This window comes from Marinimicrobium koreense (assembly GCF_003762925.1).
In the GTDB taxonomy this organism is placed as follows: Bacteria; Pseudomonadota; Gammaproteobacteria; order Pseudomonadales; family Cellvibrionaceae; genus Marinimicrobium; species Marinimicrobium koreense.
Genome location: NZ_RJUK01000002.1, coordinates 57,275 through 509,251, shown reverse-complemented (window position 1 = coordinate 509,251; position 451,977 = coordinate 57,275). Strand labels below are relative to the sequence as shown.

The window sequence follows — 451,977 nt, the reverse complement described above, 5'->3', positions numbered from 1 at the left end:
CGGAGCAAGTCTCCAACTAGAATCCGTATAGATGGCTGCAAACCTAAACTGTCACGATATTTTACTTGCACAAAACGGGGCGTCCATAGATGTTAAGTGATATGAACATAAGGCTTCAGACTAACGTCGAAAATTCTGTATTGGAGTTCTTAGCCGCCGAAAGCTACGGTGATGGCTCGGGTTATGGTGCAACTATATACGTGAACTCATCGGGCTTCTCGGCGCGCGTGTTTTGCACCTTTGGCCCATGGCCAATGTCGCAGTTCGTCGCTGGTCTTGAGCGCCTTGACGCCGAGCTTAAGGGTGAAGCAATCCTGAAGCCCGAATATGATCATTGGCATTTGAAGTTCTCGGCCATTTCTACAGGTAAAATTGTCGTTAGTGGAGTGTTGTACCAAGCCGAGCAAGAGCTTAGCTTTTCCTTTACAACCGACCAAACTTGCTTAAAGCCGCTTATATCAGATTTAAGATTATGGCAGTCCCAAACAAGCACTTAACAATCCAAGGCAGGGGGACATATTTTGCTTCGCTGCGCTCAAAACGCAAAATATGCCCCTGCTTGGGGCGTTACAAGGCAAGTCAAGAATGAGCTATCTTCACGTAACGATAAAAACGAAAAGTTCAGATGGCTGGCTTTGCATATTCAAAGATCTGTCAGTTTCCGACCTTAAGCAAAAGTTTGTTAAACCATATAGGCTCGGTAAACCCATCTATTACGATGGAAATATATTTCCGCCAAATGAAATCACGCAGATTAAGATCAATGAAACAGAAAAAACGCATGAAGATGAACTTAAAATTGTACAAGATGAAAGCTACAAAGAGGTTCAAGAGTTTAATCGTACAAGCTCTAGCGTTGTTCTAATAAGTGCAGGGCATGGATATAGTGACTACGAAATAAATGAATGCGGGAAAGATGTAACCAATTCATATATTTCCACTGGCCCTGGAGTCGGCACTGCTTTCACGGTAGCGGCTGAGTTCATTAAGCATCCTTGGGTTGTGCGCGTTGTCGGTGGCTTGGTGTTTCTTGCTGTCGCTGCATATCTGGGGTTTAGGTAAATGCCTTGTAACAAGGCCATTAAATTCGCTCCCTACGGTCGCCGGACGCTCGCAAGCTCGCGCCGTTTATGGCGGCGTTATGAGTATCACGTAAGGAGAGTTATGAGAATAATATACGTATTGGTTGTCTGTGCTCTTATGCAGGCGTGCTCTACTGTCGGATCAGTGGATAGGCCTAATAGCTACTATCAAGAGGGCACGTCAAGTTCAGAGGGTGGGTTAGTTGATAGCCCAATATTGGGAGACGATGACGCAAAAATAAATGACCTTTTAAGCTATAAAGTAAAATTGCCTGAAGAAAATCGGATAGCAATTTTAAAGTTAAGCGAAGATAGCTATTGGCGGTTCTATTCCAATGACTTTAATCAGCTAAATGACTCTCTGATTGAATCTCTTATTACAACACTTAGATCTTCACATAGGGTTTATGATGCGTCCTTTCTTCCCGCGATGCTTGTTCCCGAAAAAAGGTCAGTCCCTATTCTTAGGGAAGCTGCAGCAAGATTTCAGGCCGATCTTCTTCTTGCCTACAGAAGTTCCTGTCAGTCATATCAGAAATACAGGTTTATCAGCTCAAATGAGAATAAATCATATTGCTCGGTAGAGGCTGTTCTTTTAGATGTGCGCTCTGGAATTATCGCTAAATCTGTCGTGAGCACCGAAGATTTTTCAACTGAGAAATCAGGCGAAGACAAAAATTTCAGGGAGACTATCAAAAAAGCGGAACTAGAGGCGGTCGCAAAGGCTTTGGGCAATGTGGCCAACGAGGTGAACCTGTTTCTAAATAATGTACCAAGTATGTAAACTCATAACCAAGTGCACCAGTACGCCCCCTTCGGGCGCCGGACAACCTTATGCATCGCTTCGCTCAAAACGCATAAGGTTGCCGCTGTGCACAGGCGTTATGTTTTCGCAATACTCAAGACCTTATGACTAAAGATTTAGAAATACTCCAATCTATGTTTGAGGACTACTTCTCAAGCGATAGCAATTCACCGATCTATGACATAAGAATAGTGTCGTTGGATAGCGGGAAAAAACGTATTTCTGCTGAGCTAACGTTCAAGGAAAAAGAAGCGTATTGTTGCAGTGAGGCTACTTGTCACTTCAAGCCAGATTGGAGCCGTATACGCAAAATTGCCGTAGATAAGGGGGTGGCGCTTTCCACGCCGCTATCAATTGACTTCAGCGTCACAGTTGAGGAGGGGGCCAAAATTGGAACAAATAAGTCAATTGGCCTTCCACCTGAATCAGCATTGCACAAATATAGAGAAACTTTTAGTGAAAAAACATAACCAGGCGTACCAGTTCGCCGCCGCAAGCGGCGGCAGGACGCTCGCAAGCTCGCGCCTCTGTACGCGGCGTTAAGTGAATAATAGAGCATGGATAGAAAGCCAGAACTAGAAAGAGAAATACTAGACTTATTAAGTGACTTCGCCCCAAGAATTGAGGTGGCGGAAGATGCCTATCAATTGTCGGTTTCATATGACGCCAAGAGGGCTGAGGTAGTTTGGCCTTATCCACTCCACGAAGTCTTCTTTGACTTTTGGGAGGGCGATAGCAAAGTACTTTCTGAGTCTTTCGAGTTCTATGAGGGGGAATCAGATTCCGAGCTTGTTGAGTACCTAGGCTCAGTGCTAAATCGGTTTCTCACCAATACCATTAGAGTTCATGTTCAAGGCAAGGTGCTCAAAACAACAGAGCTACAGTATCAACAAGGTGGCGTATGGCAACCAGTGTTCTAGCATCACTTAACAAGCACAGTCTGTCGGACGTCAAAACCTTCGCTCCTTCGTCGCTACGGCTTTGCCGCCGCAGCTGTGGGCGTTATGCATAAGGTACAAAAAGACATGAGCTTTGAATTTTCGTCATCCCTATATAAAAGGTTCCTGTGGGTGGCCGTGTGCGGAATACTGATATGGGATGCAATAAACTACCCATTCCTGTTTATGGATAAATACAGAGTTCCTACCGTAATGCTAGTAATTGTCTCGCTCGGTATAGCTCTAAAAGTATCCATATTAGTCACTTTAATTAGAAAAAAGGGACCAATTAAGCCCTTGGTTGGGGTGTGGGGTGCTCTTATGATTGCAGGTGGTCTATTTGGTTTCGTTTCTATTCTTGCGGCTACAGAACAGCAATCAACTATCCTCATTTTAGAGAAATCGCTTCTGCTAATGTTCGGCTTGGCACTTGTATTGCCTTTGGCCAAATTTATTCGTACATCGGTCAATGCATAACCAAACCATTAAGTTCGCGCACTTCGTGCGCCGGACCTCGTTTCACTCGGCCGCTTATGGCGGGCGTTAGCTTTTTTCGAGAAAGGCAGTTTTAAGAGAGATATTGTGATTCTATATAAGTACGTATCCTTGAATACGGCTAAACGTATCATGGAAAACACATCGATCGCATTTACTTGCGCCGAAGATCTAAATGATCCGTTCGAAGCTACGGCGTTTGGCTTTTCTGATGGAAGTATCCCCGTACGCACTGCAATACATGCGTACAAGAACAACTTTTCAAGGAACTATGCGCTACTATCCCTAACGTGACAACCATTGAATGCTTTAATGTGGTCTCATTACGGCGAATCTCACCAAGGCGCCGTTATAGGTATTGATATTGAGGCTGCAGGCTTTACTTGTGAGGTCAGCAATGCTATTCCCGCTCAATTTGGCGAGGTCATATACACCTCAGAAAAATTGAGGTCTCCAGCATTTATGCCATCCGTCGAAGAGCTAAAGAGCATTTCCAAAAATAGTAACTTTAATAGCAGCTTATTTAACTTGTTTAAGCGTGCATTCCTGTATAAGTCTCTTGCATGGGCATACGAAGAGGAAGTTCGTGTCATCAAAACATTGCATGGGTCTCCTTACGGATATCACTCGGGCGAGGGTAAGTTCAAAAATGCAGCAGGAGAGTGGGAGAAAATATTTGTTAGCAGCTTGGGAAGGCCGATATATAATTTTTTTATGCCTTCAGGGTGCATCAAAGAGATTTATTTCGGAAACAAGGTTATGAACCACGTTGACCGCATAAAATCTATCTCTATTGAAACGTTTCAGAGCTTTAAGCAGCAATGCTTTGATAGGGGTATTTCGTTGTACATCAGCGAGCCTGATTTAACGACCTGGAAACTTGCATCCAGGGAGCTAGTGTAAAGCTAACAAACCAAGGCAGTGGGACATATTTTTGCTTCGCTGCGCTCAAAACGCAAAAATATGCCCCTGCTTGGGGGCGTTAAACGGATGAGGCTCGTGTCGAAGAAGCTACAAAGTTACAAAGGAAAGTTAAGTTTCGCGCAGATAGCCGAAGGAATGACTGCTGCGTTGGAAAATGCGGCGCGCTTGACACAGGATGCCAGACTACTTCTTGAAGCTGGAAGGATTCCGACAGCATGTTCCCTCGCTGCCCTGTCTATCGAAGAGTCTGGGAAGGTTTCAATACTTCGGGCCATGTCGCTTGCACGTAACGACGCTGAGCTGAAGGAAGAGTGGAAGCGGTACCGCTCCCACACCAACAAGAATGTACAGTGGATTTTTCCTCAGCTAGTGGCTGAGGGTGCAAGAAAACTAGACGATTTTCGTTCACTGTTTGATAAAGGGGCGGAGCATCCATACCTTCTGGATCAGATCAAGCAGCTAGGGTTTTATACGGACTGTCTTGGCAGTAAGGGACACTGGTCAATTCCTGATAAAGTGATTGATGGCGAGTTGGCAGAACAGTTAGTTGCTACGGCCGAGCTGCTTTCTTCGGCATCACCTACATCAGAGCGTGAGGTTGAATTGTGGGTCGAACAGGTCGGTCCTTTCTGGAAAAAGGAATTGAGCTGGATGAAGAGCGCAGTGGCAAATTGGTACGAAGCCATGCAGCGGGAAGGCTTAAAGCCGGACGGTAAAAATGGTATGGAGAAATTTCTAGATGACGGGGTTAACCCAGAAGACGTTTAACCAGGCGGTCAACCGGACGCTTTTTCGCTGGCGCTACAAAGCGTCCGGTTACCTTTGCGTTATGTGAATTTATGATTTTCGACGTATTTATCACTGTTCTCCTGGGAGTCGCTACATTAAGCATGGCTACGTTTGCATACGTGTATTTGCTTTTAGGCATAGATCGGATTTTCTCAGGAGCTTTTAAGTTCATACTCGGTACGATTGTCTACTTTGCTTTTTCAGTGGTTTTGGTCGCCCCGTTAGCATTTCTATTGTTTGCATTTGGGCCCGCACTTGATAGAAGCGACTGGGCTTTAATCTATGTCCTGGTAGCTTATGCAATAATTTGTACACCCACGTTCTATTACATTTTTAAGATAAAGATTGAAGAGCTTAGGAAAGCGGGATATTTTCTACCATAGTGATAAAACACATAACCAAGTGCAGAACTCCACAGCCTTCGGCTGTCGGACGCTCGAAAGCTCGCGCCGGTGTGCACGGCGTTAAACGAAAATCGGAGAATGAGTATTAATATGGAAAGAGAGTATATTTCGGGATTGGGGAAGGACTCTGTCGTGCCCGAAGAAATAAAGGGATGGAATTGGGGCGCCTTCTTGCTTAACTGGATATGGGGCATTGGAAATAGCACTTATATAGCGCTTCTAATGTTTGTTCCTCTGGTCAATGTTGTAATGATCTTCGTTCTGGGTGCCAAAGGAAGCGAGTGGGCATGGAGGAACCGAACTTGGCGAGATGTTGAGCATTTTAAATCGACTCAAAAAAAATGGAGGAATGCTGGGTTAGCGCTTGTTCTGGTTGTTCTCCCACTCTGTTTCATCCTACTTACTAATATGATGAAGGGAGAGGCGTATGATTTGTCCGTTCACGCAGTTCAATCCAACCCTAAGGTCGTATCAATAGTTGGAGAGAGCCCCGAGCCTGGACTATTCGTCCTCGGCGAAATTTCGTATGGTGGCTCTGGAGGCATCGCCAATCTAAATTATTCTGTTTCTGGCTCCAAAGGAATTGCGGAAGTATATGTTTACGCCACTAATCGGGCGGATAAATGGGAGCTAAAAGAAGTTCTAGCTGTAAGTAAGGAAACTGGGGAAAGGGTAGTCGTTTTGAGCCAATCAGAGTAGCGTCTAACAGTCCAAAGCAGAGAGGCATAATTTTCTTCGCTGTGCTAAAAACGCAGAATATGCCCCTGCTTGGGGGCGTCAGTGGAGACGATCATGCAAGAACTACTTGCGATAATAGAAGTTGATTCAGGAGATAGGGTTCTTTGCTGTGCTCCAGAATGCAAGCGCAGCGTATATAAGCGAGTACACGTAGTTCGAGATAATAGTCAAATATTGGTTTTTGGTCAGACTTGTTTCCGTGGTATATATAGTGATCTAGTGTCCGCTCCATCAAAATATACTGGATTTCACTCAAAAGTTCTGACGGAGGAGGAGCGTCGTTTACTTGTTGAGAATACAGAGGCTTTGATATTGCGTTTTGAAAATGAGTTTTCAAAAGGAAATTCGATTGAATTAGCATCAGAGTCAAGTTTGGTAGGGCACAGGAAAAATAATACGGATCATGATCAAGGGTCAGGAAGAGACGTTCTCTGCCATTATTGTGGAAAAATGATGGTTACTCATATTCAGCATGTACCAGCAATGGGTTTTAAATGCCAAGTGTGCAAAGATAATAGGGAAAGGTTGCCGGTACGAGGTAAGATTAAGCGATAGCAATATAGCAAGGCTTTCAAAGTGTTCGCTTTGCTCCCTGAGACCTAAAAGCTTAAGATTTACATGTCCTTTAACGTAGCGCTATGAATTCGGAGAACCATGAGAACGTACAATTTTCTAGCTTTTTTGTCTCTTTTCCTTTTGGCATGTTTGAACGCATCATGGGCTGATAGCATATTCAGGGCGTCGCCAAAGCTAAGCAAGGATCACTTCAGCTATTCTAAGTGTATTGATGTCGCTGCGAAATATCGAGAGAAGCTCACCTATGATGAACTGTGCCGGTATAGCCAAGCGTGCCCATCGGTCAAGAGCAGCGAAAAGTACGAGTCGTATTGCATCTACGATAATCTGAGCGAATGCTTTGAAAATAAGGCATGGAAAACAGCACATCAGCTCCTAGGGCTTCCGAGTAGTATAGAAATCGGATTGGTAACTCAGGGGCTTTCGTTTAAAAATGGCGCGCGAACAGGTCAAACGTGCGGCTACTACGACTAATTTTGTAACAATGGGATCATGTGATCGATTCGCGGTGGAAGCCCTACGAGTTTCTTCTAGTGCCGCATAGCAAAACGTTATCCGTAGAAGGCGTTGACATGCATCACCTAGCAGCTCAATGGATTGTAGGATTATTGAGAGATAGAAACATTCCCTTTCTGATCTGTGGTGGTCTCGCAGCGAAAGGGTATGGGTCTGAGCGCGATCTATATGATATTGACCTTTTTATCCCCGGTGAACATTTTTCGTCGGTGGTTAAGGCCGGCCATGAATTTGTATCCAAAGCTGCCGCTCACCGTCAAGAGGAAGGCTGGGATCTAACCTACGTCCAGTTCAAGTATGAAGGTATAAAAGTGGAGGTAGGTAGTGCTGATGGCCCGAAAATCTTCGACGCGAGCAGCGAGGCTTGGGTTCTGCTCAATATAGATTTTTCTCGCTATGAGTCGGCACATCTTCTGGGTCTTGATCTTCCCCTGATGTTGAAGGAGGACTTGATCTATTATAAATCATTGCTTTCGCGTCCAGTGGATATCGAGGATGTACGTGCCATGATTGAGCGCGCATAGCTTTGTGGCGCACCGGACACAATAATTGCAACGCCCTCTCGGACAATAACTTACTGTTCAGTCCAATTGGTTCAAATTCAGGGGTTAGAGTTCGTAGTCCCGTTCTGAATTTTAGTTCATGAAGATTCTATTGGATCCACGATATAATGGAGGGGAGTTATAGGTTTATGATTTCAGGTGGGGTAGGTCCATGCAGCCGTCTTTCAGGTTTTACAGCCTTACGTTTTGAAAAATGAAGAGAATAAATGTCATAGGTACAACCGGAAGCGGAAAATCCACGTTTTCTAGCCTGCTTTCAGAAAAGCTGGGCTACCCGTGTATCCATATGGACCAGATGTTCTGGAAGCCCGATTGGGTAGAGTCGAGTGATGAAGAGTTTTTTCCGAAATTGGAATCTGCTATTTCGGAAGACTGCTGGGTTCTGGACGGTAACTACAGTAGGACGAATGCCATCAAGTGGCGGAACGTTGATACTATCATCTGGTTGGACTATTCGTACTTCAAGACTCTGTTTCAGCTCCTTAGGCGTACTTTGTCCCGCGCCATAACGAAGGAGGAGCTTTGGCCGGAAACGGGAAACCGTGAGTCCTTCCGAATGGCTTTCGCGTCAAGGCATTCAATTTTCTTATGGTTCTTTCGCAACTATAATAAAAACAGGCGACGATATCAGGCATTACTTCAGTCACCGGAGTATGATCGTATAAAATTTGTCCACATTCGAGACCCAAAGCAAGCCCAGGCGTTTCTAGAAGGCGTGGCGCCGGAGCGCCGATAGCGCTCGGTTTACTAGGTTTCCGGACGGTGGTGGTATACTCCTGTCTCGTGCTCAATAGCGGCCAATTCAGTACCTGAACCTACACCGAGTCGACGGAGATGCAAGTCAATGACGTATGGTTTTGTCAACCAACTCTTTAACCAGATCAACCTCAAAAACCTGCGGGGCGATGTTTTTGGTGGTCTGACCGCGGCCATTGTCTCGCTGCCGATGGCCCTTGCGTTCGGGGTTGCCTCAGGCGCAGGGGCGGAGGCTGGCCTATATGGGGCAATTTGTGTTGGGCTCTTCGCTTCGCTATTCGGTGGTACCCCTACGCTAATCTCCGAACCTACTGGCCCGATGACGGTTGTCATGACCGCCGTTTTGACCTCTCTCGTGGCGAGTCATCCGGAAAACGGTCTGGCGATGGCATTTACGGTGGTGATGATCGCCGGCCTTTTCCAGATTTTGCTCGGTCTATTGAAGCTGGGGCGGTATATCACCATGATGCCCTACAGCGTGATATCCGGGTTTATGTCGGGTATCGGGATCATCCTCATTATCCTGCAGTTCGGCCCCATGCTGGGTCAGCCCTCGGTCAGCGGCGGTGTGCTCAATAACCTGTTGGCCATCCCCCAGTTTATTAAGAATCTGAGCGTCGCCGAGCTTTCCATTTCGTTAACGGCCCTCCTGGCGCTCTTCTTTATCCCAAGACGCATCGCAAAAGTTGTTCCCCCGCAGCTCATTGTATTGGTACTAGGCACCACTATTGCACTGCTGCTGTTCGGCGATAATCTGCGTTTGGTAGGCCCTATTTCATTGGGTATACCCGATTTCTATCTCCCGTACTTTACCGCTGATCAGGTGACCACCATGCTTATCGATGGCATGGTTCTGGGGACGTTGGGCTGCATTGATGCCCTGTTGACGGCGGTCATCGCAGACAGCCTGACTCGCAATGAGCACAATTCCAATAAGGAGTTGATCGGTCAGGGTATCGGGAACCTGGCCTCAGGCTTTATTGGCGGGTTGCCTGGCGCTGGCGCTACCATGGGAACGGTGGTGAATATCCAGACGGGCGCCCGGACAGCCCTTTCGGGGATCGTGCGCGCCGCTGTTCTATTGGTGGTTGTCGCGTTTGCCTCGGGGTTGGCCTCCAATATCCCTCTCGCCATTCTGGCAGCGATCGCTGTGAAAGTTGGTCTTAGCATATTGGATTGGAGCTTTTTGAAGCGGGCTCACCGTGTCTCGACCAGCGCTACCCTCATCATGTACCTGGTCATTGCGCTGACGGTGTTGGTGGATTTGATGGTGGCGGTCGGCCTTGGGGTCTTTATCGCAAACATTATTACCATCGACAAGCTGAGCCGATTACAAGCGCAGCGAAATATGCAAGTCATCAGTGATGTCGACGACAACATTTCGCTCGACAGCGAAGAAAAGAAAATCCTAGAAAAGAACCGCGGTGACATTGCCTTGTTGTATTTCAGTGGTCCGTTGATTTTTGGTATGTCGAGAGCGTTGGCACGCGAGAGAAACAGCTTGAATGCGTTCAGGAAAATTCTCATCGACCTCACCGATGTGCCGACGCTGGATACGACCATGGTGCTTGCCCTGGAAAATACCATTCAAGACGCTGTGCAAGGTGGCAAGTTGGTCACAACCGTTTGCTCAAATACCAATCGACACACGTCGTTGCACGAGTTTTTGGAATCAAACCAGATTCCGAAATTTACCTCCCGGATCGAGGCATTGACCTGGTTGGCTGATAAGGAAATCTAGGTCAATGCGTTGAGCCCACCCCTTCGGTGAGATGATTGATGGAGCACTTGGCGGAACTCGGCTACCTCGGCCTCTTCCTGTCCGCATTCCTGGCGGCGACGATATTGCCCCTCAGCTCCGAGGTGGTGCTCAGCGCTTTGTTGCTGAGCGGCCTGCCGCCGGTGGTTCTGGTTTCGGTCGCCACCGTCGGCAATGTGCTCGGCTCACTGACCAACTATGCCTTGGGCTATTGGGGGAGTCTGGTGGTGGTCAAGAAGTGGCTGCGGATGTCGGAAGACGACTTTGTCCGGGCCGAGGCGCGGTTTCGGAAGTATGGGATGGTGTCGCTGTGCTTTGCGTGGGTCCCCATTATTGGGGACCCTTTGACCGTAATCGCCGGCGTGTTGCGGATTCGCCTGCGCTGGTTTCTGCTGTTGGTGACGGCGGGTAAACTGATTCGCTATGTCGTCATCAGCTATATGACGCTCGCGTTTCAGTGAGCCATTGTTCTCACATCGCCTGGCGCTTTGCTAAGGCAGTTTCTTCTTGTCGACGGTCCATTCAGGGTGTTCGGCCAGCCCCGGTGGATTGCCGGTAAACAACTTTCCTGCCGTTTCGTCGTCCTTCAATTGCCATTTAAACCAGGCGGTCGCCACTCGGGCAAACTCTCCGCCGTGGGGCTGGCCGTAGGTGCCGCCGTGGCCCACGTCCATATTGCCGACGAACACTGGCACATGGTCAATCTGTTCCACGTCGTTCATGCCATTACCGTAAGCAATGTCGGATTCTCCGCCCAGGAGGTACAGTGTCGGGGTATGGATGTTTTCCAACTGCTTTTTGGTCAGGTTGGGAATGCCGGGCAGTGGATCTTTGGGCGGCTCGTTGAAGATGCCGCTATTGAAGACCCCCAAGGTGCTGACCCGAGGGTCGTCCGCGACGTCCAGCGCCTGCAGTCCGCCGCAGGACATGCCCGCGACGCCGATCTCGGTCGTGTCCAGCGCCTTGTGGTAGGGGCTGTTCTCACTCTCATTCTGTGCGATGGCCCAGTCGATGGCATCGGTCAGTTTGGAGGAGCTGGAGCGCTCTGTCTTCTGCTCACCGTCTTCTGTGGGCATGGTGCCGATGGCGACGACCATGAAGCCGTGGGAGGCGATTTCGTTCAGGAAGTTCACATGCTCCCAGGGGGAGTCGAAGCAGGCGCCATTGCCCCAGACCACAACCGGGAGTTTCTCATCGCTCAGCGCGGCGATGTTGTCGGGCCGGAACAGGGTGTGGGTGGGCAGTGAGGCATCCGTTGCCATAATGGCGCTGTAGGGGCCGGTGCCGCCGTCCTCGACCACCCGTGATGCGATGGTTTCGGCCGAAGCGGAATTTGCCAGGATGCACGACAGCAAAACAATGAGGGCTTTAGCGTTTCTCATGGGACTCGATCTTATTGTTGAGGGTTGGGAGCGGTCATTATGGCGATGAACCAAAACCGAGTCCACTCCCCGGGCATGGATCCGTTCTGAGTCCACTCATACAGCATATTGGCAGTCGAGCCAAAATCGGGCACACTTTGTAAACCAAACGCGCTCGTTTACATGCCGAGGCTCTTAAAAAAGACAATAAATTCAATGCATTACCAAAACACGCGGTCAATTTACGCGCACTACCCGTCAGAAGAACGCGCATGCGCACATTCTGAACCTGCATCACTTTGACGGACGGTCTTCTGCGTCGGCCGTCATTGTGTAGGGCGTTGACACCTATATTAAAAGTCCAGAGGAACTGTATATGTTAGGGAAATATGAGGTTCGAGATGTTCTATCCACACTGTGGATCTTCGTGACAGTTAATTATATCTTTTGCGATATCTTTACCTTACATTACGCGCCCGCTCTAAAAATGTTTATCGAAGGAAAAGCGGGAGATATAGTCATATCTCAACAGTTCCTTCTGATCTTCGCTTTTATACTTGAGATGGCGATGTTGATGATAGTACTGGCAAGGTACCTGCCGTATCGAATCAACCGATATCTTAATATCGCGATTGGCGCCTTCATGTCTTTTCAGCAATCGGCTACGCTCATGCTGGGCGACAATAGTATGCATTATATTTTCTTCAGCGTAATCGAAATTGTAACTACTCTTTCGATTGTATGGCTGGCGCTCAAGTGGAAAGGAGACAAGGAATCTCTTTCATCCTAAAATGCGATTCCGGTCTGGTTTGATGAAGATATTTTCCGAACTTGGAGTCGGAAATTACGTGAGGCTGCTGTGTTCTGTATGGGAACTGCAGAAGAATAAAGGTCATTTCAACGCTCCATCGAGTGTTCACTTACGTAACCAATAATGACCGGTTGTTGATTCTGGATTACGAGTACCCTTACTGAAGGTTTTCCTGGCTAAGCCACGCTCTGTATCACCGCGGTTTAAAAACAACCGTATCAAAATGGGGGTTGGGTTTGAGTGCCTTGATTGAGGCAATACTATCCGTGCGTACTTTGATGTCGGTTCGGCCGGGGTATCGCAGTCCGAGCAGCCATTCGACTTTATCGCGGGTAATCTTCGTATCCTTGGGGGTAAAAACCAGTTCTTCACCATCCATGGTTTCGATGGATATTGGTATGCGATAGGTGCAGGCAATTTCCAGGTAGTCGTGCTGATCGCAAGTGATAGGTTCTCTGCCCTTGGCCGGCGTGTTACTGAACATGATCGGTACCCTACTGTCGATGGTTGCCAGGTTCCACATCCATATAGCCGGCAAGTACTGGTATGTGTCAAGGGATCCATGTTGGTGTGCTGGACGTACGAGGTAACACATAGTTACTTTATCAGCTTACTGCTGATTCCATAGAGGTGGTCTTCGTCCCATGAGTTCCCTGATGTCCAAAGCGCTGCTTATTTTACTGATGTTTGCTACCAGTGCGGCCCTCGGTAACGATAAGGACTGGCGTTCTGAACTGGCGCGCGATGCGGAGCGCCTGCCCAGGTTGCACTCGCTGTTGGTGTTGCATCAGGGCGAAGAGGTGGTCGCGCTGGATATCCGGGGGCCGGGGCTGGATACGCCGGTCAATATCAAATCCCTGTCAAAAACGGTGCTCGCGGCTCTGGTGGGTGTCGGGATTGAGCGTGGGGTTCTGGAGGGGGTGGATCAGTCCATTGTGGAGGCGCTGGGCGATCAGGTGCCGGAGGCGGCCACCGAAGGGGTGGAGCGCATTACGCTGGGCAATCTGCTGTCTCTACAGGCGGGGCTGCAGCGCACCTCCGGGCGCAATTACGGGGCATGGGTCAACAGCGACAATTGGGTGCACCATGTGCTCACCCGGCGGTTTGTGGATAAGCCGGGCGGTCGGATGCTTTACTCCTCCGGTAGTACGCATTTGCTCTCCGCCGCGCTGACCGAAAGCGCAGGGCGCAGCACGCTGGCCTTGGCCCGCGAATGGCTTGGGGAGCCGCTGTGTATCGCCTTTCCCGCGTGGGATCGGGACCCCCAGGGCATTTATTTTGGCGGTAACAATATGCTGATGTCGGTGCGGGAGCTGGCCGCCATCGGGGAGCTGTACCGCAATGGCGGCCGGGTAGGGGAGCAGCGGCTGTTTTCCGAGGGCTGGGTGGACACCTCCTGGACCGGGCGGGGCGAGTCCGCCTATACCGATGATCCCTACGGCTACGGCTGGTTTCTGCGCCCGCTGGGCGGTGAACCCGGCTACTATGGGCGCGGATATGGTGGGCAGTTGCTGTATGTCGTCCCCTCCCTTGAGTTGACTGTGGTGATGACCTCGGACCCGACTCCGCCGTCCCCCGGTTCCCGCTATCTGCGCCAGCAGTTACGACTGTTGGAGCAACACGTGATTCCTGCGCTGCGCCCGTGAAGGCCGCTGCGTTCGCCTTGAGCGGCGGCTATTGCAGGGGGCTATACCGCCCTTTGTGAGAATCTATCACAGATGGCAAATCGATTTGCTATGCTCCAATAGATCCATTCTTGTGCTATACCGTATAGATCATAGCCGCACGTAATCATAAATGAACGCGAAAGGAGCAGATCGATGAGTGACCAGAACGCAGGCGCCGGAAAATGCCCGGTGATGCATGGCGGCGCAACGCTCGCCAGCACGTCCAATATGTCCTGGTGGCCCGAAGCCATCAACCTCGACATCCTTCATCAACACGACCGCAAAACCGACCCCATGGGGGAAGATTACGACTACCGTGAGGAAGTCAAAAAGCTCGATTTTGAGGCTTTGAAAAAAGACCTTCACGCCCTGTTGACCGACAGCCAGGAATGGTGGCCGGCGGACTGGGGCCACTACGGCGGCCTGATGATCCGCCTGGCCTGGCACGCCGCCGGTACTTACCGGATTGCCGATGGCCGTGGGGGCGGTGGCACCGGTAATCAGCGCTTCGCGCCGCTGAACTCCTGGCCGGACAACGCCAGCCTGGATAAGGCCCGCCGTCTGCTGTGGCCGATCAAAAAGAAGTATGGCAACCAAATCAGCTGGGCTGACCTGATTATCCTGTCCGGTAATGTGGCCTATGAGTCCATGGGGCTGCCGACGTTCGGCTTCTCCTTTGGTCGGGAAGATATCTGGCACCCGGAGAAAGACATCTACTGGGGTGCAGAGAAAGAGTGGTTGGCGCCCTCCGATGAGCGCTATGCCAACGTCGACAAGCCGGACACCATGGAAAACCCGCTGGCCGCCGTGCAGATGGGCCTGATCTATGTGAATCCGGAAGGTGTGAACGGCAAGCCGGACCCGGTAAAAACCGGTGCGCAGATCCGGGAAACCTTTGCCCGTATGGCAATGAACGATGAGGAAACCGCGGCCTTGACCGCCGGGGGCCACACCGTCGGTAAATGCCACGGCAATGGTGATGCCGAGGCACTCGGCCCCGAGCCCGAAGGTGCGGATGTGCACGAGCAGGGCATGGGCTGGTACAACGCGAACCTGAAAGGCAAAGCGGCCAATGCGATTACTTCGGGTATCGAAGGTGCCTGGACCACCAACCCCACCCAGTTCGATATGGGGTACTTCAAGCTCCTGTTCGGCTACGAGTGGGAACTGAAGAAGAGCCCCGCCGGTGCCAACCAGTGGGAGCCGATCGACATCAAAGAAGAGGACAAGCCGCTGGATGCCAGCGACCCCAATGTCCGTCGTAACCCGATCATGACCGACGCCGATATGGCGATGAAGATGGACCCGACCTATCGCGCCATCTGTGAAAAGTTCATGAAGGACCCGGACTACTTCCGCGATACCTTCGCTCGCGCCTGGTTCAAGCTGACCCACCGCGACCTGGGTCCGAAAGACCGTTACATCGGTCCGGAAGTTCCGTCTGAAGACCTGATCTGGCAGGACCCGGTCCCGGCCGGCAAGAAAGACTACAACGTGGAGGCGGTCAAAGCCAAAATCGCGGACAGTGGTCTGAGCATCGGTGAGATGGTCAGCACCGCCTGGGACAGTGCTCGCACCTTCCGTGGCTCCGATATGCGTGGCGGTGCCAATGGCGCGCGCATTCGTCTGGCGCCACAGAAAGACTGGGCCGGTAACGAGCCGGAGCGTCTGGCCAAGGTACTGAAGGTGTACGAGAAGATCGCAGCGGACTCCGGTGTGAGCGTCGCCGATGTGATCGTGCTGGGCGGTAGCGTCGGTATCGAGCAGGCCGCGAAAGCCGCCGGTCACAAGGTGAGCGTGCCCTTTGCACCGGGACGTGGCGATGCCTCTGACAAGATGACCGATGTGGACTCCTTTGAGCCGCTGGAGCCGGTCGCCGATGGCTTCCGTAACTGGCTCAAAAAGGATTACATCGTCAAGCCGGAGGAGTTGTTGTTGGATCGCGCCCAGTTGTTGGGCCTGACCGCGCCGGAAATGACCGTACTGATCGGTGGTATGCGCGCTCTGGGTACCAATCACGGCGGTACCAAGCACGGTGTGTTTACCGATCGCGAAGGTCAGCTGACCAACGACTTCTTCGTCAACCTGACCGATATGGCCTATCGCTGGGAGCCCAAGGGCAAGAATCTTTACGAGATTGTTGACCGTAAGTCCGGTGATGTGAAATGGACCGCAACGCGCACCGATCTGGTGTTCGGCTCCAACTCCATCCTCCGGGCCTATGCCGAGGTCTACGCCCAGGATGATAACCAGGAGAAGTTCGTCAAGGACTTCATCGCCGCCTGGACCAAGGTGATGAACGCCGACCGCTTCGATATTTAAGCGGTTGCCCTGAAAAACCCGCGTCGTCTTTCTGGCGGCGCGGGTTTTTTTGTGCCCGGCGTTTGCCTTTTCCGCTCCGGATTGCGTAGTCATAGCGGTATTGATGTGAGATTCTACGTTTTCATAGAGAGCATTCACCGGGAGAGTCAGAGTGCGTCGCGTTTCAACCCAAGTTGTGGTTCCTCTGGCCATTGTGGCCTTGATCGTCCTTTATTTTGGCTGGCAAAGCTGGCGGGGGCCGGAGGTCGAAGGCTATGTCATTGAGCCGGTACCGCTGGTACAGACGGTGGTCGGCACCGGCCGGGTGATGACTGCCTCCCGCGCCCAAGTCGGCAGCGAAATTACCGCCGTGGTGAAGGAGCGCCGGGTACAGGAAGGGGATACCGTTGCGCCGGGGGAGCTGCTGCTGGTGCTGAGCGCGGAAGATATTGCCGCCGAGGTGCGTCAGGCTGAGGCGGCCCTGGAGGAGCTGGTGACCACCCGGCGCCCACAGGCGGCCATTGATCTGGAGCGGGCGGAGTCGGAGCTGGCCCAGGCGCGGCGGGAAACCGCGCGACGGCAAGCCCTGGCAGAGCGCTCGCAGCTGTCCGCCGAGGCGCTGGAGCAGGCGCAAGAGGCCGAACGACTGGCCCAGGCCGCCGTGGACTCGGCGCGCTTGACGGTCTCCGCTCTGGCGCCGGGTAATGTGGAGGAGCGCCGACTGGAGCAGCGCCTGGCCGCGCTGCGTGCCCAGCTTGCCAAAACCGAGGTGCGCTCCGAAGTCGCCGGCACGATATTGACCCGCAATGTCGATCCCGGCGATCTGGTGCAGCCTGGCCGCGTGCTCTTTACCATCGCGCTGGAAGGGGGCATGGAAATCCGTGTGCCGCTGGACGAGCGCAATCTGTCCCGCCTGGCCCTGGAGCAGAAGGCCACCGCCATTGCCGACGCCTATCCGAATCAACCCTTTCCCGCGCGCGTGAAATTTATTGCCCCGAGTATCGACCCGCAAAGCGGCACGGTGGAAGTGCGCCTCGCCGTCGACCCGGTGCCGGCGTTTGTCCGCCAGGATATGACCGTGTCGGTCACCATCGAAACCGGGCGACGAGACAGTGCGCTGGCCGTCCCCAACGATGCCCTGAGGTCGGTACAGGGCCGTGAAGCCGAGCTGCTGCTGGTGCGGGATGGCCGGGTGCAGCGCCAGGCGGTGACCCTGGGGCTGCGCGGATTGGCCATGTCCGAAGTGGAGAATGGACTGAGCGAAGGCGACCGGGTGGTGGCGGATATGGCGACGGAACTGACCGAGGGCAAACGCGTGCGTTTCGTTGAGCGGCAAGCGCCGGTGTCGAGCGACCGCGACAATGCCGCCTCCCGCAATGAATCACCGATGAACTTTGACTGATGGTCCGGCCGAAACGTTTATGGACAGAGTGGACCCTCGCCATCGGCTTTTTGCGCGAGGGGCGCACGCAATCGCTGATGATTGCCATCGGCGTGGCCGTGGGTGTGGCGGTGATCGTATTTATCACCGCGCTGATTCAGGGTCTGCAGAGCAACACCATTGAGCGCACTCTGGGCACCCAGGCCCATATCCGGCTGCTGGCGCCGGAGGAAGTCAATCGGGTGCATCCGGCCTCGCCGGGAACGTTGCAGTTGGTGCTGGAAGACAAGCGCCCGCAGCGCCTGCGCTCGATCAACAATTGGCAGGAAATCACCGCAACCCTCGACCAACTGCCCGGCCTGAGTGCGGTGTCTCCGGTGGTGTCCGGCCCCGCCTTTGTGCGTCGGGGCGAAGCGCTGGAGTCGGTGGCACTGGTCGGCATTGATGCGGAACGCTATCAGCGGATCATTCCTCTGGACGACTACATGGTGGCCGGCGAGTTGCGCGTGGGCGCGGACGACGTGCTGATTGGGGCGCGTCTGGCTGAGGATCTTGGCGTGGGCCAGGGGCAAAAGCTGCGCTTGGAATCCGGCGAGCAGAACGGCGCGGTGGTGAACATTTCCGGCATTTTTGAACTGGGCGTGCGGGAGCTGGATGAGCGCTACGTGTATATGGATTTGAAGCAGGCACAATCGCTGCTGGACTTACCGGGCGGGGTAACGGTGATTGACCTGACCGTGCCGGATATTTTCACTGCGGATCAGGTTGCCGACCGGGTTCAGCGTCTGATCGGCCTGGATGCGCAGAGCTGGATTGAAACCAATGCCCAGCTGATGAACGCCCTGACCGCCCAGAGCCTGTCCACCAATATGATCATTGTGTTTGTGGCCATTTCCGTGGCCTTTGGTATTGCCAGCGTGCTGTCGGTGAGCGTGGTACAGCGCACCCGGGAGATCGGTATTCTGCGCGCGACCGGTGCGACACGGGCCCAGATTTTACGTGTGTTTCTGATCCAGGGGGCGGTATTGGGCATGCTCGGCTCGGTGATGGGCATCGCGGCGAGCTACGGATTGGTGTGGGTATTCAACACCTTTGGCCCGGGACTGTTTTATATTCCGGTGCCGCCGGGCCTGGTGGCGGCCACGCTGCTGCTGGCCACCCTGACCGGGGTACTGGCCGCCGCCGTGCCGTCACGCCGCGCGGCACGACTGGACCCGGTGGAGGCCATTCGCTATGTCTGATACGCCCGAGGAAGTGCTTCGGCTCGACGGGCTCAGGAAGTCCTACAATGTCGGTCAGCCCAATGAAGTGGAAGTGTTGCACGGCCTGGATCTGACCATTGGCCGCAACGATTTTGCCGCGCTGATTGGTCCCTCGGGGTCGGGCAAAAGTACCTTGCTGAATGTGATTGGTTTACTGGACCGCCCCACCCGTGGTGAGCTGTATCTGCTCGGACAGGCCACCAGTGGAATGGACGACTCCGGCCGGACGGCTCTGCGCGGTTCCAGCATCGGGTTTGTATTTCAGTTCCATCACCTGATCAATGCGTTTACGGCCATCGACAATGTCCTGATGCCCCTGATGCTGACCCACGGCAAGCCCGACCAACAGGCTCGGGAGAAAGCGCTGGAGCTTCTGGCCGCCGTGGGGCTGGAGAAATACGCCAATACCAAGCCCAACCAACTCTCCGGCGGCCAGCAACAGCGGATCGCCATCGCCCGGGCGTTGATTACCGAACCGGCGTTGCTGTTGGCCGATGAGCCGACCGGCAACCTCGATACCCAAACCGCCGCCGAAGTGTTTGAACTGTTCCGCAAGGTCCATCGCGACCGCGGCTGCGCGGTCCTGCTGGTCACCCACGACCCCCGGCTGTCCGCCACCTGCGATCGCACGATTAATCTGGTGGATGGTCGTATTGTCAGCGATACTGTCAATGAACCGGGATGACGTTGTCATCCATACCGAGGCGCTGTCAGGTTAACGCAGCGTAAATGGCTTTTTGAGGGGCGCGACAATGGCGGACACAGAGAAAGACGCCGAATCCAATCAGAGCGTGGGTCGGAAGCATGAGCTTCACCAGGAGCTCCCAATGGATTTTCCGGACCCCTTTTTCCGTGGGCTTCACGGAATCATCCGCGTTGCTATTCGAGTGTTGGCGGTGCTGATGGTGCTTGTCATTCTCTGGGGCGTCGGTGATGTTATCTACATCATCTACGAACGATTACTGACTCCGCCGTATCTATTACTCAATATCAACGATATTTTCTATACCTTCGGGGCTTTTATGGCGGTGCTGATTGCGGTCGAGATATTCATCAATATCCGGCTGTACCTCGGCACCAACGTATTCCCGGTCCAGTTGGTGGTCGCCACCGCACTGATGGCAATCGCTCGAAAGGTCATCGTGCTGGATTTCGAAACCCTGACCCCGATGTACCTGATTGGCATTGCGGCGACGACACTAGCCTTAGGCGTTACCTATTGGCTGCTACGGCAAGGGAGTCAGTACCATGATTGGGACGACTGAACCCTTCTTGCGATTCCAATAGGCGTATTCGGTGACGGGTACGACTGGCCGTTCCCCCAGTTCTCCTGGTCGTAAAACTCGGTTATGGAGCGACGCTGGGAATGGTTGTTAGCGTGCCGTCGGTCCGGTAACCACGGGCGTTGGATAGTTGCTCAAGGCGCTCCAATCGTGCCTCGGTGTCCGGGTGGGTGGACAGCCACTCGGGTAGGGCGCCGGCTTGCTGTTGTTCGGCCAGCCAGCGGAACAGTGAGTCTGCACCGGCCACGTGGCCATAGTGGTTGTGCAGCGCTTCCAGGGCCCAGGCATCGGCTTCGCGCTCCATCTTTCGGGAGTAGTCCAGCATCGCAAGTTGGCCACCGGAGCCGGCGAGCCAGTTCAGGTCACCCCGCCCGAAAATCAGTGCGCTGATCAGTCCGAGTCCGGTCTGTCGGGCAGCATTCTGCAGCGGGTGTCGATAGTGGATGTGGGCAATTTCGTGCGCGAGCACAAAGGCGAGGCCCTGTTCGCTGTCTACTTCGTCAAGCAATCCGTCCAGCACAATAATGTGGCCACCGAGCGTGGCAAACGCGTTGACGGTTTCCTGCTCCTGGTGATGAACCACAACATTCAGCTTCGGGTTGAGTCCGCCGGCCCGAGCCAGTTCGTCCGCCAGTGTTTGCAGGTATTCGGTGCGTTCGGTCGGTTCGAGCTGTTCATTCAGGGAGTCGCTGAGCGACTGCTCCCAGGAGAAGGGAATCCAGCGGGCGCTCCAGCCCAACACCAGAATGACCAGCCAGGTCAGCAGTGCCAGGCCGGCGGCAAAGCCCAGCACCAGGAGGATGAAATCCCGCTGCCAACCCTGGGGTTCGTAGTTGATGCCCTCTGGAGGCTGTCGGTTCTGATAACCCATCAGCGCGGTGGAATCAGTGCCGTGCCGTAGGCGAGTACTTCCAGTGAGCCGACGCTATTTTCCCGGCCTCGGCCGGCGATGGCGGCGGTTTCAAATTTGATATTGAACACCCGGTCGGCGCCCAGTGCGGCGGCTTCCTCGCGCAGTCGCAGCAGTGCTTCACGACGTGCCCGGTCGATCAGGGATTCGTAGCTGTTCAGGCGACCACCCACCAGCAACCGCAGGGCGGCGATAAAGCGTTTGAAGTAGTCCACTGATACGACGACGGAGCCCATGACCAGTTGGGTTTGCGGTGGGGTCAGTTCCGGGGGTGGTAGGCGTTCGGAAAAGACCATGACCTGGCCGGGGCGTGTTTCGGCTTCGATAATACGCTGGTAGTGGCGACGCTCGAGAATGCGACCGGAGACAAAACCGGTTGCCAGAAGCACAAGGCCGAATATCAGCGGCCCGAGCAACTGCAGCGACATGAGTGTGTTCATGCGTTCAGTCCTCAAGCACCACGGCGCTGCCGTAGACAAACAACTCGGCGGCGCCCTGGGCGACGGAACTGGTGGAGAAACGCACATTGAGTACGGCGTTGGCGCCAATGGATTCTGCCTGGGCTTTCATCCGCTCAATGGCTTCCTGGCGGGAGTCGTTGAGGAGTTCCGTGTAACCTTTGAGTTCGCCACCAAAGACGTTCTTGAACGAGGCAGCGATGTCACGACCGACGTGCTTGGCGCGCACGGTGCTGCCCTGAACCAGGCCCAGATGATCTTTGACTTTACGGCCCGGTACGATCTCGAGATTGGTAACCAGCATCCATTGAATCCTTGTGTGTTATGGGATTGTCAGGGTGCCAGTATAGCGAAAATTCAGCGGGTTGCAGACGCTATCGTCCTTAAAACGATGCGGGTAACTGAGCCAGCATGTCCCGGCGGGAGTGGATCAACTCTTTGTAGGTTTGCATCATGCTGAAATCGACGGGTTCATCGCTGGCTTTGAGGGCATCGAGTTGGCGCTCAAAGCGGGTGATCTCTCCGATGAGTTTTTCACGGAGTTGCTCGGTCCCCTTGAGCGAGGCGCTGAAGGCGTGGTTGGGTCGGGTCATGGTCAATCTCCTTGCGTGTCCTTTAGTGTTATAGAATAGTCCAATTTCCCCGCGCTGTTCTGTGTTCCAATAGACTGTTTTGTTACCAAAAGGGCCGTTTGGCGCATGGCTCGACTGTGCAGGTTATAAGCGCAAAATCGGGGCCATTCAGCCGTGTTTTTCGAGCCAGGCTTTGGCGTAAAACAACGCGGCGATCGAGCGGCCTTCGCACACTTCATCCTGGATGACCAGCTCCAGCAGGTCGTCGAACGCCACCGGAACCACTTCAATCGGCTCCGGCTCGTCTCCCTCAAGTGATTCCGGGTACAGACCCCGGGCGAGAATCACGTTGATGCCGTGCTCCATATAGGCGGGCGAGAGGTGCATCCGCTTGAGAAAACGCAGATCCCGGGCGCCATAGCCGGTTTCCTCTTTCAACTCCCGGTTGGCGGCATCCAGAATCTCCTCGCCCCGGTCCACGGCGCCCTTGGGCAGCGCCAGGTGATAGTCATCGATGCCGGCGGCGTACTCCCGGATCATCACGACCCGGCCGTCGTCCAGAATGGGCACCATCAGCACCGCTCCGGGGCCGCCCGCACAGAGCTTTTCGTACACGCGTTCCTCGCCATTGCTGAAGCGTAGCAGCAGCTCATCGGCGCGGAAGAGGCGGCTGCGGGCGACGGTGTGGCGCTTTAATATCTCGGGTTTTCTGGGCATACTGGACGTCAAACTCCGTTGTAATAGGCTGTTCCCGGCATGATCAACTGGCAAGAGATCGACACCGTGTTGCTCGATATGGATGGTACCCTGTTGGACCTCCATTTCGACAACTATTTTTGGCTGAATCACCTCCCCAAGCGCTACGCGGAAATCCACGGGCTGGATCAGGCGGCGGCGACCGAATTCCTGATGGAGCGCATTGAGGCGCGCCAGGGCACCCTGGAGTGGTACTGCCTGGAGCACTGGTCCCGTTCCCTGTCCCTGGATATCCGGGGCCTGAAAGAGGAAGTGCGCCACAAGATCCAGATTCGTCCCCACGTGGAAACCTTCCTGACTCGCCTGCAGGAGCACGGCAAGCGCCGGGTGCTGGTGACCAACGCACATCCGCTGAGCCTGTCCCTGAAACTGGAAGAGACCGCCATCGACCGCTGGCTGGATGGTATCATCTCATCCCACGAGCTGAATGAGCCCAAAGAGTCCCAGGCCTTCTGGGATCGGCTGAAGGAGCGAGAGCCCTTCGACCCGGAGCGGACCCTGTTTGTGGACGACACCCCGCGAGTACTGGCCTCGGCCCGGGACTACGGTATCCGCCACCTGCTGTGTATTCATCAGCCGGACAGCCAGAATGAGCGCCTGGTGGAAGATTACCCGGCCATTCACCATTTTGATGAAATTACGCCCCCGGAACGACCGAAAAGCGCATGAGTGAACCTCTGGAGAAAGTCCGAATCGACAAGTGGCTATGGGCCGCCCGGTTTTACAAGACCCGCAGCATCGCCAAGCAGGCCGTCGAGGGCGGCAAGGTCCAGTGCGACGGGCAGCGGGTGAAGCCGAGCAAGGATGTGACTCTGGGGCTGACCCTGAAAATCCGCCAGGGTTTTGATGACAAAACCGTGGTGATCAAAGCGCTGTCGGACCAGCGGCGGGGCGCGCCCGAAGCCCAGTTGCTGTACGAGGAGACCGCCGAGAGCATCGCCCTGCGCGAAGAGCGGGCGGCGCAACGCAAGGCCGGTGGGCTCGCCGGTCAGATCATCAGCGACCACCGGCCCAACAAGAAGGAGCGCCGCCAGATTCACCGCTTCCGGCGTCAGGAACTGGATCCATAGCGCGCCTGCCGGCGCCTCCCGGTGCCTTATCCACCCTCTCATCACTACTGAATTGGACTACAACACCCCATGTTCGATAACGACCTGCTGCACCGCTTCCTGTTCGACGAATGCGACGTTCGAGGAGAAATTGTCACCCTCGGCGCGAGCTACCGGGAAGTGATGAATAATAACCCCTACCCGGAGGGCGTGCGCGAGCTGCTCGGAGAGTTTCTGGCGGCGGTGGCGCTGCTGAGTAGCACCCTGAAGTTCAATGGCATGATCAGCCTGCAGGCCCAGGGCGACGGGGCGGTCAGTATGGTGATGGCCGAGTGCGACCATCACAAAAACCTGCGCGGCATCATCCGGCTGAAAGACAGCGCTGACCGCCCTCAGGGGCGCGGTGTGGGCGAACTGCTGGGCAAGGGCATCATGGCCATCACCATCGAGCCGGAGCGCGGTGAGCGCTATCAGGGGGTGGTGCCCATGGACAGCGACAACCTGGCCGAGTGCCTTGAACACTACTTCTACCAGTCCGAACAGCTCAAAACCCGGCTGTGGTTCGCCACCGGCGAACATGCCTGTACCGGGCTGATGCTCCAGGCGTTGCCGACCCAGAAGCACGCGGACCCGGACGAAAACCGGGACCACTGGGAAACCCTGGGAACCCTGGCCTCGACGGTCAAGGACGAGGAACTGCTGGGGCTGCCCCATGCTGATGTCCTTTATCGGCTGTTCAACGAATACCAACTGCGCCTGTTCGACCCCAGCGAGCTGCGCTTTCGCTGCAGTTGTTCCCGCGAGCGCAGCGCCAATGCGCTGCTCTCCCTGGGCCGTGAAGAGGTGGACCAGTTGCTGATCGAGCAGGGGGGCAAAATCAGTATCGATTGCCAGTTCTGCAATCAGCACTATTCCTTCAATGCGGGCGATATTCAGGCGCTGCTGGGCGACCAGACGCTGCACTGAAAAAATCTTTATTGTCACCTTGACAATATCGCAAACCGGGTCTTATACTCATTATTACCATAAGCGATGTCCTTGGTATGGCGTGGGTCCGTCCCCTTTCAGGGCTCCCGCCCAGGCTGCAGGCACCCCTTGCGGCCGCCAAGCAGAGCTGTGTCTTGGTAGACGTTGTTTTGGTTGTATCTTTTGTTCTCTCCATGTTTCGCCGGGCTGCGTCAGTAGCCCGGCTTTTTTCTTTCTGGCGTCCCGATTTTGATCTTCACTGGAAGAAGCTTCACAAAACATATTGAAACCGGTTACAAAAATGCGCACAATACGAGCCTGATTGGTGCATTAAACCGGTTATTCTGCGGTAAACCGTTTACATATTGCACTGGTCAGCGCTGCTGTGGGCATCGCCAGGACCGGCGCTTGCGCGCGGTGAGCTTTTTACCCAAGCTGTTGTACCCTTTCACCCCGGCTGCTTTCAGCCGGGGTGCTTTATTTTAGGGCTCGGATTTTAGGGGCCGGATTTCAGGGATGCTCTGCCCGGCGTTGATGGGTAAACTGTCCGCGACCAGAGGGCCTCTCTCTGCTTTTGACACTCTCTGTTTCTGACACTGTGAATGACTGGAACACACCGGATATGACTCAAACGATCAAGGACGCGGCCGAGCGTCTCGAACGCTGGATTGCCCGCGAATCATTGCCGCTGTGGCAGCGGGTTGGCCTGAGCCCCGAGCATGGAGGCCACTGGGAGGCGTTGAACGCCGATGGCTCGATTGATCTTCCCTCCAATATCCGGGTGCGGGTCCAGGCCCGCCAGGCGTTCGCCTTTGCGTTTTCCACCGTACGCGGCTGGTGCGACGGTGAGGCCATGGCCCGCCAACTGATGCGCTTTGTGGCCGAGCGGACGGCCCATCCCCACGCCGGGGGCGGCTTTACCCACCTGATGAATCCGGACTTTCAGGTTATTGATCAGAAGCAGGATCTGTACGATCACGCGTTTTTCCTGCTCGCCTATGCCTGGTGTTATCGGGCGTTTGGCGACCGGGCCTATCTGGACGGCGCCGAAGCCCTGACGGCCCACCTGGACCGGCACTTCGCCTCGGTGCATGGTGGCTGGACGGAAGGCGACTACGACTATGCCCAGCGCCGCCAGAACCCCCATATGCACCTGTTCGAGGCCATGATGGCGCTCTATGAGGCCAGCGGCGACGGTAAATGGCTGGCTCGGGCCGGTGAGCTGTTCGCTCTGTTCCAGACCCGCTTTTTTGACCCGGAGCGGGGGGTGCTGTTCGAGTTCTTTGAAGAGGACTGGCGCCTGAAACATGCGCCCGAGCAGGCACCGGTGGAGCCGGGGCACATGTTCGAGTGGGTGTGGCTGTTGGACTGGTACCACCGCCTGAGTGGGCACCCGGTAGAGGTCTATACCGAGGCGCTGTATCGCCAGGGGCTGGCCATCGGCCGGGTGGCGTCCGGTCTGGTTCTGGATGAGGTGCTGCCGGATGGCACACCACTCAAAAACAGCAAGCGCTGCTGGGGGCTGACCGAGCTGATCAAAGGCAGCCTGGTGCGCGCCCGCGCCGGTGACCCGGAAGCGGAAGCCCGGGCGGTTCAGGCGATTGATGATCTTTTCGCTTACTACCTGACCGCAACCACGCCCGGTGCCTATGTCGATCAGCGCGGTGCCGATGATGAGGTGGTGCTGGACAAGGCGCCCGCCAGCACCCTGTATCACCTGGTGGTGCTGGCGGCGGAAGTGGCGGACTACGCCAGAGGTCGGGCCGGTGGCTAGCGCCGCACGGGCGCTTCAGGCCCCGCATTTCTAGGGAGCGGGAGTCACCTTTTTGGGAGTGTTGGGCAGCTCGGCGCCCGGTGCCGGGGCGGTGCTTTTGCGGATAATGAATTCCGTCGGTAGCACGCACTCGGTCTGGGTCAGGGGCTCGCCTTCAATGATCTTGAGCAGCATGTCCATCGCCATTTTGCCCATTTCCTCGGCGGGCTGGGACATGGTGGTCAGGCTCGGGTCGGTGTACTTGGCGTAGGCGATGTCGTCAAAGCCGGTGACCGACATATCTTCCGGCACCCGGATGCCCTGGGACTTCAACGTCTGGATGGCGCCAATGGCCATTTCGTCATTGGTGGAGAAGATGGCGGTGGGCCGGTTCTTCATGTGGCAGAACTGGAAAGCGCTGTTCAGGCCCGACCACATGGTGAAGTCGCCTTCGGCCACCAGGTCCGGATCGAACGGGATGCCGTGTTCGGCCAGGCTTTCTTTATACCCTTTCATCCGATCGATGGCGTGTGGGTTGTCTTTCAGACCCGAGATGGCGCCGATGCGTCGGTGCCCCAGAGAGATCAGGTAATCCACGATGGTTTTTGCCGCACCCCGGTTGTCGATGCGCACCGACGGGCCGGTGGTGTACTCACAGCCGCAGGCATTGACCGTGGCGATATCCGGCGGAATCACATTGTGGGTTTTTTCCGAGTGGGGGCGCAGTTGCAGGAGGCCGTCCGCCAGCCGGGTTTCCACCCGGCGGATGTACTCCAGCTCACGCTCCGGCGTGCCCCGGGTATCCCCGAGCAGGACCGCGTAGCCCTTTTGTTGGGCGCGATCCTCGATGGCGCGGATGACCAGCGAATAAAACGGGTTGGCGATGTCCGGGACCAGTACCACGATGGCGTAAGAGCGCGCCGAACGGAAGTTGCGGGCCAGCATATTGGGTCGGTAGCCGACCTTTTCGATGGCGCGGTGCACCTTGTTCATGGCCTCTTCAGAGACCTTTTCGGGCATGCTCAGGGCACGTGAAACCGTGGCGACGGAGACACCCGCCTCGCGGGCGACATCTCGAATGCTGGACATAGCGCAACTCGTTTATTGGATTGGAACGGCCGACAGGTCAGCCGTACAAGGTACCGTATTCCGCCGCTGGCGCCAATCCCTTCGCATCAGCTGTCGCTGACCCCCGCATCGCGGCGGCGCTGGCGTAATTCATATTCTATCTGATTCATGCGCTCGGCGTTTAACGGATACACCACCAGCAGCAGAATGGCCAGAAAGGCGAACAGGGCCGGAATCCAGCTCATCAGGTGCACCATGCCGGCGGTGGCTGCCTTGATGGTCTCCGGGTCGGTGCCCACGTAGCCGTAACCGGCCAGTACCACCAGCACCAGGGCCCCGGCAAAGCCGCCGCCGGTTTTCTGGATGAACGTGCCCGCCGAGTAGAACAACCCGGTGGCGCGGCGCCCGTGTTTCCATTCCGAGTAATCGGCGGTGTCGCCGAGCATGCTGAAGGTGAGCACCGGCATAAAGGCGGCGAAGAATTCCGCAGCGCCACCTAGCAAGTAGACCCAATAAATCCGCACTTCCAGACCGTCTTCCAAAAGTGGAATCCAGGAAAGGTTCAAGTTGAACACCCAGAAACCATCGGGAGGGAGGTAGAAAAGGCCACAAGTCAGTATTCCACTGACCGACAAGGAAATGATAAACAGGGTTTTCTTGCCCAGCAGGCGGCCCAGGTAGCCGGCGGTCAGCGCCGCGACAATGGATACCGCCAGCAGCACCATGAAATAGATTCCGGCCAGGGCTGCATCGCCCACGTAGTGAGTGAAGTAGTAGGCGATCACGCCGTACTTGATGCCGTTAAACAGCATGGTCAGAAAACCCAACCCCAGAACCATCAGCCAGGGCTTGTTGGTGAGCAGGTCGATCAGGTCCCGCTGAGAGGGCGTGGTGGCGCTCTCGGGCATGCGGATCAGACGCCGCACAAAGTAGCCGGTCGCCGCAAGCACCAGCAGTGAGACGATGCCGGTGATGGTCGGATCGAGCTGATAGCGTGCGTCGGGCTCTTGGGTGACAGCGTAAAAGAAGGCCGAAATCGCCATCAACGGAACAATGATCAGCGGCAGGTTGAACGCCAGATCTTTCAATTCCTTGCCGAGAGAGGCCTGGTTTACGGCGGATTCCACCCTCTCGCGGGTGGTGACAAAAGTGATGATACAGAGGGTGACCAGCAGTGCCGCGAACACATACATGGTCCGCTGATACCCTTGGGCGGAGTCGCCCTGACCGAAATATTCCACCATCATGGGGGTGAACCCCATCACCAGAATACCGCCCAGAAAGGCGCCGGCAAAGCGGTAGCCCGACAGCACGCTGCGCTCATTGTGGCTGGGGGTCATCACGCCCATCAGGGCCGAGTAGGGCACGTTGTTCACCGTATAGGCCAGGGTCAGGCCGATATAGGTGAAATAGGCCCAGGCGAGCTTCATGCCCGGGCTCAGGTCGGGGGCGGTAAAGGCCAGGACCATAAACAGGCCCAGCACCGGGGCGGACCAGAGAATCCAGGGGCGGAAGCGCCCGTGCCGGGATTGGGTGCGGTCCGCCACCATGCCCATCACGATGTCGGTCATGCCATCCGACAGGCGCACCAACAGCAGCAGCAATGCGGCGGCCGCGGCGGAAATGCCCAGAGTGTCGGTGTAGAAAATGGCAAGATACGCCAGCGCGCCGCGCCATACCAGGTTCGCGGCGGCATCGCCCATGGCGTAGCCGGACTTTTCAAGAATCGATAGCTTGTGCTGGGAAGGTTCGTTCACTGAACACCTCATTATTTATTATGGGATTGTTGTTGGACTCGGAGCCTGTGCCGATAGTGGGTTGCGCCGGCGGGCGGCCTCCCTCAGGCTCTCAGGACGCGCGATGTGGTCCCTGCGACTGTAAGCGGGAGCTAGGATAATCGCCTCCCCCGCGCTTGTACAGCCGGATGAGAGGTTGAGCGCCAGCGATCGGTGGGTAGTGGGAGGGTGGCGCTTGCAATACGTCATGGAACCGGTTACATTTGCGCATCTTTCGGCGTTCATCCGGCATTTTGTTCTGCTGTGAGCGGCTATGACAAACGGGGCGACGCAAGCGGGCGGTCGCCTCGTCAATAATAATGGGACTTTTCACTATGCAGTTTAATCTCGCCCCCCTGGATCTCGCGATCATCCTGCTGTACGGCGTTGCCACACTCGGGGTAGGGCTGTGGGTATCGCGGCGGGCCTCGGACAATATCCGCAGTTATTTTCTAGGCGGTAACAAGCTGCGCTGGTATTACCTGGGTATTTCCAACGCCTCGGGGCAGTTCGACATCAGCGGTACCATGTGGCTGGTGTCCCTGCTGTTCATCTACGGCCTGACCAGCATCTACATTCCCTGGCTCTGGCCGGTGTTCAACCAGGTGTTCCTGATGGTGTTTCTCTCGGTGTGGTTGCGCCGCTCCGGGGTGATGACCGGGGCGGAGTGGATCACCTTCCGGTTTGGCGACGGCCTGGGGGCACGCCTGTCGCATCTGAGTGTGGTGGCCTTTGCGCTGATTGGGGTGTTGAGTTTCCTGGCCTACGGTTTTATCGGTATCGGTAAATTCGCTGCTGTCTTTCTGCCCTGGCAGCTGCACCCGGATCAGTACTGGAACGAAATCTATTACGGCCTGATCATCACCGCGGTCACCACCGTGTATGTGGTCAAGGGCGGTATGTTCAGCGTGGTATTCACCGAGGTGCTGCAGTTTTTCATCATGACCATTGCCTGTGTCGCGGTGGGCATCATTGCCATGCAGCAAGTCTCCCCCGAGGTGTTGCAGGCAATCATTCCGGATGGCTGGACCAGTGTGGGCATCGGCTGGACCCTGGATATCGACTGGGGTGGGACCCTCGAGGCGGCCAACGCCCGCATCGCCGCCGATGGCTACGAGCTCTTTGGGGTGTTCTTCATGCTGATGTTGCTCAAGGGGATTCTGGTGAGCATGGCTGGCCCGGCCCCCAACTACGATATGCAGCGTATTCTCTCGGCGCAGTCGCCCATCGAGGCGGCCAAGGTGAGCTGGTTTGTGAATGTGGTGATGCTGTTTCCGCGCTATATGCTGATTACCGGCCTGACGGTGTTGGCGCTGGCGTTTTTCATGGACGACCTGCGGGCCATGGGCGGTGCGGTGGATTTTGAGCAGATACTGCCCCTGGCCATGAAGCACTACGTCCCTACCGGTCTGCTCGGGTTGTTGATTGCCGGCTTGCTGGCCGCCTTTATGTCCACTTTCGCTGCGACCACCAATGCGGCCCCGGCCTATGTCGTTAACGACATCTACAAGCGGTATATCAACGATGAGGCGGAGCCCAAGCGCTATGTGTACCTTAGCTACATCGTGTCCATCGCCTTTGTGGTGGTGGGGGTCGGTATCGGGCTGTTTATTCCCACGCTGCACGAAATCATTTCCTGGATCGTCAGTGGGCTCTACGGTGCCTATGCCGCCTCCAATGTGCTCAAGTGGTATTGGTGGCGCTTTAACGGTTACGGCTATTTCTTCGGCATGGTGGTGGGGTTGATCATTGCCCTGGCGTTGCCGGCCCTGACCGACCTGGACCCGCTGTACGCCTTCCCTTACATGTTGGCGGCCTGTCTGCTGGCCTGTGTGTTGGCGTCCCTGCTGACCGCGCCGGATGATATGGAGGTGCTCAAGCGCTTCTATGTGAAGGTGCGCCCCTGGGGCTTCTGGGGGCCGGTACGCGAGGCGGTGCAGGCCGAGCACCCGGGGGTGAAGGTCAATCCACACTTTGCCCGGGATGCGCTGAATGTTGTGGTTGGCGTGGTGTGGCAAACCGCCCTGGTGGCGATGCCGATTTTTATGGTGATCCAGCACTGGCAGGAGTTCGCGCTGGCGACCCTGGTGGTCGTGCTGACCAGTCTGTTCCTGTGGCGCAACTGGTGGTGCAAGCTGGAGGATTATCCGGACGATATGCCCGCCGATGTGGTGCAGGAGGCGGATGCCCATATCGTGTCCCGGCACTGATCTGTGGGCCATTGCGGCGACTCAACGATTTGAGTTGAGTCGTATTGACCATCAGATTGAAGGCAGACCTTGCAATCTGTTTTGTAACCGATTACATTGAGTGGCATTGTGGCGCCGAATAAACCCAGCCGGTACAGCGCTCCAGTTGCCGAATACGAGTATCGAACAACGCCGGGCGTTTTCACCTGTCCGGCCAACCGTCAGGACCCCTTGTACATGAACGATTTCAACCACGCTGTCCGCTCGCTGCTGAGCGACCATGAAACCCTGATTACCCGCAAGAACCAGCCCGCCCCGGGTGGCAATGGTATTTACCAGCGTTGGCAATCCCCGATTCTGACCGCCGCGCACACGCCGGTGTTCTGGCGCTATGACCTGAACCCGGCCAGCAATCCTCACCTGATGGAGCGCCTGGGGGTGAATGCCACCTTCAATTCCGGCGCGCTGTACTGGAAAGGCAAGTACCTTCTGGCGGTACGTGTCGAAGGGGATGATCGAAAATCCTTTTTTGCGATCGCCGAAAGTCCCAACGGGGTGGACAACTTCCGCTTCTGGGATTATCCGATCACTCTGCCGGAAACCGAGCGGCCCGATACCAATGTTTACGACATGCGCCTGACCGCCCACGAAGATGGCTATATCTACGGCCTGTTCTGTACCGAACGCAAAGACCAGAGCCGGCCCGATGATCTGTCCGCCGCCGAGGCGCAGTGCGGCATAGCGCGCACCAGGGATCTGGTGAACTGGGAGCGGCTGCCGGATCTCATCACCTATTCCGGCCAACAGCGCAACGTGGTGCTGCATCCGGAGTTTGTCGATGGCCAATATGCCTTGTACACCCGGCCGCAGGACGGCTTTATCAGTGTGGGTAAGGGGGGCGGTATCGGCTGGGGCCTGTGCGCTTCCATGGAAAACGCCGAAATCAAAGCGGAAGTGATTGTCGATGGCAAGGAGTACCACACCATCAAAGAGGTGAAAAACGGTCAAGGTCCTGCGCCCATCAAAACGGAGCACGGCTGGCTGCATCTGGCTCACGGGGTGCGCAACACCGCCGCGGGGCTTCGCTATGTGTTGTACGTTTTCATGACCGAGCTGGAGCGCCCCTGGGTGGTCACCCATCGTCCCGGCGGTCATTTCATTGCGCCTCAGGGTGATGAGCGGGTGGGGGATGTCTCCAACGTGGCGTTTGCCAATGGCTGGATCGTCAACGACAACCACGAGGTGTTCATCTATTACGCCTCATCCGATACCCGCATGCATGTGGCGACATCGACCGTCGACAAACTGGTGGATTACGCGCTCAATACGCCAGAGGATGGGTTGCGCTCTGCGGCGTCGGTGGCGACCCGAAACGCATTGATTGAGGCCAATCTCTCGCTGCTGGAAGGAATGAACAACTGATGGCGTTATACGAGCCCGCAGTGAAAAGCCCGTTGTCGGAATTGAGTCATGAGTTCCGCTCGGAATTGCTATCGATTGCCGACTGGTGGTTGGCCTATGCTCAGGACCAGGAGCGCGGTGGCTTTTACGGTGAAGTGGGAGTCGATAATGTGCCGGTGCCGGACGCCGACAAAGGTGTGGTACTGAATACGCGCATTCTGTGGTTTTTCAGCGAACTGGCCAGTGAGGTGGATGACCCCCGTTATCGCGAGGCGGCGGAGCGCGGTTACCGTTATCTTCTCGCTCACTTTCTGGATGAAGCCCACGGCGGCTTTTTCTGGACTCTGGATGCAGACGGAGCGCCCAAAGACACCAAAAAGCAGGTGTACGCTCAGGCCTTTGCGATCTACGCTCTGGTCGCCTATTACCAGTTGACCGGCGAGCCCCAGGCTTTACAGCAGGCGCAGCAGACGTTCGACCTTCTGGAGCGTCACACTGTCGATCCTGCGAAGGGCGGTTATCTGGAAGCGTTCAATCGCCAGTGGGGCGCGCTGGATGATGTGCGCTTGAGCGACAAGGACCTTAACTTCCCCAAAACCATGAACACCCATCTGCATGTGGTGGAGGCATACACCACTCTCTATCAGGTGGATGCGCGCGCTTCAGTCGCTGACGCACTGCATTACGCGATTGATTGTTTTGATCGTCATATCATCAACAAAGATAACTTCCACCTGCGCATGTTCATGGATCACGACTGGCAGGATCATTCGCCCGGTTATACCTACGGGCACGACATCGAGTGCAGCTGGTTGCTGGCAAAAGCCACCGAGTCCCTTGCCGATGCAGCGGTCAGCGAGCGCCTGAAACCGAGTGTTCTCGGCACCGCCTACGTCTGTCTGCGCGAAGCCATGGGTGAGCACGGCGAAATGTACGACGGCTTTGAGTTTGCGACTCAGGCGTTCAATCATGAAAGGGTCTGGTGGGTGCAGGCCGAGGCCATGGTGGGTTACTACAAAGCCTATACCCTGTCCGGTAACGAGGATTTCCTGGCGACAACGGAACGACTCTGGTCGTTTATCAAGCGCTATCACAGGGCTGAAAACGGCGAGTGGTTATGGCTTTCGACGCTGGATGATCAGAATCACGCGCCTTCGTACAAGCTCGGCCCCTGGAAGGGCCCGTACCACAATGGTCGGGCCATGCTGGAGATGCTGCGGTTGCTCCAATGATACCGTCTGGTGGATAGTGTCGGATTACGCTTTGCTCCGAAGCGTCGGACCGATCCGACCTACGGTTTCCAAAGGTGCCAGGCCAAGACCAGGACGATGGCCCATCCGCTGATGGCCAGCACCGGCCACACCCATTCGGGTCGCCGTTGCAATATGGGTAGCCCCGCGTCTCGCGTCCACCGCGGGTTGGGCCGCTGAAGATCCTGCCACCATTCGGAAAGAGCATCGTAGCGCTGTTGAGGCTGAAGGCTCAGGGCTTTCTCCAGCGCTTTGTCCAGCCACAACGGCACCATCGGGTTGTGATGGCGAGCGGGCTGATAGCGTAACTTCTGCAACTGGCGTTCGTTCAACGCTTTGCCATAAGCGTCGCCGTACGGCTTCTGGCCGGTGAGCATTTCGTACAACAATACGGCGAGGGAAAATTGGTCGGAACGCGGGCCGGTTTGGCCACCGTAGCGATATTCCGGGGCAGAGTAATCCATGGTTCCCAGAATCTTATCTCGGGTAAAGGGGGCCTCCAGCTCTTCCACGCTGGCGACCCAGCAGGAACCGAAATCCACGATCACTGGTCCCTTCGGTCCCATAACAATATTGTCCGGCTTGATGTCCTGATGCAGGGTCTCCTTTCGATGAAAGGAGCGTATACCCTTGATCAACTGCCCGGTAATGTCCACCGCGTCATTGATTGCCAGAGGTCCGCGTTCGGCCATCAATTGCCCGAGCGTTGGCCCGGGTATGTACTCGGTCAGATAGTACAGACACGAACGGGGCTCGGGGCCCGACATAACCTTGGCGACCTGAGGGCTTTGAATCCGAGCGCCTATCCAGGCTTCCATCACAAATCGTTCGAGGTACGCAGGGTCGTCGCTGTATAAAACCGAGGGGGTTTTCATGATCATCCTTCGCCCGGCGTCGTCCTGCACCTGGTAGACCTGGCTTCGGTTGGACTCGTGCAGTGGTTTTTCCACCCGCAACCCATCCAGGGTCTGCCCTGTATCGAGTAATGGCGGAAAAGGCAGTCGCGCCAGTACGTCCATGGCGTCATCCTGATTGGCGTGTCCCAGTTGCCGGACCGCGGCTACCTGTATGCTCAGATTGTCATCACTGCCATTGTCGAGCGCAGCTTTACTGGCTTTCTCCACCAGTTGCTGCGGGTGATCGCAGTGGGTTTTGATCAGCACGCGCAGGCGGTCTTCGGGCAGGTGATCGTGGATGCCATCGCTGGTCAGAATGAATACATCGCCAACGTGTACTTCCAGGGTGTGAAAATCCACCTCGACGCCAACGTCGGCGCCGAGTGCCCGGCTCAGGTAGGTTTCTTCGCGGCTGAGTGATTGGCAGTGGTCCCGGGTGAGTTGTTCGAGTTGGCCGCTGCGCCAGAGGTAAATGCGGGTGTCGCCGACGTGAAAGAGGTAGGCGTTGTTGCCTTTGAGGATGAGGGCGCTGAAGGTGGTAAGCAGCCCTTCACCGCGCACGCTGTTGCGACTTAGGCCCCAGAGGCTACGATTGAGCGATTGCAGTACTCGCTGACCGGATTGCCGTGTGCTCCAGGTGTCGGGGGTGGCGTAGTAGTCGGTCAAGAATCCGGTTATGGCGGTCTGGCTGGCTTCGCGCGCGGCGGCGCTGGAGCTGACGCCATCGGCGATGGCAATGGCGATGCCTTTGTGGGTAAGCGCCGCGCCATCGGGCAAGCGCGCCCCAATGGTATCCTGATTTTCGCCTTTGCGTCCGCCATCACTGTACTGGGCAAAGTCGATGGTTATTTTCGATTTTATATGGTCCATAAATTCTAGGGTGGTAGCTGGAAAGTACGGACGCTCGTGGGGTATACCGTTTGTAGACCCGCCGTAAACCCATCCATGGGGGCTTCTCGTCGGCTCCCTGCCTCCGAGAGTCTACAAACGGTATACCCCACGAGCGCCCTCCGTGCCATCTATTTGGCTTTTTTAGATTGGATCATCGGTGCTTATTCGCTGGCACTGAGGGTCGGGACAGGGTGAGGCCTTTGGAGACTCTCGGAGACGGTGGCTTTTCGAGTAGGTCGGATTAGCGCAGCGTAATCCGACAATTTACCCCCGGAGTCATTCTGTCGGATTACGCTGCGCTAATCCGACCTACGCCAATCACCCCGCTCCGACCCGGACTTCCTACAACCTAATAAGCCCAAAACATCAAGTCAGCTCAATCTTCTGCAAAGTACCATCGGCCATCATCTCGCTCATATGGCCTTTGGGTTCGGCCAGCATCTGGACGAGGAAAAAGGTCGCTACAGCCGAGGCGCCGATCACCAGAAAGAACGTGCTCGCATCCATAAAGCTATAGGCCGTCAGATAAGTGACCGCACCCACGTTTCCGTATGCGCCGGCCATGCCCGCGATCTGGCCGGTCATGCGACGCTTCACCAACGGCACCATGGCAAACACCGCGCCTTCGCCCGCCTGGACAAAGAAAGAACAGCACATCACCGCCATTACCGCCAGCCACACCGGCCAGCCGCCGCCGACCTGGGAGAGGACGAAGTAACCCACCGCCAAGCCGCCGATGAAGATGGACATGCTGCGTCGACGACCGAAGTTGTCGCTGATCCAGCCACCGCCCGGGCGGGCCACCAGGTTCATAAAGGCGAAGGCGCCACCAAGCATGCCCGCTTCGGCCAGGCTCAGTTGCGTGAAGGTTTCCAGAAAGAAGGCCGGCAGCATGGAGACCACCGCCAGCTCGGAGCCGAAGGTGACGAAGTAGGCCCAGCTCAATACCGCGACCTGCTTGAACTCGTACTTGTCGTGCTCCGGTACGCCGTGTTTGAGCATGTCTTTGTTCACCCGATAGATCTGGCTGAACTGGAATATGAACAGGCACAGGAGGACCAGGTACATCAGGTAGACCGAGCTCTGGGTGAGCAGGCTGATGTTGGACGGGCCCAGGCGCCAGGCCAGTACGGCGAGGATGGCGTACATGGGGACGTTCATCGCGATGTAAAACCAGAAGTCACGCTTGCTGGAGACTTCCAGGCCGCCGGATTTTTTTGGTTTGAAATAGGTGGAGCCTTTGGGGGTGTTGCGCGCGCGCCAGTAGAAAATGCCACCGTAGACAATGGCAATAAGGCCGGTGCAGGCAATGGCTGCGCGCCAGCCACCGAGGCTGCCGAATACCACTACGGCCAGGGTGGGCAGGGTAAAGGCCGCGGCGGCGGAGCCGAAGTTGCCCCAGCCGCCATAGATACCTTCCGCCAGGCCAACCTGCCGGGCTGGAAACCACTCGCCCACCATGCGGATACCGATTACGAAACCGGCACCGACAAAGCCGAGCAGAAAACGGGTCAGCGCCAATTGCTCGAAGGTCTGTGAGGCGGCAAAGGCCAGGCACAGCAGCCCGGAGCAGGCGAGCAGCCCGGAGAACACGTTTCGTGGGCCGAACTTGTCCACCAGAATCCCGATCACGATGCGGGCCGGGATGGTCAGGGCGACGTTGAGAATCAGCAGCGCTTTCCACTGGGCACCGCTCATGTCGAGGGTTTCAGTGATCAGGGGCTTCAGAGGGGCGTGACTGAACCACACCACAAACGACAGAAAGAAGGCAAACCAGGTCAGGTGCAGGACCCGGATGGAGGGCTGGGAAAAATCCAGCGGGTTCAGTTTGTTCAGGCTCATAAGACATCAATCCAGAGTATGGGGCCGGGTTGTCAGGGGCATGCCCGAGGGGAGTGAACCGCTTTGGGGCACGCATTGCGCTGCAGGGGTGATCATCTGTTGTGCTTGAACACGCGAGGTCGATAACTAACACGCAGCGCGACCGGGGCTGAAGTTGCAATGCCTATGCCAAATAAAATAATTTTTTAACGCCTTGTTTTTAAAGATGTTTTCGAATCGGACGGCGGAGATGGCTGATCCGGAAGCGTGAGTTGCCGCGCTGTCGGAGTGCGGAGCCGGTTCAGATTGGTGCATGGTCAGGCGCTGTGACGGGTTCCGGAAGTGGTTTTCTGTGGCTGGGGATGGATCGAAACTGGCGCATAAATCTTCTGCACTGCTCAGTGACTCAAAAAGGGGCGTCGAGTAAAACAACGGGGAGGGATTTTCATTTCTTTAGTTATGTTATACCATAACAAAACTAGATGAATCGTATACCCCGGAGGTTGTTGTGCAGAAGAACTGGTTGCAATGGAGCGGTGTTGGGCTGTTGTGGGCCGGGTTGCTCTCCCCGAATGTCCTGGCGGAAACCTTGAGCGGTGAAGTGCGAGACGCCAACGGTCAGCCCGTAGCTGGCGCCGTGGTTGAATGGGTGGGCAGTAACCGGAAGACCAAGACCGATGCCGCCGGTCGTTTTTCGCTGGAAGATCTGCGTGGTGAGGAAGTGGAGCTCCATATTATGGCGCCCCGGTTTGTGCATCAGCAGCTGCATGTCGATCTCGATGAGGGGCCGGTGACCATCCAATTGCGGCCCACCCGCATAGAAGTGATCGAAGTGGTGGCTCTGCCCTGGCACGCTTCCACCCTGGAGTCCGCCCAGCCAGTCAATGTGATTGCCGGTGATACCCTCGCCCGTCAGCAGGCCTCCACGCTTGGGGAGACCCTGAAGAATGAGGTGGGGGTGCACACCAACTACTATGGGCCGGTGGCAAGTAGCCCGGTCATTCGGGGCTTAAGCGGCCCCCGGGTACTGATTACCCAGAATGGCCTGGATGCCGGGGACGTATCCCGGGTGGGGCCGGATCATCTGGTGACCACCGAGACCTCCACGGCGGAGCAGGTGGAAGTGCTGCGCGGGCCGGCCACGCTGTTCTATGGCAGCGGGGCGATCGGCGGGGTGGTCAATATCGTCGACGGCCGGGTGCCGACGGATAATGAGCTGTCCGGCCAGTGGCATTTGAAACATGACAATGTGGCGGATGAAAAACTGGTCAGCGGCAGCGTTACCGGAGGGGCGGGCTCCTGGGCCACGCATGCGGATGGTTTCTGGCGAGAGTCCAACGATTACCGGATTCCGGTAGCCGCTGAGCGTGAAGAGCACGAGGCTGGTCATGAGCAAGATCATGCCGACGAAGCGTTTGACGGGCGCCTGGATAACTCCGCGTACCGGGCCAAGGGCGCCAATATTGGTGCCAGCTATTTACTGGATAACGGCTTTGTGGGTGTTTCTGTCGGACGGCTGGAGAGAACCTACGGAATTCCCGGCCACGGTCATGAAGGCGAGGGCGACGTTGATGTGTACGCCGACCTGGAGCAGGATCGGGTACAGCTGATCAGCGAGCTGAGTCTGGATCACGCCTGGTTCAGTGCCCTGAACACCCGCCTAGGCTATACCGATTATCGCCATTCGGAAATTGAAGAGGGTGTGCCTCTTACCACCTTCGCCAATACCAGCCGGGAAGTGCGCGCCGAGCTGTTTCATCATCCGGTGGCCGAATGGCGCGGTGCCTGGAGTCTTCAGTACAAGCATCAGGACTTTTCTGCGGAGGGCGCTGAGGCCTTCACCCCGCCCTCGGAAACGGAAAGCCTGGCGCTGGGCTGGATGGAGGAGCGGCACTTTGGCCCGGTACAGGTTCAGTTGGGCGCGCGGGTTGAACGGGTCGAACTGTCCGCCGATCAGGTGACGGTTCCGATGGAAGATCAACCCGGATTGCTGGCCGCCTATCAAGTGAAACAGACCTTTGAACCGTTCAGCCTGTCTGCCGGTGCGGTGTGGGATTTCACCGAGGGTTACAACCTGGGGCTGTCACTGTCCCGGGCGCAACGCGCGCCTTCGGCGGCCGAGCTGTACTCCTTTGGCCCCCATATCGGTACCAGCAGTTATGAAATCGGTGCCCTCTATGACTTGCATGAAGAGGCGGATGGGCACTTTCACGCCGAGGTCAGTCCGGCGGCGGTGGAGCTGGAAACGTCCAACAACATCGATCTGACCCTGCGCAAGTTTGAAGGTGATGTGGGCTTCACGTTGAACGCCTTCTACAACCAGATGGATGACTTCTACTATCTGTCTGCCACGGGCCTGGAAGCCGAGGACGATCACGCCGATGAACACGATCACGGCGAGGCAGAGCATGAGGAGGAAGAGGCCTTGCCGGTGTATCACTACACCGCCCGCGACGCGCGCCTGTACGGTGTGGAAGGCCAACTGGTATGGCAGGTGGCCAGCCCCTGGCGTCTGACCCTGATGAGCGACTACACCCGCGCCACCCTGAATGGCGGCGAAGCCATGCCGCGTATTCCGCCACTGCGTCTCGGAGCGCAACTGGAGTATCGCCTCAATGGTTGGCGGGCGGAGTTGGGCGCGCAACATTACTTCGATCAGGACCGCACCGCCAACCTGGAAACGGAATCCGATGGTTACACCCTGGTGGATGCCCAACTGAGTTACGACTGGGAGTGGGCCGCGCAGACCATGACCTTCTATGTCCAGGGCAACAACCTTACGGACACCGAAGCCCGTCCGCACACCTCATTTTTGAAAGACAAGGCGCCATTACCGGCGCGTTCGCTGGCGGTAGGACTGCGCTCCCGATTCTAGCCCCTACGGATAGCACGGCAGTTTGCGTAGGGCGGATCGGTCCGACGTATCGGAGGGCAAAGCCCGCATCCGCCGTCCCCTGGCCCAACCAACAACGCATCAATAATCGAACAACAGGAGTTTCAAATATGCAATGGCAACACGGACTTTCAACCGCTTTGTGCCTGAGCGCACTGTTGGTACTGAGCGGCTGCGGTGGCAGCAGCACCGAGATTGTGGAACGCGATCCGGTGGAAGATCATTCCGACGATCACGATGATGATCATGGTTCAGCCCATGGTGACGCGCCCGAAACCAAAGGCCGGTTACTGGTAGCCGCCTACGATGAGGCCGAAGTGGTTCTCTATGATCTGGATGACGGCGACGAGCTGGCCCATTACGAACTGAATAATCCGGCTTCGGCGGTATACGCCAGCGCGAACCATCGCTTTGGTGTGATGTTGCAGCGGGATGCGGGTGAAGTAAACGCGGTGGACTCGGGTCTGATTCACGAGTATCACGATGATCACTGGGATTACACCATCACCTCCCCGAGCTTTGCCGACTTCTCGGCGCCGGGTCCACGCCCGACCCACTTCACCACCGGTGGCGAGCGTTCGGTGATTTTCTATGACGGCAATGCCGATCAGGGCGAGGCGGCTGAGGTCGGCGTCTTTTCCGAAGCCGATATGGCCGACAATGGCAGTGGCCGATGGCTGACCCTGGACACTCACCAGCACGGCGCAGCGCAGCAGTTTGGGGAGTACCTGTTTGCCACTGTCCGGGATGCCAATGATGACAGCACCACCTTGCCCAACCAGGTGGCGCGTTACCACTGGCACGATGACGAGTACGAACTCGAACAGACCTTCCAAACGCTCTGTCCCGGACTGCACGGGAGTGCCCAGTGGCATCACGGTGTCGCCTTTGGCTGCACGGATGGTGTGTTGGTGATTCATGAGGAAAACGGCGAGTTCGTCGGCGAGAAGATCGCCAACCCGGAAGGCTTTGAGGGACGCATCGGTTCGCTCTATGGAATGTCCGAAGGGGAAATGCTGGTGGGTGTTGCTTCGGGTGAGCTCTATCTTATTGATCCGGAAGCGGACAGCATAGAGCCGCTTGACTGGCACGGTGAGTCAGAGCGCACCGCCATTGGCTACGGGTTCGATGCCGAGGGTGAACACTTTCTGGTGCTGGATAGCACCGGTGATCTGATTCGCCTTGAAATCGCCGATGGCTGGGCGGTGCTTGAGCCAATCGAAGCCGTCACCAGCGACCTGAGCGGTCTGGCGGAAGACTTGCGCCCGGTGATGAGCGTGTCCCATGCGAGTCATCTGGTCTACATTACGGATCCGGTGGCCAACACGGTGGTGGAAGTGGATCTGGAATCCGGTGCGGTCGAGACCGTTCTCAACCTGGACGTTACGCCGGCCAAAGTAGCGTGGCTCGGGTTTGAAGGGGCGTTCGAGCACGACCACGAGCATTGAGGCAGGTTACGGCGGGTGCGCGGTTCAATCGCTGCGCTCAGCCCCTACGCAAGGTTGGGTAGGGCGGATCGGTCCGACGTATCGGAGGCCGCAGGCCGCATCCGCCGTTCCCCCACGCTTTCCAACACCTAAAACGTATAGGTCAACGACACAAACCCTTTCACCAACCGCTCCTCATCCACAATCGGGCTGTCGGTCAACTCGTTGCCGAGTTGCTCCACGCCGATATTACCCACCAATTGCCACCCCTGGGTGATTTCGTAAAAGAACGTCACCCCGGCCTCCGGGTTGACGGCTGAAGACGGTTGATAGGCGGGCCGCTCGGCGGTGGCCGCCTCTGTCGGCACGCCAAACTCGTAGTCCGCCAAATCGGCGCTCAGCCAATTCAACCCTACAAACGGTGACAGTCGCCAATTCCCCCACTGAAAACCGCGACTGAGCGACAGTTCCGCCTGCTGCCCGCCGGAGCGGTCGAACAGGTCCTGACTGGCGCTGACAGTAAGATCGATGCCGGCGGGGAGCTCCCGGGTCCAGGCCAACCCCAGCATCAGGGTGGTGTCGCGATCACCCAGACCGGCGAGGAAGGGGCTGTCCTGCTCTTCGTAGGCGCCCAGGCGTAAATCCCCCTGAAGCGCCAGTCGCCAGTCCGTGCTGCCCGCCAGGGTGTAGCGGATACGCGGTCCCGTCCACTGCAGTTTCTCTCCGATATAGACGATAGCGGGGATCACCGTGCCGGGCTGTTTGGTGCTGCCCCGGTAGGGCGAGGTCTGCCCGACTGCGCCGATGCCGACGCCCCACTGGCCCGTATCGCCCAGTATCTGGCTCAGGGAGAGGGTCTGTTGCGTGGGCGCGTCGTCGCTCAGGGTCAGCCGGGCCCGATTGAAGTTGGGCGGCCCCTTGGGGCGATAGTTGTTGGACAGGGCAATGGGCTCCCGGGGAATGCCGATAAAATTGCGATCCAACTCGCCATTGCCGTTCTCATCCACAAACAGCAGAACGGCGTAGTCGCCTTCCGGGACGGACAGCCGAATCGGTTGTCCGGCGTCAAAGCGCTCCCGGTACTGAGCGGTGCGCAGGCTGCCGAAGGTGTCGGCATCCTCAAACAACAGGACGTAGAGGGGGCCGTCAGCCGGCGGGTTGGTCAGCTCGATATCCAATTCGGCGGCCGTGCCGGGCAGGGTAATCAAGGCGCTCAATAGCACCAGCCCGTGGAGAGCGGCCGTGCGCAATGCACTGCGAAGAGAGGCCATGAAAGTTTCCTTGTGTGGGTGGTTGTCCAGCCAGTACGAAGGGTCGGCAAACCTGGATGCGTATATGCTCCAGTGTTATAACCCTAGAGCCAATAACTATTTTCTCTTAGAACCCGCTTTGGTTATGCTCGCGGGCATTATCACCCTAATCTGGACGAGACTGTATGGAATGGCAAGGCTTGTTGTCCCTTTCGCTGACCCTGGGGGCACTGGGCACTCTCATCTTCACGCGCATTGGCCCGCATCTGGTCATGACTGGCGTGATGGTGATCCTGCTGGTCTCGGGTGTGCTGACACCGTCGGAAGCCTTTTCCGGTTTCAGTAATAGCGGCCTGATCACCGTGGCCGCCATGTTTGTGGTGGCCACCGGTATTCATGCCTCCGGTGGCATCGAGCTGATCGTGCATTATCTGCTCGGTGAGCCGAAGAGCGTTCGGCGCGCCCAGATGCGGGTCGCCTTCCCGGTCGCGCTGTTCAGCGGCTTTCTGAACAATACCCCAGTGGTCGCCACCATGATTCCGGCCCTGCGGGCCTGGGCCAAGCGCATTGACGTTCCCGTCTCGAAGCTGATGATTCCCCTGAGTTACTCCGCCATTCTGGGGGGCACTCTGACGCTGGTGGGCACCAGTACCAACCTGGTGGTCAACGGTCAGTACCAGTCCATGACCGGGGAGGCCGGGTTCTCTCTGTTCTCGATTACCGCCGTGGCGTTGCCGGTGGCGATCATCGGCCTGGTTTTCATTATCGTGTTTTTCCCCCGCTGGTTGCCGGATCGGCGGGAAAAGGAAATTTTCGGGAACCTGCGGGAGTTCACTCTGGAGGTGGCCGTGGCCGCCGATGGGCCCCTGGTGGGCAAGACCGTCGTACAGGCGGGCCTGCGTAACCTGAAGCGGATTTACCTGGTGGAAATCGAGCGCGCCGGAGCCATCGTGCCAGCGGTAGGCTCGGAAGAGCCTTTGCAGGCGGGCGACCGGCTGATTTTCGCGGGTAATACCGAAGCAATTTCCGACCTGTTGCGGATCAAGGGGATTGTGGCCTCCACCAATGGTGAGCCGACCTTGGGAAGGGAGCACAGCGAACGGCGTCTGGTGGAAGCGGTGATTTCCCCCCACAGTAACTGCATCAACCAGACCATCCGGGACTCCCAGTTCCGGGAGCGATACGGGGCGGTAGTGCTCGCCGTGGCCCGCAACGGTGAACGAGTACCGGGCAACCTGGGCACCATCAAGCTCAAGCCCGGTGACACCCTGCTGCTGGAAGCGCGGCCGGCTTTTGTCAGTCGCCAGCAATACAACAAAGACTTCCTGCTGATCAACGACCTGCAGACCGAGGCGCCGCGCCATCAGCGGGCGTACCTGGCCTGGGGCATTCTGCTCGCCGTGGTCCTGGTGTCCGCCACCGGCCTGCTGCCGATTCTGCATGCGGGCCTGCTGGGCGCTGCCGCCATGCTGATTACCGGCTGCTGCTCCGCCCCCCAGGCCCAGAAAAGCCTGGACATCACCGTATTGCTGACCATTGCCGCGTCCTTTGCGCTGGGGGTGGCGCTGGACAAAACCGGCGTGGCCCGCCTGCTTGGAGAGACGCTGGTCAGCCTCAGTGGTGGTCACCCCTGGCTGATTCTGCTGATGGTCTATATATCGGTCTCCATTCTCACCGAGTGCATTACCAACAATGCGGCGGCCATCATCATGCTGCCGGTGGTGCTCGAGATCACCGAAAAAGCGAGCCTGAACCCGGAGCCCTATATTTTCGCCCTGATGATTGCCGCCTCCGCCAGCTTTGCCACGCCGTTGGGGTACCAGACCAACCTGATGGTCTACGGCCCGGGGGGGTACCGCTTTACTGACTTCCTGAAGGTCGGGGCGCCGATGAATGTCGTGATTGGTATTTCGACCATTGTGGTGCTGATTCTGGGCTGGCCGCTGACCGCTTAGCCCGGGGCCTCTGTCGGGTTACGCTCCGCTAACCCGACCTACTCGGAGATTGCGCAGACCCCGTAGGTCGGGTTAGCGGAGCGTGACCCGACAACTCCGAGAGAGGAGGCAATGTCCGCCCAAATTGGTATGACCACTTGACAGTAAGGCTGTTTGTGCGCCATAGTGATCTCGCCTGAAAATCCACGCATATTGCGGAGAATAACCAGAAGGTGATCACTATGACCCTCATCAAGCAATCAACCCTGGCTTGCCTTTCAAGCCTGCTCATAGCCTGTGGTGGCAGCATTGGCCACGATACCCCGACGCCGGGAAGCGGCGCAGACGAGAGTTCTTCCAGTAGCGAATCGAGCGCCAGCAGTGCGTCGTCGTCCAGCGATGGCGGTGCCAGCGTCGATAGCAACGTGCTCATGGGCGTATTTCTCGACAGCCCGGTGGCGAATGTTCACTACGAGACCCAGAGCCAAAGCGGTGCCACCTCGGACGCGGGTGCTTTTCAGTATCTGGCAGGTGAGATGATCACTTTTTCCATTGGTGACCTGAGTTTTCCCGAAGTCCCTGCAAAGGCCACCATTACTCCGCTGGACCTGACCGGCAGCGCTGAGGTCAACGCCGAGGCAGTGATCAACATGGTTCGCCTGCTGTTGACCCTGGATGTCGACGCCGACCCGGACAATGGCATCCAGATCGATGAGCAGGCTCACGGCGCGGCTACCGCTGTCGATTTCGATCAGAGCGCCGAAGCGTTTGCCGAGTCTTCTGCGGTGACCAACCTGATCAGCGGCTCCGGTTCCAGTCAGACTGAGCTGGTCAGTGCCAGCGAGGCGCAGACGCACTTCCAGAGTACCCTGGACGCGTCGGTCAATAACCGGGTGGTGGCGTCGGCCGATGGTCCGGGGGATACCTACGAGCTGTTCAATGACGCCTTTGGCGGCGAAGCCGTTGAGTCGCCGGTCTGCGATCCCAATGAAGACAGCTTTGGCCGGCGTATCACCGAAGTGATGGATGATGAGCTGGAGACCCATGTATTCGCCTTTCACATTCTGCGCGATGTGGACGGGGATCGCTGTATCGAAACCATCACCGACCGCCAGCGTATCGAAGTGAAAACCTATGGGGCGTCTCCAGCCGATCGGGTGGCGACCGAAGGTGAAACCCACACCTACCGGTGGAAGTTCAAACTGGATGACGGCTTTCAGCCCTCCTCATCGTTCACTCACATATTCCAGATCAAGGCCGCCGGTGGCGACGATGATGGTATGCCGATTGTGACCTTCACGCCCCGTGCAGGCAGCCCGAACAAGTTGCAGCTGCTGCATGCGCCGGACGGTGACAGCGGTGCCGACGAAGTGGCGAGTGCCGAATTGGCCGAGTTTGAAGGCCAGTGGGTGGAGGCCTATGTTCGCACCCAGAATCAGGACGATGGTCGTCTGGAAGTCCGTTTGACCCGGCTGAGTGATGGCGAACCGTTGCTGGTCTGGAGCCACAACAATATCGATATGTGGCGCGCCGGGGCGGATATCAATCGACCCAAGTGGGGCATTTATCGCAGCCTGAACAATATTGACTCGCTGCGCGACGAAACCGTCTGGTTCAACGATTTCTGCATTGCCGAGGGGACCAACACCTGCCCGTCAGAGTTGAACCCCACACCGCAACTGCCCGATGAAGGCGATGCGCCGGACTTCGGATTTGAAGCGGATGCGCTGGGCGAAGCGCCGGCCGGTTTTGAAGTGGAGGGCGACATTGTCGTCTCTGACGAACAGGCGAGTGAAGGCAGCCAGTCGGTGAAGTTCTCGCACCCGGTCGACGGTCAGGTGAGAATGCGCCAGGCATTCGGCGCGACCGCGACCGGTTCGCTCAAGGCATCGGTACGAATCCCGGAAGAAGTCGGAGTGGATACCCTGATCACCCTGTATGCGCTCAGCTACAACTCCGAAAACCGCGCCATTGACCTGATCTTCAAGCCTGATGGCACCCTGCGTCGCCGCGAAGGCAGCAGCCAGGAGGATATTCAGGCCTATACTCCCGGCGCCTGGACCGACATCGAAATCCAGTGGAGCGAACTGTCCACCAGCAACGAATTCACTCTGCTGATCGATGGCACCGAAGTCGGTACCTTCCCGGTGGCAACCCCCGGCCTGACACCAGAGCGGGTCGAGTTCAAGTTTGGCCAGAACAGTGGGGCGATCACCGAGCAGAGCCTCTATGTGGATGCCATTTCCATCGCCGATACCCTGTCTGGCGGTGAGGGCGGCGGCGATGAGATCCCGGAAGAGCCCGTTGATGCTCCCGAGTTCGGTTTTGAAACCGACGTGGTGGGCCAGGCGCCCCTGGGTTTTGAAGTGGAAGGCGACATCCAGGTCAGTGATGAGCAGGCCACCGAGGGGGATCTGTCGGTGAAATTCTCCCACCCCGTGGATGGCCAGGTGCGCATGCGTCGGGAATGGGGGGCTGCGGCCAGTGGTTCATTGACCGCTTCGGTTTACATCCCGGCGGATGTCGGGGTGGACTCCCTCATTACGGTCTACGCCGAAACCTACAACTCAGCTAACCGGTCCATGGACATTCTGTTCAAGCCCGATGGCACGCTGCGCCGCCGGGAGGGCAGCAGCCAGGAAGATGTCACCACCTACGAGTTTGATATCTGGACGGAGGTGACCCTGACCTGGGAGTCCGTTGATACCAGCAACGAGTTCACCTTGTGGATTGATGGCGTGGAGCAGGGCACCTTCGCGGTGGCCACTCCGGCGCTGATTCCCGAGCGGGTGGAGTTCAAGTTCGGTGGCAATTCAGCGGCCATTACCGACAAGAGCCTCTATCTGGACGCCGTTTCCGGCTTCTGAGGCCTTCATGAACGGCAGCCCGTCAGGGCTGCCATTGCCTTTTAACGCCGCTACCCGGCTCGCACTGAGAACGATTGCGAGTTGAAACCGTCTGGAAAAACGGTTAAATTGGTCAGGCAGATTTACCAATTTCCGCAACGGTCACCGCGGAAAGATGAATGATTGAGAGGATAGAATGCAAGAAACATGGCGATGGTTTGGTCCGAATGACCCGGTCAGTCTCACCCACATTCGACAGGCCGGCGCGACGGGGGTAGTAACCTCGCTGCATCATATTCCTACCGGAGATGCCTGGCCCCTGAAGGAAATTCTGGAGCGCAAGGCGTTGATCGAGGAACAGGGTATGACCTGGTCGGTGGTGGAGAGTGTGCCGGTACACAACGACATCAAAACCCGGACCGGGCAGTGGCAGACACACATCGAGCACTACAAAACCTCATTGCGCAATCTGGGCGAGGCGGGCATTACCACCGTCTGCTACAACTTCATGCCGGTGGTGGACTGGACCCGGACCAATCTGAGTTATGTTCTGCCCAACGAAAGTCAGGCGCTGCGCTTTGAGATGAGTGACTTCGCCGCTTACGACGTGCATATCCTGCAGCGCAAAAACGCCGCCGATGATTACGATCCTGAGGTGCTGGCACGCGCTGAACAGCGGGTTGCCGCGATGAGCGAGGAAGAGAAGCTGCTCCTGGAGAAAAACATCATTGCCGGGCTGCCCGGTGGCGATGGTTCCTATGATCGGGCCGGCATCATGGCCGCCATTGAGGAATTCATCGAGTTGGGCAATGAAGGCATGCGCGCCAACCTGTTCGCCTTTCTGAACGAAGTGGTGCCGGTCGCTGAAGCGGCCGGTGTGCGCCTGTGTATTCACCCGGACGATCCACCCTTTTCGTTGTTCGGCCTACCCAGGGTCGTGTCCACGGCGGACGATGCCCGGGCGTTGCTCGAAGCGGTCCCCAGCGAGGCCAATGGCCTGACCTTGTGTGCCGGCTCCTACGGGGCGCGCTGCGATAATGACCTGGTGAAAATGGCGGAAGAGTTCGGCTCGCGCATCTACTTTGTGCACCTGCGTAACGTCAAGCGCGAAGATGACGGTTCCTTCTACGAAGCGGATCATCTGGATGGGGACAACGATATGGTCGGCCTGATCGACCAGCTGCTGGTGGAAGAAGCCCGCCGGAAAGCGCAGGGTTTGCCCCAGATGGATATTCCCATGCGCCCGGATCATGGCCACCTGATGGCGGATGAAATTGGTCAGCAAGGGGTGAACCCGGGTTACTCCTACGCGGGCCGAATGAAAGGCCTGGCGGAGCTGCGCGGGGTGATTCACGCACTGGAAGTGGTCCGGCGTCGCGCCTCGTGATGATCGGCGCTCGTTGATCGGGATCAAAAAAAAGGCGGCCTCTAGTGGCCGCCTTTTTTTTTATGGGACAACCGAACGTTGTCAGCCAGCGTTGCCGAAGTGCGTTGCCGCCGCTTCGGTGGCATTTTCCAGGTGTTTCTGCATGGCGGCTCGGGCCGCTTCGGGATCCCGTTTTTCCAGGGCTTCGATAATGGCCCGGTGGTCCTCCAGGATGGGGTGAATCCCCTCGTCCCGAATGCGCGCCGAGAAGGAGGTGTGCAACTCTGACTGGTTACGCAGCTCCCATAGCCAATCAACCACCGCGTAGATGGCGCTATTCTGACAGGCACTGGCGATGATGTTGTGAAATTTCCAGTCGGCGGTTTCGGAGGCGTTTTCCTGCTTCTCCTCCTCTTCCATTTCCCGGTAGGCCTCCCAGAGCTGGGCAATCTGCTGATCCGTGATGCGCTCCGCCGCCAGTGCGCAGGCTTCAGTCTCCAGAAGCATCCGGGTCTCAAGAATCTCGAACGGGCCTATACCCTTGTCTTTCACCTCAAGCCGGGGTTTCTTCTTGGTGACGTAAATGCCGGAACCCGTGCGGATTTCGATCACACCCTGTAACTCCAGGGCGATCATGGCTTCGCGGATCGTGGGGCGGCTGACACCGAGACGCTCGGCCAGATCCCGTTCGGCGGGAAATTTCTGACCGGGCTTGATCTTGCCCTCGGCAATCAGTTGCGAGAGTTGGTTGGCAACTTTGATGTAAAGGCGATCGGGTTTGATGGCTTCGAACTGCATGGCAATGTCCTCATGGTGCAGGCCGGCACTCAGGTCGCCGGCCGGCGAAACACGCTCTCCGAGCTCCGTGTCGGGCGCGTTTTTCATTGAGCCAGCAGTGTACTATGGTCAGGCGGTAAAACCAATGTAAGGGGCGCTCGGTGCGCCCCTTACTAAGCGCTTAGGGATCAATTTCGCCGGTGTGATCCACATACACATAGGCGCCCTTGACGTCCTGACTGCGCAACTCAATGATGGAAGAGCGGTCTGGATCCGGGCGGTACAGGATCGAGGCGTAGCCATTGGCCATTTCAATTTCGCTGCTCTTGTCCGGGGTGCCGTAGTTCTCCAGCAGCTCGCCGGCCTCGCCCACGTTGCTGAAGTACACCCGTTCATCGCAGGTGATGCAGCGGTCGCCGTTCTTGTCCACCGCTTCGGCTTCGATCAGAAGCAGGCCGTCGTCCTGGCGGGTGGCGCTCATCCGGACTTTCTCCAGCTTGTTGAGCGGATCGACAATATAGGTCACGGTCATCTGGTCCTCGGCAACGGTGCGGCCATCGCGTTCGCCCACCACCCGCAGCTGGTTCTCACCCTCGCTCAGTCGGGTTTCCCAGACCAGGCCACCGGCCGGGAACTGGTTGGGATCACGCTGCTTTTTGTCCAGTCGCTTGCCGTTCACAAACAGTTGGGCGCTATCGGTGTTGCAGAAGACGGTGATGTCCAGCGGCTCATCTTCCGCACCACCGCGGTGCGTCCAGGTGTGTGACTCGATGTAGCAGAAGGGCTCGTCTTTCCAGTAACTGGCGTAGACATAGTAGGCGTCTTTTTTGCGCCCCTGGCGGTCGACCATTCCCTTCTGGTTCATGTAAGGGATCGGGTTTTCGGGACGCAGGGGCGTAGCGAAGTCCTTGAAGGCCCACTGAGCGCCGCCAGCGTAGTTGGGCAGGTTTTCGGAAACCTGCAGGTGCCAGTCGAACAGGTCCACAATGTAGCTTTCGTTCCAGTCGGAGTCCTTGGCCACGCTGCGTACCACGGCCTGATTGACGGCCTCTTCAACGTCCACTTGGGCGCCGGGCATGCCGTCTTTGGTGATCGGGGTGGGCGTGTGTCGGCCGACGTGACTGGAGCCGCCGTATTCCATATGCAGCATACGCGGGTATTCTTTCATGGCGTTACGCAGCGCCTCTTCATACTGGGCATAGGCGCCGCCGTACCAACCGGCCCAGATGGACGGGGAGAAGACGTCGACAATATGTGAGCCTTCGTAGTACTTGCGGATGGCGGTCAGTCGAGAGTCGTCCATCTCATGGGCGATGTCATTCAGATGCTGCAGGTAGGGGTTCAGCTTTTCCGGGTCACCGCCACCAGGGAAGTCCGCCTCCCAGTAGATCTCATTACCGAGGGACCAGAACACAATACTGGGGTGATTGCGGTTCTGGGTAATCTGCTGGCGAAGCAGTCGCTCGGTGTTGTCCTGCCATTCTTCGCCGCCCATGCCGCCGCGGGTCCAGGGCAGTTCGTCCCAGATGATCAGGCCAAGTTCGTCCGCCGCCCGGTAGACTTCCGGATCCTGAGGGTAGTGGCCGAGGCGCACAAAGTTTGCACCCAGCGCTTTGATCATGCGCATGTCTTTCCAGTGCTGCTCGTTGGGCAGGGCGTTGCCGAGCCCGGCGTGTTCTTCATGACGGTGTGTACCGCGCAGCAGCAGACGTTCACCATTGAGATAGAAAGCGCCGTGCTCTTCAAACTCAAACCAGCGATAGCCGTACCGCTCGCTCAGCTGATGGACGGTGCTGTCTTCCTGAACCAGACTGACCTCCATCTGATACAGGTTGGGCGTATCCGGTGACCAGAGCGCGGGGCGGGGCAGGGTTTCCCGTGGCAGGGTTTCCGAGAACTCGCCCGGCGCCACACTCAAGGGACGATTGATTTCCGCCACGGTATGGCCTTCGGGGTCAATCAGGCGTGCCGTGAGTTGATAGTCACGAGTGTCTTTGGCGGTGTTGCGACCGAAAACGGTAATATCCGTCTGCCCCTGCTCGGCGCTGACTTCCGGCGTGTCGATCTGTACCCGGGACAGGTGGACAGCCGGCAGCACCTTGAGCCACAGGTCGCGGGTCAGCCCGCCATGAACCACAAAGTCGGATTTTTCCGAGGGAATGATATTGGGGTCGTAGGCGTTGCTGACCCGCACCATCAGGGTGTTTTCCTGCCCGGGCACCAACTGCTCGGTAATGTCAATTTCAAAACCGATGTAACCGCCCACATGCTGCCCGGCATGGTCCCCGTTGACGTAAACATCGGTGACCATGTTGGCGCCCTCGAAGTAGAGCACGTAGTTCAATGCCTCTTCGGAAACGCCCGGCGTCAGTGTCTTGCGATACCAGCTGGCACTGCGGCGGTATCCGGGGCGCGCGTCGACGGGATCCTTGGCGTTCCAGGTGTGCGGCAGACTGACGGTCGTCCAGTCCTGCGCCTGCTCGGCGCGCTCAACGGTTTCGGTCAGGGCTTCCAGATAGCCCCAGTCGGCATTGAGATTGATCGTGTCCGGTTCGGCCGGAATGGACGTGGCCTGGGCATGGCCCATCGCCAGCAGCAGTCCGGCGAAAAGGCCTGTTGTGCGGCGACGCCAGGCGCCGGTTTGGCGCGGTTGATGATGTCTCACGGTGTACCTCTCGATAGTTCTCATGTTGTGTTTATGGAAAAAGCGGTTCGCCCGGCTCGAGTAGCCAGAGTAGGGGATGGCGGACCGGCAGGTTTCGGCGTACCTCGTACTCTTGTGGGTCGGGTTCAAACGGTGACCAGAGCGTCAGGTAATCGGGCTCCTGAAAAGCGCGGGCGGCGAGGGCCAGGGATGGATGCCGGACCGGCCACTCGTCCCAGTAGAGCACGTCCGGTTCCAGGGGCCATTGGCGCTTGTCCCGGATGTAGGGAGCCATAAATTCGATGGCCCGCTCCATGCCCCGTCCGTCGTCTGCCTGGTAATGCCACAGGTCCTGCTCGGGAGTAGACGCAATCTCCGCGACCATCGCCATGGCATCGAGCACGAACAGGGAGTAGCCGTAGGCTTTGGTGCGGTCCAGTTCGGCGGGAAAGCTGCCGTTCTCGGCCATCATGGTGCCGACAAAGTTATCGCGAAAGTCGTTGCGGATGCTGGCGAGGGTGGCTTCATCCCCGAGCAGGTCGGCGAAGGCCGCCGCCTGCATGGCCCAGGTAACGCCGTGGTTATTGGGGTGCTGGCGCTCCTTGATACCAAACGGGTGCTCCACCAGCCACGTCAGGTAGCGGGAGAACCAGTGTTCGATGGCCCTCTGCTCTTCTCCGGTCAGTTGCCCCCGGGCGATCAGATGTTGGGCGCTGCGGGCGACCTGAGTGAGGTGAATGGTATCGATCACGCCGATACTGCGCCCGGTGTTGCGGCCCTTGATGGCCTGGGCATACAGCAGGTGCGGTGCCATGTGGGTGTCCGGATCGACAAACCAGGCCAAGAGGTGATTGATTGCGGCCTCGGCGTAGCGATCGTCACCGCTCAGAAGGTAGGCCGAGGTAAGGCTGGCGGTAATGTCGCTGAAGCGCATCAGTGCCTGTCGATGCTCGATAAAGTTGTCCGGGTTGGTCAGACCGTCGCGGCGAATATAGGGGCCGTCCGGATCCTCCGGGTTAGGCCACCAGTAATCGCCCTCGGAGTAAAAATCGTGGGGCCCACCGGCGCTTCGCTCGCTCCGGGTGGCGGTGACGGTCCGAGGGGCGGCCTGCAGGTAGGCGTCTGCTTTGCGCTCGATGCGGGAGCGCTCCACCGAAGCGACCTGCGTGGTGATACCGCCTGCCGAACCGGTCGGCAGTTGGGTGCAGCCGGTGGCCAGCAGGGCACCGGCCACCAGCAGTGAGCTCGTAACTGAGCGGATGCGGGAGAGTTGGCTCAACATGGGCAACTCGCTAGCGCCGGCTCATGGGGTAAACTTCAGACGCCGCCAGCAACAGGGCTCCGACACCGTAGAGCTGGGTGTCCTCTGCTGTGGCGCTGCCCGGGGCGAAGCCGACCTGCTGAACCCAGCCCAGTTTGCCCGAGGGCTGCACCGCGTTCACCAGGGCGCCCCAGCCGAGCTCGACACTCTGGCGGTACTGCTCACCTTCCAGCAGGTCGTTGTTCAGGCCCCAGGCCAGGGCAAAAACCAGCAGGCCGGTACCACTGGATTCCGGTGCCGGGGCTTCGTCCCGGGCCAGCAACGAGGAGCGCCAGTTGCCGTCGGCGTGTTGCAGTTTTACCAGACGGGCGGCCATCTCCCGGTAGATGCGTTCGTAACCTTCACGCTCCTCAAAGTCCTCGGGCATCTGGTCGAGGATTCGGGCAATGCCGGCCAGGGTCCAGCCGTTGCCCCGACCCCAGTAGATCAGTCGGCCCTCATCATCGCGGCGCTCAAAGTAACGACTGTCACGCAGATAGAGGTGTTCGTCTTCGTTATAGAGGTACTCGGTGGTGGCCCAGAACTCTTCATGGGCAAATTCCGCGTAGCGGGGGTCACCGGTCAGTCGGCTCAGATCAAAGAACACCGGCGGCGCCATGAAAATCGCATCGGCCCAACACCAGCGCTTGCGACATTCCTGGTCGTTGAAGACCCGGTCGCCCACGACCAGCCGGTCACGCTCATCGTCGATAAAGGCGAGATCCACGTCGCTGGGGTTGCTGACCACTTCGTCCAGAACCTCTTGTGTGTGTTCAATCATCCGGGCTTCGTCGTGCTGCCGGTACAGATCAATGTAGACCTGTCCCATGGCGTGATCGTCGGCATCGTAAACTCGGGGGCCCAACTGCCACCGATTGACCTCACTGAGATTTTTGACGGCTGTGCGATACTCGGTCTGCCCGGACTGCTCCGCCCAGTGCATCAAACCAATGTTCAGTGTGGCGTTGACCCAGCCCTGGGGTAGCTCGCTGGCGCGCTCTTCTTCCCGGAAGTTGTTGGTCTTCAGGTCATACTGGGCCAGTTGCCAGTCGGCGACCAGGTTGGCTGCGGTGCGGATGGCCTCGGGCTCGAAGGCATCGGACAGCCCGGCGGATTCGGGGGTGCTCTGATGGGTACAGGCGGTGGCCGATAGCAGTAGGGCGGCGGCCAGAGGCCAGCGTCGATAACTCATGGTAACCCTCGTGTTATTGTTCCGCCCCTGCGGGGCGGTAGTGGCAATGAATTTTGGTAATGTGGTAATACCAATTCTGGCAGTCTAAACCGGCTGCCTGAAAATGTCTACGGCTCCCCCAGTCGCTCCCGTTTCTGATATTCATACAGAGAGGGTGTCGAGCGCAGGGGAGTGTTCAGGGCGTCAATCAGGGCATCCGGGCCATAGTCGATGGTCAGTGGCCGGTTGCCATGAATACCGATCAGGCGTGCCTGGGGGCCATCGGAGACACCGTGTAACCGCAGGGGTCGCGAGTCGTCCATTCCGCCATCAACCTGCACGCGAATATTCCAGAAGGTGTTATAGGCGCCGTGGGTCGGTTTCCAGTAGCTGGCACCGCCGCCTTTGAACAGAGGGTATTGCGCGTCGTCAATGTGGTCTGGATCCAGTTGCACCAGAACTTCCAGGTCGTCGAACAGGTTCTGGTGGTTGGCGCCGGAATGCTGGTCCAGCACCGGAGCGGTATACACCTGGCTTTGGGTGTAGACGCTACGGGTGGCAAAGGTATTGAAGCTGAGCGGGTGACGAACCCGGTTGTGGACCTTGAGGTTTTTGACCAGAACGTTGTGGGTGTCGCCCATCGACACACTGTAGTGGGCCAGGTTCTCCCCGGTGGTGGTGATGTTTTCCAGGCTCAGATTCGCGACTTCCTCGGTCAGAATGCCGCTGTCGGCGTTGTGAATCTGGACGTCTTTCACCCAGCCGTTAAACAGGCGGGTCAGGAAAATCGCGTTGTAGCCGGGCTCCACATGGTGGGCAATGGTGGGTGCGGTGGGAAAGGTCAGGCTCAGGTGCTCGATGCCGACCCGGCTCAGGTGGGGCCACTCGACGATTCGGGTGTGGCCGCCGCTGGCACTGATATCGTGCAGCAGGGTGTCCTTGATTCGAACCCGGTTGGCATCGACCGCCTCAATACGGGTCGGTTGGCGAACCAGTGGCTGGTCAGGCTGTGTCCAGTGGTGGGAGCCAATAGTCACCTGGTCGGTCTGGTAAATGGCGTCCAGCAATGGGCCCTGTTCGCCGTCGCGGTTGTGCCAGTGAATATTGATCACATCGCCCACTGACAGCGTGTGCCCGTCTTCAACCTCAATCCAGTGTTCGCCTCGACGCCCGGCTGTGGCGGTGGCCAGCGTGGTGAAAGGTTGGCTGTAATCGTCCAGGTAGGCCTTTACCCGCTCTCCGGGAACCCGGGTCCAGATAAATCCGCCGGCCCAGGAATACTGAGAGAAGGGCAGGTCGATATTGTTGGCTTTCTCCCGCTGCTGTTTGTTCTGCTCTACGAGGTATTCGCGCAGCTCCTGCAGGGCCGGAGGGTCGGGCAGATACATCAGGGGGCGGGGAAAGTAAATTTCCGTGGCGCCCTGTCCGGCACCGCGCAATACCATATCGCTTCGCTCAATATAGAGAATGTCGCTGAGGATCAATCTCCCGGCCGGCAGTCGCAGGACCACCGGCCCGTCGACGGCGTGAGCGGCGCGAAAGGCTTTCTGAAGCGCCCGGCTATCGTCCCGTTTATCGTCGGGTACGACCCCATAATCGGTAGCGTCAATGTGACGGGCCTTTTCCAGTGCGGGCGCCTGTTCGCCGTATTCATAGCCGGCGTAGGAAAAATCGGGTATGAAGGCGTCCTGGTCGCTGAGCAAGGGCGGCGCGGCTCCCGCGACTCCAGCCCAGGTAAAAAGAGCAACAAATATTGCGGCCCGCCCCCGGGTCGGGTGTCCCCTCATCCTCTCTCTACGATATAGTTGCATACAATCATCCTCATAAATATTCATTATCATTGTGTCTGTCCGGCGTTCTTGCCCTACATCGGGGCAAAAGCTTGAAAAAAATTGGCCTTACAGCTTTACCATCATACCATGTTGATGCATACTCGGTTCAACGGTACCGGCATTGCCTTGGGATTTTCCGCGTGAACACCCGAGAGGACGCGTGTGAACAACCTTAAAATTGGCCTGACCGTTTTACAATAAGATTCGTTGTCCCGTGGGTCAAATGACCCTTCGGCTAATAAGAACCCTTAGAGGGGAGGACACAACCTATGACTTCCAACTGTCTGACACAGGGCCGCTCAACCCGTGCCCGCCATCAATTCTTTCGTCGTAGCGCCCTGGCTATTGCGCTGGCTTCCGCCGGTTTGTCTGCCGGGCAAGTGATGGCTCAGGACAACCAGGAGCAGGGTGCAGGTGCACTTGAAGAGATTCTGGTGACCGGCGCCATCCGCGATACGCTGCGCAACTCGGTAGAAATCAAGCGTGATGCAACTACCATTGTGGACGCTCTGTCCGCCAGTGAAATGGGGGCGCTGCCGGATCTGTCAGTGGCGGAAACTCTGGAGCGCATCACCGGTGTAACCGGCGATCGCTTCAAGGGCAACTCCAGTGAAATTTCAGTGCGCGGCCTTGGCCCCTTCCTGGGGGCATCCACCTATAACGGTCGTGAAGTCAGCTCCGGTAGCGGTAACCGCTCGGTCGCCTTCTCTCAGTTCCCGTCCGAATTGGTCAATGGTGCCGTGGTGTACAAAGCCCAGCAGGCGAGTCTGCTCGAAGGCGGTGTTGCCGGTGTAATTGATCTGCGCAGCCTGCGTCCCATCGATTTTGGTAAACGTCGTATTCAGGGGGAGGTGAAAGCCAACTACAACGAGTACGATGCAAAGCTGAACGGTGATGATGGCATTGGTTACCGTGGTTCACTGTCGTTCACCGATGTGTTTGATACCGAGATCGGAACGATTGGCGTGGCGTTGGGGTATGCAGGGCATGAATCGTCTACTCCCGAAGAGAGCTACAACACCAGCTCAACCCTGCGTAACTGTAACTCCGATTATGTGGCCGATCAGGGTGGCTCAGGTGGTTGGAATCCTTGTTCCTGGAGCGACGACAACGCCGCAGCGGGTGATGGTGCCGCCGCAGATGGCCCTTATTATTTTGTGCCTAACCTGCAGTACTTCCGTCAGATGGAATCCGAAGAAGAGCGCAACGCGTTTATGGGGACGGTTCAGTGGCAGCCCAACGATGACTGGGACATTACCCTGGACGTTCAGGAGTCGGACCGCTTCTATTACGAAGATCGCCACGATCTGTACATTGATGATGGCCGTAACAACATCACCAACTGGGAAACCAATGACGCTCACGCTCTGACCTCTTATACCGGCTACTCCCGGTTCAGCACCTACGGTGAGTATCGTGAACGGGATGAGCAGTACTCCGGTGGCGGTCTCAACATCGAGTGGAATGCTACCGACCGGCTTCTGCTGAGAACAGACCTTTCGGTGTCGGATACCACCCGCTATCAGGAAACCTGGCAGACCCGATTCCGCTCAGACCGTTACTTCTTCGACTGGGAGGCCAACGGTGACGACTGGCCCCTGATCAATCGCGTGTACAGCGACCTTGATGATCCTGAAAATACCCAGGTTGAGCGTTCGTCGTTTGATGACTACAGCTTTTACGATGGTGGTTCCAGCGATGGTCGTCGGGCTCGTTATCGTGAATTCCTGATCGAAGATACCATCAATGCGTTCCGCTTCGAGGGTGAGTATTCCTTCGACCAGGGATTCATTACTTCGATTGATGCGGGGGTTCGCGTCTCCGAGCACGACCACAACAACTACAGTGAAGATACCTGGGCGGTTCAGCAGGAAGAGAATACCTACGCCGATGTTGAAGATGTCGGTGCGAACTGCGGAACCGACTTCCCGCAAAGCGGCTACGGCGAAGACACCTCAGTAACCTATGACACCTGGGCCACCTACGACACCCTCTGTGCCTTTGATCGCATGGTGGGCAATGAAGACTGGTCTCTGACACCGGAAGCACCGAGCTCGGGTGATGTGGTGTTGAGCGAGGAAGTCACCTCCGCCTTTGTCATGGCCAATTTTGAGTCTGAATGGGGTGGCGTGCCGGTTACCGGTAACTTTGGTGTACGTGTGGTGGAAACTGATGTGACCTCGGAGGGCTACCGTCAAAGCTTCATCGTGGAAACGACCGGTGCTGGCACGGATGAAGATCCGCTCAGCTTCCTGATTACCGAAGACACCGATACGCTGACTCAGGAAACCTACACCAACAGCTACACCAATGTGTTGCCCAGCGTGAACGTCAACTTCCTGTTGCGTGAAGACCTGGAGCTGCGTACGGCTCTGTACAAGGCGGTATCCCGCCCGGATATGTGGTGGCTCGGTGCCGGTCGTGACCTGAACCTTGGGGGTGGTGAAGAAGAGTACGCCAGCATTGAAGAGGCGGTTGCTGAAGGGTCGGTTACCGCATTTGGTAACCCCAATATGGAATCTATCGAGTCGGAAAACTTCGATATTTCACTGGGTTGGTACCCGAGCGAAGATACCGCGATCTCAGCCGCGCTTTACCATAAACGCTTCAACGCCGGGCTGGATACGGCCGACGATGTCTATGAAACCTTTGTCATCAACGGTCAGCCCGCTGAAATGGAGGTCAACGGTATTATTGAAAATACTGGTGAAGAGTCGACCATCAACGGTATCGAGCTGACGGTCCAGCACGGCTTTACCAGCCTGCCTGAGCCATTCGATGGCCTGGGTTTCTCGGCTGGCGTCAACTTCGCGGATACCGATTTCGAGTACCCCGAAAATGGTTCCGAGATTACCGACGATATTGACATTGCTCCGGCCAATCTGCCCGGATTCTCTGATGAGAGCTATAACGTGGAAGGCTACTGGGAGAAGTATGGCGCCAGTGCCCGTCTGTCGTATAAATATCGCTCAGAGTACCTGAAGCCGTTTGGTAGCAACTTTGGGCAAACCAACCGTTACGTGCAGGGACATGACTCACTCGATCTGTCCCTGGCGTACAACCTGAACGCGAACCTGCAGATCAAGCTGCAGGCGCTCAACCTGGCGAACGATGCCTACGTTGAGTATCGCGTGGCGGAAGATGCATTCAATCGCATTGAATACAGTGGTCGCAAGTTCTTCTTGGGACTGCGCTTCCGTATGTAGGCGATCTCCTACTCCCACGACCTTGTAGTAAATGGACTGACTCTCACTACTACTTTAAGGCGGGCATGATGCTCGCCTTTTTTTGTTGCAAGCCCATCGGTAAAGCGATAAGGTGGCCTTACCGAAGGTGGGTTCCTGAACCCGATGTGCTCGATACCTCTGGCTACTCCTCAATATGGATCGCTGACCAATGAGAAAACTGATACTTTTCTTTCTGTCATTGATGTCAATCAGTGGCTGTTCTACCCATCCGCAAGTTGAATCTACCCATCTTATTGACCCCTCCTTGAGTCATTTCGAGAATATTTACGATTATGGCAGCGCACAGGTGGAAAATGGTGAGCTGATACTACGCTCGACGGACAACTGGTTTCTGACCACAAAAAAACGGTACCGGGATTTTATTCTGACGGCTGAGGTACTCATGCCCGACGTCGACGAATACAGTAACTCGGGAATCATCTTCAGGGGGCAGGTTAAAACAACCGACGACGGCCAGGAGGCTATGGGCTACCAGGCCGAAGTTGATCCGAGTGATCGTAAGTGGAGTGGCGGGCTCTATGATCAGGCCCGTCGCCAGTGGCTGCACCCGGTCCACCCGACCCGCTCCGAGCCCGATGACCACTTCGAAGAAAACTATCTGTCCGGTTGGACCGATGAAATGGCCAGTGCCTACCGCCATCTTGAATGGAACAAGTACCGAATCGAGTGCCGGGGGAGTGACATCAAGATATACGTCAATGGCGTGCTGACCACCCATGTTCGAGACAGTAAGGACAGCGAGGGCTTTATCGGCCTGCAGCACCATGGGAGTCAGTTATTGAAGGAAAGTGGCCGTACCAACAATATCGTACGCTTTCGGAATGTCACTATTACCGAATTGGAGTAAATCGTGCGGGCTGACAATAATTTCAAGATAAACAGTGTAATCGTATTGGCTCATACCTTGTTCGGCCTGTCGATAATAGGTTGTTCATACACTCTGTCAGAGGATGATTCTCCTCCGAGCGTCGATACCTCGCAAACCGAATCGACGACCATAAACCTGGGCGATCGTGAAGGCCACGACATGACGCCGCCGATAGCCGCCGAAGATATACCGCCCGCTCCGGTTCTGACGGTCCCGGAGGCCCTGGATTCCATGCAGGTACAGCCCGGCTTTGTGTTGGACAATGTTGCGGCCGAGCCCTATGTGTTCAATCCGGTGGCCCTGAGTTTTGATGGTAATGGGCGTATCTGGGTGGCCGAAATGACCACGTATATGCCCGACCTTGACGGCAATAATGAGGACGTTCCGACGGGAAGCATTGCCATCCTGGACGATACCAATGGCGACGGAGCGGTGGATCAGCGCACGGTATTCCTGGACGACATTGTTCTGCCCCGCACCATAGCGCTGGTAAAAGGTGGCATTCTGTACTCCGATCAGACCCAGCTGTACTTCGCTGAAGTCAAAGCGGGGGATAAGCTTGGCATTCGCGAGGTGGTTGATCCGGATTACGCCCGGGGCGGTAGTGTCGAGCATAAGCCCAACGGGATGCTCTACGCCCTGGATAACTGGTACTACAACGCCAAAAGTGATCGTCGCTACAAAGTCCTTCCCCTGGATGAGCAATTGCCCGAAGGATCTGAAGAGATCTATCGTAACCAGTACTGGAAAATGGCGCTCTCCAAAACGGAATCCCGGGGCCAGTGGGGTATCAGTATGGACGATTACGGTCGGCTGTTTCATAACTGGAATAGTGTGCCTATTCAAGGAGAGTTTCTACGTCCCAACTCGCTGAATCGAAACCCCGAACTGGTGCAGGAGATAAAAGCTCATAGCATTGGAGGCAATCGGGTATACCCCGCTCGCATCAATCCCGGTGTGAATCGAGCCTATTTGCCGGAGACGCTGGTTTCCGAAGGGCCCGACAAGGGCAAGCTGGTCAACTTTACTGCCTCCAGCGGCAGTGTGGTCTATCGCGGAAACCAGTTCCCCGAGACGTATTATGGTGTGGGTTTCACCCCGGAGCCGGCTGCCAACCTGATTTCAGCCAGACGTATTATCGAGGGGCAGGGCGAGCTGAGTGGTGAGGCGCTCTACCCGGAAAGTGAGATTCTGGCATCTACTGACGAGCGCTTCCGGCCGGTCAATCTCTATACTTCACCTGATGGATCGCTATACATTGTGGATATGTATCATGGCGTAATCCAGCACAAAGAGTTCCTGACCACCTATCTACGGGAGCAGTCTGAAGCTCGTGACCTGGACAAGAATAACAACAATATGGGCAGGGTATACCGGTTGCGCTGGGCAGAGAATGAGCTGACGGAAAAACCTCAACTGCTCGATAAAACCAGTTCACAGCTGGTAGCCTATTTGGCTCATGAGAATGGTTGGTATCGGGATACCGCCAGACGTCTGATTGTCCAGCGCAATGACCCGAGTGTCGTGGGTGAAGTGACTCGCCTTGCGCAGACAACCGACGACCACCGTGCTCAGATCAACGCGCTTTGGACCTTGGAGGGGCTGAACGCTGTCAACCCGGAAAGCATTCGAGCCGGACTGAACTCGCCGCACACCAAGGTAAAGGTTTCAGCCATTGAGTTACTGACACGCCTTTCAGAAGGTGAGCAGCAGGAGTTTGCGGCGGACCTTGTCAAGTTATCGACCAGCGACTACGAGACTGCGCTGCAACTGGCATTGAGTGCTGGACAGCTGAAAATCGACAGCACGATGGCGTTATTGGCGTTGGTGTTGAATGAATATGGCGACCAGCCATTGATCAATGAAGCCGTGGTGAGTGGGATCGCCGGTCGAGAGGAGGAGCTGAAGTCCTACCTGGGTGATGAGCTCAATGAAAAGCTGAGCGGCCTGTTGGCGCTGGTGGGCAATCAACAGATCGTCGAAAGCAACTTCAGATACCTCGTGACGCAGGAGCAGAACCAGTATCTTCGCGGAAAAGAAATGTATGAGGGCCGGGCGGCCTGTGCCGGTTGCCATGGCCAGCACGGGAAAGGTCAGGACGGTATGGCGCCACCGCTGGCCAATAGCGATTGGGTTGGTGGAGAGCCCGAAGTGCTGATTAAAGTGCTGCTGCACGGCTTGCGCGGTCCGATAAAAGTCAATGATGTTGAGTATGAGTTCCCTCTGGTTATGCCGGGATTGGCCGGCAATGCCAGCTTTAGCGACCAGGATAATGCGGATATAGCAACCTATATTCGCAATAGTTGGGGGAATGCCGCGGGTGCCATCAGTGCCGATGACGTTCGCGAAGTGCGTAAGCACACAGCTACACAGAATCAACCGTATACTGCCAGTGAGTTGGGTCGATAATCATGCAGACAGCTAACCGGGAGCCTTCTGACGGTTCCGTAGAGAGTGACCTGCCCGCGGTTCGTGTGGGCGTTGTGGGCCTGGGCAATATTGCCCGGCAACACATTCAGAATATCGTCGATGGAGAGGTGCAGGGTTGTGAAATCGGGGCCATCTGTTCACGCAGTGGCTCTGAATTATCCGATGAGCTTGGGGTTCAGCACTTCTCTGACTACCGAGCGCTTTGTGATTCGGGGCTGGTGGATGCATTGATCATTGCCTCGCCCACCATGCAGCATTTCCCCATGGCCAAGTACGCCCTGGAGCGGAAGCTTCATGTGATGCTGGAGAAGCCGATCGGTCTGTCTTCGTTTGAAGGCGAAACGCTTCTCCAGTACGCCGACGAAAACACCGTGTTCGCGCTGATGCTGAATCAGCGCACCGATCCCACCTTCAGCAAAATGAAGGAGATAGTGGAAAGCGGTGTTCTGGGGCCGATCCGGCGAACCCATTGGACCATGACCAACTGGTTCAGGCCTGAGATCTATTTTGAAGTCAGTGACTGGCGTGCTACCTGGAAGGGAGAGGGCGGTGGTGTACTGCTCAATCAGTGCATTCACAATCTGGATGTATTTCAGTGGATCTGTGGTCTTCCCAACGAGATTCACGGGTTCTGTGAGTTCGGTAAGTATCATCAGGTCGAAGTTGAAGATGAAGTGACGGCGTATCTGCGCTACCCCAATGGCGCCACGGGATTGTTTGTCGGCTCTACTGGCGAGGCTCCGGGGGTCAATCGTTTCGACGTTATTGGCGATAGGGGCAGCTTACATTTTGATTCGGGGCAGCTTACCCTGGTCCGCAATCAGCAGAGTACATCGGAATTCAACCGACAGACCGACGATATGTTCGGTATGCCTGAGAGCCGCGCTGAAGTTGTCAGCACGGGCGGTAAAGTAAATCAGCACGCGCTGATCATGACCAACTTTGTGGACGCCATCCGGCACGGCGCGGAGCTGATAACCCCGGCTGAACAGGGGCTGGCGTCATTGGATATGGCCAATGCCATGTTGCTGTCGACCTGGCAGAACCGGCCAATACCGTTACCGCTTGATAGAAAAGTTTATCAGAGCGCGCTGGACGGTAAAATCGCCACATCGTCATTGCGCCAGAAGTCAGACAGGAAGGCCAGGGTCGATATGTCGGCTTCGTATCGTTGACATAGCCTTGCGCGTCTTATGTTGTCCCGATAAATACAATAAAACCCAGGATCTGTTATGAACGACTCAGTAACCAATGAGTTAGCGACGTTAAACCGAATCTCCGGTAGGCCCTGGTACGCCCGGGTTCCAACCTATCTGATATTGAGCGGCCCCGGATGGTTGCAGGGTGCCATGACGCTGGGGGGCGGGAGTGCGGTGACATCACTGACCATCGGCGCTTTGTTTGGGTACGAGTTTCTATGGGTTCAGCCGGTATCAATGATCATTGGTTGCGTCATGTTGTTCGCGCTCTCGCACCAGACTCTGCATACCCAGATCAAACCTTTTGAAGCAATGAAGCGGTATGTCAACGCGCCCTTGGCATGGCTCTGGGCAATCGCGGCCTTTGCGTCCAGCATCATCTGGGGGTTCGCCCACTACCCGCTCAGTGCCGGTATGCTGGAAGAGGTAGTGGTGGTGTCCACGGGTTGGTCCGTGGATGAAGAAAACACGATCGGGCGTGATATCTACCTCTTGGTTCTGGCTACCCTGGTGTGGGCAGGCTGTGCCTTCACCGCATGGAAATATGGCGAACAAGCCGGTGATTCCAGTGGTGTTCAGCCGGGCAAAACCAATGCAATCAAAGTCTTCGAAACCGGCATAAAGCTATTAAGTGGTTCAATCATCATTGCTTTTGCCTGGGTGGTCATCAGTGCCAGTCTGCAGGGCAAAGTGGACTGGGGCGCTGTGGTCGCTGGTTATATTCCCACTTCACTGCCCCAGGATTCGGAAGGTGTCACTGTAATGATGGCGGCGTTGGGAAGCGCGGTGGGTATTAATATGACCTTTATCTATGGTTATACGCTTTTGTATAAAAAGTGGACACCAGCGCATGTCGAGCTCTCCCGGTACGATATCGGCTTCGGCCTGGTGTTGCCTTACGTTCTAGTCACCAGTTTGATCTCGATTGCGGCGGCAGGGGCGTTTTTCAATTCTGATATGGATATTCAGGGGAAACTGAGCCCCGCCGTTGCGGGCAAGATGTTCATGTCGGCGGGCCTGGGTGAAGTGACCAGTCGCCTGATTTTTGCCTTTGGTATTTTGGGGATGGCGGTCGGATCCCTGGTCATGCACATGTTATGTTGCGGATCTGCGGCCGCAGCCCTGTTCAATTGGCCGGAGGGGAGCTTGAAGTACAAGCTGGCTTTGCTGTCACCTACCCCCGCGGTATTGGGTGTATTTTTCTGGTCAACCATGGGCCCCTACGTGGTGTTGCCCACGTCGGCAATATGCGGATTCTTGCTGCCCATTGCGTATATTGGTTGGGCTATTCTGCACAACAGACCCAGTTACCTGGGTGACGCCATGCCAACCGGATTAAACAGAGTGTTGTTTAATCTGGCAATGGTGTTATGTATTGTGACTGTAATGGCCAGTGTGGCTTATTCAACCTGGGTTCAATTGGTTTAGAACATGAATGACTCTACTTCAGTCAATATAAAAGACGGTGCTAGTTATGCGCCGTTGGGTAAATCGAAGAAAGTCGTTGCGCCTGAGGAGTTTTGCTTTTCGGTGGCCTGGCTGGATCACGGCCATATTTATGGGCAGACCAATGGCCTGTTGCAGGCTGGCGGAACACTTCGCTATGTGTACGATCCGGATCCCAAAAAGCTGGCTGCTTTCTGCGAAAAGTATCCGCAGGCCAAGGAGGCTGACAGCTTTGATCAGATACTGGCCGATGACAAAACGTTATTGGTGGCATCCGCAGCGATCCCCAATGTGCGGGCGGAGATTGGCATTCAGGTAATGCTGGCAGGAAAGGATTACTTTACAGACAAGGCGCCTTTCACCACCCTGGAGCAGCTCGATCGGGTCAAACAGGTGGTGGCGCAAACCGGGCGCAAGTATGCGGTGTATTACGCCGAGCGGTTACACAATGAAGCGGCCTGGAGGGCGGGAGAGCTGATCGCCGAAGGGGCGATTGGCCGAGTGCTTCAGGTCATCAATCTGGCGCCCCATCGATTGTCCAAAACGACCCGCCCCGACTGGTTTTTTGATAAGAATCAGTATGGTGGCATTCTGACGGATATCGGTTCACATCAGGTGGAGCAGTTTTTGACCTATGCCGGTGAGATAGAGGCAACTATCAATTTTGCGCGGGCCTGTAATCTGAACAATGCCGATAAGCCCGAACTGGAAGATTTTGGTGAAATGTCCATGACGGGGGACAATGGTGCGTCCTTCTATACCCGGGTTGATTGGTTTACCAGCGATGGACAGGCGACCTGGGGCGATGGCCGCACCTTTATTCTCGGTACCGAAGGGAATATTGAATGTCGTAAATACAATGACGTGGCAAGACAGGCGCCGGCATCAAAGGTGTTTTTGACCAATGCCCAGGGCGAGCGGGAGATTGACTGTCTGGGACAGTCGAGTTTCCCGTATTTTGGTCAGCTGGTTCTGGATTGTCTTCACCGGACGGAGAACGCCATGAGCCAAGCGCATGTGTTCAAGGCCGCCGAGTTGAGCTTGAAAGCTCAGGAGATGGCGGATGAAGGTCGTCGGGTTACGCTGCGCTAACCCGACCTACCAGAAGGTCCGGCACCGAGCGATCCCGTAGGTCGGGTTATCGCAGCGTAACCCGACAGAACCCGGCCTGACTTTTCTGAACCACAAAAAAACGGCGCCGAAGCGCCGTATCAAAACCGCAGAAAGGGTCTGCTGAAACTTACTCGTTGGCCGGCTTGCCAATGGTGGCGAGAATGCCGCCGTCCACGTAGACGATTTGCCCGGTCACAAAGTCACTCGCCTTGGAAGACAGGAATACCGCGGCGCCCTGCAGGTCGTCCGGGTCGCCCCACTTGCCCGCCGGAGTGCGGCTGATGATGAATTCGTTGAGCGGGTTACCTTCCACCCGGATCGGGGCGGTCTGGCTGGTGGCGAAGTAGCCGGGGCCGATGCCGTTGACCTGCACATTGTGGCGCGCCCATTCGGTGGCCATGTTGCGGGTCAGCATTTTCAGACCACCCTTGGCGGCGGCGTAGGCGCCCACGGAGTCGCGACCCAGCTCGCTCATCATGGAGCAGATGTTGATGATCTTGCCCTGCTTGCGCTCAACCATTTTCTTCGCGACCGGACGGGTCATGGTGAACACGCCCACCAGGTCGGTATCGATCACTTGCTGGAATTCTTCCACGGGCATTTCGAGCATGGGAACACGCTTGATGATGCCGGCGTTGTTCACCAGGATATCGATTGGGCCGACTTCTTTCTCGATCTTGTCGACCGCCGCAATTACCTGGTCTTCTTTGGTGACGTCGAACTTGTAGCCAAAGGCCTTGTAGCCGTCGGCTTCATATTCGGCCACAGCCTTGTCGATTTTTTCCTGGGAGGAATGACCGTTGACCACAATGGTGGCACCGGCGCTGCCCAGGCCCTTGGCCATGGCCATGCCGATTCCGTGGGTGGCGCCGGTAACCAGCGCCACTTTGCCTGTCAGATCGAACAGGGGATGATGACTCATAGAGAAGCTCCTTACTTCAGTTCGTGTGGCTGGTGGAAGTCCATGTCGGTGTAGTCGAGGTTCTCACCGGCCATGCCCCAGATGAACGTGTAGTTGGCGGTACCGACGCCCGAGTGCATGGACCAGGGCGGAGACAGGACGGCCTGCTCATTGTGAATCCACAAATGACGGGTGTCGTCTTTCGGGCCCATGAAGTGGCAGACGGCCTGATCTTCCGGCACATTGAAATAGAAATACGCTTCCATCCGCCGGGTGTGGGTGTGCACCGGCATGGTATTCCAGATGCTGCCTGGCTGCAGTTCGGTCATGCCCATCTGCAACTGACAGGTTTCGATGATGCCGTTGATCAGCAACTGGTTGACCCGACGTTCGTTGCAGGTATCCGAGGAGCCCAACTCCAGCACATTGGCATCGCCCATGCCGACTTTTTTGGTCGGGTAGGCGTGGTGCGCAGGGGCCGAGTTCAGGTAGAACTTGGCCGGGTTGCTGGCGTCGACGCTGCGGAAGCTGACCTCTTTGGCACCGCGACCGACGTAAATGGCACTTTTGGATTCCAGCTCGTAATCGGTGCCGTCTACCGTGACGATACCGTCGCCACCGATGTTGATGGCACCCAGTTCACGCCGGTCCAGAAAGTGCTCGGCTTTCTGCTGGTCCACGGGCTCCAGGGTCACGGCCTTGTTGATCGGCTTGGCACCACCGACCATCATCCGGTCGTAGTGGGTGTACACAAAGTGGATCTGATCGTCTTCGAAAATTTTCTCGATCAGAAAGTGCTTGCGCAGCTTCTCTGTGTCGTAGTGCTTGTAGTCGTCGATGTGAACGGCAAAGCGTTCTTCGATCTGTTTCATGGGTTACCTCACTTGCCTTGGAGCAGGCGGTGCATTTCGATACCGGCGAGGATAAACGGCCCCGTACCTTTCGGGTCGTTTTCCCAGACCGGTTCGCTCATATAGTAGTGGTAGCTGCCGTCGCGGCCAAAACCCAGGCCGGCCACCAGACAGATATTGGTCATGCTGATCTTGCCATCTTCATGAACCGTCACGAATTCGTTGATCAGGCCATCATAGGCTTTCTGGGCGACCGGAAGGAAGCTGTCATCCAGGTACCCCATACGAATGGCTTTGGCGTAGAAGTAGGCGAACATGGCGGTGGCGCTGGATTCGCGGTAGTTGCCCGGCGCGTCCGGCTGATCCATGATCTGCCACCAGGTGCCGGTGGGGTCCTGGTACTTCTGCAGGTCGACCGCAATCTCCTGAATCATATCAATGATCGGTTGGCGCAGCTCGGTTTCCTCTTCCGGAATGAAGTCCAGTACATCCACGGTGGCCATGGTGAGCCAGCCGAAACCGCGGCCCCAGAAATGCTCGGACAGACCGGTTTCGGGGTCGGCCCAATCCTGCTGTTTTTTCTCGTCCCAGGCGTGGTAATACAGGCCGGTTTCGGGATCGCGCAGCTCTTCGCGGGTGATCTCGAACTCCTTGACCACTTCGGCCCAGCTTTCGTGCTGTTGCTCGCCTTCTTCGAACAGGAGCGCGTAGTGGGCAAGGTAGGGCATGGCCATGTAAACGCCATCCAGCCAGACCTGCCATGGGTAGCGCTCCTTGTGCCAGAAAGCGCCACCGCTGGTGCGCGGATGCTTGTGCAGGTGCTCGCGCAACTGATCGGCGGCGAGTTTGAAACGCTCTTCGCCGGTCTGCTCCCACAGGCGCAGGACGCCCACGCCGGGCTTGACGTTATCCACGCTGAAGTTGGTCATTTTATAGCGGGCAATCTCGCCCTCTTCACCAATAAAGCTGCCGGTCACATGGGGCAGAACCTTGGCGTAACGCTCCGCCGGTGCCACTTCGTTGAGTTCATCGTAGGCCATGGGGAGCAGGCCGATGATGTCGTACTCGAACTTGGGCGGACGCTCGCGGTTGGTGTCCCAGCCGTCCACGTGGTACCTCATGGTTTTGCGCTCCAGCTCGGAATCGGCCAGGCGCTTGCTCCAGTTCAGCGCCGCCTCGGCGTCCGCCGGCGGATTTTTCTGTTCCTGGCTGTGTGCGGTAGTGAGGCGTTCACGCGGAGCCAGGGTCAGGCGTTCGGCCTCTCCCTCCAGGTATTCGACAAACGCTTCACGGGTGGTGATGCCGTCCAGCTCGTGCTGCCAGACCGCCAGGAAGTAGTAGTCCACATCTTCGCCCGCCGCGTCGAGTACGGTCACATAGTTGTGCTCGTCTTCGGTCTGCCCCTCGCGGTCGGATTTACGGAACAACAGGGCCATGCCCAGGTAGTCGTCTTCACCGCTCAGGCTCTGTTTGCCCCAGCTTGCCACATAGGTGTAGGCCTTGCCGGTAATATCGACCTCGCCTTCAATCAGCTCGGTGCCCGGATGTTTGACGATGCCCGTGGTCAGGTTGTCCAGCTCGTCGCTCAGTTCCAGGTCTACGTGTACCAGGCGGCTGCCGGCAGTCATGGACAATTGTGCGGTCAGGTCGACCGTGGTGTCCGCCACCTGCCAATCTTTGTAGTGGATGCTGAATGAGGAGTAAAGGTCGCCGTTATCCAGAATCCTGGCATCCCACCCGTCCACTTCAGAAACGCGGTGTACGTGCTCACCGTCCCAGTATCCGTAGCCGCCGACGCCAAGGGAGTCGCCAACTTTGAGGATGTCCATGCCCCAGTCGGCCGGCTCGTGGTAGGAATCGTAGCCGTCCTCGCCGACATTCTGCAGAACCATGTCGTGGGTTTTCTTGCCGAAAATATCAAAGCCGTTGCGCCAGTCGAGATAGACCCGGTAGCCCACCAGATCCGATTCGATGCCGGGGCCTTCATAGCGGATGTAATAGGAGTGATCAGAGTGCTCTTCGGGTGGTGTCAGGCTCTCGACGTTTTCAAATTCACCGCCCACATATTCGTGCTGGCCTTCGCGGTTTTCATCGGAATGCGGCTGCCATTCACCGCCGACCTTGTGGGAAATTTCCGCCTGTGTGCGCTTGGCCACCTCGGGTGCCTGGCTGGCGAGCCCGCGATCAATGACCAGCTCAATGGTGCCTGCCGAGGGAAGATTGACCAGGGTGAGCAGGCCGTCTTTCTGCCCATCGCCGTCACGGTCAATCAGTTGCGTGGCGACCGGCGTACCGTTTACGGTCGCTCCCAGCTCGCTGTCCAACGCATCCTGACGCGTCAGTCCGAATTCGTCGAAGCTGACAAAATAGGGCTCATCGCTGACGGCACGGCTCAGGGCGTTGGACAGCTGGACCTGGGCGACCGGGGTCTGCTGGGTCTGCTCGGGCTGGACGCTGGAGGATTGCGGCTCGGTGGCGGGTGGTTCCTGGCTGCAACCGGCCAGAGTGGCCGCCGTTACCAACAGCGTGCCGGAAAGCGGTGGGTATTTCAGCATAGTTATCACCTTTCTGGTCTCTCTTCTTGAATGTGCTTCTAGTTATTGGTCGGAATTCGCCCGTCTCTTGTTGGGAGCGGAAGCACAAGCCGGGGTGTTCCGTGGAAGGGGGTCGGTCCTTGATCCGGATGCCCTAGTGGTCCATGTGGCTAATGGTTGATTCGGGCACGACCTCACCCGCCAGCGGACAATCCGCTGGCGGGGTCTTGGCCTTACTGGTTGATCCCCGAAAATCGGCTCTGATGGCCTCTCATTTCAGGGTTGCTCGACACCGATACCGCCTGGTTGTCGGGCGCTTGGAGCGGTCTCTCTCACCTCGTATATACCCGATTGGTATAGACGTTTGCCCCAGTTGTCTCCCTCTTGCCTCTTTACATCGTCGCATTAGAGGCTCGGGCACCCGGTCATTTGATGTTTTTGGGTTGCCCGATACCGCTGGCATTCAGACTCTTTGGGATTAGCCGCGTGCAGAACAGAAAACGCGAACGGTTTGCTAACGGTTTATCTTTAGAGTCTGGCAGTTTCCTCTGCGGAAATGCGTATGCCGTCATGCAGTGAACTCATTCTGGTACGGCCCGGCGGGAAAATCAAGGCTGAAGAACAAATTTTTTCCTGTAATGGGGAATATATTAGTGAGATTGTTTCGGTATTTTTGCTGTAAACGGTTACACATAATTTATTATATATGAGTAACCGATTACATTTTGCGTGAACTTCGCAGTGAGACGGTTTCATGGCTTTATGGGAGGGAATTCCGGCAAAAAATTAACGGGTGAGGCCGCTCCTACTCCGTTGCGATTGACAGCGGTGTCAAATGGGATAAACAGCCCATTCTGTGCAAATGACAACGCTGTCAGATTGCGTTTTGCGTAAATTTTTTGGGTGGGGTTTTCACACCATGCGTTGCGAGTGGTTGCGGTGTCCGCTTTGTCGGTGCTAAATTTGATCCCGGTATTGACCGAATACCATTGCCGATTTTTCAGGCGCCGCAAGGCGCCTGTTTTTTTCTGTACCTGAAAAAGAATCCCGCAAAACAAAAAGCGTCGGCCCGCAGGGGTGGCGACACACGGGAAATTGGCAGGCCGGCTCGACGGAGCGCGAACGGCTTTTACCACCGAACGGTTTCTGTTCTGCCAGGTGAGAGTGGCGTCAGAGACTCCAATCTTTGGGTGATCATTATTTTGGCGAACATCATTCATTTACACGAGCGCGACAACGTAGGCGTGTGTAAAGGGGCTATTCCGGCGGGCACGGCACTGATCGAGCCCGAATTGACTCTGGTTGACGATATCCCGGCCATGCACAAAGTGGCGCTGGTGGATATCCCTGAAGGTCAGCCCATCCTGAAATACGGTCAGGTGATCGGTTTTGCCGCCAAGGCCATCAAGGCCGGTGAGCATGTGCACAGTCATAACTGCAAAATGGGCGAGGCGGAAAAAGATTATGGCTTTTGCCGCCTCGCCAGGCCCACGGACCTTGTGCCCGAAAGCGAACGGGCCACGTTCCGGGGCTACCGACGCGCCAATGGCAAGGTCGGAACGCGCAATTACATTGGTATTCTGACTACTGTGAATTGCTCCGCCACCGTCGCCAAGGCCATTGCCCAGCACTTCACCTTCTCGGGCGAACTGGACGACTACCCCAATATTGATGGCGTCGTGGCCTTTACCCACGAAACCGGCTGCGGCATGCGCTCCGATGGCGAAGGCTATGAGACTCTGCGGCGCACTTTCGATGGTTATGCACGCCACCCCAACTTCGGCGGCATTCTCATGGTCGGGCTCGGCTGCGAAACCATGCAGGTTCGTCGGGTGATGGAGGAGAGTGGTCTGGGGGATACCGACACCTTTCAGGCATACACCATTCAGGATGTCGGCGGTACCCGTAAGGCGATTGAGCGTGGCATCGAGGTGTTGCGCGGCATGTTGGATGGGGTGAATCAGCACACCCGCGAAACCGTCCCGGCCAGCGAGCTGACCCTGGCGGTCCAGTGTGGTGGTTCGGATGCCTTCTCCGGTATTACGGCGAACCCCGCGCTGGGCGCGGCGGGGGACATTCTGATCCGCCATGGCGGTACTGTCATTTATTCGGAGACACCGGAAATTTTCGGTGCCGAGCACCTGCTGACCCAGCGTGCAAAAACACCCGAGCTCGCCCAAAAGTTGCTCGATCGCATTGAGTGGTGGCAGGATTATACGGCGCGCAACGATTTTGAGCTGGACAATAACCCCTCTCCGGGTAACAAAGCGGGTGGCTTGACCACCATCATGGAAAAGTCCCTGGGGGCCCAGGCCAAGAGCGGTTCCACCGAAATGGTGGGCGTGTACCTGTATGGGGAAGAAGTAAAAGAGAAGGGGCTGGTGTTCATGGACAGCCCCGGGTTTGACCCCGTGTCGGTCACCGGGCAGGTTGCCTCGGGCGCCAACGTGGTATGCTTTACCACCGGTCGCGGTTCAGCCTTTGGCTTCAAGCCCGCGCCCAGCCTGAAGCTGGCCAGCAATTCCGAGCTGTATCAGCGGATGCAGGAGGACATTGATATCAATTGTGGTGGCATTCTGGATGGTGAGAAAACCATGCAGGAATGCGCCGAAGAAATTTTCCGGGTCGTACTCGCGACGGCTTCGGGAGAGCAGACCCAGAGCGAAAAGCTCGGGTACGGTGATAATGAGTTCAACCCCTGGAAAATAGGGGCCGTGGTGTAGGAGATCAATCCGGGTGCTCTGTGGGCACCCACACAACGCGGACCAGCGGAGGAGAGAACCCCGGGAGGTGAGAGACCCGGGGTTTTCTCGGCGCAGAATCAAGGCGGGAAAACGCCAACTGACGCACTCTGTTGACTCCAGACAACAAAAAACGAGGCCCTGATTCCATCAGGCGCCCGTTGATTAGGACATCATTCCGCTCAATCCCCACCTTTTACGGGAAAAGCGGCTATGTTTAATGGTGTCCATCACATGAGGGAGACGTTTCATGAAAATAGCGATACCCAAAGAGCGTCGCGAGCACGAGCGGCGTGTAGCCGCAACGCCCGAGACGGTCAAGAAATTGATTGCCCTCGGTGCCGAGGTGGCGGTAGAGGCGGGCGCGGGCCTGTCCAGCCGTATCACCGATGAGGCCTACGAGGCGGCGGGCGCCACTCTGGTCAGCGACCTGAACAGTCTGCTGGGCGATGCCGATGTGGTGCTCAAGGTCCAGCGTCCCCTGCTGGGCGGAGGCGACCAGCCCGACGAGTTGTCCCCGATGAAAAAGGGCGCTCTGCTGATTGCCGGCCTGTCCCCCTACGCCGAACCCGACGCCATCAAACGCTATGCCGAGGCGGGTGTGACCGCCATCGCCATGGAGTTTGTGCCCCGCATCACCCGTGCCCAGAGCATGGATATCCTCAGTTCCCAGAGCAACCTCGCCGGTTACCGTGCGGTACTGGAAGCGGCTTATGTATACGATCGGGCCATGCCCATGATGATGACCGCCGCCGGGACCATTGCTCCCGCCCGGGTGATGGTGCTGGGCGCCGGTGTCGCCGGTCTGCAGGCCATTGCCACCGCCAAGCGTCTGGGCGCCATTGTATCCGCCACGGATGTCCGGCCCGCCGCCAAAGAGCAGGTGGAAAGCCTGGGCGGCAAGTTCGTCATGGTCGAGAGCGACGAAACCAAAGAAGCGGAAACCGCTGGTGGTTACGCCAAGGAAATGAGCGAAGACTACAAGCGCAAGCAGGCGGAGCTGGTGGCGGAAACCCTGAAGAAACAGGACATAGCCATTTGCACCGCACTAATTCCCGGCCGCAAGGCCCCGACCCTGATCAATGACGAAATGGTGCACAGTATGCGCCCCGGCTCGGTGATTGTGGATCTGGCCGCAGAGCAGGGCGGCAACTGCACCCTGTCCAAGCCCGGTGAGGTGGTGGATGTGAACGGTGTGTCCATTATCGGCCACTACAACATTCCGAGCCGGCTGTCCGCCGATGCCAGTTCGCTGTTCGCCAAGAACCTACTCAACTACCTGACGCCTCTGGTCGATGCCGAGAGCAAAGCGCTCAAGGTCGATTGGGAAGACGAAATCGTTGCCGCTTCCGTGCTGACACGGGACGGTCAGGTCGTTCATTCCGCTTTCCAAAGCGAACAATAAGGGGGTCGTCATGGAAGCCAATTTCATTCAGCAGTTATCCATTTTCGTGCTGGCGATTTTCGTCGGCTACTACGTCGTCTGGAGTGTCACCCCGGCACTGCACACACCGCTGATGGCCGTTACCAACGCCATCTCCAGTGTGATCATTGTGGGCGCATTGATCGCCGCCGGCCCCGAGAGCATGAGCCTGTCCAAAGCCCTGGGCTTTGTGGCCATGACGCTGGCCGCGATCAATATCTTCGGTGGCTTTACCGTCACCCAACGCATGCTCGCCATGTACAAGAAGAAAAAGTAACCGGGGGAACTTATGACTGAACTACACGCGAATCTGACCTCGCTGGCCTATCTGGTCGCGGCGGTCCTGTTTATCATGGCCCTGCGCGGCCTGTCCTCGCCGGAAACCTCACGGACCGGTAATATCTGCGGCATGCTCGGCATGCTGATCGCGGTGGTGACCACCGTGTTCAGCCCGGAAGTGCAATCCTACGAATGGATTGTGGCGGCGCTGGTGCTCGGCGCGGTGATCGGTATCACCATCGCCAAACGCATCGCCATGACCGCCATGCCGCAACTGGTAGCGGCTTTCCACAGCCTGGTCGGTATGGCCGCGGTGCTGGTGGCCGGTGCGGCCTTTACCAACCCGGGGGCGTTTGGCCTGGTCGGCGCGACCGGAGATATCTTTGTCGCCAGTCGTATCGAGATGGGTCTGGGTGTCGTGATCGGTGCGATCACCTTTTCCGGGTCCGTGATCGCCTTCACCAAACTGCAAGGGCTGGTCTCCGGTGCACCGGTGTCTTTCGGCGGCCAGCATTATCTCAATGCCCTGTTTGGCCTGGTGATACTGGCCCTGCTGGTTTACTTCTGCATCGATCAGCAGCCCTGGATCTTCTGGACCATGACCGCCCTGGCGTTTGTCATCGGGGTGTTGATCATCATCCCCATCGGCGGTGCCGATATGCCGGTGGTCGTGTCCATGCTCAACTCCTACTCCGGTTGGGCCGCAGCGGGCATTGGTTTCACCCTGAAAAACGACGCCCTGATTGTCACCGGCGCCCTGGTGGGTTCTTCCGGTGCGATTCTGTCCTACATCATGTGTAAAGGCATGAACCGCTCGTTCTTCAATGTGATTCTCGGTGGCTTCGGCGGCGACTCCTCCGCCGGCGGCCCGGCCGGTGCGGCGGACGATCGTCCAGTGAAGCAGGGCAGCGCGGAAGATGCAGCCTTCATCATGAAAAACGCCGGCTCGGTGATCATTGTGCCGGGCTACGGTATGGCGGTGGCCCAGGCGCAGCACGCGCTGCGTGAAATGTGCGACGAGCTGAAAGAAGCGGGCGTGACCATCAAGTATGCGATTCACCCGGTGGCAGGTCGTATGCCGGGCCATATGAACGTACTGCTGGCGGAAGCGAACGTGTCGTATGACGAGGTGTTCGAGCTGGAGGATATCAACAGCGAATTCCAGACCACGGATGTCGCTTTTGTGATCGGTGCCAACGATGTGACCAACCCGTCGGCGAAGACCGATCCGGCCAGTCCGATTTACGGTATGCCGATTCTGGATGTGGAAAAGGCGAAGACGGTTCTGTTCGTCAAGCGCGGTATGTCGGCAGGTTACGCTGGGGTGCAGAATGAGTTGTTCTACAAGGACAACACCATGATGCTGTTCGGCGATGCCAAGAAAATGGTTGAGACGATTCTTCGTAACCTCGATTAATAGTTGGGTGGTCGTTCGGCTTTGGGGGCTTCTCGACTTCGGGGGTGGGTGTGGGGCACACGGTTTCAAAACACGCCGTACATACATCCCTGTAGGCTCGGATCGCCGGTCCCCGGCTCTACGGTTTTGAAACCGTGTGCCCCACACCCGCGTACCGATTGGTAGAGGTAACGACTTAAGTGGTTGCGGTAACCTCTCAGTGTTGTGACGTTCAAAGAACATGCAATGACGAAAGGTTTCTGCCCAAGTGAGGGATGACATGGGGTACACCGTTTCGGGACCGTAGAGCGGGGGACCCGCGATCCGAGCCCCCAGGGATGGGTTTACGGCGTGTCCCGAAACGGTGTACCCCATGGCAGCCCGGATTTAAAACACCGAAGGCCAAAACAGACAAACAAGGTTTAATTGAGAGAAGGTAGGCTGCCCTGTATCATGGTCAGCTCGACAATAAGAGAGAAGGTCACTATGCAATCAAACCAACCAACCACCTGGCGGCGAGTGCTCGGCTGCATTGCGGTAACCATCGGCCTGGCCGGCTGTGACACCGTAGTGGACGACACCGTCTACATGAAAATGGGGCATGACCTCGATCGAAGCACGCCCGTGCACAAAGCCATGGTTCACATGGCCGACCGGTTGCATGAACTGTCGGACGGTAGCGTTCAGTTGGAAGTCTACTCCAACGGCCAGCTCGGCTCCGAACGGGAACTGATTGAACTGCTCCAGATTGGCAGCCTGGCCATGACCAAAGTGTCCGCCAGCCCAATGGAAAGCTTCGTACCGGAAATGAAAGTGTTCAGCTTGCCCTACGTATTCCGGGATCACGAACACTTCTGGAATTTTCTCGACAGCGATGCCGGTATCAAAATGCTCCAGTCCGGTGCGGATGTCGGATTGCGGGGGCTGGGTTACTACGATGCCGGTAGCCGCAGCTTTTACACCGTCAACAAACAGGTCGAAACGCCTGAAGACCTGGCCGGGATGAAAATCCGGGTTCAGGAGAGTCAGACCTCCATGGCAATGGTCCGCTCCCTGGGCGGCTCTCCAACTCCGGTTTCCTGGGGTGAGCTCTATACCGCCCTCTCCCAAGGTGTCGTGGACGGTGCCGAGAACAACCCGCCGAGCTTTTTCATCTCCAAGCACTACGAAGTGGCGAAGTTCTACTCGCTCAATGAGCACACCTATGTACCGGACGTGGTCCTGATCAGTAACTACGTCTGGAACTCTCTGGATGAACAACAACAGGCCTGGCTGCAGCAGGCCATGGATGAGTCGGTGACCTACCAGAAACAACTATGGGCCGAAGCGACCGAGCACGCGCTGGAAGAGGTGCAAAAAGCCGGTGTGGAAGTGGTTTATCCGGACAAGACACCCTTTATGGAACGTGTTGAGCCCATGCATGAAGAACTGCGCGGTGAGCCCGTGTACGAGCTTCTGCAGCAGATCAAATCCATGTGAGCGCGGAGACGAGAGCCATGAACAGTGTAATGAGAGTAATAGATCGCGCCCTCGCCTGGGTGTTGATGGTATTGATGGCCGTAATGGTGATCGATGTCACCTGGCAGGTTGTCACCCGCTTTATTCTGTCCGAGCCCAGCTCGGTGACCGAGGAGCTGGCCCGTTTCCTCTTGGTCTGGATCGGGCTGCTAGGGGCCGCCTACGCATTTCGTGTGCGAGCACACCTGGGGCTGGATATTGTCACTTCCAGTCTATCTCGCCAGGCTCAGGTAAAAACCGAAATTCTGATCAACGTGCTGTGTTTCGCGTTTGCCGCGAGCGTGATGGTGGTCGGCGGTTTCAAACTGATGATGTTGACGCTGGACCTGAATCAACTGTCGCCAGCGCTGCAGATTCCCATGGGGTATATCTACAGCGTCGTCCCCATCAGTGGAATACTGATTTGTCTGTTCGCCATTGATCATATTCGATTGCGCGAAATTCCGGGTGCCAGTGAAGACCTGCCCATCGACTAACGCTGCTAGAGAGAACGAATAAGAGAGGCGAACCCCTATGGAACTGTCAATTGTCGTGTTGGTGCTCAGCTTCGTTGTGTTGCTGTTCCTCAACGTCCCCATCGCCATCAGTATCGGTATCTCCACCCTGCTGACGATGTTGTTTACCATTGATTTTACGCCGGCGGTCATGACCCTGGCGCAGCGCATGGCGGGGGGCATCAACAGCTTTGCGTTGCTTGCCATCCCATTCTTCATCCTGTCCGGTATTCTGATGGGGCAGGGCGGGATTGCGCACCGGCTGATTGAATTCGCCAAGGTATTTTTTGGCATGCTGCCCGGCGGCCTGGCGTTTGTGAACGTGATCAGTTGTACCCTGTTCGGGGCCATTTCCGGCTCCGCTGTGGCGGCCACTTCAGCGGTCGGTGGTTTTATGGTCCCGGCCATGACCAAAGAGGGTTACGATCGGGGCTTTAGTGGTGCGGTCACGGTTACGGCTTCCACGACCGGTCTGCTGATTCCGCCGAGCAACGTGTTGATCGTCTACTCGTTGGCCAGTGGTGGTGTTTCCATTGCCGCGCTGTTTATTGCCGGTTACATCCCGGGCTTGCTGTTGATGGCGGGGTTGATGGCGGTCTGCGGTATCTGGGCCAAGATGAAAGGGTACCCGGTGGGCGATCGCATTCCGTTTCGCGAAGCGGTGCGTAAAACCATTGATGCCATTCCGAGCCTGCTGCTCATCATCATCGTCATCGGCGGTATTGTGGCGGGTTTCTTTACCGCCACCGAGGCCAGTGTGATCGCGGTACTCTACGCCCTGGCACTGTCGGTGTTCATCTACCGCGAGGTCAAGGTCAACCAACTGCCGCAGATTCTGGTCAAGTCGGTTGAGACCACCGCGATTGTAATGTTGCTGATCGGCACCTCCACGGCGATGTCCTGGGTAATGTCCTATGAGAATATCCCGCAGACCATCAGTGACGCGCTGATTGCGCTGAGCGATAACCCCTATATCATTCTGCTGACCATCAACCTGATTCTGTTGATCGTCGGTATTTTCATGGACATGACACCGGCGGTCCTGATCTTTACCCCGATTTTCCTCCCGGTCGTCACCGAGCTGGGCATGTCGCCGCTGCATTTCGGTATCATGATTGTATTGAACCTGTGTATCGGGTTGTGTACGCCGCCGGTAGGGAGTGTGCTCTTTGTCGGCTGTGGGATTGCCAAAACCACCATCAGCAAAATGTTCAAGCCTTTGCTGCCGCTCTACGCCGCGATGTTTGTTGTCCTGTTGCTGGTCACTTACGTGCCGGCCTTCAGTGAAGCCTTGCCGCGTCTGTTCGGACTGTACGAGTAATCTGGAGCGATAGAATACGATGAAAATTGAACACTTTGCCTACAATGTGGCTGACCCGGAGGCGGTGGCCGAGTGGTATACCGCCAATCTGGGGATGACCGTTGCACGGAAGATGGAGGGCGGGCCCCGTACCCACTTTCTGAAAGATTCCAGCGGTCAGGTCATGATTGAAATTTACAACAATCCGCCGGATGAAGTACCTCCCTACGCGGATATGAACCCACTGATTCTGCATCTTGCGTTTGTGTGCGAAAACCCGGACGCGAAGCGGGCGGAACTCGAGAAAGTGGGAGCGACGTTTGTTGAGGAAGTGAAGCCTCAGGATGGCTCGCACCTGGTGATGATGCGCGATCCGTTTGGTTTCAGTATTCAGCTGTGTAAACGGGGCGTGCCGATGCTGTAGTGGCAGGGGTGTAGCCCAGTCGTAAAAAAGGCGGCGCCTGGGCGCGCCGCCTGTGAGGTGTCAGCCGTTGATACCGGCTTCAAACAGGGTTTTCTCGATTACGCCGCCCCGGTGCTGGATGACCACTCGTGCACAACGGGTGCCGTTTGCAGCGGCTGCCTCTGCCGAGGCGCCGTCCAGTCGCGCGGCCAGGTAGCCAGCGTTGAAGGTGTCGCCGGCACCGGTTGTGTCGATCACGTTATCGACTTTGGGCACCGGGACCCGTTGCTCTTCGCCATCCACGATCAGCACGGTTTCCTCGGCGCCACGCTTCAGTACCAGCTCGGACAGCGCCTGATAACGCTTTTTGCAGCCCTCGATGGAATCGTCGCCCCACAGCAGCTGCTCATCATCAAGCGTCAGCAGGGCGATATCGGTGTGCTTGAGCATGGCCTGCATGGCGTTCTGGGCGTCCTTGGCGGTGTTCCACAGGCGGGGGCGATAGTTGCTGTCGAAAATGACTTTTACCCCTTTGCCGCGCAGTTTGGCGAGGGCATCGAACAGGCTTTGCCGGGCGGTATCGGTCATGATGGCGAGCGTGATGCCGCTCAGGTAGACCGCGTTGAACTCCTGCAGCTGGTTGTACAGGCGCACGCTTTCGTTGGGCTCGGAAAACAGTTCGCGCGCGGGCGCTTCGCGGCGCCAGTAGAAAAATTCCCGCTCACCATCGGGGGTGTTACGGATGATGTACAGCCCGGGTGAACGACCGGCAACCCGTTCGATCATATCAGTGCCGATACCCTCGTCGTGCATCCGCTGGATGATCTGCTCACTGTAGGGATCATCCCCGAGGCGAGTGACATAGTGGGTTTCCAGCCCCAGGCGGGACATGTAGACAGAGGTATTGTAGGTGTCGCCCGCGTAGGAGAGCGCCATGATTTCGCGGGTCTCCTCCTGCGCGGTAGGATAAGGCGAAAGCTCCACCATAACTTCGCCAATTGCTGCTATACGTGCCATAAAGAGGATGCCTGTTGGTTGATCGTTGATGTTGTAATGGTTATGCCGCGAGCTACGGGGCATGAATGCCATGGCGGCAATTGCAGGACAGTGAACAGAAAATATACCATCGAGTGGGAGAGATTGCCAATGTGAGTACGATTGACAACGCTGCCATAGAGCGGCGAAGAGCCTGACTCACAATTGCCTATCAACCAAAAGAAAGAGTGATGTTATGAAACGTTTAAACAATGAAACTTTGGGGCAGGTGCCCGCTTCCGTGAGCACCCCGAACTATGATCGCTCGGCGCTGAAAGCCGGTATTGTCCACCTGGGTATTGGGGCCTTTCATCGGGCCCACCAGGCTTTTTATACCGAAGCGGTCCTGAATCAATTTGGCGGGGATTGGGGCATCATCGGGTGCAGCCTTCGCTCGCCAACGGTGCGCGAGCAGCTCGCACCCCAGGACGGGCTGTACACGCTCGTTGAGCGCTCGAGCGACAGCGAAAAGCTGCAGATCGTCGGCGCCGTGAAGGCGGTCATGGTGGGCCCGGAAGATCCATCGGCGCTGGTCGCCGTGATGGCCGATCCGGCCATCAAGATTGTTTCGATGACGGTCACTGAAAAAGGGTATTGCCACGATCCGGCCACCGGCAACCTCAACCTGAAAAACCCGGATATTCAGCATGATCTTGAGAACCTGAACAAGCCCCGATCGGCCATCGGTTATCTGGTATCGGCACTGAAAGCGCGAATGGAAGCCGGCGTGCCCAGCTTTACCGCGCTGAGTTGCGATAACCTGCCCAATAATGGCCAGGTGTTGGAAAAGGCGCTGCATCAATTTGCCGAGCAGGTCTCGCCCGAGCTGGCGCAGTGGATTCGTAGTAATACCACCTTCCCCTGCACCATGATCGACCGGATTGTTCCGGCGACCACCGACGACGATCGTCAGCACGTGGAGGAGTTGTTGGGCCTGCGCGATGAGGGAACGGTTTTTACCGAGCCGTTCACTCAGTGGGTCATTGAGGATAACTTCGCCAACGGTCGCCCCGCTTGGGAAGAGGTGGGCGCGCAATTGGTCGACGAGGTGGAAATCTTCGAGAAGATCAAGTTGCGCCTGCTCAATGGTGCTCATTCAGCTCTGGCGTACTCCGGTTACCTCGCCGGCTTTGATTATGTCAGCGAGGTGATGGCCGAGCCGGCCTTCGTGAAGATGGTGGAAACCTATCATGCCCGGGAAGCCGGTGAAACGGTCAGTGCACCGGAGGGGTTTGATATTGAATTCTATAAAGGCCAGCTGCGCGACCGGTTTCGCAACAAATCGCTGAAACACCGGACCTGGCAGATTGCGATGGACGGCTCACAGAAGCTGCCTCAACGTCTTCTGCACACCTTGCGGGATCAGCTTCAGGGTGCTGGTCATATCGACATCATTACCCTGGGGGTTGCCGCCTGGATTCGCTATGTCTCTGGCGTTGATGAGAAGGGGCAGCCCATTGAGGTTTCCGATCCGTTGGCGGATACCTTGCGAGCGGCGTGTGATTCGGCAAAAGGTGATCCGGCGGCCATGGTCAAAGCGGTGGTTTCGATCAAGGAAGTGTTCGGCTCGGACCTCATCAATGAACCGGTGTTTGTCGAGTCCACCACTCGCTGGCTGACGTCGTTTTACGATAAAGGCGTACTGGCGACGGTTCGCGAACACTTTGGCGAGTAATTGCCCTCCCTGTCAGGCTGGGCGGCGCTCGCCCGGCCGGCTTTCCATAGCCCCTTTGAGATATTCATTATGAGACTCGTTTCGTTCGCCTTTGCGTTGTTGGCCATGATGGTGGTGGTTGGCTGTGGTGATGCTCGTCGAGACCTACACGCCGTTGTGGATCAACAGCAACGCGCGTTTGACGATCTGCCGGTCTACCCGACGGTGCAGGCAGCGTTGGACGCGGCTCCGGATTCGAGCGACGCGCCCCATCGTATTCTGATTCGCGCAGGAGAATACCGGGAGAAACTGAGAATCGACAAGCCGTTTATCCATCTATTGGGTGAAGGCATGGAACAGACCCGAATTCACTACGATGACTACGCCGGTCGGGACGACGGTGACGGTGGTAACCTGGGTACCTTCCGCAGCTATACGGTCAGTGTGACCAGCACCGATGTGCAGTTCCATTCGCTCAGTATCGAGAACCGCTTTGACTTTGTGGCCAACGATGCGCTGGCCAAGGACCATCCGGATCGGGTGAGCGGAACCCAGGCCGTTGCGCTGCACCTGGACAAGGGCAGTGATCGCATCCTGGCGCGGGATGTTCAGCTGCTCGGTCATCAGGACACGCTGTACATGAACGGCAAACGCGCCTGGTTCGACAAGTCGCGCATCGCCGGTAACGTGGACTTCATATTCGGCGCGGGTAATGCGTTGTTCACTGATTCGGATATTCTGACCACCGCACGCGGGAGCAGGCACGCCACACACGGTTATGTGACCGCGCCCTCCACGGATATCGAGTCAGAGTTCGGTTTTACCTTTCTCAACTGTCGGCTGCTCCGGGAGGAAGGCGTCCCGGATGACTCGACCGCGCTGGGTCGACCCTGGCATCCGACCACCACATTCGATGACGGCCGTTATGCCGATCCGGACGCGATTGGAAAAGCCGTTTTCGTGGGTTGCTACATGGCGGCACATATCAAGGAGTCCGGCTGGGACAAGATGGGTGGTACCGCCCCGGACGGCACCAGGATGTGGTTCTACCCGGAAGATTCCCGTTTCTTTGAGTATGGCAGCGAAGGCCCCGGCGCTCACGATCATAAGGGGCGGCGGCACTTATCCGAATCTGAAGTGAAACAATACCGGATTGATACCATTCTGGGAGATTGGGCACCGGAGCGGTAGCTCCGTCTTGCAGACGAAAACGGCAGGACATACCTGCCCTGCCGTTTCGGTTGATGTCCGACTGCGTCGTGGTTAGGCGATCGTGATGCGCTTGTCCAGGTACACATCCTGAATGGCATTCAGCAGTTCCACCCCTTCGTTCATGGGGCGCTGAAACGCCTTTCGGCCGGAAATCAATCCCATGCCGCCGGCGCGTTTATTGATCACCGAGGTGCGCACCGCCTGAGCGAGATCGCCCGCACCGGTGGAGGCGCCGCCGGAGTTGATCAGACCGATTCGCCCCATGTAGCAGTTCGCCACCTGATAGCGGACCAGATCAATCGGGTGGTCGCTGGATAAATGACTGTAAACCTTCGGGTGGGTTTTTCCGACCTTCACCGCGTTAAAGCCACCGTTGTTCTCCGCCATTTTCTGCTTGATGATATCCGCCTTGATGGTCACACCCAGGTGGTTGGCCTGTCCGGTCAGGTCGGCCGCGGTATGGTAGTCAACGCCATCCTGTTTGAAATCACCGTTGCGCAAGTAGGTCCAGAGAATGGTCATCATGCCCAGCTCGTGCGCCTGTTCGAACGCGGCGCTGATTTCCTGCAACTGACGGCGGGAATTCTCCGAACCGAAATAGATGGTGGCGCCGATGGCAACGGCTCCCATGTCGTAAGCCTGCTTGACCTGCCCGAACAGCGTCTGATCGTAAGTGGTCGGGTAGACCAAGGCATCGTTGTGGTTCAGCTTGACCACGAACGGAATACGATGGGCGTACCGGCGGGCAACGGACCCCAGCGCCCCCAGGGTTGAGGCCACCGCATTACAGCCGCCCTCAATGGCCAGTTCGACTATGTTCTTGGGGTCGAAGTACAGCGGATTGGGCGCAAAGGAAGCGCCTGCCGAGTGTTCAATCCCCTGGTCCACCGGCAGGATCGACAGATAGCCCGTGCCGGCCAGGCGGCCGTGGTTGAGCAATTGCTGATAGGCACGAAGCACCGGAATCGGGCGATCGGTCTGGGAAAAGGTCTGGCTGACGTAATCGGCACCGGGAAGCGTCAGCTGTTCCTGAGTGATTTTTTCACAACGGTGAGTGAGCAGGCTGTCCGCCTCTTCACCCAGCAGCTTGGTGATATCGTTCATGTCTTTCGTCTCTCAGTTGGTTGATACGCGCACTGGAGTGCGTCTCTATCGTGTTGGCCATCGGTGATGGCAGGTTGGGCTCCCCCGGGATTGACAGAGACACCTTCCCCGGCCAAAAGCTCTCACCCCTTTCGCCGAAGAACACCAGTGTCCCTGTCAAAATCAATTCAATTAAAGATCGTAAAATTCCGCACACTTTTTGGGAATCACGGATTTTTTCAGCGTCCGGTAGGCCGGCAATCCGTTCTGATAGGGTGGATAGGCCTCACCCTCAATCAGCGGTGACAGGTAACGGCGCGCTTTGTCGGTAATATGAAAGCCGTCGTCGCTGATGAAGTCGGTGGGCAGACATTTCTCGACGTTGGCCACCTCGGACAGGGGCGCCTTGTCGATGTGCCACCGGTAAGGCAGGTCGCTTTCTCGAACCACCACCGGCATGACGGCATTGTCCCCGTTGACCGCGTACCGCACGGCAGCGCGACCGAGCTCATAGGCCTGGTCCACATCGGTTTTTGACGCAATATGGCGGGCGGCCCGCTGCAGATAATCGCAGACTGCCCAGTGGCATTTGTAACCCGCGTGCTGTTTGATTTTGTTCACAATGACGGGGGCAACGCCACCGAGCTGCGCATGACCAAAAGCGTCGGTGCTGCCGGAGCTGGAGAGAAACTCACCCGCTGCATCCTTCGCGCCCTCGGACACGACGATCATGCAGAAGCCGCGCTCGGCAACGACCCGGTCGACCTGCTCCAGAAAACGCGATTCATCCAGCGGCACTTCCGGGAATAGAATGATGTCCGGTCCCATGCCCCGCTCGTCCCGCGCCAACCCGGCGCTGGCGGCAACCCAGCCCGCGTGGCGCCCCATGACTTCCATGACGAACACCTTGGTGGAGGTGCGTTGCATGGAGGCGACATCGAAGGAGGCCTCGAGGATGGAAACGGCAGTATACTTTGCGACGGAGCCAAAGCCCGGGCAGCAGTCGGTGATCGGCAGATCGTTGTCCATCGTTTTGGGGACACCGATGCAGGTGATGGGAAAGCCCATCTTCTCGGACAACTGTGAGACTTTGTGCGCAGTATCCTGTGAGTCGCCGCCACCGTTGTAGAAAAAGTAACGAATATCGTGGGCCCGGAAGACCTCAATCAGGCGCTCGTATTGGGTGCGATGTTCCTCTATCGACTTGAGCTTGTAGCGGCAGGACCCGAAGGCGCCGGACGGAGTGTGCAGCAGTGCAGCCAGATCGCTCTCGGACTCGGCGGTGATGTCGATCAACTCTTCGGTCAGTGCGCCAATGATGCCGTCTCGGCCAGCGTAAAGCGTACCGATGGTGTCGGGGTGGGCTTTGGCTTCGGCGATAACACCGGCAGCCGACGCATTGATCACAGCGGTGACGCCGCCGGACTGCGCGTAAAATGCATTGTGTGGCACGGTCTGTTCCTTTGGTTGATAACAATGAGGATATGCCTCATTGCGGTCTCTCGTCTCTCATCAGTGGGCGCTTTTTTTGACGTCTTCCGTAAGCTCTGTTGGCTTTTCCGGTTTGTGCGTCGCGCCTCACTCTATTTGATCATAGTGTCGGTATCGCACTCCGTAAATAATGGCGGGGTGCAGAATCCAGTGCCGATTGGTCGTCTTCTTGGGAGACGTTTGCTTGGGTGAGTTTTTATAGGGGGAGTGGATTTTAGCACAGGCAGAGCTGCTTGCAATGGTTGCGTGAGGATAAACCGGGTGTAACCGTTACGACTTTTTTGCGATGAACCGAGGCAATTATTGCGTACCGTTTACATAAGTATGACAAAGCAACAAGAGTGAATTAAGCGTCGGGTGCCATGCATCACCCGACGGCGTTGATTGTAGTAAGAATGACTTTTTCTTTGCTTCAGGGCTCAGCGCTATCATCTCCCCCCGCCATATCCAACTCTTTCAGTTTGCGAGTCAGGGTGTTCCGTCCCCATCCCAAAAGATTGGCGGCATCGCGTTTCCGACCTGCGGTGTACTTCAGGGCGGTTTCGATCAGTGCCCGCTCAAAAGTGGGTACCGCTTCACTCAACAGTTGGTGGTGGCCGCGCGCCAGTGCCTGGTCGGCCCAGTGGCGTAAGGCTTTTTCCCAATCGTCGGCGGGGGCGTTGTCTTCCTTGTGGTGAAGCAGTTCCGGCGGCAGATCTTCAATGTGCACTTCGCGCCCGGACGCCATGACGGTAATCCACCGGCAAGTGTTTTCCAACTGACGGACATTGCCGGGCCAGGCGAGGGCGCAGAAAAACTCTTCCGTTTCCGGCAGTAGAATCTTGGTATCCACATCCAGTTCGCCAGCGGCTTTTTGCAGAAAGAACTTGGCCAGCTTGGGAATATCTTCCCGGCGGTCGGCCAGCTTGGGAATATGAATGCGGATGACGTTAAGTCGGTGAAACAGGTCTTCACGAAAACGACCGTCGGCAACCAGGTTTTCGAGGTTCTGGTGCGTGGCGGCAATGATGCGAACATCTACTTTGACCGGCGTGTGGCCGCCTACCCGGTAAAACTCGCCGTCGGCCAGTACTCGAAGCAGGCGGGTCTGGGTTTCGGCGGGCATATCGCCAATTTCGTCCAGAAACAGAGTGCCGCCATTGGCCTGCTCAAAGCGGCCCTGACGTTGCGCGGCCGCGCCGGTAAATGCGCCTTTTTCGTGGCCGAACAGCTCCGATTCCATCAGGTCCTTGGGGATTGCCGCCATATTCAAAGCAATGAAAGGTTCTTCCCGGCGGGGGCTGTGGCGATGCAGTGCGTGGGCAACCAGCTCTTTACCAGTACCGGACTGGCCGTTGATCAGTACCGTGATGTTGGATTGTGACAGGCGTCCAATGGCCCGGAAAACTTCCTGCATGGCCGGCGCTTCACCGATGATTTCGGTGTTGACTTCAACCGCTTCGCTGCCATCGCTTTCGCTTTTCTGTTCCTGGGCATGGGCCAGTGCCCGCTGGGTTACCGCTACCGCTTCGTCGACGTCAAAGGGTTTGGGCAGGTATTCAAAGGCGCCGCCCTGGTAAGCCGCTACCGCGCTGTCCAAATCGGAGTGGGCGGTCATGATGATGATCGGAATGTCCGGGTGTTGGGCGTGCAGATCTTTGAGCAGTGCCAGACCATCAATACCGGGCATCCGGATGTCGCTGATGATGGCATCGGGCACATCCCGTCCCAACTGGCTGATGGCGCTGTCGCCGGAGTCGAAGGCCCGCGCCTCAATGCCGGCACCCTGCAGGGCTTTTTCAAGCACCCAGCGAATGGATCGGTCGTCGTCGATTATCCAGACTCGGTTAGACTTCTGCATGTTGAGCTTCCATAGGTAGGTAGAGCGAAAAGCGGGTTTGTCCCGGCTCACTGTCGCATTCGATCAGGCCCTGGTGCTGGTGAATCAAATGCTGCGAAATGGTCAGCCCCAGTCCGGTGCCATCGGCCCGGCCGGAAATCATGGGGTAAAAAATGTTCTTGAGAATGTCCTGGGGAATGCCAGGGCCGTTGTCGACAATGTCGATGCGGCACACCAGCGGGTGGTGGTGTCGCCCGATGGTGTAGCGGCGCTGAATTCGGGTGACCAGTCGGATATCCGGTGCCTCGGTGCCACTTTCCAGCAGCGCCTGCATGGCATTGCGAGCAATGTTGAGCAGTGCCTGAATCAGCTGCTCTTTATCGGCATTCAGGTCCGGGATGCTGGGATCGTAGTCCCGGGTCAGGGTCACAGAACCGCTGCTCTCGGCCTTGATGATGGTTGCCACCCGCTCGAGCACTTCGTGAATGTTCAGCCACTGGCGCTGGGGCAACTGGTTCGGGCCGAGCATTCGGTCCACCAGATTGCGCAGCCGGTCGGCTTCATCAATGATCACCCCGGTGTATTCCTGCAGGTCGCTACCGGGCAGCTCCCGGGCCAGCAACTGCGCTGCGCCGCGAATGCCGCCCAGTGGGTTTTTGATCTCGTGGGCCATGCCGCGCACCAGATTGCGGGTGGTCTCCTGCGAGGAGGTCAGCATCTCTTCCCGGCTGATGCGCAGGAGGCGGTCGATGGGCTGGATTTCGATGACCAGTCCGGAGGCCTCACCAAAGGGGGTGACCGTGTAGTCCACGGTAATCTGGCCGCCGGTCAACAGCTGCCATTCGGCGTGGCGCTTGGTGTAGTGGTTGGCCTGTTCGGCGGCGGATTTGAGCTGTCCGGGGGTCTCGCTGGACTCGAAGAAAAACTGGGTAAGCGGCTCGCCAAGGGTTCGCTCGCAACTGACGGCGAGCAGGGCCTCGGCGGCGGGGTTCATATGGCGCAACCGCAGCTCGCCGTCCACCAGAATGATGGCGGTGCTCAGGCTGTCCAGCAGCGGCTTGTGAAGATCTCCGGTACTCACTCTCGGATCGACTCCCGGTCTGATTGAAGAAAGGCGGCTGGTGTGCGGCTCTATGCACTGAAATGGAGCCCACCCTCAGGGCTGGTCTATGCAAAAAGCAATCCAACTGCGTATCGGCGGAAAGGCCCATTTTTGGGCGCTTCCGGAGAGGAGTGTAGGCGAGTTCGAAGGGGTGTGCACCATGTTGGTGCTTGTGGCGCAAAGCTCTGCCGTTCGCGCCATCAAACAGTGCGTTGAGGCGAGATCAGCTGCCACCGCGGGGAATGACGCTGGGGCGGTGCACATGAATGGTGATCGGCGCGGTCGCTGCCAGGCTCTGGCCTTGGGGATTCAGGATTTCGACCCGAACGGTATGCGTCCCCCGATAGATTTCCCGGACAATATGCTGGGTCGACCGGGTTTCGGCAACTGGGTCGCCGTCCAGGTAATAGACCAGTGCGTGCCCGGGCTGCAGGGCTGGTTGCAGCCGAACGGATATGGGGAGGTCTCGCTGACCGGGAGGGACGCTGCTGTCGGGCTGGGGGGAGACGATTTCAATCGAATAGTCCACCGGGTCGGGGGCTTCCTCCTCGGCGGTGGCTCGGCGCTGGGGTGAGACTGGCTGCCCGGGGACGTTGTTGACCGGAGGCAGCTCGTCGGAGGCGTCTTCCTGAACGCCGCGGGGCGGCTTGTCCGAGTAGCTGACCCGTCCCTCTTCATCCACGGTTTTGTAGATGGGTTGGGCCACTGTCAGGAGGCTGAACAGCATCAGGGTGATAAGCAACAGTGCAGATCGCATAAAGGAGTCCCGTGTCGGCCTTTGTGGTGGCGGGGTACAGTAAAGCTTACTCCTTGGACCCATAAAAACAAAAGCCCGTTCAGTCGCCTGAACGGGCTTTTGGTCATTCACCGACTCGAAAGCCGGTGCCTACAGCGCCTTAACAACTAGCGCCTGCGGCGAATTAACAGCTGTAGTACAGCTCGAACTCAACCGGGTGCGGGGTCATGTTCAGGCGCTCGATCTCTTCACGCTTCAGGTCGATGAAGGCGTCGATCACATCGTCAGTGAACACACCACCGGCCTTCAGGAAGTCGCGGTCTTCGTCCAGAGCGTCCAGAGCCTGTTCCAGGCTGGAAGCCACGGTCGGGATCGCCTTGCCTTCTTCCGGCGGCAGGTCGTACAGGTTCTTGTCGGCGGGGTCGCCGGGGTGGATCTTGTTCTGTACACCGTCCAGGCCTGCCATCAACAGAGCCGCGAACGCCAGGTAGGGGTTGGCGGTCGGGTCGGGGAAGCGGGTCTCGATACGACGGGCCTTGTCGCTGTTTACGTACGGAATCCGGATGGAGGCCGAACGGTTGCGGGCGGAGTAAGCCAGCATCACCGGGGCTTCAAAGCCGGGTACCAGACGCTTGTACGAGTTGGTAGAGGCGTTACAGAAGGCGTTCAGCGCGCGAGCGTGCTTGATGATACCGCCGATGTAGTACAGAGCGGTTTCGCTCATGCCAGCATAGCCGTCGCCAGCGAACTGGTTCTTGCCGTCTTTGGAGAAAGACTGGTGCACGTGCATACCAGAGCCGTTGTCACCGATCAGCGGCTTGGGCATGAAGGTGGCGGTCTGGCCGAAGGCGTGCGCCACGTTGTGTACGCAGTACTTCAGGATCTGCACTTCGTCCGCTTTCTTCACCAGGGTGTTGGCGCCAACGCCAATTTCACACTGGCCGGCAGTCGCCACTTCGTGGTGGTGAACTTCAATTTCCAGACCCATGGCTTCCATAGCGTCACACATGGCGCCACGCAGGTCGTTCAGGGAGTCGACCGGAGGTACCGGGAAGTAGCCGCCTTTCACGCCCGGACGGTGACCGGTGTTGCCGCCGTCATAGCTTTCGCTGGAAGACCAGGCCGCTTCTTCGGAGTTGATCTTGTAGAAAGCGCCGCCCATGGTGGCGTTCCACTGAACACTGTCGAACACGAAGAATTCGGGCTCCGGGCCAAACAGGGCAACGTCACCCAGGCCGGTGGACTTCAGGTACTCTTCAGCGCGCAGACCGATGGAGCGCGGGTCGCGGTCATAGCCCTGCATGGTCATCGGCTCAACGATGTTGCAGCGAACAATGACGGTCGGGCTGTCAGAGAAGGGATCCATAATGGCGGTGTCATCGTCCGGCATCAGGATCATGTCGGAGTCGTTGATGCCTTTCCAGCCATTGATGGAAGAGCCATCAAACATCTTGCCGTCTTCAAAGAAGTCTTCGTCCACATCTTTGGCGGGGATGGTGACGTGCTGCTCTTTACCGCGAGTGTCGGTAAAGCGCATGTCGACCCAGCGCGCTTCGTGTTCTTTGATCAGGTCCAGTGTTTTTTTAGACATTGAATGCCTCCAATTGAGAATAGCCCGGGGGCTACGGATAAGAAAACCTGTGCATTAAACCGTGTTTTCACGCTGGCGGCTACATCGGATTGTGACGATCTTGCCAGCGCCAGTGTGCGATAAAGGGGCAAGATGTGTGCCATCGTGCGCAAAAGCGGCAGATCGGGGCATTCAGCGTGGTTCCTGCACCAAGATGGATGTCTGTGTGTCCTAAAGTGGTGCATAAAATAGCAGTTTCGCACCATTGTGGTGCGCCCGATCTTTTTGTTTGGGGTGGCCGCATGATTTATAATGCGCGCCTCTCCCGCAAGACAAGTTCTTCAACAGTAGGCGTTCATGCATTTTATCGTCAAGGTTTTTCCCGAAATCATTATCAAGAGTCCGCCGGTGCGCAAGCGCTTTATCAAGCAGCTGCGCGACAACCTGCGTCGGCTTTTGCAGCCGCTGTCGGAGGATATTCAGGTCAAGCGGGACTGGGAAAAGGTCGAAGTGCAGGCTCCTGGGGCCGACGAGCGGCTGACGCGGCAGGTGGCCGATGTACTGGCCCGCACGCCGGGTATCGACGCCTTTGCGTTGGTGCAGGCCTACCCTCTGGGGGATCTGGACGATATTCTGGCCAAAACCCGGGCCCACTGGGCCGAGGCTCTGGCGGGCAAGACCTTCTGTGTGCGGGTCAAGCGCAGTGGTAAGCACGACTTCAGCTCCACCGACATCGAGCGCTATGTCGGCGGCGGGCTGCTGCAGCAGACCCAGGCGGCGGGCGTCAAACTGCGCGACCCGGACATTACCGTGCGGCTGGAGGTCAAGCGCCAGTGGCTGTTTGTGCTGGAGAATTTGCGCCGCGGGCTCGGTGGCTACCCCCTGGGCGCTCAGAACGATGGCGTCCTGTCTCTGGTGTCCGGTGGCTTCGACTCCATTGTGGCGAGCTACCTCACCATGAAGCGGGGTATGCGCACCCACTTCTGCTTTTTCAGCCTCGGCGGTCATGCCCACGAGATGGCGGTCAAGGAGGTGTCTTACTACCTGTGGCAGAAGTACGGCGCCTCCCACAATGTTCAGTTTGTCACCGTGCCCTTCGAAGGGGTGGTTGCCGAGATTCTGGAAAAGGTCGACAACGCCTACATGGGGGTGATCCTCAAGCGGATGATGCTGCGCGCCGCCAGCAGGGTTGCCGAAGAGCTGGACCTGAAGGCCCTGGTGACCGGTGAGAGTGTCGCCCAGGTGTCCAGCCAGACCATCCCCAATCTGAACGCCATTGATCGGGCCACGGATACCCTGGTGCTACGGCCGCTGATTGCCATGGACAAGCGGGATATCATCCAGTTGTCCCGGGATATTGGCACCGAAACCTACTCGGCGAATGTGCCGGAGTACTGCGGGGTGATTTCGGTGCGCCCGACCACCAACGCCAAATTGCACCGGGTGGAGTCCGAAGAGGCCCGCTTCGATTTCACCGTGTTGGAGCGGGCCCTTGAGGATCGCGCGCAGACGCCGATACATCACTTGGTGGATGCAGGTGAAACGGAACTGGATGTGGCGGTTGAGCCGCAGGTGGGCGAGGGCGATGTGGTCATTGATATTCGCCATCCCGACGAAGCGGGGCTCAAGCCCCTCGCGTTGACCGGAGATCAGTTGCTGGAAATTCCGTTTTTCAGGCTTAATGGTCAGTTCGGGAAGCTGGATCCGCAGCGCCGCTACCTGCTGTACTGCGAAAAAGGGGTGATGAGTCAGCTGCACGCGGCCCACCTGATGGATGCAGGCCATCGCAATATTGGTGTTTATCGGCCGGAGTAGGGCCGCCTCAGGAGAGTCAGAGCATGTCCCGACCCGCTGCGCGGTCCCGAAATGAATCTGCCGGCCAGAAATGGGCGCTGGTGGGCATCGCTTTTCTGTTGGTATTTCTCTCGGTCGGCTCAACGCTGTACGTCACCGGTATTCCCGCAGGGCTGTGGGGCTCGCGCGACGCCGAGGAGGCCCGGTACCGGCATACAACGCTGACGGATGCCGAGGCGGTCTGTACGGCTCACGCCCGGGAGGTGTTCGGGCGCCGGCTGACCAACCTGCGAGTGGACCGGTTTTCCAGCCGCCTCGACCGTGGGGACAATCAGTACAAGGTGTTCATGGAGGCGGATATCTATCCCAGCCGCACCCGAGAAGGCGTGGCGCTGGAAACCTTCATCAACTGCTTTACCGCCACCGACTCAACGGACATCGAACTGTTCCAATATGCCAAAGACGGCACCCAGTTCATCGCGCCGGGCGAGGAAGAGAAGGGAATGTTTGGTTTGTAAGGCCCTTTCGGGCCGCTCTGAAAGGACTTTTTTGTCTTTTTACGCACTTTTCCCGCAATTTTCATATCTGTGAAGCCTTCTGGCAGGTATAATGCCCGCCTTTTTCCAGAGTCCTCCCTCCTGAGAGTTTTCATGACAGACCAATCCGCTATTCAGAATTTGCGTAACATCGCCATTATCGCCCACGTTGACCACGGCAAAACCACCCTGGTCGATAAACTGCTGTCCCAATCCGGCACCCTGGACCGACGCAGCGAAGGCGCCGAGCGGATCATGGATTCCAACGATCAGGAGCGTGAACGCGGCATTACCATTCTGGCCAAAAACACGGCCATTCGCTGGAATGACTACCGCATCAACATCGTGGACACCCCCGGACACGCCGACTTCGGCGGTGAGGTCGAGCGGGTACTGTCCATGGTGGACTCGGTGCTGCTGCTGGTAGACGCCGTCGACGGCCCCATGCCCCAGACCCGCTTCGTGACCAGCAAGGCCTTTGAAAAAGGCCTGCACCCGATTGTGGTAGTGAACAAGGTTGACCGCCCCGGCGCCCGTCCGGACTGGGCCGTGGACCAGGTGTTCGACCTGTTTGACCGTCTGGGCGCCACCGACGAGCAGCTCGATTTCCCGATCATCTACGCCTCGGCCCTGAACGGTGTGGCGGGCATGGAGCCGGACGAGCTGGCCGACGACATGACCCCGCTGTTCCAGATGATCGTCGATAACGTGAAGGCACCGGATGTTGACATCGAAGGCGATTTCCAGATGCAGGTTTCTGCACTGGACTACAACAGCTATGTGGGCGTCATCGGTGTGGGCCGCATTACCCGCGGCAGCCTCTCGCCCAACCAGCAGGTGATTGTGGCTCGTCCCGACGGGAAAACCCGCAAGGCCAAGGTCTTGCAGGTGATGGGCTATCACGGCCTGGAGCGGGTGGAAACCACGCGCGCCACCGCCGGCGACATCGTCTGTATCACTGGTATTGATGGTCTGGATATCTCCGACACTCTGTGCAGCCCGGAGAATGTCGATCCGCTGCCCGCATTGAGTGTGGACGAGCCCACTGTCAGCATGACCTTCCAGGTCAACGACTCGCCCTTCGCCGGTAAGGAAGGCAAGTTCGTCACCTCACGCAACATCCGCGAGCGTCTGGATCAGGAATTGATTCACAACGTGGCTCTGCGGGTTCGTCAGGGCGACAGCCCGGACAAGTTCGTGGTCTCCGGTCGCGGTGAGCTGCACCTGTCGGTGTTGATTGAAAACATGCGCCGGGAAGGCTTTGAGCTGGGTGTTTCCCGCCCGGAAGTTATCCAGAAGGAAATCGACGGCCAGATCCAGGAGCCGTTCGAGCAGGTGGTGATCGACGTTGAAGAACAGCACCAGGGCGCGGTGATGGAAGAGCTGGGCCTGCGCAAAGCGGAAATGACCAATATGGAGCCGGACGGTAAAGGTCGGGTGAAGTTGGAGTTCATGGTTCCCTCGCGCGGTCTGATCGGCTTCCGCGGCCAGTTCCTGACCCTGACCTCCGGTTCGGGCATCATGACCAGTATTTTTGACCACTACGGCCCGGTCAAAGCGGGTGAGGACCACAAGCGTCAGAACGGCGTGTTGGTTTCTATGGTCAAGGGCAAGACGCTGGCTTACGGTCTGCACCCGCTGCAGGATCGCGGCCGTCTGTTCATTGACGCTGGCGTTGAGGTCTATGAAGGTCAGATCGTTGGTCTGCATTCGCGGAACAATGATCTGGTGGTGAATCCGACCAAGGCGAAGCAACTGACCAACGTGCGTGCCTCCGGCACCGATGAGAACCTGACCCTGTCGCCACCGGTTCGTCATACCCTGGAGCAGGCGCTGGAGTTCATCGAGGATGACGAGCTGGTGGAAGTTACGCCAGAGAGCATCCGCCTGCGCAAAAAACTGCTCACCGAAAACGAGCGTAAGCGCGCGAAGAAGTAAGACCCAAAGAAGTGGTTCTTAGACGGTGCGGTGGGGTGGAGGTATGTGGTTCATAGACCCGCCGTGAACCCATCCATGGGGGCTTCTCGTCGACATCCATGTCTCCGAGAGTCTCCATAGGGTTTACCCCACGCACGCCTACGTGCCAGCTTCTTCGTCTTTGCTCGCGTAGGGCGTGGTAAGCGCAAAGCGCGCACCCGCCGTAACCTGACGTTATCCCCACAAGCACCGGACCCTCTGACAACGTTTTTCAGCTCTTTGAAACGTCCCCCATACCCGCTATAGTCCCGGTACAAAAACCAAAACCGGGAGAGAGACAATGAATTATCAACCCTTTTGGCGTTTGGCCAGCATAGTCTTGCTGTCCGTCGCTGCTCTGTACGCCTGCACTATCAATACCAACACCAATCCTTCCGTTTCAACCACCAACCGACCGCTATCCGTCTGGATGGCCGACTCCGACATTGAACGCAACCCCGAAGGCTGGATGGTCGATTTTCGGGAAACCCCCAAATGGGAATACACCCATGGCCTGATGATGACCGCCCACGAACGCGTGTGGCGGGCTACCGGCGAGGAGCGGTTTTTCGATTACCTGGAAGACTTCGCCGACTTCATGATCAGCGACGACGGCGATATCAGAACTTACGACCAGAGCCTGTACAACATTGATCGGGTGAATCCGGGCAAGTTTCTGATCGGACTTCATCAGGAAACCGGCGAAGACAAGTACTGGCTGGCGATCGAGCAATTGCGCGGTCAGATGCGCGACCATCCGCGCACGAGTGAGGGCGGCTTCTGGCACAAAAAGGTGTACCCGCATCAGATGTGGCTCGACGGCCTGTATATGGGCACGCCGTTTCTTTCCCGGTATGCGGCCACCTATGGTGAGCCCGAGCTGTACGATGACATCATCAATCAGTTCCGTCTGGTGGCGAAACATCACTGGAACGCCGAGGGGCAGTTTTTCTATCACGGCTGGGATGAAAGTCGGGAGCAGCGTTGGGCGGATTCCGAGACGGGGCTGTCTGAGCTGCCCTGGGGGCGGGCCATGGGCTGGTTGGCCATGGCGATTGTCGATGTACTTGATGACCTGCCGGAGCAACACCCCGACCGCGACGTGATGCTGGATATCGCCGACAAAATGGCCCGCGCCATCGAAACCCATCGCGACCCGGAGTCGGGTGTCTGGTGGCAGGTGGTGAATATGGGTGGGCGCGACGGTAATTACCTCGAGTCTTCGGCGTCAACCATGTTCACTTACTTCCTGCTCAAAGGCAGCGAGCAGGGTTATATCGACGAGCGGTATCGAGCTTTGGGGCTGAGTGCTTATCAGCGAGTGGTGGATGAATTTATCCGCCATAACGATGACGGAACGATCAGCATCACCAACGTCTGTGCGGTTGCCGGGTTGGGTGGTGATCCATACCGGGAGGGCACCTATGACTATTACATCAGCGAGCCGCGCCGGGCAGATGACCCCAAGGCGGTCGGGCCCTTTGTCATGGCGTCGCTTCTGTACGAGGACATGACCGGAGCTTATTGATGCTGGAATGGTTGCTGGGGTTTATGGCGCTGGGGGTGGTCACCGGGTTGGTGGCCGGCCTGTTCGGCATCGGCGGTGGTGGCCTGATGGTTCCGGTGCTCACCTTGCTGTTTGCGGCTCAGGGGCTACCCGAGGCGCATCTGGTGCACCTGGCTTTGGGCACGTCCATGGCCGCCATTGTGCCCACGGCGGTAGCCAGCTTGCGGGCCCATCACGGTCACAAAGCGGTGCTCTGGCCCGTGGTGGCACGCATGGCACCGGGGGTGTTGGTGGGGACCTTCGCGGCCACCTTCCTGGCGGCCTGGTTGACCCCGAAACCGCTAGCGATCTTCTTTTCGGTGTTCATGGCCTATGTCGCCTTGCAGATGATTCTGAACCGTCGTCCCGAACCTTCCCGCCAGTTGCCCGGAACGCCTGGGCTGGTCGGTGTGGCGTCGGGTATCGGCGGCGTCTCGGCGCTGGTGGCCATTGGTGGCGGCACCCTGACCGTGCCGTTTCTGACCTGGTGCAATGTGCGCCTGCCAGTAGCCATTGGCACCTCGGCGGCGGTGGGGCTGCCCATCGCCGTGGCCGGTGCCATCGGGTATATGGTGAATGGGTGGGGGGTGCCGGGGTTACCGGCGCATACCCTGGGCTATGTTTATTGGCCCGCCGTGCTGGCGATTGCGTCCATGAGCTACCTGACCGCGCCCGTGGGTGCCAGGTTGGCGCACCGGCTACCGGTGACCTGGCTCAAGCGGTTGTTTGCCCTGTTGCTGGTGGGGCTGGCCATCGAAATGCTGCGCACGGTCATCTAGCCTTTAGGGCTTCGATAGCGCTCGTCTTTGGGTGGAATCATATCGCCGTCTTCATCCATGTCCGGGAAGGGCAGTCCGTAGCGCTCGCAATAGCGGACCATCTGCGGGTGCATCCAGCGAAACAGAATCTCCCGCACCGCCGGATCCCACTCGTCCAGTTCGCGATCGTACATACCCCGCTGCTGACGTTGGTGCATGGCCTCCTGCAGAATGATTGCGGCAGCCACACTCACGTTGTAACTCTCCACCATGCCAATAATGGGAATGGTCAGGTGCTCGTCGGCCTGCTCGGCGGCGTAGTCGCTCAGGCCTTCTTTTTCAGCCCCCATCACCAGCGCGAAGGGCTGGGTGTAATCGGCCTCCCGGTAGTGCATGGCGCGGTCGGACCAGTGCGCGGCGTAGAGTTTGAAGCCCTTGTCCCGAAGCACACCCATGCCGGTCTGAATGTCCGGGTGGACGACGGTACCGGTAAAGCGCCCGCTGCCCCCGGCGGTGTGGTGATAAACCAGCCGACCTCGACTAGGTTGGACCATATGGATTTCCGCCATACCCACGGCATCGGCGGTGCGCAGCATGGCGGAAATATTCTGGGCTTTGTGAACCTGATCGGTCAGCAGCGTCATATCGTGCTGACGCTGGCGCAGGACCTGTTTGAATTTCTCGAAACGGGCGCGGGACATAGGCGAAGGTGTGGTTGAGTTAAAACGCGCGATTATAGCATCGCGGGAGGGTCACGGCGGGTGCGCTTCGCTTACCCGCCCTACGCGACCTCCGCAGTTTACGTAGGGGCCGAGCGCAGCGGTATCGAAGCGCACCCGCCGTTACTAAGGGCGGATTAAAGCTCCCGACGCAACACATCCACAATGGCTGCAATATGGTCTTCCCGGTCATTCAAGGCTGGAATGTAATGATAGGTCTCGCCGCCGGCTTCCATAAAATACTCGCGGTTTTCCTCTTCCAGCTCTTCCAGTGTCTCCAGGCAGTCGGCACTGAACGCCGGTGAGAGTATGGCAATGTGCTTGATGCCATCCTTTGGAAGCTGCTTGAGGGTTTCATCGGTGTAGGGCTTGAGCCACTCTTCCCGACCGAAACGGGACTGGAAGGTAGTCATGCACTGCGACTCTTCCAGCCCCAGCTTTTCCCGCACCAGACGGGTGGTCTTGTGGCAGAGGCAGTGATACGGATCTCCGTTGTCGAGATAGCGCTTGGGCGTGCCGTGGTAGGAGAACAGAAATTTCTCCGGCATGCCGTGCTCGTTGATATGGTCCTGCACGCTCTGGGCCAGGGCGCTGATGTACAGCGGATTGTCCACGTAGCCGCTGATGAAGCTGATCGAGGGGACCCAGCGCCAGGTTTTCAACTCATCGGCCAGGGCGTCGAAGGTGGAGGCTGTGGTGGGGGCGGCGTATTGGGGATACAGCGGCAGCACCACGATGCGCCGGATACCCAGCTCCTGAAATTCCCTCATTACCTTGGGTATGGATGGGTTGCCATAGCGCATGGCGAGTTTGACGATCACCTCATCCCCAAGGGCTTTTTGCACGGCACCGCGCTGGTGTTGGCTGATCACCAGCAGTGGTGAGCCTTCATCGCTCCAGACCGAGGCGTAGGCTTCAGCGGACTTCTTCGGTCGCACTCGCAGGATGATGCCGTGGAGGATGATTTTCCACAGCAGGCGCGGGACTTCAATGACCCGTGGGTCGGACAGGAACTCCGCCAGGTAGCGGCGCAGTGCCGGCGCAGTGGGGGCGTCGGGCGTGCCCAGGTTAGTGAGCAGCACCCCGGTTTTCTGTTGGGTGCGGCGGGTCTCATCCGAGGGGTTGTGAAAACGCTCTTCGACGCGGTCGTTGACCGCCCGGTATTGCTGGCTCATGAAGTCTCCTGTCTGTTGGCCTGACCGCAAACATAACGGGTTGCGGGGAATAATGCTACCGCCGGTTCTGGTTTGATCCAGCGGTCCCTGGCAAGCGTATTCTCGAGCAATGGATAAGAGGTTGTACCCGAGATGAATCGTTCTACTGCTAAGCGCTCAATAGAAGCAGATATTCCCACTCCACAGCCTGGGCAGACCCTTGCCACCTTGTATTACGACGGTTTGTGCCCTTTGTGTCAGCGAGAGATGACTTTATTGAAACGTCTCAAGTCAGCGCAGCTGCGTTTGCTGGATATCCACAAGCAGTGGCAGCTCCCGGCGGAGCAGCGCGAGGCCATGTTGCGTCAACTGCATCTGCGCCTGCCCGATGGTCAGTGGCTGATGGGCGCCGATGCCAGCGTTGAGGCCTGGCGTTACACCCGCGTGGGGTGGCTACTCAAGCCGCTACGTTGGCCGGTGTTCGGCCCGGTGGTCGATCGGGTGTACCGGCGCTGGGCGAAACGGCGTTTCAAGCGGCTGTACGGCAGTGGCCGCTACCTGTGTACCTTGCCTGAGGAGGCGCAAAATGATCCCTGAAGCGAGTCGTTCGGAGCGTCGTGCGGTGGTGATGAGTTTTGCCGACTGTGCGCATTACCTGGTCGGTTATACCGAAACGCCGGTGGGTTGGGCGGACGAGATCGAGGTGGTGCGCGATGCCCGTGGGCGGGCGGAGAAGTTTCCCAGCCTGTATGCGGCCAAGCGGTGGTTGGCTCAGCACGGAGCCGATAAAGCCTGGTTGGTGATGCAGACACCCTACGATGAAATGGTGGGGCGGCCGACGCCGGAAGAGACGATGAGTGAGATTCCGTTGGTGTTGGTGGAGCAGGATCACCGCTAGCTCCTTGCGTCGGGTTACGGCCTTTGGCCTAACCCGACCTACTGAAAGTGTGGCGGTGAGCTATGTAGGTCGGGTTAGGCCAAAGGCCGTAACCCGACAATTCCTACCATTGCTTCAGCCTGCTGCCTACTTCGCCGGCTCAACCTTCAGAATTTCCCCATTGCGATCGTCGGTCAACAGGTACAGATTGCCATCCGGTCCTTGCTCAATGTCCCGCAGGCGCTTGCCGATGCTTTCATCGAACATCCGCTCCTCGTGGGTCACTTTCTCGCCATCAAGCTCGAGGCGCGATACCAGTTGGAACTTGAGGGCAGTAACCAGCAGGTTGCCCCGCCACTCGGGGAACTGATTGCCAGTGTAGAAAACCATCCCGGCGTTGGCGATGGACGGATCCCAGTAATGCACCGGCTGCTCCATGCCTTCTTTTTCGGTGCCTTCACCAATCTTGCCACCACCGTACTGTTCGCCGTAGGTGATGATCGGCCAGCCGTAATTGTTACCGGCCCGGGTCACGTTGATTTCATCACCGCCCTGGGGGCCGTGTTCGCCAGTCCAGAGCTCGCGGGTGTCCGGGTGCAGATCAGCGCCCTGGACGTTGCGGTGGCCGTAGGACCAGATTTCCGGCTGGGCGTCTTTATCGCCCACGAACGGGTTGTCATCGGGCACGCTGCCATCGGGGTGGATGCGGGCCACGGTGCCGATGTGGCTGTTCAGCTCCTGGGGATAGTTGTCTTCAAAATCCTGCTGGCGATCCCCCATGGTGATAAACAGGGTGCCGTCGTCGCGGAACACCAGGCGGGAGCCGAAGTGGCCATTGCTGCGCACTTTGGGTTGCTGGCTGAAAATGACCTCCACGCCCTGCAGTTCATCCTGGGCGTTGGGCATCAGCTTGCCACGGGCAACGGCGGTGCTGGTGCCGCCTTCGCCGGGTTCGGAGAAGCTGAAGTATACCCAACGGTTGTCGACAAAGTCGGGGTCAATGGCCACATCCAGCAGGCCGCCCTGGCCGCGGCTGGCGATCTCGGGCAGGCCTTTGAGTGCGGGACCCTTGGTACCGTCGGCGCCGACAATCCGCAGGTCGCCGGAGCGCTCGGTGACCAGCATGTCACCGCCGGGCAGGAAGGCGATACCCCAGGGGTTACGCAGCCCGTCGGTGACCGTGGTGACCTTCAGCTTGGCTTTCTCGGTTTCGATGATGGTGGCGTGGTCGTCCGCCTGAGCGCCAGCGGCCATCAGGCCCAGTGCGGCGCAGGCCAGCACGGGCGATAGGCGGGTCAGTAGTGAAGCCATGGTCAGTCTCCTTAAATCAGTGAAAAAGGGTGTGACCTGATGATACGCAGCCCAAATGGGTTTGAATCAGTGGGCGAGGATGTCAGGCACTGTGAAGAATGGTGTGTACAGCCTAGCACAGGCAGTGTGAAGAAGGGTTAAGCGCGGGGCCGGAGGCCCGCGCGCTCAGAAGGATACGAACTCAGCGCTTGAGGTCTGCCACGGCGAAGTAGGCCGGTTTGGGCTGCTTGTCCCGGTCGAACAGCAGTGGGTAGTTGGTACGACCGCCCACCGGGAAGTTGTTTTTCCATGACTCGCCATCGTGGCTGCCCCAGAGGGTAATCCGGTCGATCTTGTCCCGGTGCTTGAGGAACAGCTTGAACATTTCGACGTAGCGTTCGGTCAGTCGCTCCTGCATGTCCGCGGGCAGACCGTCGACGTAGGGGTTCAGCTCATCGGCATACTCGAAGTTGTCCGAAATGTTCGCCCCGGTGTGCTCCCAGGCGACCGGCAGCACGTCCACTTCCAGCTCGGTGCAGTGAATGCGCATGCCCTCGGCGGCGTAGGCCTCGATGCTGGCTTCGAATTCACTCAGGTCCGGGTAGTCCAGGCCCACGTGGCTCTGCAGGCCCACGCCGTGAATCGGCACGCCGCGCTTTTTGTAATCGCGCAACACGTTCACCAAAAACTCCCGCTTGCCCGGGTTATGCATATTGTAGTCGTTGTAGATCAGGTGCGCGTCCGGGTCCATTTCGTGGGCCAGGCGGAAGGCGCGCTCGACATAATCGGCGCCGCCCATGGTTTTGAACCAGGCGCTCTCTCTCCAGCCCTTGTCTTCATCGATCGCTTCGTTGACCACATCCCATATCTTGATCTTGCCCTTGTAGCGTTCCATCAGGGTGCGAATGTGGGTATCCATCCGCTTGATCAGCTCCTGACGGTCGATGGGGCGGCCGTTGGGGTAGACGAAAAAGTCCTCAGGCACCTGGGAGTGCCACACCAGGGCGTGACCGACGATGTCCATATTGTGCTGCTGGCCGAACTCGACAAAGCGGTCCGCCAGCTCCCAGTCCCACTCGCCCTGGCGGGGTTGTACCAGCGCGGACTTCATGCAGTTCTCGGCGGTGATGGAGTTGAACTCCTTGGCGATCAGGGTTTTCAGGTACTGGTCGTCGTTGGCCAGAGTCTGATTGCTGATGGCGGTGCCCACCAGGAAGTCATCCCCGTAGAGATTTTTCAGTCCGGTGCGTTCGGCGGCACCATTGATGGCACAGGCCTTGAGGTTGGCCAGGGCCGCCAGGGAAGCGCTGCCCAGCAGGAATTTGCGTCGGGAGATGGGGTTCATAAGCATGACCTGTCATGTTTGGGCCCGGCCTGAACGGCGGGCGTCTATCTTATATTCAGGGTGACCATTAAAGCATGGATGACGGCGCTGGAAAAGTCTTTGGCGCCACAGTTGATCCGGAATCTGCCGCCGTTCGCGGCGCGGGGGTTGCATCTTCTCTACACTGGGTTATAAAGGCACATCGAGTTTATAAAAACCGTTTCTGGCACAGCAGCAAAGGGCCACTATGCTCACCTACTTCCCCGAAATCAAACCTTACGAGCGCCACCAGGTTCCGGTTGGCGATGGTCATCAGCTTTACGTGGATGAGTCCGGTAACCCCGATGGCATCCCGGTGCTGTTCGTTCATGGTGGGCCCGGTGCCGGCTGTGGGCGGTATGATCGTCGCTACTTTGACCCGGAGTGTTATCGCATCATCCTGTTTGATCAGCGCGGTGCCGGTCGATCCACCCCCCACGCCAGCCTGGAGGGTAACAACACCCAGGCGCTGGTGGACGACATGGAGGAGATTCGCCGCTTTCTGGGGGTGGAGAAGTGGGTCCTGTTTGGCGGCTCCTGGGGCTCGACGCTCAGCTTGGTGTATGCCGAAACCCACCCGGAGCGGGTCCTCGGGCTGATCCTCAGGGGCATTTTTCTGTGCCGGCCGAAGGATCTGGCGTGGTTTTATCAGGGCGGGGCCGCCCATGTATTTCCCGATTACTGGAAGGACTTCCTGCAGCCGATTGCCGAAGCCGACCGGGGCGAACTGATTTCGGCCTACTACCGATTGCTCACCGGCGACAACGATCTGCTCAAGATGGGGGCGGCCAAGGCCTGGTCCATCTGGGAGGGACGCTGTGCCACCCTGCGACCCAATCACGAGGTGGTGGAGTCCTTCTCCAAGCCCCATCGCGCCCTGGCCCTGGCCTGTATCGAAGCGCACTACTTCGTGAATCAGGCCTTTCTGGAACCGGATCAGATTGTGCGCAACGCCCATCGGTTGTCCGGTATCCCGGGGGTGATTGTCCACGGCCGATACGACATGGTGTGTCCGCTGGACAATGCGTTCGAGCTACAGCAGGCCTGGCCCGACGCCGAGTTGCAGATCATCCGCGAGTCCGGGCATTCGGCGTCCGAACCCGGCACCGTCGATGCCCTGGTGCGGGCCACCGAAGATATGGTTCGTCGGTTGCGCCACGAAGAAGATAACCTGGCCTGAGGTCGCTTTCGATGTTGGGTCTGATTCAGCGTGTCAAACACGCCAGTGTTGAGGTGGAGGGGCAAACGGTAGGCCGGATTGATTCCGGACTGCTGTTATTCCTGGGGGTCGAAAAAGAAGACGATGAGGCGAGCGCCGAGGCGTTGTTGAAAAAGGTTCTGGCTTATCGTGTGTTCCCGGATGCGGAGGGGAAAATGAACCTGAACTTGCAGCAGGCCGGCGGCGGGCTGCTGGTGGTCTCACAGTTCACGCTGGCGGCCGATACCCGCAAGGGCCTGCGCCCGAGTTTCTCGCGGGCCGGCTCGCCAGCGTTGGCGGAATCGCTGTACGATCATTTTGTCAGTCGGGCCCGTGAGTTTCACGACCCGGTCGCCACCGGGGTGTTCGCCGCCGATATGCAGGTCAGTCTGCAGAACGATGGACCCGTGACCTTCATGCTGTCTAGTTGACGGTGGCGGCGTCGAGGCTGAAACGGGCGCACAGATCTTTGGGCCAGGGGCGTATCCAGGCATCGCTCTGTTGAAGCAGGGCCGGGTCACTGTGTTGCGGATTGCACAGATAGAGTAGGGTGCGCTGCTCTAGGTTAAGCTGTTCAAATACGGCGATGATCAGCGGGTGAGCCCGGAAAAATTCATCGAACGAGCCGTCGGCTCGCGCGCGCTTCAGGCCTTCTTCAACCCGTTCGGCCAACAGGGTATGCTCTTTGTTGACGTAAAAGTACACCGGCCAAGGATAGGCTAGCACCAGGCTCGACTCGACGGCCAGGCCGCTGATATCAAAACTCTCCGCTTCGCTCATCACTTCCTGTGCCCCGCGCGGAAAGAAATCAAAACGCCCCGCCCGCAGCATCCGGAACAGGGACTCGTATTTACTGGTTGTGGTGACGGGAATGCCGTGCATTCGCAGTACCTGCACATCGAACCAGGTGTCCCCCTGTCCGGCCCGAAACGCGCGCAAGTCCTCCAGCTTTTTCACCTGGTTGAACCGGGGTTGATCATCGGCCCGGATAAACGCAATGCGGTACCCCATCAGACCTTTCAACAGCGGAAAGGGAATGGCCCGGAAGCGCTTGTTGCGCTCGGGCATGACCGTGGCGTCAATGATGTGAATGTTTTCCTGGCGGGACAGTTCCTGATACAGGCGTGCCTGGGGTTTGGCCTGTTGAGACAGGATGACCTCACAGGGACCATGGTCCTGGGCGGTTTTATCCAGCGCCAGTTGTAACAGTTGGCCAAAGTAGTTGTGATGGTCGTGGCGGACTTCCGAACGAAGCGGGAGTACCAGTTGATCCGAAACCGTGTTGGGGCCCAGTTGGCAGGCGGCGGTGGCCGGGACACTGAACAGGAGGAAGGGCAGACTCATTATGAGGACCGCCAGCGCCTGAAAAAACCAAAGGTTTTGGGATGTGCCTGGGCCGCTCTGGTCAGAGACGGAAACCTCTTGATGTATCGGTAGCAAAGGCTGGCTCACGGTGAATGATGGCTCCACAACGAAAACGGTCTAATCAAGTGTAGGAATACCCGCATTGTCACACAGGCGTTTTGGCCAGGGGCGAACCCAGGTGTCGGCTTGCTGAAGTAAGTCCGGATCCCGGTGATGAGGGTGACACAGGTATAGGGTGGTTCGCTCGAACAGGTTCAGCTCGGTAAACACTTTGCGGACCATGGGGTGGCTATAATAATACTGATCGAAGGAGCCATCGTTCACGGCTCGCCGCAATCCGGTTTCCACCCGGTCCGCCAGCGCGACATTGTCTTTATGGACGTAAAAATAAACCGGGGCGGGATAGGCCAGCAGTAAATCCGGTTCGATGATCAAGCCCTCGGTATCAAAATTGTCCTGCTCGTCTAGAATTTCCTGAGCGCCACGCGGGAAAAAATCGAATCGCTCCGCCTGCAGCATCCGAAACAGGGATTCGTATTTCGGTGCGGTGACCACGGGAATGTCGTGGGCCTTGAGCAGCGTGACATCAAACCAGCTTTCCCCTTGTCCGGCCCGAAATGCGCGCAGGTCATCCAGAGATTGAATGTTGGAGAAGGCCTCTTTATCTGATTCCCGGATAAAAAACAGTCGGTAACCCATCAACCCCTTCAACAGAGGTACCGGTATCGCCCGAAAGCGTTCGCTGCGCTCCGGCGTGGCTGTTGCATCAATGATGTCGGCGCCGGTTTTACGTTCAAGGTCCAAGTAGCGGCGTACTTGCGGTTTGTAGCTCTCCGGAACGGTTACATGGCAGGGGCCGTACTCGGTTTCGAATTTATCCAGGGCCAGTTGCAGCAAGCCTTCGTAGTAACCGCGATGTTCGTGCCTGGCCTCATGGCGCAGTGGCAGCTGTACACTCGGAACATCCTTGCCATCGTGCAGAGTGCAGGAGGGCTCGTTGGCCAAAGGGGCGAGGTTGATGGTCAGCCAAAGGGCAGGCAGAGACAACCAGCGGGACGCGCAAGCGCGGCCGGTTGCGCGATAATCAGGCATGTCTCACTCTCGGTCACGGCGTTGTGTTGATGGGGGCTATGTGTGCCCCTTCGTATTGTCAGCTCTAATCAACAGTAGCCTATTGCCGAAAGAAAATCCATAAGGAGTGGCGCAATAATCATCCTTTATTTGCGCAGGATCAAGACCGCCAAACCTAGGGTCAACAAGGCCCAGCTTTCTGGAGGAATCTGCCCCCAGTCAATGCGTTCGGCCCAGGCGGTGAGGGGACCCCCTAAATGGGGCCAAGCGGTAATGCCGGAGCCGATCAGTGCCAGGGTGGCAATGACGGTGCGCCGACGTCCCCGGCGCCGGTTCTGCTGCTGGCGCTGCAGCTCCTGGGTCTGGGCTTCCAGGTGATGGGATACCTTGCTCAGGCTCTGCAATTGTTGCAGGCCACCGAAAATCAGCTCCGGCACCTGAGGAAATTTTTCCATCCACTCCGGCGCGTAGCGCTGGAACTGTCCCCACAGTGCTTTGGGGTGGAAGCGATCTTTCAGCCAGCGCTCGAGGAAGGGGTGGGCGGTGACCCACAGATCCAGATCCGGATAGAGCTGGCGGCCCAGCCCTTCAATATTGAGCAGGGTTTTCTGCAACAACACCAGTTGCGGCTGAACTTCCATATCGAACCGGCGCGCGGTGCGGAACAGGCTCATCAACAGGTGCCCGAATGAAATGTCTTTCAGCGGTTTTTCAAAAATGGGCTCGCACACGGTGCGCACCGCCGCTTCGAGTTCCTCGACCCGGGTGCCCTCGGGTACCCAGCCGCTTTGCACATGCAGCTCGGCGACCTGCCGGTAGTCGCGCCGGAACATGGCGAGCAGGTTGCGCGCCAGGTAGTACTGATCTTCCCGGGTCAGGGAGCCGACAATGGCCATATCCACGGCAATGTACTTGGGGTATTCCGGGTTTTCAGTGGCGACAAAAATGTTGCCCGGATGCATGTCCGCGTGGAAAAAGTTGTGCTCGAACACCTGCTTGAAAAATATCTCCACACCGCGTTCGGCCAGCGCTTTCATATCCGTGCCCTGAGCGTGAAGTTCATCAATATGGGTCACGGGGATGCCATGAATGCGCTCCATCACCAGCACGTTATTGCGCGTGTAGTCCCAGTAGATTTCCGGAACATACAGGAGCGCAGAGCCATCGAAATTGCGGCGAAGCTGGGAGGCATTGGCCGCTTCGCGTTGCAGATCCAGCTCATCAAAAATGGTATTGCGGTAGTCGCGTACCACATCCACCGGGTGCAGGCGTTTGCCGTCGATGCTGTAGCGCTCCACCAGTCGGGCGATCATCATCAGCAGACGCACGTCCTGCTCGATGATCCGCTCGATACCGGGGCGGACAATTTTAATGACCACTCGTTGGCCGTTGTGCAGAGTGGCGCCGTGCACCTGGGCCACCGACGCTGACGCGAGCGGTTCCTGCTCGTAGCTGGCAAACACCGTGTCGACACTTTCCCCCAGGCCTCGCTCAACCAGAGCGCGAAATTCGGACTTGTCGAACGGAGGCACCTTGTCCTGCAGTCGATTCAGATCGTCCATCATGTCCGGCGGCACCAGATCCGGACGGGTTGAGAGCAGCTGACCAAACTTGATGAAAATCGGGCCCAGGTCTTCCAGTGCCCGGCGCAGTCGCTCACCCCGGGTCATCTTGCCGGCGGGCTTGAGTTTGCAAGGCAGCAGGAACAGCCGCACGTACCAGGGCAACTGACCGGGCGGAATCAACAGATCCAGCCGGTAGCGCCAGATGACGAAACTGATGGTGAGCAGGCGACGGAGTACGACTAACACGCTTAGTCCTTAGTGGTTCGGTGCAAAAGAGTCTGCAAGTGTTGAATTCTCGCTTCGGTGCGCTCCAGCGCCAAGGCCAGCTCGTCCACTTCCCGATAGAAATTGTCCTGCTCGGCGCGACCGGGAACCAGCCCCGCCTCCTGGGTAATGAACTCGCCCAGCAGTCGACGGGCCTGGCTGTCTCGCGCCTTTAGCCAATGGCCTCCCGAGCGCAGCAGTTCCGCACCCTGATGACCGAGCACATCGCCGAGCACTTCACTCAGGGCTTCTTCCCAGTCAATATCCAGTTGTCCGAGAGTACGTTGCAGTGACTGAACCAGATGGGGCCTGCCTTCCAGTTGCACACCGGAGCCCGCCAGACTGGTCTGTTCGCCGCGCGCCAGGCCGATAAAGTTTTTCAGTGGGCCGGTCAGTCGCGTTTGAATATCGCCTTCCCAATGACTGCTGAAACTCAGGCCCGCTTCTCCGGGAAGGACGTACACCGTCCACTCGGGTTGCGTAAAGTTCAGTGCCAGCACTTGCCCTTCGAGCTTGCTGAGTGCGAGCCGGCTGGCGGGGTCATAGCGCAGGGCGCGCTGGACAATGGTTTCGGCGGCCGTCAGGGCAGCGGTGGTCAACGTGGCATCCATATCAGGGTTTGATGCCTTTGTGCAGGGCCACCACGCCTCCGGTCATGTTGTGGTACTCGGTGTTCACAAAGCCGGCGGCATCCATCATGCCCTTGAGGGTTTCCTGATCGGGATGCATGCGGATGGACTCGGCCAGGTAGCGATAGCTGTCGGCATCGTTGGCGACCACTTTGCCCATGAAGGGTAGCAGCTTGAACGAGTAGGTGTCGTAGGCTTTTTCCAGCAGCGGGTTCTGTGGTTTGGAGAACTCCAGTACCAATAGCCGCCCACCGGGTTTGAGCACCCGCAACATGGAGCGCAGTGCCAGGTCCTTGTCGGTGACATTGCGCAGACCAAAGGCGATGGTGATGCAGTCGAAGGTGTTGTCCGGGAAAGGCAGGTACTGGGCGTCGGCCTGGGCGTATTGCAGGTTGCCGGCGATGCCCCGGTCGGTCAGCCGGTCGCGACCCACGTTGAGCATGGATTCGTTGATATCGGCGAGCACCACCAGGCCGTCCGGCCCGACTTTTTTGGCAAAGGCGTAGCTCAGGTCTCCGGTACCGCCGGCAATGTCAAGGATGGTCTGTCCGGGACGGACCGCTGCCAGTTCGATGGTAAACCGCTTCCACAACCGGTGGACGCCGCCGGACATGAGGTCGTTCATCAGGTCATAGCGGGCCGCGACGGAGTGAAACACGTTCGCCACACGGCTGGCCTTTTCCTCAACGGCCACCTGCTCGTAGCCAAAATCGGTGGTTCTCTTCTCGCTCATGGGGTCATCCATCATCGGAATTCACAGGGCCAACATTGTACACGCTAAGCGGGCCCTGCAGTATGTTCGGCGGGAGCATCACGACCGGGAAGGGGTAGACCTTTTCAAGACACGCCGTAAACCCATGACGTGAAGGGATTCACTAATGCCGCGATGGCATGGATGCCATAGAGCGGCCCCTGGGGGCTCGCCTCGCGGAGTCCCTCCGCTTACGGTCTTGAAAAGGTCTACCCCTCCCCGTCCCTCAGTGCCAAACGGAAAGTTGTTTTTGGTTGCTAGTTCCCGAAACGATACGTTGACACCGCGGAGGCTGGGTAACCGCTTGTGAGACCGTCACCCGCCTGGACGGCGGGTGACGAGCCCCCATGGACGGGTTTACGGCGTGTCTCACAAGCGGTTACCTAGCCGCAGCACTTCGCGATAAAGTAAAAAGCCTTGTATTGCCGACTATTGCCGCGGCTGCAACAACAAAACCTCGTCGTCCTGATCCACCTCAAACCGAAACTGGCTCAACACATTCATGCCAAGCAACCCGTCCACATTATCGGGCGTATTGAAGTCCAACACCGCCACCGGCACATCCCTCAATCGATGATCACCAATCTGGACACTGTCCACCCGATACACCATCCCCCGGGTGGTGCCGCTGGCGGTATTGAACATCTGCGGACCTAACTCGGTAAAACGTACCGAAGCGCTGATTCGATCAAAACTGCGTTGGGTCAATGTCGTTAGGCTGGCGCCAGTATCGATCACCAGTCGCACCTCTTCCCGATTATCCAGCCCGAGTAATAGCAGGTAGTGGCTGCCGATGGTGTCCAGTTCAATGCTCCCCACCGGTGGGGGCGGGCGCCGCTCGGCCACCGGGGGCGGGGTGGTGTGGTTGAGCAGGGCCGTGGCGCGGGCGCCCAAGGTGGCGTGGGAGGCTAGCGCTTCCAGCAGGTTGCGGCCATAGGTGGTGTCGCCGTGGTGCAGGTGCAGCTCGCCCAGACGCAGGCGCTGCTCGGCACCCCCCAGGTCCAGCTGTTCCAGGGTCTCGTAAAAGCCCAGCAGGCTCTGCCAACGCTGCGCGCCCACCAGTTGATCGTCCACCTGCCGGACAAATTGTTCAAACGCCTGACTCACGCGGCTGCGTTGTCCGGGCTGGGTGGCGCTATAGGCGAAGGTGAGCTGAAAGGTGCGCGCCGCTTCGGCCCAGTAGTCGGACTGGAGTTGGTGGCGGGCGAGCAGAAGCAACACGTCAATATCATCGTAGTGCACCGACAAAAAGGCGTCGGCCAACGCGGTCAGCGCGTAGTCATCGCCCGCGCGCAGATAGCCGTCCAGATACTCCAGCACCAACTCCCGCAGTCGGCCCGCCAGGGCCGAATCCTGTCGCTCCGCCTCCTGGTAGAGCCCCATGGCGGCATTGAACGCCTGCTGGTCCAGAAGTGCGTGCATCTCCTCAGCCCAGTCGGCGGGCTGGGGAGGCGCTTCGTTGGCAGAAGCTGGATCGTCCGGAAGTGTCGCCGCCTCAAGCGTATTGAGGGAGGGCGAGGTAACGGATGAGTCTCGCACTGGCGGTGATGAGAGTGGCTTGACGAGGGGCGAACCCGATGCGGACTTGCTCGGTTCTGCAAGGCTGGTCGCCTCGACCGGAACGGGCGCCAGTGCTCCGCGCAGCCACCAACCGCCCGCCAGCCCGGTGGCCAGAAGTAGGCTCGCCAGCAGCAGCGGTCGAAATGGAGGCTGAGTGCTCATAAGGATACCGGGGTCGGGTGAAGGCTAAGGGTAACCAAATTTGTGAGCGGCTTCTATTGCTCTTTATTTAATAATGAGTATGATTCGCATTATTGATAAAGAGCGATGGAGGCACAATGGAAACGTGGGCGAATCGACCATCCGAGATCAGGGTGCTGTGGGTAGGGCAAACCTCGACCTTACAGGCGCGGGTACATGCGACCTTGCGCGCGCGGGGCTGGTCGCTGGTGGTCTGCCGGGCCGGTCGTGAGGCGCTGGACTGCGTACTCAACACCGAGGCCGATCTGCTGTTGCTCGACGTCGATGCCTCGGCGCTCGACCCCTGGGGGCTCCTGGCTGAGTTGCGTCAATGGCAGGCGACGCCCGTCATTGCTCTGGCCGATGAGCCCGCGCTGTGTATCGACGCCTTTCGGCGCGGCGCCGATGACTTTGTCGCCAAGTCGGCGGATCTGTTGGAGCTGCAGTTGCGGGCCGAGGCACTGTTGCGCCGGAAGCGCCCACCGATGCCGGCCGACCCGGGCCGGGAGAGACTGGTGGTGGGGCCTTTGTCCCTCAGTCGCGAGGATGCGTCGGTTCGCTACGACGACCGCCCCCTGCGGGTGACCGCCATCCAGTTCAAACTCCTGTGGTGTCTGGCGGAGCACCACAACACCCTGTTGAAGAAATCCGAACTGCACCGCTGGGTGCTGAATAAATCCTATTGCCGGGACGACCGAAGCATCGATATGCACCTGAGCCGGGTCCGTCGCAAGTTGATCGCGACGGGCATGCCGCCCGACGCGTTGCAGACGGTGCGCGGACAGGGCTACCGACTGTCTCTGTTGTCTCACAAAGCGCCAATCCGGGCGAATGGTTAGAGCGATGACAATGCAAACATGGACCTCACGGGCAGCGGTGGAACTGCCCGCGCCGGCGCGCACACTGCGCCGGCTGTGCAAACACTTCAGTCATAAAGTCAGAGCTCAGTGGCAGGAGACCACCGGCGAGGTGGATTTCGGCATCGGCGTCTGTGAATTTCATGCCGAAGCGGGCATCCTGCACTGCCTCTGTCGCGCCAGAAGTGAAACCGATCTGCAGGATATTGAAGAGACCATCGAGCGTCACCTGGGCCCCATGAGCGGCCTGACCGGTGCACCTCCGACACCGCGCTGGCAGCGATGAGTCGGGCCCAACCGGCGCTTGACGCGCCGGCCCTGCCCACCTTCCTGCGCTATGTGGGCGCTTCCACCTTGGGCTTGCTGGCCCTGACCAGCGCGGCGGTGGTGGACGGGCTGATGGTGGGCAAATGGCTGGGTGCCGATGCGCTGGCGGCGGTCAATCTGCTGATTCCGCTCTGGATTTTACTGTTTGGCAGCGTGCTGATGCTGGCCATTGGCGCCAGCGTGGTGGCCGGTCACTACCTGGGCGCGGGCCGACGAGACGCGGCCAGCGGGGTGTTCTCGGCCTCTGTGTGCCTGGCGCTGGTGTTCGGGCTGACGGTGACCGTGCTTGGGCTGACGTTTGGCGATGGGTTGTTGCGCTGGCTGGCGGTGCCGGAGCCGTTGCAACCGTTGGTAAAGCCCTATTTCCAGCTGTTACTGCTCGGCCAGGCGCCCCAGAGTGTGGCAGTGGTGCTTTACTACTTTCTGCGGGTGGCCGGCGAGCCCCAACGGGCCAGTCGTGCCCTGGTGCTCGGCGCACTGGTGAACATCCTGCTGGATGTGCTTGGGCTGGCGGTACTGGGCTGGGGCTTGCGCGCCGCCGCCGGCGCCACGGTGGCGGCCCAGTTGACCCAATGCCTGGTGTTGTTACACCTGCTGTACAGCGGCCGAACGTCGCTGCGCCTGCGGCCGGGGTGGCTTTCCTGGCGGCGCCTGATCGCTTTCTGTGGTAACGGCTTTTCCGAGTTTCTGAACGAAGTGTCGGCGGGGGTGGTGCTGTTCGTGTTGCACTGGCTGCTGGCACTGACCGGTGGTGTGGCGGCCGTGTCCGGCTTCGCCCTGATTCACTACGCCCTGTTACTCAATGTCATGCTCGCCTGCGCGGTGGCCGAAGTGGTGCATGTGCTGACCAGCCAGAATCTGGGGGCCGGGCAGCCGGTCCGGGCCCGGCGCTTCCGGGACTATGGTCTGGGATTGGCCGCCACCCAGGGGCTGCTGTTGTGGACGCTGGTTTTCCTGGGAGGGCCGGCCTTGAGCGACTGGTTCTTCGAGGGTTCTGCGGCGGACTATGCCGCCCGCTTCTGGCCGGTGATCGCCCCGGTGTTCCTGTTGACCGGGCTCAACCTGGTGTTGTCCGCCTGGTGCACCGGTTGCCGGCAGCCGCGCCGCTCGGCGCTGCTCGCGCTGGCGCGCAGCCTGGTCCTTCCTCTGGTATTTCTGGCGCTGCTCTTCCCCTGGCGCGACCAGGTGTCATTCCTGTGGGCTCTGCCGCTGGCAGAGCTCCTGACTCTGGGTTTGGCACTCGGAATGCTGGCGGACAAAGCCTCGATTCGGCGCCTCCTTCCACTGCGGCAATGATTGAGCTGCCAGAAACCGTAACAATTGTAAAACCAAATGACATTGAGAATTGTTCTCATATAATCGGCCGTAACTCCTCCCTCATCGGATTGGCAACGAGGACTCTGTTATGGCCGATTTTGCGCGACACCTGGCCGAGTACGCCAGCTTTCAGGCATTCGTCAATTGTTATCTGCGGGAAGTGGATGGCGGGCGCTGGCTGAGCCCGGATTCGCCCCAGACCCGGGCCCTGCTGCCGCAGACGCTGCTGACCGGTAAGTCCCTACTGCAACTGACCCTGCCGCGGCAGGAACTGACCCTTTGGCTACTGGTGAGTTATCGCTCCCGGGTTGGGCGCCATCGCATTGAGGCCGTCTTCTGTCAGCAGGGTGCGCAACTGCAGCAGGAGGGGTTCTGGAGCACGCTCCTGCTGCTGGTCAAGGAGTTGTTCCACGAGCGCAACGCCCAGCCCGGCGCCGGGCTCAAGCGTCGGCAACTGGAGCTGACCCACCGGTTGACCGATAGCCTGCAGAACACCTTGCGTTATCTGGAAACCCGTTGGTCGCAGCCCTACCGGGCGCCCTTGAGCTTTTGCCGCGCGGAGCAGAGCCTGGTGCTGGGCCACTGGTTGCACCCCACCCCGAAGAGCCGGCAGGGCATTCTTGACTGGCAGCATCCCCTGATCACGCCGGAGCTGGAGGGCCAGTTTCAGTTGCATTATGTGGCCGTGCACCAGGACTGGGTCGAACAGCAGTCTCTGTTGCCCCAGTCCGCCGAGACCCTGGTACGCGAGGCGCTTATGCAGAGCGACCACTCGGTGTCGATCGGCCCGGACGAGGTATTGATTCCCGTCCACCCGCTGCAGGCCCACTGGTTGCTCGCCCAGCCCCGGGTTCAGGCCTGGCAGGAGGCCGGTCGGCTGCGCTACCTGGGCCCGCTCGGGCACACCTTCACGGCCACCTCCTCGGTACGCACCGTCTACCACCGGGACGCGCCCTGGATGTACAAGCTCTCCCTGCCCGTGAAAATTACCAACTCCCTTCGGCAGAACAAGGTGCGGGAGCTGCGCGCGGGGGTGCTGATGGCCGGTCTGCTGCACAACCTGCAATTCTCCCGGCGCTTCCCCCGTTTTCAGGTGATTGCTGACCCGGCCTACCTGACACTGCGCGACCCCGAGGGGGGCGATAGCGGCTTTGAGGCCATCGTGCGGGAAAACCCCTTTGGCGCCGAGAGCGATCAATCGGTGTTGTGTTTGGCGGCCTTGGTGCAGGAACCCTGGCACCCCCGTCAGCGCCGCGCCGTGCTCACGGAGCTGATCGAGCGGCAGGCGCTGGAGGAGGGCCGGGCGCCGGGTGCGGTCGCCCGGGATTGGTTTGATGCCTACTGGCACTGCGCAGTGGAGCCCTGCCTGGTGTTGTTCGACCACCACGGCATCGCCCTGGAAGCCCATCAGCAGAACAGCCTGCTGCGGCTGGCCGACGGCTACCCGGAGACCTACTACTACCGGGACAACCAGGGCTTCTATCTGGACGAGCAACAAAAGCCCAAGCTCCTGCAGTGGCAACCGACATTGGACGCCGACAGCGATCTGTTTTACCCCACGGATGCCATTCTGGACCGCTTCGGTTATTACTTGCTGGTCAATCAAGTGTTCGCGGTAGTGGACCGGCTGGGCGCCGATGGCCTGCTGGCGGAGGCCGAGCTGATCGAGCGGGTGCGGGACAAGCTGGAGGCGCTGCGTCTGACACTATCCGGCAATGGTCGGGTCCTGATTGAGCGCTGGTTGACCCAGACTCAGTTGCCGGCGAAAGCCAACCTGTTGACCCGGGTGGAGGATATCGACGAGTTGGAGGCGGATATGGAGTTGGCCGCCTATACCACCATCGACAATCCGCTCTGTGTAGCCGCGCGGATCGAGCGCCCTCTTGAGGAGGCGGTCCATGTCTGAAGCTCTGGCACTCAGCGTTCCACAACAGGCGTCGTCGGTGGCCGTTGATGCTCTGCCGAGGATTCTACGGCAAACGCTGGAGGCCGCCCTGTTCGAGGGACTGCTCGACTACATTGTCGTTCCAGCCCGGGAGACCGCGTCGACTTGGGATACCCTGTACTTCAGCCTGGGAAACGCGGATTACACCTGCCCGGGGCGGGTGCGCGGCTTTGGGCGCATCCGGTTGCAGCTGGCGGAATTGACCCGGATCCAACCTGTCGCCCGCCGGCCGGAGCTGGAGGAGGTACTGCGTCAATTGTTGGCCTGCCTGCCCGGCGACGCCGAGCGCAAACAGGCGTTGACCCGGGAATTGAATCAGACCCGGATCTGGTGTCAGTGGAATGCGCGCGAGTTGCCACCGCTGGCAGTGCGTCGGGAGCTGCCATTGGTTGCGCTGGAGGGCGCCCTTCGCGAGGGGCATCCCTACCATCCCTGTTTCAAAGCGCGCATCGGCCTGAGTGAAGCCGACTACCAACGCTACAGCCCCGAAGCCGCCGGCCCGGTGCGCCCGCACTGGATTGCCGTTCCCCGCGAGCGGGTTCTCGGCGCCGGCGCGGCTCAGGACCCGGATACTTTCGCTTTTCGTGAGCTGGGACCGGCGCTGTTTCAGGCGCTACGCGCCCGCTGCCGGGCTCGGGGCGTGGATCCGGAACAGCGGGTGTTTGTACCGGTACACCCCTGGCAGTGGCAGCACCGGATAGTGCCGCGCACTCAGGGCTTCCGTCCCCTTTTGGTCGACCTGGGGCAGCCCGGAGATGACTACCGAGTCAGCCAATCCATGCGCACCCTGATGAATGATTCCCGGCCGGAACGGGGTGATCTCAAGCTGCCCCTGGATATCGTGCTCACCTCCTCGCGGCGTCACCTGCTGAGCCATGGTATCGACTCCGGCCCGGTTCTGTCTGACTGGCTGGCCGAAACGGTGGCGGGTGATGTCTTCTTTCAACAGCAACCTCTGGTGATCCTGCGGGAATACGCGGGTTTGCGGGTGGAGGAGACCGGTTTGTTGAGCCCGTCTGAGCCGGGTATCTGTCAGTTGGGTGCGCTCTGGCGCGAAAGCCTGCCGTCCCGGTTGGCCCCCGGCGAGCGGGCCGTGCCGGCCCAGGCCCTGGCGCTGATGGAGTCCGATGGCAAACCCTTTATCGACCCCTGGGTAAACGCCTATGGCCTGGAGCCCTGGCTGACCCGCCTGTTCGACATCCTGATCCTGCCGGTCTGGCACTTGCTGGCCCGTCACGGCATCGCGCTGGAAGCCCACGGCCAGAACCTGTTGCTGGTCCATCGTGACGGCTGGCCCCAGTGGCTGGCGGCCCGGGATTTTCACGAGAGCGTGGAGTACGTGGAAAACTTTCTCGCCACCCCGGACGCGGCACCAGCGTTCCGCCGCCAGGCACGGTACGCCGATGCCCGGCCCAATGAGTACTACTGGATGGACTCGGTGGAGGCCCTGCGCGAACTGGTGATGGATACCCTGTTCGTTTTCCAGCTCTCGGAGCTCGCCGCCCTGTGCGAGACCCATTACCGATTACCCGAACCCCGTTTCTGGAAATTGGTGCGTGCCTGCCTGGCGCGTTACGCCGGCGGTGGCCACTGCGATCCGGCACGCCTTCGGGCTCTGGGCTATCGGGCACCCATGGTTCAGGTGGAATCCCTGTTGCGCAAAAAACTCTGCGGCGTGCAGCCCGAATACCACCATCGCGTGTTCAACCCACTATCGGAAATCGCTCGGAAGGAGGCGTGAGCCATGCTGTTTTATCTCAATGATCGGCCCTATGACCGGGCCACTATCGAGGCGCGCTGGCGCCTGTTGACCCGGGCGCTCGCGACGGTATCCGGTCGGCGCCTGGCCGTTTGTACCCACGATTCGGTCGAGTGGCTGGCCCTGGTGCTCTATGCCCGGCAACACAACCTGTCCATCGCGCCGCTACCCGCGGACACGCCCCGGGCTACCGCGCTGGAGAAGGCCCGGGCGCTGCACTGCGACGGCCTGATCTGGCAGAGTGCGGAGCAGCTTGTCCCGCTTGAGCGTCAGACGTCGGTTCAGGATGGCACCCTGATTCAGTTCAGCTCAGGCACCACCGGTGAAGCCAAACCCATTGAGCGCACCTGGTCAGACATCGATACCGAAATCACCCATTACCATCAGGCGCTCGACCTGCCCCCGGAGGTAGTGCCTGTGGTGGCCTGCTCCATCAGTCATTCCTATGGGCTGATCTGCGGCGTGCTCGCGACCCTGGACCGGGGTGTGGTGCCGCGCATCGTCACCGGCTGGAATCCCAAGTACCTGCTGAAGATGTTGCGCGCGGAATCCCGGCCGCTGCTGTACAGCTCGCCCACCTTTATCCGCACTCTGATGATGCTCTGGCCACCGGGCGAGCCCCTATACGGGGTGATGACCTCGGGCAGCGTCATGCCCGAAGCCTGGTTCGATGAGGTGCGCGCCAAAACCGAAAACCTCTGGCAGCAGTATGGCTGCTCCGAAGCCGGCTGCGTGGCGGTGGCCCGGCAGCCGGAGCGGGCGGACATCATGGGCATGCCTCTGGGGCACTGCGCATTGCAGGCGGGACCTGGCCCGGACGAACCCGAAGAGGTACTGGTCGTTCAGCAGGGGCAACGCATCGTCACCGGCGACGCCGGCTATCTGGATGATCAGGGGCGCCTGCGCTTCTGCGGCCGTATGGATGACACCATCATCACCGCCGGTTTCAACGTCTATCCCCATGAGGTGGAAAACGCGCTGATGCGCCACGCCGGTATCCGCGAGGTGGTGGTCTTCAAACAGCCCGACCCTCTGGCGGGGGAGCGGGTGGCGGCGGTCTACACCGGGACCGCAGCCTTGAGTGATGCCGACCTGCGAGCGTTCTGCCGCCAGCACCTGGCGAGCCATCAATGGCCCAGCCGGTTTTACCACCGCGAGCGGATACCGCGCCTGCCCAGCGGCAAGGTCAGCCGTCGGCAACTGGCCGAGCAGTTTACCGCCGACGCCGCACAGGGGGTGGCTTGAGATGGCCAGTGAAACCTTTGTTCGTCAACTGCGCGACCTGATGACCCGATACCTGCCTCGAATACCCTGCGAGGATCTCTCGCCGGACAGTCACCTGACGTACCAGCTCGGGCTCGATTCGGTGGAGCTGATGCAACTGCTGGTGCTGCTGGAAAACGAGTGCGGCTATGCACTGCCGGAGGAGGCACTGAGCGCCGGCGATCTGGAACGGGTGAGCGATCTGGAAGTGCTGGTGCGACCGACGGCGGCCAACGACACGGTCGGCGAGCCGGAACTGGATGTCAAAGTGCACTGTGTGGTCAGTTGCCTGTGCCACCCGATCAAGGCGAGGGGGCTTGACCACCGCCCGCTGTATTTTGGCGTCTGGGACGCGGAGGTGTTTGTCGACGATCAGGCGCGACTGCGCTACCACGACGAGGCGGTGGACCACGGGTTTTTCCTGACCTGGTTCGAGCGTCTGTACGGGGCGGAGGTCTCCCCCTGGTATGACCCGGCACTGAGCAAGGCCCACAATATTGCCAGCCTGGAAACACGCCTGGCGCAGCGCAAACCTCGGGAGCATCTGATGGTGATGCTGGACCTGTACCGGCTCCCCGAGCGGGAAAACCGCTTCCAGCTCAACCCTTTTCCGCACTATGTTCTGCTGGAAAACGACGCCGATCCGGACCGGCTCTGGATGTGGGACCCGGACTTTCGCTGGGAGGGCAGCCTGGATCGTCGGAGGGTGTTGCACGCGGTGGAGTCACCCGCCGTGGCCGGTGGTGTCTGCCTGGATACCTGCCATTTGCACGCGCCGGAGCCGGAAGCGGTGGCGGCGTATTTCGAGGTCTGCTTCCAGCCCACCGTCAACACCCTGACCCAGGCGGTGGAACAGGTGGTGCGCCGTCATCTGCCCGAGGCGGGCGAGCAGCCATTGGATCGTTTGGGTTCGGCCCTGGCGGAGCTGCCGGTGCTGGCCATTCGCAAGTACGCCTACGAACACGGCCTGGCCTATTTCTGGCGGGCGCTGGAGCGCCCGGCGGACGAGTTCGAGCACTGGTGCGATGAGATCGAGGCATTGGTCAAAGGCTACGACGCCGTTCTGTATCGGGCCAACAAAGTCGCGCACACCCGGACGAGGGACGATTTCGCCCGGCTTTCGCGCCGGATCGCCGAACAGCATCAGCGGGAATACCGGATCAAGCGCGCCCTGTTTCACGCCTTTAACGACTGGCGCAAACAGTCGTCGATCCGCGGATCGGTGTCCCGGGAGGTAGCGGCCCTATGATGCACCTGTCCCTGTGTACCATCAGTTTTCGCCACCAGTTGGTCTCCCTGCCGGAGCTGGCCACCTTTGCCGCCGGGGCCGGGCTGGACGGCATCGAACTCTGGGCGGCCCACGCCCGGGGTCTGAAGCACCAGCCGGCGCTGAACGGCGATTGGCTCGAGGCCATGGGCTTGGGGGTGAGTATGCTCAGTGACTACCTGCCCTTTGCCGGGCCCTATCCCCAGGGACGGGAAAAGCTGCGCGAGCTGTGCACCCTGGCCCGTCACTGGAACACCCGCAAAATCCGGGTATTCGCCGGGAAAAAAGCCAGTGCCGAATGCACGGCCGCCGATTGGCACGCCCTGGTCTGCCGCCTGCGCGATTATTGCCTGCGGGCGGAAGAGGCGGGCATGACCCTGCTACTGGAAACCCACCCGAATACCGGGGCCGATACCACCGAGGCGACCGGGGAGCTGCTGGCGGCGGTGGATCATCCGGCCCTGAAAGTGAATCTGGACGTACTGCATATCTGGGAGGCCGGGGAAGACCCGGTGCGCGCCTGGCGGACGCTCGCCCCTCAGGTGCAGCACTTGCACCTGAAGAACATCCGTCACCGTCAGTACCTGCCGGAATTCGCCCCTGACAATGTCTATTCTGCGGCGGGCAGCCGAGCCGGAATGGTGCCGCTGTTCGAGGGCGCCTGTGACTTCGCCCATTTTCTGAACAGCCTGCCCGACGGGCGGGTGCACTCGGCCTCCCTGGAGTGGTTCGGGCCCGCCCCCTTCGAGGTGATTGCCCGGGATAGCCAGCAGATTCTGCGCCTGCAGACGGAGCGGTTATGCCATGCCTGAGTGTCGAACCAATCAGCGGGCGTGGCGGCGATTGAGAAACTCCAGCCCAAGTGCCGCACTCAGCCCCGTGAGCGCAAACAGGCCGAACCAGTAGGTGAGCCCCAGCGCGGCTCCCCAGTGAACTACGGCGGGCGCGGTCGAGCCGGCCAGGAGCGGGTAACCGACGCCGCGCAACGCCAATGCCAGGCGCCGGAACCGGGCCGGGTTTCGGGCCAGGACGGGGTTCAGGGTGCGCAAGTGAGAGGGCAGGGACAGGGCCAGCAACAGTTGCGAGACAAACAGTGTGATCACCACGCCAGTCATTTCAGGCCTCCCGAATGGCGGTCGCATGACCGACGCGTATGCTGGCCGAAATCTGGCGATAGCCGCACCCCGCCATCAGGGCAAAGCTCGCCGCCAGAGCGAGGGCGGTCAGGTCAAAACCGGCGAGCACCCAGTCGCCCACGGCCAGGCTGATACCCAGGTGGCGGTCGGTGGTCAATGCGTTGACCACAGGCAACAGACCCCAGCCCAGGGCATTCAGAACCAATAGTTCCCGCCAGATTGCGGTTCTGGGTCGAAGCCAGGCGAAGACACCGCTGACCAGCCACGCCAGAAACAGGCTGTGGATTTCCCAGTCGGCCCGCGTTGCAACGTCGGTGGATATCAGTCGATTACTCCAAAAATAAACGGATATTGCCAGTGGCAAACCGAGAATAACCGCCGCGTAAAAACGCTCCACCCTGGCGTACTCATTGGGGCGGCTGGCGGTGCGTTTTTTCACAAAGTACAGGGCGCCGGTGGCGATCATGATAATGCCCAATAGACTGCACAGAATGTACAGCCAGCGCAGTGGCCAGTCGGCAAACAGCCCCTCGTGCAACGCGATCAGCGTTTTTTCCACCGAGGCGGCACCACCGTACTGTTGTTCGCCCCCGTCGAGTCGTTCACCGGTGCTGGCCCGATACAACAGTTTGTGGGGTTTGCCTTCATAGTGTCCCGGTGAGGGTTCTGGCAGATAAAACGATAGCCGGGCATTTTTATCACCCGGGTGGAGCAGGTAAATCTGTTCGATTCGTTGGCCGGTCTCCGCTTGAGCCTGCTCCAGCAAGGGCGCAATGGCCACGCTGTCCGCTTTCTCTCCGGTTTTCGCGTCCGTCTCGGCCTCCGGGTAGGCTTCCTTGTAAAAGGTCCGGGTGCCTTCATCACCGTAGCGGGCGGTGACGATGGGCTCCATAAAAGTGACGGCAAAAAATACCAGGCCACTGTAGACGATCATGATCTGAAACGGCAGGGCCAGAACGCTGCTCAGGTTGTGCAGGTCCAGCCAGGAGCGGGCGCGGCGAAACAACCGCAGGGTGAAAAACTCCCGGAAAATGCGTCGATGAATGATCACTCCAGAAACCAGACCGACCAGCATCAACAGGGTGCACAGTCCGACGATCCAATAGGCCGCGGTGTCCGGCAGATAATGCAGGCGCCAGTGCAATCGATAGAGGGCCATACCGCCCCCGGTGTCTCGGGGTTGTATCCAAAGCGGATCACCGTTGTGAAAATCCAGATACTCCGCTTCCCGTTCCGTCCGCTCTCCGTTGGGGCCGCGAGGCGGCTGCCACTCCACCCAAAAATTGCCGTTGCGCGCGGTCGGCAGAATGATACCCCACCAGACCGATTCGGGATGCGCCTGTTGTTGCAGGCGTTCGGTGCCGAGTTCAATCAACGTCCGGGTGGACAGGGTTAATTCGCCCTGGTTGGTATAGGCCGTGTAATGATGGGTGTCGGCTGAAGGAAAACCGTCGTCGGTCCAGTGCATCGCCAGCGGGCGTTCCGGCTCCATCCAGCGGTCCATTTCGAAATGGAAAAATCCGGTGGTGCCGGTGACGAAAATAAAATACATCAGGGCACTGAAAATAATGCCTGCCCATCGATGTAACCAGGCCATTGAGGCGCGAAACGCGGATTTCATAAGGCCGGGTCACCCAGCAGGGTCAACCAGAGGGTAGCGAGCCCGCCGCAGAGCAACGCCGGGAACAGCAGACCGCTCCAGGCGCGCCAGTGGCTGCGCACCCCGAAGGCCCAGAGAAAGGCGCCGGTGTACACGAGAAAACTCAAGAGCAGGGCCGTCACCGTCGCCGGGCCACGCTCCACCGGAAGGAGCAAACCCACCAGCACGGGCAGCGCCACGCTCAGGGCGTAACCGCCGAGCAGGGCCGCCAGGCTTCGGGATAGTACGTCCAGCAGGAAGGGCGTGTGAGCGGTGGATCGGGCCATATCGTTTTGCTCCCTGATCAGAACCGCAGAGCCAGGCTCAGACGAACGTCGCGACCCGGCGCCGGGTAGCCGACAATGCCGTCGTAATCGGGAACGTGAGTGAAGTCCTCGATACTGCCGTGGTCCAGGTACTGTTTGTTGAAGGCGTTTTTCACCGTGAGTGTCATGCTCAGGTTTTCGGAGACGCGCGGCTCCCAGTGCAGATAAAAATCGTGCACGCCGTAGCCGGGTTTATCGACCGTCGCATCCGCCGCGACGACATAAATGTCATCCATGCCCTCGACCAGAGTGGCGATCCAGCCAGCGTCCAGTCCGTCGGTGATCTGGTAGGAGGTATCGATCGACAGGGTGTCTCCGGTGGAGGTGCCCAGGTAGCCGTAGGAGTAGCGGGTGACCTGCTCGCCATCAATTTCGGCGGTGGTGTCCAGGAAGGTCCACTTGGAGAACAGCCGCTGGCCACTGTAGGTCAGGCCCAGGGTATAACCCTCGGATTCCAGATCGCCCAGGTTTTCATAGTGACGGGACCAGGGCACCGCGTTACCGATGGCATCTTCAATGGTGACATCGTGAACCCCGGCGGAGAACATAAAGCGTCCGAGTTCGTAGTCCGCACCGAACTCCAGGTTTTTGGCGCGCTCGGCTTTCAGATCCGGGTCATTGGTGGTGCCAAACAGTTTGAAGCCGTCATTGGTTTCCACACCGCGCAGGGCTTCGGCGTAGCCACCGCTGATGGTGAGTCGACGGGTCGCCTCAAAGGAGAAACCCAGGTTGGGGCTGAAACCTTCTTCGGTAAATTCGTTGCCTTCCTTATCCACCGCTTCAAATTCGTCATAGCGGGTACCAAAACTCAGCAGCAATCTGTCGGTGGCCTGGTAGCGATCCTGCACAAAAAGACCCAACACTTCGCTGGTTTCGGTAAAGGGGTTGGCAGCGTCCGCTTCACCAGCGGTCACTTCGTCGTCCCGATAGTCCACACCATACTCCACGCTGTGACCGGCCAGCTTGCTGGTGTTGCCCAGGGTAAAGCCTTGAGTGTCCACGGTGCTGGTGTAGTTGTCCCAGGGGCGGTAGATGTTGAATTCGGTGGCGTACACATTGGCATCCACCAACAGCGCCTTATTGCCCGGTGCATCCCACTGATACTTCAGGGTGCTGGTTTCGCGCTCGAATTCCAGCTCGCGCAGCGGGTTGAAGGGGCCTTCGCCCCATTCCGGGCGGGTCAGCTTTTCACCCTCCTCGGTCAGGCGTTCGTGACTCAGGCTCAGCCTGTGGCCCGCACCCAGATCGCCCACCAGTTTGACGAAGCCGAGGCCCTGATCGGAGTTGGTGCCGGGCAACTCATTGCCCTTGGCGTCTTCCATATTGTCCTGGTCGGCGTCCACATAACTGGCCATGGCGCTGAGGGTATCGTTAAAGCGGCCATAGACCGTGGCGCTGTTTTTGGTGCCTTCGGTATTGGAGAAGTAGCCGGTTTTCAGCAGGGCGCCGAAATTGTCGGAACCGAGCAGATCCTCGGGGTCCTTGGTCTCAAACCGGATGGCGCCCCCCAGGGCGCCGGGGCCATTGGTGGCATCGCCGGCGCCCACCTGTACCCGCACCTGCTTGAGCAGTTCGGGCTCGACGGAAATCCGGCCGGTGTGGTGATAGGTCACCCCGGATTGGGTGGCGCCGTCCACCATGATATTCAGAGTGTCTTCACCCAGGTTGCGCACGTAGATTTTCTGAGCGGCGCCCACGGAGCCGCCCACCAGTACGGAGGACACGCCGGAGAAAATATCGTCCAGGTCATTGGCCTGTTTGCGTTCGATATCGTCACTGTCCATCAGGCTGTCCAGCGGCTGGCCGACCACCACCAGTTCTTCGCTGATCAGGGTGCGGTTGTGCTGCTGTGGGTCGGCGTCTGGCGTGGCGTTTTGTGCAGCGGAGGCCAGTGGCGCCAGGGCGATGACCAGGGCGAGTGGGCTCAGGCGGGAGGCATTGGGTGCGATCATGAGGGAGCTTCCTTTTCAATAAATCTAAAAAAGAAGCATTATCATTAACGGGTGTGGCGCTGTAAACGATTGTTACAGTTGTTACGTTTTCTCGATCTGTTTGTTGTCCGGAAGTAGAACTCTTGATGAATGCAGGCGTCTGGGATTATGACGTGACTGTCGGGTAAACTGACCGCAGCCTCTCCAACCTACAAACCAACAGGGACTCTTATGGACAAGCCTTTCTGGCCCGCTGGCGTGACAATCTTCAATTCGGTCACACGGATACGCTGGATCTTGATCAGTGCCGCGCTGTCGGTGCTGCTGGCCTGCAGTCCGGGCGAAGATCCAACCGAGCCATCCGCCTCCTCCTCATCGGAAACCTCCTCTGCATCTGCCCCTGAGTCTGCTGCTCAAGGCAGTTTTGAACTGACGGTGGACGGCCTGGCTCCGTCCGGGGAAGCCGACGAGCTAGACTTGTCTGGTGAGCTCTACGTGCCCGACGGCGCGGAGCTGAGCGCCGTGGAGTCGGTATTGACCGCGGAACTGGATGGCGAACAGGTGCCGGTGCAATGGCAGGAGACCGCCAAGTCAGTGCGTTTCGGTTTTCAACTGGATGCCTTGCCCCAGACCGATCGGGAGCAACGCCTGGTGCTCATCTGGGATGGCACCAGTGTGGGATCCCCCCAGAAGGGCCAGAGAACCCTGACTCTTCCCGCTCGGGACACTTTTGCCGTGACCGGTGCTCGGGTAGTGCGCGGTGGACAGACCTATGTGGAAGTCAGTTTTTCTCAACCGCTGGAACGGGACCAGAACCTGAGTGGGTTGGTGCAGCTTGGCGGCAAGGAGGTCCGCCCCCGAGTGGACGGCAGCCGCCTGCGGCTCTACCCGAGTGAGCAGGCCGATGAAAGCGTTATGCTGACCGTCACTGACCTGGTGCGCAGTGCGCGAGGCCAGCGTTTGTCCGAAGGCTTCGAGCAGTCGTTGCGCCTGCACCTGGTCACCCCCGGCGTACGCTTCCTGGGCAGCAGCAGTATTCTGCCGCCCGCGCGCCAATTGTCTGTTCCGTTTGAAGCGGCGAATATCGACTCGGTGCAGGTCACCGCCTTCAAAGTATTCGAAGGCAACATGGGGCAGTATCTGCAGAATCATGGCTTGACCGATGCGGGGCCGGACGGTGCCACGGGTCGTTATCTGTGGCGTAAAACCTATCGCCTGCCTGAGCCCGCCAGCGACGGTTGGCAACGCTACAACCTGGATCTGACCGAGCTGATGGCAGAGCATCCGGAGGGCATGATTCAACTGTCCTTGAGTGTGGACCGCAGCAACTCCCTCTACCCCTGCGATGTGCCGCGTCCCGAGCAGGCGGAAGATCCGGAACCGGAAAGCCACGAGGGCGACTGGTCCTACCAGAATGATTCCAAGCCAGCCTGGTATCGGCAGTACTACGAATCTCGCGGTTACTGGGTGTACAGCGAACGCAACAATCCCTGTCACGAAAGTTACTACCGCTATAGCGATCAGGTGCAGGCCCAGCGTGCCTTTCAGGTATCCAGCATGGGCCTGATGGCCAAGCTCGGTGGCGATGACCAGTTGGAAGTGATTGCCACCGGCCTGCTCGATGCCGAGCCTTTGCCGGATGCGCAGGTTCGCGTTTACAACTTCCAGCAGCAACCCATTGGAGAAGGTCGCACCGATGAATATGGTATGGCGTCGATCCGCACCGACGGGCAGCCGTTCTATCTGGTGGCCGAGCGCGAGGGCAAAACCGGCTATCTGCGCTTGGCGCGCAACGAAGCACTGCCCACCAATCAGTTTGATGTGGATGGCGAGCCGGTGCGCGATGGTTTGAAAGGCTTTCTCTATGGCGAGCGGGACGTCTGGCGGCCGGGGGATGATATCCATCTGACCTTTATTCTCGAAGATCGCGACGACCAGTGGCCCGAGGATCATCCGGTGACCCTGGATCTGTTTGATCCTCAAGGAAAGAAAGTCACCAGCGAAGTCGCCCGCGATCCGGTGGACGGCTTTTACCGCTTTACCCTGAGCACCGAGGAGTCGGCGCCCACCGGCAACTGGCGGGCGGTGGTGCATCTGGGCAACCGCTACTTCGACAAGGTGCTCAAGATCGAAACCATCATGCCCAACCGGCTGAAAATGGATTTGAGCTTTGCCGAGACCCCGTTGCGTCTGGATGCCATGCCCGTGCAGGCCGAGCTGACTGCCCAGTGGCTGCACGGTGCCAGCGCCGCCGGGCTGAAAGCGGATACCGAAGTCCGGTTGATTCCCAAAACCACCCGCTTCGACGGCTACAGCCAGTTCACCTTTGACGACCCGGCCCGGGAATTTGCCGGGGCCACTCAGAGGGTGTTTGAAGGCGAGCTGGATGAAAGTGGTGAAGCGCGCTTCCCCGTGAACCTGCCGGTGGCCTCCCCACCGCCGGGTCAGTTATCCGCCGTATTCATCAACCGCGTGTTCGAGCCGGGCGGGGCGTTCAGCACGGCGCTGCGCCGGTTCGATTATCTGCCATTCGAACAGTGGGTGGGCATTCACGTACCCGACGGCAGCGGTTACAACGGAGCCATCGCCCGCAACCAGGATCATGAAGTCAGCTTCCAGAGCCTCTCCAGCGACGGCGAACCACTCAGTAACCGCGACCTGAAACTCACCCTCTATAAAGTGGATTGGCGCTGGTGGTGGGATCGCGGCAGTGACGACCTGGCCAGCTTTGTGGCCAGTGAGAATCGCGCGCCCTTAAGTGAAGACTCGCTCACCACCGACGCCAACGGCCTGGCCCGTTGGACCCTGAAGAAGGACCACTACGATTGGGGCCGCTACCTGCTGCGGGTGTGCGACGAAAACAGCGGTCACTGCGCCGGGGAGCCGTTGTATCTGGGTTGGAGCCGCAGCAACGCAGTGAACCCCGCCAGCGCCACCCAACTGATGCTCTCCACCGATCAGGATGAATACCAGGTGGGCGAGATTGCACGGGTCCGTTTGCCGGAGGTCGAGCGTGGCCGTGTGCTGCTCAGCCTGGAAAACGGTCGGCGGGTACTGCAACGGCGCTGGCTGGACCTGGAGCCGGGGCAGACCGATATCGAGATTCCGGTCACCTCCGAAATGGCGCCCAATGTCTATGTACACTTGAGCCTGTTGCTGCCCCACCAGGAGCGGGCCAGTGATGCCCCCATGCGTCTATATGGTCTGGTGCCCTTGGCGGTGGAAGATCCCGACACCCGGCTGGAACCAGATATTGACGCGCCCGAGCAGGTGCGCCCGGAGTCCACCTTTGCGATTGGCGTCCGTGAAACCAACGATCGGGCCATGACCTACACCCTGGCCCTCGTGGATGAGGGCCTGCTGGGCATCACCGGTTTCAAGGCGCCCGATCCTCACGATCATTTCTATCGTCGCGAAGCCCTGGGTGTCTATACCTGGGACCTGTTCGACCAGGTGGTGGGTGCCTACGGTGCTTCCCTGCAGAGAGTGCTGGCCATCGGTGGTAGCGATGCCGACGATGAGGTCGATGCCAACCCCCGGGAGCGCCGTTTTCCGCCAGTGGTGCAGTTCCTTGGCCCTTTCACTCTGGCGGCGGGTGAGATCCAGACTCATGAGATAACCCTGCCACCCTATCTGGGCGAAGTACGCGCCATGGTAGTGGCGGGCCAGCAGGGCGCCTATGGCAAGGCCGAACAGAGCGTCACCGTCACCCAGCCGCTCAGTCTGTTGGCGACACTGCCCCGGGTGGTCGGGCCGGGGGAGACCATCTCCCTGCCGGTGCAAGTGTTTACTAACGACGAAGCCATTGACCAGGTGAGCATTCAGGCCAGCGCCAGCGACCTGTTCACCCTGGAGCAGAGTACAGCGGAACTCAGCCTGGACGGGCAACAGGACGCCATCACCGAGCTGACCCTCAAGGTCAACGATCAGGTCGGGCAAGGGCAGGTGACGGTGACCGCTCGCAGCGGCGATGAAACCGCCAGCCAGACCATTCATATTGAATCCCGCGCGGCCAACCCGCCGTCGGTGCGACGGGAGCAGGTCGTCCTGGCCCCGGGCGAGGAGTGGCGCTCTTCCCTGGAGGCCCACGGTATGGCCGGCACCAACGAGGCCAGTATCGAGGTCAGTCGCCTGCCGCCGATCAACCTGGAGCAGCGCCTGGGTTACCTGCTCAACTACCCCCACGGCTGTCTGGAGCAGGTGACCTCCGCCGCGTTCCCGCAACTCTATCTGGATCGACTGGTATCCCTGTCCGATGCCCAGGAGCGCGAGCGGGAAAGCAACTTGCAGGCCGCCATCGAGCGGCTGGCCCGCTTCCAGTTGGCCAACGGTGCTTTCAATTACTGGCCCGGTGCGACCTACGCCAATGACTGGGCTTCGCTCTACGCGGGGCACTTCCTGGTGGAAGCCCAGCGGCGCGGCTATGGCGTCGAGGCCGACGGCTTGCAGCGCTGGCTGGACCACGAGCGCCAGCAGGCCCGTCGCTTCAATCAGGGCGAAGACTACCGGACCCAGGTGCAGGCCTATCGCCTTTACGTGCTGGCCCTGGCGGGCGAGGCGGAAACCCCGGCCATGAACCGGTTGCGGGAGCGATTGAACCAACTGAATGGCGACCAGCAGGTGACCGCACGGCGTCTGCTTGCGAGCGCTTACTATCAGCTCGGGCTCAAGGATGCCGGACGGGAGCTGATGCCCGAGGTCGAGCGCGTGCCGGACTATGACGAGCCCGGCTATACCTATGGCTCCAGCCTTCGCGACCGGGCTATCGGCCTGAAGTTGCTGGTTCAGGCCGGAGAGCAGGAAGCCGCTTGGCAGCAGGCGGAGCAGATTGCGGAGCGGCTCTCCGAGTCCGATTGGTACAGCACTCAATCGGTGGCCTGGGCCCTCACCGCCCTGGCAAACTTCGCCGGCGACGTGGACGCCGAGGAGCCCCTGCGCTTCGCACTGGATACTGAGGGCGACTGGCAGTCCCTGGAAAGTCAGAGCCACTGGTATCGGCAGTCATTGATGAATACCCAAGCCCGGGTGCGCAACGATAGCGATCAGAACCTTCGGGTCCTGCTCAGCAATCGAGGCACTCCCGCCGCCACAGATGAGCAGCCGGAAGCGGAAGGGCTGAACCTGGAAGTGCGTTTCGCCACGCTGGAAGGCGAAACCCTGGAGGTCACGGAACTGCCTCAGGGCACCGACTTTATGGCGGAAATCAGTGTGTCTGCCGACTTCGGCGAACTGGGCCGGGCCCGGCTGGAGGACATTGCCCTGAGCCTGGTGATGCCCAGCGGCTGGCAGATTCGCAACGAGCGGCTGGAAGGCGGCGATGCGCCCGAGGGGTTTGACTATCTGGATATTCGTGACGACCGGGTGTTGGGCTACTTCAGCCTCTGGCGGGACTACCGGTGGCGCTGGCGCTATCAGGACGATCGCCAGGAGCGGGTCACCCTGAAGATCCTGCTCAACGCCTCCTACGCGGGGGACTTCTACCTGCCGGGGTGGCGCACCGAAGCCATGTATAACGAACGGATTCGGGCGGGTACCGCCGGGCAGTGGGTCCGCGTGATCAAGTCGGACTGAGGCGGCGGTGAGTAAGACCTTCGGCAAGTGGATACGTCGGCCCTGGCTGCTGGGGGTGGCCGGGGGGATGCTGGTTGTCTTGCTGCTCCTGCAGTACTGGCCGCTGCCGTCAAGCTTACAAAATCGCGACTACGCCCGCCTGATACTCGCAGACAATGGCGAACTGCTCGAAGCCCGGATTGCCGGTGACCAGCAATGGCGCTTTGCTCCGGTTACCGAGTTGCCGGACAAATACGAGCAGGCACTGTTGCTGTTCGAAGACCGGCGTTTTCGCCTCCACCCGGGCATCGACCCCCTGGCCATCGCCCGGGCCAGTTGGGGCAATATCAAAGCCGGTCGGGTCACCAGCGGCGGCAGTACCCTCACCATGCAACTGGCGCGAATGCTGCGCGACGACCCGCCCCGCACTCTGCCCAATAAAGCGCTGGAGGCTCTGAGCGCTCTGCACCTGGAGTGGCATTTCAGCAAGGATGAGCTGCTGAATTTCTATGCCAGTCACGCCCCTTTTGGTGGCAACATCGTTGGCCTGCGGGCCGCCGCCTGGCGCTATTTCGGAAGAGAGCCAGAGCAGCTCTCCTGGGCGGAAGCGGCCACCCTGGCCGTGCTGCCCAACAGCCCGGCTTTGATCCACCCCGGACGCGATCGCGAGCGCCTGCGTCAAAAGCGGGATCAGTTGCTGCACCGTCTGACCGAGGCTGGCGCCCTGGGTGAACTGGATCTGACGTTGGCGCTACGCGAGCCGCTCCCCGAACGACCCCGACCTTTGCCTCATCTGGCGCCTCACTTGCTGACCACCTTGGCCGCCGAGGCCCCTTCTCAGGCAGTGTTCCACACGACCCTGAATGCCGACCTGCAGCGACGTACCCAGCAGATTGCCGAGCAGCAGGGGCGCCGCCTGGCTCGGGACGGCGTCCACAACCTGTCGATTCTGGTGCTGGATCATGAACGGATGCGCACCCTGGCCTATGTGGGCAACCAGGCCGCCGGGGACAGCCACGCACCGGCGGTCGATATTATCCAGCGACCGCGCTCCACCGGCAGCATTCTCAAACCTTTGCTCTACGGCCTGATGTTGGAAGAGGGCGAGCTGTTGCCCACCACTCTGGTGCCGGACGTTCCCGCCTATTTCGGCGGCTACCGCCCGGAAAATTATGACCGTCAATACCGGGGTGCCGTGCCCGCCCACCGGGCACTGGCCCGCTCGCTCAACGTGCCGGCGGTGCATATGCTCAAAGATTACGGCATTGAACGTCTGCATCATCGTTTACAGGAATTGGGAATGAGCACCCTGCACCGCCCGGCGGAAGACTATGGATTGAGTCTGATTCTGGGCGGTGCCGAAGGCACTCTGTGGGAGCTGACCAATCTCTATGCCCGAATGACTTCCATGGCCCGTGCGGGCACCTGGCCCGCCGAAGCACAGCGGATCCATGGCGAACACGGAGAGGCAAAGGGCGATCCCGGCCTGGGGCAGGGTGCCGCCTGGCTGACTTTGCAGGCACTGCTCAATGTTGTCCGGCCCGGCACCGATGCGCTCTGGCGGGACTTCAGCGGCAGTCAGGCCATAGCCTGGAAAACCGGCACCAGTTATGGCCTGCGCGATGCTTGGGCCATCGGCAGCAACGGCCGCTACACCGTGGGCGTCTGGGCCGGTAACGCCGGCGGTGAACCGGCTCCGGCACTGAGCGGCCAGAAGAGCGCCGCGCCGGTACTGTTCGAAGTGTTTGCTCAGCTGGGCAACCATCGCTGGTTTGACCGCCCGACCCAGGCCCTGAAAACCGTCTCCGTGTGCATCACCGATGGCTATCTTGCCGGTGGCCAGTGCGAGTCGCGCGAGATAGACGTTCCTCAGCACAGCCACTTTCAGCAGGTCACCCCACACTACCAGCGGGTCCAGCTCGATGCCGCCGGCCAGTATCGGGTGCACGCCGGTTGTGAGCGGGTTAGCGCCATGGTCTCGGCCGACTGGTTCACCCTGCCACCGCTCCAGGCGCACTTCTGGCGCCTGCATCATAATGATTACCGACCGGTTCCCCCCTGGCGATCGGACTGTCTGGCCGCCGTTCACCACTACGCCGATGACCAGCCCATGGACCTGCTTTATCCCCGTGAGGGCAGTCAGGTGTATATCCCATTGGAACTGAGCGGGCGGCGCGGGCGCACCGTTCTTCAGGCCGTCCATCGCCATCCCGAGGGAGAGCTGTTCTGGCATCTGGATGATCGTTACCTGGGCAAGACCCGCCTGTTTCACGAGCAGGCGGTCTCTCTCGATCCGGGTTGGCACAAATTACGACTGATGGATGGAGATGGCTACCAACTGGAACGTTGGTTTCGGGTTCTGGGCGGCGAGGGGTAGAACTGAGTCACACATTTGCGGTAGACGCTGTGGCATAATTCGCGTGCAAATGACAGGGATTACAAGGAGTGGCTGAGTCATGCTACCTGCAAGTGTGCCTTACCTGAACGACCTGCTTGGTCGATATTACCGCTTTTATCACCCCAGCCAGGGGCCTCGCCCGATCTCGCGACCGATGTGGTTTGGCGACAACTTCTATGCGCATCAATTTCTGATCGGCCTGGATTGCGACCCCGATTTCTGGCTGCAATTGTTGGTCAGCCTCGGTGACTCCGCTCCGCCTGCCGACCCCTGCGATGCCCGCCGGCGCGTGGCGGACTGGATTGCCGAGGGACGGGTTCAGATCTACCCCAGCGCCAACCCGGCCATGCTCAACAGCCTGAGTGGCCTGACCCGCTTCCGCAATAACCGGGACAGCGCCTGGGCACTGATGCCGGCCGCAAACGCTACCAAAAGCGACCACCCCGCCCGATCTTTTGTCAGCCTGAGCGACGCTAAAGCCTTTGTGCAGAGCCTCAATCCCAGCGCCCAACAACTCAAAGCCACCGGGAAATTGCTCCCGGCAGGCCAATGGCAAGCACAGGCCCCGCTTCAGTCCATTGCTCAGGCGCTGCACGAAGGTGAGCTGGTCGTAGTGGAGGAGCCAATACAGACGGGCGCCGGTAAACCCGGAGGCGAAACCAATCTGGTAGAAGAGCTGCTGGAAGCCACGGCCGGAAATGCTCCCGCCACATTGGGCCCCCACGCCGACGACAGTGGCGATGGCGCACACAATGATGACCCCGTCGAGGAAATCCCCGTGTGCGAGCTGCAAAAATTCATGCTGCGGTGCACCCACTACGGGTCGCGCGGCTACATGCTCGACGTGCTCAATGGCGAACCGAATATGAACGGCACCCAGAAAGTGCTGCAGGTCATAACCCAGGATGACCGCCCCGACAAAATCACCGTCGATTTCGCCGGCGCCTGCGGTCACGGCAAAAATGCATGCCCCTCAATCAATCTGAGCGGCCCGGACGGCGACAGCGTCATCAAACAAAGTGGTAAAGAAGTAGCGGTGCTGCCCCCGAGTAACGACCGACCGGTGGAAACCTTCAGCGACTTCCTGCGCCGTTATCTGTTACCGGGTGATATCGACTTCAACACCTACCGTTTCAGCTCCTCCGGCTGCTCAGAAATCGAGCAGATAGAGGGAATTGTGCAGGCGTTTCCGATGGTGAAGTGGGAGGGCGGCGTTAAGGCTGGATACTCTCAGAGTAGTGCGTCTAAAAGCCTTGATAGTAATGAAGGCTCAACCGGAGACTGGGCACTCTCCGGGAAAGTGTCCGGTCAGGTGAATACTCACCATTGGGAGCTCGGATCGGACAAAAAGTTGACGGTGGACGACTGCTTCCCTGAGATCCGGTCAATGATGGACACTGTGACCGAAAGCATCGAAAAGTACACCCGCAAAGGGAAAAACCGAAATGAATCCAATCGAAACAAGGTTGAACTGACTTGGCCGACGGTAGAGCTCAAAGGGGGTGTTGAACTTAAAGAGGTCGAACAGCGAAACGATATCGCGGTATCGGGAAGTATATCGTTGTCCATGACGCCACTGCTTAAAGCTGATGTGTGTGTCGATATTCTCGATACCATAATCAGCCTGCAGGGACCCCACTCCACGATTCTTAAGGAGATTCGAGAGCGCGCGCAAAAAGGGATAGGAACAGAGCAGCTCAGTGCAGGCGCTGTAGTCGCACTGGACTTGCTTATTTCCGGTGAGCTTTCAGGCAGCTTATCTTGGGAAAAGAACGCAGGAAAACGCTGGTTGGCCAAAGACGGAGTAACGACGACCAACAAGAGTGCGCTGAGTTTGTTGGTTGGTGTAGAAGCCAGAATCGAGGCGAAAGCAAAAATATTCTATGTCGAGGTCAGGGCGGGCATGGTAATGTCCCTCAAGAGCGCGGGATCTGAATCTAAAGGTATTGGCGCTGTGTTCGAGCTTACGTCAACCGTAAAAGAAGGTGAGCCCGCGATTGGTGGAAGTGTGCTGTTTACGGGTGCGGCGCTCTACTACACCTACTATGCGGAGGTAGCCAAAGGAACGGTGGATTCGAAAAACGCTGAGAATGAGGATGACCGGAGAAGGAGAGGTCGTTACAAGAAAGCACAGAACGAAAATTTGAAAGAGAAAGAAATGAAAAGGCTCAGGGAAATATTGCCAGAGGCCAGATTTCCTAGAGAAAAAAAGGAGTATTCCCTTAATGAAGCTCCATTCTAAGCTGGTTCTGGTGTTATGTATTTTTTTATCTTCATCCTGTTCTGACGGTAAAGGTGATGGAATGAGTGTGCTTGAAAAAAAACCGCTATTTTACTTGTTAGTAGAGAGTAATAATGTCGAATCTTTCGTGAATATAAATGGTGTGAAGGTCCATCAGGTGAATAGCTTGATGGGCCAGTCGAAAGTTGAGCTTCCCGTTAACAATTATATTCACCCTGAAAAAAACACTTTTTCCCTTGGGATTTTTGCGCCTGAAACGGGATCTGAGTATCCAGAGTCTGCGAGGCTCTCAGTGAGCTTGGTTGTTAAACCGGATGAAGATTTGAGTGTCAGTCACAAGATAACAGATATTGTATTTGATGGGAGCGAAACTGATCTCGTGGCCCTAAACGGCGGTTCTGGGAGTCGTCAGGTCGACCCAGAGAATGAGTTCATCGAAAATTCCCACGGAAATATTGTTATACATCCTTTGGATATAGAGCAGCCAGAAGAGGAAATGGCCGGCCCTACACTTACAAGGACGGTAGACATCCCTAACAGCTTACCTTTGTGGAAGTTCTTTTTAAGTGATGATCTTCCTGATTACTTTGCAGTTTCAGACGAGACGTATTACCGGCACAGGGATGAGCTTTACGAAGAATATAAGAAGATTGAGGACGCCCTCATTGAGGGGGATGTCGACGTTATAATGACAATGTTCGAGGAGAGGAACTCCGAAACTGACAGGGCTTTTTACTTACAGGATGGAACAACGGCGGAAGAGCTGATAGCGAGCCTTAAAAAGTCGCTAAGTAACCCCGATTTGAAAATTGTTAGATCAGACAATGAGAAATTTGGATTGATCCACGAACCAAATGGAAAGCTGGTTGCGTTAGTTCGGTCAGATGATGGTCCAGCAATTGCCTTCAACTTCGTTGATGAGCCGGGATCTGTGAGGTATGGTCTTGTATTTCGACGCGAAAATGGTAAGTGGATTATAGCCCGATAGAGCCAATCGCTTTCGGTATTTTCCGTATTCTTTCTGTTAATCTTGAGGTGTTTTGCGCCAACTTTAACTGCATCACACAAAAATGGATAAAGGGCTGGCATAATGCCGCTCTTTGAAGACTGACACGGAACACAAGGAGTGCACGTCATGCCCCTCGCTTTACTGCGCCAGCTTACCCTGGCTTCTCTGATGACTCTTGGATTGACCGCCTGTGGTGGCAGTAGTGGGGGCGGGCCGGAGCCTGGCTCATCCAGCAGCCAATCGTCCAGTTCATTCTCGTCTTCCAGCGTGTCGCAGACAAGCTCAAGATCGTCTGAGTCCTCTGTCAGTTCCAGCTCAACTTCCAGTTCAGTATCAAGCTCCAGTAGCTCGAGCCAACCCGCTGACCTTGAGCCCGCCCCTTTCTCGTTCGAGCCTCAATTTGATGTAGAGCCTGGTGCCACACTGACCAGCAATACCGTCACCGTCAGCGGTATTGATGCCGCTACCGCGATTTCGGTTACCGGGGGTCAATACAGTATCGACGGTGGCGCTTATACCGACGCCGACGGCGAGGTGGACCTGGATGACGAAGTCAGGGTTCAAGTGACGGCCTCCGGGAATTTCAGCACCGAAGCGTCTGCCACGCTGACGATTGGTGGGATTAGCGGCACCTTTACCGTTACCACCGAAGCCGAAGATACAACACCGAATGCCTTCGGCTTTGCCCCCCAGGAAGATCTTGATCCCGAAACAGAGGTAACCAGTGAAGAGGTCGAGATCAGCGGGATTAACACCCCCGTGGCCGTCAATATCACCGGTGGTGAGTACCGGGTCAACGGTGGAGAGTTCACCACCGAGGTGGGAGAGCTTAAGTCGAGGGATACCATCTCTCTGCGTGCAGTAACGCTTAGCGGTCCTGACCAAACCCGGGAGGTGGCGATCACCATCGGAACCGAAACCGTCGAGTGGGCGTTGACCACCGCCCCGGATGAAGAGCCTCCGGTCGGTGAAATTGCGTTCCCGCCCCCCATGAGCGCCAGCGGCGCTGAAACCCTGACCATCCGTGGTCGTGCTTCCGATGAACTCAGTGATGTCGCCGAAGTTACCCTGACCGTACACCACCAGGACAGCACCGTTCCCTATACCCTGGAACCTGATGAGGAAACCGGCTTTGCCGAATGGCAGCAGAGCATCACCCTGGCCCCCGGTGAAAACCGGGTATCGCTTCAGGTCAGTGACGAAGCCGGCAATGAGTTGGAGGAGCCAGTGGAAGTGACGGTGGTGGGGCAGGACTATACGGCGCCGTTTCCGGATGATGAGCAGGGGCAGTTTGATATTGGAGAAATGGTTTATGACAAGGCTCGTAACCGTCTTCTTTTACTGGGTAGTGATCAAGATAATGGGGAAACTGAGTATCGCTCTGTGCTAGCGGTGGACCTGGATACGGGTATACGCTCTGTCTTCGTCACAAATGACGGAGAAAACGACGCACTTAACTTAAGGTCTCTTGATGTTGGCGTCATTGATTCTGAGAATAATCGATTGCTGGCTGCTCGCAGTGGCGGATTCGATACCCCGATCTATGAAATAGATCTCGGAACTGGTATCGCTATAGAGCTCCTACAATCGAAGTCGGGAGATCTTGCATCGGCCTTCGATTGGCCTAGAGGTATTGTTAAGTCCTCTTTAGATCCTGAAAGCGTCTATATCCTATCGGGAGGTAATGGAGGGGATTTCAGGCGCCTTTTGAGAGTCAACCTGGAGAGCGGTGAGCGTGAGGTAATCTCAGATCCTGAAGCGGGCGTTGGTTCTGGCCCTGACTTTTCGTCGGCCGATGGGATTCTGGTTTCGGAAGAGGATGGGTGGGCTTACATTCATAACGGGTTAGCGCTTTATAAGGTAAAATTGATCAGTGGTGATCGAGTGGAGATTCCTCTGGATTACCCGACAGATTTTATTATCAGAGCGATAAACGATTTCTTTCTTGTAGGAGAAGAGTTGAACATCTTTGAGACTTCTCGTGGGGTAATGAAGAAAGATAAGTCTACCGATGAGTGGGTTGTCATACACCCCTATGATGAGAATGATGAATTTGATTCCCGGTTGTCGGAGGGTGTTCACTATGTGGAAGAAAATAATTATATTTTTGTCGCTCAAGACCACTACAAAGCAGTCCTTGCCTATGATCTGACCACAAACGAATTTGTGGTGATATCCCGCTATTCCGAATAACTCAAGTACGTTGTCGACCTGAAAACAGGCCCGAGCCGATCTCTCGGGCCTTACGTCTGATAAGGATTGTTACCATGACGCTTCCCTCGTCCCGCGCCAACACTCTGCTGTCCTTTTCCAAACGCAAGCTCTATATGGCCATGCTGGCCTGTTCTCCTTTGGTTATGTCTCAGCCGGCCGTGGCTGGCCCGGAGGGGGGCCGCATTACCGGAGGCTCAGGCCAGATATCGGCGGAACAGAAGCAGACCCTGATTGAGCAATACTCGGATCGGATCGCCATCGATTGGGATAGCTTTGATCTGGATGCCGACGAGGTGGTGAGCTTTCTCCAGCCAGGCGCGGATTCGGTGGCACTTAACCGCATACTGAGTGAGTCGGCATCGGATATTCGTGGACGTATCAATGCCAACGGCCATGTGGTGCTGGTCAACCCCCGAGGCATAGTGTTCGGTGAGTCGGCTCAGGTCAATGTGGGCGGCCTGCTGGCCAGCGGTCTCGATATCGGCGTTGATGATTTTATGAATGGCGACTTTGTCTTTTCTGCTCTAGATGAGGTAGAGGGTACAGTCATCAACCAAGGGACATTACAGGCATCATTGGGTGGGTCGGTCGGCCTGTTGGGTAAAACCGTCAGCAACCAGGGGCTGATCCGCGCCGAGCTGGGGTCAGTGGCGCTGGCTGCCGGTAAAGAAGCTGTGATGACCTTCGATAGCGACGGCCTGATGGGTATACGGGTAACCGAGTCCATTCTTCAGAATGACTTGGGTGTTGATCCCGCGGTACTGAATGAAGGTTCCATTGAAGCCAAGGGTGGCCGAGTACTGCTGACTGCCTCTGCCAGTCGGAACGTATTCTCCCGGGCCGTCAATACTGGCTCGCTGTCGGACGCACGCAGCGTGGTTATGCATGACGATGGCAGCTTTACGCTGGGCGAAGGGGCGGACCTGGTCAATACGGGTGAGATTCGGGTCGGGCACTCGCATGACGCCGGTAGCGCGTTCCTGTTGGGCGAGAACGTCACTCAGGGTGGTCTCGTTGAAGCCAATACCCAAAATGGCGATGGCGGGCGAGTTGAGCTCAATGCTCGGAGTACGACCTTACTGAAACGCGGTAGCGAGACGCAGGCGCAGTCCTCTGTTGGCGGGCAGGGTGGAGAGGTTATGGCGCTGGGGCAATATGTCGGCGCTGAGGCCACTGCGTCTGTAGACACTTCAGGGGCAGAAGGCGGTGGGCGCATTTACTTCGGGGGAGGCTACCGGGGTGAAAACCCCTGGTTACCCAACGCGGAAAAAACGATTGTGCAAACGGAGGCCGAGCTAAGGGCGAGAGCCACGGCTGATGGCGACGGGGGCCGCATTATCGTCTGGGCTGATGATAGCACGCGGTTTGGGGGGTATATTGAAGCTTCTGGTGCAATGGATGGCACGGGTGGCTTTGCGGAGGTTTCGGGGAAGAAGCAATTGGCTTTCTCAGGTTCGGCTGATCTATCGGGCGCGCGAGGAGCAGGCATGCTTATTTTAGATCCTGAGAACATAGTAATTGATGGTTCAGGTAGTGATGCTCCAGATGCTGCAGGGGAGGTGAGCTTTGAGGATAATGGGGAAACGTTCAGTATTCGATCTGATATTATAAGGGCGTTACTGCACAATAACTCTAGCGTCATACTAGAAGCCACGAAAAGCATATCAGTAGATAGTGTCATAGATGCTTCTGATACTTCTTCTGGTGTCTGGCTTAAGCTCCACTCCGGCGGAAATATAGCCGTAAACAAACGTGTTTCGTTGAACAACGGAAGCTTCGAGGCAATAGCCGGACATCCCACCTGCGGTGATGCGATATGTCAGGGTTTTGAGGGTGGCAAAATAATAACCTTTTCCGGTGACGGTTCAATATCATCATCGGGAAATGTTGTGCTCAGTGCAACGGACGCTATCAATCTATCAGCGGGCTCCGGTATTTCAGGCTCGTCAATCACCCTTAGATCCCGCAACACTATCAATGTCGGCGCGAATCTTACCTCGGAAGCCGGCACCATTCAGATTCACGCCGGCGACAGCTCCCTCAATGTCCAGGATCTAAACTATGACTCCGAAGGCGACCATGTCTTCACCGGCGATCTTACAATCTCTGGGGCACTGAACTCCAACGGCTCTGATATCCTCCTGGATGCCGCAGGATCGATCCAACTCTTTAGTGAGGCTCAAACCGTCGGTGGTGACTTTAACGTTGGGAGCTATCAGGCTCCAGGAGCATTCTACAGCCTGGAGTACACGGACTCGAATTCGGACGGGCGCGTTGCGCTTGGAGAAATCACCCGGGAAGGATCAATTGATACGTCGTCAACACTTGGCGGTGGGAAGATAATCATTGAAGCCGAAGGTTCTGATTCTGCCAGCGGGGATGTCCGGGTGGGTAGTCTGTTTTTCGGCTACCCCTATAGCACTGACAGCGAGGACAATGAGCTCGCTCTCCATCAGAAAACCGGTGGTGTTGATATCACGGCGGCAGGAGATATCTATTTATCCCGGGTGATCAACTTCAATGATACGGGCCCCAGAGATTCCGATGGGAATGTTGTTGGGGGGCACACGGAGGAGGAAGCGTACTTAACGGCCAAGGCAGACGACAGTATTCATTTTGACGCTGACGTTGCCTCGCAGAACGCGACTTCGGAAAACGGGTGGTCCAGCACGGCCGGGGACGCCGTCATTTTTGATCTTTACGGGGATGCTCGGGATGCCCTGAATATTACGTTGACAGCGGACGCCAATGAGGACGGGGAAGGATCAATTACCACATCCGGCGATATCTATACCTCAGGCGGTAATTTTATCGCCTCGGGTCAAACCATCAACTTTGGTGGCGCCGTTATAACCCGATACGCGAATGTACTTGAGGATGGGGAACTTTGGGTCAACGATGGGTGGCGGTATGGAGTGGCTGACTGGTCGACGGGGGGTAACGTCGAACTGAGCGTTTCGGAAGAAGTGTCTCTGGGAACCATTGTGACGGCGGATAGTTGTATTAACGATGGCTGTGAAGGAAACTTCACCCTGTCGCTGGATGCGGAGGGTTCGACCTCCGACGAGTTCCTGGTGGATCAAACCTCTGGATCACGCCTGGATATTGCCGGCGATTTCGTGTTTAAAAACCTCAATGAAAACGCCGTGGTTAATCTTGAATTGCGCGGGACCGGAAACCGCCTCCACGGAGGGGGCGCGGCGCATTCGGCGGCAATAACCACCACCGGCGATGTGAGTCTATTTAGCGCTACGGACCTCATTCTGACTGATCTTGATGCGGGAGGTTCGCTTTCCGCTGCTGTCCTTGGCGCAATCAATATCGACAGTGGCAGCGATCTGAAACTGGGCACCATCAGTACCCAGCAAGAGGGGCAGAACGGATCCAATATTACCATCAATTCCGATGGCGCTCTGTCATTAGAGGAAAGGGCGGAGATCAATGCATCGGCCGGGTCCCGTACCGATGGGGGCCCCGGGTTTAACGGTGGGTCCATTGTGGTCACGGCCGTTGATAATATCGAACTTGGCGGAAACCTGATTTCCACGGGCGGAGCCGGCAATGATACCAGTACCTTTGGTGACGGAGAACATGGTGGGTCCGGTGGGAAGGTGGAAATCAGATCTGAGGCTGGCCGCGTAACTCTGTCAGAAATAGACACTAGTGGTGGCAATGGACACTCAGAAAGCCACGCTTGGCGGGCCAATACAGCTAACGGAGGCAGCGGCGGTGACATCATAGTTACTGCCGCTAACGGGATTACCTTAACGGGTGACGTGAGATCCTCAGGCGGTGCGCTGTCGTCGAATAACGCTGAACCCGATGCCTCTCATGGTGAAGGTGGACGTATAGGCTTGAATGACGATGTACTCGTTGCTTCTTCGGCACTGGTGATTCGCAATGACGCCGGTCCGCTTGGCGTTGAGGGGTTGGCGCATGATTTCGATATCCAAGCGGGTGACTTCACCATCACCGGGTCGCTGGGTGCGGTAAATTCGGATTCAGCCTTGACCTTGCATACAGGAAAGACCACGTTCGGTGGCACTGTCGGTGACTCCAATGCCGTTAATTTTACTGAATTGACGATCAATAGCTACGGCGATGTCCAGCTCGGTGGAAACTCGGCCCCGGTCGCGGACAGGATTCAAGTCAATGCGACTGGCACTGGCGGGCAATCGCTGGCGCTGACGAATACGGTCAATCATTGGGTCCTGAATGATGGTGTTGAGAGCGACAGCTCTATAACGTTCAACGAGGAACAGAATCCCCACTTTCATTTCAATGGTTTCTCCGCGCTGATCGGCGGTAGCGGGACAGATCACTTCGCGGTGTCGCATGGTGATGCGGTTTACACCATCACGGACAATGGTGGCGAGGGAAATTCGGTCTCCTCTTACTCTGAAGACGCCCACCTGTGGACTTTGACAGACGACGGCTTCGCGAACAGTTTGACGTCACGGACGGGTTCATCCACAAGTATTACCTTTTCAGGTATCCAGGTGCTTAAAGGCTCTGGCGACGACTACCTACAGGGACGCAACAGCAACACGGATTGGGTCTACAGCGCTGACGATCGATGGACGCTCTTTGAGCCGGACACGAACACGAATCCATTGGTTGCCTTTGATGGCATGAGCAAAGTGGTCGGTGGTGCCGGAAATGACCGGTTCACTCTGCTGGCGGATTCGAGCTACACCGGCGCAATCGATGGCGGTGAGCAAGCGGTTGGTTCGGCCAGCATCAACAGCCTGACCATCAACGGCAATCCCAACCTCTGGTATCTGGATGGTCGCACTGAGAGTGCGGTCGTCGAGCGTGATGCAACAGCCAATTTACGACTCGAGAGGTTCAGCCGTATACAACGGCTGGAAGGTGCGGGCGAGGATCAGGTCCAGGGCCGCAATGAGGCCACCGATTGGGTCTATGGCGCTGACAGTCAGTGGACCCTCTATGAACCGGATACCACCAGTAACGCCCTGATATCTCTGACTGGCATGAGCAAGGTTACCGGTGGTGCCGGTGAGGATCGGTTCACGCTGGTCGAGAATGCCTCTTTCGCCGGTGAGATCGACGGCGGGTCTGAAGCGGGCAATACCCTCTCGGTCAATGGCGGGTCCAATCACTGGTACCTGGACCACTCGGCGGCCGATAGGGCGGCCATACAGGAAGGCGGTGATACCCGGGTCGAAGCCTTTCTTGGTATTCAAACACTGGAAGGTGCGGGAGCAGACACTTTTTACGGACGCGACCAGGGTACCGATTGGGAGCTTACCGCGGGTACGACCTTGGCGGATAACCAATGGACCCTGAACGAAGTCGAAGCGGAGGGTCTTAAGAATCTGACACTGTCGGGTATGGCTTCGCTGGTGGGCGGGTCAGCCGAGGACAGCTTCACACTCATGGCCGGAACTGCGTTTTACGGCTCTCTGGATGGAGGCCTCACGGCGAGTAACACGCTCAGTCTGGCCAGTGATGATAATCACTGGACCGTCACGCACTTTGGCGATAATGGCGCGACCGGTTCCGTGGTCGATCGAATCAATCAGTTTGTATCATTCGGTACGCTGTCCGGTAGTGGTGGAGATGTACTTGCCGGACCTGACGTCGCCAATGTGTGGATGTTGGGCGGCGCTGGTTCGGGCGCTCTGGCCCCCGTTTCTGATCCCGACGAAGCCGTTCAGTTTGATGGTATGGCGGCCCTGGTTGGCGGCGTTACTACCGATACCTTTACCGTCTCAGGTGATACGCTCTTTGCTGGCGTGATTGATGGTGGTGCTGGCGCTAATGACACGCTGAACCTTGAAGGCCTGACGCAAGCCGTCACCGTGGGGATGCTGACACCGGACAACCAGGCGTCAGGTTGGGCGGCCCGGACTGACGACGATATCACCATCCGCAATATCGAAACCTTGACGGCGGCCGAGGCTGGCAATGACGTTGCCGGTGGTACCGGCAATCAGCTTCTGGGGCCCCTGTCGGGCTATTACCTGTGGACTCTGACCGGCGAAAATACCGGCACTGTACAGCCTACCTCGGGCGAGTCCCAACCCAATAACAGCGCTGATCGCGTACTGGATTTTTCCGGCTTCGCTTATCTGGTGGGTGGAGAGGACAGCGACTTCCGCTTTGACGGCGGAGATGCCGTGGGCGGAATAACCGGTGGTAGCGGCGATACCTGGCTGGATTATTCACTGGCGATCGGAGACCTGTGCGTCAACCTGCTTGCCGGCAGTGAAGCCTGCGATGGTCCTCTGTTGGATAACATCGATGGGGTGATCGGTAACAGCAGCTCTGGCTTCAACAGTCAGTTGCGGGCCAATGGCAATGAGGATTACGTCTGGCGAATTCACAATAATGGACACAGCCGTGCTGATGGGATCAATGACGGGGCCTTCGAATACGACGGGGACGACGTCGAATTCATTGACTTCAATCAGCTGGTGGGTGGTGCCAGTGTGGATACCTTCCTGTTTGAAAGTGGAGGAAGACTGACCGGCTATGTTGATGGCCGGGCCGGCAGTGACATCGTTGATACCCGGCAATCTGGTGCCGCCGTGGCGTTTCGGCTCAGGGAGCAGGCTCCAGACGGCACCAGTGGTTCACCCTTATGGCTCAAGGGTATGGAAACCATTCGGGCCCACACTGATCGTGAGAATCTGTTGATCGGCCCGGACCTCCAAAGTGACTGGATAATTGATCGGGCCAATGGTGGTCGTCTGGTAGCCGAGGGTCAGACGGTCAGCTTCACGGGCATCCAGACCCTTTGGGGTGGCTCGAATCAAGATGATTTCACCTTGGTACGAAATGGCGGGCAGACCGGCTCCGTAAGCGGCGGTGTTAATGGTGGCGAGGGCACAGATACTCTGACCATTGGCAGCGCCGATGGCGAGGCAATCGACTGGACGGTGGACGGTTTTGCCGCAGGCAGTGCCGATCGGGCTGGTACCTTCACGGGTATCGAGGTTTTGGCCGGAGGTCGGGGGGATGACCGCGTTACCTTGACCGGCGCTCAGGCCTGGGTGCAAAACATCGCCGCCGGCGCCGGTACCAACACGCTCACCTACGATGTCGAGCCTAACGACGTGAACGCGGCGACCTGGGCTTTGAGTGGGCCTCACAATGGTTCGGTTACCTTGGGTGAAGCGGAAGACGGCATCAACTTTACCGCCATCAGTGCGCTGACAGGTTCGGGCGCGGACACTCTGCAAGGCACCGATAATCCCAGCGAGTGGATCATTTCCGGCGCGCATGAGGGCACCCTGGAAACGTCGGTGTCGGGTGACGAGCAACGGCTTGATTTTGCCGGCATGAGCACTCTCTCGGGCGGAAGCAGCAACAATACTCTGACTGCCAGCGGTGCCAACACCTGGGTGCTGACCGACACGGGGACCGGCCGCCTCAATGAGGTTCTGAATTTCAGTGGTATGGATGAATTGGTCGGTGATGGCGAGAACAACTCCCTGCAGGGTCCGAACCGAGATAACTATTGGCTCCTGACCGGTTCGGATCAGGGAGTAGTTTCTGCTGCGAGCGGAGATGCAGCCAGCCCCGCCGTGGATGGAACCGCCACTGACTTTGTCGGCATGACGACATTGGTTGGTGGACAAGAGGGCGACCAGTTTGTGGCGTCAGCCACGGGCGCTTTGTTCTCCGGTCTGCTCAACGGAGGTGAGCCCGTCGGTCAAGCGGATGATCGAGACAGTGTCGACCTGAGCCAGCGTCCGTCAAACGAGCGGATCACCGTGGGAATGGGTGATGCCCTGGATGTCGATGTGAGCATCGTCAATATCGAAACCCTCACAGCGAACCCTGATGCCAATAGCGGAAACCAGGGGCACATCCTGAAAGGTCCTCAAGAGGGTACCTATCAGTGGATTATTACCGACATTAACACCGGTAAGGTGTTCCCCGAAAACAACGAGCGGACCGACACCACCCTGGCCTTTCATGACTTTGCTTTTCTGGAAGGCAGTGAGAACAATGTGTTTGCCTTCGAAGGCGGAGACCTGACCGGCGGGGTTACCGGTGGCAGTGGCTCCAACTTCCTGGACTACTCCAATAGCGACGGGGATATCTGCATCGCCCTGTTGGACGGTGTGTCCGGTTGCGATGGCATGGCCATGGAGGGGATCAACGGTATTATCGGCAATCACACCGATAACGCGTCACCCAACAGTACGTTGCGCGTGGTGGGTGACGGCGATTACACCTGGAGCGTGCAGAAACTTGACGCGCTGGCCTCCAGCGATGGCATCAACGACGGCATCTTCGACATCGGCGGCAATAATGAAATCCGTTTTATCGACTTCAATCATCTGGTGGGCAGTGACGGCAATAACCGGTTCGCGTTTGTCGGCTCTGGCGAAATTACCGGCTCAGTGAACGGCGGCGCCACTCGCGGGACTGGCCGCAATGTGATCGATACCACTGGCTCTGATTATGGTTTTGCCTTCTGGCAGTCGACGCCGTCGGGGTCAGGTGAGGCGGACACCGCTTTGTGGGTACAGAACATTCAAACCCTGAGCGCACGCAGTGACCGGCATAACGTGCTTCACGGCATCGACAGCGCGACCACCTGGACGGTCGCAGGGACAGACTCGGGCTATCTGGGTGACGATTCGCTGCGCTTCGAAGGGGTTCAGCATCTGAAGGGCGGTTCTGAAAGGGATACCTTTGTGGTGAACACCGGGGGATTAATCACCGGCGCCATCGACGGTGGCGGAAACGATAACACCCTCGAGGTAACGAGTGAAGGTGACGACTCGGTTCACTGGCGGGTCAGCGGGAAAGATCAGGGCTCGGTTGAGGATCGTGTTGCGTCCTTTACGGGCCTGTCCGAGCTTCTTGGCGGTGAAGGCAATGATCGCTTTACCCTGACATCGGCGGCACAGGTCTCCGGCATCGACGGTGGTGACGGCGACAATGGATTGGCGTATCAACTTTCCGATAGCGAAACTGCCGAGCAGGCGGCCCAGTGGCGGCTGACCGGTCAGTATGACGGCGAGATTGAAACGGCGAATGGCGGGATCAGTGGCTTTGAAAACATTCACTCACTGGCTGGCTCCGGTCACGACACTCTGACCGGCGACAATGCGGCGACGCGTTGGTTGATCAGTCATTCGGATGGCGGCTCGGTGGGAGCGGAATCCACGGTAAGCCAACACTATATGAGCTTTGAAGGCATGGCCACGCTTGTGGGCAATACCCAAGCGGATCACTTCTCGATTCTCGACAGCGGCAACGACTTCAGCGGTGGGTTGAAAGGCGGTGCTAATGGCAATAATCGCCTCAGCGCAAATCAACACAATAACGCCTGGACTCTGAACGGTGCTGGCCGTGGAACGCTCAATGAATCAATCGTATTCGAGGCAATCCAGACGCTGGTCGGCGGTGGTGAGGGCAACACTCTGAGAGGGCCCAACCGGGATAACCGTTGGTTATTGACGGAGGCAAGGCGCGGCACGGTATCCGAACAGGGCATCAGTGGCACCAGTACCGAGTTTGTCGGGATGGAAACCCTGGAGGGCGGCGCTCGCAATGATCTGTTTGTAGCGGGCGGCGCACTGACGGTCGGGCAGTTGGCCAGCTTTGAACAGCTACGCGGCGGAACTCAATCTGAGGGAGGCGTCGATGCGTTGGACCTTACCGCGCTGTCTGACAATGGGCCGGTCTCGGTCGGACTCGATGGGCTCAACGACGTCGACATTCAGGTCGTCGGAATCGAACAGATTGATGCCCAGGGCGCTGGCAATCGCCTGTACGGTGCCTCCGATGCGGCCTACTCCTGGGTGGTTAATGCGCTCAATGCCGGGGAGGTTTCCCCAACCGCATCCGGCGCGAGTGACGCGGGTGTCACATTCACGGGTTTCACCGAGCTGACCGGCGGCACCCATAGCGATACCTTTGCATTGCTGGGCACCGGCAATGTGGACGGTACCATTGAAGGCGGCGATGGCGATGGTATCGATCTGGTGGACTATTCCAATCAGGCCGGCGATGTGGTGGTCACCGTGGGCGATATCGATTCGGATATTCTCGGCATTGAGGGCGTTGTCGGGAAAAGTGGCACTAGTGCCAGCGACACCACCAGTACCTTGAAAGTTGCAGACGGAGTGACGGATTCGGTTGCCTGGACCATCCAGCGATTGGCCGATCTGCCTAACAGCGATGGCGTCAACGACGGAGAGGTAGCCATCGACAATCACCAGCCGTTCTACTTTATTGACTTCAATGTGCTGGAAGGTGGTGACGGGCAGGATGCGTTTGTTCTGCAGGGCGAAGGCCAGCTGGTCGGTCAGATCAATGGGCGGGGCGAGATCAATACGGTATTCACTCAGGAAGCGGATCTGGCGCACCGGTTTACGGTGAGCGATCGCGAGAACAACGAAACCCGGTTGGTTAATATCGACTCGTTGACCGCCAGCCTGGATCACAACCATCAACTGGTCGGTACCGGCGAGGGAAACACCTGGCGTATACAGGAGCGCGGTGCGGGTGAACTCGAAGGACAATTGAGCTTTCGGGGTATCGATCATCTGGTGGGTGGAAGCGGTACTGACAATTTCATTTTTTCGGGCGATGGTCTGGTCAGTCGCATCGAGGGGCGCGGCGCTCTGGCAGACAATATCCTCAATATCGAGAACACCGCCGAGCCGCTGCTGATCTCCCTGGACCTCAACAACCAGGGCGCTGATGTTCGTGTCAGCGGCGTTGGTAGCCTGGTTGGCAACCGCGACATCAATCACCGGCTTCAGGGCGAAGACCGATCCAACACCTGGGCGATCGATGGTCAGGACAGCGGTTCGCTCAATGGTGATGTCCGTTTCGCCGGCTTTGTCGACCTGCTCGGCAATAGCGAGACGGATCGTTTCGAACTGCATGGTATCGGAGCCGTGAGCGGCGCAATTGACGGCGGGGGTGGTGAAGACACCCTCGATCTGTTTGAGCTGGCCGACGATCGAAAACTCAAGTTGGCGGTGGAATCTCCGTCCTCAGAGGACGCACCGACGGCTGATCTGCAGGTGTTCAATATCGATACCCTGGCGGCACCTACGGCCGCCGGTCATACCCTGATCGGGCGCGCGGACGAAAACCTCTGGGTGCTGGACGGCGAGAATCGGGGCACACTCGGTGACCTCGATTTCACCGGGGTGGCCAATCTGATCGGCGGTAATGGCACCGATGTCGTCGAGTTTCTGTCGGGCGGGTCGTTGCAGGGCTATATCGATGGTCGCGACGGCGACAACACCGTGGACATGTCCGAGGTCAACCGGCTCGTGGCTGTGACAGTGGGGGAAGCCCGCGGAGACCTGCGCAACATCACCCATTTCATCGGGAACAATACCGAAACCACTTTAACTTCTCTGCACGCCGACAACAGCTGGCGGCTTGATCGGGGCGAAAACGCCGGTACGCTCAACACCCGCCTGAGTTTCGAGGGCGTTACCGACCTGATTGGAGGCGAGGGCGTTGATACGTTCCGTCTCGACGGCGGTGGCGTGACCGGCCTAATTGACGGTGCTTCCGGCAATGACCAGTTTCTGATGAACCTGCCCACCGGTGTCGAAGGCAATCAGCGTCTGAGCGGCGGCGCAGGCAATGATGAGTTGCGGGTGTCCGGCGGTGATGCGAATTATCAGGTGACCTACAGCCCGCGCACTGGTGGTGAGGAACAGCTACGCTACACGGCCGGCAATGGCAAGGTCTTCGGTGTTGAGTTCTCGCAGCTGGCACAGGTGCAGGATAATGTCGTGGCCGATGTGCTGACCATCAATACCCGCCTGAATCCGGATACGGTGGTGGCGAACAATAATCGGGTTCAAGTCAGTGATCTGGCGCAGCTTAATTACACCAACAAAACCAACCTCACTCTCGCCGCCAATACCGACGATGTGGTGGATCTGGCCGGTGCTCTGTCTGTGCCCGGTCGCCTGGAAATCCGCAACGCCCGGGTAACCCAGAGTGCGGACGAGGCCCTGTCCGCGCGCGAGCTGCGTCTGGTCTCGGTCAGCGAGTTTGGTTCCGTCGAGAGCCCCATCGAGACCGGGATTGAAACCCTGATGGCGGATGTCGGCACCGGTGGCCTGGCGCTGCGTAATAGCGAAGCCCTGGTATTGAAAGAACTGCGCAGCCTGGGGCGTGCGCAGGTGACGGCTCGAGGCAATCTTACCAGCGATGCGGATCTTTCCGTCGCGGGTGTCACTCACTTTGCGTCCGAGCAGGCGGGTATCTATCTGGATGGCGGCAACCGTTTCAGCAATACCGTTCATCTTGATGCCGCCCAGGACATTGAGCTGCATCATCAACGCGAGTTGTTGTTGGGCGATGTGCAGGCTCAGACGTTCGCGCTCAACAATCGCGGCGATGTTACCCAGGGTAATGGTGCCTGGACGGTTGACCTCCTGGATCTGTCCGTTGATGGAAACCTGCAGGCCATGAACGAGAACAACCGCATTCAGGGCCTGCGTGCGGACCAGGTGGGGGATCTGACGCTGGACAGTCGTGAGGCATTGCGTCTGGATAGCATCGACAGCGACGGTCAGGTGCGGATTGGTGGTCGGGGCCTGTTGGTTGAAAACCGGCTCAGCGCCGAAAGCCTGAATCTCGATGCACAAAACGGTAGCCTGACGATCAATCATTCAATTACCGCAAACGATATTCAGCTTGCCGGTGAGCGGGTCGCGCAGGACGCCGAGGTGATCAGTGGTGGCGTCCTGAGCATTAGCGCCAAGGGCGCTATTGAACAGAATGCTCGATTGACTGCGGTGGCGGATATTCAGTTGGATGCCGGGGGTGAGTTGACCATGAGCCGCTCGGCGCGCACCGAAACCCGATCCGGCAACATTGAGTACGCCGCTGGCGACAATCTGACCGTCAGTTACCTCGACAACCCTGAGGGCACCATTGCGCTGCGCAGTGGCCGGCGCATTGAATCCGCACTGGAAGCGCAGACGAACGGCGTGATTGCCCAGCGAATCGAACTGGCCTCCATAGAGGGCATTGGTGCCGGACAATCCATCGCTCTTGATACCCGTGAACTGCACGCCACCAATAACCGGGGCCGGATCGATCTGGGCAATACCGGGGACGTGCGGATCGATCGCCTGGCCAACAATGACGATATTGTGTTTTTCAACGAAGGGACGGTGACCCTGGATAACCGGGAAGGGCCGGTATTTGATCGTTCCGCCGAGGGTGCCATTGAGGCCGGCGGTGTGGTGAATGCCAACTACGATGTCGGTACCGTTCGTTTTACGGTCGCGGAGGGCAGCCTGCTGGGACTGGGCGGCATCAATGTGAACAAGCCGGACCTGGTCGGCCGGCGAGGCCTTTTTGTCGTGAGTGGCGATATCGGGTCGGTGGCCCGGCCGTTGGTCATGTACTTCAAGGACTCGCTGGTTCTGCAGGGTATTCGGAGCTGGCAGCCTGTCTGGGGCTTTGGCCAGATACCGGAAACATTCGAAAACAACTCGGCCATTCAGTTCAGCAATCAGGAGCTGACCAGTGCCGGTGAACAGATGGTGGAAGTGGAAAGCCTGGAAGACATTGACCCCGCCATTTTCACCGCAGTACGCAACTACAGTTTCGACGAAGTCTCGATTCTTATGCCACCGGATCAGCGCTACGGCAATGAGGAGGAAGACGAGGAACGGTATTCCGCGTACTGAGTGTGTTCAATCATAACGACCAAAAAACAGGGATTAAAGGACGTTTCATGAATGCCGTATCAACAGCTCTGAAAGTGGTGGGTCTGGCCTGCCTGGGCTTCGCCACCACGCCATGCCTGGCGGGCAGCTTTCTGGAAATGCCGGATACCACCGAGGTGCCGGATCTGGAAGAGCAGAGTCTGCGTCTGGATCTGGATGTGCCCCCCGTGCGCGACCGCAGCCCCGACCCCCAGGCAGGCCCCCGGCTGAACGTGCGCGAATTTCGCGTGCAGGGTCTGGTGGAATACCCGGAACTGGGCATTACCCGGGCCGAAGTGATGGAGAAGGTCGAAGCGTTGCGCTTCGATATGATGGATGAGGATGCCATGCTGGAATCGGGCTATACGCTCGATGAGCTGGCATCGCTATCGGATCTGATTGCGGAAATCGAAGAGGACACCAAAGATCGCCACGTCGGCCCGCTGGAAGTACAGCGCGTGGTGTTTCATGTGCGTGAGCAGCGGCGGCAACGGGGCATTACTCTGGGCATGATTGAAACCGTCGCCGATACCATCACCCGGTACTATCGCGAGCGGGGCTTCATTCTCGCCAAAGCCTATATTCCCGAACAGCGGGTGCGCGACGGCGTGGTCAATCTCACCGTGCTGATGGGCAATCTTGGCGAGGTTCGGGTGGAGAACAATGACCACTATCGGGACCGTACCCTGGCCCGGGTGTTCGATGGCGTGCTGGATAAACCGGTAAAAGCGGGCGTCATTGAAGAGCGCCTGTTTTTTGTCAACGATTTGCCCGGTGTGCGGGCGCGCGGCTTCTTTGAGCCCGGTCAACAGGTGGGCGATTCGCGCATGGTCCTGAATGTCACCGACGAGCGTCGGCTCGATGCCAACCTGCGCATCGATAACCACGGCTCGGAATCCTCCGGCGAGTATCGATTGTACGGCGATGTCTATTGGCACAATCCACTGGGTATTGGCGATCAGCTGCAGGTCGGGGTGCTCAACTCCTACGAGCCGGACAACTCCCTGTATGGCATGTTCCGCTACCGGGTGCCCGCCTACTTTCCGCGCCTGAAGTTTTCGGTGGGCGCCTCCAGCAATGACTTTGTGGTCGGACAGTCGAATTCCGATGATATTGATGCATTGAATATTGAAGGTCGTTCAGAGGTGCTCGACGCGGCGCTGGACTATCAACTGCGTCGCACCCGTCTGAAGAACCGGTCGGTACACTTGCGCTGGGCGGAAATCGGCTCGGAAATGGACTTTGTCAACTCGGCGTTGGTGCGGCACAGCGTTGTTCGCAATCTGACGCTGGAGTACCGCTTCGATCGCCTGGATGAAGAGCGACGCTTGCTGCACCAAGGGGGCCTGAGCGTTACCCGAAGCGAATTCAGCAAGGTGGATCCGATGGATGAGCAGTTGCCTCAGACGCCGACTCTGGTGAATTTGGACTATACCCTGCTCGGCTTCTGGCGGTTACCCTTCACCGAGCTGGGGACCCGGGTGATCAGTCGCACCTCATTGCAGTACTCGGGAGAGGCGCTCTCGTCAGTGAATCAGTTCTCTCTGTCCGGCCCGCGCAAGGCGCGCGCTTTTGCCCTCAATGCCTATTTTGCGGACGACGGTGTACACACCGGTGTCGACTGGATTTTCCCCGGTTTCGGGCCACTGAAAGACGCGCTGCAGCCCATGCTGTTTGCCGACTATGGCTACGGGCAGCGTTACGCGATCCTGGAAGGGGATGAGGACACCGAGGGGGAGTTTAGCAATATTGGTCTGGGTTTTCGGATCAATGTAGCCGGGGTGCGCGGCTCGCTCACCCTGGCCCAGCCCCTCGCGGCCCGCAATACGGCGCTGGAGGATGATAGCGATATTGAGGACGACGTCCGGGCGTACTTCGATCTCCAGTATAGTTTTTAGATGTCGTAGACCACTTAACATTCGAAAAAAGGTGCCGGTTGGGGTATGGTTACCCTCAAGTAGATGGTCATATTGAATATAAGTGCCTTCTGCGATTCCACGATAACGAGGGGTAACCATGATAAAGAGAGTGAAGTCCTTATTCAGACCCGTGGCGGTCGGGCTATGCGCCGCCGCGCTGGTCACGGCCTGCGCGACCCAGCCCGGCAGCGACACCCTGACGCTCAACGAGCGTGATTACTTCGAACGCCCCGGCGTCAACGTGTTGGCGTTCGCCAATCCGCCCGGCGGCCTGTTCTTCGACGCCAAAACCAGTGGTGTGGAAATCATCCACCACGGTGAACGCACCGCCACCAACGGCGATGTGCGCCTGCTGCCCACCCCCGAACAGTGGGACGGTATGGGCCAATTGGTCGAGCGCCGGGTGGTCCGGGACAGCCAGCGGGTGGAAACCCAGTTGGCCTACCCGGAGCACGACTTTGAATACACCGTGGTGACCGAAGCGCAGGGCGATAAAGTCCTGATGCGAGTGTTGCTGGATGAGCCGCTGCCCGCCGCTCTGGAAGGCAAGGCTGGCCTGAACATGGAATTTGTCCCGGCGGCCTATTTCGGTAAGGGTTACCTGGCCGATGGTGTAGCCGGCACCTTCCCGCGCCACCCCGCCGGCCCGATGATTGTCAAAGACGGCCTCACCGAGTCCACGCCGTTTGCCCAGGGTCAGCACCTGGTACTGGCGCCGGAAGACCCCAAACGCACCGTGAGTATCCGCAACCTGCGCGATGAGCGCGAACTGATGCTCTATGACGGTCGCAACAAGGCCCAGAACGGTTGGTACGTGGTGCGCAGCCTGCTGCCCGCCGGGGAGTCCGGCGTGGTGGCCGAGTGGGAACTGGATATCAACGGCATCCCCGGCTGGACCCGGGCTCCGGTCATCAGCTACTCCCAACTGGGCTACCATCCGGCGCAGAACAAGCGTGCCATCATTGAGCTGGACGCCAATGCCCAGCCCGAGGGGGCGGCGCGTCTGCTGCGGGTCAAGGACAGCGGCGCCACCGAGGTGGTCAAGCAGGGGACCCCGGAGACCTGGGGCGACTACCTGCGCTACCAGTATCTGACCTTCGATTTCTCCGATGTCACCGAGCCCGGCCTTTACCAGTTGGCCTATGGCGACCAGACCACGCTGCCCTTTCCGATTGACGACAAGGTCCATGAGAACACCTGGCAGCTGACCCTGGATGTGTTCTTCCCGGTGCAGATGGACCATATGAAAGTGCGCGAAGCCTATCGGGTCTGGCACGGTGCCTCGCACCTGGACGATGCTCTGCAGGCACCGCCCAACTACGAGCACTTTGACCTCTTTGCCCACGATGAAAATACCGATACCGACTTCGAGCCCTTCGAGCATATTCCGGGCCTGAACTACGGCGGTTGGTACGACGCCGGTGACTACGATATCCGCACCCAGTCCCAGTACTTCACCGTGCAGCATCTGGTGCACACCTGGGAGCAGTTCGGTATCGATCGGGATAACACCACCGTGCTGCAGGACAAGCGCTACGCGGAAATCCATCGTCCCGACGGCAAGTCCGACATTCTCCAGCAGATCGAGCACGGCACCCTGGCGCTGATTGCCCAGCACCGGGCCATCGGGCACGCCATTCCGGGCATTGTCGCCTCGCACCTGTACCAGTATCCGCACCTGGGTGACGGTTCCACCAAAACCGACAACAAGGTCTACGACCCGGCGCTGGATCCTCACGCCGACGAGCGCGGTGTGGGTGAGATGTACGAACCATCCACCATCGATCCGACGCCCACCGAGGACGTGATGCCCTCGGACACCATGCGCAGTGGTCGGTTTGACGATCGCTGGGCCTTCACCACCAACACCACCGCGCTCAATTACGGCTCCGCGGCCGCATTGGCCGCCGCCAGTCGGGCCCTGAGTGGCTATAACGACGAGCTGGCCGACGAGAGCCTGCAGACCGCCCGGAATGTCTGGGAGTACGAGCAGGGGCGCGAGCCCAACACCTTCCGCAATGCCAACACCACTGGCGGACGGATTGAGGAAGAGCAGCTGAAGGCGGCCGTGGAGTTGTTACTCAGCACTCAGGAGGAAAAATACGCGGACGCGGTGCGCGCGCTGCTGCCGCAGGTCTCCGAGCGCTTTGCCCAGAACGCCTTCATGCTGGCGGCGGCGCTGCCGCTGATGGATGAGGCCTACGAGCGCGACCTGCGCGAGCTGACCCAGGCCTATCGGGACAGCATTGGCGAGTTCGAAGCCGAGAATCCCTTCGGCGTGCCCATCACCCGTGGCGGCTGGGCCGGTGCCGGTACCGTGATCAGCTTCGGTATCGCCAACTACTGGTTGAATCAGGCCTTCCCGGACATTGTCGAAGCGGACCTGGTGCACCGCAGCCTGAACTTCGTATTCGGTCAGCACCCGGCCTCCAACTACTCGTTCGTGTCGGGCCTGGGGCCGGATTCGGCCACTGTCGCGTACGGCAACAACCGGGCGGATTTCTCCTTCATCCCGGGCGGTATCATCCCGGGCATTCTGGTGCTGCCACCGGACTTCCCGGAAAACAAAAACAACTGGCCGTTCTTCTGGGGTCAGAATGAGTACGTGATTACCGTGGGCGGCAGCTATCTGTTCCTGTCCAACGCGGTGAGCTCGATGTTTGCTCAACCCTGATTGACGCATCAGCCACGCATCGAAAGCGGCGCCGGTATGGCGCCGTTTTTTTTGGAGCGGGAAAAGTCGCTCCGCGCCGGACTAACAAAAAATAACGTGGATTTTCCGCAACCCGCTTTGAGTCCTGCAGTCAAACCGTTAAAGTACCCCTTCGATGGATGACCTGTGCCCGGACTGACGTTTTGCTGACTTTCTGCTCCCGCCCGATGTCCACTCTGGCCAGTGCCACTGTGGGCGCCTTGCTGCTTTGCTTTGCCCCCCTACTCTGGGCCGCATCGCCCGACATCCGAATAGAAGGCGGCAGTGATCGCCTGCGCGACAATGTGCGCAGCTTTATCACCATCACCGATGAGCCATGCGACACACCCTTGTGGCGTTTGCGCGCTCGGCTGCGGGAGTTGAGCCGTCAGGTGCAGTCGGCGGCCCAGGCCCTGGGTTACTACCACCTGAGCAGCGAGCATGAACTCAGCCGGGGCGAGGACTGCTGGGCACTGACGCTGACCCTGGAGCCCGGTGAGCCGGTCCGACTGGCGCAGGTGGAGGTGGTCATCAAGGGCGAGGGCGAAAACGACGGGGCGTTTCAGTCCATTCGCAATCAGCCGGGGCTGCGGGTGGGGGATATTCTGGACCACGGACGGTACGAATCGCTCAAAAGCCGCTTCGGCGTGCTCGCCTCGGCGCGGGGTTATTTCGAGGGACGCTTTGAGCGCTCTCGAGTGGTTGTCGATAAAGACGCGAATACCGCGGATCTGGAACTGATCTACCACACCGGTCCCCGGTATCAGTTTGGCGAGCTTCGCCTTGAGCACGACATCCTCGATGCCTCCTTCATCCAGCGTTATTACACCTTCCAGTCGGGCGAGCCCTATGACACCGAGCCCATGCTCGAGCTGAAAAGCCGGCTCAATGCCAGCGATTACTTTCGCTCGGTTCGGGTCAACCCTCTCCTTCAGGAACTCGACGGTCAGACGGTGCCGGTGTCGATCGAGCTGGAGGGGCGCAAACGCCACGGCTACTCGATCGGGGCCGGCTATGCCACCGACACCGGGCCGCGCCTGCTGCTGGGGTACGAAAACCGCTATGTGAACAACCGGGGCCACGCCTTCAATGCCGATATCAAGGTGTCGGAAGTGGGCACCAATGTGGAGGCGGCCTACAGCATTCCGATGAGTCGGCCCGCCAATGAGCTGGTGCGCCTGTACACCGGCTACCAGAACGAGAAAACCGACGACACCCTCAGCGCCATCAACACCGTGGGTGCCAGCTATACCCGCTCCGAAGAGGACAGTGACTGGCTGCAGACCTACTCGCTCAACTATGAGCGGGAATACTACGAAGTCGGGGGGCAGCCGGAGAAGCGCTCGGACCTGTTGATCCCGGCGTTCAGCTTGTCCCGCACCCGCAGCGACGGCAACAACTACCCACTCTCGGGCTGGAGCTTTCTGGGGCGGATATCCGGGTCGCCGTCCAGTCTGGGCTCCGACACGAGTTTTGTGCAGCTCTACGCCCGGGTCAAGGGAATCTACGGCATTGGCCCGGGGCGGTTGCTGCTGCGCGCCGAAGGGGGTATCACCGAAGTGGCCGAGTTCAACGACCTGCCCGTATCGCAACGCTTCTTTGCCGGCGGTGATGCCAGCGTGCGGGGTTACGACTACAAGTCCATCGGGCCCGTGGAGTTGAGCGAGGAAGACAACGAGCCGGTCGTGGTCGGGGGCAATCACCTGTTGACCACCAGTGTGGAATACGACTACCGCATCATGAATAACTGGGCGATCGCCGCCTTTGTGGATCAGGGCAATGCGTTCAACAATTCGGATTTCGATTTCAAACGCAGCGTCGGGTTGGGCGTTCGCTGGATTTCCCCCATTGGCCCGGTGCGGGTGGATTTCGCCCGGGCGCTGGATGACCACGAAGGTTGGCGCCTGCATTTGAGTATGGGGCCGGATCTATGAAGCCCTGGTTCTGGAAGGCATTCAAATACCTGCGCTGGACGCTCTATAGCGTCCTGGCGGTATTGATTCTGCTGTTGGCGCTGGTCACCGCGATCGTGGCGACCGAGCCCGGCAGCCGCTGGGCGCTGAATCAGGTGGCCCAGCGGTTGCCCCTGACCTTTGACCGGATGAGCGGCAACCTGGTTACCGGGCTGGACCTGGGCTGGGTTGAATATCGGCTGGAGGAGCAACATTATCGGATAGAAGATCTGTCCTTCCGCTGGCAACCTCTGGCGTTGCTGTACAGTGCCGTGTCGGTGCAGTCCCTGCGGGCCAGTGCGGTGGAATTACACTTGCCTCCCCCCGCGGAGGAGGCCGCCCCGGAACCGGACGGACCTCGGGAGTGGCCCACCTTGGCGCTGCCGGTGCGGATCGAATTGGGTGGAGTCGACTTGCGCAACATCCGCATCCACCAGCAGGAACAGGTAACCGAGCTCTACGGCATCAGCGGCACGCTCAGTCTGGGAACTTTCAACCTGCGGGTGTGGGATCTTGCCGCGGTGGGGCCGGAGTTCGAGGTGAGACTTAACGGTCGCACAGCACTGCGCTACCCCTATGACTCGAATCTGGCGTTGGCCTGGCGCTACACCCTGCCGGAGTTGGGCGAACAGCCCATGACCTTTCGGGGGGAAGCGGATATCGAAGGCGACCTGACCAGCGTCACCGCCGAGCACCGTCTTACCGCACCGGCCACCATGACCAGTGATCTTCGCTTCTGGCCCAACCTGGATGACGAACAAACCCAGCCACAGTTGGTGCTGGATACGCTCTGGCCGGAGCAGCTGTTGCCACCGACACTATTCCCCGCCGACTGGCCGGTGCTGGAAACCGGTGGACGGCTGCAGTTGTCCGGTTGGCTCAACGATTACCATCTGGAGGTCGCCTTCTCTGGCCAGGGGCCGGGTCTTCCGTCGGTGAACGCTCGTGCCAAAGGGCTCGGCAGTCTCGAACACGTGGCTCTGGAAACTCTGGCCATTGACCTGCCCGACGGAGGGCTGAATGCCAGCGGCACACTGCGCTGGGCGCCGCAACTGGAATGGGATGTGGGCGTTGAGTTCCAGAAAATAAATCCCGCCGAACTGCCGGTGCCAGCCCTCGCCGGTTGGCCCGGAGAGATAGAGGGGCAGTTCAATAGCGAGGGGCAGCAGGTAGATGGCGACCTGCGCGCCTCCGTAACCGACCTCAATGTCGCCGGCCAGTTGCGCGCCATGGCGTTGCTATTGCGTGGCGATATCGATGTGGAACAGGGGCGACTGCTGACCCGGGAGCTCAGACTGGCGCTCGGGGCCAATCAGATGGTCCTGAACGGGGCCCTGGGGGAGCAGCTCGACCTTCAGGCGCAAGTGCAGGCGCCCATTCTCTCGCAGCTGGACCCCGCCCTTCAGGGAAGCCTGAATGCGGACATGACGCTGAGCGGACCGATGAAAGACCCCCAAGGCGAGGTGACCTTGAACGGTCAGTCCCTGGCCTGGACGGACTATCAGGTGGGCCAGTTGGACCTTAGCCTGGCGCGCACCGGTGGTGACTTCAACGCACAGTTGAGCGCTTCGGATTTGACGCTGGCGGGGCAGTCGCTTGAAACGATATCGCTGGAGGGCCGGGGACGGGTGCAAGAGCACCAGTTGGATCTGGCTCTGGTTTCCGAACATTGGGGCAGCGCCGCCGCATCCCTGTCCGGTGGTTACAGTGAGGAGCGCTGGGAAGGGGCTTTGACCCGCATGGATCTGGAGCCCCCCGACCCCCTGCTGTGGGAGCTCGATCGCCCGGCCCCTCTGGTGCTGTCGGCCCGCGAGGTGGTCGTTCAGTCGCTCTGTCTGAGCCCGGTGCCGCGTTGGCAGCGTCGGGAAGGGGTTGCCGCCACCGAGGCGCCGGAAGGGCGGATCTGCCTGGATGGACAGTGGCAACCGGATGGCGGCGCCAGTGCCCTGGCGCTGGTTGAGGGATTGCCGCTTCGACTGGCGCAGCGTTGGCTGGAGCCCGAAGTATCGCTTGAGGGCACCCTGGAAGGCCGGCTGGAGTTGCTGATGCCGGCCTCGGGGGCTGCCAATGCCCGGCTGAGACTGGAAACCCGAGAGGGGGCTTTGCGCTATCAGTTCGGCGAAGATGATGAGGAGGTCTACCCCTGGCAGACCACCCGTCTGGAGGCTGACTGGCAGAATCAGAAAGTCGAGGCATTGCTGGAGAGCGACTGGGGCGAGATTGGGCGCATCCAGGCGAAGGCCGACTGGGCCACGGATAGTGGCGCTCTCGAGGGAACCCTGCAGGCGGGTATCGACTCCCTGACGCCGCTTGAGGCTCTGGTGCCACAGTTGCAGGATGTGGCGGGCCGTCTGTCGGCGGATATGACGCTGGGAGGACGGGTCAGTCAGCCGTTGTTGACCGGTGAGATCACTCTGCGCGAGGGCGCCGCCAAGGTACCGGCGGTGGGGCTGAACCTGCAGGGATTGCAGCTCTCGGCGCGCGCCATGGAGCAGCAGTTGGCGCTGCAGGGGCAGGTGACCTCTGGCGACGGACAGTTGCGGCTCGAGGGCAGGGTCGAGAATCCGTGGAGAGCGGATCGACAGGTAACCGCTCAGTTGACCGGCGACCGATTTCAGGCGCTCAACACCCGGGAGCTGCTGGTACTGCTGAGCCCGGATTTACAACTGACCATGAACCGCGAGCGCATTGACCTCAGCGGCGATGCGGTGATCCCCAAGGCGCTGGCGAAATTCAAATCCCTGCCGGAATCGGCGACGCGGGTGTCGGACGATGTGGTCCTGAAGGATCGCAATGGCAATGGCGATGAACCGACAGGTCCCCAGTTGTTCGTGGACCTGAATCTGGCCCTGGGCGATGACGTGCGTTTTGAGGGGTTCGGCCTGACCGCCCGTCTGTCCGGTGAGCTGCAGGTACTGCAAAACCCTGAACGGGGGCTGCTCACCGTGGGTGAGGTCGGAGTGGCCGAGGGGCGCTATAAGGCCTATGGCCAGGACCTGGACATCGAAAGGGGCCGCTTGATCTTCCAGGGGCCCTACGACAATCCGGGGCTGGACATTCGCGCTACCCGCGAAGCGGATGAAGTGACCGCGGGCCTGGAAATTGGCGGCACCTTGCAGAGGCCCCGCAGCCGCGTATTTTCTACCCCATCACTGCCGGACAGTGAAGCCATGGCGATACTGCTGACCGGCAAGTCCCTCAACAGCTCCTCCTCGGCGGATGCTTCCATGCTGATCAATGCCATCGGCGGACTGGGGCTTGAGCGCAGTGGCTTCATCACCGCCGAAATCGCCGAAACCTTCAGCCTCGACGAGTTTCGGATTCAGCCCGAAGATGACGTCACCGAGAGCTCGCTGCACATTGGCAAATACCTGACGCCGCGACTGTTTGTCCGCTACGTTGTCGGGTTGTTCGATCAGACCAACAGTCTGGGGCTGCGCTATGAGATTACCGAAGAGTTGCGGTTGGAAGCCGAGTCCGGGGTCACCCAGAGCGTGGACATGATCTACAAATTCGAACGCTAGAATTGGCTGCATGGACCGTTAGCGCAGGGACGCCACCGTCTCGCGCAAAAACGCCTCCGCATCGGCGGCGTTGATCGGGCGGCTGAACAGGTAGCCCTGTATGTCGTGGCAGCCGAGACGGCGCAGAAATTCCCGCTGAGCCTGGGTCTCCACCCCTTCGGCGATGACACGCAAGCCCAGGCTCTGGGACAGAGTGATGATGGTACTGATGATCACCCGATCGTCGTTGTCATTGGTAATGTCGCGGACAAACGACTGATCGATTTTCAGCTTGCTGATCTTGAACCGCTTCAGATAGCTCAGTGATGAGTAGCCGGTACCGAAGTCATCAATGGACAGGCTGATGCCGGCCCCATGGAGGCGGTTGATCATGGTGACCGCCCGCTCGGGATCATCCATGGTGATGCTCTCGGTCAGCTCCAGCTCCAGGTATTCCGGGGGCAGGGCGGCGTCGTCCAGAATACTTAACACCATGTCCGGCAAGTTCGGCTGATGAAACTGGGCAGCCGACAGGTTGATGGCCATTTTGGGCGGCGCGATCCCCGCGTCAATCCAGCGTCTCAACTGCTGGGTGGCCTCGCGTAGCACCCACTCACCAATGGGCACGATCAACCCACTGCTCTCGGCAATGGGAATGAATTCCGCCGGGGATACCCGTCCCAGGTCGGGGTGGTTCCAGCGCAGTAGCGCCTCAAAACCGATGACGGTGCCGCTGTGCAATTCCTGTTGAGGCTGGTAGTACAGCTCGAACTGATTGTGCTCCAATGCCTGGCGCAAGGCATTCTCCACTCGCATCAGCCGGACGTAATGGGTCTGCAGTTCGGGGGTGAAAAAGCTGTAGGTGTTGCGGCCTTTCTGTTTGGCCCGGTACATGGCGATATCGGCATTGGTGTACAGCTCACTCAGATGGGTGCCGTCTTCGGGGTACAGGGCGATGCCCACGGAGCTGGTAACCGAAAGATCGTAGCCGTCAATACGGAAGGGGCGGTTCAGTAGCGATAACAGTTTCTGGGCGGCATGAGCTGCGCCGCTGGCATCGGTGGCGGGCAGCAGCAGAATGAACTCGTCGCCGCCGGGGCGGGCGAAGGTGTCTTCCTCGCGCACCATTCCCTGCAGGCGGTCGGCAAAGGCCTGCAGCAGTCGGTCGCCGGCCTTGTGTCCCAGGGAGTCGTTGATGTTCTTGAAGTTGTCCAGGTCCAGAAACAGCAGCGCCAGGGTATCGTTGTTGCGCTGTGCGATCCTCAGGGCAAAAGCGGCGCGCTCTTCCAGCAGGGAGCGGTTGGGCAGGTTGGTCAGCGGGTCGTAGTAGGCCAGGCGGTGAATCTCTTCCTGGTCCTCTTTCAGCCGACTGATGTCACTGACAATACCGATGTAATAGGTGGGCACGCCATCGTCGGTGGTGATCTGGCTGATGCTCAACCACTCCGGATAGATCTCACCGTTCTTGCGCCGGTTCCAAACCTCGCCCTGCCAGAACCCGCGGCGGGTGATGTCGTGCCACATTTCCCGGTAGAAAGCGTGATCGTGACGTCCGGAGGCGAGCATTTTGGGGGTTTGACCCAAGGCCTCTTCCTCGGTGTAGCCGGTGATTCGGGTAAAGGCGTTATTGATCATGACGATTTTCTGCTCGGCATCGGTGATCAACACCCCTTCACTGCCGCGCTCAAATACCTTGGCCGCCAGCTCCAGCTGCGCCTCGCTCTGGACCTGCTGGGTAATATCAATGTGGGTGCCTACAGTAATGCCCCGCAACTCTCCCTCTTCGTTGCGCAGGGACTGCCCCCGGGACAGGACCCACACCCAGTGGCCATCGGCGTGTATCATCCGGAAGCGGTTTTCGTAGGTGCCCTCGGCGCCCTGGTCGATGTAGTCCTTGAATACGGCGACGGCGTTGGCGCGGTCCTCGGGGTGGATCAATTCGGCCCAGGCCTGGGTCAGGTTAGGGCGGCCGTCCGTTGGGTAGTCGCTCAGGTAGCGGCCCAGCATGGAAAAATATTCCGGACTGCACTCCAGGTAATCGTCGGCGTGGAAGTATTCCCAGGCACCGGTATTGGAGGCGGCGATCAACGAACGGTAGCGGTCCAGACTGGTCAACAGCTCGTCGGTGCGGTTGGCCACTTCGCGCTCCAGGTGGCGCTTGTGCCAGCGCAGTTCGAGCAGAACCTTGGCGAGGTAGCCCAGTAGCAGAGGGAGGAGCAGAGCAGTCCCCCAGGCCATGAAGTACCAGGAACCCTGAAGCCAACCGCGGGCCGGGGCAATGGAGAGTACCCAGGGGTTGTTGGGCACCTCGATGCGCTGTTCCACCGGCTGATTCAGCGGTTGAGGCGCATTGCCCGAGATGTTGGCGGGCTCACCGGGGGGCGGCTCCAGGCGTTTCAACTCATAGTGGTACCCCTGGCGCTCCAGCTCGTCGAGCCGGGCGACCTCAAGCAGGCGGTCCAACCTCAGGGTCACGTTGGCAAAGCCCCAGAACGCGCCATTAACCGTCACGGGATAGCGAGCGACTATGCCGTCCATGCCCTGGACCAGGCGCAAGGGGCCGGCCACTCTCAACTCGTTGTCTTCGAGGGTCAGCCGACTCTCCCGTCCCTGCTCGGGATCGGCAAGCTGATTGAAGCCGAGTGCCGCCCGGTTGTCCTCGAGCGGGCTCACATAGCGAATGATGCCCCCCGGCGACAGGGACAGGCTCTGAACATCCGGGTAGTGTTGCAGCATGTCCTCGGTCACGGTCTGAAACCGCTCCCCCACATTGCGGACGTTGCGCACGTAGGTGGCCAGGGTGTAGGCCGCCGAGAGCGAATGGCGCAGGTTGGCCTCAATGATTCGGGCGTGGTTGGCCGCCAGGGTGCTGGCGAGCAGTCGCTGCTCGCGAATCAGGGAGTCTCGCTCCTTGCTCATCCAGGCGATGGTCAGCGCGCCGCTGGCAATCAGGGTCACCAGTGCCACAATCCAACTGAGGGTTTTGGGGTGGCGCTGTTCAAGGGAGCGAAAATTCATGGGTAGCCGTGGGTAACCCTGGTGGGGGATGCGTCGGTCATACTGGCGAGTATAGCGGCAACGGCGCCGGTTTGGCCAAGTATTCGAGTCGAGAGGCTGAGCGACGCTTTGCTATGATGGCCGCCGATTCTGCAAGTGGGAGCGTCATCATGATCGATATTGGAGTGAATCTGACCTCGGGCCGTTTCAACAAGGACCGCGAGCAGGTGCTGGAGAGCGCCTGGGCGCAGGGCATCAATGCGCTGATCATTACCGGCACCTCGGTGGCGGGCAGCCGGGACGCGGCGGCGCTGGCGGCGTCGGATAGCCGGCGATTGTTCGCGACCGCCGGGGTGCACCCACATGAGGCGAAAACCTGGGATGAGGCGGCCGCGCAGCAGCTCCGGACTCTGGTACAGCAGCCCCAGGTGGTGGCGATAGGGGAGTGTGGGTTGGACTTCAACCGTGATTTCTCCCCTCGCCCCGATCAGTTGGCCTGCTTTGAAGCGCAATTGGCATTGGCGGCGGACGTCGGCAAACCCGTATTTCTGCATCAGCGGGATGCTCACGCGGCGTTTATGCCCATTCTTCGTCGCTACCGGGATCAACTGCCGGGAGCCGTAGTGCACTGCTTTACCGGTACGGGGGACGAGTTGGAGGATTATCTGTCACTGGATTGCCATGTCGGCGTGACCGGTTGGGTGTGTGATGAAAAGCGCGGTGGCGAGTTGCGCGAACTGGTGAGCCGGATTCCGGCCGATCGCCTGTTGGTGGAAACCGATGCTCCCTACCTGACGCCTCACAATCTGCCCAAAAAACCCAAAGGCAATCGCAACGAGCCGGCGTTTCTGACTTATGTGATCGAGAAGATTGCACAGTGCCGCAACGAATCGTTTGAAGCCCTGGCGGAAACAACGGCTTACAACGCGGAGAAATTTTTCCAGTTGCCCCGGAACTGAGTCCGTCCGGTCGCGTAGGGCGGGTAAGGCCAAAGGCCGCACCCGCCGCAACAAAAGGCTCACCTACGGCACCCAGCGGTGCCGCTCAACAATACCTTACCAGACCTGAGGCGGCGTATCCGGATTGATCACCTCTTCGGATACACCGCTGCCGAGTTGGACCTCATCTTCGTTGATGTTGCCGCCGTCAATAAAAATCGCACCGGAGTACCGGCCCTCAACCCGCAGCGGGCCGCCGCTGACATTATCACTCAGGCTGACGTTATTGAGATGCACCTCGTAGGCATCATCAATGGTCATGGCCAGGGAGTCCGACTCAATGGAGACGTTTTCCATCTTCAGGTTTTTCATGCGCACGATACGCGCACCCATTTCAGCATTCTTCACCGTGACATTGGTCAGGGTCACATCCTCCACCCATTTTTCGGGCAGGCCAATCAGTGAAATGGCGGTGGGCACACCGTCAATCGATACGTCACTGATATGGATGTTGCGGGCGGTCGGAGCCACGCCCATGGCCTCCGGGCCGGTATAGAAGCTGTTGAAATTGATCGCTTCATAGGTGATGTTCTTCATCACCACGTCGCGCACAAAAATGTTCTCGATCACATTGCCCCGGCCGCGCTCGGTCTTGAACCGGATGCCGCGATCCGCACCGTCAAAGTAAGCGTCGTGCACGTAGACATTGCGAATACCACCCGAGGTTTCGCTACCGAATACCACACCACCACTGCCGGTGCGCACATTTTTCGCTTCGAAATGACGAACGACGACGTTTTCCGTGGGGATGTTGATTTTCAGGGCCTCTTCATTGAAGCCGGATTTCAGCACCACCGCATCGTCACCGGTCTGGAAGTGGTTGTACTCGATCAGGACATTTTTCGAGGAGTCCACGACCACGCCGTCGCCATTGGGGGCGCGCAGGCTATCAATGCGCACGTCGCGAACAATGATGTTCTCGCTGTAAATCAGGTGCACATTCCACATCGGTGAGTCGAGCAGCTTCACGCCCTCTACCAGAATATCCTCGGACTCCCAGAACACCATAAAGCTCGGGCGCATGCCTTCTTTCTCGGCGCCCTTACCCCAGTCGCGGCGTGACAGGGGCACCTGGGTGGCGATACCACGAGGCGGTGGGCCGTACTCTTCGAACCACTCCCACCAGTGGTCGCCCTGAGCGTTCAGAAGGCCTTTGCCAGTGATGGCCACGTTTCTGACGTTGGCCGCATAAATCATCGGTGCATAGTTGTAGGCTTCGACGCCCTCGTGCCGTTGGTGCACCACCGGCAGGTAGTCGTCTTTATCGGTGCTGAACAGCACCTCGGCCCCTTCTTCCAGGTGCAGGTTGATGTTGGATTTGAGGTGCAGTGAGCCACTGAGCCACTTGCCTTTGGGGATCAGCACCCGGCCGCCGCCAGCACTGTGGGCCGCTTCAATGGCCTGGTGCACGGCATCGGTAATCTGGTTCCGACGATCATTGGACATTTCGCGCGCGCCAAAGTCGCGAATGTTGAACGTCCGGTCGGGAAAGCTGGGCCGCTCGAGCTGAGGCATTTCAAAAGGCGGGCTCAGCGGCGCAATTTCTTGTGGGACAGGGCCCATCTGGGCTGCCAGAGGCAGGCTGATGGCGGCCAGTACACCGGCTACCAGCCAGGTATGCAGACGCCGCAGTGGCCTCCGCTGATGTTCTGTTGTTGATGAATGCATAGGTTACTCCCGGTTAAACAACCCTATGGTTGGCTGTTTTTGGTTATTGGCGTAGCGTACACCCTGTGCGGGCGAACCCGGAGGCTCTCACTTCCTCCGGGAGAAGGGATATTAGCACTTTTGATGGGGGCTGTTGACCGGCCGGCCGGATCGGCGGAGGTTAAGTTGTGTCAAAAACGCCACAGGCGAGTGATCAGCATGGCCGCCGCGCAGGACAGCCCGACAATCAGCGCCAGCCAGAAACCGTCGGCTCCCTGAGCCGGCACCAACCAATCGGTAAAGGTCAGCACATAGCCCAGGGGCAGACAGATTCCCCAGAAGGACAGCAGCATGATCAGCAGGGGCAGGCGGGTGTCCTTGTAGCCGCGCAACGCGCTGATGGCGGTCACCTGAAGAATATCCGCGAGCTGGAAAATGGCGGCAAACACCAGCAGCTGTGTGGCCACCGCAATCACCTCTGAATCGCTGGTGTACAGGGATACCAGTAGATGCCGGCCCAGTAGCACGATGGGCATATGAATCAGGGCGATGGTCAGCCCCAGAAGTAGCGTACTGCGCGCCAGCAGCCGGGCGGTGCCCGGGGTGCCGGCGCCGACCAGAAAGCTCACCCGCAGGGTCAGCGCCATACCCAGGCTCAGGGGCACCATAAAGAGCACCGAGGTGATGTTGAGCACGATCTGGTGACCCGCCACCACAATGGCCCCCAGCGGTGCCAGAAACAGGGCGATCACACCGAACATGCTCACCTCCACAAACATGCTGGCCCCGATGGGCAGCCCCAGTTTGAGCAGTGAGCGAATGCGGCGCCAACTGGGGGCCACCCAGTCGGCCAGCAGATGATAGGCACGGTAATAGCGGCTGAAATTCAGATAGCCAAGCATCACCAGAGCCGCCGCGGTGTTGGAGATGGCCGTGGCCCAGCCGCAACCCACGCCACCGAGCTCCGGCGCGCCCAGTTTGCCGTAAATCAGGATGTAGTTGAGCGGCAGGTTGATCAGGGTCGAAATCAGCGAGATCACCATGATCACGCGGGTGTGTCCCAGGCCATCGGTAAGGCCGCGCAGTGAGGTAATCAGCAGGAGCCCGGGCACCCCCCAGACAAAGGCCTGCAGATAGCCCTGGGTGACCGCCGAAGTGACCTCGTCCAGCCCCAGTAGCGGCATCAGTGGGCCGGCACTGAGCAACAGCCCGGCCATCAGCACCATTGACACCAGTGCGATGTACAGGCCCTGCCAGGTGACCGGCATGATCTGGTCCTGTTGCCCTGCGCCCCGATGCCCGGAGATGGTGGGCTGTTGGGCGCTCAACACACCGTAGAAGAACAGCAGCAGGGGCATCCAGAGGCTGCTGCCGATGCCCACCGCCGCGAGATCCTCGGCGCTGTAGTGGCCGGCCATGATGGTATCGATCACGCCGTTGGCCATCTGTGCCAGTTGGGCGACCAGAATGGGGCCGCCGAGCAGTGCCAGGGTCTTCCACTCGGTCAATATCTGGGCAACGCGGCCACCACTGGGTCGCGTGGGCAGTGGCTGGTGGTGTTCGTCCATCGGGACAGCATTCCTGATTCATGACAACGGGCGCATCACTATACCCGAGTTGCACGCCGGTTTGGCAAAAGCCCTTGACCTTGGATGGGCAGGCGCCACAATAGGCCGGCATTCGGTGGCCGGTCGGTATCACGTTGGATTGCGGCGGATGCGCGCTTCGCGCTTATCCGCCCTACGCGGGTCTATACCGCTGCGCTCCGCCGTTCCCCAATCCGCGATGATCCATCAAATCGGAGCTCAATCTTGGCCAGCAAATCCAAAACCAAAACCGCCTACGTGTGCAACGAGTGCGGCGCCGACTTCACCAAATGGCAGGGCCAGTGCAGCGAATGCGGCACCTGGAACAGCCTGTCGGAAGTGCGCCTCGGGCCCACCCCGAGCAACCGCAGCGCCCGCTTTGAGGGCTATGCGGGGGCGCCCGCGGGAGAAGTGCAGACCCTGGCCGAGATCAGCCTGGAAGACCTGCCGCGCCTGAGCTCCGGGGCCGGGGAGTTCGACCGGGTGCTGGGCGGTGGTTTTGTGGCCGGCTCGGTGGTGCTGATTGGTGGTCATCCGGGCGCAGGGAAGAGTACCCTGCTGCTGCAGACCCTGTGCCATCTGGCCGGGCAGATGCCGGCGCTGTATGTAACCGGCGAGGAGTCCCTGCAGCAGGTGGCCATGCGCGCCCAGCGCCTGGGGGTGCCCACGGACAAGCTGCAGATGCTGAGCGAGACCAACGTCGAGAGCATTTGCGCCACGGCCCAGAAGATTGCGCCCAAAGTGATGGTGGTGGACTCCATCCAGGTGGTGCATATGAGCGATATCCAGTCCGCGCCCGGGTCCGTCTCCCAGGTGCGGGAAAGTGCGGCTTACCTGACCCGGTTTGCCAAGCAGACCGGTACCGTGGTGATTCTGGTCGGGCACGTGACCAAGGACGGCTCCCTGGCCGGGCCCAAGGTGCTGGAGCATATGATTGACTGCTCCATTCTGCTGGAGGGTGACAATGACTCGCGCTTTCGCACCCTGCGTGGCAACAAAAACCGCTTCGGGGCGGTGAACGAGCTGGGGGTGTTCGCCATGACCGAGCAGGGGATGAAAGCGGTGAACAACCCCTCGGCCATCTTTCTCCAGCGCGCCGATGAGATCGCCTCCGGGTCGGTGGTGATGGTGATGTGGGAGGGCACCCGTCCGCTGCTGGTGGAAATCCAGGCGCTGGTCGACGACAGCCATACCGGCAACCCCCGCCGGGTCGCGGTGGGGCTGGATCAGAACCGGCTGGCCATGCTGCTGGCGGTGCTGCACCGTCACGGCGGTATAATGATGGCGGATCAGGATGTGTTTGTGAACGTGGTCGGCGGCGTGCGGGTGATGGAAACCAGTGCGGACCTGGCGCTGTTGTTGGCGATTGTGTCCAGTTTCCGCGATCGCGCCCTGCCGGAAGACCTGATGGTCTTCGGTGAAGTGGGCTTGTCCGGGGAGATCCGCCCGGTGCCCAGCGGCCAGGAGCGGCTGCGCGAGGCGGCCAAGCACGGGTTCAGAAAGGCGATCGTGCCCAAGGGGAATGCGCCCCGCGAAAAAAAAGAAGGCTTGGAAGTGATCGCTGTGCGCTCTTTGGCCGAAGCACTGGACGCGATTGAATAGTGCCTGAGCGGTGGATGACGGCCTGCGGCCTTATGACACCCTACAATTCCGTGGCACCGAACGACGCGGTACTGATTAATACACTATAGTTTGTAAAGCCGGTGTGACCTGACACCGAACCAAAGATTCAAAGGGCATACCGGTTCTCCCTCGCATCGGCACAGAGTGTCGATCTTCACTTGCATAAGGAGGACACGTGGCAAAGCGTTCATCGCAATTCTTGGGGGCCACTGCGCTCACCGCGGCCAGTCTGATTCTGCCCGCTACCGCACTCGCGGAAAACACCTTCTCGGCCGGCGTCTGGGGCACCTACGCCTACCTGCCGGACGACGATACCAGCCAGGACACCTGGGGCGCCTTCGAAGGTGAAGCCCTGATCCTGTACGCTGACGGCAACGCCGAGCCGGACGAAGGGCGCTGGCTCTATTCGGCGGAAATGCGCCTGGGCCCGGGCAGCTTCACCGATCCGGCCAACAACTCCACCGGCGATCAATTCACGCTGCACAAGGCCTGGGTTGGCTGGCAGTTGGATGATGATCATGTGGTCAAGGTCGGTAAGAGTCAGGTGCCTTTCGGTTGGAAGACCGTCAACTTCTGGCCCGGCGACGTGCTGCTGGCCGGTTTTGGCGATCAGATGGACGTCGGGGTCAAGCTCTCCGGCGAACGCGATGCCTGGCGCTACGATGCGGCGCTGTACCTGGCCGATGACTGGGGCGGCGCCAGTACCGATACCGTGGATGATAACGGCCACTGGGGTAGCTCAACGACGTTCCGTAAGGTGCAGACCTGGGTCGGTAATGTCGAGTACGAGTGGGTGGAAAATCACTCTATTGGTCTTTCACTGCAGAGCGGCAAGCTGCAGGATCTGACCGGGCTTGGCAACAACGGTGTGGATGGTAGCCATGACGCCGCGGTTTTGCATTATCAGGGGCGCTTCGATGCCTTCTACGCCAAAGCCTCCTATATCACCATGTCCCGGGATTTGCCGTCGCTCTATCGGGACGATGCCGGCCTGCCGGGTACCATTGAAAACCAGCGCGTGGCGGTGGAGCTTGGCTACGATGTCGGCCCCTGGTCCTATTACATCGACCTGAGCAATGCCAACCCAGACACCGCGGGCAGCTCCGCTGGCCGGGTTAACGCCATTGCGCCCGGATTGCGCTATGACTACGGCCCCGGTTGGGTGTATGTCGAATACCTGACGCAAGACGGTTTCGTTGACCGCAATGGCCAGGTCGGCGAGGGCGACTTCGATGCGCTGTATGTCTCGTTGGATTTCTACCTGTAAGTTCGTCCATCTGTAAATTCACATTCTCAAGCTAGGGGTTACCATGGCTGACGATAACACCAAACCTGAGCGGGCATCCGCAATTCCCGAGGGTGCCCAGGATGCTCTGCCGAGCTGGATAAAAATCAATCCGCCCGTATTCGTGGGCTCGGCCGTCTTATGTCTGCTGTTTGTTTTGGGCACGATCATCGCGCCGGAAATGGCGGGCAAACTGTTTACCAGTGTGCAGAACTGGGTGGTCAACACAGCCGGCTGGTTTTACGTGCTTGCTGTGGCTCTGTTTCTGATCTTTGTCGTGGTCTTGGCGATGTCGAGCTACGGGAAAATCAAACTGGGGCCCGATCACAGCGAACCGGATTACACTTACATGTCCTGGTTTGCCATGCTGTTCTCGGCCGGTATGGGCATCGGCCTGATGTTCTTTGGTGTGGCGGAGCCGGTCATGCACCTGATGAGTCCGCCGGTGGGGGATGAAGCCACGGCGGAGGCTGCACGGGAAGCAATGCGGATCACCTTTTTTCACTGGGGTATGCACGCCTGGGCAATTTATGCCGTGGTGGCATTGTCGCTTGCCTACTTTGCCTTCCGGCAGAATCTCCCGTTGACTATCCGCTCGGCGTTGTATCCGCTGATCGGTGAGCGAATTTATGGGCCAATTGGTCACGCAGTGGACATCTTCGCAGTGCTCGGCACGCTGTTTGGTGTTGCCACCTCCCTGGGCCTGGGGGTAATGCAGATCAACTCCGGCCTCAACTATCTGTTCGACGTGCCCAGTAGCGTCGGTGTACAGATTCTGTTGATCGCCGGGGTCACCGGGCTCGCCACCATTTCAGTGGTGTTGGGACTGGATGGCGGCATCCGCCGGATCTCCGAGCTCAACCTGATTCTTGCGGTCATACTGGTGCTCTTTGTACTCTTCGCCGGCCCCACGCTGTATCTGTTACAAACCTTTGTGCAGAACACCGGTTACTATATTTCCCGCCTGGTGGACACTACCTTCAACCTCAACGCCTATGAACCCAAAGGCTGGCTGGGCGGTTGGACGCTCTTTTACTGGGGTTGGTGGATCGCCTGGTCGCCCTTTGTCGGCATGTTCATTGCCCGGGTTTCGCGGGGACGCACCATTCGGGAATTTGTGACCGGCGTGCTGTTTGTACCGGTCGGCTTTACCTTCATGTGGATGACCTTTTTCGGCAACACCGGTATTCACATGATCATGGAGCAGGGTATCACCCAACTGTCGGACGCCGTCGCCGCCGACTCGTCGGTCGCGCTGTTCCAGTTCTTTGAGTACCTGCCGCTGACCACTATTGCCTCGATGATTGCCACCGTTCTGGTTGTCACTTTCTTTGTCACCTCATCGGACTCCGGTTCGCTGGTGGTCGACATGCTGACCTCCGGTGGCACCGACGATGATTCACCCGTGTGGCAGCGCATATTCTGGTCGGTCACCGAGGGTGTCATTGCCGCAGCCCTTCTGCTCGCCGGGGGACTGAGTGCACTCCAGACGGCCACCATTGCCAGCGCGTTGCCCTTCACCATCATCATGCTCTTGATGTGTTGGGGGCTGTTGCGCGCACTGCGGCTGGAAATTTTCAAACGTACCAGCCTCAAAGAAGCCATGTTGGCACCCAGGGTGTCTTCACAGTCTGACTCTTGGCAGCGTCGCCTCGCCCGGGTGATCCGTCATCCGAAGCGCCAGGATGTGCTGACCTTCATCAATGATACGGTGCACCCGGCCCTGGGTGAGGTCTGCAAAGAGTTTGAAAAACAGTCCCTGAGTGCCCGGGTCGTCCAGGACGACAATGACCGCTGCTGGATCGAAGTCTCTCACGGTGAGGAGATGGACTTTTTCTATTCGGTGCATGCCCGGCCCTATACACCGCCGACCTTTGTGATGAGCGATGTTCGCACCAAGCGCGGCGAGCAACTTCGCTACTACCGGGCGGAGGTCTATTTGCGTGAAGGCGGACAGGATTACGATGTCATGGGCTGGACTCGCGAACAGATCATTGCCGATGTGATTGATCAGTACGAAAAACACATGCACTTCCTGCAAAGCGTTCGCTAGTGTTCGCCCCGGGCCTTTAAAGGCCCAAGGATTTTCACGCCGTTTCCGAATCGGGGCGGCGTGAAAATTTTCCTTCCCTGTTAACCACCCCACATTGTCGATAATTCCTGGCATGGATTGTCACGACTGACTGGCGTTGCGGCGTTTAGCCGCTAATATGCGCCGGACATTTTCGGTCGTGATCGACAGGGTGAAATACATGGCGACAATAACAATAATCCGCTGGCACCACCTGGCAGCCATCGCCGTCGGCGGTGGTTGTCTGGGTGTGTTTCCAGCGCTTTCTCATGCACATGTCAAATGGTTCTCGGAGCCCGTGGCAGAGCCGGCGCCGGCGTTGCCGGACAGCACCACCGTGGTAGTGCTCTGCGTTCTGGTTGCGGTGGGTACCTTACTGGCAAAAGCGGTGGACCTGTTGAGCCGGGCCTATTCCCTGACGCCGCGCTGCCTTTGCAGCCGCTCCACAGGCCCGCTGCGGCTTGTGTACTATCTGATCGCCGGCTATTTTCTCGGCGCCGCCCTGACCGGAACGTTTCTGGTGCCTCACCTTCATGTTGCCGAACCCTTGTTGACCTTGGGGGTGGCGGCGCAGCTGGTGGTTTATAGCGCCTTGTTGCTCGAACGGGGTCGGGCGCTGTGTGCTTCTCTGATTGTGATGTTGTTTGTCATCGCCGGTCTGCACGATCCGCTCTTTGTCATGGAATATCCGGTGCTGTTGGGCTTGGCGTGGGTGGTACTGTTCGCTGATAAAACGCCCACGCCGCTGGGCATTTTTCTGGTCCGCTGTCTGCTCGGTGCCTCACTGATCAGTCTGGCTTTTACCGAAAAACTGCATAATCCCGCGCGAGCCATCGCGCTTCTGGATCATTACTCGCTCAATTTTATGAGTGAGTTGGGGATGGCGTACAGTGACCGTTTGTTTGTCTACTCGGCCGGAGTGGTGGAGTTGCTTATTGGGGTGGTTTTTCTGAGCGGCTGGGTGACCCGGCTGACGATTGGCGTTCTGTTCGCTTTTATGGTGGCCACCAACAGTTACTTTTTCTGGATCGGAGAGTACCGCATGGCGATGATCGAACTGGTCGGACACCTGCCGATCTTTGCCTGTGGAATATTGTTACTGTTTTACCATCCGGTCAGTGAAAAAACAGGGGCTTCCGTCAGCCATCCGGGCGCGCCAGCAAGAGCGTCAGAAGCACCTGGTCGACCTCGCTGAGCGGGCGGTACTCCACCCCCGCCGCCAGTCCGCTATCGGTTTCCTGGCAGTGCACCAGAGTTCCGCGCAAACGGACCAGTTTGCGGGACTGGTACGCCAGTACGTCGGATACGTCTGGTGAATCAAAGTCTTCCAGCTCGATGGTCAGTGTGATTTCTTCCCCCTCGTCCAGAGGTAACGTCTCCTGAAGGTTGAGGCGTGCCCCGTTGAATGACATATCCACCACTTCGACCGAGCAGCAACGGTTGGCTTGTGCCACCCGGGCTATGGCTCGAACCGGGTGACGAGTGTGCTCGCGACGTTCTGGGGGCGCCATAGCGGGCATGGTGGCATCCTCGAAGTACCGACGGGTTCAGGGTTGTTGACTGGGGGCGATGAGCTCGCACAACTCCCGTTCCATGGCGTCCGAATTTCCGATGTTGAGCTCAATCAGACGACGCAAGTGCTGTATGCTCTCCAGATCAATGGATTGGCACTCCAGGCCCAGCCGGCCCGATTCCTGATGGGCCACACGGCCCTGCATGAAAATATCGATCTGGTCGCTCAGGTGGATATCCACGGAAATGGGGGTGTCGATTTGGACCGAGTGGCTGGCGGGCCATTCAAACAAAGCGCCTTTCAACGACAGGTCCAACACCTCGGCTTCAAAGGTGTCGGAGCCAATGGTCAGTTGTGCGGGAGCATTGAAATGAATGCGGCTGAACGGGCGTCGCTCCTGATGTTGCGGCATACCGGGCCTCACTGACGGGGTTATCCCCTAAGTGTAGTCGTTTTTTGATTGGCCACAAGGGGTGTTTGCGCCGGATGATACCGGTTACCTATAATCGGACTCCCGATAATGAACGACGAGCCCCTGTTATGACGCAGTTTCGAATCGGTATTGATCTCGGTGGTACCAAAACCGAGGTGATTCTTCTCAATGGTGACAGTGACACGCTGTTCCGCACCCGTATTCCCACGGTCAAGGGGGATTATCAGGCGACGCTGTCCGCCATAGCCGATCTGGTGGCGCAAGCGGAGGCGCAGGTCGACCTGCAGGGGTTGCCGGTCGGGGTGGGGATTCCCGGGTCGGTTTCCCGAAAGACCGGGAAAGTGAAAAATGCCAACTCGACCTGGTTGAATGGGCAACCGCTGCATGCGGACCTGTCCCGACGGCTCGAGCGCGATGTCAAAGTGGTCAATGATGCCAACTGCCTGGCGGTGTCCGAGGCCACCGATGGTGCCGCTGCCGGATACGAGTGGACCTTCGCGGCGATTCTGGGCACTGGATGCGGCGCCGGTCTGGCCTGGCGTGGACAGGCCGTGGTAGGGCCCAATGGTGTTGCCGGGGAGTGGGGGCACAACCCGCTGCCCTGGACATCGGACACCGAGTTGCAGTCCCGCCGCTGTTACTGTGGCCGCTTTGGCTGTCAGGAGACTTTTCTCTCGGGGACGGGGCTGTGTCTGTCCTATGAGCGGATGACCGGAGAGGCGCTCACTGGGCAGCTCATTGCGGAACGGGCCGGGTCGGGTGAGCGTGCGGCGGTGACGGTGGTGAATCACTATCTGGATGGATTGGCGCGCGGGCTGGCGGCGGTGATCAACGTGCTGGACCCGGACGTGATCGTGCTTGGAGGAGGTGTGTCCAATCTTTCGGTGATCTACGAACGAATGCCCGAGTTGCTACCGCGCTATGTGTTTGGAGGGGAGTGCGACACGCCGGTGGTGCAGGCCGTGCACGGGGATTCCAGTGGTGTGAGAGGGGCCGCCTGGTTGAACCCCGTCGTGTCATGATGGGTAACCAGGCGGACGCGCTTTATCCAGATAAGCTGAAGCGGTTTATTCAAATAAGCTGAAGCTCTCTACCCAAACAGGTTGAAGCTCTCAACATTCAGCCACAGGTGGACAAAAATACTGGCGATGTAACCCAGGGCGATCACCGGGGTCCACTTCAGGTGGCCGAAGAAGGTGTAGGCACCGCGGGCCTGCCCCATCAGTGCCACGCCGGCGGCGGAACCGATCGACAGCATGCTCCCGCCGGTGCCCGCCGTCAGGGTGATCAGCAACCACTGGCCGTGGGACATTTCCGGCTCCATGGTCAGCACCGCGAACATCACCGGAATGTTATCAATCAGTGCCGAGGCGACACCCAGCGTCACGTTGGCGAAAGTCGGGCCCCAGCCGTTGTAGAGAATGTCGGACATCATCGCCAGGTAGCCCATAAAGCCCAGGCCGCCCACACACATCACCACGCCGTAGAAAAACAGCAGGGTATCCCATTCCGCGCGGGCCACCCGGTTGAACACATCGAAAGGCACCACACTCCCCAGTCGACGCAGGGCGGCCTCGTCACCCGCGCGTTCGGCGAGCGCCCGTTTGCGGGCGAGGGAGCCGGGCAGGGTGCGGCGCAGGAAGTAACCGAAGAACTGCAGATAGCCCAGGCCCATCATCATGCCGGCGACCGGGGGCAGGTGCAGGAAGGTGTGGCAGGCCACGGCGGTGGCGACGGTAAACAGGAACAGCGTCATGATGCGCAGGGCGCCGCGCTTCAGCTCCACCTCTTCCACCACCGCGTGGGGTTTGCGGTTCTCGACAAAGAAACTCATGATCAGCGCCGGGATACCGTAATTCACCAGTGCGGGAATAAACAGCGAGAAGAACTCCTGGAACTGGACGATGCCGGCCTGCCAGACCATCAGGGTGGTGATGTCGCCGAAGGGGCTGAAGGCACCGCCGGCGTTGGCGGCGATGACAATATTGATACAGCACAGATTGATGAAACGGTTGTCGTCCGGGGCCATTTTGGTGACCACGGCACACATCAGCAGAGCCGTGGTCAGGTTGTCGGCAATGGGCGAGATCAGGAAAGACAGTATCCCGGTCATCCAGAACAGCGTTTTGTAGTTGAAGCCTTTGCGCACCATCCAAGCCCTGAGAACATCGAACAGGCGCCGCTCTTCCAGAGCGTTGATGTAGGTCATGGCCACCAGCAGGAACAGCATCAACTCAGCAAATTCCAGCAGGGTATGACGGAAAGCAGACTCGGACTCGGAGGACATGCCGCCCTGCACATACACCCAGCCAATCATCATCCAGATGATACCGGCTGCCACCAGCACCGGCTTGGATTTACGCAGATGCAGTTTTTCTTCGCCCATCACCAGCAGGTAGGCAATGACGAAGACGGTCAGGGCTACATAGCCGACACCGCTGTCGGTGAGATCCATACTGCCGACGGCGGCAAATGTCTGAGGGCTGAATAGCGCGAGCAAAACGCCCGCTAATACCGAAGTAAGCGCGAATGTTTGGGGCATTGTGAATTCCGTGTTGTGAGAGTCGGAAATGAGTGACCGAGGGCGGTTTAACGCGGGCGGGATATTACCATAACGTCTTTCTAAAATCCCCTCCAAAGCCCGCCGCTCTGGGGTTTGCTACTTCTTCAGAAGTAGTCCGAATTACCATTTTTGTGCTGTGGGTGGCGATCAAAGTGTCTGCTCAGTCACAGCATTGCCTGATCATGGGGTGTACGCTGACGTCCAACGATGTATTCAATGAGGCAATCCCCCCATGGCCCTGTTAGCACGTACCCTATCGGACGCTCCTGTCGAAGAAACCCGTGACTGGTTGGTCACGGAAATTGCTCCACATCAGTTCAGTGCTCATCGATCCGCACTGGTTCAGGGGAGCTGGACGGGCTGGTTTGATATGGCGGTCTGGCTGAAAACCCCGGCGGGCGCCATGCAACCGCTGCAATTGGAACTGGTCTACCGGGATGGTGCCGGGGAGCAGCGGGTGGCGATTGACCGGTGTCCGGTCGGGGGGCATCGCACGGTTCTGTTGAACGCTTCGCTACCACTGACCTTTTCCGGGCGTGTCCAGTGGGCGGCCTTTGTCCTCAAGCGGCTGGCGCCTGAAGCCAAGGTCAGCCTGGATTTGTGTCATCTGGTTCCTCAGGAGCGTCGCCAGCGTTTCGCCTGATCCATTGCAACTTTGACTGCCTGCTATACTGAGGGCTCTGTTCGGAGTCCCCAGTATGTCTATTGTTTTTCCACGGTTGGGCGCATTCGTTGTCTGGATAGCGTCCCTGCCGGTCTTTGCCGCCAATGTTCAGCTCGGCACCAATGTGTCGGACTTTGAGCAGTTCTACAATCGCGGTGGCGGCTCCGTCGAGCACATTCAATGTATTTTTGACCACCTGGGGTATACCCCCGAGATTCAGCGTATGCCCTGGCGACGTGCCCGACAGGAGGTGTCCACGGGCAAGATTGATGGGTTTTTTACCGCGATTCACACTCCTGAAGTTGACAAATACGCCACCTTGTCGGCACCTCTGTTGCTGGAAAACTGGTATTGGTACTGGGCGGCCGGCACCGAGGCACCGGACCAATGGCGCAACGGCGGAATCCGGGTGGGTGCCATTCTGGGCAGTCACCAAGCGGTGTGGCTGGATCAGCAAGGCTACCCGGTGCATATGCGGATCAACAGTCTACCCCAGTTGATCAAATTGCTCCTGAGCGGCCGTATTGATGCGTTTATCGCCGACCGGGACCACATGAGAGCGGCGGTCGAGGCGCTGGGGGTCGACATAAACCAGTATCAGGAGCGGTTTTTACGTTACATGCCGCTGGGCGTGTACTTTGGCGATGAGTTTCTGACCGCCCGTCCGGAATTTCTGAAGGCCTTCAACCGGCATATCATCGAGTGCACGGAAAGCGGTTTTGTCATGTCGGCCCTGGAGCAGGCTGAGCTGCACAGCTGGCTATCGCCCCTGTTGAGCGAGTGGCAGCGCACCCCAGGGTTGGTCGCAGCTCTGAAAGCTCAGAATCGGCACCATACGGACCTGGCACAAGAGGCGTTGGTACAAATGGATCAGGCCTGGCAGGAGGCCTTCCGCGAGGGGGCTTATGGCGAGGTTCAATCCTGGCTGGATCAGGTGCTGTCGGATCGACTGCGCGCCCTGGCCGTCGACGCCGACGGCCGCATCACCGAGGTGATTCTCACCGACTTGAAGGGCCTCAATGTGGCCGTCAGTGATATGACCTCGGATTACTGGCAGGGTGATGAAGCCAAGTTTCAACGGGCGATCGCGCTGAGCGCCGGACAACTGAATTTTGAACCGGTGGAATACGATGAGTCCACCCGGCGCTTTCAGGTACATGTCAGTCAGCCGGTGAAGGATCCCGATACCGGCGAGTTGCTGGGTATGTTGATCGTGGGAGTGGATGTCGACAAGGCGTTGTCACGCCCCCACTGACCGAGGCCTACGGGCACTCGGCCTTTTCTGCCGCAGGTTCGGCGTCGCCCGCCTCGGCGGCCCGGCGCACCTCATTTTTGCGCTGCGCTTCGGCGACCAGTACTGATCCCCAGCTGCGCAGGCGCTCAAATACCCACAGGCAGAACCCGAGGGCGCCCACTGCCAGTGCAATACCCACCAGTCCCAGGTCATCCTGCTCGGAAAAACAGGTCCAGACAAACTGCCCGACACACAGGGTTGCCACCACCAGCAGGATCGGCTTGCGGCCGATTTTATCGACGATGAACACGCCCAGAGGTGCGCCCAGGGCGACGACGGGTGCCGCTGCAAGCCAGTTCTCAAACACACCGGGTTGCCAGCTGTTGGTGACACTTTTGATAAGGACCCCGTACAGTGAGGCCAGAGCCATGATGACCACCGAGGTGGGAATCGCGATCTTCAGGTCCGCCCGGCACAGCAATACCAGCGCCGCATAGAGCACCATATCAATGCCCACCCCGGTGACCGACACCGCCAGCAGGCAGGCAACCAGCCCGAGTACAAACCCGACCCGGTGATCCCAGTGCTCGTCGAACTCGGTCATGCCGACATGGCCCGCAATTTCACCAATCCGGTACAGGTGCAGCACGCCAAAGCTGCCCCAGAGCACCGCGAAGGTGACCTTGATCCACAGGTCCGGAATCAGGGGGGCGAAGAAAATGATGCCAATCGGGGTGCCAATCAGACCCCCCACCACGGCGCCCTTGAGCATGGACCAGGCCAGTGGCTGGCGGCGCGCCAGGATGAAAATGGTGGCGCTCACCATGCCGATGGACTGCACGGCGAAGCTGAAATCCCGGCCGAGCGTGGCGGGCATATCGAACAGCAACACCAGCACCGGAAAGCCGACAGTGCCCCCGCCCATGGGGGTGGAGCCCGCCGCATAGCTGCCGACCGCCATGGCCAGGGCCATGGGCCAGTGATCCTTCGCCGTCTGCCAGTGGCCGTCCATCTGAACCAGAAACAGCCAGGCGGTGTAAAACAACCCCAGCCAGAGAAACCAGACCCATAAGTGGCGCTTGGGTGGCGCTTTGATGTTCATTATTTTTGACCGAATTCAGGTAATGGTATGGATCGGTAATGGTGGGCTTTTATACGGCGGATGCGCCTTCGGCTTATCCGCCCTACGCGGGCTGCGAAGGTTGTGTAGGGCGGATAAGCGCGCAGCGCGCATCCGCCGTAACCCAACGCCAAACTTACTTCAACGGCTTATACTTAACCCGTCGAGGCTGCGCATTCTCACCTTTACGCTTCACAAAGTCCTCGTGGTACTCGGTGTAGTTGCCCTCAAAGAACACCACCTCCGAGTCGCCTTCGTACGCGAGGATGTGAGTGGCCACCCGGTCCAGGAACCAGCGGTCGTGCGAGATCACCATCACACAACCGGGGAACGCCAGAATGGCCTCCTCCAACGCGCGCAGGGTTTCAATGTCCAGATCGTTGGAGGGTTCGTCCAACAGCAACACGTTGGCGCCCTGCTTGAGGGTGTTGGCCAGGTGCAGACGGCCGCGCTCACCACCGGAGAGTTCGCCCACACGTTTCTGCTGGTCCGAACCCTTGAAGTTGAAGCGGCCCACATAGGAGCGCGAGTTCACTTCGTAGTTGCCGATGCGCAGAATGTCCTGGCCACCGGAGATGGCTTCCCAGACGGTCTGGTCATCCTTCAGGTTCTCCCGGCTCTGTTCAACGTAGGCCACCTGCACAGTCTCGCCCAGCTCGATCTTGCCGCTGTCGGGCTGCTCGGTACCGGCGATCATCCGGAACAGGGTGGACTTACCGGCACCGTTACCACCGACAATACCGACCACGGCACCTTTGGGAACGCTCATGGTCAGGTTGTCGATCAGCAGGCGGTCGCCGTAGCCCTTGGAGACATTTTCCAGTTCGATCACTTTGTCCCCCAGGCGCTCGCCCGGCGGAATGTAGATTTCATTGGTCTCGTTGCGGGCCTGGAATTCCTGGCTCTGCAGCTCATCGAAGCGGGACAGGCGGGCTTTGTTCTTGGCCTGACGGCCCTTGGGGTTCTGACGCACCCACTCCAATTCCGCCTTCACGGCCTTCTGGTGTGCGGCTTCAGACTTGGCCTCCTGTTCCAGACGCTTCTCTTTGGCTTCCAGCCAGTCGCTGTAGTTGCCCTCATAGGGAATGCCGTGGCCGCGGTCCAGCTCCAGAATCCAGCCGGCGGCATTGTCCAGGAAGTAGCGGTCGTGGGTGATGGCCACCACGGTACCGGGGAACTGCTGCAGGAACTGCTCCAGCCAGTAGACACTCTCCGCGTCCAGGTGGTTGGTGGGCTCGTCCAGCAGCAGCATGTCCGGGCGGGACAACAGCAGGCGGCATAGGGCCACCCGGCGGCGTTCACCCCCGGAGAGTTTGGTTACATCCGCATCCCAGGGCGGCAGGCGCAGGGCGTCGGCGGCCACTTCCAGCTTGTGGTCCAGGTTGTGGGCATCCCAGGCGGAGATGATGTCTTCCAGCTCCCCCTGACGCTTGGCCAGCGCATCGAAATCCGCGTCCGGCTCGGCGTAGGCGGCGTAAATCTGGTCCAGCTTAGCCAGGGCGTCCACCGCCTCGCGCACGCCGTCTTCCACATTGCCGCGTACGTCTTTTTCCGGGTCCAGTTGAGGCTCCTGGGGCAGGTAGCCCACGGAGATACCCGGCATGGGCCGCGCTTCACCGTTATAGTCCTTGTCCACCCCGGCCATGATCCGCAACAGGGTGGATTTACCGGCGCCGTTCAGGCCCAGAACACCGATCTTCGCGCCAGGGAAGAAGGACAGGGAGATGTCTTTCAGGATCTCTTTCTTGGGCGGCACCACCTTGCCAACCCGATTCATGCTATAGACGTACTGCGCCATGGGGGCTACAACCTCATTGAGACGGGGAATTCGCTGGTTACTATAAAGAAACGCGCAAGGTACCGAAAGCGCGGGAAGAGTGCAATCAGCAAGAAGAGGGGGGAGGGGATTGTCGGATTACGGCCTTCGGCCTAATCCGACCTACGGGTGGCTATGGAATATCAAGCCATCCAGTAAGTCGGATTAGCGCGCAGCGCGTAATCCGACAAGGTACTCACACAGGTTACTGACGAGTGCAGTAGGGCCCGATCAGGGTACCCACAAAACCACCGGCCACATTGGTGCTGAGGTTGGTGGCATCCACCCCTTCGGCCAGGGTGTGACGCTCGCCATTCACCTCATAATGGGCACTCATCTGCCCGGCATCAAACGCCATCGACAGAACCACATTCTCGGTGCTGGGCAGCGCGGCAGCATTCACCAGAATGTCTTCGGTCGAACCCTGACGACGGTACAGCGCTAACTGGTCTTCGCCGCCGTCCTGGGTGATGGCCAGGAAGATCAGGTTTTCATCGTTCTGCACCGCCGCAAGGCCAGCGCGGTCCTGATCGGCCTGGGGATCAAAGGTCACCGTGGTGGACAGGTCGGCAATGTGGTGCTGCTGGCGCCGACCCAGGAAGGCGGGTACCGAGTCCAGATCGCCCAGGCCATTCTGACAGTTCAGGCTGAGCGTGCCGTTATTCACGTCATGGAAAACGCCGCTGTCCGGGTCGCGAACACCCATCCAGCCCAGCGCCAATTGGTCGCCATCGAATTCATCGGTATAGCCAAAGTCACCCGACTGGGGCGGATTCGGTGTGGGCTGTTCGGGCAGTTCCGGCTTCTCCAGCGCAAACGGAATGCGCTCGCCCCGGGGCAGAATGTAGGGCCAATCGTCTTCCCAGCGCACAGGCAGCAGGAAGGTCTCCCGGCCAATGTTGAACATGTCATTGTCGTAGGAGCGGATCGCCAGGAAGGTGGCCCACCAGTCGCCATTGGGAATCTGTACGAATTTGGCGTGGCCGGCGGCGATGATCGGGTTGTCCCGCTCAAAGTCCAGGTCGCGCTGGGTCAGGATCGGGTTGTGCTCGGCGGGGGTGTAGGGGCCCCAGACGTCGTCGGACCGGAAAATGGTCTGGGAGTGATGCACGCTGGTGCCGCCCTCCGCCGCGGTAATGTAGTAGTAGCCGTTGCGCTGGATGATGTGCGGCCCTTCGATCCACACCGGCTGAGTGGAGATGTCGACCCCACCGTTGATCAGCTGCTTGCGCTCACCGACCATGGTCAGGTTCTGCCAGTCAAACTCCTGAATCCAGATGGCGCGGTGGCCGTCGTAGCGGGGTTCCTCATTGGGGGCGCCGTTGTTCAGGATGTAGGCTTTGCCGCTGTCGTCCCAGTGAATGGAGGGGTCGATGCCCTCAAAGCCCAGCCAGTGCGGGTCTGACCAGGGGCCGGTTGGGCTGTCGGCGGTCATCACAAAGTTGCCGCCGCAATCCACACAGGTGGAGGCCAGGTAGTAGATGCCTTCATGGAAGGAGATGTCCGGCGCGAAAATCCCCCGGGACACTTCCAGACCTTTGTAATCAAACTGGTCGGGCCGGTCGATCGCGTTGCCGATCTGGGTCCAGTTGACCAGGTCCTTGGAGTGGTAGATCGGCAGCCCCGGAAAGTGGGTGAACGACGAGGTGACGACATAATAGTCGTCGCCTACCCGCGCCACGGTGGGGTCGGGGGCATAGCCGGAAATGATCGGGTTGCGGAATTCGCCTTCGCCCACCTCGACCTGCTCCTGGGACTGGCCCTCGTAGGTAAACCGGCTGAACTGGGCGGCTGTGGCCGACGCCGTGCTCTCGGATGCGCTGGCCTCCGGGGACGATGATGCCGCGTCCGGATTGCCGTCACTGGTGGAGTCGCAGCCGACCAGGAGGGCAAACACACTCAACAGTGAGCCTTTTATCAGTTCATTCATACTATAAGTCCTCGTTATCCTGATGAAGAGTCGGATTTCAGTGGGCTGTTCTGACTCCCGATCCCGCGCGTAATCTAGCGTTTTGACCTAAAAAATATGACAGAAATGCTAATAATTTTTGCAAAGTGCAAGTATTTCAGCCACTTGCGGCTGTGAAGGTTATCCATCTGACAATAATATAATAATCACATATGGTACGAATAACTATAACGCCTTTTGTCGCCTCACTCAATTCCTTCCCTTTCGGGGGCTCAGGGTGGCTGGCGGAATTTTCTACCGTATGCGCGGTGGCCTGAGGGCCAGACGATAACCATAAAACGCAAGGTAGGTACTAGCGATGGAAGTTCCCTTTGAAAGACGACCCTTGTTCAGACTGTTTGGTGCGAGTGTGCTGGCGTTGAGCCTTTCGGCCGTCGCACACCCGGGCTATGCGCAGGAATCAGACGAAGAGACCGACGAGATGTCCGGGGCCGAAGCCGAGCCGTCGATGTCAGAGGCCGCGCCGGCACAGCCCTCCATGGAGGAGCTGGTAGTGGTAGGTGCGCGGCTTTCACTGGAGACCGCACGGGACATCAAACGTGAGTCAACCAATATTGTCGACTCGGTGACGGCGGTCGACGTCGGCGCCCTGCCGGACAAGTCGGTGGCCGAGGCCCTGCAGCGGCTGCCCGGCATTACCGTGTCCCGCTTCGCCGCCAACAACGACACCCAGCACTTCTCCGCCGAGCCGTCCGGCGTGGTGATCCGCGGCCTGGACCATGTGCGCTCGGAATTCAACGGCCGGGATACCTTCTCCGCCGACAGTTCCCGGGGGCTGAGCTGGGAAGACGTATCGCCGGAGCTGATGAGCCGGGTGGATGTGTATAAAAACCAGAGCGCCAACCTGATCGAAGGCGGGATCGCCGGGGTGGTGGATCTGCACACCCGTGTGCCCTTCGACTTTGATGGCGAAATGCTGGTCGGCTCCGCCGAAGTCAACTACAGCGAGGTGGCTGATTCCTTCGACCCCAATGTCTCTGGCCTGTACAGCAACCGGTGGGAAACGGCTCTGGGTGACTTTGGCCTGCTGGGGCAGATTGCCACCTCCCGTCTGGATACCCGCAGCGAGGGCATATACCTCGGGCGTATGGGCATTCACGAGCCGGGCTATTTCGAGGAAACCCTGCCCGACGGCACCGTCCGTCCCACTCAGGAAGAAACCTATGTGCCCACCTTTATCACCGCCCGGGACAACCTGTACCAGCGGGAGCGCACCGGTGGTGCCTTTGCCGCCCAGTGGCAGAGTCCCGATGAAGAAATCGTGACCACCTTCCAGTTCAATCGCTCGGAGTACGAGCAGCTGAACACCGAGTACAGTGCACTGAACTTCCTGTTTGCCCTGTGGGGGCAACCGGCAGACCACGTCATTCCTGCGGACTGGCCCGACGGTACTTACCCCATGCCTGGGGAGACTTTCATGTTTCGAGAGGACCGCAGCTTTCTCGCCGGTGAGCCCACCGCCGGACCGGGCTGGTGGGGCGGCAGTGAAGAGGAGGCGGCCGCCTTCGGGGTGAACGAAGAGGGTATCCCCCTGATGAATCCCACCGGCTGTGGCTGGGGCACGTCTCAGGAGTATCTCGAGGAATACTGCGAAGAGCCCTATGACCAGCGGGCCGTCGGTATGGAAACCAATTCCCGGCAGATTCACAGCGAAAGCATGACCCAGGATGCGTCCATCAATATCAAGTGGGCACCCACTCACCAATTCCGCGCCAACTTCGACCTGCAATATGTCGATGCCACGCGGGACAGCTATGGTACCGCTGGCGCATTGCAGAGCTATACCGGCATGTACGCCGATTTCCGCGGGGAGCTTCCCTTTGTCGAATACCGGGATCCGCTCAACGTCAACTTCTCGGAGGGTGGGCTACAGAATCCCAACTCCTGGAATTACGCCTGGGTTCAGGACCACAAGAGTGCCAGTGAAGGGGAGTCTCTGGCGTTCAAAGCCGACGGTGAGTACGACCTGAACGGCACCGACTGGGTGGAGTCGATCGCCTTCGGTGCGCGCACGGTCAACCGGGAGCAACTGGTGCGCGAAGCGTGGAACTTCCGTGGCATCACCAGTCGTTGGGAAAGTGCGGCCTATTTCAACGCCGACAAAACCGACCCCATCGATTCGGTCACCTATGCCGGGCAGGAAACCTTCTTTGGCGGCTACCCTGACCCCGAGGAATCATTGACCTCTCGGGCCTTCCCCACGGATTACATGGGTGGCGGCGTGATGGACTCCACCGAGTTCCTCTATATCGACCCGGAGGTCCTGGGTGATCCGGCCCGGGTGAATGAGTACTTTGATCGCCGCAACCTGGGGATCGGTCAGTTCTATCCGATCTGCTCCGCCGAAGGGCCCACCCGGGGTCAGGAAGTTCTGGATGCCAATGGCGACTCCACCTGCTTTACGCCCGGCGAGACGCTCACAGTGGAAGAAGAAGTGCATGCCGCTTACTTCATGGTTAACTACGGAGGGCCGGCGGCCACGCTGTTCAATACCGATATCGGTGTGTCGGGCAACGTGGGTGTACGCTACGTGGAAACCAACACCCGCAGCGAAGGCAGTGTGAATTACGGCTCCTTCACTGACAGTCAGATGGAGTGCTACGAATTGACCGAGGGCAATCAGGATAACCCCGACGCGCCCAACACGGCGCCGCCGTCCACGCCTTATTCAAGCGGCTGTTACCTGGTCGGTGCCGAGGCGCACAACGAACAGGTGCCGGATATGCCCGACACGGTGGATGATGGCAACGGCAACATCATTGACAACCCGGCCAAGGTGTATCTGCCCGAGCACATCGAAGGGTCCCGTGAGGACCTGGCGTTTCACGACGGCACCATTGCGCCCGTAGTCGGTGACAAAACCCATTACCACCTGTTGCCCAGTGCGAACCTGAAGCTGGATGTGACAGACAATGTGATTGTCCGTTTTGCCTACTCCAAAGCCATGGCGAGACCAGACTTCAGCATGTTCCGCTACGCGGCCAACATCAACGAGCCGGGTATTGATGTGGGTTACTCCGCCCAGTGCAAAACCTACAATCAGGAAACCGACTCGGTGGAATCGGTGCCCAACTGTACGCCCAGCCCGGAACTCAGTTATGACGATCAGGGTCGTCTGACCGGCGCTCGACCCCGTTACTCGGTCAATACCGGTAACCCGTACCTGGAGCCGATCACGGCGGATAACTACGATGCGACCTTCGAGTATTACTTCGACGGCGCCGGCATGTTTACCGTCAACCTTTTCCAGAAGGACTTTGACAACTACATCACCTACGGCACCACCGTGGTACCGGTGACCAACAATGGCGTCACCCGGGATATGTATATCAACGGTCCGGTCAACGGCGAAGGCGCCAGTGTCTGGGGCTACGAGGCGAACGTCCAGCGCTTCCTGGACTTCCTGCCCTCGCCCTGGGACGGTATCGGGTTTCAGGCCAACTACACGAAAATCTACAACCAGGGCATTGAAAACACCAACTACGATGGTGCCGGCGGCGCGGTGGATGCCGATGCCGAACGCTACGTGAAAACCGATGCACTGCAGGGCATGTCCGAGGACGCCTACAACCTGGTGCTGATGTACGAAAAAGGCGACTTCGCCTTCCGCACGGCGTACAACTGGCGCTCGGAGTATCTGGTGACCGCGAACGATTGCTGCAACCTGCCGGTGTGGCAGAGCGATCAGGGTTTCCTGGATGCCTCCATTCGCTACCGTCTGACCGATGGGCTGGAAGTGAGCCTGCAGGCCAGCAACATCCTCGATACCACCACCAACCTGCTGCAACAGGTGCGCGGTTCCGATCACGAAGACTACCCGAACCACAAGGTACCCACCGCCTGGTTCAAGAGTGATCGCCGCCTCTCTCTGGGGTTGCGCATGCGGTATTGATGGGTTCGTAACTCTCCCCTGCGAGGAGCCTTGCCCCGGACGCGGTGATTGACCCCGCCCCGGGGCCTTTTTGTTATAGTCGACGTAACCAACAAGAGGTCAATAACGTGAATTGGATAAAACCCATGGGCATGGCCGCCTTGATGCTGTTGTCCGGCTGCAGTGGGCAGCCCGGTACGCTCGGTCAGTCAGAGCGCGGTGCGGAGCAGGGGGCGCACGATGCAAGTGCCTCATCGCCGTCGCCAGGTCAGTGGGCGAGCAACCCGCTCATCTGGGCCGATGTGCCGGACCCTTCCGTCATTCGTGTGGGCGACACCTATTACATGAGCAGCACCACCATGCACATGAACCCCGGCCTGCCCATCATGAAATCCCACAATCTGGTGGATTGGGAGCTGCTGGGTTATGCCTATGACACCCTGTCGGACGGCAACGAATCCACCTTGAGCCAGGGCGAGCAATCCTACGGCCAGGGCTCCTGGGCCAGTAGTCTTCGCTATCATCAGGGGCGCTTTTACGTCAGCACTTTCGCCAACCACACCGGCAAGACCTATATTTTTTCCACCGACGATATTGAAAACGGTGACTGGGAGCGGGCTACTATTGATGAGCTCTTCCACGACGCTTCACTGGTGTTTGATCAGGGTCGGGTGTTCCTGATCTATGGCAACGATGACATCCATCTGGTCGAACTCAATGCCGAGGCCACCGCGGTCAAACCCGATGGCTTGCGCACTACACTCATTGAAAAAGCCTCATCCATCGCGGGCGATGAATTCTGGGTGCCCTCCGAGGGCGCGCAACTGACCCGTAAAGACGGCATGTACTACCTCAATCTGATCAGTTGGCCCGCTGGCGGTATGCGCACCCAGTTGGTCTATCGGGCGGAGCAACTCACCGGGCCTTATGAAGGGCGCATCGTGCTGGAAGACCGGGGTATTGCCCAGGGCGGACTGATCGATACCCCGGACGGGGACTGGTACGCTTTTCTGTTCCGCGATTTTGGTGCGGTGGGGCGCATTCCTTATCTGGTCCCCGTGCAGTGGCGGGACGGCTGGCCCGAGTACGGCATTGACGGCAAAGTGCCCGAGCGGTTGCCCATCGTCGCCACAGGTGATGGACTGAACAACCTCGTGGCCTCGGATGACTTCGATTATGCCTCCGAGGCCGATCTGAAGCTCGCCTGGCAGTGGAACCACAACCCGAATGACAACGGCTGGTCGGTTACCGAGCCACCCGGCTATCTGACCCTCACCCACCAGCGCGTGGACTCCGGGTTGCTCGATACCCGCAATACGCTCACCCAGCGGACCTTCGGCCCCGAATCCCGGGCCACGGCTGCTCTGGATGTCTCCGAACTGCGCTCCGGTGACCGAGCCGGTCTGGCCGCACTACAGGCCAATTACGGGTTTGTCGGTGTGGAGCAGAAAGACAGCGGTCGCGCGCTGGTGATGGTGAGCGGCAACGCCGAGCAGGAGCAGGTGCAGGCGCGCATTCCGCTGACTCAGTCCATCGTGTATCTCCAGATCCGGGCTGACTTCGAGGGCCAGCGTGATCAGGCCAGCTTCTGGTACAGTCTGGATCAGGAACAGTGGACCCGAATCGGCGAGCCCCTGGCGATGGAATACACCTTGCCCCATTTCATGGGCTACCGCTTCGCCCTGTTTAGCTACGCCACCGAGCAGACTGGCGGTCGGGCCGCCTTTGATTATTACCGGGTGGAATGAATCGTTAGCGCCGCCCTGCATGAGTCGCCGGGCGGCCAAGGCCGCCCAAATAGATTACAAGTAAAACTGTATTTCTATATGAAAAATTGTGCGATTTGCGGTAGTCTTCCCTTACCCCCAATAACAAACCACCTCTGAGTCAGTTGCCATGTTCAATCGTCTGTTGTCCGTCCTGCATCGTCCGACCTTACTTCAAGGGTTGGGGATCGTCTCACTGTCACTGCTGACGGCCTGTCAGCCCACCGATACCACCTCCCCGGATACGGTGGCGGTGGACGCCCAGCCGCTGACCTTCTGGTACGACCGGCCCGCCGAGGCCTGGACCGAAGCCTTGCCCCTCGGCAATGGCCGTCTGGGTGCCATGGTTTTTGGCGGAGTGGATCAGGCCGTGTTGCAGCTGAACGAGGACACCGTCTGGGCCGGCGGCCCGCAGAATAACGTCAAGCCCTCGCTCAAGCCCCATCTGGAAAAAGTCGCGGAACTGGTGCTCGCCAACCGCCACGAGGAGGCCCAGGCCTACGCGGACGAGCACATCAAGTCTCATCACGATGGCATGCCTTACCAGACCGTGGGCAATCTGGTCATCGATCCGCAACACCCGGCGCAGGCCAATGACTACCGTCGCACGCTGGATATCGGTCAGGCGTTGGCGCAGGTCCGCTACGAGGTCGACGGCGTGACCTACCAGCGGGAGACGTTCGCCGCCCTGTCCGCCCCCGTCATCGTGACCCGCTGGACCGCCAGTGAGGCCGGAAAACTGGATCTGGATCTGGGCTTCAACAGCCCCATGGACCACAGCGTTTCCGTGGACAATCAGCGCCTGCGAGTGGAAGGCAAGGGCGGTGATCACGAAGGCGTGGAGGGAAAAATCCGCTTCACCGCACTGGTCAATCCCATTCTGGAGGGCGGCACACTGGATAGTACCGAGCAGGGCTTGCGAATTCGCGGCGCCGACCGCGTGACTGTCTACACCGCCATGGCCACCAACTTTGTCCGTTATGACGATGTGTCGGCGGACCCGTCGACCCGGGCCGAGCAGCACCTGGCCGATGGGCTGCGCCGTTCCTACGAGGAGCTCCGCTCGGCCCACATCGCCGCCTATCGGGACCAGTTCGATCGCGTCTCCCTGGACCTCGGGCCGGCGCCAGCGGAGGACCAGCCCACGGACCAGCGCCTGGCGAACTTCCGTGAGCAGAATGACCCTCACCTGGCGGCGCTCTACTTCCAGTTTGGCCGTTACCTGCTGATCAGCAGTTCCCAGCCCGGCACCCAGCCGGCCAACCTCCAGGGCATCTGGAATGATCAACTGACGCCACCCTGGGACAGCAAGTACACCCTCAACATCAACGCCGAGATGAACTACTGGCCGGCCGAGTCCACCAACCTGTCCGAACTGCACGAACCACTGTTCGGCATGCTCAAGGATCTTTCGGTGACGGGTCGGGAAAGCGCGCGGGAACTGTACGACGCCGACGGCTGGATGGTGCACCACAACACTGATATCTGGCGCATTACCGGCCAGGTGGATGGAGCCTATATGTGGGGCCAGTGGCTGGGCGGCGCCGCCTGGCTCAGCCAGCATATTGGCTACCGTTACCACCATACCGGCAATCGGGATTTCCTCGCCGAGCATTATCCCATTCTGCGCGATGCGGCGCGCTTCTACGCCAGCGTACTGACGGAAGATCCGGATACCGGCTGGCTGGTTCTGGTGCCCAGTAATTCCCCGGAGAACGATTATCTGCACCGGGATGACGGGGTGCAGGCCGCCATCGACGCCGGCGTCACCATGGACAACCAGTTGGTCTTCGACCTATTCTCTCTGGTTGTGGAAGCGGCCGAGGTGCTGGGGCAGGATGCGGAGTTGGCCGCGGAGCTGAGACAGTTGCGCGACCGGTTGCCTCCCATGCAGATCGGCCAGCATGGGCAACTGCAGGAATGGTTGCAGGACTGGGACAGCCCCGAAGACAAGCATCGCCATGTCTCCCACCTGTACGGCCTGCATCCGAGCAATCAGATCTCGCCCTACCGCACCCCGGAGCTGTTCAGTGCCGTGCGCACCAGCATGGAAATGCGCGGGGATGAGTCCACCGGTTGGTCCATGGGTTGGAAAGTGGGTATCTGGGCGCGCCTGCAGGATGGGAACCGTGCCTACAAACTGCTCACCGATCAGATTAAGCTGGTCACCGAGGACAGCGCCCAGTTTGAGGCTGGCGGCACCTACGCCAATATGTTTGCGGCCCACCCGCCGTACCAGATCGACGGCAACTTCGGCGTGACCGCGGGTATCGCGGAGATGCTGGTACAGAGTCACGACGGCGCCATTCACCTGTTACCGGCGCTGCCGGATGCCTGGCCGGAGGGTAACGTCAAAGGGCTGGTAACCCGAGGTGGCTTTATCATCGATATGAGCTGGCGTGAGGGCAAAGTCAGCGAACTGAGTGTCCGCTCGACCCTGGGTGGCCCCCTGCGTTTGCGGGTGCACTCGGACCTGACGCCGGCCGGTGACTTCGCGCTGGAGCCGGTCCGAGAGGGCGCACCGAGCGACAATCCGCTGCTGCAGGTCCCGGTGATCAAAACGCCCATCATTCACCAACCCGAGGCGGTGCAGCCGGTGGACGTTGCGCCCAGCCAACTGCTGGAAACACAGACCCAGCGGGGTCAGGCCTACCGTTTCAAGGGCTGAGTATTGCTGAGCATAAGCCATGGGATGGCGTATGAATTCTGGCCAAATAGGGGGTATCCGGTCTATATTACCTTTTGGTAATGCAAGGATTCGACATGTTCAGCTTAAAAAGCAAGATTATGGGTCTGGCGACGGCGTTGATGGTATTCGCCGCGCTGGGTTCCTGGTTGGGGTACCGGGCACTGTCCAACGACATTGTGGAGCGTTGGGGTCAGCAGGTCGCCGAGATCCAGGTTCGCTATGACAGTGCTCGGTTGCTCAGCTCCCTGGAGCGGGAAATTGGCCTGGCTAAACAAATGGCCAGCTCCCAGGCCATTATCCAATGGGCGCAGAACCCCGAGGACCCGTCACTCCAAGAGCAGGCGCTCGAGGAGCTGGAAACCTACCGGACCAATCTGAGTGACCACAATTATTTTCTGGCGCTGCTGGAGAATCGTCACTACTACTACAACAATGCCAATAATGAGTTCGCGGGGAACCAGTTTCGCTACGTCCTGGACCCGGACAGCGCGGACGATGCCTGGTTCTTTCAGTTGATTGAGGAGGGGCGGGACTTCCATCTCAACGTCAACCCGGATGTGGCGCTGGGGGTGACCAAGCTGTGGATCGATGTACTGGTTCGCGACGATCAGGGCAATATTCTGGGCATGGTGGGAACCGGGCTTAACCTCGATGCTTTCCTGCAGGACATCGTCGACATTGGCCAAGACGGAATTACCACCCTGTTTGTCGACTACAACGGCGCCATTCAGCTTTACCGGGACCGCAATTACATCGATTTTGCCAGCATCATCAAACCGGAAGGACAGAAAAACACGGTCGATCGCCTGTTCGATTCCCCCCAGGACAAGCAGCGTATTCTCGGCATGTTGGAAATGCTCAAGAAGCGCCCGGACACCGCCGGCGCGGTGGAAAGTGGTTTTGTCCGCATCAATGGCTCCGAACACCTTGCCGGGGTCGCCTTTTTACCGACGATCGGGTGGTTTGAAATTACCCTGCTGGATTTGAACACCCTCGTACCGGGCCATTACCTGTGGCCTCTGATTGTGGTATTCCTGGTAACCCTGGTAGTGGCACTGGGGCTGTTTCACTACGTCATTCAGTCCCGTGTTTTACGCCCGATCGCCAGCCTGGAAAGCGCCGTTGAACAAGTGCGGGAAGGGCGTTTTGAGCTACCTTACCTGCCCAAACCGGATAATGAAGTCGGTCGCCTGGCCGACCACTTCGAAAAAATGACTGACCGGGTAAGACGTTATACCGGCGAGCTTGAAGCGACCGTTGCCCAGCGCACCGAGCAATTGCATCGCCAGGCTCGCGTTGACGCCTTGACAGGGTTGAAGAATCGCCGAGGGTTGGATGAAGCGCTGCTGGAAGTGATCAGCCGAGCCGAGCGCGAGGGCAATCGATATGGTCTGATCTGGCTGGACATTGATCACTTTAAAATCATCAACGATGACCGTGGTCATCAATTAGGCGACGATGTGCTGCGTCGGGTGGCCACCTGGCTGAAGGCGTCGGTTCGTCCTTACGACGTCGTCGGCCGCTGGGGCGGCGACGAGTTCCTGGTGTTGCTCTCGCCCTGCGACCCACCGACGCTGGAAGAGCTGGCCGAGCGCATTCGCCGTACCACGGAGGTTGAAAGTAAAACCACCGGAGTTGGGATAACGCTGAGCATTGGCGCCTATTACGGGCATCCGAGTGAGTCGATTGATCACTTGCTGAAACAGGCTGACCAGGCATTGTACAAAGCCAAACAGGGAGGTCGTAACCGCGTGGTGGTGAGCCTGGGAGGGCTTGAGACCTCGGATACTAATTAAGGCTCGGCGTGAGTTCAGGCTACATTTATCACAGTCCCACCAGCCGGACTTCGCGAGGTGGTTTGAAGACAACCCGGAGCAGATAGCGGTAGATGTCTTTATCCAGCAAACCGATGTCGGTGGGCGTCTCCACGAGCGTCTCCCAATCCGGCTCGCCATGTCCCGTCAGCGTTGCCAGAACACACCAGTTATCCAGCAGGAACAGTGTGTAGGGCGACGCTTCATCGTCCGGATTCCGATATTCAATCAGCGCTGCGGGTCCAGGGTAGGGCCAGGCTTTCAGCGCGAGGCTGCCGAGCGCGTCCATCAGGCTCACATTGTGTTGCGCCGCTGACCAGTCCCCGGTGCACAGCCCCTTGCAGTGTTTCAGTTGACGCCCCATGCAGGGGCCATTAAGCGGTGCGGGTGTGATGATGACGTGATCGCATAAGCCGAATTGTTTTCCGGTATCAATCAGCGCGTTGCGCGCTTTCTTTTTTGACGGAAACAGACCGTGCATACGCCGATCGCGGGAGGCCGATGGTGCCTCGATGATCTCCGGTCGCAGCACGCCTTCAGTGTCTTCATGCAGCTGCAGGGTGTACAGCGTGCTGACTCTGCGCAGCCGACGATTGAACAGCGGCTGCCGGGTCTTGATCTCCTTGGCTTCGAGCAACAGCGCGCTCAGCTCCCCGGTGGTGGACTGCACCTGAATGTCCCGTACCTGCTGACACATCGCCATGCCGCGGGCCGAGGCGCGGTCGGCGGTAAAGTGGGACAGAACCCGCTTGCGTACGTCCACGCTTTTGCCAACATACAGTAGGCTATCGTTCTCGCCGTAAAAATAGTACACGCCGGGCCCATTCGGTAACTGATCCAGGCAGGCGGGGTCCAGCCCCGGTGGAATGCTGGGGCGTCGCGTCTGCACCAGAACGGCCTGCATAAACGATTCGGGTGATCGGTCGGCTGCGGCTCGGCACAGAAATGTATAGGTCGCCCGGGCATCCGCCAGGGCGCGGTGACGGGCATCGGTTTCAATCCCGAAGCGCTGGATGATTGTCTCGAGACTGTGACGACGATGTTCCGGATACAGTGCCCGGGACAGTTTAACGGTACAGAGCAGCTCCAGCGAGAGCGGAAAGCCCAGCGAAGCAAAGGCATTGTGCAGGAAGCCGTAATCAAAGCGGACGTTGTGCGCCACAAACACCTTTCCTTCCAGGCGCTGAAAGATGGCCTTCGCCACCTGCTCAAAGCGCGGCGCGTCGGCCACCATCGCATCGGTGATCCCAGTAAAGCGTTGAATGGTCGGCGGGATGGCCATGCCCGGGTTGATGAGGGTACTCCACTCACGGACACCGTCTTTATCCACCTCGACTATGCCGATCTCGGTAATGCGGTCGCGGGTCACACTGCCGCCGGTGGTTTCAATGTCCACGATCGCCAAGGGGCGATCCAGGCCGGGAAAGCGAGTGGCAAGTTGAGTGTTCGATACCGGGTCTGACAAGCGGCCTCCAATCGGTGAGCGAGTGGCTCACTTGACTACGTCAAGGAGGTGCAATTAGACCATAAACCGTTGCGGCTATCGTTGCGAGCGGCACCTATGTGATGCCGCTCGCAACGTAGAGCGGGCGCTCAATCGAGCTCAAACACAAACCGGTTACGCACACCGTGTACGTCCACCGCCACACCGTCCTGTACTCGTGGCTGATACTTGAACTGCTCCGCCGCAGCAATGGCCGCCCGATCAAATACCGATGTGGTCTGGCCCTCGGTGGTGACCGCTTCCACAATCACCACATCGGCCGTTCTTCCCGTGGCGGTGACCGTATATTCCACGGTCACGAACCCCTCGATACCGCGAGTTGCCGCCAGGCGTGGATATTGTGGTGCTACCTTGACGATGGCCATCAGATCACCGCCGGTGGACACCGTCAGGGCTTCAGTGCGAGACAGCGAGGGTAACGCCACACTGACCTCGGTGACCGAGGTTACCTGCGTCTCCACGACCGGCTCGGCGATCGGCTCCGGCGCCAGGGCGGGAGGCTCTGGTCGGGTGGGTGCTTCGATGATGGTTTCAATGGGCTCCGGCTTGGCCATGACCACTGGTTCGATTTTTGGTGGGTCGGTCACTACCGGCAGTTCAAAGTCGGTGTTGATCAGAGAGTACATCAGTAACAGCAGGCCGAAGGTGGTCACCAGGGCCATGGGTGGGGCATAGACATGGGAAGCGCGCATAGGCTTGATCTCCTTGATCCATGAGAAAGTAGAATCATTCCCACTTTCACTGTAAGCCTAGTTCGCGGTGATTACGCCAGCAAAGACGAATTGGAAATATTCCCGAGGTTTGAACCACTGATTCGCTATAAAAAATCCGGTATCTACCCGGTGCGCGTATTACAGTGCGGCGGATCCATTGTGGTGCTTGCGATAAGCCAGCGGCGTCGCGCCCAGCATCCGTTTGAAGTGGCGAATGAAGCTGCTGTGATCGTAAAACCCGCAGTCCAGCGCCACATCGGAAATGGGGGCCTTGCTCGTGCGCAGGTGCTCGCAGGCGATCAGGATCCGCAGTCGGATAATATACTCCCGCGGGCTCGCCCCAAAGGTCTCCATAAAGCGTCGCTCCAGCTGGCGCTGGGAAAAGCCGAACTGTTCGGCAATCTCGGGGATGTTCAAGCGCTGGGCGTAGTGAGAGCGGATGTGTTCCACCACTTTAAAAACCGGCAGCTCGGGGTGATCGTGCATGCGCTCGTAGCTTTGCACGATACCGCACAGCCCGACCACACCGCCTTCGCGGTCGAACAGCGGCACCTTGTGGGTGACGCACCACTCCGGTAGGCCCTCGCGGGTCGGGAAAAGCTCAATCAGATCGTGCAGCGGCTCGGCGGTCGCAAAAACGGTCGCATCATCGCGCCGAAATTTTTCCACCATATACAGCGGAAACAGAGTGTCATCCCGGCGGCCGTACAGCTCGTCGGCGGAAGCGCAGCCGCAGCGCTCGGCAAAGGCCTGGTTGCCCGTCATGATGTGCCCTTCGCGGTCTTTGACGAAGTAGAGCACGCTCGGCATAAACTCGAAAATCCGCCCTGCGGAGTATCGGGGGTCGAGCTGAGCAAGCCAGGGGTCCAGTTCTTTCATGTCGAAATAATACAATTTTTTTACGACAAGGTACAAGCCGCGGCTGTTCAATAGCGCTAGCATGAGTCCCAGTAATAAATCTAATGAATGGGGAGTACCGCTATGCAATTTGGCGCCAGCACCTGGCTTTGGACATCGCCCTTTACCAGTGATCAGGTGGAGCTTCTGGAGAAGATCGCCGGTATGGGCTTCGACTTTGTCGAGTTTCCGGTTGAAGACCCCGAGCACTATGCGGTGGATGAACTTCGGCCCGTGCTGCGTGATCTGGGCCTCGATGCGGTGGTCTGTACGGCGGTGGTGGGCGAGCGCGACCTGAGCGCCGAAGACCCGGCCATTCGGCGAAAAGCCCTCGATTACTTCGGTTCCTGCCTGAAACTGGCCGAGGGCCTGGAATCGGAGGTACTGGTCGGCCCCCTGTACGCCCCCGTTGCCAAGCCAAGATTGTCGACCGAGGCGCTGCGTCAGGCGGAGTGGGAGCGGTCCGTCGCCAGCCTCACAGAATTGTCCCGCACCGCCGGTGAACACGGCGTCCGGCTGGGCCTTGAGCCGCTCAACCGGTTCGAGACCGATATGGTCTGCACTGTGGCCGACGCCCAGCGCATGCTGGCCGATGTGCACAGCCCGCATCTGGGCATCGCCCTGGACAGCTTTCATATGAATATCGAAGAAACCGATTTCCGCGACGCGGTCCGTCAGTGCGGTGACCAGTTGGTGCATGTGCAGGTGTCCGACAGTCACCGGGGTGTTCCCGGCGAGGGCAACAGCGACTGGGCCGGGCTGCGCGAGGGGCTGCGCAGCGTGGGCTATGACGGCAAACTGTCGATCGAGAGCTTTTCACCGGACGCGTCCAGTCTCGCCGAGGCGGTATGCATCTGGCGCCGCTTTGCTCCCAGCCAGGACGAATTCGCCCGCCGGGGGATCGCCTTCCTGCGCGACTGGTGGGCACACATCTGATTCTGATGACCTGACGCTACGTTAAAGAGAACGAGCAATCCGCGCCGCGTAGGTCAGGTAAGCGAAGCGCACCTGAAGGTTCAGGTTGAAACCACTCGGCGCATGACGAATTTGCAACGACATTCTGAGTAACAGCATTAGACAGGAGAGTGATTATGAGCAAGTTGAAAGTAGGACTGGTCGGACTGGGCTTTGGTGCCGAGTTCATCCCCATTTATCAGGCGCACCCGAATGCCGAAGTCGTGGCCCTGTGCCAGCGCAATGAAGCGAGCCTCAACGAGCTGGCGGACAAGTTCGATGTGCCCGCCGGCGGACGCTACACCACCTATGAAGACATGCTGGCCGACCCCAATGTGGACGCGGTGCACATCAACACCCCGATTGGCGATCACGCCAAGCACAGCATCATGGCCCTGGAAGCGGGCAAGCATGTGGCCTGTACGGTTCCGATGGCCACCAGCGTGGAAGATTGTGAGCGCATCGTGAAAGCCACCAAAGCCAGCGGCAAGGTTTACATGATGATGGAAACCGTGGTTTACAGCCGCGAGTATCTGTTTGTGAAGGAAATGTACGACCGTGGCGATCTGGGGCGCATCCAGTTCCTGCAGGCGAGTCACCAGCAGGATATGGACGGTTGGCCCAGCTATTGGGAGGGGATGCCGCCCATGCACTACGCCACGCATTGCGTCGGTCCAGTGCTCGGTTTGCAGCGCAAGCTGGCCAGCCAGGTGCAGTGCATCGGTTCCGGTAAAATCCGTGACGAGTTTGCCGGCATTTACGGCTCGCCCTTCGCCATCGAATCCTGCCACATCCAGATGCAGGACTCGGACGTGGGCGCCCGCATCTATCGCTCCCTGTACGACACCGCCCGCCAATATCGCGAGAGCTTCGATGTGTACGGTTCAGAGAAATCCTATGAGTGGCCGTTGATTGAAGGTGAAGATCCGGTCATGCACACCCGGGGCAAACCCGAGCCGGAAGTGCCCGAGCGCGTCAAGGTGCCGGATTACGCTCACCTGTTGCCGGAAGAAATTCAGTCCTTCACCGGTCAGGGTGTGTACGATGAAGAGCACGAACACCTGAGCTTCACCCAGGGTGGTGGTCACGGCGGTTCTCACCCGCACCTGGTGCACAACTTTATCCGCGCCGTGCTCGAAGGCTACAACGCCTACCCCAATGTGGTGGAGTCCGCCAACATTACCTGTGTGGGTATTCTGGCCCACGAATCCGCCATGGCCGGTGGCGAAGTGAAAACCATGCCGGCGTTTGCGCTTGAGGTGGAGTAGCGCCTCATCGAGAACCCAGAAAAACAATAATCCATAGAGACCGGCTTGCCCGGCGGTGGTCAAACGCCGGGCAGCCAGATACCAACACTGTGAAATAGCGGTAATAATATGAATAAATTCGAACGACAATGGGCTGCGTGGCGGTCCCGGCTGGGAACGGTCATCCTGTCGGCGTTGTTGCTGCCGACCATCGGTTGCTCAAGCGACGATCGCGATGCATCGGTCGCCAGCAATACTGAGGCGTCGCAAGACGGCGTGATCAATCTGCTGTTCATTGGTCATGGCCACCGCGAAGGCGATGGCATTCACATGTCCTACCGCAACGCGCCCCTGTTCAATCAGTCTCTGGGCCGTGAAAAGATCTTTATGGAGTATGTGGAAGATCTGGATCGGTTGAGCGAAGAGGGGCTGGCCGATGTGGATGCGGTCATGTTGTACGCCAACTACAACGAACTGTCCCCCGAGCGGGAAGAGGCACTGCTGAGTTTCGTGGAAGAGGGTGGGGCGTTCCTGCCCGTCCACAGTGCCAGCGCCTGCTTCGGTCACTCCGACGCCTTTGTCGACCTGGTCGGTGGGCGCTTCAAGAGTCATGGAGCCGGTGAGTTCACCGCGACCATCGTACCCGGGCAGGAAAACCATCCGATCATGAAAGGTTTTCAGACCTTTGAAACCTGGGATGAAACCTACGTTCACGCCGATCACAACGAAGAAAACCGTACCGTGCTGATGCAGCGTGAGGAAGAGCCCTGGACCTGGACCCGTGAGCAGGGTGAAGGCCGGGTGTTCTACACCGCCTATGGTCACGACGAGCGCACCTGGGGTCAGCCTGAATTTCACGACCTGCTGATTCGTGGCATCCTCTGGGCTGTGGGCGAGGAAAAGCGTGAAGCCAACCGCGCGCTGGTAGAAACCTTGCCCGAAGCCTCCTATGAAGAAGCGGGTACCATTCCCAACTACCGTCGTATTGAGCCAGCCCCCAAATTCCAGAAAGCGTTCAGCGTGGAAGACTCCATGGCCCTGACCATGGTGCCGGAAGGCTTTGAGCTGCAGTTGTTTGTCAGTGAGCCGGATATCGTCAACCCCATCGCCTTTACCTGGGATGAGCAGGGCCGCCTGTTCGTACTGGAGTCCGTCGACTACCCCAACAATCAGGCGGAAGACGGCCGAGGCAATGATCGTATCAGTATGTGTGTCGATACCGACGGCGACGGCCGGGCCAATGGCTGCGAAGTGTTTGCCGACGAGCTGAGCGTGCCGACCAGCATCACCCCGCTCAACGGCGGTTTTGTGGTATCCCAGGCGCCGGACTTCCTGTTTCTGAAAGACACCGATGGCGATGGCAAGGCCGATGTACGCGAAGTGCTCAACACCGGATGGGGCACCCGGGACACTCACGCCGGGCCATCGAACCTGAAATACGGCCACGACAATCGCCTTTGGGGCGCGGTCGGCTACTCTGAAGCACCGGAAGATGAAAACGGTGAATCCTTCCAGAATGGCGTCTACCGGATGAACCTGGATGGCACCGATATCGAGCCGATCGGCCAGTTCAATAACAACACCTGGGGCCTGTCGTTCAGTGAAGACTTCGAGGTGTTCGGCTCCACCGCCAATAATGCGCCGGTTTTCCACGTGCCTTTGTGGCGCAGCTACGTTTACGGTAAAGATGAAGACGTGGTTCCCGGGCTGGCGGCCCAGGCTTACGACTTTCCCAACATCTTCCCCTCTACCTATAACTTCCTCCAGGTGGACTTTCACGGCCGCTACACCGCCGGTTCCGGGCTGAGCCTCTACACGGCGCGAACCTTCCCGGAAAAATTCTGGAATCGCGGCGCCTTTATGGGCGAGCCCACCGCACATCTGCTCGGTCAGTTTTTTATCGACGCGCAACCCGATAGCGTCGGGTACAAAGCCAAAAACCGTGGCTCGATTCTGAGCAGTACCGATGAGTGGCTCTCGCCGGTGCAGATGGACGTGGGCCCCGACGGCCACTTGTGGGTTGCCGACTGGTACAACTTCATCATCCAGCACAACCCGATTCCGTCCAAAGAATCGGCGGGTTTTGATGCCGAAGAAGGTAAAGGTAATGCCCACGTCAACCCGCTGCGGGACCGGGAGCGGGGCCGGATATACCGGTTGGTGGCCAAAGACGCGCCCGAGTATGAGCCGTTGGATCTGAGCGATGCCGACACTGAAACATTGGTGGATACCCTGTCCAACGACAACATGTTCTGGCGCATGACCGCCCAGCGCCTGTTGGTCACCGAACAGCGCACCGATGCCATACCGGCCTTGCGTGCCATACTGACCGGCAACCCGGATCGTGATTCACTGGGCCTGGATGTGGCTTCGATTCATGCCATCTGGACGTTACATGGCCTGGGCGCGTTTACCGTCACCGACGAGGCGTCGGACACGGCCGTACGTAACGCCTTGCACCATCCTTCCGGCGCCACCCGCAAGAACGCGGTACAGGCATTGGTCGAAAGCGCCACGCCTGCGGATCTGGCGCTGGCGTCCGAGTCTCTTGACGATGAAGAACCGCGCGCACGGCTTTGGGCAATGTTGGCTCTGTCCGAGCGTGCCCCATCGGATCAGGCTGGCGAGCAGTTGTTGCGTTTGCGCACCGAGCTGCCGGTCGATGAGTGGAGCGCTCAGGCGTTCAGTCTCGCGGCGTTGAATAACGACACTTATTACTGGCAGGCGTTGAATGATTCGGACATTACCGTGCAGGGTCGCTTTCTGGAAAACTTTGAAAGCCCCGAACGCACGCCCGAGTACCTGCTGGCCAAACGTTTTCTGGCTGAGGAAGCGGACGATCTGACCGACACTCTGAAGGGCTGGACGACGCTGCCCGCCGGACGCCTCGGGTTGATGAGTCTGGCAGTGCTGGATCTCTGGCGCGAGCGCGGCGCAGAGCCCAGCGATGCCGAGCTGGCCGCTTTTCAAACGGTGGTTGACGAGCTGGACAGCGAATCGCAGATGGCCCTCAAACTGCGATCTCCCGGGTTGGACCTGAACTTCGAGCAAGTCGAAGAAGAGGCCTATGCCGAGTATCACAAAAAACACGGTTTCGAACCGAGCTTCCGGCAGTGGAGTAGCGCCTCCAAAGGGGAGACGCTTTACCAGCAGCACTGCGCAGGCTGCCATGGTGGCGACGCCGGCGGCGATCGCGCTCAGGCGGCACCCCCCATCGCGGGCATCGAGAACTGGTATGCACAGGCCCAGTTGCAGAAATTCCACGCCGGTGTGCGCGGCACCCACTTCCGGGACCCGAATGGTATGTCGATGCGTGCGGCGCTCGAGTTTCTGAAAAGCGAGTCAGAGCCCATTCGTCCGATCGCCGACCTGTCGCGCTACCTGAGCGAGCTGGAAAGACGGGAAACCGTTGCCACCGTCGAAGGCAACGCGAGCGCCGGTGAGCAGCATTACGCCGTCTGTGCCTCATGCCACGGTGTCCAAGGTCAGGGCAATCGCGAACTCGGCGCCCCAGCGCTCGCCGTTCAGGCGGACTGGTACCTGCTGAACCAATTGCAGAACTACCGCTCCGGCGCCCGCGGCAGCGACCCCCGCGACCCGCTCGGCCAGCAAATGGCCACCTTCGCCAACACCCTGCCGGATGAGCAGGCCTTAAAGGATGTCGTCACCTACATCCGAACCCTGGATGGCGAAGAGTAGTTCAATCTAACTCCGGCGGATGCGCCTACGGCTCCGAAGCGTCGGACCGATCCGCCCTACGGGTACTGCGGGGGTTGCGTAGGGCGGATAAGCGAGGCGCATCCGCCGTTACCCAAGCCGATAGCCCGTAGGTCGGATTAGCCCCGCAAGGGGCGTAATCCGACTCCACGCTCAAGTGGCCAGAAGGGCCGCCCAAATACCCCCTTACTACTTACTGACCAACGTACTGTAACTGTTGATCAGATTCCGATAATCCGGAATATGGCTGGAGAACAAAGCCCCCAACCCCTCCACATCGTTGCGCCAATCCCGGTGCAACTCACAGGCCGCGCCAAACCACGTCATCAACTGTGCGCCGGCGGACGACATGCGATCCCAGGCCGCATCGCGGGTGATCGGATTAAAGGTGCCGGAGGCATCGGTAATCACAAACACTTCATAGCCTTCGGCCAGGGCGGACAGTACCGGGAAGGCCACGCAGACTTCGGTCACCACGCCTGCAATGATCAGCTGTTTTTTTCCGGTCGCCTTGACCGCCTCAAGAAACTCCTCGTTATCCCAGGCGTTGATCTGACCGGGGCGGGCGATAAACGGTGCCTCAGGGAAAATTTCCTTCAGCTCGGGCACCAGTGGGCCGTTGGGGCCGTTCTCAAAACTGGTGGTCAGAATTGTCGGCAAGTTGAAATACTGTGCCAGATCCGCCAGGGCCAGCACGTTGTTTTTGAAGGTGTCCGGTTGAATGTCCCGGACTAGCGACAACAGGCCCGTCTGGTGATCCACCAGCAGCACGGCGGCATCGTCTTTGTTCAGGCGTACATAGGGTTTGGTCATGGTGATTCTCCTGATGAAAGCGCCGGAGCTCCGGCAAAAACCCACCGCGTGGCGGTGGGGCGGTGATGCGAGTCAGTCGGCGATCTGGCCGAAGTCCCCGCGTTGAAAGTCCTGCATGGCCTGCCGGATTTCCTCCTCCGTGTTCATCACAAAGGGGCCATAGCCGACGATGGGCTCCTCAATGGGCTCGCCACTCAAAAGCAGCACGATCGCCTCATTGTTGGCGTCCAGACGAATGTCCGTGCCTTCCGTTTCCAGAACCACCAGCTCGGCGTCCCGCGCAATGTCGGCACCATTGACCTGCACCGTGCCGCGCAGAGCCTTCCGGAACATTCAGCGAAGCGCTCGCCCCCGCGTTCAGGCGGACATCCCAGACATTCATGGTAGAGAAGGTCTGCGCCGGTCCGGCCGTCCCGTTGTGGTCACCGGCGATGACTCGCACATAACCGGCCTGGTCGGGCAGTGCTACACTCGGGATCTGCGAGGCGGTAATGCTCTGGTAGCCCGGCTTGGCCATTTTGTCCTTCGCCGGCAGGTTGACCCACAACTGCACCATCTCCAGCTCTCCCCCTGATTCTGTGAACTCAGGGCTGTGGAACTCCTCGTGCAGAATGCCGGCCCCTGCCGTCATCCACTGCACATCACCCGGGCCAATGACGCCCCCATTGCCGACGCTGTCCCGGTGAGCGACTTCGCCCCCATACACGATGGTGACCGTCTCAAAGCCACGGTGCGGGTGCTGACCGACACCGCGCGGCTTGTTGGTGGGAGAGAATCCCCGTGGCCCTGCGTAATCCAGCAAGAGAAACGGGCTCAACGTCTTCGGGTGACTGCTGTAGCTGAATAGCGAGCGCACGGGGAAACCGTCGCCCACCCAGTGGCCCGGGCCTGAAGTGATCCGTTCGATAACCTTTTTCATGGGTACCTCCGTTGCGTGGATATGCTGTATGGATTCAGGGTATAAATGAAACTGGAGTGGCGGTAGACTGATAAAAAGCGACTCACTGTTCCAGATGTGGAACGACAAAGGCGGAGCTCATCACCATGCAGGACCTCAACGATCTGTATTACTTCGTGCAGGTGGTAGAACACGGCGGTTTCGCCCCGGCCGGGCGCGCTCTTGGCCTGGCCAAGTCAAAGCTGAGTCGTCGAATCGCTCAGTTGGAAGAGCGACTCAATGCCCGTCTGATTCACCGCTCGACCCGCCATTTTTCGGTCACCGATGTCGGGCTGCGCTACTACGAACATTGCAAAGCGATGTTGGTGGAAGCGCAAGCGGCTCAGGAAGTGATCGACAGCGCGCAGGCCGAGCCCCGCGGGGTGGTGCGTATGACTTGTCCCGTTGGGCTTCTGAACTTTCATGTGGGGGAGATGCTGGCCAAATTCATGGCGCAGTGCCCTCAAGTATCGGTTCACCTTGAGGCAACCAATCGACGGGTGGATGTCATCGGGGAAGGGATTGACCTGGCCTTGCGGGTGCGTCCTCTGCCGTTGGAAGACAGCGACCTGGTGCTCAAAACCCTGTCAGACCGGGGGCAGTGCCTGGTGGCCAGTCCGGACCTTGTTTACCGGTACGGAGTACCGGCCGCCCCCGAGGATCTGGCCAACTGGCCCACCCTGTACCGTGGTACGCCTGAAGAGGCAGCCATCTGGAGTCTGGAAAATGCTGAGGGAACCACGGTTCAGGTACGTCATCAGCCGCGTTACCTCACCACTGATATGCTGGCCCTGAAGTCCGCAGCGCTGAAGGGCGTGGGGGTAGTGCAGCTACCCGTCCTCATGCTCACTGAAGAACTGGCGCAGGGCTCGTTGGTGTCGGTATTGCCAGGCTGGCGACCGGCCCGGGAAGTGATTCACATTGTGTTTCCCTCGCGCCGCGGCGTACTACCGGCGGTCCGGGCACTGATCGATTTCATCGCCGAACAATACGCCGCCATTGAAGAAGATTGATGCTCAATATCAGCATCCCCAAGGTTTTTGGCCTGGTTCCTGCTTGATCCTTGCTAGAGCGGGATCGGTCTGAGTCGGGTGCTCAAAATCGCTGGCGTTGATGACTCTGCGCACTGTCGCAATGCGCCAAAACGGTACGCCATTGCCACGGTTGCACTATTAAAGAGAAGAGCTGAGTACGCAGGCGGATGGGGCAATCGAGCGGTTCCGCTCCAACCTGGTGAATGAAACACCACCGATCAAAACCTCGGAATTTATGGCGATGTCACCGACAGTGGTCAGATCACAGTAGGAGATCGCGTTTTTATTGACGACAGCTCAAGCGATTAGTGGGCCGGAGTCCGATTAAGGAGCTAAATGATGCGATGGTGGTTAGCGGTAGGATGCGTGATGTTTTGTACTTCTTCGTTCGCAACAGAGCGACCTCAGAGTCCATTGGCTTTTCATCACCTTGAGGGCGACCGGGTCGCGGCTTTTGGTGTCGGGCATTACTGTCATATGGACGTGGTCTATGCGGTTTTATCCGAGCGCGACGAAAGCCGAAATATATCGTCCAGAGAGGCACTGACGACCACCGTGGTGTGGAACGCGCAGACGGGCCGGCCCTATACATGTGATGAGTTTGAGCAGAAACGGGACGCACTGATGAGCGAGTACGACCGCAAAGTCGAGGCGTACTATAAAGAACACCCAAGAACGAACCTTCGAGTCAAACCTCACACAGGGCCATGATGGGAGTCCATACCGGTAGGGGTTGACCTCTCAGAGGCTGTCCGGACCCGCCGCTCTTCGGCGCCGGGTGCTACTGGGGGTTGCTGTCCATTTCTTGCGCCATGGTCCGAAAGGCTTCTACCAGGGTGTCGGCTTCCTGCGCCCCGGAAATCAGATAACGCTGGTTGACCACAAACGCCGGCACCGCCGTCACCCCGGCGTTCTGGTAACTGCGCTCTTCTTCCATCACCGCCTGCCCAAACTCGTCGCTCTCCAGGATTCGTTGCGCCTCGTCCGCATCCAGCCCGGCGGCCTTGGCGCAACCGATCAATACGCCGGGTTTTGAAACATCCTCGGCACGGCCGAAATAGGCCTCAAACAGGGCTTTTTTCAAAAACGTGGCTTTGTCCTGGGGCGCCGCCCACTTGAGCAGCCGGTGCGCATCAAAGGTATTGCAGGTATAGCGTTCCTGCATTTTCTCAAAGTTGAGCCCCAACGACTTGGCAATACCCATCATCTCCGCTTGGGCCGCCTGCATCTCCGCCTCGGGTCGGCCGTACTTGCGCGCCAGTGCCGGCAGTATCGGCTCTGGCTGGGCGTCATCGTCCGGATTCAGCTCAAACGCGCGCCACTGCTCGGTAAACTCGATTTCCCCGGCCAGCGCCCGCTTCGCCTTGTCCAGCCGGGCATAGCCAATGGCACACCAGGGGCAGGCAACGTCGGACACGATATCGATATGTAGGTGCTTCATGGGGTACTCCGAATCAGGTGAGCGTTGAGTGTATCAAAGGGGAGTATACGGGGCATCATCGCGAACACAGTTGGTCTTGAGCCGAATATTCATCATAATCGGCTCAGAATGTGAGTCAAAAAGACGGTAAGCTAGAAGAATGGTGGGAATCGATAGCATAAACCCGCCGTTCGGACCTGCATTGCAGGGGCGGAGTTCGACAATGAGTCGTTGTCCCACTTAGTGATCGGTAGAAGCGCTTATGACATTTGAAAACTGGATGAAACTGAGAGAGCTTTCGCAATCTTCCATTAAGAAGTACGAAGGCGCCATAAAGGGGCCTATGTCAGATTGGGCGATGGCAGGCGGACTAACGGACGGGCCCCTAACGTCGATTTACAGTCATGCCCGTTTCCAATCCGTCGCTACAGCCCTGAGGAAACTACCGATATACAGAGAACGGAATGAGCGTGGACACAATATGTACAATAGCGCTCTTAACAAATATGCTGAGTACTTGGCTGAGAAATTCGATAACGACGTCGAATCCGATATCGATACTATTCTTGCGGACTCCGATGTATCGGACACGGAGAAAAGTGACTTGATTAAGAGTCGGATTGGTCAGGGAGTGTTCCGCCAAAGACTTCTGTCGCTTTGGGGTGGTTGTTCAGTCACCGGCTATAAAGACCCTGTTCTGTTAGTTGCATCTCACATAAAACCCTGGCGTGTCGCGACGAACTCCGAGAGGCTTGATCGGTATAACGGGTTGCTATTGCTGCCTACATTAGATAAGGCTTTTGATTGTGGTCTAATAACATTTGGCGAAGAAGGCGACATTATGATGTCGCCTCAGTTGGAGCAGCCCGAGTTGCTGCCCCTTCACTCCAACATGAGTGTACAGCTCAGGCCGATGCACCACGAATATATGCGGTTTCATCGTGAACGGGTGTTTCTTCATGCGTAAGGCGTATTATCTGGCTTTACTCAAGTACCTCCTTTAAATACTGACCAGTATAAGACCGCTTTCGCTTCAGCAGGGATCCTGGCTTGCCCTGCGCTATCACCTTGCCTCCCCCGGAACCACCCTCAGGCCCCATATCAATCACCCAGTCCGCCTCGGCGATCACATCCAGATTGTGCTCAATCACCAGCACGGAGTTGCCCGCATCCACCAGCCGGTGCAGTACGTGCAGGAGTTTATCCACATCAGCCATATGCAGGCCGACGGTGGGTTCGTCGAGGACGTAGAGGTTGTGGGCAGACCTTCTGCCTTTGTTGTCTTCCGGGGTCATGTTGGCTTTGCTGAGTTCGGCCACCAGTTTGATGCGTTGGGCTTCGCCGCCGCTCAGGGTGGGGCTTTGTTGGCCCAGGGTCAGGTAGCCCAGGCCCACGTCCTGCAGCAGGCGCAGGGCGTGGTGGACTTTGCTGATGGGGGCGAAGAACTCGACCGCCTCGTCGATGTTCATGGCGAGGACGTCGCCGATGTGTTTGCCCTTGTAGGTGACGCTCAGGGTTTCGTCGTTGAAACGCCAGCCGTGGCACACGTCGCAGGGCACGCGCACGTCGGGGAGGAAGTTCATCTCTATCTTCTGTTCGCCCTGGCCGCCGCAGGCGCTGCAGCGTCCGTCGCCCGCATTGAACGAAAAGCGTGCGGGGGTGTAGCCGCGCAGGCGGGCGTCCACGGTGCCGGCAAAGAGTTTGCGGATGGTGTCCCAGATGCCGATGTAGGTGGCGGGGCAGGAGCGCGGGGTTTTGCCGATGGGGGTCTGGTCCACTTCCAGAATGCGGTCGACACTTTCCCAGCCGGTAATCTGGCTGGCGCCGGTCCAGGTCTGTTTCTTCTTGCGTTTGTTGGCGATGGCCTGTTTGAGGTTCGGATAGAGCACGCCGCGTATCAGGGTGCTTTTGCCGCTGCCGCTCACGCCGGTGATGGTGATCAGTTGGCGCAGGGGGATGCTGACGTTGACGTTGCGCAGGTTGTTTTGCGTGGCGCCTTCGATGTGCAGGCTCTCTTTGTCCCAGAGTTTGCGCATCTCAGCGTTGCGCAGATCGGGCATGGGGTGGCGCAGCGGCTCGGAGAGCATCTGTCCGGTGAGCGAGCGCTTGTTGCCCATCACCTGTTTCAGGCTGCCGTGGGCCACCACTTCACCGCCGTTGATGCCTGCGCGCGGGCCCATGTCGATCAGGTGGTCGGCTTCGCGGATGGTGTCTTCGTCGTGTTCGACCACCACCACGGTGTTGCCCTGTTGTTGCAGCTCGCGCAGGGTCTCGATCAGTTTGCGGTTGTCCCGGGTGTGCAGGCCGATGGTGGGCTCGTCCAGCACGTAGCACACGCCCTGGAGGCTGGAACCCAGTTGAGCGGCCAGGCGGATGCGCTGGGCTTCGCCGCCGCTCAGGGTGGGCGCGGCGCGGTCCAGGCTCAGGTAGTCGAGCCCGACTTTCTGCAGGAACTGCAGGCGGCTGTGCATTTCCGCCAGCAGGTCTCGGGCGATGGCCTGCTCGTTGGTTTTCAGTTTGAGGGTTTTGAACCACTGCTCGGCAGCGTCCACGGGTAGCGATGCCAGCTCGGCAATGGAGCGGTCCCGGAAGCGTACGGCCAGGGCGGTGGCGTTGAGGCGTTGGCCGTTGCAGCCCGGGCAGATTTTTTCCGTGCCCTGTTCTTCGTCCGGAAGCCAGGTGCGCTCCTCGCCGGTCTGTTCTTCGTCAAAGCCCTTGATGATCTGGCCGGTGCCGTAGCAACGCTGGCACCAGCCGTGTTTGGAGTTGTAGGAGAAGAGGCGCGGGTCCAGCTCGTCGAAACCGTCGCCGCAGCTCGGGCAGGCGCGCTGGGTGGAGAACAGGCGTTCGCCGGCGGCTTGCTTGCCAGTACGTTTATCGACGGGCGCCACAATCACAATGCCGTTCCCAAGATCCAATGCCTGTTCCAGACCATCCATCAAGGCCCGTTCGTTCTTGGCGGAAACGGTCACGTCGGTCAGCGGCAGCTCGATGTTGTGTTCGCGGTAGCGGTCGAGCTTGGGCCAGTTGTCGGTGGGTTGGTATTCGCCGTCCACGCGCAGCCTGGTGTAGCCGCGGGCGGCGGCCCACTCGGCCAGTTCGCGGTAGATGCCCTTGCGCGCGACCACCATGGGCGCGAGCAACGTGACCTCCCGGTTGCGGTAATCTTTCTGCACCCGCGCCAGAATGGCGGCGGGCGTTTGCGGCTCGATGGGCACCTCACATTTCGGGCAGTGCTGGGTGCCGAGCTTGACGTAGAGCAGGCGTAGGTAGTGGTAGATTTCGGTCAGGGTCGCCAATGTGCTTTTGCGGCCGCCGCGACTGGTGCGTTGCTCAATGGCCACCGCCGGGGGGATGCCGTAGATGGCATCCACATCCGGGCGCGAGGCGGGCTGCACAAACTGCCGGGCGTAGGCGTTCAGGGATTCCAGATAGCGACGCTGACCTTCGCCAAAAATCAGATCGAACGCCAGGGTGCTTTTACCACTGCCGCTGACGCCGGAGATGACCGTGAGTTTATCGCGCGGAATGGTGACATCGATATTCTTCAGGTTGTGTTCGCGCGCATGGTGCACGCTGATGACCTGATCGGTTTTGCGTTTGCGCTTTTTCGCGGGCGCGGGCAGAGCGACGCCTTGCGTCAGTGACTCGTCGTACTCGCGCAATGCCCGGGCGGTATAACCTTTGTTGCTGGCCATGATCTCGGCGGGTGTGCCCGCCGCCAGCAGCTCGCCGCCGGCGTCGCCGCCTTCCGGCCCAATATCGATCAACCAGTCTGCAGCGCGAATCACATCCAGGTTGTGTTCGATCACCAGCAGCGAATGTCCTGCGGCCTGCAACTGGCGGAAGGCGCCCATGAGGGTGGCGATATCGGCGAAGTGCAGACCGGTGGTGGGTTCGTCGAACAGAAACAGAATGTGTTCTTTGTCTTTTGCTTTTGTGTTCGCCAAGTGACCGGCGAGTTTCAGGCGCTGCGCTTCGCCGCCACTCAGGGTGGGCACGGCCTGGCCCAGTTGCACATAGTCCAGGCCCACGTCCGCCAGCGGTTGCAGGCTGCGCTGTACCTCGGGTTTATCGTGGAAGAACGCCAGCGCTTCGGCCACGGTCATCGCCAGAGCGTCGGCAATCGACAGCGCCCGGCGACCCTCGTCGGCATCCTGCAGCAATTTCACTTCCAGAATTTCATCGCGGAAGCGTTTGCCGTCGCAGTCCGGGCAGCGCAGATACACATCGCTCAGAAACTGCATCTCCACATGCTCGAAGCCGTTGCCCTGGCAGGTGGGGCAGCGGCCGTTGCCGGAGTTGAAGCTGAAGGTGCCCGGGGTATAGCCGCGCTCTTTGGCCAAGGGGGTGGCGACAAAGAGTTTACGAATGGCATCGAAGGCGCCTACGTAAGTGGCGGGTGTTGAGCGGGTGGTTTTGCCGATGGGGCTCTGGTCGACCATCACCGCCCGGTCGATTTTATCCAGCCCGTCGATACGTTGGTGAGCGCCGGGTGCTTCGGTCTGTTCGCCCAGGTGTTTGAGAATGGCCGGGTAGAGAATCTGGCGCATCAGTGTGGATTTGCCCGAACCGCTCACGCCGGTGAGGCACACCAGTTGTTTCAACGGAATGGTTACGTCGATGTTCTTGAGGTTATGTTCGCTGGCGCCGTGAATGGTCAGCGTCTGTTTTTCGGTTGCGCCCTCGAGAGCCCGGGGGCTCGACACCTGTTCCTTGCCGCTCAGGTAGCGAGCGGTGAGGTTGCCCGGCTTGCGCATCAGGGCGTTGGGCGTGCCGAAGAATTCGATATTGCCGCCGTGGCGGCCCGGGCCTGGGCCGATGTCCAGTATGCGGTCGGCGGCCAGAATCACCTGGGGGTCGTGCTCGACCACCAGCAGGGAGTTGCCGGCATCGCGCAGGCGGTGCAGTACCTTGACCAGCCGCTGAATGTCGCGCGGGTGCAGGCCGGTGCTGGGCTCGTCCAGCACGAACAGGGTATTCACCAGAGAGGTGCCCAACGCTGTGGTCAGGTTGATGCGCTGCACTTCACCGCCGCTCAGGGTGCGGGACTGGCGGTCCAGGGTCAGGTAGTCCAGGCCCACTTCGCACAGGTAGCCCAGGCGCGAGCGGATTTCTTCCAATAGCAGTTGTGTGGGTTCGTCGGCGTTGGCGTCACCCATCTGCTCGAAAAACTCACCGCAGCGTATCAGGGGCAAACGCATCACATCGGCAATGTTGAGACCGGGCAACTGGTTGAACCGATCCGCTGCCAGCGTGTTGCCTTTGGGCATAAAACGGGCACGACCGGACAGCGCCTGTTCGGCCGCCTCGAAGGAGCCTACCCGCCACCAGAGCGAGGCGGGTTTCAGGCGGGCGCCGCCGCAGTCATGGCAGGGCGTGTAGGATCGGTATTTGGACAGCAGCACCCGGATGTGCATTTTATAGGATTTGCTTTCCAACCAGTCGAAAAATTCCTTGATGCCGTACCAGCGCCCGCTGCTCCAGGAGCCTTCACCCTCGCCCTGAATGACCCACTGTTGTTGCTCGTCGGTCAGCTCCGCCCAGGGTTTGGTGATGGGGATGCTGCGCTTTTTGGCGAAGCGGATCAGATCCCGCTGGACTTCATTGAACGACGGCGTCTGAATCGGTTTGATGGCGCCGTCTTTCAGGCTCAAGCGCTCGTCCGGAATCACCAGTCCATAGTCCACACCGATGATGCGGCCAAAACCCCGGCAACTGTCGCAGGCCCCCAGAGGGGAGTTGAACGAGAACTGGCTCGGCGTCGGTTCCGGGTAGTCGATATCGCAGCTTGGGCAGTGGTGGTGGCTGGAGAAACGTTCCGGCTTGCTCACCGTTTTATCGGCGCCCATCGGATAGATCAGCACATGGCCCTTACCGTAGTGCAGCGCGGTTTCCACCGCCTCGGTCAGCCGACCCCGATTCTCGTCGGTCAGCTTGAGCCGGTCCTGTACCACTTCCACCCGGCTGCCGTCCCGCTCATGGATGCGGGCATAGCCCTGCTGGTTGAGCAGTTGCAGCACTTCATCGTCGCTGAGCGTCTCCGGCACGGTAATGGGCAGGCATACCATCAGCCGCTGGCCATTGGGCCAGTCCCGATACAGGGCTTCCACCACGCTCTGGGCGGTGTCGCACACCACCTCCCGGCCACAGCCCTGGCAATACAGATGGGCCAGGCGGGAGAAGAGCAGCTTCAGGTAGTCGTTCAGTTCGGTCATGGTACCCACGGTGGAGCGGGAGGTGCGCACCGTATTGCTCTGCTCGATCGCAATGGCCGGGGGAATACCGTCGATCAGGTCCACCGCCGGTTTGTCCATCCGGTCCAGAAACTGCCTGGCATAGGCGGAAAAGGTCTCCACATAGCGGCGCTGGCCCTCGGCGTAGATGGTGTCGAACGCCAGGGTGGACTTGCCCGAGCCACTGACGCCGGTCACCACCACCATCTCTCCCAGAGGGATATCCAGGTCCAGGTTTTTCAGGTTGTTCTGGCGGGCGCCGCGGACAATGATGGCATCGTGGGACATAAGCGGGGGACAACTCCGGTGTAGGCTGAGGGGCTCAATATACGGGAGTTGTTCAGTACGACCAAGGCCTGACGCTGGATGCCTCCGGGATGGGGCGTGGCCGGGTGACAAGTAGCGGCCGATTGCCTACCCTGTCTGCCATTGATGGCTCCGGGTTGGCCGGGGCGCTGAACGAGCAGGAGATGACCCCATGGATACTCAAACCCAAACCGAACTCGAAGCGGCGGCCTTTCGGCGCCTGCTCAAACATCTGGATGAGCGCAAGGACGTCCAGAACATCGATCTCATGGAGCTGGCCGGCTTCTGCCGCAACTGCCTGAGCAAGTGGTATATGGAGGCGGCTCAGGAGCGCGGACTGGACGTGGACAAGGACACGGCGCGGGAAATGGTCTACGGCATGCCCTATGAGGAGTGGAAGGCCCGCTATCAGAAACCCCGCTGATCGGGCCCGCCTTATTGTCATATTGTATTTAAGGGCGGTTCTGCTAGTATCCCTGCATCATAAGTAAATCGATAAGGGGTCGTTATGAACCGTCTTTCCCGCCTGTGCCTCTCGGCACTCCTGTTGTTCACTCTGGTGGCCTGCGCCACGTCCTCCGATCAGCCCAGTGAGGCCGGCGTCCGCACCTGGGAGATGCAGCAGCTGGTTTTCCACGCCGAGAACCCTTACGACAACCCCTACACCGAAGTGGACGTCTGGGTGCAGCTCAAGGGGCCCGATTTCGACAAGCGGGTGTACGGCTTCTGGGACGGCGGCAACCGCTTTGTGGTGCGCCTGGTGGCCACGGCACCGGGGGACTGGTCCTGGGAAGTCGGTTCAAACCAGCCGGACGATGCCGGGTTGAACGATCGCAGCGGGCGCTTTACCGCCACCGGCTGGAGCGAAGCGGAAAAGCGGGAGAACCCCAACCGGCGCGGGTTTGTGCGCGTCAGCGACAATGGCCACGCGCTGGAATACGCCGATGGCACGCCGTTTTTTATGGTGGGCGACACCTGGCTGGCGGGGTCCACCTGGCGGCTGCCGTTCCGCAACGCCGCCACGTCCGATGAGTACGAACCCGGTCCCGGCATAGGGTTCGAGGATGCGGTCAATTACCGCAAGAACCAGGGGTTCAATTCCGTCAGTATGATCTCGGCGTTCCCCAACTGGGAGGCGGACCTGAACCCGAGCACCTATGCCGATGAGAACGGTATTTACCTGCGCAACGCCTGGGAGAAGTTCGGCTACGATGTGTCCGATGAGCAGGGCACCGATGCGTCGGGTGGCGTAAGTTACTGGGGCACCTTCACCGCCAAGAATATGCGCGATGAGTACGGTCATCTGCCGTTTGCGCCCTCCGACCAGCACCCGGGGGTGTCGGACTTCAATCGTCTGACGCCGGCTTACTTCCAGAGCCTGGATAAAAAAATGGCGCACCTGTCCGAGGTCGGTTTTGTGCCGCTGCTGGAAACCGTGCGTCGGGATGTGGGCCCGTCCTGGGATGCCTATTTTGATTTCAAAGAGAGCTTTGCCCGTTTCGCGCAGTATCTGATTGCCCGCTATGGGGCCTACAACTTTGTGTTCAGTGGCATTCATCTGGACTGGGTGCCGGAAGACTTCAGTCTGACCGCCGATCAGTTTAACGAGGCGCTCACTTACCACCTGGAGACCTATGGTCGCCCGCCCTTTGGTCAGATTCATACCGTGTTGATCGATCGGGCCACTCATACCACCCTGGGCTCCGGTGATGAGGTGCCCTGGCTGGATATGCACAGCGTGGGTAACAAGCCCCGGGATCATCGGGTCGGGGAAAACCTGGAGGCGCAGTTCTTCCTGGAAAATCCGCCCAAACCGACCATCAACTTTGAACCCTATTACACCGGCTGGTTGCACGAAATCAACAAGCCCGGAGGGGAAGAGCCGCCGGCCAACTCGCAACGGGACAACTATTTTGCCCGGGCGCAGATGTTTGGCTCGGTGTTGTCCGGTGGCTTGGCAGGGCACGTGCACGGCACCGCCGCTTACGACATTACCACCACCGGCGAGCCCGATGGGGCGCGGCCGCATATCTGGGATGCGCTGCGCTATCAGTCAGCGAATTATATGCAGCACCTGGAGAGCTTTATGCTCTCTGAGGGAAAGCGCTATCAGACTCTGGTTCCCGTCACCGCCGACATCGCGCCGCGCAAAGCACCCAATGCGCCGGAGGATGGTCTGGACGGGTGGTCTTACATGATGCGCACCGCCGAGGCGGATCTGGCGATGCTATATTTTGAGAATGCGTCGGTGGCGCCCAGGCTCAGCGGATTCACGCCCGGTGCGTCTTATGTCATGCAGTGGTTTGATCCGATCAGCGGTGAGTGGCTCAATCGAATGTCTGTGATGGCGAATGAATCGGGTGAAATTGATATTGCCGCCTTCCCCGCCGGTTCGGCTCTGGCAGAGCGGGATTGGGCGTTGAAGTTGAAGCGCCAATAGTTTGTGTGGATGTGATGTCAGGGCTGTGTCGGATTACGCGCTGGGCGCTAATCCGACCTACGAGTCTGAGATCACACGTCCAGTGACGATCAGCACCACCCGGTGCCCCGTAGGGCGGATAAGGCCGAAGGCCGCATCCGCCGCTCCTCGGTATGCGCTACCAATCAATAGCCGACCCGATCCGCGTAGGAGATGATTTTTTCTCCGTAGCTCCCGCCCCAACTGTAGCCGTTACGCCGCTCTGCAGAGATCTCCATGATGTCGTAATACTTGCCGCCATCCCGATCACTGAAGAAGCCTTCGTTGGTATTCAGGTCGTAGAAGCGGTACCACATACGGTCGCCTTCGCTGTAGACAATCTTCTCTTCCACCGAGCTGTGGTACCGGTGGTCGTCCAGATAGGTGCCCTCGCTGCGGAACCAACCAATAGCGGCCTTTACGGCGGCTTCCACTTCGGGCGTCTGCGGTTGGGTCATCAAAAACGCGATGATTTCGACCGACTCGCTGCCGCTAAGGGATTCAAGTTCATAGGCACGCGCGGCCTTGGGTAGGTAGTCGTCCTTACCGTGCTGGGCGCACCAGACGGTCAGCTCGCCGTTCTGCTCCCACTGGGACTGAAGAATATAATCCACGCCCCGTTCAATCGCGTGTGCCATGGCCGCCCGGTCGGAGTCGGTGAACAGATCGGTATCAAAGGGAGCGCTTTCCAGATTGGCGTGATAGAGCGCCGTGAGCACCCGGGTCATGGCGTTGTCGTTGAAGGTGACGTGATCCGAATAACCACCGCGCAGCGGATAGTACTGGGGCCAGCCGCCGGTGTCGTACTGGGCATCGAGGAGGTAGTTCATGGCCTTGCGCACGCCATCCCGGTAGCGGGTTTCGCCGGTGTCTTTATAGACTTGAGCCAGGTAAATCATTTCGGTGACGGTGGCGCCGTTGTCGATGGTGCCCAGGTCATTGCCGCCGCTACCCTCGAACTCGTAGTCCTGGTTTTTCGGCCAGCCGCCGTGGTCGTACTGGTAAGAGAGGACGATGTCGGCCTTGTCCTGACTCCAGGCAAAACGGGCGCTGCGGAACCGGCTGTGCACCGGGTTGCCGTCCTGCGGGAGCAGCAGGCCATCGCCATCGCTGTTCACTCCACAATCCACCGCGGTGGGGGTGACGCCGATGACCGTCAGGGCGTCCACATTCGGTAGGCCGTCCACGCCGGTCGCGACCAGGCCAATGTCGTTGTCACCGGCGTCGAGTTCCACCGTCTGGGATTCAGTGGTCCAGCTGGTCCAGCTACCGGTGGTGGCAAACTCAAACTCACCGGCGTCGGCGTCATTCACCTGAATGTCGCCGGGGCGTGTATTGAGTGAGGTGTATCTCACCTCCAGCGCGTAGTGACCCGCCTCGGGCACATTGACCCGGTAGGTGATGGCGCTATCGGGAACATTGTCGGTATTGGAAAAGCCCGGGCCGGTGAACCCTTCGTTGTCGCTGTCGACCGTGCCGTCGAGTCGGCAGAAGCCGGTATCGTACTCCTGAATGGTCAGGCTGTTTTCGTCGCCCTGTGTGGTCTCACTGGAGGATTGAGAGGATTCGGACGCGCTGGATGCCGTCGAGCTACTGCTGCTTGAACTGGAAGAGGCATTGTCCGGTGCGGAATCTGATCCGCCGCAAGCGACCAGAAGGCCGCTCATTATCACCGCAAAGGTGAGGGGTTTGATGATCATAATTGACTCTCTCACTATTTTTTATTGGAGATTGTTTGGCCGGCTGGCGGCCATTTTTTTTGCTTTAGGGGTACTTAAACACGACGGGTATTCGACTGCCCTTTCGCTGTAACCGATCAAATATCCGAGGTTTCCCTTTGCCGGTCAAGGGCCTGAAAATAAGCTGTGTTTCACTGTAACCGATACGCACCCTGACAGTGCTGCGCCTGCCACCGTCGCAGAGCCGCTATATGAAAATCAGATAAAATGTTCTGTAACCGGATTCACAAAGGGCGGCGGCGGGCGATGCCTCATAAGTTGCTTTACGCGCCGGTAAGGCTATAGTTGTTTAATGGGGTCGAATAACAGACGTATTGCCACAGGGGCGATAATGGAGTCAATGGGAGTGTTTTCAGGAGGCGATTTCCGGGCATGGACGACACTTTTAGTCCTGGTTTCTCTGCTGCTGGGAGTGTCGGGTATTGCCGCTGCGAAGGATGAGTCGGCGTTGGTTGAGGTGGCTATTCAATTGAAGTGGCGCCACCAGTTTCAGTTCGCTGGGTATTATGCCGCGATCGAGCAAGGTTACTATCGGGATGCAGGCCTGAACGTGACGCTGTATGAGCGCAGTGAAAGCCGATCGCCCATTGACCAACTGATGAGTGGTCGAGTGGAATTCGCCGTGGCGGATACCGGGGCATTGATTTACCGCGCCTCGGGTGTACCGCTGGTGGCGCTGGCGGCGATTTTTCAGTCCTCGCCTTCAGTGTTGGTGACCCGCGCGGATGGGCCGATAGACTCACTTTACGACCTGAAAAATCAGCCCGTGATGCTCAGCGGCGGCTACATGAATGCGGAGTTGCTCGCGATGCTGGCCAACGCCGGAATGGCGGTGGATGATGTTCAGGTGGTGCCGAGTGAAACCTCGCTGGAACCGCTGATCTCCGGGGAGGTGGCAGGTTATAACGGGTACAGCACGAATGAGCCCTTCGAGTTTACCCGCCGTGCCATTCCCTACCGGGTATTTCGTCCGAGCGATTACGGTATCGACTTCTACGGCGATATTCTTCTCACCACGGAAACGATGCTGAATACCGCCCCCGATGTGACTAGGAATTTTCTAGAGGCGACTCGACGGGGCTGGGATTACGCCCTGACCCATCCGGACAAAGTGGTGGACCTGATCCTGCGGGATTACAACACTCTTGGTAAAAGTCGGGAGCACTTGATGTTCGAGGCGGAAGCTTCGAAATCACTGATACTGCCCAATGTGGTTCCCGTCGGCTACATGAACGAAGAGCGGTGGCGACATATAGAGTCGGTGTTTCGCGACCAGGGATTGCTGACCGGGGAAGTGGATCTGAATACCTTCCTCTACAGTGCGGAACCGGACTCCCTGTTTGATGAGCTGTTCTGGGCTCACCGGTGGTATTGGCTGGTGGCGTTGGTGTCGATGGTCGGCCTTGCGCTGCTGCTGCACGCGCGGCGGCTCCATGCGGAGGTGGCCGTACGCACGCGCCAGCTTAGCGATGCCAAACAGCAGGCGGAGCAGGAAGCGCGAACCGATTACCTCACCAACTTGCCGAACCGTCGGCATCTGCTCGAGTGTCTGGTTCGTTATTCCGCTCAATCGCAACGTCATGATCTGCCCCTGTCTTTGATCATGATTGATGTCGATTACTTTAAGCGAGTCAACGACGAGTACGGCCACGCCGCCGGCGATGAGGCACTGCGGCAGGTGAGCGCTTTGCTGGCAGAGTCGGTGCGTACCGGTGATATGGCCGCGCGCATGGGGGGAGAGGAGTTCGCCATAGTCTGTCTCAACAACGATGCTCAAGAAGCGGTAGCGCTTGCGCAGAGACTCTGCCAGGACATTGCGAGCACACCAGTTACTTTTGGCAGCACTGAGTTCAGCCTGACCGTCAGTATGGGCATCGCGGTGTATGAACACGGCGAAGCGGTCTCATCCCTGTTACAGAAGGCCGACCTGGCCCTATACCAAGCCAAAGCCGGTGGTAGAAATCGGGTGCAAACCTGGCACGCGGATGGGGACTTGCCTTCCGGACCCCGCACGGCAAGCCCGTGACAAGACGACAAGGCTCATAATATACTGCCCGAGAGAACTGTGAGAGATCCTGCACCATAGCAGGGCAAACCACCCCTATAAAAAACATCTGGTGGATACTATGACAATCAACCCTCGTCCCGGCCGATGGCTGGGTGTGCTCCTGTGTGCCAGTCTCGCCTCCGAGGTGCTGGCTCAAGATCCCGTTGTGAAAGTGGACCTGGACTTTGCCGGCCGCCAGACGTCGGAAGTCAATGAACCGGGCTATACGCCCTGGTCCATCGGTAGCGCCACTACAGCCAGCGAAACCTTCGACGGAGTGACCGTGACATTTACCCAAAGCGGTGGTGTCGGCCTGCGCTCGAACTGGTTCAAAACCCATATTCAATCGCCCTATCTCGCCCGATTGGTGAGCGACGGCCTTCTGGTGGATTTCGGTGACGGCGAACCACAGGAGGGAGCCATTACCATGACGCTGTCGGATTTGCCCGCTGGTGAGCACAGCCTGCTGGTTTATCTGAATTCGGTTGATGGCTGGGCCGACACCACAGTGGCGCCTCTGGATATTTATGTGGATGGTGTTCAGGTCGAGAACGACCTGGCCATGACCAATCGCGTCGAGGAAAACACCGCGGCGCAGACGGCGTACCTGACGTTCGACAGCACGGGTGACAATGTTGAAGTTCGGTTCGAGGCCGAGACTGGCGCCGGCGCGGACATTGAAACCGTGGTGATCAATGGCTTTGAATTGAACACGCCCAATGTGGCCCAACAAGCCCGACAACCTCTCCCGGCCGACGGTGATCGACATGTCGAAACGACCGACGGCCACCTGACACTGAATTGGACGCCGGGTCCGGACGCGGTTGCCCATGAGGTGTATTTCGGGACCGATGAGGCTCTGGTGAGTGACGGCGACAGCTCGGTTTATTGGGGGCGCCAGACGAGCAGTGAGTTTGCACTGCAGGGGTTGTACAGTCGCGAAGAGTATTTCTGGCGGGTGGATCAGGTTGACCTGGAGGACCGGATCACTCGCGGTAATGTCTGGTCTTTTCAGCCACGTCAGCTCGCCTTTCCCGCCGCCGAGGGCTATGGTCGCTTTGCACTGGGTGGTCGTGGCGGTCAGGTAGTGAAAGTCACCAACCTGAACGACAGCGGCCCGGGCAGTTTGCGCGCGGCGGTGGAAAACGATATTGGTCCGCGCACTATTGTGTTCGACGTGTCTGGCATCATTCATCTGGAATCGCGCCTGACCATCAGTGATTCGTATGTGACTGTGGCGGGACAGACTGCGCCCGGCAAAGGCATTGTGGTACGGGGCGCACCCTTTGGTGTCAGTGGTGCCAGTGACGTGGTGATGCGTCATATCCGGGTGCGCCTGGGGGCCGGCACCACATACGATGGCATCGGTCTGCAGGGTGCGGATCACGCGATTGTCGATCACAGCTCGATCAGTTGGACCATCGATGAAGCCTTCTCTTCCCGCAGCGCGCGAAACATCACATTGCAGCGCACTCTGATTGCCGAAGCATTGAATGTGGCGGGGCATGACAATTACCCCTCGGGCACGCGGCACGGTTACGCTGCCAGTATCAGTGGCGATATTGGCAGCTTCCACCATAACCTGCTGGCCCACAATGAAGGCCGCAACTGGTCGTTGGCCGGCGGGCTGGATGGCAATGGGGACTACGCCGGACGGTTGGATATTTTCAATAACGTGGTTTACAACTGGCGCAGCCGGACCACCGATGGTGGTGCTCACGAGGTGAACTTCGTCAACAATTATTACAAGCCGGGCCCGGCCACCGAAGAAATGTACGCGCTCAATTTGGAGTACGATAATTTCCCCGGAACCCAGCGTTACTACTGCTCCGGTAATGTGATTCCCGGCCGGGCGGACGAGAGCAACCAGACCGCTGTCTGCCGGGTGAAAAGCGGCAGCCCCAACGGTTATGAAACCTGGGTGAATGAACCGTTCTTCCCCTCCCGTGCCGAAGTGCACAGTGCCGCCGAAGCCTACAAACGGGTATTGTCCGATGTGGGAGCCGGGGGCTTGATGCAGGACGATCAGGATCTTCGGGTCATTCAGGAAACGCTTGCCGGAACGGCCACCTACGAGGGCAGTTACACCGGCGAGCCGGGCCTGCCCGATCACGAAGACGACGTGGGCGGCTATGAAGATTATCCCTACCTGCAGCGTGATCCCGATTGGGATAGCGACGATGACGGCCTGCCCGACTGGTGGGAGAAATTGCATGGCATGACCCCGCTCTCCGGTGGCGACGACTTTGCCGATGCCAATGCGGATCCCGAACGGGATGGGTACACCATGTTGGATGAGTACCTGGACTGGATGGCTCAACCTCACACAATGATCCGCGAGGGCGAAACCGCCGAGTTCAACCTTGCCGACCTGTTTCGTGGCTATACCGACGAGCCGGCCTATTCGATCATCTCAGTCAGCAATGGCTCGGTGGCGCTTGAAAATGGCACGGCCTTTTTTACCACCGAGGCGTGCGGTCTGGCGGAGATTGCGTTGAGCGTGGAGGACGCCGACGGTCACTCCATGACTCGAACCGTCAATGTGTTTGTGGACACCGATCCCGCCGGCGAGTGTGAGCGCAGCCCCGAGTATGATGACGCTCATACGCCAGCGGGACCGGTGGACGGAGAGAACGATGAAGCACCGGCCCCCGACGGCGGTGATGACGGTGTCGATATGGGTAACGATACCGCCAGTGGCGGTGGTGGCAGTGTTTCATTGACCGGGCTGGTGATGTTGTCCCTTCTGGTCTGGCGTCGTCGCCAGCGAGTTCGGATCAGGATGGCGTAGGGAAAGCGACCGCTTATGCAAACGTATTGGGTCAGAGCATTTTTGGCTGGCGTGGTGTGGCTGTTGGCAATAACGGGTTGTGCCGCGCTGGAATCGGTACCGTCGGAAGACGGGCGGAGCGCGCCGCTGGTATTGGCACCGGGTGTTTTTGATGCTAAACAACCCGACACCCTGGGACTGTCGTTCGCTCCCGGCCGGCAAACCTTTACGGTGTATCGCCCCGGCCCGGAGGACTACCGTTACAATCACGGTGCGGTGGTCATGAGTTTTCGGGGCAGGCTTTACGCTCAGTGGCAGAGCTCTCGACGGGATGAAGATGCACCGGAAACCGAGATCCGCTACGCGATCAGTCCGGATCAGGGCGCGAACTGGAGTCGCCCAAAGACGCTGGCATTGCCCCGAAAAGACGCCACCATCACCAACGGTGGCTGGTGGGTGAGTGGCGATCAATTGGTGGCCTACATCAACGTATGGCCTCACGATACTGAGCCACGCGGTGGCTTTGTGGAGTACGTTTCCAGCGCTGACGGTGAACGTTGGAGCGAACCCCGGCGAGTGATGACCCGCGCGGGCAAACCATTGAACGGTATTCTGGAGCAGGATCTTCGAGCGCTGCCCGGGGGGCGCATTCTTACCACCGTACACGAACAGCCCGGGCTGATTGCCACGCCCTGGTTCACCGATGATCCCAGTGGCGTGTCGGGCTGGCAGCGGGGTGAGTTGCCCAATCTGGCGCACGAGCCGCATATCACCCGGGAGCTCGAGCCCAGCTGGTATCGCCGTGGCGATGGCCGCATTGTGATGACTTTCCGCGATCAACAGAGCAGCTTCCGAATTCTGGCAGCAGAAAGTCGTGACCGGGGGGCGAGCTGGACGCAACCGGTGATCACCAACTTTCCCGATTCAAGGGCCAAGCAGAGCGCTGGTAACTTACCGGACGGTTCGGCGTTTATTGTCAATAATCCCAGCGGAAACAAAACCCGGATTCCGCTGACAATAGCGGTGAGCAAAGAAGGGCAGCGTTTTGATCGGGCCTGGCTGGTGCGCGCCGGCGGAGCGGACCTGCAGCCCTGGCGGTACGAGGGAAAGTATAAACGGGCGGGTTACAGCTATCCGAAAAGCTACGTAGACGAAGAGTTTGTTTATGTCGCCTACGCGACCAACAAGGAAGATATCGAAATCACCCGAATACCCATCGGATCTTTGGCTCCTTAAGCGCAAAAAAATCCCCGGGTGGTGAGCCGCCCGGGGATTTTTTCAAGGCTTCAGAAAAACCGGAATCAGATGCCCCACAGGCGGCGCAACATGTCCCACTTCTCCTGTTCGAAGCCTTCCCACTGACCCCAACCACTTTCATTGGAGACCGGGTCGTACGCGTGCTCGTACAGACCACCGGTATCTTCCGATTCGGGGTTGGTGGACCAGTAGCAGCCCTGAATGTCCTTCTCGATCATGTAGTCGACCAGGGTATTCTGCCACTGCATGTCGATACCGGGCTCGACGTGACTCCAGGCTTCACGATGGCGCGGTGGCGCATCGGCGGGCCAGTTTCTATGACCGCCGAACTCACCGATGATCATCGCGTAACCCTGGTCACGCAGATACCCGAAGTGTTCATCCCAACCGGCCTCCAGGCGCTGAGGGTCAATAACAATGTTACAACCGGCTTCGGCCGCTTCGATATCTTCAAGGCCTTCACACTCGGGTTGCGCCGGATCCATGAACTGACGCTGGACAAATACCGACGGACCGTAGGTGTGCGGAGACAGAATCAGGCGCTCCTTGGGAATATCCAGCGGTGCGTCCGCGAAGGGGAAGAAGTTTTCACCCCAATTGGGGTTGGAGTCTTCATCGCCGTGAGGCACTTCGTCACCGGCACTGGTTGAGGTAGCGATGCCTTCAACCATGATCAGAACATCGTCGTTAACCTCGGCAATGGCCTGGTAGGCATTTTCTGACAGACGCTTCCACTCGGCCCAGGTGTAATCCCACGGCTCATTGAAGATGTCGATGGCCATGATGTTATCGACACCCAACTGCTCGGACAGACCGGCGATTTCCCGGAGATCTTCAAGCCACAGCTCTTCGTTGTAAAGATCGACCTGTACGTTCGGGTCGTCTACCGGGCCGCAGGAATAACCTTCGCGCTTGAACTCATAGTTCTCGCGTTCCGCATCCGCGTAAGGCGGTGTGGCATCCAGCCGGCCCGCGCGCCAGCCCACGTAATTGGAGCAGGAGTGAATGTCGATGATTACGTTGATGCCGTTATCGTCGGCCTGGACAATGAAATCTTCCAGCGCCTGACGGGCATTTTCCTGACGGACCGACTCGTGGTTTTTCAAAACGCCGCCTTCGCGAATGTCACCGATACCCTGGGGATCGTTCGGATCCAGGGTCTGCGGCGCAATGGGCAGACGGATGGTATTGATCCCTTGAGCGGTAATCTCGTCCATGGTCTGCTGGATGGTCCGGCCGGAATCGACCCACCACATGTTGCCGACATACAGCTCCATGGGAGCACCGTCGGCGTTGTTTTCGGCATCGGCAGGCTCGTGTTGGCCTTCAAGACCAAACCATGCAGAACACTGCACCGGGAAGGCGTCACCGTTCTGGGTGATCTGACCGGTTTCGTCAACACGGAACACACCGCCCGCATCCGGCGTGCTACTGGACGAGCTGGATGAGGAGGAGCTTTCGCTGCTGGATGAGCTCTCACTACTGGACGAACTCTCACTGCTGGAACTGGAAGAGGAGCTGCTGCTTCCGCCATCGACCGGGCCGTAGGGATCGGGCTGGTCGCTACAGGTGGTCAGGCCGATACAGCTCTGGTTGTCTTCCCAGCCCCAGCCGTTGTCCTGACTGTCACAGAGCGGGTAGAGCGTGCCATACCAATCACACTGTTGACCCGTGGCGCCGTCGTCACTGGATGAAGAGCTGGAACTTTCACTGCTGGAGCTCTCACTGCTGGAGGAACTGGACGAGCTGGAAGAGCCCCCACCGGTGCAGACGTCACCCGACAGTTCCGGACGCTCAATGGCGCCGCCGTTGGCATCAATCTGCATGCCGAACTCAACGGTCTGACCCGGTTGAATCGTGCCATTCCAACCCAGGTCGGTCGCCGTATAGGGGTTGCTGCCCGATACCTGCGCGTTCCAGCTGTTGGTGACCCGGTTGTTGTCGTAGGTCCAACTGACGTCCCAGCCATTGACGGCGGTGGTGCCGTTATTGGTGATCTCAACGGTGGCTGTGGCACCGCTGCCCCACTCGTTGCTGACAACGTATTCGCAACTTGCCGATTGAGCCATGGCACCCTGCCCCGCCATCGCAAGGCCAAGGCCCAGCATGGCGGCGTAAATGCCATTACGCTTTTGTGTTGTGCTTATCATTTGTAGTTTTCTCCTGGTGTTGCTGAACGGAAAGCAGGTGGCGTGCCCGTTATTGTTATATGGCACGCACCTGTCGCCTTGATTGCCTTTGGTCGTTATGACCATAAGGTGCAGGAGATGGTAGCTCAAAATAAAAAGAGACAAATGACTGTCTGCTCGGTTTATGACGTATTACTTTTTTTTATTATCCTTAGCGCTTAATGAACGAGACTGTTATTAGGAATTGCAATCCGTTGTCGTTCAAATATTTGTTTTGATGATTTAAATTTCCGAAATAAGAAACGCCTTTTGAACCATTTATGGCGCAAGAATATTAATTGTTGTGTTGGGCGTCGCGATCTTCACTGTCGTTCGATTGTTCTTTCGCCTCACGGGGTAAAAGCGGTTCGTAGTAATCCGCAAACAAATCGGGAATCAGGATTTTTCGCTCGCCGGATCTGTCGCTCAGCTCGGTATCGCGCCAGGGAATAATGTATAGGAGCTTGGGTAGCTCCCGATTGGAACGGATGCGCGTAGCTTCCATTTCAATTTCGATGCGTGGGCTCGCCTGGGCCGGAACAGGCGAGCTGACCACCAGGAGTGGCAGCGCGCCGGTCAGGAGAGTGAACAGGCGGTACTTCATCCGGCGTGCTCCCGATGTTGTTGACGTTTGAGCGCATTTTTCAACTGTTCGAGCCAGGCGGTAGTGGCGTCGTCCGGCTCCTCGATCAACGCGAGATAGTTCTGATAGTGATCAATGGCTCGCTCAAGGTCCTGGTAGTAAGTGTCGTAAATAAGCGCCAGGTTGTAGTGCGCGTCGGGATAGTCGGGCTCCAGAGCCACTATCCTTTTGAACAGCCGCTCAGCCGATTGTGGTTGATCGGCATTCAGCGCCAGAATGCCGGACAGATTCAACGCTGGAATGCTGTCCGGGTTCAGTTCACGGGCCCGTGCCAGCGCCTGATCCCGTAATTCCGATTTCTCTAAACGGTGATACAGCGTGGACAGGTTGGCCCAGAGCTCCGGGTGGTGAGGTCGCTGTTCGATCAGTTGCTCCAGGATGTTCGCCGCCGCATCGTAGCCTCCAGTGGCCGCCCGTGTTGCGGCCCGGTCGGCCTGGCGCTGTTGCTCCTCGCTCAGAGATTGGCGTGCATGGTCGCGCACGGGTCCGGGTTCTGGTCCACTCGTGGTCTGGGTACAGGCACCGAGCAGTGCACTGGTGAAGAGCAATACACACACTGGCCATCGTGTCTTTGTACTCACGGCTGGTCCGCCTCCAGGCGTGCGTTGGTGATTGGTTCTGAGGTGTGGTTTGGTTTTTCTGACTCCGCCATCTTTGGAAATCGAATGCTCATCTTGGCCGGTCGGTCATAGCGAACCGGAAACAGGACGGCCAGGCGCTCCCGACTTTTTGCCAACCAGTCATTGAAGGAAACCGACGCGACACGCCGCAAGTTGCGCTCGTAGAATTCAATCGCCTTGTCTTCAAACGGGAAGGCGCGATCCTCCAGAAGAATGTTGTATTGCATCAGTGCCTCGTCGCTCAGTTCCGTGGGCCGGTCTGACTCCAGTAAGTCCCGCGCCAGGGTTTCGTAGATGCGGCCAATCTGATGGGTGGATTCCGATGCAATGTCCGTCAGGCCGTAAGAAGCTGCGCGGGCATAGTGCTGGATGGCGTTCTGCATGTGTCCGGTTTTCTCCGAGAGGCTTCGGTCCAGCGGCAGGCTCAAACGGGTCGCCTTGAAGTGTTCGTGGTGATCGCGCCCCAGGCCGAGTGCGGCGGTGGCGGCCAGGCGTCGCGTCCGGTCGGTCCTGGCCTGATCCGGTTGCTGTCGGTCCCGGGTCAGGATCTGTTGTTGCCAGTACGCCCGCTTCTCCGGTTCGCCGGATTGGGTGTACAGCGTCACCAGGTGGTTCATGGCCTCGGCGTTCTCCGGATAGGGGTTCGGGTAGCGATGCGCGTACCGGCGAAAAGCATTGATCGCGGCGTCCCGATCGCCCTGTTCAAGATAGAGTTGAGCGGCCTTCCACTGCGCGGCCCGTTGAGCGCGACCGTCCTGTTCGGTGCCCGCCAGGCGTTCATACTGACGAGCGGCCCGGTCGGTCTGACCGCTGGCCAGATAGGCGGTACTCAACTGACGTTCTGCATCGACCCGCAATTCGTGTTCCGGGTATACGGTCTGAAAGCGCTGAATCAGGGCGATGGCCAGGCCCCAGTTTTCGTATTCGCCCGCCAGTGACAGGGCGTTGTACAGTCCGCGCGCGGCGTTGTCGCTGTCGGGGTAAGCTTCGTGAATGCGTCGGAAATGATCAATGGCGGCGTCCCATTCCTGTCGACGCTCCGCTTGTTCCGCCTGCCGGTACACGCTCAACGACCAGCGCGCTTCGGTCAGCGAGCGGGTGTCGTCCGAAAGTGCCGGGAGACTGAGTAACTGCCGGGCGATCTGTTCCGCCTCGGCGTAACGCTGCTGATCGAAATGACTCTGCAGAATGAGCGAGTAAGCCTCCTGTTGATGGGGCGGGTGATCCTGGGCAAAACGTGCCAGTTCAATCGCCTCATCGTAGGCATTGGCCCTGAACGCGTGGCGGGCGGCCTGCCAGGCAACGGAAGGCGTGCGCGGGTCGCTGGGGTAGAGCCGGGCGAAGGCCTGTGCGTAGCGCAGATTGCGGGCCAGCCAGCGCTCCGGTTGTTGACCGGTCAGTTCATCAAGCAGCGCCAAGGCCGCATAGGCCGCGTCCTGGTTGAGAATGACCGAGCCATCGAACGCCGCCCGCTCGTATTGCAGGAAGGCCGGTTCGGTTTGTCCGGCTTCTGCCAACAGATCGCCGTAGAGCAGCGTAACCCCGTCCTGCTGGGCATAGCTGGCAAAGTGCTCGAGATACCGTTGGTACCATTGCTGCGCCTGCCTCAAATGCGCGTCTTCGGGCTGCTGTTGGTAGCGACTGTGATAATGGCGGGCCACTTGCGTCCACTGATGGCGAAGGGCTTCCGTGGTGTTCTTTTCCAGCGCCGGATTGCTCTTGTTTCCGGCGGTGAGCGTTCGATAGCGTTGGTAGTCCCGGTAAGCGGTTTCGCTGGCCTGCAGAGCCGCCTCGGTGAACCCGTGCTCCTGCCAGAGTGAGACGATGTGGGCCCGGGCCCGCAGGCTCAGCAGAGGCTCCGGCCCGGAGGCGATCAGCGCCTGCCACTGGGTCACGGCATCGCTGATACGCTCCTGGTCTTCAAGTAGAGTGGCGCTGGCGTGGTAGGGGGCGTAGAGGTCCGTCAAGCCGTGTTTCCTGAACAGTTCAACGATCGGGGGGGAGTAGCGCTGCATGGCCAGGGCCAGGGAGCGGTAATATTCGTTATAGATGACCTGCTGGTCGGCGTTCAGTGGGTTCTCGAATTGCTCGGCCAGGTCCGGAAAATCCTGCGCGTGTATGACCGCGATGTAATCTTCCAGAGCGGGTTCATACAGGGACTGTTTGTAGCGCGACCAGCCGCGCTTGAACAGCGCCCGCTCGTGAAAGCCGGTGTCCTGGCTGCTGTGCAGTGCCGCGGTGTAGGAAATTTCCGCCGCCAGGTAGTCGCCGGCGCTAAACGCTGCCTCGGCAAGCCGGAACTGCGCTTCAGCATACAACTCAGACTCGGGGTGGCGTCGCGCCAGGGCCTCCAGGGCCTGCAAGGATGCATCGTGATGGCCCAACAGGTCGTGACTTTTGGCGAGTTGATAGAGCTTGCGATCGTTGCCTGACGCGTCCGGGAAATCGGCCAGCGCCAGAGTCAGCAGTTCGACGGTGCGTTCCAGGGTGGCGCGATAGCGCTGGTCTTCCTGATAGTCGTCCTGTTGGGCCCAGCGCTCGCTCTCCTTCAGCTCCAGCTCTGCCAGACGGGCCAGGGCCTGGTTACGGCTGTGATCGTGCCCCGGTGCGTTGTGCAGAAATTCATAGTAAGCGCTCTTGGCGTCGGCGTCCGAGATCTGCCCGATGACCGGGGCACTGTGGTAAGTTGAGGGGGAGCGGTCGAGCTGCGCGAGCGTGGCCGGCTCAGGCGGTTGGGAAACGCAACCGGCGAGTACCAGGGTAGCCGGTGCGATGGCGTTCCACAGTGTGCGCGAGCGAAAGGACGAGTTAACGGCGATCATAGATGGTGGCCAGTCCGTATTGGCTTTGACTGATCAGCGTGTTCAGCCGGTTCTGTTGAGCTTCCAGCGACCGGGTGTCCGCTGCTTCGGGCGAACGCTTCGCCAGCGTTTTTTGTATCTGCTGTAACTGGTGTTGATAGAGCAACAGGGCTTCCCGATAATTGGCCTCGGCCAGCTTGAGCCGGTTCATCCGGTCGTAAGTAAAGGCCACCAGAAATGCGCCTTCGGGGATGTCTTCGGCGTGCTCCTCCTTGAGTCGTCGGAAGGCATTGAGCGCACCGCCGTGGTCCCCCAGGTGCAGCGCCGTCAGGCCGATGCCCCGCCAGGCCTGGGCGCTGTGACGACTGTTCTGATCGATGGTGCCGAAGGTGGTTCGGGCATCGCGGTAGAACCCCTGCTGCAGCTGGGACATCCCCAGCATCATGCGCCAGCGGTTTTTCAGCTCGGCCTCCGGTTCGGCGCGTGCCAGCAGTTGCTCCAACTCCCGATGGGCATCCGACCACCATCCCTGTTTCAAAAACGCGATGGCCAGGTTGGTGCGGGCCTCAAGGTAGACATCACTGTCCGGTTCGATGCGCTCGTATAACGGAATGGCCCGACGGTGCTCGCCCCGATATTGCCACAGCAGCGCCTCCGCCAGGTGCAGATAGCTTCTTTGAGGCGGGCTCAACGAATAGTGATGTTGAAGAGACGGCAGTTGTTCTTCCACCCTGTGCCACTGTGCCTGCCGGACGGCGTCACGCAAGTCGCTGAACTGTCGCTCGATGGCCTGATCGAACGATTGGCTTAGGGCCACGACCGGCAGACACAACAGACCCAGCATAATGAAGAGCCGTTTCCTTGTCGCTGTTGGCATCATGCTGTCAGACCCGTCACGCATCCAACTGGCAGGTGAACTGATCCTGTTCATCCACGCCGATACGCACCCGCTGAATCGGCTCGCCGGACACCATTCGGCCGAGGCACTCCGAGGCGATCATCGGAAGCAGGGTGCGGGTCAGGATGTTTTCGATATTCCGCGCCCCGGTGTCCACTTCCTGGCTGCGGGCAATAATGTGCAGCAAGACATCTTCCTCAAAACTGAACTCGGCCCCGTAATGCTCCGCCACTCGGCGACGGATTTTTTCCATGTTGATAGCGCCGATTTTCATCAGGTCTTCATCGCCCAGCGGGTAGTAGGGCACGATGGTGGTGCGCCCGAGGAACGCGGGCTTGAAGTGTCGAAGCAACTGCGGGCGGAAGTTGTCCAGCAGCACATCGGGCGCAATGGTGTCCTCCTGGGACTGACACAGGGCGCGAATGTGCTCCTCGCCGGCGTTGGAGGTCATGATGATCACGGTGTTACGGAAGTCGATATCGCGCCCTTCGCCATCCTTGATCGTGCCTTTGTCGAACAGGTTGTAAAACACATCCTGTACGCCGGGGTGAGCTTTTTCCATTTCATCCAACAGAATCACACTGTAGGGTTTACGCCGCACCGCCTCGGTGAGCACACCGCCCTCGCCATAACCGACGTAGCCGGGCGGGGAGCCGAGCAGCATGGAGACTTTGTGTTCTTCCTTGAACTCGGACATGTTGATGACGGTCAGGTTGTGCTCACCACCGTAGAGGGTGTCGGCCAGGGCCAGAGCGGTTTCGGTTTTCCCCACACCGCTGGGGCCGACCATAAAGAAAACCCCAATGGGTTTGCGCGGATCGGTCAAGCCGGCACGGGCGGTGCGAATGCTCTGGGCAATGGCGTCCAGCGCGTGGCGTTGGCCGATGACACGCTGGTTCAGGGTGTCGCTCAGGTTAAGCACGGATTGAATCTCATCGGACAGCATTTTGCCCAGCGGAATGCCGGTCCAATTGGATACCACTTCGGCAATGGCCTGGCCGTCGACATGAACCTTGATCATGGGCGTATCGCCCTGCAGGCGGGTCAACTCTTCGAGCAGAGTTTTCAGATCCGCTCGTGCATTGGCAGCCTCTCCGGAATCACCCTCCGCCTCGTGGTCGGCTTCAATTGTGTCCTGGTGTTGATTGACGGCGGTCACCAACTCCCGTTCTATGTGCCATTGTTGCCGTTGTTGTTCCAGGCGTTGTTCCAGCTCAGCCTGTCGTTGCGTGAGTTCATCGATGCGGTCCTGGCAGTTATCCAGTGCTGCATTTTCCCGGGCGAGAGTGGCCAGGTTTGCGGCGATCTGGTCCAGCTCCCGCTCGGTGTCTTCGATGGGGGCGGGGGTGGCGCTCTGGCTCAGGGCCACCCGGGCACAGGCGGTGTCGAGCAGGCTGACGGATTTGTCTGGCAACTGGCGACCGGGCATGTAGCGGCTGGACAGGCGCACCGATTCGACAATCGCCTCGTCCATGATCCGCACCTTGTGGTGTGCCTGGAGCATGCCAGCGATGGCCCGCATCATATCAATGGCCTTGGTTTCATTCGGTTCCTCCACTTTCACTACCTGAAAGCGCCGGGTCAAAGCCGGATCGCGTTCGAAGTACTTTTTGTACTCGGCCCAGGTGGTGGCGGCAATGGTGCGCAGTTCGCCCCGGGCCAGAGCGGGCTTGAGCAGGTTGGCGGCATCGCCCTGTCCCTCTTTACCGCCGGCACCGATCATGGTGTGCGCCTCGTCGATAAAGAGGATGATCGGCTGGGGCGAGGCTTTGACTTCGGCGATGACAGACTTCAGACGATTTTCAAACTCGCCTTTTACGCTGGCTCCGGCCTGCAGCAGTCCCAAGTCCAGGCTGCGCAGCACTACATTCTTCAGCGGCTCGGGGACATCACCCTTGGCGATCCGCAGCGCAAAACCCTCCACCACGGCGGTTTTCCCGACACCGGCTTCGCCGGTCAGGATGGGGTTGTTCTGTCGGCGACGGATCAGGATATCGACAATCTGACGGACCTCCTGGTCCCGACCCCAGACTGGATCAATTTTCCCATCTTTGGCCGCCTGGGTGAGGTTGACCGTGTACTTGTCCAGACAGGGTGTGTTGCTGGCCTGGGCGGTATTGGAAGGAACTTCGTCCACCCCGTGTTCGGGCGGTAGCTCCCGCGACTCGGCCGTAGTGCCCACCAGTGCCTTGACCAGCTCCCGCACGGATTCCGGAGCGAGTGACTCCAGCGCGGGGCAACTGGCCACGGCCGATCGACGCAAGCTGTCATCCAGGAGCAGAGCGGCCAGCAGGTGAGCACTGGTGACCTGGCTGTGAGCGTATTCCACTGACGCCAGTACCCAGGCCTGCTTGGCCAGCTCTACCACGTTGGGCGATAGTGCGGGTGGACGAGTGCTGCCATTTTTGAGTTGATCCAGTTCGCGATTGAAAGCGCGACTCAGGGTGTCCGGCGACAGCTCGAATTTCTCCAGAATGGCCTGCGCGTCGGTGTCGTCGACCTCGAGCAGTTTGACCCACCAGTGTTCGACTTCCACGTTGTAGTGACCGCGGGACAGGCAGATGCCCGCCGCCCCTTCGAGCGCATTGCGCGTGGTGTTGTTCAGCTTGTTGACGAGAGATTTCAGATCCAGAGTAATCATGTCGACTCCTTGTAGTATGACCGCTGCGTCACCGTTCAGGCGGCGGCACGGCCGGGTCCTTTGGGACGGATTGTATGAGATGTTTGAGACTCCGGCGTCCGGGTGGACACGGGAATATTCTGGGTGGCGTTGGCGCTGTCCGGGCGAGAGGCTGACCGGGGCAGCCGGGAATTCCAGCCGAGCTGCCCCGGCGTGCCGGTGCCGATCGGCAGTTGTTTGGGCAGAGCCTCGGAGCGAACCTTCAGTTGCAGATTGAACTGGTGCTCGCAACCGAGATATAGCGCACTGAGCTGGTCCATGGCTTTCAGCGCCGGACTGCCCGGTGCAAACCGTTCGGTCTGGGCCCGGTCGAGTGGGCCAATGGTCACGTCCACTTGGTTCTGGGCCAGCCAGGATTTCTGCCCGAGCAATGTCGAGCGACCGAGACAGTTATTCTGTCCGCGAGGTTGGGTCAGAGACGGAAGCTGGCAGCGCATGTCCGGCAGCACCTCGCACCAAGCGCCGGAGAAGGTCGACAGGCTGATGGGAACCCGGAAATAGCCCTTGAGAATCTGCTCGAAATTGTCGACGGTTTTCACCGGTTGAGAGAGCAGCCCGCCGTAATAGATCAGTGCCTCGGCGGGCAGATCCGGGTTGTCCGGAAGCAGACGCGGCGACAGCCCCAGCAGTGACAGGAGCATCTCGGTGTGACGGTCTATGGTGGTGGCCGAGCCACGGTGGCGTCGAGCGCGTTCGTACTCCAGAGGCAGTCGATATTTACTCGCCGCCTGCCACAACAGGTTCATGCTGCGATGATTGAACAGGTCGAGAAAGCGGGTCAGGGCCGGGTCTTTGGCCTTCTGCCGCTCAAGCAGGAGCTCGGTATAGTGGTAGGGCAGAGGGCCCAGCGCGCCATCCAGGCTGAGGAGATTGGATTGAACCGACCACTGCTCACCGTGTGGCTCAATCTCTTCGATTTCCGAAGCGGGAAACGTCAGGCGGTGCTGGCCGCTGAAACGGATGGCCTCCTGAGACACAGGGCGCACATCGACCCCGGGGGCAAAGCGCAGTGGCCGGCGGTACTGAGCCTGGTCCGAAAGGGATGGCTCCGAGCCGTGAAACTCGAGCAGACGCAGTATCTGCAGGGCGCTGAAGGCTTCCGGTTCGGCCTGAAGCTGTGCGATCACAGACATACTTTACCCCCGGCTCGAATCGGCCCGACCCGGTAAAAACCGTCGTAGCCTTTGCGCTTGACCCGAAGCTGACTGAATGAGTTGATGGAGCAGTAGAGCGCAAAGAAATGCTCTAACACCCGGGTGAACAGACACAGACTGACGCCGGACAACAAGCGATCGTCAAGCGTCAGGGTCACTTCCATTCCCCGACACAGCGTGGGCCGGCCGGCGATCTGAATCGGTGCGTTGACCGGTCGGACTTTCAGGTCGGTGATCGCCTCGATCAGGGAGCGGTGCGCCGAGGTTTGCCGGTAATCGTACAGGCGCAGAATTTCCCGCAAGGCTTCACCGCTTTCGCCATCCGTCAGTGAACGCTGGTTCAGTTGCAGGTGAGAGAGCAACTGCCAGCGAGCGGCGTTACCCAATGCCGGACGAATGGTTTCCGTGGGTTGAGTCAGGCAGCGGATCTGTCGGGTGGGAGGACTGCCGTCAACGCATTGCAGTTGAGGCTCCCGGTTATTGAACGGAAGTCGTGCCGGCTGGTCCCGGTTGCTGCAGGTGGTGTGGATCAGCAGTGTCTTTTCCCCGGCGGAACTGGGGGAAAACTCCAGATCCACCAGGCTGAGAAACACATCGGTGCCCTCATCCCGGTTATCCGGTTTGAGTTTCGCGTGACGCCGCTGGGCGTGCCAGAAGGTCTGATCCTGATGGTAGTGCCGATCGTGATTGAGTCCGTAAAACGGTCGGTACTCGGCGCTTTTACCGTAGGCGTCTGCGGCGATCACCCGGTCTACCGAAAACACTTCGTAGCCCGAGGGCCGGCGGATGTCGGGCTGAATCTGGTACTCGTACTGACGGTGATCCAGCGCAATCGGGTCGGCCTGATGTTCGAACAGATTGACCACTGGTGTGCAACCGGTGACGAAGTGCGCCGCGTTGATGTGGTGTTCCAGCTCCACATCCGTATCAGCGAGGTAGATGTACAGCTCCAGGGAATCGAGGGTCGGTGACAGGCGGGACAGGTCCAGTCCCTGTATGTCCACGAACAGAAACTTTTCGGGAAAAGCAAAATACTCGGTCAGCAGGCGGTACCCGAGGAACGCATTGTCGGGGTAGGGGAGGAGTCCCTCGTCTTTTCCGAAACCGACCGGTTGCACCTGGTCGCCACCGAGAAAGACGGGCCGGCTGGTGCCATCGCTCAACACCAGATTCTCACACCGATTGATCAACAACTCGTACAGCGGGTGGATGTATTGGGGTTGGCCCTTGAGATAAAACCGCAGCGACCGGGGCAGACCATCGGCCAGGTTGGCGCCCTCCAGGAGCGGCGTCAGACGAATCTTTAGCACGCTGGCCGCGCCGCGCATTCGATCCGCCCCGGGGGTGTTGAAGGGGCGACCCATCAGTTGTGCCTCGGCCACTTCGACCGGAGTCAGGGTGGTGTCATAGCAGGTGCTGAAGCGACACTTCTCGCCCTTGAAGGAACGGGTGTCGAGCTCGGTGCCTTTGGGAACCACAAAAGGCCGCTCAAGTTGCTCCGGGTCGGGCTCGAAGCGCACGATGCTCATGGCCGGAATCGGCCGCTGATAATGGGGGAACAGGGTGCCGAGCAATGCGTCGCTGAATTCGGGGAAATCATCGTCAAGGCGATGCTGAATGCGCGCATTGAGATAGGCGAAACTTTCCACCAACCGGGACACATGGGGATCCTCGATGGTCTCGGTGGAGATGCCCAGGCGGCTGGCGATTTTCGGGTTCTCCTTGGCGAACTCGGCGCCCATCTGCCGAATGTACGCCAGCTCGCGCTCGTAGTAAGGCAACAGTTCATCAGCCATGGAGTGACTCCTTGACGTTCACGCTGCGAGAGACCGGCTCGAGAATCGAGTCGAACACCACGCTTTGCGGCGCTGGGTCGGCCCATAGCACCGCATCAATACGAAAGCGCAGCGTTCGGTCGGTGCGCTCCCGGTTCTCGAGGTGAGTCACCCGCACGCTTTTGAACCGGGGTTCATACTCCCGCAGTATGCGTTCGAGCTGTTGCACAAAGCGCTGCTTTTTTTCGGCGTCGGAAATGTTCACGGTTGCCAGGTCCGGTAGGCCGTAGTTGAGCAGGGAGTGGGTAGCTTCCGGACACTCCTGCGGGGGCTCGATCATGCAGAAACGGCTGTTGAGCAGATTCTCCAGATCTCGCCGCACGCTCTGGCGTAGTTCGCTCAGGTACTGGTGGCGTGCCGGCGCGGGCTCGCGCACAGCCTGTGGGTCATGATCAAGCAGGCGATCCAGGATGGATGGGCGCAGCTCGCGGGTTCTAGCGATATGACTCATGATTCCCTCTCTCCTTCAGGGCCGTCAGCCGGTCTGTACCAGTTCGGTGACCAGTTCCAATTCCGAGACCATCTGGTCGATCTGGTAGTGAGGCACCAGATGAATTTTGCACAGGTATTGTCCGGGCCGCTCCGGGTGTTCTTCGACGTTCACGGCGGCTTCGCGCAAGGGGTAACGGGCCTGCTCCTCCCACTCCAGATCCTCCCGTCCGGTGGTATAGCGGAACAACCACTGGCGCAGAAACAGCTCGCATTCATCGGCGCTGATAAACGCCCCGATCTTGTCCCGGATCATCACCTTGATGTAATGGGCTACCCGTGAGCCACACAAGACGTGTTGCAGCATGGCGGACAGCCGGGCGTTGACACCCTGGTCTGTGTCCCGAACCGGCCTCTGAATCGAGGCATTGCTGTAGAAAGCGGCAAACGGCGTCTGGTAACTCTGGCACAGCGGGATCAATCCCAACTCGGCCAGTTCCCGTTCACGCCGGTCCGTGATGATCACTTCGGTTAGCGGCTTGGGGGCCAGAGCCGCAGGGTCCGCGTCGAAGTGATCCACCGGCAGGGTGGTCACCAGTCCGCCCCCGATCTGATTGCGCGGAACGCCACGTATGTGGCCAAACCAGCCGACATTGGCAAACTCGCGAATCAACACACCGGCAAAGGCGAAGCTCGCACTGCCCCACAGGTATCCATCTCCCTGGCGGCCGCCTTTTTCTTCCCGAAACGGCACCCCTTTGTAACTGCCCGCGGTGGTCCGATAGGGACGGCGCATCAGGGTTCTCGGGAGTGTCAGGCCAATGAAGCGGGCGTCGGATTTTTCGCGCAGCGCCCGCCAACGGACATACTCCTGTTGGGAAAAAATGGCCTCGAGATTGATCGGTTCGCCAAGTTTGGCAAAATCGTCCAGGCCAAACAGCTCGGGTGAGGCGCTGGCAATGAAGGGGGCGAACGCCGCCGCTGCGATTTGAGCCAGGCCTTCCAAGGTGGCGATGTCATCCTGTGGGTGGCGCGACGACGGGCGGTGCGCCACCTGATAATCGCCGATCAACACGCCAAAAGGCTCGCCTCCCGGGTGACCGTATTCGTTGCTGTAAATTTTCTGGAACAGTTGGCTCTGGTCAAAGTCCAGGGCACGATCGATATCCCGGGCCACCTCTGGCCAGGCAATATCAAGCAGCTTGATCTTGATGTTGCGTGCGCCCTCGGCCTGCAAGGTCAGATACCAGACACCGCGCCATGCCGCTTCCAACGCCTGAAAACGCGAATGGTGGATGATGGCGTTGATCTGTTGGCTGATCAGTCGATCGATGCGGGCAACGGTCCGATGCACCGCGATTTCAATGTCCAGTACGCTACGCAGAGGGCCGTCTGGCGCCAGCTCTGACAGAAAGTAGGCCAGCGCCCGCTGTGGATTCTTTTCGGTCAGAAAGTCATCCAGTCCGGTCAGCTTCGGGGGCCGTTCACACACGGCATCCAGCCGAGCTGCGGCCGGGACATCCGGGGTTGAGGACACCGATGGGGTGGCAAGGTGATTTGACATTGCGTGCCAGAGAATCCGTTAAGAAGAAAAAAACAATAGGGCGCGGATCCCTCCGCCGCCCTATTTGGGCGCTGGCTTTAGCCCGCCTTGGGGATGTTGGCTACCAGGCGTAGGGAGGCGGTCAGCTCTTCCATCTGCAACCAGGGGCGCATCCAGGCGACCGCATTGAATACGCCGGGTTGGCCCGGGACTTCCTTGACCTCGACGTGAGCCTCGGCCAATGGGAAGCGGGCTTTCATTTCGGCGCTGGCGCCGGGGCTGCCATTCACGTAGTTGCCGATCCAGCGGTTGAGCCACTCTTCGGCTTCCCCCGCTTCCATGAACGAGCCGACCTTGTCGCGCGCCATCACTTTCAGGAAGTGGGCGATGCGGGAGGTTGCCATGATGTACGGCAGACGGGCGGAAATCGCCGCGTTGGCGCTCGCCTCGGGATCATCAAACTTGGGCGGCTTCTGTGCGGTCTGGGCCCCGAAAAATACCGCGTAGTCGGTATTTTTGTAGTGGCACAGCGGCAGAAAGCCCAGCTTGCTAAGCTCTGCTTCACGGCGGTCGGTAATGCCGATTTCAGTCGGGCATTTCTGATCCACGTCACCATCGTCACTGACAAAGGTATGACTGGGCAGCCCATCGACACGACCGCCCCCTTCGGCACCGCGAATGCTGGTGCACCAGCCGTACTCGGCGAAGGCTTTGGTTAGGGTGGTGCCCAGTGCGTAGGCAGCGTTCATCCAACAATAATCATCGTGCTCGGTGGCTCGATGTTTGCCGTCCTCACCCACCGGTACTTCTTCGTAGTTGAACGCCTCAATGGGTTTGGTCGACTGGCCGTACGGCAGGCGGGCCAGTACCCGGGGCATGGTCAGGGTCACAAAGCGGGCATCGTCACTTTCCCGGAAACTGCGCCATTGAATGTACTCGGCGGAATCAAAAATCTTTTCCAGATCGCGCGGTTTGGACAGCTCGGTATAATCCTCAAAGCCGAACATCTGCGGCGCCGCAGCGGTCAGGAATGGGCAGAAGCCGGCGGCGGCCACGTTGGACATCTGGCTGAGCAGCGAGATATCGTCTGGGTGAGAGGAGAACTCATAGTCGCCAATCAGTGCGGAGTAGGGTTGACCGCCAGCGGTGCCAAATTCGCTTTCGTAAATTTTCTTGAAAATCTGACTCTGGTCAAACTCCACCGCTTTCTCGAGATCCTTGGTCAGCTCTTTCTTGCTCAGGTTGAGCATGCGGATCTTGAGCTGGGAGCCGGTCTCGGAGTTCATCACCAGGTGGTTCAGTCCACGCCAGGAGCCTTCAAGCTTCTGGAATTTTTCATGGTGCATGATTTCCGACAGTTGCTGGGACATCAACTGGTCGACCGCCGCGATGGCGCGATTGATGGTGACGGTCAGGTTCTTGTCCCATTTGACCGTGCCGTTCATGGCTTCCTGAGTCAGGGTCTTGAGCAGATCCTGAGTCTCGTCCGCCGGCGTCTGTCGGGTCGCCGTAATGGCCTGCTCGAGAAAGCTGACTTCCTGTACGTCGGCTTCCGCCTGCTCCATCACCTGTTCTTCGTTATTCGCCATCTTTCGCTTCCTCCTTTTGCTCTGCACCCACACCCAGCTCGCCGGACAGGGCGGCCAAAGCTTCGGTATCACTCAGTACACTTTCCAGCAGGTTTTCCAGGTCCTCGGACCGGTCTGCTTTGGTCAACAGATCACGCAGTTTATTGCGGGTATCCATCAACTTGCTCAGCGGTTCGACCTGCTGCACGATCCGATGAGGTTCAAAGTCTTCCATGCGGTTGAAGTCGAGCTCGACCTTCATTTCGCTGTCATCATCTTCCAGCTTGTTGGCCACCTGGAATCCCAGCTTGGGGTTGACCTTGCCCATGATGTCGTTGAAGTTGTCCCGATCAATCTGGGAGAACTTCCGGTCTTTCAGGGACTTCTTGGCCTCGATGTTATCACCCGAGTAGTCCCCCATCACGCCCATGACAAAGGGCAATTCCTTCTCGGCGATCGTGCCGTTGGTTTCAACATCGTAGGTAATATGAACGCGAGGCTTGCGCACGCGCTTGAGTTTGTCGTGGATACTGTCGGACATAATCCCTAATCCTCTGTCATTGGTTTGGTTGGTCGTCACTACTGCCTTTTACGGGGTTAATCCTCGGTGATTTCTACGCCCGTCAGCTCGCTGTAATGCGTGCGAGAACTATCGTCTGGTATCAGCTCCTGAATCAGTTCGTCCAGACGCATATTGCCCCACTTGACGGCCTTCTGAAGCAGGTAGGACACCGGGGAGTGGGGTTCGGTGGTGCGGAAAAATTCGGCAATCTCCCGAAGTTGACGGAAGGCCTCGTCGCGATCCAGCGCTTTTCGGGCGGCAGGCGTGTTCGCGGGAACGTCTGTCGTCCCGGTCGCTTCGACCGCCTCGGGCGCACTGTCTTCGGATTCGTTCGCGGGCGATAGCTTGTCGCGCCCCAGATGATTGACGGCGCCGCGACACTCTTCCAGAACCTCGAGAATATTGCGGGACGGGGGCGCCAGCTCAATACCACAGTGTTGATCCAGTAGGCTCTGGCAGGCACGAAAATGCTCAATTGCCTGATCCAGATCTTCCCGCTGGTTCTGAAAGAATGTGTCGTCTGATTCCCGGACGGCTTTCTCGATATCTCCCAGCCCATAACCGAGTTTGGCTTCTTTTGCCTGACGGGCGTCTTCATCGGCCAGCTTCTGAATGTCGAGTGCCTGCTGGTAGTGCCAGTAGCTGAAAGGGGCGGGGGGTTGTCCTTCCGTGATGGGGACGCGACGAATCGGTGCGATCAGAACGCCCTCTGCCCCCTCACCGTTAAGTCCGGAGAGAGGAGCCACGCGAGTTTCCAGGCCGTCTTCGTCTGGTGTCGGGTAAATGTCCTCCCAATATTGTTCGACCAACCCGCGAATCAGTGCGAACGCATCGCGCAAGCCCTGAAAGCCCTGTTTGCGTACCAGGGCTTCGGTGTACCAACTTGCGACTTCGAGATCCTTGGCTTCTTCCCTGAGAAGTTTGGGTGCCAGGTTGAGTACTTCACGCCAATGGCGGTCGGCCTCCTGGCTGTCGCCGTCGTGTACGGACTTGCGTTCCGCCGCTCGGGCACTGGATCGTTCGCGCTTGAGTGTCTGGTAGGTTGAGTTCGGAGACGCACTGGCGCGAGGGTCTTCACCCGAGGGTGTATCCTCAGCGATAGGGGCGAGTAAATCGTCGAGTTCAATGATATGGGGTGAAGCCATTGCCTGTCTTTCCCTATGGTGTTCTGCTGATTCCTGTCACTGCCGGCCTTGAGTCACATCGACTTTAACGGCTTTTTTCTGGTCTGATGCAGACATTCCGCGAAGGAATGAAGGTAGTCCGTCACATAAATAAACATAACAATCCGTTGTTGGCTATTCGCTGGAGATGGAGAAAGCTACCACAGCGCGATTAAAAAATTAACTGTTTACGAATCGAATGCCAAATATTTTTTTGTTCCGCGTCGAAAAATGTGACCGAGTGCAATATTTTTGATTCTGTTTCAAAAAAAATATGGTGTACAATCCGTTTCCATCACAGAATGGCCGGCGCATCGCAATGGCGTGGCTCAAAAAATTTTGTGATCTGCGCCAGGGAATGTCCTTCGGGCAACGAAGGGCGAACGCCGCATAAAACCCTCTGGCTCGACGCCCAGACGGCGCAGCGAATAGAGCGTAAAGAAAACGGACACTTTCGGGATGATAACGGAATGAACTTACAGCTCAGGATGATCAAAACGCCAGAAGGCGCCTCTCTTCCCCAACAGCAATTTTCATTCGATCAGCACGGCGGAACGATCGGGCGTGGTCCCGATAATCACTGGGTTCTGCCGGATCCCGCCCGGATTCTGTCGGCTCGCCACTGCGAATTTACGGTCGAACAGGGACGCTTTCAGTTGATCGACCACAGCACCAACGGCACTTTTATCAACGGTTCGTCAGAGCCTTTGGGCAAAGGCGTGGTGACGACGATCAATCACGGCGATCAGGTTGAGATAGGCGACTACACGTTCGCGATCGATCTGTTGAATGCCGAGGCCGGCTCGCTCGATGCGTCGCCTTTTGCGACGGAGCCCGCGCCAGAGGAGCATCCCGCCACGCCTTTTTCCGTCGATGATCCCTTTGCCTGTGATCCCTTCGATGCCGGTCCGGTCGCCGACCCGTCCCGAGATTCCCTGGATCCTCTGCAGATGTTGGATGGCGCATCCGGTGCCGAGCGCGAACCCTGGCACAATGAATCCACAGCACTGTATCCCGGCCCTGGCGAAGGGGCCTTCTCCGATTCCGAATCGAAGTGGCAGGACCCGTCCGTCGACGCGATCCACTGGCCAGAGGCCCATCAGGAACAACTGATTCCCACCGACTGGCTGGAGCCTGTGGGGCGCGAGTCCGACTCCGCCTCCCCGCAGATCGACCGCGAGCCCGAGTGGGCAGCCGGCCCCCAGCCAACGGATGCACAACTGTGGGATGAACCCGCTGGGCATGACGGCAACGCGATACAGGAAGTACCAGGGCCTGTCGTCACGCCACAGCCTGGCAAGCGCCCGAGCCCGGATCGCCCGACTCCGGTCAGCCGCGCTGAACCTGTGGAGGTTACGTCCACCCAGTCTTCCGCAGGTCCCATGTCACCTCGGACATCGGAGGCGCTATTTTCCGCCATGGGGGTGGACCTGGACCGACTGAGCCCGGAGGCGCGAGGAGAGCTGGAGCCGCTGATCGGCACCATGATGCGGGAGGTGATTGAAGGGTTGATGCAGGTGTTGCGCTCTCGGGCCAGCATAAAAAACGAGTTTCGGATGAATGTCACCACCATTCAGCCCGTGGAGAACAATCCCCTCAAGTTCTCCGCCGACGTCGATGAAGCGCTAGAGAATATTTTTGTGCGTCGAAGCCAGGCGTACAAGGAGCCTTTGCAGGCCATTCGCGAGGGATTCCAGGAAATTGCGGAACACCAGTTGGCAATGATCTCCGGTATGCGTCGAGCGTTTGAGCATATGCTCAAGGAGTTCGATCCGGATCGTTTCGAGGCCAATGCGAACAGCCAACAAAAACCCAGCGTCATACCGCCCTTACGCAAGGCGCGCTATTGGGACAACTACCGAGCGCACTACCGGGGCCTGAGTGACAACATGGAGCGCTCTTTTCAGCAGATTTTCGGTGACGAGTTTGTACAGGCGTATCAGGATCAGTTGCGTCGCCTGTCTGCCCTGCGTCCCTGAGCGGCGTCGCGATGATCGACCGGTAACGATAGGAGACATGAATTATGGAACGGTTTGATTTACTTCGTAGGCTTTTCCCGGTTCTGCTGGTGTGTTGGTTGACCGCCTGCGCGAATCAGGAAAGTCGCGTCGGGGGCATGCTCAAGTTACAGACCGATGTCAGGCTGTCCATTGACGCGCGCGCGGACATCAATCCCGATCACAGCAACGAGCCCGCGCCGGTGGTGCTGAGGTTTTACGAGCTGACCGCCGAACAGGCGTTTGCTGACGCTGACTTTGTGCGTCTGTATGAACGTGACTCGGCCGTGCTCGGTGATACGTTGGTACGTCGACGCCAGCTACCCGGTGTGGTCCCCGGCGAGATTCGGGACCATGAGCTGGTACTCGATGCGAACACGCGCTATGTCGGCATCATGGCCGAGTTCTATCAGTACCAGCGCGCCGCCTACAAAGTCGTCATTCCCGTTACCGCGCGCAACGTGTTCAGGGATGTCATCAAACTGCAGATCTCGGGTAACCAGTTGTCAGTGCTGAACTGATTGGAACCCACAATGAACCGGCAACAATAGGGAAGATAGACCATGTCGTTGAGCAGCAAAGTCATCTGGTCCGAGGGGATGTTTCTGAACCCTCAGCACTTTCAGCAGTACGACCGCTACGTCGAACGCTACATCGATGCCAAGTGCAGTGCCCTGGGCGCCTATGCCTGGGGATTACAGGCATTGGAGCTGGATCAGGAGTTGCTCAAACTGGGCAAGCTGTCCGTGTCCCGGGGGCGGGGCGTGTTCCCCGATGGTACTCCCTTCAATTTCCCCGAAGTGGATGATGCGCCCGGGGTGCTCGAGGTTCCCGAAGGCGCCCACAATACGCTGGTGTATCTTGCGGTACCGGTTCGTCGGCCGGGCGCGGTGGACGTCTCCCGGGAAGATGATGCACAGGCCCTGGCCCGCTATTACGTGTCGGAAGTCAGTGCGCGGGATGTCACCTCGGATGGCGGAGATACCCGTCCCGTGGATGTGGGTAAGCTCCGGTTACGCCTGACGCTCGAGTCCGAGGATCTCAGCGGGTATGCCTGTATTGGCGTGCTGCGCATTGCGGAGGTGCGCGATGACCACAACGTGCTGCTCGATGAGCAGTACTTGGCCACCTGTCTCGATTGTACGGCCGCCCCCAGACTCGCGGGCTTTCTGCCCGAGTTATCGGGGATGCTGCATCATCGGGGCGAGGCAATTGCGGGCCGTCTGGCGGATGCCCGCCGGGGCGGAACCGCGGAAATCGCCGACTACATGATGCTGCAGATGATCAACCGCTATGAACCCCTGATCGCCCATCTGGCCACGGTGCGCAATCTGCATCCTCTGGCGCTGTTTCAGCAACTGCTGCTGATGGCCGGAGAGTTGTCGACCTTTGTCGCCAGGGAGAAGCGGCCACCGGAGTTTGCGCCGTATCGGCACGATCAATTGCAAGCCACGTTTTTGCCCCTGATGACCACCCTGCGCAGCTACCTGTCGATGGTGTATGAGCAGACCGCCATCGGGCTGCCGCTTGAGGAAAAGAAATACGGTATCCGCGTGGGTACCATTCCCGATCGCTCGCTGCTTTCTTCGGCTACGTTTGTGTTGGCAGTGCGCGCCGATATCGCCGAGGAAACCCTGCGCTCGCGCCTGCCGGCGCAGATCAAAGTGGGCCCGGTGGAGCGTATCCGGCAGTTGGTCAACGCCGCCATGCCGGGTATTGCCATCAAACCTTTGCCCGTGGCGCCGCGGCAGATTCCCTACCGGTCGGGATACGCCTACTTTGAGTTGGATCAGCACAGCGCCTTCTGGCGGGAAATGGCCAGCTCGGGTGGCTTTGCGTTGCACGTGGGCGGAGACTTCCCCGGCCTGGAAATGGAGTTCTGGGCGATTCGCCAATAGCGATCGCCTCTCGATATTGAGGAGCACCCATGGATTCTCCGGACAAAACGGTCTTTCGCCAGCCTCGCCCCGGTGGCGATCGCACCCGAATGAAACCAGACGTGAACACCCCGCGCGCTGCGGCCGGAACACCAGAGCCGCGTGCGCCTTCACCGGTTGATTCACCCGCGCCACCATCAGCGATGGACCTGCCTCCTGAGCCTCTGGTTGCCGGTCGGGGGCTCAATCCTCTGGTCAGCTCCGCCAATACGCTACTGCTGGTATTTGGCAAAGTCCGCCAGTCGGCACGCCACACTGATGTGCGCGGTCTGTACCGTCAATTGACCCAGTCGATCCGGGAGTTCGAAGTGGAGGCCCGGGACCGGGGCTATCCGCCGGAGATTGTGCTGGCGGCCCGTTATGTTCTCTGTTCGGTTCTGGATGAGGCGGTACTCAATACCCCCTGGGGTAGCGACAGTCCCTGGGCGCAGCGGACTCTGCTCAGTGCGTTTCACAATGAAACCTCAGGGGGTGAGAAATTTTTTCAGATCCTGCAGCGCATGAACCAGGCCCCATCCCAGAACCTGGACATGTTGGAGTTGATGTATTTGTGCCTGAGCCTGGGGTTCGAAGGGCGCTACCGTCTGGCAAACCGCGGACGCGATGCCCTCGAGCAGATCAAAGACGAGCTCTACCGGACCATTCGCCGGTATCGCGGCGAGCACGAACGCGCGCTGTCGCCACGTTGGCAGGGACTCGGCCGGACCTCCTCAACCCTGGGGGAATCCATTCCGTTGTGGATCTGGAGCGCTGCCGTGGCGTTGCTCCTGGTGTTGATTTTTTCCGGTTTCCGGTACTGGCTTTACACCAGTTCCAACCCCGTTGTGGAGCAGCTCGATACCGTCAATGAGCAGATTGAAACCTTTTCCAGGGATTCGTTTGAGTAGACCAACAGGGAACCGATGGTAATGATGAAGCGGATTAAAAATACCTTGCTCCACCCGGTCACCTTATCGCTGGTGGGTGTCTTTATTCTGGCGCTGCTGGTCTGGTTTGGCGGACCCCTGATCAAGTTTGGCGATGAAAACGCGGCGCCCCTGGCCAGCAGCATCACCCGACTGTTGGTCATTCTGGTGTTGCTGGTGCTGTGGGGGCTGAATAACCTGCGCCTGCAATGGCGGGATCACCAGCAGAATCGGGCGATGGTGGACGACATTCAGCAGAGCCAGACCAACGCAACGGACTATGTCAGTAGTCAGGCGGCCGAGGATGTCCAGCAGGTTCAGCAGCGCTTTTTCGAAGCGCTGGCCGTGCTTCGGCAGCGTCGTTTTCGGGGCCGTGCCAACAAGAGTCGAGCCCTGTATGAGCTGCCCTGGTACATCATGGTGGGCCCGCCGGGTGCGGGCAAAACCACCGCGCTGGTGAACTCCGGGCTGGAGTTTCCCCTGGCCGAAAAGTTTGGTGCCGGAGCGCTGCAGGGCGTTGGCGGAACCCGACACTGCGATTGGTGGTTCACCAATGATGCCGTGCTGGTGGACACCGCGGGACGTTACACGACCCAGGACAGTCACCGGGTGGTGGACAGTTCGGCCTGGGAGGGGTTTCTGGGGCTTCTGAAAAAGCACCGCCGTCGCCGGCCGATCAACGGCGTGATTGTCTCGATCAGCGTGCAGGATCTGCTCACCCAGACCGAAGAAGAGCGTGCCAGTCATGCTCGCACCATTCGCACCCGCATTGATGATTTGATGAGTAAGCTGGAGGTGCGCTTTCCCGTCTATCTCATGTTCACCAAGTCGGACCTGATCGCGGGCTTCAATGAGTTTTTCGAAGACCTGGGGAAAGACGAGCGTGAGCAGGTGTGGGGCCTCAGCCTGCCCCGCGCCGGTTCGGTGGAGTCGGCCCCGGACTTTGAGTTTATTGACGCCGAGCTTCGTCAACTCGAAGCCCGACTGTACGAACGTCTGATCTGGCGACTTCATCAGGAACGCGATCCCCAGCGTCGGGCCGCCATCGAGCATTTTCCGACCCAGTTTGAACAACTCAACCGCCTGGTCAAGGGGTTTGTCGAGCAGACCTTTGCCCCGAATCGCTATCGTTACCAGCCGTTGTTGCGCGGCGTCTATTACTCGAGCGGCACCCAGGATGGCACGCCGATTGATCGCCTGGTCAGTACCGTGTCGGCACAGTTCGGGTTTGGGCGCGAACCGGCCGCACCGGGGGTGAATCGGGGTAAAGGCTTTTTCCTGGGACGGCTCTTTCAGGATGTGATTTTTCCGGAGTCTGAGCTGGTGGGCACCAATCCACGCTATGAACGCTGGCGGCAGTGGGGGCGGCGCTCGGCTTACGCGGCTTTGGCGGCCAGTGTCGTGGGTCTGGTGATGGTGTGGACAGGCAGTGTCAGTCGCCACGCCTCTGATATGGAAGATGTCCGCTCGCACCTGTCCCGCTTCGAGCAGCGACAAGGGGATGGTTACGGTCCGGCAGCCCCCCGAGCGCACCTGCCAGCGCTGACCGCCCTGGCTCAGGCCAGTTCTGTATACGACCGGGACGCACACCCGGTATTGACCGGCGTCGGCCTCTACGACGGACGCATCGATGAACGCGCCGATCAGGCGTATCAGCGTTATCTGCGCGGCCCGTTCACTCAGGCATTGTTGCGGGAGCTGGAGCAGGCGCTGCTGGATACCGAAGATGATCTGCAGTTGTACAACCAGTTCCGGGTGTACCAGATGTTCGGGGATACTTCGCGCATGGAAGCCCCGCAGGTGGTCGAGTGGTTTACCCGTCGGTGGGCCGCTACGGTGGAGCGCGAGACTCAGACCTCGTTGCGGCACCACCTGGAGGGGTTGCTGGCCCTGGAGTTGACGGATCAGGCGCTTAACCAGCCTCTGGCCCGAACGGTGGCCCAACGCCTACTGCAGGTTCCGGTCGCTCAGCGAGTCTATAACCGGATTCAGAGCGAGCCGGAATTTCAACGTCCGGTTGATCTGCGGGCTCAATACGGCAATCAGTTGACCGCGGTATTTGAATTGCCGGCGAACGCCCGGGATGCGATTCAGGTGCCCTGGATGTTCACCCGCGAAGGCTACAAGTCCATCGACCTCTCACCACGATCGCCGGTACTGCGTGAGCTGGTCAATGACCGCTGGATATTTGAGAGCCTGGAGCAGAGTGCCCAGACCATGACTGAGGACGACCTCGGGGAGCTGAGCGAGCGGGTGACCGAACTGTATCTGCGCGACTACATTCGCACCTGGGTGGGAGTACAGCAGGCACTTTCCATTGGTTCTTTCGCCAGCCTCAATCAGGGCAGCGAGCGGTTGGCGCGTGCGGCGGACCCACTGTACTCGCCCCTCTTGCGGGTACTGGAGGTCAGCGCCGCGCAGACGCAGTTGACCAACCCCGAGCTCAAGGAAAAGGTGGCCGGAGCGGGTCGTAGTCAACGAACCAGTATTGCGGCCGGTTTGATTGCCTCGCAAATGGACTCCACCGAAGTGGATCGCCATTTCAGTGAGCTGCATCGGTTGATGGCGGGGGATGCCGGGCAGGCACCCATTCACGCGGTGCTTGGGGAGGTGCGCAAGCTGAGTGATTTCGTGCAGGACATCAGGATGTCGCCGGACCCCCAGCGACGGGCGTTCGAAATCGCCCGCGCGCGCTTTGCCGATGGCGAGGGTAATCCGGCCAGTCAATTGCGAAGCTATGCGCGCAACCTGCCCCAGCCCCTGGAGCAGTGGCTCAACGGCCTGTCACGGGAAACCTGGCGGAGTATTCTGATTGAAGCTCGAGGGCATGTCGTCAACGAGTGGCAGGCCCAGGTGTATCAGCCGTATCAGCGCATGGCGGCGGGCCGTTACCCACTGGTGGGCGGTGTGGATGCGGAAATGTCACTGTACGACTTCAGTGAATTCTTCAAGCCGGGCGGGCTGCACGAGCGTTTTGTACAGCAGTATATCGAGCCGTTTGTTCAGACCCGGGGGCGGTGGCACAACCGGCAGGTGGATGGTTACGGCCTGGGGCTTTCGGCCAGTGCCTTGGCTCAGATCCGCCACGGGCAGGCGATCACCGAACTGATGTTCCGCTCGGGGGAGTCCTCCCCGCGACTGAGTCTGGAGTTCAAACCGCAAGACCTGGCCAAAGACAATGCCCGCTTTATTCTTGATATGGGCGACCAGACCCTGTCGTACAGTCACGGGCCCAAGTTCTGGCGTCGGGTTGACTGGTCGGGTGATCAGGCGGAACGCCGGCTGCGTCTGGTGTTCGAGAAGGTCAACGGGGGCGCCAGTGATCGGGTGTACCAGGGGCCCTGGGCCTGGTTCCGAGCGCTGGATGATGCTCAGGTGCAGAAAACGTCTCGCTCGGACGTCTTCCACCTGACGTTCTCCAGCGCCGCCGCGGATACCCGTGCGGATCGGAACACGATGGTGTATGAAGTGCGCACCCAAAGCGTCGACAATCTGTTGACCAATAATCCCCTGCGCCGATATCAGTGTCCGGAGGTGCTGTGATGAGTGCCAATGGCGTCGTTGGTTTTTTCGGTAAGCTGCCCGCCCACGGTGATTTCATTCACCGGGGGCTACCATCGCAGTGCGTGAATATCTGGGATGACTGGTTACAGTCTGTAATCGCTGCGACTCAGGAGCAGTTGGGCGAGCACTGGCTGGATGTGTATCTCACCAGTCCCATCTGGCGATTTGCGCTCTCTCCAGGCGTGATAGACGGCCAGCTTTGGGCCGGAATTTCTCTGCCCAGCGTGGACCGGGTCGGTCGTTATTTTCCGTTCACCATCCTGGGCTCGGCGCCGGCCAATACCCCGGCCACGGTGGCGTTGACCGCCGCCGATGTCTGGTACGAATCGCTGGAGTCTGCTGCCCTGGCTGCGCTCGACGGCCAGATTCAGATCGATTCACTGGCGGCCCGTATTCAGTCCAGTCCCCTGCGGGTCAATGCAGAGTACACCCGACTAGCGTCCGGCTCGGGCGGTGATCGTATCGTCACACTTCATGAAGAGCAGGCCCGGCCCGAGCAGGTCTATCCCTACCTGTTGGATGCGGCCCTGTCGGCGACCATGCCGAGCTACAGCATCTGGTCCACCGCGGGATCTGATCGGGTCGAACCCTGTGTCGTTACGGCGCGGGGTTTGCCGGCGGTTGCAGGGGTGGCCGCCATGTATACGGGGCAGTGGCGGGACTGGCAGTGGGAGCAGCCGTTCGCACCGTGCCCCAGGGAGCTCAGGGATGCTTGATACCCAGACCCGGCCGCAACCGGTTGATACCACGTATCGGCGCCCCATTCACTGGCGCTGCCAGCATGCGACCCATGCCGGCGCGGTGCGCAAGTTGAATGAAGACGCGGTGTTTGCGTGCGCTGATCAAAACCACTGGGCCGTGGCCGACGGCATGGGCGGTCACGAGGTGGGCGACCTGGCCAGTCGGGAAATCGTTCAGGGGCTCGCCCAATTGCACTTGCCCGAGGCGTTGGCTGAGTCGGTGGAACGGGTCGAAGACTGTCTGCAGGGGGTGAATCAGGGGTTGCAGAACTATGCCCGAATGGAGCTCGACGGCGCCACGATCGGGAGCACGCTGGTGCACCTGATGATCCGCGGTCGTATCGGGGTGGTGCTCTGGGCGGGGGACTCCCGGTTGTACCGTTTTCGCAACGGAGCCCTCACGCAGTTGAGCCGGGATCATAGCCAGGTAGAAGACATGGTGGCCATGGGCCTGATCAATCGCGAGCAGGCCCGAGTGCATCAGTGTAGCAACGTGATTACGCGTGCGGTCGGAGTGGAAGAGCACCTGCAACTGGATATGCGCCTGTTTGATGTGCGGCTCGGTGACCTGTTTCTGCTGTGCAGCGATGGACTCCATGGCGTGATTGAAACCGAGACCATCGCCCGAATCATGGCCGACCGGGATCCTGACCTCTGTGCTCAGGCACTGATTGATGTCGCCTTGCGCGCAGGGGCACCGGATAACGTCTCGGTGGTGGTGATCAAAGGCGAGCCCGGCAGAGTAGACAGTTCCAATGGACGGCAATGCGCTCAATGGGAACGTTGAGTCAGGAAGATGAAGGGATATGACTGAAACCAGGGACACTAAAACGCGGATCGCGCCGCGCGCAAACACCCCAACCGATGCCACCGTGTATACCCCGCGGAGCCGATCGGAGGAAGGGCCTGCGGAGAGTGACAGAACCCGCTATCAGGCGCCGCCGCGTCGTCGTGGATCGGATGCCACGCTGGTGGATCCGAATCCGCCCACCGTCGTCGCCAGACCGACCAAAACCAAAGCGGCCGCTTCCCCGAAGCGCCCTGCGGGCCATCATGGTTTACTGAAGCGCCGGTTTTTGCTGGAGGACATTCTGGGCGCCGGTGGCATGGGGGTGGTCTACAAAGCCAAGGACCGGCTGAAAATTGAGGCCCAGGATCGTGACCCCTATGTCGCGATCAAGGTGTTGAGCGATGAGTTCAAGGCCCACCCTGAAGCGTTCATCGCCTTGCAGAGAGAGTCGCGCAAAACCCAACGTATCGCGCACCCGAATATCGTTAACGTGCACGATTTCGACCGGGATGGCGACACGGTTTTCATGACCATGGAGTTTCTTGATGGCAAGCCGCTGGACAAGTTGTTATCCCAGTATCGTTCCACCGGATTGCCTCACGAAGATTGTCTGAAGATTATTGAAGGCGTGTGTTCGGCATTGATCTATGCCCATGCGGAAAACATCATTCACTCGGATCTGAAGCCGGGCAACATCTTTGTCACCCACCGAGGCATTCCCAAGGTGTTTGACTTTGGTATTGCCCGCGCGGTGGCCAAGGCCGAGCGGTCCGACGACTCGGAAGACGATAAAACGGTTTTTGATGCGGGAAACCTCGGCGCTCTGACGCCCGCTTACGCGAGCCTGGAGATGCTTGAGGGCGCTCCGCCCGATGCGCGTGATGACCTCTACGCGCTCGGATGCATTGCCTATGAGCTCTTTGCCGGCGAGCACCCGTTCAACCGGGTGCATGCCGACGAGGCGGCCCGTCAGAAGCTCAAACCGAAACGCCTGGTGGGTATTCCCAAAAGCCAGTGGCGAGCCATTGAACATTGTCTGGCGTTCCGTCGCGAGGATCGGGTGGCGTCGGTTCAGGCGTTCTGGAATGCCTTCGTGCATCGGAAAGTGGCGATTGCCAAATACGCGATCGGCGCGCTGATTGTGGTGACGTCAATGGCGACCGCCGCCTATCAGTATCGGGATCAGTGGATTCCACAGTTTTCCGAGCAGGATGTGCGGATGGAGATCGAGCAGCGACTCAGGCTGGAAATGAAGCAGAACGAGCTGACCGAACTGTTGACCACACTGACATTTTCTTCCCAATGGGAGCGTCAGCTCTGGCAGAGCTATACCGACTTGCGGGATCTTTTGGGGGAGAGTGATCAGTGGCTGGAGGGTCAGCGTGCGTCCATTTACAAGGCGTATCTGGAAAAAATTGATGAGGAAATTGAAGCAGGCGCTCTGGAGCAGGCCCGTGCCCGGCTGACCAATGCCCGGCGCTACAGCGATGACGAAGCCGCGCTCGACCGGCTGTCCGAACAGATAGACAGCGCACTCGAGCGGGCCAGGCTCGAAGCGGAACAGCAGGCCGAGGCGCGCCGAGCGGCGCAGGCTCTGGCGCAGGAACAGGCACGCAAGCAGGCGGTTCAGGAAAAAGTCAATCGCGAGTTCGATAACGCACTGGCCAACGTTGATCGACAGCTTGCCTGCCGACAACAGCTGAATATGGATGACCTGGCCATTGCCGTCAACAAGTTGCAGGAGTTGGACCCGGGTCGATATCAGCGCGAGCAAAGCCGGATGATCGGCGCGCTGGCATCCTGCATCGAAACCATTGGCGCTCGCTTTCCCGACCGGGCCCAGACATTCAAGCAGCACGCCATGCAGATTTTTCCGCGCAGTGCCGCCATTGCCGGCATCGCCATAGAACCCAAAGACCCCTGTGACGCCTCTCTGGCCGGAATGGGAGGCCGAGGCCCGCGCGTGGGGTGTCGGGATACCTTGCCGGGCGCGGGGCTCGGTCCGGACATGGTGGTGGTCCCCGGGATTGCGGGCCGGCCTGCTTACGCCATTGGTCGTGAGGAGGTGACCGTTGGGGACTTCAATCGCTTCTGTCGCGCATCAACGTGTGAGGTACAGCAAGAGCAATCCCGGGACAGACCCGTCACTGACATCAGTATTGAGCAGGCGAAGGCCTACGCCCGCTGGCTCAGTGAACAGACCGGTTACCGTTATCGGCTGCCAACCTACGAGGAGTGGCGCCATGCTGCCCGAGCGGACGGCGCAGAGCCGGACCCGAACCGCAACTGTCTGTTCTCCTCCCGGGGTATTCAACGTGGCGGCTCCATGGTCAAAGCCAGCGTGGGTGGGCAGAACCGCTGGGGCCTGGTGAATCATCTGGGCAACGCTCAGGAATGGGTGCTCAGCGGGGGAGCGTTATCGGTTGCCGGGGGGCACTACGATACGTCGATGGATGAATGCCAGGTGAGCTGGCAGAAATCACACGATGGCCACCCGGACACCTATACCGGTCTGCGCTTGGTCAGACAGCTTAAAAACCGCTAAGAGACTCGAGCGATATGACCGTGGATGTAACGACTCTGATACAGCAGCTGCACCAGTTGGTAGACGACTACAACCAGCGATCGGTGTCGTTGGCGGAGTATCGGCTGAAGCGCCGCCACCTCTTGCTGGCCATCGATTCAAATGTCAACGGTCGGACTTCACCAGAAAGCGCGACCAACGATCTTGTAACTCAACGGAAACATCATTAACCACAGAGGCTTGTTATGGAATTTGTCCGTTTTTTCCAAGTGGGTGGCCCGTTCATGTGGGCGATCCTGTTCATCATGGCGGCGGGGCTGGCGATTACCCTGGATCGCTTCTTTTACCTGTCGAAAACCCAGAAGTCGGTCAACCGGGTCTGGCTCAAGTTGGCGCCGATGCTCAAGGCCCAGGATTACGAGCGGGCCTCACAGTCTCTGACTGACCTGAAAGACCCGCTGGGACGGATTCTGAGTTACGGCTTTTCCCGTTTCAAAGGGAACCCCAGGCGTGAGACGGTCGAATCCGCGATGGAAGAAGGCGTAATGGAAGTGCTGCCGGAGGTTGAACAGCGCACCCATTACCTGGCAACGCTGGCCAATGTGGCCACGCTGCTTGGGCTGCTGGGCACCATCATCGGCCTGATTCAGGCATTTACCGCCGTCGCCGAGGCCAATCCGGCGGACAAGGCGGAGATGCTGTCGGCCAGTATTTCGGTGGCGATGAATACCACGGCCTTTGGGCTCTGCGCCGCCATTCCGCTGTTGCTGTTGCATTCCTACCTTTCCACCAAAGCGGCGCGAGTGGTCGACAGTATTGAAACCGCGGCCGTCAAATGTCTGAACTTGATGATCAGGGAGTAAAGGCATGCGCTTTCGTCGCAAGCGTCAGGTTCAGGAGGCCGCTGAGCTGAACATCACAGCGTTCATGAATCTGATGGTCATACTGGTCCCGTTCTTGTTGATTACGGCGGTTTTCTCCCGGATGACCGTTCTGGAGTTGAATCTTCCGGGGCCGCAGACGGAGCAGGAATCCTCGGAACAGCCGCTGGATCTTCAGCTCCAGTTGGTGGTGTCGGACGATGACCTGGTATTGAGGGATGCCAACATCGGCGTGATTACGCGTCTGGAACGAACGGATGATGAGGTTCAGTGGCGCCAGCTTCGGGAAGCGCTGATTGAAATCAAGCAACGTTTCCCCGATGAAACCGGGATTGCCTTGCGGCTCGCGCCGGGCGTTTCCTACAACACTCTGATACAGGTGATGGATCGGGTCGGGAGCACGCAGCAGGTACAGCTTGGTACGCTCGAGCGGGTCGAGCTGTTTCCGGACATATCGCTGGGTGATGCGCCGACAGACAGGGAGGGTTCGGCATGAAATCTCTGAGTCGACGGGCCCGCCGTATTCAGCGCAACCAGAGGTTGCGCAAGTCGCCGGGGCTGAATCTCGTGTCACTGATGGATATCTTTACCATTCTGGTGTTCTTCCTGCTGGTCAATGCATCCAGTGACAGTGAGTTGCCGAGCCAGAAAGTGATGAAACTGCCGGACTCCACCGCCGAGCAACCGCCCGAGGAAACCTTGAGGGTATTGATCTCACGGGAAGCCATACTGGTGCATGGCCAGTCGGTGGCGAAACTTGAGGAGGTGACCAACGAGGGCGGCGGTGTCATTGAGCCTCTGCGAGAAGAGCTGGCCTACAGACTGTCCCTGTCTGCCGGTGGTGAAAACGACACCCTGACGGTATTGGCCGATCAGTCTGTCCCCTACGAAATCATCAGGCGGGTTGTGGAAACCAGTCGGGTTCTGGAGTTTCGTCAGGTCGCCTTCGCCGCCAGTCAGATCTCTGACCCAGCGGAGGAGGCGAGTCAGTTGTGACCATCATGATGCAGACCGCCCCCCGTTATCAGGACCTGGTCATCCAGTGGCATCCCGGTCGCTCTTCGGCCAATCACTATCGCTGGTGGCCGATCGGCTGTGCCGGGTTGGCGCTGGGAATCGCGTTGACGTTATCGCTGGTTGAGGTTCCGGAAAAACAACGCATGACCCGGGCGGATATTCCCGAGCGGGTGGCCCGTTTTATGATCGAGCAACCCAGCGATCCACCGGTTAAGGCGCCGGAGGAGGTGAAGCCCAAGCCATTACCTGTGGCTGAGCCAAAGCCCCTGGTCGAGCGGGAGCGAGAGCGACCCGCCGTGGAGGAACCTGCCAACGAAGCGCAGCGCGAAGCCCGGGAGCAGGCGCAGCGCAGTGGCCTGTTGGCGCTCGGAAATCAATTGGACAGCCTGATGGATACCTCTGAGGTGGATGACTGGGTGGACACCGAAGGCAAAGGTGGCGCGGATGCCGGGCAGACGGCCACGGGTTATGGCGACGGTGATCTGGCATCAGCCGCTGAGCGAACGGGCGCACGTGATGTTGCCGCAGTATCGGCCGGAGAGGGTGGCAGTGTATTGGCGCGACGCGATCTTGCCACCCTCGAGACTCCGCTCGCCGAGGACCCGGCGGAAAATCCGGAGCGCCGGGACAGTTTCGCGCAGACTGGGCGAACGGACGAAGAGGTCAGCCTGGTTTTCGATCGCAATAAAGGCCTCCTGTACTCACTCTACAACCGTGCACGTCGGCAGACGCCCGGGTTGCAGGGGCGTCTGGTGCTGGAAATAACCATTGAGCCTTCCGGTGAGGTGACCGACGTGGCGATTGTTTCCAGCGAGCTGGACGATCATCGTCTGGAGAAGAGAATCAGGGCGCGCGTTTTACAATTTCGTTTCGAAGAACGAAGCGCACAGACCATTACCATCATCTATCCGATCGAATTTCTTCCGTCGTGATGAAGCTGATTTTTACGATACTGCGGTAGGCAGCTTTTACTTTGGCGTGGTAATGGTCTTAAGACTATTTTTTGTACGGCAAATGTGGAGAACCAGTTCACACAAAAATCCGATATTTAAAGGATTTAAGTGATGCGATTCTCGCTATCGAAAAAAAACATTCTGTTTTTGCGAGACAGGTTGTTGGTGGTCAGTGAATTGGCTATCATTCGTCCCGGGTACCAGGAATGCGAAGTTTATTCCGAGTACTTTTTTTATCGCGTGTAAAGCGGCAGGGAAAGTTGCTCGGGTCTGAAGGCTTCCAGGCCTGATGTCCATAAACAGCAAACGCAAGGAGACTAAAAATGGCAATTTATCTTGAGTATGAAGGCATCAAAGGAAACGTAACAGCGGAGGGTTATAAGGACCACATTGCTGTTCAGTCCCTTTCTTTCGGTGTTGGTCGCGGCATCTCCATGGAGCCCGGCAACCTGTCCAACCGCGAAGCCACTCGTCCTACCGTCAGTGAAATCACCTTGACCAAGGTGGCGGACAACTCGGCCACGGCGCTTTTCAAAGAAGCCGTTACCGGGTCCGCAGGCAAGAAAGTCACCATCAAGTTCGTCCAGACCGGCGCTGATAAAGTCGTCGAGTATATGGATTACGTACTAGAAGACTGCCTGGTCAGTGGTTATCAGATTGCAGGCGCTGAAGATGGCGACCCGGTTGAAACCATTTCTTTGAGCTTCTCGAAGATCATGGTCAACTACAACGACTTCGATAAAACGAACAAGTCCTCTAGTCCACAGCGCGTGGGTTACGACTTGACCACTGCGAAGCCGCTGTAAGTCAGGTCGGGCCTTGCGGCCAGCTCGCAGGGCCCACTCAGCGAACATCGTCCCGCTTGCAAAGGGCGGGATACAAGGAACGATACCGTGCCGTTTGGTGCGCGGCTAACAGGTTGCTAAGTCTATGGGGCAGCTTACTCAGGAAAACCGCCAGGTCGCCATCAGCGACTTTTCATTGGGGTCCGATACCTTTCTCGTCAAGCGACTTTCCGGAAAAGAGAGTGTGTCCGGGTTGTTTGAGTTTCATGTCACTTTGATGTCGGAAAAGCTCGACATCAGAGCTGATGATGTCATGGGTAAGTTGGGGCACGTATCGCTTAAAAGCGAGAATGGGCGGGAGTTTTCCGGACATATTGCCCGTTTTGTGGCCGGAGAGGTTCAGGGGAATAATCTCAGAACCTATGAAATAGTGCTTCGCCCATGGTTTTCGTTTCTTCGCCACACGGTCAACAGTCGAATTTTTCAGAATAAAACAACGAAAGATATCGTTTCACAGATTTTCTCCGAGCAGGGGTTGCAGGATTTTGACTTTCGCGCGCAGCCGGGAAGCACCCGTGAATACTGTGTGCAGCGCAACGAAAGTGACCTCCATTTCGTATGCCGGCTTTTGGAAGAAGATGGCATTTCGTACTTTTTCGAGCATGCCGGAGGCAAGCATAAACTGATTCTGGTGGATCAGGCCAGCGCTTTTCCTGCCATGGACGAGAGTCAGCTTGAGTATTCCCCGGGTTCCAATCCGGGCGCTCGAATTCATCGCTGGCAACACCGGTATCAGTACCGCACCGGCCAATGGACATTGAACGACTTTGATTTCAGCACACCGGAAAAATCCCTGCTGAACAACAGCCAGGGGCAGAACGGTTTTGCCCACAATGGTCAGTTTGAGCACTATGAATACCCCGGCTTCTACCACGCCGGTGACGCGGAATCTGTGCCGCGGATTCGGATGCAGGCAGAAGAGCTCGATCGCAGTGTCGTCTCCGGTTCTTCGGATTACCCTCAGATGGTTGCCGGCGGGAAGTTCGCCTTGGCCAAACACGAGTCGAGCCTGGAGAAAGGTGCTTATATTCTCCTGGAGGTGCACCACGAAGTGGTGGAGGACACCCAGACCACCGGGGAAGGCCAGGCTCAGTCTTATACCAATGATTTTATCTGTGTTCCGGCAGACACCGCTATTCGTCCGAAGGTCGTACACCAACGCCCGGTAATGAAGGGGCCGGAAACGGCCTGGGTCGTGGGGCCGGAGGGAGAGGAAATCTACATTGATGAGCTGGGGCGTATCAAGGTCAAATTTCACTGGGACCGTGATGATGAACGCCACGAGAAGAGCTCCTGTTTCCTTCGTGTCGCACAGTCCTGGGCGGGTAATCAGTGGGGTGCCTCGTTTATCCCGCGTATTGGTCAGGAGGTGGTGGTTGACTTCCTCAATGGCGACCCGGATCGACCGCTGGTCACCGGCTCAGTCTACAACTCGAAGAATCGCCCGGTATATACCTCGAAGACCCAAAGCGGGATTAAAACCCGCTCTACTCAAAAGGGTACCTCGGACAATTACAACGAGCTTCGCTTTGAGGATAAGAAAGGGGCGGAGCAGATCCTGCTACATGCCGAAAAAGACTACGACGTCGAAGTCGAAAACAATCAGACACTCACTGTCGACAATGACCGAACGAAAACGGTCCGTAATGATGAAACGAGTCTGATTGAGAACGATCGGAAAAAAACCGTCAACAATAATCAGAGCGAGACCATCGGCAAGGATAAGTCGATAGACGTCGGGGAGAATCACCGGGAAACCATTGGCGCCAGTAAGCAGTTGGAAGTCAAGAAAGACCACACCGAAACCATCGGGAACAACATGGTGATTTCGGTCAAGAATAACCTGACCGAAAGCGTTGAGGGTGAATACCGTGAGTCGGTGACCAAACAGTATGGTTTGAGCGCCAAGTCCATCAGTCTTCAGGCTGATGATGAAATTACCTTGAAAACCGGTTCGGCCATGATCCAGCTGAAAAGCAACGGTGATATCACGATCAGTGGGGCCAATATCAATGTCAAGGGTTCCGGCAACGTCGTGCTCAAGGGCAGCAAAGTGACCAGCAATTAACCCTTTGTTTTTTGGAGACGCAGTGTGGCGAGTGAATACGAACAGTTGGCAGATCCGGTGCGGTGCACCGAGGACGCGCCGGCCGATGCGCCACAGTTTTCTGCCCCAGAGGGGGCCTGGTTGGTGGGTACTCTGGCGGGGTTTACGGAGCAGGGGGCGCCCGAGGTAAGCGTCGTTGTCGACGGGCAGCGGTGCAGTCTTGTTACCTTGCCGGCCTTGCCGGTCTCGCGCGCGGATCTTGGTCGTCAGGCCGTGGTCAAGAACGCCACTGGTGAAGTCACTACTCCTTTGCTGATGGGGTTTGTACACACACCGTTAGAACTGACTCTGGAGGCCGGGCAGGGCGATAGATCGGAGCCCCGTTCCCGGCAAGCGCAAGCGATGTCTGTGGAAGTGGATGACGCACCGGCGCGCGACCTGGTAATGGAAGGGCAGGAGAAGCTGGTGTTGCGATGCGGTTCTGCCAGCATCACGTTGACGGAGGCGGGGAAAATCATCCTGCGTGGCCGACATCTGGTGAGTCGTTCCGAGGGGGTGAATCGCATTCTCGGTGCCTCCATCCAGATGAACTGAGTGCTTCGATCATGTTGCAGCTGAATAACCGCACACCCTTTGAGGCGGAGCTGACGGCCCTTAACGATGAAACCGGCGTGGAGACCTTGTACGTCATTGTCAAAGCGAGCTTTACGGAGGGCTGGATGCTCGCCGATGAGCCCGTTCCGGTGTGGCGAGCAGACGAGTATTACGGCGAGCCGCATGAGTCCAGTTTGCGTTACCCCAGTGAAATTCACCTGGGGAAAACCGCTACGGATATCCTGGTGGAAGGTGACGCCTGGGCGCCCGGCGGGCGTCCGGTAAGGCAGTTGCCAGTGACGGTATCGGTGGGGCGGGTGAGCCAGTCGCTCATGGTGTTCGGTGACCGGAGGTGGGATCAAGGCCAGATCTCCGTGGCCGACCCGTTTGAGCGAATGCCGCTGACATGGGAGCGGGCGTACGGCGGCTCGGTCGCCGAAGGCGATCGTCGGCGGGTTTACAGCGAACGAAATCCGGTTGGACGATTCGCCAGTGCGCAGTGCACTGATCGCTCAGTGGATGGGGAGCTGATGCCGAATATTGAGCACCCGCAGGCGCTGCTTCGAAACCGGGACGATAGCCCCGAGCCGGTCGGTTTGGGCCCGGTGGCGCCGCACTGGCAACCGCGCACCCGGTTCGTTGGTACCTACGATCAACAGTGGCGTCTTCGCCGCGCGCCCTTTGCGCCGGAGGATTTTTCCCGGCGCTTTTTTAATGTGGCCGCTCCCGGCCTGGTGTACCCGGGCTGGATGCGCGGCGGTGAGCCTTTCGAACTGGCCGGCATGCATCCCGATGGGGCATGGACCGGACAGTTACCTGAGGTTCCTCTTTCGGTCAGCGCTCACCACGGGGGGCGTCAGGAGCCTCTGTCGGCCCGATTGGAAACACTCTATTTTCAGCCCTTCAAGCGCACAGTGAGTTTAACCTGGCGGGCCAGTTTGAGTTGTCCACGCGACGTGCTGAGCGTGGAGTCAGTGACGGTCTCAATGACCCGACAACCCCGGTAAACAAAGGAATTGAATGATGGCACAAACGACCTTTGCCAATGGCCGCGGTATTGCCCATAAGGGCAGTGGCGGCATGAGCACGGTATTTCCCGATGTCTGCAAAACCCCAGTGGGGTCTTCCGTCGTACCGATTCCCTACCCGAATATCGGCCGCTCGTCGGATACCGCAAAGGGACCCAAATCCGTCACGCTGGACGGTCAGATGCCGATGGTCAAAGGCGCCATTTATAGCAAGAGCGCCGGCGATGAAGCCGGTGTCAAAAAGGGGATCATCAGTGGTAAGCACAAGGCCGAGTGCGAGTACATGATGTATTCCTTTGACGTCAAAATTGAGGGTAAAAACGTCTGTCGCATGGGTGATCCCCTCTACCATAACAAGAAAAACATCATGGGGTAGATCAGGGATGACCGTTGCTATTACCGCTTTCCCCAATCCGTTCTCGGGGTTTGAGTCACAGTTTGACGATTGCGTTGAAGAGGTTGCCTTTCTCTGGTTGTTGCGTTCGCGGGCGTTGATTCAACCGCACTACCAAACCTCTGACCTGGCGGAACTCGAAAGCCGTATTGACGCCCAGCTGTTCGCCCTTGCCCAGGCTCCAGAGCGAGCCTGGGCCGCCTGTCAGAGCGCCCTGGCTCATGCGGGGCCAGGTGAGGTGTTTGCGGCGGCCGCCGTGGCGTTTCGTACACTGGAAGTGGGGTGTATTCAGCAAGCGGTAGAAGCGGGGTTACAGGATGGGGCGGGATTCGCCGCGCTGGTGTCGGCGCTGACCTGGCTGCCCGGCCGTTACTGCCACGACTGGGTGCGTAAATTTTTCATCAGTAAGGAGCACATTCACAAGCGTCTGGCACTGGCGACCTGCCGGGCCCGTGGCGAGGACCCCTGCGACTTTCTGACCCGGATCCTGCGCCGGAACGACTGTCGTGCTGACAGTTTGCTGCACGGTGAAGCGTTGCACTGCGTCGGCGTTTTCAAGCGTCGTGACCTCTCACCGTTCCTGGCGGAAGGGCGCGAGGGTGGCGAGCCGGGGGTCACGTTTGAGGCCTGCCGCTCGGCCATTCTGTTGGGCGATCGGTCAGCAGCGAGAATGCTCATGCCGTTTGCCTTGCAGTCGGGCCCCCGGCAGTGCGACGCGTTGATCTTGGCCATGCGTGTGTTGCCGAGTACCGAGGCCAAGCAGTGGGTCGCGCAACTATTCGGCCAAACCTCGCCGGACGCGGCCCGACTATCCGTGATCGCCACCGCGGCTCTGGGCGACCCGGAAGCGGTTCCCTGGTTGCTTCGCTGTATGAAGCAATTGTCGCTGGCTCGTGTGGCGGGCGAGGCGTTCTACCAGATCACGGGCGTCGATCTGCAAGCTCATGACCTGCACCATCAGCTCCCCCAACTCAATGACGCTGAAGCACAGGATCACCCGGACACACCGGTACCCCCGATGGATGACGATGAGCACTTGCCCTGGCCCAACACCGAAAAGTTGACCGTATTCTGGGAGACGATCAAGCACCGTTATCCGCCGGGTGAACGGCTCCTGCTGGGTGAGCCGGTCACCGAGGCCAATCTACAGCGGGTTCTGTCGGAGGGCCCCCAACGCCAGCGCGCCGCGGCCGCGTTGGAGTTGGCGTTGCTCGATCCGCAACAGTCCTGGTACTCCATGGAACGAAGGCAGGAATCGCCATGACCCAGAACCGAGTGTTGTATCTGGCCGGCAGCGGCATGATTACCGCCATTGGCGGCTCTACTGAAATGGTGTGGGCCGCCGCTGGCGCACAGATCAGTCGCTACGCTACCAGCAGCTATTTTACCGGAAAGCGCCGGTTGATCGTTCAGGCGTTGGTGCCCGACGAAGCCCTGCCGCTCTTGCCGACCTTGTTGGAGCAGTACCCGGAGCTGACGCTGCGAGAGCAACGGATGTTGGCAATGTCGACGGTGGCCGCCGCCCAGGCGCTCCAGCCCGTCTCAGCGGGCTCGCCGATTCCCCTGCTTTATGCCGGTCCCGAGGTATACCCCGGTGTCGCCACCGGGCTGAGCGACGGCTTTCTTCCCGCGCTGTACGAACAATTGGCGCCCGGCGCCATTGACGCCCGGCGCTCCCGCGCGGTCAGTGTCGGCCGTCCGGGAGTCATTGAGGCGATCAAGTTGGCCTTTCACTATGCCTACGACATTGGCCACAGCGCTGTTCTGGTCGGTGGAGCCGACAGCTACCAGTTCAGCCCCTTGCTGGCGATGCTCGACGGGCAGAAGCGCTTGGCGGCTCAGCACCTGCGCCCGCACCCCGGAAGCGACGCCTTTGCACCGGGAGAAGCCGCCGGTTATCTCTGCCTGACGCCGGATCCGGAAAAGGCGCTGATTCAGAATGGCCGCCGCGTCGCCCTGACTGAGCCGGGTTTTGGCTACGAGTCCGGGCACTGGTTCAGTGACAAACCTTACCGGGGCGAGGGCCTGGATCAGGCGTTCAAGCAGGCCCTGGCGGGGCGTCCAACGCAGCGGACCATCAAGAACATCTACAGCAGTGCGAACGGCGAACGTTACTGGGGCAAAGAGTTGGGTGTGGCACTGACCCGCAACCACCACCTGTTCGACGATCCCAAGGTGCATCACCCCGCCGAGTATTACGGTGATATCGGCGCCGCGACAGGCGCCGTACTGGTGGCTCTCGCGGGCCAGACAGCGCTCAGTCTGCCGGGAGACGATACCCACCTCATCTATGGCTCCGCCGACCAGAGCTATCGGGGAGCGATCTGCTTACAGGCTGAAGGAGTGGCTGCATGACGCAAGTCGGCGAAGGTGTTGCGGTCGGTGGCGGCCGGGACCCCGACATCGATGACCTCGATGATAACCACTGGCTGGAACTGGAGTACCGCTTTCAGAGCGGGCGTGCCGTGTATGGCTATTTCCGGGCGACCGACAGCGACGGTATGGTCTGGGTGGGACGACTCAACGACCAGGGCCAGGTGTGTCTGGCCGGACTGCCGCCAGGCAATGTACGCGTAACGTTATTACCCGAACCCGATCTGGACGCGCGCATCGAAGCGACCCGAGCGTCGATCAAGGAAGTCCTTGACCAGATCATCGAAGATCAACGCCTGGAAGCCGAAGCCTACGAGCGCGAACTCGAACAGATGGGCGGCCCGCAGCGCGTTTTTGAACACATTCAGGCCGTGGGGCGTGGTGCGTGGAATGGCGCTGTGGGGTTCGTTGAGTTTGTGGGAAAAACGGCCTACAAAGTCGCGGAATTCTCCTATTACCTCAGTCCGGCCAACCTCCTGGGCGATACCCTAAGGGCCAGCTATCAAAGCTATCAGGACGGCGAGCTGACCTGGTCGGAATGGTATGACAGCGTCAACCAGAACCTGCTGGACGAACAAAAGAAAGACCTCGCCCGCCTATTTGGCGTGGAGCCGGACGATATCAGCGAGGAGCGCCTGCGGGAATTGATGGGGCTGATCGCCGAGGCCTACGACATCGCCGCCTTTATCGCCGACGATGCACCCACCAGGGCGATGCTGCTGGAATTTGCTCAGGCGATGGCGGACAATCAATCCAGCGTTGAGTGGGCCGAGTTTGCCGGCGCCGGCGTATTTGAAATTGTCCTGGCGGCCCTGCTGGCCCTCTTCACCGCCGGCGCGGGCAACGTCGCCCAGGCCGCCTCGCAGCTCCGCCATGCCAGCCGACTGCGCGGCCTCGGCCACCTGTTTCGCAACCTGGCCCGACAGCTGCGTCGAAAGAAGCTCCGGAAAGAGTTCGACGCACCGGTTGATCAGAAAACCAGCCTTTCTACCGAGCAGCCCCAAGCGCCTCAACTCACAGCCAGGGCCGAGCTGCCCTACGAACCGCATTCCGATGTCAAGGCGCCCAAAACTGGTGACCGAGTACATAAGCGCTATCACCGTGACGGAAACCCGGAAGACCCCTATACTCTTCAGGCTGATGGGAAGCCGATGGGTGCGGAAACCGGCCCTATGCCGAACCACTTGACCGGGCTTGAGGCTCCCCCTGCAGGTCATGATGATTTGGTCGCTCAGGGCTGGCCAAACTTGAACTATGATGGCTACGAAACCTACGATACCTTTGTGGATGCGAAACCAGTCGATATACCCGAAGGTACTAAGATTTATCGTATAGTCGATGAAAAGAACAACGATGCAGGTGGCTTTTGGGCTTATGATCTTCCAGCCAATAAGACTGAATGGCGCAGAGGCTACGCTGTAAAAGATGATTGGAATGATAATGGGTACTATGTCGAGCATTTTGTGGGAGAAGGTGGACTGAAAGCTTGGGAAGGGCCGGCTGCAGGTCAGCCCTACGAAGAATTTTCGGGAAACGAGTTCTATCTCCAAGGTGGTAGCACACAATTGTTCGTTTCCCCGAACAGTATCGAAGCGTCATCGCCAAACCTTACCAACTGGCCGGAGCCATAGCTATGGATAAAGAGATGAAACGTGAGTTGCTGGCGAGAAAGTTCTCAAGTGTTGATTACATGCTTGAAATGTCTGAGTGGCATCAGCGAGCGATTGACAGTTTAAAGGAAGCGTTGAGTGCGTTCTTCGAGCGTTCTTCTGAACATGGAGACTGGCATCAGTGGCCGCCGTCGGATTGGCCAGAAACTTGGCGAGATCGGGTACTCAAAAAATTGTTGGGGACGCAAGAGAGTATTGGTCGAGGTATAGAGAACTACAGAAAAGGTCAAGTCTCCACGATTAGAAGCGTCTCTGGAAGTTTGCACGGGATTTTTCGGAATCTTGACAACTTTAGTTGGGGGTGGTGGGAGCGCATACCCAGTCACCACAGGGAAGAGTTCACTAAAAATCTTGTTAGCGCAAAAAAATGCGCTTCGAATATCATGCGGCAACTGACGGGAGCATGGAAAACCAAAGATTCAATTCTTACTCCGGAAATCACTGGCCCTATTGATGAGGAGGATCTAAAGCGATACTTGAAGCCTGGAGAGAGCGCCTATTAGCTATTTTCCCTGGTGTGGCTGGTATGCCATATTGGTAGGCTGGTGTTGATTGGAAAATGTCAATTCACGCTTTGATGGATTGGTCGGTAGTTTACGATGGATGATAATTTAAAAAGGACATTACTGAGAAGAAAATTTTCTAGCATTGAGTACATGCAAGAAATGTCTGTATGGCATAGAAGAGCGATTGAAGTTCTGGAGAATTCATTGGACGCATTTTTCGAGAGATCGTCTGAGCAAGGTGACTGGCATCAATGGCCCGCTTCAGATTGGCCAGAGACTTGGCGGGATAGAGTCCTAAGAAACTTGGTAGGTACGCAAAAGGGAATTGATGAAGCTATTCAAAAGGCGATCGAAGGTGATAACGGCTACATGGAAGGTGTAGCTAGTGAGGTTCACAGTATTTTCAGGAATCTCGATAATTTTAGTTGGGGCTGGTGGGACCGAGTCTCTGACCACTACCGAGAGGACTTCCAATCCAGCTTGGTAAAAGCAAAAAAACGGGCGACCAATATTATGGATACTTTGTCTGAATACTGGCGAGACGATGAAATCCTTAATGAGCGAATCACAGGGCCAATCGATGAGGAGGATTTGAAGCGATACCTGAAGCCTGGGGAGTCAATATACTAATAGGCTATAGTGCCTTTTATTCGCTATTAATGTTTAGTCTGGTGCGGTCAGTTTCCTGGGTGCGTCGCTGGACTTCTGCCAGCCTGAACGATTGTGAATTGACCAATTCCCGTGACCCGCTCTGTTTCAAGTGGCTGCGCTTCCCTGTAGCAGCCACTTTAACCCATCACTTGATCACCGCCGCTCGGCGCGTCCATTCTCATTTCGGCTCTGGCGAGCTCGCTCACTGATAGATGAGCGGTTGCGGGCCGCATCCACCCGATCCCGGGTGCTGCGTTGAAAGTTCTGCTGGCTCCGTTCTGGTTGCCGAAGGTTGCGGGCGTTGGCTTGTTCCTCCCGGGAGGGGCGCTCGGTGCGAGTGGTGCGGGTACGCTCTTCGCGGGCTTGACGCTGCACCTGTGCACGGTCGCGGTTCGGCTCATTGGCGCGCAGGCGCTCGCCGGAACGCTGTTCCATCCGGCTCGGAGTTTCCCGGCGGGTTTGATAGGTGTCGCTGCGCCGTTCAGTGCGGTCAAGCCGGGGTTGTTGCCGATCATTTCGAGCCTGAGCGTCACGCGAACGACGGGGTTCACTCCGGGCGCTGCTGCGGGGGTTCTGCAGGCGCTGTTCGATGCGCTCTACACGCTGTGCGCGTTCCACTCGTGTCCCGGAATGGCGTGCGGTGCGCGACGGGGCGGCATACTGTTGACGCACCGTGCTGCGACGGTACTCGACGCCGCGGCGATGGCTCGGGTTGTGTTTCCAGCGGCGCGCTTCTTTATAGCGAACCACGCTGCGGCCGGAGTGGAAGCGGTGATGGTTGTGCAGGTCAATGTCAATCACCACGGTGTGCCGGTTGTGCCAGTGGAAGCTGCTGAAATAGAAGCTGTGGTGGTCAATACGGGTGCCGAAGCTCCAGAAGATACCCGCATTCCAGTAGCCCCGACTGGGGCGATGCCAGCGGTGGGGCGGGTGGTGGTGCCAGCGCCAAGGGCCGTACACCATCCGGGTGTCGTAATAAGGAATGTAGATGACCTCGGATACCCGGGGTTCCACAATGATGGTTTTCTGCTCTATGACCACCTCCTGATGTTCGGTGGTGCGCAGAGTGCCCGCCTCGTAGGCCCGCTGGCGCAGGTCCTGCACGCTGGCGAGGACCTCGCCCTCATCCCACAGAAAGGCCTCGCCGAGATCCTGGGTCCATTCCAGGTCATCCGCCATGCGCTCGAGAATGTCGGGAAAGGCCACCAGGGCGGTCACACTCGGATCCCAGCCTTCGCGTTCGGCGGCGGACACCGCGGCGGCGCCTTCCATATTGCGGTGGCGCTGAGCCCACCGGTTCGCCTGTACCACTTCAAGGGGATAGGTGCTGGCGATGAGGATGTGGGACAGTACGGTGTCCGGGTAGAGGGCGACGGGGGCCAGCATCTGGTTCAGTTCGGCCTGACTGTAGTCGTCGTCGGCCCAGGCGCCCAGACTGAGCACAAGCAGCAGGGCAGCGGTGGCCAGGGTAGTCCAGGATGTCTTCATGGGGTGTCCTCCCAGAGGTTTCGCTCGTATATAGAGCATTCACCTCTGTTATACCGCCGGGCGGCTTAACCGAAACTGAATATCCGGTATGGCCTGGGCCGACGGCCTGTCAGGCATTGTTGCACCGGGCCGTTGGCCGGTCAAACGCCATGCGGGCTTTGCCGCCAGAAGCTGGGTGCGCTTTATGAGCGAGACTATGGCGCTGGTTGAGTATTTTTCTTGGAAGCGAGCTGGTTGATTGGTGTACAATTCGCGTCCAATTTTAACCCCGGCGGGCTGTTGCCTGGCCTGTCGCCCTGCTCAGGATGTGTTCATGTTTGACAAAACTCAGACGATTGCCGATTTTGACCCCGAAATCTGGGATTCCATCCAGAAGGAAAGCCGTCGCCAGGAAGAGCATATCGAGCTGATTGCCTCGGAAAACTACACCAGCCCGCTGGTGATGGCAGCCCAGGGCACCAAGCTGACCAACAAATACGCTGAGGGCTATCCCGGCAAACGCTACTACGGTGGCTGCGAGTACGTTGACCAGAGTGAACAGCTGGCGATCGAGCGCGCCAAGGAGCTGTTCGGTGCCGATTACGCCAACGTTCAGCCGCACTCCGGCTCCCAGGCGAACTCCGCCGTTTATGCCGCCCTGTGCAAGCCCGGCGACACCGTTTTGGGTATGAGCCTGGACGCCGGTGGCCACCTGACCCACGGTGCCAAGCCGAACTTCTCCGGCAAGATCTACAATGCGGTGCAGTACGGTCTGAATCCGGAGACTGGCGAGCTGGACTACGAAGAAATTGCCCGCCTGGCCCGCGAGCACAAGCCGCGCATGATCGTGGCGGGTTTCTCGGCTTACTCCCAGGTCGTGGATTGGCAGAAGTTCCGGGATATCGCCGATGAAGTGGGCGCTTACTTACTGGTTGATATGGCCCACGTGGCGGGTCTGGTAGCGGCGGGCGTATACCCGAACCCGGTGCAGATCGCCGACGTGACCACCTCCACCACCCACAAAACCCTGCGCGGCCCCCGTGGTGGCATCATTCTGGCCAAGGCCAATGAAGAGATCGAGAAGAAGCTCAATTCCGCCGTATTCCCCGGTGGTCAGGGCGGCCCGCTGATGCACGTGATTGCAGCGAAGGCCATCAGCTTCAAGGAGGCGATGAGCCCCGCCTATAAAGAGTATCAGCAGCAAGTGGTCAAAAACGCCAAGGCCATGGCGGCGACCTTTATTGAGCGCGGAATCAAGATTGTCTCCGGTGGCACCGAAAACCACCTGATGCTGGTGGACCTGATCGGTAAAGAGTACACCGGTAAGGACGCTGACGAAGCGCTGGGGCGGGCCAACATCACCGTGAACAAGAATGCGGTACCGAACGACCCGCGCTCGCCGTTCATCACCTCTGGCCTCCGGGTCGGTACGCCGGCAATCACCACCCGCGGCTTCCGCGAGGAAGAGTGCAAGCAGTTGGCGGGCTGGATGTGCGACATCCTGGACGGCCTGGAAGCCGGCAATGCCGACGCCGTGATCGAAGAGGTGAAAGGCAAGGTATTGGACGTATGCGGCAAGTTCCCGGTTTACGGTAATTGATAAGCGGGAGAGCTGCTTTACGGCGGATGCGCTTCGCTTATCCGCCCTACGCAACCTCCGAGCCATCCGTAGGGCGGATAAGGGCGAAGCCCGCATCCGCCGTTAACGGCCTGGACTGTGCAAAAAGTATGCAGCTTGGCTTGCAACCCCCCGGTAAACTCCCTAGAATAGCCGCCCCTAACCGGCCCGGGCCTTTTGCCCGGGTCACTCCTTGCTTCACTCAGGCCCTTTTGGTCCGGGGAAGCTTTAACCCGTAAGGAGCTACAATGCGTCATTACGAAATCGTCTTTATGGTCCATCCCGACCAGAGCGAGCAAGTGCCCGGCATGATCGAGCGCTATACCGCCAGCGTCAAAAACAGCGGTGGCCAGGTTCACCGTCTGGAAGACTGGGGTCGCCGTCAAATGGCTTACTCCATCAACAAAATCCACAAGGCTCACTATGTACTCATGAACGTGGAGTGCACCGAGGAAGCCCTGGAAGAGTTGACCACCAACTTCCGCTACAACGATGCCGTCCTGCGTAACCTCGTGATTCGCGAAGACGAAGCCATCACTGAAGAGTCTCCGATCCTCAAGGCTGATAAAGATGCCCGCGAGCGCACTGCAAAGCAGGGCAGCCGCCCGCCGCGCCGTGAAGAGGGCAATGACAATTCCGACGACAACAGCTCGGACGAAGAGTCAGAAGCCGAAACCGAAAAGCAGGGGGAATAAGAGATGGCACGTTTTTTCCGTCGTCGTAAGTTTTGCCGTTTCACCGCCGAAGGCGTGAAGCGTATTGATTACAAAGATCTGGAAACGCTGAAGGCGTACATCACCGAAACCGGTAAGATTGTACCCAGCCGTATCACCGGAACCAAAGCCAAGTACCAGCGCCAGCTGTCCTCAGCGATCAAGCGCGCCCGCTACCTGGCCCTGATTCCGTACACCGACAGCCACGAGTAAGTCGAGGCCGTCAACCGGTTGAAGGAGTGCAGCATTGCGAGCGCTGGCTGAATTTATTTTGCGCGGTCGCTTGCAAGCCACAGCGGTGGCCCTGATTGGTAATTGGGTGCCCCTGCTGACCCCCGCCACCGTGGCTCTGGTCACCTTGCGCGTGGGGAGAAACAACGGTCTGCTGATTCTGCTATGGGGCGTGCTACCGTCACTGCTCCTGCTCGGTTTCAGTCAGATTGCCCCGGCGGTCGCTACGGCGGTGGTCGGGGGAGTGTTACTGACTTACGGCGCCGCGCTGTTTTTACGGCGCGGCAGCGGGTGGGCCACTTGCCTGATGGGCATAGTGGCCGTAGCGACCCTGATGGCGGTCTTGCTGGGCGCTCTGGCCCCAGACGCCGTGCAGGCTGCGCTGCAGAGCTGGAATCAGTTGCTCGAAGAGCTGGCCAGTTCGGTAGACGCGTCAGTGTCGTCCTACAGTGCAACCTTTGTGCTGGGAATGCTGGCCTACGGGATGGCCTTTCCAGCCGCGCTCGGCCTGATGCTCGGGCGTTGGTGGCACTCGCTGGTGGACAACCCCGGTGGGTTCGGGGCGGAGTTTCAGGCTCTGAAACTTCACCCGATACAGGCCGTGACCAGTATGGCCGCCGCCGTGTATTGCCTGTTCCAGGGGTTGGATTACGCACTGTGGTCAGCGTTGTTTCTGCTGCCTTTGGTGCTGCAGGGGGTGGCAATGGTGCACCGCCTGGTAGCCATCAAGGGGCTTGGGGTTCAGTGGCTGTTTGTGTTTTACGCGGTATTGATACTGCTGGAACCTGCGACACAGCTGTTGGCCGTGTTGGCATTTCTGGATACTTGGCTGAATTTTCGCGAGCGGGCAACACCCCGGGCCTGAGGCCCCGCCCGATCGCCGGATCATACAACTTAGAGGGTAAACGAGATGGACGTTATTCTGCTGGAAAAAGTAGGCAAGCTCGGTGGCATTGGCGACCAGGTTGCTGTTAAAGCCGGCTTCGGCCGCAACTTCCTGCTGCCGCAGGGCAAAGCCATTCCGGCCACCGCCGAGAATGTGGCTGAGTTTGAAGCGCGTCGCGCTGAACTGGAAGCCGCTGCTGCCGCCAAGCTGAGCGAAGCCGAAGCGCGCGCCGCCAAGCTGGCGGAAGTCAGCGTTACCATCGGCGCCAACGCGGGCGACGAAGGCAAGCTGTTCGGTTCTATCGGTACTCGCGATATCGCCGATGCCATTACCGCAGCCGGTGTTGAAGTCACCAAAGCCGAAGTCAAACTGCCGGAAGGTGCGCTGCGCGAAATCGGTGAGTACGAGATCGACGTGCAAGTGCATGCTGAAGTCATTCAGGCGGTCAAAGTCAGCGTAGTGGCCGAGTAACGGGCACTACCCTGGGCCGGTCTGATTCCATGGCCGGCGGTGACAAGTCTGACGAAATCGGGCACTATCGACCCCTCGGGGACTGATCGGTAGTGCCCGTTTTTTTGTCCGAGAATTACCTGTACTGAGAGCCCATGTCTGATCTACCCCTGGATCTGCCCTCGGAGGAAGAGACCTCCCCGGCGAAAATGCCCCCGCCGCACTCGGTAGAAGCCGAGCAGGCGGTATTGGGTGGTTTGATGCTGGACAATATGCGCCTGGAAGCGGTGCGCGAAGTGCTGTCCGAACGGGACTTTTACCGGGATGACCACCGCCAGATCTTCCTGCGCATGTGCGAGCTGGCCGAAGAAGACCAGCCACTGGATGTCATTACCCTGTCGGAAGAGCTGCACCGGCACGAGGAGCTGGAGCGGGTCGGCGGACTGGGATATCTGACAGAGTTGGCGGCCAATACCCCCAGTGCGGCCAATATCCTCGCCTACGCCAATATCGTGCGCGAGCGCTCGACGCTGCGCCAGCTCATCAGTGTCGCCCAGGAGATCAGCAAGTCCGGTTACAACCCTCTGGGGCTCGACGCCGACGACCTGCTGCAGATCGCCGAAAAGCGGGTGGCGGAAATTGCCGAGGATCGCCCCAAAGAAGGCGGGCTGACCGACCTGAACGCGCTGCTCAAGGATACCGTACAGCGCATTGACGAACTGTTCCGTTCGGGCAGTGATCTGACCGGGGTCAGCTCCGGCCTGGAGGATCTGGATCAGCGCACGTCCGGCTGGCAGCCCGGCGAACTGGTGATTCTGGCCGCCCGACCCTCCATGGGTAAAACCGCCCTGGCGCTGAATTTTGTCGAGTCCTCCATTTTTACCCAGACGCGCCCGACCCTGGTGTTCAGTATGGAAATGCCCTCGGCGGCACTGGTGATGCGGATGATGTCCTCCATCGGGCGGATTGATCAGGGCAAGATCCGCAACGGTAAGTTGACCGAGGAGGATTGGCCCAAGCTGTCCGCCGCGGTCAGTAAGATGAAAGACAAGCCATTGTTCATCGACGATACCCCGGGGCTTTCGCCCACCGAAATGCGTGCCCGGGTGCGGCGCATTGCCCGCGAGCACGGCAATCCGGCGATGATCATGGTGGACTACCTGCAGTTGATGCAGCTCTCCGGTCCGAGCGAAGGGCGGACCCAGGAGATTTCCGAAATCTCCCGCTCGCTCAAGGCCATGGCCAAGGAATTCGACTGCCCGGTCATTGCGCTGTCCCAGTTGAACCGGGGGGTGGAGCAGCGTCCCAACAAGCGGCCCATGAACTCGGATCTGCGTGAGTCCGGTGCCATCGAGCAGGATGCCGATGTGATTCTCTTCATTTACCGGGATGAGTATTACAACGAGGACAGCCCGGACAAGGGGATTGCCGAGCTGATTCTTGGCAAGCAGCGTAACGGTGAAATCGGCACCTGTCGGGCGGCGTTTATTGGCAAGTTCACCCGCTTCGAAAACCTGGCGCCGGAATATATGCAGCAAGGGGAATATTGATGCATAGGGTGACGCTTTTGCCTCTGAAAGCATGAATCAGGCGCCATGCTGCACAAAGATTGTACATCCCGAAACGACCGTGTATTATCCCGCCCCCAAGTTTGGGTAATTAGGTAACGCTGTGCCTGGCACGGCGTTAGGGTCCGCACCGCGTTGTCGCCTGAAACGAGCCAGCCATGCAGGTATTTCATCAGATTCACTCGCTGCGCACCGCTTTGGCTGAGGAACGTCGCCAGGGCAAGCGTATTGGGTTTGTGCCCACCATGGGCAACCTGCATCAGGCACATCTTGCTCTGGTGCAGCAGGCTCAGGCCAGCTGTGACTGTGTCGTTACCAGTATTTTCGTCAACCCGCTGCAGTTCGGGCTGAACGAAGACTGGGACAAGTACCCCCGGACACTGGCGGCCGACACGGCCAAACTGGAAGCCATCGGCTGCGACTTCCTGTTCTGCCCCGACGAAACCGAGATTTACCCCAACGGCATGGCCGAACAGACCCGGGTCGTCGTGCCCACCATGACCGACGTGCTCTGTGGTGCCAGTCGCCCGGGCCATTTTGAAGGCGTGACGACGGTTGTCACCAAACTGTTCAACATCGTTCAGCCGGATGAGGCGGTGTTCGGTGCCAAAGACTTCCAGCAATTGGCCGTGATCCGCCGGATGGTGGAAGACTTGTGCATGCCGGTCAGGATCAGCGCCGGAGACATTGTGCGCGAAGCCGACGGCCTCGCGCTCAGCTCCCGAAATGGCTTTATTGGTGAGGATGAGCGCCCGCGGGTGTCTCAGTTGTATCGGAGCCTGAGTTGGGTGCGCGAGCAGATTCAGTCCGGTCGGCGCGACTATCTCGTGCTGGCGGAAGAAGCGAAGGAACAGATTGAAAACGCGGGTTTCCGACCCGACTATGTCAGTGTGTGCAACAGTCATACGCTCGACCCGGCGGCCCACGATGACGCCGAAATCACGATTCTCGGCGCGATGTACACTCGGGGTGCGCGCCTGATTGACAATGTATCCCTTGTGCTGGACGCTTGACGTCAGCACCAAACACGGGAGAAGCCTATGCTTTCTACTCTGCTGAAAGGCAAATTGCACATGGCGGCGGTCACCCAGGCCGAGCTCTGGTACGACGGCTCATGCGCCATTGATAGCGATCTGGTGGCGCTGGCTGGGCTGCGCGAGTTTGAACAGATTGATATCTACAACGTCAACAATGGCGAGCGGTTCACCACCTACGTGATCCTGGCGGAAGCCGGATCGGGAACCATCTCCATGAACGGCGCCGCGGCCCGCAAAGTGCAGGTCGGCGATCGGGTCATCATCGCCAGTTACGGGCAGTACAGCGAAGCCGAGCTGCTCAATCACAAGCCTCGCCTGGTGTATCTCGATGAGAACAACCGGGTAGAGCGCACGACCAATACCATTCCGACCCAGGTCGCCTGACCCGGGTTGCCCCGCACCCGCCTCCAATCCGGCGGGTGTGGCTCTCCTTCCTCTCCGGCGCTTTCGAGCTCCTTTGATCGACATCATCCGCTTAACGATTGTTTACGGCTCGGCCGCTTTGGACAACGTTGTCTGTGGCCAATTTCAGAAACTGCTGTTAAGCTTGAGTTTGCGGCTCCGAGCCCGGATCTTGAACACTAGCGTCAACCACGAATTGCAATAACAACTGTCAGCGAGGCTTCTCATGTCCGAACACCACATCCACCCGGTTCCCGATTCCTTCAAAGCGCATGCGGCCATTGATGCGGAGCGCTATCGGGCGATGTACCAGCGCTCAGTAGAGGACCCGGATGGGTTCTGGGCGGAGCAGGCCGACGCCTTTCTGACCTGGGACAAAAAGTGGGACAAGGTGTGTGAGAGCGATCTGCGCAAAGGGGAAGTCGCCTGGTTCAAGGGCGGCAAGCTCAATGTCAGCGTAAACTGCGTCGATCGCCATCTGGAGCAGCGGGCGGATCAGGTCGCCATCATCTGGGAGGGGGATGACCCCTCGGAAGACCAGATGATCACTTACCGGGAATTGCACACCGAAGTCAGCCGGCTGGGCAATCTGTTGCGTGAGCGCGGCGTCAAGAAAGGCGATCGAGTGTGCATTTATATGCCGATGATTCCCGAGGCCACCTACGCCATGCTCGCCTGTGCCCGTCTGGGCGCCATCCACTCGGTGGTGTTTGGTGGCTTCTCCCCTGATGCACTGAAAGACCGGATTCTGGATGCGGATTGCCAGGTGCTGATCACCGCCGATGAGGGGGTTCGCGGTGGCAAACACATCCCGCTGAAAAACAATGCGGACAAGGCGATGAACGCCTGCCCGGGTGTGCATACTTGCCTGGTGGTCAAGCGTACCGGTGCCGATGTCGGCTGGAAGGAAGGTCGGGATATCTGGTACGAACAGGAAGTGGAGCGCCAATCCGATCACTGTGAGCCGGAGAGCATGGATGCCGAAGACCCCCTATTCATTCTGTATACCTCGGGCTCTACCGGCAAACCCAAGGGGGTGCTGCACACCTCCGGTGGCTATCTGCTGCAGTCGGCCATGACCCATAAATATGTATTTGACCACCAGGAAGGTGACGTTTACTGGTGTACGGCGGATGTGGGCTGGGTCACTGGCCACAGCTACATCGTATACGGCCCCCTGGCGAACGGTGCAACCACGCTGATGTTTGAAGGGGTGCCCACCTACCCGGATGCCTCCCGCTGTTGGCAGGTGGTCGACAAGCATATGGTCAACACCTTTTACACCGCGCCCACGGCCATTCGGGCTCTGATGGGGGCGGGCGATAAGTGGGTCACCCAGACCTCCCGTCAGTCCCTGAAGCTGTTGGGAACCGTGGGGGAGCCAATCAATCCCGAGGCGTGGGAGTGGTATTACCGGGTGGTGGGCGAGAGCCGCTGCCCGATCATGGATACCTGGTGGCAGACCGAAACCGGTGCCCATATGCTGACCCCGCTGCCCGGTGCCACCGACCTGAAACCCGGTTCCGCCACTTTGCCCTTCTTCGGGGTGCAGCCGGTGCTGCTGGACAATGAGGGCCATGAAATAGAGGGCGCCGGTTCCGGTAACCTGGCGATCAAGGCGCCCTGGCCAAGCCAGATTCGCACGGTGTATGGCGATCATCAGCGCTGTATCGATACCTATTACAGTGCCTACCCCGGTTACTACTTTACCGGCGACGGTGCCCGTCGGGATGAGGATGGTTATTATTGGATTACCGGCCGGGTGGATGACGTGCTCAACGTCTCCGGCCACCGGATGGGGACCGCGGAAGTGGAGAGTGCGCTGGTGCTGCACCCGAAAGTCTCCGAGGCCGCAGTTGTTGGCTATCCCCACGACATCAAGGGCCAGGGCATCTATGCGTATGTCACCCTGATGGGCGGTGAAGAGCCGAGCGATGCGCTGCGTAAGGAGCTGATTGACCTGTGCGTACAGGAAATCGGCGCCATTGCCAAACCGGATATTATTCAGTGGGCGCCCGGCCTGCCGAAAACCCGCTCGGGTAAAATCATGCGCCGCATCCTGCGCAAAATTGCCGCCAACGAGCTCGATAATCTCGGGGATACCTCAACGTTGGCGGACCCGGCCGTGGTGGATGATCTGATCGATAACCGGGCCAATCAATAAAACCAATTGTGGGAGAGTAGAGACCAATGAATCAGCTTTGGAAGCAACGTTTCGGCACGGGGGTACTGGCCACCGCGTTGGCGGCGGCCGCACTGAATGCCGGGGCCGGTGAGTCGCCCCGGCTCGAACAGCAGTGGGAAACCGAGGGGCTCCGCACTCCGGAGTCTGTGCTTTACCATGAGGTTGATGGCGAAGCCTATCTGCTGGTGGCCGAAATCGAAGGCGAAGGCAATCAGGCCGACGGTAAAGGGGGGATTGCCAAGCTATCCCTGGACGGCGAAATTATTGATCAGGACTGGGCCCGCGGTATGAGCGCCCCGAAAGGCATGGGCGTTCTGCGCAACACTCTCTATGTCGCCGACCTGACCGAGGTTTTGGCAGTGAGCCTGAAAACCGGGCAGATCATGTCCCGGATTCCGGTGGCGGACTCGGTGTTCCTGAACGATGTCGCCATTGATGATGGGGGAACCGTCTATGTCTCCGATACCCGCACGGGCAAGGTCCACCGCATTCTCAGTGACGGTGCTGAGCTGTTTCTGGAGGGCCTGAAAGATCCGAACGGTCTTTACATCGACGGCGACGATATCTATATCGGGGCTGGAAACCGGTTGCTGAGAGCGAATCCCGAAGGCGATCTGGAAACCGTGGCCGAAGGCTTTGAGTCCGGTATTGATGGCGTTGAGAAAATCGGTTCCAACGAGTTTCTGGTGACCTGTTGGGTCGGGCTGGTGTATCACGTCCGTGATGGCCAGGTGACCCGCCTGATGGATACCCGTGATCCGCGCATGAATACCGCCGACCTGGGGTGGAATCCGGATGATGGGGTCACCTATATTCCCACATTCTTCACCGACTCGGTCATTGCCTACCGTTGGCGCTGATGACGGCTCCCCTGATCGACAGCCACTGTCACCTGGATTTTGAGGCTTTTGATCGGGACCGGGAGGCACTCTGGTCGCGGTGTCGATCCGGGGGAGTTCATCAGCTGATTATTCCGGGGACGGATCCGGAGCAATGGGGGCGGGCCCGGGCGCTTTGTGACGCACCGCACTCCAATTGGTACTTCGCCGCCGGTATGCATCCCTGGTGGCAGGAGCGGGCCGTTGAAGGCTGGGAGGCGGTGTGTCGGGATTTCCTGGCTCACCCCCGCTGTGTGGCGGTGGGGGAGTGTGGCCTGGATAAGCTTATCGATACTCCGATGGGCGAGCAGGAGTCCCTGCTGGACATCCATCTTGAACTGGCCCGTGGCTCTGACAAACCGCTCATTCTTCACTGCGTCAAAGCCCACAATGAGCTGATCCGGCGGCTCAAACGTCACCGGTTTCCTCGGGGCGGTGTAGTTCATGCCTTCAGCGGTAGCGAGGATATTGCGCAAACCTATTGGCAGATGGGATTTCGGCTCGGCGTGGGAGGTGTCATCACCTATGAGCGCGCCCGCAAAACCCGGGATGCGGTCAGCCGGGTGCCGTTTGAGGCATTGTTGCTGGAAACCGATGCGCCGGACATGCCGGTGTCGGGGCGACAGGGTGAGCGCAACAGCCCGGAGTTCTTACCGTTGATTGCCCAGGCGCTCGCCGGTTTGAGGGGTTGCACCGAGGAGCAGGTGGCCCGTCAGACCACCGACAATGCCCGGCAGCTCTTCGGTATCTGAGTGGCGGCTCAATTTGATGCGAAAGCGTCGGTTCAACAGCCCCGGTCCTGAAGGTAGCGCTCCACAGCCTGACTGGCGGCGGCGAACCCGAAACTGCCTGTGACCATTACTGCCGAGCCCAATCCCCCGCCACAGTCCAGTTTGACGCCGCTGTCCGGGTCCCGGTTGCCCTTGTCACCCACGCACACGCTGCCGTCCAACTGAGGGAAGTGCATCTGCTCATTGGAATAAATGGCGTCCACTCGAAAGCGTCGCTTGGCGTCCTTGCGGAATCCGTAATGTCGAAAAAGCAGATTGCGTACCTTGCGCAGCATGGGGTCGTAAGTGGTTTGTGCCAGGTCGGAACAGACAATCTGCTTTGGGTCCCGCTTCCCGCCCGACGAGCCCACGGTGACCAGGCGGCCCTTGAGGCGGCTGACGTAGGCCACCAGGTGTGCTTTGATGTGGGCGGAGTCGATGGCATCAATCACAACGTCGTGGTCGCGATTGATCAGTTGTTCAATATTGTCACTGGTCAGAAAGGTTTCCTCGCTGTGAACTGTCAGCTCGGGGTTGATGGCCTTGAGGCGATCGCTCACCACCTGATTCTTGGATGCGCCGATATAGCCCTCCAAAGCGTGCAGTTGCCGGTTGGTGTTAGTCACGCACACACCGTCGAGCTCGATCAGGGTCAGGGTCCCGACGCCGGTACGCGCCAGGGCCTCCGCTGCCCAGCTGCCCACGCCGCCGAGGCCGACCACCGCAAAATGAGCACCTGCCAGATGCTCCAGAGCCGGTTCGCCATAAAGCCGTGCCAGGGCGCCAAAGCGTTGCCGGTAAGCGGGCGTCAGAGTCATGCTGTGCTCCTCAAGTGCAGGGGTAAGCTGGATAATGTGCCATTGTAAAAGATTTGAGCACATCGGCCTAAATAAAGCCGTGTTAAACCTTGAGATATCCCCAAAGCTGTGCAACTATTAGCGCGCTGGAATCTAATATAAGCCTTAAGCAGGGTCCGTTGTCCGTCGTTTGATAAAGGACGCGATCGATGCAAAAAGGCGATCAGCCAAATTATAAAGTGAGAGAGGATAGGGAGAAATGAACCATTCAAACGACGTTCTTCCAGTCGGGTTTACTGCTGTCGACAGACAGTCGGGCTCGGTTGTCCCGCGTTTCAGACCTGCGTTAGCAAATCCTTTGTAACGATACCTGTGTTAAGTCAAGTGCCAGCGTTGGTACGGGCTTTCCATTTTCACTTTGGTGATTTCCCCGAAGGGAGTTGCTGTGGCTGTACGTTAGAGTCGCATCTGGTTTGTGCATCCTTGCAGGCCAGCGTGTTCCAGTAGTGAGAGTCAAAGACATCAGTCTACATAATAAACCAGGAGGCACCATGTCCCTTTTTAACTACAAGTTTGGTAAGCAATTCTTGGCCAACACATCCATGACCGCTCTGGCACTGGCCGTTGCCGGCGCCGCCCAGGCCCAGGCGCCTGCGGATGAACCGGTACTGGAAGAAGTGGTGGTTACCGGTTTCCGCCAGAGTCTGGCTCAGGCCCTGGATGTGAAACGTGACAGTGTTGGTTCTGTCGATGCCATTATGGCCGAAGACATCGCCGACTTCCCGGACCAGAACCTGGCCGAATCCCTGCAGCGTATCCCCGGTATTGCCATCACCCGTGACTCCGGCGAAGGCCGCGAGATTTCTGTGCGAGGCCTGTCCGGTGAGTTTACCCGTATCCGTATCAACGGTATGGAAGCGATTGCCGCAACCGGTGGTGAAGGTGGGCCCAACCGCAGCCGTAGCTTTGACTTCAACGTCTTCGCTTCCGAGCTATTCAACTCCATCGTCGTGCGCAAGACGGCATCGGCGAACGTGGACGAAGGTTCACTGGGGGCCGTGGTCGACCTGAATACCGGGCGTCCCTTTGGTTATGACGAAGGCCTGACTCTGGTCGGTGCTGTTGAAGGTCAGTACAACGACCTGAATGAAGATTTTGGTCCTCGCGTCACTGGCTTGTTCGCCTATAACGACCCGGAAGGTATCTGGGGTGTATCAGCGTCAGTCGCTTATTCAGATAACAGCACCAGCGAAATGGGGCAGAACACCGTTCGCTGGCAAGCTGCGGATTTTGCCAGTGTTGAAGGCGTGGACTGTACCGCCAATCCGGATGATTCGGGTTGTGTTGAAGTCGGTAACGGCTTCCACCCGCGTATTCCCCGCTACGGTCTGATCGATGTCGATCGCAAGCGCTTGGGTATTACCGGTGGTCTGCAGTTCCGTCCGACCGATGCCACGACAGTGAGCCTGGATCTGTTGTACTCCGAGCTGGACGCTTCCCGTGCGGAAAAATGGGGCGAAGTCCTGTTCCGCGGTAACGAAGGTGGTATGGACGTGGTCGATTACACCTACGACGCGGCCAGCAACAACCTGAACTCCATGACCGTGAACAACGCCTGGGTCCGGAATGAAAACTTCCTGAAAGCCTGGACCACCGAGTTCAACCAGGTGTCTTTGGATGTTGAGCATGAGTTCAATGAAGACCTGACCGGTCACTTCCTGGCGGGCACCTCGGAATCCGAGCTGGACTTCCCCTACGAAATCACGTTCATGTACGACGATCGTGATTATCAGGGCTTCAGCTACGATTATACCGATGATGAATTCCCGGTCATCGCGTTCAACGGACCGGATGTGACTGATCCGACCAACTTCCAGATGTCCGAATTCCGTGATCGTCCGACAAACACCGTACACGGTTTTGATACGGTCGCGGGTGATTTCACCTACTACCTGAACGATGCGTACTCTGTCGATTTTGGTGCTAGCTACAAGAAGTTCACCTTTGATACCGAAGGCTACCGTCGCGATACCGGTGTTTGCGGAGCTGAATTGATTGATTGCTCCAGCGATGACGTCTACGGAATTCCCGGTACCGACGCTCTGAGCGAAGTCTTTACTTTCGACGACAAAATGGGTTCTGGCTCTACCAGCCAGTGGGTGATTCCCGACCTGTGGGCCTGGGCCGACGAAATTGACCTGTTCAATCAGGAAGCGCGTCAGGACCAGGGCAACATTCGTAGCGTTGAAGAAGAAAGCACCTCTCTGTTTGTGCAGTTGAACGGTGAGACGCAACTGGCCGGCAAGGACTTCATGTTTGACGTTGGTGTTCGTTACGCCGAAACCGATCAGACATCTTCCGGTTACAACTCCGGTCAGTTTGTCACCGTAAAGCGTGATACTTACGATGACGTACTGCCGTCGTTCAACACCGCCATGTATCTGACCGAAGACCTGATTTGGCGCGTGTCCGGTGCCAGTGTGATGACCCGTCCGGGACTGGGCAACCTGAGTCCTGGTGGTAGCGTTGACAGCTTCAACTACAGCGTATCGTTCCAGAATCCGCAACTGGATCCGACCCGTGCAGATTCTTTTGATACCTCGTTGGAGTGGTATTTTGCAGACGAGGCGATCGCGTCTATTGCCTTGTTTACCAAAGATATCGAGTCACGTCCGATTGGCGTAGAGCGTGAGGGCACCTATGCCTCTACCGGTCTGCCCTTGTCCCTGCTGGCGCCAACCTCCCCGGCCGAGGCGGATCCGGAAGGTCGTCCCTGGACCATTTCTTCACTGGAAAATGGCCCGGGCGCAGAAGTGAAAGGTTTTGAGCTGGCGCTGCAGGCTCCGTTCTCAACCTTTACCGATGCGGAGCTGATGCGGGACTTCGGCTTTATTGCCAACTACACCTATGTAGACTCGGATGTAGACTATACCTTTGGGGATGAAGTGGTCAGCGAGCGTCTGTTCGGATTGTCCAACAATTCCTACAACGCGACCGTCTATTATGAGAATGAGCGCTTCAACGCTCGTATCTCCGCGGCCTATCGTGATGATTACATCACCGGCACCAGCGGTACCGGAAACCGTTTTGAAGGCTACGAAGGTACCTTCAATGTCGATTTCTCCGCAGGCTACGAGCTGAACGACAACCTCGACATCAACTTTGAAGCGCTGAACCTCACTGATGACTACCAGGATCGCTGGACCGACATCTCCGAGAAGCGTCGCTATGAGTACGACCATACCGGTCGTGTCTTCAAAGTCGGTGTGAAGTACCAGTACTAAGCGAACCCCACCTTCGGGTGTGCTTTGATCAACCCCGGAAGCCGCCAGGCTTCCGGGGTTTTTTTATGCATTAGGCAAAGTGGGCGGGTCTGTGTCATGCTATTGAGTACGGGGTTTTAGACGACTATTGCCAATACTCAGGAGGTGTCCAGACCGTGGGACTACGACTGCCCGCCAGAGCCGAAAATGCCCAAGGCGAGCCTCGCCGTATTGGGGTCGAGCTGGAAATGAATGGTCTGACGCTGGATCAGCTCAGTGAGCTGGTGGCGGATTACCTGTCTCTGACCGTCAAGCCGAATGGGCGCTATGAACGGGTGCTCAGTGGCGACCCTGCCGGGGACTGGGGTGTGGAACTGGATTTCCGCCTGCTCAAGGAGCTCGGGCGGGAGGAGCGTGATCGGGGCACCTTCTCTGGTGAACTCGGAGACTCGGCCGAAGAGGTTCTGAAGTGGTTGGCCGACTCACTGGTGCCGATGGAGCTGGTCAGCCCGCCGCTGCCCATGACCCGGCTCGATGAGGTAGAGGAAATCATCCGACGCTTGCGCGCGGCCGGCGCCAAGGGGACCTCGGATCGTCTGATCAACGCCTTCGGTATGCAGCTGAACCCGGAGGTGCCCGAAGAAAAAACCGGAACGATAACCGCTTATCTCAAAGCGTTTTCCTGTCTGTACGACTGGCTTTATGCGCGGGCGGACATCAATCTGTCCCGTCAGGTCACTCACTATATTGATCCCTATCCCACGGATTATCGACGCCTGTTGGCCAGAGCGGATTACTGGCCTGATCAGAGTCAGTTGATCGATGACTATCTCGCGCACAATCCCTCGCGAAATCGCGCGCTGGACATGTTGCCACTGTTTGCTCACCTGGATGAACCCCGCGTGCGACAGCAGTTGGATGACCCCTTGATCAAGGCGCGTCCGGCGTTTCATTACCGTTTGCCGGATTGTGAAATCCATCGTCCGGACTGGACCCTGGCGTTGGCCTGGAATGACTGGCTGGAAGTGGAAGCTCTGGCGGCGGATGCGCCACGCCTGGCGGACTGTTGCCGGTCGTACCATGAGTTTCTGGCTGATCCGCTGGATCGTTGGTTTGGTGATTGGGTCCAGCAGGTGGAGGATCGATGGTTGCGCCGTTAGTGGCGGTGACCGGGCCGCAGCGAGGTGCGTTCGGCCCCCGTTTTCTGGTCGCTCAAGTGCTGCGTCTGTATGGTGCCCGCCCGATACAGGTGCGTCCCAGTGATGTCGACGCACTGCCGGACTTTGATGCGGTGGTGGTGACCGGCGGACACGACGTGCAACCGGTGTTGTACGGTGCGGAGCCCGAGGTCCATCCCAAGTATGATCCCGAACGGGATGAGCTGGAAAAGCGGGTCATTCACAAAGCCCTGGCGGAACATCGTCCGTTGTTGGGGATTTGCCGGGGGGCACAGCTACTGAACGTGTGCCTCGGCGGTACACTGGTGCAGGATCTTCGTCTGCATCGGCGCAAAACCTCGCATCGACGTACCATTCTGCCTCTTAAAACACTGGACGTCGTGCCGGGAACGCTCTTGCTGAAACTGCTGGGGCAGGGGGCCCAGAGAATCAATAGCCTGCACAATCAGGCCATCGATCGTTTGGGGCGGGGGTTGCACATCGCTGGGCGGGACCACGATGGTATCGTGCAGGCGGTTGAGGATCCCGCTTACGGTTATTTATTGGGCGTTCAATGGCATCCGGAATTTTTGTTGTACCGCCGTTCGCAGCGGCACCTGTTTCGCGCTTTGATTGCGAGCATAAAAAAGCCGGCCCTGGGGTGAGGCCGGCAAACTGTGCAAACGCACGTGGGTGGAGTTAAGTAATCAGAAGCGCAGGCGCAGGCCAACCTTGACGGTGTCGAGGTCGGTGTCCTCAACGTTCGGTAGTTCCTCGAGGCGCGTATCGATTTCGTAGCGGCTGTACTCGACGATCATGTTCAGGTTCTGCGCCAGGCGGAAATCCATGCCTGCTGCGTAGAAGGGATCGTCACCGTCGGTATCACCCGAACCCACGGGGGTGTCGATATCCGCTTCCCAGAAAAACTGCCCGCCTTTGGCATACAGGCCCCAGCTGTCGGACAGCGGCAGGCGCCCGATCACCGCCATGCCGTAGCCTTCGGCGTCTGCGGTCGCCAGGTCGTTGCCGTACTCGCCGAAATAGGTCGCGCTGGCTTCCAGGCCCACATAGGGGTTGAAAAAGCCCCCGAAGCTCAATTCAAAAAAATCCTTTTCATCATCAAATTCTCCGCCACGGGCCTTGAAGCCACCGTAGCTGCCACCGACGTAGACATGGGCCGCGTTCTCGTTGTGGGAGACGCTGTCCTGTGCCAGTGCGGCGCCGGAGGTCAGCGCCAGTGCGCCTGCGATACCGTACATGATTGACTGTTTCATAGGATCATTCCTCTTTGGTTGTGATTGACAAAGCATGTCAGTGAACATTGAAACGGTCCGGTGAGTCCGGAATTCATTCCTCTTTCGGTGTCACATTCAGGGTGCTCTCGACGGAGCGCACCCCCTGCGTATTCAGCGTCGTGTAATACGCCAGTTCCTGCTGATCTCGGTGATCAACCTCCCCGCCCAGGGTGACGTGCCCCTGCTGTGTGTCGACCGCAATGCGGGCGCCGGGCAGGTTGATGTTGGCCAGCAGCCGGGTTTTGACCTTGGCCAGGAGCGCGCTGTCAGACTGTTGCTCGCTCCATGCCGGCGATGAGTGGTGGTCCTCAGTCAAACGGGGGTTCACTTGAAGCTGGTTGCTCACCGTGTCGATTCCGTCAATACTCATCGCAAGTTCCTGTGCAAGATCCCGCTGCACGTGTGACTCCACTTCGCCAACGAGTGTGGCGCGATTTTCCCGAACCTCGACCTGAATCGTGGAAGCATCCAGGGACGGGTGGAACAGGTAGACGCCTTCAATCTGGCCACGCTGTCGTTGCTCTACCAGATGCGCTTCCTGTGCTGCCTCGGTCGGGGGCTGTTGTTCTTCACTGCTGGCCTGTTGAGTCAGCAGCGTCATGGTGGCAGCCGTCAGGCTGATGCCAATAATCCAGTAGCTGTAACGTCCCAGACGGGCTAGCGGTGTCATTGTGTGCTCCCCAACGGTTCGGAAATTTCAGTAAAGTGACCGGAACGGCGCGGGGCCGCTCCGGTTCGGCATGACAATTACTGCCAGCCGCTTCCACTGCCCTGTCCTTCGTATTCGGACTGGGTTACTTCGCCATCTCCATCGCTGTCCATGGACTCAAAGCGGCGGTCACTGATGCCGCTGTTTTTGGCTTCGTCCTTGTTGATGCTGCCGTCACCGTTCTGGTCGATCACCGAGAACGCGGAGTCGGCGCCGCTTCCCTGAGTCTGAGTGTCATCCTGAGCAACTGCGCTCAGGGTTCCCAAAGACAGAAGTGCGGTGGTTGCAATCACAGATACAATTTTCATAATTCACCTCATCATTCCTGTTGGTGTGTTACCAGCTATTGACGCGCCGGTACCGAAGCATGTCAGGCATCGGTGCTGAGTCTTTTTTGCCTGACGCCGAGGTGTATTGCCAAGGTCGTGCCACCTTTAAAAAAATATTTATTTTCAATCACTTAGCTAAATTGCTACCCGTTTGGTGGAACTTTTCCACCGATACAGTGTTGCTAAAGTGCGACGGAGTTTTGGTTTATTGGGCGCGAGGCCCGCTATGATCGGTGGGCGAGGGTGTTTCTTATTGGCAACAGTGCGCCCGCGTTTTGAACGGTCCGGGTGGTCGCCATCGCTACGAGGAAAAATTCATGCCGCACCGAAGAGGCCTGTCACTGTCCCAGCAATGGTTGTTGATTGCCGTGGTGACATTGGTGCCGATGCTGGCACTGGTGGCCTATGCGTCCTGGTCGTTTTATCAGCAGATGCACACCCAGCGCCTGCTGGTGGATCACTCCGACGCGCTGGTCAGCCGGCAGTCGGGATTGAATGCCCAGGTGCGTGATCTGGAGCGCTTTGCCCGGCAATATCGCCTGCTGCGTGATGTGACGTTTCTCGAACCCTATCAACAGAAGCGTGATGCAATTTTGACCGAGCTGGACCAACTGACCCAGTTGTTTGAGGGCGGTACTTCGCGGCGTATTGAACGTGTTGCCAAACCGCAACAGAGCGTGGTTTACGGCGCGCTTGTCGCGCTTGAAAATACGCTGCATGCCCTGAATGATGAAGCAATTCAATCCTGGCAGGACGAAGAATTTACCGAGCAACTCGCCGTTCTCTCCCAGCGTCGCTCCGCACTCGATGAGGCCGTCAGTGAATACGTTGCGGTGCTCAGTGATCGTAACGAGGCGGCGCTTCAACAGATTCTGTGGCGCCTGTCTCTGTTGGGAATGATCAGTCTTCCCGTGACCTTGACGCTTATGGCACTGGGGTTCTGGCAGATGATTCGCCCACTGCGCCGATTGTCGTCAGCGATCCGTCATTTGGGCCACCGCGATTGGGAAACCCCTATCCGGGTCACCGGCCCCCGGGACCTGCAGGCGCTGGGCGAGCGGCTGGAATGGTTGCGGGGCCAGTTGCTGGCGGTCGAGCAGCAAAAGCAGATATTTTTGCGCCATGTGTCGCACGAACTGAAAACACCACTGTCCGCGATCGTGGAAGCGGGGTCCTTACTGCAGGATGAAGTGCCGGGGCCGATCAATGCTCGCCAACAGAATGTTTTGCGAATTCTGCTCGAGAATTCACAAAATCTGCAGGAACTTATTCAGCAGTTATTGAACTACAACGTCATAACCCACAATGTCACGGTAGAGGATCGAACCGTGGCCATGGAACCGCTGTGTGCGCGAATTACCCAGCGCCTCGATCAACAGAACCTGCGTCATCGGGTGACCTGGGATTACCAGGGCAGCCCCGGGAGCCTGAACGGCGACACTCACCTGCTGGAAATGATATTGACCAACTTACTGTCCAATGCCTATCACTATTCATCCGATGGCGGCGTCGTGCGCGTGCGCTGGGGAGTTGACCAGAGTGGCGCCTGGTTGTCCGTTGCCGATCAGGGGCCGGGTATTCACCCGAACGATCAGGACAAAATATTTCAGCCGTTTGTGCAGGGACGTGTCCGTCGGCACGGATCGGTACACGGTAGCGGAGTGGGGCTGGCGATTGTCAAAGAGTCAGTGGCCCGGCTCGGAGGCAGTATTGAGCTGACGTCGGCCCCGGGGGAAGGCAGCTGTTTTCTGCTTCGCTATCCGGTGTCAGAAGCGTCCCGGGCGTTACCGATCAGTGAGGCATCGACATGATGAAACTTCGGCTGGTATGCCTGTTGTTACTGTTCAGTGGATGCGTTCATTGGGAGGACCGTGCGGCCGACTCCGCAGTGCGCCCTCAACCGGTACCTTCGCCGCAGGCGCCGGCTAAAGAAGTCACCAGCCACCATACGTTTCACAATCTGGAAGCTCTGGTAACCTTCCGTCATCAGGCCTGCCAACTGCCGGTGGAAGAGCGGGATCAACTGCTCAACGCCTATCGCGAAATGACGTCGGATGAAGCGGTATTGGGTTCGCTGATGCTGGCGACCTGTGAGCCGGATCAGACGCCGGGCCTGTTGGCCAACTCGTTGGTCGCCGCCCGGAGTATCGAGCGTCCGCCGCCCGGTTTTTCAGCATTCCTGGAGCTGTTGGCCGCCGAGGCGAAGTCTTATGCGTTGCTGGAAAGACGGCTGAAAAACACCCAGAAAAAACTCGACGATATGATTGACGGTATTCGAGCCATTGAGGCGGAAATGGGTGAGTCGACGGATGAGGATGCGCTGCGATGAGTGAAGCCCGAACAGCCGCGACAGAACAACCGCTGATTTTATTGGTGGACGATGACCCGGACATTCTCCAGCTCCTGAGTATGCGACTGAATGCCTCCGGCTACCGGGTGACGACTGCGAGCTCGGGCGAGGAAGCCCTGGCCAGCCTGGATCGCGAACAGGCCGCCGCGGTGATTACCGATCTGCGCATGGAGCCGATGGATGGCATGGCCCTGTTCGCGCACATACAGCAGAACTGGCCCAACGTGCCAGTTATCATGCTCACGGCCCACGGTTCCATTCGCGAAGCGGTTGAGGCAACCCAGCAGGGTTTGTTCTCTTTTCTGACCAAGCCGATCGATAATCGGGAGTTACGCCAGGTGCTGGATCAGGCGCTTGAGCTGGGCGGGTTGGGAGCGGCCCCCAAAGCGGGCTGGTCCGATGCCATCGTTACCCGCAGTGAGCTGATGTTCAAACGCCTGGAGCAGGCTCGCCGGCTGGCGCGCAGTGACATCAATGTACTGATCGGCGGTGAGAGTGGAACCGGTAAGGAGCTGCTGGCCCAGGCGGTCCATAACGCCAGCGCCCGGGCGGAGCAGCCCTTTATCGCCGTCAATTGTGGAGCCATTCCGGCGGACCTGCTGGAATCCGAGCTGTTTGGTCACGTCAAAGGAGCGTTCACCGGTGCGACCCATAATCGGGATGGTCTCTTTCTGGCGGCCGATGGCGGCACCCTGTTTCTGGACGAGATTGGCGATATGCCCCTGAACCTGCAGGTCAAACTGCTGCGCGTGTTACAGGAGCGCAAGGTTCGGCCTCTGGGGTCATCGGCCGATCAGCCGGTGGATGTCCGGATCATCTCCGCAACCCACCGGGATCTGGAGCAGGCCATCGCCGCCCAGGACTTCCGGGAAGATCTGTATTACCGGCTGAACGTTGCCCAGTTGGCGCTCCCGCCGCTGCGCGAGCGCAAGGAAGATATTCCCTTGCTGGCCCGCTCTTTCCTCGATGATATTGCCCAGCGTACCGGCGACGCGGTGCGCCAGCTGTCGCCCGGTGGGCAGCGGATGTTACTGCAGTTCGATTGGCCCGGTAATATCCGCCAGTTACGCAACGTCATTGAACAGTTGGTGGCGTTATCACCAGCACCGCTGATCGCCGAGTCGCTGATCGCGGAGGTATTGCCCGAGCAGGGGGCGCCGGCGCTGGTGCCTCTGAAGGAAGCCAAGCGGCAGTTTGAGCGGGATTATGTGGTGCGCATACTGCGAATGACCGGCGGCAACATTACTGAGGCGGCGCGGCTGGCGGGGCGAAACCGCTCGGATTTCCATAAAATCATGAAACGCCATGAGCTCGACAGCGAGCGCTTTCGGTCGGCCTAGCGAACCGTCGCTGTCACACGTTTTTGTCGCACGTTTTGTCGCACATAGTCACTACCGGCCGGAGCCCGTATAATCGGCGCAACTGAATGTTGCCTCACACAGCGGAGCCCACATGGCCGATCGCCCTCAGGATATTGATGACTACCTAGCGCTCTTCCTCTCGGACACGCCAATGATCGATACCCGTGCCCCGGTGGAGTTTGCCAAAGGGGCGTTTCCCGCAGCCGTCAATCTGCCGCTGATGCTCGATGACGAACGGGCCCGGGTGGGCACCTGCTACAAGGAGCAGGGCCAGGATGCGGCCATTGAGCTGGGTCATCAGCTGGTGCAGGGTGATATCAAAGCCGAGCGGGTAAAGGCCTGGTTGGATTTTGCCCGTGCGCACCCCGACGGCGTGCTGTACTGCTTCCGGGGCGGCTTGCGTTCACAGATCTGTCAGCAGTGGCTGCGAGAGGCCGGCTGCGACTACCCTCGGGTCACCGGCGGCTACAAAGCACTGCGCTGGTTTCTGATTGATCAGATGGAGCGAATCTGCCGGGAGCACCCCCTGATCGTATTGGCCGGACGCACCGGTGTGGCGAAAACCGACCTGCTGGTCCAATTGCCCCAGAGTGTCGACCTGGAAGGGCGAGCCAATCACCGCGGCAGCGCTTTCGGACGTCGGGTGGGCGGCCAGCCCAGCCAGATCAATTTTGAGAACGCCGTGGCCGTTGATCTACTGCGCTGCCACCATCGAGCACCGAATACGCCGATTCTGGTGGAGGATGAAAGCCATCTGATCGGTCGCTGCGTGTTACCCATGCCACTGAAGGAGGCCATGGAGCGCGCCCCGCTGGCCCTGCTGGAGGTGTCGCTGGAAGAGCGGGTTGAGCACACCTACACCAACTATATCCTGCGCAAGCTGGCGGAGTGGTCCGAGGATCAGGGCGAGGAAGCCGGTTTTGAACGCTTTGCGGAGGACCTGCGGGTGTCCCTCGGGCGCATTCGCAAGCGCCTCGGCGGCGTGCGCTACGAGGAAATGGCGCACCTGTTGGAGCAGTCCCTTAGTGCGCACTGCCGGGGTGATCCGAAGCTGCATCGAGTCTGGATTCGCCGTCTGCTGGAGGATTACTATGACCCGATGTACCGCTACCAATTGAGTAAAAAGTCCGATCGAGTCGTGGTTCGCGGTGGCCCCGAGGAAGTATTCGCCTACCTGGCCGAGCACTACGGTATCGAACGCCGGCCCGACACCCCGCGATGATCTGAATCGGCCTCGGGCGCGTTCTTAACCGGACCCCTTACCGGAAAGGTTCGAACGCCCATGACTCAGGTCAGACTGATTCTCGGAGATCAACTCAACGCCTCCCACTCCTGGTTCCAGTTGCCGGATGACGACGTGCTGTTTGTCATGGCCGAGCTGCCCCAGGAAACGGCCTACGTGGTGCACCACCGCCAGAAAGTACTCGCGTTTTTTGCCGCCATGCGGCGGTTCGCCTCGGCGCTGGAGCGGGCGGGCCACCGGGTGCGCTATTTCACCCTGGATGACAGTGCCGCCTACGCGGACCTGCCCGAGTTGCTTCGCCGTGTATTGAACGAGACGTCGGCGGAGGCGTTCGCCTACCAGTGGCCGGATGAATACCGACTCGATCAACAACTGGCCGACTTCGCTCGTACGCTGGACCTTCCGGTAAGTGTCGCGGACACGGAGCACTTTCTGACCGCCCGGGACGCCTGGGAACACTACTCGACCCATCGCATGGAGTATTTCTATCGGGCCCTGCGCCGTGAGTATCAGGTATTGTTGGACGATGATGGCAAGCCCCTGGGCGGACAGTGGAACTTCGATGCCGACAACCGCGCCCGCCTGCCGCGCGAAGCGGCCCTGCCGGAGCCCCTGGTGTTTGCCACCGATGTCACCGACATTGATCAGATGCTCGATCGTCACGACGTGCAGACTCTGGGGGTGGCGGACCCGAGTGCGTTACTCTGGCCGGTAAACCGGGCCCAGAGCCGGGAGCTGTTGCAGTATTTTCTGAAGCATTTACTACCGGCCTTCGGCCGCTACCAGGATGCCATGACGCCGGATGGGTGGAGCTTGTACCACAGTCGTCTGTCGTTCAGCCTGAACACCAAGATGCTGCATCCGCTCGAAGTGATTCGCGCCGCCGAAGCCCACTGGCAGGCGAACCAGGCGCAGATCACCCTGGCGCAGGTGGAAGGCTTCATCCGGCAGATACTTGGCTGGCGAGAGTATGTGCGGGCCCTGTACTGGCACCATATGCCGGACTATCGCCAGCGCAACCACCTGTCCGCGCAGCGCCCGCTACCGGACTACTATTGGACCGGAAAAACCGACATGGCCTGTATGGCCCATGCGATCGGACAGTCCCTGGAGTACGCCTACGCGCATCACATTCAACGCTTGATGGTGACCGGAAACTTTGCGCTGCTTGCCGGTGTTCATCCGGATGTACTGGACGACTGGTACCTCGGTATCTACATCGATGCCATCGAATGGGTGGAGCTGCCCAATACCCGGGGGATGAGCCAGTACGCCGATGGCGGTTTGATGGGCAGCAAGCCTTACGCCGCCTCCGGGCAGTACGTCAACAAAATGAGCCATTACTGCAAAACATGCGCTTACGATGTGAAAGCGAAATCTGGGGAGGGGAGCTGCCCGTTCAACAGTCTCTATTGGCACTTCCTGAACCGTCACCGGGACCGCCTGGGCGATAACCCGCGGATGAAGCTGGTGTATGCCAACTGGGATCGCCAGGCGCCAGCCCAGCGCAAGGACGTGTTGGCAACTGCCGAGGTCTACCTCGCCCGGCTGAATACCCTCTAAGTAGGACTTGTGAGGCAGAGCCAATCGTGGGATTATATGGAAACAATTCTCATTTATATTGGGCGATTGAGGCCCACCTGTAACGCGACGAGGAGTTGCCAATGAAACTGACCCGAGCCCTATGCCTACTGCCACTGTGCGCCCTGTTGTCCTGGCCGGCCCTGGCCGATGACCCGGTAGACCACTATGCGGGCAAGCCCTCGGAGACGCTTGAAGAGGCGGTCAAAAACTTTACCGAAGGCAATGCCCGTCTGCGCGAGCTGCTGTCCGGCGAGGTGAGTAATCAGGATATGGCGGATATTCACGAGCTCAGCTACACCATTGAAAATGCGGTGGCCACCCTGCGCCGCGAGATGAACGTGTTGGCGGTGGTGCTGGAGGACGTGCACATTGCCTCCGAGCGTTTCAACCAGGATACCGTCAGTGCCAGTGGCCGGGCGTATCTGGATATGGCGAATACCCTGGAAACTCTGGGGCAGGCCGACTGAAAACTGGTCCTGCTCCGGCCATAAAAAAACCGGCCCTGTCCCTGGCCGGTTTTTTTATGCGAGCAGTCAGCACCAGCGATGCGCCGACTGCGTATTGCGTTCTGTTAACGCACCCGACGGCGGGCCCGGAATAGCGCAAACAGACCAGTCATGAGCAACAACAGGGAAGCCGGCTCGGGAACACTGGCGGTGGTCACTGTCAGCAGGTTCTGGGAGTTGCCCGCCTCCAGCAGGTGGAAGTCGTACTTGCCCGTTGCCAGATTGGTGTCGCTCAGAGTGTTCAACCAGTTCTGGGCGGTAGTGCGGGCGCCAGAGAAATAGTCCGACTTGAACGCGTTACTGGTCATGCTGTAAGCGCTGTTTGGCCATTCGTTGATGATTTCCCAGAGCGCGAGCTGAAACGCGGCTCCGTTGTACTTGCTGGTCTGCGCATCGTCGTAGTAGTTGGAGAACAGGCGATTGATGTGCGACCCGGCCGTTCCAAAATAATCCATCAGGTTGACACCGCTGTTCACCGTGTACTGGGTGGCGGTGGTTTTCAGCGTGGTACCGATTTCCACACAGAACGCACTCAGACCGTCATCCCACTCGGCGATGCCGCTGGTGTTGTTACTGGTGGAGAAGTCGAACTCACCCGCGTAGACGTTCGGTGTGCCGTACGACGAGTAAATGCGGCCCGTCGGAGCGCCTTCAGCGGCCAGATTGTTGTCGTATTTCAGAGTAATGGAAGCCGCTTGGGTGGCTACTGAAGCGATAGTCAGTAAGCCGGCGGCCATTGCCAGACGCAAAAAATGGATCATTTTCATAGCAGTTCCCGTGCACTTGTTAGGTTGAGGCTGACCAGAGCTGATGTCGATATCTTCAGCGCTGGCGAATCACAACCCTGTTTAAGCAGGAAGTGCGCCAGAAAATAAAAGTTATTTTAAAACAATAGGATATGAGTTTTTTAGGCTCTTAGGTAGAGTCTGGTTGGTGGTCTCTGTCAAGTTCTTCGACTGCTTTGCTCCGGCCACAAAAAAGCCCCGTCACCGGGGCTTTGGAGAGTGTTCCACGACGCTCAGTAATCAGAAAGTGTATTCGATACCGACTGAGGCGGTTTGTGGCTTGTTGGGTCGAGGGCCGAGCGGACTACGGGCGATGATTACCTGTTCGTCAAACAGGTTTTCCACTTTCAGGTAAACCGCCGTGTCGCTGTTCAGGTCGTAGCGTGATACCAGATCGACGGCGAACAGTGACTCAGTCCGATCCTGCTCATCGCCGGAGCGGTTGCAACCCAGGGACACGCAGGTCTCGTCCATGAACTTGGCGACCGCATAGTTCCGCCAGCCGTTGTTGTTGTCCAGCTCGACCCGCAGGCTGAGCAGGTTTTCCGGAATGCTGGCCAGCTCGTCACCGTCCCGAGCACCGCTGACGGCGTTGTCCGCACTCACTTCCGCCTGGGTGTGGGTGTAAGTCAAATGCACCGGTACGGAGAAGCGGCCCCACTCATAGGTGTTGCTCAACTGGAACTCCAGGCCGGCGACCACCGCCTCACCGGTTGTAAAGGTGCCCGACTCGGCGCCATTGCTACAGGGTGTCGCCATGGAGCAGTTTTCGGTCTGGTTGGAGAAGTCGCTATAGAAACCGATCACTTCGGCAAACAGCTGATCCTGTCCGAAACGGACACCAGCTTCAAAGTTGGTACTGGTTTCTGGCTCCTGCTGTTCGGTGGCGCCCCCGCCCAGGGGCGAGAAGCCCTTGTGAACGCCCGCAAGCAACTGCCACTGATCGGAGAGGTCGTAAGTCAGCGACACGCCGGGCAGCCACTCCTCGGAGCTGTTGCTGCGGTAGCTGGGTTCGTCCGAGCGCTCGGGCGTACTGTACTGGTTGCGATAGCTGTCCACGTCTTCATAGCGCAGAGCCAGGTCCAGTTTCAAGGCATCGGTCAATGACCAGGCATCGGTGACCCAGAAGGACAGCGCCTCGGCGCCTTCCAGACGATTGTCGCCGCCGGTGGGCTCGATTATCCGATCGAACACCAGACTGCCGTTGATCTGATCGTAAATTTCCACCGGCTGGAAGCGGTCCATTTCATCTTCGTGCCGGCGCAGGCCGACTTCGATCTGGTGATCGTTCAAGGCAATGCGCGAGTTGACCTCAACGCCCTGAGATTCGTACACCCGATTGTTGTGCTTGTAACCGAGGTCCTCAGCGTCCTGTTCGCCGCGCAGCACAGCCAGCGCCGCCGCATCACCGTTATTGGCCTGGTCCACCAGGCTGGTGCCCAGCTTGAACCAGTCCCGGGCAAACTCATTGTGATACCCGATGACGTTCAGAGATACGGTATCGCTGACCTTAAACTGGTAGTTGGCGCTGAAGCCTTTGTGGCTGTTGTTCATCTGGTCGATGCTGGAAAGACCATAGCGACGATTTGGGTCGGCTGCGAAATCCTCATCGGTCAACCCCAGATAGGTTTCGTTGGAGACTTCTTCGGAATATTGAGCCTTGATGCCCAGCGCGTGGCGATCACCGGTCCAGCGGGCCTTGGCCACATAATCCGCAATGTCAAAGCCGCTGTCGCGGTTACTGCGATCGATGTGTTTAAAGCCTTCGTTGCTGCGCTGAACCGTCTCAAGTAACCAGCCAAAGTTGCCATTGGTTTCACCGTAGTGCAGGTGGGTGTCCTGCTGATTGTTTTCGCCCAGAGTGGTCTGGACCTTGCCGCCACTGGTTTCCGGGATCGGAGTGCTGACCAGGTTGATCACACCACCCGTGGTCTGTGGTCCGTGGCGCAACAATGGCGCACCTTTGAGTACTTCGACGGCGGACATACGGGCGGTGGTGGGGAAGTAATAGGCGGCCGGATTGGAATAGGGAGCCGGCGCCATCAGGATGCCGTCTTCCATCAGGGTGACTTTGCTGCTGCGCTCGGAGGAGGCGGCGCGGATGCCGATGTTCGGGCGCAGACCGTAGCCCTCTTCCTCCTGAACGTACACGCCCGGCACGGTTTTCAGGACCTGGTTGATGTCGGTGACCACCTCAATCTGCATCTGCTGCGGTTCGACGACGGCGCTGGAGCCGGAGACCTCCCGAGCTTCCACTTGCGTACCGATGATCCGGATGGTCTCGAGCTGGGGCAGGGTATTCAGTGCCAGGTCCTGTGCAAAAGTGGGCGCTGAGATGCTTGCAATGGCAAGCGACAAAGCCGTGGAGCGTTTCAACATGAAGCTATCCTTCCGAGTGATGATGATCTTGAGGGCGAGCCTCGCGCTGGGGGCGAAGGTCGACGCTCAACAGTGAGTGTGGTCGCTAAAAATAATGAGATTGACTATCAATTACGTAAAGGAAATCTATCATGAATAATAACAATTCTCAATAGTGGAATGAGAAGAGTGTGAGTCATGCGGGGGCTGGCAGGGGAGGGTTCAGGGGGTCAGGACCGTGATCTGCATTTCCCCCAGCAGCCCTTCGAGGTGCTCCAGGTACAGGCGCTGGCGCGATAGCGCCGGTGCTTCCTGATGCGCCTGCCAGTTGGCAATAAAGCGTTCCTGGTATCCTCGGGCGCGCTCGAGGTTCTCGGTGGCCTGGGCCTGGGCGTTCGCCCGGAGCGCGCTGATGTCGCTGCGGGCTCTGGCGAGTTGGGTGTTGCGCTCTCCGGCGCTCTCCTGAATCAATTTCTGTTTCTCGGAGCGAGCTCTGGCCACGTCATCGAAGGCCGCTTTGATCGAAGGTGGCGGTTCCAGGCGGCGCAGTTGTACCGAGGTTACCCTGAGTCCCAGTGCCAGGGACTCGACGCTACGCTGCAGGTCGAGTGTCAGTTGATTCTGCAGTCGGGTGCGCCCGACGGTCAGCAGGGGGTCAATGGCGTGGGCGCCGATGTAGGCGATGGTATGGGCCCGGGTGAGCTGTTCGAGTAGTGCTTCCGGCGCTTCGGCGCTGTCCAGATAGCGCCCGGGGGAACCGATGGTGTATTGCACCAGTAGCGCCATGTCCACCAGATCCTCGTCGCCAGTGGTCAGCTCCGGTTGCAGTTGTGCCGGCGCCGAGGCGGAAAAATCCAGCTCGAGGGTTCTCAGGGTCGTCGCCGGCACCGTGCGCACGGACTCCACCGGCCACGGCCAATGGTAGTGCATGCCGGGCAGCACCTGATCATCCACCAGTTTTCCAAACCGCAAAATGACGCCGCGCTCTTCGGTGCCCACGGAATAAAATCCGCTGAGTACATACAGCGCCGGCAAAAGCACCGCCAGGCACGTGATCAGCAGTGGGCGAATCTGGTGGAAAATATGGCGGATATCCTCGTGCAGGGTCACGGCTGGTCGAACTCCGGTGGGTTGAACAGTAAGTCGAACAGAGGGGACTCCGCCGAGAGTACCAGTCGGGTTTCCTCACCCAGAATCTGGTTGTAGGCTTCCAGGGTACGTATGAAGCGATAGTAGTCGGCGTTGGTCTGATAGGCGTCGGCGTACCGTCGGGCTGCCTCGGCTTCGCTCTGCCCGATCAGTGCCTGGGCCTCGCGCTGCGCCTGGGCGCGCATCTGTCGGACCTCCCGCTCGGTTTCCGCGCGCAGCGTGGCGGCCTGCTCCTGACCCTCAGCCCGGTACTGTCGGGCAATACGATCGCGCTCCGATTCCATACGCTTGTATATCGCCAGCAGGTTCTGCTTGGGAAAGCCGAACCGGTTGGGCCGCACGGTCACCACTTCAATGCCCAGTTCCCGCTCGGCAATGCGGTTGGCGGAGCGGCTGATCTGCTCGAACATCTCAGTGAGCTGAAAGTCCTGCTCGTTGAGGGTAAAAACCTGAGTGATCGGCCGGGCCGCCAGGGCTGCACCGATTTCCGAACTGGCCAGGCTGCTAAGGCGCTGCTCGGCGGTGTCCATGCTGCGCAGACTGGTGAGGAATTGGCCGGGATCCACAATGCGCCAGACCACAAAGGCACTGACCACGAGGTTGCGCCGATCGAGGGTAACCAGCTCCGTGGGCTCAAGCGATAGCAGTTGCTGGCGTTTATCAAAGAACACCGCGGTTTCGATCGGATCCGGCCACTTGAAGGCCAGCCCCGCCTGATGAATGGCTCGGGTGGGTTTTCCGAATTGCGTGACCATGGCCATGTGCGTTTCCGGGACTACCAGCGCCGAGCTGATGCCCAGGTAGCCCAGCAGAACCACAACGGCGAGTGTCCAGAGCAGTTTTTTCACGGCGTTATTTCCTGTCGTCAGTCCCCAGTAGACTCTGGGGCCCCCAAAGTCTGATGTCGTCGGCCTTCAGGGCCGGGTCGGTCAACCACAGGCGGCGGCCCTGGAGTGTGTCGGTGGTGTGCTGCAAATGTTGCTCGAAGCCGATCGCGCTGCTGTTCTCGCGATACACCTCGGCCAGCGACAGGAAGCGTTCCACGTCGCCTTCGGCCTGCAGAATCCGCTCGTTGGCTTCCGCACTCACCCTGGCCTTCTGTTGCGTGCGTTCGGCCTGGGCCATCAATCGGTCGTGAATCTGTTGTGCTTCGGCACGGGTCTGATACTGGCGCTTTTCCTGTTCCGCATTGAGCAGATCGCGGTAGGCGCGTACCGCGACCGCCGGTGGCTGGGCCACCAATACCTGGGCGTCCACAACCTGGATGCCAATGCCGAGCGCCCGCAATTGCCGTTGGGCCCCACTGGCAACCCGCTCGGCAAAGTCGTGCTGGCCATGGCTTAATAAATCAAAAAACAGGTGGCCGGCGGTTTCTCTCCACAGAGCCGCCTCGGTGGTGCGGGTGATCAGTCCCGGCAAGTCCTGGATCAGCAGCGTCATTTGTGCCGGGTTGTCGATGCGGTAGTGCAACGCGAACTGCAGGTCGATGAGATTCTCGTCTTGCGTGACCAGATAGTCGGTCACATCTTCATGAGCCTGCGGTGTTTTGATTTCCCGCCACAGCGCCCCTTGACGGTCCTCTTCGGGCAAGGTGTGGCGGCTGCCAACCTGGGCGGTGTAGACCAGTCCGTGGTCAATCCGCTCGAGACGGTCTACGGGCCAGGGCAGAATCAGGTGCAGCCCCGGAGTCAGGCCGGTGTTCACCGGGGCACCAAAGCGGCTGTGAATGCCGGTGTATCCAGCGGGAATGGTGTGGACGCCGGTGCTCAGCCAGAGCGCCAGCAGAGCCGCAATCGGCAGCCAGCGGAATTGATACAGAATGCGAGCCAGCCGTCGCCCCAGTCGGGCCAAGGGCTGGCTGAACGAGCGTCGGGCCAGCCATTCCAGTGCCGGCTCCAGCAGGGAAATGGGATCCAGCTCCTGCCGGTAGCGAAGGCCCTGGATGCCTGAGATCAGCAGCTCAATCCCGGCGACGGCAATCAGCAGGGCAATGATCAACGCGACCGGCTCGTCAATATTGATACCGACCAGCAGCCCCACCAGCGAGGCCAGTACGGCGAAGGTGGTGAACAGGTCAATTTTGCTGTGATAACCGTCGGCTTCCAATGCCGGCGAATCGGTTTCCTGGCCCACATAGGTTTTCAGCCTGGCCATGAAATGCACCAGGGCGAGAATCACCAGCACACCGAGAATGCCCGCCCAGAGGAAGCGCACATCCTCGGCGCTTCGGGCGTTCAGTTCCAGCAGAATTTCCACCGGAATGTACAGAATCAAGAGGGCAACCGCGATGGCCAAGAGCGATTCGAGCATCCGCGCCTTTTGTCCCGCCTGCGCGCCTTTGCGCTCCTGACGAAAGCGGATGATCAGACTGACCAGAAGCACCAGTGACACCACCAGATCGGTGCCCGAGTGATAGGCGTCGGCGAGCAATGCTGCGCTGCCGGTGAGCAGAGCCAGCCCCACCTTGGCGCCGGTCAGTAGAAGGTCCGCCCCGATTGCGATCAGCGAGGTGCGTATGCGTCGATCACTGAGCATCACGATATCATTCCTGCCAGGACCAGTAGTCTTCGGTGGAGGTGTCTGGCCAGGCGAGGCGAATGTCCCACTGATGCCGGTGTTCGGGCTCCAGGGGCGGGGTACTTGGGTCGACACTCTGGAAGACATTGGTGGCCGGTTTGATGGTCGCGTCCCGGCCGAAGATATAACTCTGCTCCTCCACAATGGCCCGGTAGGCCTTGTTAAGCGCCAGGGCCCGTTCGCGCGATGGTGTGATCAGCTCATACAGGTTGCGTACCGAGGTGACCTTCTCACGGTTGACCCGGCCGTCCGGGTGGAACCAGCGCTCGAGCATTTCCTCGTTCTGCCGGAACTCATCACCGCCACCCACACGCTCCAGGTACTGCAGGAATTCCCCTTCGTACTCGCCCAGGCTGGGCGTATCCTGCTGGGTGGTCAGGTCGATATAACCCCAGCCGTCTGCTCCAGCGACCTTGCGCGGAAACGCGAAGGTGTGGTCTATGGAGGTGCCGACACTTTTATGACACCCCATGCAGAAAAACTGTTCTTCGTGATGCTGTTTGCGCAGGGTACCTTGAGCGTCTTCAATAAAGCCCCAGAGCCGCCAACCGAATTTGTTGTCCATGCCCCGGTCGGCGTGGTCCGCCACCCCAGGCAAATTGCCAAAGTGTTTTTCCTTGGCTTCCATATAGTAGCTGCTGGTCAAACTGGCGGCGGGACGAAACCGGTCTTTCACCATGTAGCGTACCTCTTTCATACGCGGTGCGTTATAAATGCGACCGCTATCGTCCACCCCGAGGTAGCGCACGGTGTGCAAAAAGGCCGTCCCCTCCGGGTACAGCATGTGGGTCAGTGGTACTTCACTGGCATCACCCAGGTAAAACGGACGGTGGCGGATGCGGTGGCTGGCAACACTGAGCACGCCGTCGCCGTCGAGGTCGATATCCAGCGCCGCTTCGTTCAGGGGCGGAGTGTCCAGCTCCTGTGTACCGGTAACGGCCATTTCCAGCAGGCTGAGGTTGGCGAAGTACACATCCCGGGAAAACTGCCCGTCGATTTCAGAAAAAGCCGCTGGCAGGCGGATCATGACATCGTCGGTGGAGCCGTTGGTGGGCCAGAAGGTGCTAGGCAGGGGCTTGTAGTTGAAGGCAACCCAACGGGAACCATCCTTGGCCAGCCCGTGTTCATCAAAGGCGTCCGCACCTCTGTGGAGGTCCTCAATGATGGCTTCCTCGCCGGACCACTGATCCGAGCGCATCCACTGAATTAAGTCGGTGTAGTTGTCCTGGTGAACGTACTCAATGATTGCTTCATCGGAGACTTGCTCGATGTAGGGGCGTCGGTCCTTGAACAGATTCTGCCAGTGATTGCGTTCGCCAAATTCAGAAAAGGCGTAGCTGCCCTGAAGAAAACCGTCGTGCATCTGGTTAGGGCGGCGGTCGCCATAGGTCTGATGGCAGGTGTAGCAGGGGTTATGTCGTCCGTCGGTTTTGGTGTAGCACTGGGATGGAATGGGGGCTTCGCGGTTGTAGGCTTCTCCCGCGTGCAGGTAATCCTGTGCGTTGACGCCGCCTTGTTGCACCGCATCGGCGGCAAACTCAATGCTTGAGCTCGGTTTGTCATGATTTACTGGCGGCGTGGAGTCGCAGGCACTGAGAAGTATCAGCACTGCACCAGTGATAAGTCCGTAACAATATTTCATCGTGAAATCAGCGCCCCAAATTCAGAGAGCCGTATGGTAACCATCGGAGTATGAACAGCGTGTGACAGAGCGAAAAAAGGGGTGCGAAAATCGCACCCCTTTGAGCCGACCGCGACGGCGGGTCGGATCGTTATTGCTGTGTTTTAGTTATTGATCTTGGGGTCATACATCCACAGGGTGTTGTTGGTCTGGAAGCCGTCTTCACCCAGAAGGATGCGACCGTCGTCCAGAACAATCACGTTGTCCGGCTGGGATAGTGCGTTGACATCGCAACGCTCCGCGCCGTCGGCGGTGGAACGATAAGTTGAACCCATAACAACCGGTTCAATGCGATCGACATCATATCCGGGGAGCAGACGCATACGATAAACACCACCGCAGTCTTTGACGCGTGCTGAAAGGCGAATATCACCCTCGTCGTCCACCATGCCGTTGTCCATATCGGCAATGGCAAAATAGACGTAGGCGTCTTCAACGACTTCATCAGGGATCAGGTCGGTGCCTTCCACGGCCTCTTCGGCGCGCTTGTGATTGACACTGATACCTTCGAACTTCTGCCACTCGGCGGTTGCGCCTTTGGCGCGGGCCGCTTTGCGTGACTCCAGAAACGCGATGCGATCGTCCATGGTTTCGCCCGCCGTCACCAGACCGCCAAAGGTGTTGGCGTCGGTGTAACCAGCGTCGATCGCTGGCTGGTAAGCGGTATCGTAGCTCGGATAGTTGGCGTCACCGTTCGCCCAGGCAATGGCGTCGGCATCGCTCAGGTAGCTGCTCTTGCCTTCCACATAGTCGTCGCTGCCAATGCCATCGTATTCGGCGATCCAGGTTTCGATCTCGGTGCTGTTGCCACTGGCCAACTCGATCCATTCGATATCGAAGCCGGTGGTCAGCGGTTCGCTGCTGCCAGCGTCTTGAGTCAGTTTGGCGGCGAACAGGGTGCCCGCGCTCAGATCGCCCGGCTGGTCGGCCACGAACTTGAAGAACACACCGCGAGAGTTGTCCTGGGACAGATACACGGTGCGCTCGTCTGGCATGACGATGGAGTTTTCATGCTCGTAGCGACCCATGGAGTAATGCTTGACCGGAACCGGGTTGGCGCTGGTCGGTTCGGTGATTTCCACAATGTAGTGGTAGCGGTAGGTGTTCGGGAATTGGGCCGCGTCGTTGGCGGTGTTGACCGACGAATCAATGTAGCGGGCCAGTGCGGTTTGCGATGAGCCCTCACCGGCGCGCTCGGGGTTGTTCCAGCGGTGGGTGTTATCGCCTTCATTACCCCACTCTTCGGATGTCAGCGGCGTACCCCAGGGAGACATGGAGCCGAAGCAGTTGGCGATGGTACCCCAGTCGCCAAAGTCGAGCATCATCACATCGGTGTTGTCGACCGACCAGTGACCGCTGTTGGCATCCTTGTTCAGTTTGATGCGGCTCATGCCACCGGGAATGGATTCCCAGTTGGTGAACAGGTAGCCCTCGTTTTCACCGGTGGCCAGGTAGCCATTGAAATCCGGCATGTCGCTTTCGACACTGACGGTGGTGTCGTCTGTGGCCAGCACGTGGCCCAGCCCTTGAGAGAGTGCACCACCAAAGTTGTCGCCGGTTTGTCCGAGTACCTGGTACTCACCGTAGGCGACCTGAATGGTTTCCTGTTCCTGCTGAGTGCGCGGTACGGGCGAGGAAATCAGGTTACGCGGTAACTGATGTACGTTAACCCCACGCACGACCCCGACGGTGCCGGTGTGAAAGGTTTTGCCGTCGGCGTCCTGGGCGGTGTTGCTGCCACTGGGGTGCTGGGCGTTAAAGAACAGGTCGCCGTCCTCAGTCACATAAGCGCCGGTCACTTCCGCACCCAGTGGCACGGTGGCCAGCCGAGTCAGGCCGGGTGTCATCAGACCGGCGCCAATGCCGTCTTCGCCGTCAGTACCGTCTTGCCCGTCGACGCCATCCTGACCATTCTGGCCATCGGCTCCGGCCTGACCGTCAGCACCGTCCTGTCCATCGACGCCGTTCTGGCCATCGACACCGGCTTCGCCCTGCGGGCCTTGTTCGCCGGCCGGACCCTGCTCGCCGTCATCACCGCTGCAGGCGGCCAGGGTGGAGGCCATGGCAATCAGAGCCAACAATTGTCCTTTTTTACTCAGCTTGAACATCATTGTGTTACTCCCGTTATTTGTGGGGTTATCTTCAAATTCGGCGCCCGCAGGCTTTCAGAATGGAAAGCGATGCTTTGGCGGACGCGATAACGTTAAACGGGAAATATGACGGTTGGCGGGAATAAAAGTGACAGAAGGGTGAAGTTTTGATGAATTGTGATCAGCGCAGGCTCCGGCCCATTCGGGCCGGAGGTTTGACATGATGACTGTGGTTATGACGCGACGAATGGGCTACGGGTGAGAATCCGGATTTCGCCCTTGAGCGTTTTGTGCACCGGACACTTGTCAGCGATGTCCAACAGCCGTTGGTGTTGCTCGTCGCTCAGCGAGCCATCATAGCGGAGCTCCCGGTGAATTTCGCTGATCATGCCGTCTTTGGCTTCACAATCCTGGCAGTCCTCGGCGTGGACGCGCTCATGCCTGAGACGGACTTCCAGATTCTCCACTGGCAGCTTTTTGTGATTGATGTACATGCGCAGCGTCATGGACGTGCAGGCCCCCAAGGACATCAATAGTAGATCGTAGGGGTTGGGGCCCTCATTGCTGCCGCCCTTGTCTTTCGGCTCGTCCGCCTGCCACTGGTGGTCGGCGGTGTACAGCCCGCGCAGGAAGTGTGCATCCTGCTCGGTAATCAGCACTTCGCCGGCCTCGACGCTGGGGCGGTCGTGACTTTGCGCCTTGACCGGCTCGAGTTTCAGGTAGCGACTGGCCCAGGCGGCCAGAGTGAGCGCGACATAGTCGGCATCGCTCTGATCGCTGAGCAGGTGGTCGGCGTCGTCCAGCGAGACGAAGCTTTTGGGGTGTTTGGCGGCCTGGAAAATTTTTGCCGCTTCATCCACGTTGACCACCTGATCCACAGGGGAGTGGAAAATCAGTAAAGGTTTGCGCAGGGCGCCGACGGTTTCCTCCAGTGGCCAGTTCTCCAGGTCCTCCAGCAGTTCCGCTCCCAGCTCAAAGGTGCGCCCGGCGATGGTCACTGGCGCGCGGCCTTCCTGGCGGATGTCGCAGGCCTGATCGGCGAACAGGTGTTCGACGTGCTTGGGGGACGCGGGGGCGGCGATGGTGACTACCGCCTGTACCGATTTCAGCCTTCGAGCCACCGCCAGAACGGCGGCGCCGCCCAGGCTGTGGCCGATCAGCAGGGCCGGAGCCTGGTGCTCTTCGCCGAGAAACTTTGCGGCGGCCTCGAGGTCCGACACATTACTCGAAAAGGTGGTATTGGCGAAATCGCCCTCGCTACTGCCCAAGCCGGTGAAGTCAAAGCGCAGCACCGCGATGCCCTGATCGGCCAGGGTACGGGCGATGCGGGTGGCGGCGATCACGTCCTTGCCGCAGGTAAAACAGTGGGCGAACAGGGCGAAGGCCTTGGGGGTGCCGCTGTCGGGCAGTTCCAGAGCGCCGGCCAGGGTATGGCCCTCGGCGTTGGTAAATTCGACTTTCTGGCGTGGCATGGAACCTCCATTCTGGAATTGAGCGATCAGCGCGATGGTCAAACTTACGTTAGAATACCTTAATATAAAACCCGGTTACGAGAACCCACGATAAGAGAACCTTCCGATTCATGACCCTATTCAATAAAGTCAGATCGTCGTCAATCGCACGTTTCCTGCCCTGTGGGGCATTGCTGGCCCTGCTCTTGGCCCCGGTGGTCCTGGCCGAGGAAACCCCGGACCCCGAGAGGCTGAGGCTGGCCTCGGTCAGTGCGGCGGTGGCTCCTATTGGTGCTGAAACCCCGTTCTACACCAAACGTGCCGACTGGAGCATGCCCATCGCATCGGTCACAAAGCTGATGACCGGGCTGGTGGTCCTGGAATCCGGCGCGTCTCTGAATGAGTGGTTGACGGTCGAGGAGCGTCATTTTCCACCGGCGGCCAACGCCTTCTCCCGCCTGCGTCCCGGATCTGAAGCCCAGCGCGGCGATCTGTTGCGTATTGCCCTGATGTCCTCGGAAAACTATGCCGCCTATCTGTTGGCCCGCCATCACCCCGAGGGCTATGACGCCTTCATTGAGGCGATGAACGAGAAGGCCCGCTCCCTTGGCATGACCCGCACCCGCTTTGTCGACTCCTCGGGCCTGTCGGATGACAACGTCTCCAGTGCCGGCGATCTGCTGAAGCTCGCGCAGGCCGCCTACGGAAATGAAACCCTTCGAGAGCTCAGTGCCGATGGGCGCCACAGTGTGCGCTTTCGCAAGCCGGGCTACACCCTGCACTTTGGTAACACGAATCCGCTGGTGCACAGTGGTCGGTGGGATGTGGATCTGACCAAAACCGGTTACCTGACGGCGGCCGGGCGCTGTCTGGTCATGGTGACGGAAATGAATGGCGAACCGACCGCGGTGGTTCTTCTGAACTCTTTCGGTACCCGCACGCCCTTGGGCGATGCCGGTCGGATCCGTCGGTGGATCGAAAACGGCACCGCCAGTACCGTGGCTCAGGCGGCGTTGCGCTACGAACAGGAAACCGCCGAACGCTTGAGCGGGCAGCAAGTGGCGGAAAGCGGTGCCGCTCAATCGCCTTGACCGCCGCCGGTGTCGGCTCGATACCAGCGCTCAAAGCCACCGTCCGGTGGCTTTTTTGTTTGTCTGGCTATTTGGCGTCACAGTTTTTATTCTACGCCAAAGGGGAATAAAACCCGCCCCGGTACGTTGTCTGGAATATGAGGCCTGAATGACACTGGATTTTCGTTCGCAGCTGGTAGCGCTGTTGCCGCGCCTGAGGCGGTTTGCCCTGGGCTTGACGGCCAGTCGGGACGAGGCGGATGACCTTGTACAGGCCGCCTGCGAAAAGGCGTTGGTCAAACAGGATCAGTGGCAGCCGGACACCCGACTGGACTCCTGGCTGTACCGGATCATCCAGACCCAGCGGATTGATCACCTGCGCCGTGCAAAACGCTCACCGGTCAGCGTGCCGGAGAACGCTATGCCGGACTTGGAAGATGCCCAAAGTGCCGACCGGGCTGAGAACGAAGACCTGCTCAGGCACACCCTGAAAGCCCTGGAGCAGTTGCCCGAGGAGCAGAGGGCGGTGATGCTGCTGGTGGTCGTTGAAGGCCACTCCTATCGGGAGGTGGCGGAGCAACTGGGGATTCCACAGGGCACGGTCATGAGCCGTTTGGCGCGCGCCCGCCTGCGAGTGCAGGAGCTTCTGGCTCCCACGGAGCAGGCAAACGAGCAGCCTTGAGCCATAAGCAGCCTTGAGCCGAACCACAAGGCAGCCTTGAGCTCAACCACAAAACAGGACAGCACAATGAACGACGCCGATTTTCAACTGATTATGGCCTATTCCGACGGTGAGGCCGGACCGGAAGGCACGGCCCGGGCCGAAGCGCTGCTGGCGGACAGTGCCGAAGCGCGCGCAGCGCTCGCGCGTTTGCGCGCCTTGGATGATCGGATCAAAACCAGCCTGGACGGTGTTCTGAACGAGCCGGTTCCAGAGCGGCTGACCCGTGCCGCTACGGCGAAGTCCCCCGCCCGGGGACGCCTGCTTCGGTTCCCGGGGCGTCTGGGGGTGGCGCCGTCTCACTGGGCCATGGCCGCGTCGGTGGTCGTGGCGCTGAGCGCGGTTCTGTTCTGGGCGACAAGCCCAGAACCGGATGCCGAGGCCATGCAGCGGTTTGTTTATCAGACCCTGGAGCAGACCCCGAGCGGTGAGCGCCGAACGGACGCTGATCGCGGCTGGCAGGTAATGCCGCTGGCCAGCTACGAGACCGCCGAGGGCCGATGGTGCCGCGAGTACGCCGGGCGAGTGGGCGCCGATACGTTGTCGGGGCTGGCCTGTCGGGTCGACGGGGAAGAGTGGCAAACCCTGGTGTCTGAAACCCACGCCGTGCCGGAGGGCTATCGGCCCGCGGCCGGACCCACGGATACCGTGGCGGCAGTACTTGCGGGGCTGCAGGCCGGTGAGCCTTTGACCGAGGCGGAAGAGGCGGCCCGCTTGCGCCGGGCGGGGCAATGAGGGCTGTGACGGCCGCCGCATGGCGTCCCCGGTCCGGTTGGCTCGGTGCCACTGGACTCAATGTCATGGCTTCGTGCCTGCTGGGCTTTGCCGCTTCGGCGACCCTCGCCGAGGAGTCCCCGTGGAATACCCTGCGGGACGCAGTGGATCTGTCGGTGTCGGCCGGTGCACGCCACGAAGACAACCTGGTGGTCGAGGAGTTGGATTCGGTGTCCCGGGAGTCGGGTTCGGCCTGGGTCGGCTCGGTGGACCTTGACCTGGAACAGGGGCTGGGCGGCGGGCGCGAGATCGGTGCCGGATATTTTATGGAGCAGCGACGCTTCGACCAGCACCCGGATTATGACCTGGATCTTCACTATGGTTACGGCAACCTGAGCCAGCGGTTGGGGGCGGTGCGTTGGACCACACGCCTCGATGGCAGCATTGCCTATTTGGGCGGCGAGCGCCTGCTGGAGAACCGGCAGATCGCCCTGGAGGCGTCCCGTTTGTTTAACCGCGTCTGGTATCTGCGCGGGGAGCTGGCGTTCAAACAGACCGATTTATTGCAGGCACCAGAGCGCAATAACGACGATACCCGGGCGCAGTTCGCGGGCTATTATTTTCTGGACGGAACGGCGCACTACCTCAGCGCCAACTACCGGTTCAATGCCAAGCGCGCCGAACAGTTCCGGTTTGATTATGACGGGCACCGGTTTGGTGTGTTGTATAACCGTCGCCTTTCAGACTGGGCGACGCTCAAGCTGGATTGGCGCTACGAGGAACGGCAGTACCTCAGTGGTGCCTCGACTCCCGCCAGTGGCCAGCGCCTGGATGAGCGTGAGCGGTGGCGGGCGCGCCTGGAAATCCCGATGGGTAAGCGGTTGGAGCTTGAGTTGCGCTATGAGCATCGGGACTATGGCTCCAATCTCGAGAGTGTGGATTACACCGACAACCGCCTGGAAGCGCGCTTTACCTTTGAGCTGCTTTGAGGCGGCGGGCCTCAGGGGGAGGCCGGCGTTATCAGTTGGCTTTTCCCCGGCAGTCCAAGGCCGAACAGCGGGTCCTTACCGGGTTCACCCAAATCCACCGTGTCCTCACTCAGCGCTTGAAGCGCCTGCCCCGGCGAGCCGGTATGGGCGAGTTGCCGGGCCAATAGGGCAGTGACCACTGGCGAGGCAAACGAAGTGCCGGATACCCGGGTAAAACCATCCTCTCCTGAAGCGACGGTCAGGTTGACGCCATAGGCGGCAAAATCCAGGTGATCACCACGCACCGCATAGGGGTAGAGGTCGAGCGCCCGGTCGACGGCGGTCACCGCCACCACGGTGGGGTAGGCGGCCGGATACTGCGGGTCGGCGAGTGGGCCGGCATTGCCCACGGCGGCAACGGGCAGTATGCCGCGGGATCGGATCTGTTCCAGAACGGTTTCCAGCGTCTGATTCGCGGGACCGGAGAGGCTGATATTGATAACCTCCACCGGCCGGGACGCCAGCCAGTCCAGGGCCGTAATCAGGGTCTGGGTGGTAGCAATAGAGCCGTACTGGGCCTGTTCGGAAAATACCGAGGCAATGTATAGCTCGGCATCGGGTACCAGGCCCTCCCAGTCTTTAGTTCGCCCCACCAACAGCGATGCAACGGCGGTTCCGTGCTCCAGATCCCGGAAAGAGGGGCGTGCGGCGAAGGCTTTCTGTTGCAGGCGCGCACGGGCAAACGCAGGGTGTCGGGTATTCACCGGTCCATCCAGCATGCCAATGGCGGTACCCGAACGGGAGGGCGCGCCGGGGCAGTAAAGCGCTGACAGGGTCAGGGGGGCATCGGGCGCGGTTGTCGGGCCCTGGTGGTATTCGTAGCCGTGGTTAAAGTCGACCGACAGCCCCGGATAGCGTTCGCGCAACTCGGTGCGAAGTGCTTCCAGCGGCACGTCGCCTTTGACCTCAAAACTTCCCAGATTGGTTCCCAGTGCAGAGAGCGGCCGTCGCTCTCTGAGGTCCAGTGCCGGGTGGCGGCTTAACTGTTCCAGCAACTCGTCGTCCGCCAGCACCAGCATTTCGTTGCGGACGATGAGGTCGCCGGTATTGAGCTCGATCAGGCTGTCCAGATCCTCTTCCAGCGCGTCCAGCAGCCGCTCCTCCAGAGCGTCGGCCAGTTCATCGTCCTCATCGAAGCGATCGTCCAGGTCATCATCGTCCAGCTCATCCTCGAGGTCGTCAATGTCGTCGAGCTCGTCTTCCCAATCATCCTCGTCCAGTCGATTTTCAGCGGCTTCCTCCGCCAGGTCTTCGGCAAGGTCCTCGGCGTCGTCATCCAGGCTGTCTTCCAGCTCATCTTCGGCCGCTTCTTCGGCCAGCTCCTCGGCGAGGTCTTCCGCATCGTCGTCCATGGCGTCCTCGGCAGCGTCTTCTGCAAGATCATCCAGTTCATCTTCCAGTTCGTCGTCGAGTTGGTCCTCCAGGTCATCTTCCAACTCGTCTTCGATGTCATCATCCAGATCGTCCAGCTCGTCCTCAAGGTCTTCAAGCTCATCGTCGATGTCGTCGTCCAGTTCATCCAGGTCGTTGTCATCAACCTGGGCCAGATAGAGTGTCTGGGAGGAACTGGTGAAGGAAAAGGGCGAGTCCGCCTGAACCGTTCCGGCACCCAACACAACGCCCAGCAGACTGGCGAGTAGCAGGCGAGGGCTGGGTAGGAGACCGTTTGCAGGCATGGTTATGGGCTCGATTCACGTCGAAGGGGGGAAGCAGAATAGAGCAGGGACGACAGGTTTGGCAATCGATGGCAAAGTGCCGGGCCCTTTCCCTGTGGCCCGGCGAGTGGTTACGCCTTATGACTCGGCGCTGTCATCATCATCCTGATCGTCATCTTCCTGGTCATCATCGTCCTGATCGTCGTCTTCATCTTCATCGCTGTCATCGTCCGAATCGTCATCATCGTCACGATCGTAGGTGGTTTCGACGTCGTCATCCCAGTCGAACTCCACTTCCTCGGCAATCAGCAGACCGTCAGAGCAGGCGGCGGCATTGTCTTCGTCGCTCTCGGCTTCGATCACCGCACCGCCACTGAGGGTCGTGAAGAAGCTCGCCCGGCCGAGGATGCTGTCGTCGTCATCGCCAAAGGCGTCATCGTCCACAATGCTGGCGGTATCGATGGTCACACCCAGGATGGTGAAGGTGCCGGCGGAGGCATCAATGCTGTCGGCGTCTACCGGGCCGCGCAGGGAACATTCCTGATCGTCCTCATCGTCATCGCGTTCGATCCGGGTCCAGGTAAGGGTACCGTCTTCGGCGAAATAACCCCGGGCTTCAATACTGTCGCCCGCTTGCAGCCGAGCCATGAAGTCTTCCGGGTTGAGGCGATCGCCGTCGTCCTCATCGTCGTCTTCCACCCGGCTCAGGCCGGTGGGGGTGACGGTCACGCCCAGGCGGGTGGTGAAACTGGTGGCGCCGACGGTTTCGACCCGATCGGAGATCTCCACATTGTTGTTCCACTCGCGCTTGATGCCATCGTCATCGGTGTCGATTTCCAGGCGGCCTTCTGCGTTGAAGGATCCCTCGATTTCCACTTTGACGCCCACCAGGCTGACCAGCGCACTGGCGTCTGCCATGGGAATCACCACCCCGTTGATGGTGACGCTGTTCGGGGTGCTGTCGGTATCGACGGCCTGAATGATGCCTTCGATTTCGAACTCACCTTCGCGCTCATCGTCATCGTCCCAGCGATCGTCTTCGCGTTCGATTTTACTGGCCAGCAGACTGCCGTCGGCCTGAACCTCGCCTTCGACTTCTACAAACCAGCCGTTGCTGAGCTCACCGTCTTCGATGTCATCGTCCAGGGCGGACAGGTCGTAATGAACCAGCAGATCCCGGATCATGAAGGTGCCATTGGTGGTGTCCAGATTGGCGATGACCCCTTTGACCTCCGCTTCGTTGTCATCGTCGTCGCTGTCGTCGTCATTCTGGTTGAGACGTTCCAGACGGGTGGCAATAAAGCCCTCTTCCGTCGGGAAGCCGCTGACCTCGACCACCACGCGGCCCTGGCTGCTGTCCAGGTCGTTCAGGTCAATGCGTCCGTCCATATTGGCGTCGGCAATGTCGCTGCTCAATACCGTGTTCGCATCCACGGTCACGGTCTGACCGAGTACCACCAGGGTGCCCTGGGTGGGGTCCTCGGCGTTGGGGGAGACAGAACTGACCGGCCCTTTCAGGTCTTTGTCGAACATCACGCGGGTAGCGCGGCGGTCGTCTCCGTCCTGTTCTGCTTCGATCTCGACCCGCATGCCCAGGCGAAGATCGTCTTCGGACATGCGGCCTTCGCCTTCAAACTCAATCTCGGCGTTGGCGGTGTCGTAGCGCACCCCGTTGACGTAAACGCTGCCAAACCCGGTAATGACACCGGAGGAGATGACTTTGTCGCTTGAATTGTTGCCGCCGGGGTTGTTGGCGTTCGGGGCGGAATCACTGCTGCCGCCGCCGCAGCCTGTCAGAGCCAGAGCGATGGATGTGGCCAATGCACTTTTTTTCAGATGTTTCATGGCGAGACCTCTTCGTCGTTGATCGCATTACCAAGGCGGCGTGGCGCCACCTTTCCGTGTGTTTCATTAGCGACAACGCTTGGCGCCGGATTTTATTCCCTCGAGACGGATCGGTTTCTCAAAATGTGCAGGGCGTCACACAATATTGGGGGTTGGTGATGGCTTCGCTCACAGAGGCTGGAGCGTCTGGGTCAGTTGGGTCTCATGGTGCTCGCCCGGAATATCGGTTTTCCGCCAGCGTTGGCGCTCGCGGACGATCAGGTGACCATCCAATACCTGATAGTGTTGGGTGGACTCCTCCCGGTACTCGCCGCGGATGACAAACAGCAGGCTTCCTTTGGCATGAAGGTTGAGACGGCTGGCCAGGGGCATCCCGGCGTCGTCCACCCAGACTTCCAGGGTGGAGTGGAACTGTTTGACGTATTTTCGGGCTCGCTCGTCGAGCACCGTTTTGTCCCGGTCAAAGATCAGACGGCGGGCGGGCTGGCCCTGCCAGCGGTCGGTGACGAGGGTCCGAAAGCTCGAGCGTTGGATTTCCCGGCGCAGCGGGGCGGCGGCATTCAGAAGCGGGCGAACCTCGTTCAGGTCCAGGCGCCACATGAAATCAGTGGTGGGGGTGCGGGCATCCGGGTCCTCCAGTAGGCGGTTCGCTTCGGCATCGAGCCGATCCAGCAGTGGCCAGCCGTAGGTCACGCTGATGCCATCAGTGCCCCGGTTGATGACCGTGTTCACCGACACCTCGACTTCCTCCCGGTCGTCGCCTTTGCCCTCGGCACGCCAGAGCGCCGATAACAGTTGTACGCGAACGGGGCGGTTGTGCTCCAGCTGGTCGAGGGTCTGGAGCAGGTCTTCCGGCTGCGAAGCGCTCGCGGGTAGCGCCATCAATAGAGCGGAGGTAAGCCCGCTCAGCGCAAGAGTGCGGCGCAGGAATCCGGAAAGCAGCGGCATGTGTCATCCCTCAAAAACGGTCGTAGGTCGGTGAGTACTATACGACGCTTCGACTCCAAACCGTGAAGAAAGCTCCTTTGATATAGTGACGGTATGAAAGACCTGATCCGCCAATTCGGTCGCCTGCGTCTTTTGGCGCTGGTGCTGACCTATCTGCCGCTGACCGCGGTTCCGGTGGCCGGCGTGGTCTGGCTCTGGCAAACGGGGTACCTGGCCTATTGGTTGTTGCTGTTGGCCATTTGCGGCGGCTGTGCGCTGATGCTCCAGCTGTGGCTGGCGCGCACCGACAAGCGCCGGATTCCGGACGCGCGCACCGGTCCCAGCGGCCACTGGTCCACGACGGCCGAAGGCGCCTGGACCCAGGTGGAGGCTCTGGCGCAGAGCGCGGACCCCGCGGAATACGCCCTCAGCGACGGTTCCGCACTCTGGCTGCTTGGACAGCATGCGCTGGAGCGGGTGGCCGGGCACTTTTTCCCGGATAAGGAGCGGCCGCTGCTTGAGCTGACGGTACCCCACGCACTATTGATCATCGAGCGCGCCAGTCGTGAGTTGCGTCAGGAAATTGTGCATACGGTACCCTTCAGCCATCGCCTCAGCCTGGGCAACCTGGTGCGGGCCCGGCGCCTGCAACAGACCGCCACGCGCTACCACAATGCGTTCCGCATGGGGCGGGCGTTGATCAGCCCGACGAGCGCACTGTACCAGGAGTTCAGCCGCGCCGTGGGTGGCCATATTCTGGATTACGGCAGCGAGCGCATGCAGCGCTGGTTGCTGCAGGAATATGTGCGCAAAGTGGGGTTCTACGCTATTGAGCTGTACAGCGGAAACCTGTTGCTCAGCGGCGAGCTGATCGCCGGCACGGGGCAGCCGCTGCAGGTCCTGGTGCTCGGCCCGGCCGGCAGTGGTAAAACCAGCCTGCTCGAGGCACTGGCCGGCGGCCAGTCCGACATCAACCCGAACGCCAGTGATAAGTGGATCAACGCCCACCGAATCACGTCACCGGTCTGGGGCGAGCTCGAACTGTGGGATACCCCCGCGTGGCCAACATTGCCCCGGCGCCGAGCGCGCGCGGCGGTGGCAGCGGCCGATCTCATCATCTGGGTCAGCGATGCCGGCGCCGAGGGTATGAAAGACGATGCCGAGCAACTGGCGCGACTGCAACGCTGGTTGGGGCGCCGCGCCGGACAGCCGGAACCGCCACTATTGGTGGCCCTGACGCACCTGGAGCAGCAGGGAGAGGCCTTTTCGTTGGCGGTGGTGGCAGAGCAACTGTCGATTCCGGCCGAGCAGATCATTTCTCTCTCACTGGCGGACCCACACTCTGAGCAGGCCCGAGAGCCATTACAGGCCGCCTTCAACCAATACTATGCCCAAGCGGAGCGGTGCCACTACTGGCGATACCTGCACCGGCGCCGCCAGGCGGAGAATCGAGAGTTGTCGGGCCGTCAGTTGCGTGGTGCCGCCGGCACGGCGTGGCGCGCGGCGCGTGGGCTGTTTCGTCAGGGGCCCAAGGAGTAAGCCGACGCAGAGCCACCCATAAAAAACCCCCAGATCTTGCGATCTGAGGGTTGTTTATTGGTGGAGCCGGGGGGAGTTGAACCCCCGTCCGCCGATACTCCGCTCTTGGCTCTACATGCTTAGTTTCCGTTTATTGATTTAGCCTCTTACAGCCCAACGGGCAGGACGTAAGACGCGATCCTGTTTAGGTTTTAACGGATCCGCCACAGGCGAACTTCACCGCGATCCAGTTCTATTTGACAGTCAATAACGCGGTACTGGCACCTTGCTATTGACCGCTAGCAGGTTCTTAGGCTGCTAGAGCGTAGTTGTCGTCGTTGGCAACTATTAAGTTGCAGCTTTGGATTAACGTGATTGGCTGCCATCACGACATGCACCTTGAGTTTCGTCACCGGCGTCGAATCCAAATCGGCCCCTTAAAGGGGAATTTGGTCGCGTCGGGCAGAGTGCCAGTCAAGCTGGCCGAACTCGAACCCTGCGATTCATGAGACTACCGGAAAAGCCGGAAGTTCCAGAATTGGGAGCATTGTAGGGCCGTGTGAGGGGTAACGCAAGGTCGCATTACCCCCAAGACGGCCGCTGTCGCCTTCTTTCCTGAATCAGTCTCTGGTTTCGGTGCGGGTCACATCGGCGCTGATCTCCGCAACGACGCGGCGGTTCTGCTCGCGGCCGCTGGCGGTGTCGTTATCGGCGATGGGGCGCTCCTCCCCATAACCAACCGCCTCTACCCGGTCTGCGGGCAAGCCAAAGCGCTCAATCAGCACGTCACGGACCGCGTCGGCGCGGCGCTGGGACAGTTGCTGGTTGTAGGCGGCGGCGCCGCTGCTGTCGGTGTGGCCCTCGACGGTGACCCGGGTCTGGTCGAACTGGCGCATAAAGTCGGCGACCTGCTGCACTTCGGGCATGAACTGCTCCCGAACCTCGGCGCTGTTGGTCTCAAACTGCACCTGCATTTCGATGGAGACCGACTCGGTCAGCTCAACCGGACAGCCCTGATCGTCCACCCGGTATTGGCGGGCGGTATTGGGGCAGTTGTCCCGGTGGTCCGGCACGCCGTCGCGGTCGCTGTCCAGGGCGCAGCCGCGGGCATCGACGCGGACCCCTTCGGGCGTATCCGGGCACTGGTCCCGGTTATCGATCACCCCGTCGTTGTCGCTATCCTGTGGTGTGGTTGGGGCGGGCGCGGTTGACCGAGCGGGGCGGTCGTCGTAACCGAACAGGAAGCTCAGGCCGGTGCTGATGGCGAAGTCGGTGTGTTCGGCATCCAGGTTGTTGAACAGGCGCATATCGGTGCGCCACAACCAGCGTTTGGACAGTTGGTATTTGACCCCGACACCGGCATTGATCAGGGTGTCGTTCTGGGCGCGGGCCAGGGTGGGGCCTGACAGCTCCTGGTCGCCAACGCCGAAGGCGAAATAGGGGCGGGCGCGCTGGTTGCGATCGGCCAAGTGATAGAGCGCGTCGAGGCGATACTGTTCGCCGTCGATATCCACACCGGTTTCACTCTGCTCGGTATCGAATTGCGAGGCCATCAATTCCAGGCCCCAGCGTTCGCCGAGGTTCATTCCCAGGCCAAGCTGATAGTGACCGGTGTCTTCCAGTGGGGTGTCAAATACCGTGCGCCCCAGGCCACCATGTAGCTCAAAGGTGGGGTGGTGCAGGTCGTGGTCGTCAGCGTGGGAAAGCGGTGTGGCCGCGAGAGCCAGTGCCGTCAGCGGGATTCCAAACTTAAGTGCCATTAATGTCTCTCCTGAGTGATTCCGTGGCAAGTGATACCTGCTGAGTGTAACAGGCTTTATCAGCAGTCCGTGTATGGGGGTGAAACAATGTGATTCAAGTCACCCGCATTCTCAGGGTCGATTGATGACGATCCGACGTTTGGTTATACGCTCAAATACTTCTGTACCAGATGGTCGTCCAAAGAGGCAATCGCACCAGATGCCTGAGTGTGGCCTTTTTCCATGATAAAAAAGTCATCGGCCACCTTGCGGGCGAACGGCAGTTTCTGTTCAACCAGCAATACGGTAAGCCCCATTTCCCGGTTGAGTTTACCTATCACGTTGCCGATATCGCGCACGATATTGGGTTGAATGCCCTCGGTGGGCTCATCCAGCAGAAGAACTTTCGGGTCCAGCACCAGGGCCCGTCCGATGGCCAGTTGCTGTTGCTGGCCGCCGGACAGGTCGCCCCCCCGGCGGTGGCGCATATCGAGAAGTACCGGGAACAGCTCGTAGATGTGATCGGGGACTTTCGTCTGGCCGTCGCCCCGTGCGCCGAGAGAGATTTTGAGATTTTCTTCGACGGTCAACTGTGGAAATATCTCCCGGCCCTGGGGTACGTAGCCGATGCCGGCCCGGGCGCGGGCTTCGGTGGAGAGTTTACTGATGTCTTTGCCGTTGAGCCGGATACTTCCTTCGGCAATGGGCAGCAAACCGGTGATGCATTTGAGCAGTGTGGTTTTGCCCACGCCGTTGCGCCCGAGCAGGCAGCCGCAGGTGCCTTCACGGACTTCCAGGGACAGGTCCCAGAGGATGTGGCTTTGGCCGTAATATTGGTTGACGGTTTCGATGGTTAGCACGGGGGTCTCCGTAGTTACAGTCCAGGTCGTTGGTTGTTTTAGGGGGTATTTACGGCGGATGCGCTGCGCTTATCCGCCCTACGCTACTACGCCACCTGTTGAGTCTTTGGCTCCGAACCGTCGAGCCGATCCCACCAAGAAACATTTGAGGTGTGCGTAGAGCGGATCGGTCCGACGGTTCGGAGCCGAAGGCGCATCCGCCGTTACCCACACTATTCGCCCAAATACACTTCAATGACTTTCGGGTTGTTCTGCACCTGATCCATGGTGCCTTCGGCCAATACCGAGCCCTGATGCAACACCGTGACCTGGCGGGCGATCGAGCGCACAAAGGCCATATCGTGCTCCACCACAATCACCGAGTGATCGCCGGCGAGGGAAGTAAGTAGTTCGGCGGTGCGCTCGGTCTCCTCGCCGGTCATCCCGGCAACGGGTTCGTCCACCAGCAACACCCGGGGGCTCTGCATCAGCAGCATGCCGATTTCCAGCCATTGTTTTTGACCGTGGGAAAGCAGACCGGCGGGGCGCTGAACCTCCGACAATAAACCGATCTGGCGAACCACTGAGTCAATCCGGTCCGTCTGCTCCGCCGAGAGTGATTGGGTCAAGGTGAACCAGACTCGTTTGTCGGCGGCGGTGGCGAGCTCCAGGTTTTCGTATACCGTCAACGCTTCGAAAATGGTCGGCTTCTGAAATTTCCGGCCGATACCACCCCGGGCAATCTGATGTTCGGACAGGTTCAACAGGTCAATCTGTTGTCCAAAATACACGCTGCCCTCATCGGGCCGGGTTTTGCCGGTAATCACATCCATCATCGTCGTTTTTCCGGCGCCGTTGGGGCCGATGATGCAACGCAGCTCGCCATCGTCTACATACAGGTTCAGATTGTTCAGCGCCTTGAAGCCGTCAAAACTGACCGTCACGCCTTCAACGTACAGAATCGGGCCGTGACTGGTATCCAGGGGTTTACCAAAATTCGGATCCCGTTTGGGTAGCGCCCTCTGACTGAATTGATGGGCTTGCTTGATCAGGTTCATGGTGCCTCCTTGGGTTCGGTTGTTTGGTCGGCTCCGGTCTGGGGATCGGTCTTGTTGCCTTTGCGCTTGAGGCGATCAAACAGACCCACCAGGCCCTTGGGCAGAATCAAGGTGACAATCACAAACAGGGCGCCGAGCACAAACAGCCAGCTCTCCGGTGACCAGGTGGTAAACAGGGTTTTGGCGTAGTTCACGGAGAAGGCACCAACAATGGCCCCGTAAAGCGTCCCGCGACCGCCGGTCGCAACCCAGACCACCAGCTCGATGGAGTTCAGGGGTGAGAATTCACCGGGATTGATGATGCCCACCTGGGGCACGTACAGGGCGCCCGCGATGCCGGCGAGCATGGCGGAAAACACAAACAGCCAGAGTTTGTAGGCTTCCACTTTATACCCGCAAAAACGGGTTCGACTTTCGGCGTCGCGAATGGAAACAATCACCCGCCCCATGCGAGAGGTGACGATATAGCGGCAAGCCAGGTAGCCGAGAATGAGCATAATGGCCGAGGCGATAAACAGGCTGTTGCGGGTGCCTTTGTCAGTGATGGAAAATCCCAGGATGTCCTTGAAGTCGGTCAGGCCGTTGTTACCCCCAAAGCCCATCTCGTTGCGGAAGAACGCCAGCATCAGCGCGTAGGTGAGCGCCTGGGTGATGATCGCAAAGTAGACCCCGGTCACCCGTGAACGAAACGCGAGCCAGCCAAACACCAGGGCCAGCAGGCCGGGCACCACCAGTACCATCAGCGCGGCGAACCAGAACATATCGAAACCGAGCCAGTACCAGGGCAGGCTGTCCCAGTTCAGAAATACCATGAAGTCCGGCAGGTCGGGATTGCCGTACTGGCCCCGATCACCAATCTGACGCATCAGGTACATGCCCATGGCGTAGCCGCCCAGGGCGAAAAAGGCACCGTGCCCGAGGGACAGGATGCCGGCGTAACCCCAGATCAGGTCCACCGACAGGGCCAGTAGTGCAAAGCACAGAAACTTGCCGATCAGGGTGACCAGGTAAGTCGAAACATGGAAGGGCGAACTCTCCGGCACCAGCATATTGCAGACCGGAACGATCACCGCCATCAGGGCTACCAGCCCCAATACCAGCATGCCGCCCCGATCACTGAGTAGTAAACGTTGTGTCAACATAAGTGTCTCTCGAAACCTTTCAGCAGGGCAGGGGTTATTCCGCTGCCCGTCCTTTTTGAGGGAACAGGCCTTTGGGGCGTTTCTGAATGAACAGAATCAGCATCACCAATACCAGCACTTTGGCCAGCACCGCGCCCGCCCAGGGCTCCATGAATTTGTTGAGTACGCCCAGCCCCATGGCGCCCACCAGGGTGCCCCAGAGGTTGCCTACACCACCGAACACCACCACCATGAATGAATCGATGATGTAGGCCTGGCCGAGGTTGGGGCCGACATTGGTCAGCTGCGACAGGGCGACACCGGCCACGCCCGCCACGCCCGAGCCGAGGCCGAAGGTCATGGCGTCGACCCAACTGGCGCGCACTCCCACCGCGCGCGCCATGGGGCGGTTCTGGGATACCGCTCGCACTTTGAGGCCCAGCGAGGTGCGTTTGAGAATGGCCATAAGCATGAAGAACACGATCAGGCCAAAGGCGAGAATGTACAGGCGGTTGTAGGTGAGCGAGAGCGCCGGGTTGATGACCATCGAGCCGCTCATCCAGTCAGGTAAGGTCACGCTACGGTTCAGCGGCGAAAAAATGGTGCGAGCCGCTTGTTGAAGAATCAGGCTGATACCGAAGGTAGCCAACAGGGTTTCCAGGGGGCGGCCGTACAGAAAGCGGATCACCCCTCGTTCAATGGCAATGCCCACCAGTCCGGCGACCAGGAAGGCCGCGGGGACGGCCATGGCCAGGCTCCAGGCAATCTGTCCCGGGAACAGCTGTTGAATCACCCAGGTGGTGTAGGCACCGATCATCATCAGCTCGCCATGGGCCATATTGATCACGCCCATTACCCCGAAAGTGATGGCCAGACCAATGGCGGCGAGTAACAGGACCGAGCCCAGGCTCAAGCCGAAGAAAATGCTTTCGACGAATTGGTAAAATTCGAGTTTGGTCTGGATAGAGGCCAGTGCTTCTCCGGCGGCTTCCTGCACGGCGGGCGCCGGGTCGTCATCGCGCAGACGGCGCAGTTCGTTGCGGGCTTCGCCCACCAGTGAGCCACGCAGCGATTGGATGGCGGACAGGCGAACTCGCTCGTTGTCGCTCTTGAGGTCGTAAAGAGAGAGGGCGGTTTCAATGGTTTCATTTACCAGGCGCGTCTCTTCGATATCGCTGCGAGCTTGCAATAGTTCGATGTTGTTTTCGTCGATGCCCTCTTTGATCATCCGTTGTACTGCTTCGTAGCGGGTCTGGGTATCTTCGGAATCGAGGTTCAGGCGCGCGAGTATGTTGCGAATCTGGGTGCGCATCCGCGTTGTGACGGGAATGCGTTTAGTATCGATCGCGGCGTCCAGGCTTGCTCCGGTGAGTGCGTTCTCCAGGCTGCCATCGGGCCGTTCAATCAGAATGCGGCTTTCGTCTTCGTCATCGCTGTACAGGTTCCCTTCCAGCAGGGCCGTCAGTACGATCGGAACTCTCGGGTGAGCGACTTGCGCCAGGGCGTCAATGGCGTCGTCCCGTTGCATCAGACTGGCCTGGGCGACCGCTCGAGTCTGTTCGGCCAGGGCGTTCTCCTCTTGAGCGAGCGCCGGCGTTGCAATGCACAGCAACAGTGGCAGTAAAAAATGCAGTAACCGTTGCCCAACGTGGGTCCTTGGTTGACCAGTGGTAATCATAACAGCGTGCTCTTATTGCCAGAATGGGTGCACCGCCCGGGCTGCGCCGGGCGGTGGTGCTTCTTGTGGCCTGTCGTTCTGGTTTATTCCGCGGCTGGCGCGGCGCCCAGGCACTGTTTGGTTTTGGTGTTGTAGTTGCCGCAGTTGACCGGGTCGGTCCAGTCGGCAATCAGGTCCTTGCTTCCTTCGAGGTAGTCGGACCAGGCATCACCGGGCACGAGGTCTTCGGTTTGCCATACGGTCAGGAACTGTCCGTTATCCTGAATCTCACCAATGTGAACCGGCTTTTCGATGTGATGGTTGGGCAGCATTTCACTGATGCCGCCGGTCAGGTTGGGTACCTTTACACCCACCATGGCATCGATCACAGCGTCGGTGTCGGTAGTACCCGCTTTCTCGACCGCTTTCACCCACATGTTGAAGCCGATGTAATGCGCCTCCATCGGGTCATTGGTGACGCGCTCTTCACTACCGATAAAGTCGTGCCATTTTTCAATGAACGCTTCGTTCTGATCGGTATCGACGCTCATGAAATAGTTCCACGCGGCCAGGTGGCCGACCAGAGGCTTGGTGTCGATACCGGACAGCTCCTCTTCGCCCACGGAGAAAGCGACCACCGGGATGTCTTCCGCCGATACCCCTTGGTTACCCAGTTCGCGATAGAACGGCACGTTGGCGTCCCCGTTGATGGTGGATACCACAGCCGTCGGTTTGCCCTGGCTGCCGAAGCGTTTGATGTCCGACACAATGTTCTGCCAATCGGAATGACCGAACGGGGTGTAGTTGATCATGATGTCTTCGTCGGAAACGCCATTGGCTTTCAGGTAGGCTTCCAGAATCTTGTTGGTGGTCCGGGGGTACACATAGTCGGTGCCGGCCAGTACCCAGCGTTTGATGCCTACTTCATTCATCAGGTAGTTCACGGCGGGAATTGCCTGTTGGTTGGGCGCCGCGCCAGTGTAGAACACATTGCGCGAAGACTCTTCACCCTCGTACTGCACCGGGTAGAAAAGAATACCGTTAAGCTCTTCAATCACCGGAAGAACCGATTTACGGGAAACCGATGTCCAGCAGCCGAAAATGGCATCGACTTCTTCCTGGGTGATCAGCTCGCGGGTTTTCTCCGCAAACAGTGGCCAGTCGGAGGCTGGGTCGACAACCACCGCCTCCAGCTGCTTGCCAAGCAGGCCGCCCTTCTTGTTCTGCTCTTCGATAAGCATCAGCATGGTGTCTTTCAGAGTGGTTTCCGAAATGGCCATGGTGCCGGACAGGGAGTGCAGAACCCCCACCTTGATGGTGTCTTCCTCCTGGGCGTGGGTCGTGAGACCCGTCAGGGCCATACTGCAGGCGACCGCCAGGGTGCCAATGGGTTTGAGTAGTTGAGCTAGCTTCATGAGTCATTCTCCATTGATGTCGGTTTTACGGTGTATTGCTGGGTAAACATCCTGTTGTGGGTACAGTGGCGTACGTTCTCCTGAAATCGGGTTGTCGGTCAGGGGTTGGATGTCTTCGGTAACTGGTGCCCCTGACGGGCTTCGTGCAACATGTGCAGCGTGATCTTTCTGACTTCGGCCTGACTTTCCTCAATATGCGTTTTCAGCAGGCGTTGGGCTTCGTCCGAGCGGCGCTTGATGATGGTGCGCAGAATCTTTGCGTGTTCCTGATAGGTCGCCTCAATCCGTGGCCGCTGGGTGAAATCAATGCGCCGGATGATGCGCAGCCGTTCGGTAATGTTTTGATGGACCCGGGCCATCTCTTCGTTGCCGCAAGCCTCCACCAGATGAACGTGAAAGCGTTCATCCATCAGGCTCACCGTGGGCCCGTCGTCCAGTCGGTCGCTGACCGGCACCAGCCAGAATTCCTTGAGTGCGTCCAGGTCCGGGGTTCCCTCCATTTCGCAGAGCTTTCTCACTGCGGCCTGTTCAAGCACGATCCGTAACTCGTACAGCTGATCGAACTTTTCAAAATCGAACGGCTTGACCTGCCAGCCCGCGCGAAACATCACATCGACAAAACCCTCTCTCTGCAGAAGCGTCAGGGCTTCACGCACGGGGGTTCGACTGGCGGACATGCGTTGGGCGATTTCGCTTTCGGTAAAGCGGTCTCCGGGCAGCAGCACGAAATCAAAAATTTCCTGCTTGAGGGCGCTGTAGACCCGCTCGGTCAAACTTGGGCGATCCGATTTTTGATTCACTGCTGTCCGCCTTGAATATGATCATGTATGCAAGATGGTATTCAGCAGGAACTGTGCCAAACTCGAAATCTGGTGGTGAAATCCGGTAAGTGACTGAGAAAACAACAGGTTTTATGGAGAGTAAAAAAAGGAGCGCTCTAAGGCGCTCCCGGGTGTGCACTTAAATGATGCGTGCAATACGTCATTTGCCTCATGTTCGCCCCGAGGCTGACGGTGATCAGTCTTCGAGCACCATCAGAATGTCGCCCGCATTGACCGGCTTTCCGGGGGCACAGTGCACGGCACTGACGGTGGCTTTGCGGTCGGCATAGATGGAAAACTCCATTTTCATGGCCTCCACAATCAGCAACGGCTGATCCGGCTCCACCGATTGCCCCGGCTCCACCAGGAGCTTCCAGATATTGCCGCTGATGTCGGCGGTCACGGCATGACCGTCCACATCGTTGGGGTCAATGGCGGGGCCGGCCTGCAGAGCGGCTTCCACCTGTTTTTCTTCATCGGCCTGCCAGAGCGCGACCTCTTCTGTAAACGCAGCCTGCTGTTTTTGCTGAAACGCGGCGATGCTCTCAGCGTTCTCTTCCAGAAAACGTTCATGCTCGGCAATATCGAACCAGGTCTCCTCTATGTCGATGCTCAGGCGACCTTCGCGAAACGCTTCGCGCTGCTCGGTGAGTTCGGCTTCGGTGACCGGGTAGTAGCGCACCTGATCAAAAAAACGCAGTAACCAGGGCTCACCATTGATAAATACCGGGCTTTTCAGAAACTTGTTCCAGATAGGTAGCGTCCGACCCACGAGCTGATAGCCACCGGGCGAGTCCATACCGTAGATACACATGTAGACACCGCCGATACCGACCGTACCTTCGGCGGTGTAAGTGCGCGCGGGGTTGTACTTGGACGTCAGCAGTCGGTGACGGGGATCAATGGGTACGGCGCAGGGCGCGCTCAGGTAAACGTCTCCCAGCCCCAGTACCAGGTAGCTGGCATTGAACAGAACCTCGCGCACCTGATCGATGGATTCCAGTCCGTTGATCCGGCGCATGAACTCGGTGTTGCTGGGCAGCCAGGGCGCGGTATCACGCACCGATTGCCGATATTTGGCTACCGCTTCGAGCGTTGCCGAATCCTCGAACGCCATCGGCAGGTTAATGATGCGACTGGGCACGCGCATCTGGTCCACGAGCGGCAGCTGTTCTTCGATCGCCAGCAGTTGTGTCACCAGCTCACGCTGATGCAGAACCCGGCTGTCGTAATTTACCTGTAACGAGCGAACGCCGGGGGAAAGTTCAATAATGCCCTTAATGGGTTTTTCCTTGAGGGCTTCCATCATGGCGTGTACCCGCAACCGGAAACGCAGGTCCATGACCAGCGGGCCGTATTCCATCAGAATGTATTTATCACCTGCCTGACGGTAAACCACTTCGGGGCGCCCTTGGGCGGCCGGTAGGGCGGCAAGAATGCAGGGAGAGAGCGAGTGGTCCGGTACAGGAATAGTGAAATCACCCACCGGTTCAGGCTCGGACAGATCGGTGATCGCTTTATCCTGAGCCTTTTCCATGGCCAGCGCTTCATCAAAACTCAGCTGTTTGAAGCGCAGTTTATCGCCGGGCTTCACCTGGCCGACTTTCCACAGCTCCGCTTTGGCAATGGTTACCGGGCAGACAAACCCGCCCAGGCTTGGGCCGTCTTTGGTCAGAATGACCGGCATATCGCCGGTAAAGTTGATGGAGCCGACGGCGTATTCCGTGTCGTGAATGTTGGACGGGTGCAAGCCCGCTTCTCCGCCGTCACTGCGGGTCCAGCTCGGCTTGGGGCCATTGAGCCGGATGCCCAGGCGGTTGGAGTTGTAGTGCACTTCCCAGGCGGTGTTGAAGAACATCTCAATGGACTCTTCCTTGAAAAAGTCCGGGGCACCGTGGGGGCCATAAAGCACGCCGATGTGCCATTCGCGCGGACCCTCGTCGGATTCCTGGGCGTACTCTGGAATCAGTGCGGTGGGGCAGGGTTGGGGTGAATGGGTGGGCGCTGCCGTGGTGCAAGCGGGCAGCGCCGGGTCGCTCACCCGTAACATGTCCGTTGCGCGCAGAACGCGCCCGGCGTGGCCGCCAAACTGACCCAGTGCGAAGGTCGAGCGACTGCCCAGATATTCGGGCACATCAAAGCCGTTGCGCACCGCGAGGTAAGTCCTGCAGCCGTTGACGGCTTTGCCGACTTCCAATACCTGGCCGGCTTTTACTCTGACCGGCTGCCAGAACTCTATGGCTTCGCCGTCGAGCGTCGCCGGTGTGCGGCCACCGGTCAGGGCGATGACGGTATCGGTATGAAAGCGCAGGGTGGGGCCGACAATCGTAAACTCCAATCCGGCGCTGTGCTCGTGGTTGCCCACAATGCGATTGGCCAGACGGAAGGCGTAGTCGTCCATGGGTCCGGAAGGGGGCACGCCGATGCCCCAGTAGCCGACCCGGCCGGGGTAATCCTGAATGCTGGTGTAGGTGCCTGGCTGCATGACCTCCACTACCGGCGGCTGGTACTCGAAACTGGCCAGTTTGTTGGTGGCCACATCGCCGGAGGCAAAGAAGTCCGACGCCACGATCTGGCGCAGATAATCAAGGTTGGTGGCGATGCCGGCCATGCGGGTTTCGTCCAGTGCTGCCGCCATGTTGGCGATGGCCTCGGCCCGGTCGTTACCGGTGACGATGATCTTGGCGATCATCGGGTCATAGTGGGGCGACACATCGGTGCCGGTGGATACCCAGGTGTCGATACGGGCGGTCTCGGGAAAGTGAACGTCGGTGAGGGTGCCGGGGGAGGGCTGAAAATCCCGTACTGCATCTTCGGCGTAGACGCGCACTTCAATGGCCGCGCCTTTGGGGTCGATTGCCTGGTTCAGGTCGGGGGCATCACCCGCGGCGGTGCGGATCATCCATTCGACCAGATCCACTCCGGTACAGGCTTCGGTGATCGGGTGTTCCACCTGCAGGCGGGTGTTCACTTCGAGGAAGTAGAAATCGTCCCGCACCGGATCGTAGATGTATTCCACGGTGCCGGCCGAGCGGTAATTCACCGCCTTGCCCAGACTCACCGAAGCGGCCATCAGTTTTTCCCGGGTGGCGGCGGGCAGACTCGGCGCGGGGGTTTCTTCCACCACCTTCTGGTTGCGACGCTGCAGTGAGCAGTCCCGCTCTCCAAGTGCGAGCACACTGCCTTTTCCGTCACCAAAAATCTGCACTTCCACATGACGGGCGTTGTCGACAAAGCGTTCCAGGAAAACGCCGCTGTCACTGAAGAAATTCTGGCCCTGGCGTTTCACACTGTCGAACGCCTCAATGAGTGCGGCCTCATTATCACAGCGGGTCAGGCCGATACCACCGCCACCGGCGGTGCTTTTGAGCATTATCGGATAACCGATGCGTTCGGCGGCGCTTTTCGCTTCGTCCAGGGAGTTGAGCAGGCCTGTGCCGGGAGTTAGTGGCACGCCGGCTTTTTCGGCAATTTCCCGGGAGGTGTGTTTCAGACCGAATTCGCGAATCTGCTGGGGCGTGGGACCACAGAAGGCAATGCCGGCGGCTTCGCACTGTTCGCAGAAGTCCGCGTTCTCTGACAGAAAGCCGTAGCCCGGAATGATGGCCTGGGCACCGGTTTCTTTGGCGGCCGCCAGAATCTTGTCCACTTTGAGATAACTGTCGGCGGCACTCTCACCGCCCAGGGCGATGGCGACATCGGCCGCATCCACATGGGCACTGTTGCGGTCGGCATCAGAGTAGACGGCGACGGATTTGATGCCCATGGTATTCAGAGTGCGGGCGATGCGAACCGCGATTTCCCCGCGGTTGGCGATCAGGACGGTGTGAAACATGTGTGTTCTCCGTGTATCAGCGTATGGGTTCGGGGCGGATAGGGCGTTGCTCGGATGGCGCGTTCAATGTGGCTTCAACTTCGGGACTCAATGAACGCGCGCCAGCCGCCCAGTTCGGTAATGTCCCGGGCGCCTTTCACAGCGGCGCCTTCGCAGATGAATCCCTTGACCTCGCGTCCGTCGTCGAGCGTCAGGGTTCCGATACCCAGAGGCGCGGGTACCAGCGCCACAAAACTGCCGAACTGGTCGACCGGGATATCCCACAACTCAACAATGATGCTTGCGCCCTCATCGGCCCGGATCAGACCCGGTTTGGGCGGGGTGGTGTCCGGTAGTGCGTACAGTCGATAGGTGGGTGCGGTATGGGTGCGTGCTACCAACCGGGCGTGACGCTCGGTGAGCTGATGATTCAGCGGCATACCGCTCAGGTGCGCGCCGACGACGGCCAGGCGGACGTGATCCCGGGGGGCTTTTGAAGGTGCGTTGGGAGCGGGTAATTGCAGGTCGGTTGCGCCCCGCTTCCAGGGCGCAATGGCTTCCCAGTGACGACCAAAATCCGTGAGGGCCCGGTCCTGCCAGGCGGGGGCAATCAGGGTGATCCCAAAGGGTAAGCCGTCGGCGCGAATACCGGCGGGCAGGGCCAGGGCGCTGCAGTCGGCCAGGTTCACAAAATTGGTCCAGGTGCCGAGCTGACTGTTCACGCCGACCGGGTCGGCCTCGACCTGAGCGATGGTGGGCAGGCGCGGTGCCGTGGGCACCAGTAGTGCATCGACCTCGGCCATGGCGGTCTGGATGGCACGCGCGAGATCGGCCCGGGCGTACTCCGCCCGATAGGCATCCGTGGCGGAAAAGTTCTGTGCCTGTTCAATGATGCCGCGCACCACCGGGTTCATCTCCTCGGCGTGCTCTGCCATGAATTCTGCGATGGCCGCATGGCGCTCGGCGACCCAGGGGCCGCCATAGAGCAGTTGCGCCAGCGTTTGCATGGGGGTGAAATCTATGGGCACCAGTTCCACACCGTCAGCTTGCAGCTTTTCAAGGCTGGCTTCCCAGGCGCGCTGGGCCTCGGAATCGCCAAACCAGTCGTGTCGCTCGGGAACTCCAAAGCAGGGTTGGCTTGACCAGTAGCGGGCTGAGTGCGGTGGCTGACGGGAGTAACCATCGGCGGGGTCGAAACCTTCCAGTACCGAGGCCACCGTATCGGCATCATCCACCGTCAACGCAAACACCGACACGCAGTCGAGGCTTTTACAGGCGGGCACCACGCCCTGAATACTGAACCGGCCCTTGGTGGGTTTCAGTCCGACAATGTTGTTGAACCCGGCGGGCACGCGCCCGGAGCCGGCGGTGTCGGTGCCCAGGCTGAAAGGCACCAGTCCGCGCGCGACGGCCACGGCCGAGCCCGAGCTGGAACCGCCGGACACATAGTCGGGGTTGAAACTGTTGGGTACGACGCCGTAGGGCGACCGGGTGCCCACCAGTCCGGTGGCAAACTGGTCCAGGTTGGTTTTGGCCAGAACAATGGCGCCCGCCGCTTTGAGCCGGGCCACGGTGGTGGCGTCCTGTTTGGCGGTGTAGGAATACGAAGGGCAGGCTGCCGTGGTGGGTAATCCCGCCACATCGATGTTGTCTTTGACCACAAAGGGTATGCCGAACAGGGGCTGTTCGCTGGGGGAGGTCAGGGTCGCGATCTGAGCATCCAGCTCGGCTTGCGAGACAATATGAATCCAGACGGGGTCATCGGCCGACAGCGTATCGCGCAGCTCGCCAAGGGTGGTTTTGGGGTCCAGTTGCGCTTTGCCATAGGCGTACTGCCATTCGCTCAACGTCCAGCCGGTGGGTACCGTCATCGGGGGTCCTCATCGTTAATCGCCAATCTTGTATGCAAGATGGTATTCAGCAGAAACTGTGCCAGCGTTTGACCGGCGTTTAGCCCGGCCCCTAAATCGCTTTAGAATCAGTGGCTTAATGACGGTTGGGTGCTGCCGGAGCCGAGGGTGATGCTGTGGAGGAAGGGCTTCGGGTGCGCTCTGTTTGGGCAGCGCCGCCGGTGGTTGGGCGATGCTGGTGCATTGTCCGACGCTTGAGCCACGAACCGTTTGGTTTGTGCCGCGCCAGACACATGGGGTACATTGCGGAAGAATCGGGCCAAGGGTACAGAGGACCTGCTATGGCAATGAATTGGGAGCAACTGTTGTGTGCCGAGCGGCTCGGGCAGCGCCCGGCCAAAAGCGAAGAAGGGCGTTCACCCTTTTATTCGGATCACGACAAAATCGTTTTCTCCGGGGCGTTTCGGCGGCTCGCCCGCAAAACCCAGGTGCACCCGCTGGCGGCCAATGACCATGTGCACAATCGCCTGACGCACAGTCTGGAGGTGGCTTGTGTCGGGCGCACGCTGGGCATGCGTGTGGGCAATGCCCTGCAGGCCCGGGGTGAATTGCCGGAGCCCCTGCTCCCCACCGACATCGGCGATATCGTCCAGTCGAGCTGCCTTGCCCACGATATCGGTAACCCGCCGTTCGGCCACACCGGCGAAGAGGCCATTCGAAACTGGTTTCAAAAAGAAGGGCGCGTTTACCTGGAGGGGCTGACCGAAGCCGAGCGCGACGACGTGCGTCTGTTTGAAGGTAACGCCCAGAGCCTGCGGGTGCTGACCACGCTGGAGTACTACCAATACGAAGAAGGCATGCGCCTCACCTACGCGACTCTGGGCGCTTCCATCAAATACCCCTGGACGGCGACGCCCAGTGTCCAGAACCAACGCCCCAAAAATAACAAGTACGGAATCTTCCAGACTGAACTGGACTACTTTCACGAAATCGCTCAGCGCACCGGTCTGTTGCCGATCGGCGAGCACTGGTATTGCCGGCACCCCTTGGTGTACCTGATGGAGGCGGCGGACGATTTCTGTTACGGCATTCTGGACCTGGAGGACGGCCTGGAAATGGGCATTCTCAGTTGGCCGGAAATCTATGACATTCTGCGCCGGGTGATTCCTCCAGTGCAGATTCCCGAACTGGAACGCAATCTCAATAAGGTGGATGACGGACGTAAGCCGGCGATCCTGCGCGGCAAGGTGATTGAAGCCCTGATTGATTCCGGCACCGACGCCTTCATGGAGCATCGTGCAGATTTTCTGGCCGGAACCGTGAAGGGTGATCTGATTTCGCTGTGCGATGACAACGTCCGCACCGCCGTGCAGGCCGCCAAGGATCTGGCCAAACAGCGCATTTTCAACCACGCCAAACGGGTCGAGTTGGAAATCGGTGCCTACAACACCATCGGCACCCTGTTGAGCACCCTGTGCGGGGCCGTTGATGCCCTGCTGGGTGATCCGGATCAGGTCACCTACAAAGACAATCGGGTGCTGGCGCTGATGGGCGACAACAACTTTCACCCCTCGGTGTTCGCCCGGGAAGGGCGTTATAAATACCAGGCCCTGATGGCCGTGATCGACTACATCAGTGGCATGACCGACAACTATGCCACCAACCTGGCCAAGCAATTCAATGGCATGGGCGAGGTCCGCTACTGAATGCAGCGCCTGAAGGAGCATCGCGACTGGCTGTTGATTCCCGTACTGATTGCCAGCCCGCTGTTTTTTATCGGCGGGCCGGACTGGCTCTCCGCGCCAGTCATCCGGGAAGCCTGGGAACAGGGGCACTGGGTGTTCTTCGCCTGCCTGATGTTCTGGTGGCAGGGGCGCTGGCCGCTGCGGGCGCCCCATCAATGGCTGGCATTGACCTTGGTGGTCGTGGTGCTGAGCGCCCTGATTGAGGGCCTGCAGACTCTGGTGGATCGGCAGGCGAGTTGGCTGGATATTCTCCTGAACGTGGTCGGTACCTGGATTGGGCTGTTCTGGGGCCAGCCGGCGACCCGCTGGGTCTGGTCCGGTCGGGTTATCGCCACGGTGTTGGTGCTCTGGCAACTGCAGTCGGTACTGGTGCTGGGCATGGCCGAGTACCGGCAATATCGCCAGTTTCCGGTGCTCAGTGATTTTGAATCCCGCTGGGATGTGCCTTTCTGGGAGGGCAACGTACAACGCGTCCGCCAACCCGTGGCCCAGGGGGAGTACAGCCTGGCGGTGCGACTGATCAGTACCGATAAGAATCCCTACGCGGGCACACATCTGAGCCGACTGGTGGATGATTGGCGTGGTTATCAGGCACTAAGTCTGTCCATTTTCAACCCCGGCGATGACTCACTGCGCATGACGCTACGGATCAACGACGCCACCCACGACCGCAATGAGGGACTGTTTTCGGATCGGTACAACGGCCGGCTGGAGGTCGCTTCCGGCTGGAACCACTACCGCATTCCGCTGGAGGACATTGCCACGGCGCCAGAAACGCGCAGGATGAATCTGGCGCGGATGATCCGTCTGCTAATCTTTACCTCAGGGGTGACCGAACCCCGCTGGATCTATCTCGATAACCTGCGCCTGGAGCCCACGGAGTAGCGTCTCAATGACCCTGGATCAAACGCTGATTCTCTCAATCCTGGCCGCCAGTGTTGGCCTGTTCCTGTGGGGACGCTGGCGGCACGACATGGTGGCTCTGGCGGCGTTGCTGGCCTGTGTGTTCACCGGGTTGATTCCGGGGCAGGACGCGTTTGCCGGCTTTGGCCACGGTGCGGTGATTACGGTCGCCTGTGTTCTGGTTCTGAGCCGTGGATTGCAGTCCACCGGTGCCATTGATGTGCTTGCCCAAAAGCTTCTGCCCAAAAATGCGGGCCTGGCCATTGGCGCCGCCATGCTGACAGCCCTGGGCGCGTTTCTGTCGGCCTTCATGAATAATGTCGGGGCGCTCGCGCTATTGATGCCGGTAGCGATTCAACTGGCTCGCAAGCAGGAGGTTCCCCCTGGCGTGGTACTGATGCCGCTGGCGTTCGGCACCATACTGGGGGGTATGACCACCCTGATCGGGACACCCCCCAACCTGATTGTGTCCGGCTTCCGTGCTGACCTGACGGGGGAGCCGTTCCGCATGTTCGACTACAGCCCAGTGGGTGCCCTGGTCGCCCTGACCGGGGTGGTGTTTATCACTGTCATTGGCTGGCGGCTGGTGCCCCGGCGCGAGCCGGCGGGAGCCGAGAGTTTTGACACCGGCCATTATCTTACTGAAGTGCGGGTGACCGAAAAGAACAAGGTGGTCGGTAAACCGCTGCGCGAGGCCGAAGATCTGCTCGACAAAGATGAAGCACAGATCGTCGGGCTGGTACGCAATGACCTGAGAGTCCAGGCGCCCAATCCGGCCCGCGTGCTGCGGGCCGGGGATATCCTGGTGCTCGAGGCGGAGCCGGAGGCGCTGTCGGCGGTGCTCTCCAGCTTGGGCCTGGCGCTGGAAGAGGACGTCGAGACCGAGTCAGACGATGAGGCGGAGCAAGCCTCAGCGCCGACGTCCGAGGATGAGGAGAGTGAGAAAGAGTCCGGGGACGACAGTGGCAGTGCCCTCCAGGAGTGGGCCGCATTGCCCGGTTCAACGTTGCTCGGGCGCAGTGCCAGCGACATCCGGCTGCGGACCCGCTTTGGCATCAATCTGTTGGCCGTTTCCCGTCAGGGTAAGCGCTCGGTCAAGCGTCTGCGCTCCATTCGGGTCAGGGCCGGGGACGTGTTGTTGCTGCAGGGCTCAAGCGATGCGATCAGTGCCTTTGGCAAGGAGTTTGGCTGTATCCCTTTGGCCGAGCGTTCCATTGGTGTTCCCGATAAAGGCAAGGCCGCCCTGGGGGTGAGCATCATGGGGCTGGCCATTCTGGCCGCGGCCATTGGCTGGGTGCCCGCGGCGGTGGCGTTTGCCGCCGGGGTGCTTGGCTTTATGGTCAGCGGTGTGCTGCCGATGCGCTCGATGTACGAAGCCATCGACTGGCCGGTGATCGTGTTGCTGGCCGCCATGATTCCGGTTGCCGGGGTCATGGCCTCGACTGGCGCGGCGGATTTGCTGGCACAACTGCTACTGGAAAATGTCGCCGGGGGCAACGCCATCGTAGCGGTGGTGCTGTTGATGGTCATCACCATGACCCTGTCCGATTTCATGAATAATGCGGCCACGGCGGCCGTCATGTGCCAGATCGCGATCAGCAGTGCCGCCGTACTCAGCGTCAACCCCGATACCCTGCTGATGGCAGTGGCAATCGGTGCCTCCTGCTCCTTTCTGACCCCCATCGGCCACCAGAACAACACCCTGATTCTCGGGCCGGGTGGTTTCCGCTTCGGGGATTATTGGCGGCTGGGCCTCCCCATGGAAATCATTGTGGTACTGGTGGGCACGCCGCTGCTGCTCTGGGTATGGCCCCTGTAGGCACTGTGTCTCCCGTGGCAGTCAATCCGCTGCCGGGGTGGCGTTCGCGGTCCAAAATGGCCATACTGGTCTCCTGTTTCGCAGTAACGCAAGGTTTATGGCATTTCCGCACGGGCGTGACGCTCAACCCCCGGCCGGCAACGGCCTCATTCATCGCCGCTTCCACCGCCGAGGTCCGTTGCAAGGCTCCCTTGGGGAGCGCCCCCCCGAACCGTCCTTTCTGGATATCCGCCGCCGGTTTGCCTTTCGGTCCATAGGCATTGGCCGTTGGGTCACGGACGCTGAGAAACAGCGCGCCGCCGGGCTGTTTTACGACGCGCTGTCTGATTTGATGGCTATACTCAAAGGGCCGGAAGCGCTGATTTCGCTGCGTGGCACCCTGGCGTTGCAGTACGGGCAGGGCGGTCAGAGGGGCGTGGCGGCCCACTATGAGCCCGCGACCCACACCTTTGCCCTGGCCAAGAACGCCGGGCCGGGCAGCATTGCCCACGAATGGTTTCACGCCTTTGATCACTATATCTGCGACAAGGCGTTTGCGCCGGTTCCGGGTGCGAGCTTCGGGTCCAAGGCCTGGCTGGCGAATGCCGCCGGGCTCAGTCATCCGTTGAACGACCGGTTGCGTAACTGTTATCACACTGTGCTATTGAATGAAGCCGGCACCGCTCCCAGCGAGCTGTTCGAGCGCTCTGCCGAGCAGGACAAGCGAATGGGAACGGTGTATTACGCGCTGCCCGAAGAGCTTTGTGCCCGGGCGTTTGAGGCTTACGTGCAGGACGCACCGATCAAAAACAGCTTCCTGGTCATGGGCACCCGGCAGACCGATGAGGCCCGGTTGGGGCTTTACCCTCAAGGCCAGCAACGTGCGCGGGTAAACGCGGCGTTTCAGGACTATTTCACCCATCTTGGGCAGGCGCTCTACCGGTCTGCCGAGGCATAACATCACGCGCTGACCCAGCGCCAAAGGAGACGGAAACGTGAACAACAAATCGCTGAATGAACTGAAAGAACGCTATGTGGCGGCCGGCGCGGCCAGCCCCAATCCGAACTTTGCCGACCATGCACTGAATGCGGAACTGTGGGATGCCGATGGCAAACGCTTTATCGACTTCGCGGGCGGTATCGGTGTACTCAACATCGGCCACCGTCACCCGGCCGTGGTGGATGCGGTCAAAGGCCAGTTGGACAAGCTGATGCACACCTGTCAGACCGTGATGCCATATGAAGGCTACGTGAACGTTGCGCAGAAGCTGAGTGAGCACACCCCGGTACGGGGCCACGCCAAAGTGATGCTGGCCAACTCCGGCGCCGAAGCGCTGGAAAACGCCGTCAAAATCGCCCGGGCCGCCACCGGCCGCACCAACGTGATCTGCTTTGACGGTGGCTACCACGGCCGCACCTTCATGACCATGGCGATGAACGGCAAGGTCAACCCCTATCAGGGCGACTTCGGTCCCATGCCGGGCATGGTATTCCGCGCACCTTTCCCGGTGCCGTACCACGGCATGAGCGAAGAGCAGGCGCTGCGCGGCCTGGAAATGACTCTGAAAACCGATTCCAGTCCCGAACAGACGGCGGCGATCTTTATCGAGCCGGTGCTTGGTGAGGGCGGTTTTTACGCGGCACCACCGAGTTTCCTTAAAGCCGTGCGCAAGATCTGTGATGAGCACGGCATCCTGTTGGTGGTGGACGAAGTGCAGAGCGGTTTTGGTCGCACCGGCAAACTGTTTGCCATCGAACACAGCGGCGTGGAGCCGGACATGATGACCATGGCCAAGAGCATGGCCGATGGCATGCCCATTTCCGCTGTGGTCGGTACGGACACTATCATGGACAGCTCTGGTCCCAACTCCCTCGGCGGCACCTACACCGGTAACCCCCTGGCCTGCGCCGCGGTAATGGCGGTATTCGATGTCTTTGAAAAGGAAGACATTCTGGGTAAAAGTCAGCGGTTGGGCGACACTCTTGCCGCCCGTTTCGCACAGTGGGAGCAGAAGTTCCCGAATGTGGACAACGGCCGCAACCTGGGCGCCATGGCCGCTTTCGAACTGGTGGACAGCAAAGAGAGCCGCAAGCCCCGCCCGGACCTGGCGGCGGAGCTGCTGAAGAAGACCAAGGAGAAGGGCCTGATTCTGCTCAGCTGCGGTATGCACGGCAATGCCATCCGCTTCCTGATGCCGGTCACCATTGAAGATGAGGTGCTGGAAGAAGGTCTGGCTATTGTGGAATCGGCACTGGCGGAGCTCTCCGCCTAAAGACCAGGGTTTTCCCCGAACCCCCGCTCCCGGAGTGCTATGCTTAGTGCACTTGCATAGACCCGGGAGCGACTATGTCTGATCTGATCCTCGCCATTGACCAGGGCACCACCAGCAGCCGTGCCATTGTGTTCGCCCCGGATGGGCGCATGGTGGCCAAGGCCCAGCAGGAATTTTCCCAGCACTTCCCCGACGACGGTTGGGTGGAGCACAATCCGGAAGAAATCTGGAAGGTCACCACTCAGGTCTGCCGCGACGCGCTCGACCAACTCTCCGACGACCAGCGCGTGCTGGGCATTGGCATCACCAATCAGCGGGAAACCACCGTGGTGTGGGATAAAACCACGGGTACGCCGACCTATCCCGCCATTGTCTGGCAGGACCGGCGTACCGCGGGTCACTGCCGTCAGCTAGCCAGCGACGGTCTGGAAGACGATACCCGAGCGCGCACCGGCCTGTTACTCGATCCCTATTTCTCCGCCACCAAAATCGCCTGGATTCTGGATAACGTGGAAGATGCCCGCGCCAAAGCCGAGCGCGGCGACCTGTTGTTCGGCACCATGGATACCTGGCTGATCTGGAAGTTTACCGGCGGCAAAGTCCACGCTACCGATGCCACCAACGCCTCCCGTACCCTGCTCTACAACATCAACGACCAGTGTTGGGACCCGGTGCTGTTGGAGCGGTTCGGCATTCCCGAGGCCATGTTGCCCGAGGTGCTCGATTGCGCCGCCGACTTCGGAACCGCGCTGGAGGGGCTCGATGGGGTGGAGTTACCCATTGCCGGGGTGGCGGGCGACCAACAGGCGGCGGTGGTCGGCCAGGCCTGCTTCGAGCCGGGGATGATCAAGAGCACCTACGGTACCGGCTGTTTTGCCCTGATGAACATTGGTGAGACCCCGCGCCTGTCCCAACATCGGCTGCTGACCACCATCGCCTACCGGTTTGACGGCAAGCCCGTATACGCGCTGGAAGGCGCGATTTTTGTTGCCGGTGCGGCGGTGCAGTGGCTGCGGGACAAGCTGGGCATTATCAAAAGCGCGGAGGAAACCGAAGCCCTGGCGGAGAGCCTGAGTTCCAACCGGGGTGTGTATCTGGTGCCGGCTTTCACCGGACTGGGGGCGCCGCACTGGGAGCCGGACGCCCGCGCGTTGATCTGCGGCCTGACCCGCGACAGTGGCCGCGCCGAGCTGGCGCGCGCGGCACTGGAAGCGGTGTGTTATCAGACCTGGGATCTGTTCAAAGCCATGGAAGAGGATGCCGGTGAGCGGCCCGAAACCCTGCGGGTGGACGGTGGCATGGTAGCCAATAATTGGCTGCTACAGGCCCTGGCCGACATTGTGCACGTTCCGGTGGAACGTCCGGACATCATTGAAACCACGGCGCTTGGGGCCGCACGTCTGGCCGGGTTACAGCTCGGTCTGTTCGGGGATCTGAACGACCTGGCTCAGCACTGGAGCCTGGACCGACGCTGCGAACCCCAATTGGGCGATCAGGAGCGCGATGTGATGCTCAAAGGCTGGCAGGCAGCCATCGAGCGTGCGCGGAACGGGTGAGTCGGCTCAGGACGTGCGAAGTGCCGCCACCTGCTTGCGGGTGTCCATCGGAAGGCGAGCGATAGTCGCCCGCAACCACAGAAAACTTGGGAACTGGAAGTAGCCCAGCAGGTACTGACCGGACTGCTTCAGCCCCTTCTGTGCCTGAATCAGTCGCTCTTGCTGCTCTTTGGCTTCGCCTTTGTTGCGCAGCCGGATGATTTTTACCGCCTGGGCCACAAAACGGTTTTTCTGCTGACGGGCCCATTCACTGCGCACCACCAGCTCGTCCGCTTCATTGATCAGGTCCAGGTGCAGCTTGAGTTTGCCGGTCATTTTGTCCAGCGGCTTGAGGTCATCGGTTTCCAGGTAGCGTTGCACGCTGGCAATCGCATTACACACATTCCGGGAGTCCCGGCTTCGGTAGAGGCTGGCGGTTACCACCACGCCCAGAAAGGCGCCGATCAAAAACGCAAAGAGTGTTCCCATGGTCGATACCCTCGGTGGTCAAATACATCACGGTCATTGGCCTAGAAGTGTGCACCGGAAATGCCCTTGAAACTGCGTCAAAATACACACCTTGTGTATTTCCCACGGGGAAAATTCGAAAAATGTTACTCAGTTCAAAGTCCGGGTGAGAAGCCATGCGCCCTGAGAGTCCCTTCCCGGAGCGATGGTGGTGAGGTCAGCGACCCAGGTAGTCCATAAGCCAGGTCATGGCCGGGCGGGGAGTGCCGTTATCGTAAATCAGGCCGCTGCCTTCGACCCAGGTGCGATCGACCACATAGCCCCACAAAGTGATGCCGACCACCGAGGGATGGTTGTAGAACAGAGGGAACTGCTCCTGCATGATCTGCAGCTGCGCCTGATCACTGGTTTCCGCGATGTCGTATTCGGAAATGTAAATCGGCAAGCCCAGATCGGCCACGCGGTTCAGGTTGGCTTCCAGATCACTCAAGGACCAGCTTTCCAGTCCGTGCGCCTGCAATCCCAGGGCGTCCACCACACCGGCTTCCACCGCGGGGCGGGCCATCTCGATGAACTCGGCATTGTTCCAGCTCAACACGTTGTAGTCGTTCAGGATCAGAATGGAGTCCGGGCAATACTGCCGCGCCAGTTCAAACACCCGGATGATCCAGTCACTGCCAAAGGCGCGCTCCGCGTAACCGGCCGGGGCGTGTCCGGGGGTGGACTCGTTGACCACGTCGATCATTGCGGTCTCCGGGTAGCGCTGGCAGAAATCGCGAATCCATTCCTCGATTTCTTCCGCCTGTTCGGCCGGGCTCAGTGAGTCGATCCAGCTGGGGTACTGACTACCCCACACCAGCGTGTGGGCCTTGAAGGGAATGCCGTTCTGCTGGGCGTACTGGTAAGCCTGATCCTGGCCACTCCAGTTGTACACATCGCGGGAGGTTTCTACTGAGCCCCATTTGCCCTCGTTCTCCGGAGTGATCTGGTCCCAGTACTGTACGAAATCTGAGCGGACGTTGCCGGAGGTTGTGATATTGCCGACGAAAAAGTCGTGGTCGATCACACCCCCGTTACCACCATCCTGGGTCTCGCCGATTACCGAGAAATCATCGGCGTAGTAACTCGCGGACCCATCATCGGATTCGATAATGAAATGCTCAAAGGGCGTCCCGCTTTGAGTGTAGGTACCGCTCAGCTCGACCCAGCCGGAGGCGGAACCGGTCGCTTCGGCGACCCGGCTATACTCCTCGTAGGTGGAAGAATCTGAATCGTCCTCTCGCTTGGCGGTGAGATAAAGTGTCGCGTCGGCGGCACCCGCAGCCAGCTTCACCCAGACAGACACGTCATACTCGGCGTCATTGCTCAGCGCCGACGGCGAGAACGTCAAACCGTGCCAGGTGTCGCTACGGTTGCTGATCAGCGCACTGGCGGAGCCGCTGCGGGACTGGTCCGTGCTGCGGCTCAGGTCCCCGGCTGTGGTGGACCAGTTGCTCAGGCCTGATTCCACTCCGCCGTTGCTGGCGAGGTTGTCGCCATTTTGGCTCGATGTGCTGCTCGACTCGCTGGCACTGGAGGTTTGGCTACTGGAAGAGGACGATGTGGGCGGCGGATTGGTGCGGTCCGCGCAGAAGCCGATGCTGGCATCGCTCTGGCCGGGCTGCAGAGTGTTGTTCCAGCCTGCGCCGGAGACATTGAGCAAGTCGCCATTTTGGCTCCAGGTACCGTTCCACAGGTTGGTGATGCTGCCCTCGATCTCGATGCTCAGGCTCCACTCCACCGGTGCGCTGGTGTTGTTGGTGACTGTCAGCGCTGCGCAGTAGCCTCCACCCCAGTCGTTGGTGATCTCGATGCTGCCGGCCACATTGCTGTCATTGTTCCCATCGGAGGAGTTGCTGTCGGAACTGCTTTGGGAGCTGCTGGAGCTGTCGCTGCTGGACGAACCATTGCCGGAGCCGCCGGTGAATCGGTACCAGTTCAGGTTGTGGCCGGCAGTGGAGCGCAGGTACACATCGTGCACACCAGTGACTTCCGTGAAATCAACCGACTGGGTTTGCCAGTTCTGCCAGCCGCCGGTGTTACTGACCTGCAGCGTAGCGACAGGTTGGCTGTTGACATCATCAAGCAGAATTTCCAGGCTGGAGTCGATATTGGCCGCCACTCGGGCGTCCAATCCGGTGGCGCCGGAGCCAAAATCAACGCCGGTTATTTTCACCCAATCACCCGGTCCCATTTCCAGGTTGAGAGTCCCTTCGCTGGCTGGGGCGGTTTCAATGCCGTTCTCGTTGTCAAAGGTCTCCGCCTGATTGATGGCGAAAGCGTCGACGTATTTCAGTTGTGGTACACCGCTAGGCCCGGCATTGACCGGCTGCATGGAGCCGTCGCCGCCAAAGGACAGAAGGTCGGCGTTGATGGAGCGTTGGTAAGTGCTGTCGCCGCGCTCATTGGAGACCGCACGATTGTGGTAGAACATGTACCACTGCCCTTCAAACTCCACGGCGGACTGGTGGTTATTGTTGTTATTGTTTTCCCAGGGGTTGGGCAGTACCGTGCCACGGTGGACAAAGCCGGTGGTGGGGTTGTTGCTGGTCATATAATCAATGGCCAGCCCGCCGGCGGTATCGGTGGAGTAGGTGAGATAATAGGTGCCGTTGCGCTTGTTCATCGACAGCGCTTCAAAGAAATTCGGGGCATCAATGCTGATCGCCGATCCACTGGTGCTGATCATGTCGTTGTTCAGCCGAATCACCCGGGCATTACCCGGACCACCGCCGCCAAAGTACAGATAAGCCTGACCGTCATCGTCGATAAATACGCCGGGGTCAAACACCCAGTCGACGTTGCCGTTGGGGGTGTTTCGGTCCACCAGCGGTCCGCCGATCGGGTCGGTGTAAGGCCCTTCGGGGTTGTCGGCCACCGCGACACCAATGGCGTTGGCGCCGTCCGGGAAATAGAGATAATACCGACCGTTGCGCTCAATAAAATCCGGCGCGTAGGCAAGGTTTGCCCAGGATGTATCCGTGCGCGAGTTCCAGATGATGCCGTGATCCTGCCAGTTCACCATGTCGTCGGAGGAAAACAGATAGTAATCCACCAACTGACTGTAGTCGGATTGATCGTCCTGGTCGTGGGTGACGACCACGTACACGCGCCCGTCAATCACCCGCGCCGCCGGGTCGGCCGTGTAAACGTGGGATACCAGCGGGTTATCACCGTGGCTGATCAGTGGTGTCATCAGAAGACACAGGGGAATAAACAGCCGCAGCCAATGGCCTGCGTTCGCTAAGTGGTTCATGATTAGCCTCACTATGGTTATTCTTGAAAAGGATGGTCCGGAGCAGAGCCCGGACCGAAAGCATAGGAAGGCAAGCACGCCGAAACTGGCACAACCTCGCAATTTTTTGAGAGGTTGCAGTAATTAACAGAATTCCTTTCAATTTTGAAAGGAAACATCCGCCATGAAGAGAAGTGAGACTAGTTCGTCTGTTCTTCGGGATTCTTTGGGCGACACAGGCTCTGAAAGGTTTTGGGTGGGCAGCCGTACTCTTCTTTGAACAACTTGTTGAAATAGGAGACGTTGTTATAACCCACGCAGTACGCCACTTGGGAAATGTTGGCGCCAGAGTTCTCCGATAACAGGCGTGCCGCCTCGGTCAATCGAAGCCGCTTCAGGTAAGCGGTAAAGGTCAGGCCCAACTCTTCTTTCAGAATTTCGTTGACCTTGGTGCGGTTGATGCCAAGCGTCGCGGCGGTGGAGTCCAGTGTCAGCTCGGAGTTGGCGTACTCCGTGGCGATATGCCGCAGAAGGGCACTTTTGTCTTTGTCTTTCTGAGGTTCGATGGAGAGCTTCTTGTAGGCAATCAGAGGTTGATCCCGCTTTATTTTTTCTTTCAATACGGCGGTTTTTACCGAGATGTACGCGCGGGTTACCCATGCGAGGAAGAGCGCCCACAGGGCCAGGCTGACGCCCACACTGGCGTATAGATAACCGGGCCGGCTGCCAATCAGGTTCAGCTCGTCGATGCGGACCTGAGACAGAACATCGACAGGACTTTGTAGGGAGTTGATGAATGCCAGACCCATGGTTTTGTCCTGGCGGTAACCTCGCTCGCTAAGCTCAAGACCATAGCGATCCAGCCACCAGTCAGGCGTGATCAGCTCTTTCAGTTCCAGGGTTACGGTTTCCCAGCGGTTATCGCAGGAAAATGCGGTGGACGAGACTCGTCGGGTATCTTGGTGAAGCGGATCGGTGACCTGGTCGTCATAGCTGAACAACGCAAACAGCAGGACGTTGCGCGGCGCGCACAGCACGCGGAACGAGATGCTGTGATAACCGGTCAGATCCACCATGTGATGGGCCTGCTCCGGCTTGATGAAGTACAGGGAGAAATGGGTGTACGGAAATGACTCCTCAGGATCCAGCATAAACTCGTAGTCAAGTGTGCCAGCCTTACTCTTGATCGATAGCCAGGTGTCTCCAGTGGGGTTGCGGGGTTCTATCGCCGGTGCCCACAGGTACCCGTCGTCATCGGCTGGGAAGAGTGAGGTATTCAGTTGCGACTTGGCATAGCCGCTATAGATGATTGTCGCAGTGGCCGCCAGCAGCACCAGAAAGGCTGCCATGGATCGCCGGTAAAACGTCAGCATGGTCGAGTCATTTTATGAGTTTTTGGTCGAATCTGGTCTATTGTACTATAAGTTATCGGTCTATTGCTCGTCCTCGATCATCTCCCGCTGACGGCGGTACTCCTCATACTCTCCGGTAATCTCGGACAGGCAGCGCTCTCGTTGCCCACTCGGCATCTGATTGCACTCGTTGATCTGCCCCTGGCGAATACCGTCATACACGCCGCGCTCGGTGAAGGTGCAGCCTGCAAGGCCCAGCGCAAGCAAGGTCATCCCGGCGATCTTGAAAAGCCTGATGGATATCACAAAGCATTTCCTCTCGGTCTGTTCGTTGCTGGATAAAACTCACCGATTTTTCACCCGCATTGTGCACAATTTATTGGTAGAGCGCATAAGGTGAAGGTTCCGCACAGTTTCTGTGGAGCTCATCACGATATTGCATCGTGTTTTTAACTAGCATTGACGGAGCTGCCGTGCGTTTTGGCTTGCCCGTCACGTTCCTCAGGAGGAATGCACCATGCCAATAATAGTCCGTCTGTGCCTTTGCCTGTTGGCTGCCCCCGCCCTGGTCTACGCCGGATCGCCCCAAAGTGACGAAAGCGCGTCGGGCGATCAATTTGATTGCTTGATCAATCCGGCCGTCAGCGGACTGGTGTCCTGTTTGCCGCCCGAAGATCATACCGCTCAAGGCTATCGCTGGGATATGGGAGATGGCGCTGTTTATACCAGCGATGGCACCGAGCCCTATATCTATCACACTTACAGTAAGCCCGGTGAGTATACCGTGACGCTGACGATCAACCGAGGCCAAGCCAGCGCCCACTCAGAGACTGTATTGTCCATACCGGAGCCGCTGGACGCCAATACTTCACGTCAGTTGGCCAGAGGCCACCTCCGATAAACGGATCAGATCAGTGACGCCCATATTGTGCCGGGCTAATGGGTAGCCTGGGGTTGAATTCGCTCTTCGCCCCTCAGCGTTAAGACCTCATATCCATCGGCCGTCACCGCGATCGTATGCTCCCACTGGGCGGACAACTTTTTGTCCGCCGTTACTACGGTCCAGCCATCGCGTTTGGTTTTTACTTTCGCCTTGCCCTGGTTGATCATGGGCTCAATAGTGAATGTCATGCCTTCCTTCAAAACCAGGCCTTTGCCGGGCACACCAAAGTGCAGTACCTGTGGGCCTTCATGCATTTCCTGGCCGATACCATGGCCGCAGTAGTCTCGGACCACGGAATATCCCTTGTCCCGTGCATGCTGTTGAATGGCATGGCCAATATCACCCAGTGTCGCACCAGGCTTGACCGCCTGAATGCCTTTCCACATGGCCTGGTAGGTTTCATCCACCAGTCGTCTGGCGACGGGAGATACGTCGCCAATCAGGTACATCTTGCTGGAATCTGCGATATAGCCGTTCTTCTCCAGCGTGATATCGACGTTGACGATATCCCCGGCTTTCAGCTTGTGTGTCTCCGATGGCATGCCATGACAAACGACCTGATTCACCGAGGTATTGAGCACATAAGGAAAGCCGTACTGGCCTTTACTGGCCGGTCGGGCATTCAGCTTATCCACAATAAACGCTTCAGCCAGGTTGTTAATCTCCATGGTGGATAGGCCCTCCCTGATCAACGGGTCCAGGTAGGCAAACACGGAAGCCAGCAGGCGCCCGGACTCGCGCATCAGGGCGAGCTCCTCTGCGGACTTGATGTGAACATCACTCACGGGCGAGCCCTTTCAGTTCCACCTTGGCATTTTGCACCAATCGATACATCTCAGAGGCGGCCAACAGAAAGGCGCCCACGCCAAAATTGGCAGTGGATTCGGCGTCGACAACCTGGCCGGGTATGGCTCGCTCACCAATGGGCTGAATATAGCCGATCTTGCCACTCCCCTGCAGCGCTGTGTCGCTCAGGTACTGCCAGGCGTTCAGGGCGACAGGCAAGTAAGTATTTTGATCGAGTAGGCCATTGTTGATGCCCCACAGGTAGCCGTAGGTAAAAAAGGCGGTGCCGCTGGTTTCATAGCCGGGAGCGTGCTCCGGGTCGAGCAGGCTGCGCGTCCAGTAGCCACCGGGCTGCTGCGCATCGGCCAGGGTGGCCGCCATTTTCTGATAATCCGCCAGGTATTCATCCCGATGCCTATGGTCCTCGGGCAGGTCCGCCAGCACCTTGGCCAGGCCGGCAAAGACCCAGCCATCGCCCCGGGCCCAGAAATCCTTGTGACCATTCAGGCTCTTATGTTCAGGGTAAACGTACTTGGCATCGCGAAAGAACAGGCCGGTTTCTTCGTCGTACATGATGCTTTTGGCGTAGGTGTAGTATTCGTGCAGCTTTTCAAGGTACAGCTCGTCGCCAGTGACCTGATAAAGCTTGGTCATGACCGGCATCACCATGTACAGGCCATCGGCCCACCACCAGTAGTCATCCGCATCGGTGGCCATCTGGTATTCCATGACCTCGATCGCGCGCGCAATCTTTTCGCGATCTCCGGTGATTTCATAAAGGTCGATGTAGGTCTGAAAGCAGATTTGCCAATCACCAAAGAGGACAAAGTCGTCGGTTTCGCCGTAGCTGTATTTCCACTCTGACGGCTGATCGGACTTGGCGCCCATCCACCCGTTCCGCTCGCCCCAGCGCAGCGAATAATCAAGGTAGTCCTGATTGCCCGTCACGAAATAGGCTTCCATGTTGCCGGTGTGGTAAGCCGCGTGTTCCCAGAAAGCCCAGCCGGGTTCCGGATGCTCTGACTGCCAGTAATCATTGGCGCGGGTAAGCTGTTCCAGTACGACCTCGGCTTCCGGCAGAACATGAGTGGGAAGGTCGTCGTGAGTTGTACAGGCGTTCAGGAGGAGTAGTGCAGCAAGCGCAATAAGAAAGTTGCGAAGAGGATAAAAGTTCATGCGATATCCATTCTGGTTGATCAGTGGTTGTAATGTCTGATTATATTGATTACGCTTATCTTAATTGTATTACAAAAAGGACGCAAATAATGATTGGTACACCTGGTGCGCTCGCCATCGTCGCTCTGTTGATTAAGTTGGGTTTAATTGTAGGGCTTGCTGTTGCCGTAGTAATGGCAGTGCGAGCTTTACGCAAAAGCGCTCGTGAGCAGGCGAGAATTGCGGATCAGCTAGAGGAAATCCAGCGCGAACTGAAGAGATAGCTACCTCCCTTCAGGTTCGCGGCTTGAATAACGCTACGCTGGCGCTTGAAGATGTTCTTTGGCAAAGGTAATAATTATTCACTCTTTGATTGAATAATCGATCACAAATACATCCTCCAGGATGTCGAGCTCCTCCATCAGCGCCACAAACTTTTTGTGCTCTGGGTGCGGCAGGTACTCGTCTCTGGCTTCTGCGTCGTCGAAGGTGACAACATAAACGTGGGTGAACCCTTTGTTCAAGCCTTCCGGGCTGTTATTAATGCCGTCTTCATAGGAGGCGATCCCAGGAATTTTATTCTGTAACGCACGGAAGGCGCTGGTTACCTGATGAATATCACTCTCGGCGGCCCCTTCTTTATATTTGAAGGCAACAATATGCCGCACTGGGTCCTCGGCGGCATGAGCTGTGCTCACTGCGGCGAGCATGGAGAAAATGGCGAAAGCCAGGAATCGGACGTTATTTTTCATGGTGTTGACCTTTTTGTTGGGGGCATCATTTCTGGCCAGACCTAAGGTAGATCTGCCAATTTATCATATAAATTAATGATGACATCCCAGGCGAAGCCACGCAAGCCCATCAGGTGGCCCGGCCACCACTCCACCGCATCAGGTTCAGAAATTCGCGACGCGTCTTGGGACCATTGGTGCGGTAGTGGGGATCCGGGTGCTCGCGGTAGTGGGCTCGAGCCAGAGAGATGTTGTCTTTGCCGACCAGCTGGCGGATCAGTGACTCGTCAATCTCGTAGGGCACGAGGGCATTGAGGCCAAAGATCTTGCGCTTGATCTCTGGTGTCAGCCCCTGGTAGCCGTGTTTTTCCCGTACTGCTTCGGCAATCTGGAAGGTACGGAACGCCTGAATCTGGTCCTGGGGCGAGCCGTACCAGATAGAGTCGGTGCCCCAGAGCACATTGTCCTCCCCCAGGTATTTGATCAACTTGCCCAGAGTATGCGCGGCGGAGTCGGGGTCGCGCATCAGAAACCGCCAGGTGGAACCCAGTTCCGCGTAGACGTTGGAGTGTCTGCCAAGGTCGTTCTCGACCACCGTCTTGATCAAGGAGTCGACGCCTTCGTTCCGGCTAGGATCATAGGGCCCCTCGGCCTGTCCGGGCACAAACCCTGAGTGATAGACCAGAAACTTCAGATCGGGGTAGCGCTTGGCGACCCGACCAATGTCGTCGCACAGGGAGTGTTCATAGGACTGGGGTCCGAAAGGAATGCCCTTGTGTATGACGATGATTTTCACGCCCAGTGCGCGCGCCTTCTCCAGAAAAGGGATGCCGGTGTCCTCGTCGTCAAGCCAGTAGCCCGTGCCGTCCGGCCCCCATTGGGTATAGGTCTTCCAGGCGACCACGCCGAATTCCTCCTTCAGTCGGTCCATGTCCTCCAGGTCGCCGTCCTGATTCGGATTGACCCGCCCGTGCAGGTACAGGCGGTGGCGATTGTCTTTCATCTGATTGACAATCGATCGCGCGGCGGACGCTTCCTCAATGGTGAGTGGCTCCTCGTCCCGCTTCGAGGGCACGAAGGAGAGCACCATCAGGTCGGTGTCGGAATCCATGAACACATCCTGGATAAATGCATCCGGGCCCAGGCACTGCAGGTAAGAGCGGTCCTCCTTGCCGGTGGCCAGGGCACAGCCGGCCTGCTCCATGCCGGACAGAGGTCGGGCGTCCTCCGGTATCTTGTCCAGCCAGGCCCCAGTGGGATTCACGAAATGACCCTGCACATCGAAGATGAATTCATCCCCTTCCAGCGCCTCGGCGGCGGCATACTTATCAAGCCCGGCTTCAGACGCCAGGGAATAAAAACCAGCCCCACGCCCGGCCGCCGCCTGAGCCGCATTGAACGCCAACAGGGTGGTCGCCGCGCCGCAGGCGGACACCAGCAGCTCCCGTCGGCTGACACCGAGTCGGTGCGCGTTGGCAGAAGCGGCTTCGTGCGCCATGCGGTTGGCCAGCTTGCTCGTCTTGTCCAGCGGGATAGGCACATACTCTCCATTACTGGTGCTGTCCAGCTTGATGGGCAGGCGTGTGCCCTCGGGATCGTGAACAAATTTCATGGTTGGCTCCTGATTTCAGGAATTAGGAACAGCTTGGCCTTGGTGGGGCCGGAAGGAATGTATGGTAATTAGAAGGTATAGACGGGCGGAGAGCGGTTTTCAAGCGGGTGGGTGTAGAATGAAATGGGTGCCATGAAGACGTTGGAGGTGGAAGCGTCTCGGCGGGAGATTGTTAAAGGTTCAAAGTTCATCCAAGGGCCGGAGCCGGCCCTTGGATATGGAGGCGATTAAAGCGAATGAGTATTCTGAATTGCAACTACGGCGAGTAGTGCTGCACGGTTTCTGTTATCGCGGGCCGGTGATTTGTCTAATCGCTTGCTGAGCATGGTAAGTTATTCGCTCAATTAAACGAATTAGCACTTTTCGCATGAATGCTTGGGTTAGTTCCTTGGTGGTTTCAATTACAGGCATACCCAGAACACGCATGATTTTTTTCAACAAGCGGACTACCCAGAAGCTGACATCCTTTGACGTATCTGCACCGGTTTTAAGAGCCCAGGCAATTTTGTCTGCGAGAGAATGCAAACCAATAAATGTGGCTTGTGCAACTACCAGCCCTCCCAGTAAGACCTTGCGTAATACCCAGATAGTAGCGGCGTTCAACCAATCCCATATGGTAGGATCGGCGGCGTTGGGTTGATGGTCAGAACGGAGCCATTGTTCAATGACATGATCAATCTGAAACGGCGCAAGAGGTCCTTGGAGCGACGCCCACGTGGATTCTTTTACCGCGTTACGATAACCCTTGATGTCATGAGCCTCAGTGGAAACAATGCTTTGGGATGAATGGAGCTGGTATCCGGTATCGGAAACCGGCGTGTGGGTATAGGGAAAGACCGGAATCATGGGGACCGGGTCAGTTTTGTGGTACACCCGATAGATATTTTGCTCCTTGAGCCGGATTCCCGCTTTTCTGGCGAACCAGAAACCACCGACGCGCGGAGCACCGTATGAGTACAGTATGACTTTTCTTCCATAGTTTTTCTTGACCCAGTCTGCGGCTAAGTTGGCGACCGCACCGCCAAGGCTATGCCCGAGAATATGGATGGTGGTCTTAGACGTTACGTTTTGGTGTAGAAATTGTCGAATATCACCAAGAAGGCTCCGAAATATCTGATTGAAACCAATATGCACAGGTAACCCGGTTTGGGAGAATTCAAGCCCGATCCGGGCATTGCTGATCCAGTCCGCACTGTTGTTGGCGTTGGTGGAGCCTCTGAAGATCAGAAAGACGTCTTCTTTGAACCGACCGCTGCCTTTGGCGCAGACGGCGAAGGCGTCTTTGGCCGCCCTGATGAACCTACCGCCTACGTTGGCATTCATGGACGTCTTACGTTCGGCGTCGATAGAAAATAGAGGGTCATTCAGTAGTGCGCCCACAGTCAGCTCGTCCTGAACCAGGTAGACCCGACTAGCGAGATTTGAAGACTCAAACGGTGTTAGGGTAGGCATTATTCATTCCTTTGATTTAAATGAATTAGTTCCAGTGGCACAACGTATAAAGCAATCCGTCTTCCAGCTCCATAGTGGCAGGTTCACCGGTTAATTCGCAGTGGAGGGCTTCCGGCTTCTTGCCCAGTTCACCATAGAGCTCCCGATGAGATGTTCCCAAGGACCAAATAACGGTTTCTTCCCCTTGGAAGCGAACGGTGATCTTCTGGTGAATCACAAAACGGGAAAGTGGCGAAATTCTGACTTCATCCTCCCTGACGGGTAACAGGAAATGCCCAGACTTGTCGGTCTCGACCGTACGGGTTTCGCCGTTTTCGTCTTTCCAGCGTAGAAACTGCTCGACCTGAGCGCCTGCGGCGGGCGTCCCGTGGTGAGTAATGATGCCTTCAACTGGGGAGGCAACAACGATATTCTGTTTTTCGCCAAACAATGACATAGCAAATCCTTTTTTAGAAAGCATAAGTGGGGCTGCCGCGAGTGTCGACACTAGCGCCAAACCAATAGCAATCAATTTGATAGGGGAGGCGTGCACAGTGACACTCCGTGTTCAGTAGTCATATCCGTCGCAATAAAGAAATATCTTAACAACCCTCTAATTTGGCTTCTGTGAACCAATTAACAGTGTGCTGAGCAATGGTCATAGCAACAGTAGCAGGCATTTTGCCTTGATGGTGGCGCAGTATTCAGAACTACTTGGTGTGTGCGAGATCCTTGTCGCAAGAGGATACGAAAGCGGTGTCGTATGGGGGCACAATAGAAGCACCCGTATTCCTGCATCGGCCGGGTTCTTGCTATCCCCAGCCCAGAAGTCGACTGGACGAACGTATTCCAGTTTTTTGTGCGCCATCTTAACTCAACATCACGACCTGATTTCTACCATCGCGCTTACCGACATAGAGCATGTTGTCCGCCCGGGTAATCAGCGCATCCAGATCATCGTCGGCGTTGGCGACCGCTATACCAATGGTGACGCTCAGTCGAAGATCGCTCATTTCTCCGTCGAGTATCAGCGCGGCGACATTCTCCTTCAACCGCTCTGCCACGGCTTGCGCATTGATTGAATCAGTGTTCGGCAGCGCCACCACAAATTCCTCGCCTCCGAAGCGGCCAATGATGTCGGTGGGGCGCAATGAGTGCCGACAAACGTCGGCGACTTTGGTCAACACTCGATCACCACAGGTGTGGCCCCAGGTATCATTGACGTCCTTGAAGTGGTCGATATCGATCATGAACAGACAGAAGGGAGGCTTTTCCAGCTGGGAGCGCTGCAGCAGCGCTTCGGCCCGCTTCATAAAGTGTCCCCGGCTATTGACGCCTGTCAGTGCGTCATGTTCGGCGACCATGCGTAACTGGTCTTCCAGTGACTTCCGGTGTGCAATCTCGGTTTGCAGTTGTCGGTTTTGGTCACGCTCCTCGTTCAGCAGCGTAAATTGCTGGCGCTGTAGAAACTCCACTCGCAACAGGGCGCAATAACCGACGATATTGGCCATGACCAACAGAAGGCCGATACGGAGTGTAACGGCAGGTGATATGCCGACATAAATAATAGCCGCCCACAAAAATCCAATACTCAAACTGACGCTTGCTATTGCCGCCACCGTAAGCAAATTGGGAATAAGAAGGTAAAAGGCCATTATCGCGACGACGGTGGACGTTACCTGAGTCGAAAAACTGTCTGGGCGCAGGGGGACAATCAGAATAATACCTGCCGCGAATATCCACAGCGGCAAGGCATGCAGCCATACGCTTCGTGAGTACCCGCCTCTCCGCCCAATGATAAAAGCAAGCGCGAGGCATGAGCTGACCACAACAATGCGCATGGTCAACAATAGATAATACTCTCGGGTGAACCCCAGTAGGTTGTAGTCGCTGATGCCAAACATGGCAAAGACGGCGGACGCCACAATCAGTGCGAGACGCGATTCAAACCGGACTCTCTCGCCGATCGAGTCACGGTACTGTGTTTCGTTACTGGAGTCGAAAAACTGACCCGTGAGCCAGTGTATGTCATTGTGTTTATGGTGTTGTGACAATGGTCTGATGTCCCCGGTTGTGATCCCGATTCGTGTTATGCGTTGCCTACAGTGTAGCTCGTCCACCAGGGTTAGTTACGTCGCCGTTTCAGCCGGTACATACTGTCATCCGCATGGCTCAATAGGGTGTCGGCGTCTTCTCCGTCCCCAGGATAGCAGGCTACGCCGATACTGCAGGACGGTGTTTTGATAGTGCCGAACTTGGCACCCAGGGGCGCTGTCACGGCGGCGATGATTTCCTCAACCTTGTCGTAAACGGCTGCCACCGACTGGATGTCCGTCAGTAGCACCGTGAATTCGTCGCCACCCATCCGGGCCACCGTGTCCGTCTCTCGAACGCAACCTTTCAGCCGTTCGGCAATCATACAGAGCACCCGGTCACCCATGGCATGGCCATGGGTATCATTGATGTACTTGAAGTCATTGAGATCCAGAAACAGCAACGCCAGGCGGCTCTGGTGGCGGTGGGCAGAACGCAGGGCCGACTCGAGTCGATCATGGAACAACAATCGGTTGGTAAGCCCTGTCAAGGGGTCGTGATGAGCAAGGAAGCGCAGTTTCTCCTCGGCCTGCCTCAGAGCCGTCACATCCCGCGCCACACCGATCCGCACGCCGTCCTCTTCGGATAAACGGGCAGACCAGAGGATGTAAACAACAGTGCCATCTTTGTGGACGTAACGGTTACAGAAGTCGTTATGGGGCTGACCGTCCATGACTCGGACAATGGACGCTCGCGTGGCTTCGAGGTCATCGGGATGCACATAATCGGTGATCGGCGTACCCATCAGCTCATCCGCACGATATCCCAGTAATGCCTCACACGCATCAGTCACAAAAACGATCCGGTCGTCCAGATCGACGACGAACACAGCGTCCAATAACAGATTGGTCAGCTTGGGGAAAAGTGCCTTCAGATCAACGGGCATGGTTCAGGTGCATCTGGTGATTCATATAGGTCGGATATTGGCAGGCCTTGTTAATAGTCGTATGGCAACTTGCCCATATAATTCGTGTTATACAGGAATCAAGTTCAAACGTCACCGCCGCACCAACTCCTGCAACATCCCCTCCAGCCCATTCACCTTCACCTCATACATCAACGCCAGCTGCCGCCCCAATTTGCTGTTGGGAAACCCCTGCCCATGAAACCACACCAGATAGGGTTCCGGCAGTTCCAGCAGCTTGCGCCCCTGGTATTTACCAAAGGGCATAGTCTGGTTGACGGCGTCGAGCAGGTCTTGTGGATTCAGGTCAGGGTTCATCGCAAGGTCTGTATAAAGGCCAGAAGTATCAGCAGTGGGCAGATGATGCGCACGTAAAAGGGCCAGATTTTCCAGAACAGGCTGTGCTCGATGTCCTGGTGGCCGGCTTTGAGTTCGTTGAGCAGCTGGTTGCGGTGCATGATCCAGCCGACGAACAGGCACAGGGCGATGCCCAGCAGCGGTTGGCTGTATTCGGTGGTGAGCGAGACGGTGGCGTCGAACAGGGTGCTCATGTTGGCGATGATCAGTGCGCTTATGACGAAGATAACAGCGCCGATGCTCCAGGCGGCGCCGGAGCGCTTCAGGCGGGTGCGTTCGGTGACCACCGAGACCGGCGCTTCAAGCATGGAAATAGAGGAGGTGAGGGCGGCGATGCTCATCAGGGCAAAGAAGGCGACGCTCAGCCAGGTGCCGGCCCCGCCCATGTTCGCGAACAGGCTGGGAAGCACCTGAAAAATCAGACCGGGCCCGGCGAGCAGTTCGCCGTTATCGCCGTAGATGGCGATACCCTGATGTTGGGCGACGTACATGGCGGGCAGAATCAGCAGCCCGGCGGTGAAGGCGATGCTAATGTCCAGCAGGGTGACGGCGGCGCCCATGCGCGGCAGGCTGTCGTCTTTGCGCAGGTAGGAGCCGTAGATCAGCATGGTGCCCACGCCCAGCGAGAGCGAGAAGAACGCCTGGCCCATGGCGCTGAGCAGCAGGCCGGGGTCCGCCAGTTGGCGGAAGTCGGGGATCAGGTAGGTTTTCAGGCCATCGGTGGCGCCGGGTTGCACCAGAACGTAGAGAATCAGCCCGAGCAGAATGATAAACAGCAGAGGCATCAGTCGGGTGGACCAGGCTTCGATGCCATCTTCCACGCCTTTGGCGATGATGGCCACGGTAAAAGCGGTGAAGATGCCGCACACCAGCAGGTTGCGGACTAGGCTATCGCCGCCCAGCCATTGTTCGGCGCCGCTCCAACCGATCAGGTGCGCCACGGGTTTGCCGAACTCCGCCAGCATCCACCCGGCGACGATGGCGTAAAAGCTCAGAATCAGCCCGGCAATCAGCACGCCATAGTAGCCCACGGCGCGGCCGAGGCGCTTGGTGAGGGGGCGCTCGCCCAGTTGGTCCAGGGCGGTGACGATATTGGCGCGGGCGTGGCGGCCGATCACCAGTTCGGCCATCAGGGCCGGGTAGGCGAGCAGGAAGGCGAGTACGAGGTAGGCCAGCACAAAGGCGCCCCCGCCGTTGCTGGCGGCTTGGGTGGGAAAACCCCATATATTGCCCAGCCCCACTGCGGAGCCGGAGGCGGCCATCAGAAAGCCGATTTTGGAGGAAAACTGTCCGCGGGGTTCGCTCATGCCGTGGCCTTTGTCCTGGGCGCGTTTATGGTTGTTTCTGGCTGTCGGGGGCCAGTTTATTGGCTTTTGGGTCCAGAGTCATTAGTATCAGGGGCTGCATCGAACCGACAACAGGAGACAGTTCCCGTGGCAGACACTCTGAAGACACAGGTTTTGGTATTGGGTGGCGGCGTAGGCGGCTACTCGGCGGCCTTCCGGGCGGCGGATTTGGGAATGGACGCGGTCTTGGTGGAACGCTACCCCAGCCTGGGCGGCGTGTGCCTGAATGTGGGCTGTATTCCCTCCAAGGCGATGTTGCACGTCGCTCAGGTGATCAATGAGGGCACCCACGGCAAGGACATCGGCGTGACCTTCTCCAAGCCCAAGATTGATCTGGATGAGATCCGCAAGTTTAAAGAAGGCGTGGTGGGTAAACTCACCCAGGGCGTGGCCGGTATGGCCAAGCAGCGCAAGGTACAGGTGGTGCAGGGCGTGGGCGAGTTTGTAAGCGACCACAAACTGAAAGTCACCCACGATGGCAAGACCACTGAGGTGGAGTTTGAGAATGCGATCATCGCCGCCGGCTCCCAGCCGGTGAAGCTGCCCTTCATTCCCCATGACGACCCGCGGGTGTGGGATTCCACCGACGCGCTGGAGCTGCCCGAGGTGCCCAAAAAGCTGCTGGTGGTCGGTGGCGGCATTATCGGTCTGGAAATGGCAACGGTGTACAAAGCCCTCGGCAGTACCGTGGATGTGGTGGAGTTCGCCGATCAGCTGATTCCGGCGGCGGACAAAGACCTGATGCAGGTGTACAGCAAGTACAACAAGGACAACTTCAATGTGATGCTGTCCACCAAGGTTACCGATGTGAAGGCCAACAAGACGGCCCTTAAGGTGAGCTTTGAGGGCAAGAACGCGCCGGACAAGGACCAGAACTACGATGCCATTCTGGTGGCGGTGGGCCGTGCGCCCAACGGCAAGAAAATCGGCGCCGACAAGGCGGGTGTCGAGGTGGATGAGCGCGGCTTTATCCACACCAACGAGAAGCTGCAGACCAATGTGCCGCACATTTACGCCATTGGCGACATCATTGGCCAGCCGATGCTGGCGCATAAGGCCAGCCACGAGGGCCATGCCGCCGCCGAGGTGATTGCCGGCCACCATATTGTGGAACCGCGCTGCATTCCCTCCATTGCCTATACCGATCCGGAAGTGGCCTGGGTGGGCCTGACCGAGAAAGAGGCGAAGGAGCAGGGCGTCGAGTATCGCACGGCGGTGTTCCCCTGGGCGGCCAGTGGTCGGGCCCTGGGTGCCGGCCGCAGTGAAGGTAAAACCAAGCTGATTTATCGCAAGGAAAACGATCAGCTGTTGGGCGCCGGTATTGTCGGGTTGAATGCCGGGGAGTTGCTGGGTGAGTTGAGCCTGGCGCTGGAGTTCGGCGCCTCGGCCGAAGATCTGGCGATGACGGTGCACGCGCATCCGACCTTGCACGAGACGGTGGGCCTGGCCGGGGAGTTGGCGGCCGGAACCATTACCGATTTGCCGAATCCGTTGGCCAAGAAGAAGTAGGTCGGATTAGGCCGCAGGCCGTAATCCGACGCTGGGTGCGGGATGTCGGGTTACGCGCTGCGCGCTAACCCGACCTACGAGACTACTTCTCAAACGCACTCACAGTCTGGATGCTGCCGTCTTCGTTGTGAATCAACTCGGCCATCTTGATGTTGCGCAGGTGCGTCTCACCGCCCGAGATTTCACAGTCGTGGTAGAACAGGTAGTACTTCCCGTCCTTCTCCACCACTGAGTGGTGGTTGGTCCAACCGAGCACCGGCTCCAGCATGATGCCCTTGTAGGTGAAAGGCCCATAGGGGCTGTCACCCGTGGCATAGGCGATGCAGTGAGTGTCGCCGGTGCTATAGGAGAAGTAGTAAGTGTCCTTGAATTTATGTACCCAGGGGCCTTCAAAATAGCGTCGGGCGTTATCGCCGGTTTTCAGCGGTTCGCCGTTTTCATCCAGCAGCAGAATATCCCGTGGCTCTTCGGCGAACTCGAGCATATCGTCGCGCAGCTTGGCGATTTTCGGGCACAGGGCCGGCTCGTCGTCGGCGGGGTACTGGTCCTGCTGGCTGAAGGTGCCGTTGACCCAGCGCTGCAACTGGCCGCCCCAGATGCCGCCCCAGTACAGGTAGTAGTCGTCACCGTCTTTGTACACGGCGGGGTCGATACTGAAGCTGCCTTTGATGGCTTCGGGCTGCGGCTCAAAGGGGCCTTCCGGGCGATCGCCAACGGCAACACCCAGACGGAACACATCGTCCGGATCTTTGGCGGGGAAGTAGAAGTAATACTTGCCGTCCTTCTCAGTGCAGTCCGGCGCCCACATCTGACGGGCCGCCCAGGGGACGTCGTTTACCGACAGCGCCAGGCCGTGGTCGGTCACCTCCCCGAAGGGCTTGTCCATGGAGAACACATGGTAGTCCTCCATGCAGAAGTGTGAGCCGTCATCATTGAATGGCACCCCGCCCTCCACATCGTGAGACGGGTAGATGTAGATTTTTCCCTCGAACACATGGGCCGACGGGTCAGCGGTGTACATGTGCGTCACCAGTGGCGCCGAGGAGAACTTCTGCTGAGATTTGGGGTTGGTGTCGGTCACGTGATATCTCTCTTTTTGGTCAATCATCTATTGAGTCAAACGTCGAACGGAACGGCGCCGGGCTGAGTTACCAGTGCCACAGCGTTCCGTCTTCCAGTCGGTTAACGGGGAGGCTGGCCCGCTTGTAGGGGTACTTCGCCGCCTCGACTTCGTCGATGTCCACGCCGTGGCCAGGAGTCTCTCCCGGCGTGAAAAAGCCGTCTTCGAATTGGTAGGCGCGGGTGAACACAGACTCCATCAGCTCGCTGTGGGGCATGTGTTCCTGCACGCCGAAATTGGGCACCCAGTAATCGAAGTGCAGGGCCGCGCCCATGCACACCGGAGACAGATCGGTCGCTCCATGGCTGCCGGTACGCACACCCCAGAGGCTGGCAAAGTCGGCAATACGGCGCATCTGGGTAATCCCGCCGGCGTGAACCACGCTGGTGCGGATGTAGTCGATCAGTTGGTTCTGGATCAGCTCGCGGCAATCGTGAATGCTGTTGAAGATTTCGCCCACCGCCAGGGGGGTGGTGGTGTGCTGGCGGATCAGCTTGAACACGTCCTGGTTCTCTGCCGGTACCGCGTCCTCCAGCCAGAACAGGTGGTAGGGCTCCAGCTCTTTACCCAGGCGCGCGGCTTCGATCGGCGTCAGACGGTGGTGCACGTCGTGCAACAGGTGCAGGTCCGGGCCGAATTCGCGGCGGATTTCTTCAAACACCCGGGGAATGAAGTTCAGGTACTTGTGCGTGGACCAGCTCTCTTCCGAGGGCAGATCGGCATCGGCAGGCTCATAGGCCTTTCCGCCCTTGGGCACGCCGTAAATCTTGTCGATGCCGGGAATGCCGCACTGCACGCGAATCGCCTGATAGCCCTGCTTGCGGGCTTTTTCAACGGCGGCCAATGTCGCTTCAATGTCCTCGCCATTGGCGTGGGTGTAAGTCATGATGCGGTCGCGGCTGCGGCCACCCAGGAGCTGGTACAGGGGCATATTGGCCGCTTTGGCTTTGAGGTCCCATAGGGCGACGTCCACACCCGCCAGCGCCGTCATGCCCACGGGACCGCGACGCCAGTAGGGGCCGCGATAGACAAACTGCCAGATGTCTTCAATGCGTTGGGCATCGCGGCCGATCAGGGCGGGCAGCACGTAGTCTTCCAGGTAAGAGACCACGGATTTCTCCCGGCCGTTCAGGGTCGCATCTCCAATGCCGTAGAGGCCGTCTTCGGTCGTGATTTTCACCGTCACGAAGTTGCGGCCCGGGCACGTCAGTATGACTTTGGCGTCGGTAATTTTCATAGTGTCATGCTCATTCGTTGTCGTCCTTTGCGCGCTCAGCGGCGTTCGCTCTGCGGTGGCCCCAGGTAGCTGGGTTTCAGACCACCGGTGTCAATCATCAACTTCTGCAGCGTGACCGCCGGGTCGACCCGATAGATCCGCAGGGTGTGCAGCCCCGGCTCGCGGATTGTGTGGGTGCTCACCGAGCGACGCACACCGTCACTGACGGCGGTTTCCCAGGCTTCGCTGCTCAGGTCTTCCAGGATGTCTACGACCTGGGGCTCGGCGTCATCAAAGGCGATGGCATAGCGCAAGCCGCGCCCCGGTACCAGGTTCAGGCTGGGGGCAAACAGCCCATGTACGTCAAATTCACCGGTGCTGAAGAAGTAAATGTCGTACTCAACATAAGGGCTTTCGGCCGGATCTTCAAACTCTGTGTCCGAAATCGGGAAGGTGCTGATCGACGATTGGGTGCGCCCGTGCTGCGGAATCACCTCCCAGCGGTGTCCACTCCGGTCCTGTTTACGATGGAAATTCCCGGCTTCAATGCTGACGTAGCCATTGGCTTCCACGAAGCCTTTCACCTGTCTGGCCACGCGGGGGGCGGGTTTGAAGGTTTCCACCTGCACGCGGGCGCCGCCCCAGCCGGTGCCCTTCACAAATACGTGACCCTGGTGGGAGCCGGCCGGTGCCTGATCCCAGTCGATACTGACCTCCAGGGTGACCAGCTCGTTCACGGTGCCTTCGCGCTGGCTGACCTGAATCCACTCGTCACTGGGTTCAGCGCTGAAGTCGAACGGTGCGGTGCCTTTGTTGAATACCTCAATCCGGTGGCTCTTCGTGCCATAGGGGCTGAAGGTGGGCAGCGTGTAAGCGCCGGGTACCGGCCAGGCCTTCTCCATGCCTTCCACGGCCACGCCCATGTCGGGTTTGCTGTGGGGCTGGTAGTCGTAGATCAGCGGCGCGGTGTTCTCCGGCGGGTTGTTCCAGTGGGTGTAGCCAATGCGCGGCTGGGACATCATATGATTCCACTTACCGTCACTGATCTCGGTGTGGTAATGATCCTCCAGCTCGGCATCGTGGCGGAAGCGCTCCCGGGCCAGTTGCCCGTATTTATTGGCGTTGGCCCGACCCTGCTCGGCAAACAACTGGTTGCGGGCCTGGTCGATATACATGCGGGTGACGTTGGCGCTGGCGCGTACCAGGTGGCGCACCAACTGATCAAAGGCATCGCGCCGAGCCTCTGGCAACTGCGCATAAATGGCGTCGGCCTGTTCGGTGAGTGCAGCCAGCTCCTGCTCGATACGTTCGGCTTCGCGATAGTTCAACAGGCTGTAGGTATCGGCACTCTGTTGCTCGGGTTTGCGACGGCCATTGTGCCGGGTGTAGCCAGTCACCAGTTCGGCGATGGGCTCGGCGAACTCGGCGCCGAATTCCCGCTCGGCCCACAGGCGTCCGAATTCCGGCAGGCGCTCGCGGTTCCAGTACTCCGGGTCCCAGGCCATGCGAAGGAAAAATTCGGTGGGGTATTCCATGGGCTTGATGTCGCCCACGTTGACGATCCAGATGCGGTCGGCTTCGTATTCCCAGGCCAGATTCATCTGTTCCCAGACTTTGGCGATCGGGGTCACGTTGATCCAGCGATAGGAGCGAGGCCCGCCCACATAATCGAAGTGGTAGTACACACCGGCGCCGCCACTGCGGTCGCGTTCTTCCGGGGTCGGCAGACGGCGGATGTTGCCCCAGTTATCGTCCGCCCACAGCAGGGTGACGTCGTCGGGTACTCGCATGCCTTTTTCGTAGAAGTACTGAACCTCTTTATAGAGTGTCCAGACCTGGGGAACGTCTTCAATGGGGCGATCGTCAAACACGTTTTTCAGAATCTCGCGCTGGTCGTCGACAATACGCTCCAGCAGTTCGATATTCTGGCCTTCACTCATGGGGGTGTCGGCCTGGCCGCGCATGCCCAGGGTGTAGACGCTTTCGTAGGGTTTGTTGCGCTCGGCGCCATCCACCCAGAACTCGTACAGGTTGTCCGGGTTGGTGGAGTATTCCCAGGGGCCTTCGCCGTAGCGGTTCCACTCTTTGTCGGCGCGCATCATCGGCTCGTGATGGGAGGTGCTCATCACAATGCCGTACTCGTCCGCCAGAATCATGTTCTGCTCATCGTCGTCGGCAAAGGCGTTGTTCCACATGGCGGGCCAGAGGAAGTTGCCTTTCAGGCGCAGAATCAGCTCGAACACGTGTTCGTAGAAGTCGTGGTTGTAGTCGCCGTAGTTTTCCTGCACCCAACTGGTCAGGGCGGGGGCTTCATCATTGATGAAGATGCCCCGGTACTTCACTTTCGGTTGGTCCTGCAGGTTCAGATGACCATCGATGTAAAGGTGGTCGTGTTGCTGTGCGGGTACATCGGCGAACCAGTACCAGGGAGACACCCCGATTTCCTCGGACACATCGTAGGTACCGTAGATGGCGCCGCGCTTGTTGGCGCCGGCAATCACCAGCGCCTTGTCCAGGCCGGGCAGGGGGTTTTCCACCACTTCCATATGGTAGGCATCCCACTCGCCCTCAATAGGGGAGACATCCAGCTTACCGGCCTCAACCAGCTGTTGAATCAGGGAGCTGCCGCTGAGGGTACCGATGATCACCCCATGGCTGCCAAGCCCTTCGGCGCTGCGCACGATCTGGGGCTGCTTTCCCGTCACCCGCTGGATGTCGGCTTGAAGATCGCGCACCGCGCGGCGAACGCCGGGATCATCACTGGGATCGACGTAGAGGTTGGCAATGTGTTCCTTGCCGACCAGGCTCAAGGCGCCCGCTGACGGGCTGTGGCTGACGTAGTCAGGACCTTCCAGTGCCAGTGCCGCGGGTGCGGTTGCCAATAAACCGCCGAGCAGGGTGCCGGCCAGCGTTCGGGTTATCAACATAGCTAAATCACCAATCGAAAATAGTGGCGGATTGGCCGCTCAATTATCTTCTAGTCAAACAAACAATAAGATTAAATGAGTCGACCTCGGATTACAAGGGACAAAGAGAAACGGGGTCAAGTAGGCCCGCCACCAGATATGGTGAGCTTCGATTACCTGGTTTCCTGTGTCCGCATTGCACGGTCAGGCGTCTTCCGCATGGGAGTTTTCTATAGATGGGCATCCTTGATGCAAGATGCGCCATATATGTCGATAAATGTCCCGAATGTTCCGGAAGTCGCACTGAATGTTCTTTCAATCGTCAATTATTAAAATCTGTTCTTGCAATATTATTGCACACATGCATACAAGTATGTTGACTCAGCCAAATAGTCCATGAAACTATTTATGCGCCACATTGCTTGTCGCCGGCGCTGTCCGATGCCTCTCTAACAGCTACGCTGCCCAGTAGCCTTTCTTGGTGTGCCGCAAGGCGTCCGGCTGCCCATGTAAATTTGGCATGCTCAGTCAGGTGCACATGAGTTGCTTAGCCCCTGCTCCGAGCATTCTCGGGTTGCCGTAGGCAAAGCTGGCTAGCGCTCAAGTGTGGCCTCTGGGGCGCACCTTGATTTGATTCATCAATACAGCGGGTAATAGTCTATGAAAATATCAGCTTTCTTCTTGCGGCAGTGGCTCCTTGTGGCCGCTCTTTTTGGAGCGGTAACGACTTCCGGGTGTGTGACCAATGTCCAACACCCTGCCACTGCTGACAGGCAACAGTTGCTCGAAACCGGCCAGCATAGCGATGCTCGACAACGGATGTTGGTGCTCACTGATATCGAGGCAGACCCCGATGATGCTCAAACTCTGGTGCGCCTGCTGCTCTACGCCAACGAGATTGAGTTACAGGGGCTGGTGGCCACAACGTCCGTGCACCAGAAAACAATGGTTGCCCCGGAATCTATACACCAGGTGATTGATGCCTACGAAGAGGTGTTTGTCAACTTGTCACAGCATGCAGAAGGCTACCCCGATCCCTCAGAACTCAGGTCGCTCGTCAGCCAGGGGTTACCGGTTTACGGAATGGCGGCAGTGGGTGATGATATGGATTCCGAGGGCTCGGAAAAAATCATCGAATTGCTGGAGCAAGACGATGACCGGCCCTTGTGGATTTCTGTTTGGGGCGGCCCCAACACCCTGGCACAAGCCCTGTACAAACTGCGGCAAACAAAAAGCGAAAGAGAGCTGGACCGGCTGATCAGTAAACTACGGGTTTACACCATTTCAGATCAGGACGATTCGGCAGCCTGGATTCGCGAGAACTTTCCCGACTTGTTCTACATCGTCAGCCCTGGCGGTTATGGCGCTGCGACCTGGACGGGAATAAGCTCGGTGGTCGAGGGCACTGACAACTCCACCATCAGTAATCGCTGGCTTGCGGAAAACATCCAGCAATCTCACGGTCCTCTGGGAGCACAGTATCCGGACGTGGCTTATGGCATGGAAGGCGACACACCCTCATGGCTGAATCTTGTGCCCAATGGCCTCAATACGCCTGAACGCCCGGACTGGGGCGGCTGGGGTGGCCGGTACGAGCTGGACATTCCCGACCTGGAGGATATGGACCCCGACGGCTTCACAGGTGGTGTTTCTGTCGAGCCGGAAACCCGACCTATATGGACCAATGCCGAAGACACCTATACTCCGATGGTCTACTCCGACTTTGGGCGGTCGCTAAAACCCGCCGGTAAGAGCTTTGACGGTTACCGGGTGACCCTCTGGCGCTGGCGGGACGATTTTCAGAACGATTTTGCTGCCCGCATGGACTGGTCGGTAAAGCCATATTCGGAAGCTAATCACCCCCCGGTACCGGCGCTAAATCACCCCGCGAGAATTTCGGTGCGCTCAGGCAGCTATTTTCATCTGGATGCCCGTAATTCGCGTGACCCCGATGGCGATAGTCTGCAGTTTTTGTGGTTCAACTACCCTGAGGTGGGCAGCATGCCCACGTATCCGGTGGAGATAAACAGTGCCGAGAATATGGCACGGGTACACGTTCGAGCGCCAGAGGTAGAAGAAGAGCAGGAACTGCATTTCATTTTGAAGGTAACCGATCGAGGGAGTCCACGGCTGACCCGCTATGAGCGAGTGATCGTAACCGTAACTCCCTAGCGATTAAGTGGGCTCATCGGAGAAGAGGGGCGATACGCCTCTCTTCTCCGTGAGCCCGGACGCTAATCGGCTTAGGGGTCGATATTGACGGTCAGTTTATCCAGAACCACCCCGGCATCCACCATCCATATGCGAATGGTCTGCAGCCCGGGCGTGTCAATTTCGTGCTCTGAAACGCCCACCGCCGCTGCTCTCAAGGTGTTGATATTCCAGGTGTCTGAGTATTCCACTGCATTGATATCGACGATCTCAGGAGCCCCGTCATTGAGAGAGATAGCATAGCGAAGTCCTGGGTGATCCGAGGTCAGCCGGTGAGTGGGCAAGGCCTGAGTTCGAATCTCGACCGGACCAGTGCTGAAAGCATGGAACCGGTAGCTGAGAGACGGACTCGCCGAGTCCAGCTCCCCAGCCTCCACGCTGGGCGCAGTGACCGGCTTTACTGTCATTGCATCGCCCGAGGCGGCGGCCTCATCCACGTTGCGCCAGCCGGTACCGTTTGCGAGGTCGTGGCGCTCCTCGAAGTCCTCAGCCTCAATGATCACCGTACCGTTGTCTTCCACGGCGTTGGGTAGTGCCGCGAGATCCAATCCTTCAGGGTTAAAGACTTCAAGCTCGACGGTTCGCTTGGCGCCGGCGCCCGTTATGCTGATCGATCCGGGTACAGCGCGACCGTAGGGGGCTTTGCTCCAGTCGATCCCAACCAGGATCCTCGCATCGCCGGTTCCGCTTGTACGCTCTAATTCGATCCAGGGGGCGCTGACCTGGGCTCTCCAGCTCATCTCTTTGGCACCCTGATTAAAAACGTCAATGAGATAGCGGGAATCGGCCGGGCGATTGAAGACCGGAAGCGTTCCCGCCGTGCCTGCGTCGAGGGGCTTTGTTGAACCTTCGATAGCGACGCCCAGCTGCGCTGACGCTGGTGGTGTATAGCTGCCGACGTCCGGCATGTTCCAGGCGTTTTGAGTCTCGTAAGCCCAGTCCGGCAACTCCGATGTGGGCATGGGGCTGAACATGTGATTCCACTTGCCGCCCGCGTTCACCTCATTGTAGAACTGCGTTTCGGCGAGCAACTCGTCCTGTACGTCCCGGACCTCAGCCGCAAGTTCAGCGGTAGCCGCGCGGTTTTGCTCCGCCCAAAGACGGCTTCGCTCAGCGAGCAGTACGCGGTGGTTGGCAAGGTTTGACGCGCGTACCGGATAGAGGACCATCTCGTAAAAAGCTGGCTTTTGCGCTTCGGGGAGCTGTGTGTATATAGCGTTGGCCGCCCTTGTCATATCAGCAAATCTGTCCAGGCGCTGTTGGGCTTCGTCCCCGTTTGAGACGAGGCTGAAGCCACTCTTGCGTCGATCGAGGTGTTCGGGGCGCTTAACGATGTTCAAGCGGAAATATTCCCTGAGCACCTCCGCGATAGCATCCGCGTGCGCCGGGTCGAATGTCCTTTCGGCCCACTGAGTAAAATAGAGGTGTTGGTCGAAGTCGCGGAAAGCTTCGGGGTGGCGCGCGAGGCGAAGGAAAAAATCGGTACCGATTTCATAGGGTTTGATGTCGCCAACGTTAACGATCCATATTTTATTGGCATCAAAGTCCCAGGCTTTCATCATCTCTGATTGAGTCATTCCCAGCGGAGTACTGTGAAGCCAAAGGTAACTTTTCGGTACTCCCCAATATTGGAGGTGGTAGTAAACGCCGGAACCTCCCGAGCGCTGATTTTCAATGTCGGTCGATAGCTGGCGAATATACCCATGATTATCATCAGGCCATACAATAGTGACGTCGTCGGGAAGCTCCAGGCCGGATTGATACTGCACCAGAGTTTCCTTGTAGGGGATGAATATCTGGGGAATTTCCGAGGGTTCGGAATGCACATGGTCGGCGATCATCTGTCGCTGATCAGGAATAATGGTGTTTTGGATTTTTGCTGCTTTTCCTTCGTCGGTTGTACCCTCGGGAGCCAGCATTCCGGCGTCGGTTCGTCCGCGCATGCCGATGGTGTAAATGTTTTCATAAGAAGCCGTTTCCGCAACGCGCTCCTCCCAAAAGTTGTAGATGCTATCGCGGTTACTCCAGTAGTTATAAGGCCCGTGAACGGCTTCATCATACTCGTGGCTGTTGGTCAACATGGGCTCATGGTGTGAAGTGCTGATGACAATGGCGTAGTTGTCGGCGACGATTTTATTGTCAGGGTTCTTATAAAAAGGAGTGCTTTCTACGGGAAATTCGTGCATTGCCGGCCAGATCATATTGGCGTGCAGACGAAGAAGCAGTTCAAATACCGTGGCATAGGTTTTGGGGCCAATATTTCCGACATCTGGCTCAAATGTTTTTGCGGCCCAGGGCTGGAACCCCCAGTCCTCATCGTTGATAAAGATACCGCGGTATTTGACGCCGGGCGAAGATTGAGTGTGGCTGCCAGTGATATAGAGGGCGGACTTTTGCTTTACCGGTACATCGCCCCAAAAATACCACGGGGAAACCCCGATGGACTCAGAGAGGCCAAAGATGCCGAAGGCCGTGCCGCGTCGGTCGCTGCCGACGATTACCAGGCCCTGGCGCAGCCCCGGTAATGGGTCGTCCACCACCGCAGCGGTGTAGGCTTCCCATTTACCTTCAATGGCGGATACATCGATTTTCCCTGACTCCACCAGCTCGTCGATAAGAGGGCTCTTCCCCAGTGTCCCGACGAGGATGGCGGTGGAGGTCGATGGAATTTCACTGGATGCTTTTGGCGACAAACCGGTGACTCGCTCAACGTCGTCTCTCAAGGCGCGGGCTGCAATCTCTACGACTTTGGCATCCTCTTCGCTGTAGTGTATAGGAGCGGCACCCTCTGCCCCCGCAATTTCAAAGGCACCATCGTTCGGGGTTTCGGTTGTGGGCATGAATGCGAGCGCAAGATACTCTTCCTGAACAGAGGTTCCAGGGTTCATGCCGTCGTAAGGCGTCCAGGCGCCGGTGGAGCGGTACTCGGATTCTGCTGGAGCGGCGTCAAAAGACTTGCTCACGAGCAAGGCGATAATCATGGCTCCGACGCTCAGCGCTACCCATGTGAATCGTAATCGGAGGCTGCTTCGGGGCGCAGCCAGTGCGCTCCCGGATGAACTGGTTCTCTCTTTATTCGAACGGTTCATGATGTCTACCTTATTTATTTTGCGTGCTGCGAAGGGATGTTAGTTTTCTATGATGGTACCCTAGTATACAAGCCAGGGCGCGCCAACTCTAGAATTGATCCGAGGTCGTTGGTCTGGGTCAGGTCGAATATTTACGGAGTCTGATGGTGGGGTGACCTTGGAAACGCTGTTGGAAAGCCGGTGCTGATTTGAGTCGAAATGAAGCGATGGGCACCCGGTGGGTGCCTGAAGGGATAGGAGGACCCCGGAAAGGGTAGGTCAGAACTCGAACGAGAACCCTTTATCGGTCAGGCGCTCATAGGCGGCCGAATCAAACCGGTACAGGTTTGCCGCCCGGTGCGGTACGCCTTTCTGCTTTTCGTTGCAGGGTGCCAGCAGGTTCATCTTCATCATCTTGCGGCGGAAGTTGGGCTTGTCCAGCTTGACGTCCAGGATGGCCTCGTAAAGCTCCTGCAGTTGCAGCAGGGTGAACTTCTCCGGCAGCAGGTTGAAGCCGATGGGCTCGTGGCAGACTTTGTGGCGCAGGAAGTTCAGGCCGTGATCGACGATCTCGGAGTGGTCGTAAATCAACTCGGGCAGGTCCTTGGCGTCGAACCACATGGCGTCGGACGTATTCCGGCCGGCCACCAGGGTGTAGTTTTCGGCGCTTACCAGGGCGTAGTAGGCAATGGTGACCACCCGCTCGTTGGGGAAGCGGTCCACCCGACCGAAGGTTTTCAACTGTTCCAGGTAGAGGTCGCGCACCCCGGTCAGCTCTTCCAGCAGGCGGGCGGCGGCGTCGCGCAGATTTTCATTCTGTTTGATAAACCCACCGGGAAGTGCCCACTTGCCTTTGCCTGGGCCCACATTGTGCTTGACCAGCATGATTTTGAGCTGGCCGTGATCCAGGCCGAAAATCAGGTTGTCGATGGAAAGCCCCGGAAGAACGTTGTCCGGCTCGTTCAGGGGTTCGACTCGGCTGTGTGGTCGCGTAGTAGATGGATTGTTGTTGGCCACAGTACACATCCCGATTGGTGGTTAGTAAATAGTAGTGATTTTGCGCAAATCTTCCTGAAACCTTCTAGGAACGGTCCGCTATCCGCTCAGAACCGGAGGGGGTAGCGGGTGCCGCGATTATAGCGATGCAAGGCATAAAGGTCGAGTGTTGGTCCTTATTGTATGACAAAACGGCGTATCAGGCAGTATTCAAGGCTGATAGACAGGTCTCATAAAGGGAGGTTACAGATGCCACATTTTCGTCTAATTTACTATTTGACTATTAGTTGAACATGGTGCACTATCGATATAGTGGTCTGAATGACTATTACAGAATAATCAGGTAAGTGTTTGCAGGCAGTTGAGTTCCTCTGGGCGCGCTGCCGGTCGATACTGTGTTACATAATAACAACGGGGTAAAGCGCTATGGTTTATCGCGACAACGTTAAGAAAGGCATCACCTTCAAAAAGTCGATGCTTGCCATGTGTGTTATGGCAATGGGTTCACCCTCTTTGGCGCAAAACGCGTCTGAAGAGTCTCCTCTCCTAGAAGAAATCGTCGTCAGCGGCGTTCGCCAGAACCTGGAAAACGCCCAGGACATCAAACGCAACGCAGACACTTTTGTCGATGCCATTTCCGCAGAAGACATCGGCTCACTGCCTGACCGCAGCGTGCTCGAAGCCATGCAGCGTATGCCCGGCGTATCGATCGAGCGCTTCCAGGCCCCGGATGACCCGGATCACTTCGGTGTTGAAGGCAGTGGCGCGGTAATCCGCGGTATGAGTGCCACCCGAAGCGAGTTCAACGGTCGTGACTCCTTTACCGCCAACTCCGGTCGTGGCCTGAACTTCCAGGACGTGCCGCCGGAGCTGATGGCCGGTGTCGACCTGTACAAAAACCAGTCCGCCGACATGATTGAAGGTGGTATTGGTGGTACGGTCAGTCTGAAAACCCGTAAACCCTTCGATCAGGATGGCCAGATGATCGCCTTTACCGGCGATGTCTCCTATGGCGATATGGCCGAAGAGGCCTCCCCCACGGTATCCGCGCTGTACAGCAACCGCTGGATGACGGAGGACCTGGGTGAGTTCGGCCTTCTGGTGAACGCTTCCTACTCCGAGCTGATCGGTACCTCCCACGGTATCCAGAGTGATGCCTTCGTGAAGTACCAGGCAGCCACCCTGGGAGCGCCCGAGAGCGTTGCCATGGAAGATGGCCAAGTGTGGATGACCAACGGTTCGAACTTCTTCACCAAAGAAGATGACCGGGTCCGTCAGGGCTTTGCCGCTGCCGTTCAGTGGGCCAGCCCCGATGAAACCCTGGAAGCGACCGCCGAGTTCCTGCGCTCCGACGCCCGTCTGAGCTGGAAAGAGAATGCCGTTAAATACCAGGGTGGCTACGGTGAAGAGAATGACGATGGCACCGTGAGCGAGAGCCGTCGTGCCCGTCCGTACCCTGGCACCGAGTTTGCGTTCGACAGCGACAGCATCTTTGAATCCGGCTATATCACCGACGGTGGTGGCTGGCGCGGCGGTGAAGGCCGTGTACCCCGCGGCTGGGAAGGTGAAGGCGATGCGCCGGAAGGCTATGCCACCACCAACGATTACTTCGGTCAGAAGTTCCAGGCCGATACCCGCTACAAAGACACCCGCACCATCGTGGACGATCTGAGCTTCAACGTGAAGTGGACTCCGAGCGACGCGTGGGAATTCGAGGGTGATTTACAGTTTGTCGATGCCACCACCGAAGATGACGACCTGCAGGTTGCTAGCGGCCTGTACGCGCTGCAGAACTTCAGCCTGCTGGGTGATACGCCTCGCCTGGCCATTGTTGAACCCTGGGATGGTCGTCGCGACGCCAATCCTGAGTGGTACGACACCGATTTCCCGGGTTTCTCCAACGACCCGGCAGGCGACAGCAACTACTTCCAGGATCTGGATTCCTACTGGCTGCGTTCGGCCATGGACCACTACGAGCGCTCCGAGGGTGAATCCCGGGCTGCCCGGTTCGACATGACCCACTACCTCGACAATGGCGATTTCTTCCGCTCTGTCAAGGCCGGTGTGCGCTATGCCGAGCGTAACCAGATCGTTCGTAGCACCTCCTATAACTGGGGGCACATCGGTGCCGAGTGGGCGCCGAACGGTGGCGAAGGTGCGCTGTGGTTGTCCGAGCTCGACCCGGAAATCCGCGACGATTTTGAATATGTCGACTGGTCCGACTTCCACCGCGGTGACGTAGTGGCTATCCCCGGTGACGGCTTCATCTTCCCCTCCGAACAGTTGTTGAAAGACGTCATCGCCGGTCGTACTCTGCCCCAGAACAACCCGGGCGCCGAGGGTGTCTGGGAGCCGTATGCCACTCGTGATGAGGTGATTCCGGGCACTTATTTTGCTCCGGCAGAAGTTTATGACACCACCGAAACCAACAAAGCGGCTTATGTTCGTCTGGACTTCGGTTCCGATGCGTCTGCTGTGCGCTACAGCGGTAACATCGGTCTGCGCTATGTCGAGCTGACCCGCGATGCGGCCGGTTCGGTGCAGTTCCCTGACCTGATTGGTCAGCCGTATCCGGATGGTGCGCCAACCGATCTGACCGACCGCGGCGCCATCCGCAAGTGGGCGGAAGATCAGGTGGGACCGTTCGATCCGGCGCTGTTTGAGTCGGAACAGGACTGGCTGGATGAAGTCAACACTCTGTTGTCCTACTCCCGCGATGCCAACAACTGGTTGAGTGATACCGAGAAAGCCTTCGGTAACGACTACGATGAAAACGAGCTGGGTGAAACCGCTGAATGGGACGGTGTACTGCCAAGCTTCAACTTGAAGGTTGAGCTGACCGATGATCTGATCAGCCGCTTTGCCGTGTCCAAGGCCATTGCGCTGCCGGATATGTCGGAAGTGCGTAACCAGGCTGTGTTGGGCGCCCGTGGCTTGAACACCACCCGTGTGCCGATCGATGAAGACGCCCCGGTTGAACCCGGACCCGAAGACAGCGGTACCGACATCCTGTCAGTCGGCGATGTCGTCTGGACCGGTAACGGTGGTAACCCGGCGCTGCAGCCCATGGAGTCCATTCAGTGGGATGCCTCTCTGGAGTGGTACTTCGCACCGGTCGGTTCGTTGACTGCCAGTATCTTCTATAAAGATCTCAAGAACTTCTTTATCGAAGGTGCGCTGCCGAGAACCTTCACCAACCCGAGCACCGGAACGACTCAGACGGTTGAGTTCACCACCACCCGCAACGGTGAGGAAGGTAAGCTGCAGGGTATCGAGCTGGCTTACCAGCAGTTCTACGACATGCTGCCAGAACCGTTTGATGGCTTTGGTATCCAGGCGAACTATACCTACATTGACTCCGAAGGTATTCCGAACTTCTCTGGCAGCGGTATCGCCACCGAAGCGGACCCGGAAGATAACCCGACGCCGCAGCCTGGTCTGGAAGCATTCGATCCGGCGGCTTTGTCTGGTCTTCCCCTGCGTGGCCAGTCTGAGCACACCGCCAACCTCGTAGCGATGTACGAGAAGGGCGATTGGTCGGCGCGCCTGGCTTACAACTGGCGCTCCAAGTATCTGGTGACCACTCGTGACGTGATCAGTGGCCAGCCGATCTGGAACAACGACGCGGGCTTCCTGGATGGCTCGGTGACTTACCAGCTGACCGATGAAATCTCCATCGGCCTGCAGGGTACCAACCTGGCCAACACCCAGACGGAAACCCTGATGACACTGGATGGTGAAGGTCGCGAGACCGGCCGCTCCTGGTTCGTCAATGACCGTCGTGTGGCTCTGACCGTGAAAGCCGTGTTCTAAACACACGGCTGGACCCGGGCCAAGAAAGGCGCAACCTTAATCGGTTGCGCCTTTTTTTATGGTTTGCTCAGGCTCTGCTGAGTCGGGATAATGCCGGTATTGAATAATAATCGCAGTGAGGCAATCAGCATGACGGTAGGACCCCAGCGTATTGTCATCGTGGGCGGCGGCACGGCGGGCTGGATGAGCGCTGCGGCATTGGCACGGTTGCTACCCTCCCGTGTAAGCCTACAACTGATTGAGTCCGAGCAGATCGGCACCGTCGGTGTCGGTGAGGCTACGATTCCACACATCCGCTATTTCAACGCGTTGTTGGGCATTGATGAGCGCGAGTTCATTCACGCGACTCAGGCGACCTACAAGCTGGCCATTGAATTTGTTGGCTGGGGACGCGAGACCAGCCGTTATCTGCATCCCTTCAGTGCGTTTGGTGGTGATATCGACGGCATCGACTTCCATCATTACTGGTTGCGCACCCGGGATGAGTGGCCCGAGCTTAACCTGGATGCATTTTCTCTGGCGGCACAGGCCGCCCGGCTCGGCCGCTTTGCGCCGCCGCCCGAGCACTCTGAATTCGGCTATGGTTATGCGTTCCACCTGGATGCTTCCCGCTACGCAGGGTATCTGCGTGCGTATGCGGAGCAGCGTGGTGTTACCCGCACCGAAGGTCGGATACAGTCGGTTATTCCGCGCGAGTCTGATGGTGGTGTTGCGGCGCTCACCCTGGAGTCCGGAGAGCGCATCGAGGGTGATCTGTTTATTGACTGCTCCGGCTTTCGTTCGCTGTTACTGGGGCAGACACTGGGTGTGCCATTCAACAGCTGGAAGCACTGGCTCCCCTGTGACCGGGCCGTGGCGATCGCCAGTGGTGCGCTTTCAGAGCCGCCATCGTTCACGCGCTCGACGGCTACCACCACCGGGTGGCAATGGCGTATCCCTTTGCAGGAGCGCACCGGTAATGGCCAGGTATACGACAGTCGGTCCATCAGTGACGATGAGGCTTGCGCCCAATTGATTGGCTCGCTCAACGGCGCACCTCAGAGCGACCCCAACCTGATTCGCTTTGAGGCGGGGGCGAGGGCGCGCAGTTGGGATAAAAACGTCATTGCCATTGGGCTATCCAGCGGCTTTCTGGAACCGTTGGAGTCCACCAGTATCTACCTGATTCAAATGGCCGTTTTCAAACTGGTGGAATTCTTCCACAATAGCAAAAGTGGCGCGGTGGGGCGCGAGGCGTTCAACCGCTGGATGAGTCTGGAGTATGAGCGGGTTCGGGACTTCATCATTCTGCACTACCACCTCAATCAACGCGAAGACTCGGAATTCTGGCAGGACTGTGCCCACATGTCGGTACCCGAGGGGCTGCAGCGCAAAATCGCCCTGTTCAAGGAGTCCGCGACAATCGAGTTTTACGATCAGGGATTGTTTGCGCCCCCCAGTTGGCTCGCCGTTTATCTGGGGCAGGGACTGAATCCCGAGGCGATTGACCCTCGGGTCGCCCAGCAACCGGTTGCCTCGCTCAAGGGGCCGCTGGAGCAGTTGGCGAACCACCTGAATCGCACTGCCCAGGCCCTGCCTCTGCATCGGGAGGTGTTGGCCCGTGGAGGTGTTGCACCCAGTGCGGCGGCTCCCATGAGTCTATACGGAGGCCGCTATGGATAAAGCCAACCTGGAGCACCTTGTGGTCGTGGGTAACGGACTGGTCGCCGCCGGGACGGTGGTGACACTGGCACGGTTTCTCTCCCGCTATGGCGCTCGTGTGACCTGGATTCGCACGGGCGAAGACGATGTTTCACCCGTGGAAGTCGCTCAGCCGCCTTTTCTGGAGTGGCTGGCGATGGTCGGGTTGCCGGAACGGGACCTGATGGTTCGCGCCCAGGGACTGTTTTCTCTCGGAGTCTTGGGCCAGGGGACCAAGGGCGAATTCTTCATGCCCTATGGCCGCCATGGAATCCCGGCCGCGCCGGCCAGTTTCGAGCATGAGTTTTTCCGGGCCTGCGCCCCGGACAAGCAGGCCCGTTTTAATGAGCATTTCCTGGCTACCCAGGCGGCGCGACGGGGGCGGTTTGATTTCCCGGTCAATGATCCTCGCTCGGTCAAATCCACACTGCGCTACGGGATGAACCTCGACAAAGGCGCAATGCGAACGCTGTTGGCCGAGTATGCGGATTCTCTGGGCGTGTCTGCGGTACGCTGCACCCGGTTGAGCGTCGAAGCGGATCCGCAGTTCGGCATTCAGCGTTTACGCCTGGATGATGACGAGTCGGTGCAGGGCGATTTTTACCTGGACGCGACGGGCGACGAGGCGTTACTGATTGGGCAGGGTTTGGGCGTGCCATTGGAGGAGGCGTCCGCTCTGTGGTCGTACCACTGGGTGGGCCGGGGTGGAACAACCTTGGACTGGATGCCCTACAGTACATTGACTCAACAGGTTTGGGGCTGGCAGCGCGCGGTAGATACTCAGCAAAGCGGGGTCGTGGAGCGATGGGTATCGCCGGGTGAGACTGCCGAGCAAGCCACAGCAAAAATGCAATCCCAAGACTGCGATTGGGTGAAATATCCGCTGCAGTGGGGGCAGCGCGAAACGCCCTGGCGGCATAACTGCCTGGCCCTGGGCCGGGCGGCGGGACAGCCCGGGGAGCTACTCTGTTCGGAGTGGCATCGTGCCTGTCAGTCACTCCTGCTATGGCTTGAGCTGTTGCCGGATGCGGCCGGCCGGCCCGCGCTTCGTAGCGAATTCAACCGACGGGACCGGGCGCTGTTTGAAAGCTGGCGGGAACTGCACGAATTGCTGATCCTCGCTGGTGACCCCCGATCAGAGGCGGTGACCGAATCGCTGCGCTGGCGCCTTCAGGTGTTTGAATCCTTTGGCCGGCTCTGGCGCCGGGATCAGGAGCCCCTGCCGGATGAAACCCAGTTGGCATTGCTGATCGGGCTGGGCTGGCGTTCCGCCTCGGCGGACAATCTGCTTGCGGAAGCGTCGCCGGAAGACCTGCGGCGCAAGCATCAACGTATCTATGACACACTGGTGTCGGCGGCCGAACGCATGCCGACCCTGAAACAGGTGATTCAACACCACTGCCCGGCAGTGGTGTGATTGACAGAGGTAATGACGATGGACAACCGTGTTCGTAAAGTGATGATCGTTGGTGGTGGCACCGCCGGCTGGATGGCCGCAGCGGCAATGGCCAAGGTTCTGAAGAACCAGTACTGCGACATCCAATTGGTGGAGTCGGACTCGATCGGCACGGTCGGCGTAGGGGAAGCGACCATCCCCCAGATTCAGCTGTTCAACCAGATGCTCGGCCTGGATGAGAATGAATTCATCCGACGCACCCAGGGAACCTTTAAGTTGGGGATTCAGTTCGTCAACTGGGGGCACATCGGCGAGCGGTACCTTCATGCGTTTGGTGAAGTCGGCAAGGATATGGAGGGCGTGCAGTTTTACCACTACTGGCTAAAACTGTTCCAGGCCGGCGAAGCCCCCAATATCGACGCCTACACGCTGAACTGTCAGGCGGTCGAACAGGGGCGGTTCATGCGTCCGGTGGACGCAGGGAATTCGCCCTTATCCCGCATTGCCTATGCATTTCACTTTGATGCGGCCCGCTACGCCATGTTCCTGCGAGACTACGCCATGGAACGCGGAGTGCGTCGTCGGGAAGGCAAAATCGAGCGGGTATCGCTCCGTCCGGATGACGGGTTTATCGAATCAATTACCCTGGATGACGGTGAAACCCTGGAAGCCGATCTGTTTATCGATTGCTCCGGCTTCAGAGGGCTGCTGATAGAGCAGGCGCTGAAAACAGGCTACGAGAAGTGGTCGCGCTGGCTGCCCTGCGATCGCGCGGTGGCCGTCCCATGCGCTAAAGTGGCGGAGCCGGTGCCCTATACTCGCTCCACCGCTCATTCGGCGGGCTGGCAGTGGCGAATTCCCCTGCAGCATCGCACCGGCAACGGCCATGTTTATTGCAGTCAATTTATCAGTGACGATGAAGCGGCGGATACCCTGTTGAAGAACCTGGATGGTGAGCCCCTGGCGGATCCGAAGTTCATTCGCTTCACCACCGGAAAACGCTTGAAATTCTGGAATAAAAACTGTGTGGCACTGGGGCTGGCCAGTGGTTTTATGGAGCCGTTGGAGTCCACCAGCATTCATCTGGTGCAGTCCGGGATCGCCAAATTGATGAGCCTGTTTCCAAACCGGAATTTTGATCAGGAAGATATCGACGAATACAACCGCCAGGTGGATTTCGAATATACCCGCATCCGGGACTTCCTGATCGCCCACTATCACGTAACCCAGCGCGACGACTCCGAGTTCTGGAATTACTGTCGGACCATGGATGTACCCGATACCCTGAAACAGAAAATGAATCACTATCGGAAAAACGGTCGCATCTTCCGCACCAATGAAGAACTGTTCAACGAGACCAGTTGGCTGGAGGTGATGCACGGTCAGGGCCTGAAGGCGGAAGGCTACCACCCGATTGTAGATACTCTGTCGAAAGATGAAATTGCCCGACGCCTGGAGAGTATTCGCAATGTGATCAACAAATCCGTGGAATACATGCCCATGCACTCGGAATTTATCGCCAAACACTGCGCAGCGCCCGCCAACACCGAGTAGGTCGGATTCGCCCCGCAGGGGCGTAATCCGACAACTTTTAATCTCACCAATAACAGCAAAAGGCCATCATGAAATCCCTCGCTCCCCTTTCCATATTATTTGTCACTCTATTGGGCCCGGCGGCCCACGCCCAATTCGTCGATCACTTTGAGGGTAATGAAATACACCCCGACTGGCAGTACTTCACCGGCGACGGTGACGCGCGCCTGAACTTAGTGCCGCTCGACGGCCATGCACGCATGGAAATTGATGCCACTGATGACCAACACAACGTCTGGTGGTCCATCATCAAACGCAATGTCGCACCGCATCTGGGTATGGAGAAACTCGCCAGCCCCGACTACGAGCTGCGCATTGAGGCGCGTATCCGCGTCAGTGATGCGCCGCGGCGGGTGAACTTCATGATCAATACCCAACGCACCACGGATTTTCATCAACACCTGCGGGAATACGACATTCCGAATACCACCGAGTGGCACACCATCAGCATGACTACTGAAGGGCTGGATGCCGTGCCGGGCGACGACCTGAATGTCCAGCTCAGCGCCACTGACTGGGGCCTCGGCCAGTACCATGTGGACGTGGACTACTACCGTGCGGACGTCGTGCGGGCGGCCGGTGCCGAGGCGGATGTGGGGGAACCGCTGGTGTACCATCCGCCCATCCCGGCACTGGATACCTTCACCCAGCACCGCCCCGCTGATCATGACGTTGTCCTGAACCGGGATTACCCGATGGTCAACTTTGATGGTTGGCATACAGAGGAGAAAGGAACGAAGGTCCCCGTGTTGACGGTCAGCGCCGACCAGTGGGTGTTGCTGCGCTGGGATCTGTCGGCATTAAAAAACGCTGAAGCCGACGGGGCGGGCGTATTGGAGCTTACCACCCAGTCGGTGCAGAAGGGAGGGAACTACGTCGCCGCCTATGAGGAAGACCTGGGCGTCGAGTTCGATAAAATCCGGGTGTTCGAAGTCATGGGCGGCCCGGAGCAATGGGATCAGAAAGAACTCACCTTTCAGGGGTTCGCGCGCGAAGAACCGTTGGAGACCCTGGTCAACGGCCAGATGGTGTTTGACGTAGAGCCGGCCGCGGAGCGCGGAGGAAAAACCCACATAACCCTATCACGACCAGTCATGCAGCGTCTGCTGGATGGCACCACCAAGGGGCTGCTGATCCGTCCGCTCGGCGCTTTGGAGGCCACCTTCTACGACAGTCAGGCGGACGACCCGAAACTAGCCCCCACCTTGTACTTCAATCTGCAGTAAGTACTGACGGCGCAATGTCGGATTACGCCCCTGCGGGGCTAATCCGACCTACTCGTAGAATGAAAACCACCCAGCAGCCCAGTAGGTCGGATTAGGCCAGCGGCCGTAATCCGACAGTCACACAGCACGCGGAGAACTAGAGGACCTTGGTCCTCGAGTGGGCATAAAAAAACCGAGCCATTCGGCTCGGTTCTTTAAGATGGTGCCCGGGACCCATACAGGATGTATGGGAGCCGCGAGAGCGCATGGATGCGCGAAGCGGCGGAGGACGGAGTCCTCGACTGGCAATAAAAAAGGCAGATCCTTTCGGATCTGCCTTCTTCTATATGGTGCCCAGGAGAGGACTTGAACCTCCACGACCGTAAGGTCACTAGCACCTGAAGCTAGCGTGTCTACCAATTTCACCACCTGGGCAGGTGATTCGCTCGGCGTGTCATCAGCCGAGGACGCGAACTATAATGTCAGATATGGGCCTTGTCAACGGTTCGGATGTCAGGAAATTAAATTTTTTTGGGCTAAACTGAACTCATCCATGGGTTTATGGGCCTAACTGGCCTATAATGTCGGCAAACAGTCAACCAATTGCCCCCAAAAGGGCTCTTTCTGCGCCTACCTCGGCCTTGAAACCTCTCAGGCTTCCGTCCATATCATCCGTAGGCGACTTACTATTGGCCCTCACAAGGGGCATTCATTTTCCGTTACAGGATATCCGTTTTGAGCAAAGAGAAACACCCGAAGCACGACCCCTACGCTGAGCGAGAAGCACAGAAATACGATAACCCCGTGCCCAGCCGCGAATTCATTCTGCAATTGCTGGAAGACGCCCCGGGCCCGGTGACCCACCCCGAAGTCTGCGAGATGCTCGATCTTCGCGACGAAGACCAGGTTGAAGCCGTACGCCGGCGCCTGATCGCCATGGCGCGCGACGGGCAGCTGGTCAGCAACCGCCGCGGCGCCTTCGCCCGGCTGGACAAAATTGATGTGATCCGTGGCCGCGTCCAGGGTCATAAAGACGGCTACGGCTTCGTGATTCCCGCCAAGGGCGGCAATGACCTCTATTTACACAACCGGCAGATGCGCCGGGTGTTCGATGGCGACGAAGTGCTGGTCCGTGTCACTGGCTCCTACCGGGGCAAGGATGAGGCCGCCATTGTTGAAGTCCTCTCGCGCAACACGGAACAGCTGGCCGGTCGCCTCTTTCGCGAGGACGGGGTGCAGTTCGTTTCGCCGGAAAATCAGCGAATTACCCACGACATTCTGATTCCGCCCGGCGCCGAAGGCGACGCCAAGTCCGGTCAGATCGTGGTGGTGGCCATTACCCAGCAGCCGGATAAGAAACGCCCGGCGACCGGTAAGGTCATCCAGGTGCTGGGTGACCATATGGCACCCGGGATGGAGATCGAGCTGGCCATCCAGTCTCACGGCATTCCCAGCGAGTGGCCCGCCGAGGCGCTGAGCGAAGCCGAAGCGCTGTCCGACACCGTGCAGGAAAAAGACAAGCAGCACCGGGTCGATATTCGCCACCTGCCATTTGTCACCATTGATGGCGCCGACGCCCGGGACTTTGACGACGCGGTGCTGTGTGAGAAGCGCAAAGGCGGCGGCTGGCGTCTGTCCGTCGCGATTGCCGATGTGTCCCATTACGTTCCGTGCAGCAGCGCGCTGGATGTTGAGGGGCGCAAGCGTGGCAACTCGGTGTATTTCCCGGACTATGTGGTGCCCATGCTGCCAGAGGCCATCTCCAACGGCCTGTGCTCCCTGAACCCGAAGGTCGACCGCCTGTGCATGGTGTGCGAGATGAATCTCGACGCCGAGGGCAAGATCACCAGCTACAAGTTCTTCGAAGGTGTCATGCACTCCCATGCGCGGTTGACCTACGACCAGGTGTGGGACATTCTTCAGGCCGATGGCGATGACGAGCATCCGCTGCGCCAGGAGTTCAAGGAAGTGCTGCCGCAACTGCACAGCCTGCATAAGCTCTACAAGGTCCTGCGCAAGGCCCGGGATGAGCGCGGTGCCATCGACTTTGAAACCGTTGAAACCCAGATCGTGTTCAACGAAGACCGCAAAATCGACCGGATTGTCCCGGTTCAGCGCAACGATGCGCACAAGTTGATCGAAGAGTGCATGCTGTGCGCCAACGTGTGCACCGCGCGCTTCCTGGAGAAGCACCAGATCACCTGCCTGTACCGGGTGCACCAGGGGCCGACCGAAGAGAAGCTCGCCAACTTGCGTGAGTTCCTGGGCGAGCTGGGCCTTGGCCTCGGTGGCGGCGCGGACCCGAGTTCGGCCGATTTCCAGGCACTGATGCAACAGATTCAGGGCCGCTCGGACAGCCATCTGATTCAGATGGTCATGCTGCGCACCCTGCGCCAGGCGGTCTATCAGGTAGACAACGAAGGCCACTTCGGCCTCGGCTTCGATGCCTACACCCACTTTACCTCGCCGATCCGTCGCTACCCGGACCTGCTGGTGCACCGGGCCATCCGGTCCGTCATCCGCAGCGACCGCCAGACCGCCAATGTCGCGCGGGTCGAGGGCGCCAAGCCGCTGTCCCGCAAGGAGATCTACCCCTATGAAACCGGGGATGTGGTCGCTCTGGGCGAGCACTGCTCAATGACCGAGCGGCGTGCGGACGAGGCCACCCGGGATGTGGCCAGTTGGCTCAAGTGCGAATTCCTGCAGGATCATGTCGGCGAGGTGTTCGACGGCGTAGTGGCCTCGGTGGTCGGTTTTGGCCTGTTTGTCGAGCTGAAGGATCTGTACGTCGAAGGGCTGGTCCATATCACGGCACTGCCGCACGACTACTACCGGTTCGAGCCCGCCCAGCATCGCCTGGTGGGTGATCGCACCCGCAAGGTGTTCAGCCTGGGCGATGAGCTCCGGGTGCGAGTGGTGCAGGTCGATCTGGATAGTCGCAAAATTGATTTTGAAATGGAGTCGGTTACCGCGACCCGTCGGGGCAAGGGCAAAACCAATGCCCGTCCTCCCGCCGCTGACGGGCGGGATGCCGCCCCCAAAAAGTCGGGCAAGGGCAAAGGCCGTGGCCGCTCGCGGGGTGGCAACGACGAGCGTGGCCCGTCCCGTTCATCCAAACGAGGTTCATCCGGACAACGTCATGGTAAACAGGAAAGTCAGAAAACTGCGCATTCGAAGAAAGCTGGAACAGTTCGATCGGAGAAAGCGACTCAACCGACTGAGAGCCGGTCTCTACTTGCGTCGGCGGCAGCTGGCTTTAAAAAAGCGCTGGCTAAGTTTACGAAGAAGAGATAACCACTGGTTTGAAAACCTGTGCAGCCTTCGCCAGAGGGCGTTGAGTCGGGCCGGCGGCAGTAGTGACCGGCCCAGTGATTGATCGAAGATTCAGGGCCGGAACCATCTGTGAGTAAGAGTGAAATCGTCTTTGGCCTGCACTCGGTGCAGGCGCTGTTGAAAAGTGCCCCGCAGCGGGTGTTGCAGCTGTACTGTCTGCAAGGGCGCGGCGACCAGCGTCTGCAGAAAATCCTGAAACTGGCCGAGGCGCAAGGCGTGTCGGTTCAGCCGATGGGGCGGGGCAAGCTGGATGCCCTGGCCGAAGGTGAAAACCACCAGGGCATAGTGGCGAACTGTCGGCCCGGGCAGGTCCACGATGAAGGCTTTCTGTTTCAGCGGTTAAGCGAGCTGGACCACCCGCCGCTGTTGCTGGTGCTCGATGGTGTGACGGACCCCCATAACCTGGGGGCCTGCATGCGTACCGCCGAAGCGGCCGGGGTGGATGCGGTGATCGCGCCCAAAGACAAGTCTGCCGGCCTCAACCCGGTAGCGCGTAAGGTGGCCTGTGGCGCGGCGGAGGTTCTACCCTTTGTGCCGGTGACCAATCTGGCCCGCACCCTCAAAAAACTCCAGGAGTCCGGCATCTGGCTGGTGGGCGCGGCGGGCGAGGCGAGCGCGTCTGTCTACCAGAGTGATCTGAAGGGCCCGATCGCACTGATCATGGGGGCCGAGGGGGAAGGGCTGCGTCGCCTGACCCGGGAAACCTGCGATTTTCTGATCAATATTCCCATGGCGGGCACGGTCAGCAGTCTGAACGTCTCGGTCGCCACCGGGGTCTGTCTGTTTGAGGCGGTGCGCCAGAGGGCTCGGTAGCGATCTGTTATCCTTTTTTGGTCATATGATTTTTAAGACTATAAGGCGCCTATTTAGGCGCCTTTTTCGTTTTATAGGGCCAAAAATCTTGAAAACAACAACTTTAGACGGGGCTGCTACCGGTTTTTGGCTTGATGTTGCGCGTCTACGGCCTTATATTATATTACTTATAAAGTCATTCCTCGGTCGAGTGAGTAGGGCGCTCACAGGGTGCCGCGTGGTGTTGGTCGTTCCCTGGTCGGGTGGCTGCAATGCCAGCATCTTGGTCGCCAGAGCCCGCGAAAAACATTGACAGAAACACGGTTTCGCATATTATAATACAAAACAGATTGGTAACTGATGCACACTCCTGTGCTGCAAATAAAAGGTAATGGTTCTATGACGTCTTATGCACTGGGCCTGGATTACGGCTCCGACTCGGTTCGCGCACTGTTGGTGGACACCGCCAATGGGCAGGAAGTCGCCACCACCGTGGTGCCCTACAAGCGTTGGAACCAGGGGCTTTACTCCGAACCGGCCAAAAACCAGTTCCGCCAGCACCCGCTGGATTATTTGGAAGGGGTTGAGCAAGCCGTACAGGGCCTGTGGGAAAAAGCACCGGCCGGCGCGGCGCAGCAGGTAGTGGGTATCAGCTTTGATACCACCGGTTCCACACCGGTCCCGGTGGACAGCGAAGGTGTCGCGCTGGCGTTGAAGCCTGAGTTCGCCGAAAACCCGAACGCCATGTTCGTGCTGTGGAAAGACCACACGGCGATCAAAGAAGCCCAGGCCATTACCGCAGCGGCCGAAAAGTCCGAGCCCAACTATCTCAAGTATGAAGGTGGTATCTACTCCTCCGAATGGTTCTGGGCCAAGGCCTGGCACGTCATGAAAGCAGACCCCTCCGTGGCCGAGGCTGCGTACAGCTGGGTTGAGCACTGTGACTGGATGCCCGCGATACTGACCGGCACCACCCATCCGAGCAAATTCCGTGCGGGTCGCTGCGCGGCGGGTCACAAAGTGATGTGGCACGAAAGCTGGGGTGGCTATCCCCCCAACGACTTCTTTACCGGCCTGGACCCGGTGCTGGACGGGCTGCGCGATCGCCTGCCCGCCGAGACCTTCACCTCCGCCGAAACTGTGGGCCCCCTGACCGAAGAGTGGGCCGACAAGCTGGGCCTGCCGGCGGGCATTCCGGTCGGCTTTGGTGCCTTTGATTGCCATATGGGCGCTGTGGCGGCCAACGTCAAACCCGGCGTGTTGACCAAGGTGATGGGTACCTCCACCTGTGATATCACCGTCGCCACCTATGAAGACATTGGCGATAAATGCATTCGCGGTATCTGTGGTCAGGTGGACGGCTCAGTGATTCCCGGCCTGGTGGGCCTGGAGGCCGGTCAATCCGCCTTTGGTGACCTCTATGCCTGGTTCCGCAACCTGATCAACTGGCCGGTGCAGACCCTGTTGGCCAGCAGCAACTCTCTTGATGAGGCTACGCGCACAAAGCTCGCCGAAGAGATCGAAGACAAAACCCTCGCCGCCCTGGGCGATGCCGCCAGCCAGATTCCTGCTGGCGAAACGGGCATTACCGCACTGGACTGGGTCAACGGCCGCCGCACCCCGGATGCCGATCAGACCCTGACCATGGCCATCGCCGGCTTGAAGATGGGCAGCGAGGCTCCGCAGATCTTCCGTTCCCTGGTGGAGGCCACCGCCTTTGGTGCTCGCGCCATTATTGAGCGCTTCAAGTCCGAAGGTGTGGCGATCAACTCTGTGGTGGTGATCGGCGGTATCTCCAAAAAATCCGACTTCATCATGCAGGTCTGTTCGGATGTCTGGAACTGCCAGATCGATGTACTGGAAAGCGAGCAGAGCTGCGCCCTGGGCGCCGCCATTTTTGCCTCCACCATTGCCGGTGTTCATCCCGATGTGGCCGCGGCCCAGAAGGTGATGGCTTCGCCCGTGTGCAAGAGCTACACGCCGAACGCCGATAACGCCGCCGTTTATGATCGTTTGTACCAGAATTACCAGGCGCTGGGCGCCTTTGTGGAAGGAGAGCGCAAATGAGCTACCGCGAACTGAAAGAGCAGGTATTCGAAGCCAATATGGAGCTGCACCACCGCAAGCTGGTGGTGTACACCTGGGGCAACGTATCGCAGATCGACCGTGATAAGGGCGTGGTTGCTATCAAGCCCAGCGGTGTGGCGTACGAAGATATGAAAGTGGATGACATTGTTGTGGTCGACCTCGACAACAATGTAGTGGAAGGCAAGATGCGTCCCTCCTCGGACACCAAAACCCACACCCATCTGTATCGGCACTTCGAGAGCATAGGTGGCGTGACCCACACCCACTCCACCTACGCTACAGCCTGGGCGCAGGCCCAGCAGCCGATTCCCTGCTATGGCACCACTCACGCCGACTACGCCTACGGCGATATTCCGGTGACCGCGGTGATGAGCGATGAGCAGATCAAACGCGACTACGAAGAAGAAACCGGCGTACAGATTACCGACTGTTTCAAAGATCGCAGCCCGGTGGAAACCCCCATGTGCATCATTGCCGGCCACGCGCCCTTCACCTGGGGTAAAGACGCGGCCCAGTCGGTGTATCACGCGGTGGTTCTGGAAGAGATGGCCAAAATGGCCTACCTCACCCGCACTTTGCGCCCCGATGTGCAGCCTCTCAAGCAGGCCATCATCGACAAACACTACCTGCGTAAGCACGGCAAAAACGCTTACTACGGTCAGAATTGATTAACCCTTTTCGGCAACTGCCTTATTCAGGATTACAGCTATGAAAATTTACGGTGATAAAGAAATCTGGTTCGTCACGGGTTCCCAGCACCTCTACGGCCCCAAAGTATTGGAGCAGGTCGCGGCGAACAGCCAGCAAATTGCCGACGGGTTGACCGGCTCGGACAAGATTTCCGCCAAAATTGTCGCCCAGCCGACGGTCAAGTCTCCGGACGAGATTCTGGAAGTCTGTCAGCGTGCGAATAACGACAGCAATTGTGTCGGTCTGATTCTGTGGATGCACACCTTCTCTCCGGCCAAGATGTGGATTGCCGGCCTGAAGGCGCTGAACAAGCCCTACATGCACCTGCACACCCAGTTCAACGCCGAGTTGCCCTGGGCCGAAATCAACATGGACTACATGAACCTGCACCAGAGCGCCCACGGTGACCGCGAGTTTGGTTACATCGGCACCCGTCTGCGTCAGGATCGCCGCGTGGTGGTCGGTCACTGGCAGCAGGACCGTGTTCAGCAGGAAATCGACGACTGGTTGCGCGTCGCCATGGGCTGGGCCGAGTCCCAGACTCTGAAAGTGGCCCGCTTTGGCGACAACATGCGTCAGGTGGCGGTGACCGAAGGTGACAAGGTGGCGGCCCAGATTCACTTCGGCTACGAAGTACACGCCTTTGGTTTGGGTGATCTGGCCGAGGTCGTTGACGCAGTCAGCGATGAAGACGCCAACGCCCTGGTCGATGAGTATCTCCAGACCTACGAAGTGGCAGAAGAGGTGCTGAAAGACGAGCACCAGATGGCCATGATCAAGAACGAAGCGCGCCTGGAAATTGGCATGGAGCGTTTTCTGGAAAAAGGCGGCTTCAAGGCCTTTACCAACAACTTTGAAAACCTGACCGGCCTGACCGGCCTGCCCGGTATGGCCACCCAGCGCCTGATGGCCAAAGGCTACGGCTACGGCGGCGAAGGTGACTGGAAAACCGCGGCCATGACCCGGATCGTAAAAGTGATCAGCCAGGGCAAAGAAGGTGGCACTTCCTTTATGGAAGATTACACCTACAACCTGGGCACGCGGGATCAGGTGCTGGGCGCCCACATGCTGGAAATCTGCCCGACCATCGCCGCGCAGAAACCGCGCCTGGAAGTGGCCCTGCACACCATCGGGATTCGCAAGGACATCGCTCGCCTCAAGTTTACCGGCAAGCCTGGCCCGGCCATGAACATCACCACCGTGGACCTGGGTACCCGTTTCCGTATCGTAGTCAACGAGCTGGATACCGTGGCCCCGCCAGCGGACCTGCCCAAGCTGCCGGTCGCTTCGGCCCTGTGGGAGCCTCGCCCGAACCTGGGTATCGCCGGCGCCGCCTGGATTCACGCCGGTGGTGCTCACCACAGCGTGTACAGCCAGGGCGTGACCACCGAGCAGATCATCGACTTCGCCGAAATGGCCGGCGTTGAAGCGGTCGTGATCGACAACGACACCAAAGTGCGCACCTTCAAAGACGAACTGCGCCAGAACGCCGCTTACTACCACCTCAAGCAGGGCGTATAAACGGCGTACCAATCGGCGGGGCCTTCGGGTGCCCGCCGTTTTTGTATCTGACACCACCTGACAATAAGAGCCCAAGCGAATGAAAACCCAGAAACTGACGGTATTGGAGAAAGTGGGTTTTGGCAGCGGTGATACCGCGGTCAACCTGGTGATCTCCTCCATGTTCCTCATCGTGGCCTACTTCTATACCGATATCTTCGGATTGAAGCCGTCGCATATGGGGATTCTGTTCCTGGTGGCTCGACTGGTGGATGCCTTTACTGACCCATTGATGGGCATGATCACCGACAAGGTGGACACCCGTTGGGGGCGCTACCGTCCGTACTTTTTATTCCTGTCTGTGCCCTTCGGTCTGTCCATCTTCCTGATGTTCACCACGCCGGACTGGAGTTACAACGCCAAGCTGGTGTGGGCTTACGCCACTTACATTCTGGTGACGGTGATGTTCACCTCCGTGACTATTCCCTATATCTCCCTGATTGGCGTATTGACGGCGGACCCGAAAGAGCGCCTGTCGGCGAACGGCTATCGTCTGTTTCTGGCCAAAGTGGCCGCGTTTCTGGTCACCATTATTGTGCCGATCATGGCGGAAGCCTGGGGCGATGGTGACCTGGCGGTGGGTTATCAAGCCTCCATGGGGCTGATGGGGATTCTCGGTACGCTGTTGTTCCTGTTCTGTTTTTTTACCACCACCGAGCGGGTGAAGCACGAGGTGCAGGACAAGACTTTCGGCGAGCAGCTCAAGATTCTGCTGAAAAACGACCAGTGGCTGGTGCTGTGCGCGGTGTGCTTTACCGGCACCCTGGGTTATGTGATCCGCAGCTCCGTGGCCGCCTATTACGCCAAGTATTACCTGGGAGCCGATGCCAAAATGCTCTCCGCCTTCATGACCACCGGGGTCACTGGGGCGCTATTGGCCATGATCGCCTCCACCTGGATTACCAAACGCTACTGCAAAATCCAGCTGTTCCGCTGGACGCAGTTGGCCGTTGGGGTATTGAGCGTAATCATGTTCTTCGCGGTTCAGCCCGGAGATATCTGGTTGGCGTTCATCCTCTACTTCCTGATTTCCTTCGTGGTCGACCTGCACGCGCCGGTGTTCTGGAGCGCGATTGCCGAGTCCGTGGACTACGGTCAGGCGAAAACCGGCAAGCGTGTATCGGGCCTGGCGTTCGGTGGCATCAGCTTTTTCCAGAAGGCCGGCATGGGCGCCGCCGGCTTTATCGTTGGCCTGCTACTGACCTATTTCAACTACGAAGCCAACGTGGAGCAGAGCGCGTTCACCCTGACGGGTATCGCCTTGATGCTCTCCGTCATTCCGGGCCTGTTCCACGCCATCATGGGCGGCCTGATGTTCAAGTACAAAATTACCGACAAATTCTATGAAGAAATGAAGCGGGACAGCCTGGCGGATTCCGCCCTGGCCGAAGCGGATCCGAATATTTCATAGATGGGTTAGGGCGTATGCGCCAGGGCGGGTTACGGCGGATGCGGCCTTCGGCCTTATCCGCCCTACGCCAACTGCGGCATCCGCCACAACCGCCTCGACTTAATGAATACCATGTTGCCATGACAACACCCTGGAGAGAACAATGACCGAACTGCTCACGCCCCTGATCGAACAACGCGCCGATCCCTATATCCACAAACACACCGACGGCTATTATTATTTCACCGCCTCGGTGCCGGCCTACGACCGGCTGGAGCTGCGTCGGGCCAAAACCATTGCCGAGCTGCCTGACGCGGAGCGCGTGGCCGTCTGGCACAAGCCGGATACAGGCCCGTTCAGCGAACTGATCTGGGCACCGGAAATCCATTTCAATCAGGGGGCCTGGTACATCTACTTCGCGGCGGCACCGACCCGGGAAATCAAAGACGGGCTGTTCCAGCATCGCATGTACGTCGTCAGCACCGACGCCGCTAACCCCCTCGAAGGTGAATGGACCGAACCCAAGCAGATCGATACCGGCATGGATACCTTCTGTCTGGATGCCACAACGTTTACCCATAAAGACCAGCTCTACTACGTCTGGGCACAAAAGCAGAACGGCATTCCGGGAAACTCCAATCTGTATATCGCGCCGATGGATACACCCGATGCTATCGCCGGTGAGCCGGTACTGTTGACCATCCCCGAACTGGAATGGGAAACCCGTGGTTTTATGGTCAACGAAGGGCCGGCCGTGCTGATTCGCAATGGCCGCATCTTCATTACCTACTCCGGTAGCGCCACCGACGAAAATTATTGCATGGGTATCATCTGGGCTGATCAGGACGCCGATCTGTTGGATCCAAAGAGCTGGACCAAATCCCAGAAGCCGGTATTCCAGAGCGATATGGACAATGCGATTTACGGCCCGGGCCATAATAGTTTCACCGTCGCTGAAGACGGTAAGACCGATATGCTGGTGTACCACGCCCGGACCTACACCGAAATCGAAGGAGACCCGCTGTGGAATCCGGATCGCCATACCTTCATCAAGCCGGTCAAATACGATGCAGACGGCTTCCCGGTATTTGGCAAACCCTCCATGTTGGACTGACCACCAACCGACTTACGGACCATGAGGTAACACCATGAACGTTAAACACTGGTTAAAAGGCATTGTTGTGTCGCTGGCGGCACTGAGCGCCGTGGGGTGTCAGGCCCAGAAGCAGGTCAGCATTCATGACCCGGTTATGGCAAAAGAGGGCGATCAGTACTACCTGTTCAGTACCGGCCCCGGTATCACCATTTACAACTCCGAGGACATGGTGAGCTGGGAGCGTCAGGGGCGTGCTTTTGAAGGCGAGCCGGACTGGGCCAGAGAGGTGGCGCCGGAGTTTAATGGCCACTTGTGGGCGCCGGACATCATCTATAATGAAGACACGGAGCAGTGGTACCTGTACTACTCCGTCTCCGCCTTCGGGAAGAACACCTCCGGTATGGGTGTCACGACCACCAAGACCCTAAACCCCGAGTCGGACGATTACGGCTGGGAAGACCAGGGCCTGGTGTTGCAGTCGGTACCCAATCGGGACATGTGGAACGCCATTGATCCGAACGTCATCGTGGATGAAAACGGCGATGCCTGGTTCAGCTTCGGCTCCTTCTGGGGCGGCATGAAAATGTTCAAACTGAATGAAGATTGGACGGCACCGGCGGAGCCGCAGGAGTGGTACACCATTTCCAAACGTGATCGCTCCATTCTGGTGGATGACACCCAGGCGGGCCCAGCCCAAATTGAAGGGCCGTTTATTTTCAAAAAGGGCGACTACTATTATCAGTTCGTCTCTTGGGGACTTTGCTGCCGGGGCGCCGATAGCACCTACCATATGGTGGTCGGCCGCTCAAAAGATGTGACGGGTCCTTATCTGGATAAAACCGGTAAGCCAATGAATGAGGGCGGCGGCACCATTATTCTGAAGGGCAATGACGACTGGTATGGCCTGGGTCATAACAGTGCCTACACCTTCGATGGTAAAGACTACCTGGTGTTCCACGCTTATGAAGCGGCAGATGAAGGCCTGCAAAAACTGAAGATCGCCGAAATCGAATGGACCGAAGATGGTTGGCCCGAAATCGATCCGGCGGTATTGGATGAATACCAGAGCGTGTTGATCGAAGAGTAACGCGTGTGACGATAACGGCGGATGCGGAGCATGCCGCCGTGTTCTGCGTAGGGCGGATAAGGCCAGAGGCCGCATCCGCCGTAACCCAACTCTCCGCATCTTCCGTCACCTCCCCGAAAAACACCAGACCAAACGACTGGCAATCACCATGCGAAAACTTCTCCCCACACTATTCGCCGCCACCCTGATCGCAGGCTGCACCCAAACCAACGATCGGGCCGAACCGCAACAAACCGGCGTCGACACCTTCCCGCTCACCCAGGTCCGCCTGCTCGACGGCAGCCCCTTCAAGCGCGCCGAACAGACCAACCTGCGTTACGTTTACGCCATGGACCCGGACCGACTGCTTGCCCCCTATCTGCGCGAAGCGGGGCTGGAGCCGAAAAAAAACACCTACGGCAACTGGGAAGGCTCCGGGCTGGATGGCCACATAGGTGGTCACTACCTGACGTCGTTGGCGCTAGCCTACGCCTCCACGGGCGATGGTGAAGCCCTGCGTCGCCTGGATTATATGCTGGACGAACTTCAGCGCGCCCAGCAGGCCAACGGCAATGGTTACCTCGGCGGTGTGCCGGGCAGCAAAGCCCTGTGGGAAGAAATCGAGCGGGGCGAGATTGACGCCGACCTGTTCGCACTGAATGGCAAGTGGGTGCCCTGGTACAACGTGCACAAGGTCTACGCCGGCTTGCGCGATGCGTATCTGATTGCGGGCCGTGAACAGGCTTTGGACATGCTGATTGAGCTGTCGGACTGGACCATCGATCTGGTGGATGGCCTGAGCGATGAGCAGATTCAGGCCATGTTGCGCAGCGAGCACGGCGGCATGAACGAAGTGTTTGCCGACCTGGCGGACATTACCGGCGAGGAAAAATACCTGCGTCTGGCCAAGCAGTTTTCCCATAAGCAGATTCTGGACCCGCTGCTGCAGCATCAGGATGAACTGAATGGTCTGCACGCCAACACCCAGATCCCGAAAGTGGTGGGCTACCAGCGAGTCGCCGAAGTATCGGGCGACCCGGAATGGTCTGAGGCGGCGGATTACTTCTGGCGCACGGTGGTGTACGAACGTTCCGTGGCCATCGGTGGCAACAGCGTGCGTGAGCACTTCCATCCGACCGATGATTTCAGCTCCATGGTCAGCGATCGGGAAGGGCCGGAAACCTGTAACACCTACAACATGCTCAAGCTCTCCAGGCTGCTGTACGACGATGCCGCCGAGCTGGAATACATCGACTACTACGAGCGGGCACTGTACAACCACATCCTGTCCAGTCAGCACCCGGATCACGGCGGCCTGGTGTATTTCACGCCGATGCGTCCGGGGCACTACCGGATGTACTCCCAGCCGGAACAGGCCATGTGGTGCTGTGTCGGTTCGGGGATTGAAAACCACTTCAAATACGGCGAACTGATTTACGCCCACAACGATCGGGATCTCTACGTCAATCTTTTCATCCCGTCCCGTCTGACCTGGGAGCAGGCCGGTATCACCCTGGCCCAAGAAACCGCCTTCCCCGATACCGACGTGACCGAGCTGACGCTGGAAAAAGGCGAGGGCCGTTTTGCCCTGAAGTTGCGCTATCCCGTCTGGGTTGAGCCCGGTGCGCTGGAGGTGTCCATCAATGGTGAACGTGTAGAGACCAAGGCCTCTCCCGGTGAGTATGTCAGCATCGAACGGAACTGGCAGGCGGGCGATATAGTCCGGGTTACCCTGCCCATGACCACCCGGTTGGAGCAGCTGCCGGACGGTTCGGATTATTACGCCGTACTTCATGGCCCCATCGTGTTAGCCGCCAAAACCGATGTGATTCAAAATGAGAAACTGAACTTCCTCAGCGATGACAGCCGTATGGGACATATCGCCGACGGCGCTCTCTGCCCACCCGAGGCGACACCGGTGATGGTCAGCGAGCCAGAGGCGTTTCTGGAACAGTTGTCGCCGGTACCGGGTCAGCCGATGACCTTCCGTGCTAGCGCCGGACTGGACGTGGCCGATCAGGACAGCGTGGATCTGATACCCTTCTATCGGGTGCACGACAGCCGCTACACCATCTACTGGCCCCAGGCCAATGGTGACCAGAGCGAAGCGCGGATGAAAGCCGAGCGGGAGCGCCTGGCGTTGGACGCACTGACCATTGATGCGGTGGCTCCGGGAGAGCAGCAGCCGGAATCGGATCACTTCTTCAAAGGTGAAGATACCGAGGCAGGAGTTCATCTCGGACGCCACTGGCGCCACGCATCCGGTTGGTTCAGCTACGAGCTGCGCGATCCCCAGCGCCAGGCCAAGTTCTTGCGCATCACCTACTTCGGGGGCGATGCCGGTCGCTCATTCGATATTCTGATCAATGGCCAGACATTGGCCGAAGTGACCTTACCGGAAGGGAAGGGCGCGGATTTCTATCATGTGGACTACGAACTGCCGGTAGAGTGGGTCCGTGAAGCCGAAGAGGGCGTACTGACCCTCAAATTCGAAGCCAAGCCCGGCTCCATAGCCGGCGGCATCTACGGCGTCCGCCTGCTGCGCGATAAACCTTGAAGGCTTCGGTAACGGCGGATGCGCTTCGCTTATCCGCCCTACGCGGACTCAGTGCTACACGTAGGGCGGATAAGCGAAGCGCATCCGCCGTTACCCAACCCATGCATTCACCGTTCACACATCGGCTCCCGTAGGGTGGATAAGGGGCGAAGCCCCGTCATCCACCGATTTAAACCGGAGCGAACCTACCAAGGCAACACCTCCCCATTCGAATGCCAAAAGGTCCCGGTATTCTCCAGGCTCAGCTCATCAATCCGCTGCACCAACCGCTGGGCCGCCTCATCCGGCGTGATATCCCCGTGACCACCAATCATCTCGGTACCCACCAAGCCGGGGTGCAAGATGGCTACCGCCACCTCCTGTTTCTTCAGATCTTCCGCCAACGACTTGCCCGCCGCGTTTAACGCGGCCTTGGACATCCGATAGCCGTAGCGACCGCCGCTGGTATTGTCCGCGATGGATCCCATCCGGCTGGTGATCAATGCGACCTTGCCACCCTTGGTCAACTGCTTGTGCAGGGCATCGGTCACCAAAAGCGGTGCCAGCGCATTGGTTTCGAACTGGTCCCGGATACTGTCGACGTTCAAACGCCCCAGCTGCTCGTCCCGCAGGATACCGGCGTTGTTGATCAAAAGGTCGATCGATACACCTTCAAGCGCCGCCACCAGCGTCTCGACGCCTTTGGGATCGGTCACATCCACCCCGTCGATAATGGTCGCCCCGCTGTTGGCCAGGGCATCCGAAGCCTGGCGACAGGCGGCGTACACCTTGTCCCCCCGAGCAATAAACCGTTTCACAAAAGACAGGCCAATACCGCGGTTGGCGCCGGTGATTACCACAGTCTTGCTCATTGGGAGAACCTCCGTTTTTTGAGTGAGAAATGAAGGGATGGGGGGGTAAAGGGTGGGTTTCAACCCTGTGCCGCGATTATTACTGCAGTGTTCAACATATTTTATTCAGGGTGAGTTGTCGAAATTGTGAACAACAACTATATGTTAATCATAATAATGGCTTTATGATGTCTTTAATTATCATATATATTATGATGAATTGAGCGATAGTCAGGGAAGCTCAGCAAAGTATTTGCGATAAATCAAAATTATTTGCCTTAAATGCCCCAAAATAGAGCGATAAATGTATGATAAAAGGGTTGCTAGGCTTATTGTCATACGATAGTATTGTTTTGCTCCGTTATTAAAAATAACCAGTACTTGGGAGCGAGCCGGACCATATCGGCAGTTCTCAGGTGCGACTATGAAACCCGCAGGAGAGTTGCAATTATGTTTAAGCGTTCCCTACTAAGCCGCAGTATCGCTGCGTCCATCGCCCTGGCTGGCCTGCCCATGCTGGCTCAAGCCCAAGACACCCAAGACGAGCCTCTGCTAGAAGAAGTCGTTGTTACCGGTATTCGTGCAAGCTTGAACAAAGCCATTGATATCAAACGCGAATCCATGGATGTCATGGACTCCATCGTGGCAGAAGATATCGGTAAGCTGCCGGATAACAACGTGGTTGAGTCTCTCCAGCGTGTGGCTGGTGTTCAGGTTACGGATCGTGCCGGTGGTGAAACCAACGTGGTCAGTATCCGCGGTCTTACTGATGTGAGCACCACGGTAAACGGTCGTACCATCTTCACAGCTTCTGGCCGTGCTGTTGCGCTGGCGGATATCCCCTCTACTCTGGTTTCACGAGTTGATGTGGTCAAGAACCGCTCAGCAGAAACCTACGAAAACGGTATTGCTGGCCAGATTGACGTGCACACCTTCCGTCCGTTTGATTTCGACGGCTCTCGCGTATCGGTTTCTGCACGCGGTATCTATCTGGAAGAAGCGGAAGCGATGAACCCGACCATCAGTGCGCTTTTTAGCGATCGTTGGGATACTGGTGCGGGGGAGTTCGGTGCGCTCGTAAACGTTTCCTATAGTGAGACTGAGTATCGGGATCAGTCTACTACGCCTGGCGCTCAGGTGGTTTTCGCTACTGAAAATCCTCCTGCCGGTTGGGCTCCGATGGAGCGTATTCAGCCAACCGACGGACGTGCCGACGGCGAGATCTGGACTCCGGGGCTGGAGAGTGGGCTCCCGACCGATGCGGGATCCACCTTCAATATAAATGGTGAGCAGGTTCCCTACTATATTTCTCGCGATGCGATGTTCATGTCCGACTTCACCGGCGAACGTGAGCGCCCTGCTGCCAATGTATCGTTACAGTTTGCTCCAAACGATCGCAGCGAATATACCTTTGAAGCGTTCTACAATGGCTATCGCAATGAAGGCTTCAACTCCCTGAACTTCGCGTTTGTGGACTGGTGGGGTAGCCTTGGTGGTTTGAGCGACGACCTGACCGATACCTTTGAGCTGTATGAAGGAACCAACGTCATCAAAGAGCGTACCATTCGTGATGGTTTCACCTTTGGTAGCGGTGACTACTCAACCGGAAAAACCGACTCTTATGTTTACGCTCTGGGCGGTGACTGGGAGCTGACCGATAAGCTCAACCTGAAGTCTGAGCTGGTGTATCAGGACAGTGAGTTTGAATCCAGCTTCATTGCGATGCGCAGCACCAACGTTCGCTATGAAACCTACGCCAACTTCAGCAATAACCCGAGCATTGAGTTCCGGGACAACCCGGCCACTCCGGATGTCGATGAAGGCGATCAAAGTGACATTTCCCAGTACGCCATGGCTGAAATGTACGATAGTGGAACGCGTAACGAAGGGTCAGCGGTTACCTTTACCGCCGATGCCGAGTACTTCACTGACGGTGCGTTCTTCAAGAAGATCGATTTTGGTATCCGTCACGACGTGCGCGATGCCACCGAGTATGCACGTACTCAGGACGCAGCACCCTGTGATGTCGTAAACACTACTGGCGATGCGGCTAACTGCCAGTTCTCCACTTATGAAGATGATGGCATTGCGTACATCAACAGTGGCTTTATGGATGCGCTGGATGTGCCCCGTACCTGGGCTGTGGTTGATGGCCCTTACCTGAAGGCAAATCGTGATTACTTCACTGGACTTTACGGTCTGGATGCCAATGATCCGCTGCTGGAAGAGTTTGCCATCGAGGAGACCAACACCGCACTGTACGTCGATGCGGAGTTTGAGACCGAAATCGCTGGTAAGCGTCTCGATGGTCAGGTTGGCCTCCGCTACGTTGATGTGACCACCGATACCGTCTTTACCGATCAGGTGGACTTCTCTGAAACCGAGGGCAGCACAGACAACCAGGAGCTTCTGAGCTTCTTGTCTCTGCGCTACAACCTTACTGATGAGCTGATCGCGCGCTTTAACTACGGTGAAACGCTGCGTATGCCCGGATTTGGGGACCTGAATCCGACCATCAACTACTTCGACGATATCACCAACATTGGTTATGGTACTGCGACTGGCGGCAACGCCGACTTGCAGCCGACCACTTCCCAGAACTACGACTTGTCTCTGGAGTGGTACTTCGGTGATGCCAGCAATGCCTACGTAACTCTGTTCCAGCGCGACATCGAAGGCCTGGTTGTTGGTTTCCGTAACCGAGTGAACCGCCAGATTGAAGGTTATGAAACAGATACTTTTATTCTGTCTCAGCCGGATAATGCGTCAGATGGTGAACTGTCAGGTGTGGAAATCGGGTTCAACTACTTCCCCGAGAACCTCGAAGGCTACTGGGACGGTCTGGGTGTCCAGTCCAGTTTCACCTTCCTGGATTCGGAGCAGGTTAACCCGGTTACTAACAGCGAAGGTGAAGTGACCAGCTACGAAGTGGGTCCGATGTTTGGTGTGTCTGACACCTCCTACAGCGTAGCGGTGGCTTACGAGCGCGATACTTTTGACGCCCGTCTGGCTTATGTATGGCGTGAAGACTTCCTCAACAACAATGAGGCTGCTTTGTTCGCCAACCCGCTGGGCGTGTACCGCGACCCGCAGAGCTCTCTGGACTTCCAGTTCAGCTACAACGCGACCGATGAGTTGGTGCTGACTTTCGATGCAACCAACCTGACTGATGAGGTCTACCAGAGCCGTTACGGCAACAGTGATCTGCATACCTTCGGTAACTGGCAGATCAGCCGCACCTTTGCCCTGGGCGCTCGCTACTCCTTCTAAGGAGCGCGAGCAACCATCAAGGTTGCGTACGTTCAAACCGAACTTGGCCAACCCTCCGGGGTTGGCCTTTTTTGTGTCTGGCCTCCCGGCCGTCTGCTGTTATACCATTCACCCTTGACCGCCGACTTTTACCCATTCAGAGGAATCTGATCTATGCCCGTTCAATCCGCCCCGTTCGGAAGTCTTCCCGATGGCCGTGAGGTCACTCAATTCATTTTGCGCAATAGCAAGGGGATGGAAGTCCGCCTGATCAACTACGGCGGCATCATTACCCACCTGTTCGCGCCGGACCGGGACGGCAATGTTGCCGACGTGGTTATGGGGTTTGATGAACTTGCCCCTTATCTGACGGATTCCCCGTATTTCGGGGCGCTGATTGGCCGCTTTGGCAACCGTATCGCGGGCGGCCGCTTTGAGTTGGACGGCGTTGAGTATCGCCTGGATCAGAACGATGGTGAGAACCATCTGCATGGCGGGGTTGAGGGCTTTGACAAAAAACTCTGGGATGCCGAGCCGTTTGAGGATGACCGTGGTGCCGGCGTTCGCCTGAGTCTGGTCAGCCCCGATGGTGATCAGGGTTATCCGGGCACCTTGTCTGTCACCGTGGAGTATTGGCTGACCGATGACAATCAATTGATCACCGACTACCGTGCTACCACGGACAAGGCGACCCCGGTCAACCTGACTCAGCACAGCTATTTCAATCTGGCGGGTAAGGGCACCGTGCGCGACCATCAGCTTACCCTGAACGCGTCCAAGTACACCCCGGTCAGTGACAAATTGATACCGGAAGGGCCTCTGGTTGAGGTGGCCGGTACGGCCTTCGACTTCCGTAAGCCCAAAGCCATTGGGGCAGAAATTGACGTTGATGATATTCAGCTAAAGCGCGCCAACGGTGGCTATGATCATAATTTTGTCGTCGACCGTCAGGGTGAGCAGGGTGAGGTGCTTGCCGCGCGGGCCGAAGAGCCGGTTTCCGGACGTGTGTTGGAGGTCTGGACGGAAGAGCCGTGTTTCCAGCTGTACACCGGCAACTTTCTTGACGGTTCGGTGGAAGGAAAAGGCCAAAAACAGATTCGTCACGGCGCCTTCTGCGTCGAACCACAGCATTTTCCTGACTCGCCCAATCAGGATCGTTTCCCGTCCACGATTGTGCGTCCGGGAGACACCTACCACACCCGGATGAGCTTCCGCTTCAGCCACTAAGTCGCGAGCGTTGAGTTTGGGTGCCAGCTAGCGGGTGGCACCCCTTTCTTCGCGCTATACGCCACTCAATTATAATATTTATTGTATTTGTCGAAAAAGTACTATTTTTGTGCGATAAGATACAAGACGGCCACCCCTCCTCCCCCTAATGTAGCCTACAGCGATGGATCAGAGTTCGCGTAGGTTGACGACCGCTTCTCTAGTCTTTGATCTCTCGCCTAACGTGGTGTCGCCCAGTTCGGCATCGCCGGGCCGGACGGTTAAGTGTTCCGCGCCAACCGGATCACGTGAATCGCCCGGAGCTAGCGTTTAATAATCCAAATAAACACAATGCTTAGGAGAGTCCCAATATGATAGCGAAAAAAACCATTCTCAGTAGTACGATTGCCACGATACTGTTTGCCGGCGCCCAGGCTTCCGCTCAGTCGGCTTCTCAGGAAACCAGTATGGAGGAAGTGCTGGTTACCGGTATTCGCTCCAGCCTTCAGCAGGCGATGGATATCAAGCGAGACTCCGATGCCATGGTGGATTCCATTGCCTCGGAGAGTCTGGGTAAATTCCCGGATACCAATATTGCCGAATCCCTTCAGCGAATTACCGGCGTTTCTATCGATCGAAGTGGCGGGGAAGGGCAGAGCGTCACGGTGCGTGGTTTTGGTCCTCAATTCAATACGGTATTGCTTAACGGTCGTCGACAGGTGTCTGACACCGGCGCGAGGTCGTTCAACTTTGACAATCTGCCCGCCGAGCTGGTTTCGCGGGTGGACGTCTACAAAAGCGCTCAGGCGCGTCTGCAGTCCGGTGGTATTGGCTCCACCATTGTGATGCACACGCCGCGCCCGCTGGATATCGGTAGCTTCAAGGCGGTGGGTTCGGCCAAGATGCTGCATGAGGATCTGTCCGGTGAGAGCACCCCCGAGCTGTTCGGCATGGTAAGCAACACCTTTGCGGATGGGCGCATGGGGGCGCTGTTATCGGTAACCTACGAAGAGCGGAAGAATCGTATTGAACGTTTCCTCACCGACGGCATTCTTACCGCGCCGCGCGATGGTCTGACGTTGATTGCCGATGATCTGGCGGACCAGGGCTACTCGGCGGACGACCAGTTCTTCATTCCCCAGGTTCTGAATATCAGCCCCATTGATGAGCAGCGTGAGCGCATCAACATCAACAGTACGTTTCAGTTCCAGGCGACTGACGATCTGACCTTTACGCTGGACGCCATGTTCAACGACTTTGACGTACAGACTCAGTCCAACACTCTGACGTTCTTTGTGACGCCTTCCATTATTACGGACGCCACGTTCGATGAAAATCGTACGGCGACAACGTTTACGCAAAACCAGAATGCGGCGACCGATTTCACTATGGCCGAGCGTAGCCGGCCGTCCGAGTCCCAGGCGTTTGGTTTTAACGCCGATTGGGATTTGGCGCCGGGCTGGAATGTGGCGTTTGATACCAGCTATTCCAAAGCGGAGTCCGGCGGCGCTGGCGGCACCAATGTGGGTGTGATTGGCTTCCGGGATGACGGTTTTACGCTCAGTTATGATGAGAACGGTATGCCGTCCTATAGCGGTGTGACGGACGCCCAGATCAATGATACGAGTTTGTCTAAAGCCCACTTTTTCATGCGCGGTATTGGTGGCGGACCGCTGGGCGGTGCGGCGGATATCGAGCACGACCTGTTTGAGCAACGGGTGGACTTTGAGTGGCAGGCCGACTTTGAGCACCTGAAAACCGTCACCTTCGGTGCCCATTATTCCGATGAGTCGGAGAGCACGACCAGTCGGACTTCCGATAACCCGTGTATTTATTGCGGTTATCAGACGGATGTGCCCGACGACCTGCTGGCCATAGTCGCTGAGGGTGGCAACTACATGGATGGCGACATTGATGTCCCTGCCACCTGGCAAACTGCTGATCTGGATGCCCTCATCTCCTGGCTGGAAACCCCGGAGGCAGCGGCTGCAAGAGACGAGGCAGCCGGTCTTGAGCCCGGCACCACCCAAGCGGCGCTGGATGAAAGCAATGGCTATGCATTGGTGTTGCAGTCCAGTTCAACGGAAATCGATGAGACGGTAATGTCGGTCTACGCCAACTTCAATTTCCAGGGTGAACTGGGTGACATGCCCTGGAGCTTGAATGCGGGTGTTCGCTACGTGGAGACGGAGACTACGCCGTTCGGCATTTCCGCGCCTTTGCTCGATCTTCGCGAAATCCCCAGTGACCCCACCGCCTATGACGTGGTGGATGGCAACGAGCAGGTGGTAAGTGCCAATAACACCTATGATCATTTTCTGCCGACACTGGATTACCGTTTGAACCTGAACGACGATATGGTCATTCGTTTTGCCGCGTCGCAAACACTGACTCGTCCGCCGTTCGGTGCCCTGTCTCCGCGCACTACCATCGGTACCGCACGTCCAGGTAACCTGCAGGCGAGTAGTGGTAATCCGAATCTCGAGCCCTACGCATCAGACAATCTGGACCTTGCCTATGAGTGGTATTACCAGGAGAGCGGTTACCTGACGGTGGGGCTGTTCCAGAAGCGGGTTGAAAATTTCCTGGTCAATACCGTTCTGCGTCAGGAGTTTGAAATTCAGGATCAGGATAATCTGTTTGATGGTAATCCGGTGTTTGAAGTAAGCACCCAGGATAATCTGGAAGATGCTACCGTTGACGGGGTTGAGCTGGGTTTCCAGCACACCTTTGATTATCTGTCAGGTGCCTGGAGCGGTTTTGGTTTTACCGCCAACGCGACCCTTGTGGATAGCGACGCTGAGCTCGACACCGGTGATATCAGCCAGACCTTCGCGCTCGAAGGGCTGGGTGACTCCTACAATATCGTCGGCTTTTACGAGCGGGGCAACTTTGAAGCCCGCCTGGCGTGGAATCAGCGCGACCGCTTCCTGCAAACGGCGGTCGGTTTCGGGGGCGAGCCTACCTATGTCGAAGACTATGAGCAGATCGACGCGCGGGTAAGCTATAGTCTGAGCGACAGCCTGTCGGTATTTTTCGAAGGGGTAAATATTACCGACGAGAAGTATCAGAAAGTAGGGCGTTACGACAACCAGATTCTGTTGCGAGAGCAAACCGGTCCCCGTTATACCGTGGGGGTACGGGCGGAGTTTTAATGCTGGCTGGCCGGGGTAGCCCCGGCCTTTTTTCATATTGGGAGTAGCAACATGAACAAATCCGTTTTGAGTCTGGCCATGCTGGCCCTTTGTCTGGGCGCCTGCTCAAATACTGGCAGCGGCCCAGGCAATAACGTTGTATTGAGCAGTCCGGACGGTAGTGTCCGGGTCAGTGTTTCGCTGAACGCCCAGGGGGCGCCGGAATATCAGGTTTTTCATGACGAGCGAACCGTGCTCGAGCCGTCGGATCTGGGCATCCGTTTACAGAGCGCTGCTTTTGAACAAGGTCTGTCTCTGACGAGCGCATCCGAGCCGACATTGGTGGAAGACCACTATGAAATGCACCAGGGCAAACAGCTCGACATTCACTATCAGGCCAACGAGCAGACGCTGCGTTTTGCCAACGCCGAGGGTGAGCCTCTGGTGATTCGTCTGCGCGCCTCCGATGACGGCGTGGCCTTTCGCTACGAATTTCCGGGTGAGGGCGCCAAGCGTTTTGAGCGGGAAATCACCTCGTTCGATTTTCCTGCGTCGGCCAAAGCCTGGATGCAGCGCATGCAGGTGGTCAACACCGGCTTCGAAGGCACCAACCCGGCTTACGAAGAACATTACGAAATGGAAATACCGGTGGGCACCGAGTCTCCCTCGGAAGCCGGCTGGGTTTTCCCCGCCCTGTTTCACAGCAATGGCGACTGGGTGTTGCTGAGTGAAGTCGGGATGCAGGGCAACTTTCACGCCTCCCGCCTGCAGCCAGAGTCGCCGGAAGGGGAGTACCGGATCGGCCTGCCGATGGAAGGGGAGGTGTTCAGCGGGGGCGAGCGACTCGCTCATGATACCGGCGCCTTTCACTCGCCCTGGCGGACCATTACGGTCGGTAGCCTGGCCGATATTACCGTCTCCACCATGGGCACCGATCTGGCCGAGCCCTCGGTGATAGCAGACGCCGACTTTGTCGAGCCGGGGATGGCCAGCTGGAGCTGGGGGCTACTCAAAGATGAGTCGATCACCTACGACATTCAGAAGTGGTATATCGACTACGCGGCTGACATGGGCTGGGAATACACCCTGGTGGATGTGAACTGGGACCAGAACATCGGCTACGAGCGCATGCAGGAGCTGGTGGACTATGCCGTGTCCAAAGAGGTGGGGTTGATTCTCTGGTACAACTCCGCCGGAGACTGGAATACCGCGCCCTACACCCCGCGTGACAAGCTTTTGACCCGGGAATCCCGGCGGGCGGAGTTCGCCCGTCTGCAGGCAATGGGTGTGCGTGGTGTCAAAGTAGACTTTTTCCCCGGCGACGGTCAGTCCGCCATAGCCTACTATCGGGACCTGCTGCAGGATGCCGCCGACTTCGAGCTGATGGTCAACCATCACGGCTCCACTCTGCCGCGCGGCATTCAGCGGACCTTCCCGAACATGATGACCATGGAGTCGGTACACGGCATGGAGATGGTGACTTTCTTTCAGGAAACCGCCGATAAAGAACCCAGTCACGCGGCCATGCTGCCCTTTGCCCGCAACGTGTTTGACCCCATGGACTATACGCCCACGGCCTTCAACCATCTGCACAACCCAGAGGTGACCCGCAAGAGCCGAAACGGCATGCAATTGGCGATGCCGGTGGTCTTCGTGTCGGGGCAGACTCACATCGTGGAAACGCCGGACGGCATGGCGAAGGTGCCCGAGTATGTCAGGGCATTTTTGCGTGATCTTCCCGTGGTGTGGGACGAATCCCGCCTGCTGACGGGCTATCCGGGTAAGCATGCGGTGTTCGCCCGGCGCTCTGGCGAGCGTTGGTATATCGCCGGTCTCAACGGCGAGGACGAGCCGAAGTCTCTGGAATTGGACCTGTCCTTTATTGGCGATGCGGAAGGCACCCTGATCACGGACGGGAGCGAGCCCCGTTCCTTTGAGCAACGTGCCGTGGAAGCCGGCCCGCTTGAGCTGACCCTGGCGCCCGCCGGTGGGTTCGTGGCGGTTTTCGAGTAGGTTTTTCCGTTATTGGTAGTATAAATTATTATAGTATAAACTGTGTGCTTCATCCCGCCCGGCACTGCCGGGCCGGGTTGGCAGGAGAGAGCCGGCGCTAGTGTACCCCGTCACTAATACCGGTCCGTCAAATAAGAGGTGCACAATGAAACACGTTATTACTGGTTGGAGCCGATCGATGGCTCTGATCGCTCTGGCACTGGCCACTCTGGCCGGCTGCGCCACTCAGGGCGACTCCAATTCATCCTCCACCGCCGAGCGCGATGGAACCTTTACCAACCCGCTGTTCCCCAACGGCGCGGACCCCTGGTTGGAATACTGGGACGGTAACTACTACCTGACCACCACCACCTGGACCGCTGAGCTGGTGATGCGCAAGTCGCCGACCCTGGCGGGCCTGGCTGATGCGACCCCGGTCAACATCTGGTCCGATACCGACCCCAAACGTAACGCCAACTTCTGGGCGTTTGAGTTCCATCGCCTGAAGGGCCCCAACGGCTATCGCTGGTACGTCATGTACACCGCCGGTCAGGACGGTACTCTGGATCACCAGCACCTGAATGTGCTTGAGAGTGTGGGAGACGACCCCATGGGCCCCTACGAGTACAAGGCGCCGATCATGCCCGATCAGTGGAACATCGACGGTACCTATCTCAAGCAAGACGGCAAACTGTACCTGCTGTACTCCCAGTGGCACGGTGACGAACAGTTGAACCTGATCACCGAGATGGAAAACCCTTGGACCCTGAAGGAAGGCTCCCCCAAGACCGTTATTACCCGCCCCGAGCTGGACTGGGAAATCAGCGGCCGTAAGGTGACCGAGGCGGCGCAGATTCTTCAGCGCAATGGCCGTACCTTCATGATCTATTCTGCCAGCTACTGCAATACCCCGGACTACAAGCTGGGTATGCTCGAGTTGGTGGGCGATAACCCCCTCAACGCGGATCACTGGAAGCAGTATCCGGAGCCCGTGTTCCAGCGCGGCAATGGCGTCTACGGCCCCGGTCACAACGGCTTCTTCCCCTCGCCGGACGGCACCGAAGACTGGCTGGTGTATCACGGTAATTCCTCCGTTGAGCACGGTTGCAGCTCCACTCGCTCCCTGCGCGCCCAGAAGTTCACCTGGAACGAGGATGGCACCCCGAATTTTGGAGAGCCCATTCCCGAAGGTCAGCCGGTACAGCGCCCCTCGGGTGAAAATGGTCCGCTGGTAACCCGTATTCAGGGGCAGCACTTCCAGATCGTGAATGCCACCACCGACCTGTGCCTGGATATCGCCACCGCACCGGAAGACAACCGCACCCGCCAGGCGGCCTGTAACCCCAACAACGGTCAGTGGGTCATTGACCCGGTCACCGATGGTTATTTCCGTATCGCCAACAACCACGACAGCAAGTTTCTGGAAGTGGAAAACTGCAGCGCCGGCGACAATGCTCGGGTACAGCAGGCCGCCTGGCGCAACAACGCTTGTCAGGAGTGGAGCCTTGAGCCGGGTGATGGTGGCCACAGCGTGATCACCAACCGGGCCACTGGCAAGCCGCTGGCGGTCGCCGGTTGTTCGGCCAACGAAAACCAGTCGGTTCTGCAGCAGAGTGAAGACAGCGTATGCAAGCAGTGGCGCCTGCAACCGATGAATGAAGTGGCCATCATCAGTGAGCAGAGCGGGCGTGTGGTCAGCGTCGCCGGCGAGGATGCCAACGTCGAGCAGCACGCCTGGACCTATGGCGACCACCAGAAGTGGCGGTTCAAGCCCACCGATTCCGGATACTTTGAGCTGAGCCCGAGCAGTGCCGATGATCAGTGTCTGGCGGTGACTGACGAAGCGGTCGTTCCCGGTGCCAATCTGGAAGTGGATGAGTGCGGCTCCAAAACCAGCCAGTGGGGCATTAAGTTCCTCGAGGGTGGCGCAGTCAGCCTGGTGAACCGCTATACCACTGAGGTAGTGGATGTGGCCAACTGCGGGCTGGCCGATGGGACCAATCTGGCGCTCGGCCCCGACCTGGAAAACCGCTGCCAGCGTTTCCATCTGCGAGCAGCGAACTGATTCACTGACGGCACCGCGCAGCGGTGCCAAGCCCTCCCGTAGGTCGGATTAGGCCAAAGGCCGTAATCCGACAGACTCTCAAGGTTTGCAGCTCATTGTCGGATTACGGCCTTTGGCCTAATCCGACCTACCAAGGGGTTGCACTTCTTTCATATTGTACTATAATACCAACTATCCAAAGGCGAGCGGGAAATTGGGCCCGTTTACCGGAGCGACGGTAATCTCTCCTCCAACGACATTACCGGGGTTCATTTGGATTCTCCTTAAGGCTTGGAAATCGCTGAAGTTGACAGGCAGTTCAGCGGTTTCGTGTCTCTCACTCGATGTTGGTTGATATCGAGGTCTCCCTCGCCTCTGTACCGAAAGGTCCAGAGGCTTTTTTTTGAAGAAAAATCTTTCATAATGTCGTATTATCTGATAATCCCTTTATTGAACTTTGTTGACTAACACGCTACCTTTGCAGGCTTAACGTCAAACCTTAAAAACATGGAACCCTGCTATGGCCGTATTTGAACGCAACTTCAACCTTTCCCAGCGTATGACGCAGGAGCTGGGCAAGGCTATCGTGTGCGGTGTTTACCCCAAGGATGAAAGCCTGCCGACCGAGGCGGAGCTGTGTGAACAGTTTGGCGTGAGCCGCACGGCGGTGCGCGAGGCGGTCAAAATGCTCTCGGCCAAGGGGTTGATCTCCAGCCGTCCCCGACAGGGCATCCGGATTCTGCCCGAGCAGGAGTGGAACATTTTTGATTCGGACCTGCTGCGTTGGTCTCTGGAAGGTAACCCCTCGCTGCGGGTACTGCGTGAATTTCTCCAGATGCGTATTGCCATTGAGCCGGAAGCGGCGTCTCTGGCCGCCCGGTTTGCCGACGATGCGGCCATTGATGCGATAGGCGAGGCGCTCCAAGGGATGCGTGATGCCAAGACCAAACCGGAAGAGGGGCTTCAGGCGGACATCAATTTTCACGTCAGTATCCTGTTCGCGAGCAAGAACCGCTTCTACATTCGCCTGCGGGACTTCATTCAGACCGCGCTGAACGTCAGTATTCGCCACACCAACGTGATCAAGGGCGACCAGGACGCGATCATCGATGACCATGCGAAGGTCTATAACGCTATCCGCAACCGCAACCCGGAGCGGGCCAAGGCCGCCATGCTGCTGCTGATTGACGAGGCGCTGACCTTTATTGAGGAAGAGCTGGCCGAGGCCGGCGAAACCATCCCCGAGCCGCGCTGAGCTAGGCCGCTCCTACACGACCAATTCTGGGGCGTTAGTGGCAAACTGTGCTAAGATGCGCGCAGTTTGAGAATCCACGAGGCCCCGTGCCATGCACTGTCCTTTCTGCGGCGCTGAAGATACCAAAGTTGTCGATTCCCGCCTGGTGGCCGAAGGCGATCAGGTTCGTCGGCGCCGGCAATGCCTGTCCTGCAATGAGCGGTTTACTACCTACGAGGTGGCCGAGCTGGTGATGCCCCGCATCATCAAGCAGGATGGTACCCGTGAGCCTTTTGATGAAGCCAAACTTCGGGCCGGCCTGCTGCGGGCTCTGGAGAAGCGCCCGGTGAGCATCGAATCGATCGAGTCGGCCATCAACCAGATCAAGCACTTTCTCCAGGCCACCGGTGAGCGCGAAGTTCCCTCGCTGAAAGTGGGGGAAAAAGTCATGGAAGAGCTGCGCAAGCTCGACGAAGTGGCCTATGTGCGCTTCGCCTCCGTATACCGTCGCTTCAAGGACCTCAACGAATTCCGCGAGGAGATCGATCGCCTGGAGCGTCACGAGCCTGAGTTCCAGGAGCCAAAGGCCCACGAACCTCAAGACAAAGTTTAACCGCATGCCCCTATCGGACCTCGACAGCCAGTTGATGGCGCGCGCCCTGCGTTTGGCTGAGCGCGGCCTTTACACCACCACGCCCAATCCACGGGTGGGCTGCGTGATCGCCCTCGGGGGTGAACCAATCGCCGAGGGTTGGCACCAGCGGGCGGGCGAAGCTCACGCCGAAGTCAACGCCTTGGCGAAGGCCGGTGAACGGGCCCGAGGGGCGACAGCGTATGTCACCCTGGAGCCCTGCAACCATACCGGTCGCACCGGTCCCTGCAGTCAGGCGCTGATCGATGCGGGTATCTCCCGGGTGGTTTTCGGGATGGAGGACCCCAACCCGAAGGTCTCCGGAGAGGGGCTGGAGCGACTGCGTGCCGCCGGTGTTGAGGTGGACGGTCCGCTGCTGGAGGAGGATGCCCGGGCGTTGAATCCGGGCTTTATCAAGCGCATGGAGCGCGGACTGCCCTGGGTGCGCTGCAAATTGGCCATGAGCCTGGACGGTCGCACCGCCATGGCCAGCGGCGAAAGTAAATGGGTGACTGGCCGCCGGGCCCGGGAAGACGTGCAGCGCCTGCGCGCCCGCAGTTGCGCGATCATCAGCGGCATCGATACCGTGCTGATGGACCAGGCCGCCCTGACCGTGCGCGCGGACGAATTGAAACTGGATAATGCAGCAGCGATTGCCGAGCGCCAACCGCTGCGAGTGGTCCTCGATTCCCGGGGCCGAATGACTCCCGATGCCCCGCTGCTTCAGCACCCGGGGCCGGTGCTGCTGGTTCACTGTGGTGAAACCGCCAATACCGGTTGGCCGGCGCAGGTGGAAACCCTCGCGCTGGCGGGCCGTGACGGGCGCATTGATCTGACCGCGCTACTGCGCGAGCTGGCCCGGCGGGAGTACAACGAAGTCTTGGTGGAGTCCGGGGCGACCCTGGCGGGTGCGTTTCTGGGGCAGGGGCTGCTCGATGAGATGATCGTCTACATGGCACCCAAGCTGCTCGGCAGCAACGCCCGGCCTTTGTTTCAGCTGCCACTGGATTCCATGGCGGCCCAGTTGCCGCTGAAAATTCACGACATCCGGGCCGTAGGCCACGATTGGCGCATTACCGCCAGCCCGGATCCGGAAGGTTGATAGTTGGGTAACGGCGGATGCGGCCTTTGGCCTTATCCGCCCTACACATACCACGGCAATTTGCGTAGGGCGGATAAGCGAAGCGCATCCGCCGTTACCAACCGTGAAGCCGCTCAAAGCTGAGAAGCAAACTATGTTTACGGGAATTATCGAAGCCAAGGGCCGCGTCGCCCGCCTCGAACCCAAAGGCGGCGATCTGCGCCTGTTGATCGAAACCGGCGATCTGCCTTTGGCGGACGTCCAGTTGGGCGACTCCATTGCCACCAACGGCGTCTGCCTGACCGTGGTGGACCTGCCGGGCAGCGGCTACTGGGCCGATGTGTCCGGGGAAACCCTGGCATACACCACCATTGGCCAGTGGGCCACCGGCCAACCGGTGAATCTGGAGAAGGCCCTGACGCCCACCACGCGCCTGGGTGGGCACATCGTCAGCGGCCACGTCGATGGGGTCGGGGAGGTGGTCGAACGCCACGGGGATGCCCGCTCCGAGCGCTTTCGCATCAAGGCGCCGGACAACCTGGCCAAATACATTGCCCATAAGGGCTCAATCACTGTGGACGGCACCAGTCTCACGGTGAACAAGGTCGAGGGGGCGGAGTTCGAGTTGAATATTGTCCCGCACACCCTAAAGTGGACCATCATGGACAGCTACCAGCCCGGCACCCGGGTCAACCTGGAGGTGGATGTGCTGGCACGCTACCTGGAACGGCTATTATTGGGAGAGAAGGCCGCCGGCACGAGCGGCGGTGTCACCCTGGATTTTCTCGCCGAGCACGGCTTCACCGGCCGTTGAATGGCAGACGCCGGGCCATTGGCCCGGCTACTGATTGAAGGCACCTCTTTTAACGAAGGTCATTATGGAACTGAACACGCCGGAAGAACTGATTGACGACCTGCGTCACGGCAAGATGATCATCCTGATGGATGACGAAGATCGCGAGAATGAAGGCGACCTGATCATGGTGGCCGATCAGGTGCGGGCGGAGGACATCAACTTCATGTCCACCCACGCCCGGGGCCTGATCTGCCTGACCCTGACGCCGGAGCGCTGCCAGCAACTGGGTCTGCCGCTGATGGTATCGGATAATCAGGCCCGCTATTCCACCAACTTCACCGTCTCCATCGAGGCGGCGGAAGGGGTCACGACCGGCATTTCGGCGGCCGATCGGGCCCGCACCGTACGGGTGGCGGTCAGCGCCGACGCCAAGCCTCGGGATATTGTTCAACCCGGGCATATTTTCCCGATCATGGCCCAGCCCGGTGGTGTGATGAGCCGTGCCGGGCATACCGAAGCCGGCTGCGATCTGGCCCGCCTGGCGGGATTTGAGCCGGCGGCGGTGATTGTCGAAATCATGAATGCCGATGGCTCCATGGCCCGTCGCCCGGACCTGGAAGCCTTTGCCCAGACACACAACCTGAAAATCGGTACCATAGCGGACCTGATTCACTACCGCTCGGTCAAGGAAAAAACCGTCGAGTGCATCAACCGTCGCCAGGTGGACACCGAGTACGGCCCCTTCGAGCTGCGCACCTATCGCGATCTGGCCCGGGGCGACCTGCATTTTGTCATGCTCAAAGGGCATGTCGATCCGGCGGAGCCCACCTTGGTGCGGGTTCATGTCATGGACGTGGCGAAGGACCTGATTGGTCTCAAGCGCCCCGGCGATGCCGGCAAACACTCCTGGAATTACCGCGATGCGCTGAAAACCATCAGCGAGGCCGGGCAGGGGGTGCTGGTGCTGATCTGTCACGACGAAAGCACCGCCCAGGTAGAAGAGAGCATCGACTGGATGCTCTCCGGTAAACAGCCGGTGCGCAGCCCGGATCAGGTGTACAAACAGGTGGGTACCGGCTCCCAGATCCTGCGGGATCTGGGGGTGCGCAAAATGCGCCTGATGTCGGCGCCCATGCGCTTCACCGCCCTGTCCGGGTTTGACCTGGAAATTGTTGAACATCTCGAGCCGGGCCGCCAGTAGGGCAGCCGGGCCGGAACACGATCAATCGATTGAAGAAAGAGAATCCTCTATGAGTCAGATCAAGGTTATTGAAGGCGATTTCGCCGCAAGCGAAGGCCGCTACGCATTGTTGGTCAGCCGCTGGAACAGTTTTGTGGTCGAAAGCCTGAAAGAGGGCGCGCTGGACACCCTGCGTCGCCACGGTATCAAGGACGATCAGGTCACCATCTACTACGCCCCCGGCGCGTTTGAGTTCCCGTTGGCCGCCCAGCGCATTGCCGCCAAGGGTGAGTTCGACGCGATCATCGCCCTGGGTGCGGTCATTCGCGGTGGTACGCCGCACTTCGATTACGTCGCCGGTGAATGCACCAAAGGTTTGGCTCAGGTATCCCTGAACGCCAATGTGCCGATCACCTTCGGGGTGCTGACTGTCGACACCATCGAGCAGGCGATTGAGCGCTCCGGTACCAAAGCGGGCAACAAGGGCGTGGAAGCCGCCACCACCGCGCTGGAAATGGTTTCACTGCTGGGAAGAATCTGATCATGGCCGATAGCAAAGCCCCCACACCGGCCGCTCGCCGCAAAGCGCGCCACTACGCCATGCAGGGTCTGTATCAGTGGCAGATGGCCGGCGCGAACCTCAATGCCATCGAGGCGGAGTTTCGCACTGACAACGACATGACCAACGTCGATGTCGACTACTTCCACGAGCTGCTGCACGGTGTGCCGCAGTTTCTGGGCGAAGTGGAAGCGGTATTTACGCCGCACCTGCAGGAGCGCAGCTCCGACGAGCTGGACCCGGTCACCCAGGCCCTGCTGCGCCTGGCCTGCTACGAGTTCAAATACCGGATTGATGTGCCCTATAAAGTGGTCATCAACGAAGCGGTATCCCTGGCGAAAAAGTTCGGCGCGGCAGAGAGCCACAAGTTCATCAACGGCGTGCTCGACAAGGCCGCCAACGATATCCGGGCCATCGAAAAACGCGCCTGATTGCGGTGGGAATCGGTGGATGACGCCCTATCGGGCTTATCCACCCTACGGATTGGACACGTTCGTTCAGGTAGGGTGGATTGGTCCGACGCTTCGTAGGGGCGAAGCCCCGTCATCCACCAAAACCCACGCCACCAACCCCACATTGAATAAACCATGGGTGAATTCGAACTGATCCGCCACTACTTCCAACAACACAGCGCCGAGTCCACCCCGGCGTCGGTGCTGTTGGGCGTGGGCGACGATGCCGCCTTGCTGCAACCCCCGGCGGGAGAAGCGCTGGCGGTCTCGGTCGATACCCTGGTCAGCGGCGTTCACTTTCCGGACGATGCGCCCGCGGAGGAAATCGCCCAGCGGGCCCTGCGGGTCAACCTCAGCGACCTGGCGGCCATGGGGGCGACACCGCTCTGGTTTACCCTGGCGCTGACCCTCCCCGAGGCCTCCGATGACTGGCTGCGGGATTTCAGCCGCGGCCTGTTCGAAGTGGCCGAGGCTTATGGTATTTCTCTGGTCGGCGGCGATACCACCAAGGGGCCGCTGACCATTACCGTTCAGGTGATGGGCTCGGTAGCGCCGGGGCTGGCCCTGCGTCGGGACGGCGCCAGTGCCGGGGATTATGTGCTGGTCACCCACACGCTGGGAGACTCTGCCGCGGGCCTGGCGAGCCTGCAAGGGCGTCTGGAAAAGGCGGTCAGTGAGGATGTCAGCGCCTACTTGCAGGAGCGCTATTGGCGACCCACGCCCCGGCTGGAAGCCGCCGCGCAACTCGCGGGTATCGCCAGTGCCGCGCTGGATATCTCCGATGGCCTGCTGGCCGATCTGGGGCATATCTGCGCGGCCAGCGACCTGAGCGCCGAACTCTTCATCGAAGAGCTGCCCCTGTCACCGGCGCTGCAAAATGCCACCAGCCAGGATCAGGCTCGCCAGTGGGCCCTGACCGGCGGCGATGATTACGAGCTGTGCTTCACGGTACCGGAGAGCCGGATGCCCGAACTGGGCGCCCTGATCGGCACCGGTGCCCTGCAGGCCACCGTAGTGGGTCGCCTTGGAACCGGTAGCGGCGTACACTGCACGCTGCACGGCGAACCCTACGATTCACAACAAAGCGGCTATACCCATTTCTGATGTCCAAGCCTGAATACCCCAGCGTCGCCACCGTCCTGCGCAACCCGGACCACCTGTTTGCCTTTGGTTTTGGCAGCGGCCTGCTGCGTCCGGCCTCCGGTACCTTTGGCACGGTGGCGGCCATTCCCATCTTCTGGTTGATTCAGGACCTGTCCGTACCCATCTATTCTCTGTGGCTGATCGTGACCTTCGCCCTGGGCGTTTATTGGTGCGACCGCAGCTCCAAGGCGCTGGGGGTGCACGACCACGGTGGTATCGTCTGGGATGAAATGGTCGGCTACTGGCTCACCATGTTTCTGGCGCCGGCCGGCTGGTTGTGGATGCTGCTCGGCTTCGTCCTGTTCCGGATCTTTGATGTGATCAAACCCTGGCCCATCAACTGGCTGGATCGCCGGGTGCACGGCGGCTTTGGCATCATGATCGATGATGTGCTCGCGGCGGTGTATGCCTGGATCATCCTGCAGACCGTGGCTTACTTTATATAGAATGGCGGGCGTCAGCCCACCCGCTCAAGAGGCAATTGCGTGACCATACGCTTCGTAGAATCTTCCAAACTGCCGACCCCCTGGGGCATGTTCACCATGCACGGCTTCTCCGACGACGGGGCGGACAAGGAGCACCTGGTGCTCACCATGGGCGATGTCAGTAACGGCGAACCGGTACTCGCCCGGGTGCACTCCGAGTGCCTGACCGGCGATGCGCTGTTCAGCATGCGTTGTGACTGTGGCCCCCAACTGCAGGCCGCCATGCACAAAATCGCCCTGGAAGGGCGCGGAGTGATTTTCTACCTGCGCCAGGAAGGCCGCGGCATCGGCCTACTCAACAAAATCCGCGCCTACCACCTGCAGGACTGCGGCGCCGATACCGTGGAAGCCAACGAACGCCTGGGTTTTGGCGCCGACATGCGCGACTACAGTATCCTCAAACCCATGCTGGAGCACCTGAACATCAAGTCACTCAAACTGATGACCAACAACCCGCGCAAGGTCAAAGCCCTGCGGGAAATGGGCATCACCGTGGCGGAACGCATTTCCCACCAGACCGGGCGCAACCCCCACAACGCCCGCTACCTGGAAACCAAGCGAGGCAAGCTCGGCCACCTGTTCGAAGAGGGCGACGATAGCTGGACCTCACAAGAGCCGCCTGATGAGAATGAGTCTGACGTATAAGACCAAGTTATTGCAGAGTGCGGAGGGGCGGTTCGGGGTAAAGCCTTCCAGGACCGTAAGCCGCGGGACTAGCGCTTCCGAGCGTACAGGGATGTACTTGCAGCGTGTCCTGGAAGGCTTTACCCCGAAGCGACCCGGACGTGATGAAACGACACAGAGACTGAAGGAAATATTATGACCATCAAAATCGCCATCAGCGGCGCCTCTGGCCGCATGGGTAAGGCCCTGATCGAGGCCGTCAGCGCCAATGACGACACCCAACTGAGCGCCGCCATCGAGCGCCCCGAAAGCACCCTGATCGGCGCCGACGCCGGTGAGTTGGCCGGCATCGGCAAGCTGGGCGTAGCCCTCAGCGGCGATCTGGCGGCGGTGATCGACCAGTTCGACGTTCTGATCGACTTCAGCGCCCCTGCCGCCACCTTGAACAACGCCAAACTCTGCGCCGAACATGGCAAAGGTCTGGTCATCGGCACCACCGGCTTTACCGACGAGCAGAAAGCCGAACTGGAAGCGCGGACCAAAAGCACGGCGCTGTGCATCGCCGCCAACTACAGCACCGGCGTCAACCTGTGCCTGAAGCTGCTCGACATGGCCGCCCGTGTGATGGGGGACGATGTCGATGTGGAAATCTACGAGGCGCACCACCGCCACAAGGTCGACGCCCCCTCGGGCACGGCCCTGCGGATGGGCGAAGTCGTCGCCAACGCCCTGGGTCGTGACCTGAGCAAAACCGCCGTGTACGGCCGCGAAGGCCAGACCGGCGCCCGGGATCGCGATACCATCGGCTTTGCCACCGTGCGCGGCGGCGATGTGGTGGGCGATCATACCGTGATGTTCATGGCCGATGGCGAGCGCGTGGAAATCACCCACAAGGCCTCCAGTCGTCAGTCCTTTGCCCGGGGCGCCGTGCGTGCGGCACTGTGGTTGGCGCAGCAAAAGCCCGGACTGTATGACATGCAGGACGTGCTGGATCTGCACTAAGCTTACGGTCATGGACGCGGCGCGCGAGGCCCATCAATGAGTTGCACCCTGCGCATTCTGACGGTGAATACCCACAAGGGTTTCAGCCTGTTCAATCGGCGGTTTATTCTGCCGGAACTGCGCGAGGCCGTGCGCTCGGTGGGGGCGGATATCGTTTTTCTGCAGGAAGTCCTCGGGGCCCATGAAGGCTGGTCGCGCCGCCTGGGGCACCGCTGGCCCGATGCGGCGCAGTACGAATTTCTGGCCGATACCATCTGGCAGGACTTCGCCTACGGTCGCAATGCCGTGTACCCCAAGGGGCACCACGGCAATGCGCTGCTCAGCAAATACCCCATAACCCAGTGGGATAACCACGATATTTCCCTGAACCGGTTCGAGCAGCGCGGCATTCTGCACTGCACGCTGGATCTGGTTTCCGAGCCCAGGCCACTGCATGCTATCTGTGTGCACCTGAACCTTCGCGAGCACCATCGCCAGCGTCAGTTGCGCCGGCTGTGTGAACTGGTCAACCGCATACCGGAAGATGAGCCAGTAGTGGTCGCGGGAGACTTCAACGATTGGCGCGGCCGCGCGCAGCGCCTGCTGGCCGAGCAGGCCGGGCTGCGCGAGGTGTTCACCCATGAGTACGGCCGGCCGGCCCGCTCCTTCCCGGCCGCCTGGCCGATGCTGCGCCTGGACCGAATCTATGTGCGCTCCGCGCGAGGGCATGCGCCGGTGGTGTTACCCCGCAAACCCTGGTCCGGATTGTCGGATCATAAGCCACTACTGGCGGAAATTGAGTTAGAGTGGGAGGATGGTCACTACCGGACGACACCCTGAGGGTGCAATGTCCGCACGTTGACCCCAAACCCTCAAACCAGGGAGTTTCCCCATGTGGCTGCGAGCCGGTTGTGAAATCCAGTTCGATGAAAGTGAGCCCGCCCCGTTTATCCTGATGCTGCGGCCGCGCAGCGGCCGACGCCAGTGGGTCGCCCGTGAGTCCTACACGCTGATCCCCAGTGTGCCAGTGGAAGAGTATACCGACCCCTACGGCAACCTCTGTCAGCGACTGATCTCGCCGCCCGGTAAGTTCGTCATCCGCACCTCAGCCGACGTGTTGGCTGATGATACGATTGATGTCGCACCCGGCGCCCCTTTCGTGGAAGTGCAGAATCTGCCCAATGAAGTGCTGACTTATTTGTTGCCCAGTCGCTACTGCGAGTCCGATCAGTTTATCCAGATGGGGCGGGAGATCGTCGGCGATGCGATTCCCGGTTATGACCAGGTGGCACGTATCGAGCAGTGGATTCGCGACCAGTTCATTTATAACGAGGCCGCGCCGCACTTTCAGCTCTCCGCCGCGGACTTCAACCAGATGAGCGAGGGGGTGTGTCGGGACTTCGCGCACCTGGGCATCGCCCTGTGTCGTGGCCTGTGCATTCCGGCGCGCATGGTGGTGGGTTACCTGCATAAACTCGAGCCTATGGACTTCCACGCCTGGTTCGAGGCCTACGTGGGCGGGCGTTGGTACACCTTTGACCCGACCCAGAGCGAGCCTCGGGGTGGTCGGGTCACGGTGGCCTATGGTCGGGATGCGGCGGATGTTGCGATATTCAGTCAGTTCGGCCCCGCCCTGTACCCCACTCGCATGAGCGTGCAGGTGGAGCAACTGCCCGGGCCACCCGAATAACTGACAGTCGGGTTTCCGGCCGTGTTCTAAGATCAGCCGAAGGGGCGTACACCGATCAGAATGCCGTGTAGATAGAGGGCGAACGCAGCCCAGGCTACCAGCCCCACCACCCAGGTGATGACGTCCCGGGAGAAACCACCAACGACGGGAACCTTGCCGTCCGCTCGATCCCGGCGACGCAGGACAATAAAGGCAACTACCGCCCACCCCAGAAAACCGCCAAACAACAGCAGATCGGCCAGGGTGCCGTTGCTGATCAGGTGGGCGATGGCCCAGAACTTGACGCCGAGCACCATGGGGTGGCCCACGCGTGCCTTGAGCCGGTTGCCCGGGACGTAAGCGGCCACCAGCAGGATAAACGCCGGCAAGGTCAGCAGCGCCGCCAGATGACGGGTCCAGACCGGCGACTGCCAGAGCCACATGGGTTCGGCACGCGCCTGTCCATAGCCCCAGATGATCAGAATGAACCCCACCAGGGAGACCACCGTATACAGCAGCTTCCAGGGCGTTTCCCCCAGCCGGTTGACCATGTGATTGCGCCAGGGGCGGGCCACCAGGCCGATGGAGTGGGTACCGAGGAACAACAGTAAACCGAGAATCAGAGCTTCCATGAATGTTACCTTATTGTGTTGCGCTCACCATCAAACTAACCAGAGGATAGCGTAATGGGTGAAGATTACCAGTTGGCGTATGCGGGACTTGCGGTGGTGTTGATCACACTGCTGGTGCAGATGTTGGTGGCGAGCTACAGCAAGGCACGACAGCCCGGCGCGGTGCCGGGGAAAATCGATGAGTCGCTCTCGCATCAGTCCTTTGTGTTCCGTGCACACCGTACCTTCATGAACTCCCTGGAAAACCTGCCCCTGTTTTTCGGCACGGTATTTCTGGCCCTGTTTGTCGGCATGAGCTCAACCTGGGTGGCCGTGACGGTGTGGGTGTTCGCCCTGGCGCGGATTGCCCACATGGTGCTCTACTACGGGCTGGCGACCGAGCGCAATCCCAGCCCGCGCAGTTACTTTTACCTGATCGCTCTGCTGGCCAACGTGGTGCTGCTGGTTGGGCTGGTGCTTCAGCTGGCGAATATGGTCTGAATCAGATAGCCGGTATAACCCACATAGCAAAGCAATAGCAGCCCGCCTTCGATCCGGTTGATGCGCCCCTGACGGCGGAAGCCATAACCGAACACGAACAGGGACAGCGTCAGGAGCGACATGACCAGCACATCGCGACTCAGCACCTCCGGGTCCACCACCATGGGGTGAATGGCTCCGGCGATACCCACCACCGCCAAGGTGTTGAACAGGTTCGAGCCGATCACATTGCCCAGCGCCAGGTCGTGCTCGCCCTTGCGCACCGCCACCAGGGATGAGGCCAGCTCGGGCAGCGATGTGCCGATGGCCACGATGGTCAAACCAATAATGACATCACTCACACCCAGTGCCTGGGCAATATCGACCGCGCCCCAGACCAGCAAGCGGGAGCTGGCCACCAGCAACACCAGGCCAATAAGCAGCCACATCAACGAGCGGGGCAGGGGCATGGGGTGATTCTGCAGCTCCGCATCCACTTCCCCGCCGAGAATGTCACCTTTGCCGCGCATACCCTGCCAGATGCTCCAGCCCATGGTGGCGGCAAATACCAATAGTAGAAGGCTGGCGTCCAGCCGCCCGATGTGAAGATCCCACACCAACCATGCGCTGAAAGCGGTAATCAGCGTGAGAATGGGCAATTCTTTGCGCAGGATCTGGGAGTGAACGGCGATGGGACTGATCACCGCGGTCAAGCCTAGAATCAGGGCGATATTGGTGATGTTGGAGCCGTAGGCATTACCCAGGGCAAGCCCCGGGCTACCCTGACTCGCTGCCAACGCCGAGACCACCATTTCCGGGGCAGAGGTGCCAAAGCCGATGATCACCATACCGATCAACAAGGGCGGCATTCCCAGGTGGCTGGCGGTGGAGACCGCGCCGTCCACAAACCGGTCGGCGCTCCACACCAGAACGATCAGGCCAATAATGACGGCGGACAGGGCTATGAGCATGAGGGCTCCTCTCGGGAATCAGAACAAGCAGACGAATGTGGCGGGGCATAATCGAGGGCTCATGGGATGGTGTCAAGAACCAATTTGCGATCTGTTGTATCGACTTCTACGATAAAAGGGTATCAATTCAGTTCGGAGGCGATTTGCAACATTTCCTGGAGTTGTGGCATCAGGCGGCACGAACCAGTGTGGGTTTTTTCTGGATGGCGCTGTGGGCCTTCGTCTTGGGCTATGTGATCAGCAGTCTGATTCAGGTGCTGGTTACTCAGCAACGCATGCAAAAACTCATGGGTAAGGAAGGCCCGCGCAGTGTGGCGCTAGGGACGTTTTTTGGCTTTTTGTCCAGCTCCTGCAGTTTTTCGGCGCTTTCAACCACTCGGGCTCTGTTCAGCAAAGGGGCCGGCTTGGCGCCTTCCCTGGCATTCATGTTGGCCTCAACCAACCTGGTTGTCGAACTTGGCATGGTCATCGCCATCTTTCTCGGTTGGCAGTTTGTGGTCGGTGAGTATGTCGGTGGGATGATGCTGATCCTCGTTACCTGGTTGCTTATCCGTATTACTCGCCCGCGCCGCCTTGAGCGACAGGCCCGCGAAAGGATGAAACCACCCGAGGCGCATGATGGTGACGCGGGAGATTGGCGACAGAAAATCCGCAGCGCCGAAGGGTGGCAGCAAATCGGCCAGACCTATGTGATGGAATGGCAAATGGTCTGGAAGGATGTGCTCATTGGTTTCACGGTGGCCGGCGTTATCTCCGCGATGGTTCCCGAGAGCTTCTTTCAGGCGATGTTTATGGGCTCGGGAGGGCAAAACGCCGCCAATCCCGGGTTCCTGGCGGTATTGGCGCAGGCAGTTGTTGGTCCGGTTGCTGCCTTTTTCACGTTCATCGGTTCAATGGGCAACATACCTCTGGCGGCGGTACTGTTCAGTCAGGGTGTGAGTTTTGCCGGTGTAATGGCCTTTATTTTCTCCGACCTGGTTGTGTTGCCCGTGTTACGCATCAATGCCGCCTATTATGGTTGGAAGATGGCGCTGTATATTCTGGCCCTGATGCTGGTGGGCATTGTCAGTGTGGCATTGGTGATGCACTACGCGTTGGTGGCGCTGGACCTGCTGCCCAGTCTTGAGGGACTGAAAACACCCTCCGAGCGACACTTTTTCCAGGTGAACTATCAGCTGGTCCTGAATCTGATGTTTTTAGCGGTGACAGTTGGGCTGCTATGGTTTTGGCGGAAAGGGCAACGAGCCCAGGAAGGTCATCACCATCACCATCACCACGATCATGGCGGGGCTTCGCTGACGGATCGGGTGTTGCAAGGGCTGTCAGTGCTTGCACTGTCCTGGTTGGCAGGGGGGTGGCTTGTCGGCTGGCTACTGCTGTAAATTGCAGTGCCGCTGACCATGCCCGGATCAAGACAAGGCTTCAGAGGTGCTTCGATCACCGGAGACAATCCGGTCCCGCCCAAGGGATTTTGCCCGGTATAACGCCTCGTCGGCGCGTTCGAACCAATGGTCGACACTTTCTCCTCGTTGCAGAATGGCCGTGCCAAACGAGGCGGTTACGGGGCCGGATGGACTGGTGAGGGTTTTGCGCAGCACCGACTGGACATGTTCGACGGCCGCTTGAAGCCCATTTGGTGTTGTCCCGGACATCAGAATCACAAACTCTTCGCCACCAAATCGGAACAGCTGGTCCGAACGTCGGGTATTGAAGGCCAGGACGCCGACGAAATCCACCAAAATGCGATCTCCGGTGTGGTGACCGTGGGTATCGTTTACCCGCTTGAAGTGATCCAGGTCGGCCAACACCAGACCGTACTCGGTGCCGAGGCGCTCGTGCTCGGACACGGCGCGGGCCAGCGCTTCATCCAGGGCACGACGGTTGCTGACCCCCGTGAGCGGGTCGAGCAGTGCCAGATGCTTCAGCCGGTTGCGTTGATGTTCGCTTCGGCGGGCAAAAACATAGGTGCAAGCGCACACCACCAATAAGGTGACCGAAAAGGACCATATCTGCTGACTGGAGCTGAAGGCGCTGCCTTCCAGGATCAGCAGTGCCAGGGCTCCAAGCGGCAAAAGCGCGGCAATCAGCGGGCGGGTGAGCATGAAACTGCAGATCAGTGCCGGGTAGAGCCAGAACAGGCCCACTTCGCCGGCGGTCAGGGATATGGCGATGGCGCCACCGGTGCAGGGGACCAAAGCGAGAAATAGCCCGGTGCAGGCGGTTTTGTGCGTGCGCCAGGCGTACAGTGTGGCGCCGACAATGGCTCCGAGAATGCCCAGATCGATCAGGCCAATCCAGTACTCTCCGCGCAGAAACCGCCAGACGGCAAAGGGTGTGATGCCAACGATCGCACAGGCGTTCATCAGGGTGATGACCGAGAGATGAAAATCGTTGCGTAGCCGATAAAGCATGACGGTCTCGTGTTGGCCAGTTGTGCGTCGTGGCTCGGAGCTGACAATGAGCCCATAGTGCCCCAGCAAGGTGCACGCCGACAAGTATTATGGCGCATTAATCATCTTGTTGCGACTGAGAGCTGCCGGGAGGTTGTATCGGGGAGACAGGCGGTTGTAGTCCGGGCGACCACGACGGTGGTCGCCCGGTTGAAGGGTTACGGCGTTTGGCTCAACTCCATTACCTCGGCGGCGGACAGGGGCTTTTCGTACACCCGCAGCTCGTCCATGGCGCCCTCGTAGGGCAGATCCCACCAGTTCACACCGAGGCTGAAGATGCCGGTGCCCTCGGTGAAAACGTGTGGGAAACCGGCGCCGGAGAAGCGCTCCTCACCGTTGATGTAAATGGACAGGGCGCCTTCGTCCACCACCCAGGCGACGTGGCTCCAGGCGTCCTGGGGAATGTTCATGCCGGTACCCGCGTCATACCAGAGAGTGCCTGACCAGAGCATGGTGTGACCGTTCACGAAACCGTGCCCCATGGGCAGGAAGCTGATCCAGCTGTCCGGATTTCGGGCGCCGAAGAAGGTGGTGCTGAAGGCGTTCAGGGCGCTCGGGTTCAGCCAGAAGCTGACCGAATAGCGGTGGCTGGCGATCAACCCGCCGGGTAGCCGCACACCTGACTGACCGTCGAAGTAGGCGGCCTCGGCGCTGACTCCTGACACAAAATCAATCTGGCCGCCGGCCCAATCGATACGGGCGCCGCTGACCTGACCGGGCGCCTGTTGCCCTGTGGTGTCGTTCAGGTTGCCGTCGAAACTGTAGTGCGCCAGCAAGCCGTCGGGCGCCTGCTCGCGCACGGTCACCGGGTACTCACGGCTCTGTGTCTCGCCGTCATAGTGTACCGTGGCGCGTAAGGTGACCACCTGATCGCCCAGGCCGTGTTCCGGGCGATTGACTTGTCCATCAGTCGCGATCCACTGAGGCGCAGAGGATGACCATTCGATGGTGGCGTTGCGGGTCGCGCTCACCGGCAGGTCGATGTCATTTTGCAGCGGGGTTGAGCTGAACTCGATATCGTCGAGAATAGCTTGCAGTACCGCCTCGGTCGGGCGATCGGGCAGGCGGCTGCCCCACAGTGTGAGCCCAGCGTCGGATAGTGCACTGAAGGTCAGGTCGAAACGCTCGGCGGTTTCATTCCACTGGTAGGACAGTACGCCCTCATAATCGCCGTTGCTCAGCTCGACCGAAATGCGATCGTTGCCACCAAACCACCAGCGGCCTTCGATATCGCCCCGGATGCGGCCGTTGTTGGTGAGGGTGGCGAACCGGGAGGTCTCGATGTCGGCGGTGATGGTCTTGTCTTTCAGGATCACTTTGTAGTCACCCACCACGTCGGGGCGTTTGACCTTGCGCTGGCCCGGTTGCGCTTGGAGTGCTTTGTCGGCGTAGCGATAGGGCGCGGCGACCGGCCAGTCGGCGTCGTTAATCAGCAGCTCATTCACCCGGATGTTGTGGCGTTCTCCGGTTCCCGGGAAGCGACTGTGGGAAATCAGGAAATACTGCCCGGTGGCGTCATCGTAATAGGCGGAGTTGTGGCCGGGGGAGACGTAGCCCGTTCCCAGGCCTTCGCCGTCCTCGCCCAGTTCTCGGGTGAATAAATGGTTGCCCAGAATTTTCATGGCATAGGGTTCGATACTGTCATCGTCAAACAGTGGCAGGGCCGGGTCTGATTTTACTTCGGCCATATTATTGCCCTGAGCATCGAAGTAGGGACCGTCGGGCTGGCGCGAGCGTGCGACCCGTACGTTATAGCCGCCGTCGGCGCTCAGGCCACCAAAGGAGGTGAACAGATAGTAGTACTGGGTCTCCGGACTGTAGAGGATGTAGGGGGCTTCGATCCGGCTGTGGTTGCCGCCCATCAGGTGCTTGCCGTAGCCCTGGCCCGGCAGTGGAAAGCCGGTTTCCGGGTCCATCTCGAAGATGAAAAGGCCACCCGAGTAGGAGCCGTACACCATCCAGAGTTTGCCTTCGGCGTCAAAGAAGGCATCGGGGTCGACCACATTGGGGTGAATGCGGGCGTCATAAATGGTGCCGTCCTCGCTGGGCTGGCCCCACATGCCCGAGCGCAGAAAGATGCCCTCATTGCGGTAGGGCCCCTCGATATCGTCGGCCACCGCGATCCCCATGGCGGAGCGGGGCGAGTCACCCCGGCTGGCGTTGTAGTACATGTAAAAGCGGCCATCCTCAAGCTGGATGACATCCGCCGCCCAGAGCGTGTCGGTCTGGGCCCATTCGAAGGTTTCCCGCAGCTCGGCTTGGACGTCATCAAACAGCGGGTTGGCAGCGTTGGCGCCGTCGGCGACCTGCTGCCATTGCATCAGATCATCGGATTTGGCCGCAGCCAGATGGGAGCCGAACACATAGTAGGTGTCATCGACTCTGATGACCGACGGGTCGTGGACAGTGGCCTCTGCGAACTCGGGGGGTGCCCATTCATGGTCCGTAGCGGGGGCCGCGTGAGTGGTCGCCGCTCCGGCGGCGAGCAGCAGGGCCGCAGCCCCGATGAGACCGGGTAGGTCCTTGGTAGACATGGCTTTTACCTCGTTATTTGTCTTATTCATGGGTTCGAATGTTGAACCAGACGTTTGGTTTGGCGACATTATTGTATGATGATATGGCGTAATAATAAAATGTCGATATATCTGACAAAGTCCTCTTGAAAACTCAGAATCAAGTAAAATCAAAGGGTTATGAAATATCGGGTGGCGCGAGGCTTTATTTGGTGACAGACTGATTTGCCATAAAAAGTCATACAATTTATAACCAAAGGATTTGGCTCTCCCGGAGGGCCAGAATCGGACATTTTCATTGGACAGCACCCGCCGCCTCGCGTAAAATTGCCGGCGAAATTACACTTGGCCCAAATGCCGGTCAGCAGGATTGTATGAAGCGAGATGAGGCTGGTGTTTCATCTCGCTTTTTTGCACCCCGTGACCGGGCTTTCACTCGCGCGCAGTCCGTCTAGCATTCGCTGATCTTCGCACCCTTCGGGTCGTGCGGCTGCCTCGCTGAGCCTGTGAAAAGTCCGGTCACATGACGGCACGCCATCATGCTTGAGGAGGTTGACTTGACTACTGGGGCATCCACACCCGCTGTGCTTGTACTTGAAGACGGCAGTATTTTTCGCGGTACCGCCATTGGTGCCGAGGGCCTGTCGGTGGGCGAGGTGGTGTTCAATACCTCCATGACCGGCTATCAGGAAATCCTGACCGATCCCTCCTACGCCCGTCAGATCGTGACGCTGACCTACCCCCATATCGGCAACACCGGCGTCAATGCCGAGGACGCCGAGTGCGATCGAAGCTGGGCCGCCGGCCTGGTGATTCGGGACCTCCCCTTCCTGGCCAGCAACTTCCGCTCCGAGCAGTCCCTGCCCGAGTACCTGAACGCCCAGAACATCATCGGCATCGCCGATATCGATACCCGTCGCCTGACCCGGCTGCTGCGCGACAAGGGCGCCCAGAACGGCTGCATCATGGCGGGCGAGATCGACGAGGATAAGGCGCTTGCGGAAGCCAAGGGGTTTGCCGGCCTGAAAGGTATGGATCTGGCCAAGGTGGTCAGCGTGAAGGAACCTTATACCTGGAGCGAGGGTACCTGGTCCTTGGGCAAAGGGCATCAGGTCCCCGAGGGTGAGCGGCCCTATAAAGTGGTGGCCTATGATTACGGGGTCAAGCGCAATATTCTGCGTATGCTGGTGGATCGCGGCTGTGACCTCACCGTGGTGCCGGCTGAAACACCCGCCGCCGAGGTGCTGGCGATGAACCCCGACGGCGTCTTCCTGGCCAACGGCCCCGGCGACCCGGAGCCCTGCACCTACGCCATCGAAGCGATTAAAGAGATTGTTGAAACCGGCCTGCCGGTCTTTGGTATCTGCCTGGGGCACCAGTTGCTGGCCCTGGCCTCTGGCGCCAAAACACTGAAGATGAAGTTCGGTCACCACGGCGGCAACCACCCGGTGCAGGACCTGGAGACCGGACGGGTGATGATCACTGCCCAGAACCACGGTTTTGCCGCCGATGAGGCGAGCCTGCCGGACAATCTGAAGGCCACTCACCGGTCACTGTTCGACGGCTCCCTACAGGGCATTCACCGCACGGACAAGCCCGCCTTCAGCTTTCAGGGGCATCCGGAAGCCAGTCCCGGTCCGCACGACGCCGACGGCCTGTTCGACCACTTTATTGATTTGATGAAAGACGCGAAACGTTGATGGGTTGCCGCCTGCGGGCGGCCTCCGCGCAACGTCACCCTTCAACCGATTTCGCAGAGCGAGAAGATCATGCCAAAACGTACCGACATCAACAGCATTCTGATCCTGGGCGCGGGCCCGATCGTCATCGGCCAGGCCTGTGAGTTTGACTACTCCGGCGCCCAGGCCTGTAAGGCCCTGCGCGAAGAGGGTTACCGGGTGATCCTGGTGAACTCCAACCCGGCCACCATCATGACCGACCCGGCCATGGCGGATGCCACTTACATCGAGCCCATCGAATGGCGCACGGTGGAACAGATCATCGAGAAAGAAAAGCCGGATGTGGTGCTGCCCACCATGGGTGGCCAGACCGCGCTCAACTGTGCCCTGGATCTGGCCAAGCACGGCGTGCTGGAAAAGTACGGCGTCGAGCTGATCGGCGCCAACGAAGACGCCATCAACATGGCGGAAGACCGGGATCTGTTTGATCAGGCCATGAAGCGCATCGGTCTGGAGTGCGCCCGCGCCAAGATCGTCCACTCCATGGATGAAGCCCTGGAAGTGCCCAAAGAGTTCGGTTTCCCCTGCATCATCCGTCCGTCTTTCACCATGGGTGGCTCCGGTGGTGGTATCGCGTACAACTGGGAAGAGTTTGAGGAAATCTGTACTCGCGGCCTGGACCTCTCGCCGGTCAATGAGCTGCTGATCGATGAATCCCTGCTCGGCTGGAAAGAGTACGAGATGGAGGTGGTTCGGGACAAAAGCGACAACTGCATCATTGTCTGTTCCATCGAAAACTTTGACCCCATGGGTGTGCACACCGGTGACTCCATCACCGTGGCCCCGGCTCAGACCCTGACCGACAAGGAATATCAGATCATGCGTAACGCCTCCCTGGCGGTGTTGCGTGAGATCGGGGTGGAAACCGGCGGCTCCAATGTGCAGTTCGCGGTCAATCCGGACGATGGCCGGATGGTGGTGATCGAGATGAACCCCCGGGTATCCCGATCTTCCGCGCTGGCCTCCAAGGCGACCGGTTTTCCGATTGCCAAGATCGCGGCGAAGCTGGCGGTGGGTTACACCCTGGATGAACTGCAGAATGAAATTACCGGCGGTGCTACTCCGGCCTCGTTCGAGCCGACCATCGATTACGTGGTCACCAAAATTCCGCGTTTCACCTTTGAGAAGTTCGGCGACGCCGATGCCCGTCTGACCACCCAGATGAAATCCGTGGGGGAGGTGATGGCCATTGGCCGGACCTTCCAAGAATCCCTGCAGAAAGCCCTGCGCGGTCTGGAAGTGGGCTCGGCCGGCTTCGAATCCAAGGTGGACCTGAAGGATAACGATACCCCGGCGCGTCTGCGTCGTGAGCTGAACACCCCCGGGGCCGAACGCATCTGGTATCTCGGCGATGCCTTCCGTCTGGGAATGAGTGTCGAGGAAGCCTTCGAGGCGTCGAAAATTGATCCCTGGTTCCTGGTCCAGGTGAAAGACCTGATCGACAGTGAACAGGCGCTGGAAGGAAAAACCGTACAGAACCTGAACGCCGAGCTGCTGTTCCGCCTCAAGCGCAAAGGGTTCTCGGACAAGCGACTGGCCAAGCTGCTCGGCACCAGCGAGCAGGCGGTGCGTCAGCATCGTCACCAGTTGAACATCCGTCCGGCGTTCAAGCGGGTAGATACCTGTGCCGCCGAGTTCGCCACCTCCACCGCTTACATGTACTCCACGTACGAAGATGAGTGCGAGGCCAACCCGAGCGACAAGGACAAGATTCTGGTGATCGGTGGCGGCCCCAACCGTATCGGCCAGGGCATCGAATTCGATTACTGCTGTGTGCACGCCGCCTTCGCCATGCGCGATGAGGGCTACGAGACCATCATGGTCAACTGTAACCCGGAAACCGTGTCCACCGATTATGACACCTCCGATCGCCTGTTCTTCGAGCCGGTGACCCTGGAAGACGTGCTGGAAATCGTGCACAAAGAAAAACCCAAGGGCGTGATTGTGCAGTTCGGTGGCCAGACGCCGCTGAAACTTGCCCGCGCTCTGGAAGCTGAAGGTGTGCCGATTATCGGTACCACTCCGGATGCGATTGACCGCGCGGAAGACCGTGAGCGCTTCCAGCAGATGATCAACAAGCTGAATCTGAAGCAGCCGCCCAACGCCATCGTGCGCTCCTTCGAAGAGGCGCTGCAGGCCGCCAAAGAAGTGGGCTACCCACTGGTGGTGCGTCCCTCTTACGTGCTCGGTGGACGGGCGATGGAAATCGTCTATAAGGAAGATGAGCTGCGCGGCTACATGAATACCGCGGTAGAGGTTTCCGAAGATGCGCCGGTACTGCTGGATCACTTCCTGAGTGCCGCGATTGAAGTGGATGTGGATGCGGTCTGCGATGGTGAGCAGGTGGTCATCGGCGGGATCATGCAGCACATCGAGCAGTGTGGCGTTCACTCCGGTGATTCGGCCTGCTCCTTGCCGCCTTACTCGCTGCCGAAAGACGTACAGAACCTGATGCGTGAGCAGATCAAGGCCATGGCGTTGGAGCTGGGCGTCGTGGGCCTGATGAACACCCAGTTGGCCTATCAGGACGGCGAAATTTATGTGATCGAGGTGAACCCGCGGGCCTCGCGCACCGTGCCGTTTGTGTCCAAGTGCATTGGCGTGTCCCTGGCCAAGGTGGCGGCGCGCTGTCAGGCCGGTATCAGCCTGAAAGAGCAGGGTTTCACCCAGGAAATCGTGCCGGATTACTACAGCGTGAAAGAAGCGGTGTTCCCGTTCAACAAATTCCCGGCGGTGGACCCGATCCTCGGGCCGGAAATGAAATCCACCGGTGAAGTGATGGGGGTGGGCGACACCTTCGGTGAGGCCTTTGCCAAGGCTCAGCTCGGTGCCGGCAGCAAGCTGCCCACCACGGGCACGGCGTTCATCAGCGTACGCGATGTCGACAAGCCCGGTGTGGTTGTGGTCGGTAAGGAGCTGAACAGCCTCGGTTTCAAACTGGTGGCCACTCGTGGCACGGCCGCGGTGTTGAAGGAGGCCGGGCTCGAAGTGGACGTTGTCAACAAAGTGGCCGAGGGTCGCCCGCATATTGTGGACATGATCAAGAACAGTCAGATCAACCTGATTGTGAACACCACTGAAGGGCGGCAGGCGACCCGCGACTCGGCCTCGATTCGTCGCAGTGCGGAAAATCATCGGGTGTACTACACCACCACCCTGGCCGCTGGCGAGGCGGTGTGTATGGCACTGCGGTTTGGTCAATTTACACAAGTGCGGCGCCTGCAGGAGCTGCACGGGAGGATCGGTGCATGAGCAAGGTACCCATGACAGTGGAAGGCGCAGAAGCTCTGCGCGAAGAGTTACACGACCTGAAGAAAGTCCAGCGCCCGCGCATCAGCCAGGCGATTGCCGAGGCGCGCGAGCACGGTGACCTGAAAGAGAACGCCGAGTACCACGCCGCGCGGGAGCAGCAGAGCTTCTGCGAAGGCCGGATTCAGGAAATCGAAGGCAAGTTGGCCAATGCCCAGGTCATTGACGTCAAGACGATTCCGCCCAGCGGCAAGGTGATTTTCGGCACGACTGTGACCATCATCAACTGCGAGACCGAGCAGGAAGTAACCTATCGAATCGTGGGCGATGACGAAGCGGATGTGAAAGCCAACAAGATCTCCATCAATTCACCCATCGCCCGGGCCTTGATCGGCAAGGAAGAGGGGGATGTGGTCGAGGTGAAAACCCCCGGCGGTGAAGTCGAGTACGAAATCGACAAGGTGGAGCATATTTAAGTTTTGGTAATTTCGGGTCGCTCCGAAGGTTGCGTAGGGCGGATAAGGCCAAAGGCCGCATCCGCCGTAACCCAACCCCGACGCCGTGAACTCACCGCAATAAATTCGACAATTTCGGATTCGGCTTCGGATTGGCCCGGTACAACAACGCCATCTTGCCCACCTGCTGAACCAGCTCCACACCGGGCATGGCCGCCAGCTCATCGAGGAGCACCTTGCGGTCGTCCCGCTCGGCCACGGCAATCTTGACCTTGATCAGCTCATGATCATCCAACGCCCGGTTCAGCTCGGCGCGGACCCCGTCGCTCAGGCCGTTGTCGCCCAGGGTGACAATTGGCTTCAGGTTGTGCCCCAGGGCACGGAATTGTTTCTTGCGGTCGGCGCTTAGCGGCATGACAATACCTTCAAATCGTTTGGGTGAAAAAGCCTCTCATTGTAACGCATCTCCCCCGGAATCATCATGGCCAGATCCAAAAGCAGCAACCGTTGGCTGGACGAGCACTTCAGCGACCCTTACGTCAAACAGTCCCAGAAGGACGGCTATCGCTCCCGCGCCAGCTATAAGCTGATCGAGCTGGACAAGAAGGACAAACTGATCAAGCCCGGGATGAGCGTGGTCGACCTGGGGTCGGCGCCGGGTGGTTGGTCTCAGGTGGCCGCCGATCGGGTGGGCGACAAGGGCATGGTGCTGGCGTCGGACATTCTGCCCATGGACAGCATTGCCGGGGTCGAGTTTATCCAGGGTGACTTTACCGAGGAAGCGGTGCTGGAGCAGCTGCTGGCCGCGCTCAGTGGGCAGAAGGCGGACCTTGTAATCTCCGATATGGCCCCCAACATGAGTGGTATGAATGCCGTTGACCAGCCCGCCGCCATCTATCTGGTGGAGCTGGCACTGGATATGGCCCGGCAGGTGTTGAAACCTGGCGGGCATTTTGTTGCCAAAGTGTTCCACGGCGAGGGCTTTGACCCCCTGCTGCAGGACACGCGCGACGCCTTTACCAAGGTGGCAGTGCGCAAACCCGACGCCTCCCGGGCCCGCTCCCGGGAAGTGTATCTGGTCGCCCGGGGCTTCAAAGGTTGAGGCCTCGGCTGATCTATTGCCTCATAGGGTGCGTTTATTGGTATTGATGCGCTTATGGGCTCTATACTGTCACTGATTTGTTGTACAAAACGAGGGTATCTCCTTGAACGACATGACCAAAAATCTCATCCTGTGGCTGATCATCGCCGCCGTGCTGTTCACGGTGTTCCAGGGATTCAATCAGCCCGCCAGTAGCGAGACCCTCAGCTACTCGGACTTCGTGCGCTCGGTCAAGAGCGAGCAGGTCCGGGAAGTCACCCTGCAGGGCCTGAAGGTCCAGGGCACCTATTCTGACGGCAGCACCTTCCAGACCACGCTGCCCCAGATTGGCGACCCCAAACTGATGGACGACCTGCTGAACTCCAACGTGACGGTGCGTAACAAGGAGCCGGAGCGCCCCAGCCTGTGGCATCAGCTGTTAGTGGCCAGTTTCCCGATTCTGATCATCATTGCCGTATTCCTGTTCTTCATGCGCCAGATGCAAGGGGGCATGGGGGGCGGCAAAGGCGGCCCCATGAGCTTTGGCAAAAGTAAAGCCAAACTGCTCGGCGAAGACCAGGTCAAAACCACCTTTTCCGATGTGGCCGGGGTGGATGAGGCCAAAGAAGAGGTCAGCGAGCTGGTGGAATACCTGCGCGATCCCTCCAAATTCCAGCGCCTGGGTGGCCAGATCCCCCGGGGTGTACTGATGGCGGGCCCGCCCGGTACCGGTAAGACGCTGCTGGCCAAGGCCATTGCTGGTGAGGCAAAAGTGCCTTTCTTCTCCATTTCCGGTTCGGATTTCGTCGAAATGTTCGTCGGTGTGGGGGCGTCTCGTGTCCGGGACATGTTCGACCAGGCCAAGAAGCAGGCGCCTTGCATCATCTTTATCGATGAGATTGATGCCGTGGGCCGTCATCGTGGCGGTGGCCACGGCGGTGGTCACGACGAGCGCGAACAGACCCTGAACCAGTTGCTGGTGGAAATGGACGGTTTTGAAGGTAATGAAGGTGTGATCGTCATCGCCGCCACCAACCGTCCGGACGTGCTCGACAAGGCACTTCTGCGCCCGGGACGTTTCGACCGTCAGGTGGTCGTCGGCCTGCCGGACATCCGCGGCCGCGAGCAGATCCTGAAAGTGCATATGCGCAAAGTCCCCATTGATGAGCGTGTCGAGGCCAATGTGATCGCCCGAGGCACCCCCGGTTTCTCCGGCGCGGACCTGGCCAACCTGGTGAACGAGGCGGCCCTGTTCGCGGCCCGTGGCAATAAGCGCCTGGTGACCATGGAGGAGTTCGAGAAAGCGCGTGACAAGATCATGATGGGCGCCGAGCGTCGCTCCATGGTGATGAGCGAGAAAGAAAAGGAAAACACCGCCTACCACGAAGCGGGCCATGCCATTGTGGGCAAGATCGTGCCCGAGCACGATCCCATCCACAAAGTGACCATCATTCCCCGTGGCCGGGCCCTGGGTGTCACCCAGTTCCTGCCCGAGGGAGACAAGTACAGCATGAGCCGCCGGGCCATTGAGTCCAGCATCTGCACCCTGTTTGGTGGCCGGATTGCCGAAGATATGACTCTGGGCGCCGAAGGCATCACCACCGGCGCGTCCAACGATATTGAGCGGGCCACCGAGCTGGCACGCAATATGGTGACCAAGTGGGGTCTGTCGGAAAAGCTCGGTCCTCTGCACTACGGTGAGGACGAAGGCATGATGCCGGGCACCGGCTCGGCCAACTACTCCGGCGAAACCTCCAAGATGATTGACCAGGAAGTCCGCCGGATCATTGATGAGTGCTACAAGCGCGCCGAGCAGATTCTGCATGACAACCGGGATATCCTGGAGGCGATGAAAGACGCGCTGATGGAGTATGAGACCATCGACTCCGAGCAGGTCGACGACCTGATGGCTCGCCGCAAGGTGCGTCCGCCGCGCGACTGGCACGACGACGATTTCAATGGCCACCTCAAAGGCAAGGGCGGCGAAGCCGATGGCAAGTCAGACGGCAAAGGCGCCGAGGGTGAAGGCAAAGACAAGCCCATCGGTGGTCCCGCCGAAGACCACTGACCGCTCCCGGCGGCATTGAGTCATCAGTCTGTTATAATCCCCGGCCATTGCGCCGGGGATTTGTTTTTCCCCCGCCCGCTCAATACCCAATATCGCCCAACCAGTTGGAATTACCGCCCATGCGTTTTGGCGCCCACAGTCTGGACCTATCCCGACCCTGTCTGATGGGGGTTCTCAATACCACGCCGGACTCTTTCTCTGATGGTGGAAGTTACTATCAGGCGGGCCACCTGTCTCTGGACCTGGCCCGGCGGCGGGCCCAGCAGATGCTGGATGAAGGCGCCGAGATCATCGACATAGGTGGGGAGTCGACCCGCCCAGGGTCAACGCCGGTGAGTGAACAGGAAGAGCTGGACCGGGTGATCCCGGTCGTGGAAGCGGTGGCCGGTGAACTGGGCGCCCTGGTGTCGGTCGATACCAGTAACCCAGCGGTCATTCGTGAATCGGCCCGAGCGGGTGCCGGGCTGATCAATGATGTGCGTGCATTGCAGCGCGAGGGTGCTCTGGCCGCCGCCGCCAACACCGGGCTACCGGTGTGCCTGATGCATATGCAGGGCACTCCCGAGACCATGCAGGAGCGCCCCCAATACCAGGACCCGGTGGAAGAGGTTAAAGACTTTCTCCTCCAGCGGGTGTCCGCCTGCAAGGCTGCCGGGATCGGCGCCGAGCGGATTCTGCTCGATCCTGGGTTTGGCTTTGGAAAAACCCTGGAGCACAACCTGGCCCTGCTGCGTCGCCTGGGTGAATTTGACGCCTTGGGGTACCCGGTGTTGGTGGGCATGTCCCGTAAGTCCATGCTGGGGCACCTCCTGGGGCGCGAGGTCGGTGAGCGCTTACCCGGCAGCCTGGCTTTGGCGATGGCCGCCGCTCAGCGCGGTGCCTGTATTATCCGGGTGCACGATGTGGCGCCCACTCATGATGTTTTGGCAGTCCTGGCGGCGCTTTCGACCGATGCGTCAGCCGCCGACTCGCCGTCTACCCATTAACCAGTAAAGCATTTGAGCGGGAGCAAGGATCCTATGGCGCGACAGTATTTTGGTACCGACGGTATTCGTGGGCAGGTCGGCGAGCCTCCCATCACGCCCGACTTCATGCTCAAACTGGGCTGGGCTGCCGGTCGGGTACTGGTGGACCGCTTCTCCGGCCCGAATATGATTCTGATTGGCAAGGACACCCGGATCTCGGGCTACATGTTTGAATCCGCCCTGCAGGCGGGGTTGATCAATGCCGGTGTGGATGTCGGCCTGCTCGGTCCCATGCCCACCCCGGGCATTGCCTACCTGACCCGGACCTTTCAGGCCCAGGCCGGCATCGTGATCAGTGCCTCCCACAACGCCTACACCGATAATGGCATCAAGTTCTTCAGTGGCAACGGCACCAAGCTGCCCGATGACGTTGAGCTGGCCATCGAAGAGCAACTGAACCAGCCCATGACCACCGCAGAGCGGTTGGGCAAGGCGCGCCGTATCGAGGATGCCTCGGGCCGCTACATCGAGTTCTGCAAGGGCACCATGCCCTGGGGTTTCAGTCTGCAGGGGCTGCAGATTGTGGTGGACTGCGCCAATGGCGCCACCTACCACATTGCGCCGAGCGTGTTCAGCGAGTTGGGGGCCAAGGTGATTCCGGTCGCCACGGACCCCAATGGCACCAACATCAATCGCGGTTGTGGCTCCACCAAAACCGATCTGTTGAAAGAGAAGGTCATGGAGCTGGGGGCGGACCTCGGCATTGCCTTCGACGGCGATGGCGACCGGGTAATGTTCGTGGACCACCGGGGCGAGATTGTCGATGGCGACGAGTTGCTCTATATCATCGCCGATTACCAGCACCGCTATAGTGGCGGCTGCGACGGCGTGGCCGGCACCCTGATGAGCAACTTCGGGCTTGAGCTGGGCTTGAAAAAAATTGGTGTGCCCTTCGAGCGAGCCAAGGTGGGGGACCGTTACGTGATCGAAAAGATGCGTCAGAACGGCTGGACGCTGGGCGGCGAATCCTCGGGGCATATCGTCTGCAGCAACGTCACCACGACCGGGGATGGGATCATTTCCGCCCTGCAAGTATTGTTAGCGCTCACTACCATGGGCGAATCATTGAATAAAATCAAAAAAGGCATGAATAAAATGCCTCAGACCATGATCAACGTGCACCGCTCCCGGCAGATCGATCTGGATCAGGACGCCACCATTAAGGCGGCGGTCGCCAGCGTCGAGGACAAGCTGGCCGGCACCGGCCGGGTGTTGCTGCGCCCCTCTGGTACCGAGCCGGTGGTACGGGTCATGGTAGAAGGGGAAGACAAAGTAAAGGTCAAGGAACTGTGCCAGGAACTGGCCACTACGGTAGAAAAGGCTCTCAACTAGAAGAGCCGCTACACTGAAAAAGAGAGCAACACGAGACCCATCAACCAACATGAGAGAAAAGCGGGGTCAGAGCGCGATTTGGGATTGTATGTTATGCCCAACTTCGCTAACATTGGCGCCCGCTTTAAGGGGGACCCCTTGAGCGAGAGACACAGCCGCCAACGCCTGGTCGTTGGCAACTGGAAAATGAACGGCAGTCTGGCCGAAAACGCCTCACTGCTGAATGGTATCACCGCCCATTGGCAAGGCGCGGAAGGTGTAGAAACGGCCCTGTGCCCACCTTACGTTTACCTGAGCCAAGCCGCCGAAGCGCTGTCCGGAGGCCCCATTAAACTGGGTGCGCAAACGGTAAGCGAGTACTCGAACGGCGCATACACCGGAGAAGTGTCCGGAGCGATGCTGGCTGACCTGGGATGCCGCTATGTGATCGTGGGTCACAATGAGCGGCGTCGAATGCAGGGTGAAACCAGCGACCGGGTCGCAGAGAAGTTTCACGCGGCTCAGCAAGCGGGCTTGACTCCCATTCTCTGTGTCGGTGAATCCGAGCAGGAACGGGACGCCGGTATGGCGCTGGAAACCATAGGCCACCAATTACTGGTCGTGGTCAAGCGCGTCGGACTTGAGGCGTTTGCGCGTGCGGTGGTGGCTTACGAGCCGGTATGGGCCGTAGGCACCGGGAAAACCGCCAGTCCCGAACAGGCGGAAGAAGTACACCGCTTTATTCGCGCCGAGTTGGGCGAACTGGGGGCCAGAACGCAGATTTTGTACGGAGGCAGCGTCAAGCCGGGTAATGCCGAACAACTGTTCGCACTGCCGGATATTGACGGAGCCTTGCTCGGAGGCGCTTCCCTGAACGCCGACGATTTTGTCGCCATTTGCAGAGCCGCCGCCTGAGGGCGGGGCTTTGAAGCAGCGTATCGAATACGCCACGTTTTAAAGAGTAGAGACGAAACACCATGGAAACACTCGTTCTCGTTGTACACATTCTGACCGCCCTGGCCATTATCGCTCTGATCCTGCTCCAGCAGGGCAAGGGCGCGGTTGCCGGCGCCTCTTTCGGCTCCGGCGCCTCCCAGACCGTGTTCGGCAGTCAGGGCAGCGGTGGATTTTTCACCCGCATGACCGGCATCTGCGCCGTCGTTTTCTTCGCCACCAGTTTTGGCCTGGCCATCATCGCCAAGAACAAAGCCGGCGTCGGTATCGACAGCGATATTCCGTCAGCGGTAGAACAGTCCGCCCCGGCCGCGCAAGACTCTGAAGTCCCGGCCGTGGAAGAAGAAAGCAGCGCGGACGAGGTTCCAGAAGTACCGGCTGAGTAATCAGCCGTTTAGAAAACAGTTAGTTTGACCCCTTATATGCCCAAGTGGTGGAAGGGGTAGACGACGCACAGGGATGTGCTAGTGTCGCGGTAGGCAGGAAGCCGGGAGCGACCACGCGTAGCGTGTCGGAAATCTGGCACGGACTAGGCAAAGAAAGATGCAATTAGTTTGACCCCTTATATGCCCAAGTGGTGGAATTGGTAGACACGCTATCTTGAGGGGGTAGTGGCGCAAGCCGTGCCGGTTCAAGTCCGGCCTTGGGCACCAAATAAAGGAAGGCTCTCCGCTGTGCGGAGGGCCTTTTTTTATGTCTGCCAGTCCGGACCAAGGTCCGGCGTGGGCTCGCCCTATGGTGCTTGGTTCGCGTAGGGTGGATAAGGCCGAAGGCCGCATCCACCGTTGCCATCTCCACCCTATCTCCCATGTCCTGACCAAACGACGTAAGTCCCAACGATCAGGTATAGTAATACCCAGTCCCGCCCCATCGACGGGATGCTATGGAAGGTTATAAAGGATAACGCTATGTCTGATTTCCTCTGGCCGGGATTGATCCTGGCCGCTGTCCTGATCTGGGCGGTGTGGTGTTTTAACCGCCTGGTGCGTCTGCGCAATCAGGTGCGAACCGCCTGGAGCGATATTGATGTGCAGCTGGCGCGCCGCCATGATCTTATTCCCCAATTGGTGCGCACCGTTCAGGCCTACACCGATCACGAACGGAGTCTCTTGACCGCCGTGACCGAGCTGCGAGCGCGGGCTGTCGAGAGCCAGCATCCAGGTCAGCTCGCCGCCCTTGAGAACGAGTTGGAGCAGTCGCTGTCTCGCCTTTTCATTCTCCAGGAAAGCTATCCGGACCTGAAAGCCGATGGCAACTTCAGTCAGTTGCAGCGCGACCTGGTGGAGACCGAGAATCTTCTGCAGTATGCACGGCGGTTTTACAACGGTGCGGTGCGTGCGCTCAATGATCGGGTGCTACAGTTTCCGGACCTTCTGATTGCGCGAGTAGCGGGCTTTTCAACGGCTGAGTTTTTCAGCGCAGCAGAGGATCAACGTGACGTGGTTTCGGTGAACAGGGAGGGAATGAAATGAAAGCGTTCTTGAATGGTCTGTTACTCGCTTTTTTCCTGGCGTTAGGCGTACTTCCGGCGTCAGCGCAGGAGCGGGTTCTGAATTTTCATTCAGACATCGTGGTCGAGGCCGACGGCACGCTTGATGTGACCGAGACCATCGAAGTGCGGGCCGAGGGCCGGAATATTCGCCGCGGCATCTATCGGGATTTTCCAACCCGCTATCGGGACCGTCGTGGTGACCGTGTCGTCGTCGGGTTTGAAGTGGTCAGTGTCACCCGCGATGGCAAACCCGAGCCCTGGTTTACCGAAGACCGGGCGAACGGCATTCGAATCAATACCGGCGACGACAGCTTCCTGCCGACGCCGCTCACCACCACCTACCGGATTCGTTATCGCACCAACCGGCAATTGGGGTTCTTCGAGCAGCACGACGAGCTTTACTGGAATGTGACCGGCACAGGATGGATGTTTGACATTGCGTCGGCCTCGGCTCGGGTGCACTTGCCCAAGCCGGTGCCGGCCAGTCAATTGCAGTTGGATGTTTATACCGGCCCGCAGGGCAGTCGGGCCCAGCTCGCCCAAGCCGAGGTGACTGAACCGGGCGTGGTGCGTTTTGCCACCACTCAGCCGCTGGGTGTGCGAGAGGGGCTGACCATTGTGGTGGGTTTTCCAAAAAATCTGGTGGAAGAACCCTCCGCGGGGCAAACGGTCATCTGGTTTCTGACCGACAACCGGGCGCAGTTGCTCCTGATCATCGGGCTGCTGGCGGTGTTCGGTTACTATTTTCATCACTGGCGCCGAGAGGGACGTGATCCTCAGACGGGTCCGGTGTTTGCGCGCTATTTTCCGCCCGAGGATTTCTCGCCCGGCGGTTTGCGTTACCTGGCCAAGGCGCGCTATGACGATCGATGTTTCGCGGCGGACTTGGTGCACTTGTCCGTGAAGGGCCTGGTTGCCATTCACCGTGACAAAAAGTGGCACTCAGACAACTGGCGGCTGCAAAAACTCAGTGACGCGAACGACGTGGAACTCGCCCCAGCCGAGCGCGCCCTGTTTTCCCGGTTGTTCGTGGACGCAGACGAATTGGCTCTTGAACAGGCGAATCACACCATTTTGGGTGAAGCGAAACGCCAACATCAGCGGGCGCTCAAGCAGCGCTTCAAGCCCCGCTATTTTGTCGACAACGTGGGGATTACCGTCAAAGGCGCGCTGGCTTCTGTGGCGTTGGGTGCGGTGGCGTTTTGGTTGGTGGGTAATCTGGCCTCTCTGACGTTCTGGGCGCTGCTGTCGGTGGTGATTCTTCTCAATGGCGTGTTCGCCAACCTGATGCGCCGCCCCACTCGGGAGGGGCGTAAGCTGCTGGACCACATCGAAGGCCTGAAGTTGTACCTGTCGGTGGCGTCCGGAGACGAAATCGCGGGCCTGGAGCACCGCAACGCGGATGAGCCGCCACTCAACGCCGAGCGTTACGAAAGCCTTCTGCCGTTTGCATTGGCCCTGGGGGTTGAAGAGGCCTGGACCGGTCAGTTCATCAAAGCGGTGGGTATGGAGGCCGCCACCAATGCGGCGCGCGCTATGCATTGGTATCACGGTCCGCTTGGCCGGGGTGGCTTGGCGAGTCTGGGCAGTGATCTGGGCAAGTCGCTCAGCTCACAGATTGCCTCCTCGTCGGTCGCACCCGGTACCAGTTCGGGTGGCGGGGGCGGCGGTTTCTCCGGTGGTGGCGGTGGCGGCGGAGGTGGCGGCGGCCGCTAGCCGTTAGCGCCCGAGACCGTTAAGATCAGGGTTTAGGTCTACCGGAGCCCCCATGAGTCTCAAGCAGATCGATCAGTTGCTGAATCCGCGCTCGGTGGCGGTCATCGGTGCGTCCAACAAGCCGAATCGTCCGGGCAATGCCGTGATGCGCAATCTGCTGCAAGGCAATTTTGCCGGGCCGATCATGCCGGTGACACCCAAGTACCAGGCGGTCAACGGGGTGTTGGCCTACGGCTCGATCGAGGCGCTGCCGGAGGTGCCGGATCTGGCGATCATCTGTACCCGGGCGGCGCGGGTACCGGTGTTGATCCAGCAATTGGGCAAGAAGGGCACGCGCAGCGTGATTGTGATTGCCGCCGGACTGGATGAGGTGCATACCGCCCAGGGCACCAGCCTGCAGGAGCAGATGCTGGCCATTGCCCGACACTGGGGAGTGCGGCTGCTGGGGCCCAATTGTCTGGGGTTGTTTGTACCCGCCATCGGGCTGAACGCCAGCTATGCCCACACTCATGCGCTGCCGGGCAAGGTGGCCTTTGTGTCCCAGTCCTCCGGGGTGTGCGTCACCATTCTCGATTGGGCGCGCCGGCGGCGCATCGGTTTCTCCCACTTTGTCGCTCTGGGCGATGGGGCGGACATCGACTTTGATGAGTTGATCGATTACCTCGGGCGCGACCCCAAGACCCGGGCCATTCTCCTGTATATCGATTCCATCCGCGATGGGCGGGCCTTTCTGTCGGCGGCCCGAGCTGCAGCTGCGGGTAAGCCGATTCTGCTGATCAAGGCCGGGAATGCCCGCGAGGTGTCGGATGCGGTCAGCCGGTTGCCGGCCGAACAGCGCGGTTCCGACCGGGTGTATGATGCGGCCTTCCGGCGTGCGGGGATGCTGCGGGTGCAGGACCTGAGGGACCTCTTTGCCGCGGTGGAAACCCTCGCTTATGGCCGGGAACTGACCAGTGAGCGGTTGGTGATTCTGGGCAACGGTAATGGTCCTGCCGCCATGGCGGCGGATGCGCTGATTGAGCGCGGTGGGCATCTGGTGACCTTCAGCGAGCAGACCGAGCAGGCGCTGGCCCGGTTGGTGCCTCGCGGTGGGCGTGCCCGCAACCCGGTCAACTTGCTGGGCGATGCCCCGCCGGAACTCTATCGGGAAGTGCTCTCGGTGATTCTGGCCAGCGGTGAGGCAGACAACATTCTGGTGATGCATGCGCCTTCGGCGCTGCACGTTGGTGAAGTCTATGCCGAGGCGGTGTTGCATGCCTATGAGGCACACGCCGGGCGCAAGCCCAACCTGCTGGTGAACTGGATGGGCGAGGAAGCGGCTTATCCGGCCCGGGAGCGGTTTGCCCAGGCGGGTATTGCCTCCTTTCGTACACCTGAAGGCGCCGTGGCGGCCTTTATGTACCGGGTTCAATACCGGCGCAACCAGAAACTGCTGTCGGAAACCCCGGACTCGGTCAGCGAGCTGATTCCCCACCACCCGGTATCGGTGCGCGCGCTCATCGAGCGGGCGCTGGCGTCACCGCGGTTCGAGCTGTCCGTTCCGGAGTCGGCCGAGATGATGGCGGCTTACGGTATTCGCACCCGGAATCCGGACGCTGAGGACAGCGCCCAAGAGGTGTATCAGGATGGCGTTGCGCTGCGCATTCAGGTGCGGGTCGACCCGGTATTCGGGCCGGTCATCGCCCTGGGAGAAGCGGGAGGCACTGCCGACTGGCTGTATAACGCCGTGGTGGCTCTGCCGCCTCTGAATATGGCCCTGGCCCGCTACCTGGTGATTCAGGCCCTGGCCGAGGGCAAGATCCGCGAGCGCCATCAACCGCTGGAGCGCCACTCGCTCTGCTTGCTGTTGAGTCAGGTCAGTCAGCTGGTGGTCGACAATCCCGAGCTGGTCAGCCTTGATCTGCAACCGGTGGTGATGCGGCAGGGCGTCTACACCGCGCTGGAGGTCTCGGCCCGTCTTGCCCCGGCCGAGCAGGCTCGTCCCATGGCCATCCGGCCTTATCCCAAAGAACTGGAGGCGCGAGTGACCCTGAAGGATGGTCGCTCGGTGTTGCTGCGCCCGATCCGGCCGGAAGATGAAGCCCGTCAACAGGCTTTCGATCATGCCCTGAGCCGGGAGGACCGTTACAACCGCTATTTTGGCGAGGTCTCCGAGTTTTCGCACGAGCAGATGGCCCGTGTGACCCAGATCGACTACGACCGGGAGATGGTGTTCATCGCCACCGAGCGCGACGAACGGGGTGAGGAGGTCACTCTGGGGATGGTCCAGGCCCAGATGGACCCGGACAACCACGAAGGCGAGTTCAGCATTGCCATTCGCAGTGATCTTAAGGGGCTCGGGCTGGGACGGTTGCTGCTGGGTAAAATGTTGGACCACTGCCGCGCTCAGGGCACCCGGCGCCTGATCGGGTGGACTCTGCCGCAAAACCGGGGCATGGCCAGCCTGGCGCGGAGCCTCGGTTTTCAGGTGAAGTATGATCCGGAGGAGGAAGTGGTCGATATGCAGATTGAGTTGAGGGCGCCCGACTGAGCTTCCTGGCGTTGGATCAACCCACAGGGCTCGCCTTCACTTCAGCACTATAATCAGAGAACCCATTAAGAGTTCATTGCCATTAAGGGAGATTACTATGAGTGAGCAGCACAGCCATCCGCATACTGTAAAGGACCCCGTTTGCGGCATGATCGTTGATCCGCACACCGCAAAGCACAGCAGTCAACAAGGGGGGAAAACCTGGTACTTCTGTTCGCCACGCTGTCAGTCCCGGTTTGACGAAAATCCAGAGCAATATCTTGGGGAGCCGCCACCGCAGGAGGAGTCAGTATCTCCGGGCACGATGTACACCTGTCCGATGCATCCGGAAATTCGCCAGCCGGGCCCGGGCGACTGTCCCATCTGCGGCATGGCGCTGGAACCCGAACAGGTGAGCCTGAATGAGGGGCCCTCTGAAGAGCTCAAGGACATGACCCGTCGGTTCTGGGTTGGCCTGGTGCTGGCCTTACCCGTGCTGGTGATCGAAATGGGGGGGCACCTGACCGGGTTGGATCATATCGTTCCGGCGCAGATGTCCAATTGGATTCAAGGGGTGCTGGCCACGCCTGTGGTGCTCTGGTGTGGCTGGCCCTTCTTTGTCCGGGGCTGGAAATCCGTCGTCAGCCGCAACCTGAACATGTTTACCCTGATCGCCATCGGCACCGGTGTGGCGTTGATTTACAGTCTGGTGGCTACGTTGGTACCTCAGGTGTTTCCGGAGGCTTTTCGCCAGGACGATGGGGCGGTTGCTGTTTATTTTGAGGCCGCGGCGGTCATCGTCGTGCTGGTCTTGCTCGGGCAGGTGCTCGAACTGCGTGCGAGGGAGAAAACCTCCGGAGCCATCAAGGCCCTGTTGGATCTGGCCCCGGCAACGGCACGAAAGCTGGACGATGATGGCAGCGAGGCGGATGTGCCGCTCGACCAGGTCAAGGTGGGCGATCGCCTGAGAGTGCGCCCGGGTGACAAGGTGCCGTTGGATGGCGAGGTGCTGGAGGGGCGCTCAAATGTGGATGAGTCCATGGTGACCGGCGAACCTCTGGCGGTCAGTAAAGAGGCGGGTGACCAGGTCATTGGCGGGAGCATCAATCAGCAGGGCAGCTTTATCATGAGAGCCGATAAAGTCGGCCGTGACACCATGCTGTCCCAGATTGTACAGATGGTCGCCAGCGCCCAGCGCAGCCGGGCTCCGATTCAGGGGCTGGCGGATAAAGTGTCCAGTTGGTTTGTGCCCGCCGTCATTGTGATCGCGCTCATTGCGTTCGTCGCATGGTCCCTTTTTGGTCCGTCGCCATCCATGGCGTACGGGCTGATCGCGGCCGTCAGCGTGTTGATCATTGCCTGTCCTTGTGCCTTGGGGTTGGCGACGCCCATGTCGATCATGGTGGGTGTCGGACGGGGCGCTCAAAGCGGAGTTTTGATCCGCGATGCGGAAGCCCTGGAGCGTATGGAAAAAGTCGATACGGTGGTGGTGGACAAAACCGGCACCTTGACAGAAGGCAAACCTCAGGTGACCCGGCTCGTTCCCGCCGAGGGGTTTACCGAGGAGGACCTGATGCGCGTCGCCGGCGGTCTGGAAAAAGGCAGTGAGCATCCATTGGCCCACGCCGTTCTCGATAAAGCCAACGACATGGGCCTGAAACTACCGGACGCTGACGATTTCCATTCTCCCAATGGCAAGGGGGTCACCGGCACTATTGAGGGTCAACGGGTATTGCTGGGTAATCGCCTGTTGATGGAATCGGAAACGGTCGATACCGCTGACTTTGATCAGGAGGCCGAACGGCTGCGCAAAGATGGGGCGACGGTGATCTTTGCCGCCGTTGATGGAAAAGTCTGTGGCTTACTGGCGATTGCCGATCCGATCAAGGAAACCACCGAAGCGGCCATCGCCGCGCTTCAGAAAGACGGCATCCGGGTCGTCATGCTGACTGGGGATAATCGCACCTCGGCTGAAGCCGTTGCTCGAAAGCTGCATATTGATGAGGTGGAGGCGGAGGTACTGCCCGAAGACAAGGGCAAGGTTGTGCAGCGCCTGAAAGACGAAGGTCGCGTGGTGGTGATGGCGGGCGATGGAGTGAATGATGCACCGGCCCTGGCAACGGCTGATGTCGGTGTGGCCATGGGCACAGGAACCGATGTCGCTATTGAAAGTGCCGGTATTACCTTGCTGCGGGGCGACCTTATGGGGATTGTAGAAGCCCATCGGCTGTCATTGGCGACCATGCGAAACATCCGGCAGAATCTGTTTTTTGCTTTTATCTACAACTCGGCCGGCGTACCCATCGCAGCGGGGGTTTTGTACCCGTTTGCGGGAATCCTGCTCTCGCCGATTTTTGCGGCGGCGGCTATGTCGCTGTCCTCGGTGAGTGTCATTGTCAACGCCCTGCGTTTAAGGGTGGTCAAGTTAAGGCGTGACCACTAAAAGATCGCGTGATCCATGCGTCAATGATCTTGACCAGGCGTTCGGACGGCGGAACATAGGCCTGCGCGATATAATCGCTTTCGAGAATCCGGGCGAAGGTGCTTTTGGTGAGTTTGCCGCCTTTGTAAACCCCCTTACTTCCGTGCCCGGCGACGGGCTTGAAAAACCATTGGCGCCGCGTTTGCCAAAGCTCCTCCTGCATTGGTGTTAATTTCGATCAGGCGCGGCCCGTCCAACCCCAGGTGAAAATCGTAGCCCATAAAGGCGCCTGTGGGCCCAGGGTCCAGTTGCGCCGTCTTCGGCGCCCAACTGCAGGGCGATGTCGCGGGCGACGGCTGGCCGATCAAGCGTAATGCAGGCACAGCACTGGTTAAGCGTCGCGGCTGCAGTCTGTCCCTGGGAGTCACGAAACAGTGTCATGGTCTGTCAATCAAGTCCGTTCGCACTTTGCTCGAATCGCTCCTATTCTAAATAGGATCATGACGTTACATATGTCCCCTTCCCCTGGACTTTTTCGATTCCATCTGATGATCTTTCATCTGGTCCATCATCATCTGCATCATATCCATGCGCTTGTTCATCATGGCGTTGCACTCCTCCATATTCTTCGATCCCTTGGACATGCCTTCCATACCTTCCATGTCTCCACGCATCATCTGCATTCCTGACTGCATGGCGTTCATATGCTCCTGCATCAGTTGCTGGCGCTTCTGAGGGTCTTGCTCTTGCTTGATTTGATTCATGAGCCTTTGCATTTCCTGCATGTGCTCATGCATGGCAGGCATTCCCTGACCCTGCATTTTCATAGGGTTGTCTGCTTGAGGAGCCTCTTGGGCGAAAACCGGTGCCGCAAGAATGGCCGCAATAGTGAGTGCCCGAGTAAAGTGTTTCATGATGTTCTCCTGATCTATTGAGCCAACGTTGTTGGGGTTGAGCTGAGATCACAGAATTTAAATGTACTTGCCGCCACTTGAAGTCAGCGTTTTTCAGCTTCCTTTCGGCCTTCTGCCAGGCCACGGCGATAGGCTTCATCGGCACCCTGTTGGTGCTGTTCGCCATGACCCTGCCCACCATGGCTTTTATGCATTAAAATATGCATGAGTGGGCACAGGAGGATGATCAGATAGGGTAGGTAGGGGAGGACATGGGGGCCGTGCTCCACAAATAGAAAGTAAAGCGCTGCGCCGACCAGTACGAGCGTTGCCAAGCCGTGAAGGCTGGTCCAGTATCCAGATTTGCCATTCATTGGGTTGCTCCATAGTGATGTTTCCGTTCCCAGTAGCCGTCTGGTCGCCAGGCAGCCGAAGAAACCCTTGTCCATTACTATAGATAAGGCTAGAGCGGTGAGTAACCTCCGACATTGATCTGCGTCAACTTGGCCGCTTATAAGTAAGGAGGGTATTGTTGCCTCTGTTCTTACAGGGCTGTGGGGCTGTATCCAAAGGGACCCCGGTTTAAAGCTTTGCCAGCGCCTTGATGTGGGCCACGGCGCTGCGCCCCAGGGCTGACAGCGCATAGCCCCCCTCCAGGGTCGAGACAATGCCCCGGCAGTGGTCGTTCGGATTATCAATCTCGTGACTATGGTCCACCAGAGTGCGTAGCTGTTCGCTCACCCACTGGTAATCCCGGTCAGTCAGGCTGATGGAGGACATATCGTCTTCCTCATGGGCGTCAAAACCGGCGGAGATCAGTAAGAGTTGTGGACGAAAACGCTTCAGCGCGGGCAGCCAACGCTCGGTGATGGCCGCCCGAAACTCCTCACTCCGGCAGGTGGCGGGCAGTGGCACATTGACGATGTGGTCGCGCTTCACGTCAATAGGTGTGCCCGGGTAGAAGGGGTGCTGAAAGCTGGAACAGAATAAGACCCGAGGCTCATCATAGAACATGGTCTGGGTGCCATTGCCGTGGTGGACATCGAAATCGGCGATGGCGATCCGTTGCATTCCGTGCTGCGCAAGCGCGTGGGCGGCGGCGATGGCAACATTGTTGTACAGGCAGAAGCCCATGGCCCGATCCGGCTCGGCGTGGTGGCCCGGCGGGCGCACGTTGCAGAAGACCGCATCGGTCTCTCCTGCCATCACCAGGTCCACACCATAAGCGGCGGCTCCGGCGGCGTGCCGGGCGGCCTCCAGGGTGTCGCGACTCAGGTAGACATCGGTGTCGAAGGGCAGAATCTGATCCTCTCCCAGGGTTCTGGCCGCCTCGGCCAGACGGTCCAGATATTCCGCCTCATGGACCCGCAGCAGTTGCTCCCGGGTGACCGCCGGCGCCTGCTTGTGCAGCAGCAGCCCGTCCAGGCCGCTGGTCAAGAGGCGATTGTTGATGGCATCCAGACGTTCCGGGCACTCCGGGTGGCCGTCGGGCATCCGGTGTCGATGGCAGCTCGGGTGGGAGAGGATGGTCGCCAGCATGGATTGCCTCCGGGTTGGGCACCCATGCGGTGCCGAAACGATGACCGCCGACCGCGCGAGCGATGCGGAAGTGAGCGATACGGTGCGGTCCAGCGGCTTTGATCCTAAAGCAGTTGATCTCGCTGAGTCCAGCCCGGCCTTGATCAAAGTCACAAAAGTTGAAATTGACGACATTGTGGGGGAGCATCTTGCGATGAAAACCGCTACCCTAGAGGTGTCAAGAAACTGCTTGTAAAGCAGTCAATAAAACGGCTATGGTTGTAATGACTATATGGGTCGAATCAAAATAACATGGAAAACTATTCGAATATGACGTCAAAAGCGCTGAAACTAACAAAAAGAAGCCTTTTCCGGGCAGAAGCTGTTCTGTTTCTGTTAGTAATATTCACAATTATTGCGATTGTCGCCGAACGCCCTCTCCTGCAAACCAGCATCACCCTGGATGCCAGCGACGGCTTTGTGGCGAAATACGATGACTCTGGTAATGGTGGTTTGTCCACCTCCGAGATTACCGATCCGAACGGTATGAGTTGGGTGTGTAATCTGGCTGAAAGCGACACCTACATGTATTGCGGCTTCGAGTTGGTACTTGATGAAGAGCGGGATAGCGGCTTGAACCTGAGCAACTTCGATCAGGTTCGCTTCTGGATGGATTACAAAGGCCCAACCCAGTCAATCCGGTTATATCTGAGGAACTACGATCCGCGTTACAGTAAACCGCACGTTAATGACAGTACAAAGTATAACCAGGTTGAGTTCAACGCTGACCTGGCCGAGGGTGGACAGTGGATCGAGCTTTCCATGTCGGACTTTTTTGTCGCCAACTGGTGGTTTCAGGCCAACCGTCTGCCGCCAAACCTGGCCCTGCCCCAGTTTGACAATATTGTCGTGATTGACGTCCAGACCGGTACCAGCGGTCGGGAAGGAAAGCACGAGTTTACGCTGTCTGAAATAGAGTTTACCGGCCAGGTGATCTCCAGCGAGCGCTGGTACCAGGTTATAGTTGGCACCTGGTTGGGGCTTGCGATGCTGTTTTTGATAGTGCGCACCTGGCGTCTCAAACAGGAGTTGAATCAGCGTCAAGCGCGTGAACGTGAGCTTATGCAGGTCAATCAACTGCTCGACAGTCGAAGCCGGACTCTGGAGGAGAAGTCAAAGACGGATCCCCTGACGGGTGCGTTTAACCGCAAGGGGATCGAAGATGCCATTGCGCTGGGCCTCATCGAGCGGCGCGAAGGAAAGCCATTGTCACTGTTAATGGTGGATGTGGATCATTTCAAAACCATTAACGATCATTACGGGCACGCGGTGGGCGATCAGGTGCTGACCGGGCTCTCTTCCCTGGTCAAACACAATATCCGCGGGACCGATCTATTTGCCCGCTGGGGCGGCGAGGAGTTTGTGTTGGTCTGTCGCGATACCGAGCTGCGTGAGGCCGCCGGGCTGGCAGAAAAACTGCGGGCCCTGTTGGCGGAGGAACAGTTCGAGCAGGTAGGGCGAATCACCGCCAGCTTCGGGGTCGCCACCTTACGTCAGGGCGAAACGCTGGATGAGATTTTCAATCGGGTGGATCAGGCGTTGTACAAAGCCAAAGAGTTTGGTCGCAACCGCGTGGAAGTATCCTGGTAGTTGGGTTACCACCAGGCTTTGCCCCACATCTCCGGGTTGGCCCAGAAGCGCGGATTGTTCCAATCCCGCTTGTGATTGTAGTTACTGATGTTGTAGGTGTAGAGCGTCTGGTTGTGCCCCTCTTCCTCGATACGGGCCTGGCGTCGGAAGCCCAGGCCGATGAAATCGGTGAGGCTCCAGCCGGCACCGTCAGTGACCAGAACGCCAATCTGCCGGGTGCCGTAGTTGCGCAACTGACCGATAAGGGTTTGGCCGGCCGGGTGGCTCAGATGTTCAAGGCTGTCGGTGACCAGGGCCAGGTCCTGAGTGCGGGGCAGGCTGAGGCCCTGTTCGGTATCGGCGGCATCCAGACAGGTCAGTTGACACTGGCCGTGGGTATCGCGCCAGCGTTGGGCAATGGCCTGGGCCTGCTCGCCAACGGCGACGATGGAGTCGGGCTCGCAGGCGTCAACGAGGGCGGCGATGGCTTGCGTGCTGGTCTTCATGGCGATGCGGCCTCGGTTCGTCAGTATTGCGTTGGATTACGCGCTGCGCGCTCCGATGCGTCGGACCGATCCGACCTACTGGAGCTCTTCCTGCAATTCTTCCATGAACAGCTCAATGCGTCGGGCGTTGGCGCCGACGTCGCTGCGGCCCAGGCGGGATTTGCTGCGGACGTCGACCCGGCTGCCGTTTTCATGGGGCTGAATACGGATTACCACGTCGTCTTTGAAGCCGAACCAGAGCGTGGTGTCGGTGGCTTCCACCCGGGCGCTGCCA

General features: G+C 58.8%; 333 protein-coding genes, 2 tRNA genes, 1 other RNA gene and 1 pseudogene (1 of these 337 running past the window's edge). 205 read left to right on the top strand and 132 right to left on the bottom strand.

Annotation, left to right across the window (positions count from 1 at the left end; genetic code table 11):
* Positions 1-89: 89 nt before the first annotated feature.
* The 14 genes from EDC38_RS14530 to EDC38_RS14465 all read left to right on the top strand — a co-directional run bounded on the left by EDC38_RS14530 (position 90) and on the right by EDC38_RS14465 (position 10,806).
* Entirely contained in the window at positions 90-497 is a 408-nt protein-coding gene (locus tag EDC38_RS14530) for a WapI family immunity protein (RefSeq protein WP_123639261.1), read from the top strand.
* Positions 498-585: 88 nt separating this feature from the next.
* Complete coding sequence (locus EDC38_RS14525; RefSeq protein WP_123639260.1) at positions 586-1,062, top strand: hypothetical protein; 477 nt, start codon at positions 586-588, stop codon at positions 1,060-1,062.
* 102 nt (positions 1,063-1,164) lie between these two features.
* Complete coding sequence (locus EDC38_RS14520) at positions 1,165-1,866, top strand: hypothetical protein (protein ID WP_123639259.1); 702 nt, start codon at positions 1,165-1,167, stop codon at positions 1,864-1,866.
* Positions 1,867-1,991: 125 nt separating this feature from the next.
* Positions 1,992-2,357 carry a hypothetical protein gene (locus EDC38_RS14515; protein ID WP_123639258.1) on the top strand — a complete coding sequence of 122 codons (366 nt, stop codon included), beginning with the start codon at positions 1,992-1,994 and terminating at the stop codon, positions 2,355-2,357.
* An 87-nt stretch (positions 2,358-2,444) separates the two neighbouring features.
* Positions 2,445-2,807, top strand: a complete 363-nt coding sequence (locus tag EDC38_RS14510) for a hypothetical protein (RefSeq protein WP_123639257.1) — start codon at positions 2,445-2,447, stop codon at positions 2,805-2,807.
* Between the two features lie 105 nt (positions 2,808-2,912).
* Positions 2,913-3,302, top strand: a complete 390-nt coding sequence (locus EDC38_RS14505; protein ID WP_123639256.1) for a hypothetical protein — start codon at positions 2,913-2,915, stop codon at positions 3,300-3,302.
* Positions 3,303-3,632: 330 nt separating this feature from the next.
* Positions 3,633-4,223, top strand: coding sequence for a DUF2971 domain-containing protein (locus EDC38_RS14500; RefSeq protein ID WP_123639255.1), 591 nt, complete (start codon positions 3,633-3,635; stop codon positions 4,221-4,223).
* A 96-nt stretch (positions 4,224-4,319) separates the two neighbouring features.
* Positions 4,320-5,012, top strand: coding sequence for an AbiV family abortive infection protein (locus EDC38_RS14495; RefSeq protein WP_211331147.1), 693 nt, complete (start codon positions 4,320-4,322; stop codon positions 5,010-5,012).
* 503 nt (positions 5,013-5,515) lie between these two features.
* Positions 5,516-6,136, top strand: a complete 621-nt coding sequence (locus EDC38_RS14490) for a cytochrome c oxidase assembly factor Coa1 family protein (protein WP_211331146.1) — start codon at positions 5,516-5,518, stop codon at positions 6,134-6,136.
* A gap of 93 nt (positions 6,137-6,229) precedes the next feature.
* A complete protein-coding gene (locus EDC38_RS14485) occupies positions 6,230-6,730 on the top strand; it encodes a hypothetical protein (RefSeq protein WP_123639254.1) in 501 nt (166 codons plus the stop codon).
* Positions 6,731-7,323: 593 nt separating this feature from the next.
* Positions 7,324-7,791 (top strand): hypothetical protein, encoded by a 468-nt coding sequence (locus EDC38_RS14480; protein ID WP_123639253.1) that lies wholly within the window; start codon positions 7,324-7,326, stop codon positions 7,789-7,791.
* Between the two features lie 232 nt (positions 7,792-8,023).
* On the top strand, positions 8,024-8,566 hold the full coding sequence (locus tag EDC38_RS16750) for an AAA family ATPase (RefSeq protein WP_123639252.1): 543 nt from the start codon (positions 8,024-8,026) through the stop codon (positions 8,564-8,566).
* Between the two features lie 108 nt (positions 8,567-8,674).
* Entirely contained in the window at positions 8,675-10,327 is a 1,653-nt protein-coding gene (locus tag EDC38_RS14470; protein WP_123639251.1) for a SulP family inorganic anion transporter, read from the top strand.
* Positions 10,328-10,365: 38 nt separating this feature from the next.
* Entirely contained in the window at positions 10,366-10,806 is a 441-nt protein-coding gene (locus tag EDC38_RS14465; protein WP_123639250.1) for a YqaA family protein, read from the top strand.
* A gap of 30 nt (positions 10,807-10,836) precedes the next feature.
* Here the strand turns inward: EDC38_RS14465 and EDC38_RS14460 are convergent, their stop codons facing one another.
* A complete protein-coding gene (locus EDC38_RS14460) occupies positions 10,837-11,727 on the bottom strand; it encodes a poly(ethylene terephthalate) hydrolase family protein (protein ID WP_123639249.1) in 891 nt (296 codons plus the stop codon).
* A 355-nt stretch (positions 11,728-12,082) separates the two neighbouring features.
* Here EDC38_RS14460 and EDC38_RS14455 point away from each other — a divergent pair, with 355 nt between their 5' ends.
* Entirely contained in the window at positions 12,083-12,496 is a 414-nt protein-coding gene (locus EDC38_RS14455; protein ID WP_123639248.1) for a DUF6326 family protein, read from the top strand.
* Between the two features lie 214 nt (positions 12,497-12,710).
* Here EDC38_RS14455 and EDC38_RS14450 read toward each other — a convergent pair whose 3' ends face one another.
* Positions 12,711-13,001 carry a Rho-binding antiterminator gene (locus EDC38_RS14450; protein ID WP_170162950.1) on the bottom strand — a complete coding sequence of 97 codons (291 nt, stop codon included), beginning with the start codon at positions 12,999-13,001 and terminating at the stop codon, positions 12,711-12,713.
* Between the two features lie 160 nt (positions 13,002-13,161).
* On the opposite strand from EDC38_RS14450, the gene EDC38_RS14445 reads away from it, so the two are divergent.
* The 6 genes from EDC38_RS14445 to EDC38_RS14420 all read left to right on the top strand — a co-directional run bounded on the left by EDC38_RS14445 (position 13,162) and on the right by EDC38_RS14420 (position 20,393).
* Positions 13,162-14,163, top strand: a complete 1,002-nt coding sequence (locus EDC38_RS14445) for a serine hydrolase domain-containing protein (protein ID WP_211331145.1) — start codon at positions 13,162-13,164, stop codon at positions 14,161-14,163.
* Between the two features lie 174 nt (positions 14,164-14,337).
* Positions 14,338-16,506 carry a catalase/peroxidase HPI gene (katG, locus tag EDC38_RS14440; protein WP_123639246.1) on the top strand — a complete coding sequence of 723 codons (2,169 nt, stop codon included), beginning with the start codon at positions 14,338-14,340 and terminating at the stop codon, positions 16,504-16,506.
* A gap of 151 nt (positions 16,507-16,657) precedes the next feature.
* The gene (locus EDC38_RS14435) at positions 16,658-17,887 is read left to right on the top strand and encodes an efflux RND transporter periplasmic adaptor subunit (RefSeq protein WP_123639245.1); all 1,230 of its coding nucleotides are present in this window, start codon (positions 16,658-16,660) and stop codon (positions 17,885-17,887) included.
* A complete protein-coding gene (locus EDC38_RS14430; protein ID WP_211331144.1) occupies positions 17,887-19,107 on the top strand; it encodes an ABC transporter permease in 1,221 nt (406 codons plus the stop codon). The genes EDC38_RS14435 and EDC38_RS14430 overlap by 1 nt, the downstream gene beginning before the upstream one ends.
* Positions 19,100-19,813: an ABC transporter ATP-binding protein gene (locus tag EDC38_RS14425; protein WP_123639244.1), complete on the top strand. Its 714-nt coding sequence runs from the start codon at positions 19,100-19,102 to the stop codon at positions 19,811-19,813. The genes EDC38_RS14430 and EDC38_RS14425 overlap by 8 nt, the downstream gene beginning before the upstream one ends.
* 142 nt (positions 19,814-19,955) lie before the next feature.
* A complete protein-coding gene (locus EDC38_RS14420) occupies positions 19,956-20,393 on the top strand; it encodes a phosphate-starvation-inducible PsiE family protein (protein WP_211331143.1) in 438 nt (145 codons plus the stop codon).
* Positions 20,394-20,475: 82 nt separating this feature from the next.
* Here EDC38_RS14420 and EDC38_RS14415 read toward each other — a convergent pair whose 3' ends face one another.
* The 5 genes from EDC38_RS14415 to nudE form a co-directional block, all read right to left on the bottom strand.
* Positions 20,476-21,282 (bottom strand): M48 family metallopeptidase, encoded by an 807-nt coding sequence (locus EDC38_RS14415; RefSeq protein WP_123639242.1) that lies wholly within the window; start codon positions 21,280-21,282, stop codon positions 20,476-20,478.
* Positions 21,282-21,761 (bottom strand): YbjQ family protein, encoded by a 480-nt coding sequence (locus EDC38_RS14410; protein ID WP_051174465.1) that lies wholly within the window; start codon positions 21,759-21,761, stop codon positions 21,282-21,284. The genes EDC38_RS14415 and EDC38_RS14410 overlap by 1 nt, the downstream gene beginning before the upstream one ends.
* Before the next feature lie 4 nt (positions 21,762-21,765).
* Complete coding sequence (locus EDC38_RS14405; RefSeq protein WP_024462065.1) at positions 21,766-22,083, bottom strand: YbjQ family protein; 318 nt, start codon at positions 22,081-22,083, stop codon at positions 21,766-21,768.
* A gap of 79 nt (positions 22,084-22,162) precedes the next feature.
* Entirely contained in the window at positions 22,163-22,372 is a 210-nt protein-coding gene (locus EDC38_RS14400) for a hypothetical protein (RefSeq protein WP_024462066.1), read from the bottom strand.
* Positions 22,373-22,519: 147 nt separating this feature from the next.
* Positions 22,520-23,068: an ADP compounds hydrolase NudE gene (gene nudE / locus EDC38_RS14395; protein ID WP_024462067.1), complete on the bottom strand. Its 549-nt coding sequence runs from the start codon at positions 23,066-23,068 to the stop codon at positions 22,520-22,522.
* Between the two features lie 39 nt (positions 23,069-23,107).
* On the opposite strand from nudE, the gene yrfG reads away from it, so the two are divergent.
* The 4 genes from yrfG to EDC38_RS14375 all read left to right on the top strand — a co-directional run bounded on the left by yrfG (position 23,108) and on the right by EDC38_RS14375 (position 26,896).
* Positions 23,108-23,776, top strand: coding sequence for a GMP/IMP nucleotidase (yrfG, locus tag EDC38_RS14390; protein ID WP_024462068.1), 669 nt, complete (start codon positions 23,108-23,110; stop codon positions 23,774-23,776).
* Between the two features lie 8 nt (positions 23,777-23,784).
* The gene (gene hslR, locus EDC38_RS14385) at positions 23,785-24,177 is read left to right on the top strand and encodes a ribosome-associated heat shock protein Hsp15 (RefSeq protein ID WP_024462069.1); all 393 of its coding nucleotides are present in this window, start codon (positions 23,785-23,787) and stop codon (positions 24,175-24,177) included.
* A gap of 69 nt (positions 24,178-24,246) precedes the next feature.
* A complete protein-coding gene (gene hslO, locus EDC38_RS14380; RefSeq protein WP_123639241.1) occupies positions 24,247-25,122 on the top strand; it encodes an Hsp33 family molecular chaperone HslO in 876 nt (291 codons plus the stop codon).
* 622 nt (positions 25,123-25,744) lie between these two features.
* Complete coding sequence (locus EDC38_RS14375) at positions 25,745-26,896, top strand: AGE family epimerase/isomerase (RefSeq protein WP_123639240.1); 1,152 nt, start codon at positions 25,745-25,747, stop codon at positions 26,894-26,896.
* Positions 26,897-26,926: 30 nt separating this feature from the next.
* Here the strand turns inward: EDC38_RS14375 and EDC38_RS14370 are convergent, their stop codons facing one another.
* Together EDC38_RS14370 and EDC38_RS14365 are read right to left on the bottom strand one after the other, a co-directional pair.
* On the bottom strand, positions 26,927-27,964 hold the full coding sequence (locus EDC38_RS14370) for a LacI family DNA-binding transcriptional regulator (protein ID WP_024462072.1): 1,038 nt from the start codon (positions 27,962-27,964) through the stop codon (positions 26,927-26,929).
* Between the two features lie 86 nt (positions 27,965-28,050).
* Positions 28,051-29,700, bottom strand: a complete 1,650-nt coding sequence (locus EDC38_RS14365) for an MFS transporter (RefSeq protein ID WP_024462073.1) — start codon at positions 29,698-29,700, stop codon at positions 28,051-28,053.
* A gap of 353 nt (positions 29,701-30,053) precedes the next feature.
* Here EDC38_RS14365 and EDC38_RS14360 point away from each other — a divergent pair, with 353 nt between their 5' ends.
* From EDC38_RS14360 to EDC38_RS14350, 3 genes are all read left to right on the top strand, one after another.
* Positions 30,054-31,928, top strand: a complete 1,875-nt coding sequence (locus EDC38_RS14360; RefSeq protein ID WP_123639239.1) for a sodium:solute symporter family protein — start codon at positions 30,054-30,056, stop codon at positions 31,926-31,928.
* Between the two features lie 216 nt (positions 31,929-32,144).
* Entirely contained in the window at positions 32,145-33,329 is a 1,185-nt protein-coding gene (mgp130, locus tag EDC38_RS14355) for a 4-O-beta-d-mannosyl-d-glucose phosphorylase Mgp130 (RefSeq protein WP_123639238.1), read from the top strand.
* Positions 33,329-34,540 (top strand): AGE family epimerase/isomerase, encoded by a 1,212-nt coding sequence (locus EDC38_RS14350; protein ID WP_123639237.1) that lies wholly within the window; start codon positions 33,329-33,331, stop codon positions 34,538-34,540. The genes mgp130 and EDC38_RS14350 overlap by 1 nt, the downstream gene beginning before the upstream one ends.
* A gap of 59 nt (positions 34,541-34,599) precedes the next feature.
* On the opposite strand, the gene EDC38_RS14345 is transcribed toward EDC38_RS14350, so the two are convergent.
* Together EDC38_RS14345 and EDC38_RS14340 are read right to left on the bottom strand one after the other, a co-directional pair.
* Positions 34,600-36,324, bottom strand: a complete 1,725-nt coding sequence (locus EDC38_RS14345) for a bifunctional protein-serine/threonine kinase/phosphatase (protein WP_123639236.1) — start codon at positions 36,322-36,324, stop codon at positions 34,600-34,602.
* A 387-nt stretch (positions 36,325-36,711) separates the two neighbouring features.
* On the bottom strand, positions 36,712-38,187 hold the full coding sequence (locus tag EDC38_RS14340) for an MFS transporter (RefSeq protein ID WP_123639235.1): 1,476 nt from the start codon (positions 38,185-38,187) through the stop codon (positions 36,712-36,714).
* A 487-nt stretch (positions 38,188-38,674) separates the two neighbouring features.
* Between EDC38_RS14340 and EDC38_RS14335 the strand changes: the two genes are divergently transcribed.
* Together EDC38_RS14335 and EDC38_RS14330 are read left to right on the top strand one after the other, a co-directional pair.
* Positions 38,675-41,041: a TonB-dependent receptor gene (locus EDC38_RS14335; RefSeq protein WP_246004451.1), complete on the top strand. Its 2,367-nt coding sequence runs from the start codon at positions 38,675-38,677 to the stop codon at positions 41,039-41,041.
* A gap of 128 nt (positions 41,042-41,169) precedes the next feature.
* On the top strand, positions 41,170-42,507 hold the full coding sequence (locus EDC38_RS14330) for a hypothetical protein (protein WP_123639234.1): 1,338 nt from the start codon (positions 41,170-41,172) through the stop codon (positions 42,505-42,507).
* A gap of 128 nt (positions 42,508-42,635) precedes the next feature.
* On the opposite strand, the gene EDC38_RS14325 is transcribed toward EDC38_RS14330, so the two are convergent.
* Positions 42,636-43,757 (bottom strand): MipA/OmpV family protein, encoded by a 1,122-nt coding sequence (locus EDC38_RS14325; RefSeq protein ID WP_123639233.1) that lies wholly within the window; start codon positions 43,755-43,757, stop codon positions 42,636-42,638.
* 164 nt (positions 43,758-43,921) lie between these two features.
* On the opposite strand from EDC38_RS14325, the gene EDC38_RS14320 reads away from it, so the two are divergent.
* From EDC38_RS14320 to uxuA, 3 genes are all read left to right on the top strand, one after another.
* Positions 43,922-45,691, top strand: coding sequence for an SLC13 family permease (locus EDC38_RS14320; RefSeq protein ID WP_024462082.1), 1,770 nt, complete (start codon positions 43,922-43,924; stop codon positions 45,689-45,691).
* A gap of 221 nt (positions 45,692-45,912) precedes the next feature.
* A complete protein-coding gene (locus EDC38_RS14315; protein WP_123639232.1) occupies positions 45,913-48,537 on the top strand; it encodes a heparin lyase I family protein in 2,625 nt (874 codons plus the stop codon).
* Positions 48,538-48,712: 175 nt separating this feature from the next.
* Positions 48,713-49,903 (top strand): mannonate dehydratase, encoded by a 1,191-nt coding sequence (gene uxuA, locus EDC38_RS14310; protein WP_123639231.1) that lies wholly within the window; start codon positions 48,713-48,715, stop codon positions 49,901-49,903.
* Positions 49,904-49,984: 81 nt separating this feature from the next.
* On the opposite strand, the gene EDC38_RS14305 is transcribed toward uxuA, so the two are convergent.
* The 5 genes from EDC38_RS14305 to EDC38_RS14285 all read right to left on the bottom strand — a co-directional run bounded on the left by EDC38_RS14305 (position 49,985) and on the right by EDC38_RS14285 (position 57,477).
* The gene (locus EDC38_RS14305; RefSeq protein WP_246004450.1) at positions 49,985-50,767 is read right to left on the bottom strand and encodes a FadR/GntR family transcriptional regulator; all 783 of its coding nucleotides are present in this window, start codon (positions 50,765-50,767) and stop codon (positions 49,985-49,987) included.
* 73 nt (positions 50,768-50,840) lie between these two features.
* A complete protein-coding gene (locus tag EDC38_RS14300; RefSeq protein WP_170162949.1) occupies positions 50,841-53,324 on the bottom strand; it encodes a glycoside hydrolase family 2 TIM barrel-domain containing protein in 2,484 nt (827 codons plus the stop codon).
* Between the two features lie 31 nt (positions 53,325-53,355).
* A complete protein-coding gene (locus EDC38_RS14295; protein ID WP_123639229.1) occupies positions 53,356-54,585 on the bottom strand; it encodes an alginate lyase family protein in 1,230 nt (409 codons plus the stop codon).
* Between the two features lie 10 nt (positions 54,586-54,595).
* A complete protein-coding gene (locus EDC38_RS14290; protein WP_123639228.1) occupies positions 54,596-55,795 on the bottom strand; it encodes a glycoside hydrolase family 88/105 protein in 1,200 nt (399 codons plus the stop codon).
* Between the two features lie 107 nt (positions 55,796-55,902).
* Positions 55,903-57,477 (bottom strand): pectate lyase family protein, encoded by a 1,575-nt coding sequence (locus tag EDC38_RS14285; RefSeq protein ID WP_170162948.1) that lies wholly within the window; start codon positions 57,475-57,477, stop codon positions 55,903-55,905.
* A gap of 398 nt (positions 57,478-57,875) precedes the next feature.
* On the opposite strand from EDC38_RS14285, the gene EDC38_RS14280 reads away from it, so the two are divergent.
* From EDC38_RS14280 to EDC38_RS14255, 6 genes are all read left to right on the top strand, one after another.
* Positions 57,876-60,812, top strand: coding sequence for a TonB-dependent receptor (locus EDC38_RS14280; RefSeq protein WP_123639226.1), 2,937 nt, complete (start codon positions 57,876-57,878; stop codon positions 60,810-60,812).
* Between the two features lie 190 nt (positions 60,813-61,002).
* Positions 61,003-61,701: a 3-keto-disaccharide hydrolase gene (locus EDC38_RS14275; protein WP_123639225.1), complete on the top strand. Its 699-nt coding sequence runs from the start codon at positions 61,003-61,005 to the stop codon at positions 61,699-61,701.
* A 180-nt stretch (positions 61,702-61,881) separates the two neighbouring features.
* The gene (locus EDC38_RS14270; protein ID WP_123639224.1) at positions 61,882-64,131 is read left to right on the top strand and encodes a PVC-type heme-binding CxxCH protein; all 2,250 of its coding nucleotides are present in this window, start codon (positions 61,882-61,884) and stop codon (positions 64,129-64,131) included.
* Positions 64,132-64,133: 2 nt separating this feature from the next.
* The gene (locus tag EDC38_RS14265; RefSeq protein WP_123639223.1) at positions 64,134-65,327 is read left to right on the top strand and encodes a Gfo/Idh/MocA family protein; all 1,194 of its coding nucleotides are present in this window, start codon (positions 64,134-64,136) and stop codon (positions 65,325-65,327) included.
* Positions 65,328-65,384: 57 nt separating this feature from the next.
* Complete coding sequence (locus EDC38_RS14260; protein ID WP_123639222.1) at positions 65,385-66,779, top strand: divalent metal cation transporter; 1,395 nt, start codon at positions 65,385-65,387, stop codon at positions 66,777-66,779.
* A 3-nt stretch (positions 66,780-66,782) separates the two neighbouring features.
* A complete protein-coding gene (locus EDC38_RS14255; protein ID WP_123639221.1) occupies positions 66,783-67,889 on the top strand; it encodes a Gfo/Idh/MocA family protein in 1,107 nt (368 codons plus the stop codon).
* A gap of 148 nt (positions 67,890-68,037) precedes the next feature.
* Here EDC38_RS14255 and EDC38_RS14250 read toward each other — a convergent pair whose 3' ends face one another.
* From EDC38_RS14250 to EDC38_RS14235, 4 genes are all read right to left on the bottom strand, one after another.
* Positions 68,038-68,832, bottom strand: coding sequence for a gluconate 5-dehydrogenase (locus tag EDC38_RS14250; RefSeq protein WP_123639220.1), 795 nt, complete (start codon positions 68,830-68,832; stop codon positions 68,038-68,040).
* An 11-nt stretch (positions 68,833-68,843) separates the two neighbouring features.
* On the bottom strand, positions 68,844-69,683 hold the full coding sequence (gene kduI / locus EDC38_RS14245) for a 5-dehydro-4-deoxy-D-glucuronate isomerase (protein WP_123639219.1): 840 nt from the start codon (positions 69,681-69,683) through the stop codon (positions 68,844-68,846).
* A gap of 8 nt (positions 69,684-69,691) precedes the next feature.
* Positions 69,692-72,217 carry a glycoside hydrolase family 88 protein gene (locus tag EDC38_RS14240; protein ID WP_123639218.1) on the bottom strand — a complete coding sequence of 842 codons (2,526 nt, stop codon included), beginning with the start codon at positions 72,215-72,217 and terminating at the stop codon, positions 69,692-69,694.
* Positions 72,218-72,948: 731 nt separating this feature from the next.
* Positions 72,949-73,416 (bottom strand): hypothetical protein, encoded by a 468-nt coding sequence (locus EDC38_RS14235; RefSeq protein WP_123639217.1) that lies wholly within the window; start codon positions 73,414-73,416, stop codon positions 72,949-72,951.
* Between EDC38_RS14235 and EDC38_RS14230 the strand changes: the two genes are divergently transcribed.
* The 8 genes from EDC38_RS14230 (at position 73,399) to EDC38_RS14195 (ending at position 81,771) form a co-directional block, all read left to right on the top strand.
* Positions 73,399-74,919 (top strand): UxaA family hydrolase, encoded by a 1,521-nt coding sequence (locus tag EDC38_RS14230; protein ID WP_123639216.1) that lies wholly within the window; start codon positions 73,399-73,401, stop codon positions 74,917-74,919. The two genes, EDC38_RS14235 and EDC38_RS14230, sit on opposite strands and share 18 nt — an antisense overlap.
* Before the next feature lie 268 nt (positions 74,920-75,187).
* The gene (locus tag EDC38_RS14225; RefSeq protein WP_123639215.1) at positions 75,188-76,342 is read left to right on the top strand and encodes a Re/Si-specific NAD(P)(+) transhydrogenase subunit alpha; all 1,155 of its coding nucleotides are present in this window, start codon (positions 75,188-75,190) and stop codon (positions 76,340-76,342) included.
* A gap of 10 nt (positions 76,343-76,352) precedes the next feature.
* Positions 76,353-76,637 carry an NAD(P) transhydrogenase subunit alpha part 2 gene (locus EDC38_RS14220; RefSeq protein ID WP_024462101.1) on the top strand — a complete coding sequence of 95 codons (285 nt, stop codon included), beginning with the start codon at positions 76,353-76,355 and terminating at the stop codon, positions 76,635-76,637.
* Between the two features lie 12 nt (positions 76,638-76,649).
* On the top strand, positions 76,650-78,056 hold the full coding sequence (locus EDC38_RS14215) for an NAD(P)(+) transhydrogenase (Re/Si-specific) subunit beta (protein ID WP_123639214.1): 1,407 nt from the start codon (positions 76,650-76,652) through the stop codon (positions 78,054-78,056).
* A 465-nt stretch (positions 78,057-78,521) separates the two neighbouring features.
* Entirely contained in the window at positions 78,522-79,514 is a 993-nt protein-coding gene (locus EDC38_RS14210) for a TRAP transporter substrate-binding protein (protein WP_024462103.1), read from the top strand.
* 29 nt (positions 79,515-79,543) lie between these two features.
* Entirely contained in the window at positions 79,544-80,029 is a 486-nt protein-coding gene (locus EDC38_RS14205; RefSeq protein WP_425462031.1) for a TRAP transporter small permease, read from the top strand.
* A gap of 37 nt (positions 80,030-80,066) precedes the next feature.
* Positions 80,067-81,368: a TRAP transporter large permease gene (locus EDC38_RS14200; RefSeq protein ID WP_024462105.1), complete on the top strand. Its 1,302-nt coding sequence runs from the start codon at positions 80,067-80,069 to the stop codon at positions 81,366-81,368.
* A 19-nt stretch (positions 81,369-81,387) separates the two neighbouring features.
* The gene (locus tag EDC38_RS14195; RefSeq protein ID WP_123639212.1) at positions 81,388-81,771 is read left to right on the top strand and encodes a VOC family protein; all 384 of its coding nucleotides are present in this window, start codon (positions 81,388-81,390) and stop codon (positions 81,769-81,771) included.
* 60 nt (positions 81,772-81,831) lie between these two features.
* On the opposite strand, the gene EDC38_RS14190 is transcribed toward EDC38_RS14195, so the two are convergent.
* Entirely contained in the window at positions 81,832-82,767 is a 936-nt protein-coding gene (locus EDC38_RS14190) for a sugar kinase (RefSeq protein WP_123639211.1), read from the bottom strand.
* A gap of 214 nt (positions 82,768-82,981) precedes the next feature.
* Between EDC38_RS14190 and EDC38_RS14185 the strand changes: the two genes are divergently transcribed.
* Positions 82,982-84,460 carry a mannitol dehydrogenase family protein gene (locus EDC38_RS14185; protein WP_211331142.1) on the top strand — a complete coding sequence of 493 codons (1,479 nt, stop codon included), beginning with the start codon at positions 82,982-82,984 and terminating at the stop codon, positions 84,458-84,460.
* 69 nt (positions 84,461-84,529) lie between these two features.
* Positions 84,530-85,630: a pectinesterase family protein gene (locus EDC38_RS14180; protein WP_211331141.1), complete on the top strand. Its 1,101-nt coding sequence runs from the start codon at positions 84,530-84,532 to the stop codon at positions 85,628-85,630.
* 72 nt (positions 85,631-85,702) lie between these two features.
* Here the strand turns inward: EDC38_RS14180 and EDC38_RS14175 are convergent, their stop codons facing one another.
* The 6 genes from EDC38_RS14175 to glnA form a co-directional block, all read right to left on the bottom strand.
* A complete protein-coding gene (locus EDC38_RS14175; protein ID WP_123639210.1) occupies positions 85,703-86,755 on the bottom strand; it encodes a class I fructose-bisphosphate aldolase in 1,053 nt (350 codons plus the stop codon).
* Positions 86,756-86,926: 171 nt separating this feature from the next.
* Entirely contained in the window at positions 86,927-88,186 is a 1,260-nt protein-coding gene (locus EDC38_RS14170) for a 6-phosphofructokinase (RefSeq protein WP_123639209.1), read from the bottom strand.
* Positions 88,187-88,637: 451 nt separating this feature from the next.
* A complete protein-coding gene (gene glnG, locus EDC38_RS14165) occupies positions 88,638-90,065 on the bottom strand; it encodes a nitrogen regulation protein NR(I) (RefSeq protein WP_123639208.1) in 1,428 nt (475 codons plus the stop codon).
* Complete coding sequence (gene glnL, locus EDC38_RS14160) at positions 90,052-91,125, bottom strand: nitrogen regulation protein NR(II) (RefSeq protein WP_123639207.1); 1,074 nt, start codon at positions 91,123-91,125, stop codon at positions 90,052-90,054. The genes glnG and glnL overlap by 14 nt, the downstream gene beginning before the upstream one ends.
* Positions 91,126-91,369: 244 nt before the next feature.
* Positions 91,370-91,903 (bottom strand): DUF4124 domain-containing protein, encoded by a 534-nt coding sequence (locus EDC38_RS14155; protein ID WP_170162947.1) that lies wholly within the window; start codon positions 91,901-91,903, stop codon positions 91,370-91,372.
* Positions 91,904-92,066: 163 nt separating this feature from the next.
* Entirely contained in the window at positions 92,067-93,473 is a 1,407-nt protein-coding gene (glnA, locus tag EDC38_RS14150; RefSeq protein ID WP_123639205.1) for a glutamate--ammonia ligase, read from the bottom strand.
* Positions 93,474-93,809: 336 nt separating this feature from the next.
* On the opposite strand from glnA, the gene thiI reads away from it, so the two are divergent.
* The 5 genes from thiI to EDC38_RS14125 all read left to right on the top strand — a co-directional run bounded on the left by thiI (position 93,810) and on the right by EDC38_RS14125 (position 100,063).
* Positions 93,810-95,267: a tRNA uracil 4-sulfurtransferase ThiI gene (gene thiI, locus EDC38_RS14145; protein WP_123639204.1), complete on the top strand. Its 1,458-nt coding sequence runs from the start codon at positions 93,810-93,812 to the stop codon at positions 95,265-95,267.
* A gap of 23 nt (positions 95,268-95,290) precedes the next feature.
* On the top strand, positions 95,291-95,764 hold the full coding sequence (locus tag EDC38_RS14140; protein WP_123639203.1) for a hypothetical protein: 474 nt from the start codon (positions 95,291-95,293) through the stop codon (positions 95,762-95,764).
* A gap of 132 nt (positions 95,765-95,896) precedes the next feature.
* A complete protein-coding gene (gene typA / locus EDC38_RS14135; RefSeq protein ID WP_036161415.1) occupies positions 95,897-97,720 on the top strand; it encodes a translational GTPase TypA in 1,824 nt (607 codons plus the stop codon).
* Between the two features lie 319 nt (positions 97,721-98,039).
* Entirely contained in the window at positions 98,040-99,266 is a 1,227-nt protein-coding gene (locus tag EDC38_RS14130; RefSeq protein ID WP_123639202.1) for a glycoside hydrolase family 88/105 protein, read from the top strand.
* Positions 99,266-100,063, top strand: coding sequence for a sulfite exporter TauE/SafE family protein (locus tag EDC38_RS14125; RefSeq protein ID WP_246004449.1), 798 nt, complete (start codon positions 99,266-99,268; stop codon positions 100,061-100,063). Before EDC38_RS14130 ends, EDC38_RS14125 begins: the two co-directional genes overlap by 1 nt.
* Here the strand turns inward: EDC38_RS14125 and EDC38_RS14120 are convergent.
* Both EDC38_RS14120 and hemH read right to left on the bottom strand, forming a co-directional pair.
* The gene (locus EDC38_RS14120; RefSeq protein WP_123639200.1) at positions 100,060-100,743 is read right to left on the bottom strand and encodes a TrmH family RNA methyltransferase; all 684 of its coding nucleotides are present in this window, start codon (positions 100,741-100,743) and stop codon (positions 100,060-100,062) included. The two genes, EDC38_RS14125 and EDC38_RS14120, sit on opposite strands and share 4 nt — an antisense overlap.
* A 155-nt stretch (positions 100,744-100,898) precedes the next feature.
* Positions 100,899-101,936 carry a ferrochelatase gene (gene hemH, locus EDC38_RS14115; protein WP_123639199.1) on the bottom strand — a complete coding sequence of 346 codons (1,038 nt, stop codon included), beginning with the start codon at positions 101,934-101,936 and terminating at the stop codon, positions 100,899-100,901.
* Positions 101,937-102,068: 132 nt separating this feature from the next.
* Between hemH and EDC38_RS14110 the strand changes: the two genes are divergently transcribed.
* A complete protein-coding gene (locus EDC38_RS14110; RefSeq protein ID WP_081666169.1) occupies positions 102,069-102,512 on the top strand; it encodes a thiol-disulfide oxidoreductase DCC family protein in 444 nt (147 codons plus the stop codon).
* Complete coding sequence (locus EDC38_RS14105; RefSeq protein WP_024462131.1) at positions 102,502-102,813, top strand: DUF6482 family protein; 312 nt, start codon at positions 102,502-102,504, stop codon at positions 102,811-102,813. The genes EDC38_RS14110 and EDC38_RS14105 overlap by 11 nt, the downstream gene beginning before the upstream one ends.
* A gap of 126 nt (positions 102,814-102,939) precedes the next feature.
* On the opposite strand, the gene EDC38_RS14100 is transcribed toward EDC38_RS14105, so the two are convergent.
* Together EDC38_RS14100 and EDC38_RS14095 are read right to left on the bottom strand one after the other, a co-directional pair.
* Positions 102,940-104,103 (bottom strand): PQQ-dependent sugar dehydrogenase, encoded by a 1,164-nt coding sequence (locus tag EDC38_RS14100; RefSeq protein ID WP_246004448.1) that lies wholly within the window; start codon positions 104,101-104,103, stop codon positions 102,940-102,942.
* 181 nt (positions 104,104-104,284) lie between these two features.
* Positions 104,285-105,427, bottom strand: coding sequence for an endo-1,4-beta-xylanase (locus EDC38_RS14095; protein WP_123639198.1), 1,143 nt, complete (start codon positions 105,425-105,427; stop codon positions 104,285-104,287).
* 226 nt (positions 105,428-105,653) lie between these two features.
* On the opposite strand from EDC38_RS14095, the gene pip reads away from it, so the two are divergent.
* Both pip and dtd read left to right on the top strand, forming a co-directional pair.
* Positions 105,654-106,625 carry a prolyl aminopeptidase gene (gene pip, locus EDC38_RS14090; protein WP_123639197.1) on the top strand — a complete coding sequence of 324 codons (972 nt, stop codon included), beginning with the start codon at positions 105,654-105,656 and terminating at the stop codon, positions 106,623-106,625.
* An 11-nt stretch (positions 106,626-106,636) separates the two neighbouring features.
* A complete protein-coding gene (dtd, locus tag EDC38_RS14085) occupies positions 106,637-107,074 on the top strand; it encodes a D-aminoacyl-tRNA deacylase (protein ID WP_123639196.1) in 438 nt (145 codons plus the stop codon).
* Here dtd and EDC38_RS14080 read toward each other — a convergent pair.
* The 6 genes from EDC38_RS14080 to EDC38_RS14055 form a co-directional block, all read right to left on the bottom strand.
* A complete protein-coding gene (locus EDC38_RS14080; protein ID WP_123639195.1) occupies positions 107,067-107,987 on the bottom strand; it encodes a type 2 periplasmic-binding domain-containing protein in 921 nt (306 codons plus the stop codon). The two genes, dtd and EDC38_RS14080, sit on opposite strands and share 8 nt — an antisense overlap.
* Positions 107,988-108,125: 138 nt before the next feature.
* Entirely contained in the window at positions 108,126-109,100 is a 975-nt protein-coding gene (locus EDC38_RS14075; protein WP_123639194.1) for a substrate-binding periplasmic protein, read from the bottom strand.
* A gap of 125 nt (positions 109,101-109,225) precedes the next feature.
* The gene (ubiB, locus tag EDC38_RS14070) at positions 109,226-110,890 is read right to left on the bottom strand and encodes a ubiquinone biosynthesis regulatory protein kinase UbiB (protein WP_123639193.1); all 1,665 of its coding nucleotides are present in this window, start codon (positions 110,888-110,890) and stop codon (positions 109,226-109,228) included.
* 2 nt (positions 110,891-110,892) lie between these two features.
* Positions 110,893-111,519 carry a ubiquinone biosynthesis accessory factor UbiJ gene (locus tag EDC38_RS14065; RefSeq protein WP_123639192.1) on the bottom strand — a complete coding sequence of 209 codons (627 nt, stop codon included), beginning with the start codon at positions 111,517-111,519 and terminating at the stop codon, positions 110,893-110,895.
* Position 111,520: 1 nt separating this feature from the next.
* Positions 111,521-112,270: a bifunctional demethylmenaquinone methyltransferase/2-methoxy-6-polyprenyl-1,4-benzoquinol methylase UbiE gene (gene ubiE / locus EDC38_RS14060; protein ID WP_024462140.1), complete on the bottom strand. Its 750-nt coding sequence runs from the start codon at positions 112,268-112,270 to the stop codon at positions 111,521-111,523.
* Between the two features lie 447 nt (positions 112,271-112,717).
* Complete coding sequence (locus tag EDC38_RS14055) at positions 112,718-114,010, bottom strand: retropepsin-like aspartic protease (RefSeq protein WP_123639191.1); 1,293 nt, start codon at positions 114,008-114,010, stop codon at positions 112,718-112,720.
* A gap of 116 nt (positions 114,011-114,126) precedes the next feature.
* Between EDC38_RS14055 and EDC38_RS14050 the strand changes: the two genes are divergently transcribed.
* The 8 genes from EDC38_RS14050 to EDC38_RS14015 all read left to right on the top strand — a co-directional run bounded on the left by EDC38_RS14050 (position 114,127) and on the right by EDC38_RS14015 (position 123,575).
* Entirely contained in the window at positions 114,127-114,867 is a 741-nt protein-coding gene (locus tag EDC38_RS14050; protein ID WP_123639190.1) for a response regulator transcription factor, read from the top strand.
* Between the two features lie 10 nt (positions 114,868-114,877).
* Positions 114,878-115,171, top strand: coding sequence for a DUF2218 domain-containing protein (locus EDC38_RS14045; RefSeq protein ID WP_170162946.1), 294 nt, complete (start codon positions 114,878-114,880; stop codon positions 115,169-115,171).
* Positions 115,168-116,508: an MATE family efflux transporter gene (locus tag EDC38_RS14040; protein WP_123639188.1), complete on the top strand. Its 1,341-nt coding sequence runs from the start codon at positions 115,168-115,170 to the stop codon at positions 116,506-116,508. The genes EDC38_RS14045 and EDC38_RS14040 overlap by 4 nt, the downstream gene beginning before the upstream one ends.
* Before the next feature lie 109 nt (positions 116,509-116,617).
* A complete protein-coding gene (locus EDC38_RS14035; protein ID WP_123639187.1) occupies positions 116,618-118,435 on the top strand; it encodes an IucA/IucC family protein in 1,818 nt (605 codons plus the stop codon).
* On the top strand, positions 118,428-120,215 hold the full coding sequence (locus EDC38_RS14030; protein WP_123639186.1) for an IucA/IucC family protein: 1,788 nt from the start codon (positions 118,428-118,430) through the stop codon (positions 120,213-120,215). The genes EDC38_RS14035 and EDC38_RS14030 overlap by 8 nt, the downstream gene beginning before the upstream one ends.
* A gap of 3 nt (positions 120,216-120,218) precedes the next feature.
* The gene (locus tag EDC38_RS14025; RefSeq protein WP_123639185.1) at positions 120,219-121,478 is read left to right on the top strand and encodes an AMP-binding protein; all 1,260 of its coding nucleotides are present in this window, start codon (positions 120,219-120,221) and stop codon (positions 121,476-121,478) included.
* Position 121,479: 1 nt separating this feature from the next.
* Entirely contained in the window at positions 121,480-122,745 is a 1,266-nt protein-coding gene (locus EDC38_RS14020; RefSeq protein ID WP_170162945.1) for a DUF6005 family protein, read from the top strand.
* A complete protein-coding gene (locus tag EDC38_RS14015; protein WP_211331140.1) occupies positions 122,742-123,575 on the top strand; it encodes a sugar phosphate isomerase/epimerase family protein in 834 nt (277 codons plus the stop codon). Before EDC38_RS14020 ends, EDC38_RS14015 begins: the two co-directional genes overlap by 4 nt.
* A 12-nt stretch (positions 123,576-123,587) precedes the next feature.
* Here EDC38_RS14015 and EDC38_RS14010 read toward each other — a convergent pair whose 3' ends face one another.
* From EDC38_RS14010 to EDC38_RS13995, 4 genes are read right to left on the bottom strand one after another with little or no spacing between them, the layout of a single operon-like run.
* Complete coding sequence (locus tag EDC38_RS14010; protein WP_170162944.1) at positions 123,588-123,878, bottom strand: DUF3325 family protein; 291 nt, start codon at positions 123,876-123,878, stop codon at positions 123,588-123,590.
* Position 123,879: 1 nt separating this feature from the next.
* The gene (locus EDC38_RS14005) at positions 123,880-125,520 is read right to left on the bottom strand and encodes a PepSY-associated TM helix domain-containing protein (RefSeq protein ID WP_123639182.1); all 1,641 of its coding nucleotides are present in this window, start codon (positions 125,518-125,520) and stop codon (positions 123,880-123,882) included.
* Positions 125,517-125,825 (bottom strand): DUF3649 domain-containing protein, encoded by a 309-nt coding sequence (locus EDC38_RS14000; protein WP_024462151.1) that lies wholly within the window; start codon positions 125,823-125,825, stop codon positions 125,517-125,519. Before EDC38_RS14000 ends, EDC38_RS14005 begins: the two co-directional genes overlap by 4 nt.
* A gap of 17 nt (positions 125,826-125,842) precedes the next feature.
* Positions 125,843-127,816, bottom strand: coding sequence for a TonB-dependent receptor domain-containing protein (locus EDC38_RS13995; RefSeq protein ID WP_123639181.1), 1,974 nt, complete (start codon positions 127,814-127,816; stop codon positions 125,843-125,845).
* 276 nt (positions 127,817-128,092) lie between these two features.
* On the opposite strand from EDC38_RS13995, the gene EDC38_RS13990 reads away from it, so the two are divergent.
* The 10 genes from EDC38_RS13990 (at position 128,093) to EDC38_RS13945 (ending at position 164,980) form a co-directional block, all read left to right on the top strand.
* Complete coding sequence (locus tag EDC38_RS13990) at positions 128,093-133,366, top strand: alpha-2-macroglobulin family protein (protein WP_170162943.1); 5,274 nt, start codon at positions 128,093-128,095, stop codon at positions 133,364-133,366.
* Positions 133,367-133,373: 7 nt separating this feature from the next.
* Complete coding sequence (gene pbpC, locus EDC38_RS13985) at positions 133,374-135,722, top strand: penicillin-binding protein 1C (RefSeq protein ID WP_246004447.1); 2,349 nt, start codon at positions 133,374-133,376, stop codon at positions 135,720-135,722.
* 79 nt (positions 135,723-135,801) lie between these two features.
* Positions 135,802-137,985, top strand: coding sequence for a hypothetical protein (locus EDC38_RS13980; RefSeq protein ID WP_123639179.1), 2,184 nt, complete (start codon positions 135,802-135,804; stop codon positions 137,983-137,985).
* A 61-nt stretch (positions 137,986-138,046) separates the two neighbouring features.
* Entirely contained in the window at positions 138,047-138,973 is a 927-nt protein-coding gene (locus EDC38_RS13975; RefSeq protein ID WP_123639178.1) for a hypothetical protein, read from the top strand.
* Between the two features lie 147 nt (positions 138,974-139,120).
* Positions 139,121-141,187, top strand: a complete 2,067-nt coding sequence (locus EDC38_RS13970; protein ID WP_123639177.1) for a hypothetical protein — start codon at positions 139,121-139,123, stop codon at positions 141,185-141,187.
* Positions 141,188-141,261: 74 nt separating this feature from the next.
* Positions 141,262-154,875: a two-partner secretion domain-containing protein gene (locus EDC38_RS13965; RefSeq protein ID WP_123639176.1), complete on the top strand. Its 13,614-nt coding sequence runs from the start codon at positions 141,262-141,264 to the stop codon at positions 154,873-154,875.
* A 47-nt stretch (positions 154,876-154,922) separates the two neighbouring features.
* The gene (locus EDC38_RS13960) at positions 154,923-156,791 is read left to right on the top strand and encodes a ShlB/FhaC/HecB family hemolysin secretion/activation protein (protein ID WP_123639175.1); all 1,869 of its coding nucleotides are present in this window, start codon (positions 154,923-154,925) and stop codon (positions 156,789-156,791) included.
* A 130-nt stretch (positions 156,792-156,921) separates the two neighbouring features.
* Positions 156,922-159,486, top strand: a complete 2,565-nt coding sequence (locus EDC38_RS13955; RefSeq protein ID WP_246004446.1) for a glycoside hydrolase family 9 protein — start codon at positions 156,922-156,924, stop codon at positions 159,484-159,486.
* A 182-nt stretch (positions 159,487-159,668) separates the two neighbouring features.
* A complete protein-coding gene (locus EDC38_RS13950) occupies positions 159,669-161,438 on the top strand; it encodes an autotransporter assembly complex protein TamA (protein ID WP_246004445.1) in 1,770 nt (589 codons plus the stop codon).
* Positions 161,435-164,980 carry a translocation/assembly module TamB domain-containing protein gene (locus EDC38_RS13945; RefSeq protein ID WP_123639173.1) on the top strand — a complete coding sequence of 1,182 codons (3,546 nt, stop codon included), beginning with the start codon at positions 161,435-161,437 and terminating at the stop codon, positions 164,978-164,980. Before EDC38_RS13950 ends, EDC38_RS13945 begins: the two co-directional genes overlap by 4 nt.
* Before the next feature lie 18 nt (positions 164,981-164,998).
* On the opposite strand, the gene EDC38_RS13940 is transcribed toward EDC38_RS13945, so the two are convergent.
* Positions 164,999-167,977: an EAL domain-containing protein gene (locus EDC38_RS13940; protein WP_123639172.1), complete on the bottom strand. Its 2,979-nt coding sequence runs from the start codon at positions 167,975-167,977 to the stop codon at positions 164,999-165,001.
* Between the two features lie 149 nt (positions 167,978-168,126).
* Here EDC38_RS13940 and EDC38_RS13935 point away from each other — a divergent pair, with 149 nt between their 5' ends.
* Entirely contained in the window at positions 168,127-168,915 is a 789-nt protein-coding gene (locus tag EDC38_RS13935) for a TatD family hydrolase (protein WP_123639171.1), read from the top strand.
* A gap of 96 nt (positions 168,916-169,011) precedes the next feature.
* On the opposite strand, the gene EDC38_RS13930 is transcribed toward EDC38_RS13935, so the two are convergent.
* A complete protein-coding gene (locus EDC38_RS13930; protein ID WP_024462165.1) occupies positions 169,012-170,622 on the bottom strand; it encodes a glycoside hydrolase family 28 protein in 1,611 nt (536 codons plus the stop codon).
* Between the two features lie 170 nt (positions 170,623-170,792).
* Positions 170,793-172,169, bottom strand: a complete 1,377-nt coding sequence (locus tag EDC38_RS13925; RefSeq protein ID WP_123639170.1) for an MATE family efflux transporter — start codon at positions 172,167-172,169, stop codon at positions 170,793-170,795.
* Between the two features lie 243 nt (positions 172,170-172,412).
* On the opposite strand from EDC38_RS13925, the gene radA reads away from it, so the two are divergent.
* From radA to EDC38_RS13905, 4 genes are all read left to right on the top strand, one after another.
* Positions 172,413-173,789: a DNA repair protein RadA gene (radA, locus tag EDC38_RS13920; RefSeq protein WP_024462166.1), complete on the top strand. Its 1,377-nt coding sequence runs from the start codon at positions 172,413-172,415 to the stop codon at positions 173,787-173,789.
* 196 nt (positions 173,790-173,985) lie between these two features.
* The gene (locus tag EDC38_RS13915; protein ID WP_246004444.1) at positions 173,986-175,077 is read left to right on the top strand and encodes a porin; all 1,092 of its coding nucleotides are present in this window, start codon (positions 173,986-173,988) and stop codon (positions 175,075-175,077) included.
* A 43-nt stretch (positions 175,078-175,120) separates the two neighbouring features.
* Positions 175,121-177,148, top strand: coding sequence for a BCCT family transporter (locus tag EDC38_RS13910; RefSeq protein WP_123639168.1), 2,028 nt, complete (start codon positions 175,121-175,123; stop codon positions 177,146-177,148).
* Between the two features lie 199 nt (positions 177,149-177,347).
* On the top strand, positions 177,348-178,361 hold the full coding sequence (locus EDC38_RS13905; RefSeq protein WP_170162942.1) for a DoxX family membrane protein: 1,014 nt from the start codon (positions 177,348-177,350) through the stop codon (positions 178,359-178,361).
* Here EDC38_RS13905 and EDC38_RS13900 read toward each other — a convergent pair.
* Together EDC38_RS13900 and EDC38_RS13895 are read right to left on the bottom strand one after the other, a co-directional pair.
* Entirely contained in the window at positions 178,306-178,686 is a 381-nt protein-coding gene (locus tag EDC38_RS13900) for a PilZ domain-containing protein (RefSeq protein WP_123639166.1), read from the bottom strand. The two genes, EDC38_RS13905 and EDC38_RS13900, sit on opposite strands and share 56 nt — an antisense overlap.
* Positions 178,687-178,713: 27 nt before the next feature.
* Positions 178,714-179,091 carry a PilZ domain-containing protein gene (locus EDC38_RS13895; protein WP_123639165.1) on the bottom strand — a complete coding sequence of 126 codons (378 nt, stop codon included), beginning with the start codon at positions 179,089-179,091 and terminating at the stop codon, positions 178,714-178,716.
* Between the two features lie 128 nt (positions 179,092-179,219).
* Here EDC38_RS13895 and EDC38_RS13890 point away from each other — a divergent pair, with 128 nt between their 5' ends.
* Positions 179,220-180,134 carry an ROK family protein gene (locus tag EDC38_RS13890; RefSeq protein WP_123639164.1) on the top strand — a complete coding sequence of 305 codons (915 nt, stop codon included), beginning with the start codon at positions 179,220-179,222 and terminating at the stop codon, positions 180,132-180,134.
* Positions 180,135-180,202: 68 nt separating this feature from the next.
* Here EDC38_RS13890 and nhaD read toward each other — a convergent pair whose 3' ends face one another.
* Positions 180,203-181,654: a sodium:proton antiporter NhaD gene (gene nhaD / locus EDC38_RS13885; RefSeq protein WP_123639163.1), complete on the bottom strand. Its 1,452-nt coding sequence runs from the start codon at positions 181,652-181,654 to the stop codon at positions 180,203-180,205.
* Positions 181,655-181,907: 253 nt separating this feature from the next.
* On the opposite strand from nhaD, the gene EDC38_RS13880 reads away from it, so the two are divergent.
* Complete coding sequence (locus EDC38_RS13880) at positions 181,908-182,318, top strand: hypothetical protein (protein WP_123639162.1); 411 nt, start codon at positions 181,908-181,910, stop codon at positions 182,316-182,318.
* A gap of 55 nt (positions 182,319-182,373) precedes the next feature.
* On the top strand, positions 182,374-183,594 hold the full coding sequence (locus tag EDC38_RS13875) for a transporter substrate-binding domain-containing protein (RefSeq protein WP_123639161.1): 1,221 nt from the start codon (positions 182,374-182,376) through the stop codon (positions 183,592-183,594).
* 7 nt (positions 183,595-183,601) lie between these two features.
* Here the strand turns inward: EDC38_RS13875 and EDC38_RS13870 are convergent, their stop codons facing one another.
* The 3 genes from EDC38_RS13870 to EDC38_RS13860 all read right to left on the bottom strand — a co-directional run bounded on the left by EDC38_RS13870 (position 183,602) and on the right by EDC38_RS13860 (position 188,439).
* Positions 183,602-184,675, bottom strand: a complete 1,074-nt coding sequence (locus tag EDC38_RS13870) for a sulfite exporter TauE/SafE family protein (RefSeq protein ID WP_123639160.1) — start codon at positions 184,673-184,675, stop codon at positions 183,602-183,604.
* Between the two features lie 154 nt (positions 184,676-184,829).
* On the bottom strand, positions 184,830-186,491 hold the full coding sequence (ettA, locus tag EDC38_RS13865; protein WP_123639159.1) for an energy-dependent translational throttle protein EttA: 1,662 nt from the start codon (positions 186,489-186,491) through the stop codon (positions 184,830-184,832).
* Positions 186,492-186,714: 223 nt separating this feature from the next.
* Complete coding sequence (locus tag EDC38_RS13860) at positions 186,715-188,439, bottom strand: glycoside hydrolase family 43 protein (RefSeq protein WP_123639158.1); 1,725 nt, start codon at positions 188,437-188,439, stop codon at positions 186,715-186,717.
* A 364-nt stretch (positions 188,440-188,803) separates the two neighbouring features.
* On the opposite strand from EDC38_RS13860, the gene EDC38_RS13855 reads away from it, so the two are divergent.
* The 4 genes from EDC38_RS13855 to EDC38_RS13840 all read left to right on the top strand — a co-directional run bounded on the left by EDC38_RS13855 (position 188,804) and on the right by EDC38_RS13840 (position 198,600).
* Positions 188,804-192,370 (top strand): TonB-dependent receptor, encoded by a 3,567-nt coding sequence (locus tag EDC38_RS13855; protein WP_170162941.1) that lies wholly within the window; start codon positions 188,804-188,806, stop codon positions 192,368-192,370.
* A 107-nt stretch (positions 192,371-192,477) separates the two neighbouring features.
* On the top strand, positions 192,478-194,097 hold the full coding sequence (locus tag EDC38_RS13850; protein ID WP_246004443.1) for a glycoside hydrolase family 43 protein: 1,620 nt from the start codon (positions 192,478-192,480) through the stop codon (positions 194,095-194,097).
* 148 nt (positions 194,098-194,245) lie between these two features.
* Positions 194,246-196,783, top strand: coding sequence for a glycoside hydrolase family 95 protein (locus EDC38_RS13845; RefSeq protein ID WP_123639156.1), 2,538 nt, complete (start codon positions 194,246-194,248; stop codon positions 196,781-196,783).
* Between the two features lie 95 nt (positions 196,784-196,878).
* On the top strand, positions 196,879-198,600 hold the full coding sequence (locus EDC38_RS13840; protein ID WP_123639155.1) for a sensor domain-containing diguanylate cyclase: 1,722 nt from the start codon (positions 196,879-196,881) through the stop codon (positions 198,598-198,600).
* A 28-nt stretch (positions 198,601-198,628) separates the two neighbouring features.
* On the opposite strand, the gene EDC38_RS13835 is transcribed toward EDC38_RS13840, so the two are convergent.
* From EDC38_RS13835 to EDC38_RS13825, 3 genes are all read right to left on the bottom strand, one after another.
* Entirely contained in the window at positions 198,629-200,083 is a 1,455-nt protein-coding gene (locus EDC38_RS13835) for an exonuclease domain-containing protein (RefSeq protein WP_123639154.1), read from the bottom strand.
* 128 nt (positions 200,084-200,211) lie between these two features.
* Positions 200,212-200,814, bottom strand: a complete 603-nt coding sequence (locus EDC38_RS13830; protein ID WP_123639153.1) for an energy transducer TonB — start codon at positions 200,812-200,814, stop codon at positions 200,212-200,214.
* A gap of 159 nt (positions 200,815-200,973) precedes the next feature.
* On the bottom strand, positions 200,974-201,714 hold the full coding sequence (locus tag EDC38_RS13825; RefSeq protein ID WP_170162940.1) for an AraC family transcriptional regulator: 741 nt from the start codon (positions 201,712-201,714) through the stop codon (positions 200,974-200,976).
* A 102-nt stretch (positions 201,715-201,816) separates the two neighbouring features.
* On the opposite strand from EDC38_RS13825, the gene EDC38_RS13820 reads away from it, so the two are divergent.
* The 3 genes from EDC38_RS13820 (at position 201,817) to EDC38_RS13810 (ending at position 207,632) form a co-directional block, all read left to right on the top strand.
* Complete coding sequence (locus EDC38_RS13820; RefSeq protein ID WP_170162939.1) at positions 201,817-202,668, top strand: sugar phosphate isomerase/epimerase family protein; 852 nt, start codon at positions 201,817-201,819, stop codon at positions 202,666-202,668.
* A gap of 155 nt (positions 202,669-202,823) precedes the next feature.
* On the top strand, positions 202,824-203,954 hold the full coding sequence (locus EDC38_RS13815; protein ID WP_024462186.1) for a Gfo/Idh/MocA family protein: 1,131 nt from the start codon (positions 202,824-202,826) through the stop codon (positions 203,952-203,954).
* A gap of 108 nt (positions 203,955-204,062) precedes the next feature.
* On the top strand, positions 204,063-207,632 hold the full coding sequence (locus tag EDC38_RS13810) for a PVC-type heme-binding CxxCH protein (protein WP_123639150.1): 3,570 nt from the start codon (positions 204,063-204,065) through the stop codon (positions 207,630-207,632).
* A gap of 207 nt (positions 207,633-207,839) precedes the next feature.
* Here EDC38_RS13810 and ycaC read toward each other — a convergent pair whose 3' ends face one another.
* The 3 genes from ycaC to EDC38_RS13800 form a co-directional block, all read right to left on the bottom strand.
* Positions 207,840-208,463 (bottom strand): isochorismate family cysteine hydrolase YcaC, encoded by a 624-nt coding sequence (ycaC, locus tag EDC38_RS13805; RefSeq protein ID WP_123639149.1) that lies wholly within the window; start codon positions 208,461-208,463, stop codon positions 207,840-207,842.
* A gap of 72 nt (positions 208,464-208,535) precedes the next feature.
* Positions 208,536-208,796: a pirin-like C-terminal cupin domain-containing protein gene (locus tag EDC38_RS16450; RefSeq protein ID WP_211331139.1), complete on the bottom strand. Its 261-nt coding sequence runs from the start codon at positions 208,794-208,796 to the stop codon at positions 208,536-208,538.
* Positions 208,678-209,382, bottom strand: a complete 705-nt coding sequence (locus tag EDC38_RS13800; protein ID WP_211331138.1) for a pirin family protein — start codon at positions 209,380-209,382, stop codon at positions 208,678-208,680. The genes EDC38_RS16450 and EDC38_RS13800 overlap by 119 nt, the downstream gene beginning before the upstream one ends.
* A 125-nt stretch (positions 209,383-209,507) precedes the next feature.
* On the opposite strand from EDC38_RS13800, the gene EDC38_RS13795 reads away from it, so the two are divergent.
* Positions 209,508-210,413, top strand: a complete 906-nt coding sequence (locus tag EDC38_RS13795; protein ID WP_123639148.1) for a LysR family transcriptional regulator — start codon at positions 209,508-209,510, stop codon at positions 210,411-210,413.
* 802 nt (positions 210,414-211,215) lie between these two features.
* Here the strand turns inward: EDC38_RS13795 and EDC38_RS13790 are convergent.
* Positions 211,216-211,875, bottom strand: a complete 660-nt coding sequence (locus tag EDC38_RS13790; protein ID WP_123639147.1) for a DsbA family oxidoreductase — start codon at positions 211,873-211,875, stop codon at positions 211,216-211,218.
* A 241-nt stretch (positions 211,876-212,116) separates the two neighbouring features.
* On the opposite strand from EDC38_RS13790, the gene EDC38_RS13785 reads away from it, so the two are divergent.
* On the top strand, positions 212,117-212,821 hold the full coding sequence (locus EDC38_RS13785; RefSeq protein WP_211331137.1) for an HNH endonuclease: 705 nt from the start codon (positions 212,117-212,119) through the stop codon (positions 212,819-212,821).
* 16 nt (positions 212,822-212,837) lie between these two features.
* Here the strand turns inward: EDC38_RS13785 and uvrA (EDC38_RS16745) are convergent, their stop codons facing one another.
* Both uvrA (EDC38_RS16745) and uvrA (EDC38_RS16740) read right to left on the bottom strand, forming a co-directional pair.
* On the bottom strand, positions 212,838-215,552 hold the full coding sequence (gene uvrA, locus EDC38_RS16745) for an excinuclease ABC subunit UvrA (RefSeq protein ID WP_425462034.1): 2,715 nt from the start codon (positions 215,550-215,552) through the stop codon (positions 212,838-212,840).
* 60 nt (positions 215,553-215,612) lie between these two features.
* Positions 215,613-218,378, bottom strand: a pseudogene (gene uvrA, locus EDC38_RS16740) (excinuclease ABC subunit UvrA); the annotation flags it as partial.
* 190 nt (positions 218,379-218,568) lie between these two features.
* Between uvrA (EDC38_RS16740) and EDC38_RS13775 the strand changes: the two are divergent.
* Together EDC38_RS13775 and EDC38_RS13770 are read left to right on the top strand one after the other, a co-directional pair.
* Positions 218,569-218,820, top strand: coding sequence for a DUF1244 domain-containing protein (locus EDC38_RS13775; protein WP_123639145.1), 252 nt, complete (start codon positions 218,569-218,571; stop codon positions 218,818-218,820).
* Between the two features lie 84 nt (positions 218,821-218,904).
* Positions 218,905-220,836 carry a DUF5060 domain-containing protein gene (locus tag EDC38_RS13770; RefSeq protein ID WP_123639144.1) on the top strand — a complete coding sequence of 644 codons (1,932 nt, stop codon included), beginning with the start codon at positions 218,905-218,907 and terminating at the stop codon, positions 220,834-220,836.
* Positions 220,837-221,000: 164 nt separating this feature from the next.
* Here EDC38_RS13770 and pelA read toward each other — a convergent pair whose 3' ends face one another.
* Positions 221,001-222,554 (bottom strand): pectate lyase, encoded by a 1,554-nt coding sequence (gene pelA, locus EDC38_RS13765; protein ID WP_123639143.1) that lies wholly within the window; start codon positions 222,552-222,554, stop codon positions 221,001-221,003.
* A 385-nt stretch (positions 222,555-222,939) separates the two neighbouring features.
* Between pelA and EDC38_RS13760 the strand changes: the two genes are divergently transcribed.
* The 3 genes from EDC38_RS13760 (at position 222,940) to EDC38_RS13750 (ending at position 228,646) form a co-directional block, all read left to right on the top strand.
* Entirely contained in the window at positions 222,940-224,619 is a 1,680-nt protein-coding gene (locus EDC38_RS13760; protein WP_170162938.1) for a GGDEF domain-containing protein, read from the top strand.
* A gap of 100 nt (positions 224,620-224,719) precedes the next feature.
* A complete protein-coding gene (locus EDC38_RS13755; RefSeq protein ID WP_123639141.1) occupies positions 224,720-227,431 on the top strand; it encodes a pectate lyase family protein in 2,712 nt (903 codons plus the stop codon).
* Between the two features lie 15 nt (positions 227,432-227,446).
* Entirely contained in the window at positions 227,447-228,646 is a 1,200-nt protein-coding gene (locus tag EDC38_RS13750) for a sialidase family protein (RefSeq protein WP_123639140.1), read from the top strand.
* A gap of 65 nt (positions 228,647-228,711) precedes the next feature.
* On the opposite strand, the gene EDC38_RS13745 is transcribed toward EDC38_RS13750, so the two are convergent.
* The 13 genes from EDC38_RS13745 to tssA form a co-directional block, all read right to left on the bottom strand.
* Entirely contained in the window at positions 228,712-230,817 is a 2,106-nt protein-coding gene (locus EDC38_RS13745; protein WP_123639139.1) for a cellulase family glycosylhydrolase, read from the bottom strand.
* A 313-nt stretch (positions 230,818-231,130) separates the two neighbouring features.
* Entirely contained in the window at positions 231,131-231,439 is a 309-nt protein-coding gene (locus EDC38_RS13740) for a hypothetical protein (protein WP_123639138.1), read from the bottom strand.
* Positions 231,436-231,960, bottom strand: a complete 525-nt coding sequence (locus EDC38_RS13735; protein WP_123639137.1) for a tetratricopeptide repeat protein — start codon at positions 231,958-231,960, stop codon at positions 231,436-231,438. Before EDC38_RS13735 ends, EDC38_RS13740 begins: the two co-directional genes overlap by 4 nt.
* A gap of 95 nt (positions 231,961-232,055) precedes the next feature.
* Positions 232,056-234,920 (bottom strand): tetratricopeptide repeat protein, encoded by a 2,865-nt coding sequence (locus EDC38_RS13730; protein ID WP_123639136.1) that lies wholly within the window; start codon positions 234,918-234,920, stop codon positions 232,056-232,058.
* Positions 234,907-235,743, bottom strand: coding sequence for a tetratricopeptide repeat protein (locus EDC38_RS13725; protein ID WP_170162937.1), 837 nt, complete (start codon positions 235,741-235,743; stop codon positions 234,907-234,909). Before EDC38_RS13725 ends, EDC38_RS13730 begins: the two co-directional genes overlap by 14 nt.
* Before the next feature lie 49 nt (positions 235,744-235,792).
* Positions 235,793-238,438, bottom strand: a complete 2,646-nt coding sequence (tssH, locus tag EDC38_RS13720; RefSeq protein ID WP_123639134.1) for a type VI secretion system ATPase TssH — start codon at positions 238,436-238,438, stop codon at positions 235,793-235,795.
* 35 nt (positions 238,439-238,473) lie between these two features.
* Complete coding sequence (gene tssG / locus EDC38_RS13715) at positions 238,474-239,610, bottom strand: type VI secretion system baseplate subunit TssG (RefSeq protein WP_123639133.1); 1,137 nt, start codon at positions 239,608-239,610, stop codon at positions 238,474-238,476.
* Complete coding sequence (gene tssF / locus EDC38_RS13710) at positions 239,601-241,427, bottom strand: type VI secretion system baseplate subunit TssF (RefSeq protein WP_123639132.1); 1,827 nt, start codon at positions 241,425-241,427, stop codon at positions 239,601-239,603. Before tssF ends, tssG begins: the two co-directional genes overlap by 10 nt.
* The gene (gene tssE / locus EDC38_RS13705) at positions 241,420-241,917 is read right to left on the bottom strand and encodes a type VI secretion system baseplate subunit TssE (protein WP_123639131.1); all 498 of its coding nucleotides are present in this window, start codon (positions 241,915-241,917) and stop codon (positions 241,420-241,422) included. Before tssE ends, tssF begins: the two co-directional genes overlap by 8 nt.
* A gap of 24 nt (positions 241,918-241,941) precedes the next feature.
* Positions 241,942-243,459 (bottom strand): type VI secretion system contractile sheath large subunit, encoded by a 1,518-nt coding sequence (gene tssC, locus EDC38_RS13700; RefSeq protein WP_123639130.1) that lies wholly within the window; start codon positions 243,457-243,459, stop codon positions 241,942-241,944.
* Between the two features lie 77 nt (positions 243,460-243,536).
* Positions 243,537-245,027 (bottom strand): type VI secretion system contractile sheath large subunit, encoded by a 1,491-nt coding sequence (gene tssC / locus EDC38_RS13695; RefSeq protein WP_024462219.1) that lies wholly within the window; start codon positions 245,025-245,027, stop codon positions 243,537-243,539.
* On the bottom strand, positions 245,017-245,547 hold the full coding sequence (gene tssB / locus EDC38_RS13690; protein WP_123639129.1) for a type VI secretion system contractile sheath small subunit: 531 nt from the start codon (positions 245,545-245,547) through the stop codon (positions 245,017-245,019). The genes tssC (EDC38_RS13695) and tssB overlap by 11 nt, the downstream gene beginning before the upstream one ends.
* 56 nt (positions 245,548-245,603) lie before the next feature.
* Entirely contained in the window at positions 245,604-246,713 is a 1,110-nt protein-coding gene (tssA, locus tag EDC38_RS13685) for a type VI secretion system protein TssA (protein WP_123639128.1), read from the bottom strand.
* Positions 246,714-247,201: 488 nt separating this feature from the next.
* Between tssA and tagH the strand changes: the two genes are divergently transcribed.
* From tagH to EDC38_RS13580, 22 genes are all read left to right on the top strand, one after another.
* On the top strand, positions 247,202-248,710 hold the full coding sequence (tagH, locus tag EDC38_RS13680) for a type VI secretion system-associated FHA domain protein TagH (protein ID WP_170162936.1): 1,509 nt from the start codon (positions 247,202-247,204) through the stop codon (positions 248,708-248,710).
* Between the two features lie 44 nt (positions 248,711-248,754).
* Positions 248,755-249,249 (top strand): type VI secretion system lipoprotein TssJ, encoded by a 495-nt coding sequence (gene tssJ / locus EDC38_RS13675; RefSeq protein WP_123639126.1) that lies wholly within the window; start codon positions 248,755-248,757, stop codon positions 249,247-249,249.
* Between the two features lie 42 nt (positions 249,250-249,291).
* Positions 249,292-250,626, top strand: a complete 1,335-nt coding sequence (gene tssK / locus EDC38_RS13670; RefSeq protein ID WP_123639125.1) for a type VI secretion system baseplate subunit TssK — start codon at positions 249,292-249,294, stop codon at positions 250,624-250,626.
* Positions 250,627-250,655: 29 nt separating this feature from the next.
* Entirely contained in the window at positions 250,656-251,552 is an 897-nt protein-coding gene (gene icmH, locus EDC38_RS13665; protein WP_123639124.1) for a type IVB secretion system protein IcmH/DotU, read from the top strand.
* A gap of 21 nt (positions 251,553-251,573) precedes the next feature.
* On the top strand, positions 251,574-255,113 hold the full coding sequence (gene tssM, locus EDC38_RS13660) for a type VI secretion system membrane subunit TssM (RefSeq protein ID WP_170162935.1): 3,540 nt from the start codon (positions 251,574-251,576) through the stop codon (positions 255,111-255,113).
* Positions 255,113-255,850, top strand: coding sequence for a type VI secretion system-associated protein TagF (tagF, locus tag EDC38_RS13655; protein ID WP_123639122.1), 738 nt, complete (start codon positions 255,113-255,115; stop codon positions 255,848-255,850). Before tssM ends, tagF begins: the two co-directional genes overlap by 1 nt.
* Positions 255,843-256,661: a PP2C family protein-serine/threonine phosphatase gene (locus tag EDC38_RS13650; protein ID WP_123639121.1), complete on the top strand. Its 819-nt coding sequence runs from the start codon at positions 255,843-255,845 to the stop codon at positions 256,659-256,661. Before tagF ends, EDC38_RS13650 begins: the two co-directional genes overlap by 8 nt.
* A gap of 19 nt (positions 256,662-256,680) precedes the next feature.
* On the top strand, positions 256,681-259,209 hold the full coding sequence (locus EDC38_RS13645; RefSeq protein WP_123639120.1) for a bifunctional serine/threonine-protein kinase/formylglycine-generating enzyme family protein: 2,529 nt from the start codon (positions 256,681-256,683) through the stop codon (positions 259,207-259,209).
* Positions 259,210-259,433: 224 nt separating this feature from the next.
* Positions 259,434-260,051, top strand: a complete 618-nt coding sequence (locus EDC38_RS13640; RefSeq protein ID WP_024462231.1) for a MotA/TolQ/ExbB proton channel family protein — start codon at positions 259,434-259,436, stop codon at positions 260,049-260,051.
* Positions 260,052-260,055: 4 nt separating this feature from the next.
* Positions 260,056-260,565 carry an ExbD/TolR family protein gene (locus EDC38_RS13635; protein WP_123639119.1) on the top strand — a complete coding sequence of 170 codons (510 nt, stop codon included), beginning with the start codon at positions 260,056-260,058 and terminating at the stop codon, positions 260,563-260,565.
* Positions 260,562-261,065 carry an ExbD/TolR family protein gene (locus EDC38_RS13630; protein WP_123639118.1) on the top strand — a complete coding sequence of 168 codons (504 nt, stop codon included), beginning with the start codon at positions 260,562-260,564 and terminating at the stop codon, positions 261,063-261,065. The genes EDC38_RS13635 and EDC38_RS13630 overlap by 4 nt, the downstream gene beginning before the upstream one ends.
* 5 nt (positions 261,066-261,070) lie before the next feature.
* Positions 261,071-262,018, top strand: coding sequence for an AgmX/PglI C-terminal domain-containing protein (locus EDC38_RS13625; RefSeq protein WP_246004455.1), 948 nt, complete (start codon positions 261,071-261,073; stop codon positions 262,016-262,018).
* A 344-nt stretch (positions 262,019-262,362) separates the two neighbouring features.
* The gene (locus tag EDC38_RS13620) at positions 262,363-262,845 is read left to right on the top strand and encodes an Hcp family type VI secretion system effector (RefSeq protein WP_024462235.1); all 483 of its coding nucleotides are present in this window, start codon (positions 262,363-262,365) and stop codon (positions 262,843-262,845) included.
* A gap of 124 nt (positions 262,846-262,969) precedes the next feature.
* The gene (locus EDC38_RS13615) at positions 262,970-264,952 is read left to right on the top strand and encodes a type VI secretion system Vgr family protein (protein WP_123639116.1); all 1,983 of its coding nucleotides are present in this window, start codon (positions 262,970-262,972) and stop codon (positions 264,950-264,952) included.
* A 24-nt stretch (positions 264,953-264,976) separates the two neighbouring features.
* The gene (locus EDC38_RS16365; protein WP_170162934.1) at positions 264,977-265,525 is read left to right on the top strand and encodes a hypothetical protein; all 549 of its coding nucleotides are present in this window, start codon (positions 264,977-264,979) and stop codon (positions 265,523-265,525) included.
* Positions 265,526-265,536: 11 nt separating this feature from the next.
* A complete protein-coding gene (locus EDC38_RS13610; protein ID WP_170162933.1) occupies positions 265,537-266,532 on the top strand; it encodes a DUF2169 family type VI secretion system accessory protein in 996 nt (331 codons plus the stop codon).
* 13 nt (positions 266,533-266,545) lie between these two features.
* A complete protein-coding gene (locus EDC38_RS13605) occupies positions 266,546-266,929 on the top strand; it encodes a DUF4150 domain-containing protein (protein WP_246004442.1) in 384 nt (127 codons plus the stop codon).
* 7 nt (positions 266,930-266,936) lie between these two features.
* Positions 266,937-268,211: a TIGR02270 family protein gene (locus tag EDC38_RS13600; protein ID WP_123639114.1), complete on the top strand. Its 1,275-nt coding sequence runs from the start codon at positions 266,937-266,939 to the stop codon at positions 268,209-268,211.
* Complete coding sequence (locus EDC38_RS13595; RefSeq protein ID WP_123639113.1) at positions 268,208-269,302, top strand: hypothetical protein; 1,095 nt, start codon at positions 268,208-268,210, stop codon at positions 269,300-269,302. The genes EDC38_RS13600 and EDC38_RS13595 overlap by 4 nt, the downstream gene beginning before the upstream one ends.
* Positions 269,299-270,951, top strand: coding sequence for a hypothetical protein (locus EDC38_RS13590; protein WP_123639112.1), 1,653 nt, complete (start codon positions 269,299-269,301; stop codon positions 270,949-270,951). The genes EDC38_RS13595 and EDC38_RS13590 overlap by 4 nt, the downstream gene beginning before the upstream one ends.
* 2 nt (positions 270,952-270,953) lie before the next feature.
* The gene (locus EDC38_RS13585) at positions 270,954-271,493 is read left to right on the top strand and encodes a hypothetical protein (protein ID WP_123639111.1); all 540 of its coding nucleotides are present in this window, start codon (positions 270,954-270,956) and stop codon (positions 271,491-271,493) included.
* 96 nt (positions 271,494-271,589) lie between these two features.
* On the top strand, positions 271,590-272,126 hold the full coding sequence (locus tag EDC38_RS13580; RefSeq protein ID WP_123639110.1) for a hypothetical protein: 537 nt from the start codon (positions 271,590-271,592) through the stop codon (positions 272,124-272,126).
* Positions 272,127-272,300: 174 nt separating this feature from the next.
* On the opposite strand, the gene EDC38_RS13575 is transcribed toward EDC38_RS13580, so the two are convergent.
* Positions 272,301-273,635: a DUF3300 domain-containing protein gene (locus EDC38_RS13575; RefSeq protein ID WP_170162932.1), complete on the bottom strand. Its 1,335-nt coding sequence runs from the start codon at positions 273,633-273,635 to the stop codon at positions 272,301-272,303.
* Between the two features lie 313 nt (positions 273,636-273,948).
* Between EDC38_RS13575 and glyA the strand changes: the two genes are divergently transcribed.
* The 11 genes from glyA (at position 273,949) to EDC38_RS13520 (ending at position 284,334) form a co-directional block, all read left to right on the top strand.
* Positions 273,949-275,214 (top strand): serine hydroxymethyltransferase, encoded by a 1,266-nt coding sequence (glyA, locus tag EDC38_RS13570; protein ID WP_123639108.1) that lies wholly within the window; start codon positions 273,949-273,951, stop codon positions 275,212-275,214.
* A gap of 266 nt (positions 275,215-275,480) precedes the next feature.
* A complete protein-coding gene (gene rpsF / locus EDC38_RS13565; protein WP_024462247.1) occupies positions 275,481-275,927 on the top strand; it encodes a 30S ribosomal protein S6 in 447 nt (148 codons plus the stop codon).
* 3 nt (positions 275,928-275,930) lie between these two features.
* Entirely contained in the window at positions 275,931-276,158 is a 228-nt protein-coding gene (gene rpsR, locus EDC38_RS13560) for a 30S ribosomal protein S18 (protein WP_024462248.1), read from the top strand.
* Between the two features lie 34 nt (positions 276,159-276,192).
* Complete coding sequence (locus EDC38_RS13555) at positions 276,193-277,041, top strand: YybS family protein (RefSeq protein WP_123639107.1); 849 nt, start codon at positions 276,193-276,195, stop codon at positions 277,039-277,041.
* Between the two features lie 45 nt (positions 277,042-277,086).
* Positions 277,087-277,533: a 50S ribosomal protein L9 gene (rplI, locus tag EDC38_RS13550; RefSeq protein ID WP_024462250.1), complete on the top strand. Its 447-nt coding sequence runs from the start codon at positions 277,087-277,089 to the stop codon at positions 277,531-277,533.
* 188 nt (positions 277,534-277,721) lie between these two features.
* The gene (gene dnaB / locus EDC38_RS13545; protein ID WP_123639271.1) at positions 277,722-279,062 is read left to right on the top strand and encodes a replicative DNA helicase; all 1,341 of its coding nucleotides are present in this window, start codon (positions 277,722-277,724) and stop codon (positions 279,060-279,062) included.
* Positions 279,063-279,238: 176 nt separating this feature from the next.
* Positions 279,239-280,093 (top strand): pantoate--beta-alanine ligase, encoded by an 855-nt coding sequence (panC, locus tag EDC38_RS13540; RefSeq protein WP_024462252.1) that lies wholly within the window; start codon positions 279,239-279,241, stop codon positions 280,091-280,093.
* Positions 280,094-280,120: 27 nt separating this feature from the next.
* A complete protein-coding gene (panD, locus tag EDC38_RS13535; RefSeq protein ID WP_024462253.1) occupies positions 280,121-280,501 on the top strand; it encodes an aspartate 1-decarboxylase in 381 nt (126 codons plus the stop codon).
* A 244-nt stretch (positions 280,502-280,745) separates the two neighbouring features.
* A complete protein-coding gene (gene acs / locus EDC38_RS13530) occupies positions 280,746-282,683 on the top strand; it encodes an acetate--CoA ligase (protein WP_024462254.1) in 1,938 nt (645 codons plus the stop codon).
* Between the two features lie 26 nt (positions 282,684-282,709).
* Positions 282,710-283,564: an NHL repeat-containing protein gene (locus EDC38_RS13525; RefSeq protein ID WP_024462255.1), complete on the top strand. Its 855-nt coding sequence runs from the start codon at positions 282,710-282,712 to the stop codon at positions 283,562-283,564.
* On the top strand, positions 283,564-284,334 hold the full coding sequence (locus EDC38_RS13520) for a TatD family hydrolase (RefSeq protein WP_123639106.1): 771 nt from the start codon (positions 283,564-283,566) through the stop codon (positions 284,332-284,334). Before EDC38_RS13525 ends, EDC38_RS13520 begins: the two co-directional genes overlap by 1 nt.
* A 32-nt stretch (positions 284,335-284,366) precedes the next feature.
* On the opposite strand, the gene EDC38_RS13515 is transcribed toward EDC38_RS13520, so the two are convergent.
* The gene (locus EDC38_RS13515; RefSeq protein WP_123639105.1) at positions 284,367-285,170 is read right to left on the bottom strand and encodes a tRNA threonylcarbamoyladenosine dehydratase; all 804 of its coding nucleotides are present in this window, start codon (positions 285,168-285,170) and stop codon (positions 284,367-284,369) included.
* Between the two features lie 530 nt (positions 285,171-285,700).
* On the opposite strand from EDC38_RS13515, the gene EDC38_RS13510 reads away from it, so the two are divergent.
* From EDC38_RS13510 to EDC38_RS13500, 3 genes are all read left to right on the top strand, one after another.
* Positions 285,701-288,433, top strand: coding sequence for a TonB-dependent receptor (locus tag EDC38_RS13510; RefSeq protein WP_123639104.1), 2,733 nt, complete (start codon positions 285,701-285,703; stop codon positions 288,431-288,433).
* Between the two features lie 155 nt (positions 288,434-288,588).
* A complete protein-coding gene (locus EDC38_RS13505; protein WP_211331136.1) occupies positions 288,589-289,572 on the top strand; it encodes an amidoligase family protein in 984 nt (327 codons plus the stop codon).
* Positions 289,557-290,234 carry a gamma-glutamyl-gamma-aminobutyrate hydrolase family protein gene (locus EDC38_RS13500; RefSeq protein ID WP_123639103.1) on the top strand — a complete coding sequence of 226 codons (678 nt, stop codon included), beginning with the start codon at positions 289,557-289,559 and terminating at the stop codon, positions 290,232-290,234. Before EDC38_RS13505 ends, EDC38_RS13500 begins: the two co-directional genes overlap by 16 nt.
* A 42-nt stretch (positions 290,235-290,276) precedes the next feature.
* Here EDC38_RS13500 and EDC38_RS13495 read toward each other — a convergent pair whose 3' ends face one another.
* The 3 genes from EDC38_RS13495 to EDC38_RS13485 form a co-directional block, all read right to left on the bottom strand.
* A complete protein-coding gene (locus EDC38_RS13495) occupies positions 290,277-290,843 on the bottom strand; it encodes a porin family protein (protein ID WP_024462261.1) in 567 nt (188 codons plus the stop codon).
* Positions 290,844-290,916: 73 nt separating this feature from the next.
* Positions 290,917-291,534, bottom strand: coding sequence for a BON domain-containing protein (locus EDC38_RS13490; protein ID WP_123639102.1), 618 nt, complete (start codon positions 291,532-291,534; stop codon positions 290,917-290,919).
* Positions 291,535-291,611: 77 nt separating this feature from the next.
* Entirely contained in the window at positions 291,612-291,881 is a 270-nt protein-coding gene (locus EDC38_RS13485) for an EF-hand domain-containing protein (RefSeq protein WP_123639101.1), read from the bottom strand.
* 338 nt (positions 291,882-292,219) lie between these two features.
* On the opposite strand from EDC38_RS13485, the gene EDC38_RS13480 reads away from it, so the two are divergent.
* From EDC38_RS13480 to EDC38_RS13455, 6 genes are all read left to right on the top strand, one after another.
* The gene (locus EDC38_RS13480) at positions 292,220-293,713 is read left to right on the top strand and encodes a sensor histidine kinase (protein ID WP_123639100.1); all 1,494 of its coding nucleotides are present in this window, start codon (positions 292,220-292,222) and stop codon (positions 293,711-293,713) included.
* Positions 293,710-294,231, top strand: a complete 522-nt coding sequence (locus tag EDC38_RS13475) for a hypothetical protein (RefSeq protein WP_123639099.1) — start codon at positions 293,710-293,712, stop codon at positions 294,229-294,231. The genes EDC38_RS13480 and EDC38_RS13475 overlap by 4 nt, the downstream gene beginning before the upstream one ends.
* Positions 294,228-295,592: a sigma 54-interacting transcriptional regulator gene (locus EDC38_RS13470; protein ID WP_123639098.1), complete on the top strand. Its 1,365-nt coding sequence runs from the start codon at positions 294,228-294,230 to the stop codon at positions 295,590-295,592. Before EDC38_RS13475 ends, EDC38_RS13470 begins: the two co-directional genes overlap by 4 nt.
* Before the next feature lie 112 nt (positions 295,593-295,704).
* A complete protein-coding gene (mnmH, locus tag EDC38_RS13465; RefSeq protein ID WP_123639097.1) occupies positions 295,705-296,835 on the top strand; it encodes a tRNA 2-selenouridine(34) synthase MnmH in 1,131 nt (376 codons plus the stop codon).
* A gap of 60 nt (positions 296,836-296,895) precedes the next feature.
* Positions 296,896-298,419: a cryptochrome/photolyase family protein gene (locus EDC38_RS13460; protein ID WP_123639096.1), complete on the top strand. Its 1,524-nt coding sequence runs from the start codon at positions 296,896-296,898 to the stop codon at positions 298,417-298,419.
* 101 nt (positions 298,420-298,520) lie between these two features.
* Positions 298,521-298,907 carry a DUF6746 family protein gene (locus tag EDC38_RS13455; RefSeq protein WP_123639095.1) on the top strand — a complete coding sequence of 129 codons (387 nt, stop codon included), beginning with the start codon at positions 298,521-298,523 and terminating at the stop codon, positions 298,905-298,907.
* Positions 298,908-299,011: 104 nt separating this feature from the next.
* Here the strand turns inward: EDC38_RS13455 and EDC38_RS13450 are convergent, their stop codons facing one another.
* From EDC38_RS13450 to EDC38_RS16580, 8 genes are all read right to left on the bottom strand, one after another.
* On the bottom strand, positions 299,012-299,713 hold the full coding sequence (locus EDC38_RS13450; protein ID WP_123639094.1) for a PEP-CTERM sorting domain-containing protein: 702 nt from the start codon (positions 299,711-299,713) through the stop codon (positions 299,012-299,014).
* A gap of 258 nt (positions 299,714-299,971) precedes the next feature.
* Positions 299,972-302,110: a TonB-dependent receptor family protein gene (locus EDC38_RS13445; RefSeq protein ID WP_211331135.1), complete on the bottom strand. Its 2,139-nt coding sequence runs from the start codon at positions 302,108-302,110 to the stop codon at positions 299,972-299,974.
* Between the two features lie 201 nt (positions 302,111-302,311).
* The gene (gene hflK / locus EDC38_RS13440; protein WP_123639093.1) at positions 302,312-303,199 is read right to left on the bottom strand and encodes an FtsH protease activity modulator HflK; all 888 of its coding nucleotides are present in this window, start codon (positions 303,197-303,199) and stop codon (positions 302,312-302,314) included.
* Positions 303,196-304,086 carry a protease modulator HflC gene (hflC, locus tag EDC38_RS13435; protein WP_123639092.1) on the bottom strand — a complete coding sequence of 297 codons (891 nt, stop codon included), beginning with the start codon at positions 304,084-304,086 and terminating at the stop codon, positions 303,196-303,198. The genes hflK and hflC overlap by 4 nt, the downstream gene beginning before the upstream one ends.
* A 4-nt stretch (positions 304,087-304,090) precedes the next feature.
* The gene (locus EDC38_RS13430; RefSeq protein WP_170162931.1) at positions 304,091-305,773 is read right to left on the bottom strand and encodes a protease modulator HflK family protein; all 1,683 of its coding nucleotides are present in this window, start codon (positions 305,771-305,773) and stop codon (positions 304,091-304,093) included.
* A gap of 7 nt (positions 305,774-305,780) precedes the next feature.
* Positions 305,781-307,424: a hypothetical protein gene (locus EDC38_RS13425; protein ID WP_246004441.1), complete on the bottom strand. Its 1,644-nt coding sequence runs from the start codon at positions 307,422-307,424 to the stop codon at positions 305,781-305,783.
* A 176-nt stretch (positions 307,425-307,600) separates the two neighbouring features.
* The gene (locus tag EDC38_RS13420) at positions 307,601-309,607 is read right to left on the bottom strand and encodes an alkaline phosphatase PhoX (RefSeq protein ID WP_123639089.1); all 2,007 of its coding nucleotides are present in this window, start codon (positions 309,605-309,607) and stop codon (positions 307,601-307,603) included.
* A gap of 212 nt (positions 309,608-309,819) precedes the next feature.
* Entirely contained in the window at positions 309,820-311,058 is a 1,239-nt protein-coding gene (locus EDC38_RS16580) for a bifunctional alpha/beta hydrolase/OsmC family protein (RefSeq protein WP_123639088.1), read from the bottom strand.
* 110 nt (positions 311,059-311,168) lie between these two features.
* On the opposite strand from EDC38_RS16580, the gene pbpG reads away from it, so the two are divergent.
* From pbpG to EDC38_RS13395, 4 genes are all read left to right on the top strand, one after another.
* Positions 311,169-312,128, top strand: coding sequence for a D-alanyl-D-alanine endopeptidase (gene pbpG / locus EDC38_RS13410; protein WP_123639087.1), 960 nt, complete (start codon positions 311,169-311,171; stop codon positions 312,126-312,128).
* Positions 312,129-312,276: 148 nt separating this feature from the next.
* Positions 312,277-312,789, top strand: coding sequence for an RNA polymerase sigma factor (locus EDC38_RS13405; protein WP_123639086.1), 513 nt, complete (start codon positions 312,277-312,279; stop codon positions 312,787-312,789).
* A gap of 66 nt (positions 312,790-312,855) precedes the next feature.
* Positions 312,856-313,563: a hypothetical protein gene (locus EDC38_RS13400; RefSeq protein ID WP_123639085.1), complete on the top strand. Its 708-nt coding sequence runs from the start codon at positions 312,856-312,858 to the stop codon at positions 313,561-313,563.
* 65 nt (positions 313,564-313,628) lie between these two features.
* The gene (locus EDC38_RS13395; protein WP_123639084.1) at positions 313,629-314,531 is read left to right on the top strand and encodes a hypothetical protein; all 903 of its coding nucleotides are present in this window, start codon (positions 313,629-313,631) and stop codon (positions 314,529-314,531) included.
* Positions 314,532-314,542: 11 nt separating this feature from the next.
* On the opposite strand, the gene EDC38_RS13390 is transcribed toward EDC38_RS13395, so the two are convergent.
* The 3 genes from EDC38_RS13390 to EDC38_RS13380 all read right to left on the bottom strand — a co-directional run bounded on the left by EDC38_RS13390 (position 314,543) and on the right by EDC38_RS13380 (position 319,018).
* Positions 314,543-316,246, bottom strand: a complete 1,704-nt coding sequence (locus tag EDC38_RS13390) for a S8 family serine peptidase (protein WP_123639083.1) — start codon at positions 316,244-316,246, stop codon at positions 314,543-314,545.
* 117 nt (positions 316,247-316,363) lie between these two features.
* A complete protein-coding gene (locus EDC38_RS13385) occupies positions 316,364-318,070 on the bottom strand; it encodes a DUF5666 domain-containing protein (protein WP_123639082.1) in 1,707 nt (568 codons plus the stop codon).
* Positions 318,071-318,238: 168 nt separating this feature from the next.
* Positions 318,239-319,018 (bottom strand): hypothetical protein, encoded by a 780-nt coding sequence (locus EDC38_RS13380; protein WP_123639081.1) that lies wholly within the window; start codon positions 319,016-319,018, stop codon positions 318,239-318,241.
* A gap of 93 nt (positions 319,019-319,111) precedes the next feature.
* Between EDC38_RS13380 and EDC38_RS13375 the strand changes: the two genes are divergently transcribed.
* Positions 319,112-320,536 (top strand): GTPase, encoded by a 1,425-nt coding sequence (locus tag EDC38_RS13375; RefSeq protein ID WP_123639080.1) that lies wholly within the window; start codon positions 319,112-319,114, stop codon positions 320,534-320,536.
* A 58-nt stretch (positions 320,537-320,594) separates the two neighbouring features.
* Here EDC38_RS13375 and ssrA read toward each other — a convergent pair.
* From ssrA to atzF, 10 genes are all read right to left on the bottom strand, one after another.
* Positions 320,595-320,952, bottom strand: a transfer-messenger RNA (tmRNA) gene (ssrA, locus tag EDC38_RS13370).
* A 183-nt stretch (positions 320,953-321,135) separates the two neighbouring features.
* Positions 321,136-322,275: an OmpA family protein gene (locus EDC38_RS13365; RefSeq protein ID WP_123639079.1), complete on the bottom strand. Its 1,140-nt coding sequence runs from the start codon at positions 322,273-322,275 to the stop codon at positions 321,136-321,138.
* Between the two features lie 143 nt (positions 322,276-322,418).
* Positions 322,419-323,114 carry an urea ABC transporter ATP-binding subunit UrtE gene (gene urtE, locus EDC38_RS13360; RefSeq protein ID WP_123639078.1) on the bottom strand — a complete coding sequence of 232 codons (696 nt, stop codon included), beginning with the start codon at positions 323,112-323,114 and terminating at the stop codon, positions 322,419-322,421.
* A gap of 212 nt (positions 323,115-323,326) precedes the next feature.
* Positions 323,327-324,151 (bottom strand): urea ABC transporter ATP-binding protein UrtD, encoded by an 825-nt coding sequence (urtD, locus tag EDC38_RS13355; RefSeq protein ID WP_024462333.1) that lies wholly within the window; start codon positions 324,149-324,151, stop codon positions 323,327-323,329.
* Entirely contained in the window at positions 324,148-325,293 is a 1,146-nt protein-coding gene (urtC, locus tag EDC38_RS13350; protein WP_123639077.1) for an urea ABC transporter permease subunit UrtC, read from the bottom strand. The genes urtD and urtC overlap by 4 nt, the downstream gene beginning before the upstream one ends.
* A 34-nt stretch (positions 325,294-325,327) precedes the next feature.
* A complete protein-coding gene (gene urtB / locus EDC38_RS13345) occupies positions 325,328-326,950 on the bottom strand; it encodes an urea ABC transporter permease subunit UrtB (RefSeq protein WP_123639076.1) in 1,623 nt (540 codons plus the stop codon).
* 83 nt (positions 326,951-327,033) lie between these two features.
* Positions 327,034-328,290, bottom strand: a complete 1,257-nt coding sequence (urtA, locus tag EDC38_RS13340; protein ID WP_425462033.1) for an urea ABC transporter substrate-binding protein — start codon at positions 328,288-328,290, stop codon at positions 327,034-327,036.
* Between the two features lie 152 nt (positions 328,291-328,442).
* Positions 328,443-329,144, bottom strand: a complete 702-nt coding sequence (locus tag EDC38_RS13335; RefSeq protein ID WP_123639074.1) for a GntR family transcriptional regulator — start codon at positions 329,142-329,144, stop codon at positions 328,443-328,445.
* Between the two features lie 217 nt (positions 329,145-329,361).
* Positions 329,362-333,000 carry an urea carboxylase gene (uca, locus tag EDC38_RS13330; RefSeq protein ID WP_123639073.1) on the bottom strand — a complete coding sequence of 1,213 codons (3,639 nt, stop codon included), beginning with the start codon at positions 332,998-333,000 and terminating at the stop codon, positions 329,362-329,364.
* A 74-nt stretch (positions 333,001-333,074) separates the two neighbouring features.
* Entirely contained in the window at positions 333,075-334,850 is a 1,776-nt protein-coding gene (gene atzF, locus EDC38_RS13325) for an allophanate hydrolase (RefSeq protein WP_123639072.1), read from the bottom strand.
* A 320-nt stretch (positions 334,851-335,170) separates the two neighbouring features.
* On the opposite strand from atzF, the gene EDC38_RS13320 reads away from it, so the two are divergent.
* The 6 genes from EDC38_RS13320 to glpK all read left to right on the top strand — a co-directional run bounded on the left by EDC38_RS13320 (position 335,171) and on the right by glpK (position 343,104).
* The gene (locus tag EDC38_RS13320) at positions 335,171-336,535 is read left to right on the top strand and encodes a deoxyguanosinetriphosphate triphosphohydrolase (RefSeq protein ID WP_211331134.1); all 1,365 of its coding nucleotides are present in this window, start codon (positions 335,171-335,173) and stop codon (positions 336,533-336,535) included.
* Complete coding sequence (locus EDC38_RS13315; RefSeq protein WP_123639071.1) at positions 336,536-337,459, top strand: succinyl-CoA synthetase subunit beta; 924 nt, start codon at positions 336,536-336,538, stop codon at positions 337,457-337,459.
* Between the two features lie 7 nt (positions 337,460-337,466).
* Positions 337,467-339,296 (top strand): SLC13 family permease, encoded by a 1,830-nt coding sequence (locus EDC38_RS13310; protein WP_123639070.1) that lies wholly within the window; start codon positions 337,467-337,469, stop codon positions 339,294-339,296.
* Between the two features lie 97 nt (positions 339,297-339,393).
* A complete protein-coding gene (locus EDC38_RS13305; protein ID WP_170162930.1) occupies positions 339,394-340,233 on the top strand; it encodes a CLCA_X family protein in 840 nt (279 codons plus the stop codon).
* Between the two features lie 37 nt (positions 340,234-340,270).
* The gene (gene gabT, locus EDC38_RS13300) at positions 340,271-341,548 is read left to right on the top strand and encodes a 4-aminobutyrate--2-oxoglutarate transaminase (RefSeq protein WP_123639069.1); all 1,278 of its coding nucleotides are present in this window, start codon (positions 340,271-340,273) and stop codon (positions 341,546-341,548) included.
* A gap of 74 nt (positions 341,549-341,622) precedes the next feature.
* Entirely contained in the window at positions 341,623-343,104 is a 1,482-nt protein-coding gene (gene glpK, locus EDC38_RS13295) for a glycerol kinase GlpK (protein WP_123639068.1), read from the top strand.
* Between the two features lie 6 nt (positions 343,105-343,110).
* On the opposite strand, the gene EDC38_RS13290 is transcribed toward glpK, so the two are convergent.
* From EDC38_RS13290 to EDC38_RS13275, 4 genes are all read right to left on the bottom strand, one after another.
* Positions 343,111-343,572, bottom strand: a complete 462-nt coding sequence (locus EDC38_RS13290) for a hypothetical protein (protein WP_123639067.1) — start codon at positions 343,570-343,572, stop codon at positions 343,111-343,113.
* Between the two features lie 196 nt (positions 343,573-343,768).
* Positions 343,769-346,846, bottom strand: a complete 3,078-nt coding sequence (locus EDC38_RS13285; RefSeq protein ID WP_123639066.1) for an endo-1,4-beta-xylanase — start codon at positions 346,844-346,846, stop codon at positions 343,769-343,771.
* 179 nt (positions 346,847-347,025) lie between these two features.
* Positions 347,026-348,198, bottom strand: coding sequence for a helix-turn-helix domain-containing protein (locus EDC38_RS13280; RefSeq protein ID WP_123639065.1), 1,173 nt, complete (start codon positions 348,196-348,198; stop codon positions 347,026-347,028).
* Positions 348,199-348,258: 60 nt separating this feature from the next.
* Positions 348,259-348,450 carry a hypothetical protein gene (locus EDC38_RS13275; RefSeq protein ID WP_123639064.1) on the bottom strand — a complete coding sequence of 64 codons (192 nt, stop codon included), beginning with the start codon at positions 348,448-348,450 and terminating at the stop codon, positions 348,259-348,261.
* A gap of 244 nt (positions 348,451-348,694) precedes the next feature.
* On the opposite strand from EDC38_RS13275, the gene EDC38_RS13270 reads away from it, so the two are divergent.
* Entirely contained in the window at positions 348,695-349,078 is a 384-nt protein-coding gene (locus EDC38_RS13270; protein WP_123639063.1) for a PKD domain-containing protein, read from the top strand.
* Positions 349,079-349,113: 35 nt separating this feature from the next.
* Here the strand turns inward: EDC38_RS13270 and map are convergent, their stop codons facing one another.
* Both map and EDC38_RS13260 read right to left on the bottom strand, forming a co-directional pair.
* A complete protein-coding gene (gene map / locus EDC38_RS13265) occupies positions 349,114-349,905 on the bottom strand; it encodes a type I methionyl aminopeptidase (protein ID WP_123639062.1) in 792 nt (263 codons plus the stop codon).
* Positions 349,898-351,082 carry a glycoside hydrolase family 88/105 protein gene (locus tag EDC38_RS13260; protein ID WP_123639061.1) on the bottom strand — a complete coding sequence of 395 codons (1,185 nt, stop codon included), beginning with the start codon at positions 351,080-351,082 and terminating at the stop codon, positions 349,898-349,900. Before EDC38_RS13260 ends, map begins: the two co-directional genes overlap by 8 nt.
* Before the next feature lie 32 nt (positions 351,083-351,114).
* On the opposite strand from EDC38_RS13260, the gene EDC38_RS13255 reads away from it, so the two are divergent.
* Positions 351,115-351,345 (top strand): hypothetical protein, encoded by a 231-nt coding sequence (locus tag EDC38_RS13255; RefSeq protein WP_123639060.1) that lies wholly within the window; start codon positions 351,115-351,117, stop codon positions 351,343-351,345.
* Positions 351,346-351,423: 78 nt separating this feature from the next.
* On the opposite strand, the gene EDC38_RS13250 is transcribed toward EDC38_RS13255, so the two are convergent.
* The 8 genes from EDC38_RS13250 to EDC38_RS13215 form a co-directional block, all read right to left on the bottom strand.
* Entirely contained in the window at positions 351,424-351,813 is a 390-nt protein-coding gene (locus EDC38_RS13250; RefSeq protein WP_211331133.1) for a Dabb family protein, read from the bottom strand.
* A gap of 109 nt (positions 351,814-351,922) precedes the next feature.
* Positions 351,923-353,404 carry an amidohydrolase family protein gene (locus tag EDC38_RS13245; RefSeq protein WP_123639059.1) on the bottom strand — a complete coding sequence of 494 codons (1,482 nt, stop codon included), beginning with the start codon at positions 353,402-353,404 and terminating at the stop codon, positions 351,923-351,925.
* Between the two features lie 285 nt (positions 353,405-353,689).
* On the bottom strand, positions 353,690-354,856 hold the full coding sequence (locus EDC38_RS13240; RefSeq protein WP_123639058.1) for a lipase family protein: 1,167 nt from the start codon (positions 354,854-354,856) through the stop codon (positions 353,690-353,692).
* Positions 354,857-354,881: 25 nt separating this feature from the next.
* The gene (locus EDC38_RS13235) at positions 354,882-355,388 is read right to left on the bottom strand and encodes a DUF6795 domain-containing protein (RefSeq protein ID WP_123639057.1); all 507 of its coding nucleotides are present in this window, start codon (positions 355,386-355,388) and stop codon (positions 354,882-354,884) included.
* A 316-nt stretch (positions 355,389-355,704) separates the two neighbouring features.
* Positions 355,705-356,889: a GGDEF domain-containing protein gene (locus tag EDC38_RS13230; RefSeq protein WP_123639056.1), complete on the bottom strand. Its 1,185-nt coding sequence runs from the start codon at positions 356,887-356,889 to the stop codon at positions 355,705-355,707.
* Between the two features lie 71 nt (positions 356,890-356,960).
* Entirely contained in the window at positions 356,961-357,815 is an 855-nt protein-coding gene (locus tag EDC38_RS13225; RefSeq protein WP_123639055.1) for a sensor domain-containing diguanylate cyclase, read from the bottom strand.
* Between the two features lie 111 nt (positions 357,816-357,926).
* Positions 357,927-358,151, bottom strand: coding sequence for a DUF3820 family protein (locus EDC38_RS13220; RefSeq protein ID WP_238559268.1), 225 nt, complete (start codon positions 358,149-358,151; stop codon positions 357,927-357,929).
* Positions 358,148-359,497 carry a sodium-dependent transporter gene (locus tag EDC38_RS13215; protein ID WP_123639054.1) on the bottom strand — a complete coding sequence of 450 codons (1,350 nt, stop codon included), beginning with the start codon at positions 359,495-359,497 and terminating at the stop codon, positions 358,148-358,150. The genes EDC38_RS13220 and EDC38_RS13215 overlap by 4 nt, the downstream gene beginning before the upstream one ends.
* 126 nt (positions 359,498-359,623) lie before the next feature.
* Here EDC38_RS13215 and lpdA point away from each other — a divergent pair, with 126 nt between their 5' ends.
* Complete coding sequence (lpdA, locus tag EDC38_RS13210) at positions 359,624-361,045, top strand: dihydrolipoyl dehydrogenase (RefSeq protein ID WP_123639053.1); 1,422 nt, start codon at positions 359,624-359,626, stop codon at positions 361,043-361,045.
* An 82-nt stretch (positions 361,046-361,127) separates the two neighbouring features.
* On the opposite strand, the gene EDC38_RS13205 is transcribed toward lpdA, so the two are convergent.
* The 3 genes from EDC38_RS13205 to EDC38_RS13195 all read right to left on the bottom strand — a co-directional run bounded on the left by EDC38_RS13205 (position 361,128) and on the right by EDC38_RS13195 (position 366,308).
* On the bottom strand, positions 361,128-362,066 hold the full coding sequence (locus EDC38_RS13205; protein WP_246004454.1) for a glycoside hydrolase family 43 protein: 939 nt from the start codon (positions 362,064-362,066) through the stop codon (positions 361,128-361,130).
* Between the two features lie 127 nt (positions 362,067-362,193).
* The gene (gene manD, locus EDC38_RS13200) at positions 362,194-363,402 is read right to left on the bottom strand and encodes a D-mannonate dehydratase ManD (RefSeq protein WP_123639051.1); all 1,209 of its coding nucleotides are present in this window, start codon (positions 363,400-363,402) and stop codon (positions 362,194-362,196) included.
* A gap of 35 nt (positions 363,403-363,437) precedes the next feature.
* Positions 363,438-366,308: a glycosyl hydrolase 115 family protein gene (locus tag EDC38_RS13195; RefSeq protein ID WP_123639050.1), complete on the bottom strand. Its 2,871-nt coding sequence runs from the start codon at positions 366,306-366,308 to the stop codon at positions 363,438-363,440.
* Between the two features lie 717 nt (positions 366,309-367,025).
* On the opposite strand from EDC38_RS13195, the gene EDC38_RS13190 reads away from it, so the two are divergent.
* Entirely contained in the window at positions 367,026-368,459 is a 1,434-nt protein-coding gene (locus EDC38_RS13190) for a DUF1593 domain-containing protein (protein ID WP_246004440.1), read from the top strand.
* 71 nt (positions 368,460-368,530) lie between these two features.
* On the opposite strand, the gene EDC38_RS13185 is transcribed toward EDC38_RS13190, so the two are convergent.
* Together EDC38_RS13185 and EDC38_RS13180 are read right to left on the bottom strand one after the other, a co-directional pair.
* Positions 368,531-371,479 carry a glycosyl hydrolase 115 family protein gene (locus EDC38_RS13185; protein ID WP_170162929.1) on the bottom strand — a complete coding sequence of 983 codons (2,949 nt, stop codon included), beginning with the start codon at positions 371,477-371,479 and terminating at the stop codon, positions 368,531-368,533.
* Between the two features lie 366 nt (positions 371,480-371,845).
* On the bottom strand, positions 371,846-372,583 hold the full coding sequence (locus tag EDC38_RS13180; protein WP_024462366.1) for an NUDIX hydrolase: 738 nt from the start codon (positions 372,581-372,583) through the stop codon (positions 371,846-371,848).
* 405 nt (positions 372,584-372,988) lie between these two features.
* Between EDC38_RS13180 and EDC38_RS13175 the strand changes: the two genes are divergently transcribed.
* The 5 genes from EDC38_RS13175 (at position 372,989) to EDC38_RS13155 (ending at position 382,270) form a co-directional block, all read left to right on the top strand.
* Positions 372,989-376,375, top strand: coding sequence for a TonB-dependent receptor (locus tag EDC38_RS13175; protein WP_246004439.1), 3,387 nt, complete (start codon positions 372,989-372,991; stop codon positions 376,373-376,375).
* Between the two features lie 129 nt (positions 376,376-376,504).
* Positions 376,505-378,037 (top strand): tryptophan halogenase family protein, encoded by a 1,533-nt coding sequence (locus EDC38_RS13170; RefSeq protein WP_123639047.1) that lies wholly within the window; start codon positions 376,505-376,507, stop codon positions 378,035-378,037.
* On the top strand, positions 378,030-379,472 hold the full coding sequence (locus EDC38_RS13165) for a tryptophan 7-halogenase (RefSeq protein ID WP_123639046.1): 1,443 nt from the start codon (positions 378,030-378,032) through the stop codon (positions 379,470-379,472). Before EDC38_RS13170 ends, EDC38_RS13165 begins: the two co-directional genes overlap by 8 nt.
* Positions 379,473-379,490: 18 nt before the next feature.
* Complete coding sequence (locus tag EDC38_RS13160) at positions 379,491-381,005, top strand: tryptophan halogenase family protein (RefSeq protein ID WP_211331132.1); 1,515 nt, start codon at positions 379,491-379,493, stop codon at positions 381,003-381,005.
* A gap of 68 nt (positions 381,006-381,073) precedes the next feature.
* Positions 381,074-382,270, top strand: coding sequence for a hypothetical protein (locus EDC38_RS13155; protein WP_123639044.1), 1,197 nt, complete (start codon positions 381,074-381,076; stop codon positions 382,268-382,270).
* A 327-nt stretch (positions 382,271-382,597) separates the two neighbouring features.
* Here the strand turns inward: EDC38_RS13155 and EDC38_RS13150 are convergent.
* Positions 382,598-382,684: transfer RNA gene (locus EDC38_RS13150), tRNA-Leu, on the bottom strand.
* A 300-nt stretch (positions 382,685-382,984) separates the two neighbouring features.
* Between EDC38_RS13150 and rnr the strand changes: the two genes are divergently transcribed.
* From rnr to EDC38_RS13105, 9 genes are all read left to right on the top strand, one after another.
* A complete protein-coding gene (gene rnr / locus EDC38_RS13145; protein WP_123639043.1) occupies positions 382,985-385,543 on the top strand; it encodes a ribonuclease R in 2,559 nt (852 codons plus the stop codon).
* A 108-nt stretch (positions 385,544-385,651) separates the two neighbouring features.
* A complete protein-coding gene (rlmB, locus tag EDC38_RS13140; protein WP_024462377.1) occupies positions 385,652-386,395 on the top strand; it encodes a 23S rRNA (guanosine(2251)-2'-O)-methyltransferase RlmB in 744 nt (247 codons plus the stop codon).
* Positions 386,396-386,773: 378 nt separating this feature from the next.
* The gene (locus EDC38_RS13135) at positions 386,774-388,441 is read left to right on the top strand and encodes a ribulokinase (RefSeq protein ID WP_123639042.1); all 1,668 of its coding nucleotides are present in this window, start codon (positions 386,774-386,776) and stop codon (positions 388,439-388,441) included.
* On the top strand, positions 388,438-389,130 hold the full coding sequence (araD, locus tag EDC38_RS13130) for an L-ribulose-5-phosphate 4-epimerase AraD (protein ID WP_123639041.1): 693 nt from the start codon (positions 388,438-388,440) through the stop codon (positions 389,128-389,130). The genes EDC38_RS13135 and araD overlap by 4 nt, the downstream gene beginning before the upstream one ends.
* A gap of 40 nt (positions 389,131-389,170) precedes the next feature.
* A complete protein-coding gene (gene araA, locus EDC38_RS13125; protein WP_123639040.1) occupies positions 389,171-390,673 on the top strand; it encodes an L-arabinose isomerase in 1,503 nt (500 codons plus the stop codon).
* 79 nt (positions 390,674-390,752) lie between these two features.
* Complete coding sequence (locus EDC38_RS13120) at positions 390,753-392,123, top strand: MFS transporter (RefSeq protein ID WP_123639039.1); 1,371 nt, start codon at positions 390,753-390,755, stop codon at positions 392,121-392,123.
* A 142-nt stretch (positions 392,124-392,265) separates the two neighbouring features.
* Positions 392,266-393,216 carry a glycoside hydrolase family 43 protein gene (locus EDC38_RS13115; RefSeq protein WP_123639038.1) on the top strand — a complete coding sequence of 317 codons (951 nt, stop codon included), beginning with the start codon at positions 392,266-392,268 and terminating at the stop codon, positions 393,214-393,216.
* A 34-nt stretch (positions 393,217-393,250) separates the two neighbouring features.
* Positions 393,251-394,285 carry an arabinan endo-1,5-alpha-L-arabinosidase gene (locus EDC38_RS13110; RefSeq protein ID WP_123639037.1) on the top strand — a complete coding sequence of 345 codons (1,035 nt, stop codon included), beginning with the start codon at positions 393,251-393,253 and terminating at the stop codon, positions 394,283-394,285.
* A 148-nt stretch (positions 394,286-394,433) separates the two neighbouring features.
* Entirely contained in the window at positions 394,434-396,821 is a 2,388-nt protein-coding gene (locus tag EDC38_RS13105) for a glycoside hydrolase family 127 protein (protein WP_123639036.1), read from the top strand.
* A 185-nt stretch (positions 396,822-397,006) separates the two neighbouring features.
* Here EDC38_RS13105 and EDC38_RS13100 read toward each other — a convergent pair whose 3' ends face one another.
* A complete protein-coding gene (locus tag EDC38_RS13100; RefSeq protein WP_123639035.1) occupies positions 397,007-397,672 on the bottom strand; it encodes an SDR family oxidoreductase in 666 nt (221 codons plus the stop codon).
* A gap of 429 nt (positions 397,673-398,101) precedes the next feature.
* Here EDC38_RS13100 and EDC38_RS13095 point away from each other — a divergent pair, with 429 nt between their 5' ends.
* The 18 genes from EDC38_RS13095 (at position 398,102) to EDC38_RS13010 (ending at position 420,132) form a co-directional block, all read left to right on the top strand.
* Positions 398,102-400,921, top strand: a complete 2,820-nt coding sequence (locus tag EDC38_RS13095; RefSeq protein WP_123639034.1) for a TonB-dependent receptor — start codon at positions 398,102-398,104, stop codon at positions 400,919-400,921.
* Positions 400,922-401,074: 153 nt separating this feature from the next.
* Positions 401,075-402,127 (top strand): aldose epimerase family protein, encoded by a 1,053-nt coding sequence (locus EDC38_RS13090; protein WP_123639033.1) that lies wholly within the window; start codon positions 401,075-401,077, stop codon positions 402,125-402,127.
* Positions 402,128-402,477: 350 nt separating this feature from the next.
* A complete protein-coding gene (locus EDC38_RS13085; protein WP_123639032.1) occupies positions 402,478-405,261 on the top strand; it encodes a TonB-dependent receptor in 2,784 nt (927 codons plus the stop codon).
* A 51-nt stretch (positions 405,262-405,312) separates the two neighbouring features.
* The gene (locus EDC38_RS13080) at positions 405,313-407,253 is read left to right on the top strand and encodes a glycoside hydrolase family 97 protein (RefSeq protein WP_123639031.1); all 1,941 of its coding nucleotides are present in this window, start codon (positions 405,313-405,315) and stop codon (positions 407,251-407,253) included.
* Positions 407,254-407,431: 178 nt separating this feature from the next.
* Positions 407,432-409,297, top strand: a complete 1,866-nt coding sequence (locus EDC38_RS13075; RefSeq protein WP_211331131.1) for a family 43 glycosylhydrolase — start codon at positions 407,432-407,434, stop codon at positions 409,295-409,297.
* 499 nt (positions 409,298-409,796) lie between these two features.
* Positions 409,797-410,531, top strand: coding sequence for a FadR/GntR family transcriptional regulator (locus EDC38_RS13070; protein WP_123639029.1), 735 nt, complete (start codon positions 409,797-409,799; stop codon positions 410,529-410,531).
* A gap of 91 nt (positions 410,532-410,622) precedes the next feature.
* Entirely contained in the window at positions 410,623-411,123 is a 501-nt protein-coding gene (gene nrdR, locus EDC38_RS13065; RefSeq protein ID WP_024462391.1) for a transcriptional regulator NrdR, read from the top strand.
* Positions 411,124-411,127: 4 nt separating this feature from the next.
* The gene (gene ribD / locus EDC38_RS13060) at positions 411,128-412,243 is read left to right on the top strand and encodes a bifunctional diaminohydroxyphosphoribosylaminopyrimidine deaminase/5-amino-6-(5-phosphoribosylamino)uracil reductase RibD (RefSeq protein ID WP_123639028.1); all 1,116 of its coding nucleotides are present in this window, start codon (positions 411,128-411,130) and stop codon (positions 412,241-412,243) included.
* A 133-nt stretch (positions 412,244-412,376) separates the two neighbouring features.
* Positions 412,377-413,036, top strand: a complete 660-nt coding sequence (locus EDC38_RS13055) for a riboflavin synthase (protein WP_123639027.1) — start codon at positions 412,377-412,379, stop codon at positions 413,034-413,036.
* Positions 413,037-413,100: 64 nt separating this feature from the next.
* Positions 413,101-414,219, top strand: a complete 1,119-nt coding sequence (ribBA, locus tag EDC38_RS13050) for a bifunctional 3,4-dihydroxy-2-butanone-4-phosphate synthase/GTP cyclohydrolase II (RefSeq protein ID WP_123639026.1) — start codon at positions 413,101-413,103, stop codon at positions 414,217-414,219.
* A 49-nt stretch (positions 414,220-414,268) separates the two neighbouring features.
* Positions 414,269-414,739: a 6,7-dimethyl-8-ribityllumazine synthase gene (gene ribH / locus EDC38_RS13045; RefSeq protein WP_024462395.1), complete on the top strand. Its 471-nt coding sequence runs from the start codon at positions 414,269-414,271 to the stop codon at positions 414,737-414,739.
* A gap of 2 nt (positions 414,740-414,741) precedes the next feature.
* Positions 414,742-415,188, top strand: coding sequence for a transcription antitermination factor NusB (gene nusB, locus EDC38_RS13040; RefSeq protein ID WP_024462396.1), 447 nt, complete (start codon positions 414,742-414,744; stop codon positions 415,186-415,188).
* Between the two features lie 156 nt (positions 415,189-415,344).
* Entirely contained in the window at positions 415,345-416,313 is a 969-nt protein-coding gene (thiL, locus tag EDC38_RS13035; protein ID WP_123639025.1) for a thiamine-phosphate kinase, read from the top strand.
* Complete coding sequence (locus EDC38_RS13030) at positions 416,313-416,798, top strand: phosphatidylglycerophosphatase A family protein (protein ID WP_024462398.1); 486 nt, start codon at positions 416,313-416,315, stop codon at positions 416,796-416,798. The genes thiL and EDC38_RS13030 overlap by 1 nt, the downstream gene beginning before the upstream one ends.
* A gap of 39 nt (positions 416,799-416,837) precedes the next feature.
* The gene (gene ribA, locus EDC38_RS13025) at positions 416,838-417,482 is read left to right on the top strand and encodes a GTP cyclohydrolase II (protein ID WP_123639024.1); all 645 of its coding nucleotides are present in this window, start codon (positions 416,838-416,840) and stop codon (positions 417,480-417,482) included.
* 174 nt (positions 417,483-417,656) lie between these two features.
* Positions 417,657-418,463: a 4-hydroxy-tetrahydrodipicolinate reductase gene (gene dapB, locus EDC38_RS13020; protein WP_123639023.1), complete on the top strand. Its 807-nt coding sequence runs from the start codon at positions 417,657-417,659 to the stop codon at positions 418,461-418,463.
* Between the two features lie 36 nt (positions 418,464-418,499).
* Positions 418,500-419,282: an endonuclease/exonuclease/phosphatase family protein gene (locus EDC38_RS13015; protein WP_123639022.1), complete on the top strand. Its 783-nt coding sequence runs from the start codon at positions 418,500-418,502 to the stop codon at positions 419,280-419,282.
* A 52-nt stretch (positions 419,283-419,334) separates the two neighbouring features.
* The gene (locus EDC38_RS13010) at positions 419,335-420,132 is read left to right on the top strand and encodes a transglutaminase domain-containing protein (RefSeq protein WP_123639021.1); all 798 of its coding nucleotides are present in this window, start codon (positions 419,335-419,337) and stop codon (positions 420,130-420,132) included.
* A gap of 32 nt (positions 420,133-420,164) precedes the next feature.
* Here EDC38_RS13010 and EDC38_RS13005 read toward each other — a convergent pair whose 3' ends face one another.
* Positions 420,165-420,743 (bottom strand): NnrU family protein, encoded by a 579-nt coding sequence (locus EDC38_RS13005; protein ID WP_123639020.1) that lies wholly within the window; start codon positions 420,741-420,743, stop codon positions 420,165-420,167.
* A 54-nt stretch (positions 420,744-420,797) separates the two neighbouring features.
* Here EDC38_RS13005 and EDC38_RS13000 point away from each other — a divergent pair, with 54 nt between their 5' ends.
* Positions 420,798-421,223, top strand: coding sequence for an MAPEG family protein (locus tag EDC38_RS13000; protein WP_123639019.1), 426 nt, complete (start codon positions 420,798-420,800; stop codon positions 421,221-421,223).
* Here EDC38_RS13000 and EDC38_RS12995 read toward each other — a convergent pair.
* Positions 421,202-422,173: a calcium/sodium antiporter gene (locus EDC38_RS12995; protein WP_123639018.1), complete on the bottom strand. Its 972-nt coding sequence runs from the start codon at positions 422,171-422,173 to the stop codon at positions 421,202-421,204. The two genes, EDC38_RS13000 and EDC38_RS12995, sit on opposite strands and share 22 nt — an antisense overlap.
* A gap of 143 nt (positions 422,174-422,316) precedes the next feature.
* On the opposite strand from EDC38_RS12995, the gene EDC38_RS12990 reads away from it, so the two are divergent.
* Positions 422,317-423,555 (top strand): permease, encoded by a 1,239-nt coding sequence (locus EDC38_RS12990; protein ID WP_123639017.1) that lies wholly within the window; start codon positions 422,317-422,319, stop codon positions 423,553-423,555.
* A gap of 27 nt (positions 423,556-423,582) precedes the next feature.
* Here EDC38_RS12990 and EDC38_RS12985 read toward each other — a convergent pair whose 3' ends face one another.
* Together EDC38_RS12985 and EDC38_RS16665 are read right to left on the bottom strand one after the other, a co-directional pair.
* Positions 423,583-424,584, bottom strand: a complete 1,002-nt coding sequence (locus EDC38_RS12985; protein ID WP_123639016.1) for a GGDEF domain-containing protein — start codon at positions 424,582-424,584, stop codon at positions 423,583-423,585.
* Positions 424,585-424,781: 197 nt separating this feature from the next.
* Entirely contained in the window at positions 424,782-427,157 is a 2,376-nt protein-coding gene (locus tag EDC38_RS16665) for a family 43 glycosylhydrolase (RefSeq protein ID WP_123639015.1), read from the bottom strand.
* Between the two features lie 518 nt (positions 427,158-427,675).
* Between EDC38_RS16665 and carA the strand changes: the two genes are divergently transcribed.
* The 3 genes from carA (at position 427,676) to greA (ending at position 432,600) form a co-directional block, all read left to right on the top strand.
* Positions 427,676-428,836: a glutamine-hydrolyzing carbamoyl-phosphate synthase small subunit gene (carA, locus tag EDC38_RS12975; protein WP_123639014.1), complete on the top strand. Its 1,161-nt coding sequence runs from the start codon at positions 427,676-427,678 to the stop codon at positions 428,834-428,836.
* A 69-nt stretch (positions 428,837-428,905) separates the two neighbouring features.
* Complete coding sequence (gene carB, locus EDC38_RS12970; protein WP_123639013.1) at positions 428,906-432,127, top strand: carbamoyl-phosphate synthase large subunit; 3,222 nt, start codon at positions 428,906-428,908, stop codon at positions 432,125-432,127.
* On the top strand, positions 432,124-432,600 hold the full coding sequence (gene greA, locus EDC38_RS12965) for a transcription elongation factor GreA (protein ID WP_123639012.1): 477 nt from the start codon (positions 432,124-432,126) through the stop codon (positions 432,598-432,600). Before carB ends, greA begins: the two co-directional genes overlap by 4 nt.
* A 91-nt stretch (positions 432,601-432,691) precedes the next feature.
* Here the strand turns inward: greA and EDC38_RS12960 are convergent, their stop codons facing one another.
* Entirely contained in the window at positions 432,692-432,994 is a 303-nt protein-coding gene (locus tag EDC38_RS12960) for a YhbY family RNA-binding protein (protein WP_123639011.1), read from the bottom strand.
* A 66-nt stretch (positions 432,995-433,060) separates the two neighbouring features.
* Here EDC38_RS12960 and rlmE point away from each other — a divergent pair, with 66 nt between their 5' ends.
* From rlmE to EDC38_RS12905, 11 genes are all read left to right on the top strand, one after another.
* On the top strand, positions 433,061-433,681 hold the full coding sequence (gene rlmE / locus EDC38_RS12955; RefSeq protein WP_123639010.1) for a 23S rRNA (uridine(2552)-2'-O)-methyltransferase RlmE: 621 nt from the start codon (positions 433,061-433,063) through the stop codon (positions 433,679-433,681).
* 112 nt (positions 433,682-433,793) lie between these two features.
* Positions 433,794-435,728 carry an ATP-dependent zinc metalloprotease FtsH gene (gene ftsH, locus EDC38_RS12950; RefSeq protein ID WP_051174481.1) on the top strand — a complete coding sequence of 645 codons (1,935 nt, stop codon included), beginning with the start codon at positions 433,794-433,796 and terminating at the stop codon, positions 435,726-435,728.
* 119 nt (positions 435,729-435,847) lie between these two features.
* Positions 435,848-436,714 carry a dihydropteroate synthase gene (gene folP / locus EDC38_RS12945; protein ID WP_123639009.1) on the top strand — a complete coding sequence of 289 codons (867 nt, stop codon included), beginning with the start codon at positions 435,848-435,850 and terminating at the stop codon, positions 436,712-436,714.
* Between the two features lie 33 nt (positions 436,715-436,747).
* Entirely contained in the window at positions 436,748-438,085 is a 1,338-nt protein-coding gene (gene glmM / locus EDC38_RS12940) for a phosphoglucosamine mutase (protein WP_123639008.1), read from the top strand.
* 93 nt (positions 438,086-438,178) lie between these two features.
* Complete coding sequence (gene tpiA, locus EDC38_RS12935) at positions 438,179-438,979, top strand: triose-phosphate isomerase (protein WP_123639007.1); 801 nt, start codon at positions 438,179-438,181, stop codon at positions 438,977-438,979.
* 62 nt (positions 438,980-439,041) lie between these two features.
* On the top strand, positions 439,042-439,404 hold the full coding sequence (gene secG, locus EDC38_RS12930; RefSeq protein ID WP_123639006.1) for a preprotein translocase subunit SecG: 363 nt from the start codon (positions 439,042-439,044) through the stop codon (positions 439,402-439,404).
* 182 nt (positions 439,405-439,586) lie between these two features.
* Positions 439,587-439,671, top strand: a tRNA-Leu gene (locus EDC38_RS12925).
* Between the two features lie 255 nt (positions 439,672-439,926).
* Positions 439,927-440,490, top strand: coding sequence for a LemA family protein (locus tag EDC38_RS12920; RefSeq protein ID WP_123639005.1), 564 nt, complete (start codon positions 439,927-439,929; stop codon positions 440,488-440,490).
* Positions 440,487-442,226, top strand: a complete 1,740-nt coding sequence (locus tag EDC38_RS12915; protein ID WP_123639004.1) for a DUF2207 domain-containing protein — start codon at positions 440,487-440,489, stop codon at positions 442,224-442,226. The genes EDC38_RS12920 and EDC38_RS12915 overlap by 4 nt, the downstream gene beginning before the upstream one ends.
* Positions 442,227-442,278: 52 nt before the next feature.
* Complete coding sequence (locus EDC38_RS12910; protein ID WP_123639003.1) at positions 442,279-444,756, top strand: bifunctional acetate--CoA ligase family protein/GNAT family N-acetyltransferase; 2,478 nt, start codon at positions 442,279-442,281, stop codon at positions 444,754-444,756.
* A 97-nt stretch (positions 444,757-444,853) separates the two neighbouring features.
* Positions 444,854-447,178 carry a heavy metal translocating P-type ATPase gene (locus EDC38_RS12905; protein WP_123639002.1) on the top strand — a complete coding sequence of 775 codons (2,325 nt, stop codon included), beginning with the start codon at positions 444,854-444,856 and terminating at the stop codon, positions 447,176-447,178.
* Here EDC38_RS12905 and EDC38_RS12900 read toward each other — a convergent pair.
* The 4 genes from EDC38_RS12900 to EDC38_RS12880 form a co-directional block, all read right to left on the bottom strand.
* Positions 447,156-447,380: a hypothetical protein gene (locus EDC38_RS12900; protein WP_123639001.1), complete on the bottom strand. Its 225-nt coding sequence runs from the start codon at positions 447,378-447,380 to the stop codon at positions 447,156-447,158. The two genes, EDC38_RS12905 and EDC38_RS12900, sit on opposite strands and share 23 nt — an antisense overlap.
* Before the next feature lie 283 nt (positions 447,381-447,663).
* Positions 447,664-448,071 carry a hypothetical protein gene (locus EDC38_RS12890; protein ID WP_123638999.1) on the bottom strand — a complete coding sequence of 136 codons (408 nt, stop codon included), beginning with the start codon at positions 448,069-448,071 and terminating at the stop codon, positions 447,664-447,666.
* Positions 448,072-448,154: 83 nt separating this feature from the next.
* On the bottom strand, positions 448,155-448,424 hold the full coding sequence (locus EDC38_RS12885; RefSeq protein WP_123638998.1) for a DUF2933 domain-containing protein: 270 nt from the start codon (positions 448,422-448,424) through the stop codon (positions 448,155-448,157).
* Positions 448,425-448,632: 208 nt separating this feature from the next.
* On the bottom strand, positions 448,633-449,589 hold the full coding sequence (locus EDC38_RS12880; protein ID WP_123638997.1) for a histone deacetylase family protein: 957 nt from the start codon (positions 449,587-449,589) through the stop codon (positions 448,633-448,635).
* A 40-nt stretch (positions 449,590-449,629) separates the two neighbouring features.
* Here EDC38_RS12880 and EDC38_RS12875 point away from each other — a divergent pair, with 40 nt between their 5' ends.
* Both EDC38_RS12875 and EDC38_RS12870 read left to right on the top strand, forming a co-directional pair.
* Positions 449,630-449,824: a hypothetical protein gene (locus EDC38_RS12875; protein ID WP_123638996.1), complete on the top strand. Its 195-nt coding sequence runs from the start codon at positions 449,630-449,632 to the stop codon at positions 449,822-449,824.
* A 224-nt stretch (positions 449,825-450,048) separates the two neighbouring features.
* Positions 450,049-451,218: a GGDEF domain-containing protein gene (locus EDC38_RS12870; RefSeq protein ID WP_170162927.1), complete on the top strand. Its 1,170-nt coding sequence runs from the start codon at positions 450,049-450,051 to the stop codon at positions 451,216-451,218.
* Positions 451,219-451,223: 5 nt separating this feature from the next.
* On the opposite strand, the gene EDC38_RS12865 is transcribed toward EDC38_RS12870, so the two are convergent.
* Together EDC38_RS12865 and EDC38_RS12860 are read right to left on the bottom strand one after the other, a co-directional pair.
* Positions 451,224-451,703: a DUF6231 family protein gene (locus EDC38_RS12865; protein ID WP_123638994.1), complete on the bottom strand. Its 480-nt coding sequence runs from the start codon at positions 451,701-451,703 to the stop codon at positions 451,224-451,226.
* Positions 451,704-451,778: 75 nt separating this feature from the next.
* Positions 451,779-451,977 carry the final stretch of a DUF1499 domain-containing protein gene (locus EDC38_RS12860; RefSeq protein WP_123638993.1) on the bottom strand. It continues 536 nt past the right edge of the window, so only the last 199 of its 735 coding nucleotides appear in the window; the start codon falls outside the window, past its right edge; it ends in the stop codon at positions 451,779-451,781.

Coding starts and splice junctions, on each gene's coding strand:
- EDC38_RS14225 (WP_123639215.1), top strand. CDS start 75,188: ATGAAAATAGCGATACCCAAAGAGCGTCGCGAGCACGAGCGGCGTGTA.
- pelA (WP_123639143.1), bottom strand. CDS start 222,554: ATGATCATCAAACCCCTCACCTTTGCGGTGATAATGAGCGGCCTTCTG.
- carB (WP_123639013.1), top strand. CDS start 428,906: ATGCCAAAACGTACCGACATCAACAGCATTCTGATCCTGGGCGCGGGC.
- tssM (WP_170162935.1), top strand. CDS start 251,574: ATGATGAAGCGGATTAAAAATACCTTGCTCCACCCGGTCACCTTATCG.
- EDC38_RS13925 (WP_123639170.1), bottom strand. CDS start 172,169: ATGGACGAACACCACCAGCCACTGCCCACGCGACCCAGTGGTGGCCGC.
- EDC38_RS13110 (WP_123639037.1), top strand. CDS start 393,251: ATGAACGTTAAACACTGGTTAAAAGGCATTGTTGTGTCGCTGGCGGCA.
- EDC38_RS14315 (WP_123639232.1), top strand. CDS start 45,913: ATGACCCTCATCAAGCAATCAACCCTGGCTTGCCTTTCAAGCCTGCTC.
- EDC38_RS14045 (WP_170162946.1), top strand. CDS start 114,878: ATGCAAACATGGACCTCACGGGCAGCGGTGGAACTGCCCGCGCCGGCG.
- tssF (WP_123639132.1), bottom strand. CDS start 241,427: ATGGCTGATGAACTGTTGCCTTACTACGAGCGCGAGCTGGCGTACATT.
- EDC38_RS13495 (WP_024462261.1), bottom strand. CDS start 290,843: ATGAAACAGTCAATCATGTACGGTATCGCAGGCGCACTGGCGCTGACC.
- EDC38_RS14105 (WP_024462131.1), top strand. CDS start 102,502: ATGATCCCTGAAGCGAGTCGTTCGGAGCGTCGTGCGGTGGTGATGAGT.
- pip (WP_123639197.1), top strand. CDS start 105,654: ATGCTCACCTACTTCCCCGAAATCAAACCTTACGAGCGCCACCAGGTT.
- EDC38_RS14035 (WP_123639187.1), top strand. CDS start 116,618: ATGGCCGATTTTGCGCGACACCTGGCCGAGTACGCCAGCTTTCAGGCA.
- araA (WP_123639040.1), top strand. CDS start 389,171: ATGAAAATTTACGGTGATAAAGAAATCTGGTTCGTCACGGGTTCCCAG.
- EDC38_RS13490 (WP_123639102.1), bottom strand. CDS start 291,534: ATGACACCGCTAGCCCGTCTGGGACGTTACAGCTACTGGATTATTGGC.
- EDC38_RS14330 (WP_123639234.1), top strand. CDS start 41,170: ATGCAATGGCAACACGGACTTTCAACCGCTTTGTGCCTGAGCGCACTG.
- EDC38_RS13305 (WP_170162930.1), top strand. CDS start 339,394: ATGGCATTTCCGCACGGGCGTGACGCTCAACCCCCGGCCGGCAACGGC.
- EDC38_RS13485 (WP_123639101.1), bottom strand. CDS start 291,881: ATGAAAATTGTATCTGTGATTGCAACCACCGCACTTCTGTCTTTGGGA.
- EDC38_RS13910 (WP_123639168.1), top strand. CDS start 175,121: ATGGCTGACGATAACACCAAACCTGAGCGGGCATCCGCAATTCCCGAG.
- EDC38_RS13090 (WP_123639033.1), top strand. CDS start 401,075: ATGCCCGTTCAATCCGCCCCGTTCGGAAGTCTTCCCGATGGCCGTGAG.
- EDC38_RS14370 (WP_024462072.1), bottom strand. CDS start 27,964: ATGTCCAGCATTCGAGATGTCGCCCGCGAGGCGGGTGTCTCCGTCGCC.
- EDC38_RS14205 (WP_425462031.1), top strand. CDS start 79,544: ATGAGAGTAATAGATCGCGCCCTCGCCTGGGTGTTGATGGTATTGATG.
- tagH (WP_170162936.1), top strand. CDS start 247,202: ATGAACTTACAGCTCAGGATGATCAAAACGCCAGAAGGCGCCTCTCTT.
- EDC38_RS13380 (WP_123639081.1), bottom strand. CDS start 319,018: ATGCCGCTGCTTTCCGGATTCCTGCGCCGCACTCTTGCGCTGAGCGGG.
- EDC38_RS14055 (WP_123639191.1), bottom strand. CDS start 114,010: ATGAGCACTCAGCCTCCATTTCGACCGCTGCTGCTGGCGAGCCTACTT.
- EDC38_RS13860 (WP_123639158.1), bottom strand. CDS start 188,439: ATGAATGAACTGATAAAAGGCTCACTGTTGAGTGTGTTTGCCCTCCTG.
- EDC38_RS13070 (WP_123639029.1), top strand. CDS start 409,797: ATGGCCGTATTTGAACGCAACTTCAACCTTTCCCAGCGTATGACGCAG.
- folP (WP_123639009.1), top strand. CDS start 435,848: ATGCGTTTTGGCGCCCACAGTCTGGACCTATCCCGACCCTGTCTGATG.
- atzF (WP_123639072.1), bottom strand. CDS start 334,850: ATGACGGTACCCACCGGCTGGACGTTGAGCGAATGGCAGTACGCCTAT.
- araD (WP_123639041.1), top strand. CDS start 388,438: ATGAGCTACCGCGAACTGAAAGAGCAGGTATTCGAAGCCAATATGGAG.
- EDC38_RS13610 (WP_170162933.1), top strand. CDS start 265,537: ATGTTGCAGCTGAATAACCGCACACCCTTTGAGGCGGAGCTGACGGCC.
- tagF (WP_123639122.1), top strand. CDS start 255,113: ATGAGTGCCAATGGCGTCGTTGGTTTTTTCGGTAAGCTGCCCGCCCAC.
- EDC38_RS14130 (WP_123639202.1), top strand. CDS start 98,040: ATGAATTATCAACCCTTTTGGCGTTTGGCCAGCATAGTCTTGCTGTCC.
- ettA (WP_123639159.1), bottom strand. CDS start 186,491: ATGGCGCAGTACGTCTATAGCATGAATCGGGTTGGCAAGGTGGTGCCG.
- EDC38_RS13075 (WP_211331131.1), top strand. CDS start 407,432: ATGGCTCTGATCGCTCTGGCACTGGCCACTCTGGCCGGCTGCGCCACT.
- EDC38_RS13405 (WP_123639086.1), top strand. CDS start 312,277: ATGACACTGGATTTTCGTTCGCAGCTGGTAGCGCTGTTGCCGCGCCTG.
- EDC38_RS13650 (WP_123639121.1), top strand. CDS start 255,843: ATGCTTGATACCCAGACCCGGCCGCAACCGGTTGATACCACGTATCGG.
- EDC38_RS14240 (WP_123639218.1), bottom strand. CDS start 72,217: ATGCTGAAATACCCACCGCTTTCCGGCACGCTGTTGGTAACGGCGGCC.
- tssK (WP_123639125.1), top strand. CDS start 249,292: ATGTCGTTGAGCAGCAAAGTCATCTGGTCCGAGGGGATGTTTCTGAAC.
- EDC38_RS14320 (WP_024462082.1), top strand. CDS start 43,922: ATGGAATGGCAAGGCTTGTTGTCCCTTTCGCTGACCCTGGGGGCACTG.
- EDC38_RS12920 (WP_123639005.1), top strand. CDS start 439,927: ATGTCTGATTTCCTCTGGCCGGGATTGATCCTGGCCGCTGTCCTGATC.
- EDC38_RS13315 (WP_123639071.1), top strand. CDS start 336,536: ATGCAGCGCCTGAAGGAGCATCGCGACTGGCTGTTGATTCCCGTACTG.
- EDC38_RS14460 (WP_123639249.1), bottom strand. CDS start 11,727: ATGAGAAACGCTAAAGCCCTCATTGTTTTGCTGTCGTGCATCCTGGCA.
- EDC38_RS12915 (WP_123639004.1), top strand. CDS start 440,487: ATGAAAGCGTTCTTGAATGGTCTGTTACTCGCTTTTTTCCTGGCGTTA.
- rlmE (WP_123639010.1), top strand. CDS start 433,061: ATGGCCAGATCCAAAAGCAGCAACCGTTGGCTGGACGAGCACTTCAGC.
- EDC38_RS14040 (WP_123639188.1), top strand. CDS start 115,168: ATGAGTCGGGCCCAACCGGCGCTTGACGCGCCGGCCCTGCCCACCTTC.
- EDC38_RS14280 (WP_123639226.1), top strand. CDS start 57,876: ATGACTTCCAACTGTCTGACACAGGGCCGCTCAACCCGTGCCCGCCAT.
- uxuA (WP_123639231.1), top strand. CDS start 48,713: ATGCAAGAAACATGGCGATGGTTTGGTCCGAATGACCCGGTCAGTCTC.
- EDC38_RS13470 (WP_123639098.1), top strand. CDS start 294,228: ATGAGTGAAGCCCGAACAGCCGCGACAGAACAACCGCTGATTTTATTG.
- EDC38_RS13755 (WP_123639141.1), top strand. CDS start 224,720: ATGACAATCAACCCTCGTCCCGGCCGATGGCTGGGTGTGCTCCTGTGT.
- EDC38_RS14485 (WP_123639254.1), top strand. CDS start 6,230: ATGCAAGAACTACTTGCGATAATAGAAGTTGATTCAGGAGATAGGGTT.
- EDC38_RS13010 (WP_123639021.1), top strand. CDS start 419,335: ATGTGGCTGCGAGCCGGTTGTGAAATCCAGTTCGATGAAAGTGAGCCC.
- tssE (WP_123639131.1), bottom strand. CDS start 241,917: ATGAGTCATATCGCTAGAACCCGCGAGCTGCGCCCATCCATCCTGGAT.
- EDC38_RS13525 (WP_024462255.1), top strand. CDS start 282,710: ATGAATCAGCTTTGGAAGCAACGTTTCGGCACGGGGGTACTGGCCACC.
- EDC38_RS14095 (WP_123639198.1), bottom strand. CDS start 105,427: ATGAACCCCATCTCCCGACGCAAATTCCTGCTGGGCAGCGCTTCCCTG.
- mgp130 (WP_123639238.1), top strand. CDS start 32,145: ATGAACGATTTCAACCACGCTGTCCGCTCGCTGCTGAGCGACCATGAA.
- dtd (WP_123639196.1), top strand. CDS start 106,637: ATGTTGGGTCTGATTCAGCGTGTCAAACACGCCAGTGTTGAGGTGGAG.
- dapB (WP_123639023.1), top strand. CDS start 417,657: ATGACCATCAAAATCGCCATCAGCGGCGCCTCTGGCCGCATGGGTAAG.
- EDC38_RS13785 (WP_211331137.1), top strand. CDS start 212,117: ATGACATTTGAAAACTGGATGAAACTGAGAGAGCTTTCGCAATCTTCC.
- uvrA (WP_425462034.1), bottom strand. CDS start 215,552: ATGGCCAGCAACAAAGGTTATACCGCCCGGGCATTGCGCGAGTACGAC.
- EDC38_RS14345 (WP_123639236.1), bottom strand. CDS start 36,324: ATGGACCATATAAAATCGAAAATAACCATCGACTTTGCCCAGTACAGT.
- EDC38_RS14425 (WP_123639244.1), top strand. CDS start 19,100: ATGTCTGATACGCCCGAGGAAGTGCTTCGGCTCGACGGGCTCAGGAAG.
- EDC38_RS13795 (WP_123639148.1), top strand. CDS start 209,508: ATGCAGGACCTCAACGATCTGTATTACTTCGTGCAGGTGGTAGAACAC.
- EDC38_RS14445 (WP_211331145.1), top strand. CDS start 13,162: ATGAGTTCCCTGATGTCCAAAGCGCTGCTTATTTTACTGATGTTTGCT.
- EDC38_RS13935 (WP_123639171.1), top strand. CDS start 168,127: ATGATCGATATTGGAGTGAATCTGACCTCGGGCCGTTTCAACAAGGAC.
- EDC38_RS14025 (WP_123639185.1), top strand. CDS start 120,219: ATGCTGTTTTATCTCAATGATCGGCCCTATGACCGGGCCACTATCGAG.
- tssJ (WP_123639126.1), top strand. CDS start 248,755: ATGGAACGGTTTGATTTACTTCGTAGGCTTTTCCCGGTTCTGCTGGTG.
- EDC38_RS14120 (WP_123639200.1), bottom strand. CDS start 100,743: ATGTCCCGCGCCCGTTTCGAGAAATTCAAACAGGTCCTGCGCCAGCGT.
- EDC38_RS13980 (WP_123639179.1), top strand. CDS start 135,802: ATGCTACCTGCAAGTGTGCCTTACCTGAACGACCTGCTTGGTCGATAT.
- EDC38_RS14075 (WP_123639194.1), bottom strand. CDS start 109,100: ATGCCTGATTATCGCGCAACCGGCCGCGCTTGCGCGTCCCGCTGGTTG.
- EDC38_RS13260 (WP_123639061.1), bottom strand. CDS start 351,082: ATGAACTTTTATCCTCTTCGCAACTTTCTTATTGCGCTTGCTGCACTA.
- EDC38_RS14530 (WP_123639261.1), top strand. CDS start 90: ATGTTAAGTGATATGAACATAAGGCTTCAGACTAACGTCGAAAATTCT.
- EDC38_RS13245 (WP_123639059.1), bottom strand. CDS start 353,404: ATGAAATTTGTTCACGATCCCGAGGGCACACGCCTGCCCATCAAGCTG.
- EDC38_RS13620 (WP_024462235.1), top strand. CDS start 262,363: ATGGCAATTTATCTTGAGTATGAAGGCATCAAAGGAAACGTAACAGCG.
- EDC38_RS14290 (WP_123639228.1), bottom strand. CDS start 55,795: ATGAGTTATCGACGCTGGCCTCTGGCCGCCGCCCTACTGCTATCGGCC.
- EDC38_RS13900 (WP_123639166.1), bottom strand. CDS start 178,686: ATGCCCGCTATGGCGCCCCCAGAACGTCGCGAGCACACTCGTCACCCG.
- carA (WP_123639014.1), top strand. CDS start 427,676: ATGCTTGAGGAGGTTGACTTGACTACTGGGGCATCCACACCCGCTGTG.
- EDC38_RS14220 (WP_024462101.1), top strand. CDS start 76,353: ATGGAAGCCAATTTCATTCAGCAGTTATCCATTTTCGTGCTGGCGATT.
- EDC38_RS14455 (WP_123639248.1), top strand. CDS start 12,083: ATGTTAGGGAAATATGAGGTTCGAGATGTTCTATCCACACTGTGGATC.
- EDC38_RS13400 (WP_123639085.1), top strand. CDS start 312,856: ATGAACGACGCCGATTTTCAACTGATTATGGCCTATTCCGACGGTGAG.
- EDC38_RS13290 (WP_123639067.1), bottom strand. CDS start 343,572: ATGGGAACACTCTTTGCGTTTTTGATCGGCGCCTTTCTGGGCGTGGTG.
- EDC38_RS13890 (WP_123639164.1), top strand. CDS start 179,220: ATGACGCAGTTTCGAATCGGTATTGATCTCGGTGGTACCAAAACCGAG.
- EDC38_RS14415 (WP_123639242.1), bottom strand. CDS start 21,282: ATGGGTTATCAGAACCGACAGCCTCCAGAGGGCATCAACTACGAACCC.
- dnaB (WP_123639271.1), top strand. CDS start 277,722: ATGCCCCCGCCGCACTCGGTAGAAGCCGAGCAGGCGGTATTGGGTGGT.
- EDC38_RS14015 (WP_211331140.1), top strand. CDS start 122,742: ATGATGCACCTGTCCCTGTGTACCATCAGTTTTCGCCACCAGTTGGTC.
- EDC38_RS13195 (WP_123639050.1), bottom strand. CDS start 366,308: ATGTTGATAACCCGAACGCTGGCCGGCACCCTGCTCGGCGGTTTATTG.
- EDC38_RS14000 (WP_024462151.1), bottom strand. CDS start 125,825: ATGGCCCGATCCACCGCTCACACGCCCTTCCTGCTGGACGTACTATCC.
- EDC38_RS14080 (WP_123639195.1), bottom strand. CDS start 107,987: ATGAGTCTGCCCTTCCTCCTGTTCAGTGTCCCGGCCACCGCCGCCTGC.
- EDC38_RS14050 (WP_123639190.1), top strand. CDS start 114,127: ATGGAAACGTGGGCGAATCGACCATCCGAGATCAGGGTGCTGTGGGTA.
- EDC38_RS13100 (WP_123639035.1), bottom strand. CDS start 397,672: ATGAGCAAGACTGTGGTAATCACCGGCGCCAACCGCGGTATTGGCCTG.
- EDC38_RS13830 (WP_123639153.1), bottom strand. CDS start 200,814: ATGCGCGCTTCCCATGTCTATGCCCCACCCATGGCCCTGGTGACCACC.
- EDC38_RS12985 (WP_123639016.1), bottom strand. CDS start 424,584: ATGCTTTATCGGCTACGCAACGATTTTCATCTCTCGGTCATCACCCTG.
- EDC38_RS13225 (WP_123639055.1), bottom strand. CDS start 357,815: ATGCCCGTTGATCTGAAGGCACTTTTCCCCAAGCTGACCAATCTGTTA.
- EDC38_RS16750 (WP_123639252.1), top strand. CDS start 8,024: ATGAAGAGAATAAATGTCATAGGTACAACCGGAAGCGGAAAATCCACG.
- EDC38_RS16450 (WP_211331139.1), bottom strand. CDS start 208,796: ATGTTCCGGAAGGCTCTGCGCGGCACGGTGCAGGTCAATGGTGCCGAC.
- EDC38_RS14175 (WP_123639210.1), bottom strand. CDS start 86,755: ATGAACGATATCACCAAGCTGCTGGGTGAAGAGGCGGACAGCCTGCTC.
- EDC38_RS13845 (WP_123639156.1), top strand. CDS start 194,246: ATGTTCAATCGTCTGTTGTCCGTCCTGCATCGTCCGACCTTACTTCAA.
- EDC38_RS13590 (WP_123639112.1), top strand. CDS start 269,299: ATGACGCAAGTCGGCGAAGGTGTTGCGGTCGGTGGCGGCCGGGACCCC.
- EDC38_RS13930 (WP_024462165.1), bottom strand. CDS start 170,622: ATGCATTCATCAACAACAGAACATCAGCGGAGGCCACTGCGGCGTCTG.
- EDC38_RS14180 (WP_211331141.1), top strand. CDS start 84,530: ATGAGACTCGTTTCGTTCGCCTTTGCGTTGTTGGCCATGATGGTGGTG.
- EDC38_RS14260 (WP_123639222.1), top strand. CDS start 65,385: ATGAACGACTCAGTAACCAATGAGTTAGCGACGTTAAACCGAATCTCC.
- EDC38_RS13585 (WP_123639111.1), top strand. CDS start 270,954: ATGGATAAAGAGATGAAACGTGAGTTGCTGGCGAGAAAGTTCTCAAGT.
- EDC38_RS14450 (WP_170162950.1), bottom strand. CDS start 13,001: ATGTTCAGTAACACGCCGGCCAAGGGCAGAGAACCTATCACTTGCGAT.
- EDC38_RS13135 (WP_123639042.1), top strand. CDS start 386,774: ATGACGTCTTATGCACTGGGCCTGGATTACGGCTCCGACTCGGTTCGC.
- EDC38_RS13875 (WP_123639161.1), top strand. CDS start 182,374: ATGTCTATTGTTTTTCCACGGTTGGGCGCATTCGTTGTCTGGATAGCG.
- EDC38_RS13960 (WP_123639175.1), top strand. CDS start 154,923: ATGAATGCCGTATCAACAGCTCTGAAAGTGGTGGGTCTGGCCTGCCTG.
- EDC38_RS14265 (WP_123639223.1), top strand. CDS start 64,134: ATGCAGACAGCTAACCGGGAGCCTTCTGACGGTTCCGTAGAGAGTGAC.
- EDC38_RS14100 (WP_246004448.1), bottom strand. CDS start 104,103: ATGGCTTCACTACTGACCCGCCTATCGCCCGTGCTGGCCTGCGCCGCA.
- EDC38_RS13840 (WP_123639155.1), top strand. CDS start 196,879: ATGTTCAGCTTAAAAAGCAAGATTATGGGTCTGGCGACGGCGTTGATG.
- EDC38_RS14505 (WP_123639256.1), top strand. CDS start 2,913: ATGAGCTTTGAATTTTCGTCATCCCTATATAAAAGGTTCCTGTGGGTG.
- ribH (WP_024462395.1), top strand. CDS start 414,269: ATGAGTCAGATCAAGGTTATTGAAGGCGATTTCGCCGCAAGCGAAGGC.
- glmM (WP_123639008.1), top strand. CDS start 436,748: ATGGCGCGACAGTATTTTGGTACCGACGGTATTCGTGGGCAGGTCGGC.
- EDC38_RS13995 (WP_123639181.1), bottom strand. CDS start 127,816: ATGATCGCACCCAATGCCTCCCGCCTGAGCCCACTCGCCCTGGTCATC.
- EDC38_RS14360 (WP_123639239.1), top strand. CDS start 30,054: ATGCAGTTTAATCTCGCCCCCCTGGATCTCGCGATCATCCTGCTGTAC.
- glnA (WP_123639205.1), bottom strand. CDS start 93,473: ATGTCTAAAAAAACACTGGACCTGATCAAAGAACACGAAGCGCGCTGG.
- tssB (WP_123639129.1), bottom strand. CDS start 245,547: ATGTCCGACAGTATCCACGACAAACTCAAGCGCGTGCGCAAGCCTCGC.
- tssA (WP_123639128.1), bottom strand. CDS start 246,713: ATGGCTTCACCCCATATCATTGAACTCGACGATTTACTCGCCCCTATC.
- EDC38_RS14065 (WP_123639192.1), bottom strand. CDS start 111,519: ATGGATGCCACGTTGACCACCGCTGCCCTGACGGCCGCCGAAACCATT.
- EDC38_RS14400 (WP_024462066.1), bottom strand. CDS start 22,372: ATGACCCGACCCAACCACGCCTTCAGCGCCTCGCTCAAGGGGACCGAG.
- EDC38_RS13170 (WP_123639047.1), top strand. CDS start 376,505: ATGACGGTAGGACCCCAGCGTATTGTCATCGTGGGCGGCGGCACGGCG.
- EDC38_RS16665 (WP_123639015.1), bottom strand. CDS start 427,157: ATGTCTACCAAGGACCTACCCGGTCTCATCGGGGCTGCGGCCCTGCTG.
- tssH (WP_123639134.1), bottom strand. CDS start 238,438: ATGATTACTCTGGATCTGAAATCTCTCGTCAACAAGCTGAACAACACC.
- EDC38_RS12890 (WP_123638999.1), bottom strand. CDS start 448,071: ATGAAACACTTTACTCGGGCACTCACTATTGCGGCCATTCTTGCGGCA.
- EDC38_RS12995 (WP_123639018.1), bottom strand. CDS start 422,173: ATGCTCATAGCCCTGTCCGCCGTCATTATTGGCCTGATCGTTCTGGTG.
- EDC38_RS14325 (WP_123639233.1), bottom strand. CDS start 43,757: ATGGCCTCTCTTCGCAGTGCATTGCGCACGGCCGCTCTCCACGGGCTG.
- EDC38_RS13160 (WP_211331132.1), top strand. CDS start 379,491: ATGGACAACCGTGTTCGTAAAGTGATGATCGTTGGTGGTGGCACCGCC.
- EDC38_RS13030 (WP_024462398.1), top strand. CDS start 416,313: ATGTCCAAGCCTGAATACCCCAGCGTCGCCACCGTCCTGCGCAACCCG.
- EDC38_RS14375 (WP_123639240.1), top strand. CDS start 25,745: ATGACTCAAACGATCAAGGACGCGGCCGAGCGTCTCGAACGCTGGATT.
- urtC (WP_123639077.1), bottom strand. CDS start 325,293: ATGTTGACACAACGTTTACTACTCAGTGATCGGGGCGGCATGCTGGTA.
- EDC38_RS13120 (WP_123639039.1), top strand. CDS start 390,753: ATGAAAACCCAGAAACTGACGGTATTGGAGAAAGTGGGTTTTGGCAGC.
- EDC38_RS12905 (WP_123639002.1), top strand. CDS start 444,854: ATGAGTGAGCAGCACAGCCATCCGCATACTGTAAAGGACCCCGTTTGC.
- EDC38_RS13105 (WP_123639036.1), top strand. CDS start 394,434: ATGCGAAAACTTCTCCCCACACTATTCGCCGCCACCCTGATCGCAGGC.
- EDC38_RS13450 (WP_123639094.1), bottom strand. CDS start 299,713: ATGAAAATGATCCATTTTTTGCGTCTGGCAATGGCCGCCGGCTTACTG.
- EDC38_RS13175 (WP_246004439.1), top strand. CDS start 372,989: ATGGTTTATCGCGACAACGTTAAGAAAGGCATCACCTTCAAAAAGTCG.
- panC (WP_024462252.1), top strand. CDS start 279,239: ATGCAGGTATTTCATCAGATTCACTCGCTGCGCACCGCTTTGGCTGAG.
- EDC38_RS14500 (WP_123639255.1), top strand. CDS start 3,633: ATGTGGTCTCATTACGGCGAATCTCACCAAGGCGCCGTTATAGGTATT.
- mnmH (WP_123639097.1), top strand. CDS start 295,705: ATGGCCGATCGCCCTCAGGATATTGATGACTACCTAGCGCTCTTCCTC.
- EDC38_RS12960 (WP_123639011.1), bottom strand. CDS start 432,994: ATGCCGCTAAGCGCCGACCGCAAGAAACAATTCCGTGCCCTGGGGCAC.
- EDC38_RS14470 (WP_123639251.1), top strand. CDS start 8,675: ATGACGTATGGTTTTGTCAACCAACTCTTTAACCAGATCAACCTCAAA.
- ycaC (WP_123639149.1), bottom strand. CDS start 208,463: ATGACCAAACCCTATGTACGCCTGAACAAAGACGATGCCGCCGTGCTG.
- nhaD (WP_123639163.1), bottom strand. CDS start 181,654: ATGCCCCAAACATTCGCGCTTACTTCGGTATTAGCGGGCGTTTTGCTC.
- EDC38_RS13015 (WP_123639022.1), top strand. CDS start 418,500: ATGAGTTGCACCCTGCGCATTCTGACGGTGAATACCCACAAGGGTTTC.
- EDC38_RS13820 (WP_170162939.1), top strand. CDS start 201,817: ATGCAATTTGGCGCCAGCACCTGGCTTTGGACATCGCCCTTTACCAGT.
- EDC38_RS14515 (WP_123639258.1), top strand. CDS start 1,992: ATGACTAAAGATTTAGAAATACTCCAATCTATGTTTGAGGACTACTTC.
- secG (WP_123639006.1), top strand. CDS start 439,042: ATGGAAACACTCGTTCTCGTTGTACACATTCTGACCGCCCTGGCCATT.
- EDC38_RS13095 (WP_123639034.1), top strand. CDS start 398,102: ATGTTTAAGCGTTCCCTACTAAGCCGCAGTATCGCTGCGTCCATCGCC.
- EDC38_RS13740 (WP_123639138.1), bottom strand. CDS start 231,439: ATGAAGTACCGCCTGTTCACTCTCCTGACCGGCGCGCTGCCACTCCTG.
- nudE (WP_024462067.1), bottom strand. CDS start 23,068: ATGCCCAGAAAACCCGAGATATTAAAGCGCCACACCGTCGCCCGCAGC.
- hslO (WP_123639241.1), top strand. CDS start 24,247: ATGTTCGATAACGACCTGCTGCACCGCTTCCTGTTCGACGAATGCGAC.
- kduI (WP_123639219.1), bottom strand. CDS start 69,683: ATGAAACAGATCGAAGAACGCTTTGCCGTTCACATCGACGACTACAAG.
- ribBA (WP_123639026.1), top strand. CDS start 413,101: ATGGAACTGAACACGCCGGAAGAACTGATTGACGACCTGCGTCACGGC.
- greA (WP_123639012.1), top strand. CDS start 432,124: ATGAGCAAGGTACCCATGACAGTGGAAGGCGCAGAAGCTCTGCGCGAA.
- EDC38_RS13085 (WP_123639032.1), top strand. CDS start 402,478: ATGATAGCGAAAAAAACCATTCTCAGTAGTACGATTGCCACGATACTG.
- EDC38_RS13790 (WP_123639147.1), bottom strand. CDS start 211,875: ATGAAGCACCTACATATCGATATCGTGTCCGACGTTGCCTGCCCCTGG.
- EDC38_RS13255 (WP_123639060.1), top strand. CDS start 351,115: ATGTCTGATTATATTGATTACGCTTATCTTAATTGTATTACAAAAAGG.
- EDC38_RS13520 (WP_123639106.1), top strand. CDS start 283,564: ATGACGGCTCCCCTGATCGACAGCCACTGTCACCTGGATTTTGAGGCT.
- EDC38_RS13385 (WP_123639082.1), bottom strand. CDS start 318,070: ATGAAACATCTGAAAAAAAGTGCATTGGCCACATCCATCGCTCTGGCT.
- EDC38_RS13165 (WP_123639046.1), top strand. CDS start 378,030: ATGGATAAAGCCAACCTGGAGCACCTTGTGGTCGTGGGTAACGGACTG.
- EDC38_RS14465 (WP_123639250.1), top strand. CDS start 10,366: ATGGAGCACTTGGCGGAACTCGGCTACCTCGGCCTCTTCCTGTCCGCA.
- EDC38_RS12910 (WP_123639003.1), top strand. CDS start 442,279: ATGAGTCTCAAGCAGATCGATCAGTTGCTGAATCCGCGCTCGGTGGCG.
- EDC38_RS13870 (WP_123639160.1), bottom strand. CDS start 184,675: ATGAACATCAAAGCGCCACCCAAGCGCCACTTATGGGTCTGGTTTCTC.
- tssG (WP_123639133.1), bottom strand. CDS start 239,610: ATGTCTGTGATCGCACAGCTTCAGGCCGAACCGGAAGCCTTCAGCGCC.
- EDC38_RS13240 (WP_123639058.1), bottom strand. CDS start 354,856: ATGCCTACCCTAACACCGTTTGAGTCTTCAAATCTCGCTAGTCGGGTC.
- uca (WP_123639073.1), bottom strand. CDS start 333,000: ATGTTTCACACCGTCCTGATCGCCAACCGCGGGGAAATCGCGGTTCGC.
- acs (WP_024462254.1), top strand. CDS start 280,746: ATGTCCGAACACCACATCCACCCGGTTCCCGATTCCTTCAAAGCGCAT.
- EDC38_RS14215 (WP_123639214.1), top strand. CDS start 76,650: ATGACTGAACTACACGCGAATCTGACCTCGCTGGCCTATCTGGTCGCG.
- EDC38_RS13430 (WP_170162931.1), bottom strand. CDS start 305,773: ATGCTCAGTGATCGACGCATACGCACCTCGCTGATCGCAATCGGGGCG.
- EDC38_RS13080 (WP_123639031.1), top strand. CDS start 405,313: ATGAACAAATCCGTTTTGAGTCTGGCCATGCTGGCCCTTTGTCTGGGC.
- EDC38_RS13580 (WP_123639110.1), top strand. CDS start 271,590: ATGGATGATAATTTAAAAAGGACATTACTGAGAAGAAAATTTTCTAGC.
- urtA (WP_425462033.1), bottom strand. CDS start 328,290: ATGGCCCTGACGGGTCTCACGACCCACGCCCAGGAGGAAGACACCATC.
- EDC38_RS13445 (WP_211331135.1), bottom strand. CDS start 302,110: ATGTTGAAACGCTCCACGGCTTTGTCGCTTGCCATTGCAAGCATCTCA.
- EDC38_RS14155 (WP_170162947.1), bottom strand. CDS start 91,903: ATGCGATCTGCACTGTTGCTTATCACCCTGATGCTGTTCAGCCTCCTG.
- EDC38_RS13115 (WP_123639038.1), top strand. CDS start 392,266: ATGACCGAACTGCTCACGCCCCTGATCGAACAACGCGCCGATCCCTAT.
- EDC38_RS14020 (WP_170162945.1), top strand. CDS start 121,480: ATGGCCAGTGAAACCTTTGTTCGTCAACTGCGCGACCTGATGACCCGA.
- EDC38_RS14030 (WP_123639186.1), top strand. CDS start 118,428: ATGTCTGAAGCTCTGGCACTCAGCGTTCCACAACAGGCGTCGTCGGTG.
- EDC38_RS13005 (WP_123639020.1), bottom strand. CDS start 420,743: ATGGAAGCTCTGATTCTCGGTTTACTGTTGTTCCTCGGTACCCACTCC.
- EDC38_RS13320 (WP_211331134.1), top strand. CDS start 335,171: ATGGCAATGAATTGGGAGCAACTGTTGTGTGCCGAGCGGCTCGGGCAG.
- EDC38_RS13815 (WP_024462186.1), top strand. CDS start 202,824: ATGAGCAAGTTGAAAGTAGGACTGGTCGGACTGGGCTTTGGTGCCGAG.
- EDC38_RS14275 (WP_123639225.1), top strand. CDS start 61,003: ATGAGAAAACTGATACTTTTCTTTCTGTCATTGATGTCAATCAGTGGC.
- EDC38_RS14125 (WP_246004449.1), top strand. CDS start 99,266: ATGCTGGAATGGTTGCTGGGGTTTATGGCGCTGGGGGTGGTCACCGGG.
- EDC38_RS13775 (WP_123639145.1), top strand. CDS start 218,569: ATGGATACTCAAACCCAAACCGAACTCGAAGCGGCGGCCTTTCGGCGC.
- EDC38_RS13375 (WP_123639080.1), top strand. CDS start 319,112: ATGAAAGACCTGATCCGCCAATTCGGTCGCCTGCGTCTTTTGGCGCTG.
- EDC38_RS13725 (WP_170162937.1), bottom strand. CDS start 235,743: ATGCTGGGTCTGTTGTGTCTGCCGGTCGTGGCCCTAAGCCAATCGTTC.
- EDC38_RS13420 (WP_123639089.1), bottom strand. CDS start 309,607: ATGATGTTCAAGCTGAGTAAAAAAGGACAATTGTTGGCTCTGATTGCC.
- EDC38_RS14140 (WP_123639203.1), top strand. CDS start 95,291: ATGTCCCGACCCGCTGCGCGGTCCCGAAATGAATCTGCCGGCCAGAAA.
- hemH (WP_123639199.1), bottom strand. CDS start 101,936: ATGAGCCAGCAATACCGGGCGGTCAACGACCGCGTCGAAGAGCGTTTT.
- EDC38_RS16580 (WP_123639088.1), bottom strand. CDS start 311,058: ATGCCACGCCAGAAAGTCGAATTTACCAACGCCGAGGGCCATACCCTG.
- EDC38_RS13730 (WP_123639136.1), bottom strand. CDS start 234,920: ATGATCGCCGTTAACTCGTCCTTTCGCTCGCGCACACTGTGGAACGCC.
- EDC38_RS14005 (WP_123639182.1), bottom strand. CDS start 125,520: ATGAAATCCGCGTTTCGCGCCTCAATGGCCTGGTTACATCGATGGGCA.
- EDC38_RS13055 (WP_123639027.1), top strand. CDS start 412,377: ATGTTTACGGGAATTATCGAAGCCAAGGGCCGCGTCGCCCGCCTCGAA.
- EDC38_RS13000 (WP_123639019.1), top strand. CDS start 420,798: ATGGGTGAAGATTACCAGTTGGCGTATGCGGGACTTGCGGTGGTGTTG.
- EDC38_RS14340 (WP_123639235.1), bottom strand. CDS start 38,187: ATGAGCCTGAACAAACTGAACCCGCTGGATTTTTCCCAGCCCTCCATC.
- EDC38_RS13185 (WP_170162929.1), bottom strand. CDS start 371,479: ATGATTATCGCCTTGCTCGTGAGCAAGTCTTTTGACGCCGCTCCAGCA.
- EDC38_RS13905 (WP_170162942.1), top strand. CDS start 177,348: ATGGCGACAATAACAATAATCCGCTGGCACCACCTGGCAGCCATCGCC.
- rpsF (WP_024462247.1), top strand. CDS start 275,481: ATGCGTCATTACGAAATCGTCTTTATGGTCCATCCCGACCAGAGCGAG.
- nusB (WP_024462396.1), top strand. CDS start 414,742: ATGGCCGATAGCAAAGCCCCCACACCGGCCGCTCGCCGCAAAGCGCGC.
- EDC38_RS14510 (WP_123639257.1), top strand. CDS start 2,445: ATGGATAGAAAGCCAGAACTAGAAAGAGAAATACTAGACTTATTAAGT.
- EDC38_RS13940 (WP_123639172.1), bottom strand. CDS start 167,977: ATGAATTTTCGCTCCCTTGAACAGCGCCACCCCAAAACCCTCAGTTGG.
- EDC38_RS14190 (WP_123639211.1), bottom strand. CDS start 82,767: ATGGCACGTATAGCAGCAATTGGCGAAGTTATGGTGGAGCTTTCGCCT.
- tssC (WP_024462219.1), bottom strand. CDS start 245,027: ATGGCGAATAACGAAGAACAGGTGATGGAGCAGGCGGAAGCCGACGTA.
- EDC38_RS14250 (WP_123639220.1), bottom strand. CDS start 68,832: ATGAGTCATCATCCCCTGTTCGATCTGACAGGCAAAGTGGCGCTGGTT.
- glnG (WP_123639208.1), bottom strand. CDS start 90,065: ATGCAGAAGTCTAACCGAGTCTGGATAATCGACGACGACCGATCCATT.
- EDC38_RS14520 (WP_123639259.1), top strand. CDS start 1,165: ATGAGAATAATATACGTATTGGTTGTCTGTGCTCTTATGCAGGCGTGC.
- EDC38_RS13275 (WP_123639064.1), bottom strand. CDS start 348,450: ATGACCTTGCTTGCGCTGGGCCTTGCAGGCTGCACCTTCACCGAGCGC.
- EDC38_RS13285 (WP_123639066.1), bottom strand. CDS start 346,846: ATGAACCACTTAGCGAACGCAGGCCATTGGCTGCGGCTGTTTATTCCC.
- EDC38_RS14235 (WP_123639217.1), bottom strand. CDS start 73,416: ATGAATGATGTTCGCCAAAATAATGATCACCCAAAGATTGGAGTCTCT.
- EDC38_RS13270 (WP_123639063.1), top strand. CDS start 348,695: ATGCCAATAATAGTCCGTCTGTGCCTTTGCCTGTTGGCTGCCCCCGCC.
- rplI (WP_024462250.1), top strand. CDS start 277,087: ATGGACGTTATTCTGCTGGAAAAAGTAGGCAAGCTCGGTGGCATTGGC.
- EDC38_RS13365 (WP_123639079.1), bottom strand. CDS start 322,275: ATGGCACTTAAGTTTGGAATCCCGCTGACGGCACTGGCTCTCGCGGCC.
- EDC38_RS13825 (WP_170162940.1), bottom strand. CDS start 201,714: ATGAAAGAACTGGACCCCTGGCTTGCTCAGCTCGACCCCCGATACTCC.
- EDC38_RS14195 (WP_123639212.1), top strand. CDS start 81,388: ATGAAAATTGAACACTTTGCCTACAATGTGGCTGACCCGGAGGCGGTG.
- EDC38_RS13810 (WP_123639150.1), top strand. CDS start 204,063: ATGAATAAATTCGAACGACAATGGGCTGCGTGGCGGTCCCGGCTGGGA.
- EDC38_RS13480 (WP_123639100.1), top strand. CDS start 292,220: ATGCCGCACCGAAGAGGCCTGTCACTGTCCCAGCAATGGTTGTTGATT.
- EDC38_RS13575 (WP_170162932.1), bottom strand. CDS start 273,635: ATGAAGACATCCTGGACTACCCTGGCCACCGCTGCCCTGCTGCTTGTG.
- EDC38_RS13510 (WP_123639104.1), top strand. CDS start 285,701: ATGTCCCTTTTTAACTACAAGTTTGGTAAGCAATTCTTGGCCAACACA.
- EDC38_RS14270 (WP_123639224.1), top strand. CDS start 61,882: ATGACGCCGCCGATAGCCGCCGAAGATATACCGCCCGCTCCGGTTCTG.
- EDC38_RS14210 (WP_024462103.1), top strand. CDS start 78,522: ATGCAATCAAACCAACCAACCACCTGGCGGCGAGTGCTCGGCTGCATT.
- urtB (WP_123639076.1), bottom strand. CDS start 326,950: ATGATTACCACTGGTCAACCAAGGACCCACGTTGGGCAACGGTTACTG.
- yrfG (WP_024462068.1), top strand. CDS start 23,108: ATGATCAACTGGCAAGAGATCGACACCGTGTTGCTCGATATGGATGGT.
- EDC38_RS13600 (WP_123639114.1), top strand. CDS start 266,937: ATGACCGTTGCTATTACCGCTTTCCCCAATCCGTTCTCGGGGTTTGAG.
- EDC38_RS13250 (WP_211331133.1), bottom strand. CDS start 351,813: ATGAAAAATAACGTCCGATTCCTGGCTTTCGCCATTTTCTCCATGCTC.
- EDC38_RS13215 (WP_123639054.1), bottom strand. CDS start 359,497: ATGAGCGAACCCCGCGGACAGTTTTCCTCCAAAATCGGCTTTCTGATG.
- EDC38_RS13630 (WP_123639118.1), top strand. CDS start 260,562: ATGAAATCTCTGAGTCGACGGGCCCGCCGTATTCAGCGCAACCAGAGG.
- panD (WP_024462253.1), top strand. CDS start 280,121: ATGCTTTCTACTCTGCTGAAAGGCAAATTGCACATGGCGGCGGTCACC.
- EDC38_RS14420 (WP_211331143.1), top strand. CDS start 19,956: ATGGATTTTCCGGACCCCTTTTTCCGTGGGCTTCACGGAATCATCCGC.
- EDC38_RS13770 (WP_123639144.1), top strand. CDS start 218,905: ATGAACCGTCTTTCCCGCCTGTGCCTCTCGGCACTCCTGTTGTTCACT.
- EDC38_RS13280 (WP_123639065.1), bottom strand. CDS start 348,198: ATGCTGACGTTTTACCGGCGATCCATGGCAGCCTTTCTGGTGCTGCTG.
- EDC38_RS12900 (WP_123639001.1), bottom strand. CDS start 447,380: ATGCAGGAGGAGCTTTGGCAAACGCGGCGCCAATGGTTTTTCAAGCCC.
- EDC38_RS13395 (WP_123639084.1), top strand. CDS start 313,629: ATGGCTTCGTGCCTGCTGGGCTTTGCCGCTTCGGCGACCCTCGCCGAG.
- EDC38_RS13605 (WP_246004442.1), top strand. CDS start 266,546: ATGATGGCACAAACGACCTTTGCCAATGGCCGCGGTATTGCCCATAAG.
- glpK (WP_123639068.1), top strand. CDS start 341,623: ATGTCTGATCTGATCCTCGCCATTGACCAGGGCACCACCAGCAGCCGT.
- EDC38_RS13895 (WP_123639165.1), bottom strand. CDS start 179,091: ATGCCGCAACATCAGGAGCGACGCCCGTTCAGCCGCATTCATTTCAAT.
- EDC38_RS14525 (WP_123639260.1), top strand. CDS start 586: ATGAGCTATCTTCACGTAACGATAAAAACGAAAAGTTCAGATGGCTGG.
- EDC38_RS12880 (WP_123638997.1), bottom strand. CDS start 449,589: ATGCTGGCGACCATCCTCTCCCACCCGAGCTGCCATCGACACCGGATG.
- EDC38_RS13625 (WP_246004455.1), top strand. CDS start 261,071: ATGATGCAGACCGCCCCCCGTTATCAGGACCTGGTCATCCAGTGGCAT.
- EDC38_RS13645 (WP_123639120.1), top strand. CDS start 256,681: ATGACTGAAACCAGGGACACTAAAACGCGGATCGCGCCGCGCGCAAAC.
- EDC38_RS12865 (WP_123638994.1), bottom strand. CDS start 451,703: ATGAAGACCAGCACGCAAGCCATCGCCGCCCTCGTTGACGCCTGCGAG.
- pbpG (WP_123639087.1), top strand. CDS start 311,169: ATGACCCTATTCAATAAAGTCAGATCGTCGTCAATCGCACGTTTCCTG.
- EDC38_RS13945 (WP_123639173.1), top strand. CDS start 161,435: ATGAAGCCCTGGTTCTGGAAGGCATTCAAATACCTGCGCTGGACGCTC.
- EDC38_RS13155 (WP_123639044.1), top strand. CDS start 381,074: ATGAAATCCCTCGCTCCCCTTTCCATATTATTTGTCACTCTATTGGGC.
- EDC38_RS13390 (WP_123639083.1), bottom strand. CDS start 316,246: ATGCCTGCAAACGGTCTCCTACCCAGCCCTCGCCTGCTACTCGCCAGT.
- EDC38_RS13640 (WP_024462231.1), top strand. CDS start 259,434: ATGGAATTTGTCCGTTTTTTCCAAGTGGGTGGCCCGTTCATGTGGGCG.
- EDC38_RS13970 (WP_123639177.1), top strand. CDS start 139,121: ATGCCCCTCGCTTTACTGCGCCAGCTTACCCTGGCTTCTCTGATGACT.
- EDC38_RS14295 (WP_123639229.1), bottom strand. CDS start 54,585: ATGTTGAGCCAACTCTCCCGCATCCGCTCAGTTACGAGCTCACTGCTG.
- EDC38_RS13205 (WP_246004454.1), bottom strand. CDS start 362,066: ATGTACACCGCTGACCCGTCGGCCCATGTGTTCGAGGGAAAAATCTAC.
- rpsR (WP_024462248.1), top strand. CDS start 275,931: ATGGCACGTTTTTTCCGTCGTCGTAAGTTTTGCCGTTTCACCGCCGAA.
- EDC38_RS13515 (WP_123639105.1), bottom strand. CDS start 285,170: ATGACTCTGACGCCCGCTTACCGGCAACGCTTTGGCGCCCTGGCACGG.
- ribD (WP_123639028.1), top strand. CDS start 411,128: ATGCCCCTATCGGACCTCGACAGCCAGTTGATGGCGCGCGCCCTGCGT.
- EDC38_RS13500 (WP_123639103.1), top strand. CDS start 289,557: ATGGTTGCGCCGTTAGTGGCGGTGACCGGGCCGCAGCGAGGTGCGTTC.
- nrdR (WP_024462391.1), top strand. CDS start 410,623: ATGCACTGTCCTTTCTGCGGCGCTGAAGATACCAAAGTTGTCGATTCC.
- EDC38_RS14410 (WP_051174465.1), bottom strand. CDS start 21,761: ATGAACACACTCATGTCGCTGCAGTTGCTCGGGCCGCTGATATTCGGC.
- EDC38_RS14110 (WP_081666169.1), top strand. CDS start 102,069: ATGAATCGTTCTACTGCTAAGCGCTCAATAGAAGCAGATATTCCCACT.
- EDC38_RS12875 (WP_123638996.1), top strand. CDS start 449,630: ATGACCGCCGACCGCGCGAGCGATGCGGAAGTGAGCGATACGGTGCGG.
- EDC38_RS14305 (WP_246004450.1), bottom strand. CDS start 50,767: ATGAAAAACGCGCCCGACACGGAGCTCGGAGAGCGTGTTTCGCCGGCC.
- EDC38_RS13750 (WP_123639140.1), top strand. CDS start 227,447: ATGCAAACGTATTGGGTCAGAGCATTTTTGGCTGGCGTGGTGTGGCTG.
- EDC38_RS13310 (WP_123639070.1), top strand. CDS start 337,467: ATGACCCTGGATCAAACGCTGATTCTCTCAATCCTGGCCGCCAGTGTT.
- tssC (WP_123639130.1), bottom strand. CDS start 243,459: ATGTCAAATCACCTTGCCACCCCATCGGTGTCCTCAACCCCGGATGTC.
- EDC38_RS14405 (WP_024462065.1), bottom strand. CDS start 22,083: ATGCTGGTTACCAATCTCGAGATCGTACCGGGCCGTAAAGTCAAAGAT.
- tpiA (WP_123639007.1), top strand. CDS start 438,179: ATGCCCAACTTCGCTAACATTGGCGCCCGCTTTAAGGGGGACCCCTTG.
- EDC38_RS14350 (WP_123639237.1), top strand. CDS start 33,329: ATGGCGTTATACGAGCCCGCAGTGAAAAGCCCGTTGTCGGAATTGAGT.
- EDC38_RS14480 (WP_123639253.1), top strand. CDS start 7,324: ATGCATCACCTAGCAGCTCAATGGATTGTAGGATTATTGAGAGATAGA.
- manD (WP_123639051.1), bottom strand. CDS start 363,402: ATGAAAATTACCGACGCCAAAGTCATACTGACGTGCCCGGGCCGCAAC.
- EDC38_RS13615 (WP_123639116.1), top strand. CDS start 262,970: ATGGGGCAGCTTACTCAGGAAAACCGCCAGGTCGCCATCAGCGACTTT.
- EDC38_RS13475 (WP_123639099.1), top strand. CDS start 293,710: ATGATGAAACTTCGGCTGGTATGCCTGTTGTTACTGTTCAGTGGATGC.
- EDC38_RS13220 (WP_238559268.1), bottom strand. CDS start 358,151: ATGAACCCTGACCTGAATCCACAAGACCTGCTCGACGCCGTCAACCAG.
- ubiE (WP_024462140.1), bottom strand. CDS start 112,270: ATGAGCGAGAAGAGAACCACCGATTTTGGCTACGAGCAGGTGGCCGTT.
- katG (WP_123639246.1), top strand. CDS start 14,338: ATGAGTGACCAGAACGCAGGCGCCGGAAAATGCCCGGTGATGCATGGC.
- EDC38_RS13595 (WP_123639113.1), top strand. CDS start 268,208: ATGACCCAGAACCGAGTGTTGTATCTGGCCGGCAGCGGCATGATTACC.
- EDC38_RS13975 (WP_123639178.1), top strand. CDS start 138,047: ATGAGTGTGCTTGAAAAAAAACCGCTATTTTACTTGTTAGTAGAGAGT.
- EDC38_RS13880 (WP_123639162.1), top strand. CDS start 181,908: ATGGCCCTGTTAGCACGTACCCTATCGGACGCTCCTGTCGAAGAAACC.
- thiL (WP_123639025.1), top strand. CDS start 415,345: ATGGGTGAATTCGAACTGATCCGCCACTACTTCCAACAACACAGCGCC.
- thiI (WP_123639204.1), top strand. CDS start 93,810: ATGCATTTTATCGTCAAGGTTTTTCCCGAAATCATTATCAAGAGTCCG.
- EDC38_RS13455 (WP_123639095.1), top strand. CDS start 298,521: ATGAAACTGACCCGAGCCCTATGCCTACTGCCACTGTGCGCCCTGTTG.
- EDC38_RS14185 (WP_211331142.1), top strand. CDS start 82,982: ATGAAACGTTTAAACAATGAAACTTTGGGGCAGGTGCCCGCTTCCGTG.
- glyA (WP_123639108.1), top strand. CDS start 273,949: ATGTTTGACAAAACTCAGACGATTGCCGATTTTGACCCCGAAATCTGG.
- EDC38_RS13635 (WP_123639119.1), top strand. CDS start 260,056: ATGCGCTTTCGTCGCAAGCGTCAGGTTCAGGAGGCCGCTGAGCTGAAC.
- typA (WP_036161415.1), top strand. CDS start 95,897: ATGACAGACCAATCCGCTATTCAGAATTTGCGTAACATCGCCATTATC.
- EDC38_RS13745 (WP_123639139.1), bottom strand. CDS start 230,817: ATGATAAGCACAACACAAAAGCGTAATGGCATTTACGCCGCCATGCTG.
- icmH (WP_123639124.1), top strand. CDS start 250,656: ATGGATTCTCCGGACAAAACGGTCTTTCGCCAGCCTCGCCCCGGTGGC.
- EDC38_RS14200 (WP_024462105.1), top strand. CDS start 80,067: ATGGAACTGTCAATTGTCGTGTTGGTGCTCAGCTTCGTTGTGTTGCTG.
- EDC38_RS14430 (WP_211331144.1), top strand. CDS start 17,887: ATGGTCCGGCCGAAACGTTTATGGACAGAGTGGACCCTCGCCATCGGC.
- EDC38_RS14490 (WP_211331146.1), top strand. CDS start 5,516: ATGAGTATTAATATGGAAAGAGAGTATATTTCGGGATTGGGGAAGGAC.
- EDC38_RS14255 (WP_123639221.1), top strand. CDS start 66,783: ATGAATGACTCTACTTCAGTCAATATAAAAGACGGTGCTAGTTATGCG.
- urtD (WP_024462333.1), bottom strand. CDS start 324,151: ATGAACCTGATCAAGCAAGCCCATCAATTCAGTCAGAGGGCGCTACCC.
- ftsH (WP_051174481.1), top strand. CDS start 433,794: ATGACCAAAAATCTCATCCTGTGGCTGATCATCGCCGCCGTGCTGTTC.
- EDC38_RS14010 (WP_170162944.1), bottom strand. CDS start 123,878: ATGACTGGCGTGGTGATCACACTGTTTGTCTCGCAACTGTTGCTGGCC.
- EDC38_RS13800 (WP_211331138.1), bottom strand. CDS start 209,382: ATGAAAAAGGTTATCGAACGGATCACTTCAGGCCCGGGCCACTGGGTG.
- EDC38_RS13965 (WP_123639176.1), top strand. CDS start 141,262: ATGACGCTTCCCTCGTCCCGCGCCAACACTCTGCTGTCCTTTTCCAAA.
- EDC38_RS13460 (WP_123639096.1), top strand. CDS start 296,896: ATGACTCAGGTCAGACTGATTCTCGGAGATCAACTCAACGCCTCCCAC.
- EDC38_RS12885 (WP_123638998.1), bottom strand. CDS start 448,424: ATGAATGGCAAATCTGGATACTGGACCAGCCTTCACGGCTTGGCAACG.